Annotated in this window: 287 protein-coding genes, 6 tRNA genes, 1 pseudogene and 1 riboswitch (1 of these 295 only partly in view); of the genes and pseudogenes, 124 read left to right on the forward strand and 170 right to left on the reverse strand. The window is 40.1% G+C overall.

Annotation, left to right across the window (positions count from 1 at the left end; genetic code table 11):
• From truB to ACVCDT_RS05375, 3 genes are all read left to right on the forward strand, one after another.
• Nucleotides 1-629, forward strand: partial view of a tRNA pseudouridine(55) synthase TruB gene (gene truB, locus ACVCDT_RS05365; RefSeq protein ID WP_447131736.1) — the 3' portion only. The gene continues 331 nt to the left of window position 1, outside the view; 629 of the gene's 960 nt are visible here — the last part of the coding sequence; its start codon lies off the left edge, out of view; it ends in the stop codon at nucleotides 627-629.
• A gap of 157 nt (nucleotides 630-786) precedes the next feature.
• A complete protein-coding gene (rpsO, locus tag ACVCDT_RS05370; protein ID WP_447131737.1) occupies nucleotides 787-1056 on the forward strand; it encodes a 30S ribosomal protein S15 in 270 nt (89 codons plus the stop codon).
• A gap of 166 nt (nucleotides 1057-1222) precedes the next feature.
• Complete coding sequence (locus ACVCDT_RS05375) at nucleotides 1223-1723, forward strand: prepilin-type N-terminal cleavage/methylation domain-containing protein (RefSeq protein WP_447131738.1); 501 nt, start codon at nucleotides 1223-1225, stop codon at nucleotides 1721-1723.
• Nucleotides 1724-1851: 128 nt separating this feature from the next.
• On the opposite strand, the gene ACVCDT_RS05380 is transcribed toward ACVCDT_RS05375, so the two are convergent.
• On the reverse strand, nucleotides 1852-3132 hold the full coding sequence (locus ACVCDT_RS05380; protein WP_447131739.1) for a citrate synthase: 1281 nt from the start codon (nucleotides 3130-3132) through the stop codon (nucleotides 1852-1854).
• A 443-nt stretch (nucleotides 3133-3575) separates the two neighbouring features.
• Here ACVCDT_RS05380 and sdhC point away from each other — a divergent pair, with 443 nt between their 5' ends.
• From sdhC to ACVCDT_RS05430, 10 genes are all read left to right on the forward strand, one after another.
• The gene (gene sdhC / locus ACVCDT_RS05385; RefSeq protein WP_447131740.1) at nucleotides 3576-3950 is read left to right on the forward strand and encodes a succinate dehydrogenase, cytochrome b556 subunit; all 375 of its coding nucleotides are present in this window, start codon (nucleotides 3576-3578) and stop codon (nucleotides 3948-3950) included.
• Entirely contained in the window at nucleotides 3944-4291 is a 348-nt protein-coding gene (gene sdhD / locus ACVCDT_RS05390) for a succinate dehydrogenase, hydrophobic membrane anchor protein (RefSeq protein WP_447131741.1), read from the forward strand. The genes sdhC and sdhD overlap by 7 nt, the downstream gene beginning before the upstream one ends.
• Nucleotides 4292-6061 (forward strand): succinate dehydrogenase flavoprotein subunit, encoded by a 1770-nt coding sequence (gene sdhA / locus ACVCDT_RS05395; RefSeq protein WP_447131742.1) that lies wholly within the window; start codon nucleotides 4292-4294, stop codon nucleotides 6059-6061.
• Between the two features lie 12 nt (nucleotides 6062-6073).
• The gene (locus ACVCDT_RS05400; protein WP_447131743.1) at nucleotides 6074-6784 is read left to right on the forward strand and encodes a succinate dehydrogenase iron-sulfur subunit; all 711 of its coding nucleotides are present in this window, start codon (nucleotides 6074-6076) and stop codon (nucleotides 6782-6784) included.
• Nucleotides 6785-6905: 121 nt separating this feature from the next.
• Nucleotides 6906-9734, forward strand: coding sequence for a 2-oxoglutarate dehydrogenase E1 component (locus tag ACVCDT_RS05405; protein WP_447131744.1), 2829 nt, complete (start codon nucleotides 6906-6908; stop codon nucleotides 9732-9734).
• Between the two features lie 9 nt (nucleotides 9735-9743).
• Nucleotides 9744-11225 carry a 2-oxoglutarate dehydrogenase complex dihydrolipoyllysine-residue succinyltransferase gene (gene odhB, locus ACVCDT_RS05410; RefSeq protein ID WP_447131745.1) on the forward strand — a complete coding sequence of 494 codons (1482 nt, stop codon included), beginning with the start codon at nucleotides 9744-9746 and terminating at the stop codon, nucleotides 11223-11225.
• Nucleotides 11226-11343: 118 nt separating this feature from the next.
• A complete protein-coding gene (sucC, locus tag ACVCDT_RS05415) occupies nucleotides 11344-12510 on the forward strand; it encodes an ADP-forming succinate--CoA ligase subunit beta (protein ID WP_447131746.1) in 1167 nt (388 codons plus the stop codon).
• Entirely contained in the window at nucleotides 12510-13382 is an 873-nt protein-coding gene (gene sucD, locus ACVCDT_RS05420) for a succinate--CoA ligase subunit alpha (protein WP_447131747.1), read from the forward strand. Before sucC ends, sucD begins: the two co-directional genes overlap by 1 nt.
• Nucleotides 13383-13829: 447 nt before the next feature.
• Nucleotides 13830-16610 carry a TonB-dependent receptor gene (locus ACVCDT_RS05425; protein ID WP_447131748.1) on the forward strand — a complete coding sequence of 927 codons (2781 nt, stop codon included), beginning with the start codon at nucleotides 13830-13832 and terminating at the stop codon, nucleotides 16608-16610.
• A 68-nt stretch (nucleotides 16611-16678) separates the two neighbouring features.
• A complete protein-coding gene (locus ACVCDT_RS05430) occupies nucleotides 16679-18166 on the forward strand; it encodes a tryptophan halogenase family protein (RefSeq protein WP_447131749.1) in 1488 nt (495 codons plus the stop codon).
• Nucleotides 18167-18171: 5 nt separating this feature from the next.
• On the opposite strand, the gene ACVCDT_RS05435 is transcribed toward ACVCDT_RS05430, so the two are convergent.
• Nucleotides 18172-18402 (reverse strand): RNA recognition motif domain-containing protein, encoded by a 231-nt coding sequence (locus ACVCDT_RS05435; protein ID WP_447131750.1) that lies wholly within the window; start codon nucleotides 18400-18402, stop codon nucleotides 18172-18174.
• Nucleotides 18403-18537: 135 nt separating this feature from the next.
• On the opposite strand from ACVCDT_RS05435, the gene ACVCDT_RS05440 reads away from it, so the two are divergent.
• From ACVCDT_RS05440 to hppD, 4 genes are all read left to right on the forward strand, one after another.
• Nucleotides 18538-20496, forward strand: coding sequence for an alpha-amylase family protein (locus ACVCDT_RS05440; protein WP_447131751.1), 1959 nt, complete (start codon nucleotides 18538-18540; stop codon nucleotides 20494-20496).
• Nucleotides 20493-21341 (forward strand): alpha/beta hydrolase, encoded by an 849-nt coding sequence (locus tag ACVCDT_RS05445; protein WP_447131752.1) that lies wholly within the window; start codon nucleotides 20493-20495, stop codon nucleotides 21339-21341. The genes ACVCDT_RS05440 and ACVCDT_RS05445 overlap by 4 nt, the downstream gene beginning before the upstream one ends.
• Nucleotides 21342-21383: 42 nt before the next feature.
• Nucleotides 21384-23813 (forward strand): glycoside hydrolase family 31 protein, encoded by a 2430-nt coding sequence (locus tag ACVCDT_RS05450; RefSeq protein ID WP_447131753.1) that lies wholly within the window; start codon nucleotides 21384-21386, stop codon nucleotides 23811-23813.
• Nucleotides 23814-24102: 289 nt separating this feature from the next.
• Nucleotides 24103-25176: a 4-hydroxyphenylpyruvate dioxygenase gene (gene hppD / locus ACVCDT_RS05455; RefSeq protein WP_447131754.1), complete on the forward strand. Its 1074-nt coding sequence runs from the start codon at nucleotides 24103-24105 to the stop codon at nucleotides 25174-25176.
• Between the two features lie 749 nt (nucleotides 25177-25925).
• On the opposite strand, the gene ACVCDT_RS05460 is transcribed toward hppD, so the two are convergent.
• Nucleotides 25926-26309 carry a rhodanese-like domain-containing protein gene (locus ACVCDT_RS05460; protein WP_447131755.1) on the reverse strand — a complete coding sequence of 128 codons (384 nt, stop codon included), beginning with the start codon at nucleotides 26307-26309 and terminating at the stop codon, nucleotides 25926-25928.
• Between the two features lie 67 nt (nucleotides 26310-26376).
• On the reverse strand, nucleotides 26377-27132 hold the full coding sequence (locus tag ACVCDT_RS05465; RefSeq protein ID WP_447131756.1) for a sulfite exporter TauE/SafE family protein: 756 nt from the start codon (nucleotides 27130-27132) through the stop codon (nucleotides 26377-26379).
• A 73-nt stretch (nucleotides 27133-27205) separates the two neighbouring features.
• Between ACVCDT_RS05465 and ACVCDT_RS05470 the strand changes: the two genes are divergently transcribed.
• Nucleotides 27206-28084: an MBL fold metallo-hydrolase gene (locus ACVCDT_RS05470; protein WP_447131757.1), complete on the forward strand. Its 879-nt coding sequence runs from the start codon at nucleotides 27206-27208 to the stop codon at nucleotides 28082-28084.
• 138 nt (nucleotides 28085-28222) lie between these two features.
• Entirely contained in the window at nucleotides 28223-28519 is a 297-nt protein-coding gene (locus tag ACVCDT_RS05475) for an ArsR/SmtB family transcription factor (protein WP_447131758.1), read from the forward strand.
• A 29-nt stretch (nucleotides 28520-28548) separates the two neighbouring features.
• On the opposite strand, the gene ACVCDT_RS05480 is transcribed toward ACVCDT_RS05475, so the two are convergent.
• The 6 genes from ACVCDT_RS05480 to hmgA all read right to left on the reverse strand — a co-directional run bounded on the left by ACVCDT_RS05480 (nucleotide 28549) and on the right by hmgA (nucleotide 35745).
• Nucleotides 28549-29907 carry an MATE family efflux transporter gene (locus ACVCDT_RS05480; protein ID WP_447131759.1) on the reverse strand — a complete coding sequence of 453 codons (1359 nt, stop codon included), beginning with the start codon at nucleotides 29905-29907 and terminating at the stop codon, nucleotides 28549-28551.
• A 19-nt stretch (nucleotides 29908-29926) separates the two neighbouring features.
• A complete protein-coding gene (moeA, locus tag ACVCDT_RS05485; protein WP_447131760.1) occupies nucleotides 29927-31153 on the reverse strand; it encodes a molybdopterin molybdotransferase MoeA in 1227 nt (408 codons plus the stop codon).
• Nucleotides 31154-31320: 167 nt separating this feature from the next.
• A complete protein-coding gene (locus ACVCDT_RS05490; protein ID WP_447131761.1) occupies nucleotides 31321-32181 on the reverse strand; it encodes a TraB/GumN family protein in 861 nt (286 codons plus the stop codon).
• 202 nt (nucleotides 32182-32383) lie between these two features.
• Nucleotides 32384-33013, reverse strand: a complete 630-nt coding sequence (gene maiA, locus ACVCDT_RS05495) for a maleylacetoacetate isomerase (protein ID WP_447131762.1) — start codon at nucleotides 33011-33013, stop codon at nucleotides 32384-32386.
• A gap of 2 nt (nucleotides 33014-33015) precedes the next feature.
• On the reverse strand, nucleotides 33016-34329 hold the full coding sequence (gene fahA / locus ACVCDT_RS05500; protein WP_447131763.1) for a fumarylacetoacetase: 1314 nt from the start codon (nucleotides 34327-34329) through the stop codon (nucleotides 33016-33018).
• A gap of 114 nt (nucleotides 34330-34443) precedes the next feature.
• Complete coding sequence (gene hmgA / locus ACVCDT_RS05505; protein WP_447131764.1) at nucleotides 34444-35745, reverse strand: homogentisate 1,2-dioxygenase; 1302 nt, start codon at nucleotides 35743-35745, stop codon at nucleotides 34444-34446.
• 127 nt (nucleotides 35746-35872) lie between these two features.
• Between hmgA and ACVCDT_RS05510 the strand changes: the two genes are divergently transcribed.
• The 6 genes from ACVCDT_RS05510 (at nucleotide 35873) to ACVCDT_RS05535 (ending at nucleotide 46326) form a co-directional block, all read left to right on the forward strand.
• Complete coding sequence (locus ACVCDT_RS05510; protein WP_447131765.1) at nucleotides 35873-36343, forward strand: MarR family winged helix-turn-helix transcriptional regulator; 471 nt, start codon at nucleotides 35873-35875, stop codon at nucleotides 36341-36343.
• A 208-nt stretch (nucleotides 36344-36551) separates the two neighbouring features.
• Nucleotides 36552-41012, forward strand: coding sequence for a PAS domain-containing protein (locus tag ACVCDT_RS05515; RefSeq protein WP_447131766.1), 4461 nt, complete (start codon nucleotides 36552-36554; stop codon nucleotides 41010-41012).
• A gap of 193 nt (nucleotides 41013-41205) precedes the next feature.
• Nucleotides 41206-41682: a hypothetical protein gene (locus ACVCDT_RS05520; RefSeq protein WP_447131767.1), complete on the forward strand. Its 477-nt coding sequence runs from the start codon at nucleotides 41206-41208 to the stop codon at nucleotides 41680-41682.
• A 352-nt stretch (nucleotides 41683-42034) separates the two neighbouring features.
• A complete protein-coding gene (locus ACVCDT_RS05525) occupies nucleotides 42035-43093 on the forward strand; it encodes an ABC transporter substrate-binding protein (RefSeq protein WP_447131768.1) in 1059 nt (352 codons plus the stop codon).
• A gap of 10 nt (nucleotides 43094-43103) precedes the next feature.
• Nucleotides 43104-45605, forward strand: a complete 2502-nt coding sequence (locus ACVCDT_RS05530) for an EAL domain-containing protein (protein ID WP_447131769.1) — start codon at nucleotides 43104-43106, stop codon at nucleotides 45603-45605.
• 73 nt (nucleotides 45606-45678) lie between these two features.
• Entirely contained in the window at nucleotides 45679-46326 is a 648-nt protein-coding gene (locus tag ACVCDT_RS05535) for a TorF family putative porin (RefSeq protein ID WP_447131770.1), read from the forward strand.
• Nucleotides 46327-46704: 378 nt separating this feature from the next.
• On the opposite strand, the gene ACVCDT_RS05540 is transcribed toward ACVCDT_RS05535, so the two are convergent.
• The 7 genes and pseudogenes from ACVCDT_RS05540 to ACVCDT_RS05570 form a co-directional block, all read right to left on the reverse strand.
• Nucleotides 46705-48561, reverse strand: coding sequence for a metallophosphoesterase (locus ACVCDT_RS05540; protein WP_447131771.1), 1857 nt, complete (start codon nucleotides 48559-48561; stop codon nucleotides 46705-46707).
• Between the two features lie 4 nt (nucleotides 48562-48565).
• Nucleotides 48566-50212 carry an ATP translocase gene (locus ACVCDT_RS05545; protein WP_447131772.1) on the reverse strand — a complete coding sequence of 549 codons (1647 nt, stop codon included), beginning with the start codon at nucleotides 50210-50212 and terminating at the stop codon, nucleotides 48566-48568.
• Between the two features lie 144 nt (nucleotides 50213-50356).
• Nucleotides 50357-51376, reverse strand: a complete 1020-nt coding sequence (locus ACVCDT_RS05550) for a cupin-like domain-containing protein (protein WP_447131773.1) — start codon at nucleotides 51374-51376, stop codon at nucleotides 50357-50359.
• A 2-nt stretch (nucleotides 51377-51378) separates the two neighbouring features.
• Complete coding sequence (locus ACVCDT_RS05555; RefSeq protein ID WP_447131774.1) at nucleotides 51379-52107, reverse strand: SapC family protein; 729 nt, start codon at nucleotides 52105-52107, stop codon at nucleotides 51379-51381.
• Between the two features lie 14 nt (nucleotides 52108-52121).
• On the reverse strand, nucleotides 52122-53678 hold the full coding sequence (locus ACVCDT_RS05560) for a tryptophan halogenase family protein (RefSeq protein WP_447131775.1): 1557 nt from the start codon (nucleotides 53676-53678) through the stop codon (nucleotides 52122-52124).
• Nucleotides 53679-53788: 110 nt separating this feature from the next.
• Nucleotides 53789-56737, reverse strand: a complete 2949-nt coding sequence (locus tag ACVCDT_RS05565) for a TonB-dependent receptor (protein WP_447131776.1) — start codon at nucleotides 56735-56737, stop codon at nucleotides 53789-53791.
• A 644-nt stretch (nucleotides 56738-57381) separates the two neighbouring features.
• Nucleotides 57382-60027: pseudogene (locus tag ACVCDT_RS05570) on the reverse strand (glycoside hydrolase family 16 protein); the annotation flags it as partial.
• Between the two features lie 371 nt (nucleotides 60028-60398).
• On the opposite strand from ACVCDT_RS05570, the gene ACVCDT_RS05575 reads away from it, so the two are divergent.
• Nucleotides 60399-63842: a 1,3-beta-D-glucan phosphorylase, GH149 family gene (locus ACVCDT_RS05575; protein ID WP_447131777.1), complete on the forward strand. Its 3444-nt coding sequence runs from the start codon at nucleotides 60399-60401 to the stop codon at nucleotides 63840-63842.
• A 55-nt stretch (nucleotides 63843-63897) separates the two neighbouring features.
• Here ACVCDT_RS05575 and ACVCDT_RS05580 read toward each other — a convergent pair whose 3' ends face one another.
• The 11 genes from ACVCDT_RS05580 to ACVCDT_RS05630 all read right to left on the reverse strand — a co-directional run bounded on the left by ACVCDT_RS05580 (nucleotide 63898) and on the right by ACVCDT_RS05630 (nucleotide 80625).
• Nucleotides 63898-65139, reverse strand: a complete 1242-nt coding sequence (locus ACVCDT_RS05580; protein WP_447131778.1) for an ABC transporter permease — start codon at nucleotides 65137-65139, stop codon at nucleotides 63898-63900.
• An 11-nt stretch (nucleotides 65140-65150) separates the two neighbouring features.
• Nucleotides 65151-66467: an ABC transporter permease gene (locus ACVCDT_RS05585; RefSeq protein ID WP_447131779.1), complete on the reverse strand. Its 1317-nt coding sequence runs from the start codon at nucleotides 66465-66467 to the stop codon at nucleotides 65151-65153.
• 16 nt (nucleotides 66468-66483) lie between these two features.
• A complete protein-coding gene (locus ACVCDT_RS05590) occupies nucleotides 66484-67188 on the reverse strand; it encodes an ABC transporter ATP-binding protein (protein WP_447131780.1) in 705 nt (234 codons plus the stop codon).
• Nucleotides 67189-67216: 28 nt separating this feature from the next.
• Nucleotides 67217-68509 carry an efflux RND transporter periplasmic adaptor subunit gene (locus tag ACVCDT_RS05595; protein WP_447131781.1) on the reverse strand — a complete coding sequence of 431 codons (1293 nt, stop codon included), beginning with the start codon at nucleotides 68507-68509 and terminating at the stop codon, nucleotides 67217-67219.
• A gap of 106 nt (nucleotides 68510-68615) precedes the next feature.
• Entirely contained in the window at nucleotides 68616-69872 is a 1257-nt protein-coding gene (locus ACVCDT_RS05600; protein WP_447131782.1) for an ABC transporter permease, read from the reverse strand.
• A gap of 4 nt (nucleotides 69873-69876) precedes the next feature.
• Nucleotides 69877-71184, reverse strand: coding sequence for an ABC transporter permease (locus ACVCDT_RS05605; RefSeq protein ID WP_447131783.1), 1308 nt, complete (start codon nucleotides 71182-71184; stop codon nucleotides 69877-69879).
• Between the two features lie 199 nt (nucleotides 71185-71383).
• Nucleotides 71384-71887 carry an RNA methyltransferase gene (locus ACVCDT_RS05610; RefSeq protein ID WP_447131784.1) on the reverse strand — a complete coding sequence of 168 codons (504 nt, stop codon included), beginning with the start codon at nucleotides 71885-71887 and terminating at the stop codon, nucleotides 71384-71386.
• 4 nt (nucleotides 71888-71891) lie between these two features.
• Nucleotides 71892-72905, reverse strand: coding sequence for an L-glyceraldehyde 3-phosphate reductase (gene mgrA / locus ACVCDT_RS05615; protein WP_447131785.1), 1014 nt, complete (start codon nucleotides 72903-72905; stop codon nucleotides 71892-71894).
• Between the two features lie 164 nt (nucleotides 72906-73069).
• Nucleotides 73070-76153: an efflux RND transporter permease subunit gene (locus tag ACVCDT_RS05620; RefSeq protein WP_447131786.1), complete on the reverse strand. Its 3084-nt coding sequence runs from the start codon at nucleotides 76151-76153 to the stop codon at nucleotides 73070-73072.
• Complete coding sequence (locus tag ACVCDT_RS05625) at nucleotides 76146-79475, reverse strand: efflux RND transporter permease subunit (protein ID WP_447131787.1); 3330 nt, start codon at nucleotides 79473-79475, stop codon at nucleotides 76146-76148. Before ACVCDT_RS05625 ends, ACVCDT_RS05620 begins: the two co-directional genes overlap by 8 nt.
• 10 nt (nucleotides 79476-79485) lie before the next feature.
• A complete protein-coding gene (locus ACVCDT_RS05630; RefSeq protein WP_447131788.1) occupies nucleotides 79486-80625 on the reverse strand; it encodes an efflux RND transporter periplasmic adaptor subunit in 1140 nt (379 codons plus the stop codon).
• A gap of 340 nt (nucleotides 80626-80965) precedes the next feature.
• Between ACVCDT_RS05630 and ACVCDT_RS05635 the strand changes: the two genes are divergently transcribed.
• The 4 genes from ACVCDT_RS05635 (at nucleotide 80966) to ACVCDT_RS05650 (ending at nucleotide 86076) form a co-directional block, all read left to right on the forward strand.
• Complete coding sequence (locus ACVCDT_RS05635) at nucleotides 80966-81394, forward strand: YeeE/YedE family protein (RefSeq protein WP_447131789.1); 429 nt, start codon at nucleotides 80966-80968, stop codon at nucleotides 81392-81394.
• Nucleotides 81391-81816, forward strand: coding sequence for a DUF6691 family protein (locus ACVCDT_RS05640; RefSeq protein WP_447131790.1), 426 nt, complete (start codon nucleotides 81391-81393; stop codon nucleotides 81814-81816). Before ACVCDT_RS05635 ends, ACVCDT_RS05640 begins: the two co-directional genes overlap by 4 nt.
• Nucleotides 81813-82265, forward strand: coding sequence for a YaiI/YqxD family protein (locus ACVCDT_RS05645; RefSeq protein WP_447131791.1), 453 nt, complete (start codon nucleotides 81813-81815; stop codon nucleotides 82263-82265). The genes ACVCDT_RS05640 and ACVCDT_RS05645 overlap by 4 nt, the downstream gene beginning before the upstream one ends.
• A gap of 370 nt (nucleotides 82266-82635) precedes the next feature.
• Complete coding sequence (locus ACVCDT_RS05650; protein WP_447131792.1) at nucleotides 82636-86076, forward strand: M36 family metallopeptidase; 3441 nt, start codon at nucleotides 82636-82638, stop codon at nucleotides 86074-86076.
• A gap of 82 nt (nucleotides 86077-86158) precedes the next feature.
• Here the strand turns inward: ACVCDT_RS05650 and ACVCDT_RS05655 are convergent, their stop codons facing one another.
• Together ACVCDT_RS05655 and rne are read right to left on the reverse strand one after the other, a co-directional pair.
• Nucleotides 86159-87457 carry a DEAD/DEAH box helicase gene (locus tag ACVCDT_RS05655; protein ID WP_447131793.1) on the reverse strand — a complete coding sequence of 433 codons (1299 nt, stop codon included), beginning with the start codon at nucleotides 87455-87457 and terminating at the stop codon, nucleotides 86159-86161.
• A gap of 184 nt (nucleotides 87458-87641) precedes the next feature.
• Nucleotides 87642-90578 (reverse strand): ribonuclease E, encoded by a 2937-nt coding sequence (gene rne / locus ACVCDT_RS05660; protein WP_447132016.1) that lies wholly within the window; start codon nucleotides 90576-90578, stop codon nucleotides 87642-87644.
• Nucleotides 90579-91172: 594 nt separating this feature from the next.
• Between rne and rluC the strand changes: the two genes are divergently transcribed.
• Together rluC and ACVCDT_RS05670 are read left to right on the forward strand one after the other, a co-directional pair.
• Complete coding sequence (gene rluC, locus ACVCDT_RS05665) at nucleotides 91173-92126, forward strand: 23S rRNA pseudouridine(955/2504/2580) synthase RluC (protein WP_447131794.1); 954 nt, start codon at nucleotides 91173-91175, stop codon at nucleotides 92124-92126.
• The gene (locus tag ACVCDT_RS05670) at nucleotides 92116-92757 is read left to right on the forward strand and encodes an HAD family hydrolase (RefSeq protein WP_447131795.1); all 642 of its coding nucleotides are present in this window, start codon (nucleotides 92116-92118) and stop codon (nucleotides 92755-92757) included. The genes rluC and ACVCDT_RS05670 overlap by 11 nt, the downstream gene beginning before the upstream one ends.
• 13 nt (nucleotides 92758-92770) lie before the next feature.
• Here the strand turns inward: ACVCDT_RS05670 and ACVCDT_RS05675 are convergent, their stop codons facing one another.
• Nucleotides 92771-93367 (reverse strand): Maf family protein, encoded by a 597-nt coding sequence (locus ACVCDT_RS05675; protein ID WP_447131796.1) that lies wholly within the window; start codon nucleotides 93365-93367, stop codon nucleotides 92771-92773.
• 108 nt (nucleotides 93368-93475) lie between these two features.
• Between ACVCDT_RS05675 and yceD the strand changes: the two genes are divergently transcribed.
• From yceD to ACVCDT_RS05740, 13 genes are all read left to right on the forward strand, one after another.
• Entirely contained in the window at nucleotides 93476-94003 is a 528-nt protein-coding gene (gene yceD / locus ACVCDT_RS05680; protein ID WP_447131797.1) for a 23S rRNA accumulation protein YceD, read from the forward strand.
• 10 nt (nucleotides 94004-94013) lie between these two features.
• Complete coding sequence (rpmF, locus tag ACVCDT_RS05685) at nucleotides 94014-94184, forward strand: 50S ribosomal protein L32 (protein ID WP_447131798.1); 171 nt, start codon at nucleotides 94014-94016, stop codon at nucleotides 94182-94184.
• 17 nt (nucleotides 94185-94201) lie between these two features.
• A complete protein-coding gene (gene plsX, locus ACVCDT_RS05690; RefSeq protein ID WP_447131799.1) occupies nucleotides 94202-95230 on the forward strand; it encodes a phosphate acyltransferase PlsX in 1029 nt (342 codons plus the stop codon).
• Complete coding sequence (locus ACVCDT_RS05695) at nucleotides 95231-96190, forward strand: beta-ketoacyl-ACP synthase III (protein ID WP_447131800.1); 960 nt, start codon at nucleotides 95231-95233, stop codon at nucleotides 96188-96190. It abuts the gene before it with no gap.
• A gap of 13 nt (nucleotides 96191-96203) precedes the next feature.
• Nucleotides 96204-97130, forward strand: coding sequence for an ACP S-malonyltransferase (gene fabD / locus ACVCDT_RS05700; protein ID WP_447131801.1), 927 nt, complete (start codon nucleotides 96204-96206; stop codon nucleotides 97128-97130).
• 19 nt (nucleotides 97131-97149) lie between these two features.
• A complete protein-coding gene (gene fabG / locus ACVCDT_RS05705; protein WP_447131802.1) occupies nucleotides 97150-97887 on the forward strand; it encodes a 3-oxoacyl-ACP reductase FabG in 738 nt (245 codons plus the stop codon).
• Nucleotides 97888-98056: 169 nt separating this feature from the next.
• Nucleotides 98057-98296, forward strand: a complete 240-nt coding sequence (gene acpP, locus ACVCDT_RS05710; protein ID WP_447131803.1) for an acyl carrier protein — start codon at nucleotides 98057-98059, stop codon at nucleotides 98294-98296.
• 75 nt (nucleotides 98297-98371) lie between these two features.
• Nucleotides 98372-99610, forward strand: a complete 1239-nt coding sequence (gene fabF / locus ACVCDT_RS05715; RefSeq protein ID WP_447131804.1) for a beta-ketoacyl-ACP synthase II — start codon at nucleotides 98372-98374, stop codon at nucleotides 99608-99610.
• Between the two features lie 65 nt (nucleotides 99611-99675).
• The gene (gene pabC, locus ACVCDT_RS05720) at nucleotides 99676-100512 is read left to right on the forward strand and encodes an aminodeoxychorismate lyase (protein WP_447131805.1); all 837 of its coding nucleotides are present in this window, start codon (nucleotides 99676-99678) and stop codon (nucleotides 100510-100512) included.
• A 3-nt stretch (nucleotides 100513-100515) separates the two neighbouring features.
• A complete protein-coding gene (gene mltG, locus ACVCDT_RS05725) occupies nucleotides 100516-101511 on the forward strand; it encodes an endolytic transglycosylase MltG (RefSeq protein WP_447131806.1) in 996 nt (331 codons plus the stop codon).
• A 10-nt stretch (nucleotides 101512-101521) separates the two neighbouring features.
• Nucleotides 101522-102151: a dTMP kinase gene (tmk, locus tag ACVCDT_RS05730; RefSeq protein ID WP_447131807.1), complete on the forward strand. Its 630-nt coding sequence runs from the start codon at nucleotides 101522-101524 to the stop codon at nucleotides 102149-102151.
• A complete protein-coding gene (holB, locus tag ACVCDT_RS05735) occupies nucleotides 102152-103051 on the forward strand; it encodes a DNA polymerase III subunit delta' (RefSeq protein ID WP_447131808.1) in 900 nt (299 codons plus the stop codon). It begins immediately after the preceding gene.
• A gap of 17 nt (nucleotides 103052-103068) precedes the next feature.
• Nucleotides 103069-103836: a TatD family hydrolase gene (locus tag ACVCDT_RS05740; RefSeq protein ID WP_447131809.1), complete on the forward strand. Its 768-nt coding sequence runs from the start codon at nucleotides 103069-103071 to the stop codon at nucleotides 103834-103836.
• A 474-nt stretch (nucleotides 103837-104310) separates the two neighbouring features.
• Here ACVCDT_RS05740 and ACVCDT_RS05745 read toward each other — a convergent pair whose 3' ends face one another.
• The 6 genes from ACVCDT_RS05745 to yfbR form a co-directional block, all read right to left on the reverse strand.
• Nucleotides 104311-104790, reverse strand: coding sequence for a YchJ family protein (locus ACVCDT_RS05745; RefSeq protein WP_447131810.1), 480 nt, complete (start codon nucleotides 104788-104790; stop codon nucleotides 104311-104313).
• Nucleotides 104791-104866: 76 nt separating this feature from the next.
• A complete protein-coding gene (locus ACVCDT_RS05750; protein ID WP_447131811.1) occupies nucleotides 104867-105247 on the reverse strand; it encodes a hypothetical protein in 381 nt (126 codons plus the stop codon).
• 198 nt (nucleotides 105248-105445) lie between these two features.
• Entirely contained in the window at nucleotides 105446-106093 is a 648-nt protein-coding gene (gene msrQ, locus ACVCDT_RS05755) for a protein-methionine-sulfoxide reductase heme-binding subunit MsrQ (RefSeq protein ID WP_514360616.1), read from the reverse strand.
• Nucleotides 106080-107084 (reverse strand): protein-methionine-sulfoxide reductase catalytic subunit MsrP, encoded by a 1005-nt coding sequence (msrP, locus tag ACVCDT_RS05760; protein WP_447131813.1) that lies wholly within the window; start codon nucleotides 107082-107084, stop codon nucleotides 106080-106082. Before msrP ends, msrQ begins: the two co-directional genes overlap by 14 nt.
• Nucleotides 107085-107152: 68 nt before the next feature.
• A complete protein-coding gene (locus tag ACVCDT_RS05765) occupies nucleotides 107153-108475 on the reverse strand; it encodes an anti-phage deoxyguanosine triphosphatase (RefSeq protein ID WP_447131814.1) in 1323 nt (440 codons plus the stop codon).
• 127 nt (nucleotides 108476-108602) lie between these two features.
• On the reverse strand, nucleotides 108603-109217 hold the full coding sequence (yfbR, locus tag ACVCDT_RS05770) for a 5'-deoxynucleotidase (protein WP_447131815.1): 615 nt from the start codon (nucleotides 109215-109217) through the stop codon (nucleotides 108603-108605).
• Between the two features lie 192 nt (nucleotides 109218-109409).
• Between yfbR and ACVCDT_RS05775 the strand changes: the two genes are divergently transcribed.
• The gene (locus tag ACVCDT_RS05775; RefSeq protein ID WP_447131816.1) at nucleotides 109410-109931 is read left to right on the forward strand and encodes a hypothetical protein; all 522 of its coding nucleotides are present in this window, start codon (nucleotides 109410-109412) and stop codon (nucleotides 109929-109931) included.
• A gap of 150 nt (nucleotides 109932-110081) precedes the next feature.
• Nucleotides 110082-110876: a DUF2189 domain-containing protein gene (locus tag ACVCDT_RS05780; RefSeq protein WP_447131817.1), complete on the forward strand. Its 795-nt coding sequence runs from the start codon at nucleotides 110082-110084 to the stop codon at nucleotides 110874-110876.
• A 64-nt stretch (nucleotides 110877-110940) separates the two neighbouring features.
• Here the strand turns inward: ACVCDT_RS05780 and ACVCDT_RS05785 are convergent, their stop codons facing one another.
• Nucleotides 110941-111270, reverse strand: coding sequence for a hypothetical protein (locus tag ACVCDT_RS05785; RefSeq protein ID WP_447131818.1), 330 nt, complete (start codon nucleotides 111268-111270; stop codon nucleotides 110941-110943).
• A 130-nt stretch (nucleotides 111271-111400) separates the two neighbouring features.
• On the opposite strand from ACVCDT_RS05785, the gene ACVCDT_RS05790 reads away from it, so the two are divergent.
• The gene (locus tag ACVCDT_RS05790; RefSeq protein ID WP_447131819.1) at nucleotides 111401-112162 is read left to right on the forward strand and encodes a Nif3-like dinuclear metal center hexameric protein; all 762 of its coding nucleotides are present in this window, start codon (nucleotides 111401-111403) and stop codon (nucleotides 112160-112162) included.
• A 15-nt stretch (nucleotides 112163-112177) separates the two neighbouring features.
• Entirely contained in the window at nucleotides 112178-112945 is a 768-nt protein-coding gene (locus ACVCDT_RS05795) for a methyltransferase (RefSeq protein WP_447131820.1), read from the forward strand.
• Here the strand turns inward: ACVCDT_RS05795 and ACVCDT_RS05800 are convergent, their stop codons facing one another.
• Nucleotides 112946-113434 carry a glutathione peroxidase gene (locus ACVCDT_RS05800; protein WP_447131821.1) on the reverse strand — a complete coding sequence of 163 codons (489 nt, stop codon included), beginning with the start codon at nucleotides 113432-113434 and terminating at the stop codon, nucleotides 112946-112948.
• A 104-nt stretch (nucleotides 113435-113538) separates the two neighbouring features.
• Between ACVCDT_RS05800 and ACVCDT_RS05805 the strand changes: the two genes are divergently transcribed.
• Nucleotides 113539-114411: an NAD(P)-dependent oxidoreductase gene (locus tag ACVCDT_RS05805; RefSeq protein ID WP_447131822.1), complete on the forward strand. Its 873-nt coding sequence runs from the start codon at nucleotides 113539-113541 to the stop codon at nucleotides 114409-114411.
• A gap of 8 nt (nucleotides 114412-114419) precedes the next feature.
• On the opposite strand, the gene ACVCDT_RS05810 is transcribed toward ACVCDT_RS05805, so the two are convergent.
• Together ACVCDT_RS05810 and sbcB are read right to left on the reverse strand one after the other, a co-directional pair.
• Nucleotides 114420-116075 (reverse strand): flagellar assembly protein A, encoded by a 1656-nt coding sequence (locus ACVCDT_RS05810; RefSeq protein WP_447131823.1) that lies wholly within the window; start codon nucleotides 116073-116075, stop codon nucleotides 114420-114422.
• Between the two features lie 113 nt (nucleotides 116076-116188).
• Nucleotides 116189-117619 (reverse strand): exodeoxyribonuclease I, encoded by a 1431-nt coding sequence (gene sbcB / locus ACVCDT_RS05815; protein ID WP_447131824.1) that lies wholly within the window; start codon nucleotides 117617-117619, stop codon nucleotides 116189-116191.
• Nucleotides 117620-117844: 225 nt separating this feature from the next.
• On the opposite strand from sbcB, the gene ACVCDT_RS05820 reads away from it, so the two are divergent.
• The 3 genes from ACVCDT_RS05820 to ACVCDT_RS05830 all read left to right on the forward strand — a co-directional run bounded on the left by ACVCDT_RS05820 (nucleotide 117845) and on the right by ACVCDT_RS05830 (nucleotide 122686).
• Nucleotides 117845-118264, forward strand: coding sequence for a CBS domain-containing protein (locus ACVCDT_RS05820; protein WP_447131825.1), 420 nt, complete (start codon nucleotides 117845-117847; stop codon nucleotides 118262-118264).
• Between the two features lie 117 nt (nucleotides 118265-118381).
• Nucleotides 118382-122287, forward strand: a complete 3906-nt coding sequence (gene hrpA / locus ACVCDT_RS05825; protein ID WP_447131826.1) for an ATP-dependent RNA helicase HrpA — start codon at nucleotides 118382-118384, stop codon at nucleotides 122285-122287.
• Between the two features lie 96 nt (nucleotides 122288-122383).
• On the forward strand, nucleotides 122384-122686 hold the full coding sequence (locus ACVCDT_RS05830) for a PilZ domain-containing protein (protein WP_447131827.1): 303 nt from the start codon (nucleotides 122384-122386) through the stop codon (nucleotides 122684-122686).
• A 44-nt stretch (nucleotides 122687-122730) separates the two neighbouring features.
• On the opposite strand, the gene ACVCDT_RS05835 is transcribed toward ACVCDT_RS05830, so the two are convergent.
• Complete coding sequence (locus ACVCDT_RS05835) at nucleotides 122731-123918, reverse strand: class I SAM-dependent rRNA methyltransferase (protein ID WP_447131828.1); 1188 nt, start codon at nucleotides 123916-123918, stop codon at nucleotides 122731-122733.
• Nucleotides 123919-123991: 73 nt separating this feature from the next.
• Here ACVCDT_RS05835 and ACVCDT_RS05840 point away from each other — a divergent pair, with 73 nt between their 5' ends.
• The 6 genes from ACVCDT_RS05840 to ACVCDT_RS05865 all read left to right on the forward strand — a co-directional run bounded on the left by ACVCDT_RS05840 (nucleotide 123992) and on the right by ACVCDT_RS05865 (nucleotide 128724).
• Nucleotides 123992-124984 (forward strand): NAD(P)H-quinone oxidoreductase, encoded by a 993-nt coding sequence (locus tag ACVCDT_RS05840; RefSeq protein ID WP_447132017.1) that lies wholly within the window; start codon nucleotides 123992-123994, stop codon nucleotides 124982-124984.
• A 100-nt stretch (nucleotides 124985-125084) separates the two neighbouring features.
• The gene (gene cobB / locus ACVCDT_RS05845; RefSeq protein ID WP_447131829.1) at nucleotides 125085-125819 is read left to right on the forward strand and encodes a Sir2 family NAD+-dependent deacetylase; all 735 of its coding nucleotides are present in this window, start codon (nucleotides 125085-125087) and stop codon (nucleotides 125817-125819) included.
• Nucleotides 125820-125823: 4 nt separating this feature from the next.
• Nucleotides 125824-126468: a LysE family translocator gene (locus ACVCDT_RS05850; RefSeq protein WP_447131830.1), complete on the forward strand. Its 645-nt coding sequence runs from the start codon at nucleotides 125824-125826 to the stop codon at nucleotides 126466-126468.
• A 39-nt stretch (nucleotides 126469-126507) separates the two neighbouring features.
• Entirely contained in the window at nucleotides 126508-127275 is a 768-nt protein-coding gene (locus ACVCDT_RS05855; protein WP_447131831.1) for a hypothetical protein, read from the forward strand.
• Nucleotides 127268-128092, forward strand: coding sequence for a glucosaminidase domain-containing protein (locus ACVCDT_RS05860; RefSeq protein WP_447131832.1), 825 nt, complete (start codon nucleotides 127268-127270; stop codon nucleotides 128090-128092). Before ACVCDT_RS05855 ends, ACVCDT_RS05860 begins: the two co-directional genes overlap by 8 nt.
• A complete protein-coding gene (locus ACVCDT_RS05865) occupies nucleotides 128089-128724 on the forward strand; it encodes a DUF2987 domain-containing protein (RefSeq protein WP_447131833.1) in 636 nt (211 codons plus the stop codon). Before ACVCDT_RS05860 ends, ACVCDT_RS05865 begins: the two co-directional genes overlap by 4 nt.
• A 40-nt stretch (nucleotides 128725-128764) precedes the next feature.
• Here the strand turns inward: ACVCDT_RS05865 and ACVCDT_RS05870 are convergent, their stop codons facing one another.
• From ACVCDT_RS05870 to ttcA, 3 genes are all read right to left on the reverse strand, one after another.
• Nucleotides 128765-129316, reverse strand: coding sequence for a YkvA family protein (locus ACVCDT_RS05870; RefSeq protein ID WP_447131834.1), 552 nt, complete (start codon nucleotides 129314-129316; stop codon nucleotides 128765-128767).
• A 107-nt stretch (nucleotides 129317-129423) separates the two neighbouring features.
• A complete protein-coding gene (locus tag ACVCDT_RS05875) occupies nucleotides 129424-130458 on the reverse strand; it encodes a patatin-like phospholipase family protein (RefSeq protein WP_447131835.1) in 1035 nt (344 codons plus the stop codon).
• Nucleotides 130459-130473: 15 nt separating this feature from the next.
• Nucleotides 130474-131385 (reverse strand): tRNA 2-thiocytidine(32) synthetase TtcA, encoded by a 912-nt coding sequence (gene ttcA, locus ACVCDT_RS05880; protein WP_447131836.1) that lies wholly within the window; start codon nucleotides 131383-131385, stop codon nucleotides 130474-130476.
• Nucleotides 131386-131498: 113 nt separating this feature from the next.
• Here ttcA and ACVCDT_RS05885 point away from each other — a divergent pair, with 113 nt between their 5' ends.
• Nucleotides 131499-132176, forward strand: coding sequence for an ABC transporter ATP-binding protein (locus ACVCDT_RS05885; RefSeq protein ID WP_447131837.1), 678 nt, complete (start codon nucleotides 131499-131501; stop codon nucleotides 132174-132176).
• On the forward strand, nucleotides 132177-133415 hold the full coding sequence (locus ACVCDT_RS05890; protein ID WP_447131838.1) for an ABC transporter permease: 1239 nt from the start codon (nucleotides 132177-132179) through the stop codon (nucleotides 133413-133415).
• 1 nt (nucleotide 133416) lies between these two features.
• On the opposite strand, the gene uspE is transcribed toward ACVCDT_RS05890, so the two are convergent.
• The 9 genes from uspE to ccoN all read right to left on the reverse strand — a co-directional run bounded on the left by uspE (nucleotide 133417) and on the right by ccoN (nucleotide 141412).
• Complete coding sequence (uspE, locus tag ACVCDT_RS05895; protein WP_447131839.1) at nucleotides 133417-134346, reverse strand: universal stress protein UspE; 930 nt, start codon at nucleotides 134344-134346, stop codon at nucleotides 133417-133419.
• Between the two features lie 91 nt (nucleotides 134347-134437).
• Nucleotides 134438-135109 carry a sulfite exporter TauE/SafE family protein gene (locus ACVCDT_RS05900; protein ID WP_447131840.1) on the reverse strand — a complete coding sequence of 224 codons (672 nt, stop codon included), beginning with the start codon at nucleotides 135107-135109 and terminating at the stop codon, nucleotides 134438-134440.
• The gene (gene ccoS / locus ACVCDT_RS05905) at nucleotides 135102-135293 is read right to left on the reverse strand and encodes a cbb3-type cytochrome oxidase assembly protein CcoS (protein ID WP_447131841.1); all 192 of its coding nucleotides are present in this window, start codon (nucleotides 135291-135293) and stop codon (nucleotides 135102-135104) included. Before ccoS ends, ACVCDT_RS05900 begins: the two co-directional genes overlap by 8 nt.
• 10 nt (nucleotides 135294-135303) lie before the next feature.
• A complete protein-coding gene (locus ACVCDT_RS05910) occupies nucleotides 135304-137664 on the reverse strand; it encodes a heavy metal translocating P-type ATPase (RefSeq protein WP_447132018.1) in 2361 nt (786 codons plus the stop codon).
• A gap of 5 nt (nucleotides 137665-137669) precedes the next feature.
• Nucleotides 137670-138161 (reverse strand): FixH family protein, encoded by a 492-nt coding sequence (locus ACVCDT_RS05915; RefSeq protein ID WP_447131842.1) that lies wholly within the window; start codon nucleotides 138159-138161, stop codon nucleotides 137670-137672.
• Between the two features lie 77 nt (nucleotides 138162-138238).
• Nucleotides 138239-139195, reverse strand: a complete 957-nt coding sequence (ccoP, locus tag ACVCDT_RS05920) for a cytochrome-c oxidase, cbb3-type subunit III (protein ID WP_447131843.1) — start codon at nucleotides 139193-139195, stop codon at nucleotides 138239-138241.
• Nucleotides 139188-139361 carry a cbb3-type cytochrome oxidase subunit 3 gene (locus ACVCDT_RS05925; RefSeq protein ID WP_447131844.1) on the reverse strand — a complete coding sequence of 58 codons (174 nt, stop codon included), beginning with the start codon at nucleotides 139359-139361 and terminating at the stop codon, nucleotides 139188-139190. Before ACVCDT_RS05925 ends, ccoP begins: the two co-directional genes overlap by 8 nt.
• The gene (ccoO, locus tag ACVCDT_RS05930) at nucleotides 139361-139966 is read right to left on the reverse strand and encodes a cytochrome-c oxidase, cbb3-type subunit II (protein WP_447131845.1); all 606 of its coding nucleotides are present in this window, start codon (nucleotides 139964-139966) and stop codon (nucleotides 139361-139363) included. The genes ACVCDT_RS05925 and ccoO overlap by 1 nt, the downstream gene beginning before the upstream one ends.
• A 12-nt stretch (nucleotides 139967-139978) precedes the next feature.
• Nucleotides 139979-141412: a cytochrome-c oxidase, cbb3-type subunit I gene (gene ccoN, locus ACVCDT_RS05935; RefSeq protein ID WP_447131846.1), complete on the reverse strand. Its 1434-nt coding sequence runs from the start codon at nucleotides 141410-141412 to the stop codon at nucleotides 139979-139981.
• Between the two features lie 235 nt (nucleotides 141413-141647).
• Here ccoN and ACVCDT_RS05940 point away from each other — a divergent pair, with 235 nt between their 5' ends.
• Nucleotides 141648-142109 (forward strand): hypothetical protein, encoded by a 462-nt coding sequence (locus tag ACVCDT_RS05940; RefSeq protein ID WP_447131847.1) that lies wholly within the window; start codon nucleotides 141648-141650, stop codon nucleotides 142107-142109.
• 142 nt (nucleotides 142110-142251) lie between these two features.
• Here ACVCDT_RS05940 and ACVCDT_RS05945 read toward each other — a convergent pair whose 3' ends face one another.
• Nucleotides 142252-142563, reverse strand: coding sequence for a hypothetical protein (locus tag ACVCDT_RS05945; protein ID WP_447131848.1), 312 nt, complete (start codon nucleotides 142561-142563; stop codon nucleotides 142252-142254).
• Nucleotides 142564-142631: 68 nt separating this feature from the next.
• Here ACVCDT_RS05945 and ACVCDT_RS05950 point away from each other — a divergent pair, with 68 nt between their 5' ends.
• The gene (locus ACVCDT_RS05950; protein ID WP_447131849.1) at nucleotides 142632-143057 is read left to right on the forward strand and encodes a hypothetical protein; all 426 of its coding nucleotides are present in this window, start codon (nucleotides 142632-142634) and stop codon (nucleotides 143055-143057) included.
• A 394-nt stretch (nucleotides 143058-143451) separates the two neighbouring features.
• Here ACVCDT_RS05950 and ACVCDT_RS05955 read toward each other — a convergent pair whose 3' ends face one another.
• On the reverse strand, nucleotides 143452-144606 hold the full coding sequence (locus tag ACVCDT_RS05955; RefSeq protein WP_447131850.1) for an IS110 family RNA-guided transposase: 1155 nt from the start codon (nucleotides 144604-144606) through the stop codon (nucleotides 143452-143454).
• A gap of 226 nt (nucleotides 144607-144832) precedes the next feature.
• Between ACVCDT_RS05955 and ACVCDT_RS05960 the strand changes: the two genes are divergently transcribed.
• On the forward strand, nucleotides 144833-144997 hold the full coding sequence (locus ACVCDT_RS05960; RefSeq protein ID WP_447131851.1) for a hypothetical protein: 165 nt from the start codon (nucleotides 144833-144835) through the stop codon (nucleotides 144995-144997).
• 128 nt (nucleotides 144998-145125) lie between these two features.
• Here the strand turns inward: ACVCDT_RS05960 and ACVCDT_RS05965 are convergent, their stop codons facing one another.
• On the reverse strand, nucleotides 145126-145248 hold the full coding sequence (locus tag ACVCDT_RS05965; protein WP_447132022.1) for a hypothetical protein: 123 nt from the start codon (nucleotides 145246-145248) through the stop codon (nucleotides 145126-145128).
• A gap of 140 nt (nucleotides 145249-145388) precedes the next feature.
• On the opposite strand from ACVCDT_RS05965, the gene ACVCDT_RS05970 reads away from it, so the two are divergent.
• From ACVCDT_RS05970 to ACVCDT_RS05995, 6 genes are all read left to right on the forward strand, one after another.
• Nucleotides 145389-146012, forward strand: a complete 624-nt coding sequence (locus ACVCDT_RS05970; RefSeq protein ID WP_447131852.1) for a M23 family metallopeptidase — start codon at nucleotides 145389-145391, stop codon at nucleotides 146010-146012.
• A 352-nt stretch (nucleotides 146013-146364) separates the two neighbouring features.
• Complete coding sequence (locus ACVCDT_RS05975) at nucleotides 146365-146508, forward strand: hypothetical protein (protein ID WP_447131853.1); 144 nt, start codon at nucleotides 146365-146367, stop codon at nucleotides 146506-146508.
• Between the two features lie 146 nt (nucleotides 146509-146654).
• Nucleotides 146655-146933, forward strand: coding sequence for a type II toxin-antitoxin system RelE/ParE family toxin (locus tag ACVCDT_RS05980; RefSeq protein ID WP_447131159.1), 279 nt, complete (start codon nucleotides 146655-146657; stop codon nucleotides 146931-146933).
• Nucleotides 146933-147226 (forward strand): HigA family addiction module antitoxin, encoded by a 294-nt coding sequence (locus ACVCDT_RS05985; protein ID WP_447131854.1) that lies wholly within the window; start codon nucleotides 146933-146935, stop codon nucleotides 147224-147226. The genes ACVCDT_RS05980 and ACVCDT_RS05985 overlap by 1 nt, the downstream gene beginning before the upstream one ends.
• A gap of 175 nt (nucleotides 147227-147401) precedes the next feature.
• Nucleotides 147402-147701, forward strand: coding sequence for a YciI-like protein (locus ACVCDT_RS05990; protein WP_447131855.1), 300 nt, complete (start codon nucleotides 147402-147404; stop codon nucleotides 147699-147701).
• A gap of 178 nt (nucleotides 147702-147879) precedes the next feature.
• Nucleotides 147880-148098 (forward strand): DUF6500 family protein, encoded by a 219-nt coding sequence (locus tag ACVCDT_RS05995; protein ID WP_447131856.1) that lies wholly within the window; start codon nucleotides 147880-147882, stop codon nucleotides 148096-148098.
• Nucleotides 148099-148407: 309 nt separating this feature from the next.
• Here the strand turns inward: ACVCDT_RS05995 and bfr (ACVCDT_RS06000) are convergent, their stop codons facing one another.
• The 6 genes from bfr (ACVCDT_RS06000) to ACVCDT_RS06025 form a co-directional block, all read right to left on the reverse strand.
• Entirely contained in the window at nucleotides 148408-148875 is a 468-nt protein-coding gene (gene bfr, locus ACVCDT_RS06000; RefSeq protein WP_447131857.1) for a bacterioferritin, read from the reverse strand.
• A gap of 1 nt (nucleotide 148876) precedes the next feature.
• Nucleotides 148877-149350, reverse strand: coding sequence for a bacterioferritin (bfr, locus tag ACVCDT_RS06005; RefSeq protein ID WP_447131858.1), 474 nt, complete (start codon nucleotides 149348-149350; stop codon nucleotides 148877-148879).
• A 135-nt stretch (nucleotides 149351-149485) separates the two neighbouring features.
• Complete coding sequence (locus ACVCDT_RS06010; protein ID WP_447131859.1) at nucleotides 149486-151063, reverse strand: cation:proton antiporter domain-containing protein; 1578 nt, start codon at nucleotides 151061-151063, stop codon at nucleotides 149486-149488.
• A gap of 100 nt (nucleotides 151064-151163) precedes the next feature.
• The gene (locus tag ACVCDT_RS06015; RefSeq protein ID WP_447131860.1) at nucleotides 151164-151529 is read right to left on the reverse strand and encodes a hypothetical protein; all 366 of its coding nucleotides are present in this window, start codon (nucleotides 151527-151529) and stop codon (nucleotides 151164-151166) included.
• Nucleotides 151530-151928: 399 nt separating this feature from the next.
• Nucleotides 151929-152372, reverse strand: coding sequence for a DoxX family protein (locus ACVCDT_RS06020; protein ID WP_447131861.1), 444 nt, complete (start codon nucleotides 152370-152372; stop codon nucleotides 151929-151931).
• A 55-nt stretch (nucleotides 152373-152427) separates the two neighbouring features.
• Nucleotides 152428-153021 (reverse strand): FMN-dependent NADH-azoreductase, encoded by a 594-nt coding sequence (locus tag ACVCDT_RS06025; protein WP_447131862.1) that lies wholly within the window; start codon nucleotides 153019-153021, stop codon nucleotides 152428-152430.
• A 318-nt stretch (nucleotides 153022-153339) separates the two neighbouring features.
• On the opposite strand from ACVCDT_RS06025, the gene ACVCDT_RS06030 reads away from it, so the two are divergent.
• The 4 genes from ACVCDT_RS06030 (at nucleotide 153340) to ACVCDT_RS06045 (ending at nucleotide 156689) form a co-directional block, all read left to right on the forward strand.
• Nucleotides 153340-154194 carry a pirin family protein gene (locus ACVCDT_RS06030; protein WP_447131863.1) on the forward strand — a complete coding sequence of 285 codons (855 nt, stop codon included), beginning with the start codon at nucleotides 153340-153342 and terminating at the stop codon, nucleotides 154192-154194.
• A gap of 34 nt (nucleotides 154195-154228) precedes the next feature.
• A complete protein-coding gene (locus ACVCDT_RS06035; protein WP_447131864.1) occupies nucleotides 154229-155131 on the forward strand; it encodes a LysR family transcriptional regulator in 903 nt (300 codons plus the stop codon).
• A gap of 106 nt (nucleotides 155132-155237) precedes the next feature.
• A complete protein-coding gene (locus tag ACVCDT_RS06040) occupies nucleotides 155238-155930 on the forward strand; it encodes a pirin family protein (RefSeq protein WP_447131865.1) in 693 nt (230 codons plus the stop codon).
• Between the two features lie 69 nt (nucleotides 155931-155999).
• Nucleotides 156000-156689: a TSUP family transporter gene (locus tag ACVCDT_RS06045; RefSeq protein WP_447131866.1), complete on the forward strand. Its 690-nt coding sequence runs from the start codon at nucleotides 156000-156002 to the stop codon at nucleotides 156687-156689.
• Nucleotides 156690-156800: 111 nt separating this feature from the next.
• Here the strand turns inward: ACVCDT_RS06045 and glpK are convergent, their stop codons facing one another.
• Nucleotides 156801-158288, reverse strand: a complete 1488-nt coding sequence (gene glpK, locus ACVCDT_RS06050) for a glycerol kinase GlpK (RefSeq protein ID WP_447131867.1) — start codon at nucleotides 158286-158288, stop codon at nucleotides 156801-156803.
• Between the two features lie 152 nt (nucleotides 158289-158440).
• Here glpK and ACVCDT_RS06055 point away from each other — a divergent pair, with 152 nt between their 5' ends.
• A complete protein-coding gene (locus tag ACVCDT_RS06055) occupies nucleotides 158441-160048 on the forward strand; it encodes a glycerol-3-phosphate dehydrogenase/oxidase (RefSeq protein ID WP_447131868.1) in 1608 nt (535 codons plus the stop codon).
• Between the two features lie 26 nt (nucleotides 160049-160074).
• Here ACVCDT_RS06055 and ACVCDT_RS06060 read toward each other — a convergent pair whose 3' ends face one another.
• Together ACVCDT_RS06060 and ACVCDT_RS06065 are read right to left on the reverse strand one after the other, a co-directional pair.
• Nucleotides 160075-160791 (reverse strand): acetyltransferase domain-containing protein, encoded by a 717-nt coding sequence (locus ACVCDT_RS06060; protein WP_447131869.1) that lies wholly within the window; start codon nucleotides 160789-160791, stop codon nucleotides 160075-160077.
• A gap of 3 nt (nucleotides 160792-160794) precedes the next feature.
• Complete coding sequence (locus tag ACVCDT_RS06065) at nucleotides 160795-161046, reverse strand: RepB family protein (protein WP_447131870.1); 252 nt, start codon at nucleotides 161044-161046, stop codon at nucleotides 160795-160797.
• 116 nt (nucleotides 161047-161162) lie between these two features.
• On the opposite strand from ACVCDT_RS06065, the gene fabA reads away from it, so the two are divergent.
• Nucleotides 161163-161681 carry a 3-hydroxyacyl-[acyl-carrier-protein] dehydratase FabA gene (gene fabA, locus ACVCDT_RS06070; protein WP_447131871.1) on the forward strand — a complete coding sequence of 173 codons (519 nt, stop codon included), beginning with the start codon at nucleotides 161163-161165 and terminating at the stop codon, nucleotides 161679-161681.
• A 50-nt stretch (nucleotides 161682-161731) separates the two neighbouring features.
• On the opposite strand, the gene rmf is transcribed toward fabA, so the two are convergent.
• The 37 genes from rmf to ACVCDT_RS06255 all read right to left on the reverse strand — a co-directional run bounded on the left by rmf (nucleotide 161732) and on the right by ACVCDT_RS06255 (nucleotide 214135).
• Nucleotides 161732-161908 (reverse strand): ribosome modulation factor, encoded by a 177-nt coding sequence (gene rmf / locus ACVCDT_RS06075; RefSeq protein WP_447131872.1) that lies wholly within the window; start codon nucleotides 161906-161908, stop codon nucleotides 161732-161734.
• Between the two features lie 269 nt (nucleotides 161909-162177).
• A complete protein-coding gene (locus ACVCDT_RS06080; RefSeq protein ID WP_447131873.1) occupies nucleotides 162178-163881 on the reverse strand; it encodes a DUF3466 family protein in 1704 nt (567 codons plus the stop codon).
• Nucleotides 163882-163938: 57 nt separating this feature from the next.
• Nucleotides 163939-165840 carry an ATP-binding cassette ATPase Uup gene (uup, locus tag ACVCDT_RS06085; protein WP_447131874.1) on the reverse strand — a complete coding sequence of 634 codons (1902 nt, stop codon included), beginning with the start codon at nucleotides 165838-165840 and terminating at the stop codon, nucleotides 163939-163941.
• A complete protein-coding gene (locus ACVCDT_RS06090; RefSeq protein WP_447131875.1) occupies nucleotides 165837-166070 on the reverse strand; it encodes a glutaredoxin family protein in 234 nt (77 codons plus the stop codon). Before ACVCDT_RS06090 ends, uup begins: the two co-directional genes overlap by 4 nt.
• A gap of 14 nt (nucleotides 166071-166084) precedes the next feature.
• Nucleotides 166085-168184, reverse strand: a complete 2100-nt coding sequence (gene rlmKL / locus ACVCDT_RS06095; RefSeq protein WP_447131876.1) for a bifunctional 23S rRNA (guanine(2069)-N(7))-methyltransferase RlmK/23S rRNA (guanine(2445)-N(2))-methyltransferase RlmL — start codon at nucleotides 168182-168184, stop codon at nucleotides 166085-166087.
• Nucleotides 168185-168295: 111 nt separating this feature from the next.
• Complete coding sequence (locus tag ACVCDT_RS06100; protein WP_447131877.1) at nucleotides 168296-168820, reverse strand: cell division protein ZapC domain-containing protein; 525 nt, start codon at nucleotides 168818-168820, stop codon at nucleotides 168296-168298.
• Between the two features lie 116 nt (nucleotides 168821-168936).
• The gene (pyrD, locus tag ACVCDT_RS06105; protein WP_447131878.1) at nucleotides 168937-169944 is read right to left on the reverse strand and encodes a quinone-dependent dihydroorotate dehydrogenase; all 1008 of its coding nucleotides are present in this window, start codon (nucleotides 169942-169944) and stop codon (nucleotides 168937-168939) included.
• A gap of 78 nt (nucleotides 169945-170022) precedes the next feature.
• Nucleotides 170023-174861 (reverse strand): NAD-glutamate dehydrogenase, encoded by a 4839-nt coding sequence (locus ACVCDT_RS06110; protein ID WP_447131879.1) that lies wholly within the window; start codon nucleotides 174859-174861, stop codon nucleotides 170023-170025.
• 285 nt (nucleotides 174862-175146) lie between these two features.
• On the reverse strand, nucleotides 175147-175368 hold the full coding sequence (locus tag ACVCDT_RS06115; RefSeq protein WP_447131880.1) for a DUF2835 family protein: 222 nt from the start codon (nucleotides 175366-175368) through the stop codon (nucleotides 175147-175149).
• Nucleotides 175368-177977, reverse strand: coding sequence for an aminopeptidase N (gene pepN, locus ACVCDT_RS06120; protein WP_447131881.1), 2610 nt, complete (start codon nucleotides 177975-177977; stop codon nucleotides 175368-175370). Before pepN ends, ACVCDT_RS06115 begins: the two co-directional genes overlap by 1 nt.
• An 81-nt stretch (nucleotides 177978-178058) precedes the next feature.
• The gene (nhaC, locus tag ACVCDT_RS06125) at nucleotides 178059-179522 is read right to left on the reverse strand and encodes a Na+/H+ antiporter NhaC (RefSeq protein ID WP_447131882.1); all 1464 of its coding nucleotides are present in this window, start codon (nucleotides 179520-179522) and stop codon (nucleotides 178059-178061) included.
• A gap of 45 nt (nucleotides 179523-179567) precedes the next feature.
• Nucleotides 179568-180905, reverse strand: a complete 1338-nt coding sequence (locus tag ACVCDT_RS06130) for a sodium-dependent transporter (protein ID WP_447131883.1) — start codon at nucleotides 180903-180905, stop codon at nucleotides 179568-179570.
• Nucleotides 180906-180980: 75 nt separating this feature from the next.
• Nucleotides 180981-183020: a carboxy terminal-processing peptidase gene (gene prc, locus ACVCDT_RS06135; RefSeq protein ID WP_447131884.1), complete on the reverse strand. Its 2040-nt coding sequence runs from the start codon at nucleotides 183018-183020 to the stop codon at nucleotides 180981-180983.
• A gap of 4 nt (nucleotides 183021-183024) precedes the next feature.
• Nucleotides 183025-183666: an RNA chaperone ProQ gene (gene proQ, locus ACVCDT_RS06140; protein ID WP_447131885.1), complete on the reverse strand. Its 642-nt coding sequence runs from the start codon at nucleotides 183664-183666 to the stop codon at nucleotides 183025-183027.
• A 20-nt stretch (nucleotides 183667-183686) separates the two neighbouring features.
• Nucleotides 183687-183974 (reverse strand): hypothetical protein, encoded by a 288-nt coding sequence (locus ACVCDT_RS06145; RefSeq protein WP_447131886.1) that lies wholly within the window; start codon nucleotides 183972-183974, stop codon nucleotides 183687-183689.
• 1 nt (nucleotide 183975) lies between these two features.
• Complete coding sequence (msrC, locus tag ACVCDT_RS06150) at nucleotides 183976-184461, reverse strand: free L-methionine (R)-S-oxide reductase MsrC (protein WP_447131887.1); 486 nt, start codon at nucleotides 184459-184461, stop codon at nucleotides 183976-183978.
• 18 nt (nucleotides 184462-184479) lie between these two features.
• Nucleotides 184480-185178: an SIMPL domain-containing protein gene (locus ACVCDT_RS06155; protein ID WP_447131888.1), complete on the reverse strand. Its 699-nt coding sequence runs from the start codon at nucleotides 185176-185178 to the stop codon at nucleotides 184480-184482.
• Between the two features lie 86 nt (nucleotides 185179-185264).
• Nucleotides 185265-186440 (reverse strand): 2-methylaconitate cis-trans isomerase PrpF, encoded by a 1176-nt coding sequence (gene prpF, locus ACVCDT_RS06160; RefSeq protein WP_447131889.1) that lies wholly within the window; start codon nucleotides 186438-186440, stop codon nucleotides 185265-185267.
• A 10-nt stretch (nucleotides 186441-186450) separates the two neighbouring features.
• The gene (gene acnD / locus ACVCDT_RS06165; RefSeq protein WP_447131890.1) at nucleotides 186451-189054 is read right to left on the reverse strand and encodes a Fe/S-dependent 2-methylisocitrate dehydratase AcnD; all 2604 of its coding nucleotides are present in this window, start codon (nucleotides 189052-189054) and stop codon (nucleotides 186451-186453) included.
• A gap of 60 nt (nucleotides 189055-189114) precedes the next feature.
• Nucleotides 189115-190239, reverse strand: coding sequence for a bifunctional 2-methylcitrate synthase/citrate synthase (prpC, locus tag ACVCDT_RS06170; RefSeq protein WP_447131891.1), 1125 nt, complete (start codon nucleotides 190237-190239; stop codon nucleotides 189115-189117).
• A 9-nt stretch (nucleotides 190240-190248) separates the two neighbouring features.
• Nucleotides 190249-191130, reverse strand: coding sequence for a methylisocitrate lyase (prpB, locus tag ACVCDT_RS06175; protein ID WP_447131892.1), 882 nt, complete (start codon nucleotides 191128-191130; stop codon nucleotides 190249-190251).
• Entirely contained in the window at nucleotides 191127-191798 is a 672-nt protein-coding gene (locus ACVCDT_RS06180; RefSeq protein ID WP_447131893.1) for a GntR family transcriptional regulator, read from the reverse strand. The genes prpB and ACVCDT_RS06180 overlap by 4 nt, the downstream gene beginning before the upstream one ends.
• A gap of 106 nt (nucleotides 191799-191904) precedes the next feature.
• Nucleotides 191905-193029, reverse strand: a complete 1125-nt coding sequence (locus ACVCDT_RS06185) for a pyridoxal-phosphate-dependent aminotransferase family protein (protein ID WP_447131894.1) — start codon at nucleotides 193027-193029, stop codon at nucleotides 191905-191907.
• A gap of 356 nt (nucleotides 193030-193385) precedes the next feature.
• A complete protein-coding gene (locus tag ACVCDT_RS06190) occupies nucleotides 193386-193913 on the reverse strand; it encodes a gamma carbonic anhydrase family protein (protein ID WP_447131895.1) in 528 nt (175 codons plus the stop codon).
• Nucleotides 193910-194773, reverse strand: a complete 864-nt coding sequence (locus ACVCDT_RS06195) for an acyl-CoA thioesterase domain-containing protein (RefSeq protein ID WP_447131896.1) — start codon at nucleotides 194771-194773, stop codon at nucleotides 193910-193912. The genes ACVCDT_RS06190 and ACVCDT_RS06195 overlap by 4 nt, the downstream gene beginning before the upstream one ends.
• A 41-nt stretch (nucleotides 194774-194814) precedes the next feature.
• Nucleotides 194815-196650 carry a protein kinase domain-containing protein gene (locus ACVCDT_RS06200; protein WP_447131897.1) on the reverse strand — a complete coding sequence of 612 codons (1836 nt, stop codon included), beginning with the start codon at nucleotides 196648-196650 and terminating at the stop codon, nucleotides 194815-194817.
• Nucleotides 196651-196663: 13 nt separating this feature from the next.
• Nucleotides 196664-197542, reverse strand: coding sequence for a 23S rRNA (adenine(2030)-N(6))-methyltransferase RlmJ (locus ACVCDT_RS06205; protein WP_447131898.1), 879 nt, complete (start codon nucleotides 197540-197542; stop codon nucleotides 196664-196666).
• Between the two features lie 88 nt (nucleotides 197543-197630).
• Nucleotides 197631-198857 carry a 2-oxo acid dehydrogenase subunit E2 gene (locus tag ACVCDT_RS06210; RefSeq protein ID WP_447131899.1) on the reverse strand — a complete coding sequence of 409 codons (1227 nt, stop codon included), beginning with the start codon at nucleotides 198855-198857 and terminating at the stop codon, nucleotides 197631-197633.
• A gap of 21 nt (nucleotides 198858-198878) precedes the next feature.
• Nucleotides 198879-199856, reverse strand: coding sequence for an alpha-ketoacid dehydrogenase subunit beta (locus tag ACVCDT_RS06215; RefSeq protein ID WP_447131900.1), 978 nt, complete (start codon nucleotides 199854-199856; stop codon nucleotides 198879-198881).
• A gap of 3 nt (nucleotides 199857-199859) precedes the next feature.
• The gene (locus ACVCDT_RS06220) at nucleotides 199860-201044 is read right to left on the reverse strand and encodes a thiamine pyrophosphate-dependent dehydrogenase E1 component subunit alpha (RefSeq protein ID WP_447131901.1); all 1185 of its coding nucleotides are present in this window, start codon (nucleotides 201042-201044) and stop codon (nucleotides 199860-199862) included.
• Between the two features lie 198 nt (nucleotides 201045-201242).
• Entirely contained in the window at nucleotides 201243-204113 is a 2871-nt protein-coding gene (locus ACVCDT_RS06225; RefSeq protein WP_447131902.1) for a TonB-dependent receptor plug domain-containing protein, read from the reverse strand.
• 102 nt (nucleotides 204114-204215) lie between these two features.
• Nucleotides 204216-205259: a FecR family protein gene (locus ACVCDT_RS06230; protein WP_447131903.1), complete on the reverse strand. Its 1044-nt coding sequence runs from the start codon at nucleotides 205257-205259 to the stop codon at nucleotides 204216-204218.
• Nucleotides 205252-205812, reverse strand: coding sequence for an RNA polymerase sigma factor (locus tag ACVCDT_RS06235; RefSeq protein WP_447131904.1), 561 nt, complete (start codon nucleotides 205810-205812; stop codon nucleotides 205252-205254). The genes ACVCDT_RS06230 and ACVCDT_RS06235 overlap by 8 nt, the downstream gene beginning before the upstream one ends.
• Before the next feature lie 101 nt (nucleotides 205813-205913).
• Nucleotides 205914-207365 carry a sulfotransferase family protein gene (locus ACVCDT_RS06240; protein WP_447131905.1) on the reverse strand — a complete coding sequence of 484 codons (1452 nt, stop codon included), beginning with the start codon at nucleotides 207363-207365 and terminating at the stop codon, nucleotides 205914-205916.
• Between the two features lie 75 nt (nucleotides 207366-207440).
• Nucleotides 207441-210047, reverse strand: coding sequence for a TonB-dependent receptor plug domain-containing protein (locus ACVCDT_RS06245; RefSeq protein ID WP_447131906.1), 2607 nt, complete (start codon nucleotides 210045-210047; stop codon nucleotides 207441-207443).
• A gap of 327 nt (nucleotides 210048-210374) precedes the next feature.
• Entirely contained in the window at nucleotides 210375-211415 is a 1041-nt protein-coding gene (gene sohB, locus ACVCDT_RS06250; protein WP_447131907.1) for a protease SohB, read from the reverse strand.
• 98 nt (nucleotides 211416-211513) lie between these two features.
• A complete protein-coding gene (locus ACVCDT_RS06255; RefSeq protein ID WP_447131908.1) occupies nucleotides 211514-214135 on the reverse strand; it encodes a VolA/Pla-1 family phospholipase in 2622 nt (873 codons plus the stop codon).
• A gap of 212 nt (nucleotides 214136-214347) precedes the next feature.
• Here ACVCDT_RS06255 and ACVCDT_RS06260 point away from each other — a divergent pair, with 212 nt between their 5' ends.
• Complete coding sequence (locus ACVCDT_RS06260; protein ID WP_447131909.1) at nucleotides 214348-215091, forward strand: YciK family oxidoreductase; 744 nt, start codon at nucleotides 214348-214350, stop codon at nucleotides 215089-215091.
• Nucleotides 215092-215404: 313 nt separating this feature from the next.
• Nucleotides 215405-216136, forward strand: coding sequence for a FadR/GntR family transcriptional regulator (locus ACVCDT_RS06265; RefSeq protein WP_447131910.1), 732 nt, complete (start codon nucleotides 215405-215407; stop codon nucleotides 216134-216136).
• 130 nt (nucleotides 216137-216266) lie between these two features.
• Here ACVCDT_RS06265 and ACVCDT_RS06270 read toward each other — a convergent pair whose 3' ends face one another.
• Both ACVCDT_RS06270 and glnS read right to left on the reverse strand, forming a co-directional pair.
• Nucleotides 216267-219224: a TonB-dependent receptor gene (locus ACVCDT_RS06270; protein ID WP_447131911.1), complete on the reverse strand. Its 2958-nt coding sequence runs from the start codon at nucleotides 219222-219224 to the stop codon at nucleotides 216267-216269.
• Between the two features lie 522 nt (nucleotides 219225-219746).
• Nucleotides 219747-221414, reverse strand: a complete 1668-nt coding sequence (gene glnS, locus ACVCDT_RS06275; RefSeq protein WP_447131912.1) for a glutamine--tRNA ligase — start codon at nucleotides 221412-221414, stop codon at nucleotides 219747-219749.
• A 238-nt stretch (nucleotides 221415-221652) separates the two neighbouring features.
• Here glnS and ACVCDT_RS06280 point away from each other — a divergent pair, with 238 nt between their 5' ends.
• Entirely contained in the window at nucleotides 221653-222678 is a 1026-nt protein-coding gene (locus ACVCDT_RS06280; protein ID WP_447131913.1) for a LacI family DNA-binding transcriptional regulator, read from the forward strand.
• 34 nt (nucleotides 222679-222712) lie between these two features.
• On the opposite strand, the gene ACVCDT_RS06285 is transcribed toward ACVCDT_RS06280, so the two are convergent.
• The 4 genes from ACVCDT_RS06285 to ACVCDT_RS06300 form a co-directional block, all read right to left on the reverse strand.
• Entirely contained in the window at nucleotides 222713-224407 is a 1695-nt protein-coding gene (locus ACVCDT_RS06285) for an alpha-amylase family glycosyl hydrolase (protein ID WP_447131914.1), read from the reverse strand.
• 12 nt (nucleotides 224408-224419) lie between these two features.
• Complete coding sequence (locus tag ACVCDT_RS06290; protein ID WP_447131915.1) at nucleotides 224420-225928, reverse strand: MFS transporter; 1509 nt, start codon at nucleotides 225926-225928, stop codon at nucleotides 224420-224422.
• A 147-nt stretch (nucleotides 225929-226075) separates the two neighbouring features.
• The gene (locus ACVCDT_RS06295; RefSeq protein ID WP_447131916.1) at nucleotides 226076-226567 is read right to left on the reverse strand and encodes an acyl-CoA thioesterase; all 492 of its coding nucleotides are present in this window, start codon (nucleotides 226565-226567) and stop codon (nucleotides 226076-226078) included.
• 12 nt (nucleotides 226568-226579) lie between these two features.
• On the reverse strand, nucleotides 226580-227251 hold the full coding sequence (locus tag ACVCDT_RS06300) for a rhomboid family intramembrane serine protease (RefSeq protein ID WP_447131917.1): 672 nt from the start codon (nucleotides 227249-227251) through the stop codon (nucleotides 226580-226582).
• Between the two features lie 796 nt (nucleotides 227252-228047).
• Between ACVCDT_RS06300 and ACVCDT_RS06305 the strand changes: the two genes are divergently transcribed.
• Nucleotides 228048-229511, forward strand: a complete 1464-nt coding sequence (locus ACVCDT_RS06305; protein WP_447131918.1) for a vanadium-dependent haloperoxidase — start codon at nucleotides 228048-228050, stop codon at nucleotides 229509-229511.
• Nucleotides 229512-229697: 186 nt separating this feature from the next.
• Here the strand turns inward: ACVCDT_RS06305 and ACVCDT_RS06310 are convergent, their stop codons facing one another.
• The gene (locus ACVCDT_RS06310; protein WP_447131919.1) at nucleotides 229698-230198 is read right to left on the reverse strand and encodes a GNAT family N-acetyltransferase; all 501 of its coding nucleotides are present in this window, start codon (nucleotides 230196-230198) and stop codon (nucleotides 229698-229700) included.
• Nucleotides 230199-230398: 200 nt separating this feature from the next.
• Here ACVCDT_RS06310 and ACVCDT_RS06315 point away from each other — a divergent pair, with 200 nt between their 5' ends.
• Nucleotides 230399-232603, forward strand: coding sequence for a winged helix-turn-helix domain-containing protein (locus ACVCDT_RS06315; RefSeq protein ID WP_447131920.1), 2205 nt, complete (start codon nucleotides 230399-230401; stop codon nucleotides 232601-232603).
• Here ACVCDT_RS06315 and ACVCDT_RS06320 read toward each other — a convergent pair.
• The 6 genes from ACVCDT_RS06320 to ACVCDT_RS06345 form a co-directional block, all read right to left on the reverse strand.
• Nucleotides 232600-233220: an outer membrane protein gene (locus tag ACVCDT_RS06320; RefSeq protein ID WP_447131921.1), complete on the reverse strand. Its 621-nt coding sequence runs from the start codon at nucleotides 233218-233220 to the stop codon at nucleotides 232600-232602. The genes ACVCDT_RS06315 and ACVCDT_RS06320 overlap by 4 nt on opposite strands.
• 133 nt (nucleotides 233221-233353) lie before the next feature.
• Nucleotides 233354-233935, reverse strand: coding sequence for a nucleotidyltransferase family protein (locus ACVCDT_RS06325; RefSeq protein ID WP_447131922.1), 582 nt, complete (start codon nucleotides 233933-233935; stop codon nucleotides 233354-233356).
• 2 nt (nucleotides 233936-233937) lie between these two features.
• Nucleotides 233938-234936, reverse strand: a complete 999-nt coding sequence (locus tag ACVCDT_RS06330) for an XdhC family protein (protein WP_447131923.1) — start codon at nucleotides 234934-234936, stop codon at nucleotides 233938-233940.
• Nucleotides 234929-235753 (reverse strand): RDD family protein, encoded by an 825-nt coding sequence (locus ACVCDT_RS06335; RefSeq protein WP_447131924.1) that lies wholly within the window; start codon nucleotides 235751-235753, stop codon nucleotides 234929-234931. Before ACVCDT_RS06335 ends, ACVCDT_RS06330 begins: the two co-directional genes overlap by 8 nt.
• On the reverse strand, nucleotides 235750-236934 hold the full coding sequence (locus ACVCDT_RS06340) for a vWA domain-containing protein (RefSeq protein ID WP_447131925.1): 1185 nt from the start codon (nucleotides 236932-236934) through the stop codon (nucleotides 235750-235752). The genes ACVCDT_RS06335 and ACVCDT_RS06340 overlap by 4 nt, the downstream gene beginning before the upstream one ends.
• A complete protein-coding gene (locus ACVCDT_RS06345) occupies nucleotides 236934-237770 on the reverse strand; it encodes an AAA family ATPase (RefSeq protein ID WP_447131926.1) in 837 nt (278 codons plus the stop codon). The genes ACVCDT_RS06340 and ACVCDT_RS06345 overlap by 1 nt, the downstream gene beginning before the upstream one ends.
• Nucleotides 237771-237992: 222 nt before the next feature.
• Here ACVCDT_RS06345 and cysK point away from each other — a divergent pair, with 222 nt between their 5' ends.
• On the forward strand, nucleotides 237993-238958 hold the full coding sequence (gene cysK / locus ACVCDT_RS06350; protein ID WP_447131927.1) for a cysteine synthase A: 966 nt from the start codon (nucleotides 237993-237995) through the stop codon (nucleotides 238956-238958).
• A gap of 116 nt (nucleotides 238959-239074) precedes the next feature.
• Nucleotides 239075-239530 (forward strand): hypothetical protein, encoded by a 456-nt coding sequence (locus ACVCDT_RS06355; protein ID WP_447131928.1) that lies wholly within the window; start codon nucleotides 239075-239077, stop codon nucleotides 239528-239530.
• Nucleotide 239531: 1 nt separating this feature from the next.
• Here the strand turns inward: ACVCDT_RS06355 and ggt are convergent, their stop codons facing one another.
• Complete coding sequence (gene ggt, locus ACVCDT_RS06360; RefSeq protein ID WP_447132019.1) at nucleotides 239532-241280, reverse strand: gamma-glutamyltransferase; 1749 nt, start codon at nucleotides 241278-241280, stop codon at nucleotides 239532-239534.
• 153 nt (nucleotides 241281-241433) lie between these two features.
• Between ggt and rrtA the strand changes: the two genes are divergently transcribed.
• Both rrtA and ACVCDT_RS06370 read left to right on the forward strand, forming a co-directional pair.
• A complete protein-coding gene (gene rrtA, locus ACVCDT_RS06365) occupies nucleotides 241434-242063 on the forward strand; it encodes a rhombosortase (RefSeq protein ID WP_447131929.1) in 630 nt (209 codons plus the stop codon).
• On the forward strand, nucleotides 242050-242472 hold the full coding sequence (locus tag ACVCDT_RS06370; RefSeq protein ID WP_447131930.1) for a GFA family protein: 423 nt from the start codon (nucleotides 242050-242052) through the stop codon (nucleotides 242470-242472). The genes rrtA and ACVCDT_RS06370 overlap by 14 nt, the downstream gene beginning before the upstream one ends.
• A 73-nt stretch (nucleotides 242473-242545) precedes the next feature.
• Here ACVCDT_RS06370 and ACVCDT_RS06375 read toward each other — a convergent pair whose 3' ends face one another.
• Nucleotides 242546-245032, reverse strand: a complete 2487-nt coding sequence (locus tag ACVCDT_RS06375) for a S9 family peptidase (RefSeq protein WP_447131931.1) — start codon at nucleotides 245030-245032, stop codon at nucleotides 242546-242548.
• A 283-nt stretch (nucleotides 245033-245315) separates the two neighbouring features.
• Here ACVCDT_RS06375 and ACVCDT_RS06380 point away from each other — a divergent pair.
• A tRNA-Met gene (locus tag ACVCDT_RS06380) sits at nucleotides 245316-245392 on the forward strand.
• A 401-nt stretch (nucleotides 245393-245793) separates the two neighbouring features.
• Here ACVCDT_RS06380 and ACVCDT_RS06385 read toward each other — a convergent pair.
• Both ACVCDT_RS06385 and ACVCDT_RS06390 read right to left on the reverse strand, forming a co-directional pair.
• Nucleotides 245794-246558, reverse strand: a complete 765-nt coding sequence (locus tag ACVCDT_RS06385; RefSeq protein WP_447131932.1) for an SDR family oxidoreductase — start codon at nucleotides 246556-246558, stop codon at nucleotides 245794-245796.
• A 47-nt stretch (nucleotides 246559-246605) separates the two neighbouring features.
• A complete protein-coding gene (locus ACVCDT_RS06390) occupies nucleotides 246606-248411 on the reverse strand; it encodes an acyl-CoA dehydrogenase (protein ID WP_447131933.1) in 1806 nt (601 codons plus the stop codon).
• Between the two features lie 134 nt (nucleotides 248412-248545).
• On the opposite strand from ACVCDT_RS06390, the gene ACVCDT_RS06395 reads away from it, so the two are divergent.
• Nucleotides 248546-249520 carry a GlxA family transcriptional regulator gene (locus tag ACVCDT_RS06395; RefSeq protein WP_447131934.1) on the forward strand — a complete coding sequence of 325 codons (975 nt, stop codon included), beginning with the start codon at nucleotides 248546-248548 and terminating at the stop codon, nucleotides 249518-249520.
• A gap of 260 nt (nucleotides 249521-249780) precedes the next feature.
• Entirely contained in the window at nucleotides 249781-250089 is a 309-nt protein-coding gene (locus ACVCDT_RS06400; RefSeq protein ID WP_447131935.1) for an isoamylase early set domain-containing protein, read from the forward strand.
• Between the two features lie 63 nt (nucleotides 250090-250152).
• On the opposite strand, the gene ACVCDT_RS06405 is transcribed toward ACVCDT_RS06400, so the two are convergent.
• Nucleotides 250153-251079, reverse strand: a complete 927-nt coding sequence (locus tag ACVCDT_RS06405; protein WP_447131936.1) for an electron transfer flavoprotein subunit alpha/FixB family protein — start codon at nucleotides 251077-251079, stop codon at nucleotides 250153-250155.
• On the reverse strand, nucleotides 251079-251828 hold the full coding sequence (locus tag ACVCDT_RS06410) for an electron transfer flavoprotein subunit beta/FixA family protein (RefSeq protein WP_447131937.1): 750 nt from the start codon (nucleotides 251826-251828) through the stop codon (nucleotides 251079-251081). The genes ACVCDT_RS06405 and ACVCDT_RS06410 overlap by 1 nt, the downstream gene beginning before the upstream one ends.
• 437 nt (nucleotides 251829-252265) lie before the next feature.
• Here ACVCDT_RS06410 and ACVCDT_RS06415 point away from each other — a divergent pair, with 437 nt between their 5' ends.
• The 6 genes from ACVCDT_RS06415 to ACVCDT_RS06440 all read left to right on the forward strand — a co-directional run bounded on the left by ACVCDT_RS06415 (nucleotide 252266) and on the right by ACVCDT_RS06440 (nucleotide 257584).
• Nucleotides 252266-253903, forward strand: coding sequence for an electron transfer flavoprotein-ubiquinone oxidoreductase (locus ACVCDT_RS06415; RefSeq protein WP_447132020.1), 1638 nt, complete (start codon nucleotides 252266-252268; stop codon nucleotides 253901-253903).
• Between the two features lie 76 nt (nucleotides 253904-253979).
• Entirely contained in the window at nucleotides 253980-254753 is a 774-nt protein-coding gene (locus ACVCDT_RS06420) for an alpha/beta fold hydrolase (RefSeq protein WP_447131938.1), read from the forward strand.
• 68 nt (nucleotides 254754-254821) lie between these two features.
• On the forward strand, nucleotides 254822-255031 hold the full coding sequence (locus ACVCDT_RS06425) for a DUF2788 domain-containing protein (protein WP_447131939.1): 210 nt from the start codon (nucleotides 254822-254824) through the stop codon (nucleotides 255029-255031).
• 62 nt (nucleotides 255032-255093) lie between these two features.
• On the forward strand, nucleotides 255094-255618 hold the full coding sequence (gene fldA, locus ACVCDT_RS06430; RefSeq protein WP_447131940.1) for a flavodoxin FldA: 525 nt from the start codon (nucleotides 255094-255096) through the stop codon (nucleotides 255616-255618).
• Between the two features lie 110 nt (nucleotides 255619-255728).
• On the forward strand, nucleotides 255729-256148 hold the full coding sequence (gene fur / locus ACVCDT_RS06435; RefSeq protein WP_447131941.1) for a ferric iron uptake transcriptional regulator: 420 nt from the start codon (nucleotides 255729-255731) through the stop codon (nucleotides 256146-256148).
• A 245-nt stretch (nucleotides 256149-256393) separates the two neighbouring features.
• Nucleotides 256394-257584 carry a DUF547 domain-containing protein gene (locus ACVCDT_RS06440; protein WP_447131942.1) on the forward strand — a complete coding sequence of 397 codons (1191 nt, stop codon included), beginning with the start codon at nucleotides 256394-256396 and terminating at the stop codon, nucleotides 257582-257584.
• Nucleotides 257585-257787: 203 nt separating this feature from the next.
• Here ACVCDT_RS06440 and ACVCDT_RS06445 read toward each other — a convergent pair whose 3' ends face one another.
• The 8 genes from ACVCDT_RS06445 to moaA all read right to left on the reverse strand — a co-directional run bounded on the left by ACVCDT_RS06445 (nucleotide 257788) and on the right by moaA (nucleotide 262332).
• On the reverse strand, nucleotides 257788-258294 hold the full coding sequence (locus ACVCDT_RS06445) for a GNAT family N-acetyltransferase (protein ID WP_447131943.1): 507 nt from the start codon (nucleotides 258292-258294) through the stop codon (nucleotides 257788-257790).
• Nucleotides 258295-258413: 119 nt separating this feature from the next.
• Nucleotides 258414-258782, reverse strand: a complete 369-nt coding sequence (locus ACVCDT_RS06450) for a DUF1428 domain-containing protein (protein ID WP_447131944.1) — start codon at nucleotides 258780-258782, stop codon at nucleotides 258414-258416.
• Nucleotides 258783-258953: 171 nt separating this feature from the next.
• On the reverse strand, nucleotides 258954-259412 hold the full coding sequence (gene moaE / locus ACVCDT_RS06455; RefSeq protein WP_447131945.1) for a molybdopterin synthase catalytic subunit MoaE: 459 nt from the start codon (nucleotides 259410-259412) through the stop codon (nucleotides 258954-258956).
• A gap of 4 nt (nucleotides 259413-259416) precedes the next feature.
• Nucleotides 259417-259662, reverse strand: coding sequence for a MoaD/ThiS family protein (locus ACVCDT_RS06460; protein WP_447131946.1), 246 nt, complete (start codon nucleotides 259660-259662; stop codon nucleotides 259417-259419).
• A complete protein-coding gene (moaC, locus tag ACVCDT_RS06465; protein ID WP_447131947.1) occupies nucleotides 259656-260141 on the reverse strand; it encodes a cyclic pyranopterin monophosphate synthase MoaC in 486 nt (161 codons plus the stop codon). The genes ACVCDT_RS06460 and moaC overlap by 7 nt, the downstream gene beginning before the upstream one ends.
• A 5-nt stretch (nucleotides 260142-260146) precedes the next feature.
• Nucleotides 260147-260683 carry a molybdenum cofactor biosynthesis protein B gene (gene moaB / locus ACVCDT_RS06470; RefSeq protein ID WP_447131948.1) on the reverse strand — a complete coding sequence of 179 codons (537 nt, stop codon included), beginning with the start codon at nucleotides 260681-260683 and terminating at the stop codon, nucleotides 260147-260149.
• Complete coding sequence (locus ACVCDT_RS06475) at nucleotides 260684-261289, reverse strand: molybdenum cofactor guanylyltransferase (protein WP_447131949.1); 606 nt, start codon at nucleotides 261287-261289, stop codon at nucleotides 260684-260686.
• 74 nt (nucleotides 261290-261363) lie between these two features.
• Nucleotides 261364-262332, reverse strand: a complete 969-nt coding sequence (moaA, locus tag ACVCDT_RS06480) for a GTP 3',8-cyclase MoaA (RefSeq protein WP_447131950.1) — start codon at nucleotides 262330-262332, stop codon at nucleotides 261364-261366.
• A riboswitch (molybdenum cofactor riboswitch) is annotated at nucleotides 262326-262493 on the reverse strand. Its footprint overlaps the gene before it by 7 nt.
• Nucleotides 262494-262681: 188 nt before the next feature.
• Between moaA and ACVCDT_RS06485 the strand changes: the two genes are divergently transcribed.
• From ACVCDT_RS06485 to ACVCDT_RS06505, 5 genes are all read left to right on the forward strand, one after another.
• A complete protein-coding gene (locus ACVCDT_RS06485) occupies nucleotides 262682-263554 on the forward strand; it encodes a kinase (protein WP_447131951.1) in 873 nt (290 codons plus the stop codon).
• A gap of 1 nt (nucleotide 263555) precedes the next feature.
• Nucleotides 263556-264395, forward strand: coding sequence for an HAD-IIB family hydrolase (locus ACVCDT_RS06490; RefSeq protein ID WP_447131952.1), 840 nt, complete (start codon nucleotides 263556-263558; stop codon nucleotides 264393-264395).
• A gap of 1 nt (nucleotide 264396) precedes the next feature.
• Complete coding sequence (locus ACVCDT_RS06495; RefSeq protein WP_447131953.1) at nucleotides 264397-265626, forward strand: glycosyltransferase family protein; 1230 nt, start codon at nucleotides 264397-264399, stop codon at nucleotides 265624-265626.
• Nucleotides 265627-265635: 9 nt separating this feature from the next.
• Nucleotides 265636-267393: a sugar phosphorylase gene (locus ACVCDT_RS06500; RefSeq protein ID WP_447131954.1), complete on the forward strand. Its 1758-nt coding sequence runs from the start codon at nucleotides 265636-265638 to the stop codon at nucleotides 267391-267393.
• A 293-nt stretch (nucleotides 267394-267686) separates the two neighbouring features.
• Complete coding sequence (locus ACVCDT_RS06505; protein WP_447131955.1) at nucleotides 267687-267926, forward strand: hypothetical protein; 240 nt, start codon at nucleotides 267687-267689, stop codon at nucleotides 267924-267926.
• Nucleotides 267927-268003: 77 nt separating this feature from the next.
• Here the strand turns inward: ACVCDT_RS06505 and ACVCDT_RS06510 are convergent, their stop codons facing one another.
• Nucleotides 268004-268840, reverse strand: coding sequence for a sulfurtransferase (locus ACVCDT_RS06510; protein WP_447131956.1), 837 nt, complete (start codon nucleotides 268838-268840; stop codon nucleotides 268004-268006).
• Nucleotides 268841-269115: 275 nt separating this feature from the next.
• Between ACVCDT_RS06510 and ACVCDT_RS06515 the strand changes: the two genes are divergently transcribed.
• Entirely contained in the window at nucleotides 269116-271527 is a 2412-nt protein-coding gene (locus ACVCDT_RS06515) for a TonB-dependent siderophore receptor (RefSeq protein WP_447131957.1), read from the forward strand.
• 92 nt (nucleotides 271528-271619) lie between these two features.
• Nucleotides 271620-271889, forward strand: a complete 270-nt coding sequence (locus tag ACVCDT_RS06520) for a hypothetical protein (protein ID WP_447131958.1) — start codon at nucleotides 271620-271622, stop codon at nucleotides 271887-271889.
• Here the strand turns inward: ACVCDT_RS06520 and ACVCDT_RS06525 are convergent.
• Nucleotides 271886-272893, reverse strand: coding sequence for an adenosine deaminase (locus ACVCDT_RS06525; protein ID WP_447131959.1), 1008 nt, complete (start codon nucleotides 272891-272893; stop codon nucleotides 271886-271888). The genes ACVCDT_RS06520 and ACVCDT_RS06525 overlap by 4 nt on opposite strands.
• A gap of 256 nt (nucleotides 272894-273149) precedes the next feature.
• Here ACVCDT_RS06525 and ACVCDT_RS06530 point away from each other — a divergent pair, with 256 nt between their 5' ends.
• Nucleotides 273150-274478 carry an NCS2 family permease gene (locus ACVCDT_RS06530; RefSeq protein ID WP_447131960.1) on the forward strand — a complete coding sequence of 443 codons (1329 nt, stop codon included), beginning with the start codon at nucleotides 273150-273152 and terminating at the stop codon, nucleotides 274476-274478.
• A 53-nt stretch (nucleotides 274479-274531) separates the two neighbouring features.
• On the opposite strand, the gene puuE is transcribed toward ACVCDT_RS06530, so the two are convergent.
• Nucleotides 274532-275437, reverse strand: a complete 906-nt coding sequence (puuE, locus tag ACVCDT_RS06535; protein ID WP_447131961.1) for an allantoinase PuuE — start codon at nucleotides 275435-275437, stop codon at nucleotides 274532-274534.
• A 4-nt stretch (nucleotides 275438-275441) separates the two neighbouring features.
• The gene (locus ACVCDT_RS06540) at nucleotides 275442-276086 is read right to left on the reverse strand and encodes a TetR family transcriptional regulator C-terminal domain-containing protein (RefSeq protein ID WP_447131962.1); all 645 of its coding nucleotides are present in this window, start codon (nucleotides 276084-276086) and stop codon (nucleotides 275442-275444) included.
• A gap of 284 nt (nucleotides 276087-276370) precedes the next feature.
• Here ACVCDT_RS06540 and xdhA point away from each other — a divergent pair, with 284 nt between their 5' ends.
• The 7 genes from xdhA to ACVCDT_RS06575 are packed head-to-tail and all read left to right on the forward strand — an operon-like array spanning nucleotide 276371 to nucleotide 284433.
• A complete protein-coding gene (gene xdhA / locus ACVCDT_RS06545) occupies nucleotides 276371-277837 on the forward strand; it encodes a xanthine dehydrogenase small subunit (RefSeq protein ID WP_447131963.1) in 1467 nt (488 codons plus the stop codon).
• A complete protein-coding gene (gene xdhB, locus ACVCDT_RS06550) occupies nucleotides 277830-280178 on the forward strand; it encodes a xanthine dehydrogenase molybdopterin binding subunit (protein WP_447131964.1) in 2349 nt (782 codons plus the stop codon). The genes xdhA and xdhB overlap by 8 nt, the downstream gene beginning before the upstream one ends.
• Nucleotides 280168-281028, forward strand: coding sequence for a xanthine dehydrogenase accessory protein XdhC (gene xdhC, locus ACVCDT_RS06555; protein WP_447131965.1), 861 nt, complete (start codon nucleotides 280168-280170; stop codon nucleotides 281026-281028). The genes xdhB and xdhC overlap by 11 nt, the downstream gene beginning before the upstream one ends.
• The gene (gene uraD, locus ACVCDT_RS06560; RefSeq protein ID WP_447131966.1) at nucleotides 281025-281552 is read left to right on the forward strand and encodes a 2-oxo-4-hydroxy-4-carboxy-5-ureidoimidazoline decarboxylase; all 528 of its coding nucleotides are present in this window, start codon (nucleotides 281025-281027) and stop codon (nucleotides 281550-281552) included. The genes xdhC and uraD overlap by 4 nt, the downstream gene beginning before the upstream one ends.
• Nucleotides 281549-281896 (forward strand): hydroxyisourate hydrolase, encoded by a 348-nt coding sequence (gene uraH, locus ACVCDT_RS06565; RefSeq protein ID WP_447131967.1) that lies wholly within the window; start codon nucleotides 281549-281551, stop codon nucleotides 281894-281896. The genes uraD and uraH overlap by 4 nt, the downstream gene beginning before the upstream one ends.
• A 13-nt stretch (nucleotides 281897-281909) precedes the next feature.
• Nucleotides 281910-283238: a guanine deaminase gene (guaD, locus tag ACVCDT_RS06570; protein ID WP_447131968.1), complete on the forward strand. Its 1329-nt coding sequence runs from the start codon at nucleotides 281910-281912 to the stop codon at nucleotides 283236-283238.
• Nucleotides 283228-284433: a urate hydroxylase PuuD gene (locus tag ACVCDT_RS06575; protein ID WP_447131969.1), complete on the forward strand. Its 1206-nt coding sequence runs from the start codon at nucleotides 283228-283230 to the stop codon at nucleotides 284431-284433. The genes guaD and ACVCDT_RS06575 overlap by 11 nt, the downstream gene beginning before the upstream one ends.
• Nucleotides 284434-284778: 345 nt before the next feature.
• Here ACVCDT_RS06575 and ACVCDT_RS06580 read toward each other — a convergent pair whose 3' ends face one another.
• Nucleotides 284779-285678, reverse strand: coding sequence for a LysR family transcriptional regulator (locus tag ACVCDT_RS06580; RefSeq protein ID WP_447131970.1), 900 nt, complete (start codon nucleotides 285676-285678; stop codon nucleotides 284779-284781).
• A gap of 213 nt (nucleotides 285679-285891) precedes the next feature.
• Between ACVCDT_RS06580 and ACVCDT_RS06585 the strand changes: the two genes are divergently transcribed.
• Nucleotides 285892-287049, forward strand: a complete 1158-nt coding sequence (locus ACVCDT_RS06585; RefSeq protein ID WP_447131971.1) for an iron-containing alcohol dehydrogenase — start codon at nucleotides 285892-285894, stop codon at nucleotides 287047-287049.
• A 695-nt stretch (nucleotides 287050-287744) separates the two neighbouring features.
• On the opposite strand, the gene ACVCDT_RS06590 is transcribed toward ACVCDT_RS06585, so the two are convergent.
• Nucleotides 287745-287957, reverse strand: coding sequence for an RNA-binding S4 domain-containing protein (locus ACVCDT_RS06590; protein ID WP_447131972.1), 213 nt, complete (start codon nucleotides 287955-287957; stop codon nucleotides 287745-287747).
• A gap of 140 nt (nucleotides 287958-288097) precedes the next feature.
• Here ACVCDT_RS06590 and ACVCDT_RS06595 point away from each other — a divergent pair, with 140 nt between their 5' ends.
• A complete protein-coding gene (locus tag ACVCDT_RS06595; protein ID WP_447131973.1) occupies nucleotides 288098-288469 on the forward strand; it encodes a glutathione S-transferase N-terminal domain-containing protein in 372 nt (123 codons plus the stop codon).
• Nucleotides 288470-288472: 3 nt separating this feature from the next.
• On the opposite strand, the gene ACVCDT_RS06600 is transcribed toward ACVCDT_RS06595, so the two are convergent.
• From ACVCDT_RS06600 to ACVCDT_RS06630, 7 genes are all read right to left on the reverse strand, one after another.
• Entirely contained in the window at nucleotides 288473-289657 is a 1185-nt protein-coding gene (locus ACVCDT_RS06600) for a winged helix-turn-helix domain-containing protein (RefSeq protein ID WP_447131974.1), read from the reverse strand.
• A gap of 26 nt (nucleotides 289658-289683) precedes the next feature.
• Nucleotides 289684-290346, reverse strand: coding sequence for an SDR family oxidoreductase (locus tag ACVCDT_RS06605; protein ID WP_447131975.1), 663 nt, complete (start codon nucleotides 290344-290346; stop codon nucleotides 289684-289686).
• A gap of 12 nt (nucleotides 290347-290358) precedes the next feature.
• On the reverse strand, nucleotides 290359-291117 hold the full coding sequence (gene kdsB / locus ACVCDT_RS06610) for a 3-deoxy-manno-octulosonate cytidylyltransferase (RefSeq protein ID WP_447131976.1): 759 nt from the start codon (nucleotides 291115-291117) through the stop codon (nucleotides 290359-290361).
• 46 nt (nucleotides 291118-291163) lie between these two features.
• Nucleotides 291164-291364 carry a Trm112 family protein gene (locus ACVCDT_RS06615; protein WP_447131977.1) on the reverse strand — a complete coding sequence of 67 codons (201 nt, stop codon included), beginning with the start codon at nucleotides 291362-291364 and terminating at the stop codon, nucleotides 291164-291166.
• A complete protein-coding gene (lpxK, locus tag ACVCDT_RS06620) occupies nucleotides 291354-292379 on the reverse strand; it encodes a tetraacyldisaccharide 4'-kinase (RefSeq protein ID WP_447131978.1) in 1026 nt (341 codons plus the stop codon). The genes ACVCDT_RS06615 and lpxK overlap by 11 nt, the downstream gene beginning before the upstream one ends.
• A complete protein-coding gene (gene msbA, locus ACVCDT_RS06625; protein WP_447131979.1) occupies nucleotides 292376-294148 on the reverse strand; it encodes a lipid A export permease/ATP-binding protein MsbA in 1773 nt (590 codons plus the stop codon). Before msbA ends, lpxK begins: the two co-directional genes overlap by 4 nt.
• 98 nt (nucleotides 294149-294246) lie before the next feature.
• Nucleotides 294247-296508, reverse strand: coding sequence for a DNA internalization-related competence protein ComEC/Rec2 (locus ACVCDT_RS06630; protein ID WP_447131980.1), 2262 nt, complete (start codon nucleotides 296506-296508; stop codon nucleotides 294247-294249).
• Between the two features lie 52 nt (nucleotides 296509-296560).
• Here ACVCDT_RS06630 and ACVCDT_RS06635 point away from each other — a divergent pair, with 52 nt between their 5' ends.
• The gene (locus ACVCDT_RS06635; protein ID WP_447132021.1) at nucleotides 296561-297100 is read left to right on the forward strand and encodes a DUF2062 domain-containing protein; all 540 of its coding nucleotides are present in this window, start codon (nucleotides 296561-296563) and stop codon (nucleotides 297098-297100) included.
• Between the two features lies 1 nt (nucleotide 297101).
• On the opposite strand, the gene ACVCDT_RS06640 is transcribed toward ACVCDT_RS06635, so the two are convergent.
• The 11 genes from ACVCDT_RS06640 to ACVCDT_RS06690 all read right to left on the reverse strand — a co-directional run bounded on the left by ACVCDT_RS06640 (nucleotide 297102) and on the right by ACVCDT_RS06690 (nucleotide 306058).
• Complete coding sequence (locus ACVCDT_RS06640; protein ID WP_447131981.1) at nucleotides 297102-297521, reverse strand: DUF1801 domain-containing protein; 420 nt, start codon at nucleotides 297519-297521, stop codon at nucleotides 297102-297104.
• 71 nt (nucleotides 297522-297592) lie between these two features.
• A complete protein-coding gene (locus tag ACVCDT_RS06645) occupies nucleotides 297593-299968 on the reverse strand; it encodes an EAL domain-containing protein (RefSeq protein ID WP_447131982.1) in 2376 nt (791 codons plus the stop codon).
• A 458-nt stretch (nucleotides 299969-300426) separates the two neighbouring features.
• A tRNA-Leu gene (locus tag ACVCDT_RS06650) sits at nucleotides 300427-300513 on the reverse strand.
• Nucleotides 300514-300560: 47 nt separating this feature from the next.
• Nucleotides 300561-300634: transfer RNA gene (locus ACVCDT_RS06655), tRNA-Cys, on the reverse strand.
• A gap of 6 nt (nucleotides 300635-300640) precedes the next feature.
• Nucleotides 300641-300715: transfer RNA gene (locus ACVCDT_RS06660), tRNA-Gly, on the reverse strand.
• 183 nt (nucleotides 300716-300898) lie between these two features.
• Complete coding sequence (pgsA, locus tag ACVCDT_RS06665) at nucleotides 300899-301462, reverse strand: CDP-diacylglycerol--glycerol-3-phosphate 3-phosphatidyltransferase (protein WP_447131983.1); 564 nt, start codon at nucleotides 301460-301462, stop codon at nucleotides 300899-300901.
• Nucleotides 301463-301554: 92 nt separating this feature from the next.
• A complete protein-coding gene (uvrC, locus tag ACVCDT_RS06670) occupies nucleotides 301555-303387 on the reverse strand; it encodes an excinuclease ABC subunit UvrC (protein WP_447131984.1) in 1833 nt (610 codons plus the stop codon).
• Between the two features lie 14 nt (nucleotides 303388-303401).
• Nucleotides 303402-304046 carry a UvrY/SirA/GacA family response regulator transcription factor gene (uvrY, locus tag ACVCDT_RS06675; protein ID WP_447131985.1) on the reverse strand — a complete coding sequence of 215 codons (645 nt, stop codon included), beginning with the start codon at nucleotides 304044-304046 and terminating at the stop codon, nucleotides 303402-303404.
• A 912-nt stretch (nucleotides 304047-304958) separates the two neighbouring features.
• Nucleotides 304959-305050, reverse strand: a tRNA-Ser gene (locus ACVCDT_RS06680).
• 195 nt (nucleotides 305051-305245) lie between these two features.
• Nucleotides 305246-305398 carry a hypothetical protein gene (locus tag ACVCDT_RS06685; protein ID WP_447131986.1) on the reverse strand — a complete coding sequence of 51 codons (153 nt, stop codon included), beginning with the start codon at nucleotides 305396-305398 and terminating at the stop codon, nucleotides 305246-305248.
• 568 nt (nucleotides 305399-305966) lie between these two features.
• Nucleotides 305967-306058: transfer RNA gene (locus ACVCDT_RS06690), tRNA-Ser, on the reverse strand.
• A 222-nt stretch (nucleotides 306059-306280) separates the two neighbouring features.
• On the opposite strand from ACVCDT_RS06690, the gene ACVCDT_RS06695 reads away from it, so the two are divergent.
• From ACVCDT_RS06695 to ACVCDT_RS06715, 5 genes are all read left to right on the forward strand, one after another.
• Complete coding sequence (locus tag ACVCDT_RS06695) at nucleotides 306281-306949, forward strand: Bax inhibitor-1/YccA family protein (RefSeq protein ID WP_447131987.1); 669 nt, start codon at nucleotides 306281-306283, stop codon at nucleotides 306947-306949.
• A 72-nt stretch (nucleotides 306950-307021) separates the two neighbouring features.
• Nucleotides 307022-307411 carry a sulfurtransferase complex subunit TusD gene (tusD, locus tag ACVCDT_RS06700; protein ID WP_447131988.1) on the forward strand — a complete coding sequence of 130 codons (390 nt, stop codon included), beginning with the start codon at nucleotides 307022-307024 and terminating at the stop codon, nucleotides 307409-307411.
• Nucleotides 307408-307761: a sulfurtransferase complex subunit TusC gene (gene tusC, locus ACVCDT_RS06705; RefSeq protein WP_447131989.1), complete on the forward strand. Its 354-nt coding sequence runs from the start codon at nucleotides 307408-307410 to the stop codon at nucleotides 307759-307761. Before tusD ends, tusC begins: the two co-directional genes overlap by 4 nt.
• Nucleotides 307761-308045: a sulfurtransferase complex subunit TusB gene (gene tusB, locus ACVCDT_RS06710; RefSeq protein WP_447131990.1), complete on the forward strand. Its 285-nt coding sequence runs from the start codon at nucleotides 307761-307763 to the stop codon at nucleotides 308043-308045. Before tusC ends, tusB begins: the two co-directional genes overlap by 1 nt.
• 5 nt (nucleotides 308046-308050) lie before the next feature.
• Entirely contained in the window at nucleotides 308051-308389 is a 339-nt protein-coding gene (locus tag ACVCDT_RS06715; protein WP_447131991.1) for a TusE/DsrC/DsvC family sulfur relay protein, read from the forward strand.
• Between the two features lie 194 nt (nucleotides 308390-308583).
• Here the strand turns inward: ACVCDT_RS06715 and serS are convergent, their stop codons facing one another.
• The 6 genes from serS to lrp all read right to left on the reverse strand — a co-directional run bounded on the left by serS (nucleotide 308584) and on the right by lrp (nucleotide 315288).
• Nucleotides 308584-309873 (reverse strand): serine--tRNA ligase, encoded by a 1290-nt coding sequence (gene serS, locus ACVCDT_RS06720; RefSeq protein WP_447131992.1) that lies wholly within the window; start codon nucleotides 309871-309873, stop codon nucleotides 308584-308586.
• A gap of 10 nt (nucleotides 309874-309883) precedes the next feature.
• Complete coding sequence (crcB, locus tag ACVCDT_RS06725; protein WP_447131993.1) at nucleotides 309884-310264, reverse strand: fluoride efflux transporter CrcB; 381 nt, start codon at nucleotides 310262-310264, stop codon at nucleotides 309884-309886.
• 1 nt (nucleotide 310265) lies between these two features.
• Nucleotides 310266-311624 carry a replication-associated recombination protein A gene (locus ACVCDT_RS06730; RefSeq protein ID WP_447131994.1) on the reverse strand — a complete coding sequence of 453 codons (1359 nt, stop codon included), beginning with the start codon at nucleotides 311622-311624 and terminating at the stop codon, nucleotides 310266-310268.
• Between the two features lie 2 nt (nucleotides 311625-311626).
• Nucleotides 311627-312250 (reverse strand): outer membrane lipoprotein periplasmic chaperone LolA, encoded by a 624-nt coding sequence (lolA, locus tag ACVCDT_RS06735; protein WP_447131995.1) that lies wholly within the window; start codon nucleotides 312248-312250, stop codon nucleotides 311627-311629.
• Nucleotides 312251-312266: 16 nt separating this feature from the next.
• A complete protein-coding gene (locus tag ACVCDT_RS06740; protein ID WP_447131996.1) occupies nucleotides 312267-314681 on the reverse strand; it encodes a DNA translocase FtsK in 2415 nt (804 codons plus the stop codon).
• Nucleotides 314682-314802: 121 nt separating this feature from the next.
• A complete protein-coding gene (gene lrp, locus ACVCDT_RS06745) occupies nucleotides 314803-315288 on the reverse strand; it encodes a leucine-responsive transcriptional regulator Lrp (RefSeq protein WP_447131997.1) in 486 nt (161 codons plus the stop codon).
• A gap of 126 nt (nucleotides 315289-315414) precedes the next feature.
• Between lrp and ald the strand changes: the two genes are divergently transcribed.
• On the forward strand, nucleotides 315415-316548 hold the full coding sequence (gene ald / locus ACVCDT_RS06750) for an alanine dehydrogenase (RefSeq protein WP_447131998.1): 1134 nt from the start codon (nucleotides 315415-315417) through the stop codon (nucleotides 316546-316548).
• Here the strand turns inward: ald and pyrF are convergent.
• From pyrF to gyrA, 9 genes are all read right to left on the reverse strand, one after another.
• Nucleotides 316543-317247: an orotidine-5'-phosphate decarboxylase gene (gene pyrF / locus ACVCDT_RS06755; RefSeq protein WP_447131999.1), complete on the reverse strand. Its 705-nt coding sequence runs from the start codon at nucleotides 317245-317247 to the stop codon at nucleotides 316543-316545. The two genes, ald and pyrF, sit on opposite strands and share 6 nt — an antisense overlap.
• Nucleotides 317237-318406 (reverse strand): lipopolysaccharide assembly protein LapB, encoded by a 1170-nt coding sequence (lapB, locus tag ACVCDT_RS06760; protein WP_447132000.1) that lies wholly within the window; start codon nucleotides 318404-318406, stop codon nucleotides 317237-317239. The genes pyrF and lapB overlap by 11 nt, the downstream gene beginning before the upstream one ends.
• On the reverse strand, nucleotides 318406-318672 hold the full coding sequence (locus tag ACVCDT_RS06765) for a LapA family protein (RefSeq protein ID WP_447132001.1): 267 nt from the start codon (nucleotides 318670-318672) through the stop codon (nucleotides 318406-318408). Before ACVCDT_RS06765 ends, lapB begins: the two co-directional genes overlap by 1 nt.
• A 161-nt stretch (nucleotides 318673-318833) precedes the next feature.
• Nucleotides 318834-319124, reverse strand: a complete 291-nt coding sequence (gene ihfB, locus ACVCDT_RS06770; RefSeq protein WP_447132002.1) for an integration host factor subunit beta — start codon at nucleotides 319122-319124, stop codon at nucleotides 318834-318836.
• Between the two features lie 113 nt (nucleotides 319125-319237).
• Entirely contained in the window at nucleotides 319238-320908 is a 1671-nt protein-coding gene (gene rpsA / locus ACVCDT_RS06775; protein WP_447132003.1) for a 30S ribosomal protein S1, read from the reverse strand.
• Between the two features lie 126 nt (nucleotides 320909-321034).
• On the reverse strand, nucleotides 321035-321709 hold the full coding sequence (gene cmk / locus ACVCDT_RS06780; protein ID WP_447132004.1) for a (d)CMP kinase: 675 nt from the start codon (nucleotides 321707-321709) through the stop codon (nucleotides 321035-321037).
• A 118-nt stretch (nucleotides 321710-321827) separates the two neighbouring features.
• Nucleotides 321828-323108: a 3-phosphoshikimate 1-carboxyvinyltransferase gene (gene aroA / locus ACVCDT_RS06785; protein ID WP_447132005.1), complete on the reverse strand. Its 1281-nt coding sequence runs from the start codon at nucleotides 323106-323108 to the stop codon at nucleotides 321828-321830.
• Nucleotides 323108-324193, reverse strand: a complete 1086-nt coding sequence (serC, locus tag ACVCDT_RS06790; protein WP_447132006.1) for a 3-phosphoserine/phosphohydroxythreonine transaminase — start codon at nucleotides 324191-324193, stop codon at nucleotides 323108-323110. The genes aroA and serC overlap by 1 nt, the downstream gene beginning before the upstream one ends.
• 120 nt (nucleotides 324194-324313) lie before the next feature.
• Nucleotides 324314-327001 carry a DNA topoisomerase (ATP-hydrolyzing) subunit A gene (gene gyrA, locus ACVCDT_RS06795; RefSeq protein WP_447132007.1) on the reverse strand — a complete coding sequence of 896 codons (2688 nt, stop codon included), beginning with the start codon at nucleotides 326999-327001 and terminating at the stop codon, nucleotides 324314-324316.
• Between the two features lie 273 nt (nucleotides 327002-327274).
• Between gyrA and ubiG the strand changes: the two genes are divergently transcribed.
• The 4 genes from ubiG (at nucleotide 327275) to yfaE (ending at nucleotide 332295) form a co-directional block, all read left to right on the forward strand.
• On the forward strand, nucleotides 327275-327991 hold the full coding sequence (gene ubiG / locus ACVCDT_RS06800; protein WP_447132008.1) for a bifunctional 2-polyprenyl-6-hydroxyphenol methylase/3-demethylubiquinol 3-O-methyltransferase UbiG: 717 nt from the start codon (nucleotides 327275-327277) through the stop codon (nucleotides 327989-327991).
• A 523-nt stretch (nucleotides 327992-328514) separates the two neighbouring features.
• Nucleotides 328515-330830, forward strand: a complete 2316-nt coding sequence (gene nrdA / locus ACVCDT_RS06805) for a class 1a ribonucleoside-diphosphate reductase subunit alpha (protein WP_447132009.1) — start codon at nucleotides 328515-328517, stop codon at nucleotides 330828-330830.
• A 59-nt stretch (nucleotides 330831-330889) separates the two neighbouring features.
• A complete protein-coding gene (nrdB, locus tag ACVCDT_RS06810; protein ID WP_447132010.1) occupies nucleotides 330890-332020 on the forward strand; it encodes a class Ia ribonucleoside-diphosphate reductase subunit beta in 1131 nt (376 codons plus the stop codon).
• A gap of 5 nt (nucleotides 332021-332025) precedes the next feature.
• Nucleotides 332026-332295: a class I ribonucleotide reductase maintenance protein YfaE gene (yfaE, locus tag ACVCDT_RS06815; protein WP_447132011.1), complete on the forward strand. Its 270-nt coding sequence runs from the start codon at nucleotides 332026-332028 to the stop codon at nucleotides 332293-332295.
• 101 nt (nucleotides 332296-332396) lie between these two features.
• Here yfaE and cysB read toward each other — a convergent pair whose 3' ends face one another.
• Complete coding sequence (gene cysB, locus ACVCDT_RS06820) at nucleotides 332397-333371, reverse strand: HTH-type transcriptional regulator CysB (protein WP_447132012.1); 975 nt, start codon at nucleotides 333369-333371, stop codon at nucleotides 332397-332399.
• A 233-nt stretch (nucleotides 333372-333604) separates the two neighbouring features.
• On the opposite strand from cysB, the gene ACVCDT_RS06825 reads away from it, so the two are divergent.
• Both ACVCDT_RS06825 and ACVCDT_RS06830 read left to right on the forward strand, forming a co-directional pair.
• Complete coding sequence (locus tag ACVCDT_RS06825) at nucleotides 333605-334297, forward strand: sensor histidine kinase (RefSeq protein WP_447132013.1); 693 nt, start codon at nucleotides 333605-333607, stop codon at nucleotides 334295-334297.
• Nucleotides 334298-334388: 91 nt separating this feature from the next.
• The gene (locus ACVCDT_RS06830) at nucleotides 334389-335156 is read left to right on the forward strand and encodes a hypothetical protein (protein WP_447132014.1); all 768 of its coding nucleotides are present in this window, start codon (nucleotides 334389-334391) and stop codon (nucleotides 335154-335156) included.
• The last annotated feature ends 213 nt before the right edge of the window (nucleotides 335157-335369 follow it).

Consider the following 335369-nt stretch of genomic DNA (forward strand, 5'->3'; position numbering starts at 1 on the left):
TAGAGCAGTTTAAAGGGCCCATTAAACAAGTGCCTTCTATGTTCTCAGCCTTAAAACATCAAGGTAAACCCTTATATTTTTATGCTAGACAAGGTATAGAAATTGAGCGTGAAGCTCGTGACATTACAATTTTTAGTTTAACTGTAGATAGGTTTGAAGCCGACGAAGTAGATATGACAGTGCACTGTAGTAAAGGCACCTATATTCGCTCGTTAGTAGATGATTTAGGCCAAGTGTTGGGTTGTGGGGCTTTTGTCAGTAAGTTGCATCGTACTCAAGTAACGGATTATCCAATTGAGCAAATGATCACAGTGGAAAATTTACAAGCTCTACGCGATAAAATTGACCCTGAGGTTGATGACTTACTCGACGATGTAACATTTGCTGAATTAGACAGTTTGTTATTGCCTATGGATTCAGCAGTGAAAACCTTAGATTGTGTTGAATTAGATCCTGTGGCAGAGGGCTTTTTTAGAAATGGTAACCCAGTAAACTATATGGGTAATAAAAGCTTTAAGCAAAACAGTTTAATTAGAGTCTACAGCCATACTAGCCAATTGTTTCTTGGTGTTGGCTTTATTGATCCTGATGCTAAAATTGCCCCTAAACGTACTGTGGTTTACAGCTAAAAGTAGAGTTAAAGAGCTGAATTTAAATAATCTGTTAATAAACCCAGAATAGGCCTTGTTATTAAGTAAGGCATAGCTATAATACGCGCTCTTTTTGGCTCGCTGAATTAGTGATTGGCGAGCTGTATCTTTAAACTCTTATTTATTGGAGAAGAATATGTCACTAAGTACACAAGAAACAGCGACTATAGTTGCAGAATATGGCGTTAAAGAAGGCGATACAGGTTCTCCTGAAGTTCAGGTTGCATTGTTAACGCACAATATCAATAAGCTTCAAGGTCACTTTGCTGATCATAAGAAAGACCACCACTCACGTCGTGGACTTCTACGTATGGTTAGCCAACGTCGTAAGTTACTTGATTACCTTAAAGGTAAAAACGTTGAACGTTATCAAGATCTTATTAAACGTTTAGGCCTACGTCGTTAATCGACTTAAGCTTATTAAAAAAAGACGCGAAAGCGTCTTTTTTTATGTCTGTTTGTTATCGAGGCAGTTTAAAATTTAGTGTAACACTTTGAATTTTATAAGAAGTTCAGATTTTTATGATATATAGTATTTGAAATCGTAGACAAGTTAATAATTAAGCAAATTAATGCAACAAAAGAACCAAGCTGGCTTCACCTTAATAGAGTTAATCATAGTGATTATTATCTTAGGTGTGTTGTCGGTAGTGGCAGCCCCTAAATTTATTGATCTAACCAACGATGCCATTGCCCCAGAATTAAATGCCATAAAAGGTGCAATTAAGTCAGCCAATACATTAGTTTATGCTAAAGCCATGATAGCTGGCCAAGAAAAACTAGAGTCGGGTAGTGTGACTATTAAAGGTCAAACGGTAAATACTACCTTAGGTAACATAGCTCCTTTAGGAGCCAATCTTATATTAACTTTAGATGGTAGTTTTGAACTTATGGTTAATGCCAATGATGAGATTACTGCCGATTGGGGAATTTATGATATTCCAGGTGGCAAATCTGTTTATGTAGTACCAAAAGGCTATGCGACTTTTGATAACTGTAACTTACTTTATAATGTTGATCCTAGTTTTAGCACAGAGCCAACCTTTTATAGTGTGACTTCAAGTGGTTGCTAAGCTATTGATTAACCAGTCGCGCAGGGTTCACCTGAATCGGCAAAGAGCGAAGAGTTGCGCTTAAGTTAGTTTTCGAATGCTTAAAAAAAAACGACCTAAACAGGTCGTTTTTTTATGCTAGGAAAAAATTATTTTTCGATTTTATTGTAAGGACGTTGTGCTTCACCAGTATATAACTGACGAGGACGACCAATTTTTTGTCCTGGTTGACTTAACATTTCGTGCCAATGAGATACCCATCCAACAGTACGTGCTAAGGCAAAGATACAAGTAAACATATTGGTTGGAATACCAATAGCTTTTAAGATAATGCCAGAATAAAAATCTACATTTGGGAACAGCTTTTTCTCAGCGAAGTAAGGGTCGCTAAGTGCTATACGTTCAAGCTCCATGGCTACATTCAGTAGTGGATCATCAATCTTAAGTTCGGCTAATACTTCGTGACAACTTTCACGCATCACAGTTGCGCGAGGGTCAAAGTTTTTGTAAACCCTGTGACCAAAGCCCATCAAACGGAAAGGATCTGATTTGTCTTTAGCTTTAGCAATAAACTCTGGAATGCGATCGACAGTGCCGATTTCTTCTAGCATGTTCAAACAAGCTTCGTTAGCACCACCGTGAGCTGGTCCCCATAACGACGCCACACCTGCAGCAATACATGCATAAGGGTTAGCACCAGAAGAACCCGCTAAACGTACGGTTGAAGTAGAAGCATTTTGTTCGTGATCTGCGTGTAGAATAAATATTCTATCTACCGCTTTAGCCACAGCAGGGCTAATTTTATAATCTTCAGCAGGGACAGAAAACATCATGTTTAGGAAATTTTCTGCGTAGCTCAAGTTATTTTTAGGGTAAACAAAAGGCTGACCAATATTGTACTTGTAACACATAGCAACCAAAGTTGGCATTTTTGCAACTAGTCTGTAGGCGCTACGTAAACGTTGCTCAGGGTCGTGAATGTCTAGATCATCGTGGTAAAACGACGCCATAGCCCCAACTGTGCCACATAACATAGCCATAGGGTGGGCATCACGTCTAAATCCACGGAAAAAGTTATTAACTTGATCGTGAACTAAAGTGTGACGTGTAATGGTATCTTTAAATGCTTTATATTCTTCAGAATTAGGGGTTTTGTCATGCAATAGCATGTAAACCACTTCAATATAATCTGCATCTCTGGCTAGTTCTTCGATTGAATAACCACGATGCAATAAAATGCCTTTAGCACCATCAATGTAAGTAATTGACGATTCACATGAGCCAGTGGCCATAAATCCAGGATCGTAAGTGAAGTATCCACTGGCGCCTAAAGAACGTATATCTATTACGTCATGGCCTGCTGTGCCAGATAAAATGGGAAGTTCTACTTCTTTGTCACCCGCTTTCAAAATGGCTTTATTATCCGCCATACACTGTTCTCCTCAGAATCATTTTATTTCTGTAAATAGCCTAATCAGCCATTTACTGGGGGGAAATCGGCGCTATTTGAACTTACAATGCCCATAAATGTCAATTTTAATGCGCTTTTGGTTAATATTTATTCTCTTTGATTATTGCACAAAAGCAAATAAATTTTCGGTATAGCTTGGTAGCAAATAATGTTAATCCATAAATTATTGCTAGTTATTTAGTCTACAGCTTAGTTATAAGCCATTAATAAAGAACAATAATTGTATTTGTTAGATTCGCTGGATATACTTCTGGGGCTTGCAGCGATTCAAATTGTAGCGTTTATTTTTACTTAACCTATTGTTTACAAAACACTAACAATGTGCAGTGGTTAAGCTAAGGTAAACATTCTTAGGTTTGAATCGAAATGTTTAACCACCTACGGGTATAAAGAGCGATAAACGTGAAAAAACAAAGACCAGTTAATTTACAACTCAATACTATTAGTTTTCCTCCCGCTGCTATTACTTCCATTCTTCACCGCATTACAGGCGTTGCATTGTTTTTTGCATTAATGTTTGTAATTTGGGCATGGGCAGTATCAGTTTCCTCTCCAGAAGGTTTTGTCCAAGTTCAAGAATGCATGACTGGACCTTTTGGTAAGTTCGTTGCAATTGGCACCATTTCAGCCCTGAGCTACCACATTTTAGGTGGGGTTAGGCACATGATTATGGATATGGGTCATTGGGAAGAACTAGAGTCAGGTGACCTTAGTGCTAAAGCCATTATAGCCTTGTGGATCATCTTAACTATCGTTGTAGGAGTTGTATTATGGTAACCGGTCAAGCAAGTTTAAAACGCAACGGCGTTCAAGATTTTGTCACTATTCGCGCTACTGCTTTAATTATGACAGCCTTTTCATTATTTATGACTTGGTTCTTCATTTGCACACCAGAAATTACTTTTGCCGTTTGGCAAGACTTGTTTTCTGGCTTAGCCATGAAAGTTTTCACTTTTTTAACCTTAGTTTCTATTATGTTTCACGTGCGCATAGGTATGTGGCAAGTGTTAACTGATTATGTAAAAGCGCCGGGCTTAAGAGCAGCGGTTCAATTTATTCTTAATATAATTGCATGTGTTTATGTGGTTATTGGTTTGTTTGTTTTGTGGGGTGTGTAAATGAGTATTCCTGTTCACGAATATGATGCAGTAGTAATTGGGGCAGGTGGTGCTGGAATGCGCGCTGCTCTACAAATTTCTGAGTCGGGCAAATCATGCGCCTTGTTGTCAAAAGTTTTCCCTACCCGTTCACACACAGTGTCAGCGCAAGGGGGCATTACTGTTGCTTTAGGTAATGCTCATGACGATAACTGGGAATGGCACATGTACGATACCGTTAAAGGGTCTGACTATATTGGCGATCAAGATGCCATTGAATACATGTGTAAAACTGGACCAGAAGCCATAATTGAAATGGAAAACATGGGTTTACCTTTTTCACGTTTCGAAAACGGCAAAATTTACCAACGTCCTTTTGGTGGCCAGTCTAAAGAGTTTGGTGGTGAGCAAGGTGCGCGTACCGCTGCTGCAGCAGACAGAACTGGACACGCTTTATTGCATTTGCTTTATCAACAAAACGTTAAAAACAAAACCAAAGTATTTAGTGAATGGTATGCATTAGATTTAGTCAAAAACCAAGACGGTGACGTAGTTGGTTGTACTGCTATTGATATTGAATCTGGTGAAGTGGTTTACTTTAAATCTAAAGCTGTGGTGTTAGCCACAGGTGGTGCAGGGCGTATTTATGCCTCTACTACTAATGCACACATTAATACTGGTGATGGTTTAGGTATGGCACTACGAGCTGGTGTACCTATGCAAGATATGGAAATGTGGCAATTCCACCCAACAGGTATAGCCGGTGCCGGTACCCTAGTGACAGAAGGCTGTCGTGGTGAAGGCGGGTACTTGTTGAATAAAGACGGTGAGCGCTTTATGGAGCGTTATGCACCTAACGCTAAAGACTTAGCTGGGCGTGACGTGGTTGCCCGTTCAATGATGACAGAAATTCGTGAAGGTCGAGGATTTGATGGTCCTCAAGGACCTCACTGTAAATTAAAACTCGACCATTTAGGTAAAGAAGTGCTTGAGTCTCGTTTACCTGGCATTTTAGAGTTGTCTCGTACCTTTGCTCACGTTGACCCGGTTAAAGAGCCAATTCCAGTTATCCCAACTTGTCACTATATGATGGGGGGTGTACCTACTAATGTTGATGGTCAAGCCTTGAGCATTGACGCTAACGGTAACGAAAAGCCAATTAAAGGTTTATTTGCTTGTGGTGAAATTGCTTGTGTATCTGTACACGGCGCCAACCGTCTAGGTGGTAATTCATTGCTTGATTTAGTGGTCTTTGGGCGAGCGACTGGTTTGCACTTAGGTCAAGCCATTGATGGTATCGATGCACGTGAAGCCTCTCAAGATGATGTAGATGCGGCTTTAGTTCGCTTTAATCGCTGGGAAAACTCAACCCCAGGTCAGGGTGAAGATCCAGTACAAATTAAGAAAGACTTGCAACAATGCATGCAATTAAACTTCTCGGTATTCCGTGAAGGTGAAGCCATGGCGACTGGTTTGAAAGAGCTAGGTGAAATCCGTGAGCGTCTGCAACATGCACGTTTAGATGACAAGAGTAACGACTTTAACACTATGCGTATTGAGTGTCTTGAATTAGACAACTTAATGGAAACCGCCTATACCACAGCTGTGGCATCTAACTTTAGAACCGAAAGCCGCGGTGCACATAGTCGTTTTGATTTCCCTGAGCGTGACGATGAAAATTGGTTATGTCACTCGGTATTCTTACCAGAGACAGAGTCGATGATTAAGCGTGAGGTGAATATGACACCTAAGTTACGTGAAGCCTTCCCACCTAAAGCAAGAACTTACTAGGAGTAACGACTAATGCAAATGAATTTCTCTGTTTACCGTTACAATCCTGATGTGGATAACGCACCGCGTATGCAAGATTACCAATTAGAGGTGTCTGAAGGTCAAGACATGATGGTACTTGATGCTTTAATTGCGTTAAAAGAACAAGATCCAACTTTATCTTTCCGTCGTTCTTGTCGTGAAGGTGTATGTGGTTCAGATGGTATAAACATGAATGGCAAAAATGGCTTGGCTTGTATTACGCCTTTGTCAGCCCTTAAAGGTTCGAAAATTGTTATTCGTCCTTTGCCAGGCTTACCTGTGGTACGTGATTTAGTTGTAGACATGACACAATTTTATACTCAGTATGAAAAGGTTAAGCCATTTTTAATTAATGATAATAACCAGCCGCCAGCGCGCGAGTTTTTACAAGCGCCAGAAGAAAGAGAAAAACTAGACGGACTATACGAGTGTATTTTATGTGCGTGTTGTTCGACTTCTTGTCCTTCATTTTGGTGGAATCCAGATAAGTTTATTGGTCCTGCTGGTTTGTTGCATGCCTATCGCTTTTTAGCCGATAGTCGTGATACGGCAACAGAACAAAGGTTAAATGATTTAGATGACGCTTTTAGTGTCTTTAGATGTCATGGCATTATGAACTGTGTGAGTGTTTGTCCTAAGGGATTAAACCCTACTAAGGCCATTGGTCATATTAAATCAATGCTGTTGAAACGAGCAGTGTAAGGATTATTCGCCAATTTACTGAGTGAAATTGGCGAATGTTTTTCGGTTAGTCACCGAATTAAATAATAGCGTGTGTTTTTTACACACATAATTGCAAGTCTGAATAACTCAAGGGACGACAATGCAACAAAGCGTGATGAAAGCATGGTGGGATTCCTCTCACATGGCTGGCGGTAACGCTACTTATATTGAAGAAATGTATGAAGCGTATCTTGACGATGCTCAAAGTGTGTCGCAAGAGTGGCGAGAAGTATTTGACAACTTACCTAAGCTCGACGGCGTTGAGGTTGAGTCTAGACACAGTCAAATACGTAATGAATTTCGCACATTAGCGGCTTTAGGGCCTGCTGCACGTTTAGGTTCTGGTGAATCAAGTGCACAGTCTTTAGGTGGCAGTGATGATAAACAAGTAAAAGTATTACAACTGATTAATGCTTTTAGGTTTAGAGGTCACCAACACGCAAATCTAGACCCATTAGAATTATGGAAACAACCTAGAGTAAGAGATCTAGAATTGTCACACCATAATTTGTCTGAGCAAGATTTTGATACCCATTTTAATGTGGGATCTTATGCTATTGGCAAAGAGTCTATGCCTTTAGGTGAATTATTTAAGTCACTTAATCGCACCTATTGTGGCTCAATCGGTACAGAATATATGCATATTACTGATACCGAGCAAAAGCGTTGGCTACAACAACGAATTGAGTCTGTTCAGGCTAAACCAGAAATATCTCGCGAAGAAAAAATTAGCATTTTAAAAGGGCTAGTTGCTGCAGATGGTATGGAAAAATACCTAGGCGCTAAATTCCCTGGTGCTAAACGTTTCTCCTTAGAAGGTGGCGACGCCTTAGTCCCCATGTTAAAAGGCCTAATAAAACACGCTGGTAGTTATGGTGCCAAAGAAGTGGTTATTGGTATGGCCCACAGAGGTAGAATTAATACCTTAGTGAACGTGTTAGGTAAAAATCCTTCTGTGTTATTTGATGAGTTTTCGGGTAAACACGATGATTCATTAGGTGCAGGTGACGTAAAATACCATGCTGGCTATTCGTCAGACTTTGCAACACCAGGTGGCAATCTGCATTTAGCTTTGGCGTTTAACCCATCTCACTTAGAAATAGTTAATCCAGTGGTTATTGGTTCGGTACGAGCACGTTTAGACAGACGTGGTTGCCGTGATGGGTCTCTTGTCCTACCTATTACTATTCATGGTGATTCGGCCATTGCTGGTCAAGGGGTAGTGCAAGAAACCTTTAATATGTCACAAACACGTGGTTTCCAAGTTGGCGGAACTGTGCGCATTGTGATTAATAACCAAGTTGGTTTTACTACCTCAAAAACCGAAGATACGCGCTCTACACAATACTGTACTGATATTGCCAAAATGGTTCAGGCGCCAATTTTCCACGTTAATGCTGATGATCCAGAAGCTGTGCTGTTTGTGACTAAGCTAGCGCTAGATTATCGTAATCAATTTAAACGTGATGTAGTGATTGATTTAGTTTGTTATCGCCGCCATGGGCATAACGAAGCAGATGAGCCAAATGCGACTCAGCCTTTGATGTATCAGAAAATCAAAAAACATCCTGTACCACGTAAAATTTATGCCGATCAATTGATTGCCGAAGGCACAATTGAAGCTCATGAAGTAGAAAAACTAGTGAGTGATTATCGCGCAGCCCTTGATCATGGTGCGTGTGTAGTAGAAGAATGGCGCCCAATGACTGAGCACTCAGTAGATTGGACTCCTTATCTAGGGCACGACTGGGATGTGAAATACGATGGTTCAATCAGCATTGAAAAGCTAGATGAACTTGGCAAAAAGTTATGTACTTTCCCGCCAGAGCATAAATTACAGTCTCGAGTGGCCAAGCTTTATAAAGATCGTGAAGCTATGGTTGCTGGTGAGAAACCCCTAGATTGGGGTATGGCCGAAAATCTGGCCTATGCGTCTATAGTTGATACTGGCAGTAATATTCGTATGACAGGTCAAGACTCAGGTCGAGGCACCTTCTTCCATCGTCATGCGGTATTACATAACCAAGTTGATGGTTCAGATTATATGCCTTTAGCTAATCTTCATGATAAGCAAGGCAACATTGAAATCTATGACTCGGTGTTATCCGAAGCTGCAGTCGTAGCTTTTGAATTTGGTTACGCTACAGCAGAGCCTGGAACGCTAACAATTTGGGAAGCGCAGTTTGGTGATTTTGCCAATGGTGCACAAGTGGTTATCGACCAGTTTTTAAGTTCTGGTGAAGCTAAGTGGGGCCGTTTATGTGGCTTAACTATGTTATTGCCTCATGGATACGAAGGGCAGGGGCCTGAACATAGTTCGGCGCGCTTGGAACGTTTTTTACAACTATGTGCCGATCATAACTGGCAGGTTTGTGTCCCTTCTACTCCAGCGCAGGTCTTTAATATGATCAGACGTCAAGCGATTAGACCTATGCGTCGTCCTTTGATCGTCATGTCACCTAAATCCTTATTACGTCACCCATTAGCTGTGTCTTCTAAAGAAGAATTAGCTGAAGGGGTATTTCATAACGTAATAGACGAAATAGATGACTTAAGCCCAAGCAAAATTAAACGTGTGGTGATGTGTTCAGGAAAAGTGTATTACGACTTGTTAGAACAAAGACGTAAAAATCAACAAACTGATGTAGCCATTATACGTATCGAACAACTTTATCCTTTCCCGCATGAGGAAATTGGACAAGTTGTAAGTAAATTTAAACAGGTTAAAGACTGGGTTTGGTGTCAAGAAGAGCCACAAAACCAAGGTGCTTGGTATTGTAGCCAGCATCATTTTTGGTCTGCCTTGCCTAAAGGTGCAACATTAACCTACGCAGGTAGAAAGGCGTCAGCGTCTCCAGCTGTAGGTTATATATCTATTCACAACCAACAACAAAAAGAGTTGGTTGATGATGCATTAACAATTAATTAAGGAACCAGTATGACAATAGAAATAAAAGTACCGGTATTGCCTGAATCAGTAGCTGATGCATCAATCGCTACCTGGCACGTTAAGGTTGGCGATAAAGTAAGCCGAGATCAAAATTTGGTAGATATTGAAACCGATAAAGTGGTTTTAGAAGTCGTTGCGCCGGCAGACGGAGTAGTGACAGAAATTATGCAAGGTGAAGGCGAAACCGTTTTAGGTGAACAAACCATTGCTAATTTTGAAGAAGGTTCAGGTGCGCAAGCGCCAGCAGAAAAGAAAGAGCAATCAACTCAACCCTCAGGTAATAAAGGTGAATCAGTGGAAATCAAGGTTCCTGTTCTGCCAGAATCGGTGGCAGATGCAACAATAGCAACTTGGCATGTTAAGCCAGGCGAAGCAATTTCTCGTGACCAAAACTTAGTGGATATCGAGACTGACAAAGTGGTGTTAGAAGTGGTTGCACCTGCAGACGGCTCACTCAGTGAAATTCTTTCACCTGAAGGGGAAACGGTAACGGGCGAGCAAGTTATTGCAAACTTTGTTGCTGGCGCAGGCGCCAGTGATGCAGCCAGCTCAGCTCCAGCAGAAAGTGCAGCTCAGTCTAATGAAGAAAACGACGCGCTTAGTCCTTCTGTACGTAGACTTCTAGCCGAAAAAGGCCTAGATGCTTCTAAAATCAAGGGCACGGGTAAAGGCGGTCGAGTCACTAAAGAAGACGTTGAAAAATCTTTACAAGCTCCCGCTGCAGCGGCGCCTCAAGCAGATGCTCAAGCAGCACCTGTTGCTATGGGTAACCGCACTGAAAAGCGCGTGCCTATGACACGTTTACGTAAAACCATAGCTACGCGTTTATTAGAAGCAAAAAATAGTACGGCCATGCTAACGACTTTTAACGAAGTTAACATGAAACCTATTATGGATTTACGCAAGCAATATCAAGAAAGCTTTGAAAAGCGTCATGGTATTCGTTTGGGCTTTATGTCTTTTTACGTAAAAGCCGTTACAGAAGCACTAAAACGCTTCCCAGAAGTAAACGCATCTATTGATGGTGATGACATTTGTTATCACAACTATTTTGATATCTCTATCGCTGTATCAACGCCGCGTGGTCTAGTAACGCCTGTGTTAAAAGACACAGACACACTAGGTATGGCTGGCATTGAAAGTGGTATCAGAGAACTCGCTATAAAAGGCCGAGACGGTAAATTAAGTATGGCCGACATGCAGGGCGGAAACTTCACTATAACTAATGGTGGAGTGTTTGGTTCGTTAATGTCTACGCCTATTCTTAATCTTCCTCAAAGCGCAATCTTGGGTATGCATAAAATTCAAGATAGACCTATGGCGGTTAATGGCAAAGTAGAAATACTGCCAATGATGTATTTGGCATTATCTTATGATCACCGCATTATCGATGGTAAAGAATCGGTAGGCTTTTTAGTGACCATTAAAGAAATGTTGGAAGATCCTACACGCCTATTATTAGACGTGTAACTTAATCGAGGCAGGTGATATTAGTATCACCTGCGTCTTCTTTGTCGTTGAATATACGACATATAAATAAGCGGCTTACCAGCGGCTTTTTTCTTAATTAAAACGGGTAAAAAAAACCATGAATTTGCATGAATATCAAGGTAAGCAATTATTCAGAGAATATGGCTTGCCAGTGTCTGAAGGTTTCGCAACAGACTCTCCAGAAGAGGCTGCAGCCGCAGCTGATAAAATTGGCGGAAGCGAATGGGTGGTTAAGTGCCAAGTACATGCTGGCGGACGTGGTAAAGCCGGTGGTGTTAAGTTGGTTAAAACCAAAGAAGAAATTAAAGCCTTTGCCGAAAACTGGTTAGGTAAAAACTTGGTTACTTTCCAAACTGACGAAAACGGCCAGCCTGTAAGCAAAATTTTAGTTGAGTCTTGTACTGACATTGCTGATGAATTGTATTTAGGTGCGGTTGTAGATCGTACTTCTCGTCGCATAGTGTTTATGGCTTCAACTGAAGGCGGTGTAGAAATTGAAACCGTTGCTCATGAAACGCCAGAAAAAATTCTTAAAGCTGAAATTGATCCTATTGTCGGTGCACAGCCATACCAAGCGCGTGAAATGGCGTTTAAATTGGGTCTTAAAGGCGTGCAAATCAAACAGTTCACTAAAATCTTCTTAGGTTTAGCGAAAATGTTTGTTGATTTAGATATTGCCCTAATCGAAATCAACCCACTAGTGATTAAAGCTGACGGTGATATGCATTGTCTTGACGCTAAAGTAGCCATCGATGGCAATGCTGCTTATCGTCAACCTAAAGTTGCGGCTATGCACGATCCATCGCAAGATGATGCCCGTGAAGCAGAAGCGGCTAAATGGGAGCTTAACTATGTAGCGCTAGACGGAAACGTTGGTTGTATGGTTAACGGTGCTGGTCTGGCTATGGGAACTATGGATATTGTTAACCTTCATGGTGGCAAACCTGCAAACTTCCTTGATGTGGGCGGCGGTGCAACTAAAGAGCGTGTGGCTGAAGCTTTCAAGATCATTCTTTCTGACAGCAATGTTAGCGCAGTACTAGTAAACATTTTTGGTGGCATTGTACGTTGTGACATGATCGCTGAAGGTATTATTGGTGCGGTTAAAGAAGTAGGTGTAAATGTACCAGTGGTTGTGCGTTTAGAAGGTACTAACGCTGAATTAGGTCGTGAAGTATTAGCTAAATCAGATCTTGATATCATTGCTGCAAGCAGTTTAACTGATGCTGCCAAGTTAGTTGTTAAAGCTGCGGAGGGCAAATAATGTCTATATTAATTAATAAGCACACTAAAGTTATCTGTCAGGGTTTTACTGGTGGACAAGGTACTTTCCATTCTGAGCAAGCTATTGCATACGGCACTCAAATGGTTGGTGGTGTCACCCCTGGTAAAGGCGGCACAACTCACTTAGACCTTCCTGTATTTAACACAGTACGCGAAGCTGTTGAAAAAACCGGTGCTACTGCATCTGTTATTTACGTACCAGCTGCATTCTGTAAAGATTCAATTGTTGAAGCTGCAGATGCAGGTATTGAATTGATCATCTGTATCACTGAAGGTATTCCAACAATAGACATGTTGTTTGTAAAAGAATACCTAACAGTTAAAGGTGTGCGTATGATCGGTCCAAACTGTCCAGGTGTAATTACGCCTGGAGAGTGTAAGATTGGTATTATGCCTGGTCACATTCACAAGCCTGGTAAAGTGGGCATAGTATCGCGTTCTGGTACTTTGACTTACGAAGCAGTAAAACAAACTACTGACGAAGGTTTTGGCCAATCTACTTGTGTAGGTATTGGTGGTGACCCTATTCCTGGTTCAAACTTCATTGATATCTTGAAATTATTCCAAGAAGATCCTGAAACTGAAGCTATCGTTATGATTGGTGAAATTGGTGGTTCTGCTGAAGAAGAAGCCGCAGAGTTTATCAAAGCAAACGTAACTAAACCTGTTGTGTCATACATTGCTGGTGTAACTGCACCTGAAGGCAAGCGTATGGGCCACGCTGGCGCAATTATCGCTGGCGGTAAAGGAACAGCTGATGAGAAGTTTAAAGCTCTAGAAGCGGCCGGTGTTAAAACGGTTCGTTCATTAGCAGATATAGGTAAAGGCTTAAGAGAAGTTACCGGTTGGTAATAGCTTGTTAGTTGAGTCACTTAAAAACCCGCCAATTTAGGCGGGTTTTTTATTTCAATTCTCCTTTCATTTATTCCGCGTTTTATGCTTTTGTTTTGCAAAATCTCATGCTTAAGTGAACAAAGATGTTTTTAACATAATTTTTATGTGATGTTCTGGCATACCCATAATTGTTAACCTTAGTTTAATTTTACTCATAGTCACCACTTAAAATTTTCAATGTAAACAATGGGTTATGTGTTTTTATTGGGTGCTCGTAAATAACTAAATTGTTGGCTTAATGTTAACTGATTGTTGTTCATTTTTCTGAATACGTATGCATAAAGTTGAGCATTTACAGGGCTTGCAGTTACTATCTTGCTCAAATCAACATAAGTGTAAAAAGCCTATTTCGAATTTATTCGAAGGTTTAAAACACAAAGCTAAAACCAAGAACAGGACGCACATATGAAACAGTTTAAACACCACCTTATCAAGGCTGCGCTAATCACTAGCGGTTTTGCCTTTGGTATTTCGCCTACTATGGCGCAAGAAAATACTGAAGAAGCATCAGTAGATGACGTAGAAGTCATACAGGTTAGTGGCCTTCGTGGCAGTATTATTGAATCTATCAATACTAAGCGTTTTTCGTCTAGTGTTGTAGAAGCAATCACCGCCGAAGATATTGGTAAATTACCTGATTCATCTATTGCTGAGTCTATCGCTCGTTTACCAGGTCTAACTGCTCAACGTCTTGATGGACGTGCGAGTCGTGTAAGTATTCGTGGTTTTGGCGAAAACGAAAGCGGCACAACCTTTAATGGTCGTGAACAAGTATCAATTAGTGATAACCGTGGTGTTGAATTTGATTTATACCCGTCAGAGATTATGTCGGGCGTTACAGTATATAAAACCCCTAATGCTAGCTTAGAAGCTGAAGGTATTGCGGGTATTATTGATATGCAAACCATTAAGCCGCTAAGTATTGATGAGCGTGTTGTTCAATTTAATGGTCAGCTAGAAAAAACCAGTTTTGGTAAATTAAACCCAGATGGTGATGATTCTGGTTTCCGCGGTACTTTTGCTTACATAGATAAGTTTAACGATGACACTTTAGGTGTGGCATTTGCGGTAACAGGTATGAGTTCTCCAAACCAAGAAAAACGTTGGAACGCTTGGGGTTATCCTGGATTTGAAGTGGATGGTAATAGCTATTCGATTCTTGGTGGAGCAAAACCTTTTGTTCGTTCATCTACTCTAGATCGTGATTCAGCTATGTTAGTGGTGCAGTCTACTCCTAACGATAATTTAGAAATGACTTTTGATGCCTTATATGTTGATTTTACCGATCACAAAATTTTACGTGGTATTGAAATTCCATTTGCATGGGGACAAGGATCTATCTCTCCTGATTCAGCGACTATTGATTCTGCATCAGGCTTCCTTACATCAGCGACCACAGAAGGTCAGCGTGTTGTAGTGCGTAACGATTATGAAGATCGTAAAGCAAAAATGACTAACCTAGGCTTTAATGCCAAATATTTAGTTAGCGATGAACTATCGATTGAATTTGACGCAAGTTTGTCAAAAGTTGACCGCGATATTTGGAGTGTTGAAAGTTATTCAGGTACAGGTCGCGGAAATGATAATGGTGTGGCCGATACTATTGGTTATACCTTCGATGGCGGCAACACAGGTGCACAGTTTACCCACGGATTAGATTATTCTGACTTTAATCTTATTCAATTAGGTGGACCATTAACTTGGGGTTGGAGCAGTGCCTTAAACGAGAAGTTTAATACAGTAGGTACGCCATTTGAAAACGCAGCACAAGATGGTTTCATTAACGCACCATCAATTGACGATGAGTTAAGTGCGCTTAAACTAGCTGCTACTCAGAACTTAGGTGGTGAAGTTATTTCTGATATTACTTACGGTATGTCTTACCGTGCTCGTGATAAAGAGAAGCATTCTGAAGGTTACTTCATGACCTTAAATGACTTCCCTAACACAGTAGTAGTACCAGACCAATATCGTGAAGGCTCAGCGTCTTTAGAGTTTATTGGAATGGGTGACATGGTTGCCTATAACACTGCTGGTTTAATTAACGATGGTTTTTATTCGTTAACCAAAGAAAGCTTAACTAACCCAACACATGCAACTAAGTCTTGGGCAGTAAGTGAAAAAGTTACCTCTGCCTTTATCCAAGCTGATATTGATACAGAAGTTTCTGGTTTAGCTTTAACTGGTAACATGGGTGTACGTTATGTTCACTCTAAGCAAAACGGTAAAGGTGCGGCATTTAACACAGTTGATGGTTTAGTCGTTACTTCTCCAACTGATGTTGATCACTCATACAGCCATGTATTACCAAGCTTAAACTTGTCACTTCGTTTAGACGATGCGCAAATGTTACGTTTTGGTGCGGCTAAAACTATCTCTCGTGCCCGTCTAGATGAAATGAACGCTTCTATTAGTGCAGGTTACAGCCAAACACCTGACGGCAATGGTAACAACTGGAGTGTCAGTGGTGGTAACCCAGCACTAGAGCCAAAAGAAGCCATTGGTATTGATTTAACCTACGAAAACTACTTCAGTGATGAAGGTTACTTCTCAACAGCCTTGTTCTATAAAGACATTACAAACTGGATCTTTGATGGTACTTATGAAGTTGCACTAGATGGTGTGGCGATCCCTGGTACAACTACTATTCCACCCAATCCAAATGCCAGTGGTTCTGGTAAGCAAAATGGCGGTGGCGGTAACTTATGGGGTTATGAAATCTCACTAACCTTACCCTTTAAAGTCTTTAGTGAAGAGCTTGATGGTTTTGGTATCAGTGCTAGTTACACTGGCGTGAAATCAGACATTCAAGATATCAATGGTAACGATTATGAATTACCAGGCTTGTCAGATAGCATTTCTAACGTAACAGTGTATTACGAAAAAGAAGGTTTCCAGTTCAGAACAAGTGTTCGTTCTCGTGCCGACTTTAAAGGCGATGTATACGGCCTAGGTTTTGATACTGTGCAAGTTGATATAATCGGTGAAACTATTGTTGACGCGCAAATTGCTTATGACTTTGGTGAAGCTGGATTTGAAGAGCTAGAAGGCTTATCAGTATTCGTTAGTGGTGCTAACTTAACCAACGAACCTTTCACTTCTCTACAAGGTGAAAATCATTTACAAGTACGTGATTACCAAGACTATGGTAAAACTTATTTGTTAGGTGTTAGCTACAAAATGTAATAGCGTTAGTGTTATTAATTAAGCCCTTGTAATATACAAGGGCTTTTTTATTTATAGAGGTAAGGTGAGTGGAAAGTCACGCGGTAAAACATGTTGTAATAGTAGGGGGAGGTACAGCCGGCTGGCTCAGCGCTTCACTACTTACAAAAATATTAGGCAAATGTATTAAGATTACCCTGGTTGAGTCTGAGCAAATAGGCATAGTTGGGGTAGGTGAGGCAACCATTCCGCCTATGTTGAATTTTAATAATGCATTGGGCATAGACGAAAAAACCTTTATTAAAGAAACCCAAGCCACTATTAAGCTTGGTATCGAATTTACCAACTGGAAAGAGCAGGGCCATAGCTACATGCATGCTTTTGGTATGGTGGGGAAAAACTTTCCATTTTGTGACTTTCAACATTTTTGGAATGCTAGCCAAAAGTTAGGCATACAATCAGACTTTTGGGATTTTTCGTTAAATTACCAAGCAGCCAAACAAAATAAATTTTCCCCCTTACAACAAATGGAAGGCAACTTGCCTGGCTTAGCCTATGCCTATCATTTTGATGCAGGCTTGTACGCTAAGTTTCTGCGTGGTTACAGCGAAAAATATGGGGTAACCCGTATAGAAGGCTTAATCGACCAAGTTCATTGCAACCAAGAGACTGGTTTTGTTGAATCAGTCAGCCTTGAAAGTGGTGAAAAAATTAGCGGTGACTTATTTATTGATTGTTCAGGCGCCCGCGCCTTATTAATCGAGAAAACCTTAAATACTGGCTTTGAAGATTGGTCACACTGGTTGCCTTGTGATCGTGCCATGGCCGTGCCTAGTGAATCTGTATCACCTATTACACCTTATACCCGCTCCACAGCCCATGCTGCAGGGTGGCAATGGCGTATTCCGCTGCAACATAGAATAGGCAATGGCATAGTTTATAGCAGCAAACACATGAGTGACGAGCAAGCGAAAGCTACTTTATTGTCGAACCTAGATAGCAAAGCGCTAGACGAGCCACGTATTATTCCATTTAAAACAGGTATAAGACGCAAACAATGGAATAAAAATGTGGTGAGCATTGGTTTATCAAGTGGCTTTTTAGAGCCCCTAGAATCCACCAGTATTCATTTAATACAAACCGCTGTCATTCGTTTAATTAAACACTTTCCCTTTAGCAAAATCAGCCAAACCGAAGTAGACAGCTTTAATCAGCAGTCTCGTGTTGAAATAGAAAAAATTCGCGACTTTATTATTTTGCATTACAAGCTTAATCAAAGAGACGAAAGCGAATTTTGGCGCATGTGCCAACGCATGGACATTCCCCAAGGATTAGCCGATAAAATGGCTTTATATAAAAATACGGGCAAGATTTTCCGTGATCAAGACGACCTCTTTACCGAAGTCGCTTGGCAGCAAGTATTGATAGGGCAGGGGCTGCAAGCCGATTGCTCACACCCCTTAGCTAATACCTTAAGTAAAGCGCAAATAGAGGACTTATTGGTAAACCTTAAAACTATAGTGGATAGGAATGTGGCTAAACTGAGTAGCCATAGTGAGTTTTTAGCCAGTTTGTAATTAATCTAGGCGTATTTTACCCGAATTTTATTTGCACCTAATTGGCTGTCGTTAAGGTTTTTAACGGCAGCCTTAGCTTCACCAGGTTTAGGAATTTCAACAAAACCAAAGCCTTTAGACAAACCGTTGGTTTCTTTTACTATGCTGCAAGATTGTACTTTGCCATAAGTCTCAAAGGCTTGTTGTAATTCTTGTTCTGTGGTTTCTCTGTCTAAATTTCTGATCAATATTTTCATGGCGGGTAACGGCTTTTAATGAATGAGGCGAGATAATAGCAGCAAATCAGGTTTTTCTGAATACGTATGTAAAAGACTGCTAGCTTTCATTAGCTAGGGTATGATTTAACTCGCTTTTTAGTAGGAAGAGTATTTATGTTTACCAGCAAATTTTACCCAAGAGTCAAACGTTTATGCATGTTGAGCTGTGTTGTTGCAGTGACGGCTTGCACCACTCACTCTGCTCAAGACCTCACCCCCAAGCAGACCACTAAACCAGTAAGTGATTTAGGTGAAACTCAGATGAATAGTCAAGCTAAGCCTGTGGTATACCAAGTTTTTACGCGTTTATTTGGCAACACTAATACTACAAACAAAGCCTGGGGAACCAAACAAGAAAATGGCGTGGGTAAATTTAGTGACTTTACTGATACGGCTTTGCAAGGTATCAAAGAGTTGGGTACCAGTCATATTTGGTATACAGGTGTGCCTCATCATGACGTGATCACCGATTACTCAGAGTATGGCATTAGCCATGATGATCCAGATGTTGTAAAAGGTCGAGCCGGATCACCTTATGCCGTTAAAGATTATTATTCGGTGAATCCAGATCTAGCCGACAATCCAGCCAATCGATTAGCCGAATTCGAAGCTTTAATTGCTCGTACCCACAAAAATGGCATGCGAGTGATTATCGATATTGTTCCTAACCACGTGGCCCGCAATTATCAATCTTTAGCTAAACCAGCAGGGGTAAGCGACTTTGGAGAGTTTGACGATACCAGTGTTGAATATGCTCGTGATAACAACTTTTATTATGTTGTTGGCCAAGATTTTAAGGTGCCTGAGTTTTTAGATGGCTATTTACCTCTAGGTGGTGAGGCTCACCCTTTAGCAGATGGAAAATTTAATGAGTCACCAGCAAAATGGACCGGCAATGGCTCTCGTAAAGCGCAACCGCATTTTCATGATTGGTACGAAACAGTTAAAGTGAATTACGGGGTTAAACCCGATGGTAGTTATGACTTCGCGGTTTTGCCTCAATCTTATCGCCAACTGGATGTCCAGGCCCATGCTGAGTTTTGGGCTAATAAAGACGTACCAGACTCTTGGAAAAAATTTCGCGATATTACTCATTATTGGTTAGACAAAGGGGTAGATGGGTTTCGTTACGATATGGCCGAAATGGTGCCAGTGGAGTTTTGGAGTTACTTAAACTCCTCTATAAAAGTAAAGAACCCTCAAGCATTTTTACTGGCTGAAGTATATAACCCAAGTTTGTATCGGGATTACCTGCAACTAGGAAAAATGGATTACCTGTATGACAAAGTCGAGTTTTATGACGAACTTAAAGCCATAATGCAAGGTAAGCAAGCCAGTGCCGTGTTACACCAAATTCAAACTAAACATCAAGACATTGAAGCGCACCTGTTGCACTTTTTAGAAAACCACGACGAACAGCGCATAGCCAGTGATGACTTTGCTGGCAAAGTGGGCGGGGCGCAAATGGGCTTGCCAGCTTTAGTTGTATCTGCCTTAATTAGTCGCTCCCCAACTTTAATCTATTTTGGCCAAGAAGTAGGTGAAGATGGCAGCGAAGATCTAGGTTTTGGTGACCCTACTCGAACCAGTATATTTGACTATGGTGGTGTACCTGCCCATCAAAGGTGGATGAACAACGGAAAATTTGATGGTGGGCAACTCAGTCAAGAAGAAACCCAACTGCGCAATTATTATAAAAAAGTTATGAATATTTCAGCTTTTCATCCTGCAATGCAAGGGCAGTATTTACCTTTAGCGATAAAAGCTGAGCAAGTAAAAGACACGGCAACAGGTTCGCCAGTAGGGGCAGAGCAAGCCAATAAGATCATGGCCTTTGTACGCTATCAAGCAGAGCAAAAGTTGTTGGTGATAAGTCACTTTGAGCAACACAAAAGTGTAAAGCTTAATTTAGTCCTAAACCAAGGGCTGTTAAACAAGCTTGGGTTAAGCCAAGGCGAAAATGAAGGGCTCGATCTTTTAACTAATAAAACCTACAAGGTTCAAGTTGATAAGCAGATGGGCAAGTTAGAGCTTAGTTTAGCTCCCTTGCAATCTTTGGTGATCCAACTATGAATCTAAAGCTTACATCTATCTTACTACTCTGTGGCCTTTTATTAGGCTGCAGTGAAGCGCCAGTTAAAGCCCAGTCTACCGCCAGCAGTAATGTGCAAGTATTACCCTATCCATTTTTAATGGATGGACTAGATAGGCAAAGAACAGTCAGATTATATCTGCCACCTAGTTACGCTGAATCTAACCAAACTTATCCAGTTATCTATATGCATGATGGGCAAAACTTATTTGATGATGCTAGCTCTTATGTGGGTGAATGGGGAGTAGACGAAACCCTAAATCAGCTAGCTGAGAAACAAAACTTCGAAGTGATAGTGGTAGGCATAGATCACGGTGATGAGTTTAGAATGAATGAACTCTCACCTTGGCCAAACCCGCGTTTTGGTGAGGCGCAAGGCAAACAATACATGGATTTTATTGTTGAGGTAGTAAAGCCTTATATAGATAGTAATTATCGAACTAAAAGTGAAAGAGCGTCTACTGCCATTATGGGCAGTTCAATGGGTGGACTCATTTCGCATTATGCCCTGCATGCTTACCCACAAGTCTTTAGTAAAGCCGGCATATTTTCACCTTCTTATTGGTATTCAGAAGATGTATTTCATTTTAGCGCACTTAAAAAAGCCGCGTTAGATGCGCGTATATATGTGATGTACGGTGACAAAGAAGGAGACGGCATGATCAGTGATACAGACAAAATGATGCGTCAACTTAAACAACAAGGTCACCCCAGACAAAACATGCTGTTTAAACGTGTTGCGGGCGGTGAGCATAACGAAAAACTGTGGCGCAGTGAGTTTGGCGAAGCGGTATTATGGTTATTTCAAACTCAAACCTCTGAGTAGTTTTATTCAATCTCTTATTATTCTAATTACAAGTGACTCAATATGTTTTTAACTCTAAATAAACCTTGGATGTATAGATTAAGTTTATGCCTTAGTGCTGCGTTGTTGCTACTTAGTAGCTTTGCTGCGTTAGCCGAAAATTATCTAAGCCATACACAGCAACAAAACTCTGTAGTGGTCAAAACCGATCAAGGTACTGTCACCCTGAGTGCTATTTCGGCCAATGCATTTGAAGTACTTTATGCGGTTAGCGAAAGCCCACAATTACCTTCTTTTGCGTTAGATAAATCACACCCTAGTGGGACTTTGACAGTAAAAAACACCAGTAATAGTTTAGTTGTGAGTACAGGGACATTAACCGCAGTGGTTGATAAGTCGCCGCTAACTATTCGTTATTATCAAGGCAAAAAATTATTGTTAGAAGAAGAGTCTGGCTTATATGTAAAAGACTCGGAGCTGGGCTTTCGTTTTAAATTACAAGCACAAGAAAAGCTCATAGGCGGCGGACAACGTGTGTTAGGTATGGATAGGCGAGGGCACAAGTTTCCGCTGTATAATAAAGCTCATTATGGCTATACCACAGAATCTAACCAGATGTACTTTGGCTTATCGGCAGTATTGTCGAATCAAGGTTATGCATTAATATTTGATAACTCGGCTAAAGGCGAAATGGATTTAGGTCATACTCAAGCCGATATTATGCAATTCTCGGCCGTTGGTGGTCGCACATCTTATGTACTAATAGGTGGAGAAAGCTACCCAGATATAATCCATAACTTTGTTCAAGTTACCGGCAAACAACCTTTACCTCCACGCTGGGCGCTAGGCAACTTTGCCTCTCGATTTGGATACAAAAGCGAGCAACAAACCCGAGAAACAGTCCAAGGCTTTATCGATAAAGACTTTCCGCTCGATGCAGTTGTGCTTGACTTGTATTGGTTTGGAAACGACATCAAAGGCTTTATGGGCAATTTGGCGTGGGACAAAGAATCTTTTCCCACACCCGAAAAAATGATTGCCGACTTTAAGCAGCTTGGCGTTAAAACCATTCTTATTACTGAGCCTTTTGTGTTATCTACGTCAGATAGATGGCAAGAAGCGGTAGAGCAACAAGTGTTAGCCAAAGATGCATCGGGTCAACCCAAGCGTTTTGATTTTTATTTTGGTAACACTGGTTTAATTGATGTATTTGACGATAAGGCCAGTAAGTGGTTTACCGATATTTACCACAACTTATACCAGCAAGGGGTAAAAGGTTGGTGGGGAGATCTAGGTGAGCCTGAGGTGCATCCTGGCGACAGCCTTCACCAGTTTAATGGTTTAAGCGTAACTGGTGACGAAATTCATAACGCTTATGGACATATGTGGGCCCAGCGAGTGTACAACAATCAATTGGCCATTGCCCCCAATGAACGTCCATTTATCATGATGCGTTCTGGTTTTGTTGGCTCTCAGCGATTTGGTATGTTGCCTTGGACAGGCGATGTTAGCCGTTCTTGGGATGGACTAAAGCCGCAAGTTGAATTAGCCCTGCAAATGAGCTTATTAGGCTTGGCTTATACACATTCAGATTTAGGCGGTTTTGCTGGCGGGGAAAAATTTGATCAAGAGTTGTATATTCGCTGGTTACAATATGGTGTGTTTCAGCCAGTATTTAGGCCTCATGCACAAGATAATATTGCCCCAGAGCCAATTTTTCACGATCAGCAAACCCAAGATATTGTGCGTACTTTTGTAAAATTAAGGTATGCCATGTTGCCTTACAACTATTCCTTAGCTTACCAAAATAGCTTAACTGGAATGCCATTAATGCGCCCAGTGTTTTTTGATGACCCACAAAACCATGCATTAATTGCCGAAACAGAGCGTTATTTTTGGGGCGATGCACTGCTCGTTCAGCCCATTACTGAGCCTAATTTAAAGCAAGTTACTATGAGTTTGCCCAAAGGTTTATGGTTCGACTTTTGGACTGACAAAAAGTATCAAGGTGAGCAAGCTATTAAACTAAAAACTCAGCTAGATAGACTACCAGTAATGGTCATAGCAGGGGCGTTCTTACCTATGGTAGAGCCAGTACAAAGTATCGATCATTACCATACTAAGTCACTACAAATGCACTATTATGCCCATGATAATAAAGGCCAAAGTCAGTACACTTTATATGATGATGATGGCCAAGACCCTCAGGCTATTGCCAACTCGGCTTATCAAAGCATAAGGTTCAGCGCCGCACAAAATGCGAATAAACTGACATTAAGCATGGCTCATCAAGGGCAATATAAAGGCATGCCAAAGTCTCGGACTTTAGATTTTATTTTGCATAACTGGCCAGCTAAACCTCAACGTATACTGAGTGAGGTAAATGGCCAAAGCTTGCCATTGTCCCCTGAGCAAGTGCGTTGGGATGCTGACAAAAAGCTGTTATTTATAAACCTAGAGGTAAGCGAAGATTTGGTTCTGCATTTACAGTAATAGAGCAAAAATGCTTTTTACTTAGTGGGTGTTTGGCAGAGCGCTTTAATATGCATTGTATTAAATTATTTACAATTTCACCCACATAGGCCTTAAATCCTACTTAATAGAAAATGCCCTAATCGGGCATTTTTTATTGAAATCCTTTAAGCTTCTGACTTTAAAAATTTGCGTCAGCAACGCATCAAAAAACTAACTTGCTAAAACCTAAGTTTATTAGTTTGTATCCGTCCTTTTTATAAGGGCGAATACAAAAAGGTTTTAGACATGACTAACAAGAGAGCAAGCAATGGCAGACTTATTTGATAATCCAGCTGGATTAGACGGATTTGAATTTATAGAATTTTCAGCGCCGGAAAAAGGGCAATTAGAAAAAGTATTTACTGCAATGGGCTTTACTCAAATTGCTAACCATCGCACTAAAGATGTACAGTTATGGCGACAAGGTGGCATCAACCTAATCGCTAACTACGAGCCAAAATCAGCTGCTTGGTATTTTGCCCGCGAACATGGTCCTTCGGCCTGTGGTATGGGTTTTAGAGTTAAAAATGCAGTTAAGGCTTATGAGCATCTTTTAGAACAAGGCGCAGAGCCAGTTAAAGTAGAAACTGGTCCTATGGAATTACGTTTACCAGCTATTCGTGGCATCGGAAACTCAATTATCTATTTAATTGACCGCTACGGTGATGACTTAACTATTTACGACATTGACTTTGAATACATTGAAGGGGTAGACCGTAATCCTGTAGGTGCTGGTTTTAAAGTAATAGATCACCTAACTCATAATGTTTATGGCGGCCGCATGAAATATTGGGCTGACTTTTATGAAAAACTATTTAATTTCCAAGAAATCCGTTTCTTCGACATTAAAGGTGAATACACAGGTTTAACTTCTAAAGCGCTAACGGCACCAGATGGTAAAATTCGTATTCCACTGAATGAAGAAGGTGAGGGCGGTAAAGGCCAAATCGAAGAGTTCTTACGTGACTTTAACGGTGAAGGTATTCAGCATATTGCCTTTAGTTGTGACGATTTAGTGGCGTGTTGGGATCGTCTAAAAGACATGGGTATGCCATTTATGACGGCTCCCCCTGCAACTTATTATGAGTTACTTGAAGGCCGTTTACCAAACCACGGTGAGCCGGTTGAAGAATTACAATCTCGCGGGATCTTAATGGATGGTACCACTGAAGGTGGCCCACGATTATTACTGCAAATCTTCTCAGAAACCCAACTTGGACCGGTATTCTTTGAATTCATCCAACGTAAAGGTGATGATGGTTTTGGAGAAGGTAACTTTAAAGCCTTATTTGAATCAATTGAGCGTGACCAAATTAATCGTGGTGTATTAAACGCTGAGTAAACAGTTAATCTACAAAAATAAAGATTAATACTAGATAGGGCGAGATAAGAGTATCTCGCCCTTTTTTATTCTAAATGAGGTAACTCATAGCGGAATTTAACCTTTCTGTTTAGTGTTCAGACATTTTTTAACAGCCAGCTCAAGACAGATTTCAGACGCTAATTTAATCGGCTTTTAATTGCTACTAAGTGCCAACAATCGTCATTCCCAACTCGATTGGTAATATCGGATTGGTGTTATTTGCGGTCGCTTACACTCTTACTTATAACTCCGTCATTGGAGCTTGTAGCAGTAAGCGCTCTTTGAGGATATCTAAGATATTACATCTCGCCGTCGGCACAGATATTGAAGATATTAAACGTCATTCCCTCGGAGGAGGGAACCCACTAATAATTACCGTACAGGCAATTTATGTACTGTAAATCAGTATGATAGGAGTGATCTTTCATCCATTTTAACTCTGGAAATAACATACATTTTTGACTTCACAGATGTTGCAGGAGATTCCTTCCTCCGAAGGAATGACGGGGGATAAACGGGAGGGGGCAGTGTCGGCTTTCTTAGTGAACTTGTCTTACGTCATAGTCTAGCCGCATGACCGCATCTCAAGCATTGCTTCTATTAATTTTACGGTACGTCAATGCCTCTATTACAAACTTAGGAGACTGTCAGTTTTAATCTCGCTGTGTTTATGAAAATGTTAGATTGAATGCTGACTAATCCATTTACAACGCACCTATGGATTTACTTTATTCAGAGGTAGCATAACCTAAAGTTCGCCATTGATTGATCCCGCCTTTTAACGAGTAAACCTGCTTACAGCCCATTGTTTGTAGCGACTTAGCTGCTAAAGCAGAGCGAGCTCCAGAAGCACAGTAAAGTAAAATGGGTTGTTGTGCTAACCATGCTTTATGCTCTTCTAAGTTGTCGAACTGTTTAAGGCTAAAAAGTTTAGCTTCTAACATGCCTCTAGGAATAGAGATAGCATTAGGTATTAAACCCGTTGCCAATTCTTTTTCTTCGCGTATATCAATAATATAGCTAAACTGGCTTGAGTTTTGTTCTAACGCTTCGGCCTCTACTTCATTAATTTGTTGCTGAACAGAGGCTACATATTCTTGGTAAGATAACATTTTATCTCCTTTTGATATTGTGCTGCTTTGCCAATCACACAGCTGTTTTTAAGTAAAATTGACCTGTCTAATTAAAATAATTTAAGCCTAAATTAATCACTAAACCTAAAGATACCAACACTAACAAAGCCGCAAAGGCTCGCTTTAGCAGTGTTTGATTAAGCTTAGTGGCAAAGTGTTGGCCCACAATCACCGCTAGCATCCCCACAGCCGCCATTACAACAATAACGCTGAGATCTACCACTGGCATATTAGGAGAGAAATACAGGGTGCTGAAGGCAGTCATGCCGTTTACGGCAATCAGGATTAAACTATTGGCTACGGCTTGTTGCATACTAAGCCCAGCATATATCACCAATGCTGGTACTAATAAAAAGCCGCCGCCTATTCCCACTAAACCTGTTACTAACCCAGTCATTAGTGCTGCAAGGGTTAATTTAACTGGATGGCTAACCTGAGTGCTAGATACGGCATTTGAGTAAAACATTTTATAGGCTGCAATCAACATAATGCAGCTAAGCAGCAGTGTTTGTATGCCATTGGGCAATAATGTTCCTAGATAGGCGCCCGCAGAAGCAGCAGGCAAACTAGCCAACATAAAAATGAGCAGTACTTTAAATTGTAATAACTTGGCTTTAAGGCTAGAAAATATGCTGCTAAAAGCAATTACCGAGACTATAGCTAATGAGCTGGCGATAGCGGCTTTTTCTTCCATGCCTAAAATCAGCATTAATGCTGGCACAGTTAAGATAGAGCCACCGGCTCCTAATAAACCTAAACTTAACCCTACTATCAAGGCAGAAATAAATAACAAGCTATACATGCCTAACGCCTTTACTTTTAATATCGTATATTTATAATATACGAATTAACTAATGAGCTCTAGGATTTTTTTTATGCCAGTTTCAGTAGAAGTGTTTTTTCATCAAGATACAGGTACTGCCAGTTATATGGTTGTTGATCCATCGGGTAAACATGCGGTGATCATCGATAGTGTGCTTGATTTAGATTTAGCTTCAGGCGAGGTTGCTGCCACTATAGCCGATCAGCAACTGAATTTTGCTAAAGAAAACAAGTTAACTATTGATTGGATCTTAGAAACCCATGCTCATGCCGACCATTTAAGTGCCGCTGCTTATTTAAAAGCTAACACTCAGGCAAAAATAGCTGTAGGCAAGGGCATTCAACAGGTGCAAAAACACTTTAGTCAAATTTTTGCCAACTTAGCTCTGGACGGATCTAACACAGGCGGTTTTGACCTATTGTTGACAGAACAAGACCAGCTTAGTTTTGGCCAAGGCAAGATAAATATTTTAGCCACACCAGGGCATACAGACGACAGCATTAGTTACCTAATAGAAGATAATATTTTTGTTGGCGATACCTTATTCATGCCAGATGGCGGCACGGCCAGATGTGATTTTCCCGGTGGTAGCGCCAAAAAGTTATGGAACAGCATTGAAAAAATTTATCAATTACCAGAACAGACTAAAATTTGGGTATGTCACGATTACCAGCCCAATGGACGCGAAGTACAGGTTCAAACAACTGTGGCACAAAGTAGAAAGAACAACATACATATTAACCAAAATAGCCAATTGGAAAACTATGTCGAAATGCGTAATAAACGTGACAAAACCCTAGCGGTGCCAAGGTTAATCTATCCGTCTCTACAGGTAAATTTAAGGGCAGGGCAGTTGCCCGAACCGGCAAAAAATGGCATTCGGTTTTTGACTATTCCACTTAATGAAAAAGCTAAAGTCACTAATGATTAATATGCTAAGAATTTCACTAAAGGGCAAAGTGCAGCTAAATCTAGGGCTGATTGAGGCTATTCAGCCGAAAGGTTTGGTCTTAGGTTTTAGGCTTGGTAATATATTCAACTTTAACCATTCTTACCTAAAGTTACCCTAATGCAGCTTTCAGACATGCAGGCAAATGCCGAACAAGCCGCCGAGCTATTAAAGGCTATGGCAAATAAACATAGGCTGTTGATCCTATGTACCTTAAATAACAAAGAAATGTCTGTGTCTGAGTTAAATGCAAAGATCAATATCCCTCAGTCTACTTTATCTCAACATCTAAGTGTTTTAAGGCGTGATAACCTAGTAAAAACCAGACGCGATGCACAAACCATTTTTTATTCTTTAAGTAGCCCAGAGGTAAAATTGATCATTGCTACCCTTAATCAGGCATTTTGCCAAGAATAAAACTACAGCCTAAGCTCGAATCAAATGGGTTAGTTGGCTAATGCCTGACGTATATGTTTGTTTTGTATGTACTTTAAGCGTAGCCCCAGAGTAACAGCAGCGGTACTGAGCCCACAAATAAAGCCAATCCAAAAACCGGCTGCCGCCATTTTCGGCACTATCCAATCGGTTAACCCCAATATGCAACCTATAGTTAGGCCCACTCCCCAATAAGATAAAAAGCTTAAATAAAACATTGCAGCTGTGTCTTTGTAGCCACGCAGCGCGGTGCCAGAAATCACTTGTATGGCATCTGAGAACTGAAACATAGCAGCTAACCACAACAAACTAGAGGCTAATTCTATAACAAGAGGATCTATGCTGTATAACTCACTGATGGGCACTCTGGCAAAAATAGTTAAGGTGGCAGTAAACAGCGCTATGCTAATGCCTAAAACAAAGGCGCAGTGGGTAGCAATTTTGGCTTGTTGCGGATTATTTTCACCCAATAAAAAGCCGACTCGAATGCTGGTTGCCATACCAATACTTAACGGGATCATAAACATAAGCGCCGAAAAGTTTAAAGCTACTTGATGCGATGCCACTACTACTGCACCAAAAGGCGCAAGTAAGATAGCAACGGCAGCAAATAAGGTTACTTCAAATAAGATGGTCATGGCGATGGGAAAACCTAACATTAAGCATTCCATCATGTCTGCGTAATTAGGGCGATTAAAGCTATGATACAAATTAAACACCGCCAGCTTTTTAGATTTTAAGGTGTATAACCAAGTGGCAACACACATAGCCACAAACACCGCGGCAGTGGCAATGCCGCAACCTGCGCCGCCCATTTCGGGTAGGCCAAATTTGCCATAAATGAGCATGTAATTAGCAGGAATATTCACCAATAAACCTATCACCATAATGATCATACTAGGTTTAGTAATAGACAACCCTTCGCAATAGTTTCTCAATACTTGATAGAGGGCAAAGGCTGGCATTGAATATAAAATAAAACGAATATAATCAATGGTAATGGCCCGCAAATCGTCAGCCATTTCTATATATTGCAATAAGGGTTCAAATACAAAACCAAAAGCCAAGGCGAATAATGAAAATATCAAGGCTAGGTAAGCCATTTGCTGCGTATAGTTGCCAACTTTAGCGGTAGATTTAGCCCCATTAAAGCGCGATAGAATAGGGGGCAGAGCCAATGTAATGCCTTGAATAAATACTATTATGGGTAAGGTAAAACCAAAGCCAATGGCCACGGCTGCCATATCTGTGGCTGAATACCGCCCCGCCATAATGGTATCTGAAACACCCATTAAGATTTGGGTGATCTGGGCAATAAGTAATGGCCATGCTAAGTGCACTATGGTTTTTAATTCTTGTTTAAATGCCACTCTATGTCTCTATGTGTTTTTATTCTTTGAAAGGTTGAATTTTTACTAGGCTGCCAGCTGCAATGTCAGCACTATCTAGTTCAAGTACTATGTAGCAATTTGCATGGGCAACAGAGCTCATAATGCCTGAGCCTTGTTTTCCTTTGGGTGAAACCCATAATTGACCTGATTCATCCCTATAGTAAAGTCCACGTTGAAAGTCTGCTCTTCCGGGACGCTTTTTAATCTTAGTTGCGGTTTTGGCCACAAAGTATGAATAAGGCTGATAACTTTGGCCAGTTAAATGTTGAATCAAAGGCTTAACTAGTTGCTCAAAGGTAACAAAAGTTGAAACTGGATTACCGGGTAAACCACAAAATACGGCTTGTTTTAGTTGCCCAAAAGCAAAAGGTTTGCCTGGTTTAATGGCCACTTTCCAAAAGTCTATTTTACCTTGTGTAGCCAAAATTTCTTTTACATAATCAGCTTCACCTACTGACACTCCACCACAAGAAATCACAAGATCACATAAGTTGCCTGCTTGTTCGAATACTTGATTAAGTTGTGGTTTGTTATCTGCAATGATCCCAAAATCAAACAACTCAACGGGGTGCTCAGCTAATAAGGCTTTTAACGCGCTTCTATTGCTCTCGTAAATAGCCCCTGGTTTAAGAGGTTGGCCGGCAGGGGTGAGTTCATCGCCAGTAGCAATGATCCCCACTTTTAGCTTGCCTACCACGCTAATATCACTAACCCCTACAGATGCGATGAGTGCTAAATAGGCTGCATTAAGTTTAGTTCCTGCGCTAACTACTACCTCATCTAGCTCAATATCTTCACCCGCTTTACGTACATTTTCACCTAGGCTGATATCTTGGGTAAGGGTGACGCTAGAGTCTGATATCTGAGTGTTTTCTTGCATTATCACGGCATTAGCATTAGCTGGTATCACCGCGCCTGTCATTATTCTTACACATTGCCCAGCCTCTAATTGCCCAGTAAATGGCTGTCCAGCTAAGGCACTACCTATTAGTTCAAGGTTTGAACCGGCTTGTACCTGTTTGGCATTTAGCGCAAAGCCATCCATAGCTGAATTGTCGGCTGGCGGCACTTGAATGTTAGCCTTAACATCTTTAGCTAATACTCTACCTAAGGCGTCATCCAGCTCAACTTCTTCAGTTTGTTGCAATCTATTCACTTGTTGAAACATAGCCTTTAGTGCCAAGTCTATTGGCATAAGATCAGGAGAATCGCAGTAGTTCAACATAAAACAACATACCTAATAGTGTGTATTGATTAATGGCCAAGCTTAACAATCCGACAGAATAGCAACAAGGCCAAGATGAGTCTAAAAAGTGCGTAAATGCCAGTTGCTAATTCATTACCAGCTTAAAAAGGACAGTCCCTTAACTCGATGCAATTAAGGGCTACAGTTTATAGTTTTTCAACCTTATAACCCTGAGCTTTTAGCTTAGTCAAAACACTGTCTGGCCCTGCCAAATGTAATGCTCCCACTAAAATAAACTCAACGGGCTGGTCACTAAGCATGTTTTTGATCTTAGGCATCCAATTTTCGTTACGCGTAACCAAAAGGTCCTTATATATTTGTGGATAGTCAGCTTTAAAAGACAAAATACCCACCTCAGCCATTCCCTGCATATCACCTTTTAACCAAGTGTTATGCAAGGCATTAAAACTATTTGGCATCTTTTGTAGATCTTTTAAGGTGTAATCAATCATGGCGCTAGGGTCGTCTTTACCTAGATTAGCAATAAAGTTTAATTGTTCATCCGGCGTTTCTAACCAAAATTGAGGTTTTCCCGCTTGCAGGGCTTTATCAGAATAGAATTTATCTACCCCTTCACTGGTGTACCCTAGAGCTTGTAACTCTAAAAAGGTCAGAGAGATGGCCAATAAACTGGGTTTGTGAGACGCAAAGGCCTGCATAGGTAAATTTTTAGATGACAGATATATGGCCAAATTTTTATAGGTTTGCGGATCCAACACTTGGTTGATTGTGGTGCCATCGTTAAACATCATTAAACTCATCATCTTTTGTCCAAAGGCGGGGGTGTTGATGGCAGCGATATCGGTTTCAAAAACCAATTTATCAGCCTGTGCAAAGGCCAGATCATATTCTTTAGGTAAAGGGTAATCATCGGGAGTTAGAACATGAATAGTGCCGCCAATATACAAGCTGTGCTCTTTACCAGACACTTTCCAAACCGAGGCTGCTTGAACAGCTGATGCCAAAACTAGACTCACGCCTAGTACAGCGAATTTTTTAAAATTCATGTTTTAACTTTACCCTATCTTTGGTTAACAATTTTACCTAGCATACCTAGACAACAGCCGTTTTAATAATACTGATTTTAAAATTTTCAGAATTTCTAGTAAGAAAATGTGACTGAATACAATAACGGGCATGCAATATTGTGGTAGTGAAAAGTGTAGAGGCTAAAATAAATAAGCCTACTTTAGGTAGGCTTAATTAATATTATAAGGCGTCAATTTGCTGTTCTGGTTGCGCCTGTATAAAAGCATCGAGTTGATTACAATGCTGATAAATTGCATGTATTTTGGGAAAGGGCTGCATATCCACTTCAAACCTTAAGGCGTTATATACCTGAGGGATCAAATAAATATCGGCCAAAGTCAAAGTATCATCAAAACAATACTTATTGCTGGTTAACATAGACTCTAAAGCGTTAAAGCCTTCAATTATCCAGTGCCGGTACCAAGTTAACTTTTGCTCGCTGTCTACTTTTAGCTCTTGGGTGAGGTAGTTAAGAATGCGTAAATTACAAATAGGGTGAATGTCACAGGCAATGATATCCACAAAACTTTGAATTTTAGCCGCTTTAAATACATCACTTGGCAACAAGGGCTTAGCAGGGTACTGCTTATCTAAATAAGCTAAGATAGCCCCAGACTGGGCTAAAAACTGGCCGTCATCTAGTTCTAAGCAGGGGACTAACCCCTGCGGTTGTTTAGTTAGATAGTCAGCATCCTTATGCGCTTTTTTAAGCAGATTTACCGGTACGATTTGGTGCGAAATTTGTTTTAAATTTAACGCTATCCTTACTCGATAAGCTGCTGATGAGCGATAGTAGCTATAAAGTTTCATGCTTAAACCCTAGCAGGTAACACGGTTGAAACAACTTCACCAAAGCCAATTTTAGCTGCACCAGCTTTACTACAAGAAGCGCGCATAATAATAGTATCGCCGTCTTCTAAGAAAGTACGCTGTTCACCATTTGGCAAACTAATTGGCCGTTTTCCGCCATTGCTTAACTCTAATAGTGAACCGGCTTCTTCTCCTGCAGGACCAGACTGGGTGCCTGAGCCTAACAAATCACCACTGCGCATTGCACAACCATTGCTAGCATGATGGGTAATCAGTTGTGCCGGTGTCCAATAAGAATACTTAAAATTGGACTCAGAAAGTTGAACCTCGGCTTGTTGTTGTTCTTTCATTTTTTGAGTTTGAATAAAACAACTTAGATCAATATCTAGTCCACCTGCCTGAGTATTTTGCTCGCTAGTTAAATAGGGCATAGGTTGAGGATCTGACTCAGGACGAGTAAATGCACTACGATAAGGGGCTAAGGCTTCCATAGTAACTATCCAAGGAGAAATAGTTGAGGCAAAGCTTTTTGCTAAAAACGGACCTAAAGGTTGGTATTCCCAAGCTTGAATATCACGGGCCGACCAATCATTAAAAATACACACACCAAATAGATGATTTTCGGCATCTTCAATATTGATTACTTCACCAATTTCTGTGCTTTTACCTACAAAAATACCCATTTCTAATTCGTAATCTAGGCGCTTACAAGGACCAAAGCTAGGCTCACTGGCATCTGGTGCCTTGGTTTGGCCTACAGGGCGTGGAAAGCTTTGTCCAGATATACCAATAGTAGAAGAACGCCCATGATAACCAATTGGGATCCATTTGTAGTTTGGTAATAAAGGGTTATCAGGTCGGAACAACTTACCTACTGCAGTGGCGTGGTAAATTGAGGTGTAAAAATCTGTGTAGTCACCTATATGGCAAGGCATGCCAAACTCAATTTGATCTTGATCAACTAAAGTTGAGCTCATAGCCTGTTGCTCTGCGGCACCTGTACGAAGTGCTTTAGACAAAGCTAACCTTAGTGCTGAGTTTGCTTCTACGCCTAAGTTCATAAGGGCATTTAAGCTGCTTTGACTGGCGGCTTCTAACGCTTGTTGCGCTAAACCACTAAAGAGTTTTAATTGAGCTAGTTCAGCTAAATCAATTACCTTGTCACCTATGGCCACACATCCACGGTAAGCTTGGTTACTGCCTTTACGTTTAAATACCGCAAAAGGTAAATTTTGGATAGGAAAATCGCTGTTATTATTGGCTGACTCAACCCAACTGCTTAAGTTGACATCATGCGTTTCATTTATGCTTAACATAGTATTCCTCTGTGTTTTCTTAATTTTAAGCTTGGTATACGCCCAAGCTTATTTACAATTTTAAGTTTGATCTGATCCATTCGATTTTAAACCCTAAGGTAAATCGCAAAAGTATTAGGGCTGCCCATTAAAATGTTTTTTAAGATCGCCCCAGCAACCTAGATAGTCCTGCTGTTTTGTAGGGCTATTTAACGCAAACTCTGTAGGGGCAATGACATATTTAGATTCAAACATAAAAGCTAAAGTATTATCGTATTTTTGTGGTTTAAGTTCGGCATTTGATGCGGCCTCAAATACTGCGGCTTCGGGCCCATGAGGTGTCATGCAATTATGTAAACTCATGCCACCAGGTACAAAACCTTTTTCTTTGGCGTCGTAGGTGCCTTCAATTAAGCCCATAAATTCGCTCATCACATTACGATGATACCAAGGGGGTCTAAAGGTATTCTCTGCCACCATCCAACGCGGTGGAAAAATAACAAAATCAATATTTGCGGTGCCGTGCGTTTCAGATGGTGAGGTCAGTACAGTGAAAATACTGGGATCTGGATGATCAAAGCTCACAGTATTGATTACGTTAAAGCGCGCCAAATCATATTTATAAGGTGCAGAGTTACCTACCCAGGCCACTACATCAAAAGGACTATGTTGCAGGTCTGCTTGATACAATTGGCCACAGAATTTGGTTATCAGCTCACTTTTTTGCTGCTTGTCTTCAAACCAAGCAACTGGATAGCAAAAATCTCTTTGGTTAGTAAAGCCATTTGCCCCCACTGGCCCTCGCTCTGGCAAAGTTAACAGCGCGCCGTAATTTTCGCAGATGTAGCCGCGTATTGGCCCATCTATTGGATCGATTTGAAACTTAATGCCTCTAGGGATAACCAATATTTCCCCTGGGCCCACTTCTAAGCGACCTAATTCAGTGCTTGCAAGCAAGCGACCTTGCTGCGGAACAAAGAGTAATTCACCGTCTACATTACAAAAGTAGCGGTTGTGCATTTGACTATTGGCACAATACAGATGAATTGCCATGCCAGTATGGGTTTTAGCATCGCCATTAGCGGCTACTGTTTTTAAGCCACTTATAAAATTTGTGTCTTGTTCAGGAATAGGCTCTGCATCCCAACGCATGACATTAGGCGGGCAGGGAATAGTCAAAGGCGCAGTTTGGATCAGCCCATTATCTATGGGCGAATAATCTCCCATTTTGATAGAAGGGTTGATCCTATACATCCAAGTACGACGATTTTCGTGTCTTGGGGCAGTAAAAGCCGTACTACTGAATTGCTCAGCATATAATCCGTAGGCACATTTTTGTGGATTAAACTGACCAACAGGTAACGCGCCAGCCAAGGCTTCGGTTTCATGCTCGTTATTAAAGCCATGTAAATAACAAAGTGATGTCTGTTCTTTCATTGGTTTTGCTCACTGCTAGGTTAGGCATATACTCTCATATGAAACTATATTAAGGTAATCCTACTGCTGGATAGTAGACAAGTCAGTGTATTTTTATCTTTACGTTAAATAGGTTGGTAAAGCGTATATGCAATCGCAAAATCTTCAACAATTAGAATTAAATCAATTTGTACCTTATCGACTAGTGAATTTAGCCAATAAAATGAGTCAGGGCTTATCAAAAATTTATAAACAAAGCTTTGATATCAGTATTGCTGAGTGGCGGGTATTGGCGCAATTGGCCCAACAACACAAGCTTTGTGCTAAAGAGGTTGGCGAGATCACTGCTATGGATAAATCTAAAGTCTCGCGGGCCGTCAAGTTGTTGCAACAAAAAGGTCTGCTTAGCAAACAAACTAAAGAGCAAGATAACCGCACTGTGTATTTGTCTTTAAGTGAACAAGGCACCGAGCTATATCAACAAATTGTCCCTAAAGCCCTCGAATGGGAAGCTAAGCTATTTGATGATTTAGCCAAAGATGATAGGCAAAGCTTACTTAATTTAATCAACAAACTAGATAGCAGTATTTTAGCCTTAGACCTAAACAACAAAAATTAAGGCATTTAAGGTGTTATATATGTATTAATTTCTATACTTAGTTGTACTTGTTTGGCTGTTTAAACGTCTTTGAGTGTTTTAGGCTGTGCACTCTTATTTTTGTATTGGTGGAAAATCTAACATGTCTGTGCAGCCGTTTCTGCGAAATGCTAGTTGCTTAATCCTAAAAAGCTTATCTGTGTGTTTAACATTTATAAGTTATCCGAGTATGGCATTGGCTCAAAAAGGCTTAGATTTTTTACAGGCGCAAGGTAGTCAAGCTCAGCAATTTATCTTTTATGCCTTAGTTGCATTGGTCGTTAGCTTATTAATATGGATAACTAAACAAAGTTTGCAGAGCCGACAAGCTAAAAGGGTAATTGAAAAACAAAAGCAAGGACTAGCCACCAATACCCAGTTATTAAAAAACTTTAAAGTAGGCATGTTGCACTTAAATCAAGCTGGCGAGATTGTTTTTGCAAATAGAGTGGCGGCTTATTTTCTGGGTAGCAAAGAAGAAAAACTAGTAGGGCAAAAGATAACAACTATTGTAGAAAAGTCACAACAAGAGCAAGTAGATGCAGCGTTAACTGGAGAGCAAAGCACACCTTTTTTGTGTTATATGCAAACCAGTAAACGCCATTTACATTTTGCTTTTAGCCAAGAATCCCACCCTGAGTTAGATATAAATTGGGTGGTGTCTATCTCTGACGTGAGTAACTTTCAGCACAAAATTAACCAGTCTGCTCAGCAGCATGAAAGTTACCAACAAGCATTAGCGCAGTTGCAGATTGGTCAGCTGAATATCGATTTAGATAAAAAACAATTTAGCTTAAATTCTGTCTTGGCTGAAAGCTTGCAAATTAAACACGCCTTAAGTGGAGAATTAAAGCAATTTAACGCTCGAATCAAACCAACTCAATTAATGCATTGGGAGCAACTATTAAAACAAGCCCAAGAGCAGCCCAATATAGAATTCATAGCAGACTTTTTACCAGCAGAAATTGCACATTCAACTAACCAAGGTAGTGAGCCAAAAGAGTTAGAACAACACTATGTACGCCTGCGTATTGTTGGCCAATACCAAGAACAAGCGGGTAAAGGGCGACAATTAGTTTGTTTTGTGGAAAATCTCGCAGAACTAGCACAACAAGAACAACAATTTTATATAAGCCAACAACAAACTCAGGCTTTACTGTCGGCTAATTTGCAACCCGCCTATTTATTAAATAACCACTCAGAGATTGTCAATTGTAATTCGGCTTTTGAATCTTTAGTAAAACAACGCCTGAGTAAACTTAAAGGTCAATCAATTCAAGGGTTGCAACTATTCAGTGATGAAATAACTGCCATGCATACAAAAAATGCCGGCAGTTTAGTAGGGGCGCAATTTGGTCAAGAAAAGGAGTGTGATTTACATCTAGACAGTGAGACCACTAAACAAGTGAAAGTTAAGCTTAGTTACGTACTAGATGCAGATAAAAATCGTTGTGGGTTAGTGGGGGTAATCCACGACCTAACAGAGTTAAAACAACTAAAACAGCAGTTGTCGCAAACACAAAAACACTTCACTAGTATTATTGATCTTGCCCCTGTTGCAGTAACAGTAATAGATGCCGAAGGTGGCATAGTTAGCGCCAATATTGCTATGACTGACAGGTTAGGCTTATCTGAAAGAGAACTAAAACAGCAAGGTTTTTATGCGTTATTTAACGATCCTGAAAATGCGAATAAAGCCCGTAAAACCTTAATAAGCGAGGCTAGATTACGTAACTTTGTGGCTAAATTAAAAGGTAAAAACGAACAGTTATTTGCCAGTGAATTACATATAGATTGTTTAAATAAAGAAAAACAAGAATACCTATGCTGGATTTGGGATAGAAGCAAAGAACAATACCACCAAGATAAGTTTGATGGCTTATTAGAACACAGCAGTATGCCCATGGCGGTATTAGCAGAGCAGGGCTTTACACAACTTAATCCAGCTGCTTGTAAGTTTTTTAAATTAAATAATCAACAAGATTTATTAGGGCGATATCCCTTTGAGCCAGAGTTGAATTTAGACCAACAAGGCTGCTCTGAGTTAGAGCGTCAGGTAAATAAAGTGAAACTAGATGGTCAAGCAAAGTCTTTTGCATGGGAGCATTTGGTAAACAACCAGACTATTCCTTGCCATATAACGTTGGTGCCTATGTATAAAGGCACAGAGTTTGATTCAATTTTATGTGTTTGGGCAGATTTAAGAGATTTAAAAAAAGCCGATGAAGAAAGATTAGCAGCAATAAACTCACGCCTAGCTGCAGAAAAAGCCGCAGCCGAAAAACAACAACAACTTACAAATAGTCAGGCACAGTTAGCCAGCAAAGCACGTAATTTGGCCGATACCGAATCGAAATTACAAGCAGCTAAACAAGATCTTAGTGAAAAACAACACGCCTTTTCTGACTTACAACAAGCTCACAAAAGCGTGACAGACAACTTGCAGCAATTACAGCAAGAATATAATCAAAACAGGCAACAACTCAGCCAAGCCCAACAAGACAATTCTGATTTAGCCGAACAACTTGAAGCCACCACAGCTAAAGTCTCTGGTTTACAGGCTCAGCGCAATCAAATATCAGATGCCTTACAAAATAGTGAAAAGCGATACAAAGAGGCACAGCAAGCGCTAGATGAAAGTGAAGAAAACGCCGAAAAACTTAAACAACAACAGTTAACTAAACAACAACAGCTTGACGAGTTTGCTGCAGAAATCGACAGTTTAAAAAGCTCAATGCAGCAAAAAGATCAACAACTGCAGGATGTAGCAGGGCAAATTAATTCGTTGCAATCTCAACTCACTAGCTCAGGCAATACCAGTGAAAAATTGCGTCAACAGTTAGTTAATCAGCGAAAAGCCAGTGAAGAAGCAGAACAACAACGCAGACAGTTAGAGCAAACCTATAAAGTGGCGCAATCTGAGTTATCCACCAAGGTGCGCCATGTTGAGCATTTACAAAACGAAAAACTCAAGCTCGAAGAAATGTCTAATCAGCAAAAGGGCGACATGCAAGCCTTGCAAGCCCAATTAAAAGAAGAGTTAGAAGCAAAACAACAGCAATTGCAGCTTACCCAAAAAGCTCTAAATGAAAGTAAACAAGCTGCAGAACAAGAAAAACAAGCCAGAGAGAAACAGCAACAAGAATATCAACGCCTACAAACAGAATTAGCTGAAGCAGAGGCGCGTAGTCAGCAACAGCAAGCTAATATGGCCAAAACTGAACAAAAGCTGGTAGAGCAACAACAGCAAATAGAACAAGAGTTGCAGCAAAAACAACAACAACTTAAAGAAACCCAAGAAAATTTAGATTTAACCAAAGAGCAAACCCAAGCAGAAAAAGATCAGCAACAACAACTGTTGGCTAAGTTACAAAGTGAATTAGCTGAAGTGCAAAGTCGAAGTGATCAACAGCAACAAAAAATTGCCGAGCGTGATGAAAACTGGCAAGCCCAACAACAAGCCTTGCAGTCTGAAGTTGAGGCGAAACGCCAACAATTACAATCAACCCAAGACAAACTTAATAATATTACTCAACAGGCAGATGTTGAAAAATTAGCGCGTATTGAGCAACAACAAAAGCTCGAACAACTCACTATAGAGTTATCTGATGTAGAAAATCGTGCCAATAAACAAAAACAAATGTTAGAGGGCAGTGACGAGCAATGGCGTAAACATCATGAAGAAATTGAGCAACAAAAACAACAACTACAGCAAGCTTTAAAAGACGCCGAGCAACAAAATAGTCAGCTGCAAGAAAAACTACAAGGCAACCTAGAGCAATTACAAATTGCAGAATCTCAGGTAACAGAAACCAAAAGCACAGAACAACAATTACAAGATGAATTAGATAAAGCCCGTGAAGACGCCCAAAGTTTACAACAACGTTTAAAACAACAAGAAGATCAAGAGCGTAAGCTTCAAGCGCAACTAAAATCGCAACAAACCGATTTAGCTGGCAGTGAAAAAAGTATTCAAAGTTTAGAAGCTAAACAAGCAGAGTTAACCGCTCAGTTAAAAGCCGTACAAAGCGAATACAGCCAAAGCAAAGCTAGCTTAACAGATCAGCATTCAAATCATGCCGAACTAACCTCGCAATTAAATAAACTAGAGCAAGAGCTAAAAAACAGTAAAGGCCAATTAGATGATAAAGAGCAGGCATTGCAACAGGCCAATCAACAATTGCGCACTAATCAAGCTAAATTAGCTGAGCAAGAAAGTCAGCTTTTAAACGCGCACAAAGAAGAACTAAAACAAGCCAAGTCTGAGTCAAAAGTGGGCTCTGAAATCAGTAAGATTGAATTCCCTAGTAACCCCAAAGTTTGGTTTGACCTTCTCACCTATCTACAAGGCCAAGAAATTAACCAGCCACTGCCAGAAGTATTAACTGATCTCATGCAAAGCCTACAAAATGCCATTCAAGAAACAGATAAAGCAGTGGGCGACGATGATGTCACTGCCATCTTAGCTGGTGCAAGGAAATTGGTTATGATAGCCAATAAAGTTAATTCAGACGCGCTAACCGATGCAGTAACTCGCTTAGAAGCTGACTGTCGCCAAGGGTTAGTAGACAACATAGCCATTGCCTGGCCCACAGTACAACGCTCGTTAAACAACACCCTACGGGTGATATATTCTCATTTGAATCACTAGTTAGCCAAAGTCATGTAAGTGATAGAGGTAGTTAGCTGTTGCAATTGTGAATGCAGTTATCTGCCTCTGCAATAAGCAAATCCTTGCTATACCTTGATTAAAGTTTAGGTTTTACCTTATTCGAGACCTCCTTGTGTAATTCACATGTGGCGCTTAAGCTTTTAAATTAATCAAGCTGGTTGGTAGATAGACAATGAAGAACATCGACATCGGTCAAACAATATCAATACTTGCAAATATCGGAGTTATAGTTGGCATTGTTTTTCTAATATTTGAGTTACAACAAAATACACAGACTATGCGTCTGGCTTCAGCTCAGAGTTATCTAACCGGAGGGGCAAGCCTTGATTTTCAGATTGCAACTAACCCAGAATTCGCAAATCTGTTGATTCGGGGCGATAACAAAGAAGATTTAAGCGATGGGGAAGCGCTTCAACTGGACCGTTGGAATTATGCCGTATTTAGGCAATGGGAAACGGCGCACTACTTACACATTATTGATGCCTTAGAAGACAAATTATGGCTCGCGTATCGACATGAAATTCATAAAATTCTCTCACGTAGCCTTGGTATGAGACTGTACTGGATTGAAGGGAAAAACAGTTTTACCCCAGCGTTTCAACAAGAAATAAATAAAGTCTTAGATAATACTCTAATGGAATTAGATTAAGCATTTAAGCTTGATAAGGTGCTCATTTAAAACAAATCACTTCAGCACGCGAACAATGCGGTTATTTATCTCTAGGTAGTTTAAGTAATGAAGGGATTGGTAAAGATCAATTGCCATAAGATATGGATTAAGTGTATTTACCAAAGGGTAAAGGTTTTAGCTAGAATGACTTTGATAGTGATATGAGTTTCATATTTTCTTAGCAATTATTAGTTACCATTTATTTACCAATACTTTCAGGCATTTGAATACAATTCGACTAACATTTAACAGTAACTGTTTTGTTGATTTTTAATGAGTAACGACTTGGCTGTTAAAAGTTGTTTACTGTTACAAAAAACTGAGGAATACCATGAAGCACTTTTATCTTGCAATATTAGTTATCTCTTTATTCTTTTCCTTTTTTACTTTTGCACAAGAGGCCTCTAACAGCGAAAAAGAATTAGTACTTTATAATTGGGAAGAGTACATGCCCGAAGCCGTTCTTGAGGAGTTTTTTGAAGAAACCGGTTATCGCGTAAGGCAGGTGTATTACGAAACTGACGATCTTAAAGATGAATTGATATATGCCACCCAAGGTAGGGGCATGGATTTAATTGTTGGCAGTCGTTACAGTTTTAATAAATACGCGGATTACGGCAAACTGTTGGCTGATATTCCACCTGAGCAGTTTCCCAATATGAAACATATCGATCCCAGGTGGTTGAAAGATTCGCCAAAAATTCGCTCAAATTCTGTACCTTTTCTATGGGGAACCTTAGGCATAATGTACCGAAAAGACCTAGTCACAAAACCCGTTACTAGTTGGGCTGCTTTGTTACTACCAGATGAATCGTTAAAAGATAAAATCATCATGGTGAACGATGTTAGAGATTCTATGGCGGCTGCACTTATTTATCAGGGGCATTCCTTAAATACAGAGTCGGCAAAAGAAATTTCCGCAGCCGGTAAGTTGTTAAAGTCACAACGCCCCTATGTTAAGGCGTATAGATATGTGAATTTGGGTGAAAACTCAGAGTTAATAACAGGTTCAGTGCATATGTCGCTAGGCTACAATGGGGATGCTTTAGTATTAAAACAGAGTTTAGACAGCATTGATTATGTGGTGCCAAAAGAAGGCACCCAATTATGGGCTGATTTTATTGGTGTATTCGAAAACAGTAAGAATAAAGAAGCAGCCTTTAAATTTATTAACTTTATAAATGATCCCAAACGCGCGGCTTTTTTAGCTGAAGCATTAGAAACAGCGAGTTGCAACGCGTCTGCTGAGCAATTTATGAGTGCAGAGCATCTTAACAACCCATTGATTTACCCACCCAAAGAGGTGATTGAAAAATCTGAATTTTTACAGCCATTGAGTGCTCGGGCAACCAGTATGTACAACACGATTTTTATCAATATCACCAAGTAAGCACCAATAGATGAATTTACGCCAAAAGTTATTTGGCCCATTATTATTGATAGTCACTATTCCAGTGATTGTGCTGGGAGGTTTTGCCTACAACTTAATATCGGATCTCACCAAGACTTCTTTGATAAACAGTATAAATGATGTCTCACAATCTTTAGCTCCTGCGGTCAATGAAAAAATTAATACCGCTGAAACCAATCTTCGTCTATTTGGCAGTTCTAGGTTGCTTCAGGACTATATTATTCGTGGAGAAGAAAGGTACACCTTGTTGCAACCTAGCTTAATTAGGCAGTTTAGTGAGTATCAAAACGTCTATCCGGATTATTTTTCAATAAGCCTTATATTAGAAAATGGTGAAGTTGACTCAAGTGTAGATAACCGTGAAAACCCTAATCTAACTTTTGATTTGTCTGATTGGGGCTTCTATCAATTACTAACTAAAACCACTGACAATGAAGTAATTCTATTTGTTGAAGAAGAGTCAGATACAGGGAAATATATACTCAGCTTAGGGCTTCCGTTGTCTTTTAGTCCACAATTTAGTGCAACAGTTGGTGGCCAAGTAGTGAAAAGAAATTACCTCACTTTGTCACTGTATCTAGATTACATAGATAATATTATTCAAAATGTTTCGCTTTCAGAGGGCAGCCTTTTGATAGTGACTGCTCCTAATAATAAGATTTTATTTAGTAGTGATCCTAATGCAGATAGCAAAACCGATGAGTATTTAAGTCTGGTAGAGGACTCAGAAGGTTTTTATTTGCTAAACAGTACCAATGAGTCTTACTACGTTTCTTCGGTTTCCCTAGCCCATGGTTTTAAATTGTATGCCATGGTGCCCACCACAAAATTCAATGAATCAGCCAACGAATTAGCTTGGAAGTTATTACTGTTTTTTCTAGGCATAGTGCTGTCTATTTTTGTGATTAGTTTGCTTTATATTCAAAGATTGTTGTTGAGGCCCATTTATGCCATTAAAAATCTAGTTTCAGATATAACCCTTGGAAGAATGAATTCGTCATTGCCCTTTTCTAAAAGAGAAGATGAATTAGGGGAATTGTCAGGCTCAATAATCAAAATGCGCGATAAAATTAAGGAGAACAATGAAAAAATCGAAAAGCTGGCATATTTTGATGAGTTAACTGGCTTGCCCAACCGATTTAGTATGCATCTTGAGTTAGAGCGTTATATATCACGTGCAAATCGTTCATCAACAAAGTTTGCCTTAGCATTTTTAGATTTAGATAACTTTAAAGATGTAAACGATACCCTTGGCCATGATGTAGGTGATCAACTACTAATTGAAGCCTCTAACAGAATATTGCAAAACTTAAGGATCGACGATCATGTTCTACAAAACAAACATGCAACCTTAGAAACAGACGCAGTTTTAGCCAGACTTGGAGGGGATGAATTTACTGTTCTCATTGCTGGCATTGCCGAACCAAGTTTATTACAGGTGCCTCTTGACCGTGTGATTCAGTCACTTTCATCACCTTTTGTGATTGCTGACGAACGTATGACAGTAGGAGTAAGTATAGGCATTGCGGTTTACCCAGATGACGGACAAGAAAGTAAAGAGCTGCTTAAATGTGCTGACTTGGCTATGTACGAAGCCAAACGTAACGGTAAAAACTGTTTTGCGTTTTACAGTCAAGAAATGAATAAACAAGCCTTTGAAAGGCAATCCTTAGAAACCGCCCTTAGAAATGCGCAACAAAATAATGAGTTCAGCTTGCACTTTCAACCAAGAATGAGGATGAGTGACTATGCCGTTGAGGGCTTTGAAGCACTATTGAGATGGCATACTGCGGATTTAGGCCCTGTTTCGCCATATAGGTTTATCCCTATAGTTGAAGCAAACTTACAGATAGTGCAAATTGGCCGCTGGTTGTTGGAGCAGGCTTGTCAAAAAGTAAAACATTGGTTGGAAATGGGATATAACGACTTTCGTTTGTCGGTAAATGTCTCACCGGTTCAGTTGCATAGGGATAACTTAGTTTTAGTTATTTCCAAAGCGCTCAGCGATTATGGGATTTCAGGAAAGTACTTAGAAATTGAAATAACTGAGTCAGTTTTACTGGAAGATGAAAAACAAGCTATCACCACCTTGAATGACATCAAAAAACTTGGCGTGCGCATAGCCTTGGATGACTTTGGTACTGGCTATTCTTCGTTAAGTATTTTACGTAATTTGCCCATAGATATTTTAAAAATTGATCAGAGCTTTGTGATAGATATTGCCGACAACCCAGATAGCGCAAATGTCTTTGAAGCCATAGTGCAGTTGGCTAAAAAGCTTAACTTAACCACAGTAGCAGAAGGTGTCGAAACAGCCTCTCATCATGAAATGGTACTGTTGGCAAAATGTGATCATGCCCAAGGCTATTATTACGCTAAACCTCTTACCGAAAGCCAAGCCGATAGTTACGTACAAAGCTCTTTGCTCAGAAATAAGGTGATAGAACAGGATAATTATTTATACAACCAAGGTAATAAATTGCTTGATTAACTATAACCAACAAGGCCAATTTACTGGCCCTACATTGACTCAAAATAGAGATGACTAAATTATGAATAAAAGCATGAGTAAAAATTTAAAAGGCCTTACTTGTTTAAGCGCCATTGTTGCTGCAAGCATGCCAAATGTTGCTTTAGCAGAAGGTGAACTTAGTCATAATCTTGGCTTTGTTAGCCAATATTTGTGGCGCGGTTTTAATTTAAATGACGAAAAAGCTGCAATTCAAGCTAGCGTTGACTACGAAAATGAAAGCGGATTTTATGCTGGAGTTTGGGCATCTCAATACGATTTTGGCGACGGCGATGATGGTATTGAGGTTGATCTTTATGCTGGTTATAGCATGGATATCAGTGATGAATTTTGGCTAGATTTCTCGGTGACTAGTTACCAATATTCTGGTGAATCAGACGCCTCATTAGAATGGAAAATCGGACTAGGGCATGAATTTTTTGCGATTAATTACCATCACGACCAAGACTTAGATACCAACTACCTGGAACTCAATACCCAATATCCACTTAGTGACCAAATGAGTTTAAATGGTCATGTTGGACGCAATGATGATGGCGAAGAAAACACATACGACTACGCAGTGTATCTAAGTTATGCCCTAAGCGATAGACTGGAATTATCAGGCGGGTATTCAGACCACGAATACGATGAAAAGGGCGCTGAAGGCACCTTTTATGTTAGCTTGTTTGCTTCGTTTTAATACCTTTAATAACTAAGTAAGGAGCTACGGACATCCTGTTCATTTCAAAGGTATATTCGTAATAAATGTAAGGTTGATTAATATATTCAGGCTCTTATTAAGTGGCGAACTTTAGCCCAAGATGTATTCGCTCCTTAATGCCCCTTCAGCGGAACTGAATTTAATGCCACGGGAATGAACAGCAAGTCCATTTAGGGAATGACGGAGGGGAGTTGGGAGAAAGTCACTGTCTGCTTTCTCCGTAAAGGAGCTCACCACAGCTACAAATAGCAAAAATAGTTAAGTCTACTTGCCACTTATCTATCAAAGTTATACTCCATCTACCCAGCTCCTACAAACTTAAGCATTACAGAGTAGCAGCACTCGTAAAAGCTGGTGTTAGGTCTCACCAGCCAATAATTGTTCGCGTCTGTACCACAGGGTTTTAATCTGCCTATTATGCATATAGGGGCGTAAGGCTCTAAGTTGCTCCAAAGTTAACGATTTTAACGCTGCTCTAAATTCGTCAGTGAGTTTTATTTTTAAATTTCTTAGCATAGGCGGCATTCTTTTTTTGATACCAAAAGAGCGGGAGTGATCAATAAACCATACTTGCCAATCATTGTACGAATACAGCATGTTAGACATATTGCGGTCGCTATTTCTAATTAGGTAATCAAACACATTCATCATGTTATCTTGGGCTTTTTCATTGCAAAAACCGTCATATTCTAAATCTTGTTCTCTGCGCTGTTTTTCTGAAACTAAATTATCTAGCCATAACTGCAATGAGCCTGGCATACCCTTAATGGTTCTTAATACTGTCACGGGAACCAGTCCTATATCTAACATTCGATCTAATTTATAGGCTGCCACTTCGTAACTGAATCTGTCGGGGTTTCTTATGCTTTTGTCCCATCTGCCACTATGGCTGCCGGGGTCAGAGTCATAATATTTAAAGACTGCTTTAAGGCTTTTGCCGTCTTTTTCTAAGGTAACTCTAATGGGTTTGGTTTTTCCTATGGTTAATTCTTCTAAACTAGTAACATTTGCTTCAAGTAAAAAACTTTCAAGTTGTGCATCTGTCATATTGTATGGCGCATCAAAGTGACGTTTAGCAGATTCACTTGCTTGCCCAAGTTTTCCAGTTAAACCATTGATGAGTGTATAGGATTGGTCAGCTTCGATTTTTGCCGCCCAAGGGCTACCTTTGTAATAGCTGTTTAACATGCCCGTATCCATCACTATTAATTGGCCATTTAACCTGTGTAACACTTGCCTAGTTGGGGTAGTGGAGTGACCCACCCATAAACGCGAAGCATTCCATTGAGATAAAATGTTAGACAAAATTTCTGCTTCAAAATAAGGATGGCAGTAGGCATTGCCCCTATACCAAGTTGGACTATCCATAGAAAACAATAATTGTGTTTCAGCCGCTAAAAAGGCCTGTTTTTGCGGGCTGTCTTGTAATGATTTTAGGGCGTTTGCGCGATCATGATGAGCAATATTTATTAAGCTTGGGTGTGAATCAGTTAGGTCTTGCCAGTTTTGCAGGTAGCTTAATAAGGTTTTTCTCAGCCCATCGTTTAGCTCTTTTAAACTTAAGCCTTTTAATTTTGAAGAAAGCCCACCATGGGTAAATACTTGATCGTTTATTTGGATCACAAAAGGTAAAGCTGTTAACCATTGTCCATACTTGCCCTTTAAATTAAAGCCATTTAGGTGTGCAAAATATCCAGCTGGGTAAGTTTGATTAAAGGCCGTGTGTGAAGCTGAATTATCATTAGTCTGAGTATTAGTAAGATAGTATTGGTAATGTTTTGCTCTTAGCGCTGGGCTTTCATCTTGAGCAAACTCAGCTATTTCTTGTTTAGATAAGTAGCGTCGGTCGCCGGTAAGGTTCATGACTTCATGATTACCTAATACCACATGAACTCTGCCGCCAGCCAACTTAGCTTGGGTTTGTAGGTGCATTAATAAGTCTATGACTTTTCTAGAAGAAGGGCCACGATCGGTTAAATCACCTAGGCTGACAAAATGCGCTTCGCCGCCAGACCAGTTGTTGTGCTCATCGATTAACTTTAAAGTGCGTAGGCTAGTATGCAACTCTTCAAATGCACCGTGTATATCGCCAACCACATAAATAGGCGCTTGGGTGGTAAAGCTGTACTGACTGTCTGCTAAAGCCGAATAACAAAAGGTTAAACATATAATGGCAAAAAGCTTAAGACTGGGACCTCTAAATATTTTTAGCATGGTATTACTGTCCTTCTGAGTGTTCTGATTCACAATAAAATGAAACCTTTAAATTGGCCTTAACTGTGGCCCCATCAAAATCTGTGGCAACAACCTGAATATTTAAATTGCCTTCATAATCCTCTGGTGGTTCAAAGGAAAAGGTACGAGACATACGATCAAAGATGATCCAGTCTGGTAAAGGCTGCCCAGATTCCTGCAGGGCATAAAACTTAAGCGCATCGCCTATATCAGTGTCAACAAAAGTATTTTCACTGATACTAAATTCCGACAAATTACCCGAAGGTACCTGTATGCGAGGAATGGCCGCTTTTATAAAAGGCGCCGAATTGCCGGCACGTTTTTGTACCTCTAAAGTATTGGCGGTATTTACATGCCAAGCCAAAACCAGCAAGCCAAAAGCCAAGATTAAATTGCACAGAATAAAGCTCGAAATACTTAACGAATAAACCTGAGTCCCAACAAAAATAAAGCCACCGTATAACAAATCGCCTACCCGATAAAAGAAAGTATCTATGGTGGTTTTACCCAAATATTTTAGTTTTCGAGGGACTGGTAAAAACAGGGCTTGATGAGTGGTATTTTGCAGCGAATAATTAACACTGTTTTCTGCTGTCATAACAAATCTAACCAAAGAAAACACCGGAAAAAACGCCATCAAACTATAGCCAAGAATAATAACCAAAGGTGGGATCAATAAGCCGCCGCGTAGGCCTAACCATTCGAATACCCTAGACACCACAAAGAGTTGTAATAAAAAGCTACCTAAGGTGATCCATGAATAATAACTTGAATAAAATTGTCCTTGCCAGGCTTGTACATCGCTAATTTGTTTTGAGTGCAATAGCGATAAACTGTACTCGCTAACAAAGCGAGCCAAAATGTATTCGCCAGTGGAGTTTAGAAATACCAAAAGCATCACAAAAGCGGCAATGAGCAACAAATAGTTATTTTTTAATACAATAGAGAAACCATCAAGCCAATGGTTAACCTGTCTATCTGGCTTAGCCACTTCTTTATTAATGGAACCTTCTGGAATACAGGGATCTATTTTATCTGTTAGAAATACCACTAAAACTAAAAACAGAGTCGCTAACAGCATGATCCCAACTATGCCAATAACAGGGAAAATTGGCCCCGCAATGCGCGAGCCAAACCAAGAGCCAAAAGTAGCGCCAACAGCCAGGATCACAAACAGCCGCTGACCGCTTCTTACATTATATGAATCTGCGGCAAAGGCCCAAAATTGCGCTAACACCATAACCCCAAAAATACCCAACCACACATAAAAAGCCATGCCAACGTTTACATTTAAAAACTGTAAGAGAGCAAAAAATAATAAATGACTAATGAAAAAAAGCAGCACCCGATTGATCACTGCATTGCGCTGTTTTCGGTCTTTGTACCTGTGATACATCATGGAAAACATAGGAACAATTAACACCATGAGACCAGCCTGAAAGGCGGTGGCGTAACTTTTGTATTCGGCGCCACCGTAGGCCAAAATAAGCGGCTCACGCACCACTTTAAGTAAATAAAAGGTCGACATTAATAGAGCAACAATTATTGTTAGCAGTAAACAACTTCTCCCTTCACCTGGCTTTACTACACTAATTAAATTAAATAAGCGTTCATACCAGGAGTGCTGCAAAACCCTCCCTTGTTGCATAGATTATCTACTCTATCTTATTGAAACAGGTGTAATTATAGACACTAAATAAATCTACGCCTTGTTTGCTTAATTCAGTGTTAAGGCGGGGGGAGCGTTAGTACATCTAAACCAAGCTAAAGGGATTTAGCGATTTAGTTTGTTAATTAAGATTGAGCGCATTTTTCGAGCTGTTAACTCATCGATAGGGGCAAGCATGCCTTGTTTATGCGCTGGAATGTGCTGTTGTTCTTGGGTGTTGAATACATAGTAATCAAAAATATCTCGCCAAACTTTACGTTGTGCTTCGGGTAAATCTTTAATACTTAATAAGGCATGGGTTAGGGCATCCATAGGCGCACCTAAATGATCTGCTACTTGTCGCCACCAGTAATTCACTAAAATATTAAAATGACTTTGCCCATGTACATGGTGCCACCACATGCTAGGAATAAAAATAGCGTCACCAGGCTCTAATTCGCTCACCTGTGCATGTTTAATGGCTTGGCTAAACTTTGGAAAACGCGCTAAATCAGGGGCAAAAAAGTCCACTAAACTTGCTGGCTGCCCAGCCATAGTAAAATCTAATGGCCCCACATATAAGTTGTCTAGTTGAGCTGGGGGAAACAAAATAAATTGCCTTTTACCCGCTACCACACAAGCAACATTGTCTGTCACATCATAATGTGCTGCAATACGAGACTGATTACCTACCCACATACTAACTAAAGGCTTGTCTTTTAACGGGGCTAAATCGTTGCTTTGTCTAAAGCTGGGTAAAATATAATCTATGGCAGTTGAACCCATATATAAACTCGGTGATTCAGGCTGAGCTTGAAGTTCTAAAAGCTTATCTAGCAGTTGATCAAACTGATAAGTCGCTAAGGAAAAGTTAAAGCCAGTTAGATCTTGGTTGTAAAAATAACGCCCCTGATATTCTGCTGCAGCTTCAAAAGCTTGCACTTTAGGGTTAGCCGAAAATTGTCCAAGGTAATCCCTACATGCGCTAATTGATTGTTCTGCATGCTGCACGCTAGGCCAATGTTTAATTAACCCACGCAAAACAACAGGTTGATTGCCCGAAAGTAATGCTGGGCTTAAATCAGCCTCTGTTGCATTGGATATTTCTTGTATGCCTTGGCAGTTTGCAAAGATATCGGGCGTCAAAGTTAACCTACTAATTGTTGGTTTTTACGTTCGATAAGATCGGCCAATTTTGCAGTCGAAGCCATGATCATATGTATGGCTTTTAGGTATCCTTGGCGATGCAGTGTTGCCACATCTTGATCTGCTAGCTTAGCCACTTTTTCTTCATTTATGCTGAATAAAAAATCCATTTTATGCTTTGAACCATCTTTTAATTCTACTTGTATGTCTACAGATTCAATTAATTGGTGCTCGGTTAACGCTTGAATAAATTCATGAGTTTGTTGATAGCCTTGGTGAATGGCCATTAAAACCCCAGTGATATTTTGTAAATAAGGGCTTTGTCCGCCCTGAGGTAAAAATATCGCTTCACCCTGATTGTAACTAATTCTGGGGCTGTCCATATCTATATGCACCACAGGCTCTTGTGTTACTACCCCTTGAGTGGTGTTCTGTTTAAACCCAATTAAAAAAGGCCGACGCTGTATGGTTAAAGGAATATAATTTGCCTGCCAACCAGAATCAGTTAAAAACAAGTTTTCTTCAGGGCCTAAGCCAAACAGCGCAATGGCTTCTAGTTGTTGGTTAGTGGGGTTTTGTTGAAAAAATATAGGGTAGTGGGCTTGGACTTGGTCTATCTCAGATAGCACTATATTGGTATAACTGCTGCTATCGTCATATTGAGCAGTATGGTCGGTAATAACATGCACATCTTTATGGGTAACATTATCTAATAGTTGGTGGTTGGCCATGCTGGATCTTTCCTTTAAATCTTTTGTAAACCATATTGTTTGATTTTATTGATTAGTTCACGGTTTTTTGGCAAACCAGCCATAAGCTTTTGACTGATTTGTGCATTTTGCTGAAAACTTGCTTGGGCAAGTTGGGCGTTTTCTGAACGTTTTTTACTGTGCCTAGCTTGGGTTTTAAATCCCATGCCATATAACACGTATTGATAACTCGCAGAGGGAAACACTTCGTCAGCATGATCAAAGTCTAATTGCCAAGGTGATTCATATTTCCACAAAGTTAATAAAGTAGTTAAATCTTCTGGAATGCTTTGCGCTAAGCAGTTGTCTTGCCAATAATCTGTGTCTGTTCTTTGGGTTAACACATAGTGTAATTTTAAAAAGTCGATGATCCTGTCCCAGCGATATAAAAACTTTTTATTAAATCTGTCTGCAACTATGTCCATGACCTCGCGGTTAGCAGGCAATTGTTCGCTGATCATGGCGGCAGATAATTCCACTAACACTAAAGCCGAGGCCTCTAACGGCTCTAAAAAACCTGCAGATAACCCCACAGCCACACAGTTTTTATGCCAAAATTTTTGTCTGTGTCCAGGTTTGATTGGAATTTTACGTACAGATAATTCATCTGCTTTTGCCCCTATGCTTTGTTTTACATAGTCGCGTAATTCAATTTCTGCCTGCTCATCTGTACTATGGGCAGAAGAGTAAACATAACCCACACCTCTGCGAGTAGGTAAGCCTATATCCCAAATCCATCCGGCTTTTTGGCCAGTAGAAATGGTATGCGAGGCAATCTCATCTTGCTCGTCTAGATAAGGAACTTGTATAGCCAAGGCGCTATCGTTAAATAATATATGCTGCTTATCAATAAAGGGGATCTGGTAATGTTGACCAATCAAAAGAGCATTAAAACCAGTACAATCGATAAATAAATCGCCTTCAATCTCACCGTTTAGCTTAGTGCTGACAGAGGCGATATCGCCCGTAGGAGTGGTATTGACTTGAGTAACGTGGTCTAAAATATGTTTAACCCCAAGTTTTTGGGTGCAATGAGTCTGTAAAAAAGTGGCAAATTTACCTGCATCTAAATGGTATGCATAGTTGGCCACATGAGCGAACTCTGGGGTGCTAATTTGTTTAGGGGCTAAATGTTGTTCACACAACAAACCTTGAAAACTTACAGCATCGGCAAAGGGTGGGGGACTGTCCATAGCCAACCAGTGTGGAGCCAGATTAATTTGATCATAGTTTTGCGGCAACACTAAAGGATGGTAATAAAAATCATCTTGAGTGCCTGTTACCCATTTAGCAAACTTTGCTCCTTGCTTAAAGGAAGCATCACATTGGCAGATAAAATCGGTTTCATTTACTCCCATCTTTTGCAAAGTGGCGCGCATAGTAGGCCAAGTTCCTTCGCCTACACCTATAGGTTTAACGTCTGGAGATTCCACTAAAGTTACTTGTAAACCTTGTTCACTATTGGCCATATGTTCTGCGGCTATCACTCCAGCAGTTAGCCAACCAGCAGTGCCACCTCCCACTATGGTGATCTTTCGAACTAATTTTTCCAAATTTAGCAACTCCAACAGCTAAAGCTTGATATTCTCATCATAGGCGTTTTAAGCCCAATTAAAAACCTAAAAAGCCGCTGAAATCAGCGGCTTATTGATTTTATTTAGGATTAAAAGGTGTAACGAGCGCCCAGGGTATAGCGTGGACCATACTGTCGAGCATATAAAAACTGCTCTTGGTAACGCCCATAACCTTGTTCGGTTTCGTTAGTAATATTAATGCCTTCAAAAAATACGGTTAACTCGTCTGAAACCGAGTAATTAACACTTAAGTCGGTTTGTGCGTATTCTTTACCAAACTGAGGAGGTGCTTCAGCTGAGCCTTGAGCCTGACCAACACCTATTAGGTAGTCGTCACGCCAAGCGTAAGTTAACTTAACCGACAATCCGTCTTTTTCGTAAAACACTTGTACGTTAGCAGAGTCACTTAAGCCAGCTAAAGGCGATTGTTGCTCAAAACTATCTACATCATACTCAACGTCGCCGTTAACCATAGTGAAGTTAAAGCCACTACCAAAGCCTGATTCTCCAAACATATGTTGAATGGCAAATTCTATTCCATCAACATTGCGTGTATCACCATTAGTGGGTTGGCTAACTAACCACTCAGTTAAAGGGTCGTCACTGCTTTGGAAAACAATCTCGTTATCGGTTACAGGATCATAAGCCCCGCCACCATTAGCAATGATTTGCGTCCAAATATCACCATCAGCAGGTACAAAGCTTGGATCCCCAGAGGCGGCGATAAGATCGGCACGTGCTTGTGCCGCTCGCGGTCCTCTTAATGGGTCGCGTAGACCGTCAACAGTGATAATTTCATTAGTAGTAGTAATAAAGTTTTTTACGTCTTTATTAAAATACCCTAGTGACACATAACTCGCATCGTCGTAATAGTATTCTACTGAAATGTCAAAGTTAGTGGACTCAAAAGGCAGCAAGTTAGTATTACCTTGACTACCGGTACGACTACCAGGTTTAGGGCTACCAGATAAAGTTCTAATACCTACTAAGTTGCCTAGTGGTGCTCGGGTAATGGACTTACCCATAGACATACGTGCAATAATTTCATCTGTAACTTCTACCTTTATGTCTAATGTAGGCAAAGTCACATCATGTTCTCCGGTAAAGCTAACGGGTTGCTCTCCTCCCGCTTGATAACGTAATTGCCATTCTGTGGGATTAGACCAAACTATTATGTCTTCAACTTTTTGAATCACATTACTGGTGACATCGGTTTTTTCATAGCGTAGGCCTAGATTGATGTCTACTGGCATATCGGCCAGTTCAAAATACAAGGCACTTTGTAGATATACACTAGTGGTTTCTTCAGTAACACCGCCAGAACTAGTGCTGGCTTGTTCACCATTTAACGGATCAAGTGGCACACTATCAAAATAAGCCGTCATGCGAGCAATGGCTTCAGCGTAATCAAAAGTGTAATAATAATTGGTGGCTAGGTCAGCGCCTCCACCTGATAATTGATCTAACAAGTTTCCTGTATCTTGGCGGGTAAACATACTGTCTGGGAACACAGCTTGGTTACCGTTATAACCATTAGGCCCAACGTTACCGCTACCTGTACCGTATCCTCCAAAAGACTGCTCGGTACTAGCCGCACCAAATTTTACATCCACTAAAATACTGTCGCGCGGGTTAACCCACTCACTATTAAATTGGAATTGTTTAATGGCCGATTCACCTTCTCCTCGACTAAATTGGGCAAACAGAGGATCAAAGTCATTTGGATTAGCTTCGGCTGCGCCATTTGGCCAGGTCATAGTAAATTGTGGGATTTCGCCACTGGAGTAATCATAGGTCTTATCTACTATGTTATTGGGCGCTAAAATCACGTTACCAGAATAGCCAGTACCTTTGTCACCCCCCGAGTCAGTTGCACTAGTAGAGTCGTGATAGTCAAACTCTAAGTGGATGTCGTCTGTTAACTGCCAGTCAAAGTTAAAACCGATAGAATCTGATTCAACTAAAAAGGTGCCAGCGTTAGCAGAGTGAGCATAGTCATTCGCGGTTTCGGTAAACCGAATAGCGGTACCATTTTCATCTAACTGGTAGTTGGTAATGTTGCCACCAAAGTTAAACCAAATGCCAAAGCCTCTACCTGTAGTGGCGGTTTGCGACTCTGAGCGGGTATAGTCAAGGGTAAAGGTCATGGCTTCAGTTGGGGCATATTGCAAAGTCAACTGACCATTAGTGCGGGTACGTTGTACATCATTAATATTGTATGAAATTTGTCGAGGAAAATAGGTATGTCCTAATTTGTTACCCTCGGCATCTGTAGGGCGAAGATCAATGGCATTGTCGCCAGTGGCATTGCCTAAGCCTTGATCGGCTTGCCAACCAGGCACATTGGCACTTTGTTGTTGAAAGTCGCGTCCTTGGTGAGACAAAGATATAGCCACACCTAAAGTATCATCAGCAAAAGTGTTGCTGTATAACGCTGCCAACTCAGGGGTAACATCATCTCCGGCTTCATTTGAGGTATCCATAATACCTTTAGCCGACACTGAATATTTTAAGCCTGGGTTGTTTAATGGTTTAGCCGTAACAATATTAACCGTTGCACCTATACCACCACTTGGATTTTCAGCACGAGCGGTTTTAAATACCTCTAGTGCACTGACCCCTTCAGATGAGAGATTCTCTAAACTGTAAGAGCGTGTGTTACCCGTACCTGGCATTTGTCTGCCATTTAATGTCATTAGGTTAAAGTCTGGGCCAAAGCCACGCACGGTAATTTGGCTGCCCTCACCATTTGAACGACTCACAGACACACCAGTAATGCGCTGTAATGACTCGGCTAGGTTAGTGTCTGGAAATTTACCCATTTCTTCGGCAGAAATGGCGTCTACAACACCTCTAGCTTCACGCTTCATGTCCATGGCGCGGGCTAAACTGCCTCGAATACCTTTTACTTGAATCACTTCTACATCATTAGCTACAGGCTCTGACTCTTGTGAGTAAGCGCTTGAGCTGATCCCCACGCCTAACAACATACTGACTGATGCGGCAATGCGAGTTTTATTGAAGGTTATGTTTTTCATAATTACCCTACTTAATATTTAGCTTAGCGATTGATTGGCTTAAATCTTGACTCATTCAATCGCTATTAATAATTAAAATCCTTTAAAAGCAGTGCTTTACTAACACTGCAAAACGTTACTTATGGTTTAAAGGCCGCATTGTCGATGCGATAAACAGCGCCAGCACCTTGTCCCCATGCTGGGAAGATCATCACTACGTCTATGGCGCTTATGTCTAACCCCGCATCGAGTAGGGTTAAAATATCAAAGGTGTAGGTTTGCCATTCACCTAGCACAGGGTCCATTCCTTCAATACTGGTGTTTAAATTAATGTCGCCAGTGTTGCTAGTGGCGTTACCGGCTTCTATTTTTAAGATCCAAGGCGTGCCGTCTGCAGGAGCAGAGGTAATTTTCATCTCAAAACTAAAGGTACCGTTAATAATGTTTTCGGCATTAAATGGGGTACCCACGTCTCGGCTATAAAAACCTTGAACCGTATCAGGCGAGCCAAGTACCGAAAACTCCGCAACCGATCCATGTTCGGCATCGTCCATTTGTTCAGTAGGAGTAGAGCCTGCACAGCAATCCCAAAGTGGCCACTCAGGGTTTACCATGTCTGCATATAAAGTTAATGCGGCACCTTCTACCCCAGAGCTTTGCTTGACTGGGTTGCCAATAATCACATTATCTACACGATAAACAGCACCAGCACCTTGTCCCCAAGCTGGGAATATCATAATGACGTCTATGGCACTGATGTCTAATCCAGCATCTAACAGCGTAACTAGATCAAAAGTATAGGTTTGCCATTCACCTGTAACCGGCTCCATGCCTTCTTTACTGCTACTCAGCAAAATGTCGCCAGTATTTGAGGTTGCATTGCCCCCTTCAACTTTTAAAATCCAAGGGGTGCCATCAGCAGGGGCTGTCACCACTTTCATTTCAAAGCTTAAAGTACCTTCGGCTAACAGGGCAGACGCATCAAAGGGTGTACCTGTATCTCGGCTATAAAAACCTTGCACTGTATCTGGGCTTCCTAATACCGAAAACTCCGCTACTGCACCGTGTTGTGCATCGTCTATTTCTACTGTTGGGGTAGAGCCTGCACAGCAATCCCATAGTGGCCATTCAGGATTTTCAGAATCAGCAAAGGCAACTAATCTTGGGCCATTGTCAACGCCAGCATTGGCATTAGGGTTATAAATTTTGGCATTGTCGATTCGATAAACTGCGCCAGCGCCTTGGCCCCAAGCAGGAAACACCATGACCACATCTATAGCACTAACATCGAGACCGGCATCAGATAAAGCTAATAGGTCGAAAGTGTAGGTTTGCCATTCGCCTGTGACCGGCTCTTGGCCTTCATTACTGCTGCTGAGTAAAATATCACCGGTATTTGAGGTATTACCGCCAGCTTCTACTTTTAAAATCCAAGGGGTACCATCTGCGGGGGCGGTGACCACTTTCATGTCAAATTGCAATACGCCTTCATTTAATAAAAGCGAGGCATCAAAGCTTCCGTTATCACGTCCAAAAAAGCCTTGTACTGTATCTGGACTACCTAAAACAGAGAACTCTGCCACTATGCCATGTTCTTCATCGTCCATTTCTTCAGTAGGGGTTGAGCCTGCACAGCAATCCCATAACGGCCATTCAGGGTTGGTCATATCTTCAAACAGAATCAGTTCTGGATACTCGATACTAGGCTCTGAAATTTCTACATTATCTACTCTATAAACTGCTCCTTCACCCGTAGTCCAAGCAGGGAAAATCATAATGATGTCTATGGCAGAAATATCTAAACCCGCATCAGCCAGTTCTTGAATAGTAAAAGAAAACTTAGTCCATTCGCCTACTTTAGGTTGAATAATAGTGTCCCAATCGGCTCCACCGGCACTTGAACCACCAGCAGATTCAATTTTCACATACCAATCTGTGTCTGCATTAGTAGGAGGAGTGACAATTTTAACTTCAAAAGACACACTACCTGTGGCTAACATGCCACTGGCATCAAATGCCGAGTCGGTATCTCTGCTGTTAAACCCTAGCACTGTACCGTTATTGTCTAAAATTCTAAATTCAGCTACTGCACCATGTTCAGCATCATCAATTTCAACTGTAGGTGTAGTACCACCACAACAATCCCACATGGGCCAATCAGGGTTTTCACCGTCAGCAAATATAGTTACAGGTTTAGATGACCCAGGCACACCTGGCATAGGTGGGTTAGGGGCTTTACCTTCAACTAAGGCATCGTCTAAATCTTTATAACCTGCACGAATGGTTTCGCAACCTTTACCAGTAACGGGATCAGAAGCACATTCATACACCCGAATATAATCAATTTCGTAACTTTGACCATTTTCAAAGGCACTGGCATCTATGCCAGTCGCGTTGACATTTGAAGGCCAATCACCACCCACAGCAAGGTTTAAAATCATGAAAAATTCTTGGTCAAAGGGGGCAGAGTCCCAATGGGTTTCTAATTCACCGCTAATAATATTGTAATATTCAGCGAACCATCCACGGTGCTTTAAGCCTTGTGGATCACCATTGCTTGAATAACGTACTTCAGATTGCATTTGGGTTTGATATAGATAGTCATCTACATACCAACGTATTTCACCTTCTTGCCATTCGATTGCATAAGTGTGGAAATCGTCAGCAGGGTTAGAACCATCAGGCAACATAGTGCCTTTGCCAGAATTAACATTATTTGGCCATTCTTGACCATAATGCAGGGTACCGTAAATGCGAGCTTCGGCATTGCCTTCGGCATCGGTTACCTTAAGGTTTACCGCTTCCATAATGTCAATTTCACCAGACTTAGGCCAACCACCATAAACAGAGTCAGTGGGCATCATCCAAAAAGCTGGCCAAGTACCTTGTCCTTGCGGCAGCTTAGCGCGCATTTCAAAACGGCCATATTTAAAATCACCTTTGTATTGGGTAATCATACGTGCCGAGGTATAAGGCTTTGGCGCCCCTTCTTCTGCAGGCAAAGCAACAATATTTAGCTTTCCGTCAGCTATAAAAGAGTTTTCTGCACTGTCTGTATAACATTGCTGTTCATTATTGCCGCCACCTGCGCAGTTAACTTCATAGGTCCATTTGCTAGCATCAATATTGGCACTATCGAACTCATCGTTCCAAACCATAACCCAGTCATCAACTGGCGCTTGCACATCAACAGCCGCAATATCTGTATTAGTCGAAGCTTCGCCTCCACATCCTGACAGCACTGTGCTAAGGGATAGTGCGACAGAGGTATAAAGATAATACCTCATGCGTTTAACGCTGTTTATTACCATGGTGTTCTCCGCAAGTTAGCTTAATAAAGTTGGCTTTTGTTACCTGAGTTAGCCTAGTTAAATCAGTCTTTTGAACATCTACTTTACTGTGTTTTGAAGGCACAGGTTTACCAAATGTTAATGACATGCTGTAGTTTGTAGCATAAAGGTTAAGGCGCAATTGTGTTAATGCGGTAGGGCGGGATAACAGAAAGATAAAACGGACAGGCGCACTTATTAACGGCTTAATTATCCAATAAGTTGTCAATAAACTAGGGCTATACAGCTTAATCGCAAGTCCAGTCCGTTTTGACCTTTTTTGATTGCGTTAAATTGAGTTTGCCTTATGTTTTTACTGCAAAATCTAATGAGTGTTTTTAAGAGAGTTAACCATGCCAAGTGTTGAGCCAAGCCAAACACCAATAAAAGGTGAATTTATAGAAATGGATAACGACAGGTATTACGTTATTCGTCAGGTAGAAAAGTTACCGCCTTTTTTTATTAGTGTGGTTTCAGATAGTGATCATTGGTTATTTGTCGCTTCAAATGGCGGCATAACGGCAGGGCGAGTATCTCCCGAGCATGCTTTATTTCCTTATTTATCGGTAGATCGTATTTACGATTCAGCCACACAAACAGGCAGTAAAACCTTAATACAAGTGACATCTGCAAACCAAACGCAGGCGTGGCAGCCGTTTAATCAAGACTTTAATCAGCATTATAATATCAGTCAAAATCTATATAAAAACACCTTAGGCAATAAGCTGTGCTTTGAAGAGATCAATCATGATCTAGGCTTAAGCTTTAGATATAGCTGGCACACCAGTGATAAATTTGGTTTTGTGCGTGAATGTCAGTTAGTGAATTTAACCAAGCAAGCACTAAACATTAGATTAGTTGATGGCTTGCAAAATATTTTACCTGCAGGTACGCCACGAATTACCCAAACTACCGCCAGCAATTTAGTGGATGCCTATAAATGGAATGAGTTAGAGCCGTCATCTGGCTTAGGCATTTATTCACTTTATTCTGGTATAACCGATCGTGCCCAGCCTAGTGAATCTTTATATGCCACCACTGTTTTTGCGCTAGGGTTTGAACAACCTAATGTATTGCTTAGCACTACTCAGCTAAAAGACTTTTACCACTCTCATTCTTTAACAACCGAACACTACACCCGTGGAGTAAGAGGGGCCTACTTAGTTGAGACAAAGTTCAGCTTAGCCAGTCAAAACACTAAGTCATGGAAAATTGTGGCTAATGTAGAGCAAAGCCAAGAACAAGTGACCGAATTGATCCAGACTATTTGTAATCAAGATATTCTTACTCAGATAAATACCGATCTTGCTCGAGGTTCAGACCAACTAGCTCGAATAATGGCAGCCGCAGATGGGTTTCAAGTTACAAATGAAGAATTGGTATCTGTGCACCACTATGCCAATACCTTGTTTAATACCTTAAGGGGCGGAATTTTTGCTGATCAGTATAAAATTGCCCTTGATGATTTTAGACATACGTTAAAAAGCTTTAATTTAGCGCTTTATCAACAGCATCAACAAAGATTAGATGCTTTACCTCAGCACCTAGAAGTAAATCAGTTTATTCAGCATATCCAACTATTAAAGGATCCGCAGTTATTGCGATTAGCTACAGAGTACTTGCCTGTTACTTTTGGTCGTAGACATGGTGATCCGAGCCGACCTTGGAATCAGTTTGAAATTAAAGTGCGTGATAAAAACGGCAAGCAAAACCTATCTTATCAAGGAAACTGGCGGGATATTTTCCAAAACTGGGAAGCCTTGTGCTTTAGTTACCCTGAGTTTATTGAGTCTGTCATCGCCAAATTTGTGAATGCCTCTACCTTAGATGGTTATAATCCTTATCGCATTACAAAGTCAGGTATTGATTGGGAGGTAGAAGAGCTAGATGACCCATGGAGCTTTATTGGCTATTGGGGCGATCATCAAATTATTTATTTGCTTAAGATGTTAGAAATGTCGGCAAGTTTTCATCCTCAAACTCTGTCTCGCTGGTTAAGCCAAGCGTTATTTGCCTACGCCAATGTACCTTATCGAATTAAGCCACTAGAGCAGATATTAGAAAACCCAAAAGATACGGTGATTTTTGACGAAGAAGCGGCTAAGACCATTGCCCAAAGGGTAAGTGAAATTGGTTTTGATGGAAAATTGTTAACAGATGCACAAGGCAAGGTTTATCAAGTTAATTTATTAGAAAAACTCTTGGTTCCCTTATTAGCTAAACTCGCCAATTTAGTGTTAGATGCTGGCATATGGCTTAATACCCAAAGACCAGAATGGAATGACGCTAACAATGCCTTAGTTGGCCAAGGCGTGTCTGTGGTGACATTAAATTATTTAAGGCGTTATATAGCCTTTATGCAGACTTTATTAGCCGAGCAAAACCTTACATACAGTTTGTCACAAGAGGTAGCAACTTGGTTAACAGATACAGCTAGTATTTTAGCTAGGGTAGCAGCAACACTTAATGATCAACCGGTATCTGCAGCATGCCGCTATCAAACTTTGTTGGAATTAGGCCAAGTGGCAACTAAGTATCGAAGCAAACTTTATCAAAAGGGCCACTTTAGCGGCAAAGCTCAAATGGCGGGAACTGCGCTAGATAATTTTTTAAGTGACGCCTTATCTGTAGTAGAGCACAGTATCAAGCAAAATCAGCAGCAAGATAAATTGTTTCATGCCTATAACCTGCTACATTTTTCTTCGACAACTGCAGATATTGATCACTTATATCCCATGCTAGAGGGGCAAGTGGCGGCACTAAGTGCGCATATGTTAAGTCCTAAACAGGCGATACAAGTGGTGCAAGCCTTGTATCAAAGCGCCATCTTTAGTGCTGAGCATGATACTTTTATGCTATATCCAGATAGATCACAACAAAGCTTTTTGAGTAAAAATCAAATTGCAGTTCAGGCTTTGCAGGCCATTCCTATTTTTGCGTTAATGATAGATAAAAATGATAAAAGAATAGTATTAAAAGACGCACAACAGCACTTAAGGTTTAGTCCTGAGCTTAAAAATAGCAGTGACTTGCAAGCCCAATTAGCGCAACTTAAAGGCGACTATCCGCAGCTAACTTCCCAAGTCAACCAACAAATTTTAGCTTTGTATGAAGAGACTTTTAATCACCAAGCCTTTACTGGTCGCTCTGGTGGTATGTTTGGGTTTGAAGGTTTAGGTTGTGTGTATTGGCATATGGTGTCTAAATTATTATTAGCCGTACAAGAATACTTTTTTATTAGTTTAGCTCAGGCGTCTGATAACCAAGATACCCAAGTTTTAGGCGAGCTGTATTATAAAATTCGTGCTGGCCTTGGCTTTAATAAAAGCCCACAAGAGTATGGGGCTTTTCCTTGTGATCCTTATTCGCATACCCCTAAGCATTCTGGGGCGCAACAACCGGGTATGACAGGTCAGGTCAAAGAAGAAATTCTATGTCGGTTTGGTGAGCTAGGTATAGTAGTAGAAAACGGCCAGGTTAGCTTTAAACCTAGGTTATTAAGAGTACAAGAATTTTTAGCTCAGCCTAAAACGTTAACTTATTTAGATGTACACAAGCAATGGCAAACACTAACAATACCAGCAAAAGCATTAGCTTTTACATGGTGCCAATTACCTATTGTTTATCGTTTGGCTGATACATCAGGTTTAACCATTGAATATCAAAATGGCCATCAAGATAAGCAGCAGAAGTTAGCCTTAAGTGCTGAACAAAGTCAGGAGATATTTACGCGAACAGGTCAAATTCGCAGTATTGAAATCTGCCTTAGTCAGCAAGATTTATTTAATGAAGTATAAGGTTTTAAGTAAAATCGCCAGCAAGTTTTATTAACCTTGCTGGCGATATGTGCTATTACACTGTGCGGGTAGCTAAAGCAGGGGGGATGTTCGCAGCTTTTCTGGCTGGGCCAAATACAGCCGCTTGCCCCACTAAATACAGCACTAACATACCAATGGGAATATAGAACCAATCAATTCTATCTAATCCAAAGCTGTTCACTAATACTATATTTAGGCCTATGGTTAAGGTGGCACCTAGTACTACCCCTAAGCTGCTGATCAAAAAGTTTTCTAACATAAAATAACGAATAATGGCTTGTTGACTAGCCCCAAGTGCGCGCCTTGTGCCTATTTGTTTTTTACGTTGGTTAACACTAAAACTAGCAAGACCCACTATGCCTAAAGCGGTAACTAGAGTGAGTATTATCATCACAGTGGTGAGTATTTTTATCATAGCCGTATGCCCTCGATAACTGCGCTCGCGTACTTCTTCAATGCTACGCATACCATGCACTAATCGACCTTTTTGGCTTTCTGCTAACAGGCTTTCAACCTGTTGCATTACCGCATCTCTTTGACCTGCTTTGGTGCGGATAAAATACCTGGTTCCTGTGTAAGCTAATCGTTCAGGCGATAACATGACGTTTTCAACATTGCTCCAGCCTACCCATGGTGCTTGCAGTTTATCTATGATGCCAATTACCACCATAGGATCACTATCATTGATATAAACGGTTTTGCCTACCACTTCTGCATAATGCAAATCGGGGAATAGGTTTTCTGCCATAGCTTTGGTTAAAATGGTTTTGTTAGGCCAATTAACCTGACCGGTAACCCTAAGCCCAATATCACTTGCAGTAAAGTTTTCACCGGCTATGACCTCAACATCTAAAGCATTTACGCCATGTTCGTCGACCATGTAAACCGCGGTACCCACAGCATTGTTTTCTACCCCAGGTTGGGTTTTTAAACCCATAGACCAGCCACCACCACTATTGGGTATGGCATTAATTTGTACTGCATCAATCACATCGGGTAGGGCGCGTAACAAGTTTAAGTCTTCTTCTACTACTACCGGCGCATTAAAGTCTTGGGTAAAACCCACACTGGTAATATAAAAACTATTCGCATCATCCATGCCGCTATCGCGTTGCATTTCTTGATAGCGCTCAATAATGATATACACAGAATTGACAATTATGGTCATAGTGACGGCGATTTGCAGCGCTATCAGTATGGCCCCAACTTTGTTACGTAATAAGGCCCGAAAAATAGGACCAATTTCCCAGTTAGTGCTGGTGGATGGAACTTGCATAGTCGGGCTCCTTATTGACTTTTTAGTTGGCTAGCTGGCGAAACATTACAGGCTCGCCAGGTAGGATATAAACCAGCAGCAATACTGGAAATAAGCGCTAAGATTAAGGCGACCAAAACTAGGTTGAGATCTAAAGTGGCCAGATCATCAACAAAATCACCATATAAACTTTTAATACCTTGCAGCCCAATTAAGGCTAAACCTAAGCCGGCTATGCCACCTAAGAGTCCAATAAGCGCGGTTTCAACTATGTGTTGTTTAAATAGATCGGCTTTTGATGCACCTATGGCAAGTCGCAAGCCAATTTCGGCTGATTTACTAGCAAACTTAGCCAGTAATAGTCCTATGGTGTTAAGTAAGCAGACTAATAAAAACATAAATGATAGCCACATCATCATTCTGGCGTCTTCTTCTACTACTTCTTGACGCTCCATCCAATCCATCACATCAGATATGCGGTTGTATAATGGACGAGGGAAGCGACCTAACTTTTTCTGCTCTAAAACATAGGCATCTAAAAAGGCTAAATATTCGTCTTGTGCTTGCTGATCTGGCAATTCAACCCACATTTGGGTGTTAATGCATTCTGAACGTAACGCCGCCTGAAAACCTTCACCATCAGGACTTTTCCAGCAGTTGTTATTGCCCCAGTTAGGCAGTTCCAACTCTGCTTTTAAACTAAAAGGCATAAACAACTCTTCGGATTCGTCAAAGGCACCGTTATTCACATCATAAAACTTAGGCATGGGCTGCCAATCATCTATTATCCCTACCACTTTAAAGTGACGGCCATCTATGACAACGCTTTTACCAACAGAGTTAATGCCGCCAAAAATGGTTTCGTTTAGGCGTTTAGTTAACACTATCACTTGTTGTTTTTGACTGTCTGCCTCACTTGGCCAGGCATTGCCATACAAAAAAGGCACATTAAACATGCCAAAAAAATCTGTGTAGGCAAGTCGAATAGAAGCCTGAAAAGGTTTGGCGTCGGCATCTTGGGGTTCGACTATGCCGCCAGATCTGCCCATAGCCGATTGCCTTAGGGCTTTTTTAGCATGGGTTAGGTTGGTTGCATCAGTCCAGGTTAATTGATTGGGTAAAGCATCGGGATCATCGTTATAAGGGTGATTGGGATCCCAACTGTCTAGTTGAACATGAAAAAGTTGATGACTTTTTTCGGGTATAGGATCGGCCGACATTAAATAGTTAACCGTAATAGTCGTCATACTGGCCCCAATCCCAAGAGCAATAGCGGTAACCATTAATAGGCTTAAAATGGGATTGCGTTTAAGGCTTTTTATCGCAAGTTTTAGATAATAGCTAAACATGGTTGTGCTCCAGTGATTAAACGGCAACTTGGGCTAAGGGATGTTCAGCCTGTTCATTTAACTCACTGACCTTGCCATCGCGCACAAAAATATTACGTCTGGCTTGATTGGCTAACTGCATATCATGGGTCACCATAATAATAGTGGTACCGGCATCGTTAATGCTTTTTAACAGATCCATAACACTGTTGGCCATTTGCGTATCTAAGTTACCTGTAGGCTCATCGGCCAGTAAAAAACGTGGCTCGCCGGCTAAGGCTCGGGCAATTGCCACTCTTTGTTGTTGGCCACCCGACAATTGTGCTGGAAGGTGTTTCATACGCTGGGCTAAGCCCACCATTTCTAAACTATTTTCAATGCGTTTTTTGCGCTCGCTACTATTAAAACCGCGATAACGTAAAGGCACATCTACATTGTCGAATAAATTTAAATCTGGGATCAGATTAAAGCTCTGAAAAATAAAGCCTATTTTTTCATTGCGTAACTGACTACGTTTTTTATCGTTTAAATGGCTAACATCGACACCGTCTAACTCATAGGTACCACCATCAAAGGTTTCTAACAATCCGGCAATGTTTAAGAAGGTGGTTTTACCTGAGCCAGATGGACCAGTAACGGCAACAAAGTCTCCTTCTCCCACCTCTAAGTTAAAATCTCTAAGAGCGTGAGTTTCTACTAAGTCAGTACGAAATACTTTTTTTACGTCTGTCATTTTTAACATGGTGTGTCCCTTTTAATCCTAATTCTTATTATTGGGTGATCAGCACAGTTTGTGCGCCGTTAAATTGATCGGTTCCAGATACAATAATGGTGTCGCCTGGTTGTAATCCCGCAAGTATCTCAACACTAGATAAGCTACGTGCGCCTGTTTGAATAGAGGTGCGCTCGGCTAAGTTGTCTTTAACTAAGTAGGCCACTCGGCCATTACCGGTTTCTAAAAATTGGCCGCGTTGAACTAAGAGCACATCTTGTTTGTTTTCCATTAAAATACGCGTGGTTAGCCTTTGATTTTGGCGCAGGCCTAAAGATTGGCTGATATTGTTTTCTGATTGGGCGGCAAAACGCACTCGGCCGGTTACTTGATTGTTCTCAATTTCAGGTGAGATAGTCACCAGCTTTGCAGAGTGCGTTTGGCCATTAAAGGTGATCTCGGCTGCCATGCCAATGGCTAAGTCATCAGCGTAGCTCTCTGGAATGTCCACTTCGATTTCAAACTCAGATAGGTCAACAACGCTTAAAATAGCTTGGTGTTTGGCCACTTGGTTTTTTTGTTCAACTGCTAGGTTGCCTACTATGCCGTTAACCGGCGAGCGTAAGGTGAGTTCATCAACCTTTCGGCTAAGTTCAGCTACCAGTAAAACTTGCCTGTCTACTAACAGCTGTTTGGCTTTAACTTCAAAGGCTAAACTTTCTAAGTTCAGTTCAGCGTCTTTTTCTGCGTGTTTAAACACTAAACGGGCATTTTCTAAATCATCTTGCGCCTTTTCGTAATCAATTTGGCTGATAGATTGGCTGGCAAAGGCTTTGTCGGCTCGGCGCTTTTCTCGGTCTGCTGCGGTTAACGCTACCTTAGCTAGATCTACCGCTTTTTGGTTAACTAAGGCTTGTTTACTAGATTGAATTTTTTGTCTGTCTAATTCCATCTGCAATCGTTGTAGGGCAGATTGTTCTTGTTTAAGTTGGTTGGTTAATTCAGGACTATCTATAGTGGCTAACACTTGGTCTTTAACTACTGTATCTCCGGCATCGACCTGAAAAGAAATGGTACCTTGTGCTGGGCTGTATAATTTAGGACTGACTGCCGCTACCACTCGACCTTGTACAGATAGATCTCTGACAAAATCGCCCTTAGTGACTGTGGCCAAGCGTACTCTTTGCGCTGATACACTGGCATCAGAGCTGCTCCAATTTTTAACTGTTGAAGCTAAAGAAAAGTAGGCGAGTAGTATCAAAGCAATAAAAGCCAATAACATCCATTTAAGCTTATGACTGGTTTTTTTTATTACCACGGTATCTTGCCCGCTGGTATCTGCAATTTTCATCTGTTTCCCTGAAATATGTGAACAATCGTTGAGTATGTCGAACTAACTTTCAAAAAGGTTTAAAAAAATGTAAAAAATATTTTCGCGAACACTCATTTAGCCGTACTTATGCGGTTTTTGTGGCGCTAGCTGGTGAGATTTTTGCGGCTTTTCGGGCCGGCCAATAGGCGCCAATTAGGCCAACAGCAAACACTAAAAAGCCGGCATAAAGCAGATAAACAAAGGGCAGAGGAGATAGTTGATAGTGGGTGACTAACACCAGATTTAAGCCTAGCGCCAATGCACTTCCTAGCAGCAGACCACAGAAGGTTTGAACTAGGTTCTCTGTTATAAAATGACACATAATATCGGTTTTAGTTGCTCCTAGTGCTCGGCGAATGCCTATTTCTTTTATGCGCCTATTCACTTGTAAACTCGCAGAGCCAGCAATGCCTAATGCAGTCACCAGTATTAATCCAGACATCACCACAAATAAGACATTTACCGCAGTAAATTCTGCGGCATAGGTTTGTTTTTTTAAATCAATTAGGGGGGTGACCTTTCTTATCATTCTTTGTTGATTATTTAGGGCTAAATAGGCTTCGATTTCTTGCATGGCATTGTTTAATTGGCCTGCATGAATGCGAATAACATAACGGGATGAGTTACGCGTAACTATTCTAGGGTAAATTATGCTGTTTTCTATCTTACCAAAGGGATCCCATGGGGCTTGAAGTTGATGCACTATGCCCTTAATTTGGGCGCGCTGTATTTTATTAATATATAACTGTTTACCTACTATTTGTGTCCAATCTCTACTGCCAAATAATTCAAAAGCAGCCTGCTCTGTGAGCAGTACTTGGTCGGGTAAACTTTTGTTTTCTTCTGTTTGCATTAATACTTCGTTTGCTGAAAAATTTTGCCCAGCCACTAGGGTTAAGCCTAAAGCTTGTATGCCATGCTCATCTAATTTGTAACTTGCAGCAGGCACTTTATTTTGTGACTCATCTAAATTAAGTTGCAAATCATCCCAATCACTCGCGCCACTGTATGGAAAAGCATAACTGGAAACGGCATTCACTACCTGTGGCATTTTGCGTAAATTTGCTAAGTCGGTTTGAATGGTTTCACTTGCATTAAAACTAGGACTAAAACCAGAGCTGGTTAGAACAAATAGGTTATCTTCATCAACCCCACTTTGTTGCTGAATAAGGGTGAGTCGCTCTACCACAATAAATAAGCCATTGCTTAATACTGCAAAGGTTAAGGCGATTTGTAATAACAACATGAGTAAATTGTATTTAGTTTGCCCCCAAGTTTTTAAAATAGGTAGCACGGCGAGTCTAGCTAGGCTTATGTGAAGTTTTTCTAGAGGTTTGTGCATAGGTTTAGCTCTTTAATAACAAGGCTGGGGCTTGTCTAGCTAGGTTTAGGCTTGGGATGATTCCGGCTAAGCAAGATGCTAATACACTTAGCATTAATCCAACTAACACTAAGGTCAGGTTGATGGTTATGAGGTTTTCAAATGCTGGGTGTAGCCAAATTACTGCCTGTATACCTATGGCGCTTAGCACTAAGCCTGTCACCGCACTTATGCCTCCTAATATGATTGTGTGGGTCAAACACATCAGCAGCACTTGTGCTTGGCTTGCGCCTAAAGCGCGCCTGAGTGCTATATGTGGAGCTTGGGCCTGAAATAAAGTGGCGATCAGGTTAGCAGTATTAAACAAACACACGGCTAAAAATAAAATGGCGAGCAAAAAAAACAAAATAAAATCTGTGTCTACCACTTTTTTATAAATTAACCATTGATTTAAGTCCATGACCTGATTGTTGGTTGGTTTGGCAAAGCGACCTAAGGCTCTTTGCTGTGAGACATACGCATCTAAAAAAGCCAGCAGTTCAGATTTTGGTTGATGCTCATCCAATTCAACCCATAGGTTAAAATTGACACATTCAGAGTTTAAAAAAGCCGAATAGGTATCAGCGAGATCCGTTTCCCAACAATGGGAATGGCCGCCATGGGGTAACTCCAGATCAGCTTTTAGGGCTAATGGAATGTACAAGTCTTCGGGCTTAGCAAAGGGGCCAAAAGACATGTCGTAAAACTTAGGGTTTAATTGCCAAGTATCTAACACTCCTACAACAGTAAATATTTTGCCTAACATGGGTAGGGAATACCCCACTGAGTTTTCTCCGTTAAACAGTTTTTGGTTAGTTTCACGGCTCAAAATAGTGATATAAGGCGCACCTGGTTGAGTTTGGTTTGACCATGGCTGGCCAAATAAAAAAGGTGAGTTAAACAACTTAAAAAAGTCACCATGAGTGGCGCGAATGATGCCTAAAAAGGGCGGGATGTTTTGGTTATCTGGGGTCACCATGCCCCATGTTAAAGCATTGGCTGCCGCATACTTAACTGGAGCCGACTGCACTATATTAAAGGCATCGCGCCAAGTGACTTGCTCTGGCGGTAAATTGGGCGAAATCGCTGCGTCATTTAGTTGCCAGTTATCCAATTGAATATGAAATAAATTATGGCTTTTATCTGGCAAAGGATCTTTGGCCATAAAATAGATAAGTGTATAAGTGATCATACAGGCGGCAATGCCTAAGCCTAAGGTCATAGATATGAGTAAGCTAAGCCCTAAATGCCTGTGTATACTTTTACCGGCTAATTGGCAGTAATAAACTAGCATTAGTTTGATGTGGTGGGGGAAACAAGTGATAAACAGCCGAAAAGTGCAATCAACCAGAAAATGAACTTCACCTAGATAATTCCTTTAAATCAAAATGCGGTCATGTGTTTAGATTTATTTAAAGGTAAATTAATTGCACTATAAAGTCTATCTTTGGATCCCTCTAACTGACTTAAATTAGCCAGTTAGGGTTAATTGATTATTTAATTTTGCTGGTGCGGTTATTGGTATCGCGACTTGCTTTAATAAGATCATCATTGCTTGGCATAGCATTAAGCTTAGCTAAGCGGTCATACAATAATACATTGACACTGGCCGCTAGGTTCATACAACCTACAGTTGGCACATAAACCACACTATCACATTGATCAATAACACTTTGTTCAATAGAGCCATCTTCTGGGCCAAAAATATACAGGGCATGACTAGGATGTTGGAAAAGCGGTAATGGTGTCGCCCCCTCCACTAATTCCACTGCCACTTTAGCTAAGTGTTGGTCTTTAACTGGGTCAATGATCTGTGCAACTTGCTCAACCTGAATGTCTAAATGGGCATTTTTGGTGTCGGTATAAAAGGCTTTAGCCCGCGCATATCTTTGCCCTGTGTAGCGAATACTTTGTGCCTGATAACAGCCTGCGGCACGTAAAATACTGCCCATATTTTCTGGGCTTTTAGGATTAATAATGGCTAAATGTGCTGGCATGGCTTTACCCTAAAATGTCATTAATTTGGGTTAATTCTTTGGTGCTAAAATCCAGCTTATCTAACGCGGCTACACAGTCTTCAATTTGTTCAACTTTACTTGCGCCTATTATGGCACTAGTTACCGCTTGATTGTTCAGTACCCAGGCAACAGCCATTTGCGCTAATGACTGGCCTCTTTGTTGGGCAATTTGGTTTAATTGAACCACCTTATTGACTTTATCTTGCACTATTTGGTCTTGGTTTAGGTAGATTTGCTCTGTTCGGGCAGCACGTGAATCTTCTGGAATACCCTTAATGTATTTATTGGTTAAAAATCCTTGAGCTAAGGGAGAAAAAACAATTGAGCCTATTCCTTCTTCTAACAAAACCTCTGTGAGCCCATCTTCAATCCAGCGATCAAACATATTGTAACTGGGTTGATGGATCAATAAGGGGGTACCTAAGTCGCGTAAAATACGGATGGCTTGTTTGGTATGCACAGGAGAATAGCTAGAAATGCCTACATACAAAGCGCGGCCAGAACGAACTATATAGTCTAGTGCTTGCATGGTTTCTTCAATTGGCGTGTTGGGATCATAACAATGGGAATAAAACACATCAAAATAGTCCAAACCTGTTCGTTTTAAACTCTGATCGCAGCTGGAAATTAGGTATTTGCGTGAACCTCCAATGCCATAGGGGCCAGGCCACATATCATAGCCGGCTTTGCTAGATATGAGCATTTCGTCGCGGTAAGGCTTAAAGCTTTTAGCCATCACTTGACCAAAAGTGCTTTCGGCAGAGCCAAAAGGAGGGCCATAATTGTTGGCTAAATCAAAATGGTTAATGCCTAGATCAAAAGCACGGTGCAACATGGCTTGTGATTTGTGGAATGGGTCTACTTCACCAAAATTTTGCCACAGTCCTAAAGATACAGCAGGTAGCCTTAAACCACTATTACCACATTTGTTGTATGGCATAGTTTGGTAACGATTTTCATTGGCAGTATAAGGAATATTTGGCGAGGTTTTAATCATTAGACAACTCTGCATTAAAAAATTTCTGCTAGCCTAAAGCAAAGTTATGTCTGACTCAATTTAGTCTGGAAATAATTCACAGCTAAATGCCAATAAAGTGCAAAAAACAAGCTTAGGTCTGTAAATGCTGGGTTGCAAAACCATTTACAGACCGTTTTATAAATCTACTGCGCTTGAATAACTCGGCTAACCATTAGTTTACTTTTGTTAATTAAATTATGGGTTTTAGCCCGCATTTTTAATAGCAGCATATAGGCCAGCGGTACTAACACTAAACTGGTAAGGGTAGAGAACAGTAAGCCACCAATTATCGCAATGGCCATAGGCGAGTAGGGTGGGCCGTCGCCGCCTATACGTGTATTGCCAAGGGCTAATGGCACTAACCCTAATACAGTAGTGGCAACTGTCATAAGAATAGGTTTCACCCGAGTTAAACAGGCATCAATAATGGCTTGTTGTACTGCTAGCCCGGCGTTGATCAATTGATTTATCCTGTCCACCAGCACTATGCCGTTATTTACCACTATCCCCATTAAAATTAACATACCTATCATGCTCATAATGCTCATGGGTAAGCCGGCAACAAACAAAGCCCAAAACACCCCAGTTAATGAAAATAATAATGACGTAATCACAGCAGTAGGCAATAACAAAGACTCAAACAGTGCGGCCATAACAATGTAAATCATACAAACCGCTAATATCATATTGGTTTGCATGGCAGTTTCATTTTGATTTTGTCTGGCTATGCTTCCATCAAAGGTCCAATCGTAACCTGTAGGTAGGTTAATATGTTCCATTACTCCTTCAATTTTGGTTTTGGCTTGTTCTAGGGTGACGCCATCTTCAAGGTTAGCGCCCAAAGTTAGGGAAGTTTGGCGGTAACTGCGTCTAATTTCGGCTAAACGTGGGCGAACTTCAACTTCGGCTAACATATCTAAATTAATGGTTTGGCCATTGACTTGGGTGATGCTTAGGTTTTTAAGTTGATCAATCGAGTCTTGCAGCTGTTTATTGTAAAGTAACTTAATGCCAACTTCGCCATTGTCACCATACCTAAAGGTACGTAGGTTAGTACCGCGCAACGCTGTGGCAACAACTTGTGAAATTTCCCTTGAGTTAAGCCCAAATCGAAAGGCTTTTTGCCTATCTATTTTTATTAACAGTTCTTGTTTTTGTTCGCTCTGATCGGTTTTAACTTCGCTTAAACCTTCTAGGTTTTTAAGTATGGGCAAAATGTCATTGGCAATCTGATCTAATCTTTCAGCTGAGTCGCCAACTAAGGTCATTTGAATCCCGCCGCCATTACCTTGATCCCATCTAAATGAAGGCTTTGCTCGCACAAACTTAGGTAGGTTTTGATTAATGAGTTTTTTCACTTGAGCATGTGAAATGGGTAAGTCATCTATTAGGGTTATAGATGATACTGCGAATCCAGCAGTGTAGTAGCTATACACTTGTTTTATATAAAAGGCTTCTTTATTTGCGTATAAATAATCTTCCATTTTAGTGACAGTCTTTTCTACTTCTTCTAGACTAAAGCTGCCTTGAATATCATAATTCATCCAAACGCGGTTTTGCTCGTTATTACTGTCATCATCATTAGTTACAAACTGCATAGGAATAGCCGTACTAAACAAGATCAATAGGGCAATGAGGGCTGTTTTACCTTGGTTTTGCAGCGACCAATTTAACACTCTTTTATATAACCTTGCCGCCCGCCCTAAACTGGCCTGAGTGGGAGCTTGCTTGTTACTCGTTTTAATTTTACTGGCTAATAGTGGGATCAGGGTTTGCGAAATCAACAGAGAAGCAAACAGCGAAATACATATGGCAATAGCCACGTGCTCTAAAAACACTGTGACATTAACCTTTGCCCCCACAATATTAGGTAAAAACACTATTGCAGTAGTAATAGTGCCGGCAATCACAGCTAAACTTACTTTACCTACGCCAGTTTTGGTGGCGGCAATTAAGTTGGGGTTACGGGCTTTTTCTTGGCTGATACTTTCTGTAACTACTACTGCGTTATCTACTAACATGCCCACTGCAAGCATCAGCCCCATCATAGATAAAATGTTAATACTGTAGCCCAGCATATACATGCAACCTAGGGTAATGCAGATGCTAAAGGGAACCGACAAAACCACCAGTAAAGTACTGCCAATATTGCGTAAAAATGCAAATAACACCAATAACGACAATAAGGCTCCTAACAATCCGGCGTTGAGCAAGTCAGATAATGACTGGGTAACACTTTCGGCTTCATTTTCCATGATAAATAAATGTATGCCATTAAAAGCAGGATTAGAGTTTGCTTGTTCTATCACCTGCATCACTTGCTTAGAGACTTCCACCATATTGCTGGTCGATTCGCGAAAGATATTAAACCCTACGGCATAGGCTTGATCTAAATGTCGGCCTTCAGTGCGTTTAGGTTTTTCGTATTGCACTTGGGCGATATCGCTTAAGCGCACATCTTTGTTCAACATTAGCGCTCGAATATTTTCTAGGCTGGTGAATTCTCCCTGTGGGTTAAGGGTAATTTTTTGCGCTAAATCTTGATCGGTAAAACTGCCCGAACTTAAAGAGAAGTTCGCATTGCGTAAACTCTGGGTGAGTTGCTTGGGATCTATCTGCATAGCTGCCATTAAATGCGTATCTAGGCGAATGGCAATTTGTTTTTTGGTCACTCCATAAAGTTCAACTTTGGACACCCCAGGCACTCGTTCAATTGGGCGTTTTAGATTACGATCAAGCAAATCATAAGCGTTAGACAAGTCTCTTTCGCTTGACACCCGCAAAGTAAATATAGGCATGTCGTTTGTATTAAATTGATACACCAAAATACGTTCGACATCATTAGGTAGACTATGACGTATGGCATCAATTTTTTCTCTGGCTTCAATGCCTTTGGCTTTTAGGTTTTCATCCCATGCAAATTGCAATTGGATTTCGGCGCCGTCTTCGGATGAACGCGAACGCAAACGCTTGATCCCCGACATAGTGGCCAGGGTTTCTTCCACTGGCCGTGTGATCATTTTTTCTACTTCAACAGGAGTCGCATCAGAATAAGGAATTCGAATGGAAATTTCGGGTATGTCAATGCTAGGGAATTTTTCTAAGGGTAATAATTGGCTCGCTAGTAGGCCAAAAATTAACATGGATAAAAAGCCCATAATCACAGTGACAGGGCGGCGTATAGCAAAACCCGCAAGTGAGGCGCCGGTAGACTCAAACTTATCCATAAATGGTCTCCCCATCTGTTTGCTCTTGTAGGGAAGAGTCTGGTTCTGGCTCTGGCTCTGGCTCAAAGCGTTTACGGTCAAACAAGCTATAAATAACTGGGATAAAAAATAGAGTAAGTAAAGTTGCGAAAATTAAACCAAAAATAACGGTAACTGCCATAGGCGTACGAATTTCAGCCCCTTCGCCCATACCAATTGCCATAGGTAATAAGCCCAAAGAAGTGGTAAGTGTGGTCATTAATATTGGTCTTAGACGACTTTGGGCAGCATGGATAATTGCCTCAGTTTTTTCTAGCCCTTTTGTACGTAATTGATTAATACGATCGATTAACACTATGGCGTTATTCACCACTATGCCAGCTAACATGATCAGCCCAATAAATACCACAACGCTTATATGGGTATTGGTTAAATACAATCCGTAAATTGAGCCCGCGCAGGCAAGTGGCACAGTTAAGAGTATTAACAAGGGGTGCAGCAAAGATTCAAATTGCGAGGCCATAACCAAATAAACTAAAAATATTGCCAGCGCTAAAGCAAATTGCAAAGACTGAAAACTGCTTTGCATTTCTTCACTTTGCCCCGCCACTTTGGCTTGCATATTTAGGGGTAACTGCAAAGAGTCGATTAGGCTTTGCAGTGCAATAACGGCTTCTTTAAGGTCCCCTCGTTTAAGGTTTGCGCTCACAATGGCTACACGCTCTTGGCCTATGCGGGTGATTTCACTTGGCCCCATAGACATGCCAATAGTTGCCACAGCAGATAAAGGAATAGCAGGGCTACCACCAGGGTTAATAATCATCTCGCCAATATCTGCAACTGAGTCACGTTGTTGATCTTGGCTTCTAACTAGAATATCTACTTTTCTATCGTTAATGCTGTATTTACTGGCGATTTCTCCACCAATTTTTGTGGCAATAAGTTTTGATAGTTCGGCGGCGTTCACCCCTAATTGCGCCATTTTACCTTGATTAAAGCTAATTTTAAGCTCGGGGTTACCAGTTTGTAATGACGATTTAACATCAGCAAACTGAGCTTGAGTTTGCATTAAGTCTTGTAGTTTTTGACTATAGTGTGCAAGTTTATCTAGATCATATCCTACAATTTCTACCGCTAATGGCGTGGCAAAAGTAAATAATGCGGGTTGCCCAAACTTGCTTTGTACACCGGCTTGTTTAGACAAATAGTTACGCATTTGCTCAATTACCTGTTGTTTGTGGTTTTCGTCTTGAGACTGCATAACAACATTTAATTTGCCCCAATATTCACCACCTTGAGTGGCAGAGGCATTCATTAAACTGCCGCTGCCTGCTAGGGCATAAGTGCGCTGTACGCCTTCAAGTTTGCTAGTGAAATTGGCAAGGTCGGCAAGTAGGCTATCGGTTTGCTCAAGCTGTGAGCCAGTTGGCAAATTAATTTCCACATAAAATTCCCCTTGTGACATGTCGGGGATTAATTCCATGCCTAATTTAGGTACTAGTAAAATAGCTGCTAAAGACAGGCTGATTACCGCAAATGTCACCATCATCCGCGCTTTTAGTGCTAATTTAACTAAATGTAGGTAGCGTTTTTCAATAAAGTTAAAGGCTGCGTCAAAGCTCCACAATATAGGTTTAAACAAGGCCGCAAAAATTTTGCTGAAAAACCTAAACACAAAAATAATAAGACTTGAAATAGCCAAGGGTAAATAATGAAAAAGCACTCTGCCTAGCCAAACAAAAGGTAAAGCACACCAATGCCCCAATTTAGCCACAAAGCCGTTGGCAGTTTTGGTTTTGAGTGGTTGTATAAACTCAAGTTGCCTAGCTTGTTTATTAGTAGAGTCAGATTCACGGGCAGCCAACATAGGAATTAAGGTTAAGGCCACCACTAGAGAAGCGGCGAGGGCAAAAGTAACAGTTAGGGCTTGGTCGCTAAATAACTGGCCTGCAATGCCTTCTACAAATACTAGCGGAAAAAACACTGCCATAGTGGTGAGGGTAGAAGCCACTATCGCCATAGACACTTCTTTTGTGCCTTGTATAGCGGCTTGTTTACTATTTTTAGTGCTAGATTTGTGGCGGGCAATATTTTCTAACACCACTATGCTGTTATCCACTAACAGACCTATCGCTAGTGCAATGCCACCAAGGCTCATAATATTTAAACTAATGTTATTGGCATACATTAAATTAAAGGTAGCAATGATAGAAACAGGTATAGATATAGAAATAACTAAGGTAGGCCAAACATTTTTTAGAAATAAATACAGCACCAACATGGCCAATAACCCGCCCATTATGGCAGCAGACTTTACTTGCGCTATGGCATTGGCGATAAAGCGAGACTGGTCGTAAATTAGGGCTAGTTCAAACGTTTTAGGTAGATCTTTTTGCAATTGCTCAATTCTATACTGCACATTTTTAGCCACTTGTACTGTATTGGCATCCCCTTCTTTGTATATCGCGACTTCTACTCCTTCTAGCCCGTTAAAGCGGTTCACTGAGGTAGGATCTTTATGTGCATCAGTGACAGTGGCAATGTCACTGAGGCGTATGTTTTTACCTTCGCGATTGGCAATAAATAGGTTTCGCATATCATCTAAACTTTGAAACTGGTTTAGAGTGCGCACCATATATTCTTGAGAGCCTTCTTTTACCCGGCCTCCAGAAGCATTAACGTTTTCTTCTTTTAAGCGGGTGACCACTTCATTTAACTTAATATTCAATTGGCTGGTTTTTTGTTGATCTACCAACACATGGATCTCACGTTCTAATCCACCGCTAATTTTTACCGAAGCTACGCCTACAGTGGACTCTAGTTGGCGCTTAATTTGTTCTTCTGCATACAAACGTAGGGTTTTTATTTGTTGTTTATCTAGGCTTGTTAAATTTTCTTTATTCGATTTAGCTGCTTGGCCTAAACCAAAGCGTAAAATGGGATCTAAACTAGGGTTAAAGCGTAGCAATAACGGTTTTTTAATATCTAAAGGCAATTGCAAGGTATCTAGTTTTTCTCTTACCTCTAAACTGGCTAAATCCATATCTGTACCCCATTCAAATTCTAGTAACACATCTGATTGATTGGCTTTTGAAATGGAGGTAACACTGCGTACGCCTTTTACTACACCTATGGTTTCTTCAATCGGCTTAGACACCAATTGTTCGATTTCGCCAGGCGCAGCACCTAGGTAGTCAGTGCGTATGGTAAGAGTAGGATAAGACAACTCAGGTAATAAATTTATTGCTAGGCGCGACAGTGAAACCATGCCAAATAAGGCTATGGCTAAAGTAAACATCCAAATAGTGACAGGGCGTTTTACCGCTAATTCCACAATATTCATCTGCTACTCCTTAACCATTAATGGTTAAGTGAGAATTATCCTGTGCCACTTCTAGGGAAGTAGGGCTAGCTTGAAGTTGGTTTATTACTTCAACTGGCGCTTGGTCACGTAAGTTTTGATGCCCGGTAATCACCACTTGCTCATTGCCGGTTAATCCTTGCAGTACTTCTACTACATTCGGCTCTTGATAACCCACAGTCACCGCCAATTTGCTGGCAATGCCGTCTTTAACCACAAATACATTTACACTGTCATCTATGGCGAGTAGGGCGCGTCTTGGCAATAAAATAGCGTTGTGTTTAGTGTCGTAGTTAAGTTTTACTTGGGCAAACATGCCTGCCTTTAATTTGTTATTGGCATTAGGTACGCGCAAGGTCACTTTAAAGGTACCAGTTTTGGCATCAATAACTGGGCTGATCCTTTCCACAAAAGCACTTACATGGGCATTGTTAAAGGCGTTAATGGCCAAGCTGGCTTTTTGGTTTTTATGAACTTTAGCTAACTCTTTTTCTGGTAAATGCACTATGCCGTATAGTTCTTTTTGTTGAACTATATGAAACATTCTGGCGCGTTGAAAAGACTCAGTTAAATTGCCTACTTTGGCATTTCTTTCGGCAATAAAACCCGAGATAGGGGCGGTAATGGTGGCTTCTTGTAAGTCTAGTTCGGCTAACGCTAATGTGGCTTTAGCCGACTCATATTGGGCTGTTAGTTTGTCGTAGGTGTCGTCGCTGACTAATTTTTTATCATAAACTTGGTTAATTTTATTCAGCTCTTTTTCAATACCTAATAAATCAGCCCGCGCGCGATCTAGGTTTAAATGATAACGTCGTGGTTCGATTTGTGCCAAAACCTGACCTTTTTCAACGTAGTCACCTTCTTCAACGAAGATTTGCTCAATAATGCCCGAGGCTCTTGGTACCACAAAAGCTTCTTCTTTGGCTTCTAATATTGCACTAGTTACATAGTTTGAAGAGATATCGCCCTTTTCTAATTGCGCTACTTCTACTGGTACGGCTACAACTAAATCAGCTTTTTTATCGGGTTGCTGGGCGTTTCCAGAGCAATTTGTTAAAAGACACACTGCTAACAGCAGAGGTAATATTTTTATTAACTTTAGGCTGACCTTATTATTTTTTAGCGTATCCATCTTTTTTGTCCTAGTGAGATAATCAAAAATTAATTAAGTCAGGTTTAGCATCGACCATGCCATATTCATAAAAGGTATTATTTTCAATGAGTTAGAGGGTTTTTGACTAAAGTAAATTGAGCTGTGTTTGTTTAAGGTGGCGAGTTTGGCTAATAGTTGGTTTAAATCCCCAGCTAGTTAGTTAAATTACTTGGGAGTAGGCCAAACACACATCTAGTGTATAGGGCGGGTTTTGCGTAAAATGTTTGGGTTTTTTAAGATACAAAACAAACCCTAATTCACGTTAGAACAATACTTAGGCTTTCCTGCTTTGCGGGAAGTATAAAAACAGGAGCAGTGAATGACAGACTTTACCCCTTTTTCGGCCTTAATAGGTGGCCTTATATTAGGTAGTTCGGCCATTGGATTATTATGGCTAAACGGCAAAGTAGCCGGAATTTCAGGCATAGTTAGCCGAGCATTAACCCAATTTGACAAAGCAGGGCTGTGGCGTTGGATGTTTATTCTGGGTTTAATCATTGGCCCAATTGTTAGCAGCTTTTGGCACTACAGTTTACCGCAACAAATAGACGTGAGTTGGCCGTTAATTATTGCTGGAGGTTTATTTGTGGGTATAGGCAGTAAATTAGGCAGCGGTTGTACAAGTGGTCACGGAATTTGTGGTATTGGCAGACTGTCACTGCGATCTATTGCTGCTACTGTGACCTTTATGAGTGTGGCAGTTTTAGTGGTTTTTGTGGTTAAACACTTGTTGGGAGATCTGTTATGAAAGCCTTAGTCTCGTTAATTTGTGGGTTGTTATTTGGTATTGGATTAACGGTTTCGCAGATGGTCGATCCTAATAAAGTGCTGAATTTTTTAGATATCTTTGGTCATTGGGATCCTAGCTTGGCCTTTGTCATGATTGGCGGCATAGGGGTATTTATGCTGGGCTATAACCTTGTTATTAAAAAGTCATCAGCGCCAATTTTTGCACAAGAGTTTGATTTGCCTACTAATAAAAAACTAGATAAGTCTTTAATTTGGGGTGCTGCGCTTTTTGGCTTAGGTTGGGGCTTAGCCGGTATTTGTCCAGGTCCGGCCATTGCAAACCTATCTGCTGCCCAGCCAAAAATCTTTGTGTTTATCTTAATGATGTTATTGGGTATGCAAATTCCCGGATGGTTTAACCAAGTTAAGGCAAAAGTATGAAAATTTGGGTAGATGCCGATGCTTGCCCTGTGGTTATAAAAGACATTATTTTTAGAGCGGCTCAGCGTAAGAAAGTGGAAACCATTTTGGTTGCCAATCAATATATACGCACACCGCCCTCTAAATTTATACGTGCCATGCAAGTACCAGCAGGCTTTGACGTGGCCGATGATGAAATTGTTAGGCAAGTTGAAGCACAAGATCTGGTGATAACCAGTGACATACCCTTAGCCGCAGAAGTGATTGAAAAAGGTGCCTTAGCACTAAGCGCAAGAGGCGAACTATTTACCTCAGAGAATATAAAAGCACGCTTAAATATTCGCGATTTTATGGACACTATGCGCGCCAGTGGCGAACAATCTGGTGGGCCGCCACCGTTAAATCAAACCGATAGGCAAAACTTTGCTAATCATCTGGATAGAATATTAACTGCCCAACATAAAACTTAATCTAAGCTAATGATAAGTCGGCTACTTAAGCCGACTTTGTTGTTCTACACCCTCACTTTAACTTTGCCCCGCTCAATTTTTTGACCTTTAAAATGTTGTGACCTTAAAGGGATCTTGTACCTTTTGCTTTGCTTACAACCGATTGGAGTCATTAAAAAAACTTCTGGCACATAGGGGTAACTCCCTATTTCTTGCGCGCAACAAAATTGAAACACTGCAGGCACTCAAGGAGATAGCTTAGTTTCTGCTCAAGAAACAACAGCCATTCTGATTGCGTAACAAACGCCCTAAAAATCAATGTTCACTAGTTAAAGCAATAGGCATTGCTGTTGTGTTACCTAGTGCAACACAAAATAAAAAGGTTATTAAAATGAAAGTTACACTACTATCTAGTGCCATAGTGTTGGCGTTAGCCTCACTAAGCTCCACCAGCCCTTCACAAGCCGCCATAGGTAACACTTCTCAAGCCAATAAAATTATGAACTTTGATGTGTCGAGTGTGCCTACACTTGACCACATACAAGCAGCGGTTCACAGCCAAGTTAATGGCCTAGGCTATGAACAAATGCAAGCAATTACTCAGTTCAAAGCTGAAAACGTTAATGCCCAGATAAATATTAATCAAATGACCGGTACCGTAGACGTTATGCGCGGTATGGCCATTCAAACATCGGGTGATTCAGCAGAAAGTGCAGCGTTAAATTTTATTAGCGATCATCAAGCTATTTTTGCTGGTTTGAATATTGACCAATTAGAATATAACCCCAATCGTTCTAAGCCTGCCTTAGGTGGACAGTTGGTGCGTTTTGACCAAGTAGTAAATGGCATTAAAGTGGATGCTAGTGGTCTTGGTGTCATTATTGATGCAGATAATAAAGTGCGCGCAGTGATGGGCCCATACCAAAAAGATTTTAATGTTTCTAGCCAGCCTAGCTTAGCAGCCAATGCAGCTGTTTTAGCGGCTAGCCAAAACTTAGCGCAATTTGAGAAAAACTTGTCTGTGGATGCGTTGAACGTATTAACACCTGCATTTGAAAAAATTGCCGATAAATTAGGTGTATTTAAAACCCCAATGCCCGAGCTACGTTTTGTTCAAGCTGGTGATGAGCATAAATTAGTTTGGCAATTCTATTACTATTCAACTAATCCATTTGGTGTATTTAAATTTATGGTGGATGCCCAGTCGGGTGATGTACTTTATCGTGAAGATCAAGTGCGCACTGCTCAAGAGTCAGAGCCTACTGATCAATTTGCCGATTATTTTCCTACCTTTCCACCTATCACTCAAGAATTACAAGATAACTGTGAAATTGTTGATGAACAGGGTGGGGTAAGCGGTCGTCCGGATGGCCTTTTACGCATTAAATTACGTAAGTTTGATGACACTAACCGTGTGACAGGCGTTGAAAGTGTATTAACTGGTAAGCATGCCCACATCGAAAGTGCTCTAGCAACACGTTTACCTTTCACACAAGCAGCCCTAGGTACTTATTACTTTGATCAGGATGCAGAGCCGTTATATGCACGCCCTAATGAAAAAGATCATACCACGGGTGCTGCTGTTCATTTTGATGGTATCAGCCAATTTATCTACATCACTACTTTGATGGAGTATTTAGACTACGTACACAAAGATGGTGATGCTGTGCATGCTCGTGGTTTTGGAAGTGGTAGTTTTCCAGATCAATACCCTAACGAATCCACTCCATTAGTAGGTGTAGTGCATATTCCAAATGTGTTAGATGCCCCAGAAGATCCAACAGATCCCAACTTTTTAGATGACTTATTAAATTTAGATAACGCCTTTGCCATTCCACTTTCGCAAGATGTAAATGGGGAAGAAGTCGTTATCAACCCAACCTTTTATGGCCATGGTAATTTATTTAATAACCTAGCGATCGATTTTAGTGTGCCTATACATGAAGGTACTCACGCGACCATTACCCCTATTGCTGGTTTTGAAGGGAGTCCAGAGGGCGGAGCATTAAACGAAGGTCAAGCAGATTTGTGGGCTTATACCATAGGTGAAACACCTGATTTAGGTAAATATCCAGTAAATGCCTGTAAGTTAAGGCAGGTATTACGTGATGCTAATGTAGATCCAGACTCATTCGAGTACATACGAAGTGGTCAAAGCCAGATACGTTATTCACAACTAGGTACCAGAGATAATACCTTTGAAGAGCACAGAGACGGTGAAATTTACGCAGGTGCTATGTGGGATCTGCGTGAGTTAATGTTAGAAATGTATCCGGCGAATAGCTTTATGCGCCCTGATCCAGTAACGGGTGAAGCAACTCAAGTAGCTAGCTTAGGTAAAGAGACTTGGGAGCGTATCTTCCTTGGTGCTATGTATGTTTTAGGTGTTAGTGCTCCCGATACTTTTGTAAAAGCACGTGATGCGGCATTAATTGCCGATGCGATGTTGTACCCAGCAAACTCAGTGGATGCTCAGTCTTTAGGTCAACATCATGCGTTAATTGAACGCGTTTTTGCTGCTCGTGAAATAGGTATCAATGCTGAAGCACCAATTGGTGGCGTGCAAATGATTTCTACTGCAGTAAGTGATTTTAGCGCTGCACAAGAAGCCCCAACTGCGCCACAAAATATTGTGGCAGACATAGTTAACCTAAACAGCATTAACGTTTCTTGGGATGCAGTGGACGGCGTAATTGGTTACCAAGTATTAAAACGTAAAGGCGGCAGCCCAGCACGTTTATTTGCTGGTGTGCCAGGTCGTGAATATGTGGATGGAGACTTAACTACTTCTGGTTATACCCATGTTGAGTTTGTAACCCAAACTAGCTATCTAGACAAAGGCCAAGGTTTTGGACGGGGCGCAGGTCAGGGCATTGATGCTTTTGATTATCAATATGTAGTGCGCGCGATTAAAACTAATGCCTCTGGCCAAGTTGGTTTCTCAGACTTTTCGGGCACCGCTAAGACCAAGCTTAAAAATAGGAATGTGACTAAACAGGTTGATTCTAGGATCAGTAACGTGTCGTTCTCAATGGGCGAATTTAGCTTTGATAATACCTTAACTAACAATGGGTCAGTAGAGTTACTTGGACCGATTAATTTTGACATAGTTAAAATTGGCAGCTCAAACGTGAAAGTTCTAAACGCTGACAACGGTGGCAGTGGCCAGCGTGGTGATAAAGCACGTTTTATTTACGACCAAGGTCTGGCAGTGGGCGCTGATTCAAGTAGTAGATTCATCAACTTTGAAAACCCATTTGGCCAAATGTTTACTTTTAAAGCCAAAATTTATGCGCAAGTTGAAGGTCAAGCTCGTGCCGCAAATGGAAGCCAGGCGCCAGTTGACACTTCAGATGCAGCAGAGCGTGAAAAGGTTTATCACGCAATCTCTGAACATACTGGTTTGGTGGCTGTGGGTACTACTGACGTTCAAGTAGCAGAAGGGGTGGATTATGTCGATGTGATTTTTACCGCTTTAAGTAGTGCAACAAGTGCAGTGGCCACCTTAAGTGCAGATGCCGAAGTCGGCGGTGCATACCCTGACCTTGATTTCTTTATGCTTGATCAAGATGGTAATGAGTTAGCCTCTTCGGGTAACTTAGGGCCTAATGAGCAAGTAGGAAGTACGGTAAGCCCTGGTGAAACCTATACACTAAGAGTTAAAGGTTGGGCCAATGGACCGACTCAGTTTACTATTGTGTTAGATCAAATGGTGACTGATCCTTCAGAGGCAGGCGAAACTAGCAGTGAAAGCGAAACAGTACAAGAGACTGAGTTTGAGCTGGTAGAGTTTGTGGTTAATCCAGTTGATGGATCTATTGTTCAACTGTAGTTAATCAAAAATAAAAATAGCCCTCTAGCTTTGCTAGCAGGGCTATTTTTTTGTTTGACTAATGGTGTAGCTGGTTTAATGGTTAACGATTACCAGTGTTATTAACGTTACGATTATTACGACTTCTTGAACGTCTATTATTTGCTGGGTTGCCTGCTGGACGTTGCCCATCTCGGTGATCAACCTTGGGTTTTTTAGGCTTTTTAGCTTTAATAGGGCGCTGATCGGGTTTTGACTCTGGCAGTTTAGCGCTAGGTTCAAAACCTGCTATGGTTTTGCGTTGAATAATTTGTTTGGTAAGAATTTCAATATCTACCAATTCTTTAAACTCGTCTTGAGTTACCATGGAAATGGCTTGGCCAGTTGCGCCAGCTCGGCCTGTTCGGCCAATTCTATGTACATAGTCTTCTGCAACATTAGGCAAGTCAAAGTTAATCACTTGCGGAAGTTGGTCTATGTCTAATCCACGTGCGGCAATATCTGTGGCAATTAAGGCTTTTACTTTACCTTGTTTAAAGTCGGCTAGCGCTTTAGTTCGGGCGCCTTGACTTTTATTGCCATGAATTGCAGCGGCACTTATGCCACGGGTTTCTAATTGTTTAACTATTCGATTAGCACCATGTTTAGTGCGACTAAAAACTAATACTTGTTGCCAGTCGTTGTCTTTTATTAGGTGAGTTAATAATTGTGACTTACGACTTTTATCAACTGGATACACCCATTGTTCTACCAGATCTACAGTGGTGTTAGCTGGTGATACTGATATTTCTACTGGATCATTCACTAAGCCTTTTGCCAATTTACGAATGTCGTCAGAAAAGGTGGCAGAAAACATTAGGTTTTGGCGCTTTTGTGGCAACAATTTAATTATTTTTTTAATGTCGTGAATAAAACCCATATCTAACATACGGTCAGCTTCATCTAATACTAAAATTTCTAGCTCATTAAACTTCACTGCGTTTTGATTATATAAATCTAATAAACGACCAGGGGTAGCCACTAAAATATCAGCTCCCTTACGTAACTTTAACATTTGTGGGTTAATGCCCACGCCACCAAAAACAACAGTAGATTTTAATGGCAGATCGCGTCCGTAGGTTTGCACGTTTTCGGCTACCTGTGCTGCTAACTCACGGGTAGGGGTTAGCACTAATGCTCTGGCCTGATTGGCTTTGGCAGGTTTGCCTTGGCTTAATAAATGTAAAATGGGTAAGGTAAAACCGGCGGTTTTGCCAGTACCTGTTTGGGCTGCCGCCATCACGTCATGACCGGCTAATACTGCAGGTATGGCTTGAGCTTGAATAGGTGAGGGCGTGGTATAACCTTTACTAGTAACAGCAGATAAAATTTGTGGTGATAGGCCTAAATCGGCAAAACTCATAGAAAACTCTCAAATAAGGTGGAAATAGTTTGGTTAAAATTCAGCTTGTTTGACAGGTGAATTTTTGACCAACTTAATCGTTGCGGGAGAATACAGTAATTAGCGGGTAATAGCACTGAATCAATGGCTAAGACTGCTGCAAAATAGTGAGTTTGCAGCAGTCTTAGGTTTTGTTGTGTTTAGACTATTGGCTTTCTTCGCTTGGTCTAAAGGCTGGCGCAGTGGCACTATTAGTAGCACTCAAAAATGCTGCGGTTTTACCAGAACGTTTTAATTCTGGGCGCGCACTGTCTTCAAGTGAACCAATAGATATTTCTACAAAATCTTCGTCAACTGTCGCAGGTCGTGCCATAGGGGCAGACACTGACTGAGGTTTAACTTTGTTTGCTGCTTTTATTGGCGCGGCTTTTTTGGCTGCTTTAGCTGGCGCTTTTTTTACTGTTTTAGCAGTTGCCTCTACTTCAGGCTCAGCTGGCGCATCTGCTACTTCTGTTGCCGCAGTTGGTTTTGCTGGCTCAGAAGCTTCAGTTGTTTCAGCTGGCGTAGGTTGTTGCTCAAGCTCAGCTTGAGACTCAGACTCTGCAGCAGTAACTGGTGTTTCTGAGGTAACTTTAGCTACAGGCTCATCACTGCTTAATTCCATAGTAACTTGCTCAGGCACTTCAGGCTTAGCTTGTGGCTCGGCTTTTGCTGTTGGCTCGTCAAACTGAAGTTCATCTTGCTTGACTTGCTCAGCTTCTTTGGCTTCTGCGGTGTCTTTGTCTTCGCTGTTCTTACGACGTTTTTGACCTGCTGCACGCACATGTCTAGGTGAGCGGCGGCTTCTTGTACGAGTGTTTCCTTCCTCGTCTTTATTGGCATCGTTTTTAGCTGACTCTGCTTCTTTGGTTTCGGCTTTGTCTACTTCGCTTGGTTGAGCATTAGTATCTGAAGCAGGTGTTTCTTTAGCTTTAGTTTTTGCTTGTGGCTTATTTGCCGAGCTGTCAACTTGAGCCGCTGTTTCTGCCTTGCTTTGAGTTTCAGTGTTTGCTACTTCAGTCTCTACAGCTTTTACTACTTCTTCGGTGACCTGTGTGTGTTTTTGATCTTGAGCTTTTTGCTCTTGTTCATTGTCAACACGCACACTGCGTCTGTTATCGCGACGTTTTCTACGCTCGGCGACTTGCTTTTCTTTTTTGGCAGGTGCTGGCGCTTTGGCTTGGCTGTTTTGTGACTCTTGATTGGTATCTACAGCTTTGTCGTCACGACGAGGTTTACGATTGTCGTTTCTTGGTTTTCTATCGTTTCTGTCATTACGCTCATTACGGTTGCCAGATTGATCATTACGCTCTTTGCGCTCTGAACCTTTAGCATTACGCTTGTTTCTGTCTGGGCGACCGTTTCGGTTACGTCTTTGATTATTGTTGCGGGTATGCGCCTTTTTCTTGGGAATTTCTTTTTCTGGTTGTTTAAACAACTCAGCAAACCATTTACTGATTTTTTCTAACAGGTTTTCAGATGGCTCCTTTTGGGCTTTAGGTGCAGCAGACTTTTTGTTTGGTGCAATTAAGCTTTGCAGCGCAGGCTGCTCTTTAGCCATGGCTGGGGCCACAGTTTTATCGGTAATCGTTTGTTCTTGCTCAATAAGCGGCAAGTTGTAGCTCATATCTTGTATGGCATCATCAGGGCGTCTACGCGCTATGCTGTAATGTGGGGTTTCCATATTAGGATTAGGAATAATCACTAGTTGCACACTATGGCGTTTTTCAATGCTACGCACTGAACGGCGTTTTTCGTTTAATAGGTAAGTGGCCACATTAACCGGCAATTGAGCTTCGATTTGCCCAGTATTATCTTTAATGCTTTCTTCTTCCATTATGCGTAACACAGACAAGGCCAACGACTCAGTACCACGTACTGTGCCATGCCCGCTACATCTAGGACATACATTATGCGCCGAATCGCCTAATGATGGACGTAAGCGCTGACGTGACATTTCTAACAAACCAAATCGAGAGATACGCCCAAGTTGAACTCTAGCACGATCGCCTCTAACGGCGTCTTTCATGCGATTCTCAACTTCACGTTGATGGCGAATAGGGGTCATATCGATAAAGTCGATAACAACCAATCCACCGGCATCGCGTAAACGTAATTGGCGTGCAATTTCGTCAGCCGCTTCTAAATTGGTATTAAAAGCGGTTTCTTCTATGTCGCTGCCTTTAGTTGCTCTAGCTGAGTTAATATCAATTGAAATTAGTGCTTCGGTTGGATCGATAACAATTGAACCACCAGATGGCAAACGTACTTCGCGTTGGAAGGCTGATTCAATTTGGCTTTCAATTTGATAATGGCTGAACAAAGGCACATCACCTTTATACAGTTTTACTCTGTTAGCGTAATCAGGACGCATTTGCTCTACGTGTTTTAACGCACGCTCATGCACACTGGCTTTATCAATTAATATTTCACCAATATCACGTCTTAGGTAATCACGGATGGCACGCACAACAACGTCGCTTTCCTGGTGAATCAAAAATGGAGCAGGGCGAGAGTTAGCAATTTCTTCGATACGCGCCCAACCAGAGACTAAATAATCTAAGTCGTAAGCAAGCTCTTCAGCAGATTTGCCAACCCCTGCTGTTCTTACAATTAAACCCATACCATCAGGTAGGTTTAAACCACTTAAGGCGGCTTTTAATTCGGTGCGTTCGTCGCCTTCGATTCTACGAGATATGCCACCTGCACGTGGGTTATTTGGCATTAAAACTAAATAGCTTCCAGCTAAGCTGATAAAGGTAGTTAGGGCTGCGCCTTTCTGGCCACGCTCTTCTTTATCAATTTGAATAATGACCTCTTGGCCTTCTTTAATGACTTCTTTAATGCTTGGGCGGCCTTCAAAGCGGTAACCTTGAGGGAAGTAGGTTCTGGCTATTTCTTTTAATGGCAGGAAACCGTGGCGTTCAGCGCCATAATCAACAAAGGCGGCTTCTAAACTAGGTTCAACGCGGGTGATAGTTCCTTTGTAGATATTGGCTTTTTTCTGTTCATGTCCTGGACTTTCAATGTCCAAGTCATAAAGCTTTTGACCATCTACAAGTGCGACTCGTAATTCCTCTTGCTGAGTGGCATTGATTAACATTCTTTTCATTCTGGTTTGCTCGGTAATGTACCGATCGCAACAGGTAAAGAATCACAAGGTGATTAGACATTAGGTCAATCCAGCCTCACGACTGTATTTAAAATTTAAGTTTTACGCCTAAGTGCTATTGTCATTAATTATTTAATGCGTTGTTTTTTAACACTTTATCCAAATCTTATGGACGCTAAACTAGACGTATTATTTAGCTTAGAAATTATCTTGTTTAAAACTTAGTGTTATTCGAAATCCTATGCTTGTCTGGCATATATGAGGTTCAAATAAGCTGTCAATTCATCTGTAATCTTTACATCTCGTACGATCAATAAGTTATTAATATCGCTGATGTAAGGGTTCTGTTAAATCGTACTTGTGAAAAGTTACTCACTTCACAATCGACTTGCCATTTTTTGGCTTGCAATTTTAATTATGACAATATGTTTGCCTTTGCATTCAGAACTGATTAATCCATCTGTTTGTTCTCAACACTCACTGCATGTTTGAAAACTGCCGTATTATCACATTAAAGCACCGATCGTGGCAAGAAATTAAAATACTGGACATTATCCTAAGTAATTCAGTTACAATACGCGCCTTATGCAAGACTTATCATTTCAAAAAGTACAATTTGTTGACATAGATCCTAGCCTTGAAGGGCAGAGGATAGACAACTATTTGCGCACTTTCTTAAAAGGTGTGCCTAAAAGCCTTATTTATCGCATTTTGCGTAAAGGAGAAGTGCGGGTAAATAAAAAACGGGTTAAACCTGAATACAAGCTAAAAGCCAATGACCAGTTACGTATTCCACCCATTAGAGTGTCAGAGCCAACTGAGCTGCCAAGTACTAATTTAGATAAAGTGTCGGTGTTAGAGCATTGCATTTTATTTGAAGATGACTGGCTAATAGTGCTTAACAAACCTTCTGGTACAGCAGTACATGGAGGAAGTGGTTTAAGTTTTGGGGTTATTGAAGCCTTACGAGCCCTTAGACCTCAGCAAAAATTTTTAGAGTTAGTGCATAGACTTGATAGAGACACTTCGGGGTGTTTGTTGGTGGCAAAAAAACGTTCTGCGTTAAAAGTTTTGCACGAACAACTTAGAGATAAAAAAGTGGATAAAAGGTATCAAGCTTTAGTCGCAGGTGAATGGGCAGCTAACCGATTTAAAGTAAAAGCGCCGTTATTAAAGAATACCCTCAAGTCGGGTGAACGCGTGGTTTTAGTAGATGAAGAAGGCAAACCTTCTGAAACCCGATACCGAGTGCTTGAATCCTTTGCTCAAGGGACTTTAGTTGAAGCTTCGCCTATTACCGGGCGAACCCATCAAATTCGAGTGCATTGTTTGCATGCTGGGCACCCTATTGGTGGCGATAACCGCTATGGCGATCAAGCATTTGATGAACTAGCCAAACAGCGGGGATTAAACCGCTTGTTCTTGCATGCGCATTCTTTGGCCTTTATTCATCCTAGTACAGAACAAAGAGTGAGTTTTAAAGCTCCCTTAGACCCTAGTTTAATCAGTGTATTAAAGCGATTTAGAAGTGAAGTATAAAGCCATAGTATTTGACTGGGATGGCACCTTAATGGACTCAGTGGGTAAAATTGTAGGTTCTATTCAAGCCACCGCAGAACAATTAGCTTTACCTATGCCAAGTTTCGAACAAGCTAAAAATGTGATTGGTATTAGTTTGCTGCCAGCGTTAAAACAAGTGTTTAATATTCAAGACGAGCAACTGGCGCAAACCGTTTTACATACTTATAAATCACAATTTAATCAGCATGCTCAAGTGAGTAGCCCCTTGTTTCAAGGTGCAATAAATTTATTAACTTCATTAAAGGCGCAAGGTTATACCTTAGCCGTGGCTACTGGCAAAGCAAGGGCAGGGCTTGAAGCTAATATGCAAAACACCCAAACCAAGGAATTTTTTGCGGTTACCAAAACTGCAGATGATGCTGCCAGCAAACCTTCGCCCGATATGTTGATGCAAATTTTACAAGAGTTAAATCTTAGTGCGGCAGAAGTGTTAATGGTAGGGGATACTACTTATGATATGGCTATGGCAGAAACACTTGGGGTAGATAGAATAGCCGTGAGTTTTGGGGTGCATTCAATTGAGCAACTCAAGCAGCATCAACCTATAGCTGTGATCGACCAATTAGTTCAACTACCTGAGTATTTATAAGCTTTAAAGCTGTTTAGGGCTTACCCATGTAATCAAACAGATCCACAGACAAATCGGCAAATAAGTCAATTAATCTGATTAAAGGTAAACCCACTAAACTGTTAGGATCATTGCCTTGCATGGCGCTAAAGAGTGAAATACCTAAACCTTCACACTTAAAGCTTCCGGCACAATCAAATGGTTGTTCTAGGCGTAAATAAGTGGAAATTTGTTTGTCGCTAAGTTGCCTAAATTTAACCTCAAATTGTTCTACTGATTGTGCGAGTTTTTGGTCACTGCATCTTAAAACGCATATAGCCGTATAAAAAGTAACAGTATGCCCACTAAAAAGCCTTAGTTGTTGTTGGGCGTTTTCAAAGTTTCCCGGTTTACCCACTGCTTGATTATTAAAACTAGCTAATTGATCTGAACCAATAATAAATTGATCAGCATTTTCAGGTTGATAGCCGGCCATGGCTTTTGCTTTGGCAAGTCGTGCTACTTGTGTTTGAATACTTTCATCTTTTACTTTGGTTTCGTCAATATTGGGTGAGAAACAGCTAAACGGGATCTGCAGTTTATTTAATAAGGCTTTACGATAAGGTGAGCTAGAAGCAAGTAAAATATTCATAGACTAAGGGCTGTAAAATAATAATGGGCGATGAAAGCATATAAAATGCTGTTTAAGCAACAGATTTTCTTTGACTAAGGGAGTGTGAAACTATAATATGCGCGCGCTATGCAGAAAGTGAAATTGCCCAACAAGGTAGACCCAGTTAAAAGCGCCAATAAACGTTCCGATTATCGGGGTGTGGTTTTGACGTCTGAGATGCCTAGATTAGTTGGTGCAGTGGCAGACATTGCCGAAGCAGTAGATGTTGAAATTAAGTTTGCAAAAGACGAGCAGGGTCTGACTTATTTTCAAGGTCATATGGCATGTTCTACATCACTACGCTGTGAAAGATGTAACGAAGTCTTTGCGCATCCTATGGATGTGTCTTTTTGTTTTAGCCCAGTGCAGAGGGCTGAAGAAGAAGGCGAAGATGAGTTGCCGGACGTTTACGAACCGGTAGAGGTCGATGACCACGGAGAAATCAATTTATTTCAAACGCTTGAAGACGAACTGATTTTATCTCTGCCAATTGTAGCCCTTCATGCAGAGAAGGATTGCAAACAAAAGCAAGATGATATGAGCTTCGGAAAAATTGAACCGGCCGATGAACGTCCAAACCCGTTCGCGGTTTTGAAAGAACTTAAGCGAGACTAGGAGTAAAGTAATGGCTGTACAGAAGAGTAAGAAAACTCGTTCAAAGCGTGGAATGCGTCGTTCACACGATGCGTTAGGTTCTGCAACTTTGTCTGTAGATTCAACTTCAGGTGAGACGCATGTTCGTCATCACGTGACTGCTGATGGTTACTACAAAGGCAAAAAAGTTTTATCTCTTTAATTTAAAGTGACAGAACTTTGAGTCGTCTAACCTTAGCGTTAGATATCATGGGGGGCGACAACGGCCCCCATATTATTTTTCCTGCAGTATTAAAAGCACTGCACCAATACCCGCATCTACATCTTATCTTATGTGGCCCTTTGGCGATTATGTCAGACTGGGTTAAACAGCAAGACACAGACATTCAACAACGAATCCGTTTATCCGATTGCTCTCAAGTCGTTAAAATGGATGATGTACCAGGTTATGCCCTAAGACATAAAAAACAGTCTTCAATGCGCAGGGCTCTCGATTTAGTTAATACTAAAGAAGCGGATGCCTGTGTCAGTGCTGGCAACACGGGTGCCTTGTTAAGCATGGCTTATTATGTATTAAAAACCTTACCTGGCATTGATCGTCCCGCACTTATTTCTATGATCCCCGCCGAAAATAATGGCAAAGTGTATTTGTTAGATCTGGGCGCCAATATTCAATGCGATTCTAATGTGTTATTTCAATATGCGGTTATGGGATCGGTTTTAGCAGAAGAGGTGGGCCACATTAAACGTCCTAGAGTGGCATTGTTAAATGTAGGGGCGGAAGAAATTAAAGGTAACGACCAAGTCAAACAAACCGCAGGCTTATTAAAGCAAAGCCCAAGTATTAACTATATTGGTTTTGTTGAAGGTAACGATATCTTTAAACAAAAAACCGATGTCATAGTAACAGACGGCTTTGTTGGCAATATTGCATTGAAGTCTTGGGAAGGCTTAACCAACTTTATTATTCAAGAAGTTAAATCGGCAGCCCAAACTAATTGGTTATATCGAATTGTCGCAAAAATCGCCTTTCCAGTGTTCCGCGGCATCTATTTACGCATGAAACCCGACCAGTATAATGGTGCGAGTCTGATAGGATTGCGCGGAATTGTGGTTAAGAGCCACGGTAATGCCTCGTCTGAGGCTTTTTTATATGCGATCCGTGAAGCAATACAACAAGCTGAGTTGCAGGTTGCTGAAAAAATAAAAGATAAAATTGAAGCTGTATTAATGGAGCGCCACGAATAAATGAATTCTAAAATTATTGGCACGGGTAGCTATTACCCCAGTGAAGTTAGATCCAATGCGCATTTAGCCACTATGGTTGATACCTCAGATGAATGGATCACAGACCGTACAGGTATTAAAGAAAGACGCATTATTGGCGAGCATGAAACGGCTGCCACTATGGGTGTAGAAGCAAGTAAAAAAGCACTAGAGGCAGCAGGCATAGACGCCAAGTCTTTAGATATGATTGTGTGTGCCACTACTAGTGGTCGTCACGCTTTACCCAGTACTGCTTGTGAAATTCAAAAAGCCCTAGATATAGATGGCATTCCTGCATTTGATGTGGCTGCTGCTTGTGCTGGTTATTGTTATGCCTTGAGTGTGGCAGATCAGTATATAAAATCTGGTATGGCTAAACGCATATTAGTAGTAGGTACCGATTGTTTGAGTCGATTAGTTAACCCTGAAGATCGCACTATGGTGATTTTGTTTGGTGATGCTGCTGGGGCGACTATTATAGAAGCCAGCGAAGAGCCTGGTATTCTTTCCACCCATATTCATGCAGCAGGTTCATATGGTGACTTACTGACCATAGGTAATCCAAGACATGGTGATGAGCAATCTATCCATGAAAACTGGGGAACCATGAAAGGCAATGAAGTGTTTAAAGTTGCGGTAACTAAGTTAAGTGAAGTGGTAGAGCAAACATTAGCCGCTAATAATATGGATAAATCTGACCTAGATTGGTTAGTTCCCCATCAAGCTAACTTTAGGATCATTAAAGCCACAGCTAAAAAACTAAATATGTCTCTTGATCAGGTGGTTATTACATTAGAGCAATATGGCAACACTTCGGCAGCAACTGTGCCCACCGCACTAGATACCGCCATTCGTGACGGTCGAATTAAACGCGGACAAAACCTTTTACTAGAAGCCTTTGGCGGTGGATTCGCTTGGGCGTCTGCTTTAGTACGTTATTAATAGAGAAAATTATATGAGTAAACAAGCGTGGGTGTTCCCTGGTCAGGGGTCACAAACTTTAGGTATGTTAAGTGATTTATATGCTGAATATACAATAGTTCAAGACACTTTTTCACAAGCAAACGAAGCATTAGGCTACGACTTATGGCATGTGATCAATAATGACGAGCAAAAGTTAAATCAAACCCAAGTCACTCAGCCAGCATTATTAGCCTCTAGTGTGGCGATTTATCGTTTAATGTTAGAGCAAGGTCAGGCGCAACCTGATTTTATGGCAGGCCATAGTTTAGGTGAATATTCAGCTCTAGTATGTGCAGGCGTAATTGAGTTTGCTGATGCCTTAAAACTTGTTGAAGCCCGTGGTGAATATATGCAGCAAGCTGTACCAGCAGGTACAGGTGCTATGTATGCCATTATTGGCCTAGATGATGCCAAAGTGGTAAGCAGTTGTGAGCAAGCGCAAAGTGAAACAGCTGAAGTGGTTGCTGCGGTGAATTTTAACTCACCGGGTCAAGTTGTGATTGCCGGTACTAAAGGTGCAGCTGAAAAAGCCGCAGACTTGTGTAAAGAGCAAGGAGCAAAACGCGCATTACCACTGTCGGTAAGTGTGCCTTCGCATTGTGCACTTATGCAACCTGCAGCAGATAAGCTAGCTAACTTATTGCTTAAGCTTGAGTTTAAAGCGCCTCAAGTGCCTGTGATTAATAATGTTGATGTGGCTAACCCAAGCGATCCAGAAGCCATAAAACAAGCCTTAGTTAAACAATTATATAGCCCAGTTCGATGGACAGAAACCGTGCAGAAACTAGCCGAACTAGGGGTTGAGCAGCTTTTAGAAGTAGGGCCAGGTAAAGTTTTAACCGGTTTAACTAAACGCATAGATAAAAGTTTAAGCAGTTCTGCAGTGAATAGCTTAGACACAGTCCAAAGCCTAAATTAATTAAATAAAGAGAAACAGTATGACCAATTTAAATGGCAGCGTTGCCTTAGTAACAGGCGCGAGCAGAGGTATTGGTAAAGCCATAGCTCAGCAATTAGTAGCTATGGGCGCCAAAGTCATAGGAACCGCCACCTCAGACAATGGTGCACAAGCCATAGGTGAGTATTTAGGTGAACATGGCGCAGGTAAAGTTTTAGATGTAGCCAACCCTGATTCAATGCAAACTTTATTAGATGAAATTAATGCTGAGTTTGGCAGCATTGATATATTAGTAAACAATGCGGGTATTACTCGTGATAACTTGCTTATGCGTATGAAAGATGACGAATGGCAAAGCATAATGGATACAAACTTAACCTCTATTTTTAAAATGTCTAAAGCTGTGCTTAGAGGCATGATGAAAAAGCGCCATGGTCGTATTATCAATATTGGTTCAGTTGTAGGCTCAACGGGTAATCCAGGACAAGCTAATTATGCTGCAGCAAAAGCAGGGGTGATTGGCTTTAGTAAATCTATGGCCCGTGAAGTTGCGTCAAGAGGCATAACAGTGAATGTTGTGGCGCCTGGTTTTATTGATACTGATATGACTAAAGCATTAACAGACGAGCAAAAAGAAAGTATATTTAAAGATATTCCAGCTAACCGTTTAGGCGACCCTAAAGAAATCGCCGCAACAGTTGGCTTTTTAGCCAGTAATGAAGCCGCATACATAACTGGTGAAACAATACATGTAAATGGCGGTATGCACATGAGCTAAACAACTTTTATGTGCATAGCTTGCTATGTACTAAAGTTGAAGCAAAGTTTTATACAACGTCGAGTGGTTAGACCAGAAAAAAAGTTGGCTGTCTTGCTTGCAAGGGGTCTCTTTGCTGAATACACTACTCGCAAATTTATATCTAGCGACATATAGGATAACTAGAATTATGAGTACTATCGAAGAACGCGTTAAAAAGATCATCATCGAACAACTTGGTGTGAAAGAAGACGAAGTTAAATCAGAAGCGTCTTTTGTTGATGATTTAGGTGCGGATTCACTAGACACAGTAGAATTGGTTATGGCTCTTGAAGAAGAGTTTGACACTGAAATTCCTGATGAAGAAGCGGAAAAAATCACTACCGTTCAGTCAGCAATTGATTACGTTAACGCAAACAAAGACGCGTAAGCAGTTTTACAAACGGTCCTTTCTGGGCCGTTTTTTTATTCCCTTTTACCTACCTTTTATAAGTCGGAGGCCAATGTGTCTAAACGTCGCGTTGTAGTGACCGGTCTTGGCATGCTTTCACCTGTTGGTAACACTGTAGAAACTACCTGGCAAAATATTTTAGCTGGAAAAAGTGGTGTGGGACCTATCACAGCTTTTGATGCTAGTGAATTCAGTACGCGCTTTGCGGCTGAGGTGAAAGATTTTGATGTCGAGCAATATATTCCTAAAAAAGAAACCAAAAAAATGGATAGATTTATCCAACTTGGTATCGCTGCTGGTAAACAAGCTTTAGAGCATTCAGGTTTAACAATAGATGCCTCTAATGCCGCACGTATTGGTGTAGCGATAGGATCTGGTATAGGTGGTTTAGGTTTAATTGAAGAAAACCACCGCAAAATGCTTGAGTCAGGGCCGCGCAAAATTTCTCCATTTTTTGTACCAGCCACTATTACCAATATGATTTCAGGATTTTTCTCTATATTCGAAGGGATCAAAGGCCCCAATATTAATGTTGTGACGGCTTGTACTACTGGTGTACACAATATTGGTATTGCAGCCCGCACTATTGCCTATGGCGACGCAGATGCCATGTTAGCAGGGGGCGCTGAGTCAACTATATGTGGACTAGGTATGGGAGGCTTTTCTGCCGCTCGTGCACTTTCGACCCGCAATGACGACCCACAAACCGCTAGTCGGCCATGGGATAAAGACAGAGATGGCTTTGTTATGGGTGAAGGGGCAGGCGTGGTCATGCTCGAAGAATATGAATCGGCGGTTGCTCGTGGAGCCACCATTTATGCAGAACTAGTAGGTTTTGGTATGAGTGGAGATGCTTACCATATGACGTCTCCGCCAGCTGACGGCGAAGGCGCCGCTGCAGCCATGGAAAACGCCATCAATGATGCCAATATAGCCAAGAATCAAATTGGGTATATTAATGCGCATGGTACTTCTACACCAGCCGGTGACATTGCCGAAGTTGGCGCTATTAAAAGGGTGTTTGCTGAGCACGCAAATGAATTATTGGTAAGTTCTACTAAGTCTATGATTGGTCACTTGTTAGGGGCTGCAGGCTCAGTAGAAGCCATATTTACTATTTTGGCGTTAAGAGATCAGGTCGCTCCACCAACCATTAATTTACACAACCCTGGCGAAGGCTGTGATCTAGATTTTGTGGCCAATACCGCACGTAAAACTACCTTAGACTATGCCTTGTGTAATTCATTTGGCTTTGGTGGAACTAACGGTTCGCTATTATTTAAGAAACATTAATTGCAAGCTTAATTGGTTGCCGTATTATTTGTACCCTTGATAAAGCTTAACAATAAATAGTTTTAATGATAATTAATGGGCAAGCTGCAAATAAAATTGATCTAGCGGACCGCGCCGTGCAATACGGTGACGGTTGCTTTACCACTATGGCTTGTATTGAAGGCCAAATCCAATGTTTTGAGGCGCATATGTTGCGCCTTAAGTTGGCCTGCAAAAAGTTAGGTATAACATTTGATTTGTGGCAGCAAATCAGCCAAAACTGTTTTGAACTGGCTAAACAGCATGCAAACTGCGTATTAAAAGTCATTATTTCTCGCGGACAAGGTGGGCGAGGCTACAACCCCACTGGCGCCCTTAATGCCAGCTATATAATTAGTTGGCATGAGTTACCTGATTATTCAAACTGGCGAACTCAAGGTGTTGAATTAGGAGTAAGCTCAATTCAACTGGCGCGCCAACCTCTATTGGCAAAAATCAAACATTTAAATCGTCTAGAACAAGTTTTGATTAAACAAGCTCAGCAGGGCAGTTGTTTTGATGAAGTATTGGTTTGTGATACCCAAGGCCTAATAGTAGAAGCCTCAATGGCAAATGTATTTTGGTATAAAAACAACCAGTGGTTTACCCCTGATTGCCATTATGCTGGTGTGGAAGGGGTTATGCGTAACCAGATTGTGGCTTATTTACACAAGTTAGGTACAAAAATTGACGTTGTAAATCAGCCGTTGCAGGTTATTAATCAGGCACAAGAAATGTTTTTGTGTAATTCGTTAATGCAAATTGTGCCAGTTAAAAGCTTACAACTAGCCGATAACCAGCCGTTATTAGTCTTTCAAACTCAGCAGGTTGTGGCTTTACAACAGGCTATGCCAGATATTCTTGCTACTAAGGTGCAATCCTAATTTATGAAAACATTGAAGTGGATCTTGGTGTGTGTGGTTTTATTGGGGCTAGGTATAGCTGGTGCAGGCTATCAAATTCAAAAACAAGTTTATCAACCGATAAAATTAAGCGAGCCTAGGCTTTATCAAATTTCTAAAGGCCAGTCTGCCTTAGGGGTAGTGGATCAATTGCATAAACAAGGCTTACTGACTCATAGTTTTGGCCTAAAACTAGCCATAAAACTCGACCCACAATTAGCCCAATTAAAAGTCGGAACTTACGAGTTATTGCCCAATATGTCTGCTAAAGAGGTATTGCTTTTATTTAGCAGTGGCAAAGAAAAACAGTTTTCTATTAGTTTAGTTGAAGGGTTAACCTGGCAGGATTGGCTAGCGGTTTTAAAGGCTCACCCGCAAATTGAGATGACTCAGACCTTTACTGAGCAACTACTACAATTAGCAGAAGATTTACCAAGAAATTCAATTGAAGGCTTTTTAATGCCCGACACTTATCATTTTGTGGCCAATACAGCTGCAATAGATATAGTCAAACGTGCCCATGCCAGTATGCGGCAATATCTACAACAGGCTTGGCAAAACCGAGCGTTTGACTTGCCATATGACTCAGCTTATCAAGGCTTAATCATGGCTTCTATTATTGAAAAAGAAACTGGCGTTGCGCACGAAAGACCAAGAATTGCCGGGGTGTTTGTTAATCGACTCAGACTCAATATGCGTTTGCAAACCGACCCAACTGTTATTTATGGAATGGGTGATGCTTTTGATGGTGATATTAGACGTAAAGACTTAACCACTGCAACTCCGTATAATACATACGTGATAAAAGGATTGCCGCCCACCCCTATTGCTATGCCAAGTAAATTGGCCATAGATGCGGCATTTAATCCATTAGAAACCGATGAGTTATATTTTGTGGCAAAAGGTGATGGTAGCCATCAATTTTCAACAAATTTAAAAGCACACAACCAAGCTGTGCGAAAATACCAATTAAAAAAATAAGAGAGATGGCGTGCAAGCATTAGGAAAATTTATTGTTATTGAAGGCTTAGAAGGAGCCGGGAAAAGCTCAGCTGTTAAGCTTATCACTCAAGCCATTGAGTCGGCCGGAAAAACAGTAGTCAATACCCGTGAACCTGGCGGAACTCCAATGGCAGAAGCCATAAGAGATACGGTTAAACACAATTGGCTAGATGAAAAAGTGACAGTAGAAACCGAACTGTTGCTTATGTATGCGGCTCGCTCACAACTGGTAGAAAATGTGATTTTACCCAATTTGAAAATGGGTAATTGGGTGTTAGGTGACAGACATGATATGTCTTCGCAAGCCTATCAAGGTGGCGGTCGCCAGATAGATACCCAGCTAATAGAGCAGTTAAGGGCGATCACCTTAAAAGCCTTTAAGCCCGATTTTACCTTGTATTTAGATGTGGAGCCTGTGGAAGGGTTAAAACGTGCTAAAGGGCGGGGCGAGCTAGATAGAATAGAACAAGAAAATTTAAGTTTTTTTGAGCGAACTCGAACACGCTACCTTGAACTAGCAAAAGCAGATGAAAACTGTGTGATCATTAATACTATGCAAGCAATTGATAAGGTTCATCATGACATTAAACTGGCTATAACTAAGTTTTTGGAGTCTTAAGTGTACCCCTGGTTTAATGAGCTTCATCTACAACTCAGTCAAAGACTTGCTAAAGATAAACTGCATCATGCCTTGTTATTCCAAGGACCGATAGGTCTGGGTAAAAGTGCGCTAGTGCAGCAATTTGCCGAGTATATTTTGTGTGCCAACAAACAAGCAGATAAAGTTTGCGGGCAATGTCAGCCATGTTTATTAAATGCCGCTAAAACACACCCTGACTTGCATATAGTGGAGTCTGAAAAACAAATTGGCGTAGATCAAATTCGCGAAGCCATTAAAAAGCTAAGTGGCTCAGCGCATATGTCTGGGGCAAAAGCGTTGATCATAGAAAAAGCACACAAAATGACCGAAAACAGTGCTAACGCGCTGTTAAAAACCTTGGAAGAGCCAACTGATCAAACTTATTTGTTGTTGACTACAGATAAACCAGAAAGCATTTTGCCCACAATTAAAAGTCGCTGTGAAAAGTTAGTTTTGCCTAAACCTAACTTAAGCCAAACCATGGCTTGGGTGCAAAGCCAGTTTGACGGGCAAGTAGACAAAGAGCTTGCTAGCATGTTTTGTCATAGGCCACTGGCACTATTGGCTGAATTACAAGAACAACAAGATTTTAGTTACCAAGACTTTTTAGAAAAAATCGCTAAGCTACAGCAAGGTGCTCTTAGCCCATTACAACTTGCTACATCATGGCAAGATAACGCCAGTAAAGTACTCAAATGGAGTCAGTTTTGGGCCCGCCAACAATGTACAGTACAGGCTAATAATTCTGTATGGGCACTTCACCAGCAAGTGGTAAAAGGCACTCAGCAATTAACCAATGCTGGGGTAAATAAAATATTAATATTAACTGAGTTGCTAGATAAAATTGTTAGTATTCAACCCGTTATAAACTCAAATTAACCCTATGGATGTATTAAGTGTTTGTTGATTCCCATTGTCATTTAGACAGATTAGATAAATCTCCCGAAGAATTATCAGAAGTATTAAAATTTGCTCGAAACCGTGGTGTAGAACACTTCTTATGTGTGTCTGTATCGGTAAAAGATTATCCAAGTATGTTAGAAAGTGTAAAACACTTTGATGATGTGTCGGTATCTTGTGGTGTGCACCCTTTACATCAAGAAGACGCTTGTAGTTATCAAGAACTAAAAGACATGGCAAATAGTGAAAAAGTCATTGCCATAGGCGAAACAGGTTTAGATTATTTTTATAGTGCCGACACTAAGGCGGTTCAACTTCAGTCTTTTATTGATCATATCAAAGTGGCTAATGAACTAAACAAACCCTTGATCATTCACACTCGTGATGCACGCGAAGACACCCTAAATTTATTAAAGCAATATAAACTGCCCGAAACCCAAGGCGTATTACATTGTTTTACCGAAAGCTGGGAAATGGCCGAAGCGGCTATTGAGCTTGGTATGTATATTTCTATTTCTGGCATAGTGACCTTTAAAACCGCTACTGAATTACAAGAAGTGGTTAAAAAAATACCTCTAGACAAACTACTTATCGAAACCGACTCACCTTGGTTAGCCCCAGTACCTTACCGAGGCAAACAAAACCAACCAGGATATGTTAGAGAAGTAGGGGAGTTTATTGCAAAATTAAAAGGCATTAGTGTTGAAGAATTAGCCAAAGCTACCACTGCAAACTTTTATCAATTATTTAAGCTTAAGCCCTAGTCAATATATAAGGGGTTGTTTTAATGGGCTTAGTCGGTAGTAAATGTAACTTTTTTGCTAAACAACTAACAGTATTCAAATGTTTAAACTAGTGTGTAATTAGCTGCGGTTCGCTTGAAATTATCGGTTTTATCAATGGCATTAAACGACATTACCAACTTGATTGGGATCTGTGCTTGGTGCCAATTGCGGTCGCTAATACTCTTACTTGTAACTCCGTCATTACCGTGTAAGCGGTAATCTCCCTGCAACATCTGTGAAATCACGTATATATTAAAATTAACACTACGGTTGTTTTTAAAAGGTTCCCGCCTTCGCGAGAACGACGGGGGAGTACGCGTTAGTTGGGCAGTGTCTGCTTTCTCAGTAAGCCGATCCCTAAAGCAATTGTTTCCAACAGCATAATCAAACACATAACCATTCTTAAACCTTAGATGGTCTATTCGGGCTTAAGTAAGTCAAATTTATACCAGCCTACAAACCACAGCATTTTTTAAACTTTTTATTACTTTGGCATATACAGGGATCGTTGCGTTTAAGTTTTATCTCTCCTGAATCATCTTGAATACTACCTGTGGTATATCGCCAATGCTGGTTTTCTAAAATAAAGTCAGAGATTTCATGCATAAGAAAAATCTGGCTATCGACTTTATAAAAGGCTTTAAACTCTACTTGGGCGGTATTCGCTTGGCTAACATGCTTTATTACTTCTAGCGAGAGCCACTGGGTGTCTTGGGCACTCTGCTGCAATTCACTTAAGCTAAGTTTATCTTGTTGCGCGCTAGCATAAGTGTTGAGTACATATTGATAGTTTTGTAATTTGTAAGCAGTAAAACGAGAACGCATTAGCGCTTCTGCATTTTGCGCTATGGCCTTGTTTTCTATTAAAGGCTGGCAACATTGTGTAAATAAAAGTGATGAATTGCAAAAACAGCTTTGTGGATCTTTACTCACAGACTTTCCTTATTGGTAAGCCTGCAAGCCTAGTTGAATGCCCTTTATAGAGTCAAGGGCATAATTATCATCAAACCTACCAAGGGCCCTGAATAACATTATTAGATTCAGATGGGGCTAAGGTTAAATTAATTAAGGTTACTTTGTATTGTTCACATAATTGTTTTAGGCGCTTAAAACTCATTTCATCTACTTGTAACTCTTCAACAAAAAGATTTGAACAGAGTTGGCTGCTAATAATTTTTTCTAACCATAGCATTAGTTTTTTTGGCTCGGGCTTATTAATGCGAATAGCGTGCTCGGTTTTTTGTTTAAAACAAATCTGATTAGCCATTAAGTAAGTCCACTTTTTGTTTACGCTAGTATTTTCTTGTTCAGATGTTAGCCATTGAGCATTAGCAAAATGAGTTTGTCCAACAGAAGTAGGGGTTTGGGTTAACGCATATAAACTAGCCATAATGATCTCTCAATAGTGTGATTTTATACAGTGGTTGGGTGTACAGTAGTACTGTATAAATATTCATGCAAGCTTTTTATTAAAAATTTTTTAGATAAATATATGATCAGGTTTCTGGATCTAAGGAGTAAACAGCAATTAGGCCCAGTAATTGATAGGTTTAGGTATAAAGAAGAGGTTGTTCAAAAACAAAAGGTCTTAATGAGTTTTTGTTAAATTACTTAACTTTTTTATTTTTTTCACTCTAGCTAACATAAGAATTGAAAATAAAACGGCATAAACGATTGGCTGTAGGCTTAGGGACTTTACAGACCATAAATAATGCAGGCTTATAAGCAAGCCTGATAAATAAACTAAGTTATGGATGGTTTGCCATTTTCTGCCCAATTTTTTGCGTAATCTTGGCCAGGAGGTAATGGCTAACAGGGTTAGTATCAGTACAGCTACAAAGCCAACTGAGATATAGGGGCGTTTAATTAACTCTTCTATTAATAATAGCCAGTTAAATTGCACTTCAAAGGCGATAAAACTTAAAAAATGCATTATGGCATACAGAAACGCATATAAGCCTAATGGGCGCCTTAGTGTCATGAGTTGTGCTTGTTTTAACTTTTTGGCTAAGGGGCTAATGGTTAAAGACAAGAGCAACAAGTTAAACGCACCTATACCAGTAAAGTGCAATACTTCTTCTACCGGATCGGCACTTAACTGCCCAGTACTGGCTAAATAATAAAAGTTAACCAGTATAAATAGGCTAACAAGGTGGATAAGCAAACGTACATAAGCCATTTGTTTAGCACTTAAACGTTTACTATTCGAGTTTTTCGAAAAGCTAAAAATAACGATTTAAGTCCATATTTTGATATAAATGAGCTACTTCTGGATAGCCATTAAACAATTGGGTGGGAATACGGTTACGGTCAAATAACCCGCCAGTTGTGATCCTGCGTTCACTGGCTTGTGACCATCTTGGATGATCTACCTGTGGATTAACATTCGCGTAAAAACCATATTCGTTAGGGGCTAATTGATGCCAAGTTGTGTTGGGCTGTTGGTTGGTAAAACGAATTTTGACCACAGACTTTATACTTTTAAATCCATATTTCCATGGCACCACTAATCGTATAGGCGCGCCATTTTGCGGGGGCAGGGTCTTACCGTACAATCCTACAGCCATAAAGGCTAAAGGATGGCTGGCTTCATCCATGCGCAAGCCTTCAACATAGGGGTAGCTTATACCGCCCCCAGTAAATCTGTTTTTCTGGCCTGGCATTTGTTTGGGGTCGTATAGGGTTTCAAATACCACATACTTAGCTGCACTTAATGGCTTTGCTAGCTTAATTAATGCTGCCAGTGGAAAACCAGTCCAAGGGATCACCATAGACCATGCTTCTACACACCTCAGTCGATATATGCGTTCTTCTAAGGCGATTAATTTAAATAAGTCTTGGTAATCTAATGAAAAAGGTTTTTCTACTAAGCCCTCAATCGAGAGCATCCAAGGTTGTACTTTAAATGATCGAGCGTTGTCTTTTGGATCAGTTTTACTGGTGCCAAATTCATAAAAGTTATTATGGCTAATGACTTTAGATTCAGGGGTTGGCTGATCGCTGATCTGATAAGCTTGATTGGCAGAGTAGGTTAAGGCTTGGGGTTTAAATGCCGGGGATTTTTCTTTATTAAACCAGTTAAACGCTTGGGCTGAGCCACTTGTTAATAAAGACGATGCGCCAATAAAGCCCATGCTTTTTAGCAGTTTACGTCGGTTTAGATACACATCTTGATTAGTGACCTGATTTTCACTTATATCAGACCCCTTGGTTCTTTTTATCAGCATGTGCCCCTCAACTTTAGTTACTCATTTTATCTCTATTTCAATAGACAGAGGAACAGGGCTAAAACTTTCTAACTCAGTGCGTCATTGCCAATAGGAGAATTAGGCATAAACAAATTGGCATAGAGTTTCGCCGCAAAACCATCTGTCATACCCGAAATATAATCTGCAATGGCGCGATGCCCATTTCCTTGCTCTTGCGCCTCTAACCAGCGGTTTTTAGTGTTTTCTGGTAACAATCTTTGCGGGTCTGAGGCAAAGGCTTGGAATAACTCCATTACAACTTGCTGACCTTTATATTCGAGTAATTGTATTTCAGGTTTTCTAATCACACGATTAAATACAAAGGATTTAAATAAACTTAACCCTTGTTCATATAATGCCGGAAATGCTGCGTTGTACTTTAATAAATCATGTTGAAATTGTTGCGCAACTTCTAATATTTGTATGCTTGTAATAAAACTATTAACTAAGGCACCTATGGCGTCTTTACGCGAATGATGGGCTGGGCTAAATAGTTTTTCACTTAAATCCAATATGTTTTCGCTTAACCAACCAATATTTAACTTCACTAAAGGCTTGGCCACTTCTTCAACAAACTGAGAATAATTCACTATACCCATGACTATTGCATCTTCTAAATCATGGATTGCATAGGCAATGTCATCGGCAAGCTCCATAATAGAGCAGTCGAATGACTTGTGTTGAGTTTTTGCATGGCCTTTAGCATTTGCCTTATAACTCATAAAATGTTTTACATCATCAGCTGAAAATTCATCTAATAGCCATTCAAATGCCGCTTGGTCACATTGATAGAGTCCTTTGGGGGGATGCCATTGATCAGCCTTAACTTCTCTATGTGAGGCCGTTTGGGGTAGAGCTTGGCTAGTATGTAATTGGCTTAAATAGTTAGGGTATTTCACTAAGCCTAACAAAGTGCGGCGACACAAGTTCATGCCATGATCAGCCGTGTAGGGTTCTAATTTAGTCACAATACGAAAGGTTTGCCCATTGCCTTCAAAACCACCATTTTCGCGCATTATATAATTTAGTGCTACTTCGCCGCCGTGACCATAGGGTGGGTGGCCAATATCATGAGCTAAGCACAAGGCTTCTATTAAGGTATCGTTTAACTCAAGTTGTTGAGTCAGTTGTGGATATTTACTTCTTACTTGTGCGGCTATGCCTTGACCAATTTGTGAGGCTTCTAAAGAGTGGGTGAGGCGAGTTCGATAAAAATCACTCATACCCACCCCTAATACTTGGGTTTTAGCTTGCAGACGTCTAAAGGCGGCTGAGTGTAAGATCCGAGCTTTGTCACGCTGATAGGGATTACGGTGATCACCTTGTCTTTGAGATTTCTGATCTAATCTACGCTCTGTCCAAATTTGCATCTATTGAGTACCACTTTAATTTTGTCAAAAACCACTAGCGCTCATGTGAACAGATGCTTTTTATTTAATCAAGTTAACACTTTGACTTTTTGTGGTTTTTGGCAAAATTTTTTTAAGTTTGTTGTGCTTATAGATGTTCTTCTTGCGTAATTTCATCGAGGCTTAAACTAAAACTTGGCACATAGGCCTTAATAAAATAATCCACTTCGTCTGAATGATAATCTTTTAACATTTTATCTAAGCGTTTTTTAGCTAATTCAAACTCTTTATTGCCTGCGGATAATTCTTCTAAGGTTTTTAGGTAAGCACAAATCACATCTGCGGCTTTAACTAAAAAGGCAATGTCTTGATCATGATTATGGTGGTCAATTAAATTGGCATAATCATCTCTAAACTCTGCTGGTGCCATATTGATCAGCTTTTTTTCAGCCATTTTTTCAATCTTTTTGTATTCATCACGAATAATTGGATTGGAATATTTTACTGGGGTAGGCAGATCGCCAGTTAAAACTTCAGAGACATCATGAAACATGGCTATAGTGGCCACTTGGTTAGGATCAAGCTGGCCAGCAAAGTATTTGTTTTTAATTAGCGCTAAAGCATGGGCAACCATGGCCACTTGTAAACTATGTTCTTGCACATTTTCAGTTCGAACATTGCGCATAAGAGGCCAGCGATTAATTAATTTCATACGCGACAAATGCGCAAAAAAGTGACTTTGTTGGGGAGAAGACGTGGACATAAATCTAACTAACCTATTGGTCGAATAAATACTAACAATTAAGGCTTAAGATAATACTACAAGCGCAACCTAAGAGCAGAACAAAAGCGCATAAATATTTGCTTTGCAATATCTGATTACACTCTAGGTTTGAAACTTTTAGCTTTGTAGTAAATGTTATTAACTTAGTTATCACTTTTTATAGGAAGGATTATGGCAGCTCCTTTGTTGTGGTTAGGCGCAGGTGCCTTGGCTTGGTTGGCAAAAGAACATTACGACAATAATAAAATAACCCAATCTGTGGTGGAAACCTTACCAGGTGCAAGCCTCAAAGCTGTTGCTCCTAAAAATGGCGCAGTTGTTTGTTGCGGTGTGTTTGGTATGTTTGAACATACTGGCATTTGGGTTGACGGCAATATAGTTGAACTAAAAGGAAATGGTTTAATTAGAGGGATATCTCCGGCGCGTTTTTTAAAAGAGCGCAGTGGCGAGAATATTTATATAGCCTGCAATGAAAACGCTCAGCCTTTAATTGATCCTGATGCTGCTAGTCGAGCAGCAGCTAAACTATTTAGCTACTCTGAATATCATGTGCTTAATAATAATTGCCATAAATTTGTTTGGTATTGTTTAAGTGGCCAAGAAGTGGCATTGAGTCGGTTTTCTGATCTAAATTGTCAATTAGCAGATAATTTTAATACGCGCATTTGCTGGCATAGACTGGCTTATGGTTAAGAATCTCTATTGCCACCTTTAGATAAACAATAAATATTGTTCAATATCTATTAAGCAACTATACATTTAGGTAAGTTTGAGTAAACTAAGTTTATGCTTATTATTTAAGCATTCTTGCTGTGATCTAAATTGATTTACTGGAGCTCGCCTATGTCAGAACATTTTGATGAAACGCCCCATAATGCCATTGTAGATAGCCATATAGCTAGGGTAATACCTTGTAAAAAACTGGCTATGAGTGATCCATTTAAATGGTTAGTTTTAGGTGTAAAAGATGCAACTCGGGCACCTATGCTCACCTTGTTTTTTGGCATTATTTTTGCCGCTATTCCTTGGTTTATCACCTACTTAGTCCAACTTACGGGTTGGCATTTAGTGATTATGCCAGCCATTGTTTGTTTTATGTTGATGGGGCCATTTTTAGCTGCCGGCATGTACGATGTAAGTTGGGAATTGGAAAAAAATCATGTGCCCTCAATTTGGCATAGTGTAAAAGCTATCAAACGTAATGCCGTTAACGAATGGGGTTTAGGTATTATGTTGATGGTGCTGATGATTTTTTGGTTAAGAGTCGCATCACTCATTCACGCGTTATATCCCCCATATTTAGATGACAATCTGCAAAATCTATTGCCCTTTTTAGCCATTGGTACCTTAGTAGGGGCGGGTTTTACTTTACTGGTATTTTTCTTAAGTGTGTTCACTCAACCCATTTTAATGGAAAGAAAAGTCGATTTAGCCACTGCGGTATTAACCAGTATGAATGTGGTTTGGACCAATAAAGCTCCCATGATGCTTTGGGCCTTTATGATCTTGTTGGCAGTACTGATTGGTTTTGCCACTTGGTTTATTGGTTTTGTATTTTTGATGCCGTTAATTGGTTATGCTACCTGGCATGGGTACATAGATGCCATAGAAACCAAACGAGAGCGTCATTACCAATAATTATCTTGAAAATAAGCACAAAAAAAGCAGCTAGAATTAGCTGCTTTTTTAATGTCTGGTAAAACTAACGCGGTAATTTAGAACCGGTATTTTGGGTCAATATTTGATCTGCCCAAAATGCTTTTACAGAAAAGTCTGACTTTTTGGCTTTCTTCTTAGCTGGCGCTTTTTTCGCGGCGGCTTTTTTAGGTTTTTCTGCCGGTGCTTTTTTCGCTGCTGGGGCTGATTTACCTAGGTCATCAATCATGGCATTTAAATCTGCTAAACGCATATTCTTGCCGCCATCCACGCTATACCATCCGCCTTTAGCTTCAATCTTAGGGGCTTTGCCGTTAGCAGCTGTATATGCTTGGGTAAATGCCTCAATTATTTGCTCTTTATCTAATTTACTCATAGTCAGGTCTTGGCCTTTTATATGTTTATTTTCAGAAATTGGTCGGGTTTTATACCTTTTTTTATTTATAATGTCTAATTTTGCCAAAAACCAAGCTTATTTTTTACCTTTGTTGGTATAAGGAACCACTATGTCTATTAGCAATAAACAATTATTACACTCGCTGAATTCGTTACTTTGCCCCGAAAAAGTGAGTGATTATTGTCCTAATGGCTTGCAAGTAGAAGGTAAAAGTCAAATTGCAAAAATAGTTACTGGAGTCACGGCTTCACAAGCATTAATCGACCGCGCTATTGCCGAACAAGCGGATGCCATCTTAGTGCACCATGGATTTTTTTGGAAAGGTGAATCAGCCAATATAGTGGGTATGAAAAAAAAGCGTATTCAAGCTTTATTAAAGCATGACATTAATATGTACGCTTATCATCTACCTTTAGATATTCATCCAACTTTAGGCAATAACGCACAATTAGGGCAGTTATTGGGCATTACTAATATTGCACCCATAGAGTCAATTTCGCCGTCAGGCTTAGTTTTGGTTGGTGAGTTTGAACAAGCTATTACGGCCAGCGAATTGTCCGAATTATTAAGTCAAAAATTAGCTAAACAACCATTGCACGAAGCGGCGTCTTCCAACTTAATTAAAAAGCTCGCTTGGTGTACAGGAGGTGGGCAGGGGTATATTTCAGCTGCCGCAGATTATGGGGTAGATGCTTTTATAACAGGTGAAGTGTCAGAACAAACTATTCATATTGCTAGAGAATTAGATCTACATTTTTTTGCTGCTGGCCATCATGCAACTGAGCGTTATGGAGCCAAAGCATTAGGCGAATATATTCAAACAAATTTACAAATCGACACTGTATTTGTCGATATAGATAACCCAGCCTAAGGACGTTTTTAAAGTATGAGTAAAACCAAGGCTGATCAAAACTTTGATACCCTAGCAAATAAATTTGAACGTAATATTTATGGCTCCACTAAAGGTCAACTCAGGCACGAGTTATTAGTCCATCATTTAAATGCTTCGCTTGATTTGCAGGGGCAAAAACTTGATGTTTTGGATGCAGGTGGGGGCACGGGGGTAATGACAGATTACCTTTTAAACTTGGGTCATAACTTAACCTTGAGTGACATCTCGCAAGAAGTCTTAGCTTTAGCTCAACAAAAATTAGCTAGGCATAAGCAACTAACGCTTATTCACACCGATATTTTATCGTTAGATACTAACAAGCAATACGATTTAGTCATTTGCCATGCGGTATTAGAGTGGTTAACAGAGCCGGTCAAAGTGATTAAAAAACTCTTGGCAATGGTTAAGCCGGGTGGGCATTTGTCTTTGAGTTTTTTTAATTACGATGCACAATTGTTTGGCAATATGTTGTATGGAAACTTTGATTATGTAGAGCAGGGCATGCCAAGCAAAAATATTGTAAGGCTGTCGCCCAACAACCCGCAAAAGCCCCAATTTATTCTCGATGAATTACAAAAACTTACAGTAGAGGTAAAGTACCTAGCCGGCATTCGATGCTTTCATGACTATATGAAAGATTTAGATAAACAACAGTCGCAATACGAGCAATTAAAGCGCTTAGAAATCCAATATGGATGCCAAGCGCCGTATTTATGGTTAGGTAAATACTTTTTAGTTGTTTCGCAAAAGCAGATTAAATGATTATTCTGCGAGTAACTTTTGAATGTCGCTTTCTATATCTTGCGGCTTAGTTGTGGGGGCATAACGTTTAATAACTGTGCCTTGCTTATTCACTAAAAACTTAGTGAAATTCCATTTTATTGCCTGACTGCCCATTACTCCTGGTGCTGCTTTTTTTAAGTATTGGTAAATAGGTGAGGCTTGTTTGCCATTGACCTCAATTTTTTTAAAGAGTGGAAAATCTACATTAAAATTTAGGCTGCAAAAACTTTGTATATCTTGATCTGTACCTGGCTCCTGATGGCCAAATTGATCACAAGGAAAACCCAAAACCACTAGCCCTTGCTCTTTATATTGCTGATACAAAGTCTGTAGACCTTCATACTGAGGGGTAAAGCCACACTTGCTGGCTGTGTTAACTATTAACAATACTTTTCCTTGATAGGCATCAAAATTAATCTTTTCGCCATTATTTAAAGTGGCTTCAAACTGATATATGGTGTGGCTCATGTTGGTTTCTCATCGACTGCATCTGTGTTTATATTGTCACAAGCTTGGCTGGTTTCAAATCTAAAGTTGCCAGCTAAATGTTAATTAAGTTATAGGAAAATAATGTGAGTCTAAAAATAGCTTTTATTGGCTTAGGCGTTATGGGATACCCCATGGCTGGCCATTGTCAGGCTAAAGGTCATCAAGTAACAGTGTTTAATCGCTCAACAAATAAGGCCCAAAAGTGGGTAGATGAGTACTCGGGGGCTCTAGCTTTAAGCCCTAAATTAGCCGCTCAACAAGCTGATGTCATTCTAATATGTGTAGGCAACGACGATGATCTGCGTTCGGTAATCTTAGGTGACGATGGGGTGTTAGCCGGAGTAAAGCCTGGCGATATTATTGTTGATCACACTACTGCATCTGCTGAAGTGGCAAGGGAGCTTGCGCAAACTTGTGCTGAATTAGAGGTAGGTTTTTTAGATGCGCCTGTTTCTGGTGGTCAGGCTGGTGCTGAAAATGGTCAATTAACTGTTATGTTGGGAGGCCAACAAGGGCATTTTGAGCAAGTTAAAGCTGTACTAGATTGTTACGCAAAATTCAGCCGTTTATTAGGTGATGTTGGTAGTGGTCAGTTAGCCAAAATGATGAACCAAATTTGTATCGCAGGGGTGGTTCAAGGTTTGGCTGAAGCATTAAGTTTTGGAAAAAATGCTGGGTTAGACTGTGAAGCTGTAGTTGAAGTGATTTCTAAAGGAGCCGCCCAATCTTGGCAAATGGAAAATCGTTATAAAACTATGTTGGCAGGTCACTTTGAATTTGGCTTTGCGGTCGATTGGATGAGAAAAGACTTAGATATTGCGCTAAATGAAGCGAAAAAGAACGGATCTACCTTGCCTTTAACGGCCTTAGTAGATCAGTTTTATGCCGATGTACAAAAGTCTGGTGGCGGGCGTTATGACACCTCTAGTTTATTAATTAGATTGCAAGACAGCTAGCTAATCCATTAAACCAGTGGCTCATAATGCCACTGGTGCCCCTGAAAACGAATTTGCGCTCGATCGTATTCACGTTCAGCTCGCCAGGTTCTGTTATTTAGTTTAACTACAACTCCCGGATAAAGTCTTTTATTTGCCACCAGTTGAATATCTGATTGATAATTCTCTTTGGCTTTGTGCATTTCTTTGGATTTGGCTTCAAGCCATTGAAGTAATTGAGTTTCATTTTTAAATAACTGATTCGCTTCGTCTACACGCTTTTGCATGTCTTCTGGGATGGTCTTAGAATTTATTAGATTCATGCGTTCAAAGTGACGGGTGTTGTTCTGTTTAATTTGTCTTAGAAGTTCATCAAGGGTATCTTTTCGTTCCAGCAGGGTATTAAAGCCTTCACTGAAATCTACATTTAAATTGCTGCCAGACACCGCACCTAAAGTGCCAGCTATGACCTTATCTTGACATTTAATAGTACAAGCAAAGATATTGCCATTGGGGTTATCTACCGCACCAACTGAGACTTTGCCATTACAATTTATGCGGCTATAGGCCAACTGCCGACCAACAGTGACATCACCTATACAATTAATATCTAAGCCTTGCCCGTGCTGCAAATGCACACTGCCTTTTGACACTAAACTAGTACTATATTCGGTAGCACTGTCATTAACCTTACCCATAGCGCCTTCGGTAATTATAATGTCGCCGCCTGCATTAATACTGGCAGATTCAACAAAACCATTAATGGTGACATCCCCTGTGGCTAAAATTTCCATTTTTTCGGTAACATCGCCATTAACTAATACCGAGCCATCATAGTTGACGTTGCCAGTGCCTACATTTACACCTTTACAAATAAAGATGTCGTCTACCCACATTTTTTGATCTTTAAATTTGGGCATGCCAGCAATATCAGCAATCAATAAATTTTCATCATTGTCACTTAAAACTGTGCCATCGCCAGGTCTAAATTTAATCCATTCACCAGCTTTTGCTTTTATTACATCGCCAGTCACTGTGAAGCCATCTCTACCGTCAGTGGGCGGCATTCTGCGCAATAACTCTGTGCCTTTTTTGACACAAATGATGGCCCCTAGATCACGCATATCGACCCTAGTTTTGCCTAGGCTCTGTGGCTTCAAAATTCGCTCTAAGGCATTTTGAACTAATGGCTTAAGTTTTGAGGGTTTGCCTACTCTTGGGGGCAGACCTTTGGCGACGATTTCTTCAAAGGTTTGTCCTGGCTCAGCGTATTTACATTTGTCGACTAATTTAACCAAGCGTTTAGTGCTAATTCCCCGAGTAACACCAGCGAACTTTAACTTTTCTTGTAGGGTTTCTAAGCTTGGGTGTTTACCCGCATAACCACAGGTAAAAGATAAGATTGCAGAAAGTTGGTCTTCAACGATTTTACATTTTACTTCTGTATCTTTACGCTCACCTATACGTTGTTTAATTTCAGAGGTATCTTCACTTTTTACCGCGGTTTTGTATTGGGTAATGGCGTCTATGATGCTTTCATCAAAAATAAAATAGTGCTTAAACTCACTTTTTTTAATTTCTTTATGGATAGTTGCCGCATCTAGATTTTTTTTAATTAGTTCGGGCGTTAACACAAGATCTAAATAAGGGTCTTTTTTATTAACTTTGAATGATACACCTTGCATTGCTTTGCCTTTGTTTTAACTAATACTAAACGACTTAATCTTTATATCGACTATTGTGCCATTGACATGAATAGAATTCTTTTCGTTTTCAATATGATGCTAGTCAATCATTGTTATAAACTATGCGCGTATTTGTAAAGGGCTTTTAGAATTTCTATTTTTTCTGGTTGCCTAGCGTGTTCTTGGCTTAATTGTTCTAGCTGCACTAGGAATTCAGGTATTTTAATGCTGGCAGGCGAGGCTTCATCAGAAAACTTAAAATGGCGGAATCGTTGCCATCGTTCAAGCTCAGAATTTGACAGGCTGTGTGGGGCGTTTCTGGCTCTATATCTAAACAATAAAGTATTAAGCCGACTGTCTTCAAAAGGTAGCGCTAAATCAGTTAATTGTTGTTCTGAAGCATTAACGACTTGTTGCATTAGCTGTTTATCATGATTAGAAAAGAAACCACCCGAATATAGCGCTTGTTCTGGATCTTGCTGTGGCTGACTATTTTGCTCAGCATAAACTTTTTGTAACTTTTCAAAACACTGGGTATTGGCTTTGATTCTTTGCAGGTTAGCTAAACAGGCTTGTCTATCAATACCTAAACGTTTGGCATTGTCGTCTGTTAAGGTTTTTGCAGGGGCTAATACTGGGCACTTATTTAAATGAATGAGTTTAATAGGTAGGCGTTGTTCATTCTCTGCCAACAAAGCATTAGGGGTATACAGTTTCTCTATTATTTGTTCGACACTTAGATGAAATAAAGGAGTGGGATCTAAGGCCAAATTTAACACTATTAGTGCGTTTTTATTTACTGGGTGAGGAGCAATAGGCACTACCCAAGTACAACAGCCTTGGCTTGCAGGGATTTTAGATGAAACATGCACTAAAGGGACTAAGTTTTGAAAATCAATTAAGCCTTGTACTTTGGTTTTTTGTCTTAGCTCAAAAAGGTAATGATATAGCTTAGGTTGAGCGTTTTTAATTAATTTAGCTATGGCTATAGTGGCATAAACATCAGACATAGCATCATGGGCATCCTGGTGTTCAATGTTATTGGCCTGAGTCAGATCTTGTAGTTTAAAACTTGGTATACCTTCTTCGTTGGTAGGCCAGTTAATGCCTTCAGGGCGCAGTGCATAACAGGCACGAGCTAAGTCAATGATATCCCAACGGCTGTTGCCATTTTGCCACTCTCTAGCATAAGGATCGTAAAAGTTACGATAAAGGGTAAAACGCGTCACTTCATCATCAAATCGAATATTGTTATAGCCAGCCACACAAGTATTGGGCTGAGAAAATTCAGCTAAGATTTTGGCAATAAAATCGCGCTCGGGCACACCTTTTTGTAGGCTTACTTGTGGTGTGATACCAGTAACTAAACAAGCCTGTGGATGAGGCAAACAGTCGTTTGGGATCTGACTATAAAGCATCATAGGTTCACCTATGATATTTAAATCTAAATCAGTACGAATACCAGCAAACTGACAAGGGAAGTCTTTTTGAGGATTGGCTCCCCAAGTTTCATAATCGTGCCAATAAATTGTTGAATTAGTCATAGCTGTCCAATTGTGCAGATGATTAGCACTTTTGCCAAAAATATATTAAGCATCATAATCTAACCTTTAAGGTTTTTAGCTTAATTTTTTAGAATTCAGATTGAAATTTATATTCAAAATCCAAATAGTGTAATCGGAGTAAAAATAATTAGGAAATGTTACCAGTTAAGGCTATCTTTATCTTGTTGATATAAAAATATAATGACTTAAAACCAAGGAGTTACAGTGGAATCTCTAAAAGTTAGCGACCATATGAATCAACGCCCCGTTACTTTTACTAGCAATATGACAGTTGCCGAAGCGGTAGAAAGATTATTGCAAACAAAACAAACAGGTGGCCCAGTTATTGATGCCAACAATAAAGTGATTGGCTTTTTGTCTGAGCAAGATTGTTTGTTACAAATGATTGAGTCGAGTTATTACCGCGAACGAGTGGCTCATGTAAAAGACATTATGATTGCAGAGGTTGTCACAATTAAACCTTATACCTCTATTATTGAATTAGCCCAACGAATGAAGACTGAAAAGCCCAGAGTTTATCCTATAGTCGATGACGATGGTTATTTGTTAGGCACAATCAACCGCTCGGCTTTGCTGAACGCTATAGATCTTCAGTTACACGAAGGTTATAAGTCGGCTAGTTAAGGGCTTAGTTACAGCCAATAACAAAAGTTAATTGCTTGAATAGATATTTTTGCTGGTATTTAGCTAAGGCATCTTCTAGGATCACGCTTTTACGTTATTTGTTAGAGCACCTGTTTTTTGTCTTTATCTCAAACCAGCAATCCCATCACTATTAAACAACTTGCCGTTCAACTTAAAGATTGCCTATCTAAAGATTATTTTAGGCTTAAGAGCAGGCTAAATCGCGCAGCGCACCTGCCACAAGAGCAATTGCAGCTTTATTTAGACAAACTAGCCAAAGATATTGATCAATCAATTCAATCCTATCAGTTACGCTTAGCGCAAAAGCCTGAACTGAATTTTCCAGCATTACCTGTTAGTGATAAAAAAGATGAAATAGCTCAAGCCATAAGCCATCACCAAGTAGTGATTATTGCAGGGGAAACGGGTTCGGGTAAAACCACGCAAATACCTAAGATCTGTTTAGAGCTAGGGCGCGGCATAAAAGGTTTAATTGGTCATACTCAACCTAGGCGACTGGCGGCCAGAACGGTAGCAAACCGTATTGCTGAGGAATTAAACAGCCCTTTAGGTCAACAAGTTGGCTTTAAAATTCGATTTTCTGACCAAGTTTCAGACAGTACTTATATTAAGTTAATGACCGACGGTATTTTACTGGCCGAAATTCAAAGAGATAAGTTTTTAAATGATTACGATACCATCATTATTGATGAGGCTCATGAGCGAAGTCTAAACATCGATTTTATTCTAGGTTATCTTAAGCAGCTATTACCAAAACGTCCAGACCTAAAACTTATTATCACTTCGGCCACCATAGATCCACAGAGGTTTTCTAAGCATTTTGATGATGCGCCAATAATAGAAGTTAGCGGGCGTACTTATCCAGTTGAAATGCGTTATCGGGATTTTGAAGGGCAAGATTTTGATCAAACCCAAAGTATAATTGAAGCGGTAAATGAGCTAATGCGTGAAGCACCAGGCGATATTTTGGTGTTTTTAAGTGGTGAAAGGGAAATTCGTGATACAGCTGAAGCTTTAAACAAGCAACAATACCGCCACACAGAAGTGTTACCTCTGTACGCCAGACTTAGCCATGCCGAACAAAACCGTGTGTTTGCTGCGCATTCTGCCAGACGCATTGTATTAGCCACTAATGTTGCAGAAACCTCGTTAACTGTACCAGGCATTAAGTATGTGATTGACCCTGGTACAGCACGCATATCGCGCTATAGCGTGCGCAGTAAGGTCCAACGTTTACCTATTGAAGCTATCTCACAAGCATCTGCCAATCAAAGGGCAGGGCGATGTGGTCGTGTTTCTAATGGTATATGTATTCGATTGTATTCAGAGCAAGACTATTTATCCCGCGATTTATTCACCGATCCCGAAATTTTACGTACAAATTTAGCCTCGGTTATTTTACAAATGATGTCATTAGGTTTAGGCAAAATAGATGCCTTTCCTTTTGTGCAGCCGCCAGATACGCGCAGCATTAACGATGGCTTTAAATTATTAGAAGAACTTGGCGCCATAGATATAACCAAAGGGCGCAGTAAACTCAGTCAAAAAGGGCGTCAGTTAGCTAGGTTACCCATAGATCCTCGTTACGCGCGTATGGTTATCGAAGCTGAGCAACAAAATTGTGTGAATGAAATCATAGTTATAGCTGCAGGTTTAAGTATTCAAGATCCTAAAGAAAGGCCACAAGATAAAAAACAAAAAGCCGATCTTATGCATAGTGAGTTTACCAACAAGGAATCTGACTTCCTTGGGTTATTGCAACTTTGGCAAAGCTTTAGAGAGCAACAACAAAATTTGTCGTCAAATCAATTGCGAACTTGGTGTAAAACTCACTTTATTAACTTTATGCGTATGCGTGAATGGCAAGATATTGTCAGTCAATTAAAAAAATCTGTAGCTGAATTGGGTTTTGGTATTTCTGCCCAAGCTGCAGATTATCAGGCTATCCACTCAGCCATTGCTGCAGGCTTACTCTCGCATATAGGTAATAAAGATAAAGATCGAGAATATTTAGGAGCGCGCAATAGCCGTTTTATGATTTTTCCAGGCTCTGGTTTAGCTAAGTCTCAGCCCAAGTGGACTATGGTTGCTGAACTAGTAGAAACCGCCCATTTGTTTGGTCGCGTAGCGGCAAAAATTGAACCTCACTGGATTGAACCACTGGCCAGCCACTTAATTAAAACTGAGTATTCAGAGCCGCATTGGTCTAAAAAACAAGGGGCAGTACAGGCCTTTGAAAAAGTCAGTTTGTATGGCTTAGTGCTGGTTAGTCAAAGACGTAAAAACTATAGTCAGATTGACCCTCAAGTAAGCCATGAAATTTTTGTGCGTGAAGCACTGGTCAATGGTGAAACTAAACTTAACTTTGCTTTTTTACAACACAATCAACAACAAGTGCTGAGTATTGAAGCGCTAGAAGATAAAAGCCGTAGACGCGACTTGTTAGTAGATGAAGAGGCCTTAATCGATTTTTACCGCGAAAAAATACCTTCGACCATTTGTACTGAGGCAGGGTTTAAAAAGTGGTGGAAAAAACAGACGGCTATTGATCCAAAGCTTCTCGATTTTGATCCACAGGCTTTATTAAAAAAAGGCACTCAGCATGTAGATGAGTATTCGTTTCCTGAGGTGTTTAGACAAGACAATCTCACTTTGGGTTTAGCTTATCATTTTGATCCTAAAGACGAGGATGACGGCGTGAGCTTACTTGTGCCTTTAGGTGTGTTAAATCAAGTGAGTAATCAAGGTCTAGACTGGTTAATTCCTGGGTTGAGGCATGAGCTCATTGTGGCGTTAATTAAAGCTCTTCCAAAATCTCAGAGACGTAACTTTGTGCCTGCACCTAATTACGCCGATGCGTGTTTATCTGACATGCAAGAAGTTGATAAAAATGGTCAGCCAATAGGCTTTTTAACTGCACTGTCTCTTAAACTTAAGCGCATGACAGGTTGCGAAATACCTGAGTCTGATTGGCCAATTGATAAGTTACCTAAACATCTAAGATTTAATATTAAAGTGCTAGATGAAAAAGGCAAACTTGTAGCCCAAGGGCGTGATTTAGCGGCCTTGCAACAGCAATTGCAAGGCAAAGTTAAACAAAGTTTACAACAAGTAGCGACCCCCGAATTAGAACAAAGTGGATTAACCCAGTGGACAATTAACGACTTGCCCGAAGAGTTTGTTAATGATGCAGGGGGATACCAAATTAAAGCCTTTCCTGCATTAGTGAATGAGGGCAAAAGTGTTAGTGTAAAACTCTTTGATCAGCCACATTTAGCAGAATCTGCACACAAACTAGGGGTACGAAAGTTAGTCTTACTGGCTATTCCATCGCCGGTTAAATATTTGCAAGAAAAACTGCCCAATAAAGCTAAATTAGGCTTGTACTTTAATCCTTTTGGGCAAATTAAAGCGCTAATTGACGACTGTATTAACGCCGGCATTGACCAGCTAGTGCACAAATATCAAGTACAGCATCAAGTTCAAATTCGTAACCAAGCGCATTTTAACGCTTGTTGTGATTTTGTACGTCAGGACATAAACGAAACTGTGTTAGTCATAGCCCAGCAGGTTGAGCAAGGCCTAACCATAGCGCACCAAATTAATAAAAAATTAAAAGGTAAAGTGCCGTTAAACCTTATTTATGCCCACGGACATATTAAAAGCCAATTAGACTCGTTAGTGTATCAAGATTTTGTTGCTGATATTGGTGCAGAAAAATTAGCTGACTGGCAGCGTTATATTAAGGCCATAGCTAAACGCTTAGAAAAACTGCCGGTTGATCCAACAAAAGATAAGTTACATCAACTAAATATTGAAAAAGCTGAACAAGCCTATCAGGCTAAGTGCCATAAAATTCCAGCAAACCAAGCTAAACCTAAAGAGTTAACAGAAGTAAAATGGATGTTGCATGAATTACATGTGTCTTTCTTTGCTCAGCAATTAGGTACGCCAAGTCCAATTTCAGTTAAGCGCATACTTAACCATTTGGAATCTATTTAATTCGGCAAAAGTAAAGTTGCAGTTAAATTGCGTTGACTTTGTTTTCCTCGCGCCCTATAAACTAAAGTATATTCTTTAATCAGTTTGAGGTTTTGCATGTTAGGTTATGACGATAAACGTAATTTTTTTAGAATGATGGTTAATTCTGTTTGTGAACTTAAAATTGTAGATGACGAGTCAAGCCGCACATTGCAAGCCGTGTGCAAAGATATTAGTGCCACAGGTATGTCTTTTGAGATAGAAGAAAGTTCGCTCGAGTTAGGCACCTTAGTGAATGTGTATATTGAGTCCACTAACTCGCAAATACCTTCTTTAACTGCCGACACTAAAGTTGTGCGCTGCGAAACCCTAGATGATAATACCAGCACAGTGGGGGTGGAGATCATTGAAATGAAATAATTAAGCAGTGTTTACTTAACTATTTCATTTTCAAAGCTTGGGTTTTATAAAACCCGGCAAACTAAGCCTTTTAAATAAAAACCTTCTGGGTAATTAGAGGCCACAGGATGGTCGGCAGCTTGGCCTAAGCGTTCGATAAACTGTACCTTGCGTCCCGCATCTAAGGCTGCATCAGCTACCACTTTTTGAAATAAGTCAAAAGACATTAAACCCGAACAGCTAAAAGTACACAAAATCCCGCCAGCCTGCATAATTTGCATGGCCAACATATTGATATCTTTATAACCTCTACAAGCTCGGTTTAATGAAGATTTTGAATCAACAAATTTTGGCGGATCAAGAATAATTTGCTCAAAAAATCGCCCTTGTTGTTTGAAATCTCTTAGGGCCTGAAATACATCCATGTTTAAAAATTCAGCTTTATTGGTATCTAACTGGTTAATTTCTACATTACGTTTTGCGGTACTTAAAGCCAAGTCAGACACATCTAAGTTGGTAACCATTTGGGCGCCATTGGCAAGGGCATAGCTACCAAAGGTACCTGTATAACAAAAACAATTTAAAACCTTTTTGTCTTTAGCATATTTTGCCGCATTGGCGCGGTTGTCTCTTTGATCAAGGTAAAAACCGGTTTTGTGTCCTTGTTTCACATTGACCAATATTTTTATGCCATTTTCTTCAATTTCTACTTCGTCTGGTACTTCACCATGTAGTACTTGAATGACTTCTTCTAAGCCTTCTTTTTTACGTACAGATACATCACTGCGCTCTAAAATGCTGCATTGGGGAAAATGTTTTTTTAATGCCCAGACAATCTTGTCGCGATGTTTTTCGCCGCCAGCTGACAAGATTTGGCAAACCAAGACGTCGGCATATTTATCAATAGTAATACCGGGTAGGCCGTCTGATTCAGCTGCAATTAAACGGTAACCTGTTACACCATGCCTTGCGATTAAGTCTTTGCGGCCATCTAAAGCTGTAGCAATGCGGCGTTCAAAAAATCCGTTATCTATGCTTTCATTTTGCTCAAAGGTCCAAATTCTTACCTGAATTTGAGATTCTGGTGACCAGGCTCCGCGTCCCAGCCAAGTCCCATCGTTTGCATACACATCTACGGTATCACCTAAGTTCAAACGGCCTTTGGTTTTTTCTATCGCCCGAGAAAAGATCCACGGATGTTGACGTAATAAAGATTTTTCGCGACCTGGCTGTAAAATTACACTGGATGACATAGGATATCTGCTTAATAAATTTGGCCTAATTGTACATGAGGGCGAGACATTGCTAAACACAATTAATCAGCAGATGCGCTACATAGACTATATTCCAGGCGAGGGCCCTAAGTGTTTAACCCTTAGCACCACAGAGGTGCCTAAACTCCTTGCCAGTCAAGCTCTAATTAAAGTGCATAGCTTTGGTATTAACCGTGCCGATACCTTGCAACGGCAGGGCAAATATCCAGCACCTAAAGATCACAGCCCTATTTTAGGATTAGAGGTAAGTGGTGAAATTGTGGCCATGCACCCTAAGCAATACGTAAAGACTGATTTAACCCTTGGGCGAAAGGTGTTTGCTTTAGTCTCGGGCGGCGGGTATGGCGAATATGTAGCGGTAAATACATCGCATATTTTACCCCTACCAAATAATCTATCTATGCCTGAAGGCGCAGCTATTGCTGAGTGTTTTTTAACTGCGTTTCAGGCAATGTTTATAGAGGCTAAGCTACAAGCTAAACAAAGTGTACTTATCCACGCTGGTGCCAGTGGGGTGGGCTTAGCCGCCATACAATTGGCTAAGTTGCAGCAATCTAAAATTGCAGTGACAGCTTCAAACCAAGACAAGTTAGCTTTGTGCGAAACATTAGGAGCATCAGTATTAATTAATTATCAACAAATGGATTTTGTCGAGCAACTTAAAGCACAAAAACTGGCAATAGATTTGGTGATTGATTTTGTTGGTGGCGATTACTTAAACCGTAATCTAAAGGTATTAAATCAAGATGGCAGCATAGTATCTTTGGCCATGCTGGCAGGGCGTTTTGGCGATCCACTAGACTATGCCTTGTTGTTAAGCAAACGAGCGCGCATTATTGGGTCAACCTTAAGAAACCGCTCAGATGAATATAAAACGCAATTAATCGCGCAGTTTGCTAACAGCCATTTGCAGCACTTTGTGTCTGGTCAATTAACCCCTGTTATTGATACTCATTATTCAGTTGAGCAAGTGGCTATTACCCATGAACGTCTAGAAGCTAACCAAAGCCAAGGGAAATTGATTTGCAGCTGGGAAAATCTCTGATGATAAGTACCATTTTTTTGTTATCATTAGCGCCCGTTAAACCATGCATGCCTTTAGTTGGCAATATATAATGCATTGCTAGGATCTTGCTTAATTTCTTATGTTGCCAAAACCTATTATTTCTCGTATTGATCATCTAAAGGTGGTGGTATTGACCGGTGCTGGGATCTCGGCTGAGTCAGGCTTAAAGACCTTCAGAGACAATGATGGTTTATGGGAGCAGCATAGAGTTGAAGATGTTGCCACTCCTGAAGCATTTAAAGCGCAGCCTGATGTAGTGTATCGGTTTTATCAGCAAAGACGCGAACAATTATTTAACCCTAGTATCCAACCTAATCAGGCGCACTTAGCACTGGCTAAGTTAGAAAAACGCTTAACCCATAACTTTACTTTAGTGACTCAAAATGTTGATAACTTGCATCAAAGGGCAGGCAGTCACAATGTTCTTCATATGCACGGTAATTTGCTAACGGCTAAGTGTTTAAACTCCGGTCAAGTTACAGAAATTACTAGTAGTTTAGATAGCCACAGCCGATGTTCATGTTGCCAACCAAGTCATGGATTAAGACCCAACATTGTTTGGTTTGGTGAAATTCCTTATTTTATGCCTGAAATTGAGCAAGCTTTGGCTCAAGCTGACTTGTTTATTGCCATTGGCACTTCTGGCACAGTGTATCCAGCTGCAGGTTTTGTCGCTGTAGCAAAGCAATATGGCGCACATACAGTGGAGTTAAATCTTGAACCCAGTGTTGGCCAAAGTGAATTTAATCAACATATTTATGGACCTGCCACTACTGTGGTTAGTGAGTTTGTTGAGCAACTTTTAGAAGGATGAGTGAGTGTTAGAAAACCTACAACATTATTGGTTAGAGTTTTTAACTATAGCCAGTATTCATTTGTTAGCTGTGGCCAGTCCTGGTCCTGATTTTGCCATAGTATTAAAGCACAGTGTGAGCTTTGGGCGTCGCGCGGCAATTTTTACAAGTATAGGCATAGGCTTAGGAATTTTAATCCATGTGGCTTATTCGTTGTTAGGCATAGGCTTGTTGCTAACCACCCATCCTTGGTTATTTACCGTATTTAGTTACCTTGCGGCGGCCTATTTGTTGTATTTAGGTTGGGGAGCTATTAGAAGCCGTCCAAGTGACAATCCATCAAATACATCAGCCAATCAGGCTGAAAATAGAATGTCAGATAAAAAGGCTTTTTCAATTGGATTATTAACTAACGGACTCAACCCTAAAGCTACCTTATTTTTTCTATCAGTATTTGCCGTTGCAGTGTCTGCCACTACACCTAACGAAGTGAAGCTTATATATGGTGTGTATTTAGCCTTGGCCACAGGTTTATGGTTCTGTTCGTTGTCTTTGTTACTGAGCTCGAGCAAAGTGCGCCAGTTTTTAGGTACTAATGGCCATTGGTTTGATCGCGTGATGGGCATAGTGTTAATCGCCTTAGCCTTAAAACTAGTGATACCTAGTTAACTTTAATTGATTTTATTAGATTGTTTTGTAGGAATTTAAATGGAACAACAGCCGCAGTTTGAAAACCAAGGGGGAGACATTGAAAAATCCCTTAATGGCGAAGTGAGACTTGACTTAAAACGCATTGCAAAAGAGGCGTGGCAATTATCTAAAACCAGAAAAGAACCCTATATCCAAGGGATCTTATTGTTATTTTTTGTGGCTTTAATTTTTGCTTCTATAATCCAAGGCATGTTGGGCGTATCAGATTTACAAGCCTTACCGGCCGATACTGTGATGATGCTAAAGTTAGTTGGGGTAGTAGTTACCACGCCTATTATTGCCAGTATATTTTTAGTGGGAATTTCACATAGTGTTGGAGTAAAACCACAATTTTTTACAGTATTAAAGCAAGTAATAGGCTCATTACTGGTTATATTATTGGCATTGTTGTTGGCTGCTATTGCTGATTTAGGGTCAATATTAGGCGCCCAAGTGAATGTTATTGTTAGCACTCTAGTGTTGTTATACATAAATTTAGCCACGGGCTTTGCCATTATGCTGTTAGTAGAAAAAAAATGGCGACCTAGTCAATGTGTGATCCAGTCAATTAAAGTGTTTAATCGTTATTGGTTGCCGTTAACCCTTTTTTACATCTTCTATTATATAAGTTTGTTTTTAGGGATCTTTACCTTTGGTTTTGCGTACATATGGATAGTGCCTTTCTTTATTAATATGAAAGGAATTTTGTATCGAGAACTGTTTGGCATTAAAGTACGGGCAGATAAGCACAAGACTCAGTCTAAAGAGGCGGTATTCCATGCATAAGATGTTGAAACCCACGTTAATCACTGTTGCGGTAGTAGTTGCTACCCTGTATTTAATTGTATTTTTACAGCAGGCAACTAAAGACGTATCTCAAGACATCATTAGTTTAGATGGCATAACGATCGCCCCTAGCGAAACCAGCAAAAAACCGGTGCCTAAGTTTTCTAGCATTAATGATGTGACTGAGAAAAAACAGGCTTTTTTTAATTATTTGTTGCCAGAAATTAAACGTCAAAATGCCATAGTGTTAAAAGAGCGCGAAATCGTACTAGCACTTCAAACAATGCATTTACAAGGTCAAACCTTTAACAAGCAGCAACAAAAGGTGTTAGATAAACTAACCCAAAAATATCATTTATCTAATGATACTCCTTTACCCTTAACGCAAAATCTTGAACGTTTAGTTAGGCGAGTAGATATTATTCCAGAGGCGCTTATTTTAGTCCAAGCGGCCAATGAATCTGGCTGGGGAAGCTCACGTTTTGCTCAACAAGGTTATAACTTTTTTGGTCTTTGGTGCTTTAAAAAAGGTTGTGGATTTGTGCCTAAAAGTCGTAACGAAGATGCTGAGCATGAAGTAGCAAAGTTTAGAGACTTGTCTCATGCAGTAATGACCTACATTCGTAACTTAAATCGTCACTATGCTTATAAAGAGCTGCGCGATATACGAGTGCAGCTTAGAGCAAACAATCAACCCATCACAGCTCGTGCGTTGGCCCAGGGGCTTTCAAGCTATTCAGAGCGCGGTCAAGACTATATAGACGAGTTATTAAGTATGTTGAGAGTGAACCGAAAACATATGGATTTAGACAATTGAAATTAGTTTTTATTGCACTTTTTACCTTGCTTTGCAGCCGTACTGCGGCGGCCGAAATATTAGAAGTTGAATACGCAACATTTTATAGTCATGTTAAAAAGCTAGACTCAGAAGAAACCAATGCTTTACGTTTTGCTTTTGGTTTTAAGCATGTTAATCAGGGCAGGTTATGTAATATAAACTCTGTGCAGATTGTTACTCAGAAACAAACTCTGCCCATAGAGCTAGAAGCGTCTCAACGCTTCACTGTACCCGTTGATAAAATCTTAAAGATGGCTAAAGCACATGTCAGAATTGATTTTGCTGATAAGGCCAATCAATGTGATATGTCTGTACAGCTAGAAACCTTACCCCAATATTTAACTCGCCAATATACTCAGACACAACTGCAATTTTTGTTGGCCCAATATCAGGCGTTTTTTAATCAAATGGGTGGGTTTTTATCTTTTATGATGCCCAGTGTAGAAGGTTTAGTTGTACACATGAGTGACAGTAAAGGGTTAGCGCAGTCGCTACAATTACATTTGGATCAACAAGGCGGTTTACAACTCGATAAAGCCTGGATTGATAACAATAATAGCTTATCGCTACCACACAAACCGTTACGCATAACCGCATTAATTAATAAATAAAGCGCTTAGGGTTGTCATGTTAGATGATAACCCTAACTTTTTATCTCATTCGAGAGAATAAGCGTCTTGAACCACCCGAACCACGATTACGGCGCATGCTAGAGCGTATTTCACTTCTCTTACCCGCTAACCAGCTATCACGGCTAACATGGGCTTCTTTACCACGACGGTTTTCTTCTGTTGTTCTAAAGCGGCAAAACTCTTTATAGGCGGTAAGATCTTGAGATAAGTCTTGAATGACTAACTCAATCATAATGGCATCGTCTATATAGCCTATGCCGGGGATATTATCTGGGACTAAATCTTCTGGCTCAGTAAAATAAGCAATAGAGGTCAAAATTTCACTTTTTTCATCTTCTGGCATTTGCCATTCAGTATCTTCTAGGGCAGAAATAAGCGTAATTAAAGACTCAACTCGTTGTTTAACAAATCCTGGTAAATCAGCTTTTTCCATTTCTGCACAAGAGGCTCTTGCCTTGCTTAATACCTCTTCTGGAGGCATTTCTTTGGCCTTTTCCATGGCCGTATTCATTAACTTACGAAAGTGTTCTAAGTCGTCATCTGATAATTCAAAACTAATCTGTATGGGCATGTATCAATCCTTGTTTTTGTTGTTAGCATCAATACCTTAGATAGCTACAGTCGTTCTGTCAATTCCATACAGACTGATTATTGTTTAACCACTATAAAAAGCTTCTTTTAGCTTTTTACTTTAGGCATATCTAGCCCTAACTGATAGGTTATTTGTTTGGCAATTCGGTCAACACTGTCTCTACCATGAGTAATTAATTCTGTGGCTCGATAAAACTCCATCATGCCAAAATCACGTAATTGTGGTTCGATTAAAATATCGGGTGGATCGCCGGCTAACCTAGAGCGTGTTACTCGAGCAGATAAAATATCTAAGGAGCCGGTCATGGCGTTAATGATAGATGGGGCAGGCGGCACTTGCTCCGCACTTTCTACTTGCATTGGGTTAGAAGGTTCGGGCGACTCAATCTCGGCAGGCTCTAAAATTTCTAAACATTCGTCTGGCAATGGTTTGGGTTGTTGCTCGGTTTCAACAGGATTTTGCTCGTCATCTTTTTTAAACCATTGTTGAATTTGTTGTTGGCTACGTTTAAAAAAATCTGAGGTCTTTTTCTGGTTGTTTCCCTGATCAACAGTATTATTGACTAACGACTGAGGGCGAAAATCAGCACTTAAGTTAACTGCTATGACTACATCTGCGCCTAACATTCTGCACATATTTACCGGAACAGGGTTAACTACGCCTCCATCAACTAACCAACGGTTATTATGTAAATGTGGGGCAAATAAACCAGGGATGGCGCAAGAAGCCTTAACTGCATCAATAACAGAGCCTTCAGTGAAGTTAACCTCGCGACCTGAATATAAATCAGTGGCTACTGTGGCAAACGGTTTATTAAGCTGCTCAAAAGTGTCAAAACTAAAATTATCTTGCAGGGCTTTAAATACCTTTAAACCGCTAACTAAACCACCGCGGTGGAAACCCACCCCCATTAAAGCCAGAACTTGCCATTCGGTTAAGCTTTCTACCCAGCTAGATAATTCTTTTAACTTGCCAGAGGCATAAGCCGCCCCAACATAAGCACCTATTGAGCAGCCAGAAACCACTTCAATTTTAATTCCCATTTCTTCTAATGCTTGGATTACCCCAATATGGGCCCAACCGCGGGCAGCTCCACTGCCTAATGCTAATCCAATTTTCATATCTGCTTAACTGTCCTAAATGTTGTTCACTTTAATAGGTTCAAAGGTACTAGGCGTTGCGTCTTTTAGATCATAATGGCTAGGAAGATCAAATCCTGTATCGCCATTTATATAAGGGGTAGATTGGGTTTTTAAATCCTTAAAATTAAAAATTTCAGGATCGGCTAAATGTGAAGGAGCAACATTTTGTAGTGATTTAGCCATAGACTCAATACGGCCAGGGAATCGTTGTTGCCAATCTTGCAGCATGTTTTTAATGACTTTACGCTGCAAGTTTTCTTGTGAGCCACACAAATTACAAGGAATAATGGGAAAGGCAAGTTGTTCTGAATAGGCTTGGATATCAGCCTCGTTGCAATAAGCTAACGGACGAATGACCATATGTTTGCCGTCGTCGCTAACCAGTTTAGGTGGCATAGATTTAAGTTGACCAGCGTAAAACATATTCAGAAACAGGGTTTCTAACATGTCATCACGGTGATGCCCTAAGGCAATTTTAGTTGCTCCTAAGCGGCTGGCAGTTTTATATAAAATACCTCGGCGTAATCGCGAGCACAGCGCACAAGTGGTTTTCCCCTCTGGTACTTTATCCACCACTATTGAATAGGTATCTTCTTCTACTACTTCAAAGTCAACATTAAGCTCAGTTAGGTATTTAGGTAATACGTGCTCTGGAAAGCCAGGTTGTTTTTGATCTAAATTCACTGCCACTATGCTGAATTGAATAGGCGCAACTTTTTGCATATGCAACAAAATATCAAGCATAGTGTAGCTATCTTTGCCTCCCGACAAACACACCATAACTTTGTCGCCTTGTTCAATCATATTAAAATCGGCAATTGCCTTGCCAGTATGGTGTCTAAGGCGCTTTTGTAGTTTATTAAATGCAGGGCTTGGGTTGGCAGAAAGTGTAGATGCTTGACTCATGTAGTTAACTTATATGTAATCGTTTAATATGGTGCCTAAAGATAGGCGGCAATTATACGCAAAAAATACAAACCGTTCTAAGTTAATACAGAATTTATTGGACCCACTTTAGTATGCCTCACAGTTTAGCCATAGATGACCTTAAATTTAGATGGTCGAATAACCCAAACTTTGAACTCAAGATCCCCAAATGGCAGGTAAAAACCAATCAGAAAGTATTTTTATATGGACGCTCTGGTGAGGGTAAATCAACGTTATTAAATTTAATTGCTGGTATTCATTCTCAGTATTCTGGGCAAATTCAGGTTTTAGGGCAAAATTTATCTGATTTAAATCAGCGTCAACGCGACAGTTTTAGAGCCAACAATATAGGGGTGATTTTTCAGCAATTTAATCTATTGCCATATTTAACTGGGCAACAAAACATTTTGCTGGCAAATGGTTTTCGTACTGCTCAACCCAGTCATCTTGATACTTATTTCACACAAATTTGCGACAGTTTAGAACTTAGTCCGGTTTTATTAGCACAAAAAGCCAATCAATTAAGTGTAGGTCAACAGCAAAGAGTGGCGGTAGCCCGGGCGTTAATTGGCCAACCAAAGCTTATTATCGCTGACGAGCCCACTTCAGCCCTAGATAGTCATGCTAGGGAAAATTTTATTCATTTACTTCTTGATGCTGCTAAGTCTGCCAGTGTTATTTTTGTTAGTCACGATCTATCGCTAGCTGAGTATTTTGACCAAAAAGTGCATTTAGCGGATTTACAGTCGCATTGCAGTACAAAGGGGTAAATGACTATGTTGTCAAAGTTAGTGTTGGCCAGTTTGTGGTCGCGTAAAAGTCTTGCCAGTTTAACCTTAGTATCTATTGCCATTAGTATTTTTGTGATCATTGCAGTTGAGCAAATACGTGTGCAGGTTAAGGAAAATTTTGAACGCAGTGTATCTGGTGTGGACTTAATTGTGGGCAGCCGAACCAGTAATATTAATCTTTTATTATTTTCAATTTTTAAGATTGGCCAGCCAGCAAATAATATTCAATGGCAGAGTTATAAATCTATAGTTCAGGATAAAAACGTGGCTTGGTCTGTGCCTATTTCTATGGGTGACTCTCATCAAGGCTTTGCAGTAATAGGCACCACCGAAGATTATTTTACACACTTTAACTATGCTCAAGGTAAAGCCTTAAATCTATCTAAGGGTAGGGTGTTTAACCAAGTTTATGATCTAGTGTTAGGGGCAGAGGTGGCTAAAAAACTCGGTTACCAAATATCAGATCAACTTGTTTTATCCCACGGCAGCGGTAAGGTTAGTTTTAGCCACCATGACGAGCATCCATTTACTGTGGTGGGAATATTAACCCCCACAGGCACCCCAGTGGATCAATCTATCTATGTGCCGCTACAAAGTATTGCGCTTCTGCACGACACTCATAATAGCGATCATCACCAGCAACATGACTTAACCGAGCAAGGGCATATCGAGCCTGAGTTAAGTGCCTTCTTAATTGGCAGTAAAAGCAGAATTGGTATTTTAAGCTTACAACGCAAAATTAGTCAGTTTAAGGGAGAGCCATTAACAGCCATTTTACCTTTAGTGACCCTGCGAGAACTGTGGCAAATTGTGGCTATGGTTGAAGTTAGCTTAGATGTGGTGGCCTGGTTAGTGTTTATTACTGCTTTATTTGGCATGACAACTATGTTGTTGGCTTCGATGAAAGAAAGAGAGCGTGAACTTTCGGTGTTAAGGGCCTTAGGCGCCAAGGCGTCGGTGATAATTTTATTGGTAGCAGGTGAAGCCATGTTTTTAGCTTTTATCGGCGCCTTATTGGGGGCGCTATTAGCGGCTCTTGCCTTAGCCATCTGTCAGCCCATATTAATGGATGAATTTGGCCTGTATGTTGCGCCTATGCTTAATTTACAGTTGGTTTGGCCTTACCTACTAATTACCGTAGGGGTAGCCGCAATATTAGCCTTAATTCCAGCGTATTTTAGCTATAAAAAGTCTTTAATTAATGGATTAAGGCATTAGGCTAAATTTTAATGGGTGATTCAAACCCATGGGGTTTAATGGCCAATACATCACAATTAAGTTTATCAATGACATGCTCAGCAGTATTGCCAATGAGTGCGGCAGATATGCCTAATCTGCCCACAGTACCTATTACTACTAATTCTGCATCGAGTTGTTTGGCAAACTTGGGGATTACATCTTCTGGCATACCCATTTCTACATGACAAGCGCTGGGGTCGATCCCATGCTTGTTAGCATGTTCTTCCATTGAAGCCTGGTGATGCTTCTTGGCAGATTCATCATAGGTGCTAGGATCAAACTCTGGAATTTCTATTACTATATTGGCTGGCGTTCCAGGATAAGCATTCACTAAATGAACATTTGACGATAAGAGCTTGGCAAAATGTTTAGCCTCATGGGTAATGGCATCGTTAAGTGATAGATGCTCTTCTACTTCTACCCCTACATTAACCGCCGCTAAAATTTGCCCACCTATAGGCCAATCATGCTCTTTAACCAATAACACTGGAACTGGGGCTTTGCGCATAATATGCCAATCTGTAGGGGTGAAAATAACAGATTTAAAGGTGTCGTGCTGCTTAGTACCTTTAACAATTAAATCATATCTATGTTCTATAACGTCATAAATAATGCTTTCGTAAGGGCGGTTGTGCCAAACAATTTTTACGTCAATATTTATGTTTTCACATTTGTATTCGGTTTCGACTAAATTTACCAACCAACTGGTTCTTTCGTCTATTACGGCTTGGCGCATGGTTTCTCTTTCGTCCATAGACAACATAGTGGTGAGTTCGTAAGAAAAATCATAAATGGTTAAAAAAGCGGTAATAGAGGCCCCGTTCATGTTGGCAATCTCTATGGCACGGATGAGGGATTTTTGCTGCGTTAGTTCTGGATCAATAACAGCTAGGATCTTTTGATAGTTCATCGTATTCCTTAGTCGCTATATAGCTAACTGCTTAAAAAACTTATAAAAATTTAATACAAGCTTAATATGATTGTAATGATTATTGACCCTTTTAGTGAATTGCACCAGATATTGCGGAAAAAAGTTGGTAACCAGCAAAAACCATTAAACCCATGCCCATTAAGCGTTGGGTTGCTGGTTTTTGCAAAAACTGTTGCACTGAATTAAAGCCCAGTGCCATTAATAGCATTATGGGTAAGGTGCCTAACCCAAAGCCCAGCATAATTAAAGCGCCTTGTAGAATAGAGCCACTGGCTAGCGACCAAGTTAACACTGAATACACTAGTCCACAGGGTAACCAACCCCAAATCATGCCATAAGGAAAAGCCTGCAACGGATGCTTAAAAGGCAATAAGGATTTAGACCAAGGATGAATGCGTTTCCAAAAATACGCGCCTAGCTTTTCGATTTTTGTGATAGCTTGCCACCAACCTGCAATGTACAAACCCAACAAAAATAGCAAAACAGCACTTAAAAACTGTAATAGCACTAAGCCTTTTTCAACTTGTTGTGAAAACACATAGCCTAAGCCTCCAGTAATACATCCTGCAAGCATATAGCTAAATACTCTGCCGCTATTGTAAGCAAACGAGTAGGGGAGTATGGCAGAGCCTTTTGGTAGGGCGTAGCTAAATGCCCCCACTATGCCGCCACACATTCCTACACAGTGCACCCCTCCTGCTAGGCCAACTAAAAACGCAGAAAATATAGATAGCTCATTCATTAGAATTGTTAGGCTTAACCGATTGCTTAGGAGTTTTAGGAGCAATATCGTCGTCAAACAATATGCTACTGCCATGACGCTCTAAGTCTTCAAATTGATTAGATTTCACTGCCCAAAAAAACACAGCTACCGCAATGCCAACTAATAAAATGGCTATAGGAATTAATACATAAATAATGCTCATACTAGTGCGCCTATTTTAATAATCGAACTGAGTTAACTATAACAATTAACGAGCTTAACGACATGCCCACTACAGCCATCCAAGGCGCCAACAGCCCTGTTACGGCTAATGGTAAAATTAGTAAGTTATAACCTATAGCCCATGCAATATTTTGCTTAATTTTGGTTTTACAGCGTTTAGCCACCTGAATGAGGGGCAATAACCGACTAAGTTGATTGTCTAACAATATGACATCAGCCGATGATTTAGCTAGATCAGAGCCAACACCTAAAGTGACAGATATATCTGCTTGGGCTAACACTGGGCCGTCATTAATGCCATCACCTAGCATTAAGACTACTTTATGTTGGTTTTGAAGCTGTTTAATTTTATTTAATTTATCTTCTGGACTTTGGTTGGCGAAACAATTTTTTATGCCTAACTGCTGGGCAAGTGAGGCTACTGTCGCTTTACTATCGCCGCTAAGTATGGTTTTTTCTAAGTCTCCTAGCTGGGCGATTAACTCGTGGGCATCAGCCCTAAGATTATCTTCAAGCTTAAAGCCAGCTAATAGCCCCTTGTCATTCGCTAAAAATACCTGGCAGCTTTTTAGCTGTTTTGGTATGTCATGTTCTACAAAACTCGCGGATCCTAGTTTATACAAAGTATTGTTAATCTGCCCCGACACACCTTGTGCTACATGAGCAGTAAAATTTTGTACCGGGAGTAATTCGTGTACATGGCTAAAGGCTTTAGCTATGGGGTGCGACGAATACTGTTGTAAGCTAGCTGCGATAACCAAGTTTGTTGAAGTTTGAATACCATCTACGCTTATTGATTCAGCTAAGCTGAATTGCCCTTGAGTTAAGGTGCCCGTTTTATCAAACGCTATCCAATCTAAATTGGCGATTTTTTCTAATACATCTGCCTGTTTAACTAAAATGCCCTGGCTATTTAAATTAGCCACTGCGCTACTTAACGCAGAAGGGGTAGCAAGACCTAAGGCGCAAGGGCAGGTGGCAATAAGTACAGATACCGTTACCCATAATGCTTGTTCGGGGGCGATAAAAGTCCAAGCCCAGTAGGTTTGGGCGGCAATAACCAATACCGCTAACACAAAGTATTGAGAAAACTGATCCGCTACGCTGGCTAATTTAGGTTTATTAAACAAAGCATTAGTTTGCAGCGCGTTAATTTGGCTAACCATAGATTGCTTTAAAACTTTAGTCACTTTAATAGTTAAAGTTCCTAACTGGTTAGTGGTTCCAGCAAATACCAGATCGCCTGTGTCTTTTTCAACTAAATTAAACTCACCAGTTAACATGGCTTCATCGATTTGCCCTTGGCCATCTAAAATAACGCCGTCTATGGGGATCATTTCACCTGACTTGACTAATACTTGTTGTCCAATTTTTAGTGATTTTGCTAAAACTGTAGTAGTGCGATTTTGCTCAATTAGAGTGGCAATAGCTGGCATGTATTCCAACATATTGGCCGATAATTGTGAGGCTTTGTATCTGGCGCTGTGCTCAACATAACGACTGACTAACAGGAAAAATACAAACATACACAAAGATTCAAAATAGGTTTGCCCAGTATTGTGTACCGTTGCTAAAAGGCCCGCTAAATAGGTTAAGCTCAGGGCCAAACTTATGGGCAGATCCATGTTGACTTGCCTAGATTTTAACGCTCGAAATGCGCCGCTATAAAACCCAGTTGCCGAATACAACATAACAGGGGTGGCCATCAACAAACTCACCCAGTTAAAATATTGTTTAGTTTGCTGATCTATATGACCAAACCAATCAAAAAATACCCCTATGTTTAGCATCATAACTTGCATAGTCATAAGGCCAGCTAAACCGAGTCGTTTTAAAAAGGCTTTGTTTTCGTGCTGATAGGTAGCTTCGTGTTGTTCTTGTTGAAAAGGTTTGGCTTGATAGCCAATAGACTCAATAGCAGCAAAGATTTGGCTTAACTTAATTTTTTCTGGATCCCAAACAATTTTTGCGCGTCTGGCAGAAACATTTACCCCAACCTGAACTATGCCTTCAATTTTACTAAGCTGTTTTTCTATTAACCAACCACAAGCAGAACAATGTATGCCAGCTAAGCTAAGTTGAATACTTTGGTTGTGCTGATGTTGCTCAACAAAGTCTTGCAAAATTGACTGGTCGTCAAACACGGTTAGGGCAGAATTTAACCCTAACTCTGGGGCTTTTTCGGCAAATTCACTTCGGTAAGAATAATAATCTTCTAGCCCATTGCTAATTATGGCTTGAGCTACAGCTTGGCAACCTGGGCAGCAAAAACTTTGTTGCTGGCCTTTAATAGTGGCCGTTAGCTTAGTGTCAGTAGGAATGGCTAACCCACAATGAAAACAATCTGTCATATAGGTTAAGGCGCTAACACAAAAGCTTGAGCTTGCGGTAACGCCAGCACTTGTTGAATTTTCCATTCTTGATTAAGCGGTTGCAAAATCACTTTCCACTTGCCATTTAACGGTTTGTCTAGTGGCGCTCTGTAGTGGCCTTGTGCATCTTTTAATAAAGTCACACTAAAGTCTTTAAAATTTTGTGTGGCATGAAAAAATGCCAATGACAATGCTTCACCTTCGGCTATTTCGCCTGAGGTAATTTGGATTGAAATAGCAGAATCTGTCACTGTAGTTAGCGCTGATATATTAAGCTCGCGCGCGCGTTCGATTTTTTGTAGCACTAAATTAATGCCTTTACCTTCTTTGTAATAATCGTCAATCACCATGCTGTCTTTGCTATTAAAAGCAAAATTTAACATAGTTAAACTCAACACCATAGAGGTGGCAGGCACGATAATTAAAAACCAAGGCCAAAATTGTTTGTACCAAACTTTTACAACATTTTTTTGCATGTAAATAGACTACTTATTAAAGGTGAACCACATAAAAAAGCCCCGAATAACGGGGCTTGAAGTATATCACTTTAAGGCTATTTGTCTTGAGATAAACTGTAGACGTAAGCCGCAACTAGATGAATTTTCTTTTCACCTAAGGTGTTTTTAAATGAAGGCATCACACCGTTACGTCCATGACGTAAGGTTTCTGCAATGTGCTTGCGCTGGCCACCATATAACCAAATTTGGTCTGTTAGGTTAGGGGCACCAAACATTTCATTGCCTTTAGCGTCTTGGCCATGACAAGCAGCACAAACCGCAAAACGTTTTTCACCAGCAGAGACCAAAGATTGATCTAAATCGGGTCTGTTACTTAAACTTAAAACATATTCAACTAACTCATCAATACCTTTTTCGCCCATGGCATCTAATTGAGCTGGCATCATGCCTTGACGACCTTTAACTAAGGTTTCGGTTATCTTTTCAGGTGTACCGCCGTATAACCAATCATCATCAGATAATTTTGGAAAGCCGCGTTGACCACCGGCATCTGCACCATGACACTGAGAGCAGTTTTGGCTAAATAATCTTTGACCAATTTTTAACGCTTCAGGGTTATTTACTAAACTGCTAATAGGTTGTTGATAATATTCATCAAAAATAGGCGCGAATTGTTTTTCAGCAAACTCCATTTCACGATCATACTGACTAATAATGCCGTTCTCTTTGTTGGCTAATACTGCCGCTTGAGACTCGGCTAATGACTTAATATTCTGGTTAGAACTTTGCCAATTAATTAGCCCTTTATAACTGCCTAAACCTGGGTATAAAGCAAAATAAATTAAGCCCCAAACAATACAAATGTAAAACAGTATGGTCCACCACCTTGGAAGTTGATTGTTGATTTCGATGATCCCATCAAACTCGTGATGCATATCATCGCCTTCTTCAATACCTGTTTTATTCGACAAGCACCATCGAAGCAGCAAATAACAACCCAAAATAGAACCCAGTGTGATAACCGTGATCCAAATACTCCAAAAACTACTCATCTAATTTAGACTCCCGCTTGTCTTGTTGTGGTTCATCGTCAAAAACAAGCTTTTCCGCTTCATCAAAGTTTGCTTTTGATTTTTTACTAAAGGCCCACAACACAATTCCAATAAAACTAATAAAAACAATTAATGTATATAAAGTACCGCTAGTGGCGTAATCCATTATTTCAACGCCGTGCCTAATGATTGCAAGTAGGCAATTAACGCAGCCATTTCGGTTTTACCTTTAACCGCGTCTTTAGCTCCTGCTATGTCTTCATCTGTGTAAGGCACACCAAAATCTCTGAACACAGACATTTTTTTAGCGGTTAATTCGCCATCTAGGGTGTTGTCCATTAGCCATGGGAAGCCAGGCATGTTTGATTCAGGTACAACATCTCTAGGGTTAATTAGATGAATTCTATGCCAGTCGTCACTGTAGCGTCCGCCTACGCGGGCAAGATCTGGTCCGGTACGCTTAGAGCCCCATAAGAAAGGATGTTCCCAAACAGACTCACCAGCTACAGAGTAGTGGCCATAACGTTCTGTTTCTGAACGGAATGGTCTAATCATTTGACTGTGACAACCTACACAACCTTCGCGAATGTAAATATCTCTACCTTCTAACTGCAACGCTGTGTATGGCTCTAAACCGTCAACCGCTTCCATGGTTTGTTGCTGGAACATTAGCGGCGTGATTTGCGCCATGCCACCTAAGCTAATGGCGACCAAAATTAGTACTGTTAATAGGCCAACGTTTTTTTCGATTAATTCATGTGTATTTTTCATTTTATACCCTACTTATGCTGGCTGCGCTGCTGCTTGATCTAACTTTTTAGAGCTTTCGCCCTTAATGGTTCGATAACAGTTGTAGGCCATAATTAACATACCAGTTAAGAATATTGCGCCACCAATAAAGCGAACCAAATAGAAAGGTTTAGACGCTTCTAAAGATTCAACAAAACTGTAGGTTAGGGTGCCGTCGGCATTAATTGCTCGCCACATTAGGCCTTGTAAAACCCCAGACATCCACATAGCAACTATGTATAACACTGTGCCAATAGTCGCTAACCAAAAATGGATATTGATAAGGTAAGTGCTGTACATCTTAGGTCGGTTAAATAACACCGGAATTAAATGATAAATAGAACCAATAGATACCATAGCCACCCAGCCTAGTGCACCTGAATGTACGTGGCCTATTGTCCAATCTGTGTAATGTGATAATGCGTTAACGGTTTTAATGGCCATCATAGGGCCTTCGAAGGTTGACATACCGTAGAAAGATAAAGATACCACTAAGAAGCGTAATACCGGATCGGTACGTAATTTATGCCAAGCGCCAGATAAAGTCATAATGCCGTTGATCATGCCACCCCAAGAAGGTACGAATAAAATGATAGACATCACCATTCCCAAAGACTGGGTCCAATCGGGTAGGGCGGTGTAGTGTAAGTGGTGAGGGCCAGCCCAGATATACAATGAAATAAGCGCCCAGAAATGCACAACAGACAAACGGTAAGAGTAAACCGGACGACCTGCTTGTTTAGGTACAAAGTAATACATCATACCTAGGAAACCAGCAGTTAAGAAAAATCCAACCGCATTGTGCCCATACCACCACTGGATCATGGCATCTACCGCACCTGCGTATATAGAATAAGACTTAGTTAAAGACACTGGAATGGCCATGCTATTAGCTAAATGCAAGACCATTACAGTTAACATAAAGGCACCAAAGAACCAGTTAGCAACATAGATGTGCGACACTTTACGAATAATCATAGTGCCAAAGAAGTTGATGACATATGACAACCACACTATGGCGATAAGAATATCAATAGGCCACTCTAATTCTGCATACTCTTTAGAGCTAGTTAAGCCCATAGGCAGAGTTATAGCGGCTAGCACTATCACTAATTGCCAACCCCAAAAGGTAAAGGATGCTAGTTTGTCACTAAACAGTCGCACCTGAGAAGTACGCTGCACCACATATAACGAAGTGGCAAATAACGCACAACCACCAAAGGCAAAAATTACCGCATTAGTATGTAATGGTCTTAAACGCGAGAAAGTTAACCAGGGGGTGTCAAAGTTAAGTGCTGGCCAATATAATTGAGCCGCGATTAGCACCCCAACAGCCATTCCGATTATTCCCCACACTACGGTCATAACCGCAAATTGCCGAACTACTTTATAGTTGTATTCGGGATGAACTTGAATTGCTTCACTCATCTAATGAATCTTCCACTCTTAATTAACGATAAATTTACAAGCCTGTTACAGGTAAGAAACAAACCAGCACAACTTTTTAATATTTTAAGCTAAGCGATTGATATTACGCTTAATATATCTACTAAACCCACGTATTTTAGGAGCTTGTTGGGAAAAAAGAAAGGCAAAGTTCTCTTGCCTGTTATCTTTTTTTTATTCACACTCAAGCTATGTTTATCTTGCCCGAAAAATAAAATTGAATCGTTCTTTGTTTAACCCATTTTTGCTGTTTTTATTAATCATTTTGGTATTGATTGGTTTAGTTTTAAGTTCAAATCAAATTTCGCCCCAACAAACTAATAGACAATGCACACTGATTTCTCAACAAAAATGTCAATTAATAGTAGATGAACAAAAATTATCTGCGCAATTTTTACAACCCGTAGCCTTAGAAGAAGAGCTAAACCTAAAAATTAGTCTGCCTACAAACACAGAAATACAAGCCATGTGGGTACAAGGGATCAATATGTACATGGGCAAGCATCAATTGTTTACTCAATCGAGCTACATAGAAAATGATCAAATGGTGCATCTAGTACAATTATTTTTAGGTGCATGTAGCGAACCCAATATGAAATGGCAATTAGTGATTCAAACTAAGCAAGGCACTAAACCTCTCGAGTCGTGGTTTTTTAACTTTGAGACTCAAGCTTATTAATAATAATTAGCTTGGTAGGTTGAGAGTGTTAATAAAGAAAAGACTAAGCCTAATAAGGGTTAATGCAATCGGCCAATTCGTTTACATTAACTCTTATTACCAAGTTAATTGGAGATCTCTGCTTGCTGCCATTTGCAGACTGTCACTCTCTCGCAAGTCTTGGCATGGCTTTTCTAATTCCAGCCAGCACTTGACTCCATCCGATTCTCTTTTTCCATAGTGAACCGTCGACATGCACGTCGTAGCAGTCGATGCGGTCAGTTCTGAACAATTCTATTTTGTGCACAACAGGCTCACCCGAATCGTAATCAGTGATTTCTATGACTCGGCGTAGCGAGGGAATTTTCTGCACAGGTAAAGCTTCTCCTGTTTCAGCCAGATGTTGTTCAGTTTGTTTTCTGTTAGTGTATGATTTACAAATTGTTTTTTGATATTTATTAGTGTGGCGATACATGGCTATCTCCTACCTTGCAAGGTAGCATAGCTTGCAAGGTCTCACTAATAACCTGTTAGGTGTTCCTCATGGATAGTGATGAAATTCAAGTTTTCTACCCCACTTGGATGAAGATATTAGGGATAGTATTTCTACCAATTATGGCTGGTGTTGCAATCTGGTTAGGTTTGCGTTCTCTTTGGGAAACGGACTTAACTGATGCACAAGTCGTTCTATTTCCTATTATGGGAATTGCTGTATTTTATCAATGTACTATTGGTTTTAGATGTTTCAAATACTTTAGTACGGTTTTGGTTCTACATGACAACGGTATTGATTCTCACACTAAGGGGCAAGTTAAAGAATATGTTTGGAGTGATTTAGAGGTTAAGGCGTATGTTTTTGCCACAACTACTCAAATTAAATGTAAAAATGGCAAAACTGTAGCTTATTTCAGTGATGGGCTTCCCAACCTCAAATTGCTAGTCGATACAATCGAGAATGGAATCACCTAACAAGTCATTAAAGCAGGACAAAAAACAGTTGGTTTTGCTCCTTCGTCGCTTATTTTAACCAACTATTTTTAGCCTCTTAATGAGGCGTTGGTATGACTCCCCACGTCAAGTAAAACGCAATAATCTTGCCTGATCCTGTAAGCCTAAATAGTTGTCCCAAGTAAATTGAGTTAACGCATCGAGTGAAGCAAGTAAATTCGTCGGTTGTCCTGCTGATATCCGTGGATTATTCACCTTTCGATGAACAGCGCCTACCTTACTTATTCCGTCGTGACACCTGTCTTCAGTCTATGCTCGTGGTTCAATAATGAATAAACACTATTGCCATCCTAACGCCCTCGGTGATTGTGCCACAGCCGATGCTTGACCCAATGCATTAACTCAAACTCTTCTCTCATGCAGGCACCCTTGCTAAGCGTAATTTAGGGTTAACCTGCGGTAATACCACTTCTCGTGATATAGCCCAGATATAAGCAATCATTTCACGTGCGATAGCTGTCACCACGACGTTGTAATGCTTACCTTTGTGCATAAGTCTTTGATACCTACGACACAGTCTAAGTTGAGCTTGCCAAGCAATATCAATAATCGGCTTGGGCAAGCCTTCTTGTCGCTTTTGTAAGTCTGTGGATATATTGGCGCTATAGCGATAGCTATGTGCCCCTTCAATCAGTAATCGTCTGGCTCGGCCGTTGCCGCATTTGGTGATAGCGCCTAATCTTCGTTTCCCACCGCTGGTGTGTTCGCTAGAAACTAAGCCCACATAACTCATCAATTTTCTGGGATGGTCAAAACGGTTTAAATCACCCAGTTCCGCTACCACGCCTGTGGCTACCAATAGCCTAACCCCACGCATGGCTTGTACTGCTTTAATGACAGGATAATAACGCCAACTGGCTACCTGATGGGTTAACTCATTATCTAAGCGTTCTATTCGGCGCATTCGCTCCGTAATTGTTTGAATCGCTTCTTGTAAAACAATTTGTTGTGCTGGATGAGGCAAGACCAATTCAGTTAACCAGCGAAGATGGGGAGCACTCCAATTATCCTTAGTTTTACAGTTAATGTTGTTACGTAACAACATGGCTTTGAGTTGGTACTTAGCGTCTTTTAAATCCTTCATCGCCACTTCGCGCGCACGTGATAGGTCGCGTACCGCTTCGTCTTCTGGCTCAGGCACATAAACCGGTGTCAGGTCTTCAGACTTGAGTTGCTTGGCTAACATCATGGCATCACGTTTATCGGTTTTCACTCTATCCCCTGGTTTCTTCGGAATGAGTGACGGTGCTACCACATAACAGCAGTGCCCAAGACTGGTGAGTAAGCGGTATATCCAGTAGCCGCAAGGCCCTGCTTCATACACAAAATGTAAAGTAGCACCGGGGTACTTTGATTCAAACTGACGGGCAAGCTTTTTAATCGCAAGTTTACTCGTTGGCTGCCGTCCAAGATGCGTAGGTTTTGCCCCACGTTGATCTTCAATGTAAGCTACTTCAACGAACTCTTTGTGAGTATCAAGGCCAATAAAAAGTATGTTATGTTTGCTCATGCTGATCTCCTTTTATTAGTTTGTTCAACACAACTATTATGGCTCTGGCTTTTAGCTAACCCACGAAAATTGGAGATCAGCACCTTTAACGGTGGCTCGTGGGGAGTCATTATGTCTATGTGTTTCTCGACTTTAGGCGATAAAAACATAAATTTAATGTACCAACTTAGGAACAGGAATTACGACAAATATTGATTTAGATGCTTCGCTCGGATTGGAATTATCTATGACGGCTCCAAAGGCAACAATGGTGCAAGAGAAAAATAAAATGAAGAGCAATAGTAAGGGGAACTTTATGAAAAACGTAAAAGGTGGAATCGTGGCGTTACTGGAGCAGCTGGTTGCAGATTCTAATCCGAGCGAGTTGCAGAGAAGAAAATATGAATCGTAATTTACCTAGGAGCGCGCCGTGGGGGTTCAAATCCCCCATGCTCCACCAATTAGGCAGTAATAAAACACATAACAAGTCGTTTAAGCGGGACTCGTAACAGTTGGCTCAGTTTCGCTTCGCTACACATTTTAGCCAACTATTTCTCGCCCCTTAACGAGGCGTTTTGCCCCACGTTGATCTTCAATGTAAGCTACTTCAACGAACTCTTTGTGAGTATCAAGGCCAATAAAAAGTATGTTATGTTTGCTCATGCTGATCTCCTTTTATTAGTTTGTTCAACACAACTATTATGGCTCTGGCTTTTAGCTAACCCACGAAAATTGGAGATCAGCACCTTTAACGGTGGCTCGTGGGGAGTCATTATGTCTAGGCAAACAAGACAGGGAAGCGTATGTATCACAGAGTTTTAATAGTAATAATTAGTTTATTCGTTCTAACATCTTGTAATTCAAAGACTCCTAAAATTGATAAAAATTGCATGGCTCAAAACTCATCTCGATTTATTGAGCCTGAAAACTCACTATACAATTTACCTTTTGGTGTTGGCGAAAGTTATGAACTAAGACAAGGTAATTGCACGTTTCATACTCACTCAGTTGAAAATAAAACAGAGTTTGCATTTGATTTCATTATGGATATAGGAACCCCCATACATGCAGCGCGTTCAGGTCAAGTAGCTGCTATTGAAGATCGTTTCTTTGATGGAAATAATGCTGAAGATAACTACATCATAATCGCACATGAAGATAAAACATTTTCATACTATGTGCACCTTACTAACGCAGGTGTTACTGTTGAAGTTGGTGAATTTGTAAATCAAGGTGATGTTATTGGCTATAGTGGTGACACTGGTATGAAAGCAATTCCTCATTTACATTTTCATGTCATTAAGCCAAATGAGGAGTGCTTTCAGAATGGCACCTTGGGTATTTGCCCTTCAATTCCCATATCATTTAAGAATGCTAGTCCAAATGACAAAATACTTAATCAAGGGCTAATCTACACCGCGATGTAGTTTGCCTAACAAGTCATTAAAGCAGGACAAAAAACAGTTGGTTTTTGCTCCTTCGTTGCTTATTTTAACCAACTATTTTTAGCCTCTTAATGAGGCGTTAGGCATCCATATGAAACTCGGCGTGACTTGTCTATTGACCTTTTTGTTACTCGCATGCAGTAATGAAAATTTACCAAGTGGATCTTACGAGTTAAGTTTCGACAGTACTTTATGGAAAAATGAGGTGTCTTTAGAAGTTGACGATGATTTCATAACTTTACGCCAAAAAATGCTTGGTGACTTAGCAAACAATCATTTGTAAGGGAAATCCCGAAATGAGCTAATTAGCTTATTGGGGATACCTTCGGATAAAATGGATCCTGATGGGGATGGACCTGCGCTTTCTTATCCAACTGGCCCTCAAAGGGATAGCTATTTTGCTATTGACTCTGAGTGGCTAATAGTTGAGTTTAATGAACAAGGGGCAGCACACAAATTCAGCATTCGCGCTGACTAAAGATGCCTAACAAGTTACTTAAAAGGACGCAAAACGCTTGGCTTGCGCTCCTTCGTCGCTAATTTTAGCCAAGCATTTATGCGCCCATTAGTAATGCGTTATATTTCTTCTAGACACCCGTTGCGCAACACGCTACACTTTCGGCTATGATTAAATCATTTAAACATAAAGGACTGAGAAAGTTCTTTGAGTCAGGTAGTAAAGCTGGCATTCAAGCCAAGCATGAGCGTCGACTTAGAATGCAACTCGCCGCTATTGATACTGCGACTGTTTTAGACGACATCGACTTACCTGGGTTTAAGTTACATGCCTTAAAAGGTAAACGAGATGGAATTTGGTCTATTACTGTAAATGGTAATTGGCGAGTCACATTCGAATTTAAAGATGGCAATGCTTTTATTTTAAATTATGAGGATTATCACTAATGAATATGCATAATCCACCGCATCCGGGTGAATTTATTTCCGATGTTTATATGGAACCATTTGGCTATAGTTGTCGATTTGTTGCAAAACAATTAGATGTTTCTCCTTCAACTTTAAGCCGTATCTTAAAAGCTAAAAGTGCTGTTACTCCGGAAATGGCTTTACGACTATCGAAAGCACTAGGCCGTAGCCCTGAAAGTTGGTTATCGATGCAAGATAATTATGATCTTTGGCAAGCAAAACATAATGTAAACTTAGCTAGAGTTCATCAAATTGACTTTGCAATGGTGTAAAGGAATATAACAAGCACCTCAACTACGACAATGATTAGTTGTCATGGTTTTGGCAAACAACGCAAAAAGCCATGCCAACACATTGCGTGTTAGGCGGGCGTTATGTGGCTACTACCTCAAAGGAACAAATTGTTCAGTAACCAAAAAAACTGTACAACACACAGGAGTCGAAATTATGCACTACATACTTTTCTATGAATACGCCCCTGATTATCTAGAGCGCCGAGGCGACTTTCGAGATCAGCATATGGCTCTAGCGAAAGCCTCAATAGATCGAGGTGATTTTTTTCTTGGGGGTGCTTTTGCAAATCCCGCAGATGGAGCAGCTATTGTTTTCAAGGGAAGTTCCCAAAAAGTTGCAGAATCTTTTGCTAAAGAAGATCCGTATGTAATTAATGGTCTCGTCACTTCCTGGTCTGTGCGTGAATGGACAACAGTTGCAGGAAAAGACGCTGAACATCCCATTGTGACTTAATGTGTTTTTCAATCGTGTATAGCAGTAAATCTTTAGAGAATTATAAGAACATACAATTAGAGGCAGGTGTGATGGGAGAAATCAAGTCGCCACATAACAAGCGCAACCAGCCGATTCGCTACGCTCTCGGCTGTTGCGGGCGTTATGTGCCTTTCAGGTTTTAGTGAAAAATTAGATTATGAGAACAGAATTAAGATCAAAAATTATTGAGATTTGCGATAAAAAAATTGCAGCTAAAGGTGACAATGTAGGATTATCATTCTACGCATTTTTCAAAAATAAAAATGATAACCCGGAATTACTTATGGAGGCTGCAACATGGTGGATACAAACACATAAACTAGATCATTTCGTTAAGGCTCATAAAATTAAAGCCATGGTTCAAAGTAAATTATAAGCGTCATATAACGAGGCGTAATGCAGCTTGTGAAAACGCTGCATAACAAAAAGCAGAAGGTAAAGCCTGCAAATTTATACACCTCATTACCGTACAGGCGGTAACCTCCATCAATAAACTGTTTTGCTAATTTAGATATTTAGGTTATTTCACAGATGTGGCAGTGGGTTCCCGCGTTCGCGGGAAGGACGAAGGTAAAAAGGGTGGTATAACGGTGAAAAGCATTGTCTGTACTAGCTCAGTAACCAGCACCTAAAATTAAATTTAGCTAAAAAAAAAGGGGCTTATTAAAGCCACTTTTTTAACCACTTACATTTGAGATTGTAAATAATTTGGTAGGCCAAGTCGTTTAATTAAACCTAGTTGTTGTTCTAACCAGTAAGCGTGATCCATTTCGGTGTCTTCTAGTAACTCCATTAGCATGTCGCGGGTTACGTAGTCTTGTTCTTTTTCACACAAACTAATGGTGTTTTTTAAGGCCTTGGTTACTTCGTATTCAACTCGTAAATCACTTTCCAGCATAGATGGTACATCAGTACCAATCTTTAAGCCTTCTCGGTTTACCATGTTAGGTACGCCCTCTAAAAACAACATACGCTCGATAAGCTTAGTGGCATGGCCTTTTTCATCTTCAAATTCGTGAGCTATGCGCTCGTATAATTTATTTAGTCCCCAATCTTGGTACATTTGTGAATGAATAAAGTATTGATCCATGGCTGCCAATTCGTAAGCGAGTAGGGTGTTTAGTTGTTCAACAATAGTGTTTTTACCTTGCATGTTAATCGTCCTCTACTTGGCTTTGTAAATAATTTTCTAACCCTAAATGTTTAATTTGATGTTGTTGGGTTTCAATCCAATCGATGTGATCTTCTTCGTAAGATAAAATAGACTCTAATAAATCGCGAGATACAAAGTCTTGCGCTTGTTCACATTGTTCAATGGCTTTTTTAAGTACAGGAAGCTGAGAGTATTGAAAACTCATATCACAACTCAACATTTCGTTAGTGTCTTCGCCAATCATTAACTTGCCCAACATTTGTAGGTTAGGTAAGCCTTCTAAAAACAAAATTCGTTCAATTAAATCGTCAGCTTGTTTCATGTCTTTAATAGACTTTTTGTAACTGACTTTGTTGAGTTTTTCGAAGCCCCAGTTTTTATACATTCTGGCATGTAAAAAATATTGATTAATAGAGGTTAACTCTATGGTCAATATTTCATTGAGTGCCGCAATTATGTGTTTTTCACCTTGCATATCGAATCTTGCCTTTTAACCAAACGGATGACCTAGAGTATAGTAGGTCGTTAGGCACAACACCACATTAAAAGGCGGTTTTTCCTTATAAAACAATGTGATACATAATGATAATTATTATCGTTACAATACGCGTTAGGTTTTTTGATAGTTAGGTAGTAGCTGTAAACTTTCTTCAGCAAAACCGGTTCCTGCTTCGGTAAAGAAGTTAAACACTTTGTCAGAGCCAGCATCTATTAACGGTTGAATTTGATCTTCGTATCTAGCAATTGAGGCAATTTTACCTTTAAAGTTTGCATGTTGTAATTGTTCGGTGATGTTACAAATATCTGCAATAGAAGGTAAAGCCAACAAAATTAGTTGTACTTGACTTAAGTCCATATTCTCCCATAAATCGGCGTCTTCACCGTCGCCAACTATGGCCTGAAAGCCAATAGACTTTAGATGTTTTACCCGGGTAGGGTCGGCATCCATTCCCCATACTTTTTCGCCCACTAACGAATTAAGTGAGGTATAGGCACCTTTACCAACACGCCCCAGTCCAATCACAATGATTTGTGCGCCAACAGGCTGTAAATACACATCATCTGGCAGCCTAATGGGGTTTTCAAAAGATTTAAGTTTGTTTTTATAAAGGGTGTATTGATTGTGTGAAGACTTATAAATAAGCCCGGTTAAAACAAAAGAAAATGACACAGCTAAAGCTAACACCACTAACCACTCGGCCGTTATCCAGCCAAGGTTAACTAACAATGCCACTACTATTAAGCCAAATTCGCTGTAGTTAGATAACACTAAACTTGCTAAATAGCTGGTTCTTGCGCGTAATTTTAATAGCGTAAATAAGGCAAAAAACAGGCTAAATTTAATTGGGATCAATATACACAATAATAGGGCGGTTAGTGTTAGTTCTAGAGTTGGTAGGGCACTAAAGCCTATGGTTAAGAAAAAGCCAACTAAGAATATATCTTTAAAATTCATTAAGGCTTTAGACATTTCGGTACTTTTTGAATGGGTTGCGATTAACATGCCCACTATTAATGCGCCTAAATCACCTTTAACTCCCACTAGCTCAAATAACTCGTATCCACCCAAGGCAAACATAAAGCCGGCTAATGTCAGTAATTCACCGTGACCTACACGGTTGATCACCATAGACCAAATAGGTTTGCAGAAAAACAGTAAGAACAATAAAAACGCCCATACCGAAGGCACTTTACCTGTGGCTATTACTAAAAACACCACGGCAAAAATGTCCTGCATAATTAAAATACCAATGGCTAACTTGCCATGGCGGGTTTTTATTTCGCCGCTTTCTTCTAAGATTTTTACAATACAAACCGTGCTACTAAAACTTAAAGCAAAAGCGAGTAGGGCGTGGGTTTGCCAGTCTAATTGGCTAAAAGGGCTTAACCCTAGCCAGGCAATGCCGACAAAAATAAGATTACCAATAGTGACCCACAAAACTGTGTGGGTAACACTGCCTAACCAAACTTCGGTTTTATATAAATCTCTAACATTTAACTTAAGCCCAATAGTAAATAACATCAGGGTAATGCCAAGGTTGGCAATAGATTGCAGGGCATCTGTAGATTCAAAGCCCAAATAATTAAGCGCAAATCCAGCCGCCAAGTAGCCGATTAAAGGAGGTAAATTAATTTGTTTTAAAGCAAAACCACAAAAAAATGCTAAAAGTATGAATGCAAATTCCATATGTACTCGGCAACAATAAGGTGTACCACTATGGTAACGAATTTATTTAGGAATGCTAGACGACTGCCTGCACTTAGTCAGATCTGGTATAGATTGATTATTAATTTATTTGATTAGAATCTAATAAGTCGGCTAACTGATTTAATTCTTCGAGAAGTTTGTTTTCTTTTATTTTTAGTTCACCTAATTCGAAGGTGATTTCGGTTTCTCTGCGTTTAACTTGTTCGTAAGACATAAACTTAGATTTTGGCTTTTCTGAGTCGACTTGTTGAGCTGCACGTTTTGTTCTTTCAGCTCTGTCTAATAATTCAAGTTTTTCAGCAAACCTAGTTAACGAATGCATGTTTACACTTATGCCAAGGTCAGAGCATTGATCAAAAATTAGTTGATAGGCTTTGTAGTTGTTTCTACGAATAAGTGATTTAACCACTTCAACTTTTTCGGACTTAGAATTACTGCCTAACATATTTACAACCAAATTATCCTGTGGGTGATGATTAGCACTAACTGAATGTTACCAGCGTTAGACTACCAAAAATACTAAGGTAACAACTAACAAAAGTTTTTTAGTTTACGTTTTTTATAAACAGCAGAATAAATTAATCCTTTATTAGAAACCATTTTGTTTAGCTTTTTCTCATAAGGCAGCAAAAATAGGGCTTAGAGCAGGTGAACTTAAGACTAACCTTATGTTTATAAAACTGCTTTAATACTCAATTTAACATAATATACATTATACGAACTTAAGTGTGATGTTAATTATGGTGACTTTAACTTTGCTTATGTAAGTCTTACCTCAATACTTTAATTGTTATGCAAGGCCAATTTGGGTTTAAAACTTGGCCTTTTATTTCATAACTAACTATTAAACTAGTTTTTTAGCTAACAAGTTATCAAGTCCAAATTTACCGGCTCCAGCAAACAGCAAAGACACACTTATGGCTAATAGAGTTAAACCAAACTCATAACCGTTGTTTGACATAAATAAGCCGTTAACAAAGTGCACCGAAAATATGGCTACTAGCATGGTAATTGATAACACCAAGGCCGCAGGACGTGTAAGTAATCCCAAGATTAAAAATAAGCCACCAAAAAACTCAGCGCTACCAGCCAATAACGCCATTAAATAACCTGGCTCTAACCCGATTGATCCCATCCATTGACCTGTACCTTCAAGGCCATAACCGCCAAACCAGCCAAATAACTTCTGTGCGCCATGAGCCGTAAAAATAATGCCAGCTGGTATACGTAACGCTAATGCAGCATAACCAGATTGAGATTCAGATATTTTTTGTAAAAATGCTTTCATGTTGATTTCCTTAGATTTGTAAAAACTGATGGTGACATTTCGACCACTAGTTTGTTTAAAGTTTAACCTTTTGGATCTGTTGCTTAGCAGTTGCCAGTCTTTCTTCGTTGCCTGGCATATTTAGGCCTTCGGCATATATAAAGCTGATATCTTGAATGCCTAAAAAAGCAAAGTAACTTTCTAAATATTGAGTTTGAGAGTCACTGGCTGTACCCGCATACATGCCACCTCGAGCGGCAAGTACTAGTACTTTTTTATGGTTTAACAAACCTTCAGGACCATTTTCGGTGTAGCGAAAAGTGACACCAGCTCTGGCCACGCGATCAGCCCAAGCTTTAAAGGTTGAAGGCACTCCAAAGTTGTACATAGGCATAGCAACCAATATGGTATCGCTGGCTTTTAGTTCTTCAATTAGGCTGTCAGACAGTTTGGCAAGTTGTTGTTGCTCGTCAGTGCGCTCAGCCTCGGGTGTTGCCCAAGCAGCCATTTCAACCTGTGTTAAATGTGGCAAACTATCTTTGGCTAAGTCACGCTCAACTACTTTCACTTCTAAGTTTTCGGCTAGGTTAGTTTTAAACTCCTGTGCCAAAATATTAGATTTTCCCTGCTCACCATTTAATGATGATTTAATGATTAAAATGTTATGCATTATAAACCTCTTGGTTTTAGAAATTTGTTTTGAAAAAACGATAGAAACATTATTAGCTAAAATTCAGAAGAACAAAATCGGTAAAAAAAGCACAAACCATTCGATTTTATAGAACATATTTATGATAGGTTTTATAGCCTTTGCATAATTTCGTTCTTTTCAAGTGTGTGTTTTGTTAGGTTATTGATAGTACTGTTAGCTTAAAGAGAATGTTATTGTTCTCTCAGCAAACTTTTGGCCTTAATTGTTTTTACAAAACCAAAAGCGTCGGCAAGGCAAGTTACACACTAAGCTTCAATTAAATCAAAGGAGTTAAACATGGCTACAGTACTCAACGCAAAAGAGCATGACTTGGGAGGTTTAATCGTAAAACGAGTATTACCTCATCCAGAAAAAACCATGGTCGGGCCCTTTATATTTTTTGATCAAATGGGGCCTGGAGACTTTCCCGCAGGCAAAGGGATCAATGTAAGGCCGCATCCACACATTGGTTTATCTACTTTGACCTATCTTTTTGAAGGTAGTATTTTGCACCGTGATTCACTGGGCAATCATAGTGAAATTCACCCTGGTGATGTGAATTGGATGACCTCAGGTAAAGGCATAGTGCATTCAGAGCGAGAGTCGTTAGAAGTTAGAGCCAATCCTCACGCCATTAGTGGCTTACAGTGTTGGGTGGCCCTGCCAGAGCATATGGCTGAAATAGAGCCAGCTTTTACTCATGTCAAAAAACATGCATTACCGCATTATATTCATCAAGGTGTAATGATGCGTTTAATTGTGGGTGATGCTTATGGAATGAGTTCACCGGTAAAGAGTTATTCACCTATGTTTTACCTTGATGTGGTGGCAAGCAAAGATAGCAAAATCACTAAGCCCCACCCTACTCAAGAAACTGCGGTCTTTCCTATCAGCGGAAAAGTTAAAATCAAAGGCAATACTTATGGTCCTAGTGAATTTGTGTTGTTAGACGAGAGTGACGATGAAATCACCTTGCTTGAAGATGGTCGCTTTATTTTGCTTGGTGGTGAGAAGTTGGCAACAGTCCCCTACTTGCATTGGAATTTTGTGGCATACACTAAAGCGCGAATGGAACAAGCCAAAACAGATTGGAGAAATGGTAAGTTCCCCACTATTCCAGGCGATGACAAAGAATTTATCCCGCACAATTAACCTTAGATAAAACAAGCAATTTCTGGAGTAGTTAATGCTTAGAATTTCTTTAGAACAGTGGCGTATGTTTCATGCGGTAGTGAAGTTTGGTGGATTTAACCAAGCGTCACAAGGCGTGCACAAAAGCCAATCTAGCATTCATAATGCAGTGCGAAAAATAGAAGAATCCTTAGGGGTGAAGCTGTTTTCAATTAATGGCCGCAAAACCGTATTAACCGAAGCTGGCGAAATGATCCTCAGGCGTTCAGACTATTTGCTGCAAGAAGCCAAAAAAGTTGAAGCCATTGGCGAAACCTTAAGCCAAGGTGTCGAAAGCCAATTAAGAGTAGTAGTAGACGAAGTTTTCCCCCGAACCATACTTTACCAAGTGTTTGAGAGGGTATCTGAGCAATACCCTTTAGTTCAAATTGAGTTATTTGAGTCTATTTTAAGTGGCGCGAATAAAATGCTAGAGAACGATGAAGTTGAAATTGCCATATCGCCCTACTCACTTGGCCCGGGGTTAAGTGAAGGGTTATGCCATATTAGCTTTGGTGCGGTGGCAAGCCCAGCGCATGCGTTACACCAAATCGACCGAAAGTTAACCTTAGAAGATCTTAAAAGTTATCGGCAGATAGTAGTCAGAGACTCGATTCAGCTGAACAAGCAAAATCGGGCCAATGAAGGTTGGTTAAAGTCCGATCAACGCTGGACCGTTAGCCATATGCAAAGCTCCATTGATATGATTTGTAACGGCTTGGGATTTGCGTGGTTGCCCTTGAACTTAATTGAAAAACATTTAAAAAATGGCCAACTTAAACCACTACAAATAGAAGGCAATAGTCAGCGCTCTCACCAGTTGTATTTATCATTCAAAGATGGCGATTGTCTTGGCCCTGTGGGCAAATATTTCTTAGACAAAATAAGAGATTTATGTAGCAATTCCCCTCATGTTTAGCATAAAGCCTATTCGTTTAATTCGAATGAAAGGCGCGAATATTTCTAATTTTAATCGCCTGACAATAACACTAGTATGTTTTGCATAAACTCAATGGGAGAAACTTATGAAATATATTAGAAGATCAGCAGAACGAGGCGAAGCCAACTTTGGTTGGTTGCACAGCAAACACAGTTTTTCTTTTGGCAATTACCACGATCCTAAACATATGGGGGTGTCGGTTTTACGTGTCATTAACGATGATATGGTCATGCCTAGTCAAGGCTTTGGTAAACACGGTCACCGAGACATGGAAATTATTTCTTATGTGATCGAGGGCGCCTTACAACACGATGATAGCACGGGTAACAGCTACCAAGTGCCAGCCGGTGACGTGCAACGTATGAGTGCCGGTAGTGGTGTGATGCACTCAGAATTTAACGCATCAGACACAAATCCAGTAAAGTTCTTACAGATTTGGATCCAACCCAATGTGACTGGCATTGCGCCAAGTTATGAGCAAAAAACTTTGCCTCAACTAGGGCCTTTAACCACTTTAGTTAGCCCTAATGGTAAAGATGACTCACTGTCAATTAATCAAGATGCCAGCATCTCGCGCTTGGTTTTAGACAAAGGCCAAACCTTTAATCTGGAAACTGCAAAACGTATTGGTTATTTGCATATAATCAAAGGGCAATTAACGGCTGACGGTCAGAGCTTTGAATCCGGTGATGCTTTTGCTTTAGAGCCACAGCAATCACTTGAAATTAGGGCTAAAAACAGGCTTGAAGCCTTGTGGTTTGATTTACCACAAACCTAGTTTGGCAAAACTACAAAGGAGCTAGGCAAAATCGACATATCTACCATTTTACTTATCGCTATTGTGGTGATGCTTATCGGCATATCTAAGTCTGCATTTGCAGGGGCACTGGGCGTATTTGCCGTGCCTCTTTTAATGTTTAAATTGTCTGCAGTAGAAGCCATAGCACTGATGCTACCCTTACTCATTATTGCCGATGCAATGAGTTTAAAGAGCTTTTGGAATAAGTGGGACAAAACCCTACTAAGATCTTTGATCCCTGGGGCAATAATTGGGGTGTTAATAGCCAACTTAGTCATGGAGCATATTAATGCCAATTTCTTAGGTTTAATCATTGCATCTATATGTATTATGTTTGCCATTAAAAACCTATGGTTTAAACAGCTTAAATTAAGCATTCTTAATAACCGCTTAGGCGCTTATTGTATGTCGGCTACCTCAGGTATCACTAGTACCTTAGTGCATGCAGGTGGGCCACCTTTAATCATTTATTTTACCGCCATTGAACTTGCCCAAACCAAGTTTGTTGCCACCGCTGCTGCAGTCTTTGCCATAATGAACATTCTTAAATTAATAGGCGCGCTATCTTTGGGGCTATTGTCACTGGATACAGTGGTAACTGCCATGGCGTTTTTCCCATTGGCGATGTTAGGTAATTGGTTAGGAGTAAAAATTAATCAAGGTTTAGACAAACAATTATTTTTAAAAGTGATGAACTATTTACTTCTGATGTTAGGCATTTGGTTAGCTATTAAGTAACTGATTAACTGCAAGTTAAATTACTTTATAGAACCACTAATATTATGAATATCTAGCATCATTCCAGATTTAACACATCAGGGCGACAAACAAACCAAGGCTTCTTTTCTTCTAAGCTTTAGCAAAAGCTAATGTAGCTTGTACAGCCAAGTTCCATTTATCTAATAGTTGCTCTCGAATGTTGTTATCAAGTTTAGGTGAAAAGGTTTTATCAATGGTTTTGTGTTGTGCAATGCTTTCTAGGTTTTCATAAATACCTATTTGCAATCCAGCTATAAAGGCTGCACCTTGAGCGGTAGATTCCATCATAGATGGTTTTAAAACTTCTAATTGTAATATGTCACTTAAAAACTGACACAGCCAGTCGTTGGCTACCATGCCACCATCAACCCAAACTTTGCTGGCTTGCTGGCCATCTTTTTGCATTGCTTGCATTAATTCATGGGTTTGATAACACACGGCTTCGAGCGCGGCTCTTGCTAAATGAGCTGGTGTTGTGTCTCTGGTCATGCCAAATAAACTGGCGCGCGCATTTGGCTGCCAATGGGGTGCGCCTAATCCTGTAAAGCCTGGCACTAAAAACACGCCGTGCTGATAATCTAGTGATTCAGCTAACGCTTGGCTTTGTTTGGCGTGGTCTAACACCCCTATTCCATCGCGTAACCATTGCACGTTAGCCCCAGCAGTAAAAATGGCGCCTTCAAGGGCATAAGTGGTAGTGTTTTTTAATCGGTAAGCAACAGTAGTGAGTAATTTGTGTGATGAGTTAACCGCTTGCTTGCCAGTATTTAGCAGCGCAAAACAGCCGGTGCCATAAGTACTTTTAATATCACCTTTATTAAAGCAAGATTGGCCAATAAGGGCGGCTTGTTGGTCGCCGGCAACACCAGTTATTGGTAAGCTTTGGCCTAATACTTTTGCACTTGAGTGACCAAAGTCATCAGCGCAATCTTTAACTTTAGGCAACATAGCTTCGGGTATGTCAAAAAAGTTCAGTAATTCTTTATCCCAAGTTTGTGTATGAATATTAAATAGGTTGGTTCGGCTTGCATTCGTTGCATCGGTAAGGTGTTGTTGGCCATCTGTTAAGCGCCAAATTAAGAAGCTATCAACAGTTCCAAAGGCTAATTTACCTTCTTGCCCTAAGGCTCTGGCACCTTCTACATGATCCAATATCCATTTAATTTTGCTGGCAGAAAAATACGGGTCTAATAACAAACCGGTTTTTTCTCTAATCTTTGCTTCAAAGTCTTTGTTTTGATTACAAAATTCTGCGGTGCGTCGGTCTTGCCAAACAATGGCAGGATAAATACATTTACCTGTTTGTTTATTCCAAACTAAAGTGGTTTCGCGCTGATTAGTAATGCCAATACACTTTACTGAATAACCTTGGTTTTCTGCGTCTTGTAGGGCTGTTTTGCAAGAGGCTAAAGTGGAGCTAAATATCTCTTCGGGATCATGTTCTACCCAGCCATTATTAGGGTAATATTGCTTAAATTCTTGTTGGGCACTGGCCACTTTTTGTCCATCTACCGCAAACACTATGGCGCGTGAAGAAGTGGTTCCTTGATCTATGGCTAAAATGGCTGTTTTTTTCATCTAAGACTTCGCTCAGTTGTTTTTGTTAAAGTTATCACAAGATAATTCTGCATAGCTGTCAATATAAAGCTTTCACCTTGTAATGTTAAACTCTTGTTAGGCATAGTAAAGTGAGCTAGAGCTTAACAACATAATAGCTGCCAGGATAAGCAATGCTTCTTAGACAAACCAACATTAACAAACTTAAAGAACAATGTTTTGATGTGTTAATTTTAGGCGCTGGTATTAATGGTGCGGTTTCAGCAGCGAGTTTGGCCAGAAAAGGCTTAAAGGTTGCGTTAATAGACAGAGGCGATTTTGCCGGTGAAACCTCGTCAAACAGTTCTAACTTAGCTTGGGGTGGGATCAAGTATCTTGAGAACCACGAGTATTTATTAGTTAACAAGCTTTGTAAAAGTCGCAATCATTTAATGCGCAGCTATCCCTCTACAGTGCAAGAAATCCGCTTTTTAACAACCTTACAAAAAGGGTTTAGATTTCCAGCTTGGTTTGTTTATTTAGGCACCCTAACCTACTGGCTTATGGGGCGCTTTTTTACACAGGCACCACAATTTTTAACGGCCAAACAAATCAAACAAAAAGAACCCATAATCGACATTAGTCACGCCCAAGGTGGTTTTGAGTATTCTGATGCGTTTTTACACGATAATGATGCGCGATTTGTTTTTAATTTTATTCGAGGCGCCCTAGATAACGGCGCAAGCATAGCTAATTATGTTGAGGCCGAGCGCTGTGAAAGAATCAACAATCTTTGGCATACTCAGGCTAAAGATAATATCTCTAATGAATCTTTTAATATAAAGGCCAAAATAATTATTAATGCTTGTGGCCCCTTTGTTGATGGTGTGAATAGTATTAATAAACAAACCACAGAGCATCAACATGTATTTTCTAAAGGTGTTCACCTTATTGTTAATAAGTTAACTAAAGTAGACAAAGTATTAGCCTTTTTTGCTACTGATGGTCGTTTGTTTTTTGTTATTCCTATGGGGCAAAGAACCTGCATTGGTACCACAGATGATAAGGTTGAAAACCCTAACACTGCTGTTACCCCTGCAGATAGGCGCTTTATTTTAGATAATGTGAATCAACTATTAGATCTATCCCCTAAACTAACCGAGCAAGATATTATTGCTGAGCGGTGTGGAGTAAGACCTTTAGCTGTAAAGCACAATAATAGCAGTGAGGATTGGGTTGCGCTTTCGCGTAAACACCAGATAGATGTGAATGCTCATGAAAACTACTTAAGTATTTTTGGTGGCAAACTAACTGATTGCATCAATGTTGGAGAAGAAATTAGTCAATTCATTCAGGACCTAGGGTTAACCTTGCCCAACCAAGATGCGATTTGGTACGGCGAGTCGAGTAAAATGAAAGACGAATTTTTATTGCGCGCTAAATTAATGGATCTTGATGCAATGACGCCAAGCTATTCCTCAGAAAAACTCACCTGCAGATTGTGGCGCAGGTACGATATCCATGCGTTGCAAATATTAGATGAAATTCAACGTGACCCCAATCAAGCCAAACAATTAATGCAAAATGCCGAATATATAAGGGCAGAGTTGCACTATGCCGCTAAGCGCGAAATGATCACTAAACTTGAAGACTTTTTAAGACGCCGCTCAAAAATTGAAATGGTATTAAGAACCAGCGAAATCATTCATACCGATGGCATAAAAGAGGCGTGCGAAATACTATTTGGCCCTTTAGCGGAAGAAAAATTACAAGAGTACATAGACAGTAAAACCAATCAATAAAGCCAATGCTTTATTATTAACGGTAATTAATTTGATTCTAAGCTTATTTTTACCAACGTAAGTAGGGCATATAAAATGGGCTGATGGACTAAGTAAATTATCAATGCGTGCTGCCCTAACCTAGCTAAGTTTAGGGTCAGGGGGTTTTTAGTTAAGCGTAAGGCAAAAATATTTTGCGCCATAATATACACACCAATAAGCACTATACCTATCCAAGGAAAAAAGCTCACTAAATCCACTGTACGGGTTGGAATGCCTAAGTGTATTACGCTCCATTGCCACAAAGGGGTTAGATCCAATAAACCTAACCCGTAACCTACTAGCGAGCCTAACCCAACCAGTAGTGCAATTTTAGGTATGCGCACAAAACAAACCGAAATGGGTAAAGCTAAGGTAATAAAATGAATAATGCCAAAGTAGATCCAAGCATTTGGATACATAAACAGGCTAAAGAGTGTGAGGCCTGCCGCAACCATGGCCAATTTAGTCACTGACTTTACTAGTTTTGTTGTATTAATTTTGTGCTGGTAAGCCAAATAACTGCTCATGCCAACAGCCAACAAAAAACCACTAACAATAATGGCTCTAAACACTCGCCATTCTATATCTTTGCCAGTATCAAAACTGGCCCAGCCAAAAACTGTTAAATCATAAGCAAAGTGAAAAATAACCATTAACACTATGGCTATACCTCTAAGTACATCAACTTCGAGTTTTCGACTTGGATTAGCGTTTTTGCTCATTAATTATTTTTTGTGGTCCTTTAACCATTCGTTAAGCAACTTAATTTGGCCACATTTATAGGCTGCATAGGTTATGCGTAACGCATTGGACAACATTTCGCTGTCGGTCCAGCCCGTCTTTGCGGATAGTTCTGTATAACAATCCATGGCTTGAGGTGTGACATATCCCCTAACCTGCTTTTTACCAATTTGTTTTTGCTTTTCACGGTATCGTTTTTGTTTTTCGGCATTGGCCGAACGATTATTAGTGGTCATATGTAATTTTTGCTACCTTTATTAGCTGATATTCTAAAATATATCACTGTTCAGAGTTGTTTAGCGTACAACTGTTCGCTAAATTACCGCTTCTGATTATTTAGGCAGTATATAGAATGACAATACAACAAAATAGTTTTACCAAAGAAGAACTTTTAGCCTGTAGTACAGGTGAATTATTTGGGCCGGGTAACAGTCAGTTACCCGCTCCTAATATGTTAATGATGGATCGCATTGTAGAAATTTATGAATCAGGTGGTGCGCACGATAAAGGTTATATTGTGGCCGAATTAGATATTACCCCTGACTTATGGTTCTTTGCTTGTCATTTTCCTGGTGACCCAGTAATGCCTGGTTGTTTAGGCCTAGATGCAATGTGGCAGTTAGTTGGATTTTTCTTGGGTTGGTCTGGCGGTCCGGGTAAAGGCCGTGCTTTAGGGGTTGGCGAAGTGAAGTTTACTGGTCAAGTTTTACCTACTGCTAAAAAAGTAACCTACAGAATCGACTTAAAGCGCGTGATTAAACGTAAACTCTTTATGGGTTTAGGTGATGGTACGGTTGAAGTTGATGGACGTGTTATCTATCAAGCAAAAGATCTTAAAGTTGGTTTATTCCAAGATACCAGCAGTTTTTAAAAAGTACTTATGCTAAAAACAATTAAGCCCCTTTTTTAGGGGCTTAAGTTTTAGCGGGCTACTAGTCCTGTATTCCTATCTCCAATGGCCTCTCGCCATCCTCCTAACCATTCAGATCTCGCTTCTGATGTTTGAAATGGACAATTTTCTTTTGAACGTCCAGTAATGCCTGCTTGGTAACCTTTTGAATGCGCTCTTGAAAGCTTATCTCGTTTTTGTCTCTTCATTGAGTTTCCTCTTTTGAATTAATCATTACCATGTGGTTAACATTGACCACGTAATAGAGATAGTGGATTTAACCAATTGGTTCAATTAATTTTTGAAGGTTAATCCATTGACATTTAATAACTCGTTGAAAATTTAGTTTTTTTAGCTATAAACGAATTTCTTATAAAAATTTACTTTTGAAATATTTTTGTAATATATAAATTTTTGATTTTTTGCATAAAAAAAAGCCCATCATTTGATGGGCTTTAGAATTACTCTTGACGCAAATTTAAGCCAATTTAGCTTTGAATCGTCTTGTAAATAACAGTACTAGACCTAAGCCCAATATCCAGCTAACACTTGCCCCTTGACGCTCACGGTTTATGTCATCTTCGGCTGAGGTACAATCTTCAATTTCACCGCCAGCAATAGGTTCAAGTTTAACCGCGGTGACAATATCTACTATGACTTGGTTGCCATCACTATCTAAAAATATTTCACCACGAGAGTTACGCTTAGGGCCTTGATATAGAGCTGTAGCGGCGATCACACCTTGGTCATTGATAGCATTAGCCTGCACTATTGTATATGGGGTATCGCAGCTTAATAAGTTTCTGATCCCAGTAAATTCGCCACTATTGTGGTCGTATAAAAAACCTTCTTTACGACGTCCAGTTAATGAAGCATCCACTTCACCAAAACCAACTACTACCCCTTGATTATTTATATCCATAGGTACACTAGATGAGCCTAAGAAGTAATCTTCAGGAAAGGTGATTTCTTGAGAATTCATATCGTAAACAAAAAATTTGTTTCGATTTACCCCATTTACTTTTTTAACTTGATAACCAGTAACTAAATTATCATTGTTAATATCTATTGCAGCACTGATGATAGAAGATGAACGAGCAACGGCTTGGTCAGGCTCAGGCGTGATATTAATAACAGTATCGTTATCGTAAATTACCGCGTAGTTGCGGGTAACTGTAACGTCACCTTCGGTGTATTCTCCATTAGAAGAGCCGACTGCTATACCGTGATCATTGATGCCTACGGCTTGGTTACTATAGTTAGCTGTGCTATCGGCATCTGGTTCAAATAATAAGCCTAATTCTTTGGTAGAAATCAGGTTACCCGAATCGTCGAGCTGCCAAATTAACCCACGTAGTCTGGCGTAGGTATTAGGTGCGCCATTGTATGAAGTCACTATATTACTTAAGCAGGCTTCAACAGGGATATCACCACGGGCTTCATCGTCTGCACAATTTTCTTCAGCGGTGGCAATTGATGAGTTAATCACATCAACACTGCCATAACCTACCACTTGATTATTAGCATTAATGGCAAAGGCTTCACTGTAGCCCCCGGCATCTGTATTAGGTGCAGGCAATTCAATATTTTGGCTACCGTTGTAGACAAATGCGCGACTGCCATACTCATGTAATACATAAGTTATGTTGTCTCCGTTTTCATCTGTGTAGTCAAAATTAGAATACGCCCCTTCACCTTTACCCACAACTAAACCTGCATCGTTGATATCACGGGCATTGGTATTAGTACTCAAGGTATATTGGTTGTCAGCCTCGCTAAAAGAATCAAAGCCGGCAATGTAGTCTAGGCTAGTAGCACTATGTAAATAGCTTAAGGTATTGGCCACTTGTTGCACTCGATTTGAACCATCGCCAGCGCGAATATAGGCCAAAATAAATTCGTAATCGTCGTCGTTAAAGTTGCCTACTCTTGCTGAGTCGATATCAGTTAAGCCATTAATTAAAGTGTCTGAGTCAAAATCTAATAGGCTTAGATCTATAGGCACATTATTTGGCGTTTTAACATTGACTACTAATTCGTTGTTAGCATTAATGGCGCTAGAAAAACTATTGGCGCCTAATTCTGTGACGGGTAGCTCTACTACGCGGTATTTTGCCGCTTGAGAAACGGGCGTAATAATAAACGCTATAGATAATGCGGCTGCTAGCCTTGTTTTAATCATGTATATTTAATCCTGCTTACTGCTTATGTATCTTTTAACACGTACATTTATTATGCACTACTCGAGCATGCCTTCGATTTCGTCCCATCTTTCATATGCTTGATTTAGCCTTTGTTCTGCTTCGGCTAATTGAGAAAGAACAGATTCTGATTTCGATGCGTCTTGTTTAAAAAAGTCTGGGTCATTAACTTGTAGTTGTAAGCCTTTGACTTCCTCTTCAAGGGTTTCAATTTTTAACGGTAACGATTCTAATTCAAGTTGAAGCTTATATGTAAGCTTTTTACCTTTGCTTTGATTGGTTTCGCCCTTAGGACTCTGTGATTTAGCTTTAGTTTCAGTTTTTTCGACTTTTTCTTTTTGCTGTTGCTCATACCACTGACTAATATCACTGCAACCACCAACAAACTCTTTTACTACCCCTTGGCCTTCAAAAAAGTAACTTGTGGTCACAACATTGTCTACAAATTCCCTATCGTGACTCACTAAAATAACAGTACCAGGGTAATTAGACAGGGTATCTTCTAATAATTCTAGCGTTTCTACATCTAAGTCGTTGGTAGGTTCATCTAAAATTAATAGATTACTTGGCTTAAGCATGAGCTTAGCTAACAACAAACGGTTTTTTTCACCACCAGACAGCGACTTAACCGGAGAGTTTACCCGCTCTGGGGTAAACAAATAATCTTGTAAATAACTCATCACATGTTTAGTGCGACCATTTATGCTGACTTCGCGTTTGCCATCGGCAATAGTGTCAATTACGCGTTTCTCAACATCCAATTGATCTCTGTGTTGGTCAAAGTAGGCAATTTCTATATTCGCCCCTGTTTTAACCGTGCCAGCTGTAGGCTTAAGTTCGCCTAATAACAACTTAATAAGGGTGCTTTTACCACAACCATTGGGGCCCACTAAGGCTAACTTATCGCCACGCTGAATAGTGGTAGTTAAAGACTCTACTATTAATTTATCTTCAATTTGATAATGCAGTTGGTCGGTCTCAAACACAATTTTGCCTGAGCTTTTTGACTCACTAACACTGACTTTAGCTTTACCTAATTTAGCCACACGCTGTGAGCGCTCTGCTCGCAGGGCTTTTAAGGCTCTAACCCGGCCTTCGTTTCTGGTGCGGCGAGCTTTTATGCCCTGCCTGATCCAGGTTTCTTCTTGGCTTAGCTTTTTATCAAACAAGGCATTTTGACTTTCTTCTACTTCTAGATCGTGGGCCTTTTGATCTAGATATGCTTGATAACTGCCTGGGTAACTCACAAGATTACCACGGTCTAAATCTATTATTCTGCTGGCAACATTACGGATAAACGCACGGTCGTGACTAACAAAAACCACAGAGCCGGCATAACCTTTAATGGCATCTTCTAGCCATTTGATCATATCAATATCTAAGTGGTTGGTAGGCTCATCTAAAAGCAAAATATCAGGGTCACTGGCCATGGCTTTAGCTAACGCCGCTTTACGACGCCAGCCTCCAGACAAATTACTAAGCTGTTGGTTAGGATCAAGTTGTAACTTAGTTAACACTTGTTGAATGCGTTGTTCAAATTGCCAACCATTATGATGATCGAGTTGTTGCTGCAAGCTTTCTAATTTAGCTAAATTGGCGTCAGATGGGTCTTCGGCCACTAAGTCTGCTTGATGAAAATAGGCTTTTAGGTATTGCCCTACTTCTGCTAGCCCTTCTGCTACATAATCAAATAAACTACATTGCACGCTAGAAGGTGGATCTTGTGGCAAACGAGCAATTTTCACATCTTTGTTGACTATTCGCTGGCCATCATCAAGCTTAATTTCGGCTTCTATAACTTTTAATAAGGTTGATTTACCACAGCCATTTCGCCCAACTAAACATAGCCTTTCACCTGGGTGTATGACTAATTCTATGCCATTTAAAAGTGGCGGATGTCCCAGAATAATACTGGCATTTTTTAACTGCAATAAACTCAATTTAAAAACTCTTTTAATTGTTCTGGCTCAAATGGCCAGGCTAATTCTTGTTGCTTGTCTTCACGGAAAAACACTGGAATACGTGCACCATATAAATGATACAAATGCGCATCATCACGCACTTTAACTTTTTGTAATGCCTTGGCTGCTTGAGGATTAACTGTAATCAGCATGGACTCTGCTTGTTCACATAACCCACAGTTTTCACCTGTATATAAAATTAAACTCATTCTTGCTTTTGTTCCTAGGCTTTAATAAATGACCAACAATGATGTATTTTGGGATTGCGTTTAAAATCTTCAGGCAAACTTTGTTGAGATAAATTGTCAATGGTTAAGCCTAAGTTTTGTATGCCAGTTTGGTCTAACTTAAATTGGCGAAGATTATTTGAAAATATAATTTCGCCCTTAGGTTTTAAACAACGTAATGCATCTTGGATCAATTCAAGGTGGTCGCGTTGCACATCCCAAGTGGCGTCCATTCGTTTAGAATTTGAAAACGACGGAGGATCAATAAAAATAAAATCGTACAAACTATTGTGTTGTTTTAACCATTTTAAACAATCAGCTTGAACAAACTCATAGGCCCCTTTTAAACCATTTAACTTAAAGTTCTCTTTGGCCCAATCTAGGTAAGTGTTTGACATATCAACAGTGGTTATAGATTTTGCCCCTCCCAAAGCTGCATGTACAGACACACTTCCTGTATAGGCAAACAAGTTTAATACATCTTTGTTTTTGCTTTTTTGTTGCACAAGTTGACGAGTATTTCTGTGATCTAAAAATAACCCTGTATCTAGATAATCGTATAAATTAACTAAAAACTTGGCGCCATTTTCGTATACTTCTAGGGTTTCTTTACGCTGAGAAACCTTTTCGTATTGGCGTTTACCTTTTTGCTGTTCACGTACTTTTAACACTATTTGGTTTGGTGCTACACCTGTTACCTGTGGTAAAGAGTGCATTATGTCTTGAATACGTTTTTTGGCTTTATGTTCTGGGATATCTTTAGGCGGCGCATACTCTTGCACCACTAAATAATCGGCATATCTGTCTACCGCTACCTTATATTCAGGTAAGTCGGCATCATAAATGCGATAACAATTGGTATTTTGTTGCTTTAGCCACTTTTGAGTTTTAACTAAGTTCTTTTTTAATCTATTAGCAAAGTCGTTGTTAACTGGCTTAGACTCTCGAATTTCACAATTCTTTTCATCTAAAACAAAATTAACCAATACGCACTCTAATTTACCATTCATGAGTTTGTATTCTTTTTTAGCGGTTAATTTTAACTCTCTTAATAGATTACGATCTGATGTTAATAGCGAAACATGCCAAGCTTTAAAGGCCTGCTTTAATTGGCGTCCCCATTTTTGAAAAACCGGTATAAGCGCAGTTGTTTCACTCAATCTTTCACCATAAGGCGGGTTACTCACTAAATAACCTGCAGGCAAATCGCTAAGTGTTAGGTTAGTGGCATCTTGCTGGCTAAATTCTATCCATTGACTGACACCAGCAGCTCTAGCGTTTTCTTGAGCTGTGGCTATTAAACTTTTATCAATATCGCTGGCTAAAATTTTAGTACTAACCTCTTGTTGTTGATTCTTGGCGTTTTCTAGACAATTGTCCCACACCTCAGTTTGGTGTTGTTTCCAAGCGGTAAAACCCCAACTCGTGCGAGCTATACCTGGGGCAATATTCGCTGCTAGCATGGCGGCTTCAATTGCAACAGTGCCGGCACCACACATTGGGTCAACTAAGGGTAAATCAGCATGCTGAGTCCAACCGCTTCTATGTAACATAGCGCAAGCTAGATGTTCTTTAACTGGCGCAGGACCGGTTTTCATTCGGTAGTGTCTTTGATGTAAGCTTTTTCCAGAAAGGTCTAGATAAACCCCCAAAATACTGCGCCACATTCTGGCTTGAATACGAATGTCTGGGTTTAGCTTACTCACTGATGGACGTTCATCAAAAAATGTCGAGAATTGATCCACTATGGCATCTTTTACTTTTAATGCGCCAAATTGAGTATTGTTAATGCTTTGATTGGTTCCAGTAAAATCAACTGCAAAGGTATCATGCACAGCAAAATGTGATGGCCAATTCGCTTGGTCGGCCACTTTATACACATCATCTGCTTGGTTAATTTCACCTTCAGCAAGTTTAACTAACACACGGTTTGCTAACCTAGACCATAAACAAACTTGGTAGGCATCGGCTAATTCACCACTAAATAATACTTGGCCAGGTTTTGATTTTAACGATACATCAGGGCAAATTTTGGCAATTTCGTCTAATAGCAGCCCGTCTAAGCCCTTAGACGTAGTAATTAAAAATTCAAACATTGTGTCACTCTAAAAAGATTGGGGTAAAACGGCGGCGATTATACGGTAATTCAAGGTTAAGCGCATGTTTTAAAGCCAGAAATTCTAGCCTTTAGTTAAAGAATGCTGAACTTAGGCAGTCAATAATGCGTTCACTTGAGATACTAATGGTTCTAAACGGTCTTTTGCGACTTTTATTAACTCAAATTGCTTAAGCTGTTTAGACGGAGAAATCTGTAACTGAGGCGAAATTAACATACAGGTTGTCAGGTTTTGTTCATCAGTTAACACTAGCACTACTGCACTGCCAAATTGACTATTTAACTTAGCTAATTTGTGATGCGAGCCGTAATCACTCACAGGTTTAAATAACCAACTTTTTGGTGCAATAGGTTTGTGAAACATAAAAGCAGCAGTAGCATTAATTAAAATATGGGTTAACTGAGCTTCAGAAAACTGTCCACTGCTTGCTAAGAGGCTTTCACCAAAGGTTAAATAACATTCGGTATCTGACAAACTAAACAACTGTTTGTTTTGCGGTAGATCAACAATATGTTTGTGTCCATAAGCAGTAGTACATTGCCATTGGCTACCCAAAGACAGCATTAGCTGTCCTTGTTCAGTGAACCAATACCAATCTGTCATGGGTTGCAACATAAGTAGACAAAATCTTAAATAAAATCGATGCCTAAAAAGCTAACATATGTTGCTAATTAATGGGTGATTTTTTTCCATATTATTTCGTCTAAAACTTGGCGATCAATGCAGGATCATTATATGGATTCTACGATCTCTTTGATCACTTTTGGCCCTTGGTAGATCAATGAAGAATACAGCTGGATCAGACTAGATCCTGCCTCGATCCGGGCTTTCGCTGTAGAAGCGGAGTGAATACCCCCTACCCCTATAACAGGCATTCTGCCTGCGATCACTTCACACAACTTAGCACTAACCGCCTGGCTTTTAGCCTGAATTACCGCGCCGCTTAAACCGCCAGCTTGTTTTGCATTTTCTTGGCCTTTTACACATTCTCTGTCTAAAGTTGTGTTGGTGGCTATGACTCCATCGATCTGGTTTTCGATCAAAGAATTTGCCATGTCGACAATCTCGATCTCGGTTAAATCAGGTGCGATCTTCACTAAGATCGGAACATATTTATTATGGATTTTTTGCAGTTTTTGTTGCTCTTGTTTTAGCCCTTTTAACAAGATATCTAAGGCTTCACCATGTTGTAAATTTCGTAAACCTGGAGTGTTTGGAGAAGAAATATTGACAGTAATATAACTGGCATGGGCATAGACTTTTTGTAAACAAATCACATAATCTTTTAAAGCATCTTCTTCTGGAGTGTCTTTGTTTTTACCAATATTGATGCCTAACACACCTTGGTATTTTGCCCTTTTAACATTCTCTACAAGATTGTCTACCCCCTTATTATTAAAACCCATACGATTAATTATCGCCTGGCTTTGTGGGAGTCTAAACATTCTGGGTTTATCATTACCCATTTGTGCTTTGGGCGTGACAGTACCAATTTCGATAAATCCAAAACCCATAGCAGCAAAGGCATCAATACATTCACCGTTTTTGTCTAGCCCAGCAGCCAAACCCACGGGATTTTTAAAGGTTAAGCCAAATACTTCAACGGGTTTATCTTCAATCTGTTGTTTATATAAAGTATTTAGAGGGTTGTGTTGTGTGCGCTTTAACCAGTTAAGGGTAAAATCGTGGCTCCACTCTGCATCTTGAGTGAATAAAAATTTTTGCATTAATGCATACATAGTGACTTTCTCTTTATCTATAAAAAAGCCCCGGTACGAACAAACGTAAACCAGGGCCTTAAGTGTTAACAGCAGGTTTTAATTATTAGCATTAATGCTAAGTAACATTAGCTCCCTTAAGGCAACTGAGAACTTAGCAAACTCATGTGTGCTACTTGTTCTAAATTCAGACATCATATGATACCAGCGATCTAATAATACTTGATTATTATCCATCCAGTCTTTCAATATTGACTCTGCATCATTATTGTCTGGTGCTGAGGCCAACAATACAGATGTGATTGAACGTTGTTGCCAATCTAACTCTTCGCGGTAAGAAGCGCGCGCTAGAGCTTGCCAATGATTGCTAACTGTTTGTTTATCAATTTGAGCTAAGAACCAATGTAACTCAAGTTTAGAACCCAGTTTAAAGTATAAATTCGACACCAGCTTGATGTCTCTTTTTTCTGTTTCTGCTACTTGCGCAAGATCCATACAAGGGAACATATTGCTTAACGAGGCAACACGATAAGCAATATCGTCTGGTACACCCGCTTCAGTTAATTCTAAACGTGCAGCAGCTAATTGCTCATATTCAGATTTTACTAAATAGTCCTGAATGTTATTAAACAGGTCATTAAAAGTAGAACGATAGCTTTCAATAGACTCTTGAATGCCTAAAGCTTTATTGCCGTGTCTTAAATACCAACGTGAAGCACGGCGCATAGTACGGCGTAAACTATCTAGCATTTTAAGTTGCACATGGGAGGCCACTTGGTTATCTAAATGTTCAACGTCGTCCCATAATTGTTGCATATTGAAAATGCCGCGTACAACCGCATAGGCAGTGGCAATTTCATCTACTCCGGCGCCGGTTTCTTCTTGCATTCTGAACACATAGTTCATGCCCATATCGTTAATAATATTATTGGTCAACTTAGTTGCAATAATTTCACTACGTAGTGGGTGCATTTGCATTTGTTCAGCGTAATTGTCTTGTAACTTTTTAGGGAAAGCTTCAACCAATAATTTGCCATGATAAGGGTTATCGGTAATGGCTGGTATATTGAATTTCTCTTTCATTACCATTTTTCCATAAGCAATCAACACTGAAAGTTCAGGTCGAGTTAAACCTTTGGATTTTGATAAACGGTCAGAAAGTTCATCGTCAGATGGAATAAATTCTAGCTCTCTATTTAAATAGCCTTCTCTTTCTAGGCCATGTATAAAGCGCAATTGTTCACGTAATTGCCCTACACCACCCAATTCTGAAATCGAGATAGACTCAGTTTGACTGTAACAATCTTGGATCACTAAATCGCCAACTTCATCAGTCATTTCATACAATAAGTTGTTGCGCTGCTTAATGGTTAAGTCACCCGCATTCACTAGCGTATTTAACAAAATCTTGATGTTAACTTCGTTATCTGAGCAATCTACGCCACCCACATTATCGATAAAGTCAGTGTTAACTCGGCCACCATTTACCGCAAACTCAACTCTACCCAACTGTGTAGCACCTAAGTTGCCGCCTTCACCAATAATTTTAGCGCGAACTTCGCTACCATTTACTCGAACATCATCATTTGCTCTGTCCCCTACTGATGCATGGGTTTCTTTAGAGCTTTTAACATAAGTACCAATACCGCCATTCCAAATTAGATCAACTGGCATTTTAAGCACATTATGAATTAATTCATTTGGGGTCATGGTTTGCTGCTTAGTACCCAACCATTTTTTCATTTCAGCAGTAAGCTTAATTGACTTAGCTGCACGACTGAAAATGCCGCCACCTTTTGAAATTAATTTGCGGTCGTAATCATCCCAACTTAGTCTGGGGTTTTCGAACAAACGCTGACGCTCTTGATAACTGGTTTTAGGATCTGGGCTTGGGTCAAAGAAAATATGTAAATGGTTAAAGGCACAGACTAATTTGGTGTGTTTAGATAACAGCATACCATTACCAAATACATCACCGGCCATGTCACCTACTGCAACACAGGTAAAATCTGTAGTTTGGCAATCTTTGCCCATTTCTCTAAAGTGACGTTTAACTGACTCCCACGCACCTTTAGCGGTTATGCCCATCTTTTTATGGTCGTAACCTATACTGCCGCCCGATGCAAAGGCATCGCCTAACCAAAAGTTAAATTCTTCTGATATGCCATTGGCAATATCAGAGAATGTAGCTGTGCCTTTGTCGGCAGCAACCACTAAATAAGCATCGTCATCATCTAAACGAACCACTTCTTTTGGATGAACAACCTTGCCATCTACTATGTTATCTGTGATGTCTAATAAGCTACGGATGAAAATTTTGTAGCACTCTTGCCCTTCTTTTTGAATGGCTTCTCGGCCTTGATCCATTGGCAAGTTTTTACACACAAAGCCGCCTTTTGCACCAACAGGTACAATAACGGTATTTTTAACTTGCTGAGCTTTAACCAAGCCAAGAATTTCAGTTCTGAAATCTTCTTGACGGTCAGACCAACGTAAACCTCCACGAGCGACCTTGCCACCACGTAAATGCACACCTTCAATGCGCGGTGAATAGACAAAAATTTCAAATTTAGGTCTTGGTAGTGGCATTTCTGGTACTAACTCAGGCAACATTTTGTAAGACACATAAGGTTTTTCGTTGCCTAATTCGTCTTTTTGGAAGAAGTTGGTACGCAAAGTAGCAAGTATCAAATCTAAATAACGACGAATAATTCGATCGTCATCTAGGTTAGATACGTTTTCTAGTTGCTCTTTTACTGTGGTTAAAAGGTTTTCTTCGTTTTTAGCACTGCGCTTAACACTTGGGTCAAACTTTTGTACAAAAAGCTTAACTAATAAAGTCGCTATTTCAGGGTAATTAGCCAAAGTATTGGCGATATAATCACGACTGAATGAGCTACCAATTTGGCGCATATATTTTGCATAAGAACGTAAAATGGTGACATTACGTCCGGTCAGACCTGCACCTAACACTAAACGGTTAAAGGGGTCATCTTCTAAAGCGTTATACCAAACTTGTGAAAAGGCGGTTTGGAAAAGATTCTGAGCTTGCTCCATATCCAGCTCACTGCTGGCATTATGTAGCATAGAAAAGTCCATGATCCAGTTAACATCACCTTGACTGGTATGCACCTTAAATGGGCTTTCATCAATAACTCTTAAACCAAAGTTTTCTAACATAGGTAAAACGGCTGATAAATGGATAGGCTCGTTTTTATGGAAGAGTTTTAGTTTAACCGCTTTACTTTCTGGTCCTTCTTCTTGCGGACGATAAAACAGCATATCTAAAGTATGTTCGCTGTTAAGCAACTCTAACTTTTCAATATCTACCAAGGCCGCGCTAGGCAGGTTAGTTTCTTTATAACTACTTGAAAAAGCATTGGCATACTTTTGCTCAAGTTTTTTGCCTTTTGCTTCACCGTGGCTAGAACGAATAGTGGCGGTAAGACGATCATCCCAACTTTTGCTGAGCTCTATGATGTTTTTCTCGATTTCCTTCACATTATATTCCGCATTGTTGTTTTTTACTCTGGCAATGTAATGCGTACGAGCATACACAGACTCAGAAAAATAAGTGGTAAATTCAACTTCTTGTTCACTGCCAAACGACAGTTTTAATAACTCTTGGGTATTTTTACGAAGTTGGGTGTTGTAACGCTCTCTTGGCACAAACACTAAGCAAGAAATAAAGCGCCCAAACACATCTTTGCGTACAAATAATTTAGAGATACCGCGCTCTTGCATTTGGAAAATACCTAATACAATTTGCGCTAACTCTTGCACACTGGCTTGCAGTAGTTCATCACGAGGAAAGGTTTCAATAATATTTAAAAAGGCTTTATGACCATGCGAGCCTGGATCAAAACCTGATAACTTAGAAATTGCATTAATTTTATCTTCTAAAACAGGTAATTGAGTGGCACTGCTGTTATAAAAAGACGCTGAATACAAACCAATAAAGCGGTCTTCACCTATTACTTTACCTGCTGCATCAAAACGCTTAATACCTACATAGTCTAAATATGCTGGGCGATGCACACGAGAACGCGAATTGGTTTTGGTAAGCATTAATGGATTGCTGCTTAAAGCTTCGGCACGAGCAGAAGGAGGAATATTAGACAAAACCCGCTGACGATCAGTTTTTGAGTTTTTCATCAAACCTAAACTTGAATCATTATCTGCCAACCAACGGTAGTCACCTTTGATGCCTGATGCGGTATACGAGCGATACCCCATTAAAGTGAAGTTATGATCGTTTAACCACATTAAAAACTTTTCAGTTTGTTTTCTTTCTTGTTCAGACACTGAATATTTATTGGCTTTATAATCGGCAATAATTTGCTTTAATTTTTCGCGCATAGGTTGCCAATCTTGCACCGCTAGCGATACATCATTAACCACAGACATTAATTCTTCAGTTAATTTATCTAATGCAAGTTTCGAAGTTTGTCTGTCTACTTCGATTAAGAACACGGTTTGTTTTATGACATCTTTGTTTTTGTCTTGGGCATCAGTAAAGCTAACAAATTTATTTTGTTTATCTCTGCGTAGGCTTATAGGTGAATGCAATAAAAGGTGCGCGGTGATGCCCATTTTATTCAAGGCCATTCGTACCGAGTCCACTAAAAACGGCATATCATTCACAATAATTTGCACTATTGTATGAGTGGACTGCCAACCATGTTTGCTTATGGCAGGATTAAATGCCCGAATAAGCGGCGCTTTATTATCGTAATCAACAAACTCGTTCCATAAGCTTAAGGTTGCGCCATAAAGGTCGTCGTCACTTCTATTATCTAAGTCGTCACGGGCGATGTTTTTAAAAAGAATTTTGGAAAAGTTGGTAATTTGATCGACCTGGTCTGCGTCTACTTTTTTCTTTATTAGCTTGTAGACATTTTCTAATAAGACCGAATGTTGATTATCTGCAACCGTCATATGCTTATCCACTTATATTTAAACCTGTTAGTAGTAAGAGAATTTTTATTGTTGGCAATAGCTAATAACATTTTTATCTATTGCCCAACAAGATTAGACAAAATACTGAGATATATACAGTTTTTTGTAATCTAACAGAAAATTATAAGCCTATAAACGATTAATATTTACCTAAATTTAACAAATTTCATAGCTATGCAGAATGTTCACATAAAATTGGCTTATTTATTGAAAACACTGGGCTGAGAAGTAGATAGTTATGCAAAAAAAAAATTTAGTTTTGGCCTAAGCCACGCGTTCAAAACTTTGTATTTTATGATGGTCGTCAATGATTAAACGAAAACGCCCTTTTATTCCTAATGGACTAACAAAGGGCCTTAGGTTTTTGGCTGGCAATTGCACTCTTTTACCGTTTTCAGCTGTAACCACAACGGTATTCACATTAGGGTAATACAGCCTCTCACAATAGTCGTATTCAAGTGAGAGACTAAAATAAAAGGTCTGCATTAGCTTACTTGTGGCAAACTCTTAGTAATTTTTTCATATAAATCACGGCTTAATCCAGGGGTATTGCCTATGCGTAATAATTGATGTTGCATTAATTGCTGACGGGTATTATCGACCTTTTGCCACTGAATTAAAGGGGTAATGATCCTCGCCGCCACTTGCGGGTTAACTGCATCTAATTTTATTAAATAATCAGCCACATATTTATAACCGCTGCCATCAATGTTGTGAAAGCCAGTTACATTATAAAAACTAAAAGTTCCCACTAATGCTCTAACACGGTTTGGATTATTAATAGTGTATTGATCGTGGCCCATTAACATAGTTAACCTAGCGAGAATATCTGAACGATTAGTATTAGCATGTAAGGCAAACCATTTATCTAGTACTAACGGATCGTTTTTCCAACTTTGTTCAAACTGCAACATTAATTGTTCAAACAAGTCTAGGTTACCCTGTTGAGCAGCGCTTAGTACCCCTAAACAATCAGTCATATTATCAACTTCAGTAAACTGTTGTTGTAATAATTGATTAACTCCAGGATGTTGCGCCAGACTAAGATTTTTAAGGGCAAGATTCTTAATTCTACGTTCTTCTACTTGGTCAGTGGTATAACGGTATTCAGGAGATTGATGCGAATCATAAAGGGTTTTCCAATGCCCTTCGAATGTCACGGCCATCGACCTAGCTAAACTTTCTCTAGCTTTATATAAAGCATCAATATCAATACTTTGTTTTTGCTGAAATAAGCTTTCAAAACTAGGGATAGTCAACATTTCAGCTTTAAGTGCTGTACTGATATTGTCTGCTAAAAATAAGGGTTCGAACAGTGCTAAAGATTGTTTAAGGTTAATTTCAGCGGCTTGTTCATCTAAGCCAGCAATGCTATGTATGCATTCGCTGAGTAGTGATTGTGCGGCATCCCAGCGGGCAAATTCATCTGGCGAACCTTGCATAACCTTAGCTAATTCTTGTTTGGCATATTCATATTGAAGTTTTACCGGAGCGCTAAAATTATGTAATAAAGAAGGAATGGGTTTAGCTATTACATTATTAAAAGTTAGGGTTTGAGAGCCTTGAGTTAACTCTAGAGTTTGAACTGTAGATTGCTCATCTAAGGGAATGGGCTGAGCATTTTGATCTAATAAACTAAAGGTGATAGGAATATGTAAATCGGCTTTATGCTTTTGATCATAGGTCGGTTGATGATGCTGAGAAAAGGTAATTTGATAGGTTTGACTGTTACTGTCATAGCTATCTTGAACTGTGATTTCTGGTGTGCCTGATTGACTATACCAAAGCCTAAACTGAGTTAAGTCTTTATTGTTAGCATCTTGCAAGGCCTGTACAAAATCATCACAGGTGACTGCCTGCCCATCAAAGCGCTCAAAATAAAGTTTAATACCAGCCAAAAAGCCTTCTTTACCCAATAAAGTGTATAGCATTCGAATGACTTCAGCCCCTTTATCGTAAACAGTGACAGTATAAAAATTATTCATTTCTATCACTTCGTCGGGGCGAATAGGATGTGACATAGCACTGGCGTCTTCAGCAAATTGATGTTCGCGAATTACCCGCACGTTTTTAATTCGATTAACCACAGGTGATGACATATCTGCGCTAAATTGTTGATCTCTAAAAACCGTTAAGCCTTCTTTTAAACTTAATTGAAACCAATCTCGACAGGTGACGCGGTTACCTGTCCAATTATGAAAATACTCATGGGCTATAACAGATTCAATATTAAAATAATCTTCGTCTGTAGCGGTATTTGCATTGGCCAACACAAACTTACTGTTAAATACATTAAGCCCTTTATTTTCCATGGCCCCCATATTAAAAAAGTCTACTGCGACTATCATATAAATATCTAAGTCGTACTCTAAACCAAATTCAGTTTCGTCCCAACGCATGGCCTTTTTAAGTGAGTCAAGAGCATGTTGTCCACGGTTTATCATGCCTTTATCAACAAATAATTGTAAAGCTATCTCGCGACCCGATTGGGTAATAAAACTATCTTCTAATAGATCAAAATCACCGGCCACTAAGGCAAATAAATAACAGGGCTTATTAAAGGGATCAGACCATTTCACCCAATGTTGATTATTGGGTAAATCACCTTGGTCTATTTTATTGCCATTAGATAACAAATAGGGGTAACGGCTTTTATCAGCAATAATAGTGACATCATATTTTGCCAATACATCTGGTCTATCAAGAAAATAGGTGATCTTTCTAAAACCTTCAGCTTCACATTGGGTACAAAATGCTCCCGCAGAAAGATACAAGCCTTCTAAGCTTGAATTAGCTTTGGGGTTGATAGTGTTTTTTATTTTTAAGCTAAATTGCTCGCTTTCTACATTAAGTTGTAACCCTGAGTCTAAAATTTCATATTGGTTAAATGTTTGTCCATCAACCTGCACTGACTCTAGAGTTAAATTTTCCCCATCTAATATTAACGGCCTAGAATGTTGACCATTTCTTTGGATCTGAGTAGTACATTCAATAAAAGTAAGCTCTTCACCTAGAGTCACCTTAAGCTCCACCTGACTAATAAAATAGTCTGGGGCTTGATAATCTAGACGGCGTTTAATATTAGGTGTAGTCATGGACAAAACCCTTAGATGAAATTTTATAAAACTCGATACCTTCCCCGTTTGAAACTAAACGGGGAAAGTGAATAGATTAGATTATGCCGTTTTAGTGGCAGGTACAGGAATGCGCAAAATTTTAATCCCCACATAAGCATAAATAATAGCTAACACTGGATTAATTAAATTAAAAAATGCATAAATAAAGTAATCAAGAGGATTAACCGCTAGTACTCCATGCATATACACACCACAGGTATTCCAAGGGATAAGTGGTGAAGTTAAGGTACCGCCATCTTCTAAGCTACGAGATAAATTAAGTTGATGTAACCCACGCTTTTCAAACTCGTTTTTGTACATTCTGCCTGGCATCACAATGGCAATATACTGATCAGCTGTGATTAGGTTAGTCCCTATACAAGTTAAAATTGTACGAGTCACCATATCACCAGCTGAGCGCGCGCCCTTCAAAAATGCACTAACGGCACGTTTTAACAGTCCCACTTTTTCTAGTACCGCGCCAAAGGTCATAGCACACATAATCAACCAAATAGTATTCAACATGCTAGACATTCCGCCACGACTTAATAAGTCATTAAGCGTGTCGCTTGGGGTGGCAAAAGATACGCCATCAAATAATGCGGTCCATACTACCATTATAGTGCCCTGCACGACTGAGCTGCCTTCGTTTGCCATGCGAGTGATAACTTCAGGTTGGAATATCACAGCCCATACACAACCTAGCAATGCCCCTATAGAAACAGCTGGAAATGCTGGAACCTTTTTAATGGCTAAGGCTAATAATACAAACAAAGGAATTAACATGTGAAAACCAAGATTAAACTCATCTGAAAGCAAGCTTTGCATTTCTTCAATTCTACTGGTTGCTGCTGGAATGTCTGAGCCAAAGCCAATCAAAGTAAAGAGAATTAAGGTAATAATAATACTAGGCACTGTGGTCCATAACATATATTGAATATGTTCAAACAGGTTTGTGCCAGCTATGGCTGGGGCTAAATTTGTGGTTTCTGATAAGGGAGAAATCTTATCGCCAAAATAAGCACCAGATATAATGGCACCGGCAGTGATAGCTTCAGACATGCCCATTCCAATTGACACCCCCATCAAAGCCACACCCACAGTAGCGGCCGTTGTCCAAGAGCTTCCAATACTCATGGCTACTATGGCACAAATTAAACAGCTAGCAGTGTAAAACATAGAGGGATTGAGTAGGTCTAACCCATAATATATTAAGGTAGGAACGGTGCCCGCTAACATCCAAGTGCCAATAAGTGAGCCTACTGCCAACAAAATCAGAATGGCCCCTAAAGAACGAGAAATTCCCTGAATAATTCCTTCTTCAATTTCTTGCCAGCTATAACCATTTTTAATGCCTATTATTGCGGCAATGCCCATAGCTAATAACAAAGCTATTTGGTTAGGGCCAAATGACGAGCTATCGCCATACAAATAAACGGATGCGCCGAGTAAGCTGATAAGAATAATAATAGGAATAAGCGCATCTGATAATGAGGCTTCTTGTTTTTGTTTTTCTAAGGTCATAAATTTATGCAGTCCTGGTCAACGTCTTTTAAAAATATCAATGAATTAAGCAATGATTGAGCGATAAAACATCACGGCTATAACTACTGGACAGACAAAACGTACATACCAAGGCCAAATTTTCCAAAACACACTGTGCTCGGCTTGTTCATGACCTTGTTTTAATTCAGCAAGAATTTGATCTCTTTTCCAAACCCATCCGGCAAAAATACATAAAACTAGGCCTAATAAAGGTTGGCTATATTTAGTGGTTAAATCTATAACAAAGCCAAATAAGCTGCCCATATTAAAAGCTAAAGTAGAACTAATTAAGAATATCATTAAGGTTAATGCCCAAACCGCACGCTTGCGCTCAACGCCTTTGCTTTCTACAACATAAGCAACGGGCACTTCTAACATACTGATAGAAGAAGTTAAGGCCGCGATTATCATTAGGGCAAAAAATACAAATGCTACATACAGGCCAACAGTACCCATGGTTTCAAACAGGGCTGGCAATACCGCAAATATTAGGTTAGGTCCTTCAATTAATGCTCCACTTTCAGAAAAAATAACCACCCCATTGTGTAAGGCAACATACATAGCAGGAATAATTAACATACCAGCTAAAATCGCCACGCCTATATCAACTAAGGCCACACTGGCACCTAAAGATGGTAAGTTTTCTTTTTTGCTTACGTAAGAGCCGTAAACCAGCATAGTCCCTACCCCTAATGACATAGAGAAAAAAGCTTGGCCCATGGCACTAATTAACAAATCAGGATCCATAATTAGGCTAAAGTTTGGTACTACATAGGCTTTCCAACCTTCAATTGCCCCATCTAATGTAGAAACATAAATAATTAACAAAGCAATGATCACAAATAAGGCTGGCATTAAGCGTACCGACCATTTTTCGATGCCTTTACTCACCCCACCCGTCACTATACTGGCAGTAAGGCATAAAAAGATCCCACAAAATAATATATCTCGCGGTAACGACGAAGTGACTAACCAAGTGGAAAGTTCTTGTTGCCCAAAAAAGTCAGCAATAGTCTGTAGGAAATGCGATAACATCCAGCCTGCAACTAAGGCATAAAAAGACAAAATCAAAGAAACAGTAATAAAACCCCAAACCCCTGTCGCGCTACCAAAACCACTGCCAGATATTTTGCGTAAGGCGTCTACCATATTAGAGCGAGTTGACCGGCCAATGATAAGCTCAGCCATTAAAACTGGATAAGCCAATAAGAAGGCCAAAATGATATAAACCAGTACAAAGGCAGCGCCCCCATTACTGGCAACTTGAGTAGGAAACCCCCAAATGTTACCTAGACCTACTGCTGAACCAGCAGCGGCCAACACAAAACCTAATCGAGAAGAAAACTCGCCACGTGCTGCCATGTTTTACCCTTTTTTTATTTTTATTATGTTAAAAGGCTGCCTAACAGACAGCCTTTTTATATTGATTATTAGTGTTTAATTTGTTTTGTTATTTATGGCGTATTTGCCCATGGCTAATACGTCATAAGTGATATTGGCTGCCTCTTCTAAGAAAGGATCAACCTCTTCTAACTCATCTGGTAAGTCATCAAGATTTTCAACTTTAGGTAAACCTAAACGCGCTAACCTTTCGTTGGCCCGTGCTAGATTACGCTGTTCGTTTTCAGTCTTTTCTTTTAATCGTTCCGACTCAACCAAAGAAATTGTTTTATCGAGTTTTTTAACTTTATATCGCTCTAAATCGTCGTATATATAATTAAATTCTTTTTTAATTCGTTGATTATGTAAGGTGGTTAACCTTTCAATGGAGTCTCGATTTTCGCCAAAAGTAGTATAGTTTGCGCGAGCAATGCTATCCCAAGGTAAGGCGTTTTCTTGCTGACTTTCGCCCCAATCTGCAGGATCAATTACCGAGGGAAATAAGATGTCTGGTATCACCCCTTGATGCTGAGTACTGCCACCGTTAATACGGTAAAACTTAGCGATAGTAAATTGCACACTACCTAAAGGATTTTCATATAAGTCATAAATACGACCTAAAGGACGATGTTGTTGAACTGTGCCTTTACCAAAGGTTTGTTCGCCAAGAATTAACGCACGATTATAATCTTGCATAGCCGCAGCAAATATTTCAGATGCTGATGCACTATAACGGTCCACTAGCACTGTTAGTGGGCCATCATAAAAGACCTTGCCGTCCATATCTTTTTCTAAGCGTATACGCCCTGCACCATCGCGGATTTGTACCACTGGCCCTTTATCTATAAAAAGTCCTGATAACAAGGTAGCTTCGGTCAACGACCCACCGCCATTACCTCTAAGATCAACAATCACACCTTGCACGCCTTGCTCAGTTAAACTAGCAATTTCATTGCGAACATCTTGATGTAAATTGTTATAAAACGAAGGGATAGATATAACCCCTAGTTTCTGATCTTTATTTGGCCCTTCTTTAGGAATATAGACTTCAGATTTGGCCGCTCTGTCTTCTAACTTTATTTTGTCTCGGACTAGCTCAACCACTTGAGGTACAGTAGATTCTGATGAACCTTTTAGCACTTGTAGCTTAACTACACTACCTTTAGGTCCTTTTATGAGTTCAACTACTTCATCTAAGCGCCAACCAATGACATCTACAAACTCGTCATCGTCTTGTGCTACTCCAACTATTTTGTCTTCGGGTTTTATTTTGTCAGACAAATCTGCTGGACCACCAGGCACTATGCTGCGAATAACAGTGTAGTCATCTTCGCTTAACAACACCGCTCCTATCCCTTCAAAAGACAAGTTCATTTCCATTTGGAAACGCTCGGCATTACGCGGGGATAAATAACTAGTGTGGGCTTCGATACTGCGAGCAAAAGAGTTCATCACTGTTTGAAAAACATCTTCACTAGAGGTTTGAGTCAGCCTTTTAATCGCCCTTTCATAACGTTTAGTTAATAACTCTTGGGTTTTTGGCCAATCTTTACCAGCTAATTTTAGATTTAGCGCATCGTATTTAACACGTTGACGCCAAAGTTCGTTTAATTCGCTTTCATTTTTGGCCCAAGGGGCTTCTTCTCTGTCATATACAAATTTATCATTGGCAAGTTCAAAGTTAAATTCAGTATCTAATAGGCTAAGGGCATATTGATACCTTTGCACTCTGCGCTGCATATTAAGTTGATATATTTGATAGGCAATATCTAAATTTCCGCGTTCAATTGCGTCATCAAACTTGTCTTTATAAGCAGAAAATTTTTCAATATCTTCTGCGGTAAAAACATTGCGGTTATAGTCTAAAGATCGAATGTAACGGTCAAATATTTTAAGTGATAATTCATCATTTAAATCAATTGGTTTGTAGTGAGCACGCAAGAATTGGGATGAAATGCGCTTTGCTGCTGCAACGTGTTGAGACTCTTGGGTCAACTCAGGTAAGTCTTTAACGCCTAAACTGCTTTCTATTGCATAGGCACCAGCACTCATCATTACCAGTGCACTGACTACCGAACTACGAATTGATTTAATCATGTGTTTACCTCTTTGAACGGGCCAATCTCAAGTTTTCTAATTGAACTTTGACCACCATACCGGTATCAAGTTGCACTTGAATACCATCTTTACCTACATCTTTAATGGTTGCAGGCATTGGGCTTTTACCAATCTTAACTGTTACTGCTGTGCCTTCTACTATTTGTTGCTCACTTAAACGCTCTGCTGGTGCCTGTTTAACCGCCGGAGCTGGTTTTTTGGCTATTTTAGAGGTTGGCTTGAATTTCGGCAAAGCTTTCTTTTTATAAGATTTTTTATCGTCGTTAGCAGGCTTTTGTTCTTTGCGTTTTTCAGCAACTTTAGCCTTGCTTTCTTCCAATTGTTTTTGCGCATGTTCTACATGCTCATCTTCAATGGTAGCCACTTCATTGCCATCTAAATCAACACGCTTTGCACCTTTTTTAATGGCATGTAAATAACGCCAGCTATTAGTGTAATGACGCAGTGATGAACGTAATAAGGTTTTACTAACACGTTCTTCGCTTTCTAAGCGTTCGGCTAAATCTTGAAAAATACCAATCTTTAGTGGTTTGGCATCGCCCTTGATACTGAAACAAGTTGGAAACTGCTCAACCAAAAAGCTGATGACGTCTTTACTATTTGAAAATTTTTGTGGTGTGTCCATTAAGTCTTCTAGTTAGTTTGTTATCGAGGTTCTTGGCGCTCATCATCCCAAGTTGCTAGAAGTTGGTCAACCCAGTCAGACAAATCATCTTCATCTATATCGAGTAAATGCGCATCTTCTCGCCAATTTTCCCAAATATATTGGATCATATTCTCTAGGGAACTGGAATTTATGTCTTCTTCAGCACGATCGTATAATAAATGTAGCAGCAAATTTAACCTATCGGCGGCCTCTTCTGCTTGCTCATCCCAAAAATCCATGTCGTCTATTGTTGCTAATGCAACATGAATATCCACTAAATGTTTCATTTTACCCACTCGTGCTTGGGTTAGTTAACAGCGTTTTTTCTAAAATTGCTACTATAGTTTCTAAGCCTTGTTGATCATCTTGGTCAAATCGACCCACTACAGGGCTATCAATATCTAATACTGCCACAATTTGGTTGTTATGCCTTACTGGTAATACAATTTCTGAATTTGAGGCCGCGTCGCAGGCAATATGTCCAGAAAATTCATGTACATCTTCTACTAACATAACCTGGTTTTCTGATACCGCTGTACCACATACTCCCTTGCCTATGGGAATTCGAATACAAGCAGGTTGACCATGAAATGGGCCTAAAACCAGTTGTTGTTCTTTGTGAAGATAAAATCCTGCCCAATTTACTTCGGTTAATTGCCAATACAAAATAGCACTGATATTTGCCATATTAGCAATTAAATCTGTTTCCCCCGAGACTATTGCCTCTACCTGTTGAGCTAATTCACTATACTGTTGTTTTTTATTTATGCTCATTTAGGCATACCTATGTAATTAATTGTTGATTAATCCAAATGTCACTTTAACTTTTGCATCTGTACTGATTTCGCCAGCCTGATAACTTTCTGCCATATTGGCTTGTCTGGCCATAGCATACCTAGGCCTAACCTGAGCATTTGACAGCTCTGATATGGCTATGACTTTACCTATTTTCAAGCCTAAAGTAGCAGCCATATCTGTAGCTTGTGCTTTGGCATTTAATAATGCACTTTGCATAGCGAGTTGATAGGCTTTTTGAGGTTGGCTATTTGACGCTTCAAAAGCATAAACTTGTTCAACTCCTAGGGTTAAAACTTTATCTATGGCTTGTTCATAATCGCTTAAACTATTAACAGTAACACTGATAGTACGGGTTAAACTAAAGCCTTTTTGAACTTGTTCTTTGTTAATGTATTCAATCCAAGGATTAAACTGAACCTGTAAAGATTGGATGGCATTGGGCTTAATCCCTATGGCCACTAATGCACTAACTACCTCTGCTGACCTTTGACTAATTTGCTGATTTAATTTGGCAGCTTGTTTACCTTTTTCTTGTAAGGATAAACTAAAACTAAATTGATCAGGGACTGTCATCACTTCCTCTGCCCCAAATACTTCAATAGTGCTTATGGGGGCAGAAGGAACTTTGGCTAGACTCCACTGGCTAAAACAATACAGGCTCGCCAACAACAAAATACTTTTATATATACGCATATCACACCTTAGAGGTTATTCATTTAAGTCATTGATAATACTATGACTTAAATGAATAAAATGTGAATCAATTGGCAATAGACTAATTAATCTAACTCTGGAACAAAAACCGTACCTTGCATTAATCGACGGGCGCTACGACTCATACTGACTTTATTAACTTGCCACTGTCCAGCTTGCATATGAGTAGTGGCTCCAACAGTTAAGGTACCAGAAGGATGGCCAAAATTTACTGAGGTTAAGTTTCCGCCACCTGCAGCCAAATTCACTAAGGTTCCAGGGATGGCCGCAGCTGTACCAATGGCAACTGCTGCTGTGCCCATCATAGCGTGGTGTAATTTACCCATAGATAAAGCTCTAACATTTAGATCAATATCTGCAGTCGCTACAGATTTACCACTAGAGGTCACATAAGACTGGGCAGGCGATACAAAAGCAATTTTAGGGGTATGTTGACGACTTTGGGCCTGTTCAAAGCTTTCAATCAACCCCATTTTAAGCGCGGCATAGGCGCGAATCGTTTCGAACTTGGTTAGGGCTTGAAGATCATTGTTAATGTCATCTTGTAACTCTATGCCCTTATAGCCTAGGTCTTGTGCATTAAGAAATACAGTGGGAATACCAGCATTGATCATGGTTACATCAAAACTGCCAATTCCAGGTACGTCCAGCACATCCACTAGATTATTAGTAGGAAACATAGCTTCATCACCATCCACTGGATCAACAAAGTCTACCTTGACCTCAGCCGCCGCAAAGGTCACTCCATCTAGTTCAAAGTCACCTGTCTCTTGCACTTGCCCATGAGAAATAGGCACATGGGCGATAATGGTCTTTTGAATATTGGCTTGCCAAATTCGTATTTCTGCTATGCCATTATCTGGTATACGCTGTGGATCTACTAGGTTAGACGCTATGGCAAACGCCCCTACTGCGGCAGTTAAATTACCGCAGTTACCACTCCAATCAATAAAAGCTTTATCAATAGCCACCTGACCAAATAGATAATCTACATCATGATTAGCTTGATTACTTTTAGATAAAATCACGGTTTTACTAGTGCTAGAAGTAGCACCGCCCATACCATCTGTATGTTTACCATAAGGATCAGGGCTACCAATTACTCGCAACAATAGGGCATCACGATATGCTCCAGCTTGTTGCGCTTTTTCTGGTAAATCCGTTAGATTAAAAAACACCCCTTTGCTGGTGCCGCCACGCATATATGTGGCAGGGATAGCCATTTGTGGTTTATGACTCATAAAAGCTGCCTTAATTTAAATTTGATTCTAAAAAATCTTGAGCAAAACGTTGCAACACACCGCCAGCTTGGTAGACCGTGACTTCTTCAGCGGTATCTAAGCGGCAAATAACAGGCACGTTAACGACTTCATTATTTTTACGGGTGATTTTTAAATTTAGTTTTGCCCCTGATGCTGGTTTACCCTCAACATCAAAAGTTTCAGTTCCGTCTATTTGCAAAGTATGACGTGTGGTATTTTCTTCAAATTGTAAAGGTAATACCCCCATTCCAACTAAGTTAGTGCGGTGTATGCGCTCAAACCCTTCAGCAACAATAACTTCTACTCCTGCTAAACGGACACCTTTAGCCGCCCAATCTCTTGATGAGCCTTGTCCGTAATCAGCACCAGCAACAATAATTAAAGGTTGTTTACGTTGCATATAGGTTTCTATCGCTTCCCACATGCGCACAACTTGGCCTTCTGGCTCGATGCGGGCTAATGATCCTTGTTTAACCTTACCGTTTTCTTGCACCATTTCATTTAATAGCTTGGGATTAGCAAAAGTCGCACGTTGGGCAGTTAGGTGATCGCCCCTATGGGTTGCGTACGAATTAAAGTCTTCTTCAGGTACACCCATACTCGCAAGGTACTCGCCTGCAGCACTATCTAACATTATGGCGTTTGAAGGCGATAAATGGTCTGTTGTAATGTTGTCACCTAAAACAGCAAGTGGGCGCATGCCTTTCATAGTGCGTTCACTGGCTAATGCCCCTTCCCAATAAGGTGGACGACGAATATAGGTACTCTTTTCGCGCCAATCGTATAAAGGACTTTCGGCAGGCTCAAAGGCGGCTAAGTCAAACATGGGTGTATAGACTTTTTGAAAGTGCTCAGGCTTAACAAATTCATTGACTATGGCATCAATAGACTCGTCACTTGGCCAAATATCTTTTAAGCGAATTTCATTGCCTTGTTGGTCATGGCCTAATACGTCTTTTTCTATATCGAACCTAATGCTTCCGGCAATGGCATAAGCCACAACTAATGGCGGAGAAGCTAAAAAGGCTTGTTTAGCATATGGGTGAATACGGCCATCAAAGTTGCGGTTACCGGATAACACGGCTGTACTGTATAAATCTCGGTCAATCAGCTCTTTTTGAATTTTAGGATCTAGCGCGCCACTCATACCATTACAAGTGGTACAAGCATAAGCAACAATACCAAAGCCTAATTTTTCCATTTCGGATAATAAGCCCGCTTCTTCTAAGTAGTATTTAGCCACTTTTGAACCAGGCGCAAATGACGACTTTACCCAAGGTTTTCTTAATAAGCCTAATTCATTGGCTTTTTTAGCAATTAATCCAGCTGCCACTACGTTTCTGGGATTACTGGTATTTGTACAACTAGTGATAGCGGCAATGATTACTGCCCCATCTGGCATTTCACCTTCTTTAGTTGTGGTGGCCTTAGCTACGCCTTTGGCCGCTAAGTCTGTAGTAGACAATCGCGCATGTGGATTAGAGGGTCCGGCCATATTTCGACCCACAGTAGACAAATCAAACTCTAATACACGTTCGTACTCAACTTCTTGCAAGTCGTCTGCCCATAATCCAGTATGCTTGGCATAGGTTTCTACCAGTTTGACTTGCTCTGGTTCACGACCTGTAATAGTTAGGTAATCTAAAGTTTGTTGATCGATATAAAACATGCCAGCTGAGGCGCCGTATTCTGGAGTCATATTAGAAATAGTGGCGCGGTCACCTATGGTCAGGTCTGTGGTTCCTTCACCAAAAAACTCTAAGTAGGCAGAAACAACTTTAGCTTTGCGTAAAAACTCAGTAATCGCCAACACTATATCTGTGGCTGTAATACCAGCTTGACGTTTTCCTACTAGCTTAACCCCAACTATATTAGGTAGGCGCATCATAGACGGGCGGCCTAACATCACGGTTTCGGCTTCTAAGCCCCCTACTCCTATGGCAATTACGCCTAGTGCATCAACATGAGGGGTGTGGCTATCTGTGCCAACACAGGTATCTGGAAAAGCCACGCCATCACGCAATTGGATCACGGGCGACATTTTTTCCAAATTAATTTGGTGCATGATGCCGTTCCCCGCTGGGATCACGTCAACATTTTTAAATGCGGTTTTGGTCCATTCAATAAAATGAAACCTGTCTTCGTTTCTTCGGTCTTCAATCTGACGGTTTTTATTAAATGCCTCGGGATCGTCACCGCCATGCTCAACTGCTAAAGAATGGTCAACTATAAGTTGGGTTGGCACGACTGGGTTTACTTTTGCAGGGTCGCCACCTTGCTCGGCAATGGCATCACGTAATCCCGCTAAATCCACTAATGCGGTTTGACCTAAAATATCGTGGCAAACCACTCTTGCTGGATACCAAGGAAAATCTAATTGTTGTTTGCGATACACAATTTGTTCTAAATAAGCATTTAACTCTTCTGGCTTACATTTACGCACTAATTGTTCTGCTAATACGCGCGAGGTGTAAGGTAAGCTTTTATAAGCTCCCGGGCAGATTGCATCTACTGCCGCTCGAGTATCAAAATAGTCAACAGGTGAGCCACCTACTACATAATTGGGAAGGGGTTTACGAAATGCATAATTCATAATAGGAGTCCAAAGTTGGAGAGAAAACATAGGCCACCAATAGGTGGCCTGGAACAATATTTACCTAGCTGAGATAGGCTGAACTTTACGAGGCTCAGCACCAATATAGTCGGCACTTGGTCTAATAATTCGATTGTTAGCACGTTGTTCCATTACGTGGGCGGCCCATCCAGTTAAGCGCGAACAAACAAAAATAGGAGTGAACAATTTAGTTGGGATCCCCATAAAGTGATAAGCCGAAGCATGGAAAAAATCTGCGTTACAGAAAAGCTTTTTGCTGTCCCACATAAATTCTTCACAGGCTACCGAGATATCGTATAAAGACGTATCCCCAAACTCTTTAGCTAACTTTTCAGACCAAGCTTTAATAATCACGTTACGTGGATCTGAAGTACGGTAAATGGCATGACCAAAGCCCATGATCTTTTCTTTACGGGCTAACATGCCAGCCATTTGCTCTTTGGCATCTTCTGGCGATTTGAATTTTTGGATCATGTCCATGGCTGCTTCGTTGGCTCCACCATGTAATGGACCACGCAGCGAGCCTATAGCTCCAGTAATACATGAGAACATGTCTGATAAGGTAGATGCACAAACTCTGGCAGTAAATGTAGAAGCATTAAATTCGTGTTCAGCATATAAAATAAGTGACACATCCATAACCTTGCGATGTTGCTCACTAGGTGTTTTACCAGACAACAATTTAAGGAAATGACCACCAATTGAATCTTCATCAGTGTTGCAATCTATTTCTACGCCTTGATGGCTGAAACGGTACCAATAACACATGATTGCTGGAAACGCCGCCAATAATCTATTAGCTGCTGTGTGTTGCTGGCTAAAGTCAGTTTCTGGCTCTAGGTTACCTAAAAATGAACAACCCGTGCGCATGACATCCATAGGGTGAGCATCAGCAGGGATAAGTTTTAACACTGCTTTTAATGCATCAGGTAAATCACGCATGCCAGCTAATTCTGCTTTATAAGCATCTAGTTGACTTTGATTAGGTAATTCACCATTGAATAACAAATATGCTACTTCTTCAAAGCTAGCATTTTCAGCAAGATCTGATACATCGTAACCACAATAAGTTAGGCCTGAGCCAGATTTTCCTACTGTACATAATTTGGTTTCGCCGGCACTTTGTCCACGTAGACCTGCGCCTGTTAATTTTTTATCAACCATGTGATTCTCCTATTTATTCTTGCCTTGTGAAAATAAGCTATCTAGCTTTTGTTCGTAATCGTGATAGCCAAGATAATCATATAACTCCATGCGTGTTTGCATGCTGTCTACTACGGCTTTTTGATCACCGTCTTTTAAAATCGCCTGATACACATTTTCGGCGGCTTTGTTCATGGCTCTAAACGCACTTAATGGGTAAAGCACCATATCAACGCCCCATTCAGCTAGCTCGCTTTTATTCCATAATTCTGTTTGGCCAAATTCGGTAATATTAGCCAAAATAGGCACATCTAAGGCCTCAGAAAAAGCTTGGTAATGGGCTTGGGTTTTAATTGCTTCGGCAAAAATACCATCGGCACCGGCCGCCACATAGGCTTTGGCACGTTCAATTGCTGCGTCTAGACCTTCTTGAGCAAAGGCATCGGTGCGCGCCATAATAAAAAAGTCTGGATCAGTGCGGGCATCCACTGCACTGCGAATTCGGTCAACCATTTCTTCGGTAGAAACAATTTCTTTGTTAGGTCTGTGACCACAACGTTTTTGTGCTACTTGATCTTCCATATGCACCGCTGCGGCACCAGCTTTTTCCATGTCTTTAATGGTTTTAGCAATATTAAACGCACCGCCCCAACCTGTGTCTATGTCTACCATAAGCGGTAAATCGCAGGCCGAGGTAATACGTTGAACGTCAACTATGACATCGTTTAACGAGGTCATGCCAAGATCGGGTAAGCCATAAGAGGCATTCGCTACGCCGCCGCCTGATAAATAAATAGCTTTGTGACCAATTTGTTTAGCCATCATAGCTGAATAGGCATTAATAGTGCCTACTATCTGTAGAGGTTGATGGTCTTTAAGGGCTTGGCGGAAACGTTGTCCGGGTGTTTTCATGATGTTGTCATCCGTTTTTCGACATTTTTACGGGAGGCTGAAATATGTCTACGCATTAAAATTTCAGCCAGTTCGCCATCTTTATCTTCGATGGCTTGAATAATATGGTGGTGTTCAGAGAATGCTTTTTTAGCCCGCGGGCTGGCCATGCCAAATTGAAAGCGGTACATGCGTACTAAATAGTATAGTTCTTCACATAACAATCGAATTAATAACGCATTACCGCTACCAATTACAATCCGATAATGGAAATCTAAATCACCTTCTTTTTGGATGTAGGCTTCGCCTTGTTGCAAAGACTCATTTTGTTGATGGGCATGCAATAACTGCTTTAAATCGTCAATTTCAGTTGTCGACATTTTTTCAGCAGCTAAGCGACATGCCATACCTTCTAGAGATTCTCTCACTCTAAAAATTTCTAATAATTGTGCAGTGGATAAAGTCACAACACGATATCCAATATTGGCTTTACGCTCGACTAAACCACAACTCTCTATACGTGATAACGCATCGCGCAAGGTGCTGCGGCTGATGGCGTAGTACTTAGCTAATTCAGGCTCACTTAATTTAGTGCCAGTCGCTATGTCACCTTCAACAATTCGCTGTCTTAAATCATAAAAAACAGTATCTGCTCGTGTTTGACTGCTATTTTTTGTGGAGTCTATCAAGATGGTTTGTCGACAATAGTTGGTTTGATGTTTATTTTAGTCGGATTAAAATAAAACACAACCAGCAATTGTCGACAATATTGAGATATGGCGTTAATTCTAAGAATTATTTTAAAACTTTTCCTAGTGCGTCTAAACAATAGTCTACATTTTGAACAGATGACGCACAGCCCATTAAGCCAATTCGCCATACTTTGCCAGCTAATTCACCTAAGCCAGCGCCAATTTCTAAATTAAACTCATTTAATAAACGCCCACGGATGGCGGCATCGTCAACTCCGTCAGGGATAGTGACCATATTCAGTTGCGGCAATCGATAAGCTTCATCCACAAATAAAGATAAGCCTAATTTATCTAACCCAGCTTTAAGTAATTGATGGTTATCTGTATGTCTTTGCCACGCTTGTTCTAACCCTTCTTTGTGTAAAAGCACTAAAGATTCGTGTAGCGCATATATGCTATTAACTGGTGCAGTATGATGGTAAGCGCGTTTGCCGCCCTGCCCCCAATACCCCATCACCAAGTCCATATCTAAAAACCAGCTTTGTACTGGTTGTTTGCGACTTTTAATTGCCTGAACGGCTTGTTCGCTAAATGACACAGGGGATAAGCCAGGTACACAAGATAAACATTTTTGGGTACCAGAATAAATCGCATCAATTTGCCATTCGTCTACTTTAAGTTTGCTGCCGGCAAGCGAGGTAACGGCATCAACCAAGGTTAAACAGTTGTGTTCTTTGGCAAGTTTGCATAACGCCTGTGCATCGTTCAGCACCCCAGTTGAGGTTTCAGCGTGCACAAAAGCTAAAGCTTTTGCGTCAGGATGGGCGCTTAGGGCCTTTTTTACTTTGTTTAAATCTGTTGGCTTACCCCAATCATCGCTAACCATTATGGCTTGTGCCCCACAACGCAGAACATTTTGCTGCATACGGCCACCAAATACCCCGTTTTGGCACACTATCACTTTGTCACCCGGTTCAATTAGGTTAACAAATACGGCTTCCATTCCCGCTGAGCCTGGTGCAGAAATAGGCATAGTTAGGGCATTGTCTGTTTGAAAAGCATATTGCAGTAAGGTTTTTACTTCATCCATTAACTCTACAAACTTAGGGTCAAGATGACCAATAGTAGGTTTGGCCAATGCATTTAACACACTTGGGTAAACGTCTGATGGACCCGGCCCCATTAATACCCGCTCAGGTGGCATAAAAGATGAAAAGCTGTGTGACATTGTTACTCCTAAAAACTCACAAGTTGAAAATTAGTTTTACTTTATTCTGATGTACGCACAAGTGACTATGCCCAACATTAATAAAATAAATACTGACAAGGCCAAATTTTAAGTAACTTAAATAGGCCAGTTGTTTAAATTAAGATATTGATTTAATTAGACAATTAAAAAAAAACCAAAAGTTGTATATTATTTATACAAAACTGTTCTATTATTAGCAGTCCAGTTTCTTGAAACTTTCTTCTGCAATGAAGTGTTAAGTTAGCGCACGGCTCTATTCATGAGCCATTCCCCTAAGCCCGGGCTAGTTATAGCTTCGGGCATTTTTTTAAGTCTTTGATTATAATGCTAAACAGCTAAGAAACTGGGCTAATCACAAGCTCTTGCATAAACCTTTTAGCGTTTTGCACATAATGCTCGGCCGATTGTTCTAGCTGTTTATGTTGCGAGGCATGGATAGGTTTAATGATTTTAGCAGGCGAGCCCATCACTAAAGAGCCATCTGGGATCTGCATATTTTCGGTGACTAAACTATTGGCACCTATCACGCAGTACTTACCTATTTTTGCGCCGTTTAAAATGACTGAATTAATGCCAATTAGACTGTAATCGCCGATTTCACACCCATGTAGCATGACTTTATGTCCTATAGTCACACCATTGCCTATGGTTAGTGGTATACCAACATCTGTATGCAATACCGAGCCATCTTGCACATTTGAGTTTTCGCCTATAGTAATTTGATCACAATCGCCACGAATAACAGTATTAAACCACACACTACTGTGAGGTTTTAATTCAACCTTGCCAACAATATGGCATCCAGGGGCAACAAACACTGTGGGGTGCTTTTGTACCTGCTCAGCGCCTAAATCGTAAATCATTGTTTATCTCCTACCATACGAATTAACCCCTCTTGCATAGTACTAGCCACAAGCTGGCCTTGACGATTAAAAAATTGCCCTCTACTTAAACCTCTAGCTCCTCCACTAAATGGACTCTCGGCGCAATATAATAACCAGTCATCAAAATCAAAAGGATGATGAAACCACATTGAGTGATCTATGGTAGCAATTCGCAAATTTTGGTTACGTGTAGAAATTCCGTGAGGATGCAAAGAAGTGGTTAAAAAGTGATAATCAGAAGCATAAGCTAACATCACTTGATTTAAATTTAGATTACCAGATAGAAGCTCCTGAGCCTTCATCCAGATATACTTTTTAGGGGCTTGAACAATTTCTTTAGATGGGTCTACAAAGTCTACCGTACGCATATCTATAGGTTTATGATAACCAATACTTTCGCGCATTTTCTCTGGCATATCTTGAGTTTGCGTAAAAAAGTCTATGTCTGATGGCAGCTGTTCTGGCGGCACCACATTGGGCATTTCAGCAAATTGATGCTCTAAGCCTGATTCTGGAGTTTGGAAAGAAGCGGTCATATAAAAAATATTGCGACCATTTTGAATCGCTTTAATGCGTCTAGTGGAAAAGCTGCGCCCATCGCGCACGTTTTCAACATCAAAAATTACCGCTTTATTCGCATCACCAGGCAATAAAAAATAACTATGAAATGAATGCGCAACCCGACCTTTAGGTAAGGTTAACTGAGCTGCAGCAAGGGATTGCCCTAAAACTTGGCCGCCAAATAGAGCCCGAAATCCAAGATCCCAACTTTGCCCTCTAAATAACCCTTCTTCTAATTTTTCAAGTGTTAATAATTCAACAAGTTTTACGTCTGACATAGGTTCTCTACAGGTAATAATTGAGCTTAATTTGCGTGTTGTTAAGTATAAGGATTTTTAGGGTAAAAGTTGTCTGCTAGTTGGCTTTGATGTGAAAAGAAGCGCGTATCTTTAAAAGGCAGCTTCATAAAACCAGAAATACCCAAGCCTTGAATACTAGGGACTAAATCTATCACATCTTTTAATAAACTTTTAAATTCTAATTCCATTGAGTGATTTAACAACTGATAGTCACTATGAATCTTTAAATGGGTTGGCAAGGATTCAAAAATGATACAGCCCGTGTGGTGAATAGCGTTTAATTGTCTAATAATCGCCATTAAGGGATCGGGCAGTGTTAACAATTCATCAGGATCTTCACCATCTTCAAAATATGAATGCATTTTACTGTCGTGTTCGGTCAGGGATATTTCACTGAGCTCATAAGGAATTTGCATATTGGCGTCAGGTACAAAAGGCTGCTGTTCGTTTTCACGCTCAACGTGTAGGGTATCTCGCGCATTAAACATACAGCACTTAAAAATACCCACACGCTTGATGGCGCGGGCAAAAGTCACCATATTATTAATTGAAGACTCAAAGGATTGTTGCAAACTAGGCTCATATAAATTCAAACTTGAATCAATATACACGCCATTTTCTTCCCATCTTACCGCCAAGCCCCCTACCACAGGAAACTTGCCTAAGCGGCTAATAGCAGCAATAAAAGCTTTTTCTGTATCTCCCATGCCTTGCATATAGTTTTTATAATATCGCTCAAACTGTGCGTCATTAATATGCCGCAATTCGGCTTCAGTTTGTTGGGCTTCAAGGCGTAAAAAAGATTTTCTGGAGCTATAAACGACAGTGTCAATTTCACCTTGTTTAGCACTGACAGTACAAGGTAACACTGAAGGTACAGCTGCTTGCTTAGGGGCATGCAAACTAACATTTTTCATATACTTCATATTGTTAATAAAGTAATCGCCACCTAATCTTCTAAGTTTAGGATCATCGCTCATCATGGCACTAAGGGTTTTGGCAAATTCTTGCGGTAAACCTAGGGAATTAGGGGTAATCACCTTAAAGCCAAAACGGCAAGATTGCCCAGATGCAAGCGCATATAAAGTACTGGCTAAACCTTGCTCATCGAAACGTACGCTAGACAGCCCACCATTTAATTGCTCTTCACCAATAAAATAAACATCCCCTAACCTAGCATTCGTTTGCTGCATGTCACTAGACATTAAATCCATCACATTGCTGCCCACAAACTGCCCGTTAGCATCTATTTGAGCAAACACAGATGAGCCCCAATCAATTAACCCAATAGTCTGGCTTTCTTCATCTAACACTATGTTAGAAGGTTTTATATCACCATGAACTATAGGCCTAGGTTGGCCATTTTGAGTATGTTGCCTTAGGTAGATAAGAACCTCAGCCAGCTGACTGGCTATTTTAATCAGTAAAGCAACAGGTAGCGGCCCATATTTTAGTGATACTTTTTCTAAGTCGAGACCCTGTGCCCTCTGCATCACTAATATGGATTGTTTTTTAATTCTTTGATATTCAATTAATTTAGGCACATAAACATGGTTGACTAGACCTAACATGTAAGCTTCTTCTTCTAATCTGTCTTGCACATGTTGAGGTAGATTAGTACGAGAAAACTTAAACACTTGGTGCTGTTTTTCACCAGACTTTGTGCTTAAAGTTCCTGCAAAGGCAAAACCAAACGCGCCTTTACCAATTAATTCTATGTCTTGATAACCCAAAAGCGTGAGTTGCTCGGTACATAACTTAAACCAATCTTTTAACTTTTTAGCATCACTATGAGACAACAAATAAATGGATTGCTCGTCTGGAATGTAAAAGTGTTTTATATCGCGTTGGGCCACTACGTAGTTTCGCTTAACTGTCTTGAATGAGCCAGTCAACTAAATAGCTGGCATGGGGATTAAGTGCAAGTAAAGGACAAACTTCTTGCAAGCACTGCTCAATCTGCTGATCAAACTGCCAAGGCGCGTTAATCACCGCCATTCCTGAGCCCACCATGCCTTCACCCTCAGCTTTTGAGGTTACGCATAACTCCACTTGTAGTAGGTTTTTAATGGGCTTAGAGGCAAGTGTGTTTAACATTGTTTGGCTTTTTCCGGCTTTGCTTTGGGCACTAGAAACTTGAGTTAAGCTAGCTTGTCTACTGGCTAAAATAGGATACCAAATAGCAATAATAGCCGCGGGCCATTTTTTATTTACCTCAACAACAGTCTCAACTAACTTGTCATACTCTTCGGCTACTTCGTAAGAAGGGTCAATTAATACTAATCCTCTAGGTAACTTAGGTGGCGTAAGAGCGACTAACCCTTCGTAGCCATCTCTGTGGTGAACTGCAATGTTTTTTCCACCTATATTACTTTTTAAATTTAGTATTTCTTGATTGTGTTTTTCCATCAACACCATAGCGTCTTGTTGGCGCAATAACGACTTTGCCAGTTCAGGTGAACCAGGATACTGCCCAAACTGCTGGTAACTTTTCACTAAATTTAGATAGGCAATTAAGGCTGGATGTTGAGCTTGGTAATCTTTAAGTTTATTAATGCCCAACTTAAATTCATTGGTTTTCTGTGCTTCAGCCGAGTCTAGCTGATATACACCTGCCCCACTATGAGTATCAAAATAATAAAATCCTTTTTGTTTGGATTTTAGTTTTTCAATTAATAGCATTTGAGAAAGATGTTTTAACACATCGCCATGGTTTCCAGCATGATAGCTATGCCTATAACTTAACAAGCTTTTGCTCCTGATAATGGTAGGGCTTTAATAAACTAATCTTAAAGCAAAAATAAACCCGCTGTTAGCGGGTTTAAGGTTTTTTTATTTAGCGGGTTTTAGCTAACATGGTTAATGGATTTTCTAAGTAGGATTTCCATAAGTTGTTAAACCTTACCATAGTTGCACCATCAATCACCCGATGATCGCCAGACCAACTCACATGCATGATATTCACCGCTTTAACTTGATCATTTTCGTCAAAACGCGGTAAACGCTGCATCTTACCTAACGCCACTATAGCAGACTCAGGGGCATTAATGACCGGAGTAGCGACCGTGCCGCCTAGTACTCCAATATTAGAGATACTAATAGTGCCACCTTTTAAATCTGCGTTGCTTAACTTGCCTTGACGAGCTAAATCCACTAATTCATTAGACTTTTGCGCCACTTCAAACAAAGATAAGTGCTGTACGCCTTTTATGTTTGGCACCACTAAGCCAATTTTAGAGTCCACCGCTACCCCAATATTGTGATCATCAAAATATGTGATCTCAGTACAATCAGCATTGACCTGACTATTAATAATTGGGAATTCTTGTAAAGCCAAAGACATAGCTTTAATGAAAAACGGCATGAAGCTCAATTTAACCCCTTGCTCTGCAAAAGATTCTTTTAGCTGCGCACGCGCCGCAATCAGATTATCCATATGGATTTCTTCACTTACTGTGAAGTGCGGCACAGTAAACACTGAGTGAGTCATATGCTTAGCCATAGCTGCTTGTACACCACGAATAGCTTCAGTGCGTTTACCACCAACAGTAGCCACTTGAGCAAGCTGTGAATTTGAACTGCTTTGTGGTTTGGCAACTAGGTCAGCTTTTAATACTCGCCCTTTTTCACCGCTTCCAGCAACTTTTGCTAAATCTATGTCCATTTCGCGAGCCAGTCGTCTTACCGCAGGACTAGCTAAAGCTTTACCTGATTGTGCACCTTGCTCTACAGATGGTTTAGTTGCTTGGGTAACTTCGGCCGGCTTTTGTTCTGCAACCTCAGCGGTGTTTTCTGAAGTTTGTACAGTATTTTGCTCGGCACCTTCGCCAGTAATTTCCATAGCAAACAACGGAGAATGAACTTTAGCTATGCTACCTTCAGCATAATGCAACTTAGTCACCACTCCAGAGTACTTAGCTGGAATTTCAACTAAAGCTTTGTCTGTCATTACTTCAACAACAGCTTGATCTTCTTCTATGGTTTGCCCTTCAGCAACTAGCCATTTTACTACTTCACATTCAACTATGCCTTCACCAATATCAGGCAGAATAAAATCTTGCATATCTTTCTCCTAAACGTCTGCCTAAAAATTAACCGTACGCATAATAGCTTCAAAGGTTTTTAAGTGATCGGGCATATATTCTTTTTCATGAGCCAATGGATAAGGGGTATCTAAACCACATACCCGACAAATAGGTGATTCAAGGTATAAGAAACACCTTTGTTGCACACTGGCTGCTATTTCACTGGCAAAGCCTTGAGTTAAGGGGGCTTCGTGGTTAATAAGCAAGCGTCCGGTTTTTTCTACTGATTGACAAACCGTTTCAACATCCCATGGCAAAATACTCTGCAAATCAATGATTTCACATGACACGCCTTGTTCTTTCGCCATTTCTGCGGCTTTTTCTATTATTTCAACTTGAGCACCCCAAGCTAATAATGTGATATCTGTACCTTCTTGTACCACTTCAGCTTGGCCTAAAGGTAACTCATAATCTTCTTCTGGCACTTCACCTACAGAGGCACGATATAACCTTTTAGGCTCCATAAACAAAACTGGGTTATCGTCACGAATTGACGCTAACAACAATCCCTTAGCTTGGTGTGGATTACGTGGCACAACAATTTTTAAACCAGGTGCATGGGCAAAAAATGCCTCTGGGGATTGTGAATGATAGAGTCCACCGGCAATGCCGCCGCCATAAGGGGTTCTAATGGTTAAGGTTCCGGCAGAAAACTGACCGCCAGAACGATAACGAAATTTTGCAGTTTCATTAACAATTTGGTCAAACGCAGGAAAGATATAATCAGCGAATTGAATTTCAGCTACTGGAATTGAACCTTGTGAAGCCAAACCCGTTGCAAAGCCAATAATACCTTGTTCAGTTAGAGGTGTATTAAAACAACGGCCTCGGCCAAATTGTTCTTGCAGATTACTGGTTGCGCGGAAAACCCCACCAAAGTGGCCAACGTCTTCACCAAACACCATAACCCTTTCATCATCAGTCATAGCAGTAACTAATGCATTGTTAACTGCTTGCAGCATATTCATCTTAGCCATAAATTAAAGCCTCCCTGAAGTTTTTGGATAGGCTTCTGGATACTTAGCCACATGTTCTTTTAATTCTGCGAGTTGTTCTTTTAGGTGCCAAGGTGGCGTGTCGTACACATCTTCTACTATTTGATCTAGTGTACAAATGGGAACTTTCTCGGCTTTTTTCAATTCTTCAAGCACTTCACGTCTTGTTTGCTCAATAAAGTCTTGGTTTTGTTTTTCGTCTAACCAATTATTTGCCAACATCCATAACTTAAAGCGTTCCACTGGATCTTTTAAGCGCCAGCGCTGTTCTTCTTCTTTAGAGCGGTAACCTGTAGGATCGTCAGAAGTTGAATGTGCTGCCAATCTATAGGTCATGGCTTCAATTAATACTGGGCAATTTTCGGCTAAGGCGATTTCACGCGCTTTGGCGGTAGCAGCGTATACAGCTAAAACGTCGTTACCATCTACTCTTATAGTACGTATGCCGTAGCCTAAACCGCGAGATGCTATGCCATCACCAGCAAACTGCTCTTCTGACGGCGTAGAAATGGCATAACCATTGTTACGACAAAAGAATATTGCTGGGCAATCTAATACCGCGGCCATATTTAAACCTGCGTGAAAATCACCTTCTGAGGCTGCGCCTTCACCAAAATAACAAATAGTGACAGCGTCTGTACCTGCCATTTTTTGCCCATAAGCATAACCGCTAGCTTGGGGAATTTGGGTACCTAAAGGCGACGAAATGGTCATAAAGTTATGGGCTTTAGACCCATAGTGAATAGGCATTTGACGACCTTTGTTTAGTTCATTTTGATTACTAAACATTTGATCCATAAATTCTTGAGTCGTATAACCGCGATAGGCTAACGCCCCTTGTTCGCGATATTGCGACATAATCATGTCTTGAGGCTCTAATGCTGCCGCACTGCCCACTGTTGAGGCTTCTTCGCCAGTACAAGCTAAGTAAAAGCTAATACGACCTTGACGCTGAGCTGCCACCATTCTTTCATCTAAAACACGAATGTATTGCATGGTTTGCAAAATTTTGTTGGCTTGCGCTTGTTCAATATTAGGCGCACTGGCATCTTTGTGAACCACCCCATCAGGCTGCAATATTTGCAACATTGGAATGTCGAGCATGCCGTTTTCTATTATATTGACTTGATGGACTGTTCCCACATTCGCCAAATGATTTCTATCTTTCATGTACAACCTATTCCCTACACAAAACCCATTTGTTTGTGTATTAATTGTAATTAGGTTGTTAATGCTAGTTCACTATTGAAAACAAGGCGTTGCCAATTCAGAATTTTTGCTAGCTATTAAGAAAACAAATCATCTAATTTAACTAGCTAGAGATGATAATCATCCTAGTTGTAATAGAATAGTTGTCCTATTAATCAATTAAAATTGGTAGATCCCACGCAAGTAGTAAAACCCGCCATTCAACCCTATGGGTGAGGTAGCGGGATATTTTGCGCCAGCTAATAAAGCCATAGGGTTATTATCAGGGCGATTATCAAATAGGTTTTTTGCACCAAAAGCTAAAATAAAATCTGCATTAATAGGATAACTAACATCTAGATCCACAGTTAGCTCAGAGCCGGCATAAATATCATAACCCGCTGCTGCATCTAAATGGTCTTCATAAAAACCTGAATAGTAATTTAATCTCAGGTTGCTACTAAAAGAGGCAAAGTCTTGTACTAAGGTGACACTAGCCCGATGTGCTGGCAAATTGTCTTCAATCATCTTAATCCGTTGCTCGGTTAAATTAGACACCCATTTTTGGCTGCCATTTGGATTGACTCTTTGATAAAGGGTTACTCTATCTATATTGGTATCTGTCCAGTTATAAATAAACATAAACTGCGTTGGCACACTAGCTAGATGAGTTTGATAATTTAAGACTAAATCTAGGCCTTGGGTACGAGAGTCAAAGTCGTTGGTAAAATACTTGGCACTGCCAAAACTCGATGCCTCTGGCACCCCAGCTGCCACTAAGGTTTGAATATCTTGTTGGCTTAAGGAAATAGCAGAAGTTGTACTAATTCGGTCGTTTAAACGAATATGAAAATAATCAACGGTAAAATATAACTGCGGCGAAATTTCACCAACTAAGCCTAGCCCTAAGTTAACCGATTCTTCTGGCCTTAGTGGAGTTGCACCAAGTTGTACAGAAATAGGATTAGTAGGAGGCAAGGTAGCCTGATCCTCTAAACCATTTGCAGAATAAGCAGTGGTTACATTGACCACGTTACTTTGACCTACAGTTGGGGCTTTAAAGCCAGTACTTAATGAACTACGTAGAGTGAGTTGATTATTCAAAATGATACGAGTCGAAATTTTACCGTCAAAGGTGCTGCCAAAATCAGTGAAATCTTCGTACCTTGCCGCCATACCAAACAAAAAGGCGTCACTCATATGAATTTCGAAATCTGTATATAGTGCCCAGTTTCCTCGGCCCCACCGTCCAGCTGATTGGGGGTTATAACCAGGAAAACCATTAGAGCCCACGCCAAACCCTTGTGACAAGCCACTTTCAAGGTCGTAAGCTAAATGTCCAACCTGATAAGAAGCCAAGTCACCAGTTTTTTGTTGGTAATATTCTTTACGCCACTCTGCACCTGTTGCTAAATTAATTTTGTACTTATTGTTAATTGTAAATTGCTTAAATAAATCTAAATTTACGTTTTTCTCTAATTGACTGGCTAAACCCGGCGAAAACTCTGTGGGCGAAGCTGGCCCTAAAGATGGGTTAATCGACTGCGACAAAATATATTCAATTTCTGAATAACCCACACCTACACTTAAATCGTAGTCCCAATCATTTTGAGTAACCCCTTGTACCCCCATTACCCAAGAGAGATCGCGTATTAACCCGCCAAATTGAGGAGTAAAGCCGCCGGGTAAAATTTCGTTAAAGGCAAAACAATTTTTGCCAATTTCAGTATCTTGGTTGGCAATGCTTTGATAAGCCGGATCGTCTAATACATTGTCGTCTGAAATAACCACTTTAGGACAACTTATACCCTGCCCTAGCCCATCTAAATCGGCCACCAAAAGTAGCGAATTTTCGTCTTCATCATAACCACCAAAATACACCCCAGAACGGGTATGAGGGTTTCTATAATAAAAACCTCCGTGAATTTTTCGTTTGGCTAAAGTAGCAAAGCTATACCACTGATTATCATTATCAAAGGCATACCCCATATTGGCTAAAAGCTTAAAATCAAAGTCCACCTCTGGACTACCCCAAACTTGAGCGGGATCTGCTACCCATAAATTGCCAGCACTTATTAGCCCCAATGCATCTTTTCGTTGAACACTTCTATCTGTGGCTTGTTGTTCTAAGTATTCTGCGGTGAGATTAACAAAGCCTTCATCGCCTAAGGGTAAGCCGAGGTTAGTTTGTAGTTGCAGTAACTTACCGTCACCTGGTGCATAGCTACCTACTCTTGCTTCTAGGCGTCCACCTTCATTGCTGTCGTTTAACACAAAGTTAATGACTCCTGCTATGGCATCTGAACCGTATTGCGCAGCAGCACCATCTCTTAATACTTCAATTTGGCTAAGGGAAGAAGCGGCAATATTAGATAAATCTACGCCTTGGGCTCCATCAGACAAGCCGCCACCTAGAAAGGTAATTGCTGAAGAACGGTGGCGTCTTTTGCCATTGACTAAAACCAGCGTGTGATCTGAAGCCATACCGCGCAAATTTGCCGGTCGAACTAAGCTAGAGGCATCATTTATTGGTTGGTCATTCACATTAAAAGACGGCACTAAAGTAGCCAACATAGAGGTTATATTAGTCGCGCCTTGGCGCAAAAACTCTTCTGAACCAATAATATCTAGGGGCACAGGTGAATCAATCACAGATCTAGGGGCACTTCTGGTACCAACTATGGCAATCTTTTCAATACTAGTGGGATATGGGTTTGGGTCTAAGGAAGGTTCAGACGTGTTGCTTGAGGGTGTTTTAGTTTGCCTATTTACTATGGCTTTAACCGACAGGCCTTTGTCATCTTTTATCGGATATAAGCCTGTGCCTTCTAGCAGTTTGACTAATGCAAGCTCAGGGTCATAAAGTCCATTTAATGGGTTAGTTATTTCTTTTTCGGCAATATCAATGGGAAATAGCAGCGTAGTATCTGCTTGTTGAGCAAATAAAATAAGTGCTTTATCAGCGGGCTGCGACGGAATATCAAAATGATATTTATTTTGCGCACATAGCTGAAAAGATATAAAAGAGACTAACAGCACGACTAAACGCATAAAACTTAAAATTATATAAACTGAATTTAAACCTTAAACCGAGTCTAGCATGTTGATATCTAATAAAATATGCCCTTTTTAAGCCAGTAAAATTAATCCTATTTAAGTGCCCGACGACAAGACTATGGTTTTATCGTTAGTTTGCTCATAGGTAATATTAAAATTATTTTCTAATGCAAATAACAATCCTTGAATATCACCTGCTTTAAAATAACCTGCCACACGTCTTTGTTTAACTTGTTCATCAGCTAAATCAAAGGATATAGCGGTATAACGACTAATTTCATTTAAGGCTTCAGCAAGAGGTTCACCATGAAAGACCAGCATCCCTTGCTGCCAGGCTAAGTCTTGTTGAATTTGCTCTTGGCTAAAACTGACTTTTTGTACTTTATCTGGGCTAATTAACGCCTTATGGCCAGCTGTCATTAGTTCACCAGTGGCAAGAAGCTGGTCGTTTTGTTGCCCAGAAACTGTGTCTGTTTGGCTATTTTTAACTAACACTTTTCCTTCAGTGACTATTAGCTCAACGTCATTAAATTTGGCTATTTGAATGTTAAAGGCGGTACCCACTGCGGTAACTGAGCTATTATTGGCGTGCACCACAAAAGGTCGCTCAATATCATGAGCCACATCAAAATGCGCCTCACCTTTAATTAATTTAATATTTCTTTGTTGCTGGGTAAATTCAACTGCAACCATAGAATTGGTATTTAAGTGGATCACAGAGCCATCGTTTAAACTGATTTGCCTATGTTCACCAATGGCGGTTTCGGCAGTTAGATTAAGCAAATTTGGCAAATGTTGCTCGGCATTAAATTGGCCATGTAAAAACCAGCCTAACACGCCCAAAAACACAAAAATAAAACTTGCCGCTAATCCAGGAGTGTAAGTGCCAAACCAAGTTTGTCTTTTAGGCATTACCCCATGATGTAACGGAAACAGCCCGCTTAATTGATGTAATGCACTCATATTATCCCAGGTTTTGGCCATTTCGAATAAATCGTCTCTATGTGCTTGGCTAGTGTTGATCCAATTAGCAAAATGCTTCTCTTCACTACTGGAAAGCCCACGATCTAACTTACTGATCCACTCACAAGCTTGCAGCCGGATATCGTCTTTACTACTAAATTGTTGAATATTACTCATGGGCTGACTTTTTAGGTTGCGTTTTAATACTGGAATTAGGTTGGTTATTCTGGGCTAATTCGGTTAAATATTTAGCACATTGCAGTAAGCCTTTAGCTACATGCTTTTCTACTGTGCTTTCACTAATGCCTATGGCACTTGCAATATCCTTTTGGCTTAATCCATATACTTTTTTTAATAAAAATACCCGTTTAACCTCTACCGATAAGGTATCTGTAGCACGACAAAAATGTAAAAATCGCTCTTTGGTTTCGATTTGGCTTTCTAAGCTATTAGAGGTTAAGTTTTCTGGCTCAGCCAACAGGCTTTCTAGCGATTGGTTTTTTTGAGCACTGGCTTTCGAAACATGGTTTAACGCTAAATTTTTTGCAGTTTTTAGCATATAAGTGCGTTCAAACTTAATTTCTTGCTTTAGTTCAGCCTCATAACTTTTCACAAAAGTTTCTTGCACTATATCTTCAATATCGTCACTTGGAACGATATTGCCTATCACCCTTACCAGCTGCGCGCGGCATTTTAAGTAAGTTGTTTCTAGTGTCGACTTTTTTATCATTTTATTTCTTGTCTAGTTGTAAAGCGTTAATTACATTCAATGAGTTTTACTTAGCCACTATAAAGAAAATATAGGTTCTTTATAAGTGCATTTTTTAACGATTAGCATACCGGTTCTGTTAATTTTAGATTTTGCCAATCATTCGGCAAAAACTCAGCGTAGTTTTGCCATTTTTTCATGGCTTGGCTATTCACCTTTTGTCTAACTTGTACATTGCTTAGGGTTCTTATGGGTTGCTGTTGATTATTAGCTTGGGTACCACTCTTACTAGATAAGCCACAAAAGGCGTAAATTTTGTTTAAGGTTTGAGTTTTATTTTTGACTAAATCTTGATAATTCACCGAATAAATAAAGTCTTGGCATTGTTCTTCCCAACAATCCATTAACTCAGTATAAAACCCATAATACTGCCCAAATTCGTTAAGTGAGCAAAAATAGGGTTCGTTTTGCGCAAAATAATTGCTAAAAATTGACCATGCCACTTCAGGTAATGCGCGCTGAATATGAATAACTTTGGCATGCGGAAATAATTTGTAAATCATACCAATTGCTTGAAAATTGGCTGGCAACTTGTTGATCACAAAAGCTTGATTAGGGCATGCCTGAGCCAATAGGTTTTCATATATACTGGCTGCTTTGGCTAATATGCTAGGGTCAGTTATTTGTAAACTAGCGGGGTAATCGAGTTGAGTTAACTGGTATATAAAATTAGCCAACTCATCGCTAACAAAGGTAGCTTCCCCCACTGTTCCAACATCTGGGTGTTGGCATAATAAATATTCTAATAAAGTTGAGCCGGTTCTAGGTAAACCTAAAATAAAGATTGGGGTGAGTTTATTGTCTACTTGAGGGTTTCTATAGGCTAAGCCTTTAATATTGTTAGATGATTGAATTTGTGTAAAAAATGGCGCTAAGTCCTGTGTTTTAAACTCACAATCAGCAAATTGTAATCTATTGGCTTGTTGGTAATTTTGCCAGGCGAGATGAAATTGTTGCTGATGATCTAAGATATTGCCATTGGCATAATGTAAAACAGTTTTTTCTTGAGTAGTTAAATTCTTATTGGTTAAACGCTGACTGATTATGTGGTCTAAATTATCATCAAATTTAGCCTGACGAGTTAATTCTAAACAGGCAAAAGAGGCAATGCTTGTGTCAGTTAGAGTTAATACTTGCTTGAAACTTTGTGTGGCTTGTTCAAACTCTCCTAAAGATTGTTGATGCAATCCTAGTTGATAGTGTACTTCTGGGCGCTGAGCAAATTGACGCTTTGCATAATCTAATACCGTTGAGCTATCTTGGGTTGCGCCAACAGCAGTAAATGCCTCGGACAAATGTAATAAAGGTGACAAGGCTTGAGGTAATAATTCACAACTTCTTTTTAATAAACTAATGGCTTTATCGTACTGCTTAACTTTTAAAGCAATACAGCCCATGCCTAGAAATGCTTGACCATTATTTGGCTGGGCGGCCAACACTTGCTGATAATAGGCTTCAGCTTTGGGCAAATCATTTTTTTGCAAACAAAGTGTTGCTTGTTCAAGAAGTGTCAAATCTACCACCACTATTTAGACTAAAAAAAACAGCCTTACCCAAAGGATAAGGCTGCTTATATCAACTAATAACCATTAAAAGTTATAGGTTGCTTTTACATAATAGAAACCACCATTAAATCCATAAGGTGAAGTTTCATAGTAGATGCCACCCCAGTTGTTATTTGGGATCCCTTGGTCTGCTGGAATATTAATTCGTTCAGCTTCCTGATCAAATATATTCTGTGCACCTGCTGATAAGGTAATGGCTTCACTTAAGAAGTAGTTCATTTCAAAATCAACAGTTACTGAAGAACCTGCAGTGATAGCCGTTGCATCGTAATCTACGTGAACACCTTGATATTCACCATAGTAATTAACACGGGTAAACATTGAGAGTTGATCCCAATTTTGCGCCCAAGTAAAAGTACCACGATGGTTAGGTAGATCTTCTTCTAGACGTTTAACTTTAAATGCACCTGTAATCGCAGAGAACTTAGTCACCTCTGTTTCATTCCAGTTGTAAGCTAAGCTAAAAGTTGAACTTCCATCAAAAAGGTCTGCTGAATAGTTAGCAACAACATCCAGACCTTCAGTGGTGGTATCAAAGTCATTGGTAAAGAAACTAACTTGTTGCAAGCTATCTACGTTAGGTACACCTGCAGCTTTAAGCGCATCTTTATCACTTTGTGTTAGGTTAATTTTATCTGATTGGCTGATACGATCTTCAACATCGATGTTGTAGTAATCAACCGATACAAAGAAATCGCCCATTTGGTAAACACCACCAAAGGTGAAACTTTGTGATTCTTCAGGTTGTAACTCAGTACCACCTAGTTGTACAGAAATTGGGTTAGTAGGTGGCAATAATGCTGAATCTACTAATACACCGCCATCTAGGTTAGTTTGAACGTTACTTACGTTAGCTTGACCAACGGTAGGCGCTCTAAAGCCTGAGCTTACTGAAGTACGTAGAGATAAATCATCATTTACATGGAACTGGGCACTAAACTTATAGTTAGTAGTAGAACCAAAAGAATCATAATCTTCGAAACGTAAAGCACCACCTAGTAATAAGGCTTCGGTAACTGGCGCTTCAACATCAACATAGGCCGCATAGTTTCTACGAGTAGAAACACCACCGTCTGAAGGTTTAAAGCCTGGGAAACCGTTAGAGCCAATACCAAAACCTTGTGATGTAAGAGGCCCAGCAGTAAACGACGCTTCGTCCCCTACTACTACTTCAAATGACTCTTCATGCCACTCAAGACCACCGGCTAAGTTAATATCGTCATATAAATCTGCATCAATTAACTTAACAAGATCAAAGTTAAAGTTTTTCTCTAACTGAATATATTTACCTGGGTTAAAGTCTCTTGGAGTATCTGGCCCTAATGAGGCATTAATAGTATTAAAGATTAGGAAGCTAGACTCACTACGACCTACAGTTCCGCTTAAATCATATAATACGCCGTCAGCAAACCCACCTTTAAATTCGCCCTTAGTACCAATAGTTAAAGAGGTATCGGTAATGTTTCCACCAAAGTTAGGAGTAAAACCTTCTGGGATCATTTCGTTAAAGGCAAAACAATTTGGATTGTTTTGTACGCCATCAATATAATCTTGTTGTTGGGTAACATTCGCACTAACAATTGGAATAACCGGACAGTCAATGCCATCACCCGGGCTAAGGCCTTCGTTAATTTGACCTTCAGGCCCAGGTGTTAAGTCACCTACTAATAAAGTTTGGCCACCGTCAAGTGAATAAACTGTACCGCGAGTATGTGGGTTACGATAATAGAAACCACCTCTTACATCACGCTCAGAGTAGTTACCAAACATATAGAATTCTTTATCGTCGCCTAGATCTAAGCCAACATTACCAAAAATAGTGATATCGTCTTTTACTTCAGGCGAACCCCAAATTTGTGCTGGATCAGCAACATTTAAGCCTGCAGCAGCAAAGGCAGCAGCATCTGGACGTTGAACACTACGGCTAGTGGCGTCAGCGTTTTTATATTGGAAACTTAGGTTAGCAAAACCATCGTCGGTGAAAGGCATACCTACGTTACCAGACACTTCAGTTGTGGTGCCGTCACCTTCATAATACTGACCATGACGAGCAGTTAATGAACCGCCATCAGAATCGTCTTTTAATACAAAGTTCATTACCCCGGCTATTGCATCAGAACCATACTGAGCCGCAGCACCATCACGTAATACTTCAACTTGTTTAAGGGCAATACTAGGGATAACCGAAATATCAGGACCTTGTGCACCATCGTTAATGCCACCGCCTAAGAAAGCAATAACAGATGAACGGTGGCGTCTTTTACCATTTAATAAAATTAGCGTGCTGTCTGCTGGTAAACCACGTAAGTTAGCCGGGCGTACAAGTGACGCAGCATCACTAATAGGGTTAGTGTGAACATTTAATGAAGGCACAGTTCCTTTAAGGATTTCTAACATATCAGTGTTACCTGACTTATCTAATTCGTCAGAACCAATAATATCGATAGGAACCGGTGAATCACCTACAGAACGAGGAGCAGCACGCGAACCAACCACAGCGATTTTTTCTACATTGTTATCGGCGCCTGCTTCTTGTGCGACAACCGGTGAAATTGATACCGCACCTGCAGTGGCAGACGCAGCAATAACATAGCGAATTTGTTTCGCTAGTTTAGACATTGAAGTTTTCATAGTTGTTTTCCAGCTTAATATTTTTTTAATGCTTTATTGCTAAGTTTGGTAGTTAACTTTTAATCCGCAATAAAGTGCTTTGTGTATCCAGATCACGTTAGCTAAAAAAACCAACGCCCCTAATTTATATACCTCTAACTAGGCAAAAACAAATAAAAACGCCTAATAAAAAAATATATTTTTTTTGATAGAGGATTTTAATTTTTGCTTTGTCTATAAGGGGTTGCAGAATAAAAACTAGTAATTTTTACGAGGGAATGGCCAAGTTGAGAACCCAACTTGGGAAAAAAAAAGGGCAAGGCAAACCTTACCCTCATATTAATTTAATTAATAAAAACTTTGATTACCTTTTGTCCATAACTTAGTTAACAAAGACTCAATCGACACACTAGCAGCCATTCCTAACCTTTTAGCCAAACCTTTTTTATTGGTGTATTTTACGGTAAAAATCTTTTTATCTTGATTTGCGCTTAATAAATAATCATCTGAGGTTTGGATATTATCAACCAAACCAAGCTCAAAGGCTTTTTGACCATACCAATATTCGCCAGTGGCTACTTTAGCAATCTCTAAGTTTGGTCTGTGTGTATGCACAAAATCTTTAAACATATGATGCACGTCTTCCAATTCTGCTTTAAATTTTTCTCTGCCTTGGTCGTTATTTTCACCAAACATAGTAATAGTACGCTTAAACTCGCCAGCAGTGTGCTGCTCAAACTCTATATTATTTTTCTTTAACAGCTTATTAAAATTGGGCATTTGTGCAATAACACCAATTGAACCAATAATGGCAAATTTAGCCGCTAATACTTGGTCAGCCACACATGCCATCATATAACCACCACTGGCCGCTACTTTATCTACCGACACAGTGAGTTTTATATCTTTGTCTTTAATTCGTTGTAATTGCGAGGCTGCTAATCCATAGCCGTGCACTACCCCGCCGCCGCTTTCTAACCTAACTAACACTTCATCTTGCGGTTTTGCCACGCATAGGATGGCGGTGACTTCTTCACGTAGTGATTCCACTTCATGGGCATCCATGGAGCCAGAGAAGTCAATCACAAACAGTCTACCTTTGGCTTCTGGCTCTGAGCCTTGTGCCTCTTTTTGGGCTTTTTTCTTTTCTTTTAAGGCTTTCTTTTGCGCCTTTTGAAATTGTTTGAGTTCGTCTTTATTTAACAACTCAGTACGCGCGAAATCGGTAATTGATTCTAACTTTTCTGATAAAGAAGAGATTTCTAATTGCCCTTTACCCTGCTTTTGTTTACTCACTAAGGCTAAAATGCCGCCTAAGGCTAAAAGTATGGCTAACACTATAGTGATGGCTTTGGCGATAAAGAGCCCATAGTCGTATAAAAATTCCAATCCTGTTTACTCCTGATAATTGTTTGCGCTTATATGGGGATATTTTGGCAAAAAAAAAGCCAAGTATTTAAACTTGGCTTGATTAATCAAACTATAACTTAGTTTTCAACTACAGCGGTATTTGAAATCACTATATTTTCACCATTAGTCGCAACAAAAGTTGCGGCTTGGGTTTGCATCTCTTTAGTGGTTTCTGGGCTTGCTGCTGGGCTTAACATAGATTCATGGGCACCCGCATTGAATCTCACCAAACCACTACCTTGAGTAGTTGACGACACTTGGCTTAAGCCAATCAGGTTGGCCAAGGCTTGACCACCGGCTAGAGGCAAACTAGTTACTACAGGGTTAACCTGATCACTCAGCGCCACACTGCCATCAGCGTTAGTCCCACCACCTACAACTAATTGCAATAGTGTCGGCACATTAGCAGCAGTATCGGCCGCATAACTAATAGGGTCAGGTGCATCTACTGCGGTTTGTGCAGCAAAAGTAAAGGCTGCAAAAGTTGCATTTAACTCAGCTAATTGCTCGGCACTTATAACTTGAGTAAAGGCTGTAAAAGCAGGCCCCACTGCAGCTTCGGCCGACATGCCATTTTCTGCGGCAAAAGCCGTTAAGAAAGCAACAAAATCAGGTGAAGTAGCTGAAAGCAACTTACCTTTAATGGTGGCACCAACAGCAGGAGATTCTAATAAGCTAGGTATAACAGTGACTGTAGGCACGTTCAAAACTGCCGACTTAAAGGCGTACATAGAATCAAAGGCTGCTAAATCTCCACCTAAAGATTGATTGGCTAAAGTGGCAGCTGAGGTGCCATACATAGCCCCTAAACTTTGCCCCATAAAGTGTACATTAGACGCATCTAAATCGACTTTTCCGGTGCTATCCATAATGGCATTTAACGACAATCTAAAGGCCAAAATATCAGCAATACTTTGTCTTGCATTATCTCTATAAGTTAACAAACTTAGTAAATTAAAATAATCTGTACCACCGGTTAGGGTTGCATTAACTTCAGTACCGTCATCCAGTGTTATGGCACGTTCACCATGTAAAGGATGGTCAATTGCCGCACTGGCAAAGCCAGCCATAGCTAAAGAAGCAGCCACAAGTGACGCATTTTCACGAGTTTGCCCGGCACCATGTTGAAATAGCACTGTTGGCCACCCAGACTCAGGTTTAGTCTGTGCTGGCACCGCACCACCTGTTGCTGCAGAAATTAACGCAATAACAGACTCATTTGGCACAGTAAATTGTACTTTAACTGTTTCTGTACCCGCTTCGTTGTACAAGGTATTGCTATCATCAGCATTACGGCCTTGACGCATAGGAATAGGATTAAACTTAGTGATATTCCTTGGATCAGCCATACCTAGAGAGCTTAAGTCAAGATCAAAAAGTTGACCTTCTGAGGCTAACTGACACAGGTCATTATTAGGCCCTACTTGACCACCTTGAATTAATTGACCAACAACTTCTGCCCCTAAGGCTTTTAATGTTGCGCCACTTGTACAGGCCGCTCGCCACCAATCAGTTGTTGGAGCTGTGGTACTAGAGTAATAAGGAAGCTGAACTTCACCTTCTACTATAGTTGCAGCACAATAAGGTCCCGCAACAGCAAAAGTAGCTGAGGCTGTAGCATGCAAAGATGAATCAGGATCTGACACTGCAGCAACTAAACCATCACATGTATCTAAGCCAACCGCAGCTAATTGAGCCAGTTCTTCCGCTGACAACAATAAAGCAGCATAAGCTTCAAATACATTAGATGCAGTGCTTGGCTCTTGTGTGGTTACACTAGGTAAAAATTGTTTAGCAGTACCAACAGCAGTTGCCATATCGGCACCCGCGGCCAATGTTTGGGCAAAAGCTTGCGCATATGGCGCCACATTAAGAGTTTTTACTGTTTCTAATGCATCACCGGTTGACTGAGTAGAAAAGTAAGCTGCATAAGATACATTTGAAGTTGTTAGGCCTGTTGGCGCTAAAACGTTCACTAAGGAGTTAACCAAACCTTGTAATTGTAGAAGGTCTGGAGAGCCTAAAGGATTAGTATTGATATTTTGGCGCGCTAGCTCCCAAGTAATACTCCCTTTTACCGCTCGGCCGTCAGTGGATTTAAGATCTTCTGTGACCACCAACATATGCCCTTGTGAAGACTTCATTGGTTTTAAAGGCACCACAGTTATTGCCCCTGAGCCAGGGGTATAACTGGCTACAAAATCTACTCCAAATTGTAACTCATCACCTAATTCACAAGGCACACCTGGAGCTCCAATTGCATCGGCTAAAGCTAGGCAAGTTGCAGAATCCCCTTCTAAAGCTTGAGTTGACTCAAAAATACGAATAGAGCTAGGGGAAACTGAAGATGCATCAATATCCAAGCCTTCAGGTAATTCCACTCGAATTTGGAATGGCATATGTGCCGACCAACCATCTAACGCACTTAACACGTGTTGCGGATTTGACGCATCAAATTCAGCACTTTGTTCAGTATTTAGGGTAAAGTCAAAAAAGTTACCACTGGGGATCATTAAAAAATCATTTGGCACATTGAGATCACCAGAGCCAGGATTAAACACCACCCGGGCATATGGAGCTTCAAGTACCACTTCTTCTGGTACCTCTTGGGCTGGCAAAAGCGGTTTACCGTCTTCGCCAATACAGCCAGACAACCCAAACAGTGTTAGTACCCCAACACTTAGTAGACTTTTTTTCATTTGTTTTCCCTTTTTTATTTTTAGTAAAAAATACAACTTTTGTAAGGCTAACTGAACTTATACATTCAAATAGAGGTACAACCAGTAGCCAGTTTTTTACATACTATTAACTTTATTCACAGTTTGCAAAGTTTTACCAAGCTTCTCTACCCCTACCTTTTTAAAACCATTCAGTGATACAATTTACCCATTGATTTTATTAGGTTTTAATAATGAACAATTTCCAACCAAAAGATAACTATTTAACCAATCGCACAATATTAATTACAGGTGCAGGTGATGGCATAGGTAAACAAGCCGCATTAGCTTATGCCAAATATGGCGCAAATATCATTTTATTGGGGAAAACCGTAAGCAAATTAGAAAGTGTCTACGACCAAATTCTTAAACAAGGCGGCAATGAACCGGCCATAGTTCCTTTAGATTTAAAAGGTGCAACAGCACAACATTATCGCGACATGGCAAATACTATTAGAGATCAATTTGGTCACTTAGATGGCGTACTATTTAACGCCAGTATTTTGGGTCACTTGGGCCCATTTGAACAAATTAGTGAAAAAGATTTTCAAGACGTATTTCAGGTAAATCTAACAGGCCAATTTTTAATGATGCAGGCCCTATTACCAGTACTCAAAGCTGCCGAGCAAGCCTCAGTAATTTTTACTACCTCAAGTGTTGGAGTAAAAGGACGTGCATACTGGGGGCCTTATGCCATGTCAAAAGCTGCCACTAATAATATGATGCAAGTATTATCCGATGAATTCGAAAACACTAATATTAGGTTTAATAGCATTAACCCTGGAGCGACAAAAACCAATATGCGAGCCAAAGCCTATCCGGCAGAAAACTCTGAAACACTAAAAACCCCAGAGCAAATCATGCCGCTTTATCTGTATTTAATGGATAACCAAAGCAGCCAAGAAAATGGTGATGTTTTACACGCCCAACCGAAATAATCGGCCATAACAAGGCAAATAAATAGAGATTCCAAGTCTCAACTTTAATACTACAGCCCCTTATTTTTATCAGAAAACAAGGGGCAATACTCACCACCTTAATAATAACAACCAAAACAACCCAACATGTTATTACCAATAGTCAAAAAAATTGGTAATAAACTAGCGATAAGTGTATTCTGAACAAGTCTAGGCCGGCATTCACTGTAAAATATTTTGCCCACCTAGATTTGATAGGTTGGGATGTTTTATTTTAATTTGAATAAAAACCATATTTTTCAGTTTATATAGGTTGTTTGGTAAGAGGTTTACAATGAAAAAGCGTCGGATGTTTTGGACAATTGTAGAGAAAATAGAATCTTTAATTGATTCAGGTAAATACTTACCTGGAAGTCGATTACCCCCCGAAAGAGAATTAGCCGAAACTTTTGATGTGAGTCGCCCTACTATACGCGAAGCCATTATTGCCTTAGAAGTAAGACAAAGAGTTGAGGTTAAAACAAGCTCAGGGGTTTATGTTTTAGAAAACCCAAATGATTTACCAACAGATGTAACTGTTAGTGCCTTTGAGTTGACTCAAGCCAGAGCGCTAGTTGAAGGAGAAGCTGCTGCTTTAGCGGCTGGTGCTATTACCGAACAAGAGCTTAAGCAATTAAATGAAACCTTAATTGCCATGGAAAATGGCATAGAGCCAGAAAAAGCCGACCGCGAGTTTCATCTTATTATTTCGCGTTCAACTCGCAACAATGCGGTGCTTTTAGCTGTTAAAAAGTTTTGGCAATTACGCGACTCTGAGCCAGACATTATTAACGCATACAAAAATGTATGTGATGGAAGCGACAGTGACAGATTAGCCGAACATAGAAATATTTATTTAGCCCTACAAAACCGCAACGCAGCTCAGGCCCGAGCCGCTATGCACCAACACTTTAACCGCTTAATTAATAACTTATTTGAAGTAAGCGAATCGCAAGCTTTAGAAGAAGTTAAGAAAAAATCAAACCAAACTCGAGGGCTTTATTCACTTAATCACTTAGTTGACTAATTCTTTAGCTAAGTGATTTAAGCTCTTTCAATCTCCCCACCCTATTTACACATTATCTTTTTCTTGAGTAAAAACCTAGACACAAAAAAGCCACCCTAAGGTGGCTTTTTTATTGGTTAGTTAATTGACCTTAGAAACGATAGCTAGCACCTAAGGTTATACGACGGTCTGTTAAACCTTGATAACACAATAATGCGCCTTCATTTACACAATATTGCTTAACATCAGACTCAGTTAAGTTTACCGCTTCTATACCTAAGTTAAGTTGCTCATTTACATCATAACTTACGCTGGCATTAAGCTGACCTCTGTCGTCTTGAACCACTGGGAAACCCCAAGGGAAACTAGAGGTACTACCAAAATCTGTAGAACGATAAGCTTCACGCCATGTGTAACGTGCTCTTGCAGATAAACCATACTTTTCATAATACAAAGTAAAGTTATAGGCATTCTCAGACAAATCAGTTAAGCCTTGTACACGAGTAACATCAATGCCATCAATACCAGTAGTTAGAGCAAAGACTGCATCTGCACGGCTAGTTGCACTGTCAACCGCTTCACCACCTGAAAACTCTTGCTTAGTATAGTTAGCTAGTACACCAAAACCTGATGCCCAACCTAAATCATCTTCAAATCCAGACAAGTCATACTGTACCGCAATTTCAATACCTTTTTGCGTGGTTGTACCCGAGTCATTAATTTTAGTTGAAGTAGGTACACAAACACCTACACCACCATTAGGACCAAATACGTTTACGTCTGCAATTGGGTTGAAAATACCACCACCTTCACAAGGAGGAGTTACATCACGATAACCAGTAACAGGATCTTCATAGGCACTGACTTCTTGTTGAACATGCAAATCAGTACGTTTCTTGTGGAAGATACCTACACTAAATACACTGGCTTCAGCAAAATACCATTCTGCAGACAAATCAAAAGATGTCACTTCTTCTGGTACTAAGCTTGGGTTACCAATAGAAACCGGTGGGTTTGGACTGGTTGAGTAAGTTACAGAGGTAGATAAGTCATCAAAGTCTGGGCGACGAATATCTTTACCCCAACCTGCACGTACTACCACATCATCATGCACATCAGCTACTATGTTGATACGAGGTAATAGAAAGTCGTAATTACCTTTAGTGGTAACCTGAGAAACTAAATCATTACCTTCGTCATCTTCAGTAATAGAGTTACCAATTGAGCTAACATCTGTTTCTAAATATCTTAAACCAAAGTTACCTCTGAACATTTCATAATCAAAGTTGGCTTGGGCGTACAAGGCATGAGTTTCTTCTTCTATATCAAAGAAGCCAGCAGAGCTTGAAGTAGGCGCGCTAAGTGAGCGTGAGCCACCATGCTCATTAATGGCATTTTGTAAGGTGCTTAAAACACGGTCTGGATCAGATGCGACTAGTTCAGGATCAATAAGTAAGAAGTCTCTTACATACAGATCCCTGCCATCTGCGTCATTAAAATTAGTTGGACCAGTAACTAATAGGTCTGCAAACAAGCTACCTCTTGGGCTATCGGCCATGCTTCTTAAACCAACACTAGAGCTAATTTGATCTCTAAGGCTAGACGTTTTGCTATAGCGATAACCAAAATCAACTGAAGAAATCACAGATTCTAAGAAATATGTGAAGTCTGCGCGCATTGCATCTTCACTATTTTCTGCACGATTACGTCCTATGTTTACGTCTCTTAACACTACGTTAGCAGGGTTTACCAGGTCAGCAGACGTAGGAGCGTATTCTTCACCAAAAGCCACACCAAAGGTTAAGGCGCCACCTGAAAGATCATAAATAAAAGGTACACTGTTATCGTTACCGCCACCTGCATCAAGTGGTGCATTAGGGTTGATAAAGTTTAAGGTTGTATTAAAACTTGGAGTAGTAGTATCTGAACTTGAAGAAGATAGCTCTACGTTAGCTTTTAATCTTTCACCTTGCCACTCACCACCAATTCTAAATATTTCACTTTTGGTTAAACGTGAATTAGTATCGCTAGAAAAACGAAGATTTGGATCATCATCGTCATCGGCTAAATCTACTGGAATAACCCCTTGCAATGCAGCTTGAATAGAACCTAAATTTTGTCCATCAAGCGAGCCAAAGTTAACCGTTTCGAATGCAGTAGGAACAGAAATGTTATTTAAGCTACTTACACCAGAAGCTTGGATCCTAGAGCTTTCTTGTCTACGTTCTTGGTCGTTAATCACAGCATCAACAAAGAATTTAGTGTTATTGTTTGGCGCCCACTCAAATGTACCGGCAAAGTTTACGGTTTCATATTCAAAATTATCGTAATCTTGCACAAAAAACTGAATAGGTAAGAAGTGAAAGGCCTGAGCACTAGCTGCACCGCTGTCAGAAGCGATAGAGTTATCGCGGTCAGCTCTTGGTCTAAAAGCAGTGACGTCCTGTTTGGTATAACTAGTACTAACCACTACACCAAATTTACCCGCGTCACTTTCCCAATTATCACCATAAGTACCAGCGATACGAGGCGTAAAGCTGCTGTCTGTAGATAAACTACTGTTTTCACCTTGAACTTGAACAGCTGCTAATGTTTCATCCAGCTGTAACGGACGAATAGTCTTTAAATTGATGGTTCCACCAACCGACCCTTCAATGGTTTTAGCTGAAGGTGCTTTAGTTACCTCTACAGCAGCGATAATAGAAGCAGATACGTCTTCAAAATTAATCCCACTTCGGCCACTACCAGAGCCTACAGTAGATACACCATTAATTTCAGTTCTGTTGGCATTGGTACCGCGAATTTGCACACCTGTACCTACACCAGCAGTTCTTGTAATTTGAATACCAGTTACATTTTCCAATACTTCAGCTAAGTTTTGGTCAGGCAATTTACCAATATCTTCAGCTTGGATAATTTCAACTAGGTTGCTTGCTTCACGCTTTTCAAATAAGGCGCTTGTAAGTGCAGAGCGGATACCGCTGACTTTGATGACTTCAAGATCTTGATCTGAATCAGTGTTAGCTTCTTGCGCGCTAGTTACAGGAGCAAAGTTAATTGCTGTTGCTGAAAGCACTGCCAAGCTAATCTTAGAAAGTTTACGTTGCATTGTGTTCTCCTGTGTGGATTTTTTAACATTTAGATATGTTATTTATTCCACATTTAGTAACGAATAAATGTATTGACGATTTTGTGTAACCCTATTCTTCACAAGAAAAATAAATCCCGCACTTACAAAGAATTAACGCAATACTTACAATTAACCGGGCAAAGGTCAACCTTTTGGTAACCAAAATATTGTAAAATTCGCCACAAAAACACTTACCAAATATTAAGTGCAATCCCAAACAAAACACAAACTAAACTTACCAACCTACCTATACGCTTGTTTTATATACAAAAATAAAGTCTGTAAAATCTTATAAAAAGCCCAAAAACAATATGTTAAGCCATATTTTACTAACTTATAAATTTATTAAAAAAGCAGCAAAACTTAGTATGGCTAACCAAACAAAAACATTTAAAATTGGTAAAACAATTACAACCAAACAAATTGGTTGACCAAGCAGGCATAAAAAAACGGCCTATAAAGACCGTTTTTACAATTCATTAAAATTTAAATCACTTGTGGCTAATTTTTATCCATTTTAGCCCAAGTATCTCTAAGCCCTACCGCTCGATTAAACACTAATTTATTGCTCTGACTTAATGGGTCTTTGCAAAAGTAACCGGTTCTTTCGAATTGTAATGGCTTAGTTAACTCTAGATCTTTTAAACTTGGCTCAACAAAACCTAGTTTAATGATTAGAGATTCTTCATTAATCGCAGCTAAAAAGTCTTCCTCAGCTGCAGGATTAGCAACTTTAAACAAACGATCGTACAAACGAAACTCTGCTGGAATACCTTTTGATGCCGATACCCAATGGATAACTCCTTTAACTTTACGTCCATCAGCAGGATCTTTACCAAGGGTTTCACTATCGTAGCTACAATAAACAGTAGTGATTTCGCCAGCGGCATTTTTTTCAACACGCTCAGCTTTAATCACATAGGCATTTCTTAAACGTACTTCTTTACCTAGCACTAAGCGCTTAAATTTCTTATTGGCTTCTTCTTTAAAGTCTTCAGCTTCAATATAAATTTCTTTTGAAAATGGCAACTCACGGCTACCCATACTTTCATCTGAAGGATGATTAGCCGCAGTTAACACTTGCTCTTGATCTTCAGGATAGTTTTCTATCACTAGCTTCAATGGCTCTAATACTGCCATGGCCCTTGGAGCATGAGTGTTTAATTCATCCCGTAAACAGGCTTCTAACATAGACATTTCAACCATATTGTCCATTTTAGTCACGCCTATGCGTTTACAGAATTCGCGAATAGAAGCAGCGGTGTAACCACGCCTACGTAAACCAGCAATAGTTGGCATTCTTGGATCGTCCCAACCCTCAACATGCTTTTCTTCCACCAACTGGATCAACTTGCGTTTACTTAATACTGTATATTCTAGATTTAATCGTGAAAACTCATACTGTCTAGGGGTTGCATCAATAGTAATGTTGCTAATAACCCAGTCATACAGCCTTCTGTTATCTTGAAATTCTAAGGTACAGAGTGAATGGGTAATCCCTTCAATTGCATCAGAAATACAGTGAGTAAAATCGTACATTGGATAAATGCACCACTTATCACCTGTTTGATGATGGTGGGCAAACCTTACTCTATATAAAGCAGGGTCGCGCATACACATAAAAGGAGAGCTCATGTCTATTTTGGCACGCAACAAACATTCGCCTTCTTTAAACTCACCTGCTCGCATTTTTTCGAACAAGGCTAAGTTTTCCTCAATAGGCGTATCTCTGTACGGACTATTTGTACCTGGCTCTTTTAACGTTCCACGCATTTCGCGCATTTGGCTTTGACTAGAAAAGTCTACATAAGCAAGGCCTTTACTAATCAACTCTTTGGCAAACCCATAAAGTTGATCAAAATAGTTGGATGAATAACGGACCTCGCCGTCCCATTTAAATCCTAACCAAGACACATCTTGCTGAATAGAATGCACAAAATCTATGTCTTCTTTTTCTGGGTTCGTATCATCAAAACGTAAATTACATTGGCCTTGATAATCTTGCGCTATGCCAAAATTTAGGCAAATTGATTTGGCGTGACCAATATGTAAATAGCCGTTTGGCTCAGGTGGAAAACGTGTTTGAATCTTGCTATGAACGCCATCTTGAATGTCTTTATCAATGATTTGGCGAATAAAGTTGGTCGGACGACTGTCAGTCTCGGCCATTAAAAAACCCTCTTTGCAATACTGATTATTATAATGGGCGATATTATACCAAGATCACATTCTAAGATAACGCTTTTTACTCGCTAGCTAAGCCAACAAATGAATTATTTTTATAAGCATGATTGATTACGAACGAAAAAGTCATTGTTAAACACCATTGAAACCATCTAAGATGCATAATTAACTGAAATCATTTAGTTATTATAAATTTATCCAGGATAATTAAAGTCGTAACATTATGAGAGATAAAGCCACATCTTTTGATATTGCCCATCGTGCTGGCGTTTCGCAATCTACTGTTTCAAGAGCCTTGAGCAATAGTCCATTAGTTAACAAAGAAACGCGCGATCGCATCCAAGCCATTGCCACAGAGTTAAATTATAAAGTTGACAAAAATGCCAGTAATTTACGCCGCCAGCATAGTTTAACTATTGCGTTATTGCTGTTCGAAGATCCCACCTCAGATGATTCTTTAATTAATCCATTTTTTCTGTCTATGTTAGGCAGTATTACTAAAGCCAGCACCAAGGCCGGTTACGACTTATTAGTATCATTTCAAAACCTAGAAGATGATTGGCACGCAGAGTATGAAGACTCAAATAAAGCAGATGGCATTATTTTATTAGGTTATGGCAACTACACCCACTATCAAGACAAGCTCACAAAACTCGAAGAACAAGGTACCCACTTTGTTCGTTGGGGCGCATACGACTCAAATCACCCTGGTATTTCTATTGGCTGCGACAATATGCAAGGCGGCTTTGATGTCACTCAGCATCTAATAAATCTAGGCCGCAAAAACTTTGCATTTTTAGGTGAGTCTGGCTGCCAAGCACCTGAATTTCAAGATCGCTACCAAGGGCATTGTAAGGCCCTAAAGCAAGCAGGATTAAAGGTAGATAAAAACAAACAAATCGATGCTATTTCAACTGACCAAGCTGGTTATTTAGCCGCTAATCAAATAATACATGGGCATAAGGATGTGGATGCCATAGTCTGTGCCAGTGATCTTATTGCTTTAGGGGCTATGCGAGCCTTTGCTGAGCATGGCATTCAGATCCCCGAGCAGGTAGCCATAGTTGGCTACGATAACATTCCCATTGCGAGTTTTGCTAATCCAGCGCTTACCACTGTAAAACAAGACACTAAACTAGCTGGCGAAATATTAGTTGATAGGTTGTTAAAGTTAATTCATGGCCAAGAGGTATCTCACTACCTAATGCCAGTAGATTTAGTCAAGCGACAATCTTGTGGCGCAAACTAACACCTAGATTGTCGCTTGGGCTTTTGTTAGGGCCTTATTTATTTTCCATTAAGCGAGTTAATTCGGTAATCAGTCCACTGTGTTCAATGCTGCCCTCGCGTAACCACACTTGTACACTATGTGGGGCAACCGAGCTATTTAAGCTTAAGTTATCCTGAGCTATGGCAATGTTATCGTCACTTAATTGGCTGCGCCATTTTCCACTTTGCATATAGGTGGAGATGCTAAAGTCTTGAGGCTCATCACCTTTATTTAATAACACTAAGGCCGTTTGCGACACACCCTCTTTTACCAGTACTCGATAAAAAGCAGCGCGATGCCCAGATAACTCAAGGTTAACTTGTAAGCCACTTTGCAAGGCCGGTATGGCTTTACGAACATTGGCAATACGGCTTAAGTGTTGATGAATTTTATGTGACTTAGCTTTTTCGATATTGTCCTGACCAAAATAATTTCTGTTACCTTGATGCTCGGCCTTACCACGCATAAAGCCCATTTCAGAGCCCTGATATACCACAGGAATACCTCTGGTAGTAAACAACCAATTATGTGCATCAATAAAACCATTGTCTGAGGCGTTTAGCCTAGGCATGTCGTGGTTATCATAAAACGTAGTTAATTCGTAGGGGTTGTGATACGGACCATGAGTTAGGTGCAAGTAATCGGCAAGCTTGGCAAAATCACTGTTAGGATCTTCAAAGGTTTCTACCATGGCCTGTTTACCAACAAAATCTAAGACACTGATGCCGCCATTTTTAGGCAAAGTATGTTGGGCTAAAAAGTTAGCATTATGGTCAAAGCTTTCACCAAACATATAAAAGTCGGGGTGTTGCGCGCGTATGCGGTCAGACATGGTTTTCCAAAATGCATGGGGCACATGTTTGATGGTATCTATCCTAAATGCATCTGCGCCCTGCTCTATCCAATATAAATAAGCGTTAATCAAGTAGTCTTGTAGTTGTGGATTACGATCATCTAAATTTGACAACTGCATAATATCTGGCGTGCGACGGAAAAATTGATGTAACGGATTGTTGGGATCTAAGTCTTCGGGTTTTAAATTTTGGTGATCGGCAACTAACTTACCATCGATATCATACAGTTCACCAAATTTTGGTTGGTCTACGGGCATATCAAATGACGGTGAACCATGGTTAGCTACTAGATCAAACACCGACTTTAAGCCAAAATTGTTGCGCATTTGCGCAGTATATTCTTTATAGCCTAAGCCTTCTGATGGGTAATGTTCGTCAATTTTATAAAAATTGTTAGCCCAATATCCATGATAGCCAGTTTTCCCGCCATCTTTAAATGCGCCACCAAACTCTATGGGTTCACCACCAGAAAATGCCTGATCTGGGTTATCGACTATTGGGGTTAACCAAACTGCTGTAAAACCCATATCACTAATGTACTGAGCGTTATTTAACACCCCTTTAAGATCGCCACCTAAATAACCAACATTGGCGTCTATGCCGTTTGGGTTAACTAAAGGACGATCAAAGGTAGGCCACTGCCCACCTTGTTGGGTTTGGTTATTGGTTGGATCTCCATCAACAAATCTGTCGGTAAGCACAAAATAAACGGCTTCTTTGGCAAACTCATGCTTAGTTCCATAAAACTCTTGTAGGGGCTTAGCTGAATTTGCAGGATTGTTATTGTCTTTGCTGCAACCCAACAAAACTAAGGGTACTAGGCCAACTAAAGCCATTTTTGTTGTGTAATTCATTGCTCTGTTGTCCTACTCTGGAATTTTTACTCTAAGGGTCATGATACCTGCAATTAACATACTGCAACCACCTACTACCAATGCATAAATAGGCTGATTATCGAATACCTTGGTAATTAAGAAACCTAATATACTCGCGGCCAATATTTGTGGAATAACAATAAAGAAGTTAAAAATTCCCATGTATACCCCCATTTTTTTAGCCGGTAATACGTTTGCCAAAATAGCGTAAGGCACAGATAAAATAGATGCCCAAGCAAAGCCAACTCCTACCATAGATAAAACTAACCAAGCTGGATCTTTAACAAATATAAAAGAAATAAAGCCTAAACCACCCAAAGATAAGTTAATTAGATGAGCAAACTGTAAATTAGATAAGCGAACAATGACCGGAATAATAATGGCGGCAAAAATAGATACACCATTATAAGTAGCCATTAAAATAGATACCCAATCGGCCCCTTCATTGTAGATAGCTGAACTCGTATCGGTGCTGCCATAATGATAAGAGGTTACCGCCGAGTTGGTATATATCCACATAGCAAACAAAGGGAACCAAGAAAAAAACTGTACAACTGCTAATTGGCGCATAGCTTGTGGCATTGAAAACAGGTCGTTCATAACTTGAGAAAAGCCGTTTTCTAACTTGCCAGATTGAGCCAGCTTACCCGCTAACAATTGACACAAGCCAAATACAGCTAAACCACCGGCTAGAATATAAAGGTTTTTATCTAGACTATCGATATTGGTGGCAATGATAAAAAATAACACTACACCTATAAGCGCATATATTACCCCGCCTTTAAAATAAGCTTTAGCAGGACGCTGAATAAAGGTGTCTAAAACCGTACCGGTTTCTTGCTCTTCTGCTTCTTGAAAAGCGGCTAATTCTTCGGGTGAATATTCTTTTGTCGATATCACTGTCCACAAAACAGCAATAAGGAAAATACTACCACCGGCATAAAAGGCAAACTTAACCGAATCAGGCACAGTACCTGCTGGTGCAGTATTACTGATTTCAAACCAATTGGTCATCATCCAAGGTAAAGCAGATGCAACTACTGCCCCTACCCCAATAAAAAACGTTTGCATGGCATAACCCAGCGCACGTTGTTTACGCGGTAACATATCGCCTACAAAGGCTCTAAAGGGCTCCATAGACACATTAATTGACGCGTCCATAATCCATAACATGCCGGCTGCCAACCATAAAGTGGGCGAGTTAGGCATAATAAACAAAGATAAACTGGCGGCTATGGCGCCATACAAAAAGTACGGACGTCTGCGCCCTAATCGGTTCCAGGTGTTATCACTCATGTATCCGATAATAGGTTGTACTATTAATCCTGTGATGGGCGCTGCTACCCACAAAATCGCCAAATTGCTATAGTCGGCGCCTAATGATTCAAAAATTCGACTGACATTGGAGTTTTGTAAGGCAAAGCCAAATTGGATCCCTAAAAATCCAAAACACATGTTCCAAATTTGCCAAAAATGTAGCTGAGGTTTTGTTTTTTGCATTGATGATTCTCTAGCCAATGAGTGCAATATGAAGTTAATTCAATCGTTTGCAATGTTAATAAAAAGTTATGTCGCACAGAGTACATTGAAGCTATCTAAATCAACAACTTAATGCATACGTATTCAAATTACTGCCAATAGGCTAACTCAGGTTAAAGTGGCGCTAAGATTATGGCTGCCAGATTGATCAACAATAGAAACCTTTGGCTTAGTTAGTAGTTTTTCTCTTAACCAATTAGGTACCGCTGTTTTTTGATAATCTGCAGTATTGATTAACACGTAGGTAATACTTGCGTTTGCTATTGTACGTTTTGTTTCTAAGTGGGCTATGTTAATTTCAAAGGTATAAGAGGTAGTGCCTACTCGGCAATGGGTAACTTGTAAACTGATTACATCATCAAATATTGCCGAGCTTTTCCAATCAATATGCAAACTCACCACTTGGTTATCTAACCCTTGCTCAAGCAAATGCCCAAATCCCCCTACTGCTACCCGAAAATACTCAGTCATGGCTACATCTATATAATCGGCATATCTTGCATTAAACACCACTTGCTGGGCATCACATTCGCCGTACCTAACGCGCATAACAAAAGTAAAGGCTGGTTGGCTTGGATCAGATTGTAAATTTTGCTGCATGATATAACTCTTTTAGTGCAATTTAGGGCCGTCATCATCTTCTAAATCTGATTGGTTAGCCCAATCATACTCATCAAACTCATCTAGCTGCTCGTCATCTTCCCACTCATAGCGTTTTTCTATGGGTTTAGGATCGTTATTTCGCCACAATATAGCCGCTATTACGCCAGCAACAGCCCCAAAAAAGTGATACTCAAAAGAAATACCTGGCTCTCTTGGTAAGATGCTCATTGTCATACCACCATACAACAAAAACGCTATCATCATAATGGCCACAGAGCTTTTATCACGCCGAAAAATGCTCACCACAAACAAAAAGAAAAACATGCCATGGGTCACACCACTGGCTCCAATATGGTTGGCATCACGGGCAAACAACCAAACGCCTAAGCCAGACAATACCCAAACTAAGCCAACTACTTTTAGCCAAGAATTTACATAACCATAATGTAAAAAAGATCCCAGCAACAACAAGGCCAAGGTATTGTTAAACAAATGACTTAACGAACCGTGAATTAAAGGCGCGGTAAAAACTGCCAATAAGCTAGAAAACTCATGGGGCACAAGCCCTAAAAAACTAAGATTTAGTTGAAACAATATTTCAGCCGACTTTATACACCACAATATGGCCACTACCATAATGGTATAAAAAACGCTTTTGTATAACCGTTTTTGTGTTTTCATTTAAAGGATATTGGGTAGATAAACTGCTTTTAAATGCTTTGCTTTAACAAAATATTTAAATTTTATTACCACAGAAATTGCTGTGATGGGTGTTTTCTTTAAGAAAGTAGTTACCCATTGGCTGTGGCAGGTGTTTAGATTGTGCGGTTAATTGGCTTTTACAATTTGATTGGAGAGCACTGATTAGTGCCAATTACCGTCGTTCCCAACTCGATTGGGAATCTGTGCTTGGTGTCATTTGCGGTCGCTTACACTCTTACTTGTCACTCCGTCATTGGAGCTTGTAGCAGTAAGCGCTCTTAGAGAATATCTAAGATATTACATCTCGCCGACGGCGCAGATATTGAAGATATTACACGTCATTCCCTCGGAGGAGGGAACCCACTAATAATTATCGTACAGGCAACTTAAGTTCTGTAAATCAGTATGATAGGAGTGAGCTTTAATCCATTATAACTCTGGAAATAACATACTTTTTCGACTTCACAGATGTTGCAGAAGATTCCTTCCTCCGAAGGAATGACGGGGGATAAACGGGAGGGGGCAACGACTGCTTTCTCAGTGAACTTATCATACGCTTTAGCCAAGACATTTTGAACGTTAAAGCTATTGTAATAAATGACCTATTTATAAACCTTCATGCAGGAATTTTAACTGTGTCTCCTACCACTACTCAAAATAAAAAATTTTGGTCTAAACTTTTGCCTTAGAAGCGCTATATATTCGCGGCAAATAATGCTGGTAGTCTTTTATTAACGTTTCCTAAATCGATAAATTTAAACGACAAGGAAGCAATATGAATACCTTCAACAAAGCCAGTTTTCTGGCAACTCTAACCTTATTACTATTAACTAGTTTTAGCAAAAAGGTTCATTCCTTTGATTTTGATAACGGGAATGCTCCTGCACAAATCATTATTCCAACCATCATTCCCGTCATTTTACAAGATGTGTCGTCAGGTGCCGGAGATGCAACCTTGGTTTTGCGCAATACTACATTAGTTACTAATGCCTGGTTCGATGCCATCGCACCTTATCATCCCACCGCTATTGGTATTTATAGTCAATTTGATCACCGCTTGACTGAAACTAGCAACAGGGGAAAAAACATTGCGATTTTGTATGCAAGTTACCACGTAATGCTGAGCTTACAACCGCAGCGAAAGCAGACATGGCGTGCAATGTTGCAAGATCTAGGTCTAGATCCAGACTTAGACACTAATGATACCACTACACCAGAAGGACTAGGCATAGTTGCAGGCAAAAATGTGGTATTTAACCGTCAAAATGACGGTATGAATCAGTTGGGCAACATTGCAGCAGATGGTGAAGAAGCTAAGTACAACGGTATTCCTTACCTAGATTACACGGGCTATTCACCAAAAAACTCGCCTACTTTGTTACGCTACCCTAGCAATTGGCAGCCTGCATTAGTAAGTTCTGGCACTGGGCTGTTCAAAGCTCAACACTTTGTCACTCCGCAATTAAAACATGTAACCCCCTACTCTTATAAAAAACCGCGCAAATTTCGAGCACCCAAACCAGTAAACAGTAATGTCAAAAATTGGTCGGGTTACGTTGAACAAGCTCAGCAAGTACTAGACTTTTCGGCCAATCTAACCGAAGAACAAAAGCTGAAAGCCGAGTTCTTTGATAATAAATTTAGGAGCTTAGGTTTTTCTGCGGTTCAAGCGGCACAGTTGTATCACCTAAATTTAGTGGATTTTGTGCACTTTGACTTTTTAGTCAACGTTGCAGCTTTTGATACTTCTATCGCAATCTGGCAAGAAAAATATCGACATGACGCTGTTAGACCCTTTAGTGCTATTGGTTATATTTGGGGAGACAAGCAGGTAACGAGTTGGGGCGGCCCTCGTCAAGGCACAGTTAGTGATATGCCGGCTAACCAGTGGAAAAGCTATATGCCAGTTGCAGACCATCCTGAGTATCCTTCAGCATCAGCAAGTTTCTGTGCTGCCCATGCGGTAGCAGCCCAAAAATATCTTGGCAGTGATAATCTGAATTGGACCATCCCTATCCCTCAAGGAAGTTCTGTGATCGAACCTGGCTTTTCACCTACTGCAGATACTGAGTTGTATTTTGATACATGGACAGACTTTTCAAACGATTGTGGTGATTCCAGAGTCTGGGCCGGAGTTCACTTTCCTGATTCAGTACCATCTGGCCAAAAGATTGGTCGTAAAATTGGAGAAATTGCCTATGACTTTGTGATGGGGCATATCAACGGAGACCTAAAATAACAACTAGTGGTCGGATTTACCTTATCGGTATGTCCGACCTTTTTAGATTGCTTTGAACGAATTATACATAGCCTCGAAAGTCGCTACACTCAGCTAAATATATACCTAGCTATTATTGTTCATTTCAGCGTTTAAGAAGTAGTTAGTGAAATCACCTATCAAAACTTTTGTTTAAGCCATTAATAGTTAGGGTTTAAAGTTTACAAAACCAGGTTTAATCCTTGCCATAAACACTAAATTTGCATACTGACCTTGTTTAAACGAACTAAAACGTTTGACCCCTTCTTTTTCAAATCCTAAAGACTCATATAAGCCAATGGCTGATTGATTATCTTCAAACACATCTAATTCAATTCTAATAAGATTTAGCCAGTTGTCGGCTTGATTCAGTGCTTCGCTAAGTAAGGATCGGCCAATACCCTTTCCCTGAAATTCCGGATGTACTGCTATGGCTAAACTCGCACAATGTTTGTCGCGCACCTTTTTACTCAACAATAAACACACCTGAGCGACAACCTTATTCTCGACTTCTGCCACTAACACATAATCATTTTCTATATCAAATAAGCTAGCCACATGCTCTGAATGTAAATAAGGCAGTTGTGAGGTGTTTTCGGTAACTGAACTTGCACTATAAATAGCAAAAATATCGTTTTGGTCAGAATGTTCTTGATGTCTAATTTTCATTTTTAACACTTGCCTACTTGATTGAGTTAATTAAGGCGCTAGTCAATTTATGCTTTATTGAACGAATTAACTTTATAAAATTTGCTCTCAAACCCACTTGAATTAATTTAAATTTCAGTCAATATAGTTAAAAAACGGTTATAAAATCGTTAAAACAGATGTGCAAATAGCATTTTAAAAGGGAATATAATCGCTAACCCATGAACGAGTTTAAACTAGCCATTTGGACAGTCTCTCCACTTACCAACGAAATTAACAATTCATCAGTTAACATTCAACTAAGACCCAAACAAATGCAATTGTTGTGTTTGTTAGTAGCACATCAGGGTGAACCAGTCACCAGAGAGCGTATTTTAGAAGAACTTTGGCCAGGTAGATACGGTACAGATGAAGCTTTATCAAGAACCATGTCTGAGTTACGCAAAGCTTTAGGACCTAGTGTTGAGATTAAAACCATCCCTAAAACAGGCTACTGTTTAGTTACTCCAATCAACAACATTGAAGACAATCCACCTCTCGAAAGTCCTAAACAAATAAAGCAAACGGCAAAACAACGACCAATAAAAGTATGGGTTGGCATTATCGTAGTTTTGATTGGTTTCATCTTTTCTATTTATCATTATCAAACTAAACCAACAGTTCACGACGAAGTATCTGTGGCCATTTTACCCCTAAATAACTTTACTGATTCTGACAAAGCCGGGTTGTTAGCAGACGGATTAGTTGAAGAAATCACTCACCAACTAGCTGGTTACGCCAATATATCTGTAGCTTCGCGTACCAGTTCCTTTTATTTCAAAGACTCCCCTATTCCTGCAACTGAAATTGGAGAAAAGCTATCGGTAAGCCATATTATTGAAGGCAGCATTAGGCTTACGGAAAAAGGCTACCGAATAACGGCTCAATTAATTGAAACTAAATCAGGGTTTCACCTTTGGTCAAAAACCTTTGATTCAGAAAACAAAGGTCTAATTAAAATCCAGGAACAAATTGCAGCGCAAGTTCGAAAGTTAGTTGGGCAAACCTTATTGCCACAAAGCCAAGATATTACTAATGATTTATACGAAACCTATTTATTAGGCGTTGAAGCTATAGCTAATTTTGGTCCAGACAACCTACAAAAAGGCGAAGATTATTTTAAAACTGTGCTTCAAGAATACCCAGAATTCCTCCCAGCAAAAATAGGCTTAGCTATGGCAATTATTGCTCAACTAAATTGGGGGCAAATTGATGAAGAACGCGGGTTTTTAAAAGCCGAGGGCATACTAAACGAAGTCGAAGCAAAAGGTATCAAGTCAGCAGACTATTACCTAGCAAGGGCGCTACTTTATAGCCCTAAAGCCATAGCTCGCAAAAACACAAGCCATGAAAAAGCGCGAATATGGTTCGAAAAAGCCTTACAAGAATCGCCTAACGACAGTCGTATATTACAATTTTATTCACGCTATGCAGCTAAAAACAAAGCCCATGGCATAGAGCTTTTAAAAAGAGCGGTAAAATTTGACCCTTACAATTCAGGGATTCAAACTGAATTAGCGGCCTATGACTATTGGCAACATCCCAATAAAATCGTTGAAATAGCAGAAAGAATCGTCGAGCAATTTCCAGATTCATCAGACGGGTACTTTTTAGCCAGTTCAGGTTACTTCCGCTTAAAAGATATGCCTAAACTGTACTTTCATAGTTACCATTGTGTCGCTAAACAACCTCAACTCATGGACTGTTGGGCTAACCTAATCAATTCTATGGTGGCGTCCAAGCTATATGATCAAGCACTGCAAACAATGGATATTGCACTTCAATATGCACCTGTATTAGTAACTGAGTTTGCGATTTTGAAAATGGCCATTCAAGGTAATTCAACACAAATAGTAGCGTTACTTGAGAATGTGGAATTGTCTTCTCTCAACCCAGTACTAACCCAAACCGCTATTTTATGGGCGATAAGTCAACAAGAGCTTGCAGACCTTTCTATAAAACTACAAGACTATTTCGCCAAAGCAACCCAAGGAAACAGTTGGCACAAACGCCTTTATCGATACCACTGGCTAAAATATAAAGACCAAACCCTTGCTTATAAACAAGACTTGAACAATTTAATAGAGGAAATGCAAAATTATCTAGCTGAATATGGAAGAGGACATAGATGGGTATTGGCTGGTTTAGCGTTAAACGATCAGGTTGACCAAGCATTTGAATTAACAAAAACAATGCAAGCAAGTCAGCATTTAGCCAATTTTTTTGCCCATTATCATCCTAGTGAAGATGACCCATTTTTAACTTCTATGCATCAAGATCCTAGGTGGCAAGAATGGGTTGCTGTTCATGCAGCAACCCAAAACACTGTACAAGAGGAAATTCTAGCTATACAAGAGACACTTCCCCTTAGTTCACTTGCAAATTAGAATTGATACCTAACACCAACTGATAGGGTTTCAAAATCCAGACCTCTACTATCCCCAAATTTTCCTCTGGAATAGTTTTGATAATCAAGATTTACAAGCCAGTTTTCTGACAAGTCCCAATTCACCCCTGCCCCATAAGCTAAACTTTGATAATGATCGTCATTCACTTTAGTACCAGTTGCAGGGTCATAACCAATTAAAATCCAGTTGAACATCTTTCCTGCACTAATATAAGGCGACAAAGCCCTGTCACGCATAAACTCGAACCCCACTCCTGCATAAGTAAAGTGATCTAATTTGACATCTATTCCAGGAAAACTAAAACCTGAAGCCATACTTACAGTACTGCCTGACTTTTTATTTCCTCTTCCATGTCTACCTTCAACAAACACCCCATTGTCAAATTGATAACCTAAGGTAAAAACTATCGATGGAGTATCTACATCAATTTTCACTGCTTTTAACTCAAAGTCAGGTGGACATGGGCAATCTGTGTAGCCAACAGTATCGCTCTTGGCATAATTAACGCCTACGTAGGTATTCGCCATGGTTTGACTAACAAACAAACTAGCCGTAAAAATTAAGTATGTGGTGATATGTGTAAGTGCGTTTTTCATATTATTTATCTCCATTAGTTAATTGAACACGCACAGTAAAATTAACTATTAAGATTAAAATTAACCTTCGGGAGATATTCTTTTTTTCTCTTTTTTACATTAGTAACTTTAAAAATGTAGCAAAAAGAATATGTTATAAATTTAGTAGGTCTTGGCGTGAATCAATATCAACAGCTGCTGTAGGGGTTTCTATTGGATAGACCTGAGTTAAATTATCCTGAATGATAGATTTAGCACCTTTGGCGCCAGTTAGTTGACTCAATTCCCCAAAATAATGCCTAGGGAAAATACAAGGTGCACCTAACTGGTTTTGGTATTTGGCAGAAATTATTTTAATTGGATTTTGCTGAGCAACATTAATAAATTGTTGAATATCCTCTTTACTTAAAGCTACTTGATCAGCTAAAGCGACTAATACATGAGTAGTATCTTCAGACAAGTTTTGTATAGCTTGAGCTAAACTTTCGCCCATCCCTTTATGCCACTCTGTAACCAAATAAGTATTTACACTCTGCGGCAAAATAGCTTTAATTTTTTGAGCATTCGCCCCTAATACAACGACTCCATCATCTATGCCAGTTAGCCAATTACCTTCGAAACGATATGTGGCCAGGCTATGGCAAATCATAGGTTGGCCATTTATGTCGGCTAACTGTTTAATGCCGTTAAAACGCTGGCTGTTGCCCGCAGCTAATAGCAATAAGGTTAACTGCATAGTTAAATTATTCCACTTATCGATAACCCATCGGCATTTTCGAGTCGCGCATGCGCTTCAGATAACATAGATAAGGCAATAGACTCAGGTAATTCGCCGCCTAATCTTAACCCCATAGGATTAGCCAAAGGTTTAACCATGTTAGATTGGGTTAATCCAGCGAGATCTAATACTCTTTGGGTTCTATGTTGAGGACCTAACAAGCCAACGTATTTAGCCGAACTTTGTTGCACTAAATTCAGCGCCTGTGCATCTAGCTTTATGTTGTGAGTTAAAATAAAACAGGCATCTACTTGCGCTAACCATTTAGCCTGAGTGAGTTGTTCAAAAGGTGTACGAACAATTTCACTGGCCGCGCTAAAGTATTGAGGTTTGGCGTAACCCATTCGAGGGTCTAACAGCAATACTTGCCATCCTAACTCTGCCGCTATAGCCACCACTGGTTTAGCATCCACCCCTGCTCCAAACACTGCTATTAAAGGTGATGGGGTCAGGTTTTGAATAAAATGCGAAGTACTTTGTGTGGTGGTTATTCGAGGCTCAATGCCCTCTGGCTTATTTACAACTTGCCAACTATTAGATGGTTGGGCTTCATCAATTTGCTGTTGATAGCACACAGACTGCCTTTGATTTAAGGCCTGACTTACCTTATCTAAAAACAAATACTGATTTTGTTGATTAACCGGCTGCAATAAAATTCGCACCATGCCACCACAGCCAATCCCTAGCTGCCATGCTAGGTCTTCTTCTTCACGCATGTCATATTTTACTATGCGATTTTGCTGGTCATCCCAACAACGTCTGGCTTGGCGCATAATATCTGACTCTAAACAGCCGCCACTTAATAAGCCAAAATATTGACCCAGATCATTGATCAACATCATGGCCCCAGGTTTGCGATAAGAAGAACCGTCGGTTTCAATAATAGTAGCCAACACCCAGAGTTGAGTATCTTTAGACTTATGCCAATGAGCTAACAGTTGACTAATACGGTTAGCCATCTAATTCACCAGTAGTATGCTGATTAAACTCAACTTTAGGCTTGCGTAGATCTATCACTAAGGTAGCAGAGATTTTGTCTTGAATCGCTTGCCTATTGGGATCCCAATAAATTTGTAAAAAACCACTTAAGCCCGTTGCTATACCCGCGGCATAGCCCCCATAGCGGCCAAAACTTTCCCATAGATTTAAGGGTTGATTGTCTAGTTTTATCACTTTAATTCCTAGTAACTTTTTACCCGGGGTTTGGCCTTTCCACCAAGCGGTAAAGACACTAAAGTAAAAAGTCGCCCAGCCAAACCCTAAGCCCATCTCTGTTACTAAATTGTCGAACCACTCAACCAACGAAAAAGCCTTTTCACCTTCAAATTCTTCTACATCAGTAAGCTCAGGCAAACTAGGGGTGCTGGGTTGCTCACTCACCATAGAAGATAAAGTTTGATCATGTAGCCACACTTCCTCTACCACCTCCTTGGCCACAACAAAGAGCAGCAAGGCCACTAATAAACGCAAGATAATACGTACAAAGTTAAAGCGCTTTTTGGTTTTTAACCGGTTGCCCGCCCTAAAAAAAGCCCAAGCCATCAAAGCTGCAAGTACTGCACTATTTACCTGAGTCAGCAATAAAATAAAAAACAAATCTATACACAGAGCCAAAGCTCGACGAAAAGGCCGCGCTAAAGGCGTGCCTAATAACTCATCAGCCACAAAAAACGCATAAGGAGTAACAATTAGGCGGGTTTCTTTGGCGTTAAGCTTAAGGGGTTCTACTGCTTTTTGTGAGTGTTCTATTAATTGATTGTCCAAGTGAATTGTCATCCATTTCTTTTACTAAGGCATTTAATACCTTCACTTATACCATCTAATGTCAGAGCAAACATGCGTTGTGACATTAGCTCGCGCATGATATTTATTGAGGCATAATACCGCCAATTCGAAGCTGGCTGTGGATTTAGCCAAATGGCCTGATCAAAATGATTGAGTAAACGCTGCATCCACACTGCCCCGGCTTCTTCATTCCAATGCTCTACACTGCCACCTGGGTAGGTTATTTCATAGGGGCCCATGGTTGCATCACCAACAAAAATCAGTTTGTAGTCGCTGCCATATTTATGAATAACATTGCCAATAGGTACAACTTCTCTATCACGCCTTTTATTGTCTTTCCAAACCCCTTCGTACACACAGTTATGAAAATAAAAATACTCTAAATATTTAAACTCACTGTGCACAGCAGAAAATAATTCTTCACACTCTTGAATATGGGCGTCCATAGAGCCCCCCACATCAAAGAACATCAGCACCTTAACCGCATTGTGACGCTCTTGCACCATATGAATATCTAAAAGTCCGGCATTTTTTGCCGTGGCCCCAATGGTATTCGGCATATCTAATTCTTCAGAGGCCCCGGTTCGGGCAAACTTACGCAACTTACGCAAAGCAACTTTGATATTTCTGGTACCTAACTCCACATCGCCCGCTAAGTTTTTAAACTCGCGCTTGTCCCATACTTTAGCTGCAGAAAAGTTTCTATTGCCTTCTTGACCAATACGTACTCCATTAGGGTGATAACCATGGGCACCAAAAGGAGAAGTACCGCCCGTGCCTATCCATTTACTGCCCCGCTGATGACGTTTTTCTTGCTCAGCTAAGCGTTCTTTTAAGGTTTTCATTAACTCTTCAAGCCCACCTAGGGCTTTAATTTGGGCTTTTTCTTCTTCACTAAAATGCCGCTCTAAGGCATTATTTAACCAATCATCTGGAATGTCTTTACCAAACAAATCAATGCTTTGAACCCCTTCAAAATAATCAGCAAAAGCCCGATCAAACTGATCAAACTGGCTTTCGTCTTTTACCATGATCATTTTGGCTAGATAGTAGAAGTCTTCAACACTGGCAAATATCACGCCTTTTTCTAACGCATTTAATAAATCGAGTAACTCACGCAAACTTACCGGTAAACGGTATTCTCGAAGTTTAAAAAAGAAATCTATTAACATTAACGGCGCGCCATAAAGACCAGTTTTTCAAACAAGTGGATATCTTGCTCGTTTTTAAGTAATGCCCCATACAAAGGAGGAATGCTCTGTTTACCGTCTTTGTTTTGTAACACTTCAGGCGGAATATCTTCGGCTACTAACAGTTTTAACCAATCAATCAGCTCTGAGGTACTAGGTTTTTTACGTAAACCTGGCACATCACGCAAACCAAAAAAGCTCTGTAAGGCTTGATTTAACAGAGTCTTCTTAATGTTTGGAAAATGCACATTAACTATTTGGCGCATTTCTTCTGCATCAGGAAATTGAATATAATGGAAAAAACAACGGCGCAAAAAAGCATCGGGTAACTCTTTTTCATTGTTTGACGTAATAATTACTATTGGTCTTTGTTTAGCCTTAACTAACTCTTGAGTTTCGTATACAAAAAACTCCATTTTGTCTAACTCAAGTAACAAGTCATTAGGAAACTCAATGTCTGCTTTATCTATTTCGTCAATCAGCAATATAGTGCGCTTTTCTGCTTCAAAGGCCTGCCATAACTTGCCTTTAACTATGTAATTTGCAATATCATGAACCTTTTCATCACCCAATTGAGAATCGCGTAAACGCGACACTGCATCATATTCGTATAAGCCTTGTTGGGCCTTAGTAGTAGATTTTATATGCCACTGAATTAAGTTGGCATCTAAGCTTTTGGCTAATTCTTCGGCCAACATGGTTTTTCCTGTGCCAGGCTCACCTTTTATTAACAAGGGCTTTTCTAAGGTAATAGCGGCGTTCACGGCTAACTGTAACTCGTGACTGGCGATATAATTTTCTGTTCCTTTAAACGACATGTAAAACCTCAAACTGTATTAACAACTTATTAACCATAAGATATAGCAAAACGGCACGTTGATTTTTGCTTTATGGTCTTAATATTAGCGTTATCATAAAACAGTTTACTCACCTTTATGAATCAATAATATTTATGTGCGCTTATGTTGGGTGATTTAGTTTGACGAAAAACATGGGCGGTTTACACTGTAAAAAAGAAAACCTTAATTAAGGAACAAAGTATGCAAGTTTACGACGACAACTCATTATCTATTGGCAAAACGCCTCTGGTTAAACTTAACCGTGTTACAGGCGGCAATGTTTACGCCAAAATGGAAGCCAGAAACCCAAGCTTTAGTGTTAAGTGCCGCATTGGTGCCAACATGATTTGGGACGCTGAGAAAAAAGGCCTTTTAAAACCAGGATGTGAAATTGTTGAAGCCACCAGTGGTAATACTGGTATTGCACTAGCATTTGTCGCTGCTTCTCGTGGTTATAAGATCACTCTTACTATGCCAAGCTCTATGAGTTTAGAGCGTAGAAAATTATTAAAAGCAATGGGCGCTAACTTAGTATTAACCGAAGCCCCTAAAGGCATGAAAGGCGCAATTGCAGCGGCAGAAGAAATTATTGCATCAGATCCTAAAAAATATATTCCGATGCACCAGTTTGAAAACCCAGCTAACCCTGAAATTCACGAAAAAACCACTGGACCAGAAATCTGGACAGATACCGATGGCAAAATTGATATTTTTGTAGCTGGTGTTGGTACAGGTGGTACCATTTCTGGGGTAAGTCGTTATATTAAAAAGACCCAAGGCAAAGCTATTACCACAGTTGCAGTAGAGCCTACCGATTCACCTGTCATTTCCCAAGCTAAAGCAGGACAAGACTTAACTCCAGGGCCACATAAAATTCAAGGTATAGGTGCAGGTTTTATTCCAGGCAACTTAGATCTAGATTTAGTTGATGCTGTAGAGCAAGTCACTAACGAAGAGTGCATGCAGATGTGCCACAGACTAATGAAAGAAGAAGGCATTTTGGCCGGTATTTCTTCTGGTGCTGCGGTAGTAGCGGCTAAGCGTTGGGCTGAAAAGCCAGAAAACGCTAACAAAAATATTGTGGTAATTTTAGCCAGTGCCTCTGAGCGTTATTTAAGTAGTCCACTATTTGCTGGTGAGTTTTCAGAAGCTGAAAACGTTCAATAATAAGTTTATGCTTTTATAAAAGGTATGAGTATTGACCCCAAGGGAAGCATGGCTTCCCTTTTTTATTGGCTAAAATGCAGTAAGATATAAACAATAAAAGTTTAAGGCAGTTAATTATGCAGCGCGTTTCTATTGTTCATTTAGCTTATTTGATTTTAATTACACTGTTAATCAGTGCATGTGAACCCACTAAACCTAAACAAGGTGGCGGGAAATTTGGCATGTTAGACGACGGCATTCCTGAGTTCGCTGCCATTGAGTTTTTTAATCAAATTTATCACAGTCCAAACATAGACGGCGCACTCAAACTTAGTACCCCTAAAATGCAAAGATTGTTACGCTCTTATCACACTAATAAAGGGGTACAAAAGCATGTATTAAACATGCGATTTGATAAAGTTGCCATCCAACCTAGTACCCGCAGCGCGGGGCGCAATGAATTTGCTAAAAAAGCCAAAATCGCGCTATTTTTTGAAGGCGAATTAGACGGCGATATCTTAAAAGATATGCGAGTCGTTAGATTGGTAAAAATGGATGACGAGTGGCGAGTAGATGAAGTCAGTTTTGACTAAACTACAAGCCCACTGCTACCCCTTCTCTTCTAGGATCGGCCCCACCTATTAGGCCATCTTTAGTAATTTGAATTCCATGTAATCCGCTGTTTAAATCTCGGATCTGCACCTTATGCCCCATTTGCTCTAATTGGGGTTTAAGGGCTTCTATACTGGTGCCTTTTTCTAAGGCAGTGTAATCGTTTCTGTTGGTTATTTTAGGTAGATTAATGGCTTGTTGAATATCTAAGCCCCAATTTAAAACCCCAAGTATGGTTTGTGCAACATAACTCACTATACGACTGCCGCCTGGCGACCCTAGTGCTAATACCAACTCGCCGTCTTTAAATACCATAGTCGGACTCATGGCACTACGTGGACGTTTATTAGGCTCAATACGATTTAACACTGCACGAGATTGTTGATAAGGCACAAAAGAAAAGTCGGTTAACTGGTTATTTAATAAAAACCCATCCACCATTAAGCCTGAGCCAAACGCAAATTCGATACTAGTGGTCATAGACACAGCATTGCCTTCTTTATCTACAATAGTAAAGTGGCTGGTATTGGGCAGCTCATAGGCGTTATTTTTGGCTAAATTAACACTAGGAAAGGGTTTGCCGGCCAACACCCTACCCATATCCTGTTTAAGATCAATTCGTCTAGCTCGGCTTCTTAAATAACTTTTGCTGATCATGGCACTAAAAGGCAAAGGGCTAAAATCACTGTCAGCGATAAACATTTCCCTATCGGCATAGGCTAAGCGCGAGGCTTGAGTAAACAGATGATTAGCTGTTACTGAGTCTATGGCATATTGTTCAATTTTGTAGGCCTCTAAGGTGCGTAATATTTGTAAAACATTTATTCCGCCCGAACTAGGTGGTGGCATGCCGCACACCTGATAAGTTAAATAACCACCACAAACTGCTGAGCGTTTTATGGCTTTATAATCTTGAATATCTTGTTTGGTTAACGAACCTGGATTTATGATGGAAAATTGCACCGCTTTTTCGATATTTTTTGCAATATCCCCCTGATAAAAATTCTCTACCCCGTTTCGCGCAATCATCCCCAAGGTATTCGCTAAAGCTGGGTTTTGCTTTAAGGTGCCAGCTTTTAATGGCTGACCACCAGGATAAAAATATACAGATGATGTACGAAATTGGTTTAAACCTGGATGGATCCGTTTGGCTAACAAAGTGGCTAAACGATGCGAAACCTTAAAGCCGCGCGCGGATAATTGAATACTGTCGTTAAATAATTTAGACCAGGCTAGTTGGCCAAACTCTTGATGCGCTAAGTCTAGTGCTTTTAAAGCGCCTGGTACGCCAACTGAGCGTCCACCTACAACAGCATCTATCCATTTAATAGGTTTACCGTCTTTAATAAAATGATCGATGTTAATATCAGAAGGTGCAGTTTCTCGCCCATCAAAGGCATGCAGTTTTTTGTTTTTATTGTCCCAATACAAAATAAACCCACCGCCGCCAATGCCAGAAGATTGAGGCTCAACTAAGGTTAACATGGCCTGTACAGCTACTGCCGCATCTATGGCACTGCCGCCTTTTTCTAAAATATTATTTCCCGCCCAAGATGCATAGGGATTAGCGGCAACCACCATATACTCTTTAGCTTTAAAGGCGGTTTTGGTTTGCATGCCTGTGGCAGCTTCAGGCTCTCTATCTTCTCTAGGAGGTTTGGCCTCGCTAAAAAATAATGAGGAAACACTTAAGATTAAAACCACCAACAATAAATTTAATCGCACAATTATTCTAAGCCTTAGGAATGAATTACTACATAAATTATGTAGCTAATATTTTAAACCAATCTGTTAACTAATATACCAAGGATCGACTTAGATTGTTTAGATACTCGCGGCAAATTAGTTAACACTTTAGTCTAAAAATTTAGGTAACATAGCCAAATGTTTGTACAATCCTTTAATCCTATGCTTAAAACCTTTAAACCCAGTTACTCCTTAATTGGCCCAGTTACAATTCTTCTCTTTAGTTTATTACTAGCCTTAACTGAACCATTAAGTAGTGAGTTGTTTGCTTACCAAAGTCATTGGATAACAAACGGCCAATGGTGGCGTTTAATTACTGGTCATTTTTTACATACTAACACCACACACTTAACCCTTAATTTGCTTGGACTAGTATTATTGTGGGCCTTACATGGCCAGTATTATTCGTTAAAAGGTTATATTGCAATATGGTTGGCTTTAACCTTAGGTACGGCTACTGGGCTACTAATTTTTGCTCCTAACCTAGTGCATTACGTGGGGCTTTCTGGAGCATTGCATGGTCTTTTTATTATGGGCGCCTATTATGATATTAAACATAAATTACGTTCTGGCTGGCTAATTTTAATTGTTGTGTGGGCTAAAGTGATACACGAACAAATATTTGGTGCGAGTCAGGATGTGGCTGAGCTAATAGAGGCAAATGTCGCCATAGATGCGCATTTATATGGCGCAATTACTGGCACTAGTATAATAATTGTATGCATGGTTTTTACCCGTTTAAAAGGAGAAAAAAATGGCAGAAACTAAAACAGTTTATGGCAGTTGTTTGTGTAAGAAAGTTAATATTACCGCTAAAGACGTGACCCTACATGTGGATGCTTGCCATTGCTCAACTTGCCGAAAATGGTCGGGCGGACCTTTGTTAGCCTTAGACTGTAAAACTCAGGTTAGCTTTACAGACTCCACCTTTATTAAAGTATATGAGTCATCAGAATGGGCTGAGCGTGGTTTTTGCAGTCATTGTGGTACTCATTTATTTTATCGACTCAAACAAAACCAACAATACATTATGCCAGTGGCACTATTTGATATAGAGCAAGGTTTAACCTTTACCACCCAAATATTTATCGAAGAAAAACCCGATTATTATACCTTTGCTAATCAAACTAAAATGATGACTGGCGAACAAGTGTTTAGTGCCTTTTCACAAACCTAACCCTAGAGTAGATGTCAGCGCAAAAAAAAACGCCAATTGTTAAGATTGGCGTTTTTTTAGGACTTAGTTTATTTTACAAATTCGTTTCGAATAATTTATAGATCCTGCGGTACTCGTCTAGCCAAGAGCTAGGTTGCACAAAACCATGGGCTTCTACTGGATAAATCGCGGTTTCAAAGTCTTGCTTTTCTAACTCGATTAAACGTTGAACTAAACGCACTACATCGACAAAAAACACATTGTTATCCACCATAGGTGCATTCATCAACAAGGGATTTTCTAAGCCTTCAGCAAAATAAATCGGCGAACTGCGCTCATAGGCAATAGGATCAACCTCGGGGGTATTAAGAATATTTGAAGTATAACCATGATTATAATGTGCCCAATCACTTACTGGTCTAAGGGCGGCTCCCGCTTTAAACAAATCAGGCGCATTAAACATTGACATAAAGGTTAAAAAGCCTCCATACGAGCCGCCATAAGTACCAACTTTTGCAGCATCTACATCAAGGTTTTCAACTAACCAATTTACCCCATCTTTTAGGTCTTGCACTTCAGGCGTACCCATTTGACGATAAATAGCAGTACGCCAATCGCGGCCATAGCCTGCTGATGCGCGGTAATCCATGTCTAATACTACATAACCTTGTTGCACCAAAAAGTTGTGAAACATAAATTCACGGAAGTAGCCAGACCAGCCTAAATGAGAATTTTGTAAATACCCTGCCCCATGATTAAACACCACGGCTTTTCTTTTACCAGCGCCAAGTTCAGGGCTAGGTGAATACACACGTGAAAAAATTGGCTGACTAGCAAAACTAGACTTAATTGGCACAATATCAGGCGCTTGCCAGTCAATGGCTAAAAATTCAGGGCTGACGGTATAAGTGATTTGTTTAGCTTCATTTTCGCCAATTGTTTGCACAAACAATTCTGGAGGTTGAACTAAGGTTGAATGGGTTAGCAATAAAAGAGTCTCATCTGGACTTAACTGATAGTCGGTCATGCCATTAAGCTCAGTTAAGGCTTCTATTCGGTTAGTTTTAAGATCCACACGATAAATTTCGTAAATGCCAGGGTGCTTTTTATTGGCTTTGAAATACATCTGTTGTTCGTCGGCACTTAAGGTTAACTCGTTTACCTCAAACTGACCTTGAGTAATAGCACGCTCTGCGCCATTAAGCGGTTTAACATACAAGTGAGAATAACCACTTTGTTCCGACAAGTAATATAATTCTTGGGTTTGCTGTAACCAGCCAAAACTATTAAATTTATAGTTTACCCAAGCGTCATCATGTAAACGGTGCTGTGAGACTAACTTGGCATCTTGGATATCAACTGTGGCTATCCATCTGTCTTTGTTATCCCAAGCTTCCAGCATAATTGCTACTTGCTCACCTTGGTTATGCCACACAATAGAGTTTTGCGACCAATACCAATCACTCATTAAATGAATATCACGTGGTAAACGATTTACCTGATATTTTTCACCTTTTAGCTCGGCGTTTTCTCGTTTAACAGCTTGTAATACATCCTCGTTATAGCCAGGTAAGCTATTGTAACTTAATGACTCTTGAGTTTGCTGTTCTAGGTTAACTAACCAAAGGTTGTGTTTTACCGGTTTAGCATCGGCTACACGTTGACGTACTTTCTCGGCTGAAATTCGCCCATCTTCGTTTATGTAATTAGGCATGATGTCACTATCATCACGGCTTGCTCGCTCTGCTTTTTCTGCAAGCACTAACCATTTGCCGTTTGGCGATAAACTTACTGCTACGGTTTCGTGCCCTTTAGGAAAATAAAACTCGTTAGGCGCAACACTTGGGTTTTTAGCTTGAATTTGTTTAGCATGGTTAAATTGCTGGGCTTTTTGTTGGCGTTTTAATGCTACAACTTGGATCAAATTTTGTTGTTGCTCGGCTATGTAGTCTTTTGGTTCATCAACAGCTTTGGGTTGCTCTGCAAATTTCCAACTAGCAAGTTGCTCATACATACCTTGTTCGGGGTGTATGGCATACAAGGCATCACCGCTTTGAAAACTAATGCGGCCATCCAGTAAAAACTTTAAGTTATGCGGCTGTCTGTTGTCTTTAGTCAGTTGCTTAACTTTATTTGTGCTTAGATCTTTAACAAAGATATTACCTTCAAATACCCAAGCGGCCTTATCTTTGCGGTTATTTAACACACGTTTCTCATAGGCATGCAGGTGAAGTTGCTCAAGTGCAACTTGCTCGCCATTGCCTGCTTGATCTAATGGCTTAGTCCATAAATCTTTAACGGGTGACCCTTCGCGCTTTTGCTGATAAAAAACCCTCGAACCATCGTCAGCCCAATAAGCAGACATTGGTTGACGACCTATCCAATCTGGATCGGCCATAATTTGTTCTAAGGTTAACCCTTGAGTGACATTTGTTTTATCTTGATTGCTTAGAGTAGCCATGCTTATGGCGGGCTCTAGCACTTTGGCTGGAGCTTGATTAGCAGTTTGGGTGGCAGAACAAGAAATAAAAATAGCACTAATGCTCACTAGCATTAAATTTTTATTATTCAATTTAAACATTAAGAGAAGCCTTAAACTTAGTAAAAAATTCTAAACATATTAGAACGCAAAACCCCTAGCTTTGGCAAAATATTAAAGTAAAAACATGTGTAATAACTTGTAAATAGTAACTAAGACTATGCCTATTTCAGAGTACTAATTAATGAATGTATGGATGGCATAGATAAAAATATAACAGCTCAGGTGTTAGTCGCTTTGCTGCTTTTATCTGCAGTCTATGGCTTTTTAGCGATCTTTGCTTGCTAACTGTATAGATAGTAGGTATCTTGCGCCTCGAATCGGACGCGGGATGGAGCAGTCTGGTAGCTCGTCGGGCTCATAACCCGAAGGTCGTAGGTTCAAATCCTGCTCCCGCAACCAACCGATTTTTCTAAAATCTCTGAACAAATATAAAAAATATTCGCCCTAGGCTCGCTCTTGTAATCTGCGAAGGTCGTAGGTTCAAATCCTGCTCCCACAACCAACCGATTTCTCTAAAATTTCTGAACAAATATAAAAAACATTCGCCCTAAGGCTCGCTCTTATAATCTGCGAAAGCCGTAAGTTCAAATCCTGCTCCCGCAACCAACCGATTTTTCTAAAATCTCTGAACAAATATAAAAAGTATTCGCCCTAAGGCTCGCTCTTATAATCTGCGAAAGTCGAAGATTCTAATCCTGCTCCCGCAACCAAACGATTTTTCCAATTTATTCTCAGCAAAGATTCTCATGTAAAAAAAGGAGCACTAAAACAGGTTATTCAGTGCTCTATTTACAAGATGGTTAACTTAAATAACCGCCATCAACCACTACTGTTGTGCCTGTTGTATAACTTGATGCATCGGATACTAAATACAATACTGTACCGGCCATTTCTTCTGGTTGCGCAGTTCGACCTAATGGAATTTGCATAAGTGCGGTTTTTAAAATTTTGTCGTTACTGGTTAAGGCTGAGGCAAACTTGGTTTCGGTTAAACCAGGCAACAATGCATTGACTCGAATATTCAGCGGGCCACATTCTTTTGCAAAGGCTTTGGTCATATTGATTACCGCAGCTTTAGTAATGGAATAGATCCCTTGTCCCATTCCTGGGGATATACCGTTAACCGAGGCGGTATTTAATATCACGCCACCACCCTGCTTTTTCATCATTTTTCCGGCAGCGGTAGACATAAAAAAGTAACCACGAATATTCACGTCTACTGTTTTATCGTATGCCGCCAAGTCTGTATCTAAAATATGCCCAAAATACGGATTGGCCGCAGCGTTATTTACTAAAATATCTAAGCGTCCATATTTTAATTTAATATCGGCAAAGGTCTGTTCAATTTGTGCCATTTCGCCAACATGACAGGCCATAGCGTGCGCATCACCACCTTGTTGGCGAATAGCCTCGGCAACGGCTTCGCAGCCGTCTAATTTACGACTAGACACAATGACTCTTGCACCATGAGCGGCTAATAGCTTGGCAATAGCCTCGCCTATGCCTCGGCTTGCCCCTGTTACTAGTGCGACTCGTCCGGTTAAGTCAAACAATGCTTGTTTCATAATAATGTCCTGTTTTAATTGTTTTAGTTAAACTTGTGTAACTCTAGTTAAAACCATTCTGCTTGCATATTGCTGCAACTATCATCCATTTCTTGTAATAGCGTGATGTCTTTTTGCACTGCAGGTAGCTCCCAATTTACAAAGTATTTAGCCGCTTGCACTTTACCTAAATAGAAGGCTTTGTCTGCTTCGCTAAGCTCTGTATTTTTAAGTGCAATTTCGGCTTGATTAGCTTGTCGTGTCCACATCCAACTCATCACTATTTGGGCAAAAACGTTCATAAAACAATTGGCATTAGCCAACAAAATAGGTAGCTCATCTGAACGTAAACCTTTGGCTAATTGTGGCAATAACCCGTGCATGTGTTGCAAATATGGCAATATTTTAGCCACTAAGTTTTGGCTGTGTTGCCCAGACATATTGCTAAAATCTTGCTGCATACGAGCTTGAAGTATTTTTAACCCTGCGCCATCTGCTTGCCATAACTTACGAGTTAACAAGTCTAAGGCTTGAATGCCATTAGTGCCCTCGTGTATTGGATTTAATCTATTATCACGCCAGCATTGTTCCACTGGGTATTCGCGGGTATAACCTGCGCCCCCTAATACCTGTATGGCCAAGTCGTTGGCTTTTGGACCATATTCTGAGGGCCAGGCTTTAACAATAGGTGTTAGTAAATCGAGCAATTCCGAAGCTTGTTGCCGATCTTTTTCATTTTCTAAAGTATGACTATCGTCGACTAATCTGGCTGCATAAAAACATAGGCTCATGGCGCCTTCAACGTAGGCCTTTTGCGCTAACAACATACGCTTTACGTCACCATGTTGAATAATGCTGGCAGGTTTGTCGGTAGGTTTATTATTGGGGGCAACCCGGCCTTGGGTGCGCTCTTTGGCGTATTCTAGTGAGTATTGATAACCACTATAACCTATCATAGCCGCACCAAAGCCCACACCTAAGCGGGCCTCGTTCATCATCAAAAACATATGCCGCAAACCTTGATGTGCTTGCCCAACTAAATAAGCGTGACAATCATCATTTTCCCCAAAACTTAAGGCAGTAGAGGTAGTGCCACGATAGCCCATTTTATGGATCAAACCAGCTAGGGCAACGTCATTTGATTCAGCAGGATTACCTTGTTCATCTAATCTAAATTTAGGTACTGCAAATAAAGAAATTCCTTTCACCCCAGCAGGCGCCCCCTGAATTTTTGCTAAGACTAAATGCACAATATTTTTAGATAAATCATGATCACCGCCAGAGATAAATATCTTGTTGCCTTTTAGTCGGTAGTTTCCATCTGCATGGGGTATGGCAGTGGTATGAATATCAGCTAAGGATGAGCCTGCGTGTGGCTCGGTTAACGCCATAGTGCCAGTAAATTCACCTGCTAACATTTTACCTAAAAAGGCTTGCTTGACTTGCTCTGAGGCAAAATTACGGATCACATTAGCAGCGGCAACAGTTAAAAATGGATAACCTGTAGTTGACGGATTTGCCGCCATAAAATACCCAGCACAGGCAGTCATAATGCTTTCTGGTAGCTGCATGCCGCCTTCTTCAAAATCAAAGCGCCCAGCAATTAAGCCTGACTCTGCATAAGCATCAAAGGCTTCTTTCACCTCTTTTATCATATGCACTTTTTTACCATCAAAGGTAGGCTCGTTGGCATCAGCCTTGGCGTTATGGTTAGCAAACTTATCTGTTGCGATTTTATTCGCTGTAGACAACACTGCATCGAAGGTTTCGCGGTTATGCTCACTAAACCTTTGGCGCTGGCACAAACTTTCTGTGTCTAATACTTCGTATAACTGAAAGGCTAACTCTTTATCTTTAATTAATTGCTGCTGCATCTTGCTGTTCTCGCTTGTTACCCAGTTTTATTAACCTGTAGATCTAATAAGCTTAGATTGACAAAGTTTTCACTTCGCTATAATTGTCATATATGACATATTAATGGCTGTTTTTGCCAATCTAAAAATAGCCAATGTTAAAAGTCACCATTTTAGGATTTGATCAAGCTTATGCCAGTGCCATTACCGGTGCCTTAGATTTGTTTGCCTTAGCAGGTGTTACCTGGCAACGCATGCAAGGCCAACAACCTAAACAACTATTTGAAGTACAAATTGCTTCTGTAGGCGGCCGACCGGTCAATTGCATTAACCACTTAACCTTAAACAGTCATATTGCTATAGAAGCAGTTCAACAGACTGATCTTTTGTTAGTGCCTACAATTGGAGGCGAATTAAATAAAGTGCTGGCCAATAACAGCGAGCTTTTATCGCATATTCGGCGCTTTTATCAACAAGGGGCCGATATTGCCAGCAATTGCAGTGGTGCATTTTTACTTGCTGAAGCCGGTATCTTAAACGGCCATGAAGCCACTACACATTGGGGTTATGCTGAGTATTTTAAGAGCCGCTATCCTAAGGTACACTTAACAGCCGAAAAGCTAATCACTCATTCAGATACCATTTATTGTGCTGGCGGAGGTATGGCTTGGTTTGATTTAGCCTTATTATTAATTGAGCGATATTGTGGTCATGACGTTGCCACTACTACAGCTAAGGCACATGTCATAGATTTATCTAGAGGTGAGCAAGTTGCTTATGCCAATATAGTGAGCAAAAAGTATCACCAAGATCCCGATATATTAAAAGTTCAAGCATGGTTAGAGGAAAATTACTTTAGTGCAATTCGTATTACTCAATTACCAGAGTTAGTTAACTTATCACCTCGCACTTTCAACCGTAGATTTAAACAAGCTACAGCTATACGCCCTATAGAATATTTACAACATATTCGCATTGAAGCTGCAAAAAAGCACTTAGAATCAAGCCATGAGAGTCTTGAGCGCATCATTAATCAAGTGGGTTATGACGACCTAAGCTCTTTTACTCGACTATTTAAAAAACACACAGGCTTATCGCCCAGTCAGTATGCTAAAAAGTTCAAACGATAACAAAGCGCAAAATTTGCACAGTTTTTGCTAAATAAATTATAAAGCATCTGTTTTTTGGAGGTTTTTGGCATATGGCTAGTAATTTAGCCGTATAAATGTGCTCATTAAATTTAATAAAGCAAGGTAATTCAGTGGTTTACCAGTTAATACAATTTTAACCAATATAAATCCCTATGCACCTTATTGTTGCAATATTGCACACCGTTGGTGCATAGAGATGAATGAAATACACACATCACTTTATTTGACTGGAGAAAAACATGTCGTTTAAAAAACAATATTTAAAATCTAAACCTATTTGTAAAGTAACGTTTAAGTTGTCTAAAGAAGAAGCCCAAGCAGCTAATACTGTGCGCTTGGTAGGTGACTTTAATGATTGGGATAAAACCGCTTCTCCTATGAAAAAACTTAAAAATGGCTCTTTTACAACAACTGTAAACTTGAGCAAAGATAAAGCCTATCAGTTTAGGTATTTGCTAGACGATAAAGAGTGGGAAAATGACTGGCAAGCAGACGGGTATATTCCCTCGCCTGTTTCACTTGAAGACAACTCACTACTGCAATTATAAGTTGCCGACATAAAAAAACGCCATAACAGTGTTATGGCGTTTTTTGTGACAACTTAAATGTTTTTATAAAGCCGCTTCTAACTCTGGCAATACATCAAACAAATCGCCCACTAAACCGTAATCAGCTACCTGAAAGATAGGCGCTTCTTCGTCTTTATTGATAGCCACTATTACTTTAGAGTCTTTCATACCGGCTAAGTGTTGAATTGCCCCAGAAATTCCTACTGCAATATATAAATTTGGCGCAACGATTTTACCCGTTTGCCCAACTTGCATATCGTTAGGAACAAAACCAGCATCAACTGCAGCCCGTGAGGCCCCCATAGCAGCGCCCAGTTTGTCGGCTATGCCATCTAGTAATTTAAAGTTTTCACCGTTTTGCATACCACGACCACCAGAAATAATGATGTCGGCAGCAGTTAACTCGGGTCTTTCAGACTCAGTAAGTTGGGCTGATACAAAGGCAGACTTATCTAACGTCTTAACTAAGTCACAAGCTTCAACACTAGCACTGTTACCTTCACTAGCCGCATCAAAGGCAGAAGCACGCACAGTAATCACTTTAATACTATCACTGGTTTGTACTGTAGCTATGGCATTACCTGCGTAGATAGGACGTACAAAAGTATCAGCACTTTCAACTTTAATAATGTCTGAGATTTGAGCAACGTCGAGTAAAGCCGCTACTCTTGGCATAAAGTTTTTGCCTGTGGTAGTGGCAGCCGCCAAAATATGGCTATAGTTGCTGCCTAATTCTGTCACTAAGGCACTAACATTTTCTGCCATTTGATGGGCATAAGCCTCATTATCGGCCAGTAAAACTTTACCAACTCCAGCAATATTAGCCGCTGCATTAGCTACATCTTGGCAGTTAGAGCCAGCCACTAACACATGAATATCATCGCCAATTTGAGATGCAGCGTGGATCAGTTTGTGGGTTTCAGTTTTAAGCTGTTCGTTGTCGTGTTCTGCGTATACTAAAATAGCCATTAGATCACCTTCGCTTCATTTCTTAACTTATCTACTAACTCAGCCACATCGGCTACTTTAATGCCACCTTGACGTTGCGCTGGTGGATCAACACGTAAAACCTTTACATTTGAGCTAAGCTCTACACCAAAGTCTGCAGCTGCTTTTACTTCTAATGGTTTACGTTTAGCTTTCATAATATTTGGTAATGACGCATAACGCGGTTCATTTAAGCGCAAATCTGTGGTCACAACTGCCGGAAGGTTTAGTTCTACAGTTTGCAATCCACCGTCGATTTCGCGGGTTACTTTAACCTTATTTTCTTCAACTAAAACTTCAGAAGCAAAAGTACCTTGAGGCATGCCTGTTAACGCGGCTAACATCTGCCCTGTTTGGTTGTTGTCTGAGTCAATAGACTGTTTACCTAAAATCACTAAGTCGGGTGATTCTTGCTCTACAACTTTTTGCAGTAATTTAGCAATTTGTAATGAGTCTAGTTGTTGATCTGTGTCAACCTGAATACCACGATCCGCACCTAATGCTAGTGAGGTTCTAATTTGTTCCTGACAACTTTTATCACCAATAGATACCACAACAATTTCTGTTGCTACGCCTTTTTCTTTTAAACGTACGGCTTCTTCAACGGCAATTTCACAGAATGGGTTAATAGACATTTTAGCGTTTGTTAAATCTACAGCGCTGTTATCGGGCTTAACCCTAACCTTAACGTTGTAATCAATGGCGCGTTTTACCGGCACGAGTATTTTCATTTTCACCTCTGCTTAAGGGTATCAAGAGTGATATTTGAGTTCTAAATACTGACTCAAATTTGCTTGGCGACAATTTACTTTGTGTTTACGTTAACGTCAACTTACAGTGTAATTTAACCTTTTGTATGTTGGACAACAGAATTTACGCGTATCATATATAGCTAATTAGATATCTAATTGCCAAAATAAACAATATTTTGACTTTAAACAAAACCAGCTAAACCATTGAAAAATAACAATTATCAAAAGCAACAGCTGTGGTCTAAAGAGTAATTTTGTAGGAGTCTGATATCATAAATGTAAAGCTAGCCTAAACAAAACTAAAACAAAAGTTTGGGTTAATCACACTAAAAAGTGCTTATAAATAACCATCAATATTATTTTTTTGATGAATAGTTAAATATAAAAAAGAGGACAAACAAGTGGAACGAGAATCGATGGAGTTTGACGTAGTTATTATCGGTGCTGGCCCTGCTGGCCTGTCAACTGCGTGTCGGTTGATGCAACTTGCCCAAGAAAAAGATCAAGAATTGATGGTCTGTGTAGTTGAGAAAGGTTCTGAGGTTGGCGCCCATATTTTATCTGGAGCGGTATTTGAAACTCGGGCCTTAGACGAGCTTTTCCCTGACTGGAAAGAAAAAGGTGCACCTTTAAATACGCCAGTTACGGCTGATGATATTTATTGGCTTAATAACGAAAACAAAAGCACTAAGTTACCTGGCTTTATGACGCCAAAAACTATGCATAACCAAGGCAATTACATTGTTAGCATGGGTAACATTTGTCGCTGGTTGGCCGAACAAGCCGAACAATTAGGAGTTGAGATTTTTCCTGGTTTTGCTGCATCTGAGGTTTTATATAATGAAGATGGTAGCGTGGGCGGCGTTATCACTGGTGATATGGGACTAGATCAAGAGGGACAACCCAAAGATAGCTTTATGCCAGGCATGGAACTTAGAGCTAAATATACGGTATTTGCAGAAGGATGCCGTGGTCACTTAGGGAAACAACTGATTGAAAAATTTGCCTTAGATAAAGATCAATCACCACAACATTACGGCATTGGCTTTAAAGAAATTTGGGACATTGACCCAGCTAAGCATCAAGAAGGCTTAGTGGTACATACAGCTGGCTGGCCACTAACAGATGCCACTGGTGGTTCGTACTTATATCATGCTGAAAATAACCAAGTATTAGTGGGGTTAATTTTAGATCTTAACTACAGCAACCCACATTTAAGTCCATTTGATGAATTTCAACGATTAAAACATCATCCAGTTTTTAAACAATATTTAGAAGGCGGCAAACGTGTATCCTACGGCGCCAGAGCCATAGCTAAAGGTGGTTTTAACTCTTTACCTAAAATGACCTTTCCAGGTGGTTTATTAGTAGGTTGTGATGCGGGCACTCTCAATTTTGCCAAAATTAAAGGTAACCATACTGCTATGAAGTCTGGGTTGTTAGCCGCAGAAACTTTAATAGACGCCTTAATAGATGAAAATGCTAAAACAGGCCATGAGCCAAGCGCTTATACAGACAAGTTTAAAAACTCTTGGTTGTATGATGAATTGTTTAGCTCACGTAACTTTGGCCCTGCCCTACATAAATTTGGCACTTTTATGGGCGGCGCATACAACACCCTAGATCAAAATTGGTTCAATGGTAAATTACCTTTTACGTTTAAAGATGATACGCCAGATCACGTACAACTTAAGCCTGCTTCTGAGTGCGTAAAAATTGAATACCCTAAACCAGACGGGGTGTTAAGTTTTGATAAGTTAACCTCGGTATTTTTATCTAATACCAATCATGAAGAAGAGCAGCCTTGTCATCTTAAGTTAAAAGATGCAAGTGTTCCCATTAGCTTAAACTTGGCCAAGTACGACGAACCCGCACAGCGTTATTGTCCAGCTGGTGTGTATGAAATTGTAGAATCTGAGCAAGGTGAAAAACAATTACAAATCAACGCACAAAACTGTGTTCATTGTAAAACCTGCGATATTAAAGATCCTAGTCAAAATATTGTTTGGGTAGTGCCAGAAGGCGCTGGTGGTCCTAATTACCCCAACATGTAACTGTTTGAGGGGCAAAAGGTTAAACTGATGCCCCTTTTTTGGTTTTGTTAAAAGCGAATCAACAAGATTAAACTTCATGGCACAAATGCATCATCAAATTTATTCAGAGGATCCAACTAAACCTTGGATAGTACTAATACATGGTTTGTTTGGCGATCTAGCCAACTTAACTGGCTTACGTAGATTTTTTAGCGCGACTCACCAAGTGTTAGCTGTGGATCTATTAGATCACGGATTATCGGCTCATACCGACAGTTTTAGTTTCGAAACTAATGCCCAAGCCATATTGGCCTTACTCAATCAATTAAAGATTAGCCAGCCTACTATAATTGGCCATTCTTTAGGTGGCAAAGTGGCCATGCAACTGGCTTTAACTGCACCAGATAAAGTTAATAGGCTAGTCGTGCTTGATATCGCCCCTGTTGCTTACCCTCCTAGACATGCAGAAGTATTCGCCGGTCTTAAAGCAGTAGATTTAGCTAATTTAACTAGCCGTAAAGAAGCGGATCAAACTTTGGCTAAATACGTGTTAGAGCAGTCTACTAGGCAATTTTTATTAAAAAGCTTGTATCAAAATAACCAACAATGGTTATGGCGATTTAATTTGCCTATGCTTGATAGAGATTATGCAAAACTTTCTGCTGAAATTGCAGAACAAGCCCCTTACCCTGGCCCTGTACTATTTCTTAAAGGCCAACTTTCCGATTATTTACTTGCCGAGCATAAACCTGCGGTTCTTAAGCTATTTCCTAATAGTCAATCTAAAGTGGTGCATAACACTGGGCATTGGTTGCATGCAGAAAAACCAGAAATAGTGGCTAAAGTCATTCAAGCTTTTTTAAATCAGTAAGCGGCAATTTTCATCACACTGACTCTGTGCTAGTATGCGCCAGTTTTTTAAAAGGCAGATACACCTCTATGCTTAATGAGCACTACGAACAGATTGAAGCGATTGGATTAAACCTTGCAATTATAGGGCTATTCGCGCTGATGGCTTATGTGGTACACGATGTATTAAAAAAAAATAAGGTGCCATTAATAGGCAAAGTAGTAGTGTACTTTGTACTTTTTTTAGGTGCCGCCGGCTTTATATTTAAAGGCGTAATGCAATTATTTATAGGTGGTTGAGTGAATCACTCACACCTAGTTCAAACTAAACAAATAGATTTTTAACTGAGGAATAACTAACAATGGCGAGTGTGGGGCTATTTTTCGGCAGCGACACAGGCAATACCGAGCATATTGCAAAGATGATCCAAAAAGAATTAGGTAAAAACCTAATTGAAGTGCATGACATAGCCAAAAGCAGCAAAGAAGACATCGCTGAATTTGATCTATTACTTTTTGGTATTCCAACTTGGTATTATGGTGAAGCGCAATGTGACTGGGATGACTTTTTCCCTGAACTTGAGCAAATTGATTTTGAAGATAAATTAGTGGCCATCTTTGGCTGTGGCGATCAAGAAGATTACGCTGAGTATTTTCTCGATGCCATGGGCATGGTACGCGACATTGTAGAAGCCAAAGGCGCGATTTTAGTAGGCCAGTGGCCGATTGAAGGATACGACTTTGAAGCCTCTAAAGGCATGGCTGATGACAGTCATTTTGTTGGCTTAGGCATAGATGAAGATCGTCAGCCCGAACTAACTGAAGAACGTGTAAAAGCATGGTGCAAACAGATCCATGAAGAACTTTGTTTAGCCGAACTTGGCTAAAAATAAAAAAGGAGCTTAGGCTCCTTTTTTAAATGCTTTATGACCTAAAACACTTTTAAAAACAATTTGGTGCCCTATAATGGCTTCAACATTTTTTTGTAAGCAAGATAATGGATCAAAATAAAGAACTCAAAAAAGCAGGATTAAAAATCACCCTGCCTCGCTTAAAAATCTTAGAAATACTCCAACTACCTGAAAACCAGCATATCAGTGCTGAAGACGTGTACAAAATTCTTATCGACCATGACGAAGACATTGGCTTAGCTACGGTTTACCGGGTATTAAACCAATTTGACGATGCGGGCATTTTAAACCGTCATCACTTTGAAGGCGGTAAATCAGTATTTGAAATCAGTCATAAAGAACATCACGACCACTTAGTATGTTTAAAGTGCGGCAAAGTGATTGAGTTTGAAGATCCTGTGATTGAAAAACGTCAAGAAGAAGTGGCACAAAGACACAATATGACACTGACTCACCATAGTTTGTACCTATATGGTGAATGTAAAGAAGGTTGCGACGAAGATTAATCATTTCAATCTTTAAAAAATTAATTAAACGCCGCAATTTTAGCGGCGTTTTTTATGCCTGTAGGACTTAACACTGCTTCTGCTTCCCTTGATGATTTAATAATATCAGTGTAATTGAAGCCTTTTGAAATGGCTGACAATTAGGCTTTAGTTTATAGAGCTAATTAAATTAAGAAAAATGCTAAAGGATTGCAGCAAAGTGCCAATTAAATTAGTATAAAATTCATACAAAAAAGGGATTGGATATGAAACTAGAATCGGTAATTCAATTAGTCTTCCTAAACTGTGTATTATTTTTCCTGACAATCAATTCTTTAAATGCAGATGAACTAAAAGTGTTAGAGCCTTTTGCAGCCTATTCTAGAGACTCAACCTATACTATTAGTTATGATGATCTTGACCAAATATATAAAGCATCAGTTTTAAATACTGGGATGTCAAAACGGGCCAAAGCTAGAAAATCAACAGCGACTATTGGCTCGCGGATTAAAACCAATGTAAAACGGCTGACTGCATTAGAAAGCAATCGTTTCTTTTTTGAAAGCTTTAAAACAGACGAACAAAAAGCCTTATTAACTAACATCAGAAAAAGTTTAGAAACTCTGCCCACAACTGCTTCATTAAAACACTTTTCTAAAACAGAACAACTCGCATACTGGCTAAATCTATACAACGTGACAGTATTAGACGAGCTGCTAAAGATTTATCCAGAAAAGTATCTTGAAGATTTTATGGAAGACTTAGTTGAAGAAAAATTGTTAGAAGTGGAAGGCGTAAAACTTAGCTTAAATGATATTCAGTATAAAATATTGTTACCTAAATACGAGCGCGACCCGCTAATTATATACGGGCTATATCAGGGTTATATTGGTAGCCCAAGCTTAAGGAACCGGGCCTATACCGGTGAGAATGTCTACAACAACCTTAAAGATAATGCCTATGAGTTTATTAACTCTAATCGCGGCACTTACGCTGGCAACAAAGGCGTTTTTCGTACATCTAGTTTTTATAGTCGTAATAAAGCGTTTTTTCCCAACTTTAATCAAGATTTACGTGAACACCTTGAGCTTTTTCTAATGGATTCAATGCGTTATAAGTTAGAAAACGCTAAGAAAATCCGCACTAACATTAGCAATTGGGAAATTGCCGATGTCTACGGCACCATGCGTAGAGAAGGAAGTAGCGCAGCTGTAAATAACGCCGCATTGATGGATGCTGGTAGCAGCAGCGATAATAGCTTACCTGATTTTCTACAAGGCTCTGGTGTATTTACCCAAGGTCCAATAGCCGAAATGATGCTATCTAGAGCTCAAACATTTGGCCGCTTCACTAAAGATCAAGCGTTGAAACTACAAGCATTAAATAATAACCGTCTTCTTAATACGGGTAGTGTCACAGTAACAGATATTGAAAAAGATGAAGATAAAGATAAGTAGCAGCTAAAAGAATTATTAAGCTGAGGAGCTGACAAGAATAGCTACATAAAGCACATTAGCTTCTGGCTGAAACAAATTAAAGATGACTGGCATCTAATACAGCTTAAAAACCAGTTTGGGCAATCTTTACCAAGGCATTTCAATATGGGTTAAGCGTGGCAAAGTGAGCTTTCCTATCAAGTAGTATACTGGGCAAGTTTAGATTAGCCCTTAGTAGAAAACGCTTGATGATAAGTCACCCTGCCTTGAGGTAATTCACCTTTTAACAATAAGGCTTGAAAGTACTCTGGTGGTACATCTGCCAGTATTAAGCCTGGCTTAGATTCAAAGCCAAACCTACGATAGAAACTCGGCTCGCCAAGTAAAACGCAACCATTTGCACCTATATGCTGTAACTCAGCAATGGCAGCTCGCATAAGCATTGAGCCAATACCTTCATTTTGCTTATCTGGGTGGACTGAGATGGGCCCTAACCCAAACCAATGCCGAGTTCCATCTGAAATACATACAGCTGAAAGCGCCACATGGCCGACAATTTTGCCTTTAACTTCGGCAACCAGAGAAATCGACAAAGCACCAGATGCTCTAAGCTCATTTACAATGAACTGCTCGGAATGATTACTATAAGGAGCAGCAACAAACGCGGCAGTAATTACTTCAAAAATACTTTGTTTGTCTACTGCCTGTTCTTTTCTTATTTTGATACTCAATTACAGGCTCCCTAGAGAGAATAGCTTTCATAGACGCAAACAAAAGTGTTTAAATTGTAACTCGCACCCATGAAATTAATGAATAGGTATAAACGCCGCAATTTATAAATCTGGTTAACCTATCTTTTTAAAAAACTAGGGTGACGAAATCCCCCATAAAGCATTCGTTCAGCGTTAAATTCTACTTTGAATGTGTCAATTAAAGTGCTCATTCGTATATCACTTGCGACTTTCTTATTAGCAAGATCACGTGCTTCACGAGATTCAAACACTACCCAACCAAATATAATGACTTCATCTGGTTTGGGCACTACCGCGTCGATAAAAGAGCGTGTGCCATCAAGCTGCATATCGTCACTTACATACTCAAAATAGTCTATTGCTCCATGCTCCTTCCAAACTTCTGCTACAGCTTTAGCAAGACGCCAGTATTCATCTAAATGCTTTTGGGCAATAGGAAATACAAATCCATCAATATAATTAGACATACATTCTCCGGCTACAATATGCTCAAGCGGCTCACATATAGCGCTTAAAACCTATAAAATTAGAGCACAATTGCTAAATGAATTGTGTGCTCGTTTGGATAAACTGGTTTTGAGTGTATGGTTTAACAAACATTAAATAAATACGATTTGAATAATTTAAACCAAGGCTAACTACCAGTTTTGGGCTTTTTCTTGATCGCTCGTTTTAGCTTCAAGCCAAAGGCTGCCCGTTGTGTTGTGTTCTTTTTTCCAAAAGGGGGCGTGCGTCTTTAAATAATCCATAATAAATTCATTGGCTTGATAAGCTGCCAACCTGTGCTTACTGGTTACCCCCACAAACACAATTTGTTCTGACACACCTAAGTTCCCTACTCTGTGCAAAATTGAGACGCTGCCAACTGGCCATTTTTCACGAGCCTGATCTACTATAGTTTGCAAAGACTTTTCAGTCATCCCAGGATAGTGTTCCAAAAATAGTCCAGTCACTTTGTGTTCAAGGTTAGTATCTCTAACTAAACCAACAAAAGTCACTATAGCCCCATCACTGTCGCTACTTAGGCGTAACTCTTGATATTCCATTGCCATATCAAAATCGGCATTTTGAACTTTAATCTTAGTGAAATGCGCCATGCCATTAACCACCAGTTACTGGAGGGAAAAATGCCACTTCATCATTATTCGATAAACGAGTTTGGTTATTGCCCATAGTTTGATTTACCGCCACCAAAGCTTTGCCTTCAGCTAGATTTTCAGACCAATCTGAGCTTTTATTTTGTAGATGTTGGCGCAATTCGGCCACGGTTTTAAAGTCTTTTGTTTCGGTTAATTGGCTGGTATTCAGAGACGCTTTAATTTGCCCAAAAAACAAAATCTTTAACATGTCCAATCTCCACTTTTACCACCTTGTTTGCTTAACACTCTAATTTCTCCAATTTGCATATGCGGATCAACCGCTTTACACATATCAAATAAGGTTAATGCGGCCACACTGACAGCAGTTAAAGCCTCCATTTCTACCCCAGTTTGTCCAGCTAGTTTGCAAAGCGCCTGAATACGAATGCGGTTAGTTTTTGCTAAAAATTCAAAATCTAATTGCACTTTACTAAGCATTAAAGGGTGGCATAGCGGGATCAGTTCACTGCACTTTTTTGCGCCTTGAATACCGGCAATATGCGCAATAGACAATACATCACCTTTAGCATGGCGGTTTTCCTTAACCATTAAAAACGCTTGTTCAGACATGCTAATATAACCCTCGGCTACCGCTTGTCTTTGGGTTATGGCTTTATGGGTCACATCCACCATATTGGCTTTTCCCTGTCCATCAACATGAGTTAATTTAGCGTGTTTTTCGTGCATTTTTATTACCCTCTAGAACCACATAATGGCTGGTTTGGCTTAAGATGCATAACAAAGTTGCAGGGTTTATGGCTTACATCCAATTGTTGTTTTAATATTTTGCTCCACGCGGTTTTACAGGCTCCTGTAGAGCCAGGTACGGCAAAAATAGCTGTACCATTAGCCATACCAGCAAAGGCTCGCGACTGTACAGTAGAGGTGCCTATTTCAATAAATGAAATATGCCTAAAGAGTTCGCCAAATCCATCTATGTTTTTATCAAATAATGGTGTGATGGCCTCTGGAGTGGTATCTCTTTGGGTAAAGCCCGTGCCACCAGTTACTAAAACAACTTGAATATTTTCTGAGGCGATCCATTTAGATACCAGCGCTCGAATTTGATATTTGTCGTCTATAACTATGTGTTTTTCAAGCACTTGATGGCCGGCTTCGGTGGCCGCTTGAGCTAGATATTGGCCAGATGTATCGTTTTCTTCAGTGCGCGTATCTGACACTGTTAATACGGCTATATTTAACGCATTTGATTGCAATGTTTGCTGCATTTATTGTCCTGTTTTACTAAAGTTTTGTTGATAACTTTGCCACTGTTGCGGGGTATTAATGTTAATAAACTCTAGACTATCTTGGCAGTCTAAGGCCTTGGCAGATAACTGCTTTAGCATGGTATAAATTGAATACATGGCAGGCTTTTTATCTGCGGTTTGGCTAAGGTGTTTAACCTCAAAAAGTTGGGCTAAATAAGTGATTAATGAATCATTAAAAGGTAAATACAGCGGAAAAAAACCACTGGCATAATAACAAGGTACAGCTGCTGCTTTTCCCTTAGTCACAAGTTTAGCTAAGTTGTCTAGGCTTAAATTTGGCATATCTACTGGTAGCACTAACAATCCTGTTGGTTGAATACTGTGTAATTGAATGTGCCTAATAACACTATGTATTCCCGACAGAGGGCCGCACTGAGGAACTATATCTGGCACCGCATTAGGGTGTTTTGTGCCACTTACAAAAATATAATCTGTGGCTAGTTTTTTTAGCTTTAGTTGCATGTGTTCAACTAGGCTCACATTGCTTTTAGGTACTAGCAATTGAGTTTTATCGGTTCCCATACGTTGAGATAGTCCACCAGCAAGTACTATTCCTACTAACATAAGTCACACTTCAAATTAGGTTGATGGGCAACCCGCAAAGTCCGAAAATTTATCCAAGTAAGGGTTGCCAAGTTTTACCCGCCTAACATGGCCAAATGAGTTGTACCACCAGTGTAACCGTCTTGTAGCCAATGAGTGGCTTCTTTATCGGCTAATAGCTCAATTAAACGCTGTTGCAATAAATCACTGTTAGGCGTTTGTAAAAATCGTCTTATGTCTAGTCCTTGCTCTGCAAATAAACATAAATGTAATTTGCCAGTAGAAGAAATTCTTAACCTATTGCAAGTGGCACAAAAATCTTTTGAGTAAGGCATTATTAAGCCAATTTTCCCTTGATAATCAGGGTGGAAAAATTCTTGCGCTGGTCCAGCTGTTTTATCCTGTACTTGTTGGCCCCAGCCTTCTTTTAATAGCTGCTGTTTAATGGGCATGCCAGATACATGATTCTTTTCAAAAAAATTAAGGTTATCGCCAGTCTGCATCAGCTCAATTAACCTAAAGGTGATGGGCGTGGTTTTTATCCAATCTAAAAAATGTTGCAGATCATGGGCATTATATTGCTTCATGAGCACTGCATTAACCTTTACTTTTACACCTAAAGCCAAGGCTTTATGTATTCCGGATAAAATAGCTTTGAGTTTGTCGTGGCCAGTAATGGCCTTAAACATTCTAGGATCTAAACTGTCTATGCTGATATTTAATGATGTAAGCCCTGCCTCTACCCAAGTTTGAATATCGCTATCCAACTTGTATCCATTAGTAGTCATGGCAACCTGGCTCACCCCTTTTGCTTGAGCGCAAGCTTTAATAATATCGGGTAAGTCTTTGCGTAATGAAGGCTCCCCACCAGTGATCCTCACTTTGCTGGTACCAAGTGCAGCAAAGCCATTCACTAAGGTGGTGATTTCGGGCAGGGTTAAAAAGTTACGCTCTGAGTCACAGGCATAGCCTTCTGGCAGGCAATAATCACAACGAAAATTGCATACATCAGTGACAGACAGCCGCAAGTAATGGAATCGGCGTCCAAATTTATCTTCTAACATATTGAGTAACACCTTTCCAAAATGAAGCATTCTAAATTTTGAATACTTACGGGAGGCTGCTTGATTTCTCTTACAACCCTGGCGAATTAGCGTTAGCTAAATTCACGGCTAGATCACCATATCTATGATTTAGGTAAAAAAGCTCGGAGTTATTTAAACGTTGCACATGCAACAGCGTATTTGTACCACAAAATTCCAACACTGTAATGTAAAACCCTTAGGAGCCTGGATTATCTGACCAATAATAAAACGGTTGGCACACAAGTTGTAATTAATCCAATAACGCTATGCAGTTTGCTGGCATTTACACTTTACTTTAACCAGGCAAAAGACAAAGGGTTAGGCATCAATGCTAAAGGAATTCATTAATAAACATAGGCTTTGCGAAGCATTTAGCCACACTGCCAAGCAGCATTACCTGCCTTTGGCTGAAAAGTTAGCACCGCACCAAAGAAGTGCAAGGTCGCCTCTTTTTGTAGGCATCAATGGTTGCCAAGGCTCAGGGAAATCCACCCTTTCTGCTTTTATTCAAGATTATTTATCCCAACAATTTTCGTTAAAAGTGGTGGTGTTATCTTTAGACGACTTTTATCTAAGCCAAATTCAACGCAAAAATCTGGCAATTGACGTTCACCCATTATTAAGTACTAGAGGGGTACCTGGCACTCATAATATGGGCCAAGCGAAACAAGTATTAATTGCCCTTAAAAATCGCCAATCTGTGATCATTCCACGATTTAATAAAGCCACAGATAACCCTCATCATCCCGAACAGTGGACACAAATTAGCGAGCCTGTGGATTTAGTGATTTTTGAAGGTTGGTGTTGGGGGGTCGCTCCGCAAGACACTAACCAATTAATTGAACCTGTTAATGCCTTAGAGGCTGATGAAGATCCTAAAGGCTTATGGCGAAGTTACGTTAATACGCAGTTAGCTAAACATTACCAAGGGCTTTATAGCATGTTCGACCAATGGGTGATGCTAAAAGCCCCTTCGTTTGCAGATGTGTATGCTTGGCGATTAGAGCAAGAACAAAAATTATTAAGTGCCAGTAGTGCTTTAGGTAAGCAAAGCATAATGAATGCCGCACAAATTGAACGTTTTATTCAACATTATCAACGCCTCACTGAGCATGGGTTAGCGACCTTTAGTCAGCAATGTGATTACTTATTTGAACTCAATTCAGCACGAGAAATCATCTCAGCAACAGAAAGGGCTTAATATGCAATCAAGCATACTTATTTTTACTGATTTAGATGGCACCTTGCTCGATCATCAAACCTATAGCTTTGCCCCAGCAAAGCCTATGCTCGACACTTTGTTGGCCAGTAATATTCCAGTGATCCCTAACACCAGTAAAACCTTTGCTGAGTTAATTCCATTGCGTAAAACCTTATCCCTTAGTTCGCCTTTTATTGTAGAAAATGGCGCCGCGGTTTATATGCCAATAGGCTGCTTTGATGTTCAACCTAAGGATACCCATAGCCACAAAGGTTTTTGGGTAAAAGAATTTTCACCACAAAGAGCCCATTGGTTATCAGTGTTAGATGACCTGTCTCAAGACTTTGCAGGACAATTTTCACACTTCTACAACATGAGCAATGAAGACATTTGCCAAGCCACTGGTTTATCACTTAGTCAGGCAAAGCTAGCCAATCAACGCGAATACACTGAGCCAGTTTTATGGCAAGCCGATTTAGCCAATAAACAACGTTTTGTTAAAGCCCTCGAAAAATCTGGTGTGAGCCCGGTTGAGGGTGGTCGCTTTTTACATTTAACTGGCCATTGTAATAAAGGCGATGCACTGCTTTGGTTAGCCGCACAATATGCACAAAATTGGCCCCAGCATAAATTTACCACTATTGCCCTAGGCGACGGGCAAAACGACATTTCTATGTTAGAGGCGGCAGATATTGCGGTCAGGATCCGCTCCTTACATAGCCCCCTTCCAGAGTTAAGCAAAACCCACCAAGTCTTTACTAGTAACGAATGTGGGCCTGCCGGTTGGAGCGCTTGCTTAGATCACATTATTTTTAACTTTTTAAATATGGAGCCAAATTAAAATGGCAGATTTTTACCAAAATGGCATAGTTACCACTCTTCACAACCTTTCAGAGCGTCCAACTGAAGATCTAGAACAAGAGCTTTTAGCCTTCTCTGAAAAACGCCCTATGGCTTTAATTTTACCTTCACTGTATTCCGAATTAGAAGGCCAAGCCTTACCCAATATAATTAATCATATTGCAGAAGTGCCCTACTTATCGCAGATTGTAATTGGTTTAGATAGAGCCAATCTTGAGCAATATAAAAGTGCTTTAGGTTTTTTCTCTAAGCTTCCGCAAAATCACAGATTATTATGGAATGATGGCCCTCGCCTAAAAGCCCTAGATGCTAAATTAGAAGCCCAAGGGCTTGCCCCTAAAGAACTAGGTAAAGGCCGAAACGTGTGGTATTGCATGGGTTATGTATTAGCCACAGGCACGGCTGAATCTGTCGCCTTACACGATTGCGATATACTCACCTACGACAGAGGCTTATTAGCTAGGTTAATTTACCCTGTCGCCAATCCACAATTTAACTACGAATTTTGTAAAGGTTATTACGCCAGAGTTGCTGATGGCAAAATTAATGGGCGCGTATCAAGACTATTGGTCACGCCTTTAATTCGTGCATTACAAAAAGTGCTTGGGCATAACGAATATTTAGAATACATGGACAGTTTTAGGTATCCCTTAGCTGGCGAGTTTTCCTTTAGACGAGATGTATTAAACGATATTCGCATTCCCAGTGATTGGGGCCTAGAAATAGGCGTTTTGTCTGAAATGCATCGTAATTATTCGCACAATAGACTTTGCCAAGCTGATATTGCCCGAACTTATGATCACAAACATCAAGATCTATCGGCGCATAATGATCAGGGTGGGCTATCAAAAATGTCTATTGATATCACCAAAGCTTTATTTAGAAAGCTTGCCACACAAGGTGAAACCTTTACTACCGAGTCCTTTCGTTCGCTCAAAGCTACCTATTATCGAATTGCATTAGATTTTATCGAAACCTACAACAATGACGCCATAATCAACGGCTTAAAGTTAGACATTCATAATGAAGAAAAAGCGGTAGAACTGTTTGCTCAAAATATTATGAAAGCAGGTGAAAGCTTTTTAGCTAACCCTATGGAAACTCCATTTATCCCTAGCTGGAACCGAGTAGTTAGCGCAGTTCCAGATATATTAGAACAACTAAAAGACGCAGTGGAAAAAGACTTTGAAGAGTTTAAATCAGCTAAATAGAGGTAACAGATGTTGACTGTATATAACCAATTGCTCGAACGTGTAGAACAACATGTTAACGTCATTTATCAAGATGTTGAGCTGAAACTAAGTCACAAAGAACTTGCTCAATCCTTAGTAGCAACCATAGGACTCACTCAGCCTGAAAACCTAGTTCAGCCTAAACAGCATCATAATAATTGGAGCCAACAAGACATAATGCTGATCACCTATGGTGATAGCATTGAACAAGAAAACCAAAAGCCACTGCATTGTTTGCATGAGTTTTTAACTCAATATTGCAAAGACACCATTAACAGTGTGCATATTTTGCCGTTTTTTCCTTATAGTTCTGATGATGGGTTTTCGGTTATTGATTATTCGAGTGTGAATGAGGCACTTGGCAATTGGGATGATATTAGTGCTATAACTCAAGATTATCGGGTAATGACAGACCTAGTCATCAACCATTGTTCTACCCGCAGTGCATGGTTCCAAAACTTTATAAAAGCACAAGGAACAGGATCTGACTTTTTTTATACCGCGGATCCTAATCAAGATCTTAGTCAGGTTGTCAGGCCCCGTACCTCTGAATTGCTTAGATTAACCCAAACCCAAGATGGCGAAAAATATGTATGGTGTACCTTTAGTCATGATCAGGTCGATTTTGATTTTAGGAACCCGGACGTATTGCAAACTTTTGTATCTATTATTCGCCAATATTTAGATACTGGTATACGTATATTTAGATTAGATGCTGTGGCGTTTTTGTGGAAAATCCCAGGCACTAGTTGTATTAACTTAGGTCAAACTCACGAAATCATTCGTTTATTACGTACCCTAATTGAGCATAGCGTGGATGACGCCATTATTATTACCGAAACTAATATACCTAATCGCCAAAACCTTACCTATTTTGGTAATGCTAACGAAGCCCATGGTATCTACAATTTTTCTTTACCACCGCTACTGGTAAATACTTTAGTGACTGGTAATTGCAAACATTTAAAAGCTTGGCTTGGCAGCATGCCACCTGCGCAAAATGGCACTTTCTTTTTTAACTTTATTGCGTCACATGATGGCATTGGTTTAAGACCTGCCGAAGGCTTATTAGAAGACGCTGAGCTCACTACCTTAGTAAACACTATGCAAAACTTTGGTGGGCGAATATCTTGGCGTCAATCTGAAACCGGTGAACAAAAAGCCTATGAAATAAATATTGCCTTGGTGGATGCGTTACAAGGTACAGTCTTAGGACCAGATAAATGGACAATAGAGCGATTTATTTGTGCACATAGTATTATGCTGGCCCTAGAAGGGATCCCAGGAATTTATATACATAGTCTATTAGCCACTAACAACGATTACCAACGACTCAAAAACACCAGTCATAATCGCGCCATTAACAGACATAAATGGCAGTTCCATGAATTGCAGGAGCTACTAGCACAACCAACTAGTCAACACGCCATAGTGCTTTCTAAACTTAAGCTTTTAATTAATATAAGAAAAATGCAACCTGCCTTTCACCCAAACGCCACTCAATTTACTTTGCAATTAGGTGAACAAATATTTGGATTTTGGCGCCAAAGTTTAGATCGTAAACAAAGCATATTTTGTATTAGCAATATTACCTCTGAAAACCAAATGATTCGGTTAACTGATTTGAACCTAATAGGCACAGATCAATGGTATGACCTAATCAGTAAACAAAGTATTAATTTACAAGATAATCAATGCGAGCTATCGCCCTATCAAAGTATGTGGATTTCCAACATCGAACCTTAGAAGTTTTGGCTACAAGGGCTTTTGCAAAGCCTATGTAGCCAAAAACACTCTACTTAAGTCTCTGATATTTATACGCTTTGTCTTAAACAACTATTTATCGTCTGCAATTACCTACATATTTAATTTTTTGTAACTGACAAAAAACGCTAAGTGATTGTTTTATATCAAATTAATTTATTGGCACAAAGTTTGTTATAGGCATAGTGCGCAGATGTGATGCTACTAACTATTTGATTAGCAATCTGTCACCCCTTCGAACTTAAATTATTAGACAACTTAAAAAGGAACGGATTATGAAACGCCCTCTTACAATTCTGGCATTATTGATAGTATCCACCATGATTGAAGCAGAAGAAGATCTTATGGTTAAACTAGACACCAATAACGACGGATTGATCAGTAAAGCTGAAGCTAAAATTGACCCAGAGTTTGAAGCGATTTTTAATAAACTTGATACCAATCAAGATGGATTTGTTTCTTCAAATGAATTAAAAGAACTGCTAACAGAAAAAGTAATTAAAGCGGTTAACTAGATAGAACCAATCAGCTTGAAGCTAAACCTAATGCTTAATTTAGCTTCAAGCCATTTCACTGTCATTTCTTAACAGGGTTAATTTTGTTCAATAGGTAAGTCTTCTGTTGCTCCCCATTCTTCCCACGAGCCATCATACACAGCTAAATTTTTATACCCCAACTCACAAGCAGCCAAAGCTAAGATACAAGCTGTCACACCTGAGCCACAGGTAAAGACTAATGGTTGTCGAGCCTTAAGGTTTAAATCATTAAATATTGAATGTAAGTCAGATTTAGCTTTTAGTTCACCCTTTTCTAAACACTCAGCAAAAGCTAAATTTTTAGCACTAGGTATGTGCCCAGAACGCAAACCAGCTCTAGGTTCGGGCACTGTTCCTTTAAAACGCCCTGCAGTTCTTGCATCTAGTACATTGAGTTGAGGTAGTTGTTCTAAAATTTGCTTAGCGCTAATAAAGTAGTTGGCCTGATATTGAGCACAAAAATTTCCTTCAACAGTGCAGTTTGCTAACTCAGGCTGTAATTGGCCGCCTTGGTTTATCCATGCGGGTAAGCCACCATTTAACACCGCCACTTGTTGGTGGCCCATCGATTTAAACATCCACCATACTCTAGGCGCACAGAACAAACCATAAGCATCATAAACCACAATTTTGCTGTTTTGGTTTATCCCTAATTTTTGCGCTTGTTGTTCAAACCATGTAGCAGATGGCATGGTGTGCGCAAGACTAGAGGATTTATCACAAAACTGCTTTTCAAAATCAAATTCTAATGAGCCCCAAATAAATCCATGTTGAGTATTAGGTAATTGCTTAGCGGTTGGGTTGTCTATATGGGTGAATAAAATACATAACTCAGGATCACCCATAAGGTTTTGAAGTTCTGATACTGAGAGAATATTTGGGAACGCCTGCAAGTTAAACTGTCCTTTTGTATGAGTTTTTAATTGTTCATTCTGTAGAGCCTTTATATCACTTGCTAATAAGCATGGCTCAAATAATCCAACACTGGGGAAATATTAAACTAAAGTTCAATATCAATAGTGATAAATAAGGCTAATACTCTCTAGGTAAATGTCTCATGTCGCCTACCTAAAAGTGTAATCAGTTTTTAGCACATTTTTAATTGTTGAGCGTTAATTTTGAATTGTTTTGTAGTTTGGCTAGTACTTTATATCAGGGAATCCAAAAGATGAAAAAGCCTTATACCTTACCCTTTAGATTGAAACCTTTAACGGTTTTTTGTGTTGCATTATCGCCGCTAGCAATTATTGCCCAAGAGAGCCAGCTAGAAGCTGAAAAAACTGTTGAACGCATTCAAGTGACCGGCTCTTTAGGTAGTTTACCCGGTCAAGACGTAGAAGCAGTATTTGGCTTTGGTAAATCTATCTTAGAAACCCCACGCTCTGCATCAACCATTAGCGATGAGCAAATTCAACGCTTTAGCGTAACCGACATAGATGAACTGGTTGCCTTTGCACCTGGTACTTTTACACAATCCTTTTTTGGGGTTGCCGGCTCGTTAGACGTGCGAGGCACACCAGGCGAAACTTATTTTCGCGGTGTAAAACGTTTAGACAACCCTGGTAACTACCCTACGCCCATTGGGGCATCTAGTCGAATTGATATAGTAAGAGGTCCTGCTTCACCAATTTATGGCCCCTCTAAAATTGGGGGGTATCTTAACTTTAACCCTAAGTCTGCACGGGCTAGTGGTGGGCAGTATTTAAGCCAAAACACTGGCGCCTTTAGTTACACCACAGGCTCTTGGAATAAAAGCATGTTAACTGCTGAAGTAGGTGGCCCTGGCTCAGTTGCTGGAAAAGACATGGGGTTTTATGTTTACGCTGAAGTAGAAAATTCTGGCAGTTATTATCAAAATTCAGATACCGACCAAAGTGTAATTCAGGCTTCTTTTAATGTAGATCTTTCAGACAAGCTTAGGGTCGAATTTGGTGGCATGTACCACGATTACGCCGGCAATCAAGTCGCTGGCTGGAATCGCCTAAGCCAAGACTTAATCGACAATGGTACTTACGTCACAGGTACAGCAAAACCCCTAGACATAAACGGTGATGGCTCAATATCGCACCAAGAATATGGATTAGTAAATTTAGCAGGAAGTGGCTTCTTTTATCCTTTTGCGCCGGGCTTTACTGATGCTGATGCAACGCCTGAAATGCAGCTAGATAACCCAGGCACGGCAATTTTGCGCGGTGATCAAGTGTTAGTTGCGCCAGATGATGTGTTATTAAATACAGTTGAAACCCTGTATTTAGATGTTTTTTATTACACTGACAATGGTTGGAATATCAAAAACCAAATGTTTTATGAAGGATACGAAAACCTCAACGAAAATGCCTATGGTTTTTCTCAATTTCATGACAGTTGGGTTTTTGAAAATAAATTAGTTTTTAGTACTGAATACGAAAACGATTCGCTTTTAGCGCAATTTCAACTTTCACCCTCTATTCGACACACAAATTTTTTGCATGGTGATGACTTCACTAATGAATACTTTAATAGACGAGATCTAACAGGCCCATCAACGGCCTTAGACAGGCGCCTATTAGCCACCCGAATTGGTCGAGACTTTGACAACTATGATTCTGGGCATTACACAGATTATGGCTTGGCAGCTATGACAGATATAAGCTGGCACTCAGGATTAAATTTAGTATTAGGCCTGCGTTACGACACAATAGACCTAGACTCTACCAGCCAGGGTAACTTATTACTTAACCAAACAGAGGTGACTTCAGTTGAAAAAAACTTCAGTGGCACCTCTTGGAACGCCAGTGTGTCTTATAAAACAGAATTTGGCTTAATTCCTTATCTAACTGCCGCTGAGCAAGCCACCCTTGTCGCAGGCCAAGGAGCTGAAATTGGGGTATCTCAGGCTAATAACGGCGCATTTGATACCTCTGATTTATTTGAATACGGGGTAAAAGGCTTATTTTTAGATGACAGTTTGTATTTTGCTTTATCTGTTTATCAGCAAGAGCGCACAGACTTTAATGCGCAAGCCATAGTCACCAATGCCACCACAGAAAATAAGGGTAGCGAATTTGAACTTAGATGGGTTGTATCAGATCAATTTGTCATTGGAGCCGGTTATACTAATTTAAAAGTTTACAACCTTACCGCATACAATAATGGCCAAGGTGGGGCCTTGTTTGGCTTTTTAGGTATTGAAGACCTAACCTCTGTCACAGACCCAGCCCTTATTTATGGCGGTAATCCTATAGGTTTAACCCTTATTGCTGAGGGCGACAAAGAAGGCGCGCGCAAAGCAGGTATACCAGAAAATATTTATACCCTAAATGCCACCTATGATTTTCAAAATGGATATTCGGTAAACGCCAGTGTTATTAAAGCTGAAGAAACTTATTCGAGTTTTTCTCAGGTAGTAACCCTACCCGCTTATACGCTTGTCAATGCTGGAGTGTTTTATCAAACCGAAGGTTGGAGTGCCAGTTTGAATATTAAAAACCTTACCGATGAGCGATACTTTAGAGCTAATTTTCCTGATTTATTTGGCGCGCAAATTGTTTTACCGGAACTTCCTAGGCATTTTCAAGCCAAAGTGAGTTACAGCTTTTAAAGGCTAAAACAAGGTTAATAATTTAAATATTGGCTACAACTGGGCGAATTATCAATCATGATAGATGCCCAGTTAACTGTAAGGATCTATATATGCTTAAACTTCAGCTAATGATCAGTGTATTTTGCTGTTTGAATTTTTATCAAGCCAGTGCTCAAGAGTCTAAGTCTCAGGGTAACTTTCTAAATGCCCAACTATCTGAACAATTAGTCAATCAAACCAAAGTGTTAAGCGAACCACAATTAGTCAAGGCACAGGCAGAGTTATTTAGGCAATACTATTTAGCCCTAATAGAAACAGGTTTTGACAAAGACCAAGCTTTGCAGATAGTAGTGGCACTAGCCTCTAGAGATAAATCTTAAGCATTCACTACTTTTTCTAACCAAAATTGCTTTTTATCTTCGGGTAGAAAACTTCCAGTAAAACCATTTTTGATTAATTGCTCAAGCTGAGCTTTTTGTATAGGTAAGTGGTCGATTAACGCAAAAAAGTTATCATTTAAATAACCGCCAAAATAGCTAGGATCATCAGCATTAACCGTGACTAATAGGCCTTTATCTAATAACGCCAGAATATTGTGATCTTGCATATATTGAAAAACTTTTAGTTTAGTATTAGACAAAGGGCAAACAGTTAAGGGGTGTTGCGAGTCCTGTAAAAAACCAATTAACTTATCATCTTCGGTACAACGCACTCCGTGATCTATGCGATGAACGTCTAAACATTTTAACGCTCCCCAAATATACTCTGCCGGTCCTTCTTCTCCCGCATGGGCCACACGTTTTATACCTTGCTCTTTAGCAAGGGCAAAGACTCGTGCAAACTTCTCAGGAGGATTACCCAGTTCACCACTATCTAAACCAACGGCACAAATATCAGCTAAATAAGGGGTGGCAGCTTTAAAGGTATCTATGGCACTTTGTTCACTTAGATGGCGAAGAAAACACATGATCAATAAACTAGATTGACCCCACTCTTGCTCAGCCTGTTGCATTGCGCGCTTAAAGCCCCGCATAAACACTGAAAAGTCTATGCCTCTTTCGGTGTGAGTTTGGGGGTCAAACATAATTTCAGTATGTACCACATTGTCTTTTTTACATTGACATAAATATCGCCACATCAGCTCATAAAAGTCGTCTTCATCTATCAGTACTGAGGCGCCTAAATAATACAAGTCTAAAAAGCTTTGTAAGTCTGCAAAGTTGTAGGCTGCTTTTACTTCTGCAATATTGGCATAAGGCAAAGTTACCTGATGTTTTTTGGCCAATGCCATCATGAGCTCGGGCTCAAGCGACCCTTCTATGTGCAAATGTAATTCTGTTTTTGGTAAAGCAGCTACCCATTGTTTTAATTCAACTTTATTCATTTTAGCTGGCTCCACTACCTAAGATTGTTCTTTTCGGGCTAAGTCTATATCAAACCCTATTACACTGTTTTACACCATAAAAACTTAAGTAAATTTTTAAATATTCTGCGCTATTTGCTAGACGCATTAATAAAATATCAGTAGTTTTATCTTAAGGTTAAACATTGCGCAATGAATCAGACCACATGGTCAACATATTGCACGAGTTGTAAATAATTACAAGAATTGTCAGTAACAATCAGGGCTAACAGTTTATATGAGCAAATTAATTGAGCGGGTATTTAAACTTCAACAAAATGGCAGCAATCTAAAAACCGAGTTTATTGCCGGTTTAACCACTTTTGCTGCTATGTCTTATGTATTAGTAGTCAACCCTAGCATCTTAGCTGCTGGTGGCATGCCAATTGAAGGCTTGATCACGGTCACAGCTATAGCCGCTTGTTTAGGCACCCTGTTAATGGCCTTTATGACTAACTACCCCATAGCTATGGCACCCGGCATGGGGCTCAATGCATTTTTTGCTTTTACTATATGTTTAACCCGAGAGATCCCCTGGGATGCAGCTTTAGGTATAGTATTTTGGAATGGCGTTTTATTTTTATTATTGTCGCTAACAGGGGTACGAACCAAAATAGCTGAGGCTATTCCTAGTGCTTTAAAAATTGGGGTTCAGTGTGGAATAGGGTTATTCATTGCCTTTATTGGCCTTAAAAACGCTGGGCTAGTGGTAGATAATCCCGCCACCTTTGTCACTATTGGTGATTTATCTGAGCCTGCCACTCTTTTGGCTTTAATTGGCATAATTTTCACTATTATCTTAGTCATTAGGAAAGTCACAGGGGCAATTTTAATTTCTGTAGTGGTATTAAGTTTGATTGGCACCCTTATCCCACAAGGTGATGGATTTTTAACCCAACGTACCGATGAGTTTATTGGTCTGCCAGACAATATTAGCCAAACATTTTTTGCCATGGATATTATGTATCCCATTGAACATTTAGCTGAAACTTGGGATCTAATTTTTGCTTTATTGTTTGTCAATATGTTCGACACTATAGGCACCTTGATTGGGGTATCTCGCCGGGCAAACTTATTAGATGAACAAGGTAAACTGCCCAAAATAGGCAAAGCTATGACAGCTGATGCGACTGCGAGTGTAGTAGGCGCAGCAATAGGTACCTCTCCTGTTACTTCTTATGTTGAATCAGCCGCTGGTGTGTCTGCTGGTGGCCGCACAGGTTTAACAGCCTTAGTGGTAGCACTTTGCTTTTTACTAGCCTTAGTGTTTACCCCTTTAATGAAAGTCATTCCTTTAATGGCCACTACCCCTGCCCTGATCATGGTGGGGATCTTAATGATGGACTCTTTTAAACAATTAGATTTTGATGATGTAACTGCACTCGCCACAGCCACTGTGGCCCTGTTAGCTATGCCTTTAACCTTTAGTATTAGTGAAGGCATAGCATTAGGTTTTATTACTTATGTAGGTATCATGTTAGGTACAGGTCGTTACAAGCAAGTCACACTTATCACTTATGCCATGGCCGCGGTTTTTATACTGCGATATGTATTAGATTTAAAATAAAAAAGGCATCTAAAATTTAGATGCCCTTGTTACTTTTTGTCTAAATTACTGGCTTATTTAAAAGGAAAATGTTGTTTCCAGTGCAAAGCGATTTGCTCTCTTGTACAACACCACACTCTTTCATGACTTTGTACGTACTCAATAAAGCGTTGCAGTGCAGCCATACGTGCGGGTCGCCCAATTAACCGGCAATGCAAGCCAATGGACAACATTTTAGGCGCAACTTCGCCTTCAGCATACAACACATCAAAGGCATCCTTTAAATATTGATAAAACTGCTCACCACTATTAAACCCTTGTGGTGCAGCAAAGCGCATATCATTAGTATCTAAGGTATAGGGCACCATTAATAAAGGTTTATTATATTGTGTATCGTAATAGGGTAAGTCATCTGCATAAGAGTCAGCACAATACAAAATGTCATCCCTGTCAGCGATCAACTTTAGGGTATTAGGGCTAGTTCTCCCTGTATACCAGCCTTTAGGCTTACTGCCTGTAATTGCGTGGTGTAATTGAATAGCCGCGTTGATCATTTTCTTCTCTTGGGCTTCGGGCATATTCTGAAAATGTATCCAACGCATAGCATGACTGGCGATTTCCCAATTGGCTTCTTGCATAGCGGCAACCGCTTCTGGGTTACGTTGCAAAGCCATAGTTACCCCAAAAACTGTAATGGGTAAGTTATAGCGTACAAACAGCTTATAGAGTCGCCAAAATCCTGCACGGCTGCCATATTCATACATAGATTCCATGCTTAGGTGCCGGTCTGGAAACGCCTGTGCTCCTATGATTTCTGACAAAAAAGTTTCTGACTCTTGGTCACCGTGTAAAACACAATTTTCCCCGCCTTCCTCGTAATTTAAAACAAATTGCACTGCAATTTTTGCTTGATTTGGCCAGTTAGGGTGTGGAGGGTGTTGACCGTAGCCGATTAAATCTCGTGGATATGCATGTTTCATAATTCTATTTAAACCCGTCAGGAACAGTTAAACCGCAACCAGTTAATATTAATTTCACTAAATTTTTTGTGGCATCAACAAAATCACTCTGACTCATTGCCTTGCCTCTTAGTTCGTTAATTTGTGCCGAGAAATCAGCATAATGTTGAGATGTGGCCCAAATATTAAAAAGCAAATAATATGGGTCAGTTTTTTGTAACTTTCCTGCATCAATCCATGCTTGTATCACTGCAACTCTACCTTGCATCCAGGCCGAGTGTTGATCTTTAAAAAATTCACTTAAATTGGGGGCGCCATTTATGATTTCTAAGGCAAACATTTTAGACGCAGCCGGACGACTGCGGGATATTTCCATTTTGTCAGCAATATAATGGGCCAGTACTTGGGCAGGATCGTCTTCAACCGTTGCCTCATCAAAACGGCCATTCCATATACTTAAAATATCTTCTAGTAGCGCTAAATATAAACTTTCTTTGGTTTTAAAGTAGTAAAGTACATTGGTTTTAGGTAACCCAGCTCTATCAGCAATTTGTTGCACCCTCGCACCTTTAAAACCATTCATAGAAAACTCTTTTTCTGCCGCAGATAAGATTTTTGCACGATTGACTTCACCGATACTGGGTTCTTTTTCGTTTTTAATTGTGCTCATTATTTAGCTAGTCATCCTATTTAAAACTTTGTCACACTCTTACTCTTAAGAGTATTTAAAAAATATCACCCAATTTCTTCCATTACTACCAACAGACATCTATTAGTTATGCATAAATCATTGAAGCTAAAAGGTTAATTTAACTCCTTACAGATTAGGCTAAACTAAATTTTATCACATTCAAAATAATAGCTAACAAAAACCTGACCAAACAGTCTGGTTTTTATTGTATTTATTTGACATTAACGGATAATAGCCGAGCTAACTGCAAAATTAGGAACAATATGATCAGTTTTTTGCTCAACAATGAAGTTATCACTATAGATCAAGCACAGGCAGATTTGACTTTGCTTGAATATTTACGTGAGCAACAAAATTTAACCGGCACCAAAGAAGGTTGCGCCTCTGGCGACTGTGGTGCCTGCACTGTGGTTATTGCAGAACTAAGGCAAGATAACACTGAGCTAGGATATAAAGCCATCAACAGCTGTGTCACCTTTTTATCTGCCTTAGCTGGCAAACAATTGATTACAGTAGAGCACCTAGCAGATGGTAAAAGTCTGCACCCAGTTCAACAAAGCATGGTTGATCACCACGCTTCGCAGTGTGGATTTTGTACCCCTGGTTTTATCATGTCGGCCTTTGCCTTGTATCAGCAGCCAGGTAAAGTCGATAGAGATAAAGTGATCCATGCTTTATCGGGTAATTTATGCCGCTGTACCGGTTATCGCCCAATTATTGATGCAAGCTTGCACGCTTGTCATAACAAAGTAGCTGACCAGTTTAGTCAGAATCAAAGCCAAACCATTCAAACATTAATCACCTTAACCGCGCAAAAAATGGGCACAACTAACTTGATCTTACCTGACTCTCGGGAAGCTCTAGCTCAAGCAAAACAAGCTTACCCGCAAGCCAAGGTGTTTGCAGGCAGTACTGATTTAGCTTTAGAGGTTACCCAACAGTTAAAAACCTATAACAAGTTAATTTCGTTAGCCAAAGTACCAGAATTAAATAGCCTAAAAGAAACCTCACAAGGCTTACATATTGGTGCGGCATTAGCCTTTGCCGATATAGAAACTTTGTTGTTGAAACACTTTCCTGAACTAACAGAACTATTGTGGCGCTTTGCCGCAACACCAATTAGAAATCAAGCGAGCTTAGGTGGCAATGTGGCGAATGCCTCACCAATAGGCGATATGCCCCCTGCTCTATTGGCATTAAATGCCGATATTTTAGTGGATAACGGCAAGCATAAACGCAGCATAGCTGCCCGAGACTTTTTCTTAGATTATCGCAAAACCGCGTTACAGGCTGACGAATGGGTCGAAGCGATTTTTATTCCATTTTCGCCGCCTAGTACTTTGCTAAGTGCCTATAAAGTATCAAAGCGTTATGAAGATGATATTTCCGCTGTGTGTGCCGTTTTTAATCTCATTTTAGACAAAGGTAAAGTCACTGGCTTAAATAGTGGATTTGGCGGTGTCGCTGCTATTCCTGCTAGATGTGAGCAATTAAACCTAGCCTTAATAGGTAAAAGCTGGTCGAGCAAAGACACCTACCAATTAGGCCATGAAATTTTAACAAAAGCCTTTACGCCCATAGACGATGTGCGCGCCAGTAAAGCTTATCGCGTGAGTATGTTAGCTAATTTGTGGAAACGCTTTTGGATAGAAACCAATGCCCAAACGCAGCGCATTGCAACCCGTGTGGTTGAGTTGCCCCATAACCAAGTGAGTCAGCACCATGCGTAAGCTAATAGATCACCCCCAAACCAATCAACTGGTAAGCGGTGCAGCCGGAAAGTCACACAAACATGAAAGTGCCATTCGCCAAGTCAGTGGTCAGGCAAGATATGTAGACGATATGCCACAAGCAGCTAACCTGCATCATGCAGCTGTAGGTGTAAGTAGCATACCAACAGGCACTATTACCTCTCTAGACCTCTCTGCTGTAAAGGCTAGCCCTGGTGTAATAGATGTTATAACAGTTAAGGATATTCCTGGGCACAACGATATTGGCCCCGTATTTTCTGGTGACCCTTTATTAGCTGATGGTAATATTTTGTATCATAGCCAACCCATATTTGCAGTATTGGCAAAAACCCAAAAACAAGCTCATCAAGCGGCGCTACTTGCCCATATTGAATACCAACAAAGCTCAGCTTGTTTATCAGTGCAACAAGCGAAGGAACAACAAAACTTTGTTCGTCCGCCACACTTTATGCACAGAGGTGACTTTGCTGCTAGTTATGCTAAAAGCCCAGTTAAATTAGCAGGTGAAATGCTGATAGGTGGACAAGAGCATATGTATCTTGAAGGCCAGGTTTCTATGGCCATTCCAGAAGAAGAAGACCGCCTGTTGGTTTACAGTTCAAGCCAACACCCTAGCGAAGTGCAAAAACTCATCGCCGAAGTACTAGCCATCAAACTACATAAAGTGGTAGTAGATATGCGACGTATGGGTGGTGGATTTGGCGGTAAAGAAACACAAGCAGCACAATGGGCCTGTTTGGCAGCACTATTAGCATCGCGTAACAAAGTGGCGGTTAAACTTCGTTTGCCCCGAATGTTAGATATGATGGCCACCGGAAAACGCCATCCTTTTGAAAACCGCTATAAAGTTGCAACAGATGAACAGGGCTTAATTCAGGCCACCCACATAGAAATCAATGGTAATTGTGGACACTCGCCAGATCTATCTGACGCCATAGTTGACCGTGCCATGTTCCATGCAGATAACGGATACTATTTAGCTGATTGCAGTATTGAAGGGCATAGGTGTCGAACCAATCAAGTATCACACACTGCCTATCGCGGTTTTGGTGGCCCACAAGGCATGATAGTAGCCGAAGCAATGATGGACAAAATTGCCCGTAAGTTAGGCGAAGATCCGCTCACCATACGCAAACGTAATTTGTACCAACAAAACTCACGCAATACCACTCAATACGGTATGCAGGTTGAGTTTAATTTATTAGACGACCTAATTAGTCGATTAGAAAACACCAGTGATTATTGGGCTAGGCGTGAAAAAATAAAACACTTCAATGCCCAAAGTCCTATTATCAAAAAAGGCTTAGCCCTAACCCCGGTTAAATTTGGGATTTCATTTACCGCTAAACATTTAAACCAAGCGGGAGCACTGTTGCACCTGTACACAGATGGCAGTGTGCAAATTAACCACGGCGGCACAGAAATGGGCCAAGGTTTACACACTAAAATTGGCCAAATAGTTGCGCAAGAATTTGGCATTCCATTGGCGCATGTAGAGGTGACCTCTACCCGCACCGACAAGGTACCCAATACCTCACCAACTGCCGCCTCAAGTGGCACAGATTTAAACGGTAAAGCCGCTCAGAATGCTTGTATTACCATTAAACAACGCTTAGCAGAACATATGGCCAATAAATTTAATGCAAGTGTTGAGCAAGTAGAATTTGTTGATCAACAAGTAGTCTTGGGTAGCCATAGCATGACTTTTACTGAGCTGGTACAAGATGCTTACATGAACCGTATATCCTTGTCGGCTACTGGCTTTTATAAAACCCCAAAAATACATTACAACCGCGAAACAGGAAATGGCCGCCCATTCTTTTATTTTGCTTATGGTGCCAGTGTATCTGAAGTATCAATAGATACCCTCACTGGTGAATACAAAGTCGATCAGGTAGATATTTTACATGATGTTGGGCAAAGCCTTAATCCAGCTATTGATATTGGCCAAATAGAAGGTGGCTTTATTCAAGGCATGGGCTGGTTAACCTCTGAAGATCTGGTGTGGGATCAACAAGGTAAATTAATTAGTAATAACCCAGCTACCTATAAAATTCCCGCCATAGGCGATACTCCAGCCGTGTTTAATGTTGATCTTTATCCAAGAGCCAATGATGAAAATAGCATTTATCATTCTAAAGCTGTGGGAGAACCTCCCTTTATGCTAGCAAACTCGGTTTGGTGTGCTCTTAAAGATGCGGTATCTAGCTTAACCGATTATCAAATCGATCCTGTTTTGCATCCTCCTGCTACGCCCGAAAAAGTGTATCAAGCCATTTTACAAGCACAAACTTGGAACGAGACTCACAATGTTAGTTAATAATTGGTTTGATGCCTTATATCAATGTCAGCAACAAGGTAAAAGTTACGTGCTTGTTACCTTGTTAGCTGGTGCTGGCTCTACACCAAGAAACAGTGGCTCAAAAATGGTGATTTGTGACGATAGTACTTTTGATACTATTGGCGGCGGCCATTTAGAATTTGCCGTAATCAAACAAGCTCGCTCCTTACTAGTAGACAATCAAAACCAACAAAAAATCGAACATTACCCGCTTTCTAGCAAACTGGGACAATGTTGTGGCGGAGCAATTAATGTTTTATTTGAAGTTTTTACTAGCCATACTCAACACTTAGCCATTTTTGGCGCTGGACACGTAGCTAACGCCCTAGTACCCATATTGGCGCAACTGCCCTTGCAGATAAATTGGATAGATAACCGTCAGTCCTTATTAGATGAAATAGACCAACAAAATTTGGCCACAAATGTGCGCACAGTATTGTCAGACTCGCCTGCAGACTACATCTCTAAGTTACCTAGCCAAGCATGGGTAATGGTGATGACTCATAATCACCAATTAGACTATGAGATTGTTGAAGCGGCATTAACCCGCAAAGATATCGCTTTTGTTGGCATGATAGGCTCAAATACTAAAGCGCGACGCTTTCGTACCCGACTAGCCCATAAAGAATTCTGCCAAACCGATATTGATCGCCTGTTCAGCCCAGTAGGTGTATTAGATATTCCTGGCAAGCGCCCTATAGAAGTAGCTGTATCTATGGCCGCGCAACTTATTCAAATGTTACAAACACCTCAGGCCACGGCTACTTCTCAAAAACAAGCGTGGAAAGACAATCAACAACTCATTCAGTCATTGGTTACCCCTAAATGAATCAAAACATCACACTTAGCTTAGAACAATTAAACGCATTACCTGCCCTACAAGCGCAAGAATGGTTTAGCAAATGCTGTGCGGCTCCTTCTTGGTATAAAGCCATGTCTCAGGCCAGACCATTTACAGATCTAGCCAATCTTAAAACTAATGCACAGACTTTATGGGATAGTTGTTCTGAAGCGGATTATAAAATTGCTTTTGAAGCTCACCCTATGATTGGCGACGTTAACAGCTTAAGAGCGAAATACGCCAAAACCAAAGCCATGGCCAGTAATGAGCAACAAGGTGCAAGTGAAGCCAACGAGGCGACCTTACAAGCCTTGGCTGAAGCAAATCACCAGTATCTCAACAAGCATGGATTTATTTTTATTATTTGCGCCACAGGTTTGAGCGCTCAAACTATGTTAGATGCCCTGCTGATCCGCTTAAATAATGATACACAAACTGAAATTAGTTTAGCTGCACAAGAGCAAATAAAAATCACCCTATTAAGATTAGAAAAAGGAATACAAGCATTATGAGTATGACTATATCAAATCAGCGCCTAAGCCTTTCTAGCCATGTACTAGATACCACTTTAGGAAAACCTGCCGCCAATATGGTTCTGGCCCTAAATACGCCAGACGGTCAAGTCATTCAAGGTAAAACTGATGAAGATGGTAGATGCAATGACTGGGGAGATTACCAGTTTGTCAAAGGTGAATACTGTTTACGCTTTCATACCCGCGACTATTTACTAGCGCTACATAAAAGTGCGTTTTATCCCTTTGTAGATATCAATTTTGAAATAGCAGAAAATGGCGGTCACTATCATGTGCCCTTGCTTATTTCACCTTTTGGTTTTAGTAGTTATCGTGGCAGTTAGTGAGCATAATAGATTGACAGAAAGACACGCATATCGCGCATCACTATTGCATTTCCCAAGTAAGAGTCTAAGTCCTAAAGACCAATTTCACTTTATACAAGACGGCCTTTTGGTTACGCGTAACGGAAAAATTGAAGCTATCGGTGACTATAAAAGCAATATAAATCAATACCTTGAGTTAAAAGTGACAGATTTATCGGGAAAACTCATTACGCCAGGGTTTATTGATAGTCATTTACACTTTCCGCAAACAGAAATGTTAGCAAGCTTTGGTGAACAGCTGCTCGATTGGTTAAAAGACTATACGTTTCCAGTCGAAGGTAAATTTGCCGACCCTGAATATGCCTCTTATATAGCAACAATATTTTTACGCCAATTACATCGTCATGGCACGACAACTGGCATGGTATATTCATCCGTGCATAAAGCAGCCTGTGATGCACTTTTTACTCAAGCACAAACGCATCAAATGTTGCTCATTGCGGGTAAGGTCTGTATGGACAGACACGCGCCAGACTACCTATTAGATACCGCCCAAAGTGCACAAACAGACAGTGCCGACTTAATAAACACTTGGCACAACAAAGGTCGTTTAAAATACGCAATCACGCCCAGATTTGCGCCAACTAGCAGCGAAAACCAATTAGCCGCATTAGGCGAATTAGCCCAGCAATATCCAGATGTGTATATTCAAACTCATTTGTCAGAAAATCAAAATGAAATTGCCTGGGTTAAGTCACTTTTTCCAAAGCGCAAACATTACTTAGATGTATATGACCATTATGGTTTAGTGCGCCAAGGGGCGGTGTTTGGGCACGGTATTCACCTTGAACAAGATGAGTGGCAACGTTTAAATCAAACCCAAGCTAGTATTGCATTTTGTCCAACCAGTAACTTGTTTTTAGGCAGTGGCTTGTTTGATTTAGCCAAGGCTGAACAACAAAACGTGCCGGTTATGTTAGCCACAGATGTTGGAGGCGGCACCAGTTTTAGTATGTTAAAGACCCTAGGTGAAGCTTATAAAATCTGTCAATTAAAAGGCAATCAATTAGATCCTATGCATGGTTTGTATCTAATGACACAAGGTGCAGCATTAGGCTTAGGTTTAGATGATAAAATTGGCAATCTCAACCAAGGTACAGATGCAGACTTTGTGGTTCTTGATCCGCACTTTGATGAGCTAAGTTCCTTAAGATTTAATGAACACAATAGTCCTCAGGACATTATCTTTGGATTAAGCATGTTGGCCGACGATCGTGCCATTTATGCTACTTATATTGCTGGTAAAGCGGTTTATCAAGCCAATTCACACATTTCTACAGGAGCACAACATGTTGCTTGATTGGGTTTCGTTATTTTTACGTTGGTTTCACGTTATTGCCGGCGTGGCATGGATCGGGGCATCTTTTTATTTTATCTGGTTAGATAATAATTTACGCACTCCCCCACATTGGAAAAAGCTTAAAGGAATTAAAGGCGATCTATGGGCAGTACATGGTGGTGGATTTTATGAAGTAGCCAAATACGAATATGGTCCAGAAACCATGCCTGAAAAACTACACTGGTTTAAATGGGAAGCCTACACTACCTGGATCAGCGGCTTTTTGTTATTAGCCTTAGTCTATTATCACGGTGCGGCTATTTATTTAATCGATAACTCGGTTATGGAACTCACTACAACTCAAGCAATAAGTCGTGGTCTGGGCTTAATCTTTGGTGGTTTATTTATCTATGAAGCGGCTTGTCGAAGTCCTTTAGGCAAGCACCCTAAAGCTTTTGCCTTACTCTTTCTGGTGATGTTAATGGCCGCGAGTTACTTAGCCACCCATTGGTTTAGTGGAAGAGGAGCCTTTATGCATATAGGGGCATTAATAGGCACTATTATGGCAGGTAACGTGTTTTTTAAAATTATGCCAGCCCAACGTTTGATGGTAGATGCGGTAGCCAATAAAAAAGACATAGATCCTAGCTGGGGATTAGGAGCTAAGTTACGTTCGGTACATAACAATTATCTTACCCTACCCTTGTTATTTATTATGATCAGCAATCATTACCCTATGACTTATCAGCACCAAAGTGCATGGTTAGTTTTGATTGCAATTGGCATAGTGTCAGCCTGGATCCGCCATTATTTTAACTTAAAACATATTGGCATTTCGCGCCCATCAATTTTAATTACTGGCGCCATTGGTATGATCATTATTGCAGCTTGGGTATCAATGCCAAACAAACCTGCACAGCCCATTAGCCAATTGCCTGTGGTAACTGAATCACCAGAATTAAATAGCACCCAACAAGCCGCGTTTGAAGTAATTCAAACCCATTGTGCAAACTGCCACAGTGCAACTCCTACTGACGATCTCTTTGTGGTAGCCCCACTTGGCTTAACCTTTGATACTTGGCCGCAAATCGAACAACGCGCAGCGGTTATCTATCATAGATCTGTGGTTAGCAAAGATATGCCATTGATGAACAAAACCAAGATGACAGAACAAGATAGAGACCTAATAGCAGAGTGGTTTAACACTACAAAATAAAGCTAAAACTCACGCTTGAACTAAAAAAACCATGCACTTGAAGCATGGTTTTTTAGCTTTTTAAATTGAAAATAGTACTAAAGGGATCAAAAACACAAATCTTAATAAATGCCAATAGACACAGGAACAATAAATAATAATAACTAGGCTTAATGAGCGGGTACTGAATGCTTTGCTGATCCTGCATGACAATACTTTAGCTTAACTTCAACGTAGTTTTATATTTAAATAGATACTAGCTGGTGTGTTTAAGCTAAGTTCATTGATTAGTTTGTCAATTTGTAAGCATGACTAACGTACTTAGCAGCAACGCTTAGTTATTATTTAGCTTTAAGAAATCAAGAATTAATGAGACTGCTTGGTAAAGTAGTCTTTTAAAAAATTTAATAATAATCGAAGCTTTTTGGCATTAGCAGTACCAGGCGGATAGACCCCATAAACATCAATATCTCTTAAGCTATAATCGTCTAGCACAGTTTCTAGTTTTCCAGTTTGAATTTTTGGCAAGGCATCATAAATAGGGATCCTAGCAATACCATGACCTGCTTCAACAAAAGCTGTGCGTGCAGCGGCATTATTAGTGCTAATACTGCCTTGAGGTTGAATATTAAAAGACTGTTTGCCTTTACTAATGGTTATTTTATTTGCAGTTAATTTATACACAACCCATTGATGATGCTTTAATTCTTCTGGGGTTACCGGTCGTCCATATTGCCTAAAATACTCTGGTGAACCACATAGACAAGTTTTTAACGAGGCAAGTTTGCTTGCCTGAAGTCCTGAATCAGGCAACGGCGCCCCGCGAATAGCTAAATCTATGCCTTCTTTCATAATATTAACTACTTCATCAGTAAGCATGACATCTAGCTCAATTTTGGGGTAAATATGTTTAAATTCGTTTAAAGCTGGTACCACAGTTTGCAAGCCAACATTAACTGGACAGGTTATTTTAAGTAAACCTATGGCTTCATTTTTAAAGTTTTCTATTTGCTGGCTAGCGGCATTGGCTTGCTCGGCAATGACTTTACACCTTTGATAAAAAGCCTGACCTGCTTCTGTCAGATTAATAGAGCGAGTAGAACGATTAAGTAGCTTAACAGCTAACTGAGCTTCTAGTTTTTTTAGATGGTAGCTGATCACCGCTCTAGACAAGCTTAAATGCTTGGCTGCTGCACTTAAACTACCTTGCTCAACTACCTGAGCAAAAACCACCATACTTTTTAATTGCTCGAAAGACACATTCATACTCTAGCTGATAAAACCGAACCGTAATTGTATCAATCTTTAATACAATGATGTCAGTTTTATCTGCATTGTTCACTTAATTAAAAAGTCATATAGTATTTGTCTCGAATTTTGCTAAAAGGGAGGAAAATTAATATGGCCAAACAGCTATTTATGGATCTTACTCCCCTTTCCCACTGCATACTTACGCAGCATATTTTTAAAGGACACTAGATGTTAAATTTTACCTTTCAAAACCCCACCAAAATTTATTTTGGTGAAGATCAGACTAAAGCTATTGCTAAAGCAATTCCTAAGGATGCAAGAGTATTATTGGTTTATGGCGGGGGCTCGATAAAACACAATGGCGTATATCAACAAGTAACAGGTGCACTAGCAGCACACACTTGGTTTGAATTTTCGGGAATTGAGCCCAACCCTAGCTACCATACCTTGATGAAAGCTCAAGCTATTATTCAATCCGAAAAAATTGATTACATATTGGCAGTAGGTGGCGGCTCTGTGGTTGACGGTAGTAAATTTATTGCTGCGGCCGCCTGTTATCAAGGTGACGACCCTTGGGACATACTAGCCAAAGGCCAACCGGTCAAACAAGCGCTACCTATAGGTACAGTACTAACTTTACCCGCTACTGGCACTGAAAGTAACGGCAATTCTGTAGTTACTCGCGATGGAAACAAATTAGCCTTTACTAGCCCTTTGGTCTGCCCTCAATTTGCTGTACTCGACCCTAAAGTTACCTTATCGCTATCGGCTCGTCAGGTTGGCAATGGTGTGGTGGATGCTTTTGTGCATACCATAGAGCAATATTTAACCTATAGCGTTAATGCTAAAGTGCAAGACCGATTTAGTGAAGGATTATTGCAAACCCTTATTGAGGAAGGCCCTAAGGCACTTGCAGCTGAAACGAAAGACGATCTCACCACCCGTGCCAATATCATGTGGTCGGCCACTATGGCGCTCAATGGCTTAATTGGGGCTGGAGTACCTCAAGATTGGTCAACCCATATGATAGGGCATGAGTTAACTGGTGCTTTTGGAATTGATCATGCGAGAACCTTATCAATTGTATTGCCGGCTGTTATGAAAGTACGCCGCCAACACAAACGCGATAAACTTCTGCAATACGCTGAACGTGTGTGGCAAATTACCGAAGGCAGCGCAGATGAACGCATAGACAAAGCCATAGCCGCCACAGAAAGCTTTTTCCAAACAATGCAGGTTCCTATTCGATTGTCTGAGGTTGATTTAGGCAAAAATGATATTGATTTATTAATAGAACGCCTAGAGCAACATGGTATGACTGCACTAGGTGAACAAGGCGATATCACTTTAGAAGTGAGCCGCGAAATATTAAACCAAGCAATATAAACACAAAGCGGGTTAATCTTCTTAACCCGCTTATTATTAAACTTAATTTTTAAGCAAAACAGAGTGCTTAACTCAATTAGCCCTAACTTAATCTGCTATTTTTGGAATTAGGTTTAGACAAAGTTTAACAATAGTCAAAGAGTGAGAAGTGGTCATGCGTCTTGGCTAATGCCTATGATAAGTTTACTAAGCAAGCGGTCGTTGCACCCTCCCGTTTATTCCCCGTCATTCCTTCGGAGGAAGGAATCTCCTGCAACATCTGTGAAGTCAAAAAAGTATGTTATTTCCAGAGTTAAAATGGATTAAAGCTCACTCCTATCATACTGATTTACAGAACTTAAATTGCTTGTACGGTAATTATTAGTGGGTTCCCTCCTCCGAGGGAATGACGTGTAATATCTTCAATATCTGCGCCGTCGGCGAGATGTAATATCTTAGATATCCTCAACGACCGCTATCTGCAACAAGCTCTAGTACACCATCATTGGCGCGCAGGCGGGAACTTTTTACAAGCCACTCTAGTGTTAATTTTAATATATAGGACGTTTCACAGATGTTGCAGGTAGGTTACCGCCTACGCGGTAAAGACGGAGTGACAAGTATGAGTGTAAGCGACCGAAATTGACACATTTCTGACTGTCAGATTAGCTCAAAGCGTTTACCTTAAATATCAAATGAGTCGATTCACCTACAACTTACCCTAATGTTACTTGGTATTGCTGTTGATCAAATTCTATCTTGTCCCCTGCCATTATCTTTTTACGTTTTCTGGTTTCTACTTCTCCATTTACTTTTATTCGTCCTTGCTCGATAAGCATTTTAGCTTCGCCGCCGCTGGCTACTAAGGCCTCGAACTTAAGTAATTGATATAAAGCTATAGGTTGTGAATGTATTTGAATGCTTTGCATAATGGCCCGTAATTCTGATTTTAACTAAAGTGCAATTTTACCTAATTCAGAAAATAAAGCGCGCTTGGCTTATCAACTTTGCCATTAACAGGTTAGAATTGCGCCCCTATGTATCCCCTTTCAATCATTGAGCTGTATAAATGACATTATTTATTAATTTGATCAGAAACTTACTAGGCGGAATTATTGCCCTAATCGACCTCATTACCCGTGGAAGAAAACAAAAACGTTCTACACAAGCACAACAACAAATAGAGCAAGAACTAAAACAATTAACGCTTTACCAATTTTTTGCTTGCCCCTTTTGTATTAAAACCCGCCGTGCCCTACATAAACTCAATTTGCCGGTAGCCAAACGCAGTGCATCAAAAGGCTCGCCTTTTAGAGAGGAGCTTTTGCAATGTGGGGGTAAAATTCAAACCCCTTGTTTACGCATTGAAAATGACCAAGGTATTCAATGGTTATATGAGTCATCTGAAATTATTGCTTATTTAGAAAAACGCTTTGCCTAAACTTTATAAAAAGGCGCTAACCGAAGACTTAGTAGCGCCTGTAACTTTATGCAAAATCACAGATTCAGCTTGATTAAATTGCTTAAATTCTTGCAAGGCTTGTTGCCAAGCTAACAACAACTCTTCAGAAACTTTAGCATTAAAGTGCAAATGATTGAGGTGCAAACACTTAGTTTTACGATCGACTTTCGCGTCCACACGTCCAATAAAGTTTGTGCCCCATAATAACGGCAAGCTAAAATATCCAAACTGTCTTTTAGCGGCAGGTAGGTAACATTCTATTTGGTAGTCAAAATCCCATAGTCTAGATAAGCGCTTTCTTTGGATCACCAGATTGTCAAAAGGCGACAAAATAAATAGGCCCTTAGCTGTGTGTTTTTTATCGAGCAAATCAGTCACATTTGGCAAAGCATAATAATCATCATTGGCGACTTTAACTGTTAGTAGTTGTCCATTTTCAAGCATTTGGGCAACTGTTTGCTTAAGCTTAGCTTTAACGCCTTTTCTGAGGTAACCCATTTGCTCAATATTAGCTAAAGTATGCGCCCCTAGGTAACGCGTAACCAAGTATCGATTCATTTCATCTTCGCTTGGCATAGACGTATCAAGGCCTGCAGGTAAAACACGCTCAGTTAAGTCAAATACCTTCTGAATACCTTGTCTGTGACATACCATTAACTTTCCTTCGATAAAAAGTTGCTCTAAAGCGTGTTTTTCTGGTTTATGCTGCCACCATCCCGCCTCATGTTTTTTATTATTTTCTGCAAAGTCTTGTGCCCGCAACGGGCCTTCTTCTGCAATCCTTAAAAGAACCTGTTTTTCTATTTTAGGATTATTTTCGCGCCAATGTTTTTGTCCTGATGCGATAGCTAGTTTTTTTGGCAAAGAAAACCTGAAATCTTGCATGGGTAAATAAGCGGCAGCATGAGACCAATACTCAAAAATTGATTTGTTCTGAATTAGTTGATTAAGGTAATCAGGCTGGTAGCAGCCGACCCGATTAAATAACACATGATGATGGGCGCGTTGCACCACAGAAATCGAATCAATTTGCACATAACTTAGTTGTTGAATGACATTTAGGCAGCCTTGCAAGCCAGTGTAAGAGGCTGAATGCTCTCTTAGACCTTGGCCAGCAAGTGCAAGGTGTTTGGCTTGAGCTTGACTGACTTCGATGATTTCAGACAAAGACTACAGCCTATTAATCCTGAGGGTTACCAAGGCAGCTCTTCGCCATTGGCATGCCAAAAAGTTCCTGTAGTGTGCATACTTAACTGATCGATTCGCTGCATCAAGCTAGTGACAGCCTGAGAAGCTGAAACATCACCTTTATTGTTAACCATTTCTGTTTGCACAAAACCTGGATGTAATAAGGCCACGGCAATATTTTTAGGGGCTAAATCATGGGCTAAAGAACGACCAGCCATATTTAGCGCGGCTTTAGACATGCGGTATCCATAATACCCACCCGAGGTATTGTCGGTAATCGAGCCCATTCGGCTAGTAATAAGTATCACTTTAGCGTTTTGGGCTAATTGCCCCTGTAGTAGTTGAGTGACTAAAACTGGGCCTAATGCATTGACTCTAAATTGGTATTCTATCGTTGCTGCCGACATATCTTCTAAAGATTCGTTGGCTAGCACGCCTGCATTATTGATCAGCAGGTCGATTTTTATATCAGTTAAATCAGGCAAAATTTTGGCCAAGCATTCAGGGTTGCCCACATCCACTTTGTCTATCACTTTTGCGCCACTGGCACTTAGCTCATCGCTACTATTGCGACATAAAGCAATGACTTTGTGACCTTTGGCCAGATATTGTTTTACAAACTCTAATCCAATTCCACGGTTAGCGCCGGTAATGACCACTGTTGACATAATTCATCCTTTTTATGTAGTTATGTTTTTAATTAACTTAGCTAAATCTTCTGGCGTATCTATGCCTGTAGGGGGAGTGACTCGCGCTTCTTCAACGTGAATCTTTTCTCCATGCCAGAGTACGCGTAATTGCTCTAGGGACTCAATTTGTTCAAGCCCAGAAGGCGACATATTGACATATTGCTTAATAAATCCGGCACGATAAGCGTAAATCCCTATGTGCCGATAATAAAAGTCGCCAATTTCATCTATGCTGTCTTCTTCTAAAAAGCGCGCTCTATCATAGGGTATGGTTGAGCGAGTAAAGTACATGGCATAGCCTTGTTTATCCATTACCACTTTTACTGTATTCGGGTTAAAGGCTTCTTCTACGTCCTGTATTTTCACAGCTAATGTGGCCATTTCGGCTTGTTGGTGATGATGTAGGTTTTCTGCAACCTGTTGAATGTTCTCTGCAGGTATAAAAGGTTCATCGCCTTGAACATTAACCACTAATTCATGAGCTAGCATATTTCTAAGCTCAACCACTTCAGCTAAACGTTCTGTTCCTGATTCGTGATGAGCAGCGGTCATACAATATTGCCCACCAAATTCTGCTACAGCGTTGGCAATTCGTACGTCATCTGTGGCCACAACGATTTGACTAGCACCAGATTCTTGGGCTCGTTCGTATACATGCTGCACCATTGGTTTACCTTGTATCTCTACTAAAGGTTTACCAGGAAAACGACTTGACGCATATCGGGCGGGAATGATCACACTAAATTGCATGGGCAGGTCTCTTTTTTATTTAAGCTTCATAAAGGCTATGATGTTTTTAAGAATTTAGGCGCGCTTCTAACTCTTCATTAGATAATTGTTTAGCTTCTGATTCCAACAGCACAGGAATATTTTCACGAATTTCGTAGACTAAGCGATCAAACTTACAAATTAATTGTGCCTCGCTTTTTAGGTAAGTCAACTTGCCCTTACATGCAGGGCAAGCAAGTATGTCTAATAACTTTGTATCAAAGGCCATGTTTTATCTCTTTTTTGGGGTGTTTTTTTAACATTACACATTGGTTAACTTTATCAAGCAATTGTTGTTCAAACTGTTTAGACAAACTCGCTCTAACAGGTAAAAACCAACAATCTGGGTGAGCTATATCGCCACACTTTACTGCGTCTTTCTCTGTCATCAGTACTGTGCCAGAAGGAATATCTTGTTGTTCAAAATCATGATGATCAACAAAACTAATCCGCTGTTTAAGTTTAACTTGCTTACTTTCTAATAAGTTAAAAAAGCGTTGCGGGTTACCAATCCCTGCCAAGGCAGTCACGGGCTCGGTTAGGGCTTTTAAAGACAGAGTTTTATTTGGGTTGAGTACATTCACCAGTTGGCCTGATTCAAGCGACATTAAATGTTCACCAGGCAAAATTTGCCCACCGTTTACTACAATAAAATCTACGTCTTTTAATCGCCACTTGCCTTCTCTTAAAGGCCCTGCTGGTAAAAGCAAGCCATTTCCAGCGCGGCGCTGTCCATCAATAACAGCAATTTCTAAATCGCGTTTTAACCCATAGTGCTGTAGACCATCGTCGCAAATAATCAGATTGCACTTGTGTTCATTAACCAAGGCCATTGCCCCTCTAGAACGTATGGGATCGACTACTAACGGACAATTAACGTGATGGCGCATCAATACTGCTTCATCACCTACAACTGCAGCAGAGCTAAGTTTATCTACTGTCATTGGGTAGTGAGCCCCTTTACCGCCATACCCTCTACTTAATACCCCGGGATAATATCCTGCTTGCCTTAGACTTTGGGCCAATTGTACAACTAATGGTGTTTTACCATTACCACCAACACTAATATTGCCTACCACTATTACAGGTACAGGGATTGCAAGAGATTGACGTAACCCTAAACGGAACATCTTTCTGCGAATAGCCGACATTAAATAAAACACCAAGGACAAAGGCAGCAATAAAACAATCATTGGCCAATGAAACCATTTGGGCGCATACCAAATTTTATCTATGCTTTTCACTCAGGCTTTTGCTCGTCACTAAATTGCATTTTGTACAGCTGGGCATAATGGCCATTTTCGGCCAAAAGGCTTTGATGAGTCCCCTGCTCTACTATTTGTCCTGCTTCGATTACTAAAATCACATCTGCATTTTCAATAGTAGACAACCTATGAGCTACAACTATGCTAGTGCGGTTTTGTTGAAGTTTGTCTAATGCATCTTGAATTAATCGTTCTGACTCAGTATCTAATGCCGATGTTGCTTCGTCTAATATCAAAATGGGCGCATCTAGCAACAAGGCCCTAGCAATGGCTAAACGTTGTCTTTGTCCACCAGATAACATAAAGCCGTTCTCACCCACTATTGTGTCTAGACCATCAGGTAATTGTTCTATGAACTCTAATACATGAGCGGTTTTGGCTGCAGCCAAAATTTGTTCACGGCTTACCTTATCTTCTGAGCCATAAGCAATATTGTTGGCTATGGTGTCGTTAAACAGCACTACATGCTGAGAAACTAAGGCAAATTGGCGTCTTAAATCTTTTAGCGGTAAGTCTGTCAGCAAAGTGTTGTCTAAGCGGATCTCGCCTTGCTGATTATCGTAAAAACGTGTTAGTAAGCTTGATATAGTTGATTTTCCACTGCCTGAGCGCCCTACTAAAGCACAAGTCTGCCCAGGCTCTACTCTAAAACTAATGTTTTTAAGCGCGGCCTCTTCTTTGCTAGGGTAAGTAAAAGTAACCTGATTAAATTCAATTTGCCCTTTTGCTTTGTCTATTGAAGTTTTGCCCGTATCTTGCTCTAGCTCTTTGTCTAATACTTCAAAAATACTGACACAGGCTGCCATGCCTTTTTGAAACTCGCTGTTTACTGTGGTGAGTTGCTTTAAGGGTTTAAGCAGCATAGTCATAAACACCACCACACTAACAAACACCCCAGGGGTTAAAGATTGCACGAGATCTGGAAAACTTGCGATATACAAAACCACAGCCAAGGCGATAGACGCAATCACCTGAATAGAAGAAACGCTTAATATTCTGGCCACTATTAACTTCATATTTTGTTGGCGATTATGATTGTTTTTATCTGCAAAACGTTCTTCTTCGCTGGTTTGACCGCCAAACATCAACACCACTTTATGACCTTTAATCACTTGTTCAACAGAAGATGTCAGTCCACCCATGGCGTCTTGAATACGTTTACTGACTAAGCGAAACCTTTTACTCACAACAGATACAATCACCGCCACTAAAGGGCCAATCAACACAAAAATTAGGGATAATTGCCACGAGTAATAAAACATGGCAAACAGTAGCCCGATAACAAAGGCGCCATCTCGTACCAAAGTTAACAAGGCTTTACCGGCAGCGTTTGACACTTGCTCAGTGTCATACATAACTTTAGAAATTAAAGAGCCTGTGCCTGTGTTGTCGTGAAACTCAACAGGCAAATGAATGTAGCGACTAAATAATTGCTGACGCATTTGCATCACCACATGATTGCCAATCCAAGCTACTGTATAAGTGCCTAAAAAGTTTAGAATGCCGCGCAAGATAAAAATAGGCACAATAAAATAAGAAGCGGTGCGTAAATATTGATAATCCCCAGCACCCAAACTGTCATCTACTATGGGTTTTAATTGGGCTACCACGGCAACATCTATGGCTGAATAACCGATCATGCCAACTACAGCTAAGAAAAAGGCGAATTTAAAGTCTTTTAAATACACACGAAAACGTTTAAAAATGCTCGGTGGCACTGGTGTGTGTAAATCAGTTTGTTTGCTCATTAAATAATTGATATCTGATGGAATTAAAATACTCTGCTAGTGTAACTGTTCGGATTAAATTACCCAACTCCATGTACAAATTTTTCTGCATTGAAAGCTTAATTTGCATACCAATAAGGATGGATCTGTTGTCTAAAGGTTGTCACTTGAATGGGTTTAGGTGAATTAAACTCGATTGCAAAGCTTACCTGCCCTGAGTGAGAGGTGGTAAAAAGTTGATTTAATTGCTTAGTTAACCGATATCTCTGTACTACCTCATCACGGGGAAACTGCCATCTATTCATATATCCTTGACTAAATACCACAAAGTCGGGATCAACTTGCTGAATAAAAGCCAATGAAGAGGAGGTATTACTGCCATGATGAGGGGCTAATAAAATATCAGCTGTTAACTTATTGGCATGTAAATTAATAAGTTTGGCTTCTATGGATTTATCTATGTCTCCTGGCAATAACAAACTGTGGTGGCTATCGGCAACGCGCAACACACAAGAACCATTATTACTGGAATAAAATGCTGGTTCATCTGGCCACAGCCCCTGAATGCTTAAACCTTGCCAATCTAAGGCTAAGCCTTGCTGACAACTCGTTTGATTAGTCAATTGGTGAACTACCGGCATATGCTCTAACAAGGTTTTGGCACTTCCTGCATGATCATTATCACTGTGACTTAAAAACAACATGTCTATTTGCTGAATGCCTTTAGCCTGTAGAAAAGGCAATAACACAGCTTCTGCCATATTAAAGCCACTAGGGTAATAGGCACCGACATCATAAACTATGGCTCGGTTGTTTTTGATAATGACTACAGAGACTCCCTGCCCTACATCTAGCACATATATTTGCCAAGTGGTGGATGAATTAAATAAAGCCGAAGTAACAAAAGGGACAAGCAATAACACTAAGTAAAATTTAGCGACAAAAAGAAAGGGTAAAAAGCCTAACAACAAAAATACAAATAAAAACAACCAGTAGTGAACAGGAAAGCTTGGTAGGTCAAAATAGGCCCAATCTAAGGTTAATCCAAAAGATAGAAATTCAAGTCCGTAACCAAGCAAAGCATCTGCTAAGGCAAAAATTGGCTGAGCCCAATTGGGATCTAAACACAAAACTACAACTGCGCTTAAACACAGTGGCACTAACAATAGTGTAACTACTGGCACAGCCACTAAGTTAATCATAGGAGCAAGCCATGAAATATAACCAAATTGCCATGCAATTAATGGAAACATTAGTAGGCTTAAGCCCAACTGTAGCTTAAGCATGCCCATTAAGGCGGTTAACATGGAAAAGCCTGCTTTAGGCACGGGCCAGCGCCAAAAAATAAACCCGATAAAAAACACCGCACAAAAACTTAACCAAAAACTTAGGCCATAAATACTGGTGGGGAAAAGCAAAATAAAACTAGCAAGCCCCAATAAAAAAATGCGCTTGGGGCGAATACTTTGATGAAAAATGAAACATCCCACAAACAAAGCCAACATTAGCCAGGCTCTAAGTGTTGGCAAACCAAAGCCGGCAATTGCTGAATATAAAAAAGTGCAGCCTAGCGAAATAACTAAGGCCCAATTATGCAGATTAACTTGCGGCCAACTAGCCATACGACTAACAACAGCCGCAACAAGCCAGGCCACAATAAAGTAGCTAAAACTGGCTACTAACGCTAAATGCAGCCCAGAAATTGCAATTAAATGCGCCACTCCTGTTTTTTGTACTAAAGACCAATCTTGCTGAGTTAAAAGACCTCGATAGCCAAACGCCAAGGCAGCCACCCAAGCTTTATTTTCAAGTTTAAAAGTTAATAATTGATCCACCAATGATTGGCGAAGGGTTGGCTGGTTACTAATAAGTTGGTTTTGAATATGGTTTTTAACATAACCAGTTGCCACAATTTGCTGACTAAACAACCATTGTTGGTAATGAAAGCCCCCTTCATTAGCTAAGCCATGAGGGGGTTTAACTTTTACTTGTAAAGCCCACTTTTGTCCTTGTTTTACAGGTGCATGGGGCGTTAACCAGCTTAATCTAAAGGTTTTAGACAATTTAAAACACTCTTGGTTAATGCACTGCACATCAAAGTTAAACCGAATGTTATTTTTACTGGTTACAATCGAACTCACTTGACCTAAAATATGGATGGGTTGACTGGTTTGCGACGAAGAAAGTTGCATTGCACCTTGCCAATGACCTACACTCGCCATCCAGACAATCCCAAGTATTGGGAATGCAAAAATTAACTGCAGCCTAATCAAATAACAGGCCAGCAAAAACAAAAATAGAGTAATGGAAACAGAAGGTAAACTAGTCCAAAGTAAACTAGTTAATGCCCCTGCAATAAATCCGATGAGTTTATTGTCCATAATAAGGTCAATATGCAGTCCATTGCGGTAAGAATTGTAAGTATAGAGAGTTATTCTGAAAAAGTTTATTAAGCGCTTTTTGCCAAGTCACCAGGTTGTAAAAGAACAAAAAGTCTTGTCGGTGTTTGGCACCTTATTACATGATCCCAATTTATGGCACTTAAATAGGCGCTCGGCATCGGGTGCTTTTGCAGTGGGGCTGTTTTTTGCTTTTTGGCCAGTGCCATTTCAAATGTGGTTAGCTGCGGCAGTGGCCATCCCACTTAGAGTAAACCTACCTTTATCGGTGGCCACAGTGTGGATCACTAATCCCTTTACCATGCCACCTATTTTTTACGGTGCGTACTTAGTTGGCACCACTGTGATGGGACAACCCTCTAATCAGTTTAATTTTGAATTAAGTTGGCAATGGGTAGTAGCAAGTATGGAAACCATAGGCCCAGCCTTTTTAGTAGGCTGTTTAATCTGCTCTGTGGTATTTGGATTAATAGGCTATATCAGTTTAAATTATTTATGGCGCCTATCTGTTTTAAGAGCCTGGCAACATAGGGTGGTTAAAAGGTGCAAAAAACAAGGTTCGAAAAAAAGCTAGCTTAGTCTGGATAGCGGCTGGCCATATCCTCAACAGACAATTTAATTAGCTCTTTTAATATTGATTCATCTACATCGCTTAATTTATTGATATACAAACAAGATTTTCCAGTTTTATATTTCCCTAAGCGCTGCATTTTATCTGCGTAATTAGTAAAGCCAGGCATAATATACAAAGCTAGGTTTTGTTTTCTTGGAGAGAAGCCCGTTCGTAAAAACTGATGCGTTTTTTTATCTGCGGTTTGGTAAGTATAACTGCCAAAGCCAATTAGGCTGTCTCCCCAAAGTACCGGTTTTTCTTGGGTAACCTGACTAAACAAATCTAACAACTTTAGCGCGTCTTCTCTCCTTTGCTGATGCTCAACGGCTTGGATATAGTCTAGAACACTGGTCTTAGTGGGCTGCGTTTTATTTTCTGCCATTTTTACCTGCCTATTCTTTATTGAGAACCCAATTTATCTAGCTTTAAAAGTTATGCCTAAGTGAGTTTTGACTAATTAACCATAAGTTTTTTGTGCCTTTGCAACACATCTACCCATTGTTGTTCGGTCAACAACTTGCTGATATAAAAGCCCTGCCCCATTGAACATTGTAGATCTCTCATAGAGCTAAGCTGTTCTTTATTTTCTATGCCAACCGCAATAGTATTTATGGATAATGATTTAGCTAAACTATTAATAGACTCAAGAATCATATGTTGCTTAGCAGTTACATTTAACGCATTAATAAAACTTCGATCTATTTTTATGTGATTAAACTTAAACTGACCTAAATAACTTAACGACGCGTAACCCGTACCAAAGTCGTCTAGGGCTAAGTGGATCCCCATCTTCGAAAATATCCGCATTTGTGAACGGGTTAACTCTACCCCTTTCATAACCGCTTTTTCAGTGGTTTCTAAGGCAAGGTATTGAAACAATTCAGGGGTATTATCAAAATGCCCCTGTAAGGCTTCTAATAGCGGAATAGAAGAAAAACCTGCAGCAGAGATATTGATAGATAGACGAAAATACCTAGGCAACAGATGTTGCCAGCTTTGAAGCAACTCAAAGGCTTTATTAATATTGTAAACATCTAACTGAACTATGCTGCCACTTTCTTCCATTTCTGGTAAAAAAGCTTTGGGTTGTAATATGCCTTTTTCTGGATCATTCCATCTAACTAACGCCTCTACCCCTACTATATCTTGACTCTTTAACTCGATAATAGGCTGGAACATAAAATAAAACTGATCGGTATTAAGTCCTTTGAGTAAATCCTGCTCTAAAAAGTTAGAGGTAAAAACTGGGGTCTGTTTACGTTCTTGATGTAAAACCGCTCGGTTACGCCCTTGTTGTTTGGCTAGATACATAGCTTCGTCAGCGTAACTAATTACCGCTTCTATGCTGTCTTCAGATTTATCTTGAAAGGCAATGCCTATACTAGTAGACGTAAAAATTTGAATATCTTCTAATTCAAAAGGCGTTTGTAGCGATTTGATAATCTTTCGGGCAACGTTTTTAGCATCTTCGGCAGACTCAATATCTTCCAGCAAGATAGCAAATTCATCTCCCCCAAAACGACTTAAGGTATCTGATTCTCGTATACTTTTCTTAAGTACTTTTGACACTTCTATTAATAATAAATCACCAATATGATGGCCGTATGTATCATTAACTTGTTTAAATTTATCTAAATCTAAAAACAGCAATGCCATTTTTTTGTCTTTTTCACGCCTGCATTTATTCAAGGCATGTTTAACTCTATCGTTAAATAACGAACGGTTAGATAATTTAGTTAGAGGATCATGTAAGGCTAAAAATTGCAGATCAGAGCGAGCTTGAATACGTTCAATGGCATTACGAATATGCCTGGCCACAAAACATAATAATTGTTCGTCTTTTTCAGTAAAGCCTATTTTGTCATTGTAACTTTGTACCACTACCACCCCATGTAAAGGCGGCTCACCAAATGGCACCCCTAACCAGGCATTAGGCAAAGACCCTTTTATATACACCTGATTTGAGTCAATCATAGATTGCATGGTTTGTTTTGTTGCCAATAAGGGTTTATTGGTTTTTAGTACATAACCAGTAATACTGGGTTTTTCGTTATCTAAGGGGATAACCTCGTGCGGCGGCACTTCATCCACCTCATCCACCGCATATGGCAAAGTAATAGCTTCACCATCTTCAATCACTAGGCCAACAAAAAAGTTTGAAGCAAACATCAACTTTGCAATACATTTATGCAGACGTTCGTAAAACTCCTGCATATTTGCTGTTTCAAAAATTAACTCGGCGATTTCGAATAGGGTATCTTGAATTTTTCCACTAAATTCTAATTTTTCAATTGTGTGTTGTAACTGCTCTATAGCGCGACTTTTTTCCATTTTAATCGCGGTAATAGACGACATGACTTTTAACGAATTTTTTAATTGTGGCTCAAAAGCAAACTTTTCACGGCTTGCACAATACACAACACCTATTAATTTAGTATCAGCAAAAACCGGTACAACTAAGGCACTTTGGTGTGAGGGATCTTGAGGTTTAAATTCTTGCTCTTCTGAAAAATCTTGAATACAAACAGTATTTAAGGTTTTGGCTGCATGCCCTATTATGCCGCCCCATTCACTTAAGCTTGTTGGCTCTGCAGTGGGTAATGAAACAGCTTGTCTATTAAGATAAGCTCCTACTAAAGCTAACTTTTGAGTAAGAGAATTAAAGGCGTAAAATTCAAAATCAGAAATATCTAATTGATTAAGTAAAGTGTCGGTTAAATAGCCTACTATCTCTTGCTCGCTATTCGCGGCTAAAATTTCGATAGTATATTGACTGACTATTTTTAAATGTTTGTGTTCTATTTCTAATTGCTGCTGCGCTTTGTTCATTTCCATATAGCCTTTATTTTTAAGACATTTTTATTAGTGGCATTTTCTGGCATTACATTCTGTAAAGCTCGGTTTCCTTAACCTTAGCTTTTAAGTATCGCTTTTTTAATGAATTTACATCTCATTATAAGCTTAAACATTGGTAAGCTAATAGCTTACAAAACGCCTTGCTTAATAGACATCTGATCTCACAAAAAACTTGCAATAAATTTAATAACTTCAGCAGCTTAATATCAACATAATACTAGTAAAATTACCAGAAAAACAAATTAGGGAAAATAATTGGGCCAAACGAAAATATGCCTTATATGACGGGTAAAATAGACTAAATAAGTAACAGTCATAATGACCAATTAAAAACAGAAATAATTAGTTTAAATATGAAAAGATGAATGTAATTACGCGATATTAAACAGGGTGAGTTTAAATTGAAAAACTAATGATTTTTAACCTAAGAATGGTGCCCGGGGCCGGACTTGAACCGGCACGTCCTTACGAACGAGGGATTTTAAATCCCTTGTGTCTACCAATTTCACCACCCGGGCATCGGGGGTACTTACTGATATAGTAAGCTGGTATTGCTAAGCGTATATGGAGGCGGAACCCGGAGTCGAACCGAGATCCACGGATTTGCAATCCGCTGCATAGCCATTCTGCCATTCCGCCGAAATTTGGAGCGGGAAACGAGATTCGAACTCGCGACCCCAACCTTGGCAAGGTTGTGCTCTACCACTGAGCTATTCCCGCTTAAATTCCTTTTTGATATTAGTTTGTCTTGCTGAGTTATCTGCTTGACTCCCTAAATCTGTTGCGCATTCTACCGTCAAAGTTAAAGCTGTCAACAACAAAAATTAGGTTTTTGAACTGAATGGCTATTTTTTAACTTGAACGCGCTAAATTTAAACAATTCAACCCAAATTAACCTGCAATTTATGCTTTTTTTAAGTCGTCCCATGCCGCTTTTGAATAAACCAACATAGACCAAAAAGATAACAATGCAGCAAAATACAACAAAATATATCCCAAAGACACCCAATAAATTCTAATTCCCATAAAATATTCAAGTTCGGACAATAAACCTATTAGAGCTAACATTTGTGCCATGGTCTTAGCTTTGCCCATAAAAGATACTTTTACTATGTCTTGTTTACCTTGTTGCCCCATCCATTCTCGTAATGCCGAAATATAAACTTCACGCGACATTAAAAGTACAGCTGGAATGGTGATCCAAACTGATGCATAACTATGGGTAATTAATAGTAAAGCGGCGGCAACTATTAATTTATCTGCCACTGGGTCTAAAAATGCACCAAAGGCCGTACTTTGTTGTAATTTTCTTGCTAGGTAGCCGTCAAACCAATCGGTAATGGCTGCAAACCAAAATATAAATGCTCCCGCTTGGTGTGCCCATTTCCAATCAAGAAAATACACAACAACAAATACAGGAATGAGTAACACTCTGATCACGGTAATAATATTAGGAATAGTCCACATTTAACTTCTCTGTATTTCCTGTGTTAACAAAATAAGGGTTTGTTGAATTAGTTTTAAGGCTTAGCCTTGGCTTTTAGCTACTATAGCAAATCTCAATTATGAATATGATCATAAATAATATCTGCTAGTTCCTCACTGATGCCAGGCACATTGGCTATTTCTCCTTTACTGGCTTGCAGTACACCATGTAAACCTCCCATATATTTCAACAGACTTTGCCTTCTTTTTGCCCCTACTCCGGGTATAGATTGCAATTTAGAGGTGTTTTTTTCTTTTTGCCGTCTTTGTCTGTGTCCTGTTATGGCAAATCTATGGGCTTCATCGCGAATATGTTGAATTAGATGTAAGGCCGAGCTGTCGCCTTGCATAGGTATAGTGGCATGACTGCCTGCTAATATTAGGGTTTCAAAGCCTGCTTTTCGACTACTGCCCTTGGCCACCCCTATTAACAAAGGTTTTTTGTCTTGTTTCCAATCATCAAAATAAGCTTCGGCCTGAGCTAATTGACCTTTACCACCATCTATAAATAATATATCTGGAATTTTATTTGGGTCTTTAACATCGCGGTAGCGTCTTGATAAAGCTTGCGCCATGGCAGCATAGTCATCACCAGGTGTAATACCTTCAATGTTGTAGCGCCTATAATCGGTTTTGAAGGGGCCTTCGCGATTAAACACCACACAAGAAGCGACGGTTTGTTGACCCGAGGTATGGCTAATATCAAAACATTCCATACGTTGAATAGGCTGCTCAAACTCTAAAACTTGTTCTAATTCCATATACCGAGCAAACACCGATTTTTGATGGCTTTGCCGCGATTCTAAGGCACTGTTAGCATTGGTATTGGCTAAATCTAAATAACGGCGTTTTTCGTCTCTGGCCCCTTTGTAAAATTGAATTTTACGCCCAGCTTGAGCCGATAAGGTTTCTTCTATGGCACTTTGTTCGGCTAAATCACAAGGAATAACAATTTGTTGGGGAATGATTTTATTGCCCGCTAAGTAAAATTGTAAAATAAATGATTGAAAAACTTCGGCTTCACTAGATTCTGCCGGAACTTTTGGATAAAAACTTTTGCTGCCTAAGAGTTTATTATCACGAATAAATAATCCTTGCACACAAGCAATTCCATTGCGGTAGGCAAAACCAAATACGTCCATTTCTTGCTGGTTACCACTCACCCATTGTTGTTCTTGTACTTTATTTAATGCGCTGATTTGATCGCGATAACGAGCCGCGGCCTCAAACTTTAGCTCAGTACTAGCGGTTTCCATTTTATTAACCAAAGCATCAATCACTTGTTTATTTTTACCTTTTAAAAATAAACGGGCTAATTGAACTTGCTGTGCATATTCATTTTCTGTAACTAGCCCTTCAACACAAGGGCCAGCACAACGTTGTAATTGATATTGCAAGCAAGGGCGCGTGCGCGCGCGGTAATAACTGTCGTCACATTGGCGAATTGGGAAAATCCTTTGCATAGTTCGCAAACTTTCGCGTACCGCCCAAGCACTTGGATAAGGGCCAAAATATTCTCCCTTAAGTTTTTTCGGGCCTCTATGGTTACTTAATCTAGGGTGAGTATGTTCTGACAAAAAAATAAATGGATAGGATTTATCATCCCTTAATAATACGTTGTATCTAGGTTTATATTTTTTTATGTAGTTGTTTTCTAGAATAAAAGCTTCGGCTTCACTGTGCACAACTGTGACATCCATATCACAAATTTGTTTAACCAAAGAGCGGGTTTTAATGCTATCTAGATTACTTCTAAAATAGCTCGATACCCTTTTTTTAAGGTTTTTGGCTTTACCTACATAAATAACCTGCTGTTTTTGGTTGTACATTCGGTACACACCAGGTTGATGAGTTAAAGTTTTTAAAAAGTTTTGCGAATCGAATGAATCGTTTAAAGTTGTGCTCATCTTTGATACAAAAATTATAAATGATCAGAAGAAATCAATTTATTTCTAAGGGCCAAATGGGTGAGCTCTACATCTGTGCTGACATTGAGTTTTTCAAACATTCTATATCTATAAGTATTCACGGTTTTAGCACTAATATTTAAATGAACAGCAATGTCTGGCACTTTTGCTCCTTTGGTCAACATTAGGGTAATTTCTAATTCCCGTTCAGACAGCTGATCAAAAGGGTTACTTTCGTTTAAATTTAACTGGCCTAGTGCAATTTGTTGAGCAATATCGGGGGAAACATATTTTTGCCCTGCAGCCACTTTGTAAATAGCCTTAATCATTTCTTGCGGATCAGAATCTTTGGTTAAGTAACCAAATGCGCCCATTTGCATGACTTTGGCTGGAATGGGATTTTCTTTATGTACAGATAGCACTATCACTCGGGTATTTTCAGAAAAACGTAAAATTTGTTTGGTGGCTTCAATTCCCCCAATACCCGGCATACTCATATCCATGAGCACCAAATCTGGCGCATTTTTACGACAAAACTTAACCGCATCTTCACCATTTGTGGCTTCGCCCACCACAGAAAAATCTGCAACGTCTTCTAAAATACGGCGTATTCCGGTTCTAACTATATCGTGATCATCTACTAACAACAGTTTTATCAAGGTAAATTCTCTTTATTATTTTAACGATAAAAGTGGGTACTTAAACTATTCCAGCCAGCAATAGTATTAAGTAACCCTTGGCCAATATTGTAGGCACAACAGCGCTTAACTTGGCAACTAATTATCCATCTATCATCACAATTAGCGATTAGCTTAGGCTCACTAGCTTTACCACCACATCGACATGCCAGTGTAATCTGAGTTGCGGGCAATTTCACCTTTGGGCTTTTAAAGTTTGGCATGACTAGTAATATCTTGGGATCACAGTTGTACTTTTAAGTCTTGAGCATAAAGGATAAGTGCGCAAAACCATAATGAAAATATAAAATCAGAATGCATTACAAAAGCTAACTTCATAAGATTTTTGACTAAATATAAGCCATACACAACTATTAGGCGGCTTTTCTAAGTTAGATTGGTACAACGCTTTAAATGCAGCCAGTCAAACTATTTATTTTGATGCATCAATCTAAGTGGTTTGTCTCTCTTTTTGACAGAAATAACAAAACGAGGCAATAAAAAACCCGCTTAGTGAGCGGGTTTCTTGGTATATGGCCCAGAGGGAGGGGTTCATTCGTATCATCCATGATACTCACCCTACGGGCAGGCGAAGCCTGTGCAAACTGTTCCAGACAGTTGGTCGAACTACGGGGGTTCTCACCCTCCAATTGCAATGAGTTGATAAAATCTAGGCAATAAAAAACCCGCTGAATGAGCAGGTTTCTTGGTATATGGCCCAGAGGGAGGGATTCATTCGTATCATCCATGATACTCACCCTACGAGCAGGCGAAGCCTGTGCAAACTGTTCCAGACAGTTGGTCGAACCGCGGGGGTTCTCACCCTCCCATTGCAATGAGTTGATAAAATCTAGGCAATAAAAAACCCGCTGAATGAGCGGGTTTCTTGGTATATGGCGGAGAGGGAGGGATTCGAACCCCCGGTAGGTTTGACCCTACGTCTGATTTCAAGTCAGGTGCATTAAACCGAGCTCTGCCACCTCTCCGAATTGAGCTGCGCATTCTAGAGACGTTTTTTATTTTTGTAAAGCCTAAATCTAGGTTTAAAAGAAATTCGTTTGTTAGAAGGTTTAGCTGGTTGTTTTATGGGCAGTTAACGCCCCATTCTGCCGACGAAAAGATCGCTTCGTATTAAGGTCGGAATAATTGGATTGTTTGATTGATGAAATAAAGGATAGGTTTTAACTTGACTTAAAATCATGGTTTAGAACATCTAGCTCTTTCAGCCTTTTTTCAAGTTTATCAATTTTGGAAATTGAGATAATACCAAATATAAAGCCTATTATTCCCATAGACATACCTGTGACACCAAATACAAAACCTAAATTTTCCATGTCTTTAACTCCTCTTAATATTTATTCAAGTTCCAGCGATAAACTTTAACATTGCAATAGCAATATAACAGGGATTTAGTTTGGCTTTATAATAATCGCTAGCTAGAGCATTTAACGGTTGGGATTCACAGAATTACATTTAAGTATTTGCCCTTCGGGCGCAAAAGCGGTTCCAACTGATCCAGTCAGTTGTTATTCGGGCTATCCCTGCCCTCACTCCGAGAGCCAAGCGAAGCTTGTTCAAATTTGATCCTGTCAAATTTGTCGAACCGCGGGGGTTCTCATCCCTCCCGATTAAATTAGGTGCTGAATTTGGGGAAATAAAAAACCCGCAGTAGTTGCGGGTTATGTATGAGTTTAGTTTAAGGGTTCAGTTTTTTGTATCGCTTGATGATAACTGAACGGGATTCACTCAGGCACTTCCTTGTGCCTGACCCTGCGGGCGCATTCGCGGTGCCAAATGTTCCAGACATTTGGTCGAACCGCGGGGGTCCTCACCCTCCCATTTGATGGTGTCAATTTATTTGGGGCAATAAAAAACCCGCTGAGTGAGCGGGTTTCTTAAATATGGCGGAGAGGGAGGGATTCGAACCCCCGGTAGGTTTGACCCTACGTCTGATTTCAAGTCAGGTGCATTAAACCGAGCTCTGCCACCTCTCCGAATTGAGGATGCGAATATTAGTGACGTTTTTATGTGATGTAAAGCCTAAATTAATAAATTTTGTTTGCTTGCTCATTGTTTGAACGCTTTGCTCATATTAACATCTGCTTACTAATGATAAGTGCGAAATAAATCAGTAATCACTTGAAAAATTGAACTAAACACCATACAAAGACACTATTCATTAAGAATGTTTTTAAACTTACGTTTTGGAGAAAACCATGGAACAAAGATCTACCTATAGCAGTGCAGGTCAAGCTTCTGTATTACAAACTAATAAAGTATTGCGCAACACTTATATGTTGTTAGCTATGACACTGACTTTTAGTGCTGTCTGTGCTGGTATTACAATGGCGATGAATATCTCTCCAGGTGTTGCCCTGGGTATGAACTTAGCCGCTCTAGTGATGATATTTTTCTTAAATAAAGCAGCCGAAAGCTCAAAAGGCATTTTGTTTGTTTTTGCTTTTACTGGCTTATTAGGCGGTTCATTAGGTTACACCCTTAATTATTATGCTGGCTTCCAAAATGGCGGTGAGCTAATTATGCAAGCCTTTGGTGCAACAGCATTAGTGTTTTTTGGTTTGTCAGGTTATGTACTAACCACTAAAAAAGACTTCTCATTTATGGGTAGTTTTTTATTAGTAGGCTTAATAGTGGCAGTGGTTGCTTCTATTGCTAATATCTTTTTAGGTATTCCAGCATTAAGCCTTGCGGTTAGCGCAGCCATTGTCTTCATTATGTCTGGCTTTATTTTGTATGATACAAGCCGCATTATAAACGGTGGCGAAACTAACTATATTCGTGCCACAGTTTCAATGTACTTAAATATCTACAACCTATTTACCTCTATCTTGCATCTTTTAGGTGCCTTTGGTAGCGACGATTAATCGTTAAACGGTAAAAACAAGTTCAACGCCTCAGCTTGCTGGGGCGTTTTTTTATGGTACATTTGCAACCCTATGGCTTCTTTTACTCTTTTAGTGACATCCGCCCCCTTTTCACAACAAAACGCTTACAGCGCGTATCGTTTTGCCCTTGCGGCTGTGCAAGCAGGTCACACTGTAAATGGTATCTTTTTTTATCAAAGTGGCACCCTTAGCGGTTCGAGTTTACAAATCACTCCGTCTGATGAATTTGACCTATATAGTGCGTGGCAAAAGCTGGCACAGCAATATCAGGTGCCTTTGATGGTCTGTGTAAGTGCGGCCACTAAAAGAGGTATAACCACCAAGCAAGATGCCAGTGATACTGATCAATCACATTTTAGTTTAACCGCCCCTTTTGAATCAGTAGGTTTAGGCGATTTAGCTACCTTAATGAATAGCAGCGATAGGTTGATACAGTTTTGAGCCTAGCAATAGTCAACAAATCAGCGCCTTATGGCACATCAAACGGCCAAGAAAGCTTAGATATGGCCTTGGCCATGAGCAACTTTGCTCAAGACGTCAGTGTGTTTTTTATTGAAGATGGTGTGTGGCAATTATTGTCAGGGCAAAATCCCACAGCCATTAATGCCAAAGGCTATTACAAAACTTTTCCAGCCTTCGAGTTTTACGACATAGAAAATATCTATGTATGTAAACAAAGTCTAATGAAGAGAGGCATAGATCAAGAGCAGCTAAGTATTGCAGTCACACTGATAGAGCTAGATGAGTTATCTGAACTTTTAGCTAAGCAACAACAAGTGATGAGCTTTTAATGATTTTACATAAGGTTTCCACTAGCCCCTTTAGTCATTTGGACTTGCAACACTGTTTAGCGCGATTGCAGCGTACTGATGCTTTATTACTGACTCAAGATGCGGTTTATGCTGTGATGGATGTATCTTTTCTCTCAGTACTTTCAAAATTGCCTGCTGTGTACCTACTTCAAGAAGATGCTAATGCGCGGGCCATAAAGCTTGAAAACCCTCACTTTAAATCAATCAATTATGCTGACTTTGTAGAGCTTAGTTTAAAATACCCCCAAGTAATTAGCTGGTAACACAAATGGAATACTATTTTGAATTTTCTGGTAAAAAAATTGCCACTGATAAAGCTGGATATTTGTTAAATGTTGCAGACTGGCAAGCGGATTTTGCTCCAGTATTAGCGCAAACTGAAAATATTGAGTTAACTGATAATCATTGGGAAGTAGTGAATTTTGTACGCAAATTTTACTTAGAATTTAATACCAGCCCCGCTATGCGCGCTTTAGTTAAAGCCATGGCTAACGAATTTGGCCCTGAAAAAGGTAATAGTCGTTATTTATTTAAGTTGTTTCCTAAAGGGCCAGCTAAACAAGCCACCAAAATTGCTGGTTTGCCTAAACCTGCCAAATGTTTATGACGTGCAAAATCACCGAAACAACATAAAGAGCAGAACCGATCCAGATTTTTGAGGAAAGTTTTGCATGATTGGCAAGTCAAACAATGCTCACCCCACTGTTATTAAAATTGAATTTTTAAAAACTATAAATAAAAAAAGACCCCACTAATGGGGTCTTTTTGAGTTTTGTATAACTTAAAAGCCTAGATGGCTAATTAGCCGATTTTCTCTAAACCGCCCAAATAGGGTTGTAACACCTTAGGCACAGCTACCGAACCATCTGCTTGTTGGTTATTTTCTAAAATAGCCACTAAAGTACGGCCTACTGCTAATCCAGATCCATTTAAGGTATGTAGAAGTTCAGGTTTGTTTCCTTCGCTGCTTCTATAACGAGCTTGCATTCTGCGTGCTTGAAAGTCCAACATGTTTGAGCAAGAAGATATTTCACGGTAAGTGTTTTGTGCAGGTAACCATACTTCTAAATCGTAGGTTTTACAGGCACCAAAGCCCATATCACCAGTACATAACAACATCTTACGGTAAGGCAACTCTAAAAGTTGTAATACTTTTTCTGCATGCTCAGTTAGCTCTTCTAGGGCGGCAAAAGAATGCTGGGGTTCAACCAATTGCACTAACTCTACTTTTTCAAATTGGTGCTGGCGAATTAAGCCACGAGTATCGCGACCATAAGAGCCGGCTTCACTTCTAAAACAGGGAGTAAATGCGGTCATTTTAATGGGCAATTCACTGGCAGAGTAGATTTCGTCACGGGCAATATTAGCTAATGGCACTTCTGATGTTGGGATCAAAGATAAACCTTGGCCTTCTTCTGTAGCCGGTTTAGTGTGAAAGGCATCACCCATAAATTTAGGAAATTGACCGGTTCCTGTCATGCTCTCTTGATTAACTAACAGTGGAACATTGGTTTCTTCATAACCATGCTCTTGGGTATGAAGATCTAACATAAACTGAGCAATGGCACGGTTTAAGCGTGCTACTTGACCACGCATTACCACAAATCGTGATCCGGCTAATTTAGAGCCCGCATCAAAGTCCACACCTTTATTCAAAGCAGCGCCAATATCAACATGATCTTTAATCTCAAAATCAAATGTTCTAGGTGTGCCCCAACGGCTTATTTCTAAATTATCGTTTTCATCTTTGCCCACTGGCACGGCTTCATCAGGCAAATTTGGAATAGTTTGAGATAGATTAGAGATTTGCTCTAGCACAACAGTTAGCTCGGCTTTAGCCGCATCTAGTTGATCACCTAACTGCCCTACTTCAGCTAATAACGGCTGAATATCTTGGCCTGACGCTTTGGCTTTACCTATAGACTTAGATCGTACGTTGCGCTCATTTTGAAGTTCTTGAGTTTTAATTTGCAGCGCTTTACGCTTTTCTTCCAATTCGATAAAGGAATTTACGTCTAACTCAAACCCTCTTTTTTTAAGATTTTCTGCGGTCTGGTGAATATCACCACGTAAATATTTTGGATCTAACATCTTGTTTTATTTAACCTTTAACTATTTGAGTGCCTAACCATGCTGCAAATAAGCAGCACACTATATTTAACGTTACATTTAGCGCGGCCTTAAGCCACAAACCCTGTTGAAAGAGCATTAATGTGTCGACTGAGAAGGTGGAAAATGTGGTGAGAGCACCCAGAAATCCAATCCCAATTGTGGTTCGCCAAAGACTGGCTTCTATTTGTCCTTGTTCCAGTAAGGCATATAAAAAGCCTAAAAAGAAGGAGCCCACAATATTGACCAGAAGTGTACCAAAAGGAAAGCCTTTACCAAACCATTGAAGCATGAGTTGTGAAAGAAAATAGCGTAAACAGGCACCTGTTGCGCCACCTATGGCAATAAATAGATACAAACTAACATGCTGCACCTTATTTATACCTTTGGTTTGGGCTATTGGCATCTAAGCCGTGTAAAAAAGCCAGTTTGTCTTGCAGCTTTTTCTCTAAGCCTCTGGTACTGGGTTGATAATACTGAGTATCTTTTAGGTCTTCAGGAAAATAGTTCTCACCTGCCGCATAAGCATGGTTTTCGTCATGGGCATAACGATAGGCTTGCCCATAACCTAATTCTTTCATCAAACTAGTGGGCGCGTTACGCAGATGTTCGGGTACTGGGCTATCGGATGTCTGTTTGGCATGATTAACCGCAGCTTTAAATGCCACATATACAGCATTACTTTTTGCTGTACTAGCACAATACAGGGTGGCCTGAGCAATCGCCCTTTCCCCTTCTGCTGGGCCAACTCTTTGAAAAATATCCCAAGCATTTAAACAAATTTGCATAGCCTTAGGATCTGCATTGCCAATATCTTCTGTGGCAATGGCTAATAATCGTCTAGCTACATACAAAGGATCGCAGCCTGCTACTAACATTCTTGCGTACCAATATAATGCAGCATCGGGGGCTGAGCCACGTACTGATTTATGAAAAGCTGAGATTAAGTCGTAAAACTGGTCACCATTTTTATCATATTGTGCAACTTTTTCGCCTACTGCGAGTTTAACCATTTCTACAGTTAAGCGTTTATCTTGACTATCTGTAGGCAGAAAATCTGCACTGAGCTCTAAATAATTAAGTAGTCTTCTGGCATCACCTGTAGCCATATCGATTAACATTGACTTGGCTTGCTCATCAAGCTCTATATTAGCTAAGCCTAAGCCCCGCTTTTTATCGGTTAAGGCTTGGGTAAGCACATCTTCTAGGTCATGCTGACTCAAACTTTTAAGAACGTAAACCCTGGCTCTAGATAACAAGGCATTGTTTAATTCAAAGGAAGGATTTTCTGTGGTGGCACCTATAAAAGTCACAGTGCCATCTTCTATATAGGGTAAAAACGCATCTTGTTGGCTCTTATTAAACCTATGTACTTCATCCACAAATAAAATTGTGCGCTGTTTATGCTGGCTAGCATAAAGCTTGGCATTATCTATGGCTTGCCGAATATCTTTCACTCCGCTACTAACCGCAGAGAGACGCTCAATATGAGCCTGACAATGATTAGCCACAAGTTCGGCTAAGGTAGTCTTTCCTGTGCCTGGTGGGCCCCATAAAATCATTGAGTGACATTGGCCACGTAAAAGCGCCGCCCTCAAGGGTTTATCTGGACCAATAATATGTTGTTGGCCAAAATACTGCTCAATCACTTTAGGCCGCATTCTTGCGGCTAATGGCGCAAACTCTAGGCCCGCTGCATTTTCACCATCAGAAAAGTCAAATTCTGCGGTCATGATTAGCGTTGGTCGTCCAAATCAAAACCTTCGGGCAAAGTAAAAATAAAGGTATTTGCGCCCAAGGGTTTATTTTGTTGAATATCACTAAACAGCAAAACACTTGTTTGTTGTTGACTGTCAATGCTTTGTAAGCCAACTAATTGGTCGCCTTTAAAACTAAGCTGCAGGCTTTGAATACTTGTGCCTTGGGTATTTGGCTTAATAGTAAATTGATTTTGCTGTTGGCTAACCTGATAGTCTTGCCACTTTTCACTGTTGGGCTGAGTTAATAATAAAAAAGGATTGTCATTTAAGGCTGTATCGGCACTGTATACCACCACTTGTTCTAAAAATGGGTCGATATTCCAGATGTTTTGCCCATCTGCTAATAAAGTGCTTTCATTAGGTGCGGCTAATTCCCACAACAATTTATTGGGTTGTTGTAATACAATTTTACCTGTTGCTTGCTGTAAAAGATTATTTTCATGATCTGTTACTTTTTGACTAAAACTAGCTTGGTAACTAATTAAGCTTGCTAACTTAGCTTTAAGTTGCTGTTTGGCACTTTCATCTGCATGGGCGAAATGGCTAAGCGCTGAGGCAAACAACATCACCCCAGCCATTGATAATTTAAATACATTCATTTTATAAAACTACTCTTTAGTCTCTTGGTGCGGCTGCGGCTAATACTTCACGATTACCATTATGCCCCGGAGGTGTTACGACGCCACTTTGTTCCATTTGCTCAACTAGTCGGGCTGCGCGATTGTAACCAATTCTAAATTTACGTTGCACACTAGACACAGATGCACGTCTGGTTTCGGTTACAAAAGCCACGGCTTCATCATAGAAAACATCGTATTCTTGATCGCCATCTTCTGGTTGCTCACCTGGTAATAAAATTTCGGCACTGGCATCGCCATTTAAAATCTCATCAATATATTGCGGGGCGCCGCGTTGTTTCCAATCAGCAACCACTGCATGTACTTCATGATCATCAACAAAAGCCCCATGCACCCTAGTGGGTACACCTGTACCTGGTGGTAGATACAACATATCCCCTGCCCCAAGCAAGGCTTCTGCCCCTTGTTGATCGAGTATCGTTCGAGAATCAATTTTAGATGATACTTGAAAGGCAATACGAGTAGGAATATTAGCCTTTATCAAACCTGTTATAACATCTACTGAAGGCCTTTGTGTGGCTAGCACTAAGTGAATACCTGCCGCCCGAGCTTTTTGCGCAATACGCGCGATAAGTTCTTCAACTTTTTTGCCAACTATCATCATCATATCGGCAAATTCGTCAACCACTACCACTATAGCGGGAAGCTTTTCTAAAAATGGCGCTTCAGTTTCCATGCTTTCTTCTGGCTTCCATAGAGGATCTCTAATGGGCTCGCCAGCTTCAATTGCCGCCAGTACTTTGGCATTAAACCCTTTAAGGTTTCGTACGCCTAAAGCAGACATTAGTTTATAGCGACGCTCCATTTCCCCTACACACCAACGTAGCGCATTGGCCGCTTCTTTCATGTCGGTCACAACTTCTGCTAATAAATGCGGGATCCCTTCATATACAGATAGTTCCAACATTTTAGGGTCAATCATAATCATACGCACATCTTCTGGCGTAGATTTATACAGCAAACTAAGGATCATCACGTTGACCCCTACTGATTTACCCGAACCTGTGGTACCTGCAACCAATAAATGCGGCATTTTGGCTAGGTCAACCACTACTGGTTTACCTGAAATATCTGCGCCTAACACCATAGTTAAGGGCGAGCTTGAACTTTGGAATACGTCAGCGCATATCACTTCACTTAATCGCACCATGTCGCGCTTTTTGTTTGGTAGTTCTAGACCAATAACTGATTTGCCCGGAATAACTTCAACAACCCGCACTGAAATTGCCGACATAGAACGAGCTAAATCTTTAGATAAAGTTGTTATTTTGCTTACCTTCACCCCTGGGGCTAAATCCATTTCAAAACGGGTAATTACAGGACCAGGATACACGCCTACTACATTGGCTTCGATATTAAAGTCAGCCAATTTGGCTTCTAACAAGCGAGAGACTGCTTCTAATTCCTCTGGAGTAATAGGATTTTTAATTTTGTCTGCCCGTTCCAATAAATCAAAAGATGGCATAGGTGCTTGGGGCTCATCTGTATTGGATTGTTCAGCTTGGCTTTCTGAGGTCAGGCTAGGCTCTTTTTTCTCTGTAGGCGTAGAAAGGCTTTCTTGTTGTTTTGACTTTCTCGATAGCGAAATTTTCTTTTTAAGCTCGCCTAATGACACAGGTGTTTTACTTGGTTGTTCGTCTAGAATGTCTTGTGGCACAGCTGGCTCTGGTGCCACAGGTGTATGAACTTTAGGTTGTTCTGGTAAATCTTCTGGGGCTTGTCCCCAAAAACTTTCTTCCGACTTGTTTTGTAAAGAGGCTGGCTCTGATTTTTTAAAAGATAATAACCCTGTTGAACGGGATTTAAGTTGGGTTGGCGCACGGTACACTAAACGGCCAAATAAGATAGTCAGCTCACCTAGTTTATCGACTATTGTGACCCATGAAATACCACTGACTAAGGTAAAACCAGTACAGAAAAAACACAGTAATAACAGGGTGGTGCCTAACATACTAAAATAAGGAATTAAGGACGAGCTAAGAATATCACCAACCATGCCTCCTGAAGTGTAATTATGAATATCTTCAGCGTTAAGACTTAATAAGCCTGTAGCCCCTAACACCAACAAAATAATGCCAATTAACCTTAAGCCTATGGTTAAGTAGTCTATTTCTAATAAATGTTTAGTTTGTTTAAATAAAAACCAGCCAACAAAGGCACAACAAAAAGGTAAGGTATAAGCAAAAGAACCAAAGGTGAAAAATAGAATATCTGCAAACCAAGCGCCTATAGGGCCTACCCAGTTGTTTACATCACTTTGTAAGCCAGCTTGGCTCCAGCTTGGATCGGCTGGATGAAAAGATGCCATGGCTAAAAGTAAGAAGAAGGCAAAAACACAACAGATAATCATGCCTACTTCCATTATTCGTTGTATGCCTGTAAGTCGCGCCATATAAATAATGTTCTTTTTTAATTATTATCTTGAAGAAAGCATAAGATACCAGTGCAGCCCTTAAAATCCTAGCCACTGGGGGTTTATCGAATGCTATTTAATCAATGTCATTACAATATCGTTATTTTAAACTGATTTTAACCTGTGTTGACTCTTTTACTTCTTCCATAACCACATAGGTACGAGATTCACTCACCCCAGGTAAACGTAACAAGGTATCGCCTAAAAGTTTACGATAACTCGACATGTCTGCAACCCGTGCTTTTAACAAAAAGTCAAAGTTACCAGAAACCAAATGGCACTCTTGGATATCTTCGTGGGTGCGTACAGCAGCAGAAAATTCTTCAAAAATATCCACTGAGGTTTTAGTTAGGGTTATTTCAACAAACACCAACATACCCGCACCTAATTTTGTTGGGTCAACCCGTGCATGATAGCCCTTAATATAACCTTGCGCCTCTAAGCGCTTAACTCTTTCTAAGCATGGGCTGGCGCTTAATCCAACTTTGCTTGCCAATTCAGAATTGGTAACTTTTCCATTTTTTTGTAACTCAATTAATATGTTTCTATCAATTCTGTCTAAGTGTTTGGGTGTTTTTATCAGCATATTTTATTTTGTTAAATGCCCATTTAGCAAAAGATTATACTTTTGATAAGTAAAAAACCCAACAACTTATGGCAAATATTCTCTTATACTTGCGCCTTAATCCTAGCCTTCATTGGAGTAAAACTTGTGCTAATAGGTGTACCAAAAGAAATTAAAAACCATGAATACAGAGTGGGCTTAACTCCTGCTGCTGTAAAAGAATTTGTAAACCACTCTCATCAAGTATGGGTTGAAACTCAAGCGGGTCACGCTATTGGTTTTACCGATGAATTATATGTAGCTGCAGGTGCCAAGATTATTGACACCCCAGAAGAAATCTTTGCTAAAGCTGACATGATAGTAAAAGTAAAAGAGCCTCAGCCGCAAGAATGTAAAATGTTGCGCCCTGGCCAAACTTTATATACTTATCTTCACCTTGCGCCTGATCCAGTACAAACTCAGTTATTAGTTGAGTCTGGCGCAACTTGTATTGCCTACGAAACTGTTACAGATAACCGCAACACTTTGCCTTTATTAGCACCTATGAGTGAAGTTGCAGGCAGAATGGCAGTACAAGCTGGCGCCCATTACTTAGAGAAAGCCCATGGCGGTAGCGGTACTTTGTTAGGAGGCGTACCTGGTGTAGCGCCAGGTAAAGTATTAGTAATAGGTGGCGGTGTAGTTGGCTTAAACGCAGCTAAAATGGCTATGGGTTTAGGCGCTGATGTAACTATCTTAGATCGTTCATTAAACCGTTTACGCGAATTAGATGATATTTTTGAAGGACGTTTAGCAACAGTATTTTCTACTGCTGAAGCCATTGAAGAGTATTCATCAAAAGCAGACCTAGTAGTAGGTGCAGTTTTAGTACCAGGTGCTGCTGCCCCTAAATTGCTTAATAAAAAACATATTAAGAATATGAAACCAGGCTCAGTTATTGTTGACGTGGCTATAGATCAAGGCGGCTGTTTTGAAACCTCTAAAGCCACCACTCACCAAGATCCGGTTTATATAGTTGATGACGTAGTGCATTACTGCGTTGCGAATATGCCAGGTGGTGTTGCCCGTACTTCTACTATGGCGCTGAACAATGCGACTTTACCATTTGGTTTAGCTTTGGCTAACAAAGGTCCTAAACAAGCCATGTTAGATGACGCGCATTTATTAAATGGTTTGAATGTACACCAAGGAAAAGTTACTTATAAAGCAGTAGTTGACGCTTTAGGTCAGCAACTTAACCTTGAATATATGGACGCGGCGACTGCGCTTCGTACTTTATAAAGACTTATTAATTTCAATAAGTGTTTGAAGTGGGTCGGCTGATTGGGTAATTGGCCGACCTATAACTAAATAATCTGAACCCGCCTGCACCGCCTGTTTAGGTGTCATTATACGAATTTGATCACCCTGTACCGATCCTTCTGGGCGAATACCAGGAGTAACCAAAGTAAAGTTTTGGTGTATCTTTGATTTTAATAAACTCGCCTCTTGAGCCGAACACACTACCCCGTCTAAACCCGAATCATAAGTTAATTGAGCCAGTCGTAATACTTGCTGCGCTAACGTTGCGTCTACACCTATGGCATCTAGCTGTTGTTGATCCATGCTAGTTAATACTGTTACCGCTATTAATAGAGGTTGCTTATCACCAAACCTTTCTAATCCGGCTTTGGCATACTCCATCATTTTAGGCCCACCACTGGCATGCACATTGATCATCCAAACACCTAAGTCAGCTGCAGCTTGGCAAGCCTTAGACACAGTATTAGGAATATCGTGGAATTTTAAATCCAGAAAAACATCGTAGTTTTTGCCAACCAATTGTTTTACAAAGCTAGGGCCAAAATGAGTAAACATTTCTTTGCCAACTTTTAATTTACATAAGCTTGGATCAATTTTATCAATAAATTCATTGGCACTTTTTACTTGGTCAAAGTCTAACGCCACTACAACCTTTGATTCACTCACATTATTCCCCATCTAACCCTTTAATTGGTTTAACTACACCCCATTTTTTACATGAAGGGCATAACCAATGCACCTGACTACCTGAAAAACCACAGCTATGACAGCGATACTTAGGGCGCTGCTTAATTTGTTCTTCAACTAATTCTTTTAATAACATTAAGCTGTTTGTAGATTGTTTATGATCTTGCAAGTCGATATAAAAGCCCATCAGGGTTTTAAACCCTTTCATGGTGGGGTGTTTCTTTAATTGTTCTAACAATACCTGTGCGGCTTTATCTGCCTCGCCTTCTTTGGCCATTAGTTTCACTTTAGCTAAATAGGCAGTTGCACATTGTTGCCAATATTGCTCTAAAACTTGGGTAAGTTGTGTATCGTCACCCAATTCTTCTGCGCAAGATTCAATAAGAGGCACGGCTTCGCTTAACCAGGTTAAGTCTCGTTCGGGAATTTGCACTAAATATTCTATTGCTTGAGCATATTGTTGTTGCTCAATCGCCAGCTCACCTAACATTAACCACGGACGTACAGCTCTATCGTCAAGATCTATGGCAGATTTTAAACTGGTTGTGGCTGTTTCGAAGTCTTGCTGTTTAATTTCTAAGGCGGCTTTTTCGCAATAAAAATGTGCCACACGTGCACACAACTCATCGCTGTCGCCACCGGCATTAATCATTTGCTCAGCTAAACTAATCGCTCTTTCCCACTCTTTGGTGGTTTGATAAATATTAAAGAGTTGTACTTGGGCTTTAACAAAGTGTTTTTGGCTATTTAATAGTTGTAAAAATGCGTTTTCTGCGCGCTCTAAAAATCCTGCCAAAATATAGTCGCGGCCTAATTCGTATAACGCAGATTCACGTTGACTGGCTGATATTTGCTCTTTACTGACTAGGTTTTGATGTACTCTGATGGCTCGATCAAGTTCACCTCTGTGCCTGAAAAACTTGCCCATAGCGATGTGGGTTTCAACCGTATCACTGTCTAAATCAATCATTTTAATCAAAGTATCTACGGCTTTGTCTGGCTCGTCAGATAAGAGAAAATTTAGACCTTTGTAATAATGCTTAGCGAGTATGCTTGATTGGCGTCTTTGGGCTTGTCTAGCGCTATTTCTTCCCATCACCCAACCATAGGAGGCGGCAACAGGTAATAATAAAAATAGAAGCTCTAACATTATGGCGTGGTTGTTGGCTGGGCTAACTTTTTGACTTTGCGCTGTAAGCTACCAAGCTGCCATTTTAATTTAACGATATAAATTAAAGCGAATAACCAAGCCAAGGCCACTCCACTTAAAAATGTAATGCTTAATAATACAGACATTCTTATTTGTGTCTCTGCTACTAAATAATTAATCAATACTGTATGACTATTTTGTGATCCAATAAACCAGCCTAACACCAGCACAATCAATACTGTTATTAACAATAATAAGGTTTTCATTTTTGCCCCCTAGGGATGGTCAGCGTTAAAAGGCGTAATTTATGGAATGGATGATAATAGCTCAATGCGTTTCTACAAAATGAAATGCTTAACAAGAATTTAACTCTAACAAAAACGGCACCCTAATTGGAGTGCCGTTTTTAATATTTTTGACTAAAAAATCAATTAACTAGACTTTCGTTAACTCTTTCTCGTAACTCTTTACCAGGTTTGAAATGTGGAACGTACTTACCGTCTAATTTCACAGTTTCGCCAGTTTTAGGGTTACGACCTACACGTGGAGCGCGATAATGCAAAGAAAAACTACCAAAACCTCTTATTTCAATGCGTTCACCCTTTTGTAGAGTTTGCGCCATTTGTTCTAGCATTTCTTTTATTGCCATTTCCACTTCTTTGGCAGGTACTTGACGCATTTTATCGGCTAGTCTTTCAATAAGCTCTGATTTGGTCATATTAAAACTCTCCATCACTCACTAAACTGTTATACCGATAATAAGCGCGTTGGGCTATTTGTCAAAGCTATTCATGCTTTAAAAATATTCAACACGCTTATTTATGCTTTTTATTAGTCGTTTTTAGCTGCTTTGAAAGCGTCAGCAAATGCGTTGCTGAAACCAACTTCTTCTTGTTGATTCACTTTATCAAGTGCGTCTTTTTCGTCTGCTTGGTCTTTCGCTTTAACCGAAAGGTTAACAGTGCGGTTCTTACGATCAACGCCCATGAACTTGGCTTCGATTTCAGAATCAACACTCACCACTTCAGAGGCATCTTCTACACGGTCACGTGATAAATCACCAACACGGATGTAGCCTTCAACTTCTTCAGCTAGCTTAACTGTTACACCTTTAGCATCAACTGCAGTCACAGTACCAGTTACGATAGTGCCTTTCTTAGTATCAGTGATGTACTGGTTGAACGGGTCTTCTTCAATTTGCTTAACGCCAAGTGAAATACGCTCACGCTCTGGGTCAACTTGAAGAACAACAGCAGAGATTTCGTCACCTTTCTTATAGTCACGAACCGCTTCTTCGCCAGTTTTGTTCCACGAGATATCAGACAAGTGAACTAGTCCGTCTATGCCGCCATCAAGACCGATGAAGATACCAAAGTCAGTGATAGACTTGATCTTACCGCTAACTTTGTCGCCTTTGCTTTGTGCTTTAGCAAACTCTTCCCAAGGGTTAGGAATACATTGCTTAAGACCAAGAGAAATACGACGACGCTCTTCGTCAATTTCAAGAACCATAACTTCAACTACATCACCTAAGTTAACAACTTTAGATGGGTGGATGTTTTTGTTAGTCCAATCCATTTCTGAAACGTGTACTAGACCTTCAACACCGTCTTCGATTTCTACGAAACAACCGTAGTCAGTTAGGTTAGTCACAGCACCGCTTAATTTAGCGCCTTCAGGGTAACGGTTTGCAATTTCTTGCCAAGGATCGTTGCCCATTTGCTTCATACCTAGAGAAACACGAGACTTCTCTTTGTCGAATTTCAATACTTTAACGTTGATTTCGTCACCAACATTTACGATTTCACTTGGGTGCTTAACACGTTTCCAAGCCATATCTGTGATGTGTAGAAGACCATCTACGCCACCTAAGTCAACAAAGGCACCGTAATCGGTAAGGTTCTTAACAATACCTTTAACTTCATGACCTTCTTCAAGGTTAGCAAGAAGCGTATCACGCTCTGCACTGCTCTCGGCTTCGATAACAGCACGACGAGAAACAACAACGTTGTTACGTTTAGCATCAAGCTTGATAACTTTAAATTCTAATTCTTTACCTTCAAGATGAGTTGTATCGCGAACTGGGCGAACATCTACTAATGAACCAGGTAAGAAAGCGCGAACAGTGTTCACTTCAACCGTAAAGCCACCTTTGACCTTACCGTTAATTACACCAATGATTGTTTCTTTTTCAGTGTAAGCTTTTTCTAGTTCTACCCAAGCTTCGTGACGCTTCGCTTTTTCGCGAGATAGGATGGTTTCACCGAAGCCATCTTCAACTGCATCCAGGGCAACATCGATTTGGTCACCTACTACTACATCAAGCTCGCCATCGGCGTTTCTAAATTGCTCGGCAGGGATTGCACTTTCAGATTTAAGTCCAGCATCTACTAAAACGATATCTTTATCGATAGATACGATAGTACCTTTAACAATAGAGCCAGGACGGGTTTCAAGTTCTTTTAAACTTTCTTCAAATAGATCAGCAAAATTTTCAATCATAGTGGTTTAATAAATTTCTTTTTTGACATCCACGTTACAATCCAGTGAGCGCGGGGTTGTTATTCATGACTAAGTCATCCTTAACTTAGCGGGCTTTAATTATTTATAGCTAACAAACTGCTGCCCTTAGGCGAGTTTCTTTTCAACAAATAATTCAATCTTTTCAAGCACTTGCTCGACATTCAACATAGTAGAGTCTATAACAAGTGCGTCTTTGGCTGGCACTAAAGGGGCAACAGTTCGATTTGCATCTCTTTCGTCGCGAGCTTTTATGTCGGCTAAAAGGCGCGGCATACTAACATCATGGCCCTTGTCTTTCAACTGCTTAAAGCGTCTATCGGCGCGCTCTTCGGCACTCGCGGTTAAAAATATTTTCACTTGAGCTTCGGGAAATACCACTGTACCCATATCTCGACCGTCGGCTACCAAGCCTGGGGCTTGCTTAAATCCTCTTTGACGCCTTAATAATGCTTCGCGAATAGACGGCAAAGAAGCGATTTTAGACGCTGTGTCTCCCACTTCTTCGGTACGGATAGTATCGCTAACATCTTCCCCTTCTAATACCACTCTGACGCCTTTGTCTGTGGTTTCAAAATTGACATCTAAGCCTGACGCAAGCGGCAAAAGGCCAACTTCGTCGTCTGCGGGAATTTGGTGATGCAGGGATGCAACAGCTAAAACTCTATATATGGCACCACTATCTAAAAAGTGCCAACCAAGCTTTTTCGCTAATAAAACACTTGCTGTTCCTTTGCCTGCGCCGCTTGGTCCGTCTATGGTAATGACAGGTTCTGTGTACATGCGCTCTCCTGAGCCTAACAAAATCGGGCGCAATTATACGCATTGGTAACGGATTAGCAATGGCGCCTAGATGACATTTTTGTAACCGTAATTAACTCTTTACTGATCTTGCGGCTAACTACCGACAAATCGAAGCAAAACGTGCAAAGTAGTCAGGAAATGTTTTGGCAGTACAAGCTGGATCATTTATGGTAACCGCTGTATCACTTAAGGCCACTAAAGAAAAACACATTGCTACTCTATGGTCGTTGTACGTATCTATAGCTGCGTGATTTAGTTTTTCGGCTGGGGTGATGCGGATATAATCATGACCTTCTTCAACCCTAGCCCCGACTTTTCTTAATTCACAACTCATAGCTGCTAATCGGTCGGTTTCTTTCACTCGCCAATTATAAATATTTCTAATACTGGTTGTACCCTCGGCAAAAAGAGCAGTGGTGGCTATGGTCATGGCCGCATCGGGTATATGATTCATATCTAAATCCACTGCTGTTAGTGGAGCCCCGCTTACTTCAATAAAGTCTTCTTGCCAATTAACTTTGGCACCCATTTTTTCTAATACTTCGGCAAAACGAATATCCCCTTGAATACTGTTTTTACCTATACCTGTCACTCTCACTGTGCCGCCTTTTATGGCCCCAGCGGCCAAAAAGTAAGACGCAGAAGAGGCGTCGCCTTCCACTAAAAAGTGCCCCGGAGATTGGTATTGTTGTTGGCCTTTAATTAAAAACTCTTGATAATTTTGGTTTTCTACCACTATGCCAAATTGCGCCATAGTATGCAGGGTAATATCAATATAAGGTTTAGAAACTAACTCGCCACTTATCACTATTTGCGTGTCTTGTTCAAATAAAGGTGAACTCATCAGTAATGCAGTTAAAAATTGACTCGAAACGCTACCATCGACAGTTATATTTCCACCTTTTACTGCTTGGCCTTTAATCTTTAATGGCGGATAACCTGGCGCTTTTAGGTATTCTATCTGAGCGCCTGCTTGTTTTAAGGAGTCAACCAAAGACCCTATAGGCCGTTCTTCCATACGCGGCTCGCCGGTAAGTTCAAATTCCCCTTGGCTACAAGCTAATACTGCACATAAAGGGCGCATAGCAGTGCCTGCATTCCCCAAAAACAATGATAAAGGTTGGGAGGCACTAAATACCCCAGCATTGCCTGTTACCCAGCACTGAGTTTTGCAATCAGATAAACGATACTGCACATTTAACTGAGTTAAGGCAGTTAACATGTGTTGAATATCTTCGCTATCTAATAAATTGGTAAGGTGGGTTTCGCCTTTAGCTAATGCCGCAAGTAATAAGGCGCGATTAGATAAACTCTTAGAGCCAGGCACATTAACGGTTCCACTAACGTTGGAAATAGGTGACAGGGTTAACTGCTTCATTAAGATTGCCTCTTTGCAAAGTCTTGCATAAATTCGGTTAACGCCACTACCCCTTCTAAAGGCATGGCGTTGTAGATGCTTGCGCGCATCCCCCCTACACTTCTGTGGCCTTTTAACGCCATTAAGCCAGCTTCAGAGGCTTGTTGTAAAAATAGTGAATCTAAGGCCTTATCTTTTAGAGCAAAAGTGACATTCATTTTTGAACGAAAATCTGGGTGCACTTGATTGATATAAAACTCACTACTATCGATGCATTCGTATAACACACGGGCTTTTTGCGCATTACGCTCAGCCATTACAGATAGGCCACCTTGTTGTTTTAACCATTTAAAAACTAAACCGGCTAAATACCATGAATAAGTCGGGGGGGTGTTATACATAGAATGATGTTTAGCCATGGTTTGATAATGCATAAAACTGGGGGTTTCGGGCATAGCACTATCTAAAAGATCATCTCTAACTATCACCAAGGCTAAGCCAGACGGACCAATATTCTTTTGCGCTCCCGCATATATGATCCCAAATTTACTTACATCTAAGGGCTTAGATAAAATGTTAGAAGACATGTCTGCCACAACAGGCAAGTCACCACATTCTGGAATTTGGTTTAGCTCAATGCCATCTACGGTTTCGTTGGCACAATAATGGAAATAGGCGCTCTTAGGATCAAGCATATTAGGAGTAATGCTAGGCAGCCCCTTTAAGCCATTTATGTTTTGTTGTTTAGCTACAATATTTGGCTTTAGGTATTTTTCTGCTTCTTGTACTGCACTTTCTGACCATGCACCCGACACCATAAAGTCGGCACTTTTGCCTCTTTTGGCAAGATTCATTGGCACAGCTGAAAATTGCCCACGCCCGCCGCCCTGAGAAAACAAGACTTTATAGTTTTGGGGAATGCAAAGCAGCTGTCTAAAATCTTGCTCTGCAGTTTCTGCTAAATCAATATACTCTTTACTGCGATGGCTGATTTCCATGACTGAACTACCACAGCCGTTCCAGTCTATAAATTCAGCCTGAGCTTGTTGCATAACTTCTTGTGGCAACATAGCCGGTCCAGCACAAAAGTTGTAGATTTTTTTCATTGTTTGTCTCAAAAAAAAACGAGTGGCATTAGCCACTCGTTTGTTATTGCTAATTTATAGCTATTAATACCTATAAATTTGTTATTTTCCATACCTTTCAATATAAAAAATAACTCTCACTTATTCGTCTTGGTTTGACGCTGCATCTGTATCGCTCGCTTCAACAACAGTTGAGTCGCTTGATTCAACTTCTGAGCCTTCTGCAAGGTCAGTTTCAAGCTCTTCAATTTCGTCAATGCGTTGCAAACCTACAACATGCTCACCCTCAATAGTGCGAATTAATCTTACACCTTGAGTGTTACGTCCAACTGTAGAGACTTCATCTACACGGGTACGTACTAAGGTGCCTTGGTCACTGATAAGCATTATTTCATCGCTCTCATTAACCTGTACCGCCCCTACTACTTTACCATTACGCTCTGAAACTTTGATCGACACTACACCTTGTGTAGCACGACTCTTAGCCGGATAGTCAGCAATAGGTGTACGCTTACCAAAACCGTTTTCAGTGGCGGTTAAGATGGCGCCGTCACCACGTGGCACAATGAGAGAAATGACCTTTTGGCCTTCTTGCATACGAATACCACGTACACCTGTAGCCGTTCGACCCATTGGGCGTAATGCTAATAACTCTTCACCGGTTTCAGGATCAAGTTTCACATTGCCTGTTTCTGAATCTCGTTGTTTTTCGTTAAAACGTACAACTTTACCTGCATCTGAGAACAACATAATGTCGTCATCACCATGGGTAATATCTACCCCGATAAGCTCATCACCTTCGTTTAAGTTCACCGCAATGATGCCGTTTGCTCTAGGGCGCGAATAAGAGGTTAAAGCAGTTTTCTTCACTGTTCCGTTAGCGGTTGCCATTAACACAAACTTACCTTCTTCAAATTCTTGAATAGGCAAAATTGCAGTAATACGTTCACCGTCTTCTAGAGGAAGAATGTTAACAATAGGACGACCACGGGCATTACGACTGGCCAGCGGTAATTGATAAACTTTTAACCAATATAAACGACCACGAGTAGAGAAACACAAAATGTGATCATGGGTATTTGCTACCAACAGCTTTTCGATGAAATCTTCATCTTTCATCTTAGTTGCTGATTTACCTCGACCACCGCGACGTTGCGCTTCGTAGTCGTTTAGTTTTTGATATTTTACATAACCTTCGCGCGACAAAGTTACCACTACATCTTCACGTTCAATCAGATCTTCAATATCTATATCGTGTGAAGCAGCGGTGATTTCTGTGCGTCTTTCGTCGCCAAACTCATCACGTACTTTTTCGAGTTCTTCGCGAATCACTTCCATTAAACGTTCTGGGCTAGCCAAAATGTGCAATAACTCAGCGATGAATTCTAGCAGTTCACGATATTCAGATAAAATCTTGTCGTGTTCTAATCCAGTTAACTTGTTTAAGCGAAGGTCTAGAATGGCTTGGGCTTGTTGCTCTGTTAAATAATATAACCCATCGCGGATACCGTATTGTGGCTCTAACCAATCTGGTCTTGCAGCATTGTCTCCTGCACGCTCTAGCATTTCAGCTACATCACCTAATGACCACCCTTGAGCAGTTAAAGATATCTTAGCGTCAGCTGGGCTTTTTGATGCTTTGATCAAAGCAATAATAGGATCAATATTAACTAAGGCTATGGCTAAGCCTTCTAAAATATGTGCTCGTTCACGGGCCTTTTTAAGCTCATAAACGGTACGTCTGGTAACCACTTCGCGTCTGTGTAATACAAAGGCTTTTAAGATATCCATTAGGTTGAATATCTTAGGTTGGGTTTTATCTAGCGCTACCATGTTAATACCAAACACAGTTTGCATTTGTGTTTGCGCATATAAATGGTTTAACAAGACTTCGGCAGACTCGTTACGCTTCACTTCTACAACAATACGCATACCGTCTTTATCAGACTCGTCACGTAGTGCAGAAATACCTTCTATTTTTTTCTCTTTAACCAATTCGGCAATTTTTTCAATTAAGCGCGCTTTGTTCACTTGATAAGGAATTTCGTGAACTATTATGGTTTCTTTTCCGCTATCTTCAGTTTCGATTTCGGCCCGTGCTCGCATATAAATTTTGCCACGGCCTGTACGGTAAGCTTCTTCTATACCTTTTCTACCACTAATAATGGCGGCGGTAGGGAAATCTGGACCAGGAATATGTTCGATAAGCTCTTCAATGGTCAAGTCAGGATTGTCAATTAAGGCAATACAACCATTGATGACTTCAGTTAGGTTGTGTGGCGGAATATTGGTCGCCATACCAACTGCAATACCAGATGAGCCATTTACCAATAAGTTAGGTACTTTAGTTGGCAACACTTCTGGAATAAATTCGGTTTCATCGTAGTTTGGCACAAAGTTAACGGTTTCTTTTTCAAGATCGGCTAACAATTCGTGGGCAATTTTTGCCATACGAATTTCGGTATAACGCATAGCTGCCGCAGAATCGCCATCAACCGAACCAAAGTTACCTTGGCCGTCTACTAGCATATATCGCAAAGAAAAAGGCTGAGCCATACGAACAATAGTGTCGTATACCGCTGAATCACCGTGCGGGTGATATTTACCTATTACGTCACCTACCACACGGGCAGATTTTTTATAGGGTTTATTAAAATCGTTTTTTAGTTCGTTCATGGCGAACAAAACACGGCGGTGAACCGGCTTTAAGCCATCTCGTACATCAGGCAGCGCCCTGCCAACAATCACACTCATCGCATAATCGAGATAAGAGTTTTTTAGTTCTTCTTCTATATTAATGGGAAGAATTTCTTGGGCGTGATCAGTCATATACAGCCTTGTCCCTAGTCGTTATTATTAGAATCTGGTTAAGCAAAACCCGTTTGGTTAATTTTAAGCTAGGACTTAAAATTAGGCTTAGGGTTGTACCCAAATTTACATTGGTTTTCAACCGCTCGATTCTATCACCTACAAATAAAAATAAATAGCTTGAAGTCGCTCATATAGTAGCCAATTAAACCAAGAGGCTATATATCTGCGATTTTAATTGCACTTAATGTAGATTAAGATGGCAAAATATTGTGAGATACAAAAGCCAAATACATGACTCAAACTCAAAATGTTGATCTTGACGAGATCCAAAAATTTTCTGACCTCGCGTCTAGGTGGTGGGATTTAGCCGGTGAATTTAAACCTCTTCACCAAATCAACCCGCTTCGTACCGACTATATTCAACAACATAGTGGTGGTTTAGCCGGTAAACAGGTATTAGACGTAGGTTGTGGAGGCGGTATATTAGTCGAAAGCATGGCTCGTCATGGTGCACAAGTAACAGGCATAGATATGGGTGAAGCGCCGCTAGAAGTAGCAAAATTGCATGGTTTAGAGTCGGGCTTATCGGTTGACTACCAACAAACTACAGCAGAGCAGTTTGCTAGCCAACATCCACAACAGTACGATGTGGTAACTTGTTTAGAAATGTTAGAACATGTCCCCGCCCCTGCCTCAGTGGTGCAAGCCTGCAATCAATTAGTCAAACCAGGGGGGCATGTATTTTTTTCTACTTTAAATAGAAATATCAAATCTTATTTAATGGCTATAGTTGGTGCCGAGTATATTTTAGGTTTAGTGCCTAAAGGTACCCATCAGCACGATAAGTTTATTAAACCTTCTGAATTAATTGGATGGATAGACAACACAGATTTACATGTACAAAGAATGATAGGTTTACACCTTAACCCCCTCACTCAAGAGTATTATTTGTCTCAACAAAATGTAGATGTGAACTACATTATTCATTGCACTAAAATTAAAGACTAGATTTTAGCTCAATCTGTTTAAACTAAGCGTCTATTAGTCAGCATAGGCGCTGTCCATTCCAGACTTTCCCACTGCTAAATAGCTTTTTGGTCTTGTGTCAAAATTATCAGTTAAACACGACATATAGTGTGCCTGTGCAAAAAACACCCCTATATATCGATAAATTTGCAAAGATATTTTTTTATGATTAAAAAAATATAATGAAAAAATAAAGCAATTTTTTGCTTGCATTCCCAATAAACGAAACTCAAAAGGCGGTGTTAGGTGAGTCAACACTAACCTAAAATTAACTGGTTAAAAAGCCAGCATAAAACCACCATATCTTGGGTTGCATTGAAGTTAAAACCTCACTATCTTGTGTTCTGTTAACTTATCAAAACCAAAGGCTAATTCTCAGCCAAAATCAGCAGTAAATAGGTTAACTAACAAGTTTAGCTTAGGGGTAAGCGTATCCACAGATGCATTTTTGCAATGGAAAAACGTCATCTTACAAATTAAAACAAAAGAATAATGGCAATCTATAATGAATAATGAGTTATACGTCACAAAGCGCACGGGTGAACGCGAATTAATTGATCTAGATAAAATACATAAGGTCATTGAGTGGGCGGCTAAGGGATTAAATAATGTCTCTGTTTCACAAGTCGAAATCAAAGCACATATCCAGTTTTATGATGGTATAAAAACCGCAGATATTCATGAAACCCTGATCCGCTCAGCAGCCGATCTTATTTCTACAGATTGCCCAGATTACCAATATTTAGCTGCACGTTTAGCCATATTCCATCTACGCAAAAAAGCTTACGGCCAGTTTGAGCCGCCCGAATTATTAAGCCATGTAAAAAACATGGTAGCCAAAGGTAAATACGACCAACATTTGCTTGAAGATTACAGCGAAGCTGAATTTGCCGAAATGAATGATTATATTGATCATTGGCGAGACATGGACTTTAGTTACGCTGCGGTAAAACAGCTAGAGGGCAAATACCTGGTTCAAAACCGAGTCACTGGTGAAATATATGAAAGCGCACAATTTTTATACATTTTAGTAGCGGCCTGTTTATTTGCTAACTATGAAAAAGACACGCGCATGGATTACATCAAGCGCTTTTATGATGCCACCTCTAAATTCAAAATTTCTTTACCAACACCAATAATGGCGGGGGTTAGAACCCCAACTAGGCAGTTTAGTTCTTGCGTATTAATTGAAACAGGCGATAGCTTAGATTCAATTAACGCTACCTCTAGCGCCATAGTTAAATATGTTAGCCAACGCGCTGGCATAGGCATAAATGCTGGACGCATTCGCGCTTTAGGCAGCCCAATTCGAGGTGGCGAGGCTTTCCATACAGGTTGTATTCCTTTTTATAAGCACTTTCAAACAGCGGTTAAAAGCTGTTCTCAAGGTGGGGTTCGTGGCGGTGCTGCAACCTTATTCTATCCACTGTGGCACTTAGAAGTTGAATCTTTGTTGGTGTTAAAAAATAACCGTGGGGTAGAAGAAAACCGGGTCCGTCATTTAGACTACGGTGTGCAATTTAATAAATTAATGTACGCCCGCTTAATCAAAGATCAGCACATCACCTTATTTAGTCCGTCTGACACCCCTGGTTTATATGACGCATTCTTTGCTGATCAAGACGAATTTGAACGTTTGTATACCCAATACGAACAAGACGACAGCATCCGTAAAAAGCAAATTAAAGCCATAGAATTATTTAGTTTATTTATGCAAGAGCGCGCCAGCACAGGCCGTATCTATCTGCAGAACGTAGACCACTGTAATACCCATAGCCCATTTAATCCTAAATTGGCCCCAGTACGTCAAAGTAACTTATGTTTAGAAATTGCCTTACCTACTAAGCCGTTAAACAATGTAAACGATGAAGAAGGCGAGATTGCATTATGTACCTTATCTGCCTTTAACCTTGGTGCGATTGAGTCGGTAGACGAATTTGCTGAATTATCTGACTTAGCAGTGCGAGCACTTGATAGCCTATTAGATTACCAAGATTACCCTGTTCCTGCTGCGTTAAACGCCACTATGGGTCGCCGTACTTTAGGTATAGGTGTAATAAACTTTGCTTATTACCTAGCTAAAAATGGGGTGAAATACTCAGATGGAAGTGCCAACGGCCTAGTTCACCGCACTTTCGAAGCCATGCAATATCATCTGATGCAAGCTTCTTGTAATTTAGCTAAAGAAAAAGGTGCTTGTCCTAAGTTTGACGAAACCACTTATTTCCAAGGGTTAATGCCAATAGACACCTATAAAAAAGACTTAGACAAAATTTGTGATGAGCCTTTGCATTGCGATTGGGATGCTTTACGCGCAGAAATTAAAAAGTATGGATTACGCAACAGTACTTTGTCTGCCTTAATGCCCTCAGAAACCTCTTCGCAAATCTCTAATGCCACTAACGGCATTGAGCCACCAAGAGGCCACATCAGTATTAAATCAAGCAAAGATGGCGTACTAAAACAAGTAGTGCCTGAGTACGAAAGGTTAAAAGACCAATACGAATTATTATGGGACTTACCCTCTAACGAAGGTTATTTGCAGTTAGCAGGAATTATGCAGAAGTTTGTTGATCAAACCATTTCAGCTAATACCAGTTACGACCCAAATAAATACGAAGGTGGCAAAGTGCCAATGAAGTTATTACTTCAAGACTTGTTAACTAGCTACAAATTAGGTGTGAAAACCTTGTATTACCATAACACTCGTGATGGTGCAGATGACTCAACTCAACAAGAACTAGCCGGTCAGAAATTTGTACCGCAAGAAGTCGTAGAAGTTGAAGATGACGATTGTGCTGGCGGAGCATGTAAAATATAACGTTGAACAGCTGCTTAGGCAGCTGTTTTGGTTTGAACTTTTAATGGCAAAATAACTAAATGAAATATACCACCTTTAATCAAGTGAATAACAACCCGCTCACTGAGCCTATGTTTTTTGGGAACCCAGTGAATGTGGCACGTTATGACCAACAAAAACATCAGATTTTTGAAAAGTTGATTGAAAAACAAATCAGTTTCTTTTGGCGCCCGGAAGAAGTCGATGTCAGTAAAGACAGGGTCGACTTTCAAAAATTAAGTGAGCCAGAAAAACATATTTTCATTTCTAATTTAAAGTATCAAACCCTACTAGACTCCATTCAAGGAAGAAGTCCGAACATTGCCCTTCTCCCTATTATTTCTATTCCTGAGCTAGAAACTTGGGTGGAAACTTGGTCATTTTTCGAAACCATTCACTCGCGCTCTTATACCCATATTTTGCGTAATTTGTTTGGTGATCCCAGCAGTATTTTTAATGATATTGTTGAAAATGAAGAAATAAAAAAACGCGCGGCAGATATCAGCCAATACTATGATGACTTGATCTTTGCTACTCAGCTTTGGCAAACCCTTGGCGAAGGCACCCATGTGGTAAACGGCGAAAGTCATACTATTACCATGCGTGAATTGAAGAAAAAATTATACCTGTGCATGAACTCAGTTAACGCCTTAGAAGCCATACGCTTTTATGTATCTTTTGCTTGTACCTTTGCTTTTGCCGAACGCGAATTGATGGAAGGTAATTCTAAAATCATTCGTTTAATTGCCCGTGACGAAAACCTGCATTTAACCTCTACCCAACATGTATTAAACCTGTGGGCTAAAGGTAAAGACGATCCAGAAATGGCTGAGATTGCTGAAGAATGTAAAGAAGAAGCCACTCAAATATTTCTTAATGCTGTAGAGCAAGAAAAACAATGGGCGGCCTATTTATTTCAACAAGGTTCAATGATTGGGCTAAACAAAGAAATATTATGCCAATATGTAGAATTTATTGCTAACCACCGTATGTCAGCTATTGGTTTAGGCCAACCCTTTGACGTAAAAAGTAACCCTTTGCCTTGGATGAACAACTATTTAAGTTCTGACAATGTGCAGGTTGCCCCACAAGAGTCTGAAATTAGTTCTTATTTAGTCGGTCAAATCGACTCAGAAGTAAACGCCGATGACTTTGGTGACTTTGACTTATAATTCACATGAGTAATGTAAAAAACAGTATTTTGGTCAAAATAATTGATCAAAATACTGTTACTCACACGCCCAATCAAAGCCTATTAGAAACCCTCGAACAGCATAATGTTGAAATTCAATATCATTGCCGCGAAGGTTATTGCGGGGCCTGCAGAAGTACACTTATTAGCGGTGAAGTCACCTATACCACAGATCCCCTAGCCTTTATTGATGACGACGAAATATTACCTTGTTGCTGTGTGCCAAACCAAGATATAGAAATCAAACTGGCTTAAACCTTTCTACTTTTAAATTTATCCCATAAAAAAACGGCGACATCTAAAGATGCCGCCGCTTTTCATTAATTCTACTTTAACTAACTACAGTTAGCTGCGTTTTATCTAACAGGTAAGGTTAAACCTTTGAACATTTTTTCGACTTCGTCGTTATTCTTTAACATCATCGCCTGCTCAACCACAGACTTAGTTAAATGTGGGGCAAAACGTTCGATAAACTCATACATATAGCTACGTAAGAACGAACCTTTTCTGAATCCAATTTTAGTGGTGCTGTATTCAAATAAGTGACTTGCATCGATTTTCACTAGGTCACCGTCAAGCTTTTCATCTATCGCCATTGACGCTATTACCCCTACCCCAACACCTAACCTCACATAAGTTTTAATAACATCAGCGTCGGTTGCGGTAAACACTATTTTAGGCTCAATGCCAGCACTACTAAAGGCTTGATCTAATGAAGAGCGCCCAGTAAAACCAAACACATAAGTAACCAAGTTATAGTTGGCTAAGTCTTCAATGGTAATAGTGGCTTTTTTAGCTAATGGGTGATCGCGATTAACAATAATACTGCGATTCCAATGGTAACAAGGCAACATCACCAAATCGTTATATAAGTGCAAAGACTCAGTGGCAATAGCAAAATCAGCTTCACCTTTAGCAGCTAAATCACTTATTTGTGACGGAGTACCTTGATGCATATGCAAAGAAACTTTTGCGTACTTATTCATAAAGCCCTTAATCACATCTGGCAGAGCATAACGAGCTTGAGTATGAGTAGTGGCGATATTTAATTTGCCTTGATCTGGCAAGGTGTGTTCGCGAGAGACAGCTTTAATACTTTCAACTTTAGCTAATATTTCTCGTGAAATATTAATCACATCTTGGCCTGCTTCAGTCACATGAGTTAAATGTTTTCCACTGCGGCCAAAGATTTGTACGCCTAATTCATCTTCTAACATGCGCACTTGTTTACTGATACCTGGCTGTGAGGTATACAAACTTTCAGCCGTCGCCGATACGTTTAAGTTGTTATTTAATACTTCAACAATATAGCGAAGTTGTTGTAATTTCATGCCTGAACCCTGCCATTAATCAATAAAAATCAAGTTGATACATTTGTTATATAACTTTATAGATAAAAATTCCATTTGTTTTTGCAAAAAAGTTCTAAATATCTTAATGCTCTTGAAAATTAAAGAAAAAATCCCTTCTCCACTTTTCACCTAGGTTTGTTAATATGCCAGCATATCTTAATGCTTTTAATCATCTTACTTTTTAGCTTTAGAGCATAAATAAGGAGCCAATTGTGCCAAAGGAGCAAGAATTAATCGACTTTTCAACTGTATTAGGTTCAGCCGTACACGATATGAAAAACTCGCTTTGTTTGCTGATGCAGTCAATTGAAAACCTTGGCGCAAGCTTGGCAGACCCCAGCGCAATTACAAAAGAGCACTTAGCTTCAGCCCATTACGAAGCTTCCAGATTAAATACAGGTCTTGTTCAATTGCTGTCTTTGTACCGCGCAGGATTAAATAATTTGCCATTAAACATTGATGAACACGCGTTAGAAGATGTAGTAGAAGAATTAGTAGATAGCAACGCAAACTACTTAAATCATAAAAATATGAGTTTAGAAGTTAAGCAATCGGCCGATTTAATATGGTATCTAGATGCAGACTTAATTGGCATTCTACTAAATGACGTGTTGATTAATGCCTTACGTTATAGCCAAAAGAAAATCATATTGAGTGTTTATACAGAAAACGAAAACCTAGTGATTAAAGTAGAAGACGATGGACCAGGCTACCCACAAAGCATGTTAGAGGCCAATGAACTAAACATGCAACATTTAGATATTGGTCACGGTAGAACAGGTTTAGGTTTATTTTTTGCACGATTAATAGCCCAAGCACATACAGTGGGTAAACAAACAGGCAGTATCGCTCTAGAAAACGGCGGAAGTTTAGGTGGAAGCGTATTTACCTTAACGTTACCCTAACCCATTATTGAACTAGGTGTAACGGCCCAACTATTTAAATTACAGCAATAAAAAGGGTGTATGGCTCAATGAGTGGAATGAATTAAAGGTTATGATATTTACTGTAATAATAGTGTTGATTGTCGCTTTAGTGCTTATAGGCATTATAGTGAATGCTATTCAGCAACATAAAAATAAAATAGAAGCCGAACGCCGTGCTGCCCTGTCTAAACACAAAAGCATCATAGAAAACACCGAAAATGCGTTAGTAGCTGCCGAACAACTGCCTATTTCGCAAAGACTGATATATATCATGCACCGCAGAATTTTAGCCGCGTTAAAAGCCGCCCAACGCCTCGGAGACGGCACCACAGGAGCCAAAGAACGCATTAAAAGTGTTGAGAATGGATTAAGCAACATTGACCTAAAACAACCTCCTCCAACAGATGAACAATTCAGACTGCCTAGTAACGATAAACAAGTAATACAGTTTATACGTGGGATCAAAACCTTAAGAGCTTTATTACGCGCCGAGTTTAAAAAAGGCCACATTGATAGCCGAGTGTTTGTGGCAGAAGACAAGTTACTCGAAAGACTACAACTTCGAGCAAACGTTGACACCTTAATTAAACGCGGTGATGTAGCCTTAAAAAGCAATCAATTTGGCTCAGCTCGTCAATGTTTAGAAAAAGCGATAAGTGCACTTTCTAGCCAGCCCAACCCAGATGATTTTATTATGGCAAAACAAGCTAAATTAGAAGCCAAGCTGTTAGATATAGAAAAGAATCTACGTAATGCAAACAAACAAGACGTGGCTAAAAGAGAAGCCTCTGAACGCGATGAACTTGACGAGTTGTTTTCTGAAAAGAAAAAATGGTAATTGCAAAAGCAAGTATCGGGTTTCATTTTTCCAAAGCAGCGGTTTAGGCTTTTATAGTAATTTCTGGCTGACTTAGATGTGAAGATCGCATTTACTGAGAAAGCGGTCGTTGCACTTGGCTTAAATTTAAAAGCACGCTTCGCGCAATCATCCCTGATTGTTTATGTCTCGAATCCCTTCGAGCCAGTTACTTTTTCTTCAACAGCAAAGAAT

The organism is Paraglaciecola aestuariivivens, assembly GCF_052983255.1.

Excerpts from the sequence above, each read along its gene's own strand:
- rpsO (WP_447131737.1), top strand. The coding sequence starts at position 787 with ATGTCACTAAGTACACAAGAAACAGCGACTATAGTTGCAGAATATGGC.
- ACVCDT_RS05375 (WP_447131738.1), top strand. The coding sequence starts at position 1,223 with ATGCAACAAAAGAACCAAGCTGGCTTCACCTTAATAGAGTTAATCATA.
- ACVCDT_RS05380 (WP_447131739.1), bottom strand. The coding sequence starts at position 3,132 with ATGGCGGATAATAAAGCCATTTTGAAAGCGGGTGACAAAGAAGTAGAA.
- sdhD (WP_447131741.1), top strand. The coding sequence starts at position 3,944 with ATGGTAACCGGTCAAGCAAGTTTAAAACGCAACGGCGTTCAAGATTTT.
- sdhA (WP_447131742.1), top strand. The coding sequence starts at position 4,292 with ATGAGTATTCCTGTTCACGAATATGATGCAGTAGTAATTGGGGCAGGT.
- ACVCDT_RS05400 (WP_447131743.1), top strand. The coding sequence starts at position 6,074 with ATGCAAATGAATTTCTCTGTTTACCGTTACAATCCTGATGTGGATAAC.
- ACVCDT_RS05405 (WP_447131744.1), top strand. The coding sequence starts at position 6,906 with ATGCAACAAAGCGTGATGAAAGCATGGTGGGATTCCTCTCACATGGCT.
- odhB (WP_447131745.1), top strand. The coding sequence starts at position 9,744 with ATGACAATAGAAATAAAAGTACCGGTATTGCCTGAATCAGTAGCTGAT.
- sucC (WP_447131746.1), top strand. The coding sequence starts at position 11,344 with ATGAATTTGCATGAATATCAAGGTAAGCAATTATTCAGAGAATATGGC.
- sucD (WP_447131747.1), top strand. The coding sequence starts at position 12,510 with ATGTCTATATTAATTAATAAGCACACTAAAGTTATCTGTCAGGGTTTT.
- ACVCDT_RS05425 (WP_447131748.1), top strand. The coding sequence starts at position 13,830 with ATGAAACAGTTTAAACACCACCTTATCAAGGCTGCGCTAATCACTAGC.
- ACVCDT_RS05435 (WP_447131750.1), bottom strand. The coding sequence starts at position 18,402 with ATGAAAATATTGATCAGAAATTTAGACAGAGAAACCACAGAACAAGAA.
- ACVCDT_RS05440 (WP_447131751.1), top strand. The coding sequence starts at position 18,538 with ATGTTTACCAGCAAATTTTACCCAAGAGTCAAACGTTTATGCATGTTG.
- ACVCDT_RS05445 (WP_447131752.1), top strand. The coding sequence starts at position 20,493 with ATGAATCTAAAGCTTACATCTATCTTACTACTCTGTGGCCTTTTATTA.
- ACVCDT_RS05450 (WP_447131753.1), top strand. The coding sequence starts at position 21,384 with ATGTTTTTAACTCTAAATAAACCTTGGATGTATAGATTAAGTTTATGC.
- hppD (WP_447131754.1), top strand. The coding sequence starts at position 24,103 with ATGGCAGACTTATTTGATAATCCAGCTGGATTAGACGGATTTGAATTT.
- ACVCDT_RS05460 (WP_447131755.1), bottom strand. The coding sequence starts at position 26,309 with ATGTTATCTTACCAAGAATATGTAGCCTCTGTTCAGCAACAAATTAAT.
- ACVCDT_RS05465 (WP_447131756.1), bottom strand. The coding sequence starts at position 27,132 with ATGTATAGCTTGTTATTTATTTCTGCCTTGATAGTAGGGTTAAGTTTA.
- ACVCDT_RS05470 (WP_447131757.1), top strand. The coding sequence starts at position 27,206 with ATGCCAGTTTCAGTAGAAGTGTTTTTTCATCAAGATACAGGTACTGCC.
- ACVCDT_RS05475 (WP_447131758.1), top strand. The coding sequence starts at position 28,223 with ATGCAGCTTTCAGACATGCAGGCAAATGCCGAACAAGCCGCCGAGCTA.
- moeA (WP_447131760.1), bottom strand. The coding sequence starts at position 31,153 with ATGTTGAACTACTGCGATTCTCCTGATCTTATGCCAATAGACTTGGCA.
- ACVCDT_RS05490 (WP_447131761.1), bottom strand. The coding sequence starts at position 32,181 with ATGAATTTTAAAAAATTCGCTGTACTAGGCGTGAGTCTAGTTTTGGCA.
- maiA (WP_447131762.1), bottom strand. The coding sequence starts at position 33,013 with ATGAAACTTTATAGCTACTATCGCTCATCAGCAGCTTATCGAGTAAGG.
- fahA (WP_447131763.1), bottom strand. The coding sequence starts at position 34,329 with ATGTTAAGCATAAATGAAACGCATGATGTCAACTTAAGCAGTTGGGTT.
- hmgA (WP_447131764.1), bottom strand. The coding sequence starts at position 35,745 with ATGAAAGAACAGACATCACTTTGTTATTTACATGGCTTTAATAACGAG.
- ACVCDT_RS05510 (WP_447131765.1), top strand. The coding sequence starts at position 35,873 with ATGCAATCGCAAAATCTTCAACAATTAGAATTAAATCAATTTGTACCT.
- ACVCDT_RS05515 (WP_447131766.1), top strand. The coding sequence starts at position 36,552 with ATGGCATTGGCTCAAAAAGGCTTAGATTTTTTACAGGCGCAAGGTAGT.
- ACVCDT_RS05520 (WP_447131767.1), top strand. The coding sequence starts at position 41,206 with ATGAAGAACATCGACATCGGTCAAACAATATCAATACTTGCAAATATC.
- ACVCDT_RS05525 (WP_447131768.1), top strand. The coding sequence starts at position 42,035 with ATGAAGCACTTTTATCTTGCAATATTAGTTATCTCTTTATTCTTTTCC.
- ACVCDT_RS05530 (WP_447131769.1), top strand. The coding sequence starts at position 43,104 with ATGAATTTACGCCAAAAGTTATTTGGCCCATTATTATTGATAGTCACT.
- ACVCDT_RS05535 (WP_447131770.1), top strand. The coding sequence starts at position 45,679 with ATGAGTAAAAATTTAAAAGGCCTTACTTGTTTAAGCGCCATTGTTGCT.
- ACVCDT_RS05540 (WP_447131771.1), bottom strand. The coding sequence starts at position 48,561 with ATGCTAAAAATATTTAGAGGTCCCAGTCTTAAGCTTTTTGCCATTATA.
- ACVCDT_RS05555 (WP_447131774.1), bottom strand. The coding sequence starts at position 52,107 with ATGGCCAACCACCAACTATTAGATAATGTTACCCATAAAGATGTGCAT.
- ACVCDT_RS05565 (WP_447131776.1), bottom strand. The coding sequence starts at position 56,737 with ATGAAAAACATAACCTTCAATAAAACTCGCATTGCCGCATCAGTCAGT.
- ACVCDT_RS05575 (WP_447131777.1), top strand. The coding sequence starts at position 60,399 with ATGCCAAGTGTTGAGCCAAGCCAAACACCAATAAAAGGTGAATTTATA.
- ACVCDT_RS05580 (WP_447131778.1), bottom strand. The coding sequence starts at position 65,139 with ATGCAAGTTCCATCCACCAGCACTAACTGGGAAATTGGTCCTATTTTT.
- ACVCDT_RS05585 (WP_447131779.1), bottom strand. The coding sequence starts at position 66,467 with ATGTTTAGCTATTATCTAAAACTTGCGATAAAAAGCCTTAAACGCAAT.
- ACVCDT_RS05590 (WP_447131780.1), bottom strand. The coding sequence starts at position 67,188 with ATGTTAAAAATGACAGACGTAAAAAAAGTATTTCGTACTGACTTAGTA.
- ACVCDT_RS05595 (WP_447131781.1), bottom strand. The coding sequence starts at position 68,509 with ATGAAAATTGCAGATACCAGCGGGCAAGATACCGTGGTAATAAAAAAA.
- ACVCDT_RS05600 (WP_447131782.1), bottom strand. The coding sequence starts at position 69,872 with ATGCACAAACCTCTAGAAAAACTTCACATAAGCCTAGCTAGACTCGCC.
- ACVCDT_RS05605 (WP_447131783.1), bottom strand. The coding sequence starts at position 71,184 with ATGCTAGTTTATTACTGCCAATTAGCCGGTAAAAGTATACACAGGCAT.
- ACVCDT_RS05610 (WP_447131784.1), bottom strand. The coding sequence starts at position 71,887 with ATGCCAGCACATTTAGCCATTATTAATCCTAAAAGCCCAGAAAATATG.
- mgrA (WP_447131785.1), bottom strand. The coding sequence starts at position 72,905 with ATGATTAAAACCTCGCCAAATATTCCTTATACTGCCAATGAAAATCGT.
- ACVCDT_RS05620 (WP_447131786.1), bottom strand. The coding sequence starts at position 76,153 with ATGGATAAGTTTGAGTCTACCGGCGCCTCACTTGCGGGTTTTGCTATA.
- ACVCDT_RS05625 (WP_447131787.1), bottom strand. The coding sequence starts at position 79,475 with ATGAATATTGTGGAATTAGCGGTAAAACGCCCTGTCACTATTTGGATG.
- ACVCDT_RS05630 (WP_447131788.1), bottom strand. The coding sequence starts at position 80,625 with ATGGATACGCTAAAAAATAATAAGGTCAGCCTAAAGTTAATAAAAATA.
- ACVCDT_RS05635 (WP_447131789.1), top strand. The coding sequence starts at position 80,966 with ATGACAGACTTTACCCCTTTTTCGGCCTTAATAGGTGGCCTTATATTA.
- ACVCDT_RS05640 (WP_447131790.1), top strand. The coding sequence starts at position 81,391 with ATGAAAGCCTTAGTCTCGTTAATTTGTGGGTTGTTATTTGGTATTGGA.
- ACVCDT_RS05645 (WP_447131791.1), top strand. The coding sequence starts at position 81,813 with ATGAAAATTTGGGTAGATGCCGATGCTTGCCCTGTGGTTATAAAAGAC.
- ACVCDT_RS05650 (WP_447131792.1), top strand. The coding sequence starts at position 82,636 with ATGAAAGTTACACTACTATCTAGTGCCATAGTGTTGGCGTTAGCCTCA.
- ACVCDT_RS05655 (WP_447131793.1), bottom strand. The coding sequence starts at position 87,457 with ATGAGTTTTGCCGATTTAGGCCTATCACCACAAATTTTATCTGCTGTT.
- rne (WP_447132016.1), bottom strand. The coding sequence starts at position 90,578 with ATGTTAATCAATGCCACTCAGCAAGAGGAATTACGAGTCGCACTTGTA.
- rluC (WP_447131794.1), top strand. The coding sequence starts at position 91,173 with ATGCAAGACTTATCATTTCAAAAAGTACAATTTGTTGACATAGATCCT.
- ACVCDT_RS05675 (WP_447131796.1), bottom strand. The coding sequence starts at position 93,367 with ATGAATATTTTACTTGCTTCTAGCTCACCTTATCGTAAAGCCTTATTA.
- yceD (WP_447131797.1), top strand. The coding sequence starts at position 93,476 with ATGCAGAAAGTGAAATTGCCCAACAAGGTAGACCCAGTTAAAAGCGCC.
- rpmF (WP_447131798.1), top strand. The coding sequence starts at position 94,014 with ATGGCTGTACAGAAGAGTAAGAAAACTCGTTCAAAGCGTGGAATGCGT.
- ACVCDT_RS05695 (WP_447131800.1), top strand. The coding sequence starts at position 95,231 with ATGAATTCTAAAATTATTGGCACGGGTAGCTATTACCCCAGTGAAGTT.
- fabD (WP_447131801.1), top strand. The coding sequence starts at position 96,204 with ATGAGTAAACAAGCGTGGGTGTTCCCTGGTCAGGGGTCACAAACTTTA.
- fabG (WP_447131802.1), top strand. The coding sequence starts at position 97,150 with ATGACCAATTTAAATGGCAGCGTTGCCTTAGTAACAGGCGCGAGCAGA.
- acpP (WP_447131803.1), top strand. The coding sequence starts at position 98,057 with ATGAGTACTATCGAAGAACGCGTTAAAAAGATCATCATCGAACAACTT.
- pabC (WP_447131805.1), top strand. The coding sequence starts at position 99,676 with ATGATAATTAATGGGCAAGCTGCAAATAAAATTGATCTAGCGGACCGC.
- mltG (WP_447131806.1), top strand. The coding sequence starts at position 100,516 with ATGAAAACATTGAAGTGGATCTTGGTGTGTGTGGTTTTATTGGGGCTA.
- ACVCDT_RS05750 (WP_447131811.1), bottom strand. The coding sequence starts at position 105,247 with ATGGCTAGTTTATATGCGTTAACCCAAACCCCTACTTCTGTTGGACAA.
- msrP (WP_447131813.1), bottom strand. The coding sequence starts at position 107,084 with ATGCTGATAAAAAGAACCAAGGGGTCTGATATAAGTGAAAATCAGGTC.
- ACVCDT_RS05765 (WP_447131814.1), bottom strand. The coding sequence starts at position 108,475 with ATGCAAATTTGGACAGAGCGTAGATTAGATCAGAAATCTCAAAGACAA.
- yfbR (WP_447131815.1), bottom strand. The coding sequence starts at position 109,217 with ATGTCCACGTCTTCTCCCCAACAAAGTCACTTTTTTGCGCATTTGTCG.
- ACVCDT_RS05775 (WP_447131816.1), top strand. The coding sequence starts at position 109,410 with ATGGCAGCTCCTTTGTTGTGGTTAGGCGCAGGTGCCTTGGCTTGGTTG.
- ACVCDT_RS05780 (WP_447131817.1), top strand. The coding sequence starts at position 110,082 with ATGTCAGAACATTTTGATGAAACGCCCCATAATGCCATTGTAGATAGC.
- ACVCDT_RS05785 (WP_447131818.1), bottom strand. The coding sequence starts at position 111,270 with ATGAGTAAATTAGATAAAGAGCAAATAATTGAGGCATTTACCCAAGCA.
- ACVCDT_RS05790 (WP_447131819.1), top strand. The coding sequence starts at position 111,401 with ATGTCTATTAGCAATAAACAATTATTACACTCGCTGAATTCGTTACTT.
- ACVCDT_RS05795 (WP_447131820.1), top strand. The coding sequence starts at position 112,178 with ATGAGTAAAACCAAGGCTGATCAAAACTTTGATACCCTAGCAAATAAA.
- ACVCDT_RS05800 (WP_447131821.1), bottom strand. The coding sequence starts at position 113,434 with ATGAGCCACACCATATATCAGTTTGAAGCCACTTTAAATAATGGCGAA.
- ACVCDT_RS05810 (WP_447131823.1), bottom strand. The coding sequence starts at position 116,075 with ATGCAAGGTGTATCATTCAAAGTTAATAAAAAAGACCCTTATTTAGAT.
- sbcB (WP_447131824.1), bottom strand. The coding sequence starts at position 117,619 with ATGACTAATTCAACAATTTATTGGCACGATTATGAAACTTGGGGAGCC.
- ACVCDT_RS05830 (WP_447131827.1), top strand. The coding sequence starts at position 122,384 with ATGTTAGGTTATGACGATAAACGTAATTTTTTTAGAATGATGGTTAAT.
- ACVCDT_RS05835 (WP_447131828.1), bottom strand. The coding sequence starts at position 123,918 with ATGTCATCCAGTGTAATTTTACAGCCAGGTCGCGAAAAATCTTTATTA.
- ACVCDT_RS05840 (WP_447132017.1), top strand. The coding sequence starts at position 123,992 with ATGCGCTACATAGACTATATTCCAGGCGAGGGCCCTAAGTGTTTAACC.
- cobB (WP_447131829.1), top strand. The coding sequence starts at position 125,085 with ATGTTGCCAAAACCTATTATTTCTCGTATTGATCATCTAAAGGTGGTG.
- ACVCDT_RS05855 (WP_447131831.1), top strand. The coding sequence starts at position 126,508 with ATGGAACAACAGCCGCAGTTTGAAAACCAAGGGGGAGACATTGAAAAA.
- ACVCDT_RS05860 (WP_447131832.1), top strand. The coding sequence starts at position 127,268 with ATGCATAAGATGTTGAAACCCACGTTAATCACTGTTGCGGTAGTAGTT.
- ACVCDT_RS05870 (WP_447131834.1), bottom strand. The coding sequence starts at position 129,316 with ATGCCCATACAGATTAGTTTTGAATTATCAGATGACGACTTAGAACAC.
- ACVCDT_RS05875 (WP_447131835.1), bottom strand. The coding sequence starts at position 130,458 with ATGAAAATTGGATTAGCATTAGGCAGTGGAGCTGCCCGCGGTTGGGCC.
- ttcA (WP_447131836.1), bottom strand. The coding sequence starts at position 131,385 with ATGAGTCAAGCATCTACACTTTCTGCCAACCCAAGCCCTGCATTTAAT.
- ACVCDT_RS05885 (WP_447131837.1), top strand. The coding sequence starts at position 131,499 with ATGCCTCACAGTTTAGCCATAGATGACCTTAAATTTAGATGGTCGAAT.
- ACVCDT_RS05890 (WP_447131838.1), top strand. The coding sequence starts at position 132,177 with ATGACTATGTTGTCAAAGTTAGTGTTGGCCAGTTTGTGGTCGCGTAAA.
- uspE (WP_447131839.1), bottom strand. The coding sequence starts at position 134,346 with ATGAACTATCAAAAGATCCTAGCTGTTATTGATCCAGAACTAACGCAG.
- ACVCDT_RS05900 (WP_447131840.1), bottom strand. The coding sequence starts at position 135,109 with ATGAATGAGCTATCTATATTTTCTGCGTTTTTAGTTGGCCTAGCAGGA.
- ccoS (WP_447131841.1), bottom strand. The coding sequence starts at position 135,293 with ATGAGCATTATTTATGTATTAATTCCTATAGCCATTTTATTAGTTGGC.
- ACVCDT_RS05910 (WP_447132018.1), bottom strand. The coding sequence starts at position 137,664 with ATGACAGATTGTTTTCATTGTGGGTTAGCCATTCCTACTGACACTAAG.
- ACVCDT_RS05915 (WP_447131842.1), bottom strand. The coding sequence starts at position 138,161 with ATGCAAAAAAATGTTGTAAAAGTTTGGTACAAACAATTTTGGCCTTGG.
- ccoP (WP_447131843.1), bottom strand. The coding sequence starts at position 139,195 with ATGAGTAGTTTTTGGAGTATTTGGATCACGGTTATCACACTGGGTTCT.
- ACVCDT_RS05925 (WP_447131844.1), bottom strand. The coding sequence starts at position 139,361 with ATGGATTACGCCACTAGCGGTACTTTATATACATTAATTGTTTTTATT.
- ccoO (WP_447131845.1), bottom strand. The coding sequence starts at position 139,966 with ATGAAAAATACACATGAATTAATCGAAAAAAACGTTGGCCTATTAACA.
- ccoN (WP_447131846.1), bottom strand. The coding sequence starts at position 141,412 with ATGAGTGAAGCAATTCAAGTTCATCCCGAATACAACTATAAAGTAGTT.
- ACVCDT_RS05945 (WP_447131848.1), bottom strand. The coding sequence starts at position 142,563 with ATGTATCGCCACACTAATAAATATCAAAAAACAATTTGTAAATCATAC.
- ACVCDT_RS05950 (WP_447131849.1), top strand. The coding sequence starts at position 142,632 with ATGGATAGTGATGAAATTCAAGTTTTCTACCCCACTTGGATGAAGATA.
- ACVCDT_RS05955 (WP_447131850.1), bottom strand. The coding sequence starts at position 144,606 with ATGAGCAAACATAACATACTTTTTATTGGCCTTGATACTCACAAAGAG.
- ACVCDT_RS05960 (WP_447131851.1), top strand. The coding sequence starts at position 144,833 with ATGACGGCTCCAAAGGCAACAATGGTGCAAGAGAAAAATAAAATGAAG.
- ACVCDT_RS05965 (WP_447132022.1), bottom strand. The coding sequence starts at position 145,248 with ATGAGCAAACATAACATACTTTTTATTGGCCTTGATACTCACAAAGAG.
- ACVCDT_RS05970 (WP_447131852.1), top strand. The coding sequence starts at position 145,389 with ATGTATCACAGAGTTTTAATAGTAATAATTAGTTTATTCGTTCTAACA.
- ACVCDT_RS05975 (WP_447131853.1), top strand. The coding sequence starts at position 146,365 with ATGGATCCTGATGGGGATGGACCTGCGCTTTCTTATCCAACTGGCCCT.
- ACVCDT_RS05980 (WP_447131159.1), top strand. The coding sequence starts at position 146,655 with ATGATTAAATCATTTAAACATAAAGGACTGAGAAAGTTCTTTGAGTCA.
- ACVCDT_RS05985 (WP_447131854.1), top strand. The coding sequence starts at position 146,933 with ATGAATATGCATAATCCACCGCATCCGGGTGAATTTATTTCCGATGTT.
- ACVCDT_RS05990 (WP_447131855.1), top strand. The coding sequence starts at position 147,402 with ATGCACTACATACTTTTCTATGAATACGCCCCTGATTATCTAGAGCGC.
- ACVCDT_RS05995 (WP_447131856.1), top strand. The coding sequence starts at position 147,880 with ATGAGAACAGAATTAAGATCAAAAATTATTGAGATTTGCGATAAAAAA.
- bfr (WP_447131857.1), bottom strand. The coding sequence starts at position 148,875 with ATGCAAGGTAAAAACACTATTGTTGAACAACTAAACACCCTACTCGCT.
- bfr (WP_447131858.1), bottom strand. The coding sequence starts at position 149,350 with ATGCAAGGTGAAAAACACATAATTGCGGCACTCAATGAAATATTGACC.
- ACVCDT_RS06010 (WP_447131859.1), bottom strand. The coding sequence starts at position 151,063 with ATGGAATTTGCATTCATACTTTTAGCATTTTTTTGTGGTTTTGCTTTA.
- ACVCDT_RS06015 (WP_447131860.1), bottom strand. The coding sequence starts at position 151,529 with ATGTTAGGCAGTAATTCTAAGTCCGAAAAAGTTGAAGTGGTTAAATCA.
- ACVCDT_RS06020 (WP_447131861.1), bottom strand. The coding sequence starts at position 152,372 with ATGAAAGCATTTTTACAAAAAATATCTGAATCTCAATCTGGTTATGCT.
- ACVCDT_RS06025 (WP_447131862.1), bottom strand. The coding sequence starts at position 153,021 with ATGCATAACATTTTAATCATTAAATCATCATTAAATGGTGAGCAGGGA.
- ACVCDT_RS06030 (WP_447131863.1), top strand. The coding sequence starts at position 153,340 with ATGGCTACAGTACTCAACGCAAAAGAGCATGACTTGGGAGGTTTAATC.
- ACVCDT_RS06035 (WP_447131864.1), top strand. The coding sequence starts at position 154,229 with ATGCTTAGAATTTCTTTAGAACAGTGGCGTATGTTTCATGCGGTAGTG.
- ACVCDT_RS06040 (WP_447131865.1), top strand. The coding sequence starts at position 155,238 with ATGAAATATATTAGAAGATCAGCAGAACGAGGCGAAGCCAACTTTGGT.
- ACVCDT_RS06045 (WP_447131866.1), top strand. The coding sequence starts at position 156,000 with ATGCTTATCGGCATATCTAAGTCTGCATTTGCAGGGGCACTGGGCGTA.
- glpK (WP_447131867.1), bottom strand. The coding sequence starts at position 158,288 with ATGAAAAAAACAGCCATTTTAGCCATAGATCAAGGAACCACTTCTTCA.
- ACVCDT_RS06055 (WP_447131868.1), top strand. The coding sequence starts at position 158,441 with ATGCTTCTTAGACAAACCAACATTAACAAACTTAAAGAACAATGTTTT.
- ACVCDT_RS06060 (WP_447131869.1), bottom strand. The coding sequence starts at position 160,791 with ATGAGCAAAAACGCTAATCCAAGTCGAAAACTCGAAGTTGATGTACTT.
- ACVCDT_RS06065 (WP_447131870.1), bottom strand. The coding sequence starts at position 161,046 with ATGACCACTAATAATCGTTCGGCCAATGCCGAAAAACAAAAACGATAC.
- fabA (WP_447131871.1), top strand. The coding sequence starts at position 161,163 with ATGACAATACAACAAAATAGTTTTACCAAAGAAGAACTTTTAGCCTGT.
- rmf (WP_447131872.1), bottom strand. The coding sequence starts at position 161,908 with ATGAAGAGACAAAAACGAGATAAGCTTTCAAGAGCGCATTCAAAAGGT.
- ACVCDT_RS06080 (WP_447131873.1), bottom strand. The coding sequence starts at position 163,881 with ATGATTAAAACAAGGCTAGCAGCCGCATTATCTATAGCGTTTATTATT.
- ACVCDT_RS06090 (WP_447131875.1), bottom strand. The coding sequence starts at position 166,070 with ATGAGTTTAATTTTATATACAGGTGAAAACTGTGGGTTATGTGAACAA.
- rlmKL (WP_447131876.1), bottom strand. The coding sequence starts at position 168,184 with ATGTTTGAATTTTTAATTACTACGTCTAAGGGCTTAGACGGGCTGCTA.
- ACVCDT_RS06100 (WP_447131877.1), bottom strand. The coding sequence starts at position 168,820 with ATGTTGCAACCCATGACAGATTGGTATTGGTTCACTGAACAAGGACAG.
- pyrD (WP_447131878.1), bottom strand. The coding sequence starts at position 169,944 with ATGTATGCATTAATGCAAAAATTTTTATTCACTCAAGATGCAGAGTGG.
- ACVCDT_RS06110 (WP_447131879.1), bottom strand. The coding sequence starts at position 174,861 with ATGACGGTTGCAGATAATCAACATTCGGTCTTATTAGAAAATGTCTAC.
- ACVCDT_RS06115 (WP_447131880.1), bottom strand. The coding sequence starts at position 175,368 with ATGCAGACCTTTTATTTTAGTCTCTCACTTGAATACGACTATTGTGAG.
- pepN (WP_447131881.1), bottom strand. The coding sequence starts at position 177,977 with ATGACTACACCTAATATTAAACGCCGTCTAGATTATCAAGCCCCAGAC.
- nhaC (WP_447131882.1), bottom strand. The coding sequence starts at position 179,522 with ATGACCTTAGAAAAACAAAAACAAGAAGCCTCATTATCAGATGCGCTT.
- ACVCDT_RS06130 (WP_447131883.1), bottom strand. The coding sequence starts at position 180,905 with ATGGCAGCACGTGGCGAGTTTTCTTCTCGATTAGGTTTTGTGTTGGCC.
- prc (WP_447131884.1), bottom strand. The coding sequence starts at position 183,020 with ATGATTAAATCAATTCGTAGTTCGGTAGTCAGTGCACTGGTAATGATG.
- proQ (WP_447131885.1), bottom strand. The coding sequence starts at position 183,666 with ATGGACACACCACAAAAATTTTCAAATAGTAAAGACGTCATCAGCTTT.
- ACVCDT_RS06145 (WP_447131886.1), bottom strand. The coding sequence starts at position 183,974 with ATGAAACATTTAGTGGATATTCATGTTGCATTAGCAACAATAGACGAC.
- msrC (WP_447131887.1), bottom strand. The coding sequence starts at position 184,461 with ATGAGCATAAATAAAAAACAACAGTATAGTGAATTAGCTCAACAGGTA.
- ACVCDT_RS06155 (WP_447131888.1), bottom strand. The coding sequence starts at position 185,178 with ATGCGTATATATAAAAGTATTTTGTTGTTGGCGAGCCTGTATTGTTTT.
- prpF (WP_447131889.1), bottom strand. The coding sequence starts at position 186,440 with ATGAGTCATAAACCACAAATGGCTATCCCTGCCACATATATGCGTGGC.
- acnD (WP_447131890.1), bottom strand. The coding sequence starts at position 189,054 with ATGAATTATGCATTTCGTAAACCCCTTCCCAATTATGTAGTAGGTGGC.
- prpC (WP_447131891.1), bottom strand. The coding sequence starts at position 190,239 with ATGGTTGATAAAAAATTAACAGGCGCAGGTCTACGTGGACAAAGTGCC.
- prpB (WP_447131892.1), bottom strand. The coding sequence starts at position 191,130 with ATGAAAACACCCGGACAACGTTTCCGCCAAGCCCTTAAAGACCATCAA.
- ACVCDT_RS06185 (WP_447131894.1), bottom strand. The coding sequence starts at position 193,029 with ATGTCACACAGCTTTTCATCTTTTATGCCACCTGAGCGGGTATTAATG.
- ACVCDT_RS06190 (WP_447131895.1), bottom strand. The coding sequence starts at position 193,913 with ATGATTTACGATTTAGGCGCTGAGCAGGTACAAAAGCACCCCACAGTG.
- ACVCDT_RS06195 (WP_447131896.1), bottom strand. The coding sequence starts at position 194,773 with ATGTCAGACGTAAAACTTGTTGAATTATTAACACTTGAAAAATTAGAA.
- ACVCDT_RS06210 (WP_447131899.1), bottom strand. The coding sequence starts at position 198,857 with ATGCAAGATTTTATTCTGCCTGATATTGGTGAAGGCATAGTTGAATGT.
- ACVCDT_RS06215 (WP_447131900.1), bottom strand. The coding sequence starts at position 199,856 with ATGGCTAAGATGAATATGCTGCAAGCAGTTAACAATGCATTAGTTACT.
- ACVCDT_RS06220 (WP_447131901.1), bottom strand. The coding sequence starts at position 201,044 with ATGAAAGATAGAAATCATTTGGCGAATGTGGGAACAGTCCATCAAGTC.
- ACVCDT_RS06225 (WP_447131902.1), bottom strand. The coding sequence starts at position 204,113 with ATGCGTTTAGTCGTGCTGTTAGTCTCTTTTATATCTTTTCAGCTATGT.
- ACVCDT_RS06230 (WP_447131903.1), bottom strand. The coding sequence starts at position 205,259 with ATGAGTAATATTCAACAATTTAGTAGTAAAGACGATATCCGGCTGCAA.
- ACVCDT_RS06235 (WP_447131904.1), bottom strand. The coding sequence starts at position 205,812 with ATGATAAAAAAGTCGACACTAGAAACAACTTACTTAAAATGCCGCGCG.
- ACVCDT_RS06245 (WP_447131906.1), bottom strand. The coding sequence starts at position 210,047 with ATGAAAACTTCAATGTCTAAACTAGCGAAACAAATTCGCTATGTTATT.
- ACVCDT_RS06255 (WP_447131908.1), bottom strand. The coding sequence starts at position 214,135 with ATGAAAAAAAGTCTACTAAGTGTTGGGGTACTAACACTGTTTGGGTTG.
- ACVCDT_RS06260 (WP_447131909.1), top strand. The coding sequence starts at position 214,348 with ATGAACAATTTCCAACCAAAAGATAACTATTTAACCAATCGCACAATA.
- ACVCDT_RS06265 (WP_447131910.1), top strand. The coding sequence starts at position 215,405 with ATGAAAAAGCGTCGGATGTTTTGGACAATTGTAGAGAAAATAGAATCT.
- ACVCDT_RS06270 (WP_447131911.1), bottom strand. The coding sequence starts at position 219,224 with ATGCAACGTAAACTTTCTAAGATTAGCTTGGCAGTGCTTTCAGCAACA.
- glnS (WP_447131912.1), bottom strand. The coding sequence starts at position 221,414 with ATGGCCGAGACTGACAGTCGTCCGACCAACTTTATTCGCCAAATCATT.
- ACVCDT_RS06280 (WP_447131913.1), top strand. The coding sequence starts at position 221,653 with ATGAGAGATAAAGCCACATCTTTTGATATTGCCCATCGTGCTGGCGTT.
- ACVCDT_RS06285 (WP_447131914.1), bottom strand. The coding sequence starts at position 224,407 with ATGAATTACACAACAAAAATGGCTTTAGTTGGCCTAGTACCCTTAGTT.
- ACVCDT_RS06290 (WP_447131915.1), bottom strand. The coding sequence starts at position 225,928 with ATGCAAAAAACAAAACCTCAGCTACATTTTTGGCAAATTTGGAACATG.
- ACVCDT_RS06295 (WP_447131916.1), bottom strand. The coding sequence starts at position 226,567 with ATGCAGCAAAATTTACAATCTGATCCAAGCCAACCAGCCTTTACTTTT.
- ACVCDT_RS06300 (WP_447131917.1), bottom strand. The coding sequence starts at position 227,251 with ATGAAAACACAAAAACGGTTATACAAAAGCGTTTTTTATACCATTATG.
- ACVCDT_RS06305 (WP_447131918.1), top strand. The coding sequence starts at position 228,048 with ATGAATACCTTCAACAAAGCCAGTTTTCTGGCAACTCTAACCTTATTA.
- ACVCDT_RS06310 (WP_447131919.1), bottom strand. The coding sequence starts at position 230,198 with ATGAAAATTAGACATCAAGAACATTCTGACCAAAACGATATTTTTGCT.
- ACVCDT_RS06315 (WP_447131920.1), top strand. The coding sequence starts at position 230,399 with ATGAACGAGTTTAAACTAGCCATTTGGACAGTCTCTCCACTTACCAAC.
- ACVCDT_RS06320 (WP_447131921.1), bottom strand. The coding sequence starts at position 233,220 with ATGAAAAACGCACTTACACATATCACCACATACTTAATTTTTACGGCT.
- ACVCDT_RS06325 (WP_447131922.1), bottom strand. The coding sequence starts at position 233,935 with ATGCAGTTAACCTTATTGCTATTAGCTGCGGGCAACAGCCAGCGTTTT.
- ACVCDT_RS06330 (WP_447131923.1), bottom strand. The coding sequence starts at position 234,936 with ATGGCTAACCGTATTAGTCAACTGTTAGCTCATTGGCATAAGTCTAAA.
- ACVCDT_RS06335 (WP_447131924.1), bottom strand. The coding sequence starts at position 235,753 with ATGACAATTCACTTGGACAATCAATTAATAGAACACTCACAAAAAGCA.
- ACVCDT_RS06340 (WP_447131925.1), bottom strand. The coding sequence starts at position 236,934 with ATGTTAATAGATTTCTTTTTTAAACTTCGAGAATACCGTTTACCGGTA.
- ACVCDT_RS06345 (WP_447131926.1), bottom strand. The coding sequence starts at position 237,770 with ATGTCGTTTAAAGGAACAGAAAATTATATCGCCAGTCACGAGTTACAG.
- cysK (WP_447131927.1), top strand. The coding sequence starts at position 237,993 with ATGCAAGTTTACGACGACAACTCATTATCTATTGGCAAAACGCCTCTG.
- ACVCDT_RS06355 (WP_447131928.1), top strand. The coding sequence starts at position 239,075 with ATGCAGCGCGTTTCTATTGTTCATTTAGCTTATTTGATTTTAATTACA.
- rrtA (WP_447131929.1), top strand. The coding sequence starts at position 241,434 with ATGTTTGTACAATCCTTTAATCCTATGCTTAAAACCTTTAAACCCAGT.
- ACVCDT_RS06370 (WP_447131930.1), top strand. The coding sequence starts at position 242,050 with ATGGCAGAAACTAAAACAGTTTATGGCAGTTGTTTGTGTAAGAAAGTT.
- ACVCDT_RS06375 (WP_447131931.1), bottom strand. The coding sequence starts at position 245,032 with ATGTTTAAATTGAATAATAAAAATTTAATGCTAGTGAGCATTAGTGCT.
- ACVCDT_RS06385 (WP_447131932.1), bottom strand. The coding sequence starts at position 246,558 with ATGAAACAAGCATTGTTTGACTTAACCGGACGAGTCGCACTAGTAACA.
- ACVCDT_RS06390 (WP_447131933.1), bottom strand. The coding sequence starts at position 248,411 with ATGCAGCAGCAATTAATTAAAGATAAAGAGTTAGCCTTTCAGTTATAC.
- ACVCDT_RS06395 (WP_447131934.1), top strand. The coding sequence starts at position 248,546 with ATGTTAAAAGTCACCATTTTAGGATTTGATCAAGCTTATGCCAGTGCC.
- ACVCDT_RS06400 (WP_447131935.1), top strand. The coding sequence starts at position 249,781 with ATGTCGTTTAAAAAACAATATTTAAAATCTAAACCTATTTGTAAAGTA.
- ACVCDT_RS06405 (WP_447131936.1), bottom strand. The coding sequence starts at position 251,079 with ATGGCTATTTTAGTATACGCAGAACACGACAACGAACAGCTTAAAACT.
- ACVCDT_RS06410 (WP_447131937.1), bottom strand. The coding sequence starts at position 251,828 with ATGAAAATACTCGTGCCGGTAAAACGCGCCATTGATTACAACGTTAAG.
- ACVCDT_RS06415 (WP_447132020.1), top strand. The coding sequence starts at position 252,266 with ATGGAGTTTGACGTAGTTATTATCGGTGCTGGCCCTGCTGGCCTGTCA.
- ACVCDT_RS06420 (WP_447131938.1), top strand. The coding sequence starts at position 253,980 with ATGGCACAAATGCATCATCAAATTTATTCAGAGGATCCAACTAAACCT.
- ACVCDT_RS06425 (WP_447131939.1), top strand. The coding sequence starts at position 254,822 with ATGCTTAATGAGCACTACGAACAGATTGAAGCGATTGGATTAAACCTT.
- fldA (WP_447131940.1), top strand. The coding sequence starts at position 255,094 with ATGGCGAGTGTGGGGCTATTTTTCGGCAGCGACACAGGCAATACCGAG.
- fur (WP_447131941.1), top strand. The coding sequence starts at position 255,729 with ATGGATCAAAATAAAGAACTCAAAAAAGCAGGATTAAAAATCACCCTG.
- ACVCDT_RS06440 (WP_447131942.1), top strand. The coding sequence starts at position 256,394 with ATGAAACTAGAATCGGTAATTCAATTAGTCTTCCTAAACTGTGTATTA.
- ACVCDT_RS06450 (WP_447131944.1), bottom strand. The coding sequence starts at position 258,782 with ATGTCTAATTATATTGATGGATTTGTATTTCCTATTGCCCAAAAGCAT.
- moaE (WP_447131945.1), bottom strand. The coding sequence starts at position 259,412 with ATGGCGCATTTCACTAAGATTAAAGTTCAAAATGCCGATTTTGATATG.
- ACVCDT_RS06460 (WP_447131946.1), bottom strand. The coding sequence starts at position 259,662 with ATGTTAAAGATTTTGTTTTTTGGGCAAATTAAAGCGTCTCTGAATACC.
- moaC (WP_447131947.1), bottom strand. The coding sequence starts at position 260,141 with ATGCACGAAAAACACGCTAAATTAACTCATGTTGATGGACAGGGAAAA.
- moaB (WP_447131948.1), bottom strand. The coding sequence starts at position 260,683 with ATGCAGCAAACATTGCAATCAAATGCGTTAAATATAGCCGTATTAACA.
- ACVCDT_RS06475 (WP_447131949.1), bottom strand. The coding sequence starts at position 261,289 with ATGTTAGTAGGAATAGTACTTGCTGGTGGACTATCTCAACGTATGGGA.
- moaA (WP_447131950.1), bottom strand. The coding sequence starts at position 262,332 with ATGTTAGAAGATAAATTTGGACGCCGATTCCATTACTTGCGGCTGTCT.
- ACVCDT_RS06485 (WP_447131951.1), top strand. The coding sequence starts at position 262,682 with ATGCTAAAGGAATTCATTAATAAACATAGGCTTTGCGAAGCATTTAGC.
- ACVCDT_RS06490 (WP_447131952.1), top strand. The coding sequence starts at position 263,556 with ATGCAATCAAGCATACTTATTTTTACTGATTTAGATGGCACCTTGCTC.
- ACVCDT_RS06495 (WP_447131953.1), top strand. The coding sequence starts at position 264,397 with ATGGCAGATTTTTACCAAAATGGCATAGTTACCACTCTTCACAACCTT.
- ACVCDT_RS06500 (WP_447131954.1), top strand. The coding sequence starts at position 265,636 with ATGTTGACTGTATATAACCAATTGCTCGAACGTGTAGAACAACATGTT.
- ACVCDT_RS06505 (WP_447131955.1), top strand. The coding sequence starts at position 267,687 with ATGAAACGCCCTCTTACAATTCTGGCATTATTGATAGTATCCACCATG.
- ACVCDT_RS06515 (WP_447131957.1), top strand. The coding sequence starts at position 269,116 with ATGAAAAAGCCTTATACCTTACCCTTTAGATTGAAACCTTTAACGGTT.
- ACVCDT_RS06520 (WP_447131958.1), top strand. The coding sequence starts at position 271,620 with ATGCTTAAACTTCAGCTAATGATCAGTGTATTTTGCTGTTTGAATTTT.
- ACVCDT_RS06525 (WP_447131959.1), bottom strand. The coding sequence starts at position 272,893 with ATGAATAAAGTTGAATTAAAACAATGGGTAGCTGCTTTACCAAAAACA.
- ACVCDT_RS06530 (WP_447131960.1), top strand. The coding sequence starts at position 273,150 with ATGAGCAAATTAATTGAGCGGGTATTTAAACTTCAACAAAATGGCAGC.
- puuE (WP_447131961.1), bottom strand. The coding sequence starts at position 275,437 with ATGAAACATGCATATCCACGAGATTTAATCGGCTACGGTCAACACCCT.
- ACVCDT_RS06540 (WP_447131962.1), bottom strand. The coding sequence starts at position 276,086 with ATGAGCACAATTAAAAACGAAAAAGAACCCAGTATCGGTGAAGTCAAT.
- xdhA (WP_447131963.1), top strand. The coding sequence starts at position 276,371 with ATGATCAGTTTTTTGCTCAACAATGAAGTTATCACTATAGATCAAGCA.
- xdhB (WP_447131964.1), top strand. The coding sequence starts at position 277,830 with ATGCGTAAGCTAATAGATCACCCCCAAACCAATCAACTGGTAAGCGGT.
- xdhC (WP_447131965.1), top strand. The coding sequence starts at position 280,168 with ATGTTAGTTAATAATTGGTTTGATGCCTTATATCAATGTCAGCAACAA.
- uraD (WP_447131966.1), top strand. The coding sequence starts at position 281,025 with ATGAATCAAAACATCACACTTAGCTTAGAACAATTAAACGCATTACCT.
- uraH (WP_447131967.1), top strand. The coding sequence starts at position 281,549 with ATGAGTATGACTATATCAAATCAGCGCCTAAGCCTTTCTAGCCATGTA.
- ACVCDT_RS06575 (WP_447131969.1), top strand. The coding sequence starts at position 283,228 with ATGTTGCTTGATTGGGTTTCGTTATTTTTACGTTGGTTTCACGTTATT.
- ACVCDT_RS06580 (WP_447131970.1), bottom strand. The coding sequence starts at position 285,678 with ATGAATGTGTCTTTCGAGCAATTAAAAAGTATGGTGGTTTTTGCTCAG.
- ACVCDT_RS06585 (WP_447131971.1), top strand. The coding sequence starts at position 285,892 with ATGTTAAATTTTACCTTTCAAAACCCCACCAAAATTTATTTTGGTGAA.
- ACVCDT_RS06590 (WP_447131972.1), bottom strand. The coding sequence starts at position 287,957 with ATGCAAAGCATTCAAATACATTCACAACCTATAGCTTTATATCAATTA.
- ACVCDT_RS06595 (WP_447131973.1), top strand. The coding sequence starts at position 288,098 with ATGACATTATTTATTAATTTGATCAGAAACTTACTAGGCGGAATTATT.
- ACVCDT_RS06605 (WP_447131975.1), bottom strand. The coding sequence starts at position 290,346 with ATGTCAACAGTGGTCATTACCGGCGCTAACCGTGGAATTGGATTAGAG.
- kdsB (WP_447131976.1), bottom strand. The coding sequence starts at position 291,117 with ATGCAATTTAGTGTGATCATTCCCGCCCGATATGCGTCAAGTCGTTTT.
- ACVCDT_RS06615 (WP_447131977.1), bottom strand. The coding sequence starts at position 291,364 with ATGGCCTTTGATACAAAGTTATTAGACATACTTGCTTGCCCTGCATGT.
- msbA (WP_447131979.1), bottom strand. The coding sequence starts at position 294,148 with ATGAGCAAACAAACTGATTTACACACACCAGTGCCACCGAGCATTTTT.
- ACVCDT_RS06630 (WP_447131980.1), bottom strand. The coding sequence starts at position 296,508 with ATGGACAATAAACTCATCGGATTTATTGCAGGGGCATTAACTAGTTTA.
- ACVCDT_RS06640 (WP_447131981.1), bottom strand. The coding sequence starts at position 297,521 with ATGGCAGAAAATAAAACGCAGCCCACTAAGACCAGTGTTCTAGACTAT.
- ACVCDT_RS06645 (WP_447131982.1), bottom strand. The coding sequence starts at position 299,968 with ATGAACAAAGCGCAGCAGCAATTAGAAATAGAACACAAACATTTAAAA.
- pgsA (WP_447131983.1), bottom strand. The coding sequence starts at position 301,462 with ATGTGGACTATTCCTAATATTATTACCGTGATCAGAGTGTTACTCATT.
- uvrC (WP_447131984.1), bottom strand. The coding sequence starts at position 303,387 with ATGAGCACAACTTTAAACGATTCATTCGATTCGCAAAACTTTTTAAAA.
- ACVCDT_RS06685 (WP_447131986.1), bottom strand. The coding sequence starts at position 305,398 with ATGGAAAATTTAGGTTTTGTATTTGGTGTCACAGGTATGTCTATGGGA.
- ACVCDT_RS06695 (WP_447131987.1), top strand. The coding sequence starts at position 306,281 with ATGGAACAAAGATCTACCTATAGCAGTGCAGGTCAAGCTTCTGTATTA.
- tusD (WP_447131988.1), top strand. The coding sequence starts at position 307,022 with ATGGCTTCTTTTACTCTTTTAGTGACATCCGCCCCCTTTTCACAACAA.
- tusB (WP_447131990.1), top strand. The coding sequence starts at position 307,761 with ATGATTTTACATAAGGTTTCCACTAGCCCCTTTAGTCATTTGGACTTG.
- ACVCDT_RS06715 (WP_447131991.1), top strand. The coding sequence starts at position 308,051 with ATGGAATACTATTTTGAATTTTCTGGTAAAAAAATTGCCACTGATAAA.
- serS (WP_447131992.1), bottom strand. The coding sequence starts at position 309,873 with ATGTTAGATCCAAAATATTTACGTGGTGATATTCACCAGACCGCAGAA.
- ACVCDT_RS06730 (WP_447131994.1), bottom strand. The coding sequence starts at position 311,624 with ATGACCGCAGAATTTGACTTTTCTGATGGTGAAAATGCAGCGGGCCTA.
- lolA (WP_447131995.1), bottom strand. The coding sequence starts at position 312,250 with ATGAATGTATTTAAATTATCAATGGCTGGGGTGATGTTGTTTGCCTCA.
- ACVCDT_RS06740 (WP_447131996.1), bottom strand. The coding sequence starts at position 314,681 with ATGGCGCGACTTACAGGCATACAACGAATAATGGAAGTAGGCATGATT.
- lrp (WP_447131997.1), bottom strand. The coding sequence starts at position 315,288 with ATGCTGATAAAAACACCCAAACACTTAGACAGAATTGATAGAAACATA.
- pyrF (WP_447131999.1), bottom strand. The coding sequence starts at position 317,247 with ATGGGGAATAATGTGAGTGAATCAAAGGTTGTAGTGGCGTTAGACTTT.
- lapB (WP_447132000.1), bottom strand. The coding sequence starts at position 318,406 with ATGTTAGAGCTTCTATTTTTATTATTACCTGTTGCCGCCTCCTATGGT.
- ACVCDT_RS06765 (WP_447132001.1), bottom strand. The coding sequence starts at position 318,672 with ATGAAAACCTTATTATTGTTAATAACAGTATTGATTGTGCTGGTGTTA.
- ihfB (WP_447132002.1), bottom strand. The coding sequence starts at position 319,124 with ATGACCAAATCAGAGCTTATTGAAAGACTAGCCGATAAAATGCGTCAA.
- rpsA (WP_447132003.1), bottom strand. The coding sequence starts at position 320,908 with ATGATTGAAAATTTTGCTGATCTATTTGAAGAAAGTTTAAAAGAACTT.
- cmk (WP_447132004.1), bottom strand. The coding sequence starts at position 321,709 with ATGTACACAGAACCTGTCATTACCATAGACGGACCAAGCGGCGCAGGC.
- aroA (WP_447132005.1), bottom strand. The coding sequence starts at position 323,108 with ATGAAGCAGTTAACCCTGTCACCTATTTCCAACGTTAGTGGAACCGTT.
- serC (WP_447132006.1), bottom strand. The coding sequence starts at position 324,193 with ATGAAAAAAATCTACAACTTTTGTGCTGGACCGGCTATGTTGCCACAA.
- gyrA (WP_447132007.1), bottom strand. The coding sequence starts at position 327,001 with ATGACTGATCACGCCCAAGAAATTCTTCCCATTAATATAGAAGAAGAA.
- ubiG (WP_447132008.1), top strand. The coding sequence starts at position 327,275 with ATGACTCAAACTCAAAATGTTGATCTTGACGAGATCCAAAAATTTTCT.
- nrdA (WP_447132009.1), top strand. The coding sequence starts at position 328,515 with ATGAATAATGAGTTATACGTCACAAAGCGCACGGGTGAACGCGAATTA.
- nrdB (WP_447132010.1), top strand. The coding sequence starts at position 330,890 with ATGAAATATACCACCTTTAATCAAGTGAATAACAACCCGCTCACTGAG.
- yfaE (WP_447132011.1), top strand. The coding sequence starts at position 332,026 with ATGAGTAATGTAAAAAACAGTATTTTGGTCAAAATAATTGATCAAAAT.
- cysB (WP_447132012.1), bottom strand. The coding sequence starts at position 333,371 with ATGAAATTACAACAACTTCGCTATATTGTTGAAGTATTAAATAACAAC.
- ACVCDT_RS06830 (WP_447132014.1), top strand. The coding sequence starts at position 334,389 with ATGATATTTACTGTAATAATAGTGTTGATTGTCGCTTTAGTGCTTATA.